This is a genomic window from Paraburkholderia unamae, assembly GCF_003096875.1.
Classification (GTDB): domain Bacteria; phylum Pseudomonadota; class Gammaproteobacteria; order Burkholderiales; family Burkholderiaceae; genus Paraburkholderia; species Paraburkholderia unamae.
The window spans coordinates 1-458059 of record NZ_QEOB01000002.1 but is presented as its reverse complement, the minus strand read 5'-3'; the positions used below and the strand labels follow the sequence as shown (position 1 = coordinate 458059).

Below are 458059 nucleotides of genomic sequence, written 5' to 3'. Positions count from 1 at the left end.
CATCTTTCTCGTGTCGCTGATCGCGTCGGGCATTTCGAGCTCGGTGGTCGGCACGCTCGCGGGTCAGATGATCATGCAGGGCTTCGTGAATTTTCGCGTGCCGTTGTGGCTGCGCCGCGCCATCACAATGGTGCCGAGCTTCGTCGTGGTGGCGCTGGGCGTGAACGCCACCGAGGCGCTCGTCATGAGCCAGGTCGTGTTGAGCCTGGCGCTGCCGTTCCCGATGGCGGCGCTCGTCTGGTTCACCTGCCGCGCCGACGTGATGGGGCAACATCGCAACCGCGCGATCACGGCGATCGGCGCCGTGGCGGGCGCGGCCGCGGTGCTCGCGCTCAATGTCGTGCTGCTGCTGGAGACCTTCGGCGTGGCGGTGCCGGGGCTCGCTTGAAGCCGATTAAACGTCAGGCGAATGTGGCAGGCGAATAAAGGACAAAGTCTGCATGAACGGCCGGTCGGTTTATCGCGGCGTGAGTCTCGCGCGACGCCCCCTTCTCGCCACGCGTGCAAACTCGCGCGAAACCATGCACCATTAGCGTTTTCGCCGCGCCCCGTTCAACGCCTGGGGCGCGGGTTTTGCAACCGCGCGCGAGAGCACGCGAGGTCCTGCCCCAAAGCTGACCGAGTGTGACCCGAGCGCGCGCCATCTCCGACCTGCCATGACGAATCAGCCTGCCCAAGCCTTGCCCGAACAGCCCGTCGACATGATCATTTTCGGCGGCGGAGGCGACCTGGCCGCGCGCAAACTGCTGCCCGCGCTCTACATGGCGCACCTGCACGGCAACCTGCCGCCCGAAACGCGCATCATCGCCGTGGGCCGCAAGAACTGGACGATCGACGACTATCGCAAGTTCATGGAGGAGCAGTCGCGTCCGTTCATCGACGCGAAAGCTTTCGACGCGCAAGCCTGGGACCGCTATCTGAACCTGTTCCAGTACGTGATCATCGACGTCAACGATTCCGCCAGTTACGCGAATCTGAAGGCGGCGTCGCGCGAGCATGCGCTGCGCGTGTTCTATCTCTCCACGTCGCCGGAACTGTTCACGACGATTTGCGACAACCTCACGGCAGGCGGCCTGATCGACAGCAGCTCGCGCGTGGTGCTCGAAAAGCCGCTCGGCCACGATCTCGCCTCGGCGCAGGAGATCAACGAGTCGGTGGGCCGCCATTTCGCGGAATCGCAGATCTACCGCATCGACCACTATCTGGGCAAGGAAACGGTGCAGAACCTGATGGTGCTGCGCTTCGGCAACCCGATCTTCGGGCCGCTGTGGCAGGCGCCGTACATCCGCAGCGTGCAGATCACGGTCGCGGAAACGGTGGGCGTGGGCAGCCGCGCGGGCTTCTACGACCACACGGGCGCGCTGCGCGACATGGTGCAGAACCACCTGCTGCAACTGCTGTGCATCGTGGCGATGGAGCCGCCCGTCTCGCTCGACCCCGACGCCGTGCGCGACGAAAAGCTCAAGGTCCTGCGCTCGCTGCGCCCCATGTCGCTCGCCGACATCGCACGCGACACCGTGCGCGGCCAGTATGCGGCGGGCGCGGTGGACGGCCAGCCGGTGAAGGGCTATCTGGAAGAAGACAACGTACCGCCCGACAGCAAGGCGGAAACGTTCGTGGCGCTGCGCGCGCACATCAACAACTGGCGCTGGGCCAATGTGCCGTTCTTCCTGCGCACGGGCAAGCGCCTGCAAAAGCGCCAGTCGGAAATCGTGATCGAATTCGCGGACCTGCCGTTCTCGATCTTCCCGAGCGGGCCGCGCCATTACGGCAACCGTCTCGTGATCCAGCTTCAGCCGGAAGAGTCGATCCAGTTGCAGATGCTCGCGAAGGAACCGGGCAGCGGCATGAACATGCTGCCCGTGAGCCTGAACCTCGACTTGCAGCAGGCCATTCCCGAGCGCCGCGCGGAAGCCTACGAGCGCTTGCTGATCGACGTGATTCGCGGCCGCCTCACGCACTTCATGCGCCGCGACGAACTGGAAGCCGCATGGACGTGGGTCGAACCGATCCTGAACGGCTGGAAGGAGCTGAACGACCGCCCGCGCAATTACACGGCGGGCACGTTCGGGCCGGCGGCGTCTTCGGCGCTGCTCGCGCGCGAAAACATGTCGTGGGCCGAGGAGATGTGACGTGAAAAACCGGTGAGAGCCGGTGAGAACCCGGTGAATGACCGCGAGCGCCGCGCATCGTGCGTGGCGCTCGCAGAACTATGCCAGGCGCAGCGTAGCTAATCGCCCGAACCGGGACGAAAGAGATCGAAACCGGCGAATACGATCACACCGCTTAGCGCCATCAACGGCACCGAATGGCGCCCGAGAACCAGAACAGCGGCCGCAAGCCACGTCGAAATACAAAAAGCGCCGATGCGCCGCATGATGAAACTCCCTACTCTTTAATGCCCTTCTGATGCGTTGCCGCGCATACCGCGTGCCGCACCTTTCAGCCCAACGTCGCGCGCGCGGTGCGCAGCCGCGAGACGGTATCGACGAATGCCTCGCCGCCCAGCGTGCGCTTGATGCGGCTCGTCACGGTCGCACTCGCGGCGTCGAGCGCCATGCGAATGGCAACAGCCCGCGCCGTGGGCACGATCGCCACCTCGCGCCCGTCGTCTTCGGTGCGGCGGCGCTCGACATAGCCGCGCGCCTCCAGACCGTCGAGCACGCGCGTAGCCGTGGGCCGTGCGATGGCGAGCAGCTCCGCCAGCTCGCGTTGCAACGAACCGGGCCGCTCCAGCACGGCGCGCAGCATGAAACCCTGTGGCGGCGTGAGCTCGAAGCCCTCGAACGCTTCGGTCCATTCACGCTCCAGGCGCCGCGCGAGCGCCGTGGTGTTGAAGTAAAGGCAATGGTCGAACATGCCTGAAGCATATACGGATATCGTTAGCTATGCACCGATCTCCACAACCGGCACGCGGGGCAAAAATCGAACGATCGGCCGAATTTAGGTCGCATCCGTTATGATGCGAAAGGATCGTCATCGCCTGGCCGTCGTCCATCACATTCACGGAGACATCGATGCAAATGCGCTGTTACTGCGTTATCCATCACGGCAAACCGCTCGAACTCGTCGAGCGCGACGTGCCCGAGCCCAAGGGAACGGAAGTGCTGCTACGCGTGAAAGCCGCGGGCCTGTGCCACTCCGACCTGCACATCTGGGAGGGCTATTACGATCTGGGCGGCGGCAAGAAGCTCTCGCTCTCCGACCGCGGCATCAAGTTGCCGCTCACGCCGAGCCATGAAATCTGCGGCGAAGTCGTGGCACTGGGGCCCGACGCGCAGACCGCCGCCGAAGCGCTCGCGGCCGGCACGTCAGCGGTCGTGCATCCGTGGATTGGTTGCGGCGAATGCGCGGCCTGCAAGCGCGGCGAGGAAAACATCTGCGCGAAGCCGCAGTCGCTCGGCGTGCTGCGCGACGGCGGCTTCGCCGACTACGTGATCGTGCCGCACCCGCGCTATCTCGTGGATCTCGCGGGCCTCGACCCCGTGAAGGCCGCGCCGCTCGCGTGCGCGGGCGTGACGACGTATTCGGCGGTCAAGAAGTTCGGCGAGCGCATTCACGAAGGTCCGGTGGTCGTGATCGGCGCGGGCGGCCTTGGCATGATGGCGCTCGAAGTGCTCAAGGCGCACGGCGCGCAAGGCGCGATCGTGGTGGACGTGGACCCCGCCAAGCGCGCAGCGGCGCTCGCGGCCGGCGCGCTCGCGGCCATCGACGCGCGCGCGGACGACGCCGTCCAGCAGATCATCGCGGCAACGGGCGGCGGCGCGCGCGCCGTGCTCGACCTCGTGGGCGCGACGCCCACCGTCAAGCTAGCACTCGACTCGTGCGCGCGCGGCGGCCATGTGGTGATCGTCGGCCTGATGGGCGGCGACCTCACGGTCTCGCTGCCGATCATCCCCATGCGTCCCCTCAAGATCGAGGGGAGCTACGTGGGCACGCTGCCCGAGTTGCGCGAGCTCGTGACCTTGATGCGCGAAGGCAGGATGCAGCCCTCGCCCGTCTCGACGCGGCCGCTCACGGAAATCAACGAGGCGTTCGAAGCGCTCGTGCAGGGCAAGGTGGTCGGACGCCAGGTGCTCGTGCCCTGAGAGCGGTCGGGCTACGTTGCGTGCGGTTCGGGCCGCACGCGCGAACTTGATCAGGAACACGAACTGTTTTATTGCCTGAGCTTGCGCACCCTGCTCGGGCCTCACGCCTTATCGCCCTTCCCCGCCACGCACGCCTGCAATGCGCGCGTCACGCGCGCGATCACCTCATTCCAGTCGCCGGGACGGACTTGCCGAAACAGGCGCGCGTCCGGATACCAGGGCGTATCGTCCCGGTCGTCCAGCCAACGCCAGCAACCGTCGAAGCGCGACAGAATCCAGACCGGCTTGCCGAGCGCGCCCGCCAGATGCGCAACCGACGTATCGACCGTAATAACGAGGTCGAGACGATCGACGATAGCGGCCGTATCCGCAAAGTCCTGGACGTCGTCCATCACATCGTGCGGCCGCCACTGCGGCGCGAGCTTCTCGATCTGGCCGCGTGTCGTTTCGCCTTTTTGCAGGCTCACGAACGTGACGCCTTCGGTCTGGAGCAAGGGCAGCAAGGCCGTCGCATCGAGCGAGCGGCGCCGATCCACGGTGGTCGCGCGCGTGCCGGTTTGCCAGAGCCGCGGATCCCCGGCCCACACGAGGCCAACCTTGAACGCGCCCGCGGGCACACGCGCATGCCAGGCATCGGCGCACGGCGCGGGCACCCGCACATACGGCACCGCTGCGGGAATGGTGCGCAATGTCGTGCCGAAGCGCCCAGGCAGGCTCATCATGAAGCACCAGTAATCGTGCTTGCGCATCGCGTGGTCCCCGGCGAGGGGAACGCAGGCGTCCACACCCTCCACCGTTTCCAGCAGCCGCTTCAGCGCGGGCGGGCACGCCACGCTCAGGTGAGCCACGCCGCGCTCCCTGAGCATGGGCAGGTAACGCGCAAACTGGAGGCTGTCGCCGTGCCCTTGCTCATGCAGGACGAGGAGCGACTTGCCGTCGAGCGGCTCGCCCTGCCATTGCGGAAATGGCAGATCCGGCACGACGGTATTGCGGCTTTTGAGGCCCGGGTCATAGCGCGCCTCCCACAGCGGCCAGCCCTCCTCAAAGCGGCCCATGGCCAGCAGGCAGAGCGCGAGATTCATGCTGATCTGCGCCGATCCGGGCGCCCACTCCAGCGCGCGGCGATAGCACGATTGCGCCTCATGCATGCGCCTGAGTTCATAGAGCACGAAGCCAAGATCATTGAGCGTCGCGTGATTCTCGTGAAGCACGACCGCGCGCCGGTAGAACGCCTCGGCCTCTTCATGCCGTCCGGTTTCGACGAGGATAAAACCGAGCGAGGAGCAGAGATCGGCGTCGTCCGGATGGATCGCCAGGGCGCGCCGGTACGCATCCTCGGATTGCGCCAGATCGCCCGATTCGAAGCAGGCCGCGCCAAGACCGCGATGCGCGTTCGCATCGCCGGGGCGCAACACCAGCGTCTGCTGGAAGGCGGCTTGCGCCTCGACCCATCGTCCGAGGCCAAAGAGCGCGCAACCCAGCGTGTGCTGGATGTCGGCGCTCGCGGGATCGATGTGGCTGGCCCGCCGGGCGCACGTTTCGGCCTGCGCGTGCCGATCGAGCTTGTTGAGAAGGCAGGCAAGATCGTTGAGGATCACGGCATCGTCGTCACGCAGGGCCAGCGCGCGGCGATAGCAGGCTTCGGCCTCGTCATATCGCTCGCGCATGTGCAGGAGCCACCCCAGGTTGCGGTGTCCGTCTGCACTTTGCGGATCGATGGCAATCGCCCGGTTGAACGAGGCTTGCGCCTCGCACAAGTCGCCCAGTTCGTACTGCACGTTGCCGAGGTTGTTGTGCGCCTGCGCGTCTTGCGGGTCCGCTTCGACCGCTCGCCGCCAATACGCCGCCGCCTCGGGCTTGCGGTTCAGGGTGACGAGACAAATCGCGGCGAGATTCAACGCCTGCACGTTGGACGGCTGCGCGAGGATCAGGCTATCCAGCTGCGCCAGTGCCTGCGCGCTGCGTCCGCCGGAGAAGAGTGCAAACGCGGCTTCGTAGGGGTCCGCCGCATCCGGCGCGGGGTCGTGTGCGGATCGTGTCGTGTCTTCGGTCGATGCATTCAAGGTGGCGCTCCTCGCGCCGCAGTCGGCAAGATACCTGCCCCTGCGGCCAAACCGGGAGTTTCGGCGCACCGGCCGGATCACGCCGGATTGGCGACACCTTCAATGATTTGCATCAAGCTTCACATCGTGGAGATTCGCATTCGACGTCGCCCCGTGCAACGTCACGCGCCCGACTCGACCGCTTCCTCGCGCACGTGCCGCGACTCCGGCCGCTTCAAGCCGAGATGCTCGCGCAGGGTGCTCCCCTCGTACTCGCTGCGAAAGAGCCCGCGACGCCGCAGCTCGGGCAACACCAGTTCGACGAAGTCGGTCAGCGAATCGGGCAGCAGCGCGGGCATGACGTTGTAGCCGTCCGCGCCGTAATTCACGAAGCGCTCCTCCAGCGCGTCGGCAATCTGCTCCGGAGTCCCAACCAGTTGCCAGTGCCCGCGCGCGCCCGCCACGCGCAGAAACAGCTCGCGGATCGTGAGGTTTTCGCGGCGCGCGAGCGTCAGCGTGAGCGCCTGGCGGCTCTTGCTCGCATTGGTTTCCGGCAGTTCGGGAATCGGCCCGTCGAGCGGGTAGCCGGAAAGATCGAAGCCGCCCGTCAAGCCGGAGACCATCGCGAGCCCCACCGCCGGATCGATCAACGCCTGCAACGCCTCGAACTTCTCGCGCGCTTCGGCCTCGGTGCGCCCAACGATCGGCATCACGCCCGGCATGATCTTCAGGTCGCCCGGATCGCGCCCGTACTGCGCCATGCGGCCTTTCACGTCGGCGTAGAACGCCACGGCGTCCGCCAGCGTCTGCTGCGCCGTGAAGATCACCTCGGCCGTGCGCGCGGCGAGCGCCTTGCCCGCCTCGGACGAGCCCGCCTGCACGACCACGGGCCGCCCCTGCGGCGCGCGCGCCACATTCAGCGGCCCGCGCACCTTGAAGAACTCGCCGCGATGCCCGAGCACGTGACGCTTCGCCGGATCGAAAAAGCGGCCGGCGGCCTTGTCGTGCAGGAAAGCGTCGTCATCCCAGCTATCCCACAGTCCTTCCACGACTTCGGCGAACTCGGCCGCACGCTCGTAGCGCGTCGCATGCGCGAGATGCTCGTCGAAACCGAAATTGCGCGCCTCGTGCTCGTTCGACGACGTGACGAGATTCCAGCCCGCGCGCCCGCCGCTGATGTGATCGAGCGAAGCGAACTTGCGCGCGATGTGATACGGCTCGTTGAAGGTCGTGGACGCCGTGCCAACGAGCCCGATGTGTTGCGTCACGGCCGCGAGCGCCGAGAGCAGCGTGATCGGCTCGAACTGCGCGACATAGCTGTGCGCGGTGCGGCTCAGGAAGTCGGCGTTGTCGCCGCGCGTGCCAGAGCCGTCCGCGAGAAAAACCAGATCGAATTTCGCGGCCTCTGCGGTGCGCGCCAGTTCGGCGTAGTGACGGAAATCGCTGCCCGCGTTGGCGTTCGCATGCGGGTGCCGCCATGCGGCGATATGGTGGCCGGTGGGATAGAGAAAAGCGCCGAGGCGCAGTTGACCGCGCCGTGCTCCAGCAGGTTGGCTCATGGTGAAAAACGCTGCGCGTAAGGGAAAGGATCGCCCCATTCTCGTGCGTGCGCCTGCACCCCGCCACGAAGAAATCGGCACATCGATATGCCCGCGCGCGCAAAACGGCTTGCGGGCTTCGCTGCAAGGCAATCGCAAGCCTCGGCCGGCCGGGCGCTTCAGTGAAGGCGCTTCATCCGTCGAATAAGCGCGACGTATGCGCTCAGTTCCGCCCGCTGCCCGAGCGGGAGCTGTCGTAAGCTCACCGTGCCCCATTGTTCCTGCCTGCGACGCACGCGCGGCGCCCACTACGACTTTGACCGTGACCACTACGACGCCCCTCGCGCCCGCCCTCGACGACCTCCTGCGCGAAGCCAATGCGCTGTGCGACGCACACCGCTTCGCCGACGCGCTCGCGCTGCTCGCCCCTGTGACCGGCGAGCACGCGGGCGACGACGACGCGGCGCTCGCCCCGGCGCTCAGTCTCGCCGCGCTCGGCGCGATGGGCACGGGCGACGCGGCGCGCGCCCAGGCGCTCTGGGAGCGCTGCCTTGCGGCGCAGCCGGACTTCGCGCCGGCGTATAGCGGCTTTGCCGCGCTGCTCGCGACGCTCGGCAGCCTCACGAAAGCCCAGGCGCTCTACGAGCGCCTCCTGAGCCTGACGCCCGACGACATCGACGCACGCAGCAACCTCGGCGTCGTGCTCCAGCGCCAGGGCCAGTACGCGCAGGCGGAAGCCACGTTTCGCGCCGTGCTCGCGCAACGCCCCGATCACGCCGATGCCCACTACAACCTCGGTCTCCTGCTCCAGACGCAAGCCCGCCACGAGGAAGCCGAAAGCGCGTTGCGCGCCGCCATCGCCGCGCACGCGCGCCACGCCCACGCGTACAACGCACTGGGCACGCTGCTGCGCGATCAGGGCCGCGCCGAAGAGGCCGCCGAGGCGTATCGCCAGGCACTCCTGATCCAGCCGCAGTATCCGGAGGCGCTCAACAATCTCGCCATGCTGCTCAAGTCGGCCGGACGGCTGGCCGAAGCGGAACTCGCGGCGCGCCTCGCGCTGGAGATGCGGCCCAATTTCGTCGATGCCCTCAACAACCTCGGTTGCGTGCTCACCGGTCTCAAGCGCCTGCCCGAAGCGGAGGCCGCGTTCCGCCAGACGCTCGCGCTCGCGCCGAACCACACCGAGGCGCTGTACAACCTCGGCGTCGTGCTCCACGCGCTCGAGCGGCTGCCCGAAGCGGAAGCCGCCTACCGCGAGACGCTGCGCCGCTTGCCGGGCCGCACCGAAGCGCACAACAACCTCGCTTGCGTGCTGCTGGCGCTCGGGCGCCGCGGCGAAGCGCTCGACGTGCTTCACGAAGCCGTGGCCGCGCGGCCCGATTTCGCCGAGGCGCACTTCAATATCGCGAGCCTCCACAAGGAATATGGCAGGCTGGACGAAGCGGAAGCCGGCTACCGCCGCGCGCTTGCCGCGAACCCCGAATACGGCGACGCGAAATTCCGCCTCGCCACCCTGCTCATCAGCATGGGGCGTTTCGAGGAAGGCTTTGCGCGCTACGAGTGCCGCTACACGATGCCGGGCTTCGTGCACAACGCTTCACAACGTCTGCTGAAGTGCCCCGCCTGGCAGGGTGAGCCGCTCGCCGGCAAATCGCTGCTGCTGTGGCAGGAAGACGGCCTCGGCGACATGCTCCAGTTCGGCCGCTACGCGCGCGTGCTCAAGGCGCAGGGCGCGGCGCACGTGGCGTTTGCCTGCCAGCCGCCGCTGCATCGGCTCTTTGGCGGCGTCGAAGGCGTCGACGCCGTGCTCGACCACAATGCGGCCGCAGCCGCCTCCGGCGAGTTCGACTGCTGGGTGAGCCCCATCAGCGTGCCGCATCGCCTCGGCACGACGCTCGACACGATCCCCGCGCCGCTCGCCATCGAACCCGAACCCGCGCTCGTCGAGCACTGGGGCGCGCGCCTCGCCACGCTCGCGCCGGGCCCGCGCATCGGGCTCGTCTGGAAGGGCAACCCGAAGCACTCCAACGACGCGCACCGCTCGCTACCTTCGCTCGCCGCGCTCGCCCCGCTCTGGAACGTGCCGGGGCTGCGGTTCGTGAGCCTGCAAAAAGGTCAGGGCGAAGACGAGGCGATCAACGCGCCGGCGTGGCTGCCGATGATGCACCTGGGTTCGGACGTGCGCGATTTCGTCGATACGGCGGCCATCGTCGCGCAGCTCGATCTGGTGATTTGCGTGGACACGTCCACCGCGCATCTGGCGGCCTCGCTCGGCAAGCCGTGCTGGGTGTTGCTGCCGCAGTACGACCCGGACTGGCGCTGGATGCACGAGCGCGAGGATTCGCCGTGGTATCCGGGCACGATGCGCCTGTTCCGCCAGCGCATGGACGAGCCATGGCCGGCGGTCGTGGAACGCGCGCGCGTGGCCTGCCAGGCGTGGTTCGGGATGTGATGGCGGGCGCGTGCCAACGCGCCGCCGCGCCTCAGTCCCACATGTTGCGAAACGCCACGGCGACGATCACCGGCACGCACATTACGAGCGGAATGGCGAAGTACGGCACTTCGAGGTCGACGACCGCTTTGTAGATCACCCAGCCAACGCCAAGCGCGAGCGTGAGCACGCCCACGAGCGCCGTGAGAGTGTTCAGCAGCCATTTGGGCGGCTGTTTGCGCGCGGGTTCCTTCGTGGGCGATGGTTTCATGGTGGTGGCGATAGCAAAAACGTCTCGATGCGGACTTCGGATGTTTCGTATTTTACTCCGCGCCTCGCGCCCGGCGCGGCGGCAACATGACCTCCGAGGTAATCGATTCGCGGCCCGGCACGGCCTACTCTCATGAGCATCAACCACCGCTGCACGCTCACGAGGACTGCCATGACCGCCTATGCCATCGCCCATCTGCGCGACGTCGAACCCTGCCCCGCCATCGTCGAGTATCTGGAGAAGATCGACGGCACGCTCGCCCCTTACGGCGGCCGCTTCATCATTCACGGCGGCCGTGTCGAACGGCTCGAAGGCCGGTTTTCGGGCGACCTCATCATGATCGAATTCGCGAGCCGCGAACGGGCGCGCGAGTGGTATCGATCGAGCGCGTACCAGGCCATCCTGCCGCTGCGCGCGGCGCACTCGCGCGGCGAAGTGTTCCTGATCGATCAGGTCGACATGCCCCACCGCGCCACCGACGTGCTGCGCCGAGCGCACGACAACGACGAGCCCTCCGCCGCCTGAGCGAAAAGTGAAAGCATTTCGTTAGAAAGCAATCGGCAGTGCAAGACTTCCACCAAGCACGTTTGCAAAGCAATTTTCCTCGCTCGCAAACGTTTTCGCGCATTTCACAATTCTTTCTTCATCAACGACGAAACTGTGCGCGACCCATCCCCACAGAACGGATGCGCACATGAGATTACGCCTGCTTGCCCGCGTGTCGACGCCCCTGTCGACCGCGACAGTCGTTGCGCACGCAACAATCATGCTCACAGCATGTGGTCCCGGCGCCGGTGCGCCGGCGGCTTCGGACTCGTCTGCCGCGCCGCAAAGCCAGAGCGCCGCCGCGCCCTCGCCGTTCGCGCGTAGCGCGGCGACGACGCCTTTGCCGGACGCGAGTTCTGCCGCCAGCACCGTGGCAATACCCGCCTGGGGCGCGAATGCGTCGAATGCGGCGAACGCCGCGAGCGACCCCGTGCAAAGCGCGCAAGCGAGCCTCGCCGCCGACAGCGATCAGGTCACGCCGGTCATGAGCTACGCGCCCGGAGACGGCGCGCAGACCGAGGCCAGCAACGGCAACGACTCCAGCCGCCCCGTCACGTCCAGCCATTGAAACACCGCACCTGTGTGCACTTGCGCCGGTACCTCGCCCGGCATGACACTCCAACCTCAAGCAGAAGGGTGAACAACAATGACGTCAACCAGCCGTCGCCGTTTCCTGCAAACCGTTGCGCAGTCGGGCGCCGCAGCCGCCGCGATGACCGTGCTGCCCGAGTCGATCCGCAATGCGCTTGCCATTCCGGCCAACTCGCGCACGGGCACGATCCGCGATGTCGAGCACATCGTCGTGTTCATGCAGGAGAACCGCTCGTTCGACCACTACCTCGGCCATATGCGCGGCGTGCGCGGTTATAACGACCGCGTGCCGGTTCCGCTGCCCGGCGGCCTGCCCGTGTGGTATCAGCCCTCGAAGGAGGACGCCACGAAGCCCGTGCTGCCGTTCCACCTCGACACGTTCAAGACGAGCGCGCAGTGCGTGGGCGACCTCGACCACTCGTGGTACCCCACCCACTACGCAATCAACAACGGTCTTTACAACCAGTGGCCGCAGTACAAGACCGACATGACGATGGGCTATTACCTGCGCGCGGACATTCCGTTCCACTACGCGCTGGCCGACGCCTTCACCGTGTGCGACAACTACTTCTGCTCGCTGCCCGGCCCGACGCATCCGAACCGCGCCTACCTCATGACCGGCATGGTCGACCCGAGCGGGACGATGGGCGGCCCGCTGCTCGACAACAACGACTACGTGGACAACGACGTGCCGCCCACGTACCAGTTGCTCTCGTGGACGACCTACCCCGAGCGCCTGCAAGCCGCCGGCGTTTCCTGGCAGATCTACCAGCAGGGCACGAACGGCAGCGACCCGCTGAACGGCAACTACGGCACCAACATCCTGCAAAACTTCGCGAACTTCATCAACGCGCAGCCGGGCTCCGCGCTTTACCAGCGCGCGCAAACCGTGCGCACGATCGCCGACCTGAAAAACGACGTACTCCAGAATAATCTGCCGCAGGTCTCGTGGCTGCTGCCGCCCGCGGCGTTCTCGGAGCACCCGAAGTACACGCCGGCCTACGGCGCGGAATACACCTCGCAGATTCTCGATGCCCTGACTTCGAACCCCGAGGTCTGGAGCAAGACCGTACTCTTCATCATGTACGACGAGAACGACGGCTTCTTCGACCATATCGTGCCGCCGCAGCCGCCCACGACGTCCACGCAGGGCAAGTCGACGGTAAGCGTGGAAGGCGAGATTCACAACGTGGTCAACCCGCTGCGCGGCGGCAAGTACACCGCCGACGGTCTGCCCTATGGTCTCGGCCCGCGCGTGCCGATGACGGTCGTCTCGCCGTGGACCAAGGGCGGCTTCGTCTGCTCGCAGGTGTTCGACCACACCTCGGTGATCCGCTTCATCGAGGAGCGCTTCGGCGTGCAGGAGCCCAACATCACGGCATGGCGCCGCGCGGTGTGCGGCGACCTCACGACGTGCTTCGACTTCCGCACGCCCGACGCCTCGATGCCCTCGCTGCCCGACACGAGCAGCTACATGACGCTCGCGGACAACCAGTGCTCGGCCAACTCGGCGCCCACGGTGCCGGCCACGCCGCTGCCGGTCGACGCCCAGGAACCCGGCGTGCGTTATGCGCGCGCGCTGCCGTACGAACTGCACGTGAACGCCAGGCCCGATGCGAAGGCCAACACGCTACAGATCACGTTCGCGAACACGGGACGCCAGGGCGCGCACTTTTACGTGTACGGCACGAACCGCACCGACGGCCCGTGGCGCTATACCGTGGAAGCGGGCAAGTCGCTCGACGACACGTGGGACCTGAGCGCGACCAACGGCGTCTACGCATTCGAGATCCACGGCCCGAACGGTTTCGTGCGGCGCTTCGCGGGCACGGCCGCGCAAGCGGGTCCGGGCAACTCCGGCCGCGCACCGGCGCCTGCCGTGACGGCGCACTACGACGTGGCCAATGGCAACCTTTTCCTCAAGTTCTCGAACCCGGGCAGCAGCGTCGCGCACCTCAACGTGAGCGACAACGCCTACGGCGCGCACGAGCGCAACGTGGTCGTGCAGCCCGGCGCGCGCATCGAGCAAGCCTGGATCCTCGCGTCGAGCCATCACTGGTACGACCTCACGGTCACGAGCCGCGACGACGCCGCGTTCGCCTGGCGCTTTGCCGGTCACATCGAGAACGGCAGGCCGAGCATCAGCGACCCGGCGGCGGTCGCGCCCGTCACGCACCTGGGCTGACAGCGCGCGGTCAGACACGTCCTTCAGTTCCTGTTCGCTTTCCCTTCTCGCGGCGCCTTCGGGCGCCGTTTTTTTTGCGCGGCTGAATGCGCAAATGCGGGGCAAATGCGGGGCAAATTCGCATCGGATGCCCGGCCGCCCGGCGGCTGGCCGGCACCGCGGCAGTCAAGACGCATAAAAGTGCCTCTTGCGCAAGCTCCGGCCCACCCCGCTGCGGCGAATTTGCAACCTTACCGGTGGCTTGACGCTTTCGATTGTGGATGCGAATCATTTGCATTAACATTTTCCGCGCTTTCAAGGCACTTTCGATGCGGCTTCGATCCGCTTCGATCCCGTTACGCATCGGAAGCGCCTTTCGCCGGATATCTCGCGCTTAATTCATCACAAGAACATGCACAATCCTGCTGCCGCCCGCCGCTCCCGCCTCGACACCGTTCCTTCCCGCTCACGCTCGGCGCTTGCGCGCCCTCCGGCGCGCCGCGCGCAGCTCAGCGCCGCGCTGCTCGTGAGCGTGGGCGTCACGCTCGCCACGCTTTCCGCATCGGGCTGGGCGCAGGACAATGCGCAACTGGCGCAAGCCGACGCACAGACCAACGCACAAACCGGCACCGCAACCGAAAACACCCAGGCGCTGCCGACCGTCAAGGTCAACGCCGCGCGCGACAGCCAGGCCGCCTCGCCCGATCGCGTGAGCGCGGGCGCGCTCGGCAACCGCAGGCAGGTGGACACGCCGTTCTCGACCAACGTGGTGACGACGGAAGAAGGCAAGGACCGCCTCGCCTCCACCGCCAACGACCTGTTCAAGTACGACCCTGCCGTGACCGATGTCGGCAACAACATGACCGGCGAGAACTCGGCGTTCAGCATTCGCGGCCTGCCGGTCGACATGCTCAACGGCGTGAAGGTGGACGGCCAGAACTTCCCCTCGTGGGACACCGAGCTTTCGCTCGAGCAGTTCGAGCAGGTGGAAATGCTCAAGGGTCTCTCGGGCTTCATGTACGGCTTCAGCAACCCGGGCGGCATCGTCAACTATGTGCTCAAGCGCCCGACCGACGACCCGTACCGCAGCTTCTCGATCGGCTATCAGTCGGCGGGGGTGTTCAGCCAGAAGATCGACCTGGGCGGGCGCTTCGGTCCCGACAAGCAGTTCGGCTATCGCCTCAATCTCGTCAACGAAGACGGCAACACCGCCGAGGCGAATGGCCACGTGCGGCGCCAGGTGGCGTCGATCGCACTCGACTACCGCATCACGCCGGACCTCACGTGGACCGTCGACGCGTTCTACCAGAAGCGCAAGACCAACGGCACGCTGTTCGGCCTCTACTTCGGCTCGGACGAGAACGGCAATCCGCTCGGCATTCCCGATGCGAGCAAGGTCACGCATCAGCTCACGCAGCCGCAGAACTGGTACGAAACCGAGATCGCCTCGTTCGGCACCGGGCTCGACTACCGCATCTCGGAGAACTGGCACGCGAACGTGAAGTATCGTTTCGCCAAGGAAAACCGCTACAACTCCGACAGCCTGCTCTACGTCTTCAACACGCAAGGCGACTACTCCAACACGCTCTATGCGGCGCTCACGCGCTACTTCTATCAGAACGTGGACGCCAACGTGCAGGGCAAATTCAACACGGGCCCGTTCAAGCATGATGTCGTATTCGGCGCGAGCTACCAGTCGCAGCAAAACGAATACGACAACAGTGAAGGCTGGAACGAGGGCTATCCGCTCGGCATCGGCAACATCTACGGCAGCACGCTGCTCACGAACGACGCCGTGCATATCAGCGAGAACCTGTACCGCCACGAGGTCACCACGCAAACCGCGCTCTACGCGAGCGACACCGTGCAGTTCACCTCGCGGCTCTCGGCGCTGCTCGGCCTGCGCTACACGCAGTTCCGCGACACGACCTACAACCCGGATCAGTCGCAGGCATCGAGCTATAGCGCGAACCCAGTCACGCCCACCGCCGCGCTCATGTTCAAGCTCGACCCGGACTCCACGCTCTACGCGAGCTATGTGGAAGGCCTCCAGCAAGGCGGCGCGGCGAGCAACCTGAACGTCAACTATCCGCAGACCTTCGGTCCGCTCAAGAGCAAGCAGTATGAAGTGGGCTTCAAGGCCGACCATCGCGGCTGGGGCGCCAACCTCGCGCTGTTCCGTGTCGACCAGGGCTACGAGTACACCAACTCGGCCAATGTCTTCGTGCAGAGCGGCACGAAGCGCTACGAAGGCGTGGACGCAAGCGGCTGGCTGCAACTCGCCCAGGACTGGCGCGTGATGGGCGGCGTGATGTGGCTGGACGCGAAGGCGGTGGACGTGGACGACCCGAGCGTGGAAGGCAAGCGCGTGTACGCCACGCCGCGCTTCACGCTCACGGGCCGCGTGGAGTACAACCCGTCGTACCTGCGCGCGCTGACCGTGGCCTTCGGCGGCAAATATGTGGGCAATATGGCCGTGGACGCCGCGAACACCCAGTTCGTCTCCGCCTATACGACCTGGGACCTGAGCGCGAAATACGAAACCCAGGTGGCCGGCAAGGACGTCACACTGCGCGCGGGCGTGAACAACCTGTTCAACCGGCGCTACTGGACCGCGGCATGGGGCTATTACGTGATGCCCTCGGCCACGCGCACCTTCGTTGCCAACGCAACGCTCGAATTCTGAGCGCTTTGTAGCCGACCGATGCGCCGGTTCTCATAGTGTGGGTTAAAAAGGGCCAATGTCTGCGGACATCGGCCCTTTTCATTTGCCCCTCCTGCATCATCTGCGATCCGGTGGCACAATGGGCGCTCCGCATTTTCCGGCTCTGGCCTGTGCGCGTTGCCGTGCGCGCGGCGAGAGCCTGTCGTTGAACCGTTGAAAAGGATCGTCCCATCATGAGTTCCAGCGTGAAGCCCTACCCCGACACCCAGATCTACATCGACGGCGCATGGCGCGCCGGCGCGAAGACGATTGCCGTGATCGACCCCGCGACCGAAGCGGAAATCGGCCGCCTGAGCCTCGCGAGCGAGCAGGACCTTTCCGATGCGGCCACCGCCGCCGAGCGCGCCTTCCGCGAATGGCGCAAGGTCTCGCCGCTCGAGCGCAGCAAGCTCATGCGCCGCGCGGCGCAACTGCTGCGCGATCGCGCGGACGACATCGCCGCGATCATGACGCGCGAACAGGGCAAGCCGTTTGGCGAAGCGAAGCTCGAAACGCTCGCGGGCGGCGACACGATCGACTGGTTCGCCGAAGAAGGCCGCCGCACCTATGGCCGCGTGATTCCGTCGCGTTCGGACGCCGTTCGCCAGATCGTCACGCGCGAGCCGGTGGGCCCGGTCGCCGCATTCACGCCGTGGAACTTCCCGCTCAACCAGGCTGTGCGCAAGGTGTCGGCCGCGCTTGCCTCGGGCTGTACCGTCGTGCTCAAGGGACCGGAAGAAACGCCGGCAAGCTGCGCCGAACTCGTGAAGGTGTTCGTCGACGCGGGCCTGCCTGCGGGCGTGCTGAACCTCGTGTTCGGCGTACCGGCCGAAGTCTCGTCGTACCTGATCGCACACCCCGCTATCCGCAAGATCTCGTTCACGGGCTCGACGCCGGTGGGCAAGCTGCTCGCCTCGAAGGCCGGCGAGCACATGAAGCGCGCCACGATGGAACTGGGCGGCCACGCCCCGGCCATCGTGTTCGCCGACGCCGATGTGCCGCGCGCCGCCAAGCTGCTCGCAAGCGCCAAGTTCCGCAACGCGGGCCAGGTGTGCATCTCGCCCACGCGCTTCATGGTGGAAGACGCCGCATACGACGAGTTCGTCGAGCATTTCGTCGCGACCACGCGCGCGATCAAGGTGGGCAACGGTCTGGAAGACGGCGTGCAAATGGGCCCGCTCGCCAACGACCGCCGCCTCGCCGCCATGGAACGCCTCGTGGCCGACGCGCGCGAACAAGGCGCGAAGGTGCTCACGGGTGGCGAGCGCGTGGGCCGCGAGGGCTACTTCTTCGCGCCGACCGTGCTGACCGATGTGCCGCTTTCCGCGCGCATCATGAACGAAGAGCCGTTCGGCCCGCTCGCGCCGATCTCGCGTTTCTCCAGCTACAAGGACGCGATCGTCGAAGCGAACCGCCTGCCCTACGGCCTCGCCGCGTATGCGTACACGAGTTCGAGCGCGACCTCGGCCGCGCTCTCCGACGACGTGGAAACCGGCATGCTGTCGATCAACCATCACGGCCTGGCCCTGCCGGAAACGCCGTTTGGCGGCGTGAAGGATTCGGGCTATGGCTCGGAAGGCGGCAGCGAAGCGATGGAAGCGTATCTCGTCACGAAGTTCGTTTCCGAGCATCGTTGATCGCTTCACGTTGAAAACGCGCGCGTTTCCCCGGCTCACGGCTCGGGAAGCGCGCGCGGATAGTGCGGCAAGCCGTCCGCGAGTTGCACCCAGGCCAGCTTTTGCGAAGTCCATGTGTGATGCTCGGGCGGTGCGTCGTCGGGACGATCGAGCGTGCCCGTGGCCACGTCGACTTCGCCCGCGAACGCCGCATGCCGGTACGTGAGCGGCGTGCCGCACGCGGGGCAGAAGGCCCGCTCCACACCGGGACTCGACGCATGCGTCTTCGTTGCACCCGCAACGATCTGGAACGCGTGCCACGGCACGCTGATCCAGCCGACGAACGGCGCCCCGGACGCGCGCCGGCAATCCACGCAATGACACACCGTGCTGCCGATCGGCGCAGCCGAAATCCGGTAGCGGACTTTTCCGCATAAACAGCCGCCAGTGAGCATCGCTCCCTCCATTGCGCAAGCGGACGTGCATTCATCGTATTCAAGGCTTTCAGCACTGTAAACCCAGACGATTTCACGCACTCGCGCAACGCGCATGGAATAGAACGCACTGAAGCGCTGTTGACGCCAGTAACGGCCCTCGGGCCATCGACTGGATCGATCATGCGTACCCTTGCACATCTTGCGCCGAGACTGACTCCTGCGTCGCACCGCGCGCCGCCCCCGGCGGGAGCACGACCATGAGCCGCGCCGCCCTCTGCGTGCCATGCCGGCTCGCGGCCATTGCGGCCGTGGTGGGCTGCGCGGGCGCCGCGTTCGCCTGGACCGCCGGCTGGCTCACGCCGAAGCGCCTGAGCGCGCCCCATATCATCAATACGTTCGAGTCGAACTACGGCGTGCACGCGGGCTACCGCCGCAATCACGCCAAAGGCCTGTGCGTGGAGGGCTGGTTCGAGAGCAACGGCAACGGCGCGAGCGTTTCGCGCGCTGCCGTGTTCGCGCCGGGCCGCACGCCCGTGATCGGACGCTTCGCGATTCCCGGCAGCAACCCCGCCGCGCCCGACGCGAGCACGCCCGTCCGCAGCATGGCGCTGCTATTCCAGTTGCAGGACGGCGAGCAATGGCGCACGGGTATGAATTCCACGCCGATCTTTGTCGTTCGCACCCCGAAGCAGTTCTATAACCAGCTCGTCGCCTCGAAGCCCGACCCGGCCACGGGCAAGCCCGACCCCGCGAAGCTCGACGCCTTCTTCCAGGCGAACCCGGAAACACTGCCGTTTCGCAACTGGGTCAAGGCGCATCCGCCCGCCTCCAGCCTCGCGAACACGGGGTTCTACAGCATCAACGCATTCCTTGCGACCAATGCCGCCGGGCAGACCCGCGCCGTGCGCTGGCAGACCGTGCCGGAGGTCGCCTATGCGCCGCAAACGGCAGGGCAAAAAGCCGACCCGAACTTTCTCGCCGACGACCTCAATGCACGCCTCGCGGCGGGCCCGTTGCGCTGGCGTCTCGTGCTCACGGTCGCCGCACCCGGCGACCCCACGAACGACGCCACGCAGCAATGGCCGGCCGAGCGCCAGCAGATCGACGCGGGCACGCTCGTGCTGCACCACGCCGAACCGCAAAGCAACGGCATGTGCCGCGACGTGAACTACGACCCGACGATCCTGCCCGAAGGCCTCAAGCCTTCCGACGATCCGTTGCTCGCCGCACGTTCCGCAGCCTATTCCGTATCGTTCAACCGGCGCACGCGCGAGGAAGCCGCTCAGCCGGGACTCGCGCAAACGCATGGAGACGCCCAGCCATGAAGCAACAAGGTCAACACTTCGGCGCGCTCCAGCGCCTCTTGCACTGGTCGATGGCAGTCCTGATCGTCACGATGCTGTTCGTGGGCGTGGGAATGGTATCGACGGTTTCGCGGCTGCACGAGAGCCTGATCGCGCTGCACCGGCCGCTGGGCATCGCGTTGCTCGCGCTCGTGATCATGCGTCTCGTCGTGCGGCTCACGCGCGGCGCGCCGCCCTTGCCCGCCGATCTGCCGGTGTGGCAACGCCTCGGTGCGCATGCCTCGCACCTCGCGCTCTATGCATTGATGATCGCGATGCCGTTGATCGGCTGGTCGATGCTGTCCGCCGGCGGCTATCCTGTCGTGATGTTCGGCGGCGTGCATCTGCCGCCCATCGTGCCGCACGACGTCACGCTCTATGCGTGGCTGCGCGCCGCACACACGTGGCTCGCCATGGCGCTTTATGCGACCGTGCTGCTGCACCTTGCGGCCGCGCTCTTTCACGCGCTCATCCGGCGTGACGGTGTGCTCGCCAGCATGGCGCGCGGCGAGGCGCGCGGTTGAAACGAAGTTAAAGCGGGCCGACTGCGCACAGCGTGCGCGGTCGGCCCCTTCACGAAACAAGCGTGACTCAGACGTGAAGATCGCGCCCCGCAACGGGCGGCACGGGCGGCTCCATGAGTTCCTGGAGCAGCGCATCGCGCGCGCTTCTCCTGCGCACCCACAGCGCCGTGAGAATCGGCACGAGAATCGCGGTCACGAGGCAGGCGGTGGCGACCATGGCCGTCGCTGCCGGCACGAGCGGCTTGAAGCTCGGAATCATCTCGCCGATGATGGCCGGATTCGCAACCGCGGCGCCCGCCGTGGACGACGCCGCGAGCCCCGCCGCGCCATTGCCGCCCGCGATCCAGCGGTCCGCGAGAATCAGCGGAATGCCGGTGACGACGATCACGCCGAGCCCGAGCACCACGCCCGAGAAGCCGCTCGCCACGATCACGTTCAGGTCGATGCCGTTGCCAAGCGCGAAGCCGAAAAACGGAATCAGCGGGTGCACGCAGCGCCCGAACAACTCGCGCAGATCGTGGTCGAGATTGCCCAGCACAAACCCCACGAGAAACGGCAGCACCGCGCCGACGAACAGTCGCGGCTCGAAGAAGGCCACGCCCGTCGCGCCGAGAATGATCATGCTGACAAGCGGCCCCGATTCGACCGACATCAGCACGAACGCGCCCGCCTCTTCTTTCGTGCCGTACTGCTGCATCACGGCTGCGTAGAGACCGCCGTTGGTCATGTCCATCGAGGTCGTGATGGCGAGCACCGAGAGTCCGGCGAAGAGGCCGGTCTTGATGCCGTCCACGGGAATGAAACGCGCGGCGATCAGGGTGGCGATCCACGCCACGATCATCTTCGTGACGAGCAGCGTGCCGGACTTGCGCAGCACCGTGCCGGTCGCGCGCAGGTCGATGGTCGCGCCCATGCAGAAGAACCACACCGCGAGAATCGGCACGGTGCCGGCGATCAATCCATTGGTGAACGAACCAAAGTACTTGCCGGCGCCCGGCGCGAACGTATGAACGCACGCGCCCAGCAGCAGCGGCACCAGCATCAGGCCGCCTGGTATGCGGTCTATGGCCTTCTTCAGCTTCATGCCTCCTCCTTGGACTACGCATCCGGTGGCCGGATCGGCACGCTGGTGCGTCCGGCTTTTTCTCGGGTCTCCCTTTTCGGAACAGAATAGCAGCGTGAAAGGAACGTCGTTCCGATTTTTAAGTGTGAAATCGTCAACGTTTACCCGCGACCGATCCACTATGTGGGCAGATCCCTTGCCAAGCTGACTTGGGCGGCGCAACATTTCCGGACCGATGTTCCGAAAACGATAATCTGCACTATAGTCCACGAGAAACGGTGCGCCGCCCATCCGACGGAGACATGCATGGAAGTCAGACAAAGCGTCAACAGCGAATACGCGAAAACACTCGACACTGCGGGCCTGCGCCGCGAATTCCTGATCGAGCAGGTGTTCGAACCCGACGCGCTCACGCTCACTTACAGTCACGTGGACCGCATCATCGTGGGCGGCGCGTTCCCGGCCACGCGCGCGGTCGAAGTGCCCGCCACGCTCGGCAAGTCGATCGGCGTGGGCTATCTGCTGGAGCGGCGCGAACTGGGCGCGATCAATATCGGCGGCGACGGCTGGGTGGACGTGGACGGCGTGCGCCATACGGTGCGCAACGAGGAGGCGATCTATATCGGCAAAGGTGCGCAGGCCGTGGCGTTCGGCAGCGACGACGCGGCGCGCCCCGCCAGGTTCTATCTCAACTGCGCGCCCGCGCACACCACGTATCCCACGCGCACCATTTCGCTCTCCGAAGCATCGCCGCAAACGCTCGGCGACGCCGCCACCAGCAATCGCCGCACGATCCACAAGTTCATCGTGCCCGAGGTCCTGCCCACCTGCCAGCTTTCGATGGGCATGACGAAGCTGGAACCCGGCAGCCTCTGGAACACCATGCCGTGCCACACGCACGAACGGCGCATGGAGGTGTACTTCTACTTCAACGTGGCCGAAGACGCCGCTGTCTTCCACATGATGGGCGAGCCGCATGAAACGCGGCACATTCTCGTGCACAACGAGCAGGCCGTGATCTCGCCGAGCTGGTCGATCCATTCGGGCGTCGGCACGCGCGCCTATACGTTCATCTGGGGCATGGTCGGCGAAAACCAGGTGTTCGGCGACATGGACCATCTCGCCGTGCGCGAACTGCGCTGAGCGCGCATTCCGGTCGCGAAGGTTCGTATCGGAAACCAGGAAACATTTCATATCGGCACAAGCTGGCACAAGCCGGCACACACCGGCACGCATCGACAGGGGGCCGCCCGCTCATGGCATTCAGCACGTTCAATCCGTTCGATCTCAGCGGCAAGGTCGCGATCGTCACCGGCAGCAATACGGGCCTGGGTGCGGGCATGGCGCTCGCGCTCGCGCAGGCCGGTTGCGACATCGTCGGCGTCTGCCGGGCTGATCCCGGCGAGACGCCCGCGCGCGTCGAGGCCGCCGGGCGCCGCTTCGTTGAGGTGCGCGCCGACCTCTCCTCGGTTGCAGCGGTGGACGATATCGTGGGCGCGGCCGTCGAGGCATGCGGGCGGCTCGACATCCTCGTGAACAACGCGGGCATCATCCGCCGCGACGACGCCCTGACGTTCGGCGAGGACGACTGGGACGCCGTCATGGACGTGAACCTCAAAAGCGTGTTCTTTCTCGCCCAGGCCGCCGCGCGCCGCTTCGTGGCGCAGGGCGGCGGCGGCAAGATCATCAACATCGCGTCGATGCTGTCGTTTCAGGGCGGGATTCGCGTGGCCTCGTACACGGCCTCGAAAAGCGGCGTGCTCGGCCTCACGCGCTTGCTTGCGAACGAATGGGCCGCACACGGCGTGAACGTCAACGCGATCGCGCCCGGTTACATGGCGACGGCGAACACGGCCGCATTGCGCGACGACGCACAGCGCAACGGCGAGATCCTCAGCCGCATTCCCGCGGGCCGCTGGGGCGCACCGGACGATCTCGCCGGTCCCGTGGTGTTTCTCGCGTCGGCGGCCTCGGACTATGTGCACGGCCACACGCTCGCCGTGGACGGCGGCTGGCTTGCGCGCTAGCGCACGCGGCGCGCGCCGGACGCGGTATGCTCCCGTTAGATATCGATACGGACCGGAAACAATGGCGGCAACGTTGGAAAAAGCGGCAGTGAAGGCAGGTAAAGCAGCAGGTAACGCAGCAAATAAGGCGGCAGATAAAGCGACAGGCAAGGCGCGGCGTGCCGCGCAGGAGCACGCAATGAACGAAACGGACTGCGGCACGGAAAAAGGCGAATCGGCCTCGTCAATCGGCCGTGTGTTCGCGATCCTCGGCGCGCTCGGCGAAAAGGGGCCGGTCGGCATCAGCGAGCTGTCGCAGCGCCTCGCGCTCTCCAAGACCACCGTGCACCGCGTGCTGCAAACGCTCAAGGCGCTGGGCTATGTCGCGCAGGAAGTCGAGACCGACCGCTATCGTCTGACGATCCGGCTGTTCGAGCTTGGCGCGAAGGCGCTGGAGAACGTCGACCTCGTGCGCGAGGCCGACCTCGAAATGCGCCATATCGCGCAGGCCACGCGCGAAGCGGTCCACCTCGGCGCGTTCGACGAGGACGCGATCATCTACATCCACAAGATCGACTGCGACTACGGCTTGCGCATGCAGTCGCGTATCGGCCGGCGCAATCCGCTGCACAGCACCGCGATCGGCAAGGTGCTGCTCGCCTTCATGCCGCCCGCCGACGCGCAGGAAACGCTGTCCCATGTGGAATTCCGCAAATCGACGCAAAAAACGCTGTCCTCCGCCGATGCGGTGCTGAGCATTCTCCCGCACGTGCGCGAGCAGGGTTTCGGCGAGGATAACGAGGAGCAGGAAGAAGGTTTGCAGTGCCTGGCAGTGCCGGTGTTCGATCGCTTCGGACATGTGATCGCCGGGCTGTCGATTTCGTTTCCGACCATGCGCTGCGGCGCCGACACGAAGGCGCACTACGTCGCGCTGCTCAAGCGCGCGGGCGCGGCCATCTCGGCGCGGCTGGGTTATCGCGAGCCGGCCGCGCACGAACATGCGCCCGCAGAGCCAGGTTAGCCTGCCTGGCCTGGCGTGGCGGGCGTGGCAGTCTGCCAGCCCAGGCCCAGGCTTTTCTGCAACGACACGAAGTCCTTGAGCAAATCGGCCTGGCCCGACACCACGTTCTGCCGCGCGAGAAACTCCGTACGCTGCGTGTCGAGCAGATCGACGAGGCTCGACGCCCCCGCGCGATAGCGCTGGCGCATGAGCGTGGCCGAACGCTCGGCGGACGTCTGCACTTTCTGCAACGTGACCAGATGCTCGCGCTGATAGCCATAGCGCGAGAGCGATGCGTTCGCGTCCTGTAGCGCGGCGAGCACGGCTTTTTCGTAGCGTGCCTCGGCTTCGTCGCGCGAGGCTTGCGCCCCGTGCACCGCGCCCAGCGTGCGGCCAAAGTCGAACAGATTCCACTGAAGGTACGGGACGCCCACCCAGCTGAAATTGCTCTTGCGGAACAGGTGCCCCGGCTGCGCGGCGGAAAAGCCGAGATCGCCGAACAGCGTGAGCTTGGGCAGGAAATCCGCGACATGCTCGCCGATCTGCGCGTTGCTCGAAGCAAGACGCCGTTCCGCCGCGCGGATGTCGGGGCGTTGCGCGAGCATCGTGGTGGGGTCGGTCACGCTCACGCTCGCGGGCAGCGCGGGCAGCGGCTGCGCCGTGGCAAGCTGCGCGTCGAGCGCGCCCGGCGCCTGGCCGGTGAGCACCGCGAGCTGGTCCAGCGAAATCTCCACCTGCGCCGCGAGCGGCGTGATCGTAGAGCGCGTGTTTTCCACCTGCGTGGTGAGACGCTCTACGTCCACCTCGGCCGCGGTGCCGCCCGCGCGGCGCTGCTCGGTGAGCGTGAGCATCTCCTGTTGCAGGTCGGCCGTGCGCTGCGCGATCGCGAGGCGCTGTTGTTCGTCGCGCAGGTCGATGTAGGCCTGCGCCACCTCGGCGGCGAGCGATACCTGGGTGTCCGCAAGATCGGCGTCGACGGCGTCGGCTTCGTCGCTGGCCGCCTCCACCGCGCGGCGCGTGCCGCCGAACAAATCGATCTCCCACGATGCGTCGAAGCCCGCCGTATAGAACGTGATCGGCCCGCGCCCCGACGACGTGCTCTGGCTCCCGCCACTGCTCTGGTCCTGCCCCGAACTGCCGCTCGACGACGAGAAGCTGCTCAGGTTGGGCTGGCGCATGCGGATCGCGGCGGCGCTCGCGCCGATCTTCGGCAGTTCGGCGGCGCGCTGCTGTTGCAGTTGTGCGCGCGATGCGCGCAGCCGCGCCTGTGCGGCACGCAAATCGGGATTGTGCGCGAGCGCCGCGTCGATCAGCGCATTGAGTTGCGGGTCGTTCAAGGCGAGCCACCACTGGCTCGGCGCATGCATGGGCGTCACGCCCTGCGCGGGCGTGCGCACGAACGAGGCGGCGCTCGCCGCTTCGGGCGCAACAGCCGGGGCGCCGCGATAGTCGGGGCCCACGGTGCAGGCGGCCAGCGCACAGGCGGCCGCCAGCACGCTCAGCGTGGCGGAAGGAAATCGGAGGTAACGGGTTGCCGTCATGTGTCAGGAGTAATCTTTAGTGGCCGGCCGACGGCGCCTGCGCGCCGGGCTCCGGCTTCTTGAGCAGAAGCGCGAGCGGCACGCACGCCGCGAGCGCGATGCCGAGCACCCAGAATGTTTCGGAGAACGTGATAACCATCGCCTGCTGCTGGATCTGCGCGGCGATCTGGCCGAGCGAGCGCATCTGCGAGTACGCCATGTCGCCCGTTTGCGCAAACCAGTTGGCCGCCCCCGCCGCCACGCGCTCCTGGCCAATGAGCGAATTGCCGCTGATCGATTCGCGCAGCACCGCCGTATGGAAAGTCTCGCGCCGGTCGATGAGCGTGCCGATGATCGCCAGCCCGACCGACCCGCCCAGGTTGCGCGCCATGTTGTAGAGCCCGGCCGCGTCGCCGGAATCCTCGCGCGAGACGGCGGCCATGGAAGCCTGGTTGAGCGGCATCATCGCCAGCATTTGCGCCACGCCGCGCACGAGCTGCGACCAGACGAAATCGTGGCCTACGCTTTGCGCCGTGAGCGAGATGTCGAGCATGCAACTGAGCGTGAAGAGCAACAAGCCGGACACCACCAGCACGCGAAAATCCACCTTGCCGAGCAGGCGCGGCAAGATCGGCATCACGAGAAACGCGGGCAACCCGGAGAGCAGCATGATCGCGCCCGCCTGCTCGGCGTTGTAGCCGGCAATGAGGCTCAGGAACTGCGGCAGCAGGTAAGAGATGCCGTAAAGCCCCGCCCCCACCGCGAACACGATGACGATCACGCTCGCATAGCGCGGGTTGCGCATGAGCGAAAGACGCAGGATGGGCTTCTTCGCGGTGAACTGCGAAAGCGCAATGAGCGCCATGCCCGCGAGCGACACCCATGTGAGCATGACGATGTAGTGCGACTCGAACCAGCGTTCGCGCTGCCCTTCCTCCAGCACGACGGTCAGCGAGCTCAGGCCCACCGCCAGACCGGTAATGCCGAGCCAGTCGGCTTTGAAGAAGGCCTCCCAGTGCGGACGGTCGGGTTCGAGCCCGACGATCAGCAGCGTGATGAGCGCGAGACACACGGGCAGGTTGATGAAGAAGCACCAGCTCCAGCTGATGTTTTCCGCGAGCCAGCCGCCGACCACGGGCCCGAGCAGCGGGCCGAGCAGCACGATCAGGCCGAACACGGTCATGCCCACGGGCAACTGCGAGAGCGGCAGGCGCGTGCGGATGATGGTCTGCCCCGTGGGGATCATCGCGCCGCCCGTGAAGCCCTGGCCGATACGTCCGGCGATCATCATGCCAAGCGAGCTGGACCAGCCGCACATCATCGAAAAGCCGATGAAAAGCGCCGAGTTCGCGAGCAGGAAATTTCGCAGTCCGAACACCCGCGTGAGCCAGGCGGCGAGCGGAATCATCACGATCTCGGACATCAGGTAGCCCGTGGAGATCCACGTGCCCTCGGTGCCCGTCGCGCCAATCTCGCCCTGGATCTGCGGCAGCGCCGAGTTCGTGATCGAGATGTCGAGCGTCGCCATCAGCGCGCCGAGCGCGCCCGCCGCGACGGCCACCCAGTCGGCCACGCTCGCGCGCTCACCATGAGGATGCGGCACGGCCGCCTCAGCCATGGTGGTTCTCTTGTTCGATGCGGCGGTCGTCCTCGCGCGCCGAACGCGTGTCGACATCGACCGTCACCGACATGCCCGGCAACAGCACGCTGCGCGTCTCGGGCCCGGTGTCGAGGCGAATGCGCACCGGCACGCGCTGCACGATCTTCGTGAAGTTGCCGGTGGCGTTCTCGGGCGGCAGCAGCGCGAACTGCGCGCCGGTGCCTGGCGAGAAACTGTCCACCACGCCGTGCAGCGTATGGCCGGGCAGCGCGTCGACGTGAAGCTCCACGGGCTGACCCGCGCGCATGCGGCCGATCTGCGTTTCCTTGAAGTTCGCCGTGAGATAGGTGCTCTGCACCGGCACGACAGTCAGCATGCGCGTGCCCGGCTGCACGTACTGGCCCACGCGCACGGTGCGGTCGCCCACGCGGCCCGCGAGCGCGCTTTTTACCACGGTGTTGTCGAGGTCGAGCTGGGACTGCGCGGCGTTCGCCCGCGCGGCTTCGAGCTGCGCGCGCGCCTGGGAAAGCTGCGCATCGAGCGCGGCGATCTGCGAGCGCGAGGAAATCACGGCGGCCGCGTCGGCGGCGAGCGTGGCCTGGGCCTTGTCGCGATTGCTCTTGAGTTCGGCGAGACGCTCGGTCGTTTCCGCGCCGCTGGCCGCGAGCGGCGTGTAGCGCGCCACCTCGTCGTTCGCGTGGCGCAGGCTCACTTGCGCCACTTGCTGCTGCGCCTCGGCCTGCGCGACGTTCGCGTGCTGCTGCTCGATTTGCGCCTGCGCGTGCTCGATGTCCGCCGTGCGCGCGTCCACCGTTGCGCGCGCCTGGTCGAGCGCCACCTGGTACTGGCGCGCGTCGAGCTTCACAAGCGGGTCGCCCGCCTTCACGGCCTGGTTGTCGGCCACGTAGACGTCCGTCACATAGCCGCTCACCTTGGGCGCGATCGTCACGCTGTCGGCTTGCAGATAGGCGTCGTCGGTCGATTCGATGAAGCGGCCGACGAGCCACCAGCGCCCGAGCCAGAGCGAAGCGGCGACAAGCGCCACAAGGCCCAGCAGGATCAGGAGGGTTCGTTTCGCCCCGCGCCGCTCGGGCGCGGCGGCGGCGTCCGGCACTTCGCGCCCAGGCGCGCCAGCAGTCGTAGACATGTCGTCGTTATCTCAATTTATTCCAGTCGGCAAAATTATTCCATTTGGAAAAATTGTGTCAAGTGTTATATTTCGCGACAGCGAAGAAAGGAAACACATGAGCGAAGGAAAGAGACTGCGGCGGCCGTCCGAAGGCGGCTATGCACGCGGGGACGAGACACGCCGCAAGATCATCGAGGCGGCCATTGCCCTGTTCGGACAGCACGGCTTCGACGGCGCGTCCACGCGCGACATCGCCGCGCGCGCGGGCGTCAACGCGCCGGCGTTGCAGTACTACTTCGAGAACAAGGAAGGCCTCTATCGCGCGTGCGCCGAGTGGATCGCCGACGAGTCGTGGCAGGCATTCGAGCCGGCGGTGCAACGCGCGCGCGCGGCACTCTCGGACAACAGGGACACCGAAGCGCTGATCGACGCGTTCATCGACATCCAGTCGGCCGTGGCCGATCGCAGCTTCGTCAAGCGCCACGAGCCGGACCAGCGGCTCTTTTTCGCGCGCGAACAAGGCGGCGGCGAGCCCGAAATCGGCTCGGAGGTTCTGCGCGAGCGCGTACGCACGCCGCTCAACGAGATCAACGTCCAGTTGCTCGAACGCATCACCGGCATGCCCGCGCACGACCAGCTCACCGTCGTGCGCATGTTCAGCCTGTACGGGCAGTTTCTGCTGTTCTTCATTGCGCGCGGCTCGACGCTTGCGATGCTCCAATGGGACGACATCGATGCGGAAAAGGCCGAGTTTCTGAAAGCCAGTGTCGCGGACCAGACGCGCGTGCTGCTGCGCCACTGGAACCGCGAGCGCGACGCGCACAATCAATCAAGATAACTAAGCATTGTTCGGGCGGCCGGCATGATCCGCGCGCCCGTCTTGCAGGTGCTGCGCTACCCGCCGCAGCGTGCTAATGTTCGGGGTTCCCGTCACTGCCGGAGCCCCCGTCATGTCGCCCCTCGCCGCTGTCGCCAGCATTCTCCTCGCCGTTCTGCTCGGGGCCATGAGCCCCGGCCCGAGTTTCGTGCTGGTCGCGCGCAACTCGATTGGCCTCTCGCGCCAGGACGGCGTGGCCACCGCGCTCGGCATGGGCACCGGCGCGATCTGCTTTGCCGGCATCGCGCTCGCCGGGCTCTATACCGTGCTCGCCACCGTGGCATGGCTGTATGCGGCGCTGAAGATCGCCGGCGGCGCCTATTTGCTCTATATCGCTTCGCGCATCTGGCGCGGCGCGGGCGCGCCCGTCACCGTGAGCCACACGGCAACGGCGGGCGAGCGCCCCGGCCGGTCGTACTGGAGCGGCCTCACCACCCAGTTGAGCAACCCGAAAACGGCCATCGCCTACGGCGGCATTTTCGTGGCGCTCCTGCCGCAGCACCCGCCCCTCTGGTGCTACTTCGCCCTGCCGCCGCTCGTGTTCGTGATCGAAACGGGCTGGTACACGGTGGTGGCGCTGTGTTTTTCGAGCCAGCGCCCGCGCGATCTCTACCTGCGCGCCAAGAGTTGGATCGACCGCATCGCGGCGGGCGCCATCGCGGCGCTCGGCTTGCGGCTCATCATCGGCGCGGGTCACCGCGGGATCTGAACCCAACCCGGTCAGACTGAGCTGACCGGCTCGCGGCGCGGCCCTGCCGCCGCGCCGCCCCGAAGTTTTTTCGCATTTTCGTGGGCAGGCGCTTGACAATCTATCTTCCAGTAGATAAATTGGAGCCCATGGAAACGAAGTCGACAGTGCGGGAGCAGATTCTCGACCACGCCATCACACTCATGATGCTGCGCGGGTACAACGGTTTCAGCTATCGCGATCTGTCCGAGCTGGTGGGCGTGAAAACGTCGAGCATTCACTACTACTTCCCGTCGAAAGACGACCTCGTGCTGGAAGCGGTGAACCAGTACAGCAGCGAGGTCATGGCGGGATTGCAGTCGATCGACGCAGCGCTGCCCGCGGGCGAAAAGCTGGCGACGTACACGCGGCTGTTCGGCAAGACGCTGGGCGACGGCGATCAGATCTGTCTGTGCGGCATGCTGGCCGCCGACATCGAGTCGCTGCCCGAAAGCGTGCGAGAAGCGGTGCAGGCGTTCTTCCGCGCCAACGAAAGCTGGCTGGCCGCCGTGCTGGCCCAGGGCGCGAAGGAAGGCACGCTGGTGGTGAAGGGCAAGCCCGAGAGCGCGGGCCGCACGTTGTTCGCGGCGTTGCAGGGCAGCGTGCTCGCCAGCCGGTTGTTCCATACGAAGTCGCGCCTTGAAGATGTCGAAGCCATGTGGCGCGTGGCTCACTGAAAGATCGAAGCGATTCGAAGCCCGCAAGCCGGGGCGGCCCGCCGCCCCATTTATTGCGCAGTTTTATCTATCTTCTGATAGATAGTTGAAGAAAGGAGCATCATGAACATGCTTCTCCGACCGGAAATCTATCTGACGCCAGGTAGGCTGAAAAAGTTGACGATCGTGAATTCGCAAGCCCTGATTTTTTGCTGGACCCTGGTGCACAGGGTTGTCGCCATGCACCGCTAAATTGAAAGCCGTACTGAGCCGTACCTTCAACCCAACGTCTTTGCTCACTAAGGAACCCATCATGTCGATCGAAAAAGTCCTCTACCGTGCAGAAGCCAACGTCACCGGCGGCCGCGACGGCCGCGCCGTGATCCCCGCCAGCAACCTGGACCTCAAGCTGACCACGCCGCGCGAACTGGGCGGCGCAGGTGGCGACGGCACGAACCCCGAGCAGTTGTTCGCCGCGGGCTACAGCGCATGTTTTATCGGCGCGATGAAGTTCGTCTCGGCGCGCGACAAGATCGCCCTGCCCGCCGATCTCTCGATCACCGGCAACGTGGGCATCGGCCAGATTCCGAATGGCTTCGGCATTGAAGTCGAGCTGAAGATCTCGCTGCCCGGCATGGACCGCGCGGCCGCCCAGGCGCTCGTCGACAAGGCCCACATCGTGTGCCCGTACTCGAACGCCACGCGCGGCAACATCGACGTGACGCTCACGATCGTTTAAGGCGCAGGCTCCACGAGAGCGCGCTGCCGTAAAAACGAGGGGCCGCCATGAGCGGCCCTTCGCGCATTGCCGATGCGCGTTGCACATCGCGCGTCGCGCTCGCTCACGCGGCCCGTGCGTCGCGCGCGAGTCCCGCCATGAGCCCGCTTGCGCGCTGCACCTTCGAGAGCACCGCACGATCGAGCACGGAGCGCCCCTCGGGCAACGCCAGCGTGAGAAACGACCGCGCGCGCGTGATGCCCGTGTAGACGAGCTCGCGCGTGAGGATCGGGCTGTACGTGTCGGGCAGCACGAGCGCGGCGTGCGTGAATTCGGAGCCCTGAGATTTGTGCACGGTGAGCGCGAACACGGTCTCGACGCCCTGCAAGCGGCCAGGCGACACCCACTTCACGCCGCCCGAGCCGTCGCCGGCCGGGAACGCCACACGCAACACGGGCGGTGCGCCCGCAGCCACGGGCAACTCGAGCGCGATGCCGATATCGCCGTTCATGAGCCCGAGTTCGTAGTCGTTGTGGGTGACGAGCACGGGCCGCCCCGCATACCAGTCGCCGCGCGGCTCGATGAGCCCTTCCTCGTGCAGCAGGCGCGCGACGCGCCGGTTCAGCCCTTCGACGCCCCACGGCCCGCGCCGCAGCGCGCACAGCAGTTGAAACGCACCATGCGCCTTCAACACGCCTGCCGCCCAGACCTCCAGCGCTTCGGGCGTCGCGTCGCTCCCGGGGCGCGTGGCTCGCATCGTCTCCAGGTAGTGGCGGTAGCCTTGGCGCTGCGCATGCGTTGCGTCCAGATCGGCCATCTCGCCCACGCGGCCATCGACGATGAGTGCCCGCAACGGGCCGTCGTCGTCCGCGGGACAAACCAGGCGCGCAAGGTCGTCGTAGCCGCGCGCCCAGATCTTCGCGACGCCCACCGCGTCGCCCGCGTTGACGAGTTCCGCCAGCGCGCCGACGCCGCTTTCCGATGCGAAACGATGGCTCTCGCGCAACATCGCGACAGCCTGGTCGAGCGGCAGGCCGTGTGCGTCGAGCATCGCCGGGTCGATGTGCTCGCCGGTGGCCGCTTCGAGCCAGGCGCGCGAGGCCTCCGTGTAATGCCCCTCGCGCGCGCGGTCGCACAGCTCGCCCAGCACCGCGCCCGCCTCGACCGAGGCAAGCTGGTCCTTGTCGCCGAGCAGGATCAGGCGCGCGGTGGGCGGCAGCGCATCGAGCACGGCGGCCATCATTTCGAGGTCGACCATCGAGGCCTCGTCGATCACGAGCACGTCCACGGGCAGCGGATTCGCGGCGTCGTGGCGAAAGCGCCGGCTGCCTGGCCGCGTGCCCAGCACGCGATGCAACGTGGTCACGACGGTGGGAATCGCCGCGCGCAGCGCCGCGCCGTCCACCTGGCTTTGTAGCGCGTCGAACGGCAGCCGCTCAACGGCGCCCGCAATCGATTCGTTCAGGCGTGCCGCCGCCTTGCCGGTGGGCGCGGCCAGCCGGATGCGCAAGGGCCGCGCGGCAGGCGCTGCGCGCCCCGCGCGGCCTAGCGCCAAAGTTTGCAGGAGTGCCAACAATCTCACGACGGTGGTCGTCTTGCCCGTGCCCGGCCCGCCCGTGACGATGCTGAACGCGCTGCGCGCGGCGAGCGCGCAGGCAAGCTTTTGCCAGTCGGCGGAGCGTGCCCCTGGCTTCGCACGCGCGGCTTCGCTGCGCGGCGCGAACAATGCGTCGAGTGCGGCGCGCGCCACGTCCAGCGGCAGCCCGGCTTCGAGCTGCCCGGCGCGCGTGAGGCGACGCTCGATGCCCTCGCGCACGTCCTGCTCGTACTGCCAGTAGCGCCGCAAATAAAGCCGCGTGCCCGCGAGCACGAGCGGCGTGTTGTCCTGCGCCCCCGTCGCCTCCTCGCTCACCAGATCCGGCTCGGCGAGCGCCGCGCGCCATTGCGCGAGCGTGACGCCCGCCAGCACCTCGGCGGGCGGCTGGGCCGGCGCGGCGGCCGGCAGTTGCGGGCCGTCCGGCGGCAAGGAAAGCGCAAACGCCGGATCGTCGAGCGTCGCCTTGAGGTCGAGACACACGTGGCCGCGCCCGAGTTGATGGCTCGCCAGCGCAGCCGCCAGCAGCAGGAGCGGCGGGCAATGCGGCGCTTCGGTCCACAGGAAGCGTGCGAACGCGGCGTCGAGCGTGCGCAGCCAGCCGCGCTCCACCCAGTTGTCGAGCACGTCCAGCATTGGCGCGGCCGAATCGCGCGCACCGTTCTGCTTGACAGGCAAAGGCGAAGGCGAAGGCGAAAGTAAAGGCAAAGTCGAAGGCGACGACGAAGCCGCCGCCTCGCCTTGCGACGGCATCTCCAGGTTTTCGAACAGATCGCCGGTGACGCCCATCGGATCTTTCGTGCGGCGTCTCGTCATGCCACATCCTCCAGCACATCGCGACGCGCGAAGAGCGCGTCGAGTCGTTCGATCAGCTCACGCGGCGGTCGTTCGCAATGCAACCCCTGCCCCGGCGCACGGCCGCCGCGCAGGAACAGGTACACGGCGCCGCCCACGTGGCGGTCGTAGTCGTAATCGGGCAGACGCGCCTTGAGCAGCCGGTGCAGCGCGAACAGATACAGCACGTATTGCAGTTCATAGCGCGAATGCAGGATCTGCGCCCGCATCTTTGCCGCCGTGTACGAGGCGTCGTCGGGGCCCAGCCAGTTCGATTTATAGTCGGCCACGTAATAGCGGCCCTCGTGTTCGAACACGAGGTCGATAAAGCCCTTGAGCATACCGTTGAGCGTGGTGGCGTCGAGCGCGGGGCGCGCCTCGCCGTCCAGTGTGAATGCCGTGACGAGCGCGTCGAGCGCGAGCGTATCGACGGTGTGCGCCGTGACCCAGAACTCCAGCTCCGCCATATACGACCCGAGCGCCGCGAACGCGACCGGCGCGACGGGCTCGCCGTCGATGTCCGGCAAGCGCAGCGGCGTGCGCACGAGTTCGAGCATCCACGCCGTGAGCAGGTCGATCCAGTGCGACCAGCCGCGCACGCTGCAACGGCGCGCGACCATGTCGCGCACGCGCGCCTCATCTTCGGCAATCGCGGCAAAGCCTTCGTCGGCGGCCCATTCCATCAGCTCGTGCAGGAAGCTGCCCGCGTCCGCGCCGCGTTCGAAGCCGTGCATCGGCGCGAGCGCCGGGGCGAGCGGTTCGGCGCCGCGGTCGAAGGCTTCGTCTTCCTCGGGCGGCATGGTCGATTCGAGCAGTTCGAGGAAGACGTCCTCGCCGCGCGTGTCGGGCGCGCTGCGCGCCTCGTCGGCCTCGACGGGCACGCCGGAGCCAATCGAAGCCTCGACCGTCTTCAGGCTCGAATAGCTCGCGACCCACCAGCGCTCGCGTTCGCGCCTCGCGAGGGTGCGCGCCTGGCCGCGCACGGCACCGGTATCGCGCAGCGCCAGCACTTCGCGAGCCGCTTGCGGCGCGGGCGCGACGGCAATGTCCGCGCACGGTCCGCGCAATGCGCCGAGGAATGCTTCGGTTTCCTCAGCAGGCACGGCGCCGCCGCCATTGAGCAGATAACCAAAGGCGCTCGCTTCCACGCCTTGCACCGGCCCATAGCCGATCCACGTGGCGTAGCGCGCACGCGTCAGCGCGACGTAAAGCTTGCGCAGGTCTTCGCCCAGGCGTTCGCGATCGGCCTGGCGCAGCACGCTCGCATCGGCTTCCAGCGTCACGCGCAGCACGCCTTCTTCGTCGTGCCATTTGAACGGCACGTCGTCCGGCTTGACGGCGCGATGCGCGCAGGCAAACGGCAAGAACACCAGCGGATATTCAAGGCCCTTGGACTTGTGGATCGTCACGACCTGCACGAGTCCCGCATCGCTTTCCAGGCGCAACTGGCGCGCGTCGCCCCCGCCGCCCGCGCTTTCGTCCTCGCGCTGTTCATCCAGGTAGCGGATCAGCGCGTGCTCGCCGTCGAGTTGCGTGCTCGCCTGTTGCAGCAGTTCGGCGAGATGCAGCAGGTTCGTGAGCGCGCGCTCGCCGTTCAGCCCCGCGCTCGCCGCTTCGCCAAGCAGGCGCTGCGGCACGTGGAAGTCGTTGAAGAGGCGCCGCAACATGGGCAGCACGCCCTTCTTGCGCCAGCAGTCGCGATACTCGCGGAACTGAAGCACGCGCTTTTCCCACGCGAACTCGTCGCGGCCGAGCAGATCGAGTTCGGCCCAGTCGAGACCGAGCGTCGACGTGGCGAGCGCGGTGCGCACGAGGCGGCCGTCGTCGGGCTCGGCGCAGGCCGCGAGCCAGTAGCGCAGTTCCTCGGCCTGCGGCGTTTGATACACCGAGTCGCGATCCGAGAGATAGACGCTGCGCACGCCGCGCGCGGCGAGCGCTTCGCGTATCGCCTGCGCCTCGCTGCGGTTGTTGACGAGCACCGCCATATGAGCGGGCTGCAACGGCCGCATGCCGCCCTCGCCCTCCAGGGGCATGAAGCCCGCCGCGCCCTCCTGGCCGAGATTGAGCAGGCGCACCATCTCGCTCGCGCAGCTCGCGGCCATGCCCGCGAGGTACGCGCCTTTGCTCAACGGCTTGCCGTCGGCGACGGGCGGCATCCACCAGACGTTCAGCGCCGGCAGCGCCGCACCGGCCGCCACCAGCTTTTCCGGCCGGCCATGCGCGTCGGCGGCGACGAACGGCAGCGCGTTCTCGCGACCGTCAGGGCTGCGAAACAAAAATGCACCGCTGCCCTCCGGGCGCAACTCGGCCGCCTCGAAGCAGCGGTTCACCGCATCGACCATCGCGCGCGTGGAGCGGAAATTCTTCTTGAGCGTGTAGAGCCGCCCCTCGCATGCGCGCCGCGCTTCCAGGTACGTGTAGATATCCGCGCCGCGAAACGCATAGATGGCCTGCTTCGGATCGCCGATCAAGACGATGGCCGTCTCGGTGTCGTGCGCGGCGATACGGTAGACCGCATCGAAGATCGCGTACTGGACCGGGTCGGTGTCCTGGAACTCGTCGATCAGCGCAACCGGGTACTGCTTGCGGATGATCTCCGCGAGGCGCGCGCCGTTCTCGCGCTGCAACGCCGCCCGTAGGCGGGTGAGCAGATCGTCGAAGCCCATTTGCGAGCGGCGCGCCTCTTCTTCCTCGAAACGCCGCGCGATCCAGCGCGCCGCGTGGCACAGCAGGTCCTGCTTCGCCTCGGGCGGCGCAGCCAGCGATTCGCGCAAGGTTTCCATCGCCACGAACGCGGCGTGCGCGGGCAGCTCGCCCTTCGTCCAGATCTCCGCGAGACCTGCTGGCGTGAGGCGCGTCCAGACCGCGGCCTTGTCGTCGAAGCCGGGATGCGCCGATTCGGGGTCGTTGGCCCAGTCGCGCAGCTTGCCGATCCATGTTTCGCAGTGCTTTGAATTGAGCTTCCTCGCGTCGAACTGCTTCGCCGCGCGCGCGTCGCTCAGCAGCGCCTCGACCTGGTCGATCCACACGCGCCACGGCGCTTTCAGCGTTTCGAGCTCGTCCTGCGCGCGCTTGCGCGCGTCGAGCAGCGCCGTCTCGGGCTCGGGCGTTTCCGGCAGCAGGTCGGCATGGGCAAGCAGCCCGCGAATCGCCTGGTGCAAGGCGTCGGGACTCGCGAACCACGCCCGCACCTCGGCCGCGCAACGCGCGTCGAGCGGCGCCATGAAGGTGCGCCAGTAGTCGCGCACCACCTCGGCGCGCAGCTCTGTCTGATCGGTTTCCAGCGTCTGCGAAAAGAGGCTGTCGCTGTCGAACGCGTGTTCGCTCAGCATGCGGTTGCACCAGCCGTGGATCGTCGAGACCGCGGCCTCGTCCATCCACTCGGCCGCGAGTTGCAGGCGGCGCGCGCAGCCGGGCCACTGCTCCGGCGCGTAATCCTCGCGCAAATCGTGCAGCAGGTCTTCGCCAGGCGCGCGGTCGGGCACGTCTTCGAACTCGACGCGAAAGCATTCGGCGGCTTCGATCAGGCGCGCGCGTATGCGCTCGCGCAACTCCTTCGTCGCGGCGTCCGTGAAGGTCACGACCAGGATTTCGGGCGGCGTGAGCGCGCGCCCGGCCGTGCGCGCCTCATCGCCAACATCGGCTTCGTCGCTCGCCGGGTTCAGCGCGCCGTGGCCGAGCACGAGGCGCACGTACAGCATCGCGATCGTAAAGGTCTTGCCGGTGCCCGCGCTCGCTTCGATCAGGCGGCTGCCATACAGCGGAAAGCGCAGCGGGTCCAGCACTTCGGCGTCGAGGTCCTCGCGCAGGTTCATGCAGTGTCTCCAGCCTCGCCCGAGGCGCGTTTGGCACGCGACGAGGCAAGCGGCGCGCGCGCGACCGGCAGCAGCAGTGTCGTGGCGAACGTGATGAAGTCGTCGTGCGCGGCGAGCGCTTCGAAGTCGGGGAACGCGCGGCGCAAATAGGCGTTCGTGTCGCGCTCGCCGGGCGTGCGGCCGTTGCCCTCGTAGGCCGCAAGACCCGCTTCCCACGCTTCGGCGGGCACCGTGGCGCGCGCGCCGTCAAAGGCGTCAGGCAGCTTGCGCAGCCACGCGAACGCGGTCTTGACCGCGAGCGGCAGCGGCCGGCGCGCGCCGTCGTCCCACGCGGCGAGCAATGCGAGCAGGTAAGCGCGCGCGACCTGTGCGTCGAGCGGCGCGAACTCCGCCACGCCCACCTTGCTCACGATCACCGTGGTGACGGGGCCGGCGGCAAGTTGCGCGGCCACATGCGCGACCCAATACGGCACGAGACGGTCGCCCCGATAGCGGCTGTCCTTCACGAGCGTGCCCGGCTCCAGAATCACGCGGCCGAGCGCGCCGTCCGGGCCCGAGCGCAGGTCGTCGAGCCAGTCGTCGAGCGAAACCAGGCGGCCGTCGCGCGTCGCATCGAGACGAATTTCGTATTGATGTTCGAGCGGCTCGGGCCAGCGCGCGAGCGCCTTGCGATATTCGGCGAACAGCTCGGGCATGGGCGCAAGCAGTTCCTCGCCAATCACTTCGCCGAAGCCGCCCGTCGCGAGGTCGCCGCTGCGATGCATGCGTTCGAGGCGCGCGAGCGCCACCGGTTCGAGGTCGTCCTCGCCGCGCTCCATCGCCAGCACCTGCGCGCGAATCAGTTCGCCCTGCAACTGCCAGGCCTGCAACGCATCCACTTCGAACGGCTCGTGATTTTCGCTGGCCGCGTCCGCGCTTTCGAACGCCACACGCAGGCGCTGCCGGAAAAAGCCGCGCACGGGCTCGCGCAGGAACTCGCCCAGCTCGCGGATCGTCAACGGCTCGTCGCGCTCGGCGGGCGCCAATGCCGCGGCGCGCGCGCCGTCCGTTGGCGGCGGCGCGGGCCGCCCCCACTCGTGCGCATAGGTGTACAGCAGCGCCTCATCGGGGCGCGCCGGGAAATAGTCCGGACTGAACGGCTGCAAGCGATGCTCGATGGTCAATGCATGAAGCAGCGCTTCGCCACCGCCTTCTTCCTCGCCTTCGAGCCGCCAGCCGGCCTTGAGGTGGTCGCGCAACTGCCCCACCAGCACCGAGGGCGGGCGCGGCGTGTTGTCGGTCACGCTGCGCCCGACCCACGAAACGTGCAGATGGTCGCGCGCCGAGAGCAGCGCTTCGAGAAACAGATAGCGGTCGTCTTCGCGGCGCGAGCGGTCGCCGGGGCGATAGTCGCGGCGCATGAGGTCGAAGTCGAGCGGCGTGCGGCTGCGCGGATAATCGCCGTCGTTCATGCCGAGCAGGCACACGCGCCGGAAGGGAATCGCGCGCATCGGCATGAGCGTGGCGAAGGTCACGGCGCCCGCGAAAAAGCGCTGCGAAAGACCGCCGCCTTCGAGCACCGCGAGCCAGTTCTCCGCGACGATGGCGAGCGGCAAGGACTGCGTGAGCGCGGCCTCGTCGCAGGCCTCGCGCCAGGTTTCGAGCGCGCCGTCGAGGCGGTCGAGCGTGTAGGCGTCCTCGCCGTCGTCGGCCGCAAAGAAAGTGGCCTTCAGCGCGCGCAGGCGCTCGCACCACACCTCGACCGTGGCCGGTTCGCGCAGCGTGCGCCACGCGTGGTCGAGCGCATCCACGAGCCGCGTGAGCGGACCGAGCAGCGCCGCGTCGAGCCCGCCAATCTCGCTGTACGGTTCGATGCCGCGCCATGCGCCCGCGCGCTCGCCCGCCGCGTAGCCGAGCAACATGCGCCGCAAACCGAACGCCCAGCTATTGGGCGCGCTCAGTTCGTCGGCCTGGGGCAGGCCCAGGCTCGCGCGCTGGCCCGCGTGCAGGCCCCAGCGAATGTTCGCACCGTCGATCCAGTTGCGCAGCGTGGGCACGTCCTCCTCGTCGATGCCAAAGCGCGTGCGCACGGCAGGGACTTCGAGCAGGTCGAGCACGTCGCTCACGGTCACGCGCGAATACGGCAGCGCGAGCAGCATCTCCAGCGCGCCGATGAGTGGATCGAACGCGCGCTGCGCGCGGTCCGCGACGCTGAACGGAATGCTGCGCGGGTCGTCGCCGTCGAGCAGGCCGAACACGGCCTGGATATGCGGCGCGTAGACCTCGATGTCGGGCACCATCACGATCACGTCACGCGGGCGCAAGGTGGGGTCCGCGGCGAACGCGGCAAGCAGACGATCGTGCAGGATCTCCACTTCGCGCTGCGCGCTATGCGCGATATGAAAGCGGATCGACTCGTCCTCGCGCGGGTCCACGGGCTCCCAGTGCTCGCGCGTCTCGCCAAGCGGGCGCAGGTCGCGAATATCGTCCTGCAACTGCTGGAGCAGCGTGAACGCCTCGTCGCCCTCGAACAGGTCGATGCGCTGGCCAATGCGCGTGAAATGCGGCGTATAGCTCTCGCGCGCCTCGTCGCTATCGTATTCGTCGAGCAGGCCGATGAAGTCGCGCCCCTGCTTGCCCCACGCCGCGAGCAGCGGCTGCGCATGCAGATGCAACTGCGCCTCGTCGAGTTGCGCGGGCGATCCCGCGCGGCGGCGCTGGCGCGCATGGCGCGCGCGCAGCAGGTCCTGGTCGGCGACGATGTCGGCCCAGTAGTGCATGCAGGGGTTGTGCACGCACATGAGCACCTGGCTCCAGCGTGCGAGCGCGGCGAGCACCTCGACCGACTGGCGCGGCAGGCTCGAAATGCCGAATACCACGAGGCGGCGCGGCAACCCTTTGGGGCGCGCATCGCCCTCCTGCCACGCCTGGGCGCGCTGCATGAACGCCTCGTGCACGGCGGCGCGGCCCGTGTCGCGCAGGTCGATGCCGTCGCTCGCCTGCGCGCCCACGTCCGCGAGCAGCGCGCGCCAGAGCGCCGCCTGCCAGCGCGCCTCGTCGGGCAGCGGCACGCGGGCGTTGCGCGCATCGATCAGCACATCCTCATGCTCGGCCCAGGCGGCGAGCCAGTCGGCGCGATAGACCTGGTACTGGTCGAGCAGGTCGGCCACGCGCTGCGCGAGCTGGAAGCACTTGCGCTGGTCCTCGTCGTTGGCCATGAAGCGCCTGAGCGGCTCGTATTCGCTGCCCGGCTCGTCGAGCAGCGCGGGCAGCATGCGCATGAGACGCCAGACGAGGCGCGACTTGTCGAACGGCGACACCGCGGGCACCGCCTCGTTGCCGAGCACCGCGCGATACGCCTGCCACAGGAAGCGCGACGGCAGCGACATTTCGAACGCCGCTGCGATGCCGCAGCCGCCCTCCTCGGGATCGGCCGCGAACGCCAGCTTGAGCCATTGCGCGATGCCGTTGCTCTGCACGAGGAACATTTCCTTTTCGAGCGGCGCGATCGGATTCTGGCCGATCCACTGCACGATCAGGTCGCGCATGCGTTCGGGCTGATTGCCGTGAACGAGCATCAGCCCCGGGGGCAGTTCGCGCGCGCTCAAGCGAGGCTCCGGCGCGCGGCGCGCGGGCGGTGGGCGGATTGGGCGAGAAAGCGGAAGAGAAGGATTGCGGCCATGTCGCCAGTTCGAGTGTCGTGCCGATACGAAAGGTGCGGGCGGCATTGCGCCCGCACGAGGCGACAGTTTACGACAATCGGGGCGGCGGCGAGCGACGGATTCACGCGCGCGCCGAGGCTCCGTCGCGCGCTCAAGGACGAGCGGTTTGCCTCAACCCAGGCGCGCCCCCGTTGCCGGGTCGAAGACATGCAGTCGCGCGGGCGGCAACTGCACGGCAAGCCGTTCGCCGGGCGCGGGGCGCGTTTCGTGCGGCAGGCGCACCACCACGTCGGCGCTGCCCCAGCGGCCGTGCGCAAGGTTGTCGGCGCCCAGCAGTTCGCAGGTTTCGACTTCCAGCGTCGCCGCCGCGACGTCGCCCGCCGGCGCCGCGCCGCGCGCGTACATGTGCTCGGGCCGCACGCCCAGCACACACTCCGCGCCCTTCGGCAGCCACGCCGGCGGCTCGGCCAGCGGCAGATGCGGGCCGTTGCCCGCTGTTTCGAAGCGGCGGCCGTCGTCGCTCACGCGCCCGCGCAGCAGGTTCATGGCGGGCGAGCCGATAAAACTCGCCACGAACATCGTGGCCGGCCGATCGTAGACTTCGCCGGGCGTGCCGATCTGCTCGGCGCGCCCGCCGTTGAGCACCATCACGCGCTGCGCAAGCGTCATCGCCTCGATCTGGTCGTGCGTGACATACAGGCTCGTGGTGCGCAGGCGTGCATGCAGACGCTGGATTTCCAGGCGCATCTGCACGCGCAGCTTCGCGTCGAGATTCGAAAGCGGTTCGTCGAACAGGAACACGGAGGGCTCGCGCACGATCGCGCGCCCCATCGCCACGCGCTGCCGCTGGCCGCCCGACAGTTCGCGCGGCTTGCGCTCCAGCAGCTTGCCCAGTTCCAGAATATCGGCGGCGGCGCTCACGCGCGCGTCGATCGTCTTGCTGTCGAGCCCTTGCAGCTTGAGGCTGTAGCCCATGTTGCGCGCCACCGTCATGTGCGGATACAGCGCGTAGTTCTGGAACACCATCGCGATATCGCGATCCTTGGGCTCCACGCGGTTGACCACTTTCCCGCCGATGGCGATCTCGCCCGACGTGATGGTTTCGAGCCCCGCCACCATGCGCAGCAGCGTGGACTTCCCGCAGCCCGACGGGCCCACGAGCACCATGAACTCGCCGTCCTGCACCTGCACGTCGATGCCGTGCAACACCGGATGCGCGCCGTCGTACGACTTCGTCACACCGCTTATGCTCAATGCCGCCATGCCGTCTCCCGAAGCGCGCATGCGGCCCGGTTCGCCGCACGCGCCGCCTGTTTATCCGTATCGATCATCGTTGCGCGCGCATCCATCTTCACTTTTCCACATCCACGAGCCCGCGCACGAACCAGCGCTGCATGGCCAGCACCACCACGAGCGGCGGCAGCATGGCGATCATCGTCGCGCACATCACGAGATGCCATTGCGTGGCGGCGTCGCCGCTCGAAATCATGCTCTTGATGCCGACCACGGCCGTGGTCATCGAGGCCGTGCTCGACATGAGAATCGGCCACAAATACTGGTTCCAGCCGTAGATGAACGTGATGACGAACAGCGAAGCGATGTTGGTCTTCGAAAGCGGCAACACGACGTCCCAGAAGAACCGCAGCGGCCCCGCGCCGTCGATGCGCGCCGCCTCGATCAGCTCGTTGGGCAATGTGAGGAAGAACTGGCGGAACAGGAACGTGGCCGTGGCCGAGGCGATGAGCGGCAGCGTGAGGCCCGCATACGTGTTGGTGAGGTGCAGCGTGGCCGCGACCTGCACGGTCGGGAAGATGCGCACTTCCACGGGCAGCATGAGCGTCACGAAGATCAGCCAGAACGCGAAGCGCCGGAACGGAAAGCGGAAGAACACGATCGCATAGGCCGAGATGATGGAGATGGCGATCTTGCCCACCGAAATCACCAGCGCCGTGATCACGCTGTTCATCAGCATCGTGCTGAACGGGCTCGCGGCGCTGCCCGTGCCCGCGTGCCACACGGTGGCCATGTTGGCGAAGAGGTGCGTGCCCGGCACGAGCGAGAGCGGCACCGTGAAGACTTCCTTCTCGTTCATCGTGGCCGCGCAAAACGCCACGTACACGGGAAAGGCCACCACCGCCACGCCGAGCAGCAGCATGACGTGGCAGAACAGGTTGAAGTATTTGCGGTTCTCGACCATCAGTACTGCACCCGTCGCTCGATGAAGCGGAACTGGAAGATCGTGAGCGCGGTGACGATCAGCATCAGCACGACCGACTGCGCGCCCGAGCTGCCGATGTCGAGGCCGCGAAAGCCTTCGTCGAAGATCTTGTAGACGAGCGTGCGCGTGGCCTGGCCAGGGCCGCCGCCGGTCGCGGCGTCGATCACGGGGAAGGTGTCGAACAGCGCATAGACCACGTTCACCACGAGCAGAAAGAAGCTCGTGGGCGACAGCAGCGGAAACGCGATGCCGAAAAAGCGCCGCACGGGCCCCGCGCCGTCGATGGCGGCGGCTTCGAACAGCGACTGCGGAATCGACTGAAGCCCGGCGTAAAAGAACAGAAAGTTGTAGCTGATCTGCTGCCATACCGAGGCGATCACGACGAGCGTCATGGCCTGGCCGGGATTGAGCGCGTGATTCCAGACCACGCCGAAGCGCGCGAGCGCGTAAGTCACGAGGCCTATGCTCGGGTTGAACAGAAAGCCCCACAGCACGGCCGCAATGACGGGCGCGACCGCATACGGCCAGATGAGAAACGTTTGATAGAAGCGCTTGCCGCGCGTCACGTGGTGCGCCATGGCCGCGAGCAGCAGCGAGATGGCGAGGCCGCCGAACGTCACGAGCGCGGTGAAAACGAGCGTGGTCTTGACCGAGTCCAGATAGAGCGGGTCGCGGGCGAGCCGCGTGAAGTTGGCGAGGCCGACGAACACGGACGACGTGCCGAAGGCATCTTCGGCCTGGGTGGACTGCAACAGCGCCACCCCGGCGGGCCATAGGAAGAAGATCACGGTCACCGCGAGTTGCGGGCCGACGAGCAGATAAGGCAGCAGGCTCGCCCCAAAGCGGGAGCGTTGTTCCATTGCGTCACTCTCCTCGAGTCACGGCGCTCGTCTTGATGCGAACGCCGGGTGGCGCGGCTGGCTCTATCGAATTGAGCCGTCTCGTGGACGGCGCCGCGTTCGCATTCTAGCCGAGACTGATGACGCTGCGGTTCGAGACCGGGTTCGAGACCGGGTTCGAGAGGTTACTCGTCCCGATTCCCTGCGGCGTGCGCTTCGCCGCGGGCTTCAATGACGCTGGCCGTGCGCGGCGATGAGCCGGTCCACCACGCGGGTCACATGCTCGGCCGTGATCGCCTTCGTGCACTGGTAGCGGAAGGCGTCGCCCGCGTGGCGCGGGCACCAGCCGAAGTCGCTGTCGTCGAACTCGTGGCGCGTGTCGTTGTAGCAGCTATTGCAGGCGTGAAAATTGATCACGCGCCACGGCGTCTGGAACTCCGCTTTCGGATGCGAAAAGCCGCTGATCAGCACGACCGGCGCGCCCACGGCCCATGCGAGCCACGACAGGCCGCTGCCCAGCCCCACGAAAAAGTCGGCGTGGGCGAGCAGGCTCGCGCGCTCCTGCAACGGGCGCGCGCCGGTGAAGTCCTCGGCACCCTCGGGCATGACGTTCGTAGCGCCGGGTGCGCCGAATTCGCGGTCGCGGTCGATGCACAGCACGCGGTAGCCGCGCGCCTTCAGATGCGCCACCAGCGCCGGCCAGCCTTGCGGGTTGTTCCAGTATTTGCACTGCGCCGAGGCTTGCGTTGCGATGCACACGTAGGGCTGCGCAATCGTGCGCGTCCGATCGGCCACCACGATGCGCGGGCGGCGCTCCAGCGCCGGCACGCCCAGCATGTACGAGGCAAAGTCCTGAAGGCTGCTCACGCGCAGGTCGGTGGGCTGATGGTCGCGATCGGAGAGCGGGCGGTACGCGCCCACGCGGTAGGTCGCGTAAAGCGGCAGCGGCACGTCAGCGTCAACGTCAGCGGCGGCTTCGGCGGGCGCCGCGAATGCGATGCGGGGATAGCCCGCCTCGAACAGCGCGTGCAGCGAGGCCGCCATCTGCACGGTCAAATCACAGCCGTGCTGCTCGCGAAAGGCTTCGAAGGCCGGCATCCAGGCCATCGCGTCGCCAATCGCGCCCGATCCCACCACCACGCGCACGCGACGCCCGGCTGCATCGAAAGAATGCGAAAAAACGCGGCGCGGTCCGTCGAATACTTCCAGCCGGAAGCGGACGTAGTATTTGCGGCGGCTCGTGGCGATCTCGCCCGCGCCCAGCACCTCGTCGAACAGCACGTTGGCCGTGTCGAGGTCGTGCATGCGCACGCGCCAGCCGTCTTGCGGCACCTGCACGCGGCAGCCGTAGTTGAAGTCGTAGCGGATGCCCTCCGGCCCCGCCAGCGCGGGCGCGCCGGGTTGCGCGAAAGCGCTGGCCTGGAGGCCGCGCTGCCTGCCCGGCGAGGCGGACGAAGCCGGCGAGCCGGTCAAGGAGGGCGTGACAGAGGGTTTCATCGGGCGATCGGGATGCGGGGATGGTTCATCCGGCGCAAACGTCGTGCGCCAGTCCGGCGCGCAGATTATCCCGATCGCAAAAATAGCGGGGGCGTATAGCGGGGGCGTCAGCGCCCCGCCTTCCCCGCTCAAGCGAGCGCCGCGGCCGCGAATTTGCCCATGTCGGTGGCCGGATCGCGCAGCGCGTCGAGGTCGAGCGGCACGCCCTTGCCCACGAGCTTCTTGCCGCACAGGAAATCGGGCATCGAATTGACCGCGTCCACCGCGAGCAGCACGCGGTCCTTGAGGTAATACACGGCGAAGCGGCGCGCGGCCGGGTCGCCGCGCACGATCGCCCCGTCGTAGCCTTCGAGCAGGCCCACGGTCTGAAGCTTGAGATCGTACTGATCGGACCAGAACCAGGGCGCATCGCACACGGGGCGCGGCTTGCCGACGATCGCGGCGGCCGCCAGCTTCGCCTGCTCCACTGCGTTGTGCACGCTCTCCAGCCGCCCCGAGCGGCCATAGTGCGACAGCGGCCGGTGCGCGCAGTCGCCAATGGCGAAGACATCCGGGTCGCTCGTGCGCGCGTCGTCGTCCACCTGAATGCCGTTGACGCACGTGATGCCCGCCGCCTTCGCGAGCGCCTCGTTCGGCAGGATGCCGATGCCGACCAGCGCGAGCGTGGCGGGCACGATCTCGCCGCCCGCGAGCTGCACGCCGGTGAGCTTGCCGCCCTCGCCCACAAGCGCCTCGATCTTCGCGTTCAGGCGCAGATCGACGCCCTGCGCGCGATGCTCGTTCGTATAGAACGTGGAAACCGTCTCGCCCGTCACGCGGCCGAGCACGCGCGGCGCGGCTTCGAGCACCGTGACGTCGTGGCCGAGCTGGCGCGCCGCCGCGGCCGCTTCGAGGCCGATATAACCGGCGCCGATCACCACGAGCTCCTCGCCCGGCTGCACGCGCTCGCGCAAGACGTCCGCGTCGGCGAGCGAGCGCAGCGCGATCACGCCCGCGAGATCGTGGCCCGGCACCGTCAACGCGCGCGGCGTGGAGCCCGTGGCGAGAATCAGCTTGTCGTATTGCACCTGGCTGCCGTCGGCAAGCGTGAGCGTGCGGCTTGCGCGGTCGAGCGACTGCGCGCTCGCGCCGAGCTTCAGTTCGATGCGTTGCTCGTCGTAGAACGCGCGCGGCTTCAACCACAGGCGCTCGACATCGGCCTCGCCCTTCAAATAGGCCTTGCTGAGCGGCGGCCGGTGATACGGGGGCACCGGCTCCTCGCCGACCAGCACGACGCGGCCACCGAACCCATACTGCCGCAACAGCGCCGCGGCGTTGCCGCCCGCGTGCCCTGCCCCGACGATCACCACCGTGCTGCCATCTTCTTGCATGTCCGCTCCCGCTTGTCTTGCGCTTTTACACGTCAATGGATTCATGGCGCGCACAGGCGGTCGCCGCCCATACGCGCGATTTCGACCGCCGCGCCCATGAGCCCGCCGCGCCGCCCGGCGCCTCAGGAACGAGATGATCTCACGGTTCGGGCACGCGGGCCACGCTCAGTCGAAGGCGCGGTCGTTCGGCGCGGCATAGAGCGCGCGCAGTGCTTCGCTCATCGGAAACTGGAAATTCGCGCCCTTGGGCGGCACCGGCTTTTCGAACCACTTCGTGTAGAGCGCGTCGATTTCGCCGCTTTTCATGATGCCCGCCATCGCGTTGTTCACGAGTTGGCGGAATTCCGGGTCGTTATTGCGCATCATGAATCCATACGCTTCGGACGACTGCGGCGTGCCCACGATGGTCCATTCGGAAGGATTCGCCGTGAGCGAACGCGTGCCCGCGAGCAGCACGTCGTCCATCATGTAGGCCACCGCGCGGCCCGATTCGAGTGTCGCGCGCCCTTCTCCATAGTCCCTTGCGCTGATGATGCGCATGTTCATCTGCTTGTCGATATTCATGCGCCGCAGGATGCGCTCGGAGGTCGTGCCCTGGTTGGTGAGCACGGTCTTGCCGGCCAGATCGGGGAAATCGTGAATGCCCGAGTCCTTGCGCGTGAGCAGGCGCGTGGTCGCGATGAAGAACGTATTGGAGAACGTCACCTGGGCCTGGCGCGCCTTCAGGTTGGTCGTCACGCCGCACTCCAGGTCCACCGTGCCGTTTTGCACGAGCGGAATGCGGTTTTGCGAAGTGACCGGAATGAAGCGCACTTGCAGGTTGGGACGATTCGTTTTCGCCTTCACGGCCTCGATCACCTTGTCGCAGATGTCCTGCGAAAAGCCGATCACCTTGTTGTCGCCCACCACGTACGAAAACGGCACCGAGGTCTCGCGATAGCCGATGGCGATAATATTCGCAGAGCGAATCTTTTCGAGCGTGGGCTGCGCGACCTGGGCCGCCGCGGGCTGCATCAGCGCAAGGCAGGGCGTGACGGCCAGGCAGGCCAGCGCCAGCAACTTCAGTCGGTTCATGGCTCGGTTCTCTTCGTCATCTCGTGGGTTTGGCGCGCCTGAAACGTCCGCTTGATGCGTTCGCATGAAACATCCATTTGCGGCCAGAATCGAACATCGCGCAACATGCGGGAAATACCAGGCGTTTGGCCGATATGTTAAGCCGACAACGAAAAAAGCAGCGGACATAGCCGCTGCTTTTTGTTAGTGCTGAAGCGCCATCACATCACGCGCGATCAGCCATTGACAAGCTTTTTCGGCTGCATCAGCGCAAGCACCGCGCCCAGCACCATCGCGGCCGACACGCAGTACATGCCCGCGTTCGTGCTTTGCGTCATGTCCTTCATCCAGCCGATGATCGAAGGGCTCACGAAGCCCGCGAGGTTGCCGACCGAGTTGATCATGCCGATAGCCGCGGCGGCCGAGCCGCCCGCAAGAATCGCGCTCGGCCAGGTCCAGAACACGGGCATCGTGGCGAGCATGCCCGCCGCGCCCACCGAAAGCGCGAGCATGGCGAGCGGCACGTTGTGAGCGAACACGGTGCTGAAATACAGGCCCACGGCCGAAGCGAGCGAGGCGATCGCGAAGTGCCAGCGGCGCTCGCCCGTGCGGTCGGCGCTCTTCGCCACGAACAACATGCTGAACACGGCGCACGCGTACGGAATGGCCGTGAGCAGGCCCACGTCGAGCGCGTTCTTCACGCCGCTCGCCTTGATGAGCGTGGGCAGATAGAAGCTGATGCCGTACAGGCCCATCATGCAGCAGAAGTAGATCACGGCCATGAGCCACACGCGGCCGTTGGTGAACACCGAGCCAATCGACGCATGGCCCTTGCCCGCCTGGTCCTGCGCGATGTTGTGTTCGAGCACAGCCTTCTCTTCGGCCGAGAGCCACTTCGCCGTGCGAATGCCGTTGGGCAGATAGAACAGCGTGACCACGCCCAGCACGAACGAAGGCACGGCTTCGATCAGAAAGAGCCACTGCCAGCCCGCCAAACCGTGCGTGCCGTTGAAGGCCGCGAGAATCCAGCCCGAAAGCGGCCCGCCCAGCACGCCCGCGATCGGAATGCCGATCATGAAGAGCGCGTTCATGCGGCTGCGGCGCGCGGCCGGAAACCAGTACGTGAGGTAAAGCACGATGCCGGGGAAGAAGCCCGCCTCGGCCACGCCCAGCAGGAAACGCACGATGTAGAACTGCGTGGGCGTTTTCACGAACAGCGTGGCGGCGGAGAGCACGGCCCACGTGAGCATGATGCGCGCGATCCACCGGCGCGCGCCGACCCGGTGCATGAGAATATTGCTTGGGACTTCGAAGAAAAAGTACCCGATGAAGAAAATACCTGCGCCGAGACCATAAATGGTTTCGCTGAATTGCAGGTCGCTCAGCATTTGCAGCTTGGCGAAGCCGACGTTCACGCGGTCGAGGTACGCGGCGACGTAGCAGATAAAAAGAAACGGCAACAGACGCAACGTGGCCTTCGAATAGGCGCGCGTCTCAAGAGTATGCAATGCGGCCTTCGACTGGCCACCGGCGATCGTATTCATGGTCTCCAACATGGTGCAAAGCCGATGCCGCGCAGGCAAAGGCGGGAGAAAACAGACGCACGTAGCCGGGCTGCGCATAGGGTCCCGCCCCATTAGCTCCCATCACCCATTACGTTGCGCCCGCAACAAATCGCCCGCCCTGAGCTGCGCACAGCGCCGCACGAGACAGGCAAAGTGCGTGATCGTAGCCAGATACAACAATTGTTGTCAACTATTTGTAAGCCGGTTCGATCAACCTCTCTGGAAACCGGTCCGCGTGCACCCGGACGATGCACGAAAGCGCGCCGGCCTGAGGCGGGGCGCTAGAATCGTCGAACCGACCGGAAAACGACCCCGCATGGAGATCCGCGCGCCATGAATTCCACCCTGCTGCCCCGCCGTCCACGCGTGTATCTCGCCGGCTTCGACGTGTTCCGGCGCGACGCGCACGAATACGGTGCACGCCTTGTCGCCACGTGCGCGGAATACGGCTTCGAGGGCGTGTACCCGCTCGACGCCGAAGTGCCCGCCAACCTCGACGGCCCGCGCGCGGCTGCATGGATCTATCGCGCCAATGTCGATGCGATCCGCGCCGCCGACATCGTGATGGCGAATGTGAACGACTTTCGCGGCCCCGGCGAACCCGACTCGGGCACCGCCTTCGAAATCGGCTACGCGGCCGCGCTCGGCAAGGAGATCTGGGCCTATACGTCCGACGCGGGCACGCTCATCGAGCGCGTGCCGTCCGTACCCGATCCGCAGGGGCCGCCGGGGCGCGTTTGCGAACGTGGCTATCTGGTGGAGGATTTCGGTCTCGGCAAGAACCTGATGATCGCGTGCGCGGCGCGGCTCGTGCAGGGCGACGCGCGTGCCTGCCTCGAAGCCATGGCGCAGGGGCGCACGCAGTAGCGCGTGCGCCGCCGCCAGGAGAACTCAGCGGGAGATCAATGATGCATGGTGCTCATCGTGCTCATGCGCTGTAGCGCGCGAATGCGCGCCACCGCGGGCCGGTCGGCCACCACGCCCTGGTAGAGCTTCGTGAGATCGGCCTTGAGCGCCGTGCGCGAACCCGCGTCGAGATACACCATGTGCCCCGAGGGATAGAAGCGTGCGCTCAGATTGTTGCGCACCTTCTGATTGTCGAGTGGCATTTTCTGCAAGTCGATCACGGTCTGATAGAACGGCGTGACGAAGTCGTAAAAGCCGTTCGCGGAAAGCACGCGCAAATCGGGATTGAGCGCCATCACCGCCGCGAGGTCGCCCGCCGTGTAGAGCACGATATTGCCGTGCGCGTCGACGCCCTTCTGCGCGCCGGTCGGATCGATATGGCTGAAGTTCCAGTTCTTGAACGCCTGGTCGTTGAGGTCCGTGAACGACGAATTCGTGCGGAACTTGAGCTGCTCGTTCAGATAGCTGTTCCACATGGCCGTATATACGCCGCTCACCGCCGTCATGGTGGGATCGTTGCCGCCCGAGTTCGGGTCGATGTTGCCGGCGATGCCCGTGTCGATGGCGGTCACGCGGCCGTCGTACGAACCGAGCGCCATGCCCTTGTCCTTCAGGAGCGTCGTGAGAAAAAGCGAATTGCCGCGGCTGTCGTACGCGGCGATGTCGAGGTTCCACGACTCCAGCGTTTGCGTGTCGATGCCCGTGTATTGCGAAAGCGTCTTGAGCGCGGCCGCAATCGCCTTGTCCTTCGGATTGGGGAATTTCGAGAGCGCCTGCAAATAGCCGGTGCGCGCGAACTGCGCGACCTGCGCGGCGAACGTCTGCAAGTCCTTCGGCGCGGGCTTCACGCCCAGGCGCTTGTGATACCACGCGTCGGCGGCGGCCGTGGGCAGCGCGCCCACCGGGTTGCCGCTTTGCGTGTAATCGAGTATCGACGACTGTAACGTGACGCCGTTCAGGTCCACGCCGTCTTCGTGCAGACGGTACGCGAGCACGCAACTGCGCGCGGTGCCATACGACTCGCCGTAAAGAAACTTCGGCGAATTCCAGCGATCGTTCGCGGTGAGGTAGCGCTTGATGAACTGCTTGAGCGAATCGGCGTCCTGATCCACACCCCAGAAGTCGCGGTTGTGATGCGGCGCAATCGCGGCCGAATAGCCGGTTCCCACCGGATTGATGAACACGAGGTCGCTCTTGTCGAGCAAGCTGTCCGGGTTGTCTTCGAGCGCATACGGCGCGGGCGGCGTGAAGCCCGGCATCGACGTCTTGATGCGCTTGGGCGCGAACGAGCCGAGCAGCACGAACACCGAAGAAGAACCGGGGCCGCCGTTGTAGAAGAACGTGACGGGACGGTCCTGCGCCTGCACGCCGTCCTTGGTGAACGCGACGTAGAAAATCTTCGCGTCGGGCTGCGAACTGCTCGGATCGACGGTCACGAGATGGCCCGCCGTCGCCGTATAGGCAATCGCTTCCTTGCCGATCTGGATGGCGTGATGCGTGATGGCGGCGTTCTCCGTCATGTCGGTGACGAAGTCGTCGGGACCGTTGCCGTAAGCGGTGGGATCGAAGCACGGCTGGTCGGCCGGTGTGCGGTGTTTGCCGTTGCCGCTCGCGGGACCGGCCCCGTGAGCCTTGCCGTTGCCTTTGCCTTTGCCTTTGGACTGCGCCTCGTCGTTCATTTCGTCTCCTCCGTGGAGAGGCGGTTCGCGATGTAGACCGTGAGTGCGACTTCGCATGCAACCCGCATGGCGCCCGGCAATGCCAGGGCGCCGGCTCATCCTACGCCGAGCCGAGCACCGCCGCCACCTTGCTGCCTACCGGCGTGCCGAGGCCCGTGCACGCGTCCCAGCCGGGCCCGGCCGAGAAGTCGCCGTTGCTGCCGCTCGTCACGTCGTTGAAGGCACCGGGCTGCGCGTAGAGCTTCGCGTTCGCGAATCCCACGGGCTTGCCGCGCGCGGCGTTGATGCGCGCGATCAGCGCGGCCCACAACGGCGCGACGGCGCTGGTGCCGCCCACCACCGTGTCCGCGCCGCCCACGCGCACCACGTAGCCCGTGGCCGGATCGGCGTCGGCGGACACATCGGGCACGCCGCGCCGCACCAGCGCGCCTGCGCCGCCGCTGCCGCGCACGACGCGCAGCCCCTTTTGCCAGGCCGGCAACGCGAACGTCGCGCTCACGCCGCCGCCCGTCGCGCCGTCTTCGCCGTTGCCCCAAACCGTCTCGTGCGTGATGTGCCCATTCGACGCTGTGATATGCGTGCCGCCGCAGCCAAGCGCGTACGGACTCGACGCCGGAAAGTCGACATGATCGGCGCCGTCGCCCACGCCGTCCGACGAGCCGCTGTCGCCCGAAGCCGCGCACACCGTCACGCCGAGCGCAACGGCCGTTTGCATCGCGTCGTTAAGCGCGCCGAGCGTTTGCTGTGACCACGCGGATTCGGGCGCGCCCCAACTGATCGAAATGACCGACGGCTTGCGCTGGCTGTCGTGCAGCGCGGCGCTCACGGCGTCCACGAAGCCCGCTTCGCTGTTCGGCGCGAAATACACCGCAATCAGCGCGGCCGGCGCGAGCGCGCCCGCGATCTCCACGTCGAGTGTGACTTCGCCGTCCGGGCCGTTCGGGTCGCCGCTCGGCGCGTTCGTCGCCTGATCGACGGACACCGCCTCCACGCGCGGCGCGCCCACTCCCAGTTCGTTGAAATAGGCCGTGAGGTCCGCCGTGTCGTAGCCGCCGCCCATCTCCACGAGCGCGATGCACTGGCCGCTGCCGTCGCCCGCCGGAAAGTCGTAAAGCTGCGCAAGCTGCAAAGGCGTGAACGAATGACTCACGGCGCGCGCCGCGCGAATGGGCGGGTGGATCGGCGCGCCGCCCGCCGCCGGCGATGTTTCCGGCGTCAGGGCCGTGGTAGTGGGGTTGATGCGAAAGTGCGGCCGCGCCTTCGCGCGATTGTCGAGCCCCACCACGGCGGTGACGACCTCGTGCATGTCATCCGGCAGATGCACGGGCCCGCTGGGCTGGCGAAAGTGAAACGTGGATTTGCCGACCTGATGCTCGAAGCGTTGCAGGGCGACGCCGAATGCGGCGTTGTATTGCTGCACCGTGCCCGATAGCACCACGCGGCGTGCGGCGGCATCGGCGTGAACCACCGTGAGCCCGTGCGCGCTCGCGAACTGCGCGACGCGCTTGATGTCCTCGGCGGAGGCGCCGAAGCGGCGCTCGTATTCCTCGCGCGAAAGTGGCTGCGCCGCAGGATCGTTCGCGGCGAGTTTGTCCACCAGGTCGTGAAATTCGGCCAATGCCTGGCGGCGCAGGATCAGCACGATGTCGAAATGCTCCGCCGGGTCGCACGCGCCGACGCATTGCGCGCCCGCGGGCGTCGGATGGTCACTGCCTGCCACGGGTTGTTGCCTGGTCATGGCCGGTTCTCCTCGATGTACCGCGTGCCAGCGTCTGGATTCTGGCATTCGGACACACGGCGAATTACCGGAGTTCCGCGTGCCAACCGGCACGGCATGCCATTCAGATCACTTCTGATTCACGACGCATCGTTATCCGGCAGGCTTGCCGTGCGGCGTGTACGCAAACGAGGCAGTGTGAGCATGCCGCGTGCCCGCCGCTTCCAGATCTCCAGATCGATGGCAATCGCGAAACCATAGCTTCGCATGGTTCCCTGCCTTTCGCCTTACATCGAAGATTGGCTATCCACCTCGCAATGTCTGCAAATATTTCCGCGCCTATTTGCTCGACGCAAACCATTTTCTATAGATCTGCTCGTAAGTGCCGTCGTCATACATGGCCAGCAGCGCCTCGTTAATCGACTTTCGCACCTGACTGCCGCCCGGCAGGGCAATGCCGTACTTCTCCGGCCGGAAAATCGGCCCGACTACGCTCACGTTATCTTGACCGAGCCGTGGCGCCCAGTACTGAAGCGTTGGCGCGTCGTAGACGATCGCTTGCACGTTGCCCTGCATGAGCAGCCGGAATCCCTCGTTGGCATTGTTCAGGCTCACGAACGGCAGGCCGCGCCCGGCGAGGTAGTCGGCGGCCGTCGTTCCCGGCACGGTGCCGATCGTTTTACCCGGCAGGTCGTCCGGCCCGCGTATGTTCGACTGGAGCCGCGCCACGGTTTGCGAGGACGTCACCGTGGCCGTCAACTGGGCGATCAGCACGACGCCGATCAGCCACATCGTCGGCACGAGCACACGTTTCCATACACCCGGCGCGTCGCGTTCGCCGTGCTCGCCGGTTGCGATGATGAGCATGGTCACCCATAGGCCCTCCCCGATGGCTCGCCAATAGGGCTTCTGGAAACTGCGATCGCTCTTGCGTTCCATTAACCAGACCAGATTGGCGAGCAGAAAAACAATGGCGGCCGCCACGCCCACGAACTCCGCGATGGCGAGCCACGGAACGGCCCCGATGCTGCCCACGAACGAATTGTCGTTCTGCGTGTGCACCATGATCTGCAAGCCGGAATCGAAATAGGGAATCGAGAAGTCCACCACGCGCTCCCGCTCGGGCGTCATGGTGATCGCCGCTATCGCGACATCGGCATTGCCGTGTTGCACGGCGGGCAGCAATTCAGCCTGCGTCGCCACGGGATACCACGCGAAGTCGCGATGCATACGGCGCGCGATCTCGTTCCAGATATCGATGCTGAAACCCTCGGGCACGGTGGTTTGCGGCAGCACGAAAGGCGCGACGGAGGCAATCGCGACATGCAAGGGGGGAAACTGAGGGGCGGACTGCGGGGCAAGCTGCGTCGAGCCGCTTGTTGCAGACGACGAAACGGCCGGCTCGTCGGCGCGGGCGCTCACGCCTGTGATGACCAATGCAAAGACAACGACGGCGGACAACAGCCGCCACGGAACTGACTTGCTCATCGCATCACTCCCAGGAGCCGGGCTCGTCGGTTTTCAGCTATCTGATTCGTGCCGGAAATGGATATCCGCGAAGGCCACCCTTCAGCCGCCTCGCTGCATCGCCTCGTTGACCGCGCCGAGCAATGTCGCGCCCAGAAACGGCTTCGTCAGCAGCGCGTGTTGCCCGGTCATCGCGACGGCCTGCCGCGTGGCGGGCTCGTCATGAGCGGTGATGAACACGGCGGGGGGCCGTGGTTGCCGCAGCGCCTCATAAAACACCGGGCCCGATGCACCTGGAAGCTGAACGTCGACGATCAGGCAACGCGCCGACGAGGCGCAACCGGAAACCGCCAGTTCCTCAGCACTTCGAAATGATCGCGTAGCGAATCCCGACAGGCGGCACAGGCGCTCGATGGCGCTGCGCAAGCCACTGTCGTCCTCGATAATCACGATCAGGTGTGGTTCTCCATCCATGCCCCACCCAGGTAGTCATTGATTCAGCGTCGAGTGGCGTCACCGCCTCGGCAGGCGCGCGACACGCCGTTTGTCCATCGTTGTCCAGAACGCGCGGCGCAACTATAGGGACTTGGGGCAACGCCCTTTCCCTTTCGGGCAATTCGCGGAAATTGCGGGCGGAAGACTCTTCCGATAGCCAATCGCGCCCGCGCGCGGCAAGCTCAGGTAGCGGCGCTTTGAGTTGCACCGGCGTTCGCGGACGCATTTTCCTCACTCCCCGCACTCGCGCAGGGCAGCCACACGGTGAACTCCGTTCCGCCACCGTCGCGCGCCGCTACGTCGATGCGCCCGTGATGCGCTTCGACGATCGAGCGGACAATGGACAGACCCAGTCCCATGCCATGCGGCTTGGTTGTATAGAACGGCTCGAACAGGCGCCGCACGCCCACGCCACCCAAGCCGCAGCCACGGTCGGCCACGACGAACGCCACGCCGTGCGAGACGCGTTTCGTGGCGATCGTGAGCACGCGGCTCGCGGGGTCGGTTTCGTGCATGGCGTCCATCGCATTGATCGCGAGATTGAGCACGACCTGCTGAAGCTGGACCGCGTCGCCCATGATCTGCGCGTCACCGGCCTCGAATTGCGTCTCCACGCCGATGTTGCGCCGTTTCGCTTCCGGGGCGATCAGCTTGAGCGCGCATTGCAGCGCGCCGTCCAGCGGCTGCGGCTGAAATGCGATGCCCTGTTTTTGCAGCAGGCTGCGCAGGCGTTGCACCACGTCGTTGGCCCGCAATGCATCGCGCTTCACGTCCGAGAGAATTTCCTCCAGTTCCGTGCCATCCACATGCGAGGCCTTGATGAGCAATTCCGCGGCGTCCGCATTGCTCAGGATCGCGCCAAGCGGCTGGCCCACTTCATGCGCGATCGACGCGCTCAATTCACCCACCGTCGCAAAACGCGCGGCGCGCGCGAGCTCGCCGCGCCGCTCGGTGGCGTCGGCTTCGGCGAGCCGCCGGTTGCGGCGCTGCGCCAGCAAGGCGACGATCGTGACGGTCTGGGCGAGCAGCACCGCCAGCGCGGCCAGCACCACGCCGCGGTACTCGCGGAAAATCGACCGTGGAAAATCGATCAACCGGCAATCGGCCGGCAACGCCGACGTTGAAAGGCCATAGCGCTCCAGTTGCGTCACGTTTGCCGTGCAGCGCGCGGGTAGCGCGGCGAACGTCAGCCCGTCCATGCGGCCGCGATTGCGCAGGATCGACAGCGCCGCCTCCCCGGTCAGGCGCCCATTCTCCTCGAAGTCATACATGGCGCCCGCGGTCACGCCGCCATCCAGATACGTCGAATACCACGCGTAAATCGGTGCGCGCGAAGCAGCCACCATGCCCGGCACGAGTTGATAGGGAAAAAACCGATGGCCCTCGCGGTCGCGATACATCGTCGTGTAGACCACGGCCGAGCGGTTATCGAGCTGCGAGAGCCGCTGCTCGATCTCGTGGATGGACAGGCCGCGCCAGATATCGACCGACGACCACCGGCGGCCGCGCGTAGCCGCGGCCTCGACCACGCGGTCGATGAACGAATAGTCCGTGTCGCTCGTGCCCCCTACCACCACGAGCCGATTGGCGTCCGGTTGCAGCGCCTCGGCAATGGCCAGCGTCTTTGCAACGTCGATGGGAAATGGCACGCGCGCAAAGCCGGCGGGCAGCGGGTTCTGTTCGAACCATTTTTCCGGCACGCTGGTGAGCAGTACGGGCGCGCCGGGCCAGAGTTGCGCATGGTATTTCAACGCGAAATCGGCGGCGTGGTTGCCTATGCCCACCACCAGATCGACACGCTGATCCGCATACTTCTTCTTCATCAACGCGAGGAATTCGGGCGTGAGATCCTCTGCGCCGAAACGAAAGCCGTCGAGCGCGTCGAGAAAGACCTCCGCGCCGTGCGGCATGGACGTTTCCAGCAGGCTTCTGATCGCTCTGATCTGCACCAGCGCAGCGGGCTGAATGGGGTCGGTGCCGGTGAGGATCACCACGCGCACCGGCTCCGCCGCTAGCGCGGCCGTCGAGGCAACGAGCAGGAGCGCCGCCATGACGACGGCCATCCCGTAGCGGAGCACGGCGAGCACGCCATGCATCGGATCGCCGCAGACAGCAGTCGATCGGTCTCCAGGCTCGGCGCGCAGCAAAGCATGTATCTCCTCTTCAGACCAAACGCGGAATGCACGACCGAATCGCTCCAACGCTTTGTCTCTAATATTGGTTATTTGCGAAACACCGGCTGCGTGGATTTCACGCTTCGCCAATTCAATCCGGCTGCGGGAATCAGGTTAGCAGAAAGGTACGTGCGCCGGGTTGCCTTGCGCGCTTTAAACACCAGACAAGAATGAGCGGAATATCGTGATTCTTTCGATGAATGCTGCGAACGCAAATCGGCGTATCGGATTCAAACGAATGCAAATCACCTGACATCGCCGTCGCCAGGCAAAACCGGGCGGCGCATGGATTCGATTGCGAACAAGTCGTGGCGGCCGCGCACGCGCGCTACGCCGCCGGTGACAGCCCTTGAGCGCAGCACAACAGTTCCGCGAGCGAATCCGCGCCGAACTTGCGCATGAGATCCGCGCGGCAGCTTTTGATCGTGCGCTCGGACAGCCCCAGTTCCGCAGCGATCTGCTTGTTGCGCAAGCCCGCCACGATGCCCCTCAACACGGTGCGCTCGCGATCGCCGAGCTTGACCCCGCGCGTGGGCGCGGGTTGCGCTTGCGGTTCTTCCACACCCTGATGGAGCGCGGCTTCCAGCGCATCCAGCAAGGTTTGCCGCTCGAACGGCTTGACGAGGAAATCCACGGCGCCGGCCTTCATGGCCTGCACGGTCCTGGGGACGTCGCTATACGCGCTCATGAACACGACCGGCAGCGTGCGCGGCTGGCGCCGCAGCGCCTGCTGAAGGTCCAGACCGCTCGGGCCGCCGAGCTCCATATCGACCAGCAGGCAGCCGTCCCATTCTTCGGGTTCGCTCACGAGAAACTCCCCGGCCGAAGCGTAGTCCCGGACCGAATAACCCGCGCATTTAAGGAGCCGTTTTAGCGCCAACCGCATCGATTCATCGTCTTCGACAACATGAATCATTTTCGTCGAATCGTTATTCACAATTTCGCTCCAATTCCGGTAGTCAACCCGCATGCAAAGGGTTATAGCAATTTCCCGGGTAGCCTGTTTTCTGACTGCGCCGAAACAAAGGAAAAAGCGGCTTTTCCTACGCAGCGCGCATAGCGCATAGCGAATAGCGCGGCAAATGAAATGGAGAATACGCGAACGCGATTGCAAACATTGCGCGGCAGCGGCGCGGATTGCCCTTGAGGGCAACATCGTTGCCCCGTCTACCGATGGCGAATCCGGATCGCCGCTCCGATACTGAATGCCGGTAAGCGGCTGACGGGCGCGCCATGCCTGTGTGCCGCTCTCGCTCGACGTTTGCGCCCACACAGACCCACGCCCCGACTGATCATGGTCCATCCCGCACCGGCAGCGAGCGACGACGCGTGCACCGCCTTGCCCGCCTTGCCCGCCATGCCCTGCATTCCCGGCGACCTTCCTCATGGGCTCGAATCATCACGATCCGGCGGAAGCCCCTGCGCACAACATGTGCGTTCGGAAATCGCCGCTCGCTGCGGCCTGGAGGGCGCGAAGTTCGTCCGGGGCGACGAACTCGCGCCGCACGGCACGCAGATGGCCAATACGCGGCCAGGCGAGTTTCCGTGGCAAAACCTGCGGGAATGGACGAGCGACCGGCACCAGGACCACGGACCGTATCCTCGGCCACGCATGTCGTTAGCAGTCCGAATAGCGAGGGGATCCTGCCAAAATGGCATCTCGCTGACTGGGTTGGGATTGCCGTGGCCGCGCTCGGCGCATTTGCGCTCGGGTCGCTCGTGCTAGACTGAGCGATTCCTTCGGGCTCCACATTGCATTGCGCCTCGAATCATCCGGACACGCCGCGTGACTGACATTTCGCTTGCAATCGTCTCGGCCACCCTGGCGGCCTTTGCGGCGACGAACATGGATTCCGCCGCGCTCATGCTGGCGTTCTCCGCAAACGCGCGGCCATTCAAGCTGTTTGTGGCTTTCGTCGCAACGGGCGCCGCCGTGGTTGCGGCAAGCCTGCTTATCGGCCTCGCGGCCAGTTCGGTGGCGATCCCTTCGAGATATTTCGGGGTCGTGCCGCTGTCGATCGGACTCGTTCAACTCGCACAGGGCACGAAGCGGCGCACCGCGCAAACGCAGCCGCAAGCACAGCCACAAGCGCAACCCGTCATTCTCCCCACGCTCTCGATGGGTGTGATGATTTCGGCATTTCTTTCGGTCAGCACCGACAACCTGTTGATCTTCTCCGCGATGCTCGCGAGACATGGCGCGGGCGTCGCGCCCTGGACAAGCGCGCTGCTGGTCGTGCTCTATGTGCTGATGGGACTGCTGGGCGCCTGGGCCGGAAGCAAGCTTGTCAGCCTGAACGCGAGATTTCGCTCATTGGCGCCCGCCGTCACCGCCTGCGTTGGATTGACCACGCTTCTCGCGTAGCGTCACGCTCACACCGCAACCGTCGCCTCCGCCCTGTCCGTTCTGATAGGTGCGCATCGCAACGGTGCGCGTTACAGTGGGAGTTGAGGGTGGTCTCCGGGCCCTCTGTGCATGTCTCCTCAGCTCTGAAACCCGCCTTGTGCGGGTTCTTTTTTTGTCCGCCCACACCACCGGCCGGCGATGCATGGCGGCAATCATCCCCGGGATGGACTTTCGCAAGCCGCCTCGTTTGCCGAGTGATAACGCGGGGCGAGTTCCAGATGCTCCAGCAGTCGCCCAAATTCGCCGAGCCGACGCTTCACGTAGGCGGGCACCTCGACGTCCGCGTAATCGTAGAAGCCCTGGCCGTCGCGAATGCCGTCGCGCCCTTCCTCCATATGGCGGGCGACGATGGCGGCCGGTTCGAAGCGCGCATCGATTTCCTTCGCAAGGTAGCGCGACGCGTAATAGAGAATGTCGCAACCGCCCCAGTCGATAAACTCAAGCAAGCCGAGAACCGAAAAGCGCAGGCCAAAGCCCGTGCGCACGGCTGTGTCGATGTCCTGCGCGCTCGCCACGCCCTCCTCCACCATGCGCGCCGCCTCGTTCATGACGAGCGCCTGTAGGCGCGGCACGATGTAGCCCGCCGACGGCGCGCACTCCACGGGCACCTTGCCGACGCGCCGCAGCAAGTCCTTGAGCCGCGCGACAACCGCTTCGTCGGTGGCGTCGCTGCGGCTGATCTCCACGAGCGGCATCAAATGCGCGGGGTTGAGCCAGTGCGCGTTGACGAGGCGCGGCGCATGCGTGACCATCCTTTGCAGATCGGTGACAAGGAACGTCGATGTCGTGGACGCGATCGTCGCCCCGCTGCCCACGTGCGCGCATAGCCACGCAAACGCCGCCTCCTTGGCCGCCATCACTTCGGGCACGGCCTCGAACACGACCTCGCAGGCGGTCAGTGCCGCCGCCCCGCCCGCGCGATCGAGCACGTCGACGCGCGCAAGCGCTTCACCGGCCTGGCGCGCATCGATGCGCCCGAAGTCGACCTGGATCTGCAAGTGCCGCCCGATTTCGCCCAGCGCCGCCGCCGCGAATTCCGCGCGCGCAAGTGCGTCGCGCTCCTTGAAGTCGATGAGCGTCACGCGCAGTCCCGCGAACGCGAACGCCAGGGCGATGCCTTGCCCCATGCGCCCCGCGCCGAGCACGTGGATATGCTTGATTGCGCCGGCGTCTTGCGTCATGCGAGCCCCCGCGTGAGCAGTTCGCGCATGGCCTCGCGCGAAAGCGTAGCCAGCCCGAGGTTTTCCAGCGTGCGCCCCTCGCCGTACAAGTCGCGCTCCGACACCGCGCTCGCAATGCTCAGGAGTCCTTGCGCCACCGGCGTCGGCACACCGGCCCAGCGCCCGGCCGATACGATGAAGGAAAGACCGAGGCGCGTGTCTTCGAGCATATAGCGATGCGTCTTCAAGTCGATCTTCTCGCGCCAGTCGCCGCTGTCCGTGAGCTTGCCGTGCGCGCCGCGTCCATACATCCACTCGTCGCCTTCGCTCGCGTAGTGATCGGCCAGCGGAAAATGCGGCGCGCCGTAGCCAAGCGCCTCGCGCACCGCCACGCGCTCCGCGTCCAGCGCATTGGTCACGCGCCGAATCGACGGCTGGGTGCCTTCGTTGTGAATGTCCCAGGACTCGAAATGCTCCAGCGGCCCCGCGTTCATCATGATGAGCGGCGGATGGATCACCGGACCGGCATTCATGAGCGCGCCGCTCAACGCGTCCTCCAGAGGCTCGACGCTCGGGTAGCCCTCCTTGAGCACGGAAAACGCCCACTCGGCCGATTCTGCCGGGAATACGCCCGTGGGCAGGCGCGTGGCATACGCGCTGATCACCACGTCGTTCTCGCCGTGGCGACGCACGAGATACGGCAGCGTGCCCGTTTCCGCGAACGCCACGCGCGCGTGGTTGCCGGCGTCGGCCATCGCCTTCGCGAACACGTAGCTGCCGAACGTGCCCGGCGGCAGATAGACCACCTGCCCGTTCGCGAGATGCGGCGCGAGTTGGGCCGCAAGCGATTCGTGCGTGGTAGAGGGCAGCGGAATCACGATCAGTTGCGCCTCGCGCACCGCGCCGGCGAGATCGTCGACCAGCCGGATCGCGCCGCGCGCGTCGCCCACCGGCACGCGGCGCTTGCCGCGCCAGTCCCTCACGTTCAGCTCGCCCAGTGCGCGCAAGCGCGCGCTTTGCGCCGCGTCGCGCCGCCACCATGTCACGTCGTGGCCCTTTTCGAGCATGTCGATCGCCGCCGCAAAGCATCCGTGCCCGCCACCCAGTACGCTGACCTTCATTGTTCGCCTCCATGTGCAATACCGTCGAGCGTAAAGGCGCGGGCCTTCCCTCGCGCGTCAACACGCGCAAGCGCTGTTCAACTCCGGCAACACAATTGCGGCAAGCATGCGGGCGGCGCGGCGCGTACGAGGTTGGTATGAGGGTGAATCCGTTCTTGCGCAGACTTATTGACCATCGGATCATAGGCGCCGAGGCGCTCTGCCGTCACTTCGAGGCCATTGAACGATGGACATTGCGATTCCCCGCAAACACAGCAACCGGCTCGGCGCAACGCGTGCGCGCGAGGACGTCGAACGCGAAGTGGCCAAGCTGCTTTGCGAGCACCGCATGGAAGTGTCAGGCCGCGAGCCGCTGAACGCCGAGCTGTATGGCGTCGCGATGCATCGTGCGAGCCTGCTGGAACTCTGCTATGGGCGAGAAACACATATCGACGCGGGTGAACTCGACGGCCATTACCTCTTTCGCGCGACGCTCGCGGGGCGCTCCGAACTGCAATCGGGCAACGAGCGCGTGTCGCTCTCGGCAGGCAGCCTGAGCGTGTCGTCGCCATCGCGCAAGAGCCGCATCAGCACCGATACCGCGTGCCGCAGCCTGCTGCTGCGCGTGGATCGCGCCGCGCTCGAAATCAAGCTCGCCGACATGCTGCAAAGCTCGCTGCGCCGCCCGCTCGTGTTCGACCTCGAAGTCGGCCGGACCCACAGCGGAGCCGCCGCGTTCCATTCCACGCTGCGCTATTTGTGCAGCCTGTGCGAGCAGATCGAGGCGAGCGCGCGCGACAGCCTGCTCGGCCCCGAACTCACGCAGTGGCTCGCCACACTGCTGCTCACGCAGTTGCCGCATTCGTACAGCGAAACGCTCGCGCGCGGCACGAAGCCGCCGCTGCCCGCGCATGTGAAGCGCGCACGCGAGTATATCGACGCGCATCTGGGCGAACCGCTCGCCGTCGCCACGCTCGCGCAAGCGGCGGGCGTCTCGCCGCGCACGCTGCAAAACGGCTTCAGCCAGTTTCTCGACCAGTCCCCCGCCGACTATATTCGCGAGCGGCGCATCGAAGCCGTGCATCGCGCGCTGAAAGCGGACCCCGAGCGCAGCGTGACCGACGTGCTGCTGGAACATGGCGTGCACAGCTTCGGCCACTTCGCGAAAGCGTATGCGCGCCGCTACGGCTATCCGCCTTCGGCCACCGCACGATGCGGCGCGCGACGAGCGCTTTCATGAGCCATTCCGGCGATTACGCAGCGCCGCCAGGCGACGAACCCGCCGACGCGCTGCGCGTGCAGGATCTCGACCTGAACCTGCTCAAGACGTTCAACGCGGTGTATGCCGAAAAGCACGTTGGCCGCGCGGCGCTGCGCCTTGGCATCACGCAGCCTTCGGTGAGCCATGCGCTGGGCCGCCTGCGCCTCCTGTTTCACGACGCCCTCTTCGTGCGCACGGGCGGCGGTGTCGAACCCACGCCGCGCGCGCAACGCCTCGCGGCCTCGATCGATCGCGCGCTCGCCATTCTGCAAGCCGTGCTCGACGAAGGCGCGCAGTTCTCGCCCGCCACGTCGCGCCGCACCTTCCGGCTGCACATGAGCGATTTCGCGGAAAGCGCGTTCCTGCCCACCTTGATGCGCGAACTCGACGAACGCGCGCCAGGCGTCGTGATCGAAACGCTGCATATCGAAGAGAACCAGTTCAACGTGGCCGTGGAATCGGGCCGCGTGGACTTCGCCATGGGCCATTTTCCCCACGCGTTCACGCATTTCCATCGCAGCGAGTTGCTCCAGGAGCGCTACGTCCTGATGATGGCGCGCCGCGTGGCCGAGCAGCACGGACTGGACGATCACTTCGTGCTGGACGGCGCGGCGCCGGCGGCGTTGCAGTTCATCGCCGTGAGTTCGCACCCGCAAGCGGCGGCCCTGCTGGAGCAGCACGGCCTCGCTGCGCGCGTGCGCGTTGCCGTGCCGAACTTCATGGTCGTGCCCGCCATTCTGTATCGCTGCGACTATGCGCTGATCCTGCCGAGAACCGTTGCGCGCGCATTCGCTCCGCTCGGGGAGATGGCGGCCTTTGAAATCGCCGACGCGGCCACCTGGCCCGTCAACGCGTACTGGCATCGGCGCTTCGACGCCGACCCCGGCCACCGCTGGCTGCGCGCGCTCCTGATGGAGCTTTTCCGCATCGGCACACGCGAGCCTTATGAGAGCTGGCTCGCGATCCCGCCCAATCTGAAGCCGCCCGCGCTGATCGCTTGAACCCGCGCTTGAATCCGCGCGTGAAATAGCGCTTGAATCAGCGGGCAAAAGCGATCTCACCGTTTTAGAACGACGTAAGCACGCCCGCCACGATCGAGCTTGCGGTGGCGCCCGGCTTGCCGACCGGCACGGCGCCGCCGCCCGCGCCATTGATCGAAAACGCGGCGTGCTCGCCGTTGTGAACCATGGCCGCGCCCGTGTAGAGCACCGTGCGCTTCGAGAGCGGATAGTCGAGGCGCAGCCCGTACGAGTCGGCGTTGCCCGCGCTGTCCGCGATCTTGTGATAGTGGCCGTAGCTCACGAGCAGCGACGCCTTGCCGATGGGCACGGTCGCGTTGAATTCGAAGAAGTCGTTGTGCGGGTTCGAATAGGCGCTCGCGACCGCGGTACTCACGTCGGGCCCGCCGCGATGCCGCAAATAAATGAACGCGGGCTTGACGAAGCCAAAATCATAGGAGATCGCACCGAGCGCGTAATTGCCGGTACCGGTTGGGCTCGTCGCCGAAAGCGCGGCGGCCGTTGCCGTGCTGAACTTCTGCTGCATGTAATCGACGTCGATCGAGAGCGGCCCGTTCGCGTAGTTGATACCCGCGCCGTAGGTGTCGCCGAGCGTGGAAGGCACATTGCTCGCGCCATTGGCCCCGCGCGAAGCGGCGGCGCGCAGCAAGAAGCCCGCGACACGCGGCGACGTGTAGCGCAGCGTGTTGCTCGTGCGCAGGAACCACGGCTGCACGAAATTGTTCGACGCATTGCCCCACGCGAGACCCGCGCCGTAGCCCGGCAAGCTGTAGGTCACGAACGAGGTGTGCAGGATCGTATAGGTTTCACCGGCCTGCAACCCGCCGAACGGCCCCGTCAATCCGACCCAGGCCTCGCGGCCAAAAAGCGAACCGTTGCCGCTGATCGCACCCGTGGCGGAGTTGAAACCGTTCTCGAGCTTGAAGATCGCGGCATAGCCGCCGCCGAGATCCTCGACGCCTTTCAAGCCCCATTGCGTTGCGAACAGATTGCCCGTGCCCATGCGCACCACGTGGTTAGGCCCGAAATTCGCGTATTCGATCGACGTGTCGATGCGGCCGTAGAGCGTGAGGCTCGATTGCGCGAAAGCGGGCGCCGCCGCCATGCCCATGAGTGAAATACACCACTTCCAGTTGGTCATTCTTTTCGTCCCCGCGATAAAGATGAAGAATCGGGGCGAGTCTAGAAAGGCCAATATGGAACGTCGATCAAAGCGGCCATATATCACTTATAGATGCAATTCATGAGCACCGCGCCATGCGGCGCATGCGGGCCCAAGCCCCTGTAAATACACGATTTTCCAGGCGCCTCCTGGTAATTTCTTTAGCCCGGTCGGTAATTGCGAGCAGACGCATGGGAAATGTGCGCCTATGTCTGCGAAATTTGTTTGCGTACGCTGGTCCACCTGTGTCCATTCGCGAGAGACGGAATGGCGCACGCGGCCACGCGCTCACAACACGATCGACATATCGGAGAACCGGAATGAACCCCACCCCAGGCAGGACGGCTCGCGCCACGCCAGCGAGCGAGAAAAGCACCAGGCGTTACACGTATGAGTGGTACGTTGTGCTGATCTGCATGCTTGCCTATGTCTTTTCATTCGTCGATCGCCAGGTGCTGGCGCTCATGATCGAACCGATCAAGCGCGACCTGCACCTCACCGACACGCAGTTCAGCCTCGTGCACGGCTTTGCGTTCTCGCTGTTCTACGCGGTGATGGGCATCCCGCTCGCGTATCTCGCCGACCGCTACGCGCGCCCGCGCATCATCGCCACGGGCATCGCGCTCTGGAGCGTCGCCACGGCCGCCTGTGGCGTGAGCCAGAATTTCCTGCACATGTTCCTCGCCCGCATGAGCGTGGGCGTGGGCGAAGCCTCGCTCTCGCCGGGCACCTATTCGATGCTCGCCGACTTCTTTCCCAAAGAAAAACTCGGCCGCGCCGCGGGCGTGTATTCGCTCGGCTCGTTCATTGGCGGCGGCATTGCGTTCCTGATCGGCGGCTATGTGATCGCGCTGCTCAAGCAGGCTTCGATGGTCACGCTGCCCATTGTCGGCTCGGTGCATGCCTGGCAGGTGACGTTCTTTATCGTCGGCCTGCCAGGCTTGCTCGTGGGTCTCCTCTTTATCCTCACGGTGCGCGATCCGCAGCGCAAAGGCCTCGTGCAGGACGCAAACGGCCAGGCGCGGCGCGTCTCGCTCGCCGACTCGGCGCGCTTCATTCGTTCGCATGGCAAAACGTTTTTCTGCCACTACGTGGGCTTCTCGTTCTACGCGATGACGCTGTTCTGCCTCATGAGCTGGACCCCGGCGTTCTATATCCGGCGCTTCGGCATGTCGCCGGTGGAAGCGGGCTACACGCTCGGCACGATCCTGCTCGTCGCGAACACAACCGGCGTTTTCTGCGGCGGCTGGCTCAACGACTGGCTGCTGCGCCGCGGCCGCACCGACGGCCCCATGCTCGCGGGCTGCATCGGCGCGGCGGCCATGCTGCTGCCCGCCGCGGCGTTCACCCAGGTGGACAGCCTCGCCGGCTCGCTCACGCTGCTGGTGATCGCGATGTTCTTCGCCTCGTTCCCGATGCCGACCTCCACCGCCGCGATGCAAACCCTCGCACCCAACCAGATGCGCGCGCAAATCTCCGCCGTGTTCCTGCTCATCTCGAACCTGATCGGTCTTGGCATTGGCACCACGCTCGTCGCGTTGCTGACCGACAAGGTGTTCGGCTCGCCGCTCGCCGTCGGCCACTCCATGTCGATCGTGAGCCTCGTCGCGGCGCTGCTCGCGGCCGTGCTGCTGGGGTTCGGCTGCCGCCCGTTCCGCCTGAGCATCGAGCGCGAGCAGTCGCAGGGCGAAAGCGCCGCCGTGGACGCCCAAAGCGCCGTGGCAGCGCCGCTGAGCGCCACGCGCGCCTGATCGAGTCCAGGCCTCCCGTCGCCAAATTATCAATGGCATTTATCCGGGAGGCCATTTTTTATCGATTTGCCGGATCGACCGGGCCGCCGTATGCTCGGTCCAACCGCTCGCGCCTCGCGCGCGATCGTTCCAGTTCCATCCAGTTCCTTATAGTGCGGCATCCCGCCGTTTCAGCGATCGGGCCTCATCATGCAAGCCAACACATTCAAGGTCCGCGTAGACGCCATGCGCGACGAAGCCAGCGGCATTCGCTCATTCAGCATTTCGCGGCTCGACGGCAAGCCGTTCGACGCCTATGAGCCGGGCGCGCATATCGACGTCACGGCGCCTTCCGGTGTCACGCGCCAGTATTCGCTGTGCGGAGACCCCGACGAGCGCGCCGCACAGATCTTCGCCGTGAAGCGTGAAAACGCGTCGCGCGGCGGCTCCCGTTCGCTGCACGACGACGTGTCGATCGGCACCGAGCTTTCGGTGGGTGCGCCGCGCAACCTGTTCCAGCTGGCGCCGATGGCGCAGCGCCATGTGCTCATTGGCGCGGGCATCGGCATTACCCCGCTGCTTTCGATGGCGTACCGCCTCATCAAGCTCGACGCTCCGTTCGAACTGCACTACTTCGCGCGCGGCGAGGAACACGCGGCATTCCTGCCGCTGCTCGCGCGCGCGCCGTTTGCGGATTACGTGAAACTGCATTTCGGCGTGGAGCCCGATGCGCTGGACGGCGCACTCGTGTCGTGCCTCGCCAGCGCCGAGCCGGGCACGCACGTTTATACCTGCGGGCCTTCGGCGTTCATGGAGCGCGTGGTCGTCACGGCCGCCACGCGTCTGCCTGAAGACGCGATCCACCTCGAACGTTTCGCGGCCGAACCCGCCGCGCCCGAAAGCGGCGCGACGCTCGAAGCATTCGACGTGCAGGTGACAAGCACGGGCCAGACGGTGCGCGTAGAAAAGAACACGTCGATAGTCGATGCGCTCGCAACGATCGGCATCGAGGTCGATACGTCGTGCGGCGAAGGCGTATGCGGCACCTGCATGGTCGACGTGGTGACGGGCGAGCCCGAGCATCGCGACCATTGTTTGAGCAAGGCCGAGCGCGCGAGCAACAAGGTGATCTGCTGCTGCATCTCGCGCTCGCGCTCGCCGGTGCTCGTGCTGGATATCTAGCGGGCCACGCGCGCCGCTACGATCAGGGGCGCGCGGCGTCGAAGCGCGCCATGATGCCTTGAATGAGTTCGCGCATCCACGCAATGCCTTCGTCCTCGTGGAAATGCTCGTGCCAGTGCATCGTCACGGCCGCCACCGGCACCTTCACCGGCAATGCGTAAATCTGGAAGCGTCCGTCCGGATTGAAGAGGTGCGCGAGTCTGCGCGGTAACGTCGCGTACAGATCCGTTACCGCCAGCACGCCCGGCAGCGCCACGAAGTGCGGCAATTCGAGCGCGATATTGCGGCCCACGCCCTGCGAGCGCAGCGCGTCGTCCAGCGCGTGGTGACTGTGCTCGACCGACCTCACCTGCACATGCGAAGCCTCGACGAACTGCGCGAGGCTGAGCGCATCGCCGCGCGGCAAACCACGCCGGCGCCGCGTCATGCACACATACGTTTCCTCGAAGAGCAACTGATGACGCGTACGCGAAGTCAGCTCAGGCAAGTTGCCGATCGCGAAGTCGAGCCGACTCGCGCGCAGCGCGTCCTCGATCTCCTCCACGGGCAGCGGCTCCACACATACCTTGATTTGCGGCGCTTCACGATGCAGCGCCTCGCAAATCGGCGGCAGATACGCCATTTCCCCCGCGTCCGAAAGCGAAAGTCTGAACGTGCGCGTGCTCACCGCCGGATCGAAGCGCTCGGCATAGCGCAGCGCTTCGCGCACGGTGTCGAGCGCGCGCCCGACGATCGTGGCCAGTTCCAGCGCAACCGGCGTGGGCTGCATGCCCGCGCGCGTGCGGATGAATAGCGGGTCGTCGAACAGCGCGCGCAGGCGCGACAGCGAATAGCTGATGGCGGGCTGCGAAAGCGCGAGACGCTCGCCCGCCTTCGTGAGGCTGCGCTCCTCCACGATCGCGTGAAAAGCCCGCAGCAGATTGAGATCGACCTGATCGAGTGAAGGCATGGTTTTATCAGCCGTATTTATGTGAGGTTCAATTTTAGATCGATTTGACGTATGGAGCACCGCAGACGAGACTTCAATCAACGCGCGGGCGGCAAACGACCCGCGCTTCAATAACCTCGCGAGACATCGCGACCACCCCGATACTCCGACACCATGAGCGATACCTGGCAGACCATCGACACGAGTACGCTGCGCGGCCGCGTAGAGACGGACCGCATCGCGCCTTCGCTGTACTACGATCCGGCGCTGTTCGAAGCGGAACTCGAACGCATTTTCTACAAGACGTGGATCTGGGTCGCGCACGAAAGCGAACTGCCCAACGCGGGCGACTTCCGCACCACCACCATCGGCCGCCAGCCCGTGATCGTCGTGCGCGACAAGACGGGCACGGTGAACGTGCTGCAAAACCGCTGCCGCCATCGCGGCGCGACCGTGTGCGAGGAGCACAAGGGCAACGCCAAGGGCTTCACGTGCCCCTACCATAGCTGGTCGTACGCGCTCGACGGCACGCTGCGCGCGCTGCCCTATGGCGACGGCTACGAAGGCGTGTGCGAAAAGGGCGACCTGCCGCTCGAAAAGCTGCGCGTGGGCATTTATCAAGGCCTGATTTTCGCGAGCTTCAACCAGGAGATCGAACCGCTCGAAGACTTCCTCGGCGGCGCGAAGCCGTGGATCGACCTCTTCATGAAGCAGGGCGCGGGCTACCCCGTGAAGGCCAACGGCGAGCACAAGTTCAAGTTCAAGGGCAACTGGAAAATCCAGCTCGAAAACACCACCGACCTCTATCACTTCCCCGTCGTGCACAAGTCGTGGATGAAGTCGATCGACGATGAAACGGCCGCCGCCATCACGAGCTTCATGACGAGCGATCAGGCCTTCTGCCGCTCGCTTGGCAACGGCCACAGCCTCGCCGTGCTCGTGCCCGAACTCGTGGACCTCGACGAGGACGACGGCGCGCCGCTGCCCGAGCGCTTCCAGGAACTGGCCTCACAACTCGCCGAACGCCACACGCACGAAGAAGTGCGCCGCATCGTGCGCTCCCTCATGGGCGTGGGCTTCAACCTGAACCTGTTCCCGAACCTCGCGCTTTCGATGGCGTTCTTCCGCGTGCTGCGCCCGATTTCCGCCGAGGAAACCGAAATCCGCCACGTGGCGCTCGCCATGGACGGCGGCCCCGAGGAAGCCAACCGCGTGCGCCTGCGTATTCACGAGCATTTCCAGGGCCCGTTCGGCTTTGGCAGCCCTGACGACGCCGAAGCGTGGGAGCGCGTGCAACGCGGCTCGCACGCCGGACCCAACATTCCGATTCTCGTGAATCGCGGTCTGAACCGCGAAACGACGGCCGCGAACGGAGAAAAGACCGCGCACGCCACCGACGAAACCGGCATGCGCGAAGCGTATGCGCAGTGGCGCACCATGATGGAGGCATGATGGACGATCGAAACGTACTCAACTCGCAAGAGACCTTTACGCGCGCCGTGCAGTTCATCTGGCGTGAAGCCGAGATGCTGGACCGCCGTGAATACAGCGCATGGCTCGACCTGTGGGACCCGCAGGGTTACTACGTCGTGCCAATCGATCCGCACACGACCGACTTCGCCGCTACGCTGAACTACGCGTACGACGACCAGCACATGCGCGAAATGCGCGTGCAGCGCATGACCTCGGGCTATTCGGCATCGGCAAGCGACGCGGCGCGCACGGTGCGCACGGTCTCGCGCTTCACGCTGTCGAGCGACGCGGCCGACACCGTGGAAGTGAAGTCGGCGCAGGTCATCGTCGCGTACAAGCGCGGCGCGAACACGATTTTCGCGGCCGACCTCACGCACCGCATCAGCTTCGCGAGCGGCGAGCCCAGGCTGCTGCAAAAGGTGATCCGCCTGATCGATTCGACCGAAGCGCTGAGCGCCATCGGCTTCCTGCTCTAACAAGACAGGGGCGCGCGGCCGGTCTTGCGCGCCCCGCTTCCATTCGAATTCATGCCTACACTCGAAGTCTATTTGCCCGCGGGCCACGAAGAAGCCCGCAAGGCCGCGCTGATCGGGCGGCTCACGGAGGCCACCGTCGAAGCGATCGGCGCGCCCGCCGAAGCCGTGCGCATTCTGCTGAGCGAGCTGGCCGACACGCATTACGGCATTGGCGGCAAGCGCGCCGCGGACGGCGCGCCGCCCGCGTTGCCGGTCATCGTCGCGATCCTGATCGCGGGACGCACGCTCGAACAGAAAGCCGCACTGATCGATGCGCTTGCAACCACCAGCGCCGACGTGCTCGACTCGCCGCTCGACGCCACGCGCGTCATCATCAAGGACATACCGAATACCGACTTCGGCCTTGGCGGCAAGACGGCGCGCTCGCTCGGGCGCTAACGTTACGAATCGAGACGTTAAACCCGGGCCGTCAGTTGAGCGGCAACGCAAACCGGCATTCGAGCCCGCCGCCGGGGCCCGGTTGCGCCCAGATCGTGCCGCCGTGCCGCGTGACGATGTTCTTGCACAGCGACAGGCCAATGCCGTTGCCGCCCGCCTTCGACGACGAAAAGCCGTCGAACAGCCGCCCGTGCGCGTCGGCGGGCACGCCGGGACCGTTGTCGATCACGCTCACGATTGCCTTGCCGTCTTGTTGCTCGCACGCAAGCGTCAGATCGCGCCGGTCAGCGTCCACGTCCGCCAATGCGTCGATCGCGTTGAACGCGAGATTCAGCACCACCTGGCCAATCAAAACACGTTCGCACAACACGGGCAGCACCGCCTTGGGTTGCACGATATGCACTCGTACCCCCGCATCGCGCGCGCGCAGTTCGATGAAGTACGCCACGTCCGCGAGAATGTCGCGCAGGTCCGAGCGGACCTCGGTCGGCTCGCGCTTCACGATATATTCGCGCACGCTCTTGATGATGAGCGCCGCATGCTCCGCCTGGCGGTCGGCGCTGCGCAGGCCCCAGATCGCGTCCTCAACCGGCCCCGCCTGTTCGAGCCGCCGGATCGCACCTTCGATGAAGTTGCGCACGGCAGCGAGCGGCTGGCTCAACTCGTGCGCAATGGCCGTCGCCATCTCGCCCATGGCGTTGTAACGCCCCGCGTATTCGAGCATGCGCGCTTCGGTGCGGCGCGCTTCCTCGATGCTGACTTCGTCGGAGATGTCGCGAAAGTGAATCAGCAGACCATCGAAATCGTCCTCGATCACGAGCCGCCGGCACGTGAGGCGCAGCCAGCAGCCGCTGCCGTCGCGCCGGATCATGCGGTAGCGTTGCGGCTCGGAGGGGTGCTGGAGCGGCGCGTCGTCGAGTTGTTCGGCAAGGCGTTCGCGGTCGTGCTCGCCACAGTAGTCGAACACCGCGCCCGGCGCCTGGCCCTCGGCAAGCCCGAGCAAACGCCGCCCCGAATCGCTGATGAATTCCACCTCGCCGTGATGCGTGAGCACCGCAACGCCTTCGCTCAGGTCCTGCATGAATTCGCGCAATCGCGTTTCATAGCGACGCAATTCCTGGCGCACGGCCTCTTCCGCACTGATGTCGCGAAACTGCACCATCACGACGGCGCGTTCCTTGAGCGGCACATAGGTCGCGATGGCCTCGGAGAGCATGTCCTGCCCCGTGCGCGATCGATAACACCATTCGTAGCCCTGCGGCCCTTCGGTGATCGAACGGTCCATCGCCGCCACGGCGATTTCGCGCGCGTACTTCGGCTCGGGGCGCGTCATGTGGCGCGCCTTCAGCGGCAGCAATTCCTCCACGGAAAAGCCGAGCGCGATGCATGCGGCGCGATTGGCCCAGACAATCGCTTTCGTGCTCGCGTCGTGCAGCAGCACGCACATCGTCAAGGCGTCGAGCAGGCGCCGGAAGTCGTCGTCGGTGGGGTACGTCATGATCGTGAGGTGGACGGCATGCCGCCTGGTGGTCCCCAGACGATACCATCCGGGCCGCGCGCGGGGAATCTGAAGATTTCTTTAGGCGCGCGGGGAACGCTACTTAAAAATGCGTGCGGCGTCCCAATTGATGACCCCTTTTTGCCTTTCTAGACTGAGTTCCAGGCTACACGCGCACCGAAACACGTACCGAACACCGGCCCCACAACCTGGCGGCCCAGGAACTCAGGAGGAACATCATGGCATCCGTTGCGACCGCCCTCGCATCCCACAGCGACAACCGTGCGCATGACCGCTTCGCGCAACCGGCCGACACCCTCTCGCTCGACGAAGTCATCGACGTGGTCGCCGCCCGCCGCGACGAATTCGACCGGCTTTCGCACGTGCCGCGCGACGTCATCGACCTCTTCAAGCGCGCGGGCATCTATCGCGCGGGCACGCCGAAGCGCTTTGGCGGCGACGCGCGCGCGCCCGGCGAATTCCTCGAAATGATCGAGCGCATTGCCGTGGCCGACGGTTCCGCCGCGTGGGTCGCGAGCTTCGGCTCGGCCAACGTGTACCTGGCCGCGCTGCCGCTCGAAACGCAGGCGCACATCTACGCAAGCGGCCCCGATCAAGTGTTCGCGGGCGGACTGTTCCCGGTGCAGACAGTGCAGGCCGTCGACGGCGGCTGGCGTGTGAACGGCACGTGGAAGTTCGCGAGCGGCTGCAAGGGCGCCGACTGGCTCGGCGTGGGCATCAGCACCGGTAACGGCGGCGGCGGCGCAAACAAGCCGCGCACGGCCGTGTTCCGCCCCGAGCAGGTGGAGATCGTCGAGAACTGGAACGTGGTCGGCATGCAGGGCACGGGCAGTCACGACCTGCGCGTGACCGACCAGATCGTCACCGACGACTGGACCTTCGTGCGCGGCGGCGAACCCTGCGTGGACGAACCGCTCTATCGCTACCCGACCGTCGCCTACGCGGCCCAGGTGCTCGCCGTCGTGAACCTCGGCCTCGCACGCGCCGCGCTCGACGTCGCCAACCACATGTCGGGCGGCCGCCGCACGACGACCGGCGCGCCCCAACTCGCCGACCGCGCGTACTATCGCATCGAGCTAGCGAAGGCGGAAGCGCAGCTTCGTTCGGCGCGCGCCTTCTTCTACGAAACGACGGACAGCGTCTGGCAGTCGATCCTCGCGGGCCATCCCGTCACGCCCGACCAGGTCAGTCTGCTTCGGCTTGCCGCGACGCAGATCGCGCGCGAAGGCGCCGACGTCGTGAATCGCGCTTATCGCCTTGGCGGCACCATGGCGATCTACAAGACGCACCCCTTGCAGCGTTTGCTGCGCGACTCGATGGTGGTCACGCAGCACGCATTCCTCGGCGAAGGCAACTTCGACGGCGCGGGCGCCGTATTCGTCGGCGTACCGCCGATTCCGGGCTATCTGTAACCGCAAACCTCACATATCGAAAGGAATCATTCAAATGTCCGAAACAACCGCTCCCCTGCCCCTGCGCGTGCTCTTTTGCTGCGGCGTGACGCAAAACTTCTTCGACCTGCCACGCGAGAAGATCGGCGAAGTCTGGCAGGCGTACGGCAAGATGCTCGCCGCCGTCGAAGCGATGGACGGCGTGAAGGTGCTCGGCGTCATGGACGACGACCGCCTCGTGGTGGGCCAGTCGGACGGCGCGCCGTGGACCTTCTACATCATGGCCGACGTGGCGAATTTCGACACCGCCGTGGCCGTGTGCAATCTCTATCGCACGACGCCAGTGGGCGAATACAACCTGTGGCGCTACGGCAAGATCGAGGCGCGCGTGGGTCGCGCGCTGACTGTGCCGCCCGCGGTGCCGCCCGCCGCCAACGCTTGAGCCCATGGCGATGACCTCAGACGCTGAACGCAGGATCGCCGCGCTCGAAGCGCGCCTCACCGCACTCGAAGGCGCCAGCGCCGCGCGCAAAGCCATGGCGCGCTATATGGCGCTGTGCGACGTGCCGAGCGGCGCGCTCGACGGTGAATCGCTCGCGCGCCTCTTCACGGCCGACGCGGTGTGGGAAGGCATCGGCCCGCAATATACAAGCAAATTCGGCCGTATCGAGGGGCGCGAAGCGATCGTCGCGATGCTGGCGCGTTACTTGCCGCCCGAACCGCATTTCGCGACCAACGTGCACTTTCTCACGTCCGAGAGCATCGACATGGTGTCGCCCGGCCGTGCAAAGGGACGCTGGATCATGTTGCAAGCCTCGGGCTATGAGGGGGATCGCGCGGAGTTGATCGGCGCGCGCCTCGAAGTGGACTTCGTGAGCGCGCCCGACGCCTCGGCCTGGCTCATCGCGCACTTTCGCACCGAGCGTCTTTTCGATGCGCCGTGGCGTGTCTCGCCGCGCCCTGCATCCTGACCCATCGGTCCGATAATCAAATGGAATCCTAATCGATGAGCGCATTGATCAGTGCCTTCTCCCTTGGCGATGACGGACCGACCGTCGCCATCAAGGACACCATCGACATCGCGGGCATGCCCACGACCGGCGCAAGCCGCGCGCTCGCCAACGCCGCGCCCGCGCGCCAGCACGCGAGCGTCGTGCAGTCGCTGCTCGACGCTCGCTGGCGAATCATCGGCAAGGCCAACATGCACGAGCTTGCGTTCGGCATGACTGGCATCAACGACCATACGGGCACGCCCGTCAATCCGCAGGATGCCGCACGCATTCCCGGCGGCTCATCGAGCGGTTCAGCCAGCGCGGTCGGCCTGGGCCTGGCCGACGCGGCGCTCGGCACCGACACAGGCGGCTCGATTCGCGGCCCCGCCGCATGTTGCGGCGTGGTCGGCCTCAAGCCCACGTTCGGGCGCGTTTCGCGGCACGGCGTCGCGCCCGCCGAATCGACGCTCGATTGCGTCGGCCCGTTCGCGCGCGACGTGCGCATGATCGTCGAGACGATGGGCGCCATCACGCCCGCGTTCGACAAGCAGGCCGCGCTGCAACGCGTGACGGCGTGCCGGATCGGCGTCGCGCGCGTCGATGCCCAAGCGGACCTGCTCGCGGCCGTCGAGCGCGCGCCGCAACGCGCGGGCTTCGCTTCGCACGTCATCGAACTTGCGGGCCTCACGGAAGCCTTCCAGGCGGGCCTTGCGATCATCAACGTGGAAACGTGGACCGCGTTCGGTCATCTCGTCGGCAGCGGCCTGCTCGGCGCGGATCTCGAAGCGCGCCTGCGCGCCGCGTCGCAAACGACGCCGGACCAGGTGAGCGCGGCCGAGCGCGTGCGGCGCAGCTTTACCGATGCCGTGGACCATGCACTCGAGAACGTCGATGTCATCGTGATGCCGACGCTGCCCGCCCTGCCGATCACGATCGACGACGCGCGGCGCGGCGTGTCGGTCATCGCGATGTCGTCGCTCATTCGTCCGTTCAATCTCAGCGGCCACCCGGCGCTGAGCCTGCCCTTGCCGATCGACGGATCGCCGCTCAAGGCCGGACTGCAAATCATCGGCCGGCACGGCGCCGATGAACAGGTCTGCGCCGTGGCCGCCGCATTCGAAGCGGCGCTCGTCGACTAAGTCTTTAAAGGAATACCCAACCCATGTCCAGCAGAGTCGTTCTCGTTACCGGCGCGGCGCGCGGCCTCGGCGCCGTCATTGCCGCGCGTTTTCATGCGGCGGGTTACCGCGTCGCGCTTGGCGACGTCGCGGTCGAAGCCGCGGGTGAAACCGCACGCGCGCTGAGCGCCGATGGTTCGAGCGCGTTCGCCATCGCGCTCGACGTCACGCGCAAAGCGGATTTCGTGAGCGCGCGCGACGCGATCGTCGCGCGCTGGGGACGCATCGATGCGCTGGTGAACAACGCGGGTGCATCGAAAGTGGTACCCGTCATGGAGATCACGGCCGAGCAGTTCGATCAGGTCATCGACGTCAATTTGCGCAGCGTGCTGTTCGGCTGCCAGGTGTTCGGGCAGCATTTCGCGAATCAGGGCGAGGGACGCATCGTCAACATCGCCTCGCTCGCGGGCCAGAACGGCGGCTCGGCCACGGGCGCGCACTACGCGGCGGCCAAGGGCGGCGCGATCACGCTCACGAAGGTGTTCGCGCGCGACCTCGCCGCTTCGGGCGTGACCGTCAACGCGATTTCGCCGGGACCGCTCGATTTGCCGATCGTGCACGAGAGCGTGCCCGCGGACAAACTCGACAAGGTGATCGCCAGCATTCCCGTTGGCCGTCTGGGTGCCGCCGACTATATCGCCGACGCCGCCGTGCTGCTCGCTTCGGGCAACGCCTATTTCGCCAACGGCGCTTGCTGGGATATCAACGGCGGGCTCTACATGCGCTAACGCCCGCCGTGCCCGCGCCGCTTCACGGCTCGGGTGCTTGCGCGTCCTGATCCCACACCGCCATCACATCGCGTACGAGCGTCGCGATCGAGGCCACGCCGAGCTTCTCCTTGATGCTCGCGCGGTGCACGTCCACCGTCTTCACGCTGATATCGAGTTCCGCGGCAATGCGCTTGCTGCCCTTGCCGTCGATCACGCCGCGCAGCACCTCGCGCTCGCGCCCCGTGAGCGATTCGAGGCGCTTGCGCAAATCGCGACGTTTCTGGTCGGCGGCGTGACGCTGCGTGGCGAGCTTCATCGCGCGTTGCACGCGATCGAGCATCTGCTGCGAGTTATACGGCTTTTCGACGAAATCGATCGCGCCGTTCTGCAACGCGCGCACGGACATGGGAATGTCGCCGTGGCCGCTCACGAAAATCACCGGCAAGGTCGCGCCGCGCCGATTCAATTCCGTTTGCACGTCGAAACCGCTGGTTTCCGGCATGCGCACGTCGAGCACCAGACACGCCGGAACGTCGGGATCGAACGCACGCAGGAAATCGGTCGCGTTCGCGAATCCTTCCGACTTGACGCCAACCGACTCCAGCAGCCACGCCAACGAAGTGCGCATGCCGTTGTCGTCGTCGACGATATAGATGACCGGGGCAGGTAATGTCATCTCCTCTCTCCGCTATGGTGGGTTGCGAAGCGCGGCGAGACGTGCCCGTTGCTACCGGCCGCCTCCATTCATCTTCGCGCTCCCGCATTTGTGACGCCATCATAACCAGCCGAAAAAGCCCTGAACAGGCGCATTACCCCTTAATTTCCCCTGGCAGCACCAAGGTGCGCGTAACGCTTGCGGCCCAACCTGGTGAAATCTTTAGGCGGCTCGGGAACGACGCCAGCACACGGGCGATTCGCGACAGTATTTTTCGCGCGAGGCTTGCCGTACGCTTGAATCCGAGGCCCAAAGCAACAGACGCCGATACGAATGAACGCAACACCCTTGCACGGAAGACCCGACATGTCCGACACATCCCGCATGACCCCGCTGCCCGCGAGCGACGCCCGCAAGGACTTTCGCCAGGCCATGGCGCACTTGTCCGCCGCCGTCAACGTGATCACGACCGACGGTGCGTTCGGCCGGTGCGGCATCACGGCGAGCGCAGTATGTTCCGTCACCGACTCGCCGCCCACGCTACTGGTTTGCCTGAACCGTTCGAGCGCGATGCACGCCACTTTCGCGGGCAACGGCCGTGTGTGCGTGAATGTGCTGCCGGGCGAGCACGAATTGCTCGCGAAGCATTTCGCGGGCCTCACGCAATTGCCCATGGACGAGCGTTTCGACCTGCCGCTCTGGGATGATGGCGAGCACGGCGTGCCGGTGCTGCGCGACGCGCTCGCGAGCCTGCAAGGCGAGATCGTCGAGTTGAAGGACGTTGGCTCGCACTCGGTCATGTTCGTGAAGGCGACCCATATTCGCGTGCGTAGCGACGGCGACGGGCTCGTTTATTTCGACCGCAATTTTCATCGCCTTTCGAGGCTGTGCGCGGCGGCGTGAGTCGGGCCTCGAGCATTACTCTGGATACCTGACTGACTGAATGACAGTGTGCGCCGGGCGCCGCAAGTTGCGCGGCGCCCGGCGCACTCACCTACAGGGCTTTAGAAGCTGTCGGCGCGCCCCATGCCCGGATCGCTCACCGAGTGGCGGCCCGTTTCGACACGCCCCGCGAAGCGGCGTGCAAAGCTGCTGTCCGAATCGGACGTCACGAGGAAGTCGTACCAGTTGCCGGTCTGCTTCAGGTCCCAGCCCAGTTCCCGGTGCTCGCCCGGATGCAGCGTCACGACCCACGTCGTGCCGTTCTGGCGGCCAAACGGGTCGCCGCCCGCGTCGCGCAGCGCCCCGTAGATGGCGTTCGACTTGACCGTGAGCTGGACCTTGCCGCCGCCGTCGTTGCGCAGACTCAGAAACAGCGCGTGTTGCCCGTCGCCATACTGCGCGACAACTTCAGGCGTCGCCGCGTTGCGCGCGCCAAGCGTCGACAGGTTGCCCGCGATATGGCGATGGAAGCCGTTCGGACCGAGCACCCACAGGTCATATTTGCCCGCGTTGTTCGCGACAGCGGCCCAGTTGTCCTCCAGCGACTTGCCGGGCTCGACCACATAGCGGCGCGGCACGTTGGCCAGATTCAGCTTGTCGTACACGTGAAAAACCGCACCTGCGCGGCCCGTGTTGACGAACTTCAGCGTGATCGCGCCCGCGGAGAGGTTCGCCTTCGCCTGCACATTCAACTCGTACGGCAGCGCCCGCGACGGACGCACGCCCGCGTCCTGCACCGGCAGCGTACCGTTGGGCGTGACCGGAATCGCCGGCAGCGCCGACTGGGCCGTGACCAGCGCGCTCGCGGCGCTCTGTGTCGTGCTGCCCTTGAGCGTGGGCAGCGCCTCGTTGTTCGGGGCCGCAAAGTTGAATGCGCTCGTCAGGTCGCCGCAAATCGCGCGGCGATAGGCCGTGATCTGCGGCTCCTTCACGCCAAAGCGCTTTTCGAGGAACATCAGCGTGGAGGTGTGATCGAACACCTGCGAATTCACCCAGCCGCCACGGCTCCACGGCGAAATCACCCACATAGGCACGCGCGGGCCGGGCCCGTAGGGGCGGCCGTCCTGGGCCGGTTGCGACGCCGTGGCGGGCGTGAAGTTGTGGTACTCGTACGCCATCTGCGCGTCGCTCAGCGTGGAGGCGCCGGCGAGCGTGCCGTCCGTATTGCGCGCGGGCGCCGAAGGCGGCGGCAGGTGGTCGAAGAAGCCGTCGTTCTCGTCGTAATTCACGAGCAGCACCGTCTTGCTGAACACTTCCGGGTTCGCCGTGAGCGCATCGAGCACAGCCTGAATGTACCAGCCGCCGGTGGCGGGCGTCGAAACGCCGGGATGCTCACTGTACGTCGAAGGCGGAATGATCCACGAGACTTCGGGCAGCGTGCCGTTCTGAATGTCGGCAATGAACGAGGCCAGCAAACCGTCCGGCATCGTGTTCGAGAAGCCCGGCGCGAGCGCATTGAGCGCCTTGTCCGACGGCTCGTACACCGGCAATTGCGGCACGTTCGCGTTGTTGTACTGCGAGAGGCTTTCGCTCGCGAGATACCACGGCCGGCGTGCCTGCGGCATGCTGGCGATCGCCTGACGCCAGTGCTGGAAGCTCATCATCTCGTTGCAGCCGTAGTTGTCGTACAGGCTCTGATAGACCTTCCAGTTCACCCCTGCCGCCGCGAGACGGTCCGCATAGGTCGTCCACGTCCAGCCCGTGGTGCCTTGCGCCGGCAAGCCGACGTCGTTGCCGTCGTTGTACTGGTTATTCAGGACTGCCACCTTGACGCCCGCGCCCGTGGCTGGGCTAACGCCGCTCGACCCGTTCGTGCCCGTCCAGTAGTACAGGCGGTTCGCGATCGTGCCCGTGTGCATCGAGCAGTGATAGTGGTCGCACAGCGTGAATGCGTCGGTGAGCGCGCGCTGGAACGGCACTTCGGCGCTTTCGTAGTAGCCCATCGAAAGCAGCGTCTTGGCGACCGGCCACTGGTTCATGCGGCCGAGCGACCAGGCCGCCTGCGCGTCCGACCACGTGTGCGGCGTGCCGCCCGCGTTGATCGCGTTGCCCTTCGTCGCGTCGAGGTGATACGGCGTGTAGACCTGGCCGTCCTTATAGGTCTGATAAAAGACGTTATTGACGTTTTGCGCGGGGATGGCGAAACGGTCGCCGTAGCCGCGCACGCCCTTCTGCGTGCCGAAATACGAGTCGAACGAGCGGTTTTCCATCATCAGCAGCACGACGTGCTTGACGTCCTTGATCGTGCCGGTTTCGTAGTGCGCGGGAATGGCGAGCGCACGACGGATGCTGGGCGGGAACGCGCTCAGCGCGGCGGCCGACAAACCGGCAGTGGCCGTATTTTGCAGAAACTTGCGACGGGAATTCACGGTGCAGGTGCTCCTTATTATCTGGCTTGATAATCGAGACCTTCGAGTACATTCACCGCAGCGATTCCGCAAGGCGAGCGGGTACGGTTTGTCACGATCGATGCGAAAGCAACGATCGCGCTCCGTGCTCAATGCCGCCTGGACGGAAGGCTGCCTGCCGAGACCCCGCTCGTGGAAGCCCAAAGGACGTTTTGTTCTGCGCCTGTGACCTGGCGATAGCCACCCTGCGGGCCATGCCGCCACGCTCAGATTCAGGCGAGTGCCGAATATAAGGGTCGCAAATGACGGGCCGATGTCGGCGTCATTGCGAAGCCGCGTCGGTCATGTTTCTGTCATGTTGAACGTTGCGCGCTCAACGGCTCTGGCGCACCGCCACTCCATCCATTTCGGCATCACCCGCAAGTCGAGCGGAATGGGACTCGCCCCCAGGCCCAATAACGGTGCATGGCGGCGAAGGCATGACCATGTCCGGTTCGACGCCCGCCGCGCGCAGCGCATCCTCCAGGCGGGTCCGGGCGGCTATTCCACGCCCGCTGTAATACCTTCGTTGCGGGTGTGGCATTGCCTCTGTATGGTGGATGTGACGGCAATCGTGACGCAGCCGGATTTGCGTCCCTGATTAAAAGCCCCCGACTCACCTCCATGAGGAATACGTATGGTATCCACACCAACCCTATCGAGCGCCCCCGACATCCGCACCGACGTGCTGATCGTCGGCGCGGGACCGGTGGGCCTGTTCGCCGCATTCGAGGCGGGCGTGATCGGTCTCTCGTGCCAGATCGTCGACGGCATCGAGCGCCCAGGCGGTCAATGCATCGAGCTGTACCCGGACAAACCGATCTACGATATTCCGGCCATTCCGTCCTGCACCGCGCGCGATCTCGTCGACCGGCTCATGGAACAGTGCCGCCCCTTCGACCCGCCGATGCATCTCGGCCAGCGGATCGAATCGCTCGAAGCCCTGGAAGACGGCCGCTGGCGCGCGTGCACCGACCAGGGCCTCGCGTTCAACGCCGCGGCGGTGCTCGTGGCCGCGGGCAATGGCGCATTCGTGCCGCAACGGCTCATGCTGGACGAAGCGCCCGCGCTCGAAGGCCGCAGCATCCATTACAGCGTCGCCGATGTGAACACGTTTGCGGGCAAGAACGTCGTGATCGCGGGGGGCGGCGACTCCGCGCTCGACTGGGCGCTGTCGCTGCTTCCCGTCGCGCAACGCGTTACGCTCGTGCATCGGCGCCCCGGCTTTAGCGCGGCCGATTCCAGCGTGGCCCGCATGCATGAGGCCGTCGCAGCAGGCAAGATGGATTTCGTGGTCGGCACGATTGGCCAGTTGCATGCGCCGCAAGGAAGGCTCGAATCGATCGACGTGCGCCAGATCGAAGGTTCGGCGCGTATCGACACGGATCACCTGCTCGTGCTGTTTGGCCTGGTTGCAGCGCTCGGCCCGATCGCGGATTGGGGAATCGCGAATCCCGCGGGCAAGATTCCCGTCGATACGTCGTACTACGAAAGTTCTCGCCCCGGCATTTTCGCGGCGGGCGATATCGCCGCCTATCCCAACAAGCAGAAGCTGATCCTTTCGGGCTTCCATGAAGCGTCGCTGGCGTTGCGCAAGGCCTACACCTATGCGTTCCCGGACAAGAAGCGCGTGCACGTGCACTCCAGCTACGACGCCAAACTCGCCGAGCGAATCGCCGCCGTTCATACCTGACGTGTTACCTTGCGTCGAAACACGGTTTCGAGGCTACGGCGTCGCGAATATGAATGAAACGATTGCTTACCGGCGCAGCAGCAAACGCAGCAAACGCAGCGAAAGCCGAAGCGAAACCCGAAGCGGACGAGCGCGTCGCAGCGCGTTTATTTGACGCCCTCTGTCCAACAGCATGCGGCCCGCGCGTCATTGTGCAGGCGGACCGAATTCGTTCCCCGCCTCAACCCCATGACGGAGGCTCACATGCAATATCTGTTGATGATCTATTCGGAAGAAGGCCGTTGGAACCAGATGACGGACAGCGAGCGGCAGCAAGGCGTCGCCGCCTATCACGCGTACACGGAGTCGTTGCAGAAGGCGGAAGCGCTGCTGGGCGCCAACCGGCTACAGCACACGAATTCGGCGACCACGGTGCGCCTAGTCGATGCCAAGCCGCAGGTGCTCGACGGTCCGTACTCCGACTCCAAGGAGCAGCTCGCGGGCTATTACCTGATCGACGTGCCCAATCTCGACGCGGCGATCGCGTGGGCGGCGCGCTGTCCGGGCGCGGCCCACGGCATCATGGAAGTGCGCCCCGTCTGGACCGCGCCCTATGACGCGCCCTCCGCTGCATGAGTCAGCCCGCAGGCGCCCCCGCTGACGCTGCCGCGCGCGCGACAGCCGAAGCGGTGGCGCGGCGCAGCTACGGCAAGCTCGTCGCATTGCTGGCGATGCGCACCCGCGACGTGGCTGCCGCCGAGGATGCGCTGGCCGACGCGTTCGCGGCCGCGCTCGCCGGCTGGCCGGAGCACGGCTGCCCCGCGAACCCCGAAGCGTGGCTCATGACGGTGGCGCGCCGCCGCGCGATCGACGGCGTGCGCCATCGCCAGGTGGGCGACGACGTGGCGAACCAGCTCACGATCCTCGCGGACGAGATCGACGAGCGCGAAGCCGGCGCGTTGCCCGACCGGCGGCTGGCGTTGCTGTTCGCCTGCACGCACCCGGCGCTCGAAGCCGCGATCCGCACGCCGCTCATGCTGCAAGTGGTCCTTGGACTCGAAGCGAAGACGATTGCGTCCGCGTTCCTCATGTCGCCCGCCGCGATGAGCAAGCGCCTCGTACGGGCGAAGACCAAGATCCGCGAAGCGGGCATTCCGTTCAGCGTGCCCGAGCGCGACGAATTGCCCGGCCGGCTCGCGGCGGTGCTCGAAGCGGTGTATGCGGCGTATGCGGAGGGGTGGACCGACCCGGTGGGCGGCGACACCGTACGGCGCGACCTCGCGGATGAAGCGCTGTATCTCGCCCATTTGCTCGTCGAACTGCTGCCCGACGAACCGGAGACGCTGGGTCTGCTCGCACTGATGTTGTTCACGCATGCGCGGCGCGATGCGCGACGCGACGCGGCCGGTGAATACGTGCCGCTTTCCGCACAAGATGCGGCCACCTGGAACGCGCCGATGATCGACGCGGCCAACGCCCTGCTGCGGCGCGCCAACGCGCTCAACGCAATCGGGCGCTTTCAGCTGGAGGCCGCGCTACAGTCGGCGCATGTGGATCGCTGCCGCACGGGGCGCGCCAACTGGGGCGCCATTGTTCAGCTCTACGATGGATTGCTCGCGATTGCGCCCTCGCCCGTGGTTGCCGTGAATCGCGCGCTCGCGTTGGCGGAGCGGGACGGCCCGCAGGCCGCGCTCGACGCGCTCGCGCCTTATGCCGACGATCCCCGGCTGGCCGACTATCAACCCTACTGGGCCGCGCGCGCCAATCTGCTGGCGCGCACCGGTGCGACGGCCGAAGCGCTCGGCGCATACGATCTCGCGATCGGCCTCGAACGCGACCCGGCCGTGCGCCGGTTTCTCCAGGCGCGGCGCATGGAAGCGGCTTCGGCACGCGGTTAGCCGTCGCTCGATCGTCTGGACTCTGCGCTCGGTGCGTACGGGGCGCCACAATGCAAACGCGCGGGCGTGAAGCCCGCGCGCATCGAATCACCCCGTAGCGTGGTCGTTACGTCGCTTCCGGGTATCAGGCCGCCGCAGCCAGCGCCGCCGGCAAATGCGTTTGCAGATAAGCCTCGAACTCGTCCTTCACCTCGGGGTGGCGCAGCGCGAATTCGACCGTCGCCTTGAGGTAGCCCAGCTTGCTGCCGCAGTCGAAACGCGTGCCCATGTAGCGATAGGCGAGCACCTGCTCCTCGGTCAGGAGCGACTGCAACGCATCCGTGAGTTGCAATTCGCCGCCCGCGCCCGGCTTCAGCGAGCGCAGATGATCGAAGATCGTGGGCATCAGCACGTAGCGGCCCACCACGCCGAGATTCGACGGGGCGACTTCCGGCGCCGGCTTTTCGACGATGCCCGACAGCTTGAACACATCCTCTTCCCACTCGCGGCCGTCGACGATGCCGTACGACGCGCTGTGCTCACGCGCGATCGATTCCACACCGATCACCGAGCTGTGATAGTGATTGAACGTGTTCACGAGTTGCTTCATGACCGGCGTGGGGCTGTAAAGCAGGTCGTCCGCGAGAATCACGGCGAACGGCGCGCCGCCCACGAGCTTTTCCGCGCACAGCACGGCATGGCCAAGACCGAGCGCCTCGGCCTGGCGCACATAGAAACAGTCCACGTTGGCCGGCTTGATGCTGCGAACGAGGTCGAGCAGCTTTTGCTTGTTACGGGCTTCGAGTTCGCATTCGATCTCGTACGACTTGTCGAAATGGTCTTCGATCGCGCGCTTGCTGCGGCCGGTCACGAAGATCATTTCGGTAATCCCCGCAGCAATCGCCTCTTCCACCGCGTACTGGATGAGCGGCTTGTCGACGATCGGCAGCATTTCCTTGGGGCTCGCCTTGGTGGCGGGCAAGAAGCGCGTCCCGAGGCCTGCGACAGGAAAGACTGCTTTGGTTACTTTCAACATGATATTCATTCCCAGATCGTTCGTTTGAGTCTCGGTCTCGCAGCGAGGCAAGCCGACTTCCCCGAGGGTTCTGCGTTAGCAGTTCTTGTATTGAAAGGGATCGTATACCGCCTTTTCCGGAATAAAAAAGACCCGTAAATCCTGGTTACGAGCGCCGGTCGGCGCACCGGAAATTATTGCCATTCATTTCGAATAACCGGCATGAATTTCCTGATGCACCCCGTTCCTTTTTTCGAATTTATTCCGTATTGATTGGGTATTGCGTTATGTCTCGCGAGTCAGTCGCGCCGATCATCCGGGCGCGGCTTACTCGACCTCATCGGCAGGCGGCAACGCGCCAGAACGCCTGCGCGAGCGCCGGATAGGCTCATTGCGCAAGGCTTCTCGGTACGCGGACACCCCCACGAGGATCAACAGCACGGCCACACCGGCCAGCAAGTGCAGGTTCATCGTATTCTCCAGCGACCATAGTCGATCACACACAAACTAGCATCACAAATTCCACAAATAAACCGCTTTGCTTTTTAAGCCATTTATTTCTCCTTTTCTCTTTCCACTCCGAATACATTTTGAAAATCTTTTGTGCATTTTCCTCGCGCGCGCGGCCCTAAGATCGCGGTGTACCCTCCCCGAAGGACCGTCCGATACCTATGAGCGATCCCGTATTCCAGTCCGCCATGCCGCCCGCATCGGCGCTACCGGCGCCAGGCGCCGCGCCCGCGCGGCCGAAGGCTGCGACTCGCGAGCTTGCCGGCGACCATCTGATCGAAGGCCTGCGCGGCATTGCCGCCCTGCTGGTGGCCTATTTCCATTGCCGCCAGGTCACCTGGATCGGCATGGGCGCGTTCCACCAGTTGCATGCGAGTCTTGCGAGCCCCGGCACCATCGCCGCGTGGCTCACGCTGCCCATTGCATGGGGCTCGGCGGGCGTGCCGATTTTCTTCGTCATCAGCGGCTATTGCATTCACCGTAGCAGCGCCGCGCGCCTCATGTCGAACCCCAATTTCCGGCTCGATGCGCGGCAGTTCTGGCTGCGCCGCTTCGTGCGCATCTATCCGGTGCTGCTCGCCGCGCTGCTGCTCACGCTGGCCGCCGATACGATCAGCCTCACACTGCTGCCGGTGAGCCACAAGATCAACGAGATCGGCGCGCACGCGTTTTTCGTCAATCTGCTCTCGCTGCAAGGCGTGGCCGGTAAAACCTACGGCTCCAACGGCGCGCTCTGGACCCTTTCGCTCGAAGTGCAGTTCTATCTGCTCTATCCCCTGCTGTTCGCCGCGCGCCGCCGTTTCGGCCTGAACGCCGTGCTCGCCGCCGTGGCCCTCATCAACGTCGTTTCCGCGCTCACGCTCGAACGGCACGACATCATCGTCTTCACGTCGTACTGGTTCTCGTGGATGCTCGGCGCGTGGATTGCCGAAGTACGCCTGCGCGGCGCGTCCGGCTTTCGTTTCGCCTATCCGGCGGCGGCGCTGTTCGCCGTGGCCGGTTGCGCGGCCTTCCACTTCGGCCAGTTCGGGGCATTCCAGTTGTGGGCCTGCGCGTTCGCCTGCTATCTCGTCAAGGCGCTCGATCGTCCCGCAAGCGAGTCACGCGGCGTGTTGCTGCCGCTGTTCTCGAAGCTCGGCGACTTCAGCTATTCGCTCTATCTGATCCATCTGCCGCTCTTCGTGCTGCTCGGCTCGCTGCTGTTCCGCTCCGCGCTGCAAACGTCCATCTGGCCGTCGTTCGGCTTCACGCTGGCCGTGCTGCCGGTGGCCTGGGTGTTCTATCGTCTTTTCGAGCGTCCCGCGCTCAACGCCGCCGCGCGCCTCAGAAAGCGGGTCGCGGCCTGATCAAAAAAAACGGCGGCGCATGGCGCCGCCGTTTTTCTTTGCGCGGTTACCTGGCGCGCGCCACGACGTCGTCGAGCACGCGCTCCACCGCCTCCACATACTGCTGCTTGCCAAAGCGCTCGCGCGCGGTTTCCAGGCCCTGCACCGCGAGCCGATCGCGCAATGCCGCGTCGTCGTGCAGCTTCGTGATCGTCGCGGCCAGTTCTTTCGCGTCGCCAGGCGTGCAGAGCAAGCCGCTCTTGCCGTGCTCCACGATCTCGGTCACGCCGCCGTCGCGCGATGCCACCACGGGGCGCTGCGCAAGCATGCCCTCCACCACCACGCGGCCAAACGGCTCGGGCGTAATCGACGTATGCGCGATCACGTCCATCGCCCGCATACACGCGGCGATATCGTGGCGAAAGCCCAGGAAATGCACGCGCGCCTGAAGCCCGTTGGCTTCCACGAAAGCACGCAGTTCCGCCGCGTAAGCGTCTTCGCCAAACAGCGGCGCGCCAACGAACACCGCATGCGCGCGCGGCTCGTCGAGCAACGCTTCGAGCAGCACATGCTGCCCCTTCCAGCGTGCAAGACGGCTGAACGCGCCAACGAGAAACGCGTGCTCGGGCAGGCCGATCTGCGCACGCAGTTGCGCCTGCGGCACACGCGCGAGCGCACGGAATGGGGAATCGTCCACGCCGTTGTGCACGACGTCGATACGCCGCGCATCGAACTTCGTGAGCTGGGCGAACACCTTCGCCGACGCATGCGAATTCGCGATCACATGCGCGAGGCCGAGCTTCGCGCAGCCCTTGATGACGGCGCGCTGCACGCGGCCGAAATGCTCGTCGCTCACGATGTCGCGCAAGTGCCAGACCACGGGCTTGCGCGCGAGCTTGCCGGCCAGCACGCCGATCACCATCGCGCGTTGCGTGTTGGCGTAAAGCACGTCGGCCCCGCGCGCACGGCGGCGCGTCTCGCGCACGAGCGCGGCAACGCCCGCGAGCACGCCAAGGCGCGGCGCAGTGCCGCCGTCGCGGCGCACGTTGCGCAGCGCGCCCGAATCGAGCACCTCCACGCTTGCGCCGGCCGCATCGAGCGCCTCCCTGAAGGGCCCGTCGTTGAACAGCAGGACGTCGATGCGCGAACGCAAGCCCTTCACCACTTCGAGCAGCGACAGCTCCGCGCCGCCCAGCACGCCGCTCTGGTCGATGGCAAGCACGCGCGGCGCCTCCGTTGCGTCCGCCTCGATCTCCACGGGCGGCGCGCCGCGCGCGGAGCCCGCACGCGAGATCGCGGGCACGGCTTGCGCCACGCGCGCGAAGAACTGCTCGCGGAAATGCGCCGCCGAAAAGCGCTCGGCGTTGGCCCGGCAATCCTCGGCCCGGAAGCGGCCCGGATCGCTTTCGAACGATTCGACGGCCGCGATAATCGCCTCCGCGCTTTGCTCCTCGAAGAACAGGCCCGTGGGGCGCGAGCCCGTGTCGCGCACCGTTTCGAGCGCGCCCCCCTTGCCGAACGCAATCACGGGTGTGCCGCATGCCTGCGCCTCGACCACGGAAATGCCGAAGTCCTCTTCGGCCGCGAACACGAAGCCCTTTGCGCGCCGCATCCGGTCGTGCAGCACCGCGAACGGCTGATAGCCCAGCACTTCCACATTGGGCGTTGCCTTCGCGCGCACCTTGTGCATGTCGGGGCCGTCGCCGATCACGACGAGGCGTCGCTCGGGCATGCGCGCGAACGCCTCCACGATCAGATCGATTTTCTTGTACGGCACGAGTCGCGAGGCCGTCACGTAAAAGTCCTCTTTCTGCGTTTCCAGCTCGAACGCCGCGACATCCACAGGCGGATAGACCACTTCGGCCTGACGCTGATAGACCTTCTGGATGCGCCGCGCGATGAACTCGGAGTTGGCCACGAACTGGTCCACCGAATTCGCCGTGCGCACGTCCCAGTTGCGGATGTAGTGCAGGATGACGCGCGCGAGCATCGACTTAGGACCGCGCGTGAGGCTCGATTCCTGAAGGTATTGATGCTGGAGGTCCCACGCATAGCGAATGGGCGAATGCACGTAGCTGATGTGAAACTGATCCGGTCCGGTCAGCACGCCCTTCGCCACCGCGTGGCTGCTCGAAATCACCACGTCGTAGGCCGACACGTCGAGCTGCTCGATGGCGAGCGGCATGAACGGCAAATATGCGCGATAGCGTTTGCGCGCGCCGGGCAGCTTCTGAACGAACGAAGTCGTGGCGCGCTTGTTGCGCAGGAACGCGCGGTCCTTCGACTCGACGAAGTCGACCACGGAGAAGAGATCCGCCTCCGGAAAGCAGGCGAGGATCTGTTCGAGCACGCGCTCCGCGCCTGCATACGTGACGAGCCAGTCGTGCACGATGGCCACGCGTGGCGCACGCCCTGCGGCGAGTGCCGGCCGTAGCGGCATGACGGCGCCCGCTTCGGGGCGGCGCGGTTTGTTGGCTTCGCGCCGTTGTACGGGCGCGGTGGCGCTTTCGGACGGCGCCGCTTCGTCAATCAGTTCGTGACTCATGCGCTTTTCCGTGAATTCAGTCGAAAGAGAAGGGAACGTGCGTAGCCGCGCAGCATGGGCGTGGTCGCAACCGACCACACCACGTTGGCGAGCGCGAGCACGACACCGGCGCCGATCGCGTACAGCGCGTCCGGCAGCCACCACGCGAGAGCCAGCGCGGCGGCGAGGAAACTCAGGTGTGCGAACATGTCGACGAGAATCGTGCGGCTGTGAATGCGCGAGAGCCAAAGCAGCACGACGTAGTCGAACAGCGCGCGAAACAGCACGGCGGCTGCCGCGCCCGGCAAACCGAAGCGCGAGATGCCGAGCCACAGGAGGCCCGCGAACAGCGGCAGTTCCACGAGCCCCACGCGCGCGGCCGCGGCCGGGTTGTTCTGCGACTGGATGAGAATGCGCGTGACGCCCGCCTGGCCGATGAGCCACACGGCGATGATCAGCACGCGCCCGACCGGCGCGCCATGCTCGGCGATCACGGGCCCGACCCACGCATGTAGGAAGGGCTGGAGCACGACGATCGCGCCGATGGCCATGGGCGTGAATACGGCATTGAGAAATTGCAGCGACTGCGCGGCGATTTCATCGGCATGCTCGCGGCCCAGCGCCGAGAGGCGCGGAAACAGCGTGCGCACCAGCGCATTCGGCACCATGTTCAGGCGCGTGACCAGGTTTTGCGGCACCGTGTAGTAGGTCACGAAGCGCGCGCCGAGGCCCGCGCCGAGCATCATGCGGTCGAGCGAATCGGCGACCATCGTCGTGATGCTCGCAACCAGCATCCAGCCGCCGAAATTGAACAGCGCCTTCGAGGTGTCGAGGCGCGGGCCGCGCACATGGCGTATGCCGAGCACGCGCAAAGCGGAACGGCCCAGCAGAATGGCGGCCACCAGGCGCGCGAACACGGCGGCGGCCAGCACGGTTTGCAGGTTCGGCGCGTACCACCAGGCCGCGCCGAGCGGCAGCAACTGGAACAGGAAGGTGCCGAGCGTCTGGTTCGTGTTGTAGATGCCGAATCGTTCCGCGCCGTTGATTGCGCCCGCAAACACCCATGACACGTTCGCCACCGGAATCGCCACGGCAAGCCAGGGCAGCGCGAGATAGACCTCGTGACGCAGTTCGGGCGTCACGTGCGTGAAATAGGCGGTATAGAGCGCGCCGCCCGAGTAGATCAGCAGGCCGCCTATCACGCCGGTCGTGAAGTTGAGCCAGAACGCGCTCCAGAACACGCGCTCGCAGGCGTCGGCGTCTTTCGAGGCATAGGCCTTCGATATCTGGTTTTGCGCCGCCATGCTCATGCCGAGATCGAGCACGCTGAAGTAGCCGATCAAGGTCCACACGAGGGCGATCACGCCATAGCGCTCGACGCCGAGCAGACGGATATACGACGGCACCGTGACGAGCGACACGAAGGTCGGCAGCACGAGACCGAACAGATTGATCGCGACGTTGCGCAGTATTCCTTTATCCATTAGGTATCCAGTTGCGTGGCCCGTGAGGGTCAGGCCGGTTTCCAGCGATACATGAGCACCTTGCCGCGCGCGTCTTCCTCGACGAACACGAGATATTCGCCATTGGGCTGCCGGTGCGCGGAGATGCCGAACGGCACGTCGACCCAGCCCGAGGCGTGGCCCACTTCCGGCCCGGGGCCGAAGGTGCCGAGTTCCCGGGCGCTCTCCTTGTCGTAGACATGCACGTTGCCCGCGGGCTCGACGACGAACACGTACTGCCCTTCCACGGTGAGCCCCGCGGGCGTGACAGGCGGCTTCGCTTTCGGGTCCCACGGCAGTTGCAGCACGTAGCGCTGCTCGGGATGGCCGCTCGACCACTTGTCGTAACGCACCAGCACGCGCCCCGCCTCTTTCCAGAAGCCGGGATCGTGCGGCGAATCGGCCGTGTAGCCGGTCACGTAGAGCGTGTCGGTCTGCGGTTCGTAAATCGCGCGATGCACCTCGGTGAACGGCGCGGGCACCGGGTACTTGTCGAGCTTGTCGTACGAGTAGATCGGGTTGCCCTTCGCGTCGAGGCCGCCGAAGCGAAAGCGCCAGATGCCCTTGTTGTCGCGCGCGCGCCAGATGTCGCCGCGCGTGTCGACCCACCAGCCCCAGCCGCCTGCCAGATGGTCGCGGCCCGGATTGCGCGTGAATTCGTCGGCGTCGAGCGCGCCGTTGCCGTTCGCGTCGCGCCAGATCCAGTCGCCGCCGGGCGGCGCCTTCGGCACGTTCTGCACGCCGCGGCCGCGGCCCGCGATGAAGCCCGAGGGAATCGCGGTCTCGCCGTCGCGCTGCGCGTCGAAGCGATAGATCTTCAGGTGGTCCGCGTACATGTCGGTAAGGAACAGGAACGTGTGACCGTTCAACGCGCGCGCGGTGGGCAAACCCGGCCACTGGTCGGTATGAAAGACCGGGTCGTCGGGATAGCGGAATCGATTCGACAGGAATCCGACGTATTTCGAGTCCTGCCCCGGCGGCTTCGACAAATCGAGTTCGAAGCGCTTGTTACCGGTGTAGACGCTGTTGGGCCGTTGCGGGTCCACCCATGCGCCATCGACGAAGAGCAGGCCCTCCAGGTTCCACAGGCGCTTGCCCGCGGGCGTATAGGCTTCCAGCGTCGCGCCGAGTCCCGCGCCGATGCTGTCGTCGTGCTGCGGCCCGATGCCGTTGGTCGAAACGTAGATGTTGCCGCGCGCATCGGTGGCGACGCCCGTCAAGCCATTGAATCGGCCAGGCCCGGGCCGTCCCGCGACGCCCGCGAAGATGCCCCCGCGCTCGCCGAGCGTGGCGCTCTGCGTCCACGTCTTGCCATTGCGCGTGTAGATGAGGATCTGCTGACGCGGGCCGTTATCGGCAATCAGCAGGCGCTGCTGCGGATCGAACGCGAGATCCACTGCCACCGTGTCGTCGGGCAGCGCCAGCGTGTCGCCAAGGCGCTTGCCGTCCGGCGAATAATGGTCGATGCGAGGGGCGTGCGCGCCGCCCGTGAGCACCCACAGCGAACCATCGGCGGCGAGCGCGATGCGTCCCGGCGCCTGCACGTCCCATTGCGTCTTGCGTTGCATCGAGTTCGCGTCGTACGCCTCGATGCGGTTCATCGGCGTGTTGCTCACGTAGAGCGTCGAATCCGTCGCCGCGAGGCCGCCAATGTCGGCATGCGTGCCCGCAGGCACGTCGTTGATCTTGAGGAACGCGCCCGCGAGCTGCGCATGCGGATTGAGCGGGTCAGGCGAGGCCTGAAATGCGGCGGCGCGCTTCGGCTCGTCCAGCGGCCTGCGCGTGATGCCGTACCACTGGCTGCCCTTCGCGGGCCAGATGCCGCCGCCGACCAGGTGCCCCTTCTCGTTGCCCACGCCAACAGCCGCATACAGATAGCGCCCGTTCACGGCGACGGCATTGCCGCCCGCGCCGCCCCAGCCATGCGTGCCGCCGGCAAAGCCGAGCGGCTTGCCGTCCTGGTACGCGCTGATCTCAGCGCCGCTTTCGTCCCACGGCGCGTTGGTGAACACCTTGCCTTCGGGCGTGACGGCAATGGCGGTGACGTTGATCTGCATCCACGTGCCCTCGCCGTAACCGTAGCTGTTGCCGATCCACGAGGTCGTCACGTTGAGTTGCGGCGCGGCGATGGTCTGAACCGACGACGTGCAGATGAACGTGCACATCGCGGCCAGCGCCAGCGTCCTGCGCAAGCGGCGATCGGGATTCGATAACGGCAAGGCAATTCCTCCGGGTCTGATTACGGCAATCTGCCTGGATCATGCCGTACAAACCGCGTGAAAAATCGCCTCTAAAAAACGGAAAATAATTCAAAAAAATTCAGTATTTATGACTCATTTCCACACATTGAGAAATAAATGCGCGAGCATCGAAGGCATGCCGGAAAGGCCCGTTCGGCGGGCTTCCGCCCTGTTTTTCAGAAAACAATCCGGATTTCATATCGCGCAAATTCATTCATTTCGATTTAAAAATTCGCGCCAATATATTTCGGCTTTTTGAACATTTAATTCTTTCTAGAATGAATCGCGACCCAACTGCGCATGCACGCACCCACCGGAGAACCGATGACCGTTAGCCGTCCCGTCGATCACCCAGGCAGCCCCGCTGCCCACTCGCACCGCATCGTCCAGCTGGACGGACTGCGCGCGTTCGCCGTGCTCGCCGTGTTCGCGCAGCACGCCTTGCACGCGCCGCTGTGGATGGGCGTCGATTTGTTCTTCGTGCTGAGCGGCTTTCTGATCACCGGCATCCTGCTCGAGCGCAAGGCGCGCGGGCAATCGTATTTCAGCTACTTCTACGCGCGCCGGCTGCGCCGCATCCTGCCGCCTTACGTGCTGCTGCTCGTGGTGTCGTCGTTGCTGTTCGGCTTCGGCTGGGCCCGCTACTGGCCCTGGTATGCGTTCTTCGCCACCAATATCGGCGACGCCCTGGGCCAGAGCGGCCACGACAGTCTCAACATTCTCTGGTCGCTCGCGGTGGAGGAACAGTTCTACATCGTGTGGCCCTTCGTCGTGCTGCTGCTGCCGCGCCGCGCGATGGCCGTGGTGGCGGCCGCGCTCATCGTGTTCGTGCCCGTGCTGCGCGCCGTAGCCACGCCGTGGTTCGACTCCTACTGGCCGATTTACTACCTCACGCCGTTCCGCATGGACCTGCTCGCCTCGGGCGCGCTGCTCGCCGTGCTGGTGCGCCGCGACCGCAATGCGCTGGAACCGTTCAAATGGCCCGCCGCCGTGCTGTTTTTCGCGGCGCTCGCCGTGCTGGCGTGGCTGCATCTGCACTACCCGCGCTTTCGCGCCATGAATACGCCGCTTTCGAATGCACTGCTCTATAGCGTTTCGCTCGTGCTGTGCACCTCCATCGTCGTGTTCGCGCTGCAATCGAAGGGCATCGTGCGGCGCGTGCTTTGCAACCCGGTGCTCGTGTATATCGGCACCATCAGCTACACGATCTACCTCATTCACCTCACGATTCTGTATGCGGTGTGGCCCCTCCACTACAGCCGCATCACGAGCGCCGCGATTGCGCTCGCCCTCACGCTCGCTTATGCAAGCGCGAGCTGGTTTCTCTTCGAGCGTCGCCTCACGCGCGGCCCGCGCCGCAGCGCAAGCACGGCGCCGGCGCGCCTCGACGCACGCGTGAGCCAGTAAAGCGCTCGCAATCGCAATTCCTGAATCCCGTTCGCTACTTCAAAGGCACATCACATGAACGAACGTCGCAATGCGATCATCACCGGTGTTTCCGGCCAGGACGGCGCTTACCTCACGCGCCTTCTGCTCGACAAGGGCTACAAGGTCACCGGAACCTATCGCCGCACCAGCTCCGTCAACTTCTGGCGCATGAACGAGCTGGGGATCCTCGACCATCCGTCGCTCGATCTCGTGGAGCACGACCTCACGGATGCCGGTTCCACCCTGCGTCTCGTCGAGCGCGCGCAAGCGCAGGAGGTCTATAACCTCGCGGCCCAAAGCTTCGTGGGCGTCTCGTTCGACCAGCCCGTCACCACGGCCGAAGTTACCGGCATCGGCGCGCTGAACCTGCTCGAAGCGATTCGCGTGATCAATCCGAAAACGCGCTTTTATCAGGCTTCGACCTCCGAAATGTTCGGCAAGGTCCAGGCGATCCCGCAGTGCGAGGACACCGCGTTTTATCCGCGCAGCCCCTATGGCATCGCCAAGCTGTTCGCGCACTGGTCCACCGTCAACTATCGCGAGTCTTACGACATCTTCGCGACGAGCGGCATTCTCTTCAATCACGAGTCGCCGCTGCGCGGACGCGAGTTCGTCACGCGCAAGATCACCGACACGGTCGCGAAAATCAAGCTCGGCAAGCAGAACATGCTCGAACTCGGCAACCTCGACGCCAAGCGTGACTGGGGCTACGCCTCCGAGTACGTCGAAGGCATGTGGCGCATGCTGCAAGTCGACAGCCCCGACACCTACGTGCTCGCCACGGGCCGCACCGAAACCGTGCGCGACTTCGTGAAGATGGCCTTCACGGCGGCCGGCTTCCAGCTCGAATGGTCGGGCAAGGGCGAGCGCGAAACCGGCATCTGCGTCGCCACGGGCCGCACGCTCGTGCGTGTGAGCCCCCGTTACTACCGCCCCGCCGAAGTCGATCTGCTGATTGGCGACGCGACCAAGGCGCAGGAAAAACTCGGCTGGCAGCCGCAAACGTCGCTCGAACAGCTCTGCCAGATGATGGTGACGGCTGACCTCGCACGCAACGAACGCCATGACACATTCTGATCCCGCAAGCCGTCCGCGCGCGCTCATCACGGGCATTGGCGGCTTTACGGGCCGCTACATGGCCGCCCGCCTCGCGGCGGACGGCTACCGCGTGTGGGGCACCGTGCGCGAAGGCGAATCGCTGAGCGAGGAAGCCTTCCCGTTCGGCGCCACCGCGATCGAAGCCGACCTGCTCGATCGCGGCGCCATCGGGCATGCGGTGGAGAGCGTGCAGCCCGACGTGGTCGTGCATCTCGCCGCAGTGGCCCACGTGGCCGATAGCGACGTTGCGCGCACCTACGTCGTGAACGTGGTCGGCTCGCGCAACCTGCTCGAAGCGCTCGCGCATCAAAAGCACGTGCCGCGCGCGGTGCTGCTCGCGAGCAGCGCGAACGTCTACGGCAACGCCACCAACGGCGTGATCGACGAAAAGGTCGCGCCGCAACCCGCCAACGACTACGCGGTGAGCAAGCTCGCGATGGAATACGTCGCGAAACGCTGGGAAGCGCAATTGCCGCTCATCATCGCACGTCCGTTCAACTACACGGGCGTGGGCCAGTCGCCGGACTTCCTGATCCCGAAGATCGTTGAGCACTACGCGCGCGGCGACCGCTCCATTTCGCTCGGCAATATCCACGTGGCGCGCGACTTTTCCGATGTGCGCGACGTGGTGCATGCCTATGCGCGGCTCATCGAAGCCGCGCCGCGCGGCGCCACCGTCAACGTTTGCTCGGGCAGCGGCCAGACGCTGGGGGCGCTGCTCGGCATGCTCTCGAACATCGCCGGCTACGAGATCGAAGTCAACATCGATCCACGCTTCGTGCGCACCAACGAGGTGCGCCAGCTCATCGGGTCGAACGCGAAGCTGCGCTCGATCGTTGGCGACAGCTCGCGCAAGCATCTGGAAGACACGCTGCGCTGGATGTACGAAGAAGCCCGCGAACGCCTGTGTGAAACGCAATAAGGCGCTAACAGCTCTTGCTTGACGAATAAACCGCCGCTCTCACGAGCGGCGGTTTTCTTTTGGTGCTTTGAAACCTCAGTGGGCGGCAATCGCTTCGGCGTAGACACCGGCCACACGCCTGGCGATCACGGCATTGTCGAAGTGCTCACGCGCGTAAGCCTTGCACGCCTCTTCGTCCGGCAGCTTGATGCGCCCTGAAAGCGCGCCGTCGATACCGTCGGCAATCGCGTTCGCGCCGGTCGTCGGCAGCACGAGATCCTGCGAAAGACCGGCCACCGCCTCGGGCAGCCCTCCAACCGGCGTGACAAGCACGGGCGTCCCGGCCGAAAGCGACTCCACCGTGATCAGGCCGAAGCCCTCCAGCGCGACAGTCGGCACCACGCTCAGCGTAGCCGCGCGATAGAGCGACGGCAAATGCGCGTCGGGCACGAAGCCGAGCAGCTTCACGTTGTCCGCAAGACCGGCTTCGTCGATGCGCTGCTGAAGTTCGGACTCCAGACGGCCGCGACCGGCGATCAGCAGGAGCACGTCCGGGTGACGCTGCTTCACCATCTTGATCGCATCGATCAGATCCTCCAGACCCATGCGGCGCACGAGACGGCGCACGGCCAGCACGATCGGGCGACCTTGCGGCAACTGAAGCTTCAGGCGGGCTTCCGCCACCGTGCAGCCCGGGTCGAAATGCGCCGTGTCCACGCAGCCCGGCACGATGCGCACGCGCTCGGGCGAGATGCCGTAGCGGCGCGTGAGAATGTCGCCAAAGGCTTTCGAGAGCACGATGAGCCGCGAGGAACGCTCGTACACCGACTGCTCCAGCGAATGCTTGATGCGCTGGCTCAGCGTGGCCGCGCCTTCCACGAAGCTCTCGTCGGCCCACGGTCCCTGGAAATGCGAAACCTGCGGAATGCCGCGCGTCACGTCGAGACCCGGGAAGGTGTAGAGCGCGAAGTGCGAGGAAATCACGTCGGGCCGATGGCGGCGAATTTCGCTGCGCAGCGCGCGGCGCGCGTCCATCAGCCGAAACGGCAGCGAGCGCGAAGCGGAGCCGAAGCCCTGGATGGCGCCACCGCTGTCCTGGGCCACTTTGGGCGAGCCGGCCACGACGCCGCGCACGCGCACGCCCGCACCGGGCAGCGCGCCAACCAGCGAGTAATACATGCGATCGAGCCCGCCTGCGCGCTCGGGAAACCAGTGCATGCCGATCTGTAGCGATTGAATGGATTGTGTGGTCATCGCGTGTCCTTGTTCTGCACGAATGCGGTTATCGGGGGGGGTCTGCGCGCTGGAGCGTTTGACCGCCCGGCAGCGTCGCAGCGGCGAACGCAGGTTCTTCGCGGCGCACGGCCGCGCTCGCGTCGCCGGCCAGTTGGCGGTATAGCGCGATGTACTGCGCCGCCATGCGCGCCCAGCCGAACTGCGTGGCGAGTTCGGCTGCGGCCTCGCCCATGGCGAGACGGCGCGGCGTGTCGTTGGCGAGCGTTTTCACGGCGTTGGCGAGCGCCGGCACGTCGTCGGGATCTTCGAGCACGATGCCGCATTCGGGCGTGATGATTTCCGCCCCGCCCGCCGTGCGCGCCGTGACCACGGGCAGGCCCGCGGCCATTGCTTCGAGCAGCGAAAGACTCATCGCTTCGTAGCGCGAAGGAAAGACGTAAGTGTCGACCGAGCGCATGAGCGTGGGCATCTCGCGCACGAGGCCGAGAAAATGCACGCGCGACTCGATGCCAAGCTCGCGCGCCAGATCGGGGTACGGGCTGCCCGGCAGGTAGCCGGCCACGGCCAGATGCACGTTATCGGGCATCTGCTTCATGGCATGCAGCACCGTGCCGAGGTTCTTGCGCGGCGTGCGCAGGTCGCCCACGAACAACAGCAGGAAAGCATCGGCGGGCAGCGAGAACTTCGCGCGGTCGGCGCTTGCGGCCGAGAAGCCCCGCGTGTCCACGCCGTTGTAGATCACGTCGAGCCGCTCGACAGGGTTGCCGCCCGAGGCGCGGATTTCGTCGGCCACCTTGCGCGAAACGGCGGCGATCACGCGCGAACGGCGGTACGCCCAGCGCTCCAGCACCGCATTCGCGCGCGTGTAGACGAACTGGTAGGCCGACCACACGCCGCGCGTGAGGCCGAACGGGTAGTACTTGCTGCGCGCCCAGCCGCCATGCACGAAGTGCGCGGTGTTGACGTCGGCGTGCGCCCAGGTGATGAAGCCGTTCACATGGAGCACGTCGTACTCGCGCCGGTGGCGGCGCAGCCACAGTGCGCTTTTCAGCGCGAACACCTGCTGACGCAGCAGGTTGGTGGGCCACGCGCGCGAAGGTTGCACGCTCACCCATTTTACCTTGGGATGCGCCAGCAACTCGGGCGCGACATGCGAGGCGACCAGCGTCACCTCGAACCCTTCGTCGAGTGCGGCGCGCGCGATTTCATGATTGACGCGGCCCTGGCCGTCGTTATGGCGCACGACATGCGTGACGATTGCGACTCTCAATCGGAGACCTCCGTGGTAAGGGCCTGGCGCCGTTCCAGCTTGCGCCAGTGCCCCGCGCTGAGAATGGAAAACACGCTCGAAAAGAGCAGCAGGCCGCCCGTGCCCACGAGCGAGTTGGTAAAGACAAGCATGGCGAAGATCGAGATCGCGAGGCTCAGGCACGCGCAGACATAGCGATCGTCAGGCATGCGCAGCGACACGCGCACCGCCCGCAACAGCAGCCACAGCACGCCCGACATGTAGAGCAGCGTGCCGGGCCAGCCCAGCACGAACGGAATGTTCATCACGCCGCTGTCGAAGCTGCCGTACTGGCCGAGCTGGCCGTTGTTGCTGGACAGCTTGGTCGATGCGCCGGTCGCGCCCAGGCCCTCGCCCGTCACGTCGGTGAAGGCCTTTTTGGCGAAGTCGGCATAGAACTGATTGCGCGCCTCGTAGCTTTGGTCGTCTTTGAGGTTCACGAGCGTGTTCAGACGCTGCTGCATGCGGTCCGCCACGGGACCGAACGTGAGCAGCGGCACGCACACGCCCGCGAGCACCACGGCGCTCACGATGATGCGAATGCGCACCTTGTTGCTCGACTTCATCAGCTGGATCAGCATCGCGATCGCCCAGCCGCCCCAGGTGGAGCGCACGAGCGAGAGCGCGAACGAGAAGAAGCCGAACGCCGCCGCGATCCAGCGCACGCGGTGCGTCGCGGCCATCACGAACACCATCGCGCCCATCATCGCGAACGCGAACGGGCCCGACGAATTCATCGTGCTGAACACGCGCACGCCGAGCGGCACGGGGTCGCCCTGCGAGTTCATGTCCGAGCCGATCATCCACATCGCGTCCCACGGCGGCATGATGAAGAACTGCACGAGACCGTACGCGCCCATCACGAGCATGCCGTAGATGAAGGTGTTGACGATGGTCTTGCTGCACTCGGGATACTGGCGCGTGAGCACCATGATGTGAAAGCCGATCAGGAACGGATAGATCCAGTTCGCGAGGTCATACACGGCGGCGGCCGGGCCGCTGCCCACCACGCCCACCGCGAACCCATAGCCGATGCCGAGCAGCGCGAGCAGCAGCGGCAGGCCGCGCCGCTGGCCGAGGATCGGGTAGTAGCGCAGCAGCGAGATGCCGCTGATCATCGTGACGGCGAGCGGCGCGACCTGAATCAGGCTCGTGGGCGTGAAGCCGCCTTTGCCGTAGTCGGCCAGACGCCGGACCTCGGGGCTCAGGAACCACAGCCACCACATGTAGCCGATATAGCGCACCGGGTTCACGAAGTAGAGCCAGAAGCCCACCGCGATGGCCAGTACGGGGAACGCGAGCGTAAGCACGGTGCCCTGATGCGCGCCGATCAGGAGCGCCGTGAACAGCCACAAGGCGAGCGGCGGCAGCGTGTCGCGGCCGAACAGGCCGCGCATGCCCCCGCGGCGGGCCGCCTTCGGGCTCGCGGGCTGCGCTGCGGGAATTGCGGTCGAGACTTCCATGATTACATCCCGCGCGCGGCCACGCCCCGGCCTCGGGGTTCGCTCGCCAGCGCTTCGCCATTGAGCGCGTCGCGCTCGTGCAGCATCTCGCGCGTGAGTTGCGCATGCTGGCGCGCGAAGTGCTGCGTGGTGAGATCGCGCGTGCGCAACTGCTCGCAGGCTTCGCGGGCCTGGGCGAGCGCGCGCGCCGGGTCGGCGACGAGCGAGTTCGCGGCGTCGCGCAACTGCTGCGCGTTGAACGGTTCAACGTAGGAGGCGGCGCTTTCGTCGAAGTAGTCTTCGAGCGCGCCCACCTTCGTCGCGATCATCGGCTTGCCGAGGGCCGCGGCTTCCAGCATCACGGTGATGCCCGAAGCGTGCGTGTTGGGGCGCAGCGGCACCACGATGATGTCCGCCCAGTCATACAGCGCATGCTGTTGCTGGATGCCGGAAACACGCACGATTTCCACGTTGTCCGCACGCGCCGAAGCCGGCATGCGCCGCCGCGTGGCGATGCGCACCTGGTAGCGCGAATCGTTGCCAAGCGCGCTTACGAGCGTGGTCCAGTCGCGGTCGCGGTCGTTGCCGATCGCGGCCACGCGCACCGGCGTATGCGGCTTCCACTCCGTGGGCGCACGCAATGGAAAATCGCTGGTGTTCAGCCCATAGAGCACGTGGCGCGCCGTACGGCCGAAATACTCGCCGCACAGCGCGGCATTCTCGCTTGCGAGCGTGGTGAGCAGATCGGCGCGTTTGAGCAGCCGCTTGTAGATCGCGCGGCGCAGCGCGCCATAGCCGGGCCAGCGGTCGAGCAGCCACACGCTCTGCGCGAGCAGCAGCGGGCGCGCGCCACCCTTCCTGGCGTTCATCAGCAGCACGAGCGCGACGGCCAGGTGCTCCTGCTCGGTATGCGTCCAGATGACATCGGACTGCAAAATGGCGCGGCGATTGCGCCATGCGTGGATGAAATCGAAACCGAGCGCGGCTTTCAGCGCGCGGCGCGCGAAGCGCACCGGCGTGCTCTCGCTCGCATCGTGCGCATAGTTGAGCGCGAATTCCGCGGATTCCGCGTGATGGTAGCCGTACAGGCTGCCGATATTCTCGCCTTTGCGATAGCGGCGCGGATCGGCGCCATAAAAAAGGTGGACGTGGACTTGCGTACCGCTCATTCAGGGTCCTCCGTGTAGTCGTTGGCCGCGCGGCTCAGGCGAGCGCGCGGCGCGCCTCTCGTGCACCGCCGCGCACCGCGCGCCAGCGGGCGAAAGCCGCGGCCGCGGAGCCGCCGCGCAGGGCGCTCAGGCCCGTATGGACGATGCCCGGATACACTCGCGTACCGACGAGCGCGTACCACCACCAGGCGGTTTCGCGGCGCAGCGGCGTGAGATGGCCGAGCAGGATCAGATGCAGGTTGTAGGCGGCGTTGCGGATCGAGGCAAGCGTCTGCGCGTTGCGCGGATCTTCGCCGGGGCGCGGCGCGGGAAAGTGATCCACGGCCACCAGCGGGTCGTACATGAGCTTCCAGCCCGAGCGCTTCACGCTCATGCTGAACGCCATGTCGTTATGCGTTTGCGCGCCGCTGCCGCGCAGGCGGCGGTCAAAGCGCAGGTCACCGATCGCGGCGCGGCGGTAGCTCATGTTCGCGCCCTTGAGCAGATCGACTTCGCGTGCGCCGCCCGCGCCCAGATGATGATTGCCGATGATGCGGCCCGAGCGTTGCAGCTTGCCGACGAGCGTGCGCTCGCCGTCGATCATCCGGCCGCCTTCGTGCACCCAGTCGCGGCCGCCGAGCGCGCCGAGCTTCGGGTCGGCCTCGAAGGCCGCGCCGATGCGCGCGACCCAGTCGGCGCGCGGCGCGGCGTCGTCGTCGGTGATGGCGATCACGTCGCCCGTCGCGGCCTCGATGCCGCGATTGAGCGCGGCCACCTGCCCCGGCTCCTCCACGATCGCGAGGTCCACGCTGAGCACGCGGGGCGTGACATGGTCGGCAAGGCACGCGTGCGTGGCTTCGTCGTCGGCGCGCGCCACCACCACGATCTGGTCGGGCGCGCGCTGCTGACGCAGCAGCGCCGAAAGGCAGCGCGAGAGATCTTCAGGACGCCGATAGGTCGGCACGAGCACGGTCACTTTCATCGCGTGTTCTCCTTGGCTGTGCGGGATGGATGCATGTGCGTCATATGCGTCAGGGGCCTCAGGTGCTCAGGTACTCGCGCACGTTCGCGTAGCCATAGCCGTAGCTGCCGCGCGTGCTCGGCGGCACGCCGTTGAACACGCCGCCCTGCACGCGCACGCCCGCGTTGCGCAACCGCTTGAGCGCGTCGGCGATCTCGCCCTCCGTGTGCAGACCCGAGCGCAGCACGAGGAAGGTCGAGCCCGCGTGGCCGCCGATGATGGCGGCGTCGGTCACGGCCAGCACCGGCGGCGAGTCGATGAGCAGGACGTCGTAGCGGTTCGAAAGCCCTTCGAGGTACTGGCCGAGGCGCGGCGACATCAGCAGCTCGGACGGGTTGGGCGGACGGCGGCCGCATGAGATGAAGTGCAGGTTGTCCACTTCGGTCGCGCGAATGGCCTCGTCCAGCGAGATCTGCCCCGAGAGCAGCTCGGAGAAGCCGTTTTCCTGCGGGCCGCCCAGATGGCGTTCGAGCGCGCCGCGGCGCATGTCGCCGTCGATCATCAGCACGCGCTTGCCCGAATGCGCAAGCAGCACGGCGAGATTGGCGGTGAGAAAGCTCTTGCCGACACCGGGCACCGAACCCGTCAGCATGACTACGCGATTGCGTGCGTCCATCACGCTGAACTGAAGCGACGTGCGCAGGCTGCGCAGGCTTTCGACCGTGAGGTCCTTCGGACGCGCGTTGGCGAGCACTTCACGCAAACGCGTACCGCCGCGCACCGGGCCGCGCTTTTCGAGCGCGGTCTGTTCCGCCGAAAGCGGCACGAGACCGTACACGGGAAGCTGGAACGAGCGCTCGATCTGGTCCGGATCGACGATGCCCTTGAACATGTTGCGGCGCATGAGCACGAAGCCCGTGCCGAGAATGATGCCGAGCAGCGAGGCGGCCGAGACGATCAGCAGCTTCTTCGGCTTCGAGGGCTTGCCGGGACGCAAGGCCGGGTCGACGATGTGCACATTGCCGCCCGTGCCCACGCGCTGCACCGAAAGCTCCTGAATGCGGTTGAGCAGCAGCACGTAGATGTCTTCCGCCACCTTCGCGTCGCGCTGCAACTGCACGGCCTTCACTTCGGTGGCCGGCAGGTCGCGGAACTTCGTGTCGTACTTCGCGCGCTCGCCTTGCAACTGGGCCAACTGCTGACGCGCCGCGATCAGCACCGGATGCTGGTCGCCAAACCGCTGTTGCAGCGAGGCAATCTGCAATTGCAACGCCGAAATCTGCTGTTCGTACTGCACGCTGCCGTCGAGATAGATCTTCGCTTCGTCGCTTGCGTTGATCGAGCCCGACTTGCTCTGGTAAGCCGTGAGCGCCGCTTCGGCGTTCTCGAGGTCGGATTTCAGGCGCGGCTGTTCGCTGCGCAGGAAGTCGAGCATCTTGCTCGCATCGGCCTGCTTGGTCGCCACGTGTTCACGCAGGTACGACTGCGCCACCGCATTCGCGACCATGGCCGCGTGCTCGGCGTCGTTGTCTTCGAGCGAGATGTCGATCACGCCCGTTTGCTTGCCCTGCTCCTGCACCTGAATGGCGTTCTGGAATGCGCTGATCGCGTCGAGGTCGTTCATGCGCACGACGGTAAAGCGCGTGCCGGGGCGCGCCGTGAGCTGGTTCACGAGCAGCTTCACGCCGCCGCCCTGTTCGACCTGGCCGACCGAGCCTTCAAGCACGCGCGCGCCGTCCGGCGTCGAGATCACGTAGCGGTTGTTATCGAGCGCGGTGAGCGTGAGCTTCTTGCCTTCCAGTTCGGGCGAGACTTCGATCGAGTCGAGCTTGATGACTTCGCCGCCCCACGCATAGTTGCTCAGCCAGTTGCTCAGGCCGAACCACGGGCGCGAGGGCGTGCCCGGCGTCGCAAGACGCGCGGAGAGGCTGCCGATCACGGGCAGCGTGACCGGCGAGACGACGGTGTTCAGCTTGAACTGCCGCACCACCGGCTCGACCACGCTGCGGCTCTTGATCATCTGGATCTCGGCGTCGGTGGGCAGGCTGCCCGTCGACGATCCGGAGCTGATGTTCGCGCCCGTTTGCGTTTGCGTGAGGGCCTGCGACGTGTAGTCGGAAGGCTCAACGCGCACCTGGGTGTCGGCCGTGTAAACCGGCTTGGCGATGAAGCAGTAAAACACGGCCATGGCGATCACCGCCGCCGCGATCGCGATGAGCCAGCCGATGTCGTCGATGATGACGCGCAGCAACTGGCCGAGGACAACGTCCTCTTCCTCGGTGCGGGCCGCCGGGGCCGCCTGGCTATTGGCTTGTATGGTCACGATTCAATCCCGTTGTTTAGGTGTTGCTCCTGCGTCTTCTCTTGAGGCTGGTTGATCACGCAATTACTTCGCGATCTGCTTCAGATAGAAGACGGTCTGGATGGTCGGCAGCACCTGCTGCAACACACGGTTGAAGGTCGTCGAAGCGGCCGTGCCCACGTACACCACATCCAGCGGCTTGAGCTGGAATTGCGACGAAAGCATGATCGCGTCGGGCTTGGTCATGTCGAGCCGGTAAATCTCGGGCTGCGTCGGGTTGTCCTTCATGCCGCGCATCACGAAGATCTGGCGCGGGTTCGCGTCGGTGTCGAGAATGCCGCCCGCCTGGGTGAGCGCGTCGGCGATCGTGAGGTTGCCGCGAATGAGGTTGGTCTGCAACGGCGTCTTCACTTCACCCATCACGAATATTCTGCTATCCGAACGATCCGGAATATTGATGACGTCACCGTCCTGAAGCAGCACGTTCTGGGTCGAGTCGCCGCCGTCGAGCATGCGGTTCGCGTCGAGCACATAGAGCTTGCCGCCGCGCGTGAGGCGCACGCGGTTGATGTCGGCGCTGTCGGTGGTGCCGCCCGAGCGCGTGATCGCGTCCACCAGCGTGAGCGGCACGTCGCTCATGGAAAGCGGACCCGGCGTCTTGACGTCACCCGTGATCTGCACCTTCTGGCTGCGATAGGCGAGCACGCGCACGTCCACCTGCGGGTTCTTCACGTAGGGGCCGAGGCCGGCCGCGAGCTGGTCGCGGATCTGGCCTGGCGTCTTGCCTGCGGCCATGATGCGGCCCACGAACGGGAAGAAGATCGTGCCGTCCTTGGCCACGGTCTGCCCGTACGGGTCGGCTTGTCCTGGCAGCGCGTTGGTATAGGGCTGCGTGAGCGCCTGGCCCACCGTCTGCGTGGTGTTGCCGCCCGTGGAGAACGTCGAGCCCTGCGGCGTCGAAAGTTCCGGGTGGTCGAACACGGTCACGCCGAGAATGTCCTGCGGCGCGATGTGATAGACGTAGTCGGCGCTGTTCGTGAACTTCGAGGGCGGCAGCGCCGCCTTCGGTGCGGCGGCTGCCGCCTGCGCCTGCTGCAACACGACTTGCTGGGTGATGAGCTCGACGTTGAATTGTTGCTGCGGCTGGTTGTTCGGCTGTTCTTTCAGGCTCGACGTGTCGAGATAGTTGCCGGGCGCCGTTGCGCACGCGGAAACGAAGGCGCTCAACGCGACCACCGCGGTCAGTTTCAGTTTATTCATTGGCATATTCGGCTCAGCCATCCCTTAACCATACGATCCATCAATTCGAGACTCTCGCGATACGCGGACTCATGGAGCCCATGCGGATCGGCGACATCAGAGTTCTCCCAGTTACCTAGCGCGTACACCTTGCCGCGCGCCGTCGGTTCAATGCGCTCGACGTCGGCGACCTGGCGGCGCTCGGTCACGAGCACGAGGTCGGCCGAGCGCACGAGGTGCTTCGTGAGGCGGCGCGACTGGTGCTTGCTCACCTCCAGGCCGCGCTCGGCCAACAGCCACTGCATCACGGGGTCCATGTCGTCGCCGTCACGCGCACGCAGGCCCGCCGATTGAAACGCGCCCGCCCGCAAGCCTTTCTGTTCGCGCAGGCGGGCGCGAAAAAGCTGCTCCGCCGCTGGCGAGCGGCAGACGTTGGCGTGGCAGACGATGAGCACGTCCTTGATCATGGTCGCGTGACTCCCTTCCTTTCCCTGAGCTGTACCTGGCGCGATGCGGGTGATCCCGGTGCGCTCAGGCCAGCGCCTGAGTCGTCGCGGCGCTTTCGGCGCGCGCGCGGCTTGCCTGCGTCGCGCTCGCCCGGCCCACGGCGTGGTATTCGATGCCGAGCTCCTGCAACGCGGGCGGGTCATAGAGGTTGCGGCCGTCGAACACGATAGGCATCTTCAGTTGCGCCTTGAGCGTTTCGAAGTCGGGTGCCTTGAACACCTTCCATTCGGTTGCGATCACAACGGCATCGGCGCCGCTCGCTGCTTCCATCGCGTCGTTCACGTACGACAGCCGCGCTTGCTGTTGCGGCGCGTGCGCGAGGTCGAGCGCGAGAACACGTTGCGCCTCGGCGGTCGCAACCGGGTCGTAAGCCTTGACCGTGGCGCCGCGCGCGAGCAGTTCGGCGATGAGCGTGCGGCTCGGCGCCTCGCGCATGTCGTCGGTGTTCGGCTTGAACGCGAGACCCCAGACGCCGAACGTGCGGCCCGTGAGGTCGGAGCCGAAGCGCGTGACGATCTTCTGCGCGAGCACCTGCTTCTGCGCTTCATTGACGGACTCCACGGCGCGCAGGATTTGCAGCGGTTCGCCGAAGTCCTCGGCGGTGCGCATGAGCGCCTTCACGTCTTTCGGGAAGCACGAGCCGCCATAGCCGCAGCCCGCGTAGAGGAAGTCGTAGCCGATGCGCGGGTCGGAGCCCACGCCGCGGCGCACCGCCTCGATGTCGGCGCCCACGCGGTCGGCGAGATTCGCGAGTTCGTTCATGAACGAAATGCGCGTGGCGAGCATGGCGTTGGCCGCGTACTTGGTGAACTCGGCCGAATGCACGTCCATGTAGAGCGTGCGTTCGTGATTGCGGTTGAACGGCGCATAGAGCCGCTTCATCACCTCTTTCGCGCGCTCGCCGGGCACGTCGTCGTTGCAGCCGAGCACGATGCGGTCGGGCCGCGCGAAGTCGTCCACCGCCGCGCCTTCCTTCAGGAACTCGGGGTTCGACACCACCGAAAACATGTGGGTCTCGCCGCGCTTGCGCAGTTCGGAAGCCATCGCGTCGTGCACGAGCGCGGCCGTGCCCACGGGCACCGTGGACTTGTCCACCACCACCTTGAAGCCCTTCATGTGGCGGCCGATGTTGCGCGCCGCCGCCAGCACGTATTGCAGATCGGCGGAGCCGTCTTCGTCGGGCGGCGTGCCCACGGCGATGAACTGCACGTCGCCGTGCGCGACCGCCGCTTCCACGTCGGTCGAGAACGTGAGCCGGCGCGCACGCACGTTGCGCTCGATGATTTCCTTCAGGCCCGGCTCGTGAATCGGCACGATGCCCTGATTGAGCAGGTCGATCTTGCGCGCATCGACGTCGAGGCAAAACACGTCGTTGCCAATGTCGGCAAGACACGCGCCCGTTACGAGACCCACATAACCGCTGCCAATGATCGTCAGATTCATGCCCACCTCAAAAGTGATTGGTTCTTCGTTCCATGCGAAGCGTGGCGCACGCAAGCCCCATCGAAAGCGCGTGCGCTCGCTTCACCTCAATATGCGTTTTGTCCGGCGAAACCCTTCCACATGGTCATCGCCACGATGCGCAGGTCCAGCGCGAAGCTCCAGTGCTGCATGTAGTGCAGATCGAAACGCACGCGGTCGCGCATCTTCTCCACGCGATCGGTTTCACCGCGAAAGCCGTTGACCTGGGCCCAGCCCGTGATGCCGGGCTTGATGCGATAGCGCGCCATGTAGCCGCGCACGAGGTCCTTGTAGATGTCGTCGTGCGCGAGTGCGTGCGGACGCGGCCCCACCACCGACATCTCGCCCTTGAGCACGTTGATGAACTGCGGCAACTCGTCGAGGCTCGTGCGGCGCAGGAACGCGCCCACGCGCGTCACGCGCGGATCGTTGCGGCGCGCCTGCGTGATCTGCCCGGCCACTTCCGCGTGAACCTTCATCGAACGGAACTTGTAGATCTCGAACTCGTTGCCATCCAGTCCCTTGCGGCGCTGCTTGAAGAACACCGGACCCTTCGACGTGAGCTTCACGGCGAGCGAAATGGCCGCCAGCAACGGCGCGAGTGCGACCAGCACGCCGCCCGCGAACACGATGTCGAACACGCGCTTGGGCAGCACGCTCAGGTCCGTGACCGGCGAGGCCGCGAGGTTGATCGCCGGCACGCCGAGCAGGTCGACCACGGGCTGGCTGAAGAACGACAGGCTGCGCACGTCCGGGATGAAGCGGATATTCACGAAGTCGTTGCGCAAGGCCGTGACGATGCGATGGATCGTGCGTTCCTTGGTGATCGGCAGGGCGAGCCACAGTTCGCGCACCTCGTTCTCGCGCACGAATTCGAGCATGGCTTGCAGGTTGCGCTCCACGGGCACGCCGTCGATCGCGGCCGCGCCGTCGGCGTCGCTGTCCTCGTCGAACACGAGCGCCGGGTGAAAGCCCGCCTCCGGATGGAAGCGCATGTGCTCGATGAGGAAGCGCCCGTAACGCGGGCCGCCCACCACGGCCACGGCCTTCTGGTTGTAGCCCTCGCGACGGATGCCACGCAGCACCATGTGCACGAGCGCCTTCGAAACGATCAGCAGCGCGACCGAAGCGACGACCCAGTACGCGAGCCACAGGCGCGAGAGCGAATCGGCGCGGTGCACGCTGAAGCTGAGCAGGATGCCCGTGCCCTCCACCGCCAGCCAGGCGGCGCACACGCGCGCAAAGAGGCTGTAGAGCGACTTGCCGCGCCACGACTTGTAGATGCCGAACGCCGGGAACATCCAGATGGCGAGCACGCAGTTGAACGCGAGCGCCACGCTTTCCGCGTCGGTGAGCGGCGAGAGCTGGCCGCGGTGCAAGGCGGCTGCGAGCAGCGCGCCGGCTGCGATGGCGGCAACGTCGAAGATTCTGGCTAGAACGCTGAGCATGTCCGGCACCTCGGGTTAAAAAAAGAAACACGGCCACGCACTGCAAGTCATGGCCGACTGCTTCGAAGTTTCTGGGAGAACGTCGCCGGGAATCGACTGCAATCGACTGGCGCCGCTAATTCTGATCCGAATAAACCCTAATAAAGCGCGATAAAAATTCCGGCCGCAAGACTCAAAAGTATCTCCAAATGTATCGCCCGTTCGAGGTCATTTTTGAGTGATTTTTTTCGGCAAAGATTGCCGGAATCGGCTCCTGCATTGGCTCATCGGTCCGCCAAATCCAGCAGATTTTTCCTGAACCGGCATCTCGATTCGGGTTCTGACTGGAATTTCAGCACCCTTCAGCCGGTATTTTTATTCGATTTTTTATCGAAATTCCTGCATGACGGATCGATGATTTAAATTTAATCCGAATATTTTCCGTTTTCTTCTTTACGACTCTATTTATGACGATTTTAAGCATGCTACAAATCTCAGCACCGATACCTTTTACAGGAGAGCGAAATGACGGATACGGGTTCCGCAACGGCATCGGCGAAAGCGTCGAGCACGCGTGCCGAGACGCGTAACGCATTGCAGGTATGTCCTGTGGTGCTCGCCGGCGGCGCGGGCTCGCGGCTGTGGCCACTGTCGCGCGAGCAATATCCCAAGCAGATGATCAACCTCGTGGGCGAGCAGTCGCTGCTCGCCAACACGGCGGGGCGCCTCGATGCGCTCGCCGAACGCGTAACGCTCGCCGAGCAGTTGCTGATCGTCTGCAATGAAGAACATCGTTTCACCACCGCCGAACAGGTTCGCGCGGCGGGCAAACGCGCACGGCTGATTCTCGAGCCCGCGGGCCGCGATACGGCGCCCGCGCTGACGATCGCCGCCATGCAGGTGGTCGCGCAGCACGAGGACGGCATTCTCGTGGTGATGCCGGCCGACCATGCGCTCGCCGACCTCGATGCGTTCCAGAACGCCGTGGCCGAAGGCGTGCGCCACGCGGCCAACGGTCAGATCGTGACGATGGGCATCGTGCCCACCCGCGCCGAAGTGGGCTATGGCTACATTCACGTGGGCGAGCCGCTCGCGAGCGCCGAGCCCAATGGCGCGCGACGTCTCAACGGCTTCGTTGAAAAGCCCTATTTCGAACTGGCCCAGCAGTACGTCGCTTCGCAGCGCTACTGGTGGAACAGCGGCATCTTCATCGTGCGCGCCTCGACGTGGCTCAAGGCGATTCGCCACTTCCAGCCCGCCATTTACGCGGCGTGCGCGGAGTCGATCGAGCACGGCAAGGCCGATGGCGACTTCTTCCGTGTCGATCGCGAAGCGTTCGAACGCTCGCCTTCGAACTCGATCGACTATGCCGTGATGGAGCCGCTCGCCGGCGACCCGTCGGTCGCGAGCGGCGTGGTCGTGCCGCTCACGGCCGGCTGGACCGACCTCGGTTCGTGGGACACCGTGTGGCAAGTGTCGCCGAAGGATGACGAAGGCAACGTCGCGCACGGCCGCGTGATGTTCGAAGGCGCGAGCGACACCTTCGCGCACTCGGACGGCCGCCTCGTGGCCTGCCTCGGCACGAAGGACCTCGTGATCGTGGAAACCGCCGACGCCCTGCTCGTGGCCGACCGCTCGCGCGCGCAGGACGTGAAGAAGGTCGTGCAGCGCCTGAAGCAGGAACGCGGCACGGAAGCCGTGGCGCACCGCCTCGTGCATCGTCCGTGGGGGCACTACGACAGCGTCGACAGCGGCGAGCGCTTCCAGGTGAAGCGCATCGTGGTCGAGCCGGGCGCGCGCCTCTCGCTACAGATGCATCACCACCGCGCCGAGCACTGGGTCGTCGTGCGCGGCACGGCGCTCGTCACGCGCGGAGAGGAACGCTTCATCGTTTCGGAAAACGAATCCGCGTACATCCCGCTTGGCGTGTCGCATCGGCTGGAAAACCCGGGCAAGATGCCGCTCGAAATCATCGAGGTGCAGTCGGGCTCGTATCTCGGCGAAGACGATATCGTGCGTCTCGACGATCAGTACGGCAGGCAGTGAGTGAAGCGATGAGGAAAGGCTGCGCGCTCCGTGCGCGCGGCCGCGCCGCGTCAACGCACGAGCGTGCGATAGCGCGTTCCGAAGGGGCGGCGTTCGGCGGAGCCCGAAGCCGAGGTGGTGGCGTCACGACCTTCGCTGCTGGTAAGCAGCGTGCTCGTGGCGCTGTAACGCTGCACGGGCGCATGGCGCACGCTGCCGGGCACGGCGGCGGGCAACGCGCGCTTCACGACGGCATTCGACGGGTCGCCCCGCGTGACGTTCAGGCCTGACTGGCCCGTGTGCGGCAACGCGGTTTGTGAGCCGTCGAGATGAGAAGCGCCGTGCAGATCGCTGGGCGTCGCAGTGCCCGTGCCTGTCGGCGGGCACTCGCGCTCGACCCATTCGCGCCCCCAGTCGTAGGCGAAATTGCGCGCGGCTTCGCGGTCCTGGAACGGCGGCCCGATCAGGCCCGAGCGTTCGAGACGCTTGCCGTCCTTGAGGATTTCCACGGCCGCACGAAACATGCGGTTGCGCACGGGCTGTACGGTCAGGCTCATCGTGAAGCCACGCCATTCGGCGACCTGCACGGCTCCACCCGGCGCATGGGCGCGGCGCTCTTCACGCGAGATCGCACGGCCGGACGCGGGCTTGCCAATGCGCGCAGGCGCATGCGTCGCGTCGCTCTGGGGACGCGTTGCGGTCGTTGCGGGCGAAGCGAACGAAGCCGGCAATGCCGGTTCACCGCCCGAGAGCTGCCGCATCATGCTTTCCATGGGATCGGCCAGCGGCGCGTCGGCGAGCGCGGCGGGCGCCTGCCAGGCTTCCGGGCTTTTCCAGTACACGGCCGGCTGGCCGTCGTCCTCGGCAACTTCCTCGGCGGCGACCACAACGGGTTGCGCGTCGGCCTGCGCCGGTTGGGGCACATAAATAAACTTGCGCCCGCGCTGCGACAGCAGTTCGACCAGTTCGATCAGCGTGCCGCTCACGTGCCACTCCTCGAAACGACGGCGGCAGGTGGGCCCGGACGGATAACGCGCGGGCAGGCGCGACCACGACTCACCGGTCGTCAGGATCCACAGGACGGCATTGGCCACGACTCGCGGCTCGGCGCGGGGGCGGCCGCGGCGATTGAGTCTGATAGGGGGTTCATCGGATACGAGCGAAGACACCTGCATCCACTCGTCGTCGCTCAGTTCATCGAAATTCATGCTGTTCTCCACGCAGCCGGACCGGGGCTGCTGTGACGGAGCACTCGCTCGCGGATCTTGCTGTCCGCGTTGGCTAGCTCGGTTGCACCATATGCTTATATGACGTGTTCATTTGCGTCGCCGGACGCACTCTGGCAGTGCGTTTTTTCACGCTATTGACGCAAAAAACGTGGTCTCACTCGTGCAGGGGAGAATTTGTGCAGGAAGCATACCACCTGAAACCAGCCGATGAGGAGGGCCGTAATAAGTGTTACGGTTAGAAACAACTGTGAATTTTCTAGTTTTCCTTTATTTTCAGTGCCTTAACTCGCATTTTTGCAGTTTCCGCAATGGGTAAACTTGAGCATGCGTGGGTAAATGAAATCAATCACTTAGCATGGCCATTCTAGATCGACGCGCATGGCTCATGCGATACCACTCTATAACCAGACGCCAACCATGAACCCCGTCTCAAGAGCCGCCTCACTCCCTCGTGGCGGCCTCTTTTCATGTGTGACGCCCTGGGCCTCCCGCAGCCATCAGGTGCGTCACGCATAGCGCATGAATACGCTGAACAACTGGCGAGCGATAATCAAGAAACCATCCGGTCTTCAAATTGAAAAGCGCGTGGAGGTCAGAGTCGTCCTTCGGGAAGTGATTCACACTCTCCTGCCCGGCGATCACGCGTGATGCCTCGACGAGCCGGGCGCGTTCCAGCCAGTCGCACTCCGCGCCGTTCGAGCTGAGCCATATCTGTGCCGATTCGATCAGGTGATCCGTGCGCAGCCACGCTCCCTCACGAGCAAACGCAAAAAGCTGACCCACTACAAGGAAGCACAACAGCTCAGCGCGCGCCTCATCGTCGAACGGCTTCATTGTTTCCCGGTGCTCGCCGCGCTCTTGGGCGTTGCCTTCGCAGCGCGCGGCGGCGCGGGCCGCGCCTCGGCGTGCATCTCGCTGGCCGGGAAGAGATTGAGGAACGAGCGCGCCTCATCGGTCGAGCGCGAGGCGAGCCAATTCGAATACTCGTCGGGCGGCACGATCACTACGGACCGCTTTTCATCGCCCGGCTTATGGAAACGGTTCATGAGTGGATGGTCGGCCGCGTTGACCGTCAGCATCGTGAACGACCACGCCTTGCCCTCTGGCTCGGTCCATTCGCGCCACAAGCCCGCGATTCCAAACGGCGCGCCGTCCGCCATGCCGATGCGCCAGCGCACGGCCTTCCCTGTTTCGTAGTTCGGCTCGTAGAAGGCCTCGCACGGGATCAGCGCGAGCTGCTGCTTTTTCCATGCGCCGCTGAAGCTGCGCCGCTCGCCGACCGTCTCCGCGCGCGCATTCATCGTGTCGAACACCTTCACGCCCTCTGGAATGTGCTTGCGCGGGACGATGCCAAAGGTCGCGAGGTCCGCGCGCGTCTCGCCATCGACGCGGCGTATGATCGGCGCGGCGTAGTCCTTGTAGATCTCGTCTCGCCAAGGGCTATCGGGCGGCTCCACGCCGAAGTGCTTGAAAATGTGGTCGCGTCGCGCGGCCGCGTAGTTCGTGCACATGGTGCGCTCCGACAGTGGAGAGGAGCCTCATTCTGGCAGAATCCGCGCGCAGCGCTTAAAACTAGCTCATCGGCCTGACTGGCAACGCCGCCCATGCCTCCAGTCGCCGCACGACTAGATCCGTACTGTGGTCGTCAAGGTCGAGGCCGCCCGGACACGCCGCCGTGTCGATGAGGCGAGAGTCCTGCTCCAGCAAATGCTGCATCTCGCTGGGCCGATAAATCCAGCGCGGGTCGAGGCGCGGATACCGCAATCGCGACTTGCGTGCGCGGCTCGGTGATGGTGCCCACCACGTGCGCGAAACCGATAAATACCCCGCTGGACATGCTCGGATGAGCCTGCTATTTTTTGCGCTGGGTCGCATATCTGCCGCAACCCAGCCCTCCAAGGGCGTTCGCAACCGCCCTTGGTTGTATATGCCCGCCGCTCTCCATGAGCGGCGGGCTCTTTTTTGGATACAACGCTTCGACAGGTTTCGAAACATGGACGATGCGCGTATCGCCTGCTATTTTGTAGATCGGTTGCACTGACACTCCGCAACCATGGGGCTTCCCCTTTTCAGGGGAATAGCGTTTGACGGGTCGCCGCGGCTCCCGCGATGCGGCGACCTCGTTTTACGCGACCAGTGGCTTGCTCGACGCCGCGACCCAAGCCGTCAACCTTTTCTCCACGAGCTCCATGCTGTGGTCGTCCAGGTCGAGGCCGCCCGGCCACGCCGCCGTGTCGATGACGCGAGCATCCTGATCGAGCAAATGGAGCATCTCGCCTGGCCGGTGAATCCAGCGTGGATCGAGGCGCGGATACCCGAACCACGCATCCTTCCCGTTCGCAACGATCACAAGGCGCGCCAGCTCCGCAGCGAAGCGCTGGTAGTACGCCAGGTTCGCCCCCTTCGGCGGCTCGAAGGCGTGCAGCGCGCCGACCTGCGCCGCCGGCAGGAACAGCGGCGTGTACGTCGTGCGCCAGCCTCCGAGCGAGTGCCCCTCGACGTTGAACACGGTGCCGCGCGGCACGAGCGCTTTCGCCCACGCCCAGATCTCGTCGCATGCCTCGTACGCGCCGCGCGTCACCTGCGCGCCGCCGCCCACGTCCACCGGCCACAAGTCGATGTCGTCGAGCAGATCGCCGATCTGGAGCGCGCTGAAGCGCGTCCCGCTGATCGAGAGATAGACGCCACCCGCGTCGCGCGACAGCACCGCCTGGCTGTCGCCGTCCCTGAACTGCCCTAGCCACGTGCACCCGAGCGCCTCGAATGCCGTTTTCGACTGCGCCGGGTTCATGACGTAGGCAGCATTCGCCCGGCGCGCCGCGGCGAGGATCGCCGCGCGATTCACGACGCGCTCGACGCGGCAAGCGGCGCGGAGCCCTCCGACGCACCGGACGCGGCGGCCGGCGCTGCCGTCTGGACCGGCGCGCCGTACACGTCGAGCCAGTTCGAGAGCGCAATGGACGCCGCACCGAGCGCAAGCTTGATCGCGGTTGCGGTGGCCGCGTCGAGCGGCAGCAACGAGACGAGGCCGATCGCCTGCGGAATGACCGTATCGACCAGGCTCTTGGCGTTGGTGGCGTCGAGCTGTGCGACGGCCGTGCACAACTTGCCGTTGTCGTCGGCCAGCTTCTTCAGGTTCGGATCGGCCGGCACGAGCGCGCTGAGATCGAGCAGCGCGGGCTGAATGAGACCGCAGGCCTTCAGCACTTTGCCTTGCGCATTGCTCGCGAGCGATTCGATGGTCTGCTGGACCTGCGAGGTGCAGCCTGCGAAAGCGATGGACGCGACAAGACCTACCGCGATGAGCAGCATACGTTTCATGGTGATTACCCTCTTGAGATGTGCCGCGAGTGCGGCGGGAGAAAAATCAGAAGCGCCAGCGGGCGCCGAGCTTGACGGAGGTTCCGGTGCTGCCTTTCTTGACCGTGACGCTCATGCGCGTCGACGGCGGGATTTCGGCATAGGCCACGCAGCAGGAAATGTCGTGCGTGTCGGGATTGATGAGCGGCAGGACCTGCACGTGAGTGCAGCCGCCCAACGCCGCGGCGAATGCAACCGCGAGCGCGCGCATTACTGAAGCGTCGATGCACCGGCCGCCGGTTGCGGCACAGGTGACGGCGCGGGCGCTGCGGCAACCGCCGGATCAGCAGATGGATCAACGAGCGTGCGCGGTAGCGGCGCCGTGAGGGGCTGCGAAGCCTCGATCGTGGCGAACTGCGCGGGAAGCACGGTGGAGCCTCCGGCCGCCGACTGGTGCCCGAAGAACGCCGCGATGAGGCCGACTGCAATCGTAATCAGCGCGCCAATCTGGTTGATGAACGGGTCGATCGCAGTGCGACCGTTGTAGACGAATACCGCCCACAAGACCATGAGCAGCAGCACGAAGACCGCCGCGAGCGCGGCAACGATGATTTTCAGGCGAATGGACATGCAATCCTCCAGGTGAGTGCCGCGCGCGGCGGCAAAGAAAAAGCCGCACGAGGCGGCTCTTTGATGGTCGTTCGATCGGCTAGGCGGTCGGCATGACGTCGGTGAGCATCGCGCTGCATAGGCGCACGGCCCGACTCTTCACCTGCCCGTACCACGCCGAGTCCTTCATCTCCGCGGCGCTTGTGCCCCAGTCGTGCGCCTGCATCGCGGCGAGCGCCCTCTTGAAGCCGAGCAGCTTGGTGATGCCCATGTTGAAGCACATGTTCGCGAGCACGCGCTGGCGCACCTCGCTCAGCGCCCGCCACCACGACAGATAGGCGTCGAGCTGGTGAAACGTGTCGCCGACATCGGCCGTCAGCAACTGCGTGATCTGCGCGTCGGATAGCGGATAGGTCCAACCGGACGGCAGCGGCGAGGCGTCGAGGTTGTGCCCCACGCCCACGGTGTTCTTCGGCGGCGTGGACGTGTCCTTGTATGGCCAGCGCCGCACGGCCTCGTCGCGGCGCAGCTCGGCGTATAGCAATGTCAGATTCATTCGCCCGCCCCCTTACGGCCACCGTTCTTGATGAGGTAAAACGCCTGAAGCAGGATGTATCCGGCCGTCAGGAGCGCCACCCACCAGTTGATGTCGTGACTCAGAAGCCAGAGCCAGAAGTTGCCGCCCACGGCCGGCGCTGCCTTCACAACGCTCGCGGCAAGGTCGCTTCGATTCATCAGGTCCCCGGAAATAAAAAAGGCCGCCCGAAGGCAGCCATATTGCGAAACGTATTGGTGAGGTTTTTCGGGACTAGATCTAGTCCGGCCACACGAGCGCGGGCAACTCCGCAAGCAGATCGGGAATCGTCGGCGCGGCGCGCTTGCCCGCCTGAACATCAGCGAGTGCCTGATAGCAGTACGACCAGCAGGCGTCTCGCCACACGATGCACGCTTGTCCTTCGGCGGCGAACTTCGCGTTTGCGCTGGTCGCATACGTGCATGCCGACAGGATGCCGTCGTAATTGCGCTCGCTTGCCTTGCTGTCGAGCAGCGCCTGCACGGCAATCGTGTAGTCGGAGACAGTCGGCGCAGTCACCGGCGCGGCGGGAGTCGCCACGACATTCGAGTCAGGAACTGCCAGCTGATACTGGCCCGCCGCGTTGATGACCCATCCGTACAGCAGCTCGGTCGTGCCAGCAGGGTTTTGTGCCAGATACAGGGCATTGGAGGCCGCCTCTGCCTCGGCCTGCGTCGCGTAGATATAGGGCGGTTGCGGATTCGCCATCACATCACCTCATTCGCCTGGAGTTCGACTTGCCAGTGGATATTTGTCGCGGCCACTCCGGTCACGTTGACCTGCAACGCGCCATTTGTGGTGTCCGCCACCAGTGCGAGCGTCCACGCTGATGCAGCAGAGGACGCATATGGACTGCTGATAGCTGAACCGACAATCGCGACTGTGCTCGCACTCGCGCCGCGCGTAACGAGCGCATCGCCCTTCCACGCCTTCGCGACCGTGCCGCTAGCGTTGCGAGCAACGGCCGTGAGCGAGACATACACCGCAGAATTGTTGCGCAGGACAAGCTGATTGGTCGCGGCGGCACTGCCGTTTTCCGCCGTGGCAGTGAGCGTCAATGCGGATGTGGTCGAAGACTGCAACCCCGTAAAGGTGAACTGCGTATTTCCGACGCCGATGCTCTGATGTCCGAATGCAACCTGCCCGGCGATCATATTCGTGGTAGCAGATTGCCCCGCCGCGACGGATGCGTAGCCGGAGGAAACACAGCCTGCTCCGATAGCAATAGCCTCGCCGCCCGAGGCAGTATTGCTACTTCCGACTGCAACAGCCAAGGATCCCGAGACCGTATTGCTACTCCCGATCGCCGCACCCGCGCTCCCACTTACGACATTAAATGACCCAGCCGCAATTGAACGAACGCCCGATGCAACCTGAGCCGGGTCGGTGCGATACGCCTGTAGATCAATCGCGCGCTGCCCTCGCTTGTTTCCGCCCGTCGTAGTGCCGTCTGCAATTGCGAGGGCAAAGGAGCCCGTTCCTTTCGGGACATATGCCACGTCCACGTTGACCGCGGCGTTACTTGCCGAGAGCGCCGCAACAGGGACGGTATCGTTCGGCGCGGCCGTCGATAGCGTGTCGGTGAAATCCGCGAGCCCGCCCGACGACGCGGGAAGTTGACTTGTCGGGACCAGTCCATCGGCGCCGAGCGTTGCAAGGCCATTCGCGGTGCCCTTCTGTGCAATGAAATCGCTGATCTGACTCTGGAGCTTGCCGAGCGCGCTGAGCACCGTATCCGCAGCAGTGATGACCGCGTTCGTCGCCGTCGACAGGCCCGTGAGCACGGTCGCGAGCACGCGCGACGGCGTGAAGTACTGATTCGTCGCGCCCTCGGGAACGGCGTCCGTGCTACCGGGTGACGCGCTGATCTCGATGTACGCCGAACCGCTCCAGCGATAGATTTTGCCGCTGTCGTCCGCGACGTAGATCTTGCCGGTTTCGCCCGTGGCCGGAAACGCCGCGAGATTCGCATACTCGAGTACGTCGTCCACGTAGCTCGGCAGATAGGCAGCCGCCACCTTTCCGGTCGAGTCGAGCGGCGCGACACCGTTTGCCGCGCCGACTGCGCTCGCCGCGACTGCGCCGACGTTTGCCGCAGTCGGCAACGGGTGCACGTGATCCGATCGCGCTGCGGTCGCCGCCGTGCCGGCCGATGCACCGCCCAGCGCCGCGCCGACCACATTGCCTACCGCCGCCGCACTGGCCGCGACGCCGTCGAGCTTCGTCTTGTCCGCAGCCGACATCGAGCCAGATGCGCTCTCGGTGGCCGCGTTGATACCCAGCGTGGGATTCGAGCCGCCCGTCGACGTCAGGGGCGCCGTCACGCTCACGGTGCCCGTGCCGCCGCCGCCGCTACCATCCGCGCCCGCGTGAACGAAGATCTCCCGGTTGGCCGTGTCGGCATCCGGCGTCGTGGGCGTCGTGCCAGCGTCGATGCGGCGCCACGCCGAGCCTGCGTAGGTTGCGAGATCGTTCACCGCATAGGCGGCGTCGCCCGACCAAGCGCCGCGCGGCGTCACGCCCGCCGGGCCCTGCGCACCCGCATCGCCCTTGTCGCCCTTCGGCCCCGCATCTCCGGTGTCACCCTTCGGGCCCGCGTCGCCTGTATCGCCCTTGGCGCCCACGTCACCTTTGTCGCCCTTCGGCAACGTGAGGTTGAGCTTCTGGTTCGGCACATCGCCCGTAATCGATGCCGCCGCCGTATCGCCCTCTTCGACGGTGCCGATGGACAGCGCAGCGCCCGCGCCGCCGCCGTTCTTCGCCAGCAAATTGAGCTTGTCGATGTAGTCCGGCTGCCCCGGATAAAACATGTCGCCCATCAGGCCTCCTGAATCGAAATCGAGCCGGTGTAATTCGCCACGAAGTCATGCCCCAGCGAGCCCAGATCGGAGAGCTTTCCCCAGATCTGGTACTGCTGCTCCTGCAACGGGTCGGCAGACTCGGGAAAAAGGCTCACGAAGATCGGGCGCGCGAAGCCGCTGCCGCGCAGGATCGACATGAACTGGTCGCGATCCACCGGCGGCATCCACGAGAGACTCACCGCGAGCGTTCGATACTTCGTGCCGCGATCCGTGATCAGGTCGCCCGCGTCGTTGCGCGTGTTGGTCGTCGAGTCCTCGACCGCGAGCTTCGGGTTCCAGGCCGCGTTGGTCGTCGGCGACCAATACGCGCCTGCCACGAGGCGCGAGGCCTCGATGTAGCCCGCAGCATTGCCGGGGTCCGCGAGGTCGATCACGATCTGCTCGACGGCCGCATGCGCGAACCACGCGACGGCGTACGTCCCGCCGCCGAACGCGAAGGCATTGCAGCCGAGCGACTGCGTGCCCCAACCGAACAGCCCCAGGGGCGCATACGGGCACGCAGGCTGCACGCCGGTATCGAATGCGGGCACGGCATCACCGGCGATCGTGTAGCCGCGCACGCGCATCGTCGCCCCGCTCGTGAGGTTGCAGAACGGCAGCACGACGCACGCGACCAGCTCGGGCGTCGGCCACGTCGCCGTGAGCGTGGCGCTCGTGCCCGTCGCGCGCCACACCTGCGACTTCAACTGCGTGCACAGGTTGGTAACGGGCAGCGCGCCCGCCGTGCTGCTCGCGCCGAGCGTCGCGCGGTCCGCTGCGTTGTCGTAGACGACGCGCAGATTAGGCATTCGCCGCCTCCAGGCGCGCAACGCTGAGACCCACCAGCGCGAGCTGCGCATTCAGCGCGGCGAGCATCTCGTCGGTCACGTCAGCTTGCAGAATCGGGCGCTGCATGTGCTGGGGCTGCTCTGCCTGCTGGCCATCGACCAGCACCTGCTCATACGTGGTGAGCACCGGACGGCGAAACGGCTGCGGCATGACGTCGTTCGGGAAGTTGATCGACAGGCTGAGTGCGGTGGACTTGCGAACTTCGGTTGCCATGAGGGCTCCTGAAATAAAAATGCCCGCGCACGGCGGGCTCGAAACGGTGTGACGCGGCTGCTCTAGCCGCAGAGATAAACGCACGCGACCTGCCCGACCTCGGCAGCACTCGCAAATGAAATGGCTTCGCGCGCCCGCGCGACCGTGTAGCCGCGCACGACGTCGTCGGACTGGCGCATGCCCTTGCCGGGCGTCGACGAGGTGACGATCAGGTCGCCTGCCTCGATGTCGCCGCCCTCGCCGCAGACATTCAGTTGCCCTTCGCCAAGCGCGTTCATCGTGAGCACGGAATACGAATCCTTGATCGCCTCGTATTCGGCGCTCATGACGTTTGTCCCATCCTCTTCGGTGTGGTCGATGAGCGCGGCCGGCTGCGCGCGCGACAGCGCGCCACCGACCGAGGCAATCACGCCGATGGCGCCCTTCTGCGTCGGCTTCGACGACGTCGCCACCTCAAAGATGGTGTTCGACAGTCCGCCGCGCCCGCGGCACTCGACGTCGATCACGATGTCGCCTGTCGTCATCTCGACTCCATTCGGATACAGCGCATCGTGCGAGCCAGTGAACGGGCCGTGCGTGCCCGACTCCGCATAGAAGGCGTACCCGCTCGCCGTGCCCACGAGGCCCGATGCCGTCACGGCGATGTTCTGCCCTCGAATCGCGTGGCAGTTGTAGCTCGACTGCCGTGCCGTCGCGGTGAGCGCCGTGAGGTCGCCATAGCTCGTGGTCACTACCGGCGTATTCGACGTGTAGTACTGGTTGCTGAAGTTGGCGATGCCAACGAGCATGTTGTCGACCTGAATGACACCGGCGCTGTTGATCTCCAGCGCGTAGCCGCTCGACGAGTGGCCAGTGCCGACATTCATCGTCACGCCGTTCAGCGTGCCCGCGTTGACCTGGTTCGCGTTGATCGCGCCGGAATAGATGACGCCCGCCGCGAGCGTGCCGGCGCCGATCTGGTTCGCCGCGAGAGAGCTGGCATAGGCCAGGGTCCCGAGGTTCGTCACCTGCGTCTGGCCGTTCAGTGCGCCGCTCACCTGCGTGTTCAGGTTCACGGTGTTGAGCAGCGCCAGCGCACCGAGGCCGCTCACACTGCTATTCGCCAGTTGCCCCGTCACCTGAGTTGCAAGGTTCACCGCGCTCAGCGTCGCGAGCGCACCGAGACCCGTCACCTGCGACGTCGTCACGCTGCTCTGCGTGGCCAGAGAGCCGAGCCCCGACATATTCGCCGTCGTCAGCTTCGTGCCCGCGCCGAGGATGATGTTGCCGCTCGCATCCTTGACGGTGAGGTTGCGTGTGTCGAGCCGGTCGGCCGTCAGCGATCCCGCGACCACCTGCGACGCCGAGATCGCGCCTGCCGCGACCGTGCCGAACGTGACCGCGTTCGCTGCGATGGACCCAGCGACGATCGCATTCGCCGCGACGGCCGCCGCCGTCACAGAGTTCGCCGCGAGCGCGGGCGTCGTCACCGCGCCCGTACCGATCTGCGTGCTCGTGATCGTGCCGACGAGATCGCCCGTATTGACCACTGCGGTCCACGCCGTGCCGTTGTATCGGTAGAGCTTTCCGTCCGAGATCTGGAACACCACCTTCGGGCCGGTGTATCCCGTTGGCGAGGGCAGCGTCTGCGCGAGACCGACAGGCTCGATGGTCTTCGCGAAGTCCGAGACATCGACCGTATCCTGCGTGGCGAGGTCACCCAAGCCGGTCACGCTGTCCGCCGGCACCGTCACATTCGGCGGCAGGCTCACCGGCAGGAGGCGCGGATTCGTCGCCTCCAGCAGGATGTCGCAATAGTTGACGACCGTTGCCATTAGATCAGCACTCCAATCGTGATGCGGCCCGATAGCCAGTCGCGGCCGATCGAAACGACGAGGCCGGTTTTCCCCGCCGCGAGTCCGAAGCGCTCGTGCGTGATCGTCATCGCGTCGCCGAGCTCGACCAGCATCAGCCACGCGTAGGCCGTGAACTGGTAGACGTGCCGCGGCACCTTCCAGAGGCCCAGACGGCGCTGCGCCTCGGCCTGCGCTTCGGCTTTCACCAGCAGGTTCGTGTCGACCTCATCCGGCTCAGTCGTGAGGCTGTAATTCGACGCCACCGCGTCGTCGCTCGCCGTGACCGTCACCCACTCCTGCGCAAACAGGTCCTTGCTGGACTGCGGTATGCCCGTCTGAAGCTGGTTCTGGACGGTGTAGTTGTGGCAGAAGCCGAGTTTCACAGCCGCCTGCACCGTCGAGCGCTCCGTGATTGCGAGGCTGCGCAGTTCCATGTCCGAGGCGGTCACCGACCACGGCGTACCAGTCGCCGGCAGATCGAGTTCGACGAGCCGCAGCAAGCCCGCCGTCGTCACGATCAGCGACGCACCCACGGACGCCGCGAGGCCCTGGCAGCAGTCCAGCACGTTCGTTTTGTCGGACAGGTACACACCGACTGCCTGCGTGTGCGCCGCGTTGAACGCCGCGAAGTTCGCGGTGTCGATGTCGGCTGCGGTGTAGCGCTGTGAGGGCGTGCCGTAGCTCGTCGCCAAGCGCTGGATGATCGGCGCCACGGTGTTCGCGTAGCCGCCGGTGTTGTCGCCCTGCGCGCTCACCGTGATCTGGCCAACGGGCGACTGAGTGAGCGTGAACTTTCCCGCAGCGAGGCTCGGCTTGATGGATACCGGCGCGCCGTTGTCGCGCACCTCGATCACGCCTTCAATCGCCCCTTGATGGACCTGGTATTCCAGCGTCGCGGTGTTCGTCGAGAGCGGCTCCACGTTGAAGGCCTCGCCGAACAACACGGGAAGCAGGCGATCGGCATTCTGCGTGCCGTCGTTGAGCGTGGTGTCGGTCACCGACGTGTTGAGGCGCTGAAGCTTGTCGGTGAGTTGGAGCACGAGGCTCTCGCGCTTCGTGGTATTGATGTCCCGAATCACGCCGTCGAGGATCGGCCGAAACTGCGCGCGGGGCCATCGCACGTCGCCGAAGAAAACGCGAATGCGCCGGTTGACCCAGACGTCGTCGAGCCACGCGTCGCGCGAGCCGTCGTCGTTGGCGACCTCGAAGTCGCCGAACGAGATCGACGCCGAGCCGCTCAGGTCGATCGATTCCGAAAACTTGACGCCACTGTTGATGACCGGCAGGTACGCCGTGTTCGCGGGCGTGTCTGCCGGGCCGGTCGTGTAGCCAAGGTTCGACAGGTAGCGCGTCGTCTCTACGCCGCCCGTCTGAACCTGCGCTTCGACCAGCATGCAGCGCGCGGCCTCGGGGTCTTGCAGCCACGCAATGAAGTCCTGATCGGTCATAGGCTCTGAAATGAAAAGGGGCACCCGAAGGTGCCCCATATGGGATTGCCTAATTACCGCTTGGGCGGCCTGGCGCTCTGCGTTCGAACCGCAAGATCAGTTGCATCTTGCGAGCCCGCCACGATCGTCTGTGCGCTTTGCGTCGTCGCTGCCGCAACCACTGCGGCGTTTTGCTGTGTCGCCTGCACCAGCGCACTCTCAAGTTGGCCAATGCGCGAGTTCAACGCCTTCACCTCAGTAATCAGCGCAGCGTTGTCGCTCGTACCGTACTTGCTGTAGTCGATCGGCTTCAGTGCCGTGCTTAGCTGGTCGTTCGTGTACACGCGACCCGGCGACTTGAAGTCGACAATCTCCGGCCCGTTCTCCCCCACGAGCGCGAGGCCTGCTGGCGCAAGCCCACCAACAGCATAGGCACCCGTCAGCTTGGCGTTCTTGAGGTCGCCCTTGATCTGGTCCAGCGTCTCCTTGCCGTTGTAGAGCTGGTCGGTATAGAACTGCAAACCGCCCGCGTCAGCCGCACGCCCGAGAATCTGCTGATACGCATCTCCAATCAACTCCTGGTCGGCGCTGTACTTGAAGTCCGAGAGCGTCTTGCTGCCATTCGCAAACGAGTCCGTCCAGTAGCTCACCTCATTCGCGGTCGGCGTGCGACCGAGCATGCTTTGATACAGGCTCGTGATCTGGTCGCCGCCCGTCGCCGTACCCGTGCCGATGATCGAAGCCAACTGCGCCGCGATCTCGCTCGGCAGGCCTTGCAGGATCGAGGGTACTTCCGATTGGATACCTGCCGCCTGCTCGATCGCATCGAGCGTACTGAGCTGCTGCGCAAGCTGCCCCATCACGCCCTGATACTGCGAGCTCGCACTCGACACCTGACCCGACACGATGTCACGCAGTTGCGTGAGCTGGTCAAGCGACTGCTGGGAAAGCTGGTCGCTTGACTGGCTCTGCGAATTGAGTGAGTCGCCGAATGCGCTCAACTGCGAGGTCACCGACGCGAAGATCTGCGTGTAGGTGTCGGAGCTAGCGTAGTACGTCTGCGCCAGCTTCAGGTAGCTGTCGGCCGTCGTCGACAAGTTGCCGATCGCCGTCTGATCCCCGCCTTGCGCCTTAGCCAGCGTATCGGCATACAACTGTGCCGCGTCCGCGAGCTTCTCGCTCGGCGTTTCCGTCGACAGGTCTCCCGCCTTCAGGCTTTGCACATAATCGCGGATCTGCTTGACCTGATCCGTCAGCGCCGAGACAGACTGAGTTTCGGTCTGGTAGCGCTTCGTGATGAGGTCATTGAGCTGCGTGGCCAGGTCGATCTGCTGCGTGAGCGACACACCACCGCCCGTCATCTCCGACCAGAGCGAGCTGATTTGAGCCGACGTATCCGCGTCGTTGCCCGTGAGCGACGAGTTGATGGAATCGAGCAGCGACGATGCATTCGACTTGTCGGTGTACAGCGACTGCGCGCTCGACGAGAGCGCCGAGATCGCAGTCTTCTGCGCCTGACCGATCGCCGCCTGCATGGCTGCCATCGATTGCTCGGCGGCCGATGCTACCTGGCCGAAAGTCGGTGCGAGCGCGAGCAGCGCATTCTGAAGGTCTTTCATCGGCTGCGATGAGGTGTCCATGTTCTCGACGAGCGCCTGAAATTCAGCGTTCGTCTTCGGCATGGCCACGCCGAGCGCATCGAACTGCGCCTTCAACTGCCCCTGCGCCACAGCGGCCTGCTGGTCGGAGGTGTAGATCGCGCTGTAGTAGTTGTTCCACAGCGACTGCTGTTGGTCCGCTGCCTCCTGTGCGGCCTGTTGCGCGGCTGCTGCCGCCTGCGTCATCGTGTTGAATGCTGGCGCCAGCGCAAGCATCTGCGCGTAGAGCTGTTGCCCGGCAGCCGTCGAAAGATCGATGCCTTCGACGGCTTGCCGGAACTGCTCGTTCGTCGTGACGCTGGATTCGCCCAGCGCGGCAAGCTGATCCTTGACGGCTTTCGCCTGGTTCGCCGTCTGCTCGGCCGCCGGTACAAAGTTTTGTTCGAAGTACGACGCGTTCGTGTTGAACTGGTCGATTCCCCCGGAGAGATTGACAACCGCAAGCTGCGCATCGGTCGACGCGCTCTTCAGGTTGTCAAAGTCCGAGCCCATCGTCTGGATCGCAGTGAACAGCGATTTCAGCTCGTTGAGGACGCTTTCGATCTGCGTCACCTGGTCCGAACTCAGCGTCGATGCGTCGAACTGTTTCAGGTAATCCGCATAGGGCTTGTCGAGATTCGCATCCTGCAAGCTCTTGATGACCGAACGCTGGAGTTGCAGGCTCAAGTCGTTCAGGACCGTGGTCGAGTCCTTCACGCCACCCAGGTCAACGCGACCCGGATCCCACTCGTTCGGATCGGTCGTAAAGCCTGCCGTCACGAACGAATTGCCCTTCTTCGGACTCACTTCGTAGCCTGCATGATACGTACCAAGGTCGGCAATGCTGCCGCCCAGGGACGTAGCCATCGACTGAATGGTCTGGAACGTCGAGTTGATCTGAGACGTTACCTGCTCACTCGCTGGATCACCACCAGACGGGCCAGTACCAACCTTGGTAGCGGCCGTGCCATCGGTCGTGTACGTGGCGCCATTGCGCGTCTCGCCGCCACCGAAAAGCGATCCGACCAGGCCACCAAGCGCTGAGCCGATGACTGCGCCAACTGGCCCCCCAACGTACGAGCCCGCGAGACCGCCGAGCGTGCCACCGATCTTCGATCCCGTGCCACCGAACATGCTCCCAACCATGTAGCCCGTGCCGGCCGCTCCGAGCATGCCCCCCAGATCGTTCATATTGCCGAGGCCACCGAGATTGAATCCTCCGCCGCCCGAAGCCGAAAAGCCATAGCTATTCGAGCCAATCAGCGAACCATCACCATACGCCGAATACAAGTTCGACGCCGAGGCAACGTTGCCGGCCACATCGGTCGACAATCCCGAAACGCCACCGAGAGAACCGAGTATGGACGAACTCGCCCCGGAGACCATTGAGCTGGTTCCGCCCAGATTGAGCAGGCTCGCCAACGAACTCCCACTGGAAATCAGCCCGGACAAGTCAGTGAGACTGCCGCCTGTCGTACCCAGCAAGGCACTCTGCACGCCCTGCCCGCTGACGAGCCCAGCAATCTGCGCGACCACCTTGACGACGAAGGGCTTCGCGAACTCGGTGTAGAGCGCATCAACGACCGTGGATTCGAACGTATTCTTCAATGACGATGTGAAGCTACTCCACGAGTTCTTGCCGTTCGTGAGCATCAGCAGGAAGCCGTCATGGAAGTCATTACCGAACTGATCGATCGCGTGCTTCCACTGGTCAATCAGCGGCTTGTTATATTGATTCACAAGCCACTGGTTGTACTGCTCGATGAGGCGCTTTTGCGCCTCTGTGCCGTCCCCAGCGTTGTCGATCAGGTCCTGCCACTTCTTTGCATCAAGCGCCACAAGTGCGTCATTGCGCTGCCGCTCATCGGCGATGCTGTTCGCCGCGAATTGCTCATTTTGCTTCTGCAACTGCGTCGCTGCTGCGAGTGCATCGCGCTGCGCCTGATAGCCGCCAACGACCTTCGCGAGCGCGTCAGCTCTTACGAGAAGATCCCGCTGCTCCTGTTCGGATAGCGGGTGACCGTCTCGCTGCGCTTTGTTGATCGTCTCACGCGCCTGCGCCTCATATTGTAGTTGCGTGCCCATCAGCTTGCGCGCTTCACCCTCCGTGCCATACAACGCAAGGTCCTGCGCCAGCGCGTCCTGCTCGCTTTGAGCCGACGCACTCCATTTGTCGATCTGCTCGTTGTAGGCCTTCTGGGCCGCCGCCTGATCCTTCTTTGCCTGTATCTGCTTTTCAACCGCCGCGAGTGTCTGCGCGTAGCCGAGCAATTCCTTCAACTGCGCATCCGACACCTTGCCGATGCGATCCGTTTGCGCGAGGCCGAGCTGCTGCTCGATCTGCAAAACCTTCTTGTCGCCGTCGCTGATCTTGCCTTGCGCGCCGCTGTATTGGTCCATCAACGCGAGTTGCTGCTCCTGCGCTGCGATCTCTGCTCGCAGGTTGGCCGCGTCACGGTTCCCGGTTGCCTGAGCATTCGACGACCCGCCTTTAGCGCTCTTCGCCACCGCAGCGGCAACCGTCGCATTCTCAGCGGCTTCCGAGTAGTTTGCCGGGTCAAGTTGATCGGGGTTTGCCTGCGCCGCAGCGCGCGCCGAGGCGTAATACTTGCGAATGCTCGTAATTTCATCGTCGCGAATCTGCTCACGCGAGCGCAGATTCTTCTTCAGGTCATCGATATGCTTCGACGCTGAAATGCCATCAGCCTGCTGCTGGGCGAGCATGCTCTGAATGCCTGCGGAATCCGCATGCTGTGCTGCCTCCTGTCCAGCGGATGCAAGATCCTGCTGAAGGCTCGCCAGATGGCTCATGACGTCGGCATTGGGTGTCACACCTGCCGACTTGAGACCATTGACCTGCTGCTGGAAGTCCTCGACGGCAGCACGGGCCGCGTTGACCGCATCAGCAGGCGTTTCCGGCTTGCCCGCGTTCATGGCCGCGCGCCAGAAGTCCGACCAGGACTTCTCGGCTTCCTTCAAAAGCTGCGGCAATGCCCCGAGCGGCAGCTTCTGGTTCTCAAGCGAGGTCGTGAGTGCATCGGCGGCCAGCTTCATCGCCGCGGCTTTGTCGCCATGCTCCTCAAGTGCCTTGATTTCGTCATACTGAGCGAGCGTCAAGAAGTGATACTGCTCATTCATCTTCTCGGCGCCCTTGGCGACGTCGTCACTCATCGAGACGAACTGCGCAACCACCTTGTCGACGCTTTCGCCGGTCGCTTCCGACATGGCCACCGCCGCGGCGCCAACCGACTCCAGAGCACTGCCACTGACCTTGCCAGACGCTACCAGGGCGGTAAGCGCCTTCTCCGCTTCCGTGACTGCCCCGTTGGATGACCCGATGCGCTGAGCCATATCGTCGACCTGGCCCGCCGTGACACCCGCATAATTCGCCGTGGACGCGAGCGCCTTGCTCAGACGATCCGACTCTTCATAGCCCTTGACTGCTGCCACTGCGAACGCTGTAGCGGCCACGGCGGCAGCGGTGAAGCCGAGGACGAGAGGACTCGTCAGGGTCTCGACGACATCCATCCGCTCAGCCATCACCATCAGCGAGCCGCCGAGGTTGCTCCAGCTACCCGTCACAACCTCGTGCGCAAGCACCACGAGTTCCTTGCGCGCGCCCGCCGTGTGCAGGCCGAGGCTATCCATCGCCTTGGCGCCGCTGGTTGCGCCGTCGGCGACTTCGTTGAGCATCGCGCGGCTGCCGGCGATGTCCGCCATTGCGGACTTGTACTGCGCATACGACGTCGCTCCGGACTTGAACGAGCGCTCCGCCAGGGCTTCCTGCTGCGCGAGCTCCTTCAGACCAACAACAGCATGATCAACATCGATCCCGGCAATGGCCTTGTCGTATTGCTCCGCGCTGAGGCGGCCGTGGTCGAATGCATCCTTGAGCAGACCCTCGTCGGACGCGAGCTTTCGCGTCGCGGCCCCCAACGGGTCATACCGTGACGTCACCGAATTCAGCTGCGACTGAAGGCGATCTTCGTCCTTCCAAAGCGCCGCGAGCAGGGCGTCGTATTCCTCCATCGATAGCTTGCCCGACGCCATCACGAGTTGCAGGCGGTTCTCCTGCTCGATCAGCGCGGCGAAGGACGTAGCGCTCTGTGCAGCGCCGGCGCGCAACGCCTCCATGGCTTGATTGACTTCAGCCATTTCGCGGCTCGTCGCGGACATCGCGGCATTTTGGGCCGCGACTGTCGCGCGGACATCCTCCGACGATCTCCCGTATGCCGCGGTGCTCGACGCGGCGGCGTCCGATGCGCTCGCCGTCGCGTTCATGGCCGCCTGCGCTTCGCGTGAGTGCGCGACCATATCCTTGATCCGCGCCGAGGCCTCGTCTCCGGTCTCACCAAAGGCGTTGACCGATGCTGCCGCAGTCGCAGTGGAGTCGCGAAGAGATTTGAGCGCGGACTCCTGACGGCCAATCTGATCGATCAACGAAGTTGCGGATGCGCCGACGCCAAGCTGTGCCGCCTGGTAGGCGAGCAACTCCGTCTTGCTCATGCCGAACGTGGCCACCTGGTCCTTCAGCGCCGACGCCTGGCTCTGGAGCGACTGCATGAACTTCTGCGCCGCCGGATCAACGCCGCTCAGCGAACCGCTCATTCCCGCGAGCGCCGCTTGCGCTTCGCGCAGGGCGTCCGTGTACGGACTGATCTTCGCCGGATCGAGGCCGCGTTGCGCCGCCAGGAGGTCGTAGTAAGCTGCCGTCCCCTTCACCGCCGCCTGCTCACCCGCTTGCAGACCTGCAAGCGTTGCAGCGGTCTGGCGCTGGATCGACTGGATCATGCTGCGCGTTCCGGCGTCGACCTTTTGCGCCGATTGAGTGGCGCCACTGCCGATCGAATCAATGGCCCTGCCGGCTGCGGCACCCTGCTCAGCGACCGATTGCACCATGTCGCGGGCGCTATCCTTGACGTCACCGAAGCCCTTGCGCGCTTCGGTGGCATCGACGGTCACGCCAAGCTGTACTTTCCGATCATCAGTCGCCATCGCACACACCAAATGAAGTGGCCCGCACTTGGCGGGCCAGTTGAATCAATACCGCGAACGGACTACTGACTTTCGCGCATCACTTCGAGCGCCACTGACTCAAGATGGCGCACGTCCTCGAACAACTCGTCGGACTCGACCGCACCCAGCCCGAGCCGATCGATCAACGAAAGCACAACGTTGTAGTCGAGGCCCGTCGCACCGCCCATGCCGGCGCGCCATTGCGTTCCAACCCGGATGAAGAGCATCACCGCCTGATGGTTCTCCGGCCAGACCTCGACCTGCTGCGGGCCCATCAGGAAGCCGATGTCAAATGCATTGACCGGCCCTCCTGTCGGCCGGTAGAGCGCTCGGGCTGCGGCACTCAGTTTCCCAAGCGGCCCTGGGTGATGGCGTTGCGGTAGTCATCCATGATGGCGGCGACCGCCGCCGGCAACTCGTCGGCGAGCTGCTGGACGTTTTCCAGCGTGAACGGTTCGTCGAGATCCCAGCCCTCCACTGCCCGCATCACGTAGTCCGCATTCGCGCTGCCGGTCTGCTCCATGACCTTTGCCCACGACAGATCTGCATCTGCGCCGCGCTCCTGCTTCGATGCCGCGGCGATTTCGTCGATAAATGCGCCGAACTCCGATCGCGTGCGGTACTTGTAGACGACTTTGACGGCAGCCTGAGTGCCGTCGAGCAGCTTGAACTTGACGGTGTGCGAGAAGCTGGACGGACGATTGCCGAGCGTGATCTTTGCCATGATGGATTCCTTGATATTTTGTATGAGAAGAAAAGCCCCGCCGGGAGCACCCCGGCGAGGAAGGGCTGTTTCCAGCCCCAAGGAGACAGTTACGCGGTGGGCACGCCGTAGCTGATCGAGCGACCGAGCAGCGAGAACGTGGCGGTGACCTGATTCACCTGCTGGGAGCTGAGCTTCGGCATTTCGTTGACGCTCAGATAGCCATAGCCGTAGCTCGCCGCGCCATTGGCGAGCGTGAGCTTGAAGGCGACCGTGCGGCGCGCACGGCTGATGCTGACCATCTTCTGGTAATCCGCATCGCCAGCGTCGTGCGCCAGCGTCAATGCGACACTCGTGGCGCCGAAGCCGGTCGGAACACTCTGTTCGTTGCGCTTCGCGAGCGGTGCGACCGTGGTGAACTTGGGATCGCCACCCGACGAACCGATGGTGAGGACCTGCGGCACCTCCACCCAGTCGGTGGGCAGGATCACTTGCGCCGATCCGGCGCCGTGGCCTGCGGGGAACAGGTTCAAGTCGGTCGTATCGAGACCGAGAAGCGAGAACGTGTCTGCATCCGGCGCATCGACGCGGAAAACGGCGTCGCTCGCGTCTTCCCAGCCCGAGGCGAACAGAATCTCCTGACCCGCGGTGAAACCGTGCGCGGTAGCCGTTGCGACCGCCGGGTTGGCGTTCGTGATCGCGCTCACTGCCTTCGCGACTGCTGACACCTCGGTGAAATAAAAGTGACTCCCTTCGGGAAATCCGTACATACCGGGCTCCTTCAAATGAAAAAACCCGCTCGCGGCGGGTATCGGTGAGTGCCCTATTGGGCGAAATAATGCCCGCGCGCGGCGGGCTGTCCTGCTTGCTGCTACCGGTCCGACCAGACGGTGAATTCCATCCGTTTGCCGTAGAGGCCGAGGTCGGGCTCGTTCTGCGATACCGGAGCGACCATCGGTTTCGCCGAGAAGTCCGCTGCCGTGATGAATGCCGCTTCGATTTGCAGCGCGAGCGAATCCACCTCGTCGCTCAGTCCACTCCAGACGTTGACCTGGAAGAAGCCGTTCTGCTTTTCGGGAACCTCTTTTGCGACCAGCGTTATCACGTGGCCGCCGAACTGTTGCCAGGTGATATACGGCCGCTCAGTGCCATCCGGCGCAAAGCCGGGGAACACCCGGCCATCCACCAACGGCGAAAGCAATGTGAAGATCTTCGCCTCGACGCTCATATGATTTCTCCGACCCGCTTCATCAGCTCCATTTCGACGGCATCAGAGGCAGCGGGCAGCAGTGCTACAGCCGGACGAATGAACGGGTGCGCTTCCCTCGTCGATGTTCCGAACTCGACCATAAAGCCGTAGGGGACCTTCTTGTGGTTCCAGCTGACGTGATAGGTCGCCTTCGACTGGCCCGAGTTGTCTTTCGAGTACACCTGGTAGATGGAGTCGCGCAGACTCCCCGGCTGATATGGGCCGTACACCGCATGCGTGCCGTGAAACATGTGAGCCCGCTCCGACACTGGCGCATTCCGACGAACGTAGTCGTACAGCACCTGCGCGCCCTTCTGCGCCGCCGGCCGAACCGCTTCATCGACACCATCGCCGAGGTGGTCGAGATATTCGTCAAGGGCGCTCAAATCCGACGAGATCGTCATGCTCATTAGGCAATCACCTCGCAAACAAGATCTACATATTCACGCCCGCGCTCATCGGGCAGCACCGCGTGAATCTGATATGTGATCAAGCCATGCTGCACCCTCATGCCAGCCAGAACGTCAGCGCGGTAACGGAGGCGAATACTTGCCCGCGCAAGCGACACTTCGCCATCACCCTTGATCGTCTGGAGGCCCGATGCGAAGGCGATGCTGGCCCACGCCTTTCCGAGCTCAGTCCAACTATCCGGGAGAGGCTGTCCGGAAGGACTGCGAGCGCCCGACTTACGCAGAATCGTGACGCGTCGGTTGAGCTTTCCAGCCTGCATCGTCAGAACCTCGGCGGGACGGTTATCGGATCAAGGAGCGCATCTGCGTAGCCGCCCGGCATCTCCATGACGGCCTGCCGTGTCTGCGCAAGCAGGAAGAGTTCACGCTGATCCCATGCCCAGGCCGCCGCAAGAAGTAACCACGACCGCACCGATGGAAATTTGCTCAGGTCGGCGCCGGCCGTGTACGTGATCACCACAGCGGTGGCCCTCGGCCAGTGACTCCCGAGTGGCGCGATGCGCGTCTCGCGCGTCGACGGGATGACCTCGTACGCCGTTGGATCGAGCGTCGCGTTCACGCCGGTCACCGAACGCCAGGTGATGCTCTCGACCTCGGTCACCTGGCCCACTGAAAGCGGGAAATCCCCCGCGGGGAACGCCGCGAGGCGCTCGGTGTAGCGCGCCTTGCGAATCGCGGCTCCCGTCTTCGTTTCCGCAGTCTGGCGCACACCAGGAATCACGATCGTGGTGATGAAATCCTCTTCGTCGTCGCCGTCGATGCGTGCCTGGTTGACGACATCCTCGTACGTGAGCGGCTCGACGTCGTCGAGGTAATCAACGAGAACGGCGCCCATGCTGCTTACCCCTTCGCGGCCGCGGCCTTCGTCGCGTCGCTCTTCGATGCCTTCGCATCCTTCGCCTCGGGCACATGCTCTTCAGCAATGCCCGCATCGATCAGCTTCTGCGCGTGCCCGTCCGCAAATCCTGTGACGTCGCCGGGCGTGTACTGCCGATGGTGGCGCACGATCTTGACCAGTTTCATGTCGTAGCTCCTGAAACGGCCCGCCTGAACCAGCGCGGGCCTTGAAGTTGAAACTGGCGCTTACGCGCCCCAGGTGACGCCAGTCAGCACAGCGATCGATTCGACGTGGCGCGGCCCGAAGTCGTTCTTCGCGATCACGCGGATGAGCGTCTGGTCGCGCTGGAATGCGCTCACGACATTGCCTTCAGAGTCCTTGTAGGTGGCCTCCTTGCTGTAGTCGATTTCGAGCGTTTCCTCTTCGCCGATGAACACGTCGCCGAAGTCGGTGAAGTAGATCTCCGACTCGTTCGTACCGGCGCCGAGGTTGATCGGGACCTGCGTGGTCTTGCCGACCGGATAGCCCTTCAGCATGCCGTTGTCGAGTTCCGGATAGACCTTGTTGCCGTTGCCGTCGCGCATGCTCGACAGGAAGCGGAAAACGCGCGGCGCCATGATCCAGCCGGGCTCCGTCATGTTCGCATCGGCACCTTCAAGCGCGAGAATCGCCTTGTTCAGGTCCGTGTCCACCTTCTGGATCGTCAAGCCATCGCTCGCCGCGATCAGATTGCCTGCCAGCGCCCAGAAGCGCAGGCCCTTCGGCGTGTTCGCAGTGCCGTCGTCGCGGATGAAAGCCTTGTCCTCGCGCGCGCCGATTGCCGCGGTGAGGTCGGAAATCACGATCTGGTCGACGTTCGGATTCACACCGGCGTACTTGAGCAGGTCGTTCGCGATCGGCACCAGCGCGGCGAGCTTCTTAGCCGTGAGTTGCAGGTCGTCGAACTGCTGTTCCGTCGCGGGCATGTCGCTGTCGGCGCCGACATAGCCGACGACTGCGCCGCCCTTCAGGCGCGGAATCGTGACGTTACCGTTCGTGATCGGCATCGAGCGCGCGCCGAGCTTGCGCACGACCGATTTCGGGCGCAGCAGCTCGATCACCTCGCTCGACAGGTTCGCCGGAACCAGAATGCCGCCCGCGCTCGATGTGAGGGTGTTAAGCGACATCGCCACTTCCTCACCGAAGCCGCGCTCGATGGCGAGCTGGGACGCCAGTTGAGCGTCGCCGCCGGCGGCGGCCAGTGCGCGGACCATGCGCGACACCCGCGCACCCTTCACCTCGGGCAACTTCGGTTGCGCGGGCACGCTCGCGACGGCGGGAGCGGCAACCGTGGCCGGCTTCGGATCGACGGGAACCGCGGCAGCCGCAGCCATACGCTCAGCGGCCTCCGCGCGCTCGATCTGCCCGGTGACCTCGTTGAACTTCGTGGTCAGGTTCGTGAATTCGGTGTGCTGCTCCGCCGACAACGCGGTTCCGGCTGCCTCGATTGCAGCGAGGGCCTGCACCTGCTGGTTGATGGTTGCGCGTTCGCGGCGAAGTTCGTTGATGTTCAAGGTTCATCTCCAAAAAAAATGCCGCCCGAAGGCGGCGATGCTCCACTGAGGCGCGAACGCGCTCACGTGAGAATTGCGTCAATCAATACGATGCTCAGTAGCGGGCGCGCATGTTCATCGCTGCGGCCTGTGCCGCCACACTGCGGCGCGCCGGCGCCCTCGCCTGACGATCCGCGCGCGCCGCGCGCACCTCGGCAGCGATCCGGTTGATTGCGGCCTGAGGCGTCTCGACGCTGTCGGCCAGCCCCGCATCGACGCCCTGCTTCCCGAAAAAGATGCCCGCCTGCGTGTCCTTCACCGCCTGCGTGGTAAGGCCACGGAAGTTCGCAATCGCGTCGACGAACTGCTGGTAGCTGTTCTGGACCATGCCCTGAAGGAACTGCAAGGATTGATCGCTGAGGGGCTCGTGCGGCGTCAGGTCGTTTTTGTGGTTGCCCGCGAACACGGACGTGACCTTGACGCCCTGCTGCTCGTCGCGCTTCGACACGTCGGCGTGCTTCGCGATCACGCCAACGGAGCCCACGCCCGAGGTCTGGCTGACGATCACGTTCGATGCCGCCGCTGCGATGAGGTAACCGCCCGAGAACGCCGAGAAGTTCACGATCGCCGTGATCGGCTTCACCTGCGCCGCGGCGCGGATGTCGTCGGCGAGTTCGAAGGCGCCCGTGGCGCTGCCACCATTGCTGTCGATGTCGAGAACGATGTGCTCGACCGCAGGGTCTGCGGCGGCCTGGTTCACCGAAGAACGCAGGCCCTCGTAGCTCGTCATCGGCTCGCAAGCGTTCATGTGCGCCGAGCGTGACACGAGGATGCCCGACACCGGGATGATGTCGAGGCCGGTATCAGCGACCACGGCGCGCCGGCGGTCGGCCGCCGCGGCCATCTGCGCGCCGCCGCCGTGGTCGTCATCCCCCATGATCTTCGGCTGTGCGCCGTTCACGCTCAGGTTGACGATGTTCAGGTGCAGCGACTGCGCCGCCCATTGCATTGCGAGGTCCATCATTTGGTCCGTCACAAGCTGCGGCTGGTTGAAAATCAGGCTCGCGAGTCGGAGATGTGGTCTCAAGTCAGGATCCTTTGAATGTCGTCGATTTCTGCCTTGGTAGGCTCGGAGGGCTTGCCAACCGGCAACGGCATCGGCTTCGATGCGTCGACCATGTTGAGCGGGCTCAGATACACGTCACCGCCCTTGACGGGCGACATGTTTTCAAGTCGTCGAATGTCGTTGATCGAGAGCCAGCCCCACTGCCTGCCGACTGCGTACGCTGCATAGCGTGACGCCTGGTCGCCGCGCAGCAGGCCGGCCACGTTGTATTCGATGAAGTACTGCGTGCGCTCGGAGGGCAGAAGCAGATCGCGCGTCTTCGCCTGCTCGTGCCGCTTGATCCACGGCAGCAGCGTGTAGATGACGAACTGGATCTCCTGATGCTCGATGTTGCTGAACGTCGCGCGCTCCAGCTCGTTCACCATGTGCGCCGGGATCTTGTAGATCCGCGCGATGTCGATGGTCGACAACCTCAGCGCCTCGATCAGCGCCGCATCGACGTTCGTCATCGACAGCGGCTTGAACGTCATGCCCTCCTGCAAGAGCGCAACCTTCTTGGCGTTGCCCGCGCCGCCGAATTTTGCACCCCATGAGTCGAGGATCTTGTCGATGCTAGCCTGATCCTTGATCGGCGTCCCCGGCCGCTCGATCACACCGGAGAGTGCCGTGCCGTTCATGAACGACTTTCCGGCGTACTGCTGCATCGCTTGCGCGTGCCCGATCGCGTTGGCATGCAGCATGATCGGTGACAGCCCCGTATAGCCATTGAGCGACATCCAGCGCACGTGATGCACCAGACGCTGAGGCATAGGATCCGAGCCATAGACGCGATACACAGGCTTCAGGTCGCTACCCTTCATGACCGTCACCGCCTCGTGATCGAGCGGATAGAGCCCCTGCACGACGCCTGCCTCATCGCGATCGATGAAGCTGTAGCTGTTGCCGCGCAAGCCCGTCGCGATTTGCGTCTGCTCCTGATACTCAAATGGCGTCTGCCACGGGTTGGGCTCGTACTTCAGGATCGAATACAGCGGGTGATCAGTGGCCAGAACCCGGTCATCGCCCTTCCGTTCGTAGATCTCGATCGGCAACTGCGCGATGCTCTCCGCGAGCAGCGAGACGCAGTTTTGCAGCACGGTCAGCGCGAGCGCCGAATGCGCGGTCACCACCTGACCGGCATCGGAACGCGCGCTCCCGAGCAGCGATGAAACCCAGCCAGACGACCCCATCTGCGTCACGGCAAGGCTTGAGAGCAGTTGCTTGCTAAAGAACATGGCTCACTTTTCTCCCACCTCGGCAGACGCGCCGGGCGCAATACGCGCAGCTGCGCGGTCAGCCAGGTATGCCCAGAACAGCAGCAGGACGCCCGCGACGATCAGGGCCGCCGGCACGCTCACGAGAGCGACTCCGGCAATCAGTAGCGCAAAGCCGAACAGCCCCGCGACCCAGGATGCAACACCGATGATATTCAAATTCCCACTCCCTGGTCGTAGATCGAGCCTGCGGCAGCCAAGTCCGCCAACATCGCTCGGCCAATGGCCATGATCAGCGCGACCGCGCCGTCAATCTTGTTGTCGTTGCCCTGCTTGATCGGGCGCACGACGTCGTCGTTACCCGGCAGATTCTTCCCGATGACGTTGCTGATACACCACGTCAGGATCGGATTGCCGTCGTGATGGAACCGCCCCGAAGTGATCGCCGCTTCGAGTTCCTTCATCGGGTCCGACATGTTCGTGTAGTTCTGCACGATCGTGACCGGCGTCAGCCCTTCGTCGTCGAGCTGGTGCGAGAGGTTTGTCGCGCCGTGCGGGTCGAGCGGTGTCGACTGAACCGGGCACAGCCTGTTCGCCTCCTTCGCCTCTTCTAGGATGTCCCGATAGTCGATCTCAGCGCCGTCCGTCTCGCTCAGGAACCCCTGATTCACCCACTTTTGATAGCGCTCGGCCATCCGCCGGTTTTCGGTGTTCTTTACCGTGTCTTCGGGCACCCAGAAACGCGGCGCGACGCTGAAATAGTGGCGCTTGCCGTCGATGTCGCGCCAGAAAAGGCGGCCCATGCTGTTCAGGTCAAGCTTGCGCGCGAGATCGAGCGACAGCACGCACGACTGGCCTTCGAACTGATCGAGCGACAGCGTCGAGTCTTCGCACGCCCTCCAGTCTTCAAGATTGAAGTAGCCCGTTTTCGCCGACGTCCACACGTTCAAATGCTTCGTTTTGAACGTGTTGGTGAAGCGCGCGGACTTGATCGCGCGCTGCTGCTGGCTCTCCAGATACTCCTGGTAGACCGAGATCCCCATGTTCGGGTTGGCCTTGGCCAGCACACGCGGATCGGTCCACTCATCGCCCTCGTCGATGGTCCAGATCCAGCCGAAAAGCTCGTCGTCAGGCACGGTGCCTTCGAGCATCTCGATGACCTGGCGCCGCTTGTCGTAGCACGGCCCTTCGATGTTCGCGCCGGCTGTCGTGATGATGAACATTAGCGGCTGGCGCCGCGCGCCCATGCCGGTCAGCATGGTTTCGTACTGCGCATTCGAGTCGTGCTCGTGATACTCGTCCTCGATCGCGCACGAAGGCGACGCACCATCGCCAGGGTTGCCGATGATCGGCTCGAAGCGGCTGCCATCTTCCGGGCGGCTCAGGTTCTGGGCGTTGACCTCAATGCCGAGGTGCTCGACCAGCATCGGAGAGCGCTTGACCATCAGGCGCGCGGGCCGAAAGACCTCCCACGCCTGCCGCTCGGTCGTCGCGCCGCAATACACCTCGGCGCCGAACTCATCGTCAGCAGTGAACATCGCGATACCGACGCCCGCAGCGATCACGCTCTTGCCGTTCTTGCGCGGCACCTCCCAATACGACTCACGGAAGCGCCTGAAACCCGTCTTTTTGTGCACCCAGCCGAAGGTGCACGCCAGCCCGAAGACCTGCCACGGCTCCAGTGTGACGAGTTGGCGCTTGTACGCCCATTCGCCCTTCGTGTGCGGCATCAACTGGATGAGGCGCAGCTTCTTTTCGGCCTTTGCGGCGTCGAACTTGTACTTGAAGCCCGCACCCTTGCTCGCGGCGAGGTCGTCAAGGTGCCGCTGGCACGCCAGCTTCACCCATCGACATGCCGGAAACTTTCCGCGCACGACGTCGCGCGCAAACTGGTTCGCCTTCGCGACCAGCGGAAAGGATTCTTTCGGCATGTTCTAGCCCAGCAGTGCGGCGAACGGGTTGCCCTCGCCCTTCTTTTTCGGCCCGATCAATCGCTGACGGCTCGACGGATCGAGTCCGAGCATGGCGCCGAACGTCGCCATCTGGCCGGCGGCCTCTTTGACGACGGTGGCGGCCGGGTTTTTCACCGGACCACCCTGCGAGCCAGACACTACCGGTCCATTCCGCACGAGCTCGTCTTGCGCCCGCCTCCAGTTGCCGTAGGCGGCGCAAAAGATTTCGAGATTGTGGAGATCCGTGAACTGAAGGATCTTTTGCTTGCACAGGAGCGGCGCAACGCGCTCCCACATATCGACTGCCTCGCCATCGAGCCACTCCGGCGGCTCAACGTTGGTGACCAGGCCGAAATCTGGCTCCTGCGTATTTAGTTGCCGCTTACCCGGATTGCCGGCGGCCTCCTTCTTTGCAACGGGCTTCGCGCGACGTCCGGAGCGGCCCGCGACTCCGGGCATAGTTCGCTCCACCTTTAAATTTCATTTTTCGCGGGCGTGAAAACTTGACGAACCGGTCGGTCCCTCGGTCAATCGCCCGCAGGGATTGGACACCCCCTACCCCCTAGCCGCAGCCCGACGCGCGCCGTTGCGCGCCCCACCGGACGACCGCGCGCGACGACTAACCCACTCACGACCCCGTCTCGCGCCGACGCGGCGCAGCGCCTTGGCGGCGCTCTCTCGCGGTCTTGGCCTTGTGGCAGTCATGGTTGATCGCACTGAGGTTTTCGGGGTCGTCTGTGCCGTCCTGCGCCTTCGGGATCACGTGGTCAACCTCGGTCGCCAACCGGACGCGCCCGAGCTGCCGACACTCCGCACAGCGGCAGATGCCACCGTCGCGAAGCAGCACCATCTCGCGCAGCTTTTCCCACCGGCTGCCGTACCCGCGCGCGTGCCGATTGCCGCGAACGGAGTCGGGCTTCCAGCCGACATCCTCGCCAGCGTGCTCCTCACAGTACGACATCCCACCAGGCACTAGCGCGCGGCAACCACGATGCTTGCAGGGCCGAAGCGGACGCGGCGGCATCACTGAGGCCCGGTGACGTTTTGCGTATGCTCGACCGCACGCGATTCGGTAACGCTCGCGTCAATGTCAAGCTCAACCAGACCGACCGTCAGGTGCGCGACCACAATTCCATTGGGCTCGATCGGCAGGATCTCCACGCGCATCACGCCCGGGACCGGTGCGCCATCAGCGTTGAGCACGCGCGTTCCCATCGAGGTTCCATCGCTGATGATCTTGATTCGGTCCGTCATTCACCAACCTCGTAACTCGTTGCGCAAACGAAAAAGCCCGCCAAGGTCTTCACCTTGCGGGCTTCAATTTGCGGAAGCGGCCGAGCCGCTCAGTACCTATTGACTGAAGAGATCGTCGACTATCTTGCGCGCCGCGCTGTAACCACCCATCAACGCGTCCGTGTCGGTCGCAAATGGGCGACCGCCGAGTTCGCCGAACCTCAAGGGAGAAAACACCGCGAGGGCTTGCCCTTCCTTGAAAATTCTCACCACTGCAACGTAGCCGCGCGGCACCTGCGGACGCTTGCCAGGCTCAAGAGATACATCAATCTCAACGGCTACCTCAAGCGTATAGCCGTGATATTCATAGTTTCGCTGCATGTCGCACCTCGCCATCCGAAGCGATCACCAGACTACGCTGGCTCGTGATCCTTGAGCCACTCTCGCAGCGCATCGTTCATGCGCGTCTGCCAACCGTCGCCGGTGGACTTGAAGCGCTCCACGATGTCTGCATCGTACCGGACCGACAACAGCACCTTCGGCGTTTCGAGGCGCGGCCGACCGCGCGCGCCGAGGCGCTTCATCTTCTTGAACTGCTCATCGGACACTTCGAACGTGTCCGGATCTTCCGCAATGCCACGGTTGATCGCTGCATCCTCTTCATCCGTGGGCATGATGATGTTACGTTTGCTCGACATAGCTCTTGACCTCGCGCTTGTTCGCCTTGCGCATGCTGATGATGTGCATCGAGTCGCCGCGCTGCGTGAACACCACGCAGTAAAGGCGATCCGCGATGACGCCAAAGCCGACTTCACGAACCTCGCGATAGTCGTTGCGGTCATCGACATAGGCCATCACTTCCGACCAATCCAGCTTCTCAGCCAGTGAGAGCGACACGCCATGCTTGGCGATGTTGATTTCGTTCTTGGCCGGGTCGAATGTGATGTCCATGTCTTTTATTGTAGCTACACTTAATCGCTCTCGCAAGTCTTTTTTGTAGCTACGCGCTGCGCCTCGTGGCGCCGCCCATGCGATAGTGGCGACACACGAATCACTCGCACTTGCTATGTCCAATCGAAACTTGATCCCGCACGACGTTCTGAGTCGCACGGTTGACGGCGCGACACCCGCGCGCGCGTGGCGCGAACATCTCGGCATGACGCAAGCGCACGTTGCTGAGCGCCTCGGCATCAGCCAATTTGCGTACGCACAACAGGAAGTCAGCGACCGTCTAAGCAAGACGTCGCGCGAGAAGATCGCCACAGCGCTCGGCATTGATGCCGGGCAACTGGACTTCTGACGCACCAATGCGAGGCACCCAAAAGGAAAAACCCGCAGGGCTTTCGCCTTGCGGGTCGACTGAGGATGGCGGCGCTCACGCCCGTACCAAACAAAAAGCCCGCTTGCTTTCGCTTGCGGGCTTCGTGTTCGCACCATTGGTACGGTATATGAAAATGCATGTTATGCGCGTTTTTCGCGCATGTCAAGCAGTCCTCACCAGCATCCCGATCGCGTCGAGGCGTTCGCTCAACGCCGTGAGTCCAGCCTTTTCGATTTCGCGAATCCAGTTACGTATTGCCGTGGCATGTCGCTTTGCCGCGTCCTCGGGGATTCTCAGGCTTTCTGCTCTATCGAGCACGTGCACCTTGACGCCGAAATACTTCATGAGGACAGCAACCCGGAACTCCCGCTTCGGCGGAACCGACTTCATCGCGCGCGCGGCCTCATCCGCTAGCTCGTGCATCGCCTCGCTGAACAAAGTCGGCATCTTCCAGCCTCGGCAGCATGGATTGGAGCACTTGCATTCTTCGTTCTGTGGCGACCGGCGCGCGACCAGCGCAACGGCTTGCCAGTAATCCAGCCTATCCAGTTCAGCGAAGACCATACCGGCCTGGCCTGCGCCGTCGATCCCGAACAACCCACGACCGCTACCGCATGGGCCGCCCTTCAAGATCTTCGCCATTGCCGACATGGCGTACTGCTGGCCCGAGTAATTGCAGGCGAATGTGACCGCCTCTTCCGCGCTCTTGAAAATGCCCTCGTGGATTGCTTCCATATTCACCTTTTTTTGTTCGATTTGTTGATCAGCGGCGGCCACTCACTGCTCGGTCGTTTGCGGCTCGGCGTCGTGGTGGATCGTGACTTCCACGATGGCCTCAACCAAGGTTCCGTAGCTCATTGAGCGATTGTTCAGGCGCACGTGGGCGACTACGTGCTCGGCGTCCGTATCCACACCGATCTGCCGACAGATTTCTTCGCTCAGCAACCGGTAGATCTTGTCTTGGTCCACCACTGCGCGGTGCGTCGTCGTATTGGTGCGGCTCGTGCTGATCTTGATTTCGCTCACGTTGCTTCCTCCAGTGCCAGTTCGATGACGCCGCTAGCGATGAACTCGCGCAGCGCCGCCTTGTTTCCTTCGTGCCGGTGGATGTCCGCTGGCAGCCATGCATAGCCATCGTCAGCCCAGCGCTTGTCCTTCTTTCCCATGAAGCGCCGCAGGTTCTCCGGTACCAGCACCAGCGCCGAGACTGACCACGGGTTGAGCCAGTTCGGCTGATAGCGCGACGTGATGCGCCTCACCGCGCGCGCCGGTGCGCTGAACTCGTACGACGGCGGCGGGCCGCCACCCATGCGGCCGACGTGCTTTGAATGGTCCGCTGGCAGGCTCAACTCCACTTCGAGGATCACTCATTCACCTCCGCGCATACCCAACGCTTCTCGCCGCTTTCGATGAACGGGGCCAGCGACCTCTTGTTCATCGACACGCGCGCCGAGCAGCGCAGCACGCCGCCAGAGCGCCACGTGTGGTCGCGGCCCGAGATCCCTTTGCGGTAGTTCGGCGGGATGAATGCATCCACCAGCACCACCTCGTCGCTCATAACGCCCTTCGTGACCGAGCGCCGCACGACGTACACAGTCGTCTCGAATGACTGGGTGTTCGTGCCGCGCCTCGTCTCGACCTCAACATCTATCAGCAGCCTCAAGCGATTACCTCCTGCAATCCCATCTTTCGCGCGCGCACCGGCTCCCATTCGTCGAACGCGGGTAGAAACACCGACTGTTTCACCGCCCGCTCTGCCGGGCCCTGATCGAGCCACACGTGACACCAGAAGCAGCCGGGCACCGTGCGCGCGTGATTCGACTTCAATCCCATTCCCTTGCCGGCCGCCAGGCTGTTCTCGTGGCACGGCACCACCGTTTCGTCATTCGGGTCCAGGCGGCACACGCCGGGCACGCGCAGGTAGCACGGCTCGCCGCGGCACGCCGCCAGATACTTCGAGCCCTCTGCGACGGTCGGCTTCTTTGCGCGGCGCTTCATCGTCGTGCGGCGCGCCGCCGTGGCCCGGTTCGCGAAGCTGCTGAACGGCGAGCCCGGCTTGCGCACGAAGCCGGATCGCTTGAGCCCCGTCTTGCGCTGCAACGTCATCGGCTCTCTTTCCCCACGCAAACGTAAGTCGTCTTGCCAACGTAGAAAGCGCCAAGCCGGTCACATTCGCGCGCGATCGTCGAATGAGCGCATCCCCAGCCAAAACAAAAAGCGGTCACTGCGGCAACAATTCCCCAAGCGGTCATTGCGCCTCCTTCAATGCGCGGATCTCGACCGGCGCGCCGCTTGCCGCGATCAGCGAAGCACGGCCGCCCCGCCAGAAGACGAAGCCCAGGTCGCGCAGCAGCTCGGGAATGTCGCGACCCGCAAACTCGCGCGCGAACCATGCGTCGTATTCTTCGCGCTCGGTCATGCGGCGCCTCCGAACAGAGCCGCCACCAGCGGATCACGACGAACCAGCGTGCCCGCCTTCGTGGCGGCCCGAACGCGCTGTTGCGCGCGGAGCTGGTCGAACTTGTCGAGACGCTCGCGTTTCAGCTTGCGGTAGTAGCGCGCGCTCAATTCCTCGCGTGACTTCGGCGCCGGGCGCTTCGCGTCTCGGCCTGCGCCCCAGGCCCACACTGCCGTGGGCGAGCCGTCGCCAGCATTCGGCAGGTAGCGCGCAATGCGCATTTCGGCGCGGTTCGCAGTGATGAAGCGCCGCACGGTCGGCTGCGAGCACACGGCGAGCGCCGCGAGTTCCGCAGCCGTCGCCGGGCGAGATTCGAGGATTGCCTTGATGCGCGCGCCACTGCCCTGGGCCGCGCGCTGCGCCGGCATCGAGCGGCGGCGATCCGGAAGCTTCAGATCGCGCCCTCGCGCGACGAGCGCCGCCTCAGTGCGCAGCGGGAACAGATGCTCGACGTTCTTCAGCGCCGCCGGCTCGCCCCAGAGCTTGGTGAGCAGCGCATCTTCTTCCGGGCTCCACTTCGGAGCGCGAGGCATACCCTTGTAGACGCCTGGCATCAGATTTCCTTGATGGTGATGTCGTGCACGGCCAGCATTTGCTTGCGCTTCTGCACGTACGTAGTGTTTTTGCGGGTCGCTTTGGACTTCACGTCCTCCACCACGCGCTTACCGGTCGCCACGTCGAGATAGACGAAGTCGGCTATGTACTTCGAGGCGCGCTCCCACGTGCCGTCGTCGCGCTGCTTGCGCGGGGTGAGCACGAAGGCCACCTGCAACTCCAGATCGCGGATCTGGCCGCCGGCCTGCAACTGGATCAGGTGGAACCAGCGCGAGCGCTCTTTCTCGCTGTCGAACTTGATGCCCTCGTGCGTGCACTTCCGGTTGCCGTACTTCGGCCGCTTCTTCGGCTTCGCCATGCCCAGCGACGGCGTAGCCTCGCGGCGATACGCGGGCGTGTTCGCGCCGGCGCTCTCCGTGCCGTCCGCGATGTCATCGAAGCTGTGCGCGGGCTTCGTGCCGAACTTCTCGGCCAGCTTTCGCTGGGCGTAGCCCATGCTCGGCGCGTCGTCGCGCACGCGCGCGGTGCCGACTGTCGTCGTGCCCGGCGGCACAACCATCGGCCATGAGTTGGTGCGCTTCGTCATGAGGCCTCCCAGACGACCTGCTTGATCGCGTCCACGCTGACGATGTCTACGCCGCGAGTCGAATCGCACCATCTGTCCACTTTTTCGCGAGCGACACGTTCGGCAGATTCATAGACTTCGCGGGTCGGCGTATCTCCCGTGAACCCGCCAACGCGCACGCGAATCGTGATCGCTACATCGGCATACGAACGAACAGTTCTTTTGCTCACGCGCCCTCCGGTCGTTGCACGAGCAGCTTCCGCCAGTCCCCGTTGCCGCGACGCGCCGAGGCAAAGTTATCGGCGTACGTGCTCCAACCAAACTCGGCAGTGCCCCACGATCCGCCTTCATGCGGCGACGGCATCTTTTCGAAGAGCATCAAGGCGCCAGTCGCGTCTTGGGCGAGCCACTTCAAGCGCGGAGATACATGCGTCCAGTCGATCGACGGCAGCGCGAGATCTTCGGGCTTCGGGCAGACGCGGTAGATCACATGCGAATGCCAGATCGGCACATCACGCCGCCAATCGTCAGACGTCGAGAGCACCGAGCGCCACTCAATCGGGTGCCCCTGCTGCCAAAGCGCGAATACAAGGCATCGGTTCCAAAGCGCCACTTGGCCGAACGGCTTGTCCAGGGCGTGATTTAGCTGATCAAGCGGGCAGCCACCTTTAGCCCAAGTTTCGGAGTAGTTGGCGGCGTCCATCGCCCGGCGCCACTCTTCCGTCATTGCGTTGTCGATGCTCATGCCTGCTGCTCTCCATCGTTGTAGAAGCGGTAAAGGCGCTCGTATGCCTCGCCGCCGTATTTCGATTCGCTGGCGAGATCCTGATCCCGCCAGTTGCCTGGCCCTGCCGCCTTGAACACGCGTCGGCGCCACGACACGGCGTTTTCGTCCTCACCCTTCGTGAGGCCCAGCTCAGCGCCCTTCGCATCAATGCCCGACGTGGTCGCATGCCAGTCGCCGCGTACGGCCGGCGCTGCGCCGGCGGCCGGCTTGGTGATCCGCATGCGGCCCGTGGTATCGCCGAAGCCTTTCGGGCTGATCAGGTAGTCAAAACCTGCGTGCGGCGGAAGGTCGACTTTGTCGCGCACCGCCGGGAAGTAGCGAGCCGCCGCACCCATGTCGTCCTTCAGATGCGTCAGGAAGGCGCGTATGGCCCCCGCACGGGCTTCGACGAACGCAGAGGTATCCACGGTGCCAACTCGCTCCCCAAGCGCCTCATTGAAGGCCTGGATCACGGCGAGTTCGGCATCGCTGTACGCGGTCTGGAATTCGTCCATCCATCCGCCATCGTTCAACCACGTGGCGGCGTGCGGCTGGTACTGCGGGTTTTGCCACTGCTCCGAAGTCTTGGCCCGCTTCAGACCTGCCATCAGGTCGTTGAAAAGCTGCTCGTTCGGATTGAGCTTGGCAAACGCCTTCTCGGCTGCCTTCTTCGATCGCTTGCGCGGATAGCACTCCCAGAAAATCTCAAAGCGTTCGCGAAGCGAGCGCGAAAGGGTTTCTTTTGGAGTTGTCTTTTGGTCTTTTCTTTTGGAGTTGTCTTTTGTGGTTATCGAATCAATAACCCCTTTGTTATCGTTTTGATAACCCTCGCTTATTGTTTCGATAACAGCACTGTTATCGTTTTGATAACCCCACACCTTCGACGGGTCGATCTTCGCGTTGCCGGTCCACTGCCCGAACGACTTGTTCACAGCCAGGCAGAACGCGTACTTGCCGGGCGTGCGAAGCAGAACGCGCATTTCCACCAGCTCGTCGATCGCCGTCGAGACGTTCGGCGGCAGCACGCCGGTCTTGTCCTTGAACTGGCTCAAACTGATCTCGTCCGACTTTTTGTTGTAGCCGTACGTCTGGCGCAGCAGCACCAGCAGAATCTTGTAGTGGCGCTTGCCGAGATTGGCGAGCGCGAGCGCTTCCAGAATGCCGTGTGCCACGCGTGTGAACCCGTCCTCGACCTGCGCGGTGCGCGGTTGCTCGGGGAAATAGACGACGTCAGCGAGCGCCATGTCAGTTCGCCGCGGGCAAGCCCAACGTCTCGTTTTCGTGACCCGTGGCGGCGCACTTGCGCGTGCCGAATACCGCGAGCTTCCCGGCGTCGATCAGGGTGCGCACGCGGCCGCAGACGCTGCCGAGACGCATGTTCGTGCGGTCTGCGATGTCCTGGCGCGTCAGGCGCATGTCCGGGGCCGTGAACAGGTCCACGATCATTTGCTTCTGGGTGCGGCGCGCCGCCGCGTCGAGCGCGTCATAGGCCGCAAGCGAGGTTTGTGAGGTTCGCATCAGGATTCCTTCGTGGGGTTAGCCGGTGCGGCCTCGCCGCGCTTGCACATCGCAGCGACCACGCGGCCAGCCATTTCGGTCTTCACGCTGATCTCGTCGATCAGGCTGTTGTGCAGGCGCGGCAGCTCGCCCGGATCGATGCCGTCCAGAAGGTCGGCCGCCGCGGATTCGGTACGGTGGTTGACGCGCACGATCGAGCGAATGAGCTCCTGTGCGTTCACGTCGTCGCCCTCGCCGCTCTCGATCACTCGCGTGGTGAGGCCGGCAGGAGCCAGGATCTCGTTTGCCAGAGCTACGCGTGCCGCGACAGGCAGCGCCGCCAGAAGCGACGGCAGCATGTTCGTCGACAGCAGGTTGCGCTCCGACACGCTGTCGTCGAGCCAGCGATAGACGCGGTCCGCGTTGGTCTTCTGGCGCGTGTGCTCGCCGTGGTGGTTCTCGCTGAATTCGACGCGCACCCGGCGCACAGCGCCGATGCGTTCGTGAGCTTCGACGATCTCTTCGACCACTGCCTCACGCGACCAGCGACGAGATTTCCGCCATTCGTCGACCACCGCCTTGATCGCGGCAATCGGACTTCTGTGCGACACGTTGCGCATGACTTTTGTGCCTCCGTGGCATACAGTCCCCATATGCCGTGAGGACTGCTAAGGCCTCATGAAGCACACAGGGATAAGAGAAAAATGAAAACGTTACTGACGGTTAAAGTCGGTACTGCTTCGGGCCGTGCAAGTGCGGCCTTTTACGATCGAGGCGCGGGGATTCGCCTCGTATCTCCTTCGCGCGCTCCGCTCTGTGGAGCTGCGCGAACTCAAACAATGTCAGCAGCCAGTTCGCAAGCTTCATTCGTGTTCTCGCTGCTGTTGCTCGCCGCGCTCGTGCCGCTAGCGCGCTGAGCGAGGCGCGTGGCCGCCTCGACCTTTGCCCAGTCCACGTGCTTGACGAAACCCTTCATCGGGATGTCGCGCGCGGGCTGATGGAGGAAAACGCGCTGAGAAAGCGTCTCGCGTTCGCCGGTCTCGACATGCAGCGCAGCGCTGTTCTCTTGCTCGATGATCTTCATCACTGCTGCGATGCCGCCGTGTTTGCCTGCTTCGCGAAGCATTTGCTGGTGTTGCGGAAGGTGCATTTGAACCCCTCGTACTTACGAATGTTGGATACCGCACAGAGGCGGCTAGTGGGTCAACAGAGACTGCGGTTGCGTCGGGTTTGTGATTCGCACGCTCTCCGCAAAGTTGGGAATGTGGTCAGCGCGGTCCTGGTCCGCCGCGCCACCTCAAGCCATGCTTCGGTCCGATAGCTCGGGCCAATAGTCGGTCCAGTCATCCGGCCGCAGGTCTTTTCGGCTCACCTCGCCACCCATCAAGCGCTCGATTGCGCTGCAACGCTTAGGTGGCACTGGGCGGTCTCGCACGAGCCACTGATGGACAGTAGACGGCGCGACGCCGAGTGCGCGCGCCAGTGCCGACAGGCCGCCGGCCTTGGTGCAAGCTTTTTCGATGGGGGCGAAATGGTTCATGGATTGCAGTATAGGCAAAGCCTAATTATCGGTCAAGGCATTGCCGAATCTGCGTCTCACGCAGATCATCAGGCAATGCCTAAAGAACCCCAACACATCGGAGATCGCCTCCGCGCCGAGATGGATCGGCGAAAATTGGTCGTGGCTGACGTCGCGAGGCTGTTTGGCGTCAAGGCGCCATCCGTTTACGATTGGCTGAATTTCGGACGCATCGCAAAGAAGCACCTGCCGAAGCTCGTCGCCGAATTCGGCCATTCAATGCAGTGGTGGATCGAGGGCAAAGAAGACGATGAGGGTGCGCCCGCAGAAGAACGGCGTCTTACCGATGGGAGAGAATCGGTCAGCGTTCGACCAGTGCTTGTCTGGGAGAACGAGTCGGAACTCGGGGATGAGTACGTTTTGATACCGCGACTTGACATCAAATTCTCCGCCGGTAACGGCAAGATTGTTTGGCACGTAGACGAAAAGGGCCAGAAGCAGGCGTTCCGCAAGACGTGGTGCAACAGGCTTGGCATTAATCCAGGGCACGCGGCAACGATCGTCGCTGATGGATCAAGCATGGAGCCGCGTGTTCTTGATGGCGACTCGCTCGTTGTCGATTACAAAGCAACCAATGTTCTCGACGGCAAGGTCTATGCGCTCGCCTACCAGAGTGAGGTCTACGTCAAGCGGCTCTTCAAAAAGCCGGACGGTGGCCTGCGAATCACGTCGGACAACACCGACAAAGTGCGCTACCCGGACATGGACCTGAACTCTGAGCAGGTCCAGTACGTTCAGATCATCGGGCGCGTAGTGGCGGTCAGCGGCGCCATGTAGTGCACAAAAGAAGAATCACCAACGAGAAACCGGGGAAAGTGTGCGAAGAGCTGTTATCGCGCTGGCGACGTTGCTCGTTGCCAGCCCTACGATTGCGGCCGGGTCGGCCGCTGATGTTCTAGTTCAGGCTTGCCAGGGGCTGAAGCGGCAGGCGGATCGCAATACATGCCTCGCCGCGGCTGTGAAGTCCGTCGCTGCGCAGTCTCAGGCCGCGCAGGCGGCACCACACCCCCCCTCGCCCCTTGATGCCGCTCGTGCACGCTCCGCGAAAGCTCTGGAGGCATCTCGGTCGATCCAGAGCGTCATCGGCGCAGGCGTCTCGCTTGTGCAGTACCAGCCATACGTCCTGCAACTTTCAATCGCGCTCGATCAGTTCCGCAGCGCTGCGCAGACACAAGAAGAGAGGGATGCCGCGGGCCTGCTGGCCGAGGCCTTACAGGCCTATACGGACGCAGCCACCTACTGGCAGGCGGACATTGAGTTCTACGCGCGCAACGGCAACCGTTTGGCGTACATGGGCGGCCAGCCTGTCGGACTGACCGGCACGGGCTACATCCTCGATAGATACAACGTCCCGATCCAGAACTCTGACGTCTGGGGCCTTCAAAAAGGCGCGCCACTAAACGTCGCTCTCGTGACGATCTGGCAGTACGCGAAAGGGAAGACGGACGAGGCAGCAGACGCGATCGAAAACGTCGGCCTGCCAGTTCATGGCGGCCAGGCAAGCGGCGGCGCCGCACCATCGAACAGTGCAGCATCGAATGTTACATCGGCCGTGACGAAGGAGTTGGATCCGCCCTGGTCCATGAGGGTAAGTGCAAGCTTTACTGGGGGCTCGTACACACAGCCCAACTATTCGGCCAAGCGGCTTGATGGCTCGGTTGCCGGCGTCAACGTAACGGCGTATGCAAGCAATGGCGACTGGGCTCGCGTCACTCCTGTGGGCGGCCCGGAGCAGTGGATACCAATGAGTCAACTGTCGAACCCCGACTGAGCACCTTCGAAACAACAAGCTGGGACACATAGGACCAAGACATGAACGCCCCACAAGGCCGAGGCGGAAGTTCAGACGGAACCGCGCCCTTTGATGTTGATGACGATCCCCTCTATGGCAAGGCAGTGTCGCTGGTCGCCACCAATAACCGCGCTTCCGTCTCGTTCATCCAAAGGCACCTCCAGATTGGCTATACGCGTGCGATCGCTCTCGTGGGGCGAATGGAGCAAGAGGGGCTCGTATCACCGATGAATTCTGTCGGCCACCGGTCGATCTTGCCGAAGATCCATGGGTACTCAATTGCAGGCAACGTGACGCGGGCATCATCTAGCAATTCCATGGGTTCCAACGAAGCAAAGAGTGACGACGGACAGTTCGACTTCATGGCGGGGCTTGAGATCTATCGAGAGACTATCGCGAACATCTCAAACATTGCATGCACCGCCGCGGCTTTGCCTAATGGCGCAAAATTGACACCGGAACAAGCTATTGCGTTTCGAGATAGGCATTGGCATGTGCTTTGGCGCGCAATCCTTGACATCATCGCGGTATGCGATGAGAACCCGCAGGCTGTCCTCGACGCCATAAAAGGCGGGGGATCGCATGCCGAGTAACTGATTTAAAACGCATATCGCTCGAATCCATCACGGCGAGCGGCAGTTGTTCCACCCAAGAGTGTGGAATTTCACATCCGCACCATCCGGAATAATTCTGCATCGCTCGCCCGCACTCGGCGCACACCCCTCCTCCACCAGCACGCCCATCTTGCGACCACTGAGCATCGACCTGCATTGAGCCGCACGCAGTATGCTGCCGCCCGCTTAGCGCCAACCATCCGGCGCCACTGCTCCTCCAATTCCGCGCCGCCCGTCCACGCGATTCATGCATGTCGCATAGTCCGGTCACCCTGATATGAAATAGCGGGCGCGCGCCGTTAGCGAACCTGCGACTGGCTGCCGCTGGTGAAACGTTTGGCGTGTTGCGATTCGCCAACGCGCATCTTACAAACAGAGCACAAAACTTACCTCTGTTCGACAGATTGAAATGGTTGCTGAAAAGCTGACCGGCCACCTCACAGGCAGGTTGCCGCACATCCGATTCTTTTTTAGGCTTTGCCTTGACACACATCGTAGGCTTTGCCTAAACTACGCCCTGAGCACTTTGAAACGCGAAGCAGAAGATCTAGTCGCTCCGGCAGAGCCGGGTTTGCGAATCGCCCTTTAACAATCGAAGACAGATAAACAGGCTCGATCCATCGAGCCCAGCCCATGGCCCCGCGCGGCTGAAGTAAAAGCGCGGGAAATGGCGGCCAGATGAGCTGCTACTGCGAAAGCAGCGCCGAGCGAGCATGGCGTGGTAATGGTCGCAACCGTGCGGGACCGGGAGCTAGCCCAGCTAGGTGTAGCCCGGCCCGCACGTAAAACAATGCTTCTCATGGTGCATCCAACGAAGTGCATCACGAAAAGCAGGTCTCCGCAGAGCATGGGTTATTTGCTCCCGCGCATCATAAATTTCGGAATGCAAATTAGTTAATGGAGCTTGACAGATGAACAGCGCACAACGCCGCAGGGCATACCGTGCCATGCCGAAGGAAGGACAGCGCGTGGCATGGACGACCCGCGTTGGCAACGCACGCGAAGGCATCGTGGAAGGCAAAAAGGAATGGTTTCACGGCCAATTCAATGAAGAACGCCTTAACGTGCCCTGCGTCCATCGCGTACGAGTCAAGATGCCGTTTGGCTCGCATGTGCACCCGTTGGTGAAGAACATCCGAATCGTGCGAGGTGCAGCATGAACCGCGCCGCTTGCGATAACGCCCTGCTGATCGCCTGCGATGAGTTTTCCTGCCGCTTGCTGATGGGTTGCAAGGTCGTAGCAGCCGGAGCGGTGATTGGCTGCGCCTGGTGGCTTCTCGTCGCGCTGCGCGCTGGTGCGCTGTCGTGACGTTCGCCAAGTATCTCGCGGTCTCGACGCTCGGAATTGCAGTCGTCGTCGCTCTGATGGTGCTTCAAAGCTATCTGCGCGAGATCGAGGAAGCGAGCCAGCCCCTCACCTGTCACGCGCAGCGCTGCACCTGAATTTATCAACGCCGAGGCGGTGGCACTCATCGCCAAACGATTAGTAATCCTTCTCAACTGGAGGCAACAGAAATGGGTGGTTTTTGTGTGTACGGCCAGTCGATGGAAGTGGCCCGCGCGCGTGCCGCGAAGAAGATCAGCACATTCGACAGCGAAGCCAAGCGCCCGCTGACTGAAGTCGAGTGGCGCGAGCGCGTCGACGAAGAGGCATCCGGCATCTTCACCCGCATGAAGCCCGTCCGCGTCAGCCCTGAATTCGACGCGCCGCAGTTCGCACGCGACTTCATCGACCTCGCAGCGCGCACCGCCCCCCCTCTCACGCTCTCGCGAACATGGCCGTCATGCGCATCGACAAGAAGCTCGACGCTAAAGGAAACGAGGTCAAGAGCAAAACCAGCGGCCTCCCGCTGATGACCTGGGTTCGCCACAAATAACAGTTTCGCGACGGCACCCCCGAGGGTGACGTTGTGTGTCTTGGCCGGCGCCCGTATGGGCCGGTCCTTTTTCGAGATCAACCATGACGACCGAAGCAACCCTCACCCTCTCGGCAGATCAGCAAGCCGTCGCACGAAAGAAGATCACGGACCTTCACCACGCAGTCGGCACGATCTATTCCATCGTCAAAGAGGGCCGCCCGCTTGACGCCGGACTCGCGACGAATTGCGTCAAAGTCGCCGAGTTCAACCTGTCCGACCTCTGCAAGACGCTCGGCGTCGAGACGTTCAGTTCGAAGGAGCGCGAGCAGCGCTACGCCGATCTTCGCGCGGCCAATATGAAGGTCCACGAGCTTGAAGCACAACTAGGCGGCACCGTCACGCCGGAGGCGACTCAGCACACCCTCAAGAACATGGCTGACCATCTGAATCGTTGGTGGGACATCGAAGGCTTTGGCCACATTTCGGAAATCTCGTTCGGCCAGTACGTGTGCAAGGTGGATTTCTCGTGCAGCCTGTTCGGCGACTTCCGCATTCTCGACTCGGAGACGCCGGTTTCCGATAAGGGGCGAAAGGTGGACTGGCACGACAGCCTCCGTGATCGCGGATTCGCCCTGGCGAACGAGGACCGTGATTGGAGCCTCGTCGATAACGACGCGAACAGGCAGGTTCTGATTGACCTGTTCGGTGCGCGCCTGCCTTCGTCGAAGGTCCACAAGTTCGAGAACTACAGCCGCCGCAAGTCGCAAGACTTCTCGCTGCGCAGCGTCGAGGTCTACATCTACAAGATCGCTGAAATCCTCGCGCTGCCGGTTCCGAGCAAGGCGGAAGCATGAGCACCGTCAACATCCATCAGGTGAAACTGAAAACCCGCAAGGAGATGGAGCGGACGATTCCGCGCGAGCGCCTCGGTTGGTGGCACGACGTCTGCCCTGGTGGGCGCCTGACACTGCGCGACGCCACCGAGGCAGATCTGAATCGTTGCCACCTGCGCGAAGGCTCATCGCGCAACCCAGCCGATTACCTGTGCGAGCTGCCGAAAGACGGCTCTCTCGTTTTCAAAGCGGCAATCGCCCACATGGCGACCTACCAAGTTCCGGTGACAGCATGACCGAGAAAGTCATCCCAATCGATCAGCCCGACCTCGTGCGCCGCGTGACCGTGACTGGCTTTGTCAGCACCGATGGGCACTTCTATGGCGACGACGAACGCCTCGCGCGGTACGCGAGCTGCACCCATGTTCGTTGCGACTGCGGCACCCTTGTGCACAAGGGGTGGATGGCGTGCGACGCATGCCGTGAGAAGAAGGACATCGAGCGTTACGCAGCGCTTCCGAAGGTCGAGTGGAATGGCGACGGCTTCATCTACTCGGACGCCTGTGACCGCTACTTCCAGAGCTACGAAGAGGTCGTGGACTATCTGCGCGACGCCATCGCCGATGACCCTGAGTTCACGGTCGAGAGTCTGCGCCTGATGATCTGCGAGCCGAACATGGCGCGCGAGATCGACGGCAACGAGCACTTCTCCGACGACCTGCCCGAGGACGGCGAGATCCCGCCCGAGCTGGAGGCCGCTTTCGAGGCACTGAACGCAGTTATCCGCAAGCAGCCGCCACTGTCGTGGAGTCCGGGCAAGAACGCCGCAATCGTGACCATCGATCCCGCTGACCTCGCTGAGGTTGCGTGACCATGCTCATGCGAGCTTACCCGGCATTACTCGCAGTCGCGGCGACCGTGACTGCTGTAACGCACGACAGCTCACCGACCGTACTGCTCCGCCAAAGTGCGGGCGATCGCGCGGCCTTGCGTGAGCGCTTCCGCCTCGGTCGCGTAGACGACGTTGCTGTCGTGCCGCTCCTCCGTGACGTCGTTGCCCTCGTAGTGCCGGTGAACGATCGTAATCGTCCAGCCGCCGGATGTGACAGGAAGAGTCGTAACCACGAAGGTGTGGTCACCAGCCGAAAGAGCGGCAGCAGCCATCATCGCCTCCAAACAGTCCGATGAATCGAAGCGTTCCAATGCAAGCTTACCCGAAATTACTCGCCATCCCGGCGACCATGACTGCGGCGTGCCTCTCGGTCATGGCTGGCTGGCAGCGTGGCGGGCTCCTCGCCGAGCGCGTGCTGTGGATTGCCGTGGGCGTGGTGCTGGTCGTCGCTGCCCACCTGCTCCCTGCCCTCTGCCGTCCGCATGGTCGGATCGTGCGCGCCCTCGGCGCGGCCCTGTGGGTCGGCTGCATGGCGGCGACCTGCTACGGCCATGCCGTCTTTTTCCTGATGGCGCAGAAGCATGCGGGTGAGCTGCGCGCCGCCGCGGTGCCGGAAGTCATGGCAAAGGGACGCGGTCTGGCCGAGATCGCACGTGACCGTGCAGACGCAGTAACGCGACTGGCCCGCACCAATGCGCGTCGCTGCGTCGAACCATGCCCAAGCCTGACGGCCGAGCGCGCCGCTGCTGCTGCTCGCGTCGACGCATTGAACGTCGAGCAAGCCGAAGCGCGACGCGACGAGGCCGCGCAGGACCGCGCCGCCGCTGCCCGATCCGCCGCCATGACTGATCCGGTGACCGGCGCCCTGACCGCCTTTGGCGTGGCTGCGCCGCGCGCCGAACTCGTGACCGGTCTGGCCTTTGCCGCCGTGCTTGAGGCTGTCGCCTGCTTCGCCTGGCTGCTCGCGCTGCGCCCCTCGACCGTGACTGAAATCGCGGTAACGCCCGACCAGCAAGGCAGTCACGCCGAAGTAGTAACGGCAGTCACGCCGGAGAGTCACGCCGATGCGCCGGTAACGCCGCCAGTAAGCGCGATAGATGTGGCCGTCGCCGCGATCGATACCGCCCCGGTGCTGCGGCTGCCAGTAATCGAGCAGCACGACGACGTGACACGAGTCATGACCGCAGTAGCCGCCGGTGAGGTGCGTCCGACCGTGACCGAGATCCGCAAGTTTCTGGGCTGCTCGCAGTCACGCGCGGCGGCAGTCCGCAAGCAGCTTGAACCCCAACCGATTGAGTGAAACGAGCATGAGCACGACACGCAATAAAGAAGCCGCTGCCGAGAGGCGCGCAGTCGATCTGATCCTGACGAGTTTCGCTCGCGACGGAATCGCAATGATGACCGATGCCGAGAAGATCGACTATCTGTCGGCCGGGCTGCTCACCAGTTACCAACTGCTGCGCGGCCTGGTCGGTGACGAGTGGATGGAAGGATGGTTGGACTCGGCCCTAAACGACGTGAGAACCACGCGCGCATGGGCCGCAATTCGCAAACCGTCCTGATCCCCACCACGTAACGGAAGAGAGATATGAGCGAAGCCAAAACGATCCTCGACCCGTGCTGCGGCACCCGCATGTTCTGGTTCGATCCGCAAAACCCGGCCGTGATGTTCGGCGACGTGCGCGACGAGACGGTTTCCGTCACAGATCGATCGCATGGCAAGCAGGACGGCGAGCGCGTGCTGAGCGTAACGCCAGACCTGACGATGGATTTCCGTGCGATGGAGTTTGGCGACGGCTCGTTCAAGCTCGTCGTGTTTGATCCGCCGCACCTCGTGCGCGCCGGTCCGAAAAGCTGGCTTGCCGCCAAGTACGGAAAGCTATCGACCGATTGGCGCGACGATCTGCGCCGCGGCTTCGCAGAGTGCTTTCGCGTGCTCGAAGACGACGGCGTGCTGATCTTCAAATGGAACGAGACGCAGATCAAGGTTGGCGAAATCCTCGCGCTCACCGACCAGCAACCGCTGTTCGGCCACAAGTCAGGCAAGCGCGCCGACACGCACTGGATCTGCTTCATGAAACGCAGCCTGATCCCCAACACGTAACCAATAAATTTCGAGAGACACGATGAAGCGCGATTTGATTTCGCTGCAATTGGACCTCGGCTCCGAGCTGATCGTCGACAACTTCGCCGGCGGCGGTGGCGCGAGCACCGGGCTGGAGCGCGCGTTCGGGCGCCCGGTAGACGTCGCAATCAACCACGACGCGGAAGCACTCGCAATGCACGCGGCGAACCACCCGCACACCGCGCACTACTGCGAGAGCGTGTTCGACGTCGATCCGATCGCGATCACCGGAAACCAGCCCGTCGCACTGGTTTGGCTGTCGCCGGACTGCAAGCACTTCAGCAAGGCGAAGGGCGGCAAGCCCGTGTCGAAGAAGATCCGAGGCCTCGCCTGGATCGCGTTGCGCTGGGCCGCCAAGGTCAAGCCGCGCGTGATCATGCTGGAAAACGTCGAAGAGTTTCAGACGTGGGGCCCCCTGGCCGCTGATGGTAAGCCGTGCCCGAAGAATCGCGGGCGCACGTTCCGCTCGTTCGTGAACGCACTCAAGCGCCAAGGTTATACCGTCGAGCACCGCGAGCTGCGCGCGTGCGACTACGGCGCGCCGACGATCCGAAAACGCCTGTTCCTCGTCGCACGCCGCGACCATCTGCCTATCGTCTGGCCGACACCGACTCACGGCGATCCGAAAAGCACGGCCGTGCGCGCGGGCAAGTTGCTGCCGTGGCGCACCGCGGCAGATTGCATCGACTGGTCGCTGCCATGTCCGTCGATCTTCGAGCGCTCCAAGCCGCTGAAGGACGCGACCCTGCGCCGCGTGGCGAAGGGCATCATGAAGTTCGTGGTGGGCAGCGCGGATCCGTTCATCGTGTCGTATTACAGCGACAGCGAGCGCTTCCGAGGCGCGTCGCTAGATGCCCCGCTGGGCACGACAACGACCGCAAACAGATTCGCTGTCGTCGCGCCGACGCTGATGCATGTTACGCACCATGGCGCCGATCGCACGGCGTCGGTATCCGCGCCGCTCGCCACCGTTACCGGCGCACACCGCGGAGAGCAGGCGCTCGTGGCCGCGACGCTCGTGAAGAACAACTTCGGCGACACCCCTTGTCAAGACGCCGGCGCGCCGCTCCACACGATCACCACCCAGGGCAACAAGTTTGGTGTGGTGTCCGCGACGTTGATTCAGACGGGCTATGGCGAGCGCGATGGCCAAGAGCCCCGCGTGCCGGGCCTCGGCAAGCCGCTCGGCACGGCCGTCGCAGGCGGCGTGAAGCACGCGGTCGTCTCGGCGTTCCTCGCCAAGCACTATGGCGACGTCGTCGGCACGGGCGTCGATGTTCCGACCGGGACTATCACCACGACGGACCATCATTCCGTCGTCACCGCGCAGCTCGTCGGCTGCGGAGGTCGGGCCGGACAATCGCGGCCGCGCGACGCGAGCGAGCCGCTCGCCACGGTCACGAGCAAAGCTGATACGTCTGTCGTGACCTCACACCTCGTGAAGCTGCGAAACAACCAATTCGGCCAGGACGTGCGCGAGCCCATGCCGACGCTCACCGCCGGCGGCGGCCACGTTGGCGAAGTGCGCGCGCTCTTGCAGAAGTACCACGGGCCCGACGCGCTCGGTGTGGTGACGATCGGCGGCGAGCAATACGCAATCGTCGACATCGGCATGCGCATGCTCCAGCCGCACGAGCTGAAGCTCGCCCAGGGCTTCCCGACCAGCTATGTCATCAATCCGGTCGTCAACGGGAAGCCGCTCTCGAAATCGTCGCAGGTGCGGATGATCGGAAACAGCGTGTGTCCCGATGTGGCCACTGCGCTGATCCGCGCGAACTTCGCGCACGAGAAGCAAATGGCGCACGTGGCCGCGTAATTCCAGGCAAAAGCAGAGACGCGAATGTCATTAGTGCCGCATCTCTGGTGTGACCTTTTCGGCGAGGGTGGAGAAACGATGCTGAGCGGCGTTGAGCTCACCTAGCAAAAGCACGAGCAGTTCGAAATCGGACGAGTCTCCACGGGCCACCGCGTTCGAATGGTCTTCGAATTTCCCTCTTGCCGTCACGAAAGCATCGTATGCGGCTTGCAACGCGTCCGCGTCCATTGGGATTGCCTCCGAGTATTTGAGCGACAGCGTAGCACGAAGCCTATTCACATCCAAACCGCTGGCGATCTGCACTCGGCTCGCCACATATCGAATCAAGAAAACGATGGATACGAAACAACAGACAGCGCCAGCCGCCCAGCCCGAAGTAGTGTGGAGCGCCGACCTCGAGCTTTTCAATTTTGACTCGCTCGGCGAGCTGCTGGACAGCGACGACTTCGAGGTCGGGCAGACCGTCTTCTTTGGCGAGAAAGCGGCGGTCAATCCGACGCATTGGGTCGACGTCGACATCGTTCTCGATGCCTTGTGCGATCGGGCATTCGACCAAGTCGGGGAAGCGGCGAGCGACTACCCGGACGTCAGCCAGGAAGCACGCGACGAACTCGAAACGGTGCTCGGCGCTTGGGTCGCCAAGCACGCACAACCGACCTTCTATGCCGTCAAGAAAATAACCGAATACACCATCACCCAAGAGGACATCGGAGCATGAGCATCGAGACGAAGCAACTCACCGACGACGCGATGATGGCCGCGATCACGCGCGTATGCGAATTCGAACCGGCTGCCGCCGAGAAGTGGCGCCGCGAAGCACTCTTGATCGGCCGCGCCGTCGAAAGCGCTGTGCACGCCGTTATCGCCCCTTCCGATGCAGCGCAAGCGCCGATCGCCTGGGTGCGCTTCCGTAGCGATGGCGGCTTCGAAGGCCCGATCATGGATAGCGACTCGCGTATGTGCGACACGCGCCGCAGTTTCTGGACGCCACTCTATGCCGCTCCGGTAGCCGCTACTGCGGCAGAGCCGAAAGGGTTCGCGCTGGTCCCGCTGCGCCTCACCCGAGCAATGGACGAGGTTTTGAGCGATGAGGGTTGGCAGTGGGAGGATCTGCTGGCCGCCGCAGGCGCGATCACCGAAGAGCAATACAACGAGATCGCCGACGAACCCGCGCCGGTAGCGTGGCGTCACAGCCATACGCATTGCCTCTACGAGACACGCGACGCAGTGCCGCTCGCCGGTGGCGACGAATGGGCCGAACCGCTCTACGCTGCCCCCGTCGCGGCGCAAGCGCCCGCGCAGCAGGCGGTACCGCTGACGGACGATCCGCGCGACGCGGCACGCCTGAGTTTCATTATCGACAAGCAGGCCCTCATCGTTTGGAGAGCGGGCGCTGACGGCGCGAGGCGCTGCCAGCTCTATCAAATCTGCGAGTACGGGACCGGCTTCGTCCTCTCTGGCGAAGATCGCTGGTTCGAAACGCCGCGCGGCGCCATCGATGCCGCCCTGCAATCCCACTCCGAAGGAGAGACACGATGAGACTGCGGTGGAGGCAACACAAGCGAGAAACCGGTCTTCGGTCCGTTCTGGCAATTCCACGTGGTTCCGATTTGCACGATGGGGAAAAGGTGTACGCGAAAGTCTATTCGAGTGGACGCCAGGGAGATCTTTGGTATTGGGTCGCGGGATGGGGCTCCGGCGTACCGCACAACAATACCTGCGAAACGCCCACGTCGCTTGATGAGGCAAAGCGTCAAGCGCTCGAATACGTCAAAAATCATCTTTCCGAAGGAGAGACGCGATGAGCCTTACTAGCGAACAACGCAAAGCCATAATGCCTACCGCTGCGGAAGTCATCGAGCTGTTCGATCGGGCGGTCAATGAGCTTCCCGCATCGCTCGCGACCGAGGTATGGCAACTCACCCCGCTTCAAGCTGCGTGGGTTGTCGGAATGCTTCTCCAGAAACACGCCGACGCCGCCGCCGCCCCTGCTGCGGCAGCGCCGGAACTGGTAGTGAGCGCCGGCGACCTGGATTTCACGCCCGACGAGCAGCACTCGATCTGCGACATGGCAAACATCGGTAAGGCGCTGCTGGAGCGCATCTCTTCGATGTACCCAGACTACGTGTGGAACGAATCGCCTACCGAAATCGTGAGCGACCTGATCAACGAACGCGACGATGAGCGAGCCAACTATGACCGGATTCGCCACGGGCTTGCAAGGTGGGCCGCGCAGCGTTGGAGCGACGAGGTGCGCAACCGTCCTCTCATCAACGTGCACCGTCGTGCGCTCGATGACACGTGGCGCCAAGTCATCCGCTATTGCGGCGCTGACGACGTGGCGATGCTCGGGCCAACGCATGGCGATCTCGTAGCCGTCGCCTCTACGCCTATCGTCGCCCCCGCTGCGGCGCAAGAAAGGCCCGACAGCATGCCGCCCTTTTCTGAGGTGGTCGAGCACGCCCAGGATGACGCAAGACCACCCGCTTTAGGGGCAGCAGCCGTCGAGCGGCTACAGTCTACTCCTCTGGCAAACGTCGCCCGCGCTGCGTCAACGCCGAGCAATACCGGGGAGTTGATCCGCCAGATCAACGGCGGCGGCGCTGAGCCGATCGCCTCTCCACTATGGGCTGCATACGATGCTCTGCGCGCAATCATCCACGCGCTCGACGCTGGCCAGGACGCGGCGCTCATTCTTGATGAAAACAGCCCGCTCGTCGACGCGGCCCGTTCGGCACTAGCCGCCCGTGCTGCGGCAGCGAGTCCCCTGCATTTCGAGCTGCGCTTTCCCGCCACGCTGCGCAAGATGTGGTCAGGCCGCGAGGTGCAGTCGTGGCTCGACGAGTTGCCACCTCTCTATGAGGTGCCGACGCACGCCCAGGATGGCAACAATGGCAATACGTCCCCCATTGAAGGGGCGGCCCCCGCCGAGCTACTTCAGTCTACACCTACGGCAGCGCAGCCCGACGAGTGCGCGGACCAGGTCCGGCTCGACAGCTTGCCGCATTTCTCCGAGGCTACGGTACAAACCACGGATGACGCAATCCCCTCGGCGGACGCGGCGGCAACTGTCGAGCGCTTACAGTCTACGCCTCTGACGGCGCAGCTCGACGAGCGCACAGCGATTCCCGTTGAAGTTATCGAGGCGCTGTCCCATGCGGTCGGTGCATGGCGCGGGGCAGCTTGCGGAACACGCGACGACGAGGAAGGCGAAGGCCGTTCTGTGGATTACTGCCGCCGCGCAAAGGTAATCGAGGATTGGCTATACGCGCGCGCATCAGCATCGCAAGCCTCGATCGCGCAGTTATCCACACAAACGGTGGATAAGCCTATGCAAAGTGACGCGGAGCGCGACGTGCTCGCCGAGCGCGCGCGGCAGGTCAGCGAGGAAGGCTGGACGCCTACGCACGACGATCAGAACGACCTCGGGCAATTGGCATCTGCCGCCGCCTGTTATGCGCTCACGCATCGTTGGACGCGAATCGACGCGCCGCCGCCTCATTGGCCCGGCGACTGGGCGCGTGCATGGTGGAAGCCGACCACGGCGCGCCGCGACCTCGTCAAGGCCGGCGCGCTGATCATCGCAGAAGTCGAGCGCATCGATCGCGCCGAGACGGACGAATCGCGCGCCACCGTGCAGGATGGTCCGCGATGATCCAAGACATGAATGTTGTGCGCGCAATCGTGTGCAGCAACCGCCAAGGGACAAAGCGCGGGGAATCCGAGCAGCTAGTGCAGTGCGAAGCGATGCGCCATGTGCTTGCAAAGCTGGATACCGGAATCAAGGGTCTCTTCAACCGTTCCGTATTCGCCCTGTATGTCTGCAACCTCCATGGTGTTCGGGGAAGCCGCGTGGTCAGTATGGACAATGCGCGCAATCCAGCGCCCCAGGCCACTCGACACAGCGGTCACCTTGTATTCCTGAGTGCCTATGTAAATGGTTCGCTCATTCATGACGTGGCTCCTTTTGCCCTGCATGGAGAACTTACGGATAGATGCAGTTCAGCGCGCAAATTCCGATCCGTGGCCGCAAGCAAACGATGTGCCCGAACAAGTAACCGCACTCCAATAGACGGGAACCAGCAAGGAGAAACACATTGACAGCAAAACTCATCCCCGTGTCGGCGTGGGCAAGCAGCATTTTTGGCGAACACTGCCCTTGCCGTAAGACGCTCTACACGTGGATCACCGAAGGCAACATTGCCCCTCTCCCGCAAAAAATCGGGAGGTCGTATTTCTGCCAACCCGACGCTCGCTATGTCTCTACAAAGCGCCCGCAGCGGCGACGTGAAAGTGCCATCAAGAGGATGATCGATGGCCGCTAGAAGAAGGCAGGCCAAGCGCAGAGACTGGCCTCTTCATCTCCATGTGAACGGGGCCGGTTACTACTATTTCCGGCACCCGGACACGGGCAAGAGCTTCGGCATTGGCTATGACCTCGCTGAGGCCAAGCGTCAGGTGAAAACGGTCAATGCCGAACTCGAGCGGCGCAAGGGGCACGCCGATCTTTTGCAGCGCATTGACGGTGGTGCAGTAACCCTTGCTGCATGGTGTGACACCTATCTCGAAAAGCGACTCGATGGCAACAAGCACACGGTCGCCGGCATGAAGTCACACATCAAGGCAATCAAAGAAGATGTGTGCGCCGCGCAGGAGATCGGCGCAATCACGCCACGAGAGATCGCGCGCCTGATCAAGTCCGCGACAGAGAAGAGAGGTGCGTCCATGGCTGGCCTGATACGCGGCCGGCTGCACGACATTTTCCGCGAAGCCATTGAGGATGGCCTGGTCGAGGTCGGAAGGAATCCGGTCGACGCCGTACCGAAGCCAAAGCGCGAGGTGACGCGCCAGCGGCTGACGCTCGACGACTTCATGGCGATTCGGGCGAAGGTCGCAGAGTCGAGCTCCCATTGTTGGCTCGTGAACGCGATGGATCTCGCGCTGCTCACCGGACAGCGCCGCGAAGATATTGCCAGCATGAAATTCGACCAGGGTCGCGACGGGTTCCTGTGGGTGGAGCAATCGAAGACGGGCGCGAAGATCATGATCCCGCTCGCGCTGCGGCTTGATGCGCTTGGCAGCAACATCGAAGAAGTCCTGAGGCGCTGTCGTGATGCGGCAATTAGCCGCAACGTCATCCACTACTTGCGCGGAAGTGGTCGCGCGCAACCCGGCGCCGCCGTGACAGGCAATCGCATGTCAACGGTGTTTTCTGAATTTAGGGACGAAGCAAAGATCGTCGTGGCAGATGGCAACACACCGCCGTCGTTTCACGAAATTCGCTCGCTGTCGGCGCGCCTTCACGCAGACGAGCACGGCGCCGAATTTGCCCAGGCGCTGCTGGGCCATAAGTCAGAAGCGATGACTGCCCTCTACCGCGACTCGCGCGGGCGGGAATGGGCGGAAGTCAGACTGAAGGCTGGGTAAAGAATTCTAGATTTATTCTAGACGGATATTCGACTGACTCAATAAAATCAATCACTTATGCGTTTTATGGTGTTTCGGTTAGAAACAATCTACACCTTGAATCTGCGTGAATCTCGCCAGAAAAGCCCTGTAAACACGAAGCTTTACGCGATCAATACACTTGTAACAGCTTGCTCGTTGCGCAAATCCGGATTGCCCGCGCCGCCACGCGCTCGCGCGCGCATGCATACCACTTGCATCCGGAGCCCCATCGGCGACCCCTCGCTCGCCGACCCGCGCCTATCGTTGTGCCCGCAACAAATGACATGGCGATGAAACGTTTATGCAGCCGGCATTGAAGCTGGCAAATCACTTCTTTTTATCGTTATCTCCCCCTCGTCCCTCCACTCGCATGCCGCTTTTCCGCCCGATTGGCGCGCGCGTATTGCGCCATGCAGCGAAAGCGCAAAAACGAATCCGTCTATAGTAAGAAGGCACTGACCACCACGGAGACTCGTGTATGCAAACGTCTGCACCGCGCATCGCCACTGCGTTGCTCGCCACCCTGACCCTCGCGCTGCTGACCCCGTGGGGCACCGCACAGGCCCAACTCGGCAACCTGCTCAACCAGGGCGGCGGCAACAGCGGTTCGGCACAGGGCGCGCTCGGCAATCTGGGCGGGCTTGGCAGTTCGCTTTCGGCGCCGTCGCTCACGTCGAACAGTCTCGGCAATGTCACGGGCCTGCTTCAGTACTGCATCAAGAACAATTACCTGAATGCCGACGCTGCAAGCAACGTGAAAGACTCGCTGCTCGGCAAGCTGCCCGGCGGCGCCAGTTCGACCGATAGCGGCTACACCCAGGGCACGAGCGGCATTCTCACCGCGGGCAACGGCCAGCAGCTCGACCTCTCGGGCGGCGGCCTCAAGGAGGCGGCCACCAAGCAGGTGTGTGACAAGATCCTGAGCCAGGCGAAGTCGATGCTGTAACCCCGCCGTTTTCGAAACGCGGATGTGCGTACGCGCACATCCGCCGCAATTTTTGTGCCGCGACGCTTGAACGTGAACGCACACTGGGTGTCGAATAGAGTCAAGCGGTCTTCAGCGGCATTGCTGCTCCTAGCCATGACCAAGCGCCAAATATCCGTGGTTTTCACGTTTCCGGCCACCTCGCTGTGGGCCGCCATCGCCGCACTCGCCGCCCTGCTGGTCCCGCTGCTCGCGCACGCGCAAAGCAGCACCCGCGACGAACAGTTCGACTGCAAATCCAACCCTCACACCTTCATTTCGTCACTCATCGACGAAAAGTCAATCGACCCCCAGCCCAGCCGCGTCGAGGCCAATTCGGTCAACGCGTTTCGTCCCGTGCACGGCAACCGCTTGAGCGCGTTCGGATTTCCCATTTACGTGGTACTGGGTTACGAGCGCGACGACACGCTCTTCAGGCGCGGTGCAGGCAAGGAGATCGCCTCGCCGCTTTATGGCGTGGTGGTGTCCGCTCCGGCGGAAACGGTGCGCTCGCGCGTGCGCGAGGCCAATAGCGACGCGACGGTGCAGTCCGTCGTGCCTTTGCTGCTCACGGCGATCGTGTGCGGCGGATGACGGGGCGGACTCGCCGCCCTTCTTCATGGCCACCGCGTGACGCCGCCGCGGCATCGACGTGAATTCAACCGCCGAAAAACGCCCACGCGCCCATCGCGACGCCCACGACGCCCACGCCCACCGAAATATTCAGGAGCCAGCGGCGCCGCGTCAGCAGCGTAATCGCCGTGAGCGCGATGGAGATCTGAATGAGCGTGGTGGACTGCGCCCAGCGATGATGGCCGTGCAACAGTTGCTCGCTTAGCGTGTCGTCCTGCTCGACGGTTTTTTCGAGCGCCTCCGCCTTCGCGCGGATCGGCTCCTTCTGCTGGCGATAGCGATCCGCGTCGCTTGCGAAACGGCGCTGCGCGTCGGCGGAGTTCGGCGCGAGCGCGGACAGTTGCGCGCCCAGTTCCGCGAGATTCTGCTTCTCGCCCTTGGCCTGATAGTAGGCCCATTGATTCGCGGCTTCGGTTTTATGAATCGCCGCTTCGTTCTTGTAATAGAGCGCCAGGTTCTCGCTATTGCCGCTCTGATACGCAAAAATCGCCCCGATCGACGCGAGAATCGCCGTCATCACGGCCATGCGGCCGGGGAACGGATCGCTCTCACCGTGCCCGCCATGGCCCACCGCGGCGTGTTCGACCGCGTGGTCGTGCGGCCCATGCACTTCGTACTCTTCAGACATCCAAAGACTCTCCGGTTTCACTGATTCGCCGCCATGCCACGCTTCGCTCTTGCGACGAAGTCCGCGACGCGCGCCGCCTGGCCCCGTGCGGCGCGTCTCAAATGGGACGCTCAATTATCGTGAGCGCGGCGCGCTTGTCCAGTATCCGAAATGCATCCGATGTAACGGAAAGTCGAAATGGCTTTCGTGAAAGCGATTCGTAGGTTTAATCGACTATCCATTGAAGTCAGACGGATCGGGATGTTGCAGCGCATCCCCTCTCGTCCGCCGTTTGCAAACGTGGTTTCGCGCATCGAGAGCGACCCGCTGCGTTGCAACGCCACATGGCCCTTTAGGCCAACGCCGTTACAGATTCCGCCTGGAGACCATCATGGGGCCGGATACGGGCGCACACGCCGCGACCGCCAAACAACCGTCGACGCATGGAAAGCGCAACGACCCGAACGAGACCGGCCGCCTGATCGACGCGATTTACGACGCCGGTTTCGACGCACGGCGCTGGCCCGGCGTATGCGAGCGCATCGCCGGGCACATTGGCGCGCAACACGTGAATCTCACCGTGCTGCCTCACGAGAGCGCATTCACGCTGGAGCGCTGGCAGGGCATCGACGCCTCGTTCGCCCGCTCGTATGCGCAGCACTACGGCGCCGACGATCCGCTCGTGCCGCAGGCGCGCCGCTGGCCCGCGGGCACGCTCGTGACCGACACGATGATCCGCCCGCAGGACAGCCACGCGCGCAGCGCCTTCGTGCAGGAATGGGTGCGCCCGCAGCGCATCTATACGGTGGCCTTCGCCAACGTGCTGCGCGAAGGCGGCATGGCGGGCGTGCTCGGCGCGCTGCGCCACGAGGCGCGTCTTTATGGCGAAGACGAACTCGAAGCGCTGCGCGTCCTGCTGCCGCATGTGCGCAACGCGTTGCGCGTGCAACAGCACACCGCCCCGCACGACGACGGCGCACACGCGAGCGCCGACGCGCTCGATGCCCTCGCCCACGGCATGCTGATCGTGGACGCCAATGCGCGCATCGTCGTCGCGAACCGCGCCGCCACGGCGCAGCTCGCGCGCGCGACCGGGCTGCGCAGCGAACACGGCATGCTCGCTGCGACGACGGCCGCGGCCACGCACCAGTTGCTCGGCCTGATCGCACGCGCGGCCGGCAACGACGTGCGCGAGCGCGCCGGCGGCGCGCTGCTCATCAGCCGGCCGCCACCCGACGAGCCGCTCCAGGTGCTGATCTCGCCGCTCGGCGCGCATCGGCACGCCGACCTCGCACCCGGTGCGCGCGCGGGCACGGCCATGCTCATCGTGATCGATCCGCAGGCGGCGCGGCGCGGCGTGGAGACGCGGCTCGTCGCGCTGTTCGGGCTCACGCCCGCGCAAGCGCGCGTGGCCTGCGAAGTCGGCAAGGGACTCAGCCCGAAGGACGTGGCCGAGACGCTACAGGTGCTGCCTTCGACCGTGCGCACGCATCTGCACCATGTGTTCGCGAAAACAGCCACGCGCCGCCAGGCCGAGTTGATGCGTTTGATCGCGCAGCTCGCGATTGCGCGCGGCGATTGAGGCGCTGATTCCGCTGAAAAGAAAACGGCCCGCGCGACCCGCGTTCCATGAACGCCGATTGCGCGGGCCGCTGTGCGGCTCACGTCAAACGATCAACCGCCCAGATACGCGCGCTTGATGTTGTCGTTGGCCAGCAGGTTGTCGGCGCTGTCCGCCAGCACCACGCGCCCCGTTTCGAGCACATAGCCGCGATCGGCCACGTGCAGCGCCTTGTTCGCGTTCTGCTCGACGAGGAACACCGTCACGCCTTCCTCGCGAATCGTGCGGATGATGTCGAAAATCTGCGCGATCACGAGGGGCGCGAGGCCGAGCGTGGGCTCGTCGAGCAGCAGCAGGCGCGGCTTGCTCATGAGCGCGCGGCCGATGGCGAGCATCTGCTGCTCGCCGCCCGACATCGTGCCCGCACGCTGCTTCGCACGCTGGTTCAAACGCGGAAACAGCTTGAACACGTGCTCGATGCCCGCATCGATTTCGTGCTGCGAGGCGAAGAAGCCGCCCATTTGCAGGTTTTCGAGCACCGTGAGGCTCGGAAACACGCGGCGCCCTTCCGGCGAGATCGCCATGCCCAGACGCATGATTTCGTGCGTGGGCATGCGCGTGATGTCCAGACCTTCGAACGTCACGCGCCCCGACGACGCGCGCGGCGTGCCGCACACGGTCATCATGAGCGTGGTCTTGCCGGCGCCGTTGCTGCCGATGAGCGTAACGATCTCGCCCTTGTTCACTTCGATCGACACGCCCGACAGCGCTTCCACCGCGCCGTAATGGGTATGGACCTTTTCCAGCTTCAGCATCAGTCCTCTCCGAGATACGCCTTGATCACGCGCGGGTCGTTGCGCACTTCATCGGGCTTGCCGATCATGATCGGCTTGCCGTGCTCCATCACCAGAATGCGGTCCGACACGCCCATCACGAGGCTCATGTCGTGTTCGATCAGGAGTACGGAGATTCCGAACTCGTTGCGCAAACCATCCACCATCTGCTGCAACTCGACCTTCTCCTGCGGATTCAAACCGGCGGCCGGTTCGTCGAGCATCAGAAGGCGCGGATCGGTAATCATGCAGCGCGCGATTTCGAGCCGACGCTGATGGCCGTACGAAAGCGTGCCCGCCTCGCGGTTCGCCACCGGCTTCAGGCCCACGCGTTCGAGCCAGTACGCGGCGCGTTCGAGCGCGGCGCGCTCGGCGCGGCGGTACGCGGGCGTCGCGAAGAGACCGCTCAGCATGTTGCGGTTCACCTTCAGGTGCTGCGCGACCATCAGGTTTTCCAGCACCGTCAACTGCTTGAACAAGCGAATGTTCTGGAACGTGCGCACGAGGCCGCGGCGCGCGACCTGATGGCTCGGCTGGCCGGTAATGGCGTGGCCTTCCAGCACGATGTCGCCCGCGGTCGGCTTGTAGAACCCGCCCACGCAGTTGAACACCGTGGTCTTGCCCGCGCCGTTCGGCCCGATGATCGCGAACACCTCGTTCGGACGCACGTCGAAGTCGATGCCGTCCACGGCCAGCAAACCGCCGAAGCGCATTTGCAGGCCCGCTACTTTCAACAACGCTTGTGCGCTCATTGCGGCAACTCCACGTGCGGACGGCTTGCGGGCAAGAGGCCCTGAGGACGCCACATCATCATCAGCACCATCACCAGACCGAAGATCAGCATGCGGTATTCGGCAAAGCCGCGCGCCACTTCGGGCAGCACGGTGAGCAGGATTGCGGCGAGCACGACACCCAGTTGCGAGCCCATGCCGCCCAGCACCACCACGGCGAGAATCAGCGCCGATTCGATGAAGGTGAACGACTCGGGCGTGACGAGCCCCTGGCGCGCCGCGAAGAACGCACCGGCCAGACCCGCGAACGACGCGCCCAGCGTGAACGCCGAGAGCTTGACGCGCGTGGGGTTCAGGCCCAGCGAGCGGCATGCGATCTCGTCTTCGCGCAGCGCTTCCCATGCGCGGCCCATCGGCATGCGCAGCAGGCGGCTCGTCACGAACAGCGTGAACGCCACCAGCACGAGCGCGAGCAGGTACAGGAAGATCACCATGTGCTCGCCGCTGTACTCGATGCCGATCAGTTCGTTGAACGTCTTCGCGCCTTCCACGCTCGCGTGGCGGGCCATTTCGAAGCCGAACACGGTGGGCTTGGGAATGCTGGAAATGCCGTCCGGGCCGCCCGTGATGCTCGTGAGGTTATTGAGCAGCAGGCGAATGATTTCACCGAAGCCGAGCGTGACGATGGCGAGATAATCGCCGCGCAGGCGCAGCACCGGGAAGCCCAGCAGGAAGCCGAACGTGGCCGCGGCAATCGCCGCGAGCGGCAGGCATTCCCAGAACGTGAAGCCGAAGTACTGGTTGAGCAGCGCATACGTATAGCCGCCCACCGCGTAAAAGCCCACGTAGCCGAGATCGAGCAGGCCCGCGAAGCCCACCACGATATTCAGGCCAAGACCCAGAATCACGTAGATGAGCGCGAGCGTGGCCACGTCCACCGCGCCGCGCGAACCGAGGAACGGGAACACCGCGCCGAACGCGAGCAGCACCCAGATCGCCACGCGCTGCTGGCGCGCGCCGAGCGCGGGCGCTTTGGGCAGGCGAACGCCGCTCGTTGCGCGCACAAACATCGGCTTGACGAGCTGGAACACGAACACCACGGCGGCCGCGATCCACACGGGGCGCCAGTGTTGCTGTAGCACGACCTGGTAGCCGTCGAGCGTAAGTTGCAGGCCGAGAATGGGCGCCGTGAGAATGATGGTCGCGACGGCGGCGGCGAACGCGCCCTTCACCGTTTGCGACGACGTCGGACCCTGTGCGCTATTGCTGGCCGCGCGAACCGAAACAGTTTGGCTCATATCGACCTCACACCTTTTCGACGTCCGGCTTGCCGAGCAGGCCGGTGGGACGGAACAGCAGCACGAGCACGAGCAAGCCGAAGGCGACAACGTCCTTGTACTCCGCCGGCATGTAGCCCGAGGCGAGCGTTTCAGCGAGGCCCAGCAGCACGCCGCCGAGCATCGCGCCCGGAATGCTGCCAATGCCGCCCAGCACGGCGGCCGTGAACGCCTTGATGCCCGCGATGAAGCCGATATACGGATTGAGCTTGCCGATGGTCAGGCCGATCAGCACGCCGCCCACGGCCGCGAGCATCGCGCCGAGCACGAACGTGAAGGAGATCACGCGGTTCGTGTCGATGCCGAGCAGGTTGGCCATCTTCATGTCTTCCGCGCAGGCGCGGCACGCGCGACCCATGCGCGAGCGCGAGATGAACAGCGTGAGCGCGATCATGAGCACGAGCGTCACGCCGACGATCAGCATGCGCGCGTACGGAATCGTCACTTCGAAGTTGCCGCCCATGTTGAAGTCGAGCGCGCCGGAAATGAGCTGCGGCACCGAAACGTCGCGCGCGCCCTGCCCGATCTGCACGTAGTTTTGCAGAAAGATGGACATGCCGATCGCGGAGATGAGCGGCACGAGGCGCGGCCCGCCGCGCAGCGGCCGATACGCCACGCGCTCGACCGCGAAACCGTAGAGCCCGGTGACGAGCACCGAGACGATGAGCGCCGCGCCCAGCACGAGCGGCAGCGGATAACCCGCCGAGGTGCCGATGGCCGTAAGCGTGACGAGGCCCACATAGGCGCCGATCATGTAGATCTCGCCGTGAGCGAAGTTGATCATGCCGATGATGCCGTAGACCATCGTGTAGCCGATGGCGATCAGCGCATAGATCGCACCCAGCGTGAGCCCGTTGACGAGCTGCTGGGTGAACTGAGGAAGAAAATCATTCATGCGTAAGCCCCGCGGCCGTGAAGCCGATGAGAGACCTTTGGAACCGGACTAACCCTTTTTATCGTTGCGCGCACAACCGCCATGAAAAACGCCCCGCCGCGTCAGGCGGGGCGTTTGCGGCTTGCAGCGCGGGGATCAGTTCGCGGCGGTCTTGGTGGCGTCCTTGTGCCACGTGTAGACGACGAAGCGGAACGACTTCAGGTCGCCCTGTGCGTCGTATTCCACCTTGCCGATCGGCGTGTTGAACGCGTTCTTGTGCAGGTAGGCGGCAACCTTGGTCGGGTCGGTGCTCTTCGCGCCCGCAATGCCGTCGGCGATCACTTCGACCGCGGCGTACGACGGCATCTGGAACGGGCCGTTCGCGTCGCGCTTCGCGTCGGCGAATGCCTTCACGAGCTTGGCGTTGGCGGGGTCCGCTGCGAAGTCGGCGGGCAGCGTGACGAGCATGCCTTCCGAGGCCGGGCCGGCGATCGCCGTCACGTCCTTGTTGCCCACGCCTTCCGGTCCCATGAACGTGGCCTTCACGCCCTGTTCACGCGACTGGCGCATGAGCAGGCCCATTTCCGGGTGATAGCCGCCGAAGTAGACGAAGTCCACGCCTTGCGCCTTGAGCTTCGTGACGACTGCCGAGTAGTCCGAATCGCCGGCGTTGATGCCTTCGAACACGACAACGGGAATGTGCGCCTTGTCGAGCGCGGCCTTGACCGACGTGGCGATGCCCTGGCCATACGACTGCTTGTCGTGCAGGATCGCAACCTTCTTCGGCTTGACCTTGTTGATGATGTAGGCGGCGGCAGCCGGACCTTGCTGGTCGTCGCGGCCGATGGTGCGGAAGATGAACTGACGCTTCTTGCCTTCGGTGAGCTGCGGAGCGGTAGCCGACGGCGTGACCATCACGACGCCTTCGTTTTCGTAGATGTCCGAAGCGGGGATCGTCGAGCCCGAGCAAACGTGGCCGACCACGTACTGGATGTGCTGCGAAACGATCTTGTTGGCAACGGCGACGGCTTGCTTCGGCTCGCACGCGTCGTCCATGAGGACGGCTTCGAGCTTGTTGCCGTTCACGCCGCCGGCGGCGTTGATCTGCTCGATCGCGGTCAGGGCGCCCGCCTTGACCATGTCGCCGTACTGGGCGACCGGGCCGCTGAACGGGCCGGCGATGGCGATCTTCACGGTGTCGGCGTGAGCGCTTGCACCAAAGGCGAGCAGCGCGGCGGCCACGGAAACGGAGGTAAGGCGGTTAAGGCGGGACAACGTCATCAGGAGCTCCTCGATTGTTTTCGGGTCAACCGGACAAACGGCATGACCTGCGCAAACGAACAGCGCCCCAATGACACTCAATGGGGAACAACCACGACGAGCACCATAGAAAAGACGTGACGGGGCCCGGCGTGTATCAGCGCCTTGGTAGGCGGCTGAGTTCGGAGAGACTGCTGAGTTACAGACTCTGTTGCGCAAGCTATCCGCCTGCCCCGTTCGCTGCAATTCGTACCGGAAAGGTGGTCCGGGCTGAATCAGCGACCCGCGGATGCTATCAATAATCCAATTGCGCCGCAACCAAGGGTTTTTTCCGATATCGCTGGGAGTATTGACATTGATCAATTGAGGGTAATGCGTCAAAGCGCTTGAAAATATTCAGGAAAATGGGGTTTCAGATGGGTGCAAGGCCAGCCGCGACGGGCTGAGGCCCGGCTGACGCGGGTGTACGGAATAGTGTTATTTTTGATTTTAAGATGTACTGGAACGCGATTATTATATCGAAGACCATCCAATTAATAAATTGACACCGTACAATAAATATCCAACACATCCAACCTCCCGAAAAATTCGATACATACCACAAAACGAAATCGGGGAAACCCTAAATGCAAAATGCGCCAAGTCATTGATCCACAAGAACAAATATTACAATAATATTAAAATAAAATTCCTGGATTAATCGCGATCAATCCATAACCACAGATCTCGCTCACACCGCCATTTTCCAATCCGAAATCGAGAAAACTTCCGTCTCAGCGCCGATTTTTCTCATAATCGGATCGGGTAATCTCGAATTAATCCTCCCGCGACCGTCGCGCGCCCGCCTCACCAGCCCGGCACGGCGTTCCAGACGCGCAAAGGTCGGTGGTATCCTCGCTCCCTCGCTGTCACGCGCATGCACCACTACGGCGCACGCCGCAGCGCGGCCACACCGTCAAGAACCGAACATTCGGGGGAGATCAAACAGAATGAAGACCTTCAAGCAGGCAGCCATTGCCGCCACCGTTTCCCTGATCGCCGGCACCGCCGCGCTCGCGCTGACCTCGGGCGCCGCGCGCGCCGCCGAAACCGCCACCGTCGAAGTGCTCTCGATCGTCGAGCACCCGGCGCTCGACGCGATCCGCGACGGCGTGCGCGACGAACTCAAGGCCGCCGGTTACGACGCGGGCAAGAACCTCAAGTGGGAATACCAGAGCGCGCAAGGCAACACCGGCACCGCCGCGCAGATCGCGCGCAAGTTCGTGGGCGATAACCCGAGCGCGATCGTCGCGATCGCCACGCCCTCGGCGCAAGCCGTTGTGGCCGCAACGAAAAGCGTGCCCGTGGTGTACTCGGGCGTGACCGACCCGGTAGCCGCGCAGCTCGTGAAAACGTGGTCGCCTAGCGGCACGAACGTCACCGGCGTGTCCGACAAGCTGCCGCTCGACAAGCAGGTCGCGCTCATCAAGCGCGTCGTGCCCAACGCGAAGACGGTCGGCATGGTCTACAACCCCGGCGAGGCAAATTCGGTCGTGGTCGTGAAGGCGCTCAAGGAACTGCTCGCACAACAAGGCATGACGCTCAAGGAAGCCGCCGCGCCGCGCACCGTGGACATCGGCCCGGCCGCCAAGAGCCTGATCGGCAAGGTCGACGTGATCTACACGAACACCGACAACAACGTGGTTTCGGCCTACGAAGCGCTCGTGAAGGTCGCCAACGACGCGAAGATCCCGCTCGTCGCCTCCGACACGGACAGCGTGAAGCGCGGCGCCATCGCGGCGCTCGGCATCGACTACGGCGATCTCGGCCATCAAACGGGCAAGGTCGTCGTGCGCATTCTCAAGGGCGAGAAGCCCGGCGCGATCGCCTCCGAAACCAGCAGCAAGCTGCAACTGTTCGTGAACCCCGCCGCCGCGCAGAAGCAAGGCGTGACGCTCTCGGCCGACCTGCTCAAGGAAGCGACCACGGTCGTGAAGTAAGCCGCGCTCGCGCCGGCAATCCACGCAGTAACAAGCAAGGCCCGATAAAGGCCACCCCGAGCGCAACGGCGCGCCGCCTTCATCGAGGCGCGCGCCGTGCGCCGACTCCGGCATACGTCGGCCGGAGACCGCAACAGGATTCTTCCCCATGTCCCTCTACTCGCTTCTGGGCGCGCTCGAGATCGGCTTGATCTTCAGCCTCGTGGCCCTCGGGGTGCTGATTTCGTTTCGCATCCTCAACTTTCCCGATCTCACCGTCGACGGCAGCTTTCCGCTGGGCGGCGCCGTGGCGGCCACGCTGATCGCGGCCGGTCATGATCCGTTCGTCGCCACGGCCTGCGCGATCGTTGCGGGCGCAATCGCCGGCTTCATCACGGGCTGGCTCAACGTGCGCCTGAAAATCATGGATCTGCTCGCGAGCATCCTGATGATGATCGCGCTCTATTCGATCAACCTGCGCGTGATGGGCGCGCCGAACATCCCGCTCATTTCCGAAGCCACGGTCTTCACGATGATCCAGCCCGCGTGGCTGCCCGACTACGTGCTGCGCCCGCTCGCGCTTTTGGTCGTCGTGCTGGCCGCGAAGTTCGGCTTGGACTGGTTCTTCTCCTCGCAGTACGGGCTCGCGCTGCGCGCGACCGGTGCGAATCCGCGCATGGCGCGCGCCCAGGGCATCGCCACGGGCCGCGCGACGCTCGCGGGCATGGCGCTTTCGAACGCGCTCGTCGCGCTGGCCGGCGCCCTCTTCGCGCAAACCCAGGGCGGCTCGGATATTTCCATGGGCATCGGCACCATCGTGATCGGGCTTGCCGCTGTGATCATTGGCGAAAGCATTCTGCCTGCGCGCCGGCTCGTGCTCACCACGCTCGCCGCCGTGCTCGGCGCGATTCTCTATCGCTTCTTCATTGCGCTCGCGCTCAATAGCGACTTCATCGGCCTGAAGGCACAGGACCTGAACCTCGTCACCGCCGTGCTCGTGACCGTGGCGCTCGTGCTGCCCGCCACGCGCAAGAAGCTGTTCGGCCGCAAGAACGGGAGGGCATGAGATGCTCAGCGCCAAAGACCTCAAACTGACTTTCAACCCCGGCACGCCGATCGAAACGCGTGCGCTGCGCGGCCTGAACCTCGAGATCCCCACCGGCCAGTTCGTGGCCGTGATCGGCTCGAACGGCGCAGGCAAGTCCACCTTCCTCAACGCGATCAGCGGCGATCAGATGGTGGATAGCGGCACGATCACGATCGACGGTCAGGACGTCACGAAAAAACAGGCCTGGGACCGCGCGCCGCTCGTTGCACGCGTGTTCCAGGACCCGATGGCCGGCACCTGCGAGGCGCTCACCATCGAAGAAAACATGGCGCTCGCCATGGCGCGCGGCAAGCGGCGCGGCTTCGGCCCCGCGCTGAAAAAGCAGGACCGCGAACTGTTTCGCGCGAAGCTGAGCCTGCTGAATCTGGGTCTGGAGAATCGTCTGGCCGACCGCATCGGCCTGCTGTCGGGCGGGCAGCGCCAGGCAGTGAGTCTCCTGATGGCGTCGCTTCAGCCTTCGCGCATCCTGTTGCTCGACGAGCACACGGCGGCGCTCGACCCGAAAACGGCCGCGTTCGTGCTGGAACTCACCGCGCGCATTGTGGAGGAGTCGAAGCTCACGACCATGATGGTCACGCACAGCATGCGCCAGGCGCTCGACTACGGCCAGCGCACGGTCATGCTGCACCAGGGGCAGGTGGTGCTCGACGTATCGGGCGAAGCGCGCCGCGGCCTCGACGTGCCGGACCTGCTGCGCATGTTCGAGCAGAACCGCCACGAGAAGCTCGACGACGACGCGCTGCTGCTCGGCTAAGCGCCTGCCAGCGACACACAAAGCGCCCGCTGCCTCGAACGAGGCGGCGGGCGTTTGCCGAATTGCGCCATTATTTCGGACTCCGCTTCAATGCATCGAATGCGGCGTCAAAAGTCATCGGGAGACGTCAGGAGGTTTTCGCGTACTTGAACGTCCCCTGCGCGCTTGCGATCAGCAGGAGGTCGTCCACCCATGCCTCCGAGCGCGCAAAGAAGATCGAACGGCCGCCGCGCTCCAGAAAGCCTTTCGCGCGCACGAACTGCCCTAGCCCCTTGTCGAGGTAGTTGGTGGTGAGCGAGAGCGTGAAGCCGTGGCGCTTGGGCTGCCCTGCCTCCGCAAATAGCCCGGCGTAGCCGGCCGCCGCGTCGAGCAGCGTGGCGATCGCGCCGCCTTGCAGCACGCCCTGGCGGTTGAGCTTCGAGGCGTCGATGGGCATCACGAGTTCGGCATAGCCCTCGCGCCATTCGGCGACGCTCACACCGAGCGTTTCGAGAAACGGATTGTCCACGGCGAATTGCGACATGCGCTGTCTTCCTTGCATTATCTGGCGATGCGTTCGATTATAGGGCGGTGGCCCGAACGCCGCAGCGCCGCCCTAACCACTGTTCAGCGGATTTCCGCCCAACTGTACATGGCCAGCGCCGCCGCGCCGCACAACACTGGTCGATAGCGCCGCAATCGCGCGCCAACGCAGACCGCTTTCACACCCTTCCACGCCGAACCAGGTACCCAAGATGAACGACAACGCGCTCCACCCCGATCCGCTGGCCACTACGCGCACAGCGGCGGCAGCGGCCGAGGCCGCGCCCGTCCCTTGCCCCGTCGTCGACACGCTCGACCGCATCCTGCCCGAGGAGCCGCTGCTCATGATGGGCGCGGGCCCCGTGCCGATTCCCGATGCCGTGGCCAAGGCCAACACCGTCGTCATCAATCACCTCGGCGACACCATGGCGCGCGTCATTACTCAGGTGAAGACGATGGCGCGCTATGTGTTCCAGACCCGCTCGAACTGGGTGCTCGGCGTGGCGGGCCCAGGCTCGGCCGCCATGGAAATGGCCGTGTCGAACCTCGCGTGGTCCGGCACGCCCGTGCTCTCGATCGTCAACGGCTTCTTCAGCCAGCGCATGGCCGAAATGGCGCGCCGCGTGGGCGCCGAGGTCACGACGCTCGACGTGGCCGACCGCGAGATCGCCTCGCTCGAAGCCGTGGCGCAAGCCATCGAGCGCACACGCCCCGCTGTCGTCACGATCGTGCACGGCGAAACGTCGAACACGGTATGGAACCGCGACCTCAAGGAAATCGTCAAGCTCGCCAAGGCGGCCGGCGCGCTCGTGGTGGTGGACGCCGTGTGCACGCTGAGCACCATGCCGCTCGAAATGGACGCCTGGGGCATCGACGTCGTCATCACGGGCGGCCAAAAGGGTCTCTCGTCGATTCCGGGCGTTTCGCTGATCGCCTTTTCGGACGCCGCCTGGGAGCGCGTGCGCACGCGCACCGCGCCGAACACGCACTGGTGCCTCGACGCAATGCTCGCCGAGAACTTCTGGCACAACGCCGGTTACCACTACACCGCGCCGGTTTCGGGCGTGCTTGCCTTGCATGAAGCGCTGCGCCTCGTTTGCACGGAAACGCTGGAAAAGCGCTTTGCGCGCCATCTGCGTTGTTCGCTTGCGCTGCAAAGCGGCGTGAGCGCGCTGGGGCTTGCGCTGTATACGCCGCAAGCCTGCCGCCTGAATTCCGTGGTCGGCATCGCACTGCCCGAGGGCGCCACGGCGCGCGAGGTCTGCAATCACATCTCCCAGCAATATCAGGTCGAGATTGCGGGGTCATTCGGACTCCCGATCGTACGCATCGGCCAGATGGGCGAGCAGTGCCGCGAGCACAACCTCTTTCGCACCGTGCACGCCCTGGGCCGCACGATGTGCGACCTGGGCATCAAGGTCGATCTGCCGGCCGGCGTCGCCGCGCTCGAGGAATCGCTCTCGTCGAGCTCGCGCGAAGCGCGACGCTAAACAACGTCAAGCGACGCGAGGCGAAGCGCGGCCGTCCACCCCGGCCGTCTATCCTGTCAAACGCGCCGCGCCCGCACGCAGATGAACGCCGGCGCCTGCGCGAGTTCCGCGTGCAGCGCCGGCGACACCGCCTTCATTTCCGGCTGCGGCACGGGTTCGAGCACGCGGTCGATGGCCCAGCCCGCCTCCGTAAGCGCATTGAAGATGTCGGCGAGCGGACGCCGGAACGCTTCCACCCACGGCTTCGGTTCGCCGAAGCCGCCCCAATGCAGGCCGAAACGCGTGGTCTCGAAGTAGGTTCGCGAGCCGCGCGTGCGCGTGTCGATCCAGTCGCGCATGGGGTGAGCCATCGAAAACACCAGCAGCGCGCCGGGGCGCGCCACGCGGTGAAACTCGCGGAAGGTTGGCGTGAGCTGCTCCACATAGTCGAGCGCGAGCGAGCACACGATACGGTCGAACGCGCCGTCCGCAAGCCAGTCGAGCGGGCGCCCGAGGTCGCCCAGCGCGAGATCGACGGCGAGACTCGCGCAACGCGTTTTCGCGAGTTCCACCATCGCGGGCGTGACGTCAAACGCTTGCACGCGCGCGCCCTCGCCCGCCAGCTCCGCACTGACGATGCCGGGCCCGCAGCCCGCGTCGAGCACGTCGAGCCCCGTGACCTCCCCCAGCAGCGAGCGCGTGGCAGGCCGCTCGTAGTGCGCGTTGTGCGGCTTGACGGGCGCTTGCTCGGCATAGCGGTCGGCGAACTGCGTGTAGTTCGCGCGACCGGGAAGTTCGCTGGCCGAAGCGGCGGGATTGTTTTCGTCGGTGGACATGAGAGCGGCTGGATGGAGAATCGCGCAAACGCGCGGGAACGCTATTGTCCACCGTTTTGCCCGCGGCGTTCCAGCCCCGCCGTAGCCCGGCGCGGTTAGAACAGGAACGAAATGCCCGCCATGCCGACGAACTGCGACCCTGTGGACGAAGGCGACGCATTGTCATCGAACCCGCCTGAAGCACCGGCAGGCCGGTAAATAACCAGAATGGACACTTCCGTGTAAGCGCCCGGCCACCGCTACGCCCTACGATGCCGATACGCCCGCAGCGCTGGACCGGGCGTCAACGAGATCCATGGAGACGAGCATGAGACGAGTGGCCCAAGGCATGGCAAAACGAGCGGCGCGCGTGGCCGCCGCCGTAGCAATCGCGGCAATGAGCGCGACAGGAGCGAGTGCGCTCGCGGCGGACGTGCGCTTCGCGGTGATATCGCACGCGCCGGACGCGGACCCGTTCTGGAACGTCGTGAAGAACGGCATTGCCGACGCGCAAAAGGACTTCGGCGTCACGGTCGATTACCGCAATCCGCCCAATGGCGATCTCTCCGACATGGTCCGTCTGCTCGAACAGGCTGCCGCGCGCAACTACGACGGCGTGGCGACGACGATCGCCGACTTCGATGTCATCCAGAGCCGCGTCAAGACCATCGTGAGCAAAGGCATTCCGGTGATCACGTTCAACTCGGGGACCGCGCAACAAAACGCCGCGCTCGGCGGCCTGCTCCATGTGGGCCAGCCGGAATACGAAGCGGGCAAGGAGGCCGGCATGCGCGCCCGCGCCGCCGGTATCAAGACCTTTCTGTGCGTGAACAACAATATGACCAACCCCGAGTCCTTCGAGCGATGCCGCGGGTTCGCCGAAGCGATCGGCGCGAACGCGAAGCAGTCGATGCTCGACTCGGGCAACGACCCCACCGAAGTCGAGAACAAGGTCTTTGCCGCGCTGCGCCAGCGGCCGGGAACCCAGGCCGTGCTCGCGCTCGGGCCCACGTCGGCGGTGCCCGCCATGCGCGCCATCGGCAAGCTCGGGCTCAGCAACAAGGTCTATTTCGCCACGTTCGACCTCACGCCCGAGGTCGACAAGGGCATCGAGGCGGGCACGGTCGCCTTCGCGATCGATCAGCAGCCCTACCTCCAGGGCTACATTCCGGTCGCGCTGCTCGCGATCCTGAAGCAGGACAAGACACGGGACATCCGCAAGGCCGTCGCGGCCTTGCGGGCCAACGTGCAGTTCCAGCGGCGCATCGAAGTCTATGGCCTCACGCCGCGCTTCACACCCGACGGCGTCGACACGGGACCGGGCTTCGTCACGCGCGGCAACGTCGCGCTCGTCGAGAAGTTCGCCGGGCAGTACCGCTGATTCCGCACGCTTCAGGCCGGGCCCCTCCACCGCGCCGATTTGCGCACGAATTCCCCGCCCGATCGTAAGCCCGGTTATCATCGCGCTCTTGCGTGCGCAACGAGCGCGGCGGCGGGCCGCTTCCCGTCTCCCGTTTCCTCCATACGAATGCGGCCCGATGCACGCCGCATAGCGCCTGCGCGCGATCCCCGGCAACCCAGGCGACCCCAGACACCCGATGTCCCGTATTCCTTTCGACGCCGTCCTCTTCGACTGTGACGGCGTGCTGGTCGATTCCGAACGCATCACCCACGTGGTGCTCACCCAGATGCTGGGCGAGCTCGGCTGGCAGCTCTCCGTCGATGAAGCCATGGGCATCTTCGTCGGCAAGGCCGTGAAAGACGAAGCCGCGCGCATCCAGTCGCATACGGGCTTCGCGCTCACCGAAAGTTGGCTCGAAGGCTTTCGCGCGCGCCGCAACGAGGCGCTGGAGCGCGATCTCGTCGAGATTCCAGGCGCGCCCGCGGCCGTGCGCGCCGTGCATGCGGCGCTCGACGGGCGGATTGCCGTGGCTTCGGGCGCGGACCGGCGCAAGGTCGAGTTGCAGTTGCGCAAGGTGGGCCTGCTCGAATGCTTCGACGGGCGCATCTTCAGCGGCCACGAAACGCCACGCAGCAAGCCTCACCCCGACGTCTATCTGGCGGCCGCCGCCGGTCTCGGCGTCGAGCCCGGCCGTTGCGCCGTGATCGAGGACACGGTCACGGGCGCGCGCGCGGGCCTCGCCGCGGGCGCCACCGTGTTCGGCTACAGCCCGGCCGAGCCCGGCCACAGCAGCGCCGCGGCGCTGCGCGAAGCGGGCGTCGCGCATGTGTTCACCGACATGGTGCAACTGCCCGCGCTGCTGGCCGGCTGGTCAAATACCTAAACAGGTAAGCGCGTATAAAAAACGCGCTGTGCTCACGCCGCTGCCGCGCGCTTGACCACGCTGCTGACGGCACTGTTGGCCGCACGCATCACCGCGCACCACACACGAAGCACAGCGCCCGCGACTCGCATACCATCCGAACGTGGCGCCGCCAACCCTAAAAGATAGTTTGCTATCGAATCGCTTTGGGCTATTATCCGCCGATGTCGAATCTTCACACTTTACGGCTGGCCGTCAGCAGCTCGCTCGTCCTCGCGGCGCGCAAATGGCGGCGCACCACGAACGGCGCCCTCACCGCGTACAACGTGTCCGAAGCCTGCGCCGCGCCGCTGCTCACGGCCGGGCGGCTTGGCGAGGCGGTGCGCCAGGTGACGCTCGCGGAACACGTGGGCATTGAAGGCCCCTCGCTCGTGCGCCTGCTCGACCAGCTCTGCGCCGCGGGCCTCGCGCGCCGCGACGAGGACCCCGACGACCGCCGCGCGAAAACGATTTCACTGACCGACGAAGGCCGCGCCGTGACCGCCCGCATGGAGGACGAACTGCGCGGGTTGCGCGCGCGCGTGCTCAAGGGCGTGAGCCGGGCCGACCTCGAAGCGACGCTGCGCGTGCTCAACGCCTTCAATGCGGCGGACCTGGCCGATCAGGGCGACCGGCCCTTACACGACTGAAAGCACCAAGCGGACTCATGACCTACCCCTCCATCCGCGACTGGCTCTTTTCGGTCAAGACCTTCGCCGCGTCGATACTCGCGCTCTATATCGCGCTCGTATTCCAGTTGCCGCGCCCTTACTGGGCGATGGCGAGCGTGTATATCGTCTCGAACCCGTTCGTGGGCGCGACGCGCTCGAAGGCGCTCTATCGCGCGCTCGGCACCGCGCTCGGCGCGGCGGCCGCCATCACGCTCGTGCCACCCTTCGTCGAAACGCCGCTGCTCTTTTCGGTGATCGTCGCCACATGGACCGGCACGCTGCTCTATCTGGCGATCTCCGACCGTACCGCGCGCAGTTATGTGTTCATGCTCGCGGGCTACACCATGCCGCTCATTGCGCTGCCCACCGTGACCGACCCGACCACGGTATTCGACGTGGCCATCGCGCGCACGGAGGAAATCACGCTCGGCATCATTTGCGCGAGCGTGGTGGGCAGCAACATCCTGCCAAGCCGCCTGGCGCCCACGCTGATCGAGCGCGCCGACGCGTGGTTCCGCGACGCCGCCTGGTACGGCAGCGAAACGCTCTCCGGCCATCTTGCGGGCAAGGCGCTTTCGGCCTGCCGCCAGCGGCTCGCCGCCACGGTGAACCAGCTCGAATTCCTGCTCAGCCAGTTGAGCTACGACCACACGCACCCGGAAATTCTCGAACGCGCGGAGTCGCTGCGCGGGCGCATGCAGCTCTTTCTGCCGATGATTTCCGCGCTCGCCGACCCGCTCATCGCGCTGCGCCGCGACTTGCACGTGTGGCCCGAAGGGCTCGACGGCCTGCTCGCGGACGCGGCCCGCTGGTTCGACGAGCCGCTGCCCACGCGCGCGGCCGACATGCACGACGACGCGGGCGACCCGAGCGCGGACAATCTGCGCGCGCGCATCGCGACGTTACAGCCCGCGCGCGACGCGCTTTCGAGCTGGCAAGGCGCGCTGCTCTCCAATGCGCTGTGGCGTCTGGGCCAGGTGATCGACGTGTGGCAGGACTGCCGCGCGCTGCGCGCGCTCATCGCGCATGAATCGGGCTCATCATGGCGGCCGCGCTATCGCCACTGGCGGCTCGGCGGCACCGAGCGCTTCTACGACCGGGGCCTCATGCTGATCTCGTGCCTCGTGCCCGTGAGCGCGATTCTCGTGGCCTGCTGGCTGTGGGTCAGCTCGGGCTGGCACGACGGCGCGGGCGCCGTGACGCTCGCCGCCGTGGCCTGCTGCTTCTTCGCCGCGCTCGACGAGCCCGCGCCGCTCGTGTTCCGCTTCTTCCTCGCCACCGCCGCGAGCGTGGTGTTCGCGGGCCTCTACCTGTTCGTCGCGCTGCCCAAGGTGCACGACTTCGCCATGCTCGTGCTGCTGTTCTCGGGGCCGTTCATCCTGATCGGCACGCTCATTCCGCGCCCGGCGTTCAATATGGTGACGATGCTGGTGGCCGTGAACACGGCGACCTTCATCAGCGTGCAAAGCGCGTACGAGGCTGACTTCCTCGTGTTCCTCAACAGCAATATCGCGGGCGTCGCGGGCCTGCTGTTCGCCTACCTGTGGACGCGCGTCACGCGCCCGTTCGGCGCGGAACTCGCGGCGCGGCGCCTGTTGCGCTCAAGCTGGAGCGACGTGGCGCTCTCGGCTTCCGCCACGCCGATCGCGGACCAGCGCAACCTCGCCTCGCGCATGGTCGACCGGCTCATGCAGCTCATTCCGCGCCTGGCCGCATCCGACGATCATCGCCATCCGTCGATCGAGAGCTTTCGCGACCTGCGCATCGCGCTCAATGCACTCGACTTGCGCCGCTCGCTGCGCAAGCTCGACGGCGACGTGCCCGACGCGATCGACCGCGTGCTCGAAGGCGTGAGCGACCATTACGCACGCTGCGCGCGGGCGAGCGAGCGCCAGAGCGCGCCGCCCGCGCTGCTCGCCACCATCGACGACGCGCTGCGCCGCGTCGCGGCCCGCGCACGCGCGCAAACGCCGCCCGCCACCGCCTCCGACGCCGATGTCCAGCCCGCCTCGCGCGCGCTCGTCTCGCAGCGCTGGCTGCGCGACACGCTGCACGCGCTCGTGGGCCTGCGCATCGCGCTCTACCCGGCTTCGTCGGCGCAGTCGCCGTCCAACCCGGAGGCCACGGCATGAACATTCGCCTCTTTCACCCCTTTTTGAAACCCGCACCATGATCGGCGAAATCGATATCTTCGGCGTGTTCGTGCCCGCCGTGCTCGTGCTGATGCTGATCGCGTACCTCATCAATGTCGTGATCGGCAAGGTGCTTACCCGTGTCGGCTTTTACCGGCTCGTGTGGCATCGTTCCATTTTCGATCTCGGCATTTATGTCTTCGTGCTGGCCGCAGTCATCATCGTGTCGCATCGCTTCGTGAAATAACGTGAACGTGAAAAAAACCTGGTTCTCCGCAGGACAGATCCTGCTGACGCTCATCGTCGTCGTGGTCGCCGCGCTCGTGCTGTGGCGCATCGTCAACTACTACATGTTCTCGCCCTGGACGCGCGACGGCCACGTGCGCGCCGACGTGATCCAGGTCGCGCCCGACGTGGGCGGCCTCATCACCTCCGTGCAGGTCGTGGACAACCAGCAGGTCAGGCAGGGGCAGGTGCTGTTCGTGATCGACCGGGCGCGCTACGCGCTCGCGCTGCGTCTCGCGCAGGCCACGCTCGAACAACGCAAGGCGACGCTCGCGCAGGCCAAACGTGAACTGGCTCGCAATATCGGGCTCGGCAATCTCGTGGCGGCCGAAACGCTCGAAGAAAGCCGCACGCGCGTCGATCAGGGGGAAGCGGCTGCCGCCGACGCCCAGGTCCAGGTCGACACCGCGAAGCTGAACCTGGAGCGCACGACCATCGTGAGCCCCGTGGACGGCTATCTGAACGACCGCGCGCCGCGCGTGGGCGAATATGTTTCGGCGGGCCGCGCCGTGCTCTCGGTAGTGGACATGCATTCGTTCCGCGTGGACGGCTACTTCGAGGAAACGCGCCTGCACGGCATTCATATCGGCCAGCCCGTGGAAATCACGGTGATGGGCGAATCGCGTCCGCTGCGCGGCCACGTGCAGAGCATCGTCGCCGCCATCGAGGACCGCGACCGCCAGGCCAGCCCGAACCTGCTGCCCAACGTGAATCCGGCGTTTAGCTGGGTGCGGCTCGCGCAGCGTATTCCGGTGCGCGTGGCGCTCGACGAAGTGCCCGACGACTTCCGCATGATCGCGGGCCGCACGGCCACCGTGGCCGTGCGCGCCGACGCGCGCGACGACCGGCAGGCCGGACGCGCGCAGGGCGCGAGCGGCGCCAGCGCGGCGAACGTGGCGAACGCGGCAAGCGGCGCACAAGCCGCACCGGGCGCGAGCGTGCCCGCCACATCGAACGCCCTCGCCGCCTCGGCCGCCGCCGGAGCTTCGCAATGACACGTCGCAGTCTCTGGCGCAGCTTCGCCCTCACGCCGCTCGCCCTGGCGCTGGGCGCGTGCATGACGCTCGGGCCGAACTACCGGCTGCCGCAGGAAGCCGTAGTGAATGCGCCGCTTGCGCAAGGGCCGATCGATGGCGCGGACCATGCGCCCGTCTCGCAGCAAGGCGTGCCCGCCAACTGGTGGCAGCTTTACGACGACCCCGCGCTCAATGAGCTCGTGCAGGACGCGCTGGCGTCGAACACGAATCTGCGCGTGGCCGCCGCGAATCTCGAACGCTCGCGCGCCGTCGTGGCCGTCGCCAGCGCGCAGGGCGGCTTCTCGGGCGGCGCGACCGCCACCGTGGAGCGCGCGCAGGTGTCGGGCGAGCAGTACCTGCTGTTCGAAAAGGTGCCGGTGGCGAACCTGGGCGACCTCGGCATCAATGTGTCGTACGAATTCGATCTGTTCGGCAAGCTCAAGCGCGGCGTGGAAGCCGCGCGCGCCGACGACGAGGCCGTCGAAGCCGCCGCCGACCTCGCGCGCATCAGCGTGGTCGCCGACGTGGTGCAGGCCTATGTCGAGTCGTGCTCGGCCGCCGAGGAACTCGCCATCGCGCAGGAATCGCTGAAGCTGCAACAGCAGCGCGTGGCGCTCACGAAGCGTCTGCGCGACGCGGGCCGAGGCAATCAGCCCGACGTGACGCGCGGACAGACCCAGGCCAACACGATCGCCGCCGATATCCCGCGCTTCGAAGGCCGCCGCCGCGTGGCCCAGTATCAGCTCGCCATGCTGCTCGCGCGCTCGCCCAAGGACCTGCCGCCCGCCGCGCTCGCCTGCAATCGTCTGCCCAAGCTCAAGCAGCCGATTCCCGTGGGCGACGGCGCCGCGCTCCTCAAGCGCCGCCCCGATGTGCGCGAGGCCGAGCGCCAGCTCGCGGCGTCGACGGCGCGCATCGGCGTGGCGATTGCCGAGATGTACCCCGACGTCAGCTTCGGCGCGGGCGTGGGCACGGTCGGCCTGACCGGGGACCTGTTCTCGCCCAAGACCAATGCATGGTCATTCGGACCCCTGATTAGCTGGACCTTCCCGGCCAACGGCCAGCGCGCTCGCGTGCGCGCGGCCGAAGCGGCGACGGGCGGCGCGCTCGCGCATTTCGACGGCGTGGTGCTCAATGCGCTGCGCGAAACGCAGTCGAGCCTTGCGACCTACGCCGCCGACGACCAGCGCGCCGATTCGCTTCGCACCGCTTACGATTCCGCGAAGCAGTCGGCGGACGAAACGCATCGTCTCTATGCCGCGGGCCGCGAACCGTTCCTCTCCGATCTCGACGCCACGCGCACGCTCACCAGCGTGCATGCGCAGGTGGCGGCGGCCGAAGGCCAGGTTGCGCTCGACCAGGTGCGCTTGTTCCTCTCGCTTGGCGGGGGCTGGGAAGGCAACCGGGAAGCGGAAGCACAGAAGGCATCGCCGCAGGGATCGCATCCTGGCTCGCAGAACGCGAATGCGCCGTCGGCAGCCTCGGCTGCGTCCGCGGACTAGGGCGCTTATCGCCTATCGCTCAGTGCGCCGCGCCGGCTTGCGCGGCGTCGGCGCGCGTCGACCTGGGCGGCTTCGCATTCGCGCCGCGCACCTCGAAGCGCACCGTGTCGGTCACCTGCCCGGTCGCATCGACGAGTTCCAGCCGATGCTTGCCCGGCCACGGCAGCCACGCCACGCGCGCGGCGCCGCCCAGCGCCTTGCCGTCCAGCCGCCAGTTCACGCGCGCCGTCGACCCGCTGGCGCGCTCGAACCATACGCGCTGACGCTGCGCGGGAATGTCGGGATCGAGCGCGAAGATCGTGCCGTCCACGGGGCTGCCGATCTGCGCGGGGCCACGCGCGAGGTCGGCCGCGTTCGAGGCGAGTCCCACCTGCGGCGTTGCCGTGCCCGCAATGAACCACTCGTTGCGCGAGGGCTCCACCGCATCGGCGAACTGCACACGCACGCGCTCCACGCCGGGCGGCGCGGCGGGCGCGACGCTCGGCACGCGCCGGTGCAGATAACCGACGAGCGCGGCCCACACCGGCGCCGCGCCGCTCACGCCCGAGACGTCCCACATGGGCGAGCCGTCCGCGTTGCCCACCCACACGCCCACCGTGTAGCGCGAGGTGTAGCCCACCGTCCAGTTGTCGCGCATGTCCTTGCTCGTGCCCGTCTTGACGGCGGAAAACATGCGCGTGTCGAGCGGGCTGTCGAAACCGAAGGTGCGCGTGCGGGCATTGTTGTCGGCCAGCACGTCGGTCACGATGAACGCGGCCTCGCGGCTGAACACACGCGCCGCAACGCCATGCGGCGCCAGCGCGTCCGGCATCTCGACCACCGGCGCCACCACGCCGCCGTTGGCGAGCGCGCGATACGCGTTCGTGAGCGTGACGAGGCTCACGTCGGCGCTGCCCAGCGCGAGGCTGAAGCCGTAGTAGTCGCCGGACTGCGTGAGCGGCAGGCCGAGCGCCGTGAGCGTTTTCGCGAAACGGTGCGGCGTGACCATCACGAGCGTGCGCACGGCCGGCACGTTCAGCGACGAACCGAGCGCGGTGCGCACGCTCACCCAGCCCTTGAAGCCCTTGTCGTAGTTCTGCGGCATGTAGAGGCCACCGCCCGCCGCGAGATCGAGCGGCGCGTCGTCGAGCAGCGAGGCGGTCGTCACGCGGCGCTCGTCGATGGCCTGGGCATAGAGAAAAGGCTTGAGCGTGGAACCCGCCTGGCGCAGCGCGAGCGCCGTATCGACTTCGCGCGCCTTCGATAGTCCACCTGATGAGCCGACCCACGCGAGCACCTGGCCCGTCGCGTTGTCGAGCACGACGACAGCGCCGTCCTGCACGTTGCGCGGGTGCGCACGCGCGTTGAGTTCGATGAGCGTGCGCGTGAGCGTGTCGCGCGCGTAGCGTTGCAGGTTCGCGTCGAGCGTCGAGCGCACGCGCATGCCGGGCGCGGGATGCACCGCATTCGCGATCTGGCGCGCGAAATGCGGCGCGAGTTGCGGCGAGTTTGCGCTGCGGCCGTCGAACGACGCGTCGTCGCTCGCGCCGGCCGGACGGGCGAAGGCCATTTGCACGAAGGCGTCGAGGTTCGGACAGCCCTTCCCGGTGTTCGCAAGATTCGCGGCGTTCGCCGCGTTCATGTCGCGCAAAATGCGGCATGCGCGCGTGGCGACCTTCGGATAGGGCGCGTTCGGCGCGCGGATCAGCGCGGCGGCCACGGCCGATTCGCGCTCGTCCAGGCCTGATGGCGCCTTGCCAAACAGCGTTTGCGACAGCGCGGCGAGGCCCACCGTCTCGCCGCGAAACGGCACGAGATTCAGATACGCTTCGAGTATCTGATCCTTGCGCCAGTCGCGTTCGAGCCGCAGCGCGTCCACCGCCTGCACGGCCTTTTGCGTGAGCGAGCGCTGGCCCGAGTGCTTCGGATCGTCGTCGAGCAGGCCCGTGAGTTGCATCGTGACCGTCGACGCCCCGCGTGTGCGCGTATTCCACAGGTTCGCCCAGGCCGCCGCCGCCGCGCCGCGCCAGTCCACGCCGCTGTGTTCGTAGAATCGTTTGTCCTCCGAAACAACGATTGCCTCGCGCAGCGCGGGAGAAACGTCCGCGAGCGCCACCCAGTCGCCGCGCCGCGCGGTGTGCTCGACCCGCGTGCGTTGCAGCGGCGTGCCGTCGCGCGCGAGCAGCACCCAGTCCGAGCTTTGCCACTCGCCGCGCACGTCGTCGAAGGTGGGCAGCGCGAACGCGGGCAGCGGCAGCAGCGCCACGCAAAGCGCGACGGCGGGCAACACAGCCCTGTGCGCGCTGCGCCTCATTGCGTGGCCGCCTTCACGACCATGGGCGCGTTCGGCGCGACGCCGAACGTGGCCGGCGCGTACAGCGCCTCGACGCGCGTGGGCGGCAGCCCGAACGTGCCGACGTTGTTGAGCCGCACGGTGTACTCCACCGACACCTTGCCCTTGGGCAGATACTCGTAGTACGCGCGATAGCCGTCGAAGCCGCGCTCGACGAATGCGGGCCACGGGCCGTTCTCGTCCTGCTTCTCCCCTTGCGTGGCCACCGCCGAATCGCGCCCGAGCCCCGAGCCGAGGATGGTCGCGCCCGCAGGCACGGGGTCGCTCACGACCACCCAGGTCATGTCGGTTTGCGCGTCGATATCGAGGCGCACGCGCACGACGTCGCCACGCGTGTACGCGCCCTTCACCGCGGCGTCCACCGGCGTGACGGTCTTCGTGATGCGATAGCCCGCCGCGAACGACGCGCGCAGCGCGACGGCCGCGAGGCTTTCCACCGTGGCCCACGGTTTGCCGGTTCCCTCCTGGGTCAGCGTGAGCGGCATGGCCGTGTGCTGCGCGGGCCACGCCAGCAGCGCGCCGCGCGCGGGCGCAGTCGCGGTGCTCGCGGCACTCGCCGCTTGCGCGGGGGCGTTCCACGCAATCGTGCGCGACGTGTCGCCAAGCTGGATCTTCGTCGTGCCCGTTACCGGCTCATGCTCGAACGCGCGCGAGAAACGCTCCACCGCGAGCGAGCCGTACACGTTCGCCGTCGTCGTGCTCCACGCACCGTTGCGTTGCAGCGCGAGCAGCCCCGCCACGAGGCGCGGCATGTCGTCCTTCCACGCGGGGTCGTCGGCGAAGGCGAGCGCGAGGCGCGCTGCGTTGACTTCCGGGCCTGTCATGAGCCACCACAGGTCGTCCCCGGCGGCGGTGGAGAACGTGAGCTGCGTGCCCTGCCACGTGAGGCGCGCGCGCAGGATCTGCCCGAGCTGCGCCAGTTTCGCCGCGCGATCGGGCACGTCGCGCATGCGCGCGAGCGCTTCGGCGTAATCGATCACCGCGGACGTGGGCCACTGGTTCGGCGCGATCTCGATCGAGCCGAATTGGCGCGCGTTCGCCGCGCCATAGCGCGAGAGTGCGTCGATGGCGGCCAGCTTGCGCAGATCGAGGTCGCGGCGCGGCGACCACGGATTGCGCTCGATGCGGCCTTCCACGAAGCGCGTGAGGCCGTCCACCATCTTGCCGCGCAGGGCGTCGGGCAGCGCGAATCGCGGGTCGAGCTTCGAGGCTTCGTCGCTCACCGTCAGCAGATACGCCGTGAGTGCGGTGCTGCCACGGCTCGCGCTGTCGTCGGCAGGCGGGAAGTAGTTGGCGAGACCGTCGCGGTCGAGATACACGGGCATGCGCGCGAGCACCGTTTGCCAGCGAGCGGGGTCACGCAGGCCGATCGCAATCGAACTCTGCTGCTCGAGGCATGAAAACGGATAGCGCTCGAACCAGCGCCGCACACCCGGCAAACCGTCGGCGAGCTTCGGTTGCAGCGACACCGCAATGCCGCCGCGCAGCACGCCGGCCTTCGTCGCGCTCGCGTTCGCGGGCGCAGCGACGGGAATCGCGAGCGTGCCGTCCACCTGCGCGAGCGTGGCCTGCTGCACGGTCACGGGAATCGCCGCGCTCACCTGTTGCGAGAGCTTCACCGCATCCGCCGCGTGCGCGCCGCCCTGCTCCGCCGCGCTCACGTTCCACACGAGCGCGGGCCGTTCCGCTTCGGCGAGTCCCTCGGGCACCACCACCGTCCACGCCACTTCACGCGACGCATTGGGCGCGAGGTCCACGGTCTGCGCGGCAAGCGCAACCGGCGGCGCGTTCGGCGTGACGAGCACCTTCATCGCGCGCGGGGTCGTATTGCGCAACGTGAATTGCGCACGGAACGTGTCGCCCTCGCGCACGAGCGGCGGCAGGCCCGAGATCAGTTGCAGGTCCTGCGTGCTCTCGATCGTCGCGCTGCCCGTGCCGAAGCGCTCCGCGCCGCTCGCCGCAATCGCGACAATGCGAAAGCGCGTGATGGCGTCGTTCAGCGGCACCGTCACCTGCGCCGCGCCATTCGCGTCGAGCGTCACGCGCGGGTTCCAGTAAAGCAGCGTGTCGAAGAGTTCGCGCGTCGCGCCATGCCCGCCGCCGCCGCCCGCGGGCACCGCCTTGCGCCCGAAGTGCCGCCGCCCGACGATCTCCATTTGCGCGGTGGCCGTCTCCACGCCATAGGCGCGCTGCTGGAGCATGGCGTCGAGCAGATCCCAACTGCGGTTCGGCATGAGTTCGAGCAACGCTTCGTCAACGGCGGCCACGGCGATCTGCGTGCCTGCGGGCACCGGCTGGCCGCCAGGCAGTTGCACGCGCAACTGTACGTGCGACGTGCCGCGCACCGGGTAGCGCTTCGCATCGGGCGTGACGCTCACCGCGAGCCGGTGCGCCGCGTCGCCCACGCGAATCTGCGCGAGACCGTAGCGGTAAGCGGGCTTGGAGAGATCGACGAGCGGCGTGGGCGCTTCATACTGGCGGCCTTCGTACCAGAACGCACGCGCCCATTCGAGCGGCGCTTTCCAGCCCCATGTGAAGAACGAATACCACGGCACTTCGTGAATGCGCCCGCGCAACGCGAGCACGGAAACGTAGACGTTCGGCCCCCACCTGTCGCTCACCTTCAATTCGACCGTGGGATCGCGCCCATCGAGCTGCACGACGTGCGTTTCGATGATGCCCTCGCGTTCCACGGCCACGAGCGCGGTGGCGAAGCGAAACGGCATGCGCACCTGAAAGCGCGCGGTCTCGCCCGGCTCGTAGCTCGTTTTCTCGGGCAGCACGTCGATGCGGTCGGTGTTCTCGCTGCCGAACCACAGTTCGTCCTCGCGCGTGACCCATACCGAGGTCGTCGCCGTCGCGGCATGACCGTCGCCGTCGCGCGCCGTCGCCACGAGATCGATATTGCCCGCCTCCTTGAGCTTCGCGTCACAGGTGAGCAGGCCGTGGTCGTCACTCGTGCCGCTGCACAGCGTGCCGAGATCGCGCGTTTCGGTGTGGTTGTCGTAGGCATAGAAGCCGCCGACCATGCGCTTGCGCGAGGTGGTCGTGATCTTCGCGACGCCGCGCACCTCGAGCTTCACGCCCGCGTGCGGCTTGCCCTGCAAGTCGAGCGCGAGCGCCGTGACCGGCACGCTCTTGCCCACCGACACCCAGCGCCCCGACTTGATGCCCGCCACCACGGCCGCGGGCCAGAGCGTGGCCGCGCCGCTGATGGTCTGCACTTCGCCGTTCGGGTCCGCGAAGGTCGCTTCGAGCGCGAGCCGCCTGGGCGCGTCCACGACCGGCAGGTTCTTCAGCACGATCTGGCCCGCGCCGTTGCGGTCGAGGGTGAGCGGCTCCTTGTCGGCCACGAGCTTCGCCACCTCGCTGTCTTCCTGCGCGCCGTTGTCCTCGTCTTCGGATGCGTTGTCGCCCTTGCTCGCGTTCACATACGGCGCGAAGCTGAAATCGCCGTACGTGGCGGCGAATGCGGGCGTGGTGTCCTTCACGAGCGCCGAGACCTGCACGGGCAAGTTCGAAGCCGCGCCGCCCGAAACATAGTCGATCTGCACCGCGACGGCCGCCTGTGTGACCGCGACCAGCGGCGACGCCGTTTCGTTGCGCACGCCTATCGTGCCCTTGAGCACCGGCAGGCGGAACGCTTCCACGCGGAAGCTGCCGCTGTCGTAGCTCATGTGGAGGGTGTCGGCGCTGGTGTCGCTGGTATTGTCGTCCGCCGTGTCGCCGCCGTCGCTTGCTGCGCTCGCGTTTGCATTACCGTCGTCCAGTGAAACGTCGTATTCGCCCAGCTTCGCCTCCGGCGGCAATACGAAGGTCGAATCGGCCGTATGGTCAGCGGACCATTTGAGCGGCAAATGCCAGGTTTGCCCGCTACCTGCATGGCGTATCGTCACGCGCGTGGGATATTGCTGCGGGAACGCGAAGCCATGCATGGTCTGCGCGCGGATGAAATGCTTCATCGACACCGTTTCGCCCGCGCGCAGCAATGTGCGGTCGAATACGGTATGCGCGCGCACCGTAGGCTCCACGCTCGTGTCGGTCGGCACGTTGAAGCGCCACGACTCGATGCCGCGATTCCAGTCCGACTGCACGAAGGCCATGTCGGGACCGGTTTTCGGGTCGTCGATGCGCGCCGAGACGAACAGTCCGCTGTAACTGTTTTCGCCGCAGTCCCGGCGGTTTGAAAGCGGTCTGTCGATCGTCAGCAGTCCGTGCGAATCGGTCTTGCCTGTCGCGAGCGTGTCGCCGTTGCAGTCCGAAACGTGCACGTCGGCGCCTGCCACCGGCTCGCCCTTGTCGAGCGTCGTCACCCACACCACGCTGTTCTCGCGGCCCTGCTTGACATGCACGCCGAGATTCGTGATTAGCACCGTCGTGCGCACGTACATCGGCGCGGGCTTGCCGAGCAGCGACGCTCCGAGCGAAGGCGACGCCAGCTCGATCACATAGAAGCCCGGCTTCGGCACCGGAATGCCCACCACCTCGAACGGCCGCAGCGTCTTCGGATCGGCTTTCGGCAGAGCGAGCGTCTGCACGCCGGGCTGGCCGTCGAGCAGGGAAAGCGAGCGCACGTCGATGATGCGCGCCTTCGCGCCGCTTTCGCCCGTGCCCTCGCCCTCATCGGCCGTGCGCGGGATCACTACCGGCGACTTCGCGCGCGCGAGCATGCCCGGCATCAGCTTGTCGATCTCCGTTTCGCTCATGCCGTAGCTGTCGAAGCGGTCGACGAGACGCATCCAGCGGCGCATGTCGAGATCGGATTGCACCGCGAGCCTGGCAAACTTCGCCTCGCCCGAGTTGAGGCCCTGCACGTGCAGGTCAGCCTCGACATTGCGCAGCGTGACCGGCACGAGCGGCGGCGTACCCGGCTCCGCATAGCGCTCGATAATGCCGAACGTCGAGGACGGGAATTTGGCGAGCGGCGGCATCGGCGCGGTGGCCGTGCGCAGCGGGAACAGGTCGGCGTTGGCGAGCGGCCTCCCACTCACGTCCTTGAGGCCGGCGGGCGCGGTGATCGTGAGCGTCGTGTGGTCGGGCAACGGCGCGGGGAACGAGATCGACGATACTTCGGCATCCTTGTCATTCCTGTCGAAGGCCGGCGCGATTTCGCCCTTCGGCCCTTGCAGGCGGAACTGCTGCGCGTCGGCGCGCGCAATCGGCGCGCTCAGGTCGATGCGCACGGGCCGCAGCGGCGTGCACGGCGCCTTCGCGTTCTCGCGCTCGCAGCTCATGCTCGCGGTAAACGGCGCGCGCACGGTGAAGTCGAAGCGGCGCTCCACGTCGTTGGGCGTGCCGTTCGGGCCCAGCACGCCCTTGCCATAGACAAGCTGCATCTTCGCGCTGGCAGGCAGCGTTTGCTGGCAAGCGAGCGTGAGCACGTTCGCACTGTCCTTCTCCAGCCGGAAATGTTTGAGCAGCGCCGCGCGCGTGGGCGCATCCACGCTCTGCACGGGAATGCGGTTGCCGAGTCCGCCCGACTCGCACCAGACGTGCTCGCGCACGGAGGCCGGCGTGGCGGGACCGTTGAGCTTGAGCACGAACACCTGGTGCTCCTCGATCTCGCTGCCCTCACCGCTATAGGGCCGCACGCTCACCGGGAACGGTCCGCCCGTGGAGAACGCGAAGCGGCGCCCGCCCAGCACGGCGTTGCCCGCCTGCGACTTAAGCCCGTCGACGAGGTTGACGCTGCATTGCGTGTCGGGCGGCAGGTCGGCGGCGAAGTCGTAGGCCCATGTCTTCGCGTCGATCCAGCGGCCTTGCCCCGCGCCTGCCGCCGCATTGCCGCACTGCACGCGCGCGGGGTCCTTCGCGTCGGGTGCGCCGAACGCCACCATCGCCTCGTCGAACTTCACCACCACCTGGCGCACCTGCGCCACGGTCCCCTGCGGCGAGACGCTCACCGTGCGCGCGGCGTGGGCGCGCCATGCCCACGCCATGCATGCGCCCAGCACCAGGGCAAGCGCGAACGTCCACCATCCGCCTGTTTTTCGTGTTATGCGTTGCATCGTCCGGTCCTCGTTTGCGCGTACGCCGCGCGACGATTGCCGCGCGGCGTGCGGTGAATGGTACAGGGCGGCGCGAGGCCGCGCGCCAGGAATGGCCGGCGCAGCGCTCGCGCAAGCGGCGCACGCCGAACGCATGCGCCGGCGCACAGCATGCCGTGATCCGCGCGCCGTCCATATCGGAAAGCGCTGAATCTGCGAGCAGGCAAACGCGAAGGGAGCGGCTGAGGGAGGGACCAACGAGGCGCGTGAGCGCGAACGGACGAGGGATGACGTGAGCGAGTGAAGGACCGGCGCGACGCACCCCGGATCCGGCGAACCGTCATATAGGCAAGCGACCCGGCGGGCCGCTTGCGAAACATCGGGCTACACGGTTTCGCGATAGCGCGCCGCGGGCTGCGATTGCCCGAAGTTCGCGAACATGGCCACTCGCGCGGCCTCGTAGTCGACCCACTGCTGCGCGTCGGGCAGCGGCGGGATCGTCACCGTTTCGCGGCGGTCGTAGCCCACCAGCGCCGCATCGACGAGATCGCCCGCTTCCATCACGGCCGGCAGCGCGTTCACATCCTTGCCCGAGCGCTGCCAGATCTCGGTGCGCGTGGCGCCGGGCACGACAGCCTGCACATACACGCCCTTCGGCCCGAGCTCCAGATGCAACGACTGCGAGAAGTACAGCACGAACGCCTTGGTCGCGCCGTACACGCTCGAACGGAACTCGGGCGCGAGGCCGATCACCGAGCCGATGTTCACGATCGCCCCGCGACCCTCGCGCGTGAAGCGTGGCGCGACGGCCGCGGCGAGGCGCGCGAGCGCCGTCACGTTCAGATCGACAAGGCCGCCCACGGCTTCGGGGCCCTGCTCGACGAACGTGCCGGGAAGACTCGCACCGGCATTGTTGATGAGCACGCCGATGCGCGAGTCGGAGGCGAGGCGCGCTTCGAGCTGCACCAGGTCCGCGTGCGACGCGAGATCGGCGCGCAGGATTTCCACGTTCACACCATCGCGCTCGCGCAGCCGCGCGGCCAGGTCCTCCATACGGGCGCGGTCGCGCGCCACCAGCACCAGATCGTGGCCGCGCGCGGCGAACCGATCGGCATACACCGCGCCAATTCCCGTGGACGCGCCAGTGATCAGCACAGCAGGTTGAGCAGACATCGAAGCTTCTCCTTTGAGATCCGTTTACATGATGAACGTCATGTAAATTGAATCATGATGACGATCATGTATAATGTCAAGCGTCGATCGAAGCCAGAGCGGAGAAAACAATGAGGGTCAGTCGCGAGCAAGTGGCGATCAACCGCCAGCAGATCCTGGAGGCCGCCAGCCGGCTCTTTCGCGAACGCGGTTACGAAGCGGTCACGGTCGCGGATGTGATGAGCGCCGCCGGACTCACGCACGGCGGCTTCTATGGGTATTTCAAGTCGAAGGACGACCTGGTCGCACAAACGCTCGCCCACGTGTTCGAGCAAGGCGAAGGCGGCGACGCCGATCTCGCGCGTTACGCCGCGCGCTATCTCTCGCCCGCGCATCGCGACAACGTGGCGGGCGGTTGTCCCATGGCGGCGCTGGGCGCGGAAACGGCGCGGCAAACCCCCGAGGCGCGCGCGGCGATGGCCGCAGGCGTGGAGCGGCAGATCGAGCGCTTCAGCGCGGGCATGAAAACGGGGAACGCCGCGGCGGCGCGGCAGGCGGCGATCGGCGGCTGGGCCGCGATGGTGGGTGCGGTCGTGCTCGCGCGGCTGTGCGACGATCCGGCGTTGTCGAACGAGATTCTCGAAGCCACGCGCGCGTGGATTGGCGAGCGCGAGGCGGCGGCGCGCGACTGAGGCCGCGCTGGCCGCCGGCGCTCATGAGCCACGCTCACGCGCCGGATAAAAACGCCCGTGGTCGCGCCATTGCGCGCCCACGGGCGTTTATTACTACGTCATGCGAATCAAATGCCGCTCAACGCGGCTACTGAACGCAGTTCAATCAGTGCGCGTTATAGATCGGCGGCGAGTAGCTGCTGACCGCGCCATCGGTGCGCGAACCGCTTTGCGAAGAACCATTCGTGGCGGGACCATAGCCGCTGGTTTGCGCATTCACACGCGACTGTGCCTGCTGCAAATCCGCCGGATAGTACAGGTCGTTCACCGAGGGGTGATAACCGGCGGCTTCGAGCTGCACGAGTTCGCCGCGCACCTGTGCACGGGTCACGGGACCATTATTGCCTTGCGACTGAGCAAACGAAACGGCCGGAACGACCAGCACGGCGGCGAGCGCAACGGCCTTGATAAGCGATTTCATGACCAACCTCCATTAACTTGATTGAATCGGCGCAGTTTCCTGCCTGCATCCGTTGGGTACCAGTGTAGGAAGATGAGCCATTCGAATAAACGCTACGAACGCGAATTCACTGTTTTCGCAGAACGTATAATCGCCGCGCGTCGCGCTCATTGCCAAAATGCATAAGCTTCTATCGCCACGGAATATGGAACACGTGCGCAACGCACTGTCGCTCTCTGGTGCATGATGAGGACTCTTTCGAGTAATCGATGAGGGGGTGACAATGGCGAAGTGGCAACCCGACCCGACCTTCTACCCGTCCGCGCGCCTCGCGGCCGACGCGCCGGCGGAAACACTGGCCTATGTGGCGAGCTTCGACCCCACGCGCAGCGTGCCCGATTCGCTCGACGTGGTCGATCTGGACCCGCGCTCGCCGGAGTTCGGCCGCATCGTGCATCGGCTGCCCATGCCCAATGTCGGCGACGAACTCCATCATTTCGGCTGGAACGCATGCAGTTCGTGCCTCTGCCCCAACGCGCCCCATGCCCATACGGAGCGCCGCTATCTCGTGGTGCCGGGGCTGCGCTCCTCACGCATCCATATCGTCGATACGAAGCCCGACCCGCGCCGCCCCCATATCGCGCGCGTGCACGAGCCCGAGAGCGTGGCGCAGCGCGCGGGCTACACGCGCCCTCATACGGTGCATTGCGGGCCGGATGGCATTTACGTGACATCGCTTGCCAATGCGCAGGGCGAGGCGCCCGGCGGCATCTTTCTCATGGACCACGAAAGCTTCGACATACTCGGCCAGTGGGAGATCGACCGCGGCCCGCAGGAGCTGGCCTATGACGGCTGGTGGCACCTGGGCTACGACACGCTCGTCACGAGCGAATGGGGCCTGCCCGCGGCCTTCGAAAACGGCCTCGTGCCCGAGGTGCTGCTGGGCGGACAGTACGGCCACCGCCTGCACTTCTGGGATCTGCACACGCGCAAGCACAAACAGGTGCTCGATTTCGGCGCGGAAAACCAGCTCGTGTTCGAACTGCGCCCCGCGCACAACCCCACACGGCCCTATGGCTTCGTGAATTCGGTGATCAGCCTGAAGGATCTCTCCGCCTCCATCTGGCAGTGGTATCGCGACGGCGACGCATGGGCGGCGCGCAAGATCATCGAGATTCCCGCCGAGCCCGCCGACCCCGAACATCTGCCGCCGATGCTCAAGGGCTTCGCGGCCGTGCCGCCGCTCGTCACCGACATCGCGCTCTCGCTCGACGACCGCTTCCTCTACGTGGCGTGCTGGGGCACGGGAGACCTGCGCCAATACGATGTATCGGACCCCGAACATGCTAGCCTCACCGGTTGCGTGCGCATCGGTGGCATCGCCGCGCGCGCCGCGCATCCCCTGGCTCCCGGGCGGGCGCTGAACGGCGGCCCGCAAATGGTGGAGGTGAGCCGTGACGGCCGCCGCGTGTATTTCAGCAACTCGCTCTATGGCGCCATCGACGCGCAGTTCTACCCCGAAGGCATCGACGGCTGGATGGTGAAGCTCGACGCCGCGCCCGACGGCGGCATAGCCTTCGACGAGCGTTTTTTCATCGACTGGCCCAAGTCGCACCGTCCGCACCAGATCCGGCTCGAAGGCGGCGATTGCTCTTCTGATTCGTACTGCTATCCATAAGCGCCGGAACAGGCATGAACGACCTCTTCGGCGCACACTGGGCCGCCTGGGCGGCGGTGGTGGGCAGCGGCGTGTTTCACGGCGCGAATCCGGCGATGGGCTGGCTCTTCGCGACCGCGCTCGGCTTGCAACGCGGCAGCCGCGCCGCGCTGTTGCTCGCCCTGCCGCCTATCGCGCTTGGGCATGCCGCGTCGATCCTGCTGGTCACGTCCTCGACGGCGGCGCTGGGCGCGCACTTGCCGGGCGCCGCGCTGCATTGGGGCCTCGGCGCGCTCCTGATCGGCTGGGCCGCGTGGCAGCACGCGTTTGGGCACCGGCACCGTGTGCGCGTGGGAATGACCGTTGGCTTCGTCGGGCTTGCGGCGTGGTCGGCGTTGATGGCGACGCTGCACGGCGCGGGACTGATGCTGATGCCGGCCATGCTGCCGCTGTGCGGCGGCGGCGCGGGCGGCATTGCGTCGGGCGCAGGCAACCCGTTCGCCGTCCCGCTCGCGTTCACCGCGCTGCATACGCTCACGACGCTCGCCACCACGGGCGCCATCGCCCTGCTCGCCTACGAGTACCTCGGGCTCGGCGTGCTGCGGCGCGGCTGGATCAACTTCGACTGGCTATGGCGCGGCGCGCTCGTGGCCACGGGAACCTTGATGATCGCCACCGCTTGAGCCGCGAACGCCTGCCATCGACCTCAATTGCCCGCCAGATGATTCGCGCTGAGAGTCACATCGCGCCAGGCCTCGATATCGGCCAACGCCGCGCGCAAGCGGTTCGTCACCGCATCCACGCCAAACGCACCGAGCACGAGATGGCGCGGCGGCTTTTCCGCTCCGGCAATGCGGATCATCGCCCGCGCGGCCCGCGCCAGATCGCCCGGCTGATGACCGCTGCCTTCGGCGGTGCGCTTCATGCACGCGCCCACCGTTTGCGCGTAATCGTCGATGCGGTTCGGCGTCTGCACGAGCGAGCGGCCCGCCCGGTCCGTGCGAAACGGCCCCGGCTCCACACAGGTCACGTTGATGCCGAGCGGACCGGCTTCCGCGCGCAGTGAATCGGAGAATCCCTCGACGACGTGTCTGGATGGTGTTTACTCAACCAACCCGTCGCGTAGACCGTGAAAGCCTTGCTGTGCAAGGCCTTCCGGTCAGCGGTTCAGACAATCAACCACCCAGCGACCGCTACACGAGTTGGCTCAACCCGGCCATGAGCGGTCGCTCGCTATCCCAGATGGCTGGACGCTCGAATGGCAATTCTCTACACAAAGCGGCCGTTTGGTCACCTAGCGCGCCGCCCACGCTTCCCGGGTGCGGTCGCTCCGCGATAGCCGCTCGCTCGCGTTATTGCAGCGGGGCCGCCGATATTGATGCTCTGGCCGCCAAGGCGTTGGTCCGGTCGCCGCGAACAGGGCAACACATACCCTGCGAGTTTGCCGCCAAGGCACATCGCTTGGGATTTCTTCAATATTCGACTATTGTCGATCAATATCTACGAGCTAGTCGCGTATTTTGCAATTGATATTAAAGTATGACAAAATGATTTTTCTGCGGCCAATGGATTTTTGGGATCTTGTTATTTTATAAAATCGCAATTGTCCCGAAAATTATCGAAATAATTTGGCATTTGCAGGTGTGTTAAAATTTTGTCGGATACGGAAGCATAAAAATATCATAAAAGTTATGAAATAATTTTCAGAGGTGAGTTATGACGGTGTTACCAATTACGCTGCATACTTTGCATCAAATTATGCGTCACGCGCCCAAAAAATATCTGGATCCGCTTAACGATGCAATGGATGAGTACGACATCGATTCAGCCAAACGCGTTGCTGCCTTTCTTTCTCAACTCGCAGTAGAAAGCTCAGAACTTCGACATACGCACGAGAAGTGGACAAATAAATACAATTTCTCGCTTCCTGGAGTCAAGCGAGCTGCGTTCACAGCGCAGACAGACAAAGAGTACTTCGAGCACTGGTACGGAAACAGGCCTGAACTGGGTAACGACAAGCCCGGCGATGGATTCAAATATCGTGGACGAGGAAGCATTCAGATAACCGGAAAAAACACCTATCGATTAGTTGGCACTGGGATTGGTGAGCCTCTCATAGAACAACCGCAGCTACTCGAAAGTGATATTACGGTCGACATGTATGCTTCTGCATATTTTTTTTCAAAATATGCGCGTCTGTGCGCGATAGCCGATCGGGTGAATCCACATGACGCGACGAGTGTTCAACACGTGAATCACATGCTGACACATGGCGTTAATAAGGGAATAAACGGCCTGATTGAAAGGCTGCACTATTATCGTCGCGCCCTCAGGGCTCTGAGCGCGTGATACGCATGCCATCCGCAATCTAAAGCCAAATATCGGCCAAAAGAGTTTGCGGATCTTGTCGCTATCCACGACGTGTATCAAACCTGCGCTCGCATCGAAAAATTGGCCGGCTTTCCGACGACCTCAGTCGTGACTGTAACGGCCGATGTACTCTCGTAAGCTACCGTAGCACTCGCCTCGTGTCGAACGGCGGCTGAGGGTCGGGTCCGGCCAACGGCCTCGCCGACCGGCGTGAGCCCCTTCCGCAAGCCCTCTACGCCTCTGTTGGATGACGTTTACTGATATATATATCGCACGACCTGCGAAAGCCTTACAGGGCAAGGCTTCCCGGTCAGCAGTTCAGACGATCAACCACCTGGCGACCGCCACAGAGGCTGGCTCAACCCGGCCAATGCCGGTTATACGACGAGTGAACCAAAGTCGTCAACGATCGGAGCGGCAGTGTACAGTCGTAGGCTTCGATTCATGCCAACCGTGTGCCGACGACATGGACATTCAGCTGTTGATCATATGCGGGCTCACATTCGTAATCCACGTGATTGCGACGCTAGCGTATGCGGTTCGGATTGCTGGCGTTCGCACGCGCCGTATCGCCGTGTCATTCTCCCTATTCGGAATCATCGCCCTTGTTTCCCGGACGGCAAATTCCTTTCAGGGACCATTCATTGCGAAGCGGGTTGAACTGGATATCGCGCATCACCTGGAGCATGGTTTGCTCGGGGACTTTCGGCTTTTTCTGCTAACCGCCACGGTGGCAAGCACTGTCGGTGCGTTTCTGATTCCCACGTTTCAACGTTATTTCAGCCGCGCTGTCGAGCACTTCCAGGCAAATCGCTCGATCCCTCGTCTGATACTCCATATCTTCAGTCGAGGAGGCGTCGGCTACATTCGGCTTGGAGCGCGGCTTCCGTCCCGACACAACGTCACCCAACTAGCGACTGGGGCAGGCGTTTCCTGGAGAGTCATCGGACTCAACGTAATCGCGATGGCGATCTGGACAGTCGGCGTTTTCGCGTCGCTCTATGCTGGATACCTGAAACCAGATCTGCGCGTTACATGTGCGAATCTGTCGTCCGTTATCAATGGCTTTGCGACGGTGGTGTTGGCCGTCGTCATTGATCCGCAAGTCTCAGTCATGACTGACGACGTAATTGAAGGTCGGATTTCGGAAAACAGCTTCCGGCGAGCAATCACAACCCTCGCGGGTGCGCGGGTGCTCGGGACGCTATGCGCTCAGGCGGTGCTCGTCCCAGCGGCATTGATCATTGTTCGCATCGCCGAACTCATTTAGCGCTGCGACCCATACCGGAAACGTGCCTGGCATCGGGCGGCGAGCAAGTCCCATCTGACGATGGATTCCGTTTCGTGGACAATCCCAAAACACTTTGAGTTCGCCGGAGACTTCGCTGTGCGCATGTACCTTTCTTCCTTCGATGTGGGCGCCAGACCAGAACAACTCGTCGGCTTGGTCGGCGGTCAATTGCGAGCAGCAATTGTCGTCAACGCACTTGACCATCGCGAAGCGGCGCGCGCCCAATGGCTGGAGAGTCAGACAATCAAACTTCGAGCACTTGGCTTTACGGTGCAGGAACTTGATCTTCGGCAGTTCTTCGGAACAACCGATCGCCTGGATGAGACACTTGAGCAGTTCGACGCGGTATGGGTCAACGGTGGGAACGCATTCATACTTCGCAGGGCGATGAAGCAGAGCGGATTCGATGTCGTGATAGCGGATTTGCTCGAACGTGACAGAATCGTCTACTCGGGATTCAGTGCAGCAGCGGTCGTTGCGTCGAGCACGCTGCGCGCACTCGATCACGTCAGCGACCCCACCGAAGTTCCTCCGGGATACGATCCGGCAGTGGTCTGGGACGGGCTTGGAATCTTGCCGTTTTCCCTCGTCGTGCACTTTCAATCCGATCATCCCGAGTCGGAGGCCGTCGGTGAGGAGGTCGCATTCTATGAGCGCCACCAAATGCCATACAGGACTTTGAAAGATGGCGAGGCTTTTGTCATGGACAGCATACGGTGCGAGATCGTTGGCCCGTGCCGTTGCGAATGACCGGTATCCGGGACGGCAAGTGTCCCTTGTGGCACGGGTCCGGCCAACGGCCTCGCCCACGGGCGTGCCCCCCTTCCACGCGCCCTCTACGCCTCTGTTAAATGCCATTTACCTGTATAAACCGCCGCGCGAATCGCGAAAGCCTTACTGGGTAAGGCCTTCCGGTCAGCAGTTCAGGCAATCAACCACCTGGCGACCGCTACAGGGGCTGGCTCGAACCGGCCACAATCAGACGATGCATTTCGGAGCGCGCACGTCCGTCATCGTCTGCATGGCAGACCGTCGTCGAGCCGGGCGGTCGGGCATCGCACCGTCACGTCGTCAAACTCATGCGTCGGGTCGCACAGTTGCGCACGAATCGGGCGGGTCGATAGTCTCCGAATGGAAAGGTACCGGGCTGACATTCGGACGATGGCGTCAGCAGATGCGTCCGATGGGGTCCATCACACTGGTTCTCCAAGGTGCGCCGATCACGCAGGTTGAGCGGAGCAGCGGATATGAAAGCCAAAGCGCCCACGCCGTGGCCTTCAAAAAGCACTTCGGAATTTCGGCGTCCGGGTTTTGGCGTTCGGTCAAGCGCCTGGAGTCGTGATGACGTCCTCCTGTGTTCACCTACCCGGACTACCGGAGCGAACATGGATGATTGCAGCAAACGCCGTGAATGCCATCCCCGCCACACACACTCCGACCCAATGAAATCGAGGCCATGCATACGCGCCGACCGCTGAACCGAGCGCTCCGCCGCTGAAGTAGCAGACCATGTACACGGTATTGAGGCGACTGCGCGCTTCTGGTTTTAGCGCGAAAACACGCGATTGATTTGGCGTTTGCATCACCTGAAGGCCGGCGTCGAGAACGATCACGCCAATCGTCAATCCAGTCAGACTTGACGCACACGCCAGCAGAATCAAGAACGAAGTCGCAATGAGAAGAATGGCGAGCCATATGGCCGTACGCGGCCCGCGCCGATCAGCGAGCTTTCCAGCCCACGGGGCAGCAAGTGCACCGACCAGACCGACAATGCCAAACAATCCCGCACTCTGGGAACCGAGATGAAAGGGCGCGTCGGCCAGGAGCAGCGCGAGCGTCGACCAGAACAGGCTGAATGCCGCGAACAGGCTCGCTCCGATCAGGGCCGCTTCCCTCAAGCCACGCAATTCCACGGCAAGATCCCAAAGCGAAGCCAACAGCTTGCCATACGGCAACGCGGAGGTGGGCTGGCTTGCGGGCAGCGCATGGCGGACCACGATCGCCAATGCGGCCATCGCTACGATCGCAGCCCCAAACACAGCTCTCCAGCCCAGATACTGGCCGATAGAGCCTGACACTGTGCGCGCGAGCAAAATGCCTATCAGCAGTCCACTCATCACCGTCCCAACGGCCTGTCCACGGCGGGCTGGATGTGCAACTTCGGCAGCAAAGGGCCCCGCCTGCTGTGCCAACGTGGCGAAAACACCCAGCAGGAAACTCGCACCGATCAGAGTCAACAACGTCGGGGCTAAGGCGGCGATGAGCAGTGAAATGCAAACCCCCGCTGTCTGCCACTCGATTAAGCGGCGTCGATCGAGTTTGTCGCCCAACGGAGCGAATAGCAGCATCCCGGTTGCGAAACCGATCTGGGTCGCAGCAGGCACGGCACCTGTCCACGAAGCGTAACCGGGAAAGGACCGCTGAATGCTCTCAAGCAAAGGTTGGTTGTAGTAGATATTTGCAATGGCCGTCCCGGCAATAATCGCCAGGATTGAAAACACACGACGCAAAGATTGATCCGGGCGGTTCGAGAGTGATGATGTTGGCATGGCGCGCAATCAAGATCCTTCATCGTCGATACCCTACCAGTGCATCAGACGTCGTCAGCCGCGATAAAGCGCCATGCGAATCGGTGCACGGATGCTTTTCGTGGGGCGTAAAGGGAGGCGCGGTAACGCTCGAGAAGCAGCGGGGGAAGTGGCGGTAGGCCGCTGCGAAGGCCGCTTAAAGGAGCCGCGATGGGAGCTCCAAGCGAGCTTGAATCTTAGCATGGCACCGGGTTGAATGGCCGCGCACTGCGCGGGAGCCCCCCGCTCTCACGACATTCGTCCATAGCCGAGGTCACAAGAGACCGGATTTTCGCCAGTAACGGACACTCGCCCGTTTATCTAGATCGTCCGCAACGGGTCGAGTCCGGCCAACGGGTCCGCCGGCGGGCGTATGCCCCCTTCCTCACGCCCTCTACGCCTCTGTTCGAGGCCGCGTAATAGCCCGACCCCGCAGAGCCCGCGAACCCCGCCACCGACGTAATATTGATCACGTAGCCCTTGCGGCGCGCGCATACCGGGCAATACGGCGCGTGTGAGCGCGCAAAGGCCGAACGGCGCGGCGGAAGGCACCCGCGCGCGAAACCGGCTGGCGCGCGGGCGCAAGTCCAGCTGATAGCGGCCATGCCCAAAGTTTGCCGAAGCGCCAATCGCGCGAGCCATGTACCATACGGCGCTTGCGCATCCATGCAGCCCCATGCAGGGAACAACTCAAAAGCGCTTGCAAGCGCGCCCCGATTCACAGTCATTCGCCGGAGAAGAACCCCGATGTCCACCGCCACCGCGCCCGAACACGCCGATATCGTCGAAGCCGCACGCGCCCTCGAAGCACGCTACGGCACGCCCTGGTCCACCCCGCTGCCGGCCTGGAACGAAACGCTCGATACGCTGCTCGCGCATCGTTCGGTGCGCAATTACGCGGACCGCCCGCTGCCCGCGGGCACGCTGGAAACGCTGATCGCCGCCGCGCAATCGGCTTCCACCTCGTCGAATCTGCAAACGTGGAGCGTGGTTGCCGTCGAAAACCCCGCACGCAAGGCACGCCTTGCCGAACTCGCGGGCGGTCAGTCGCACGTTCGCGAAGCGCCGCTCTTTCTCGTGTGGCTCGCCGACCTCGCGCGCCTCGAAGCCGCCGGCGCGCGCAGCAGTGCGAGCGTCGAAGGACTGCACTACATCGAAACGCTGTTCGTCGGCGTGATCGATGCCGCGCTCGCCGCGCAAAATGCCGTGGTCGCGCTCGAATCGCTCGGCATGAGCGGCGTTTATATCGGCGGCATCCGCAATCAGCCCGAGCAGGTGGCCGCCGAACTCGGCCTGCCGCCGCGCGTGCTGCCCGTGTTCGGCCTGTGCGTGGGCTACCCCGACGAAACGCAGCCCGCGCAGGTGAAGCCGCGTCTGCCGCAGGCGGTCGTGCTCCATCGCGAGCAGTACGATGCGCCCTCGCAAGTGGCCGAAATTGCCCAGTATGACGAAGTAATGGGCGGCTTCCAGACCACCCAGGGCTTGAGCGCGGCGGGCTGGACCTCGCGCTCGCTCGCGCGCTGGCGCAGCCGCGAGTCGCTGCACGGCCGCGACCGCCTGCGTGACGCGCTCAACGCGCTCGGCTTCGAGCTACGCTGAACGCACCATACGATGGCCAGGCGCGCGCGGGTTGCATGATCCGCCGCGCCGCTCGACGAATGCGAAGTACGCACGCTCCAGAGGAGAAACGCAAATGAAAGTTGCTGTCATGGGCGCGGGCGCGGTGGGCTGCTTTTACGGCGGCATGCTCGCGCGCGCGGGACACGATGTGGTCTTGATCGGCCGACCGCAGCACGTCGAGGCCATCGCGCGCGACGGGCTGCGTCTCGAAGCGCAGCAGTTCGACGAGCGCATTGGCGCGCCGCGCGTCACGGCCAGCACCGAGGCGGCCGCTGTCGCGGGCGCGGACCTCGTGCTGTTCTGCGTGAAATCGACCGACACCGAAAGCGCGGGCGCTTCGATCAAGCCGCATCTCGGCGAGCACACGCTCGTGCTCACGCTCCAGAACGGTGTGGACAACGCTGAGCGCCTGCGCGGCGTGATTACGCAGGACGTGGCCGCCGCCGTGGTCTATGTCGCCACCGAAATGGCCGGTCCGGGCCACGTACGTCACCACGGGCGCGGCGAACTCGTGATCGAGCCGGCGCGCGCGAGCGAAACCGCCGCGCGCGCGCTCATCGCAGCGGGCGTGCCCACGGAAATCTCGCCCAATGTGCGCGGCGCGCTCTGGGCCAAGCTGATCGTGAACTGCGCGTACAACGCGCTGTCGGCCATCACGCAACTCCCTTACGGGCGACTCGTGCAAGGCGCGGGCGTGAGCGACGCGATGAGCGACATCGTGGCCGAATGCGTGGCGGTCGCGCAAGCGGACGGCGTGACCCTGCCGCCCGGCGTGGACGGCGCCGTGAGCCACATCGCGCAGACCATGCCCGGCCAGTATTCGTCGACGGCACAGGATCTCGCGCGCGGCAAGCGCAGCGAAATCGATCACCTCAACGGCTATGTCGTGCAACGGGGCGCTGCGCTGGGCGTGCCCACGCCCGCGAACAGGCTGCTGCAAACGCTCGTGCGTCTCATCGAGGACAAGGCGCACGCGGTGATTTAGGGCCGCCCTGGCCCGCGTATGCGTCCGGTAGCGTCCGGCAGCGGCTGGGGCAGCTTCTCGCGGAAGATCGCGAAGCGCCCCATGCGCGAGCAAGCATGCACGCCGAAAACCTCAGCGTTCGAACACGAGCAAAGTGGACGTAGCCGAGGCGTAAAGCTTGCCCTGCGCGTCGGTGATGCTGGCTTCCGTGAAGGCTGCGCGCCGCCCGATGCTGAGCACGCGTCCTTCGGCGCGCACGAGGCCCGTATGGGCCGTCATGGGCCGGTGATAGGACACCTTCAGCTCCAGCGTGGTGTAGCCCTGATTGGGGCCGAGGCGCGAATGCGCGGCGCAGCCGCAGGCGGAGTCGAGCAACGTGGCGGCATATCCGCCGTGCACGGTGCCAATGGGGTTGTACACGTGAAAGCCGGGCGTGGCCTCGAACACGACGCGGCCCTCTTCCACCTCGGCAAGCTCGAAGCCGAGCGTGTCGCCGATGGACGGGCCGCGCCCGCCCTGCAACATGCGCTGCAACTGTTCCAGGCCGGTCAGGCCGGCGGGCAATTCTTCTACGAGGTTCATGGCGGCGGTCTCTGTCGAAAGGGCGCGCGTCTGCGCGCGCGGGTCAAATGGTGCAATCGCGGCGCAGCAACGCGCCGGTTCGCCATCGTACCGTTTTTAGAACGATCGTGCTTAAACCTGCTGAAGCACAACAGCCCGCCGAGGTTTCAATACGTCTCCAGGTGCAGCCGCCCTTCGCGCTTGAGCCGCTCCCACAGCGCCTCCCAGTCCATGCCGTGCTTGCCGGCTATCTCCTGGAGCGCTTGCAGCACGCCGTCTTCCATGCCCTTGAGCCCGCAAACGTAGATATGCGTGTTGCCGTCCTTGAGCAGTTGCGCGACGTCCACGGCGCGCTCGCGCATGGCGTCCTGCACATAGCGCCTCGGCTGGCCCGGCGTGCGCGAAAAGGCCAGGTTCGTGTCGATGAAATCCTTCGGCAGATTCATCAGCGGTCCGAAGTATGGCAACTCCTGCTGGGTGCGCGCGCCGAAAAACAGCATGAGCTTGCCGGTGGCGCCCTTGAGCCGGCGGCGGCGGCGATATTCGGTCATCGCGCGCATGGGTGCCGAGCCGGTGCCCGTGCAGATCATCAGCAGGTGCGAGTTCGGATGGTTCGGCATGAGGAAGGTATTGCCGAACGGGCCGATCACCGTCACCACGTCGCCCTTTTTCAGGTCGCACAGGTAATTCGAGCACACGCCGTCGGTGGCGTTGCCGCTGTGGTCGCGCGTCACGCGCTTCACCGTGAGCGAGACGTTGTTGTAGCCGGGGCGCTCGCCGTCGCGCGGGCTGGCGATCGAATACTGGCGCGCATGGTGAACGCGTCCCTCGGCGTTCGCGCCCGGCGGCAGGATGCCGATCGACTGGCCTTCCAGCACCGGGAACGGCATCACGCCAAAGTCGAGCACGATGTGATGAATATCGCTTTCGGTGGCGTCGTCGGTGAGGCGATAGTTGCCCACCACGGTCGCCGTGGTGGGCGCCTTGTGCGTGTACAGGTGAACGTAGGGCCGCGCCGCCGACCACGGCGGCAGCGTCGAGCCGCGCACCATATCGGAGCCCGCGATGGGCGCGTCGGCGGCTTCAGGCGCGGCGTCTGATGCGAGATCGTGCGAGGAACCGGCGGCGGCCTGGGCCACGCCACCGCTCTGAGGTGGCGCTTGCACCGGCGCACCCACCGAAGGATTCTGCGCGGGCAACTCGTCCCACGTGAACTGCTCGTCCGTGCCGTACACCTCGGCCTTCAGCACGTTGCGCCAGTTGTCGATCGCGCCGGTCGGGCACGGCGGCACGCAGGCCATGCAGGCGTTGCAGGTATCGGCCTTCACCACATAGTTGTTGCCGTCGTGCGTGATCGCGTCGACCGGACACGTCTCCTCGCACGTATTGCAGCGTATGCAGATTTCAGGATCGATCAGGTGCTGCCTGAGAATTTCCACGGGTACCGGACCGTTCATGTTTGTCTCCCGCCGCGGCGCGCGAACCAGGTGCCGCGCGGCACGGCTCCCTCCTCAATTGAAGCGCACGTACTCGAAGTCGACCGGCTGCCGGTTGATCCCCATGGCCGGCGGCGCGATCCAGTTGGCGAACTTGCCCGGCTCGACCACGCGCCCCATGAGCGAGGCCACATACGCGCGGTCCTCGGGCGTGGGCAGCCATTTCGCCTCGTTCGCCGCCCATTCGGCCTCGCCGATCACGCGGCCATCGGGCGACACGCGCACGCCCGCGAAGGTGCCGATCTGGCGATTGAACGCCTTGTGCGGCACGGTGAGCCGAACGTCGATGCCCGCCTTCTCCAGCACCTTGTTCCAGCGGTTCACGCCCGCGATCGAGTCCTTGATGTAGTCGTCGCGCAGCACCTCGTTCATGGCGTTGAGCATCGGCACCTCGCGCTCCACCAGCTTGCCTTCCTGCACGTCCAGCAGCCGGTATTGCTGGCCTTCGAGCCGATGGTCGTCGTCGCGTTTGGTCTCCTCGTAGCGGCCCTTCAGGCCCGAGCTATAGAAGATCGCGGCGTTCGACGAGTGATCGGCGCCGAACAGATCGATCGTCACCGAGTAGTGAAAGTTCAGGTAGCGCTGGATCGTTTCGAGGTCGATCACGCCCGCGCCGCGCAGGCGGCTCACGTCGTCGGTCTTGAGCTCGTTCATGACCTGCGCGGTGCGTTGCACGACGCGCGAGATGCCTGACTCGCCCACGAACATGTGATGCGCTTCCTCGGTCAGCATAAACTTCGTGGTGCGGGCGAGCGGGTCGAAGCCCGACTCGGACAGCGCCGAAAGCTGGAACTTGCCGTCGCGGTCGGTGAAATACGTGAACATGTAGAACGCCAGCCAGTCGGGCGTTTTCTCGTTGAACGCGCCGAGAATGCGCGGGTTGTCGTCGTCGCCCGAGCGGCGCTCCAGTAATGCTTCGGCTTCCTCACGACCGTCGCGGCCGAAGTAGCGATGCAACAGGTAGACCATCGCCCACAGGTGCCGGCCTTCCTCCACGTTCACCTGGAACAGGTTGCGCAGGTCGTACTGGGAAGGCGCGGTCAAGCCGAGATGGCGCTGCTGCTCGACCGAAGCGGGCTCCGTGTCGCCCTGCGTGACGATGATGCGACGCAGGTTCGCGCGGTGCTCGCCCGGCACGTCCTGCCATGCGGCTTCACCCTTGTGCGCGCCGAAATGAATCGTGCGATCGGCCTCGCCCGGCGTGAGAAAGATACCCCAGCGGTAGTCGGGCATCTTCACGTGGTCGAAGTGCGCCCAGCCGCCCGCGTCCACGCTCACCGCCGTGCGCAGGTACACATCGTAGCCGTGCGAGCCGTCCGGCCCCATGTCGCCCCACCACGAAAGAAAATTGGGCTGCCACTGCTCCAGCGCGCGTTGCAGCGCGCGATCGTCGGCGAGATTGACGTTGTTGGGAATCTTTTCGCTGTAGTTGATCGTGGACATTTGAGTTCCTTGCGGCGGGCATCAACGGATGCGGCGGATACGGTGGCTGCGGCTATCAGATGGCGCGATCAGACGCGGGCAACGTCGAACTGCGCCTTGCTGCCCTTGCCGTACACCTTGAGCGCGCCCTTCTCGCCCACGGCGTTGGGCCGGTTGAAGATCCAGTTCTGCCACGCGGAAAGACGCCCGAAAATGCGCGTTTCCATGGTTTCCGGCCCGTTGAAGCGCAGGTTCGCTTCGAGACCCGTGAGCGCGTCGGGCGACATGGCCGCGCGTTCCTCCAGCGCAAGACGAATTTCGTCGGGCCAGTCGATATCGTCGGGCGAAGCCGTCACGAGCCCAAGGTGCTCGGCCTCGACGGGCTTCACGGCCACGCCGATCTTCGCGCGCACGGCGTCCATGGGTTCGGCTTCCTCATAGAACCGGCGCGCGAGTCTGGACTGCTGCGTGACCATCGGATAGAGGCCGAAATTCGCTTCGGAAAGCGTGATCGCCGGTTCCTCGTCTTCGTTCGCGGGCAATGCCGCCATATAAGCGCGGTCGGCGGCGAACGCCAGCTCGGCGAAGGTGCCGGCGAAACACGAACCCGGCTCGATCAGCGCGAACAGCGAGCGCGAGGAAACGTCGATGCGCGCCAGTGTACGGCGCAGCATGCCGATGGTTTCGCGCACGAACCAGTGCTCGCGGTGGGCGAGCAACGCGGCGTCGGCGGCGAGCACGGTGCGCGCGTCGCCTTCGGTCTTCAGGATCCACGTGCCGATGTCCAGCTCGTTGGTGCGCATGGTGAGAATCGCGTCGTCAAGCTCGCGGGCGAACTGTAGCGGCCACCACGACGCACCGGCGGCGACGATCGATTCGATGTCCGAAGCAGGCGCCGTGGCGGGCGCTTTCGCCGTGAACGTGGCGGTGCGCTTCGCGCGGTCAATCGCCACTTCCACGGTGGCGTAGCTCAGGCCGCCGGCGTGCTCCACGCGCTCGACGCGCGTGAGCGCCACGCCCTGCGCACCGGCCGGGCGGTCGCTCGCGGCGGCCAGTTCGAGCGCGCGCGCCTGCACGGCCGGGCCGAACTGGTTGGGCTTCACGACCTCATCGACGAGGCGCCAGGCCTTGGCCCGCTCGCCGCGAATGCCTTCCACCAAGGTACAGAAAATGTCGGCCCGGTCGTGGCGCACCTTGCGCTTGTCGGTCAGGCGCGTGAGGCCGCCCGTGCCCGGCAACACGCCGAGCAGCGGCACCTCGGGCAGCGCGACCGACGACGACCGGTCGTCCACGAGCATGATCTCGTCGCACGCGAGCGCCAGTTCATAGCCGCCGCCCGCGCAGGCGCCGTTCACGGCGGCAATGAACTTCAGGCCCGAGTGGCGCGACGAATCTTCCATGCCGTTGCGCGTTTCGTTGGTGAACTTGCAGAAGTTGACCTTCCACGCATGAGCGGAAAGGCCGAGCATGAAGATATTCGCGCCCGAGCAGAACACGCGGTCTTTCAGGCTGGTCAGCACGACGGTGCGCACTTCCGGGTGCTCGAAACGGATGCGCTGAAGTGCATCGTGCAGTTCGATATCGACGCCCAGGTCGTACGAATTGAGCTTGAGCTTGTAGCCCTCGCGAATGCCGCCGTCCTCGGCGATATCGATGCCGAGCGTGGCGACGGGGCCGTCGAACGCGAGTTTCCAGTGGCGGTACTGCGAGGGATCGGTGCGGTAGTCGACTCGTTGCGGGGCGACGGCGGTTTCGGCCATGAGCGTCTCCAGATGCACATTCGTTTTAATGAACGATAGTGCAACACTCATTCGAAGTAAAGCACTTTAATGCACTTTACTTCAGGTGATGGGTAAACCCCATCCCACCTCGCCCCCGCTGCTCAGTCGATGCGCGGCGCCTCCGCGCCCAGGCGCGCCGCGAGGCGGTCGCGCAGTTGCAGGTAGGCGTCCGCGAGCGTCTTCTCGCTGGTGTCGAACGTCATGTCGGCGCGGCCGTAAAGCTCGCTGCGACCGGCCAGAATGCGCTTGAGGTCGTCCATCGCCTCCCGGTTGCCCGACATGGGCCGCAGGTCGCCTTGCGCCACCACGCGGCGCATGTGCTCCTCGGGCGTGGCCTGCAACCAGACCGTGAAGCAGTGCGCGAGCAGCACGTTGAAGGTGGCGGGCTCCGACACGAGCCCCCCCGGCGAGGCAATCACGGCGCGCGGGTGTTCGGCAACCACGGCCTCCAGCGCGCGGTGCTCGTAGCGGCGGTAGGCGCTCGCGCCATACAGCGAATGGATTTCGGAAGGCGGGCAGCCCGCAAGCTGCTCGATCACGCGCGTGAGCTCGACGAACGGCACTTTCAGCTCCTGCGCGAGCATGCGTCCGAGCGTGGACTTGCCCGCGCCGCGCAGGCCGATGAGCGCGATGCGGTCGTTGCGGTGCGGGTCGGCCGGCGCCTGCGAGAACATCTCGGCAAGCGCGATGCGCGCGCGCTGCAAGGCGGCGGGATCGCGCCCCTGCAACAGTTCGCGGATCAGGAGCCATTCGGCCGACGAGGTCGTGACATCGCCAATCACCTCGGCCAGCGGGCAACTAAGCGTATTCGCGATCTGCCGCAGCACCAGCACCGAAGCGTTGCCCACGCCCGACTCCAGATTCGCCAGATGCCGCTCCGACAGCCCGGTCTCCGCCGCCAGCGTCTTGCGCGTCATGCCGCGTCGCGCGCGCAGCATGCGCACGCGCTCGCCCATGGCGGTCAGGAACGGATCGCGCTCCGCGCGCTCGGCCCGCCCCGCGTCGTCGGCGGCTTCCGCCGGGAGCTCGGCAATGTAAGTTTGCTTCATCTTCGGAGACCCTTAACCCCATCTAAATGTACTATAGTGCTTGACATGCATTTTGCGAACCGCTAATTTTCCGTCAAAAGAATGCCCGATCACAAATAGACGTATAGCGGCTTGCAGCAGCGCCCCGCCACCATGCGGGCACGATGGGAGACACGCATGTCACCGCAAGACTTCGAGCGCCTCGTCGCAGGCGTCACCGGGCAGATCGCCGCCCGTCCGCTCGATGATGCACTCGATGCATGGCTCAACGCCACCTGGCCGAACGGCAGCCCGACCTTCGAGGCGCTGGCGCAAGCCTGCCGGGCGGGCGTGGCGCAAGGCTGGCTGTGCAACCGTGAGGCGGGCGGCTTGCGCTACGGGCGCATCTTCAAGGCGCTGCCGGCCACGCACGGCTTCTCCGTCGACGTGGTGAGCATGAAAGATATTGCCGGTCCCCACCACACGCACCCGAACGGCGAGATCGACCTCATCATGCCGCTTGCTGAAGGCGCGACCTTCGACGGCCGCCCGGCCGGCTGGTGCGTATACGGTCCCGGCAGCGCGCATCGGCCGACCGTCGCCAACGGCGCGGCGCTGGTGCTCTATCTGCTGCCCCAAGGCGCGATCGAATTCACCCCGCAAGTCTGAAGCGCTGGTTGTACTGCCTCGCCCGCCGACAAAGACGCACAGAACGGAGACAATATCGTGGATACCCAGACAGCGTCGCCCGCGCAGCCCACGCCCGCGGCCGCGTCCCCCGCGCGAGGCGCCGAACCGCCACCCGCGCTATTCAACTTCGCCACGCATCTGTTCGCGCTCAATCGCGCGCGCGCCGCCAAGACCGCCTATATCGACGACACGCTCACGCTGAGCTACGGCGAACTCGAAACGCAGGCACACCGCTTCGCCAGTGCGATGCGCGCGCTGGGCGTTCACGCGGAAGAGCGCATCCTGCTCGTGATGCTCGACACGATCGAATTGCCGATAGCGTTCCTTGGCGCGCTCCATGCGGGCATCGTGCCCGTGATCGTCAATACGCTGCTCACGCCGGCCGACTACGTCTATATGCTCACGCACAGCCGCGCACGCGCGGTGATCGCCTCGGGCGCGGTGCTGGCCAACGTGCGCGCGGCGCTTGCCGAAGCGCAATGCGAGGACTGCGAATTAATCGTCTCACAGCCGTTGGCCGAAAGCGCAAACAGCACGCCTGAATCGCCGCGTGTGCTCGCCGACCTGCTCGCGCGCGCCGAGCCCGCGCCGCGCGCCGCGCAAACGAGCGGCGACGACATCGCGTTCTGGCTCTACTCGTCCGGTTCGACGGGCAAGCCCAAAGGCACCGTGCACACGCACGCGAATCTCTACTGGACCGTGGAGACCTACGCGAAACCGATTCTCGGCATACGCGAGAGCGACGTGGTGTTTTCAGCGGCGAAGCTGTTCTTCGCGTACGGGCTTGGTAACGGCCTCTCGTTTCCGCTCTCGGTGGGCGCGACCACGGTGCTGATGGCCGAGCGGCCCACGGCCGGTGCCGTGTTCGCGCGGCTCGTCAAGCATCGCCCGACCGTGTTCTACGGCGTGCCCACGCTCTACGCGAGCATGATGGCCTCGCCCAACCTGCCCGCGCGCGCCGACGTCGCGCTGCGCATTTGCGCCTCGGCGGGCGAGGCGCTGCCGCGCGAGATCGGCGAGCGCTTCAGGCAGCATTTCGGCGCCGACATTCTCGACGGCCTCGGCTCGACCGAGATGCTGCACATCTTCCTCTCCAACCGCCCCGACCTCGTCGAATACGGCACCACGGGCCGCCCCGTGCCCGGCTACGACATCGAGTTGCGCGACGAAAGCGGCCGCCTCGTGCCCGATGGCGAGATCGGCGACCTGTATATTCGCGGGCCGAGCGCGGCCGTGATGTACTGGTGCAATCGCGAGAAGTCGCGCGCGACCTTTCTGGGCGACTGGGTGCGAAGCGGCGACAAGTACCGGCGGCTGCCGGGCGGCGCCTATGTGTACGCGGGCCGCAGCGACGACATGCTCAAGGTGAGCGGTCAATACGTCTCGCCCATCGAGGTGGAGATGGTGCTCATGCAGCACGACGCGGTGCTCGAAGCGGCCGTGATCGGCGTCGATCAGGGCGGCCTCGTGAAGACCTGCGCGTTCGTCGTGCTCAAGCAGGAGGCGCAGGACGCCGCGCACGACATGCTGGCCGAAACGCTGAAGGCGTTCGTCAAGACGCGGCTCGCGCCGCACAAGTATCCGCGCGACATCCTGTTCGTGGACGACCTGCCCAAGACCGCGACCGGTAAAATCCAGCGCTTCCGCCTGCGCCAGCAGTTTCAGTCGTGACCTCAGCTCCATGAACGAAAGCGAATTCGCCACCCTGCCCGCCACCGCCGCGCGCGAAGCGCTGCGCATCGAATACCGCTGGATCGGTGCCGATGGTGCTATTAGCGCCGACGCGCCGCTCGCCGTGTTCCTGCACGAGGGCCTCGGCTCGATCGCCATGTGGAAGGACTGGCCGGCTGTGCTCTGCGCACGCCTGGGCATGCGCGGTCTCGTGTACTCGCGCCCGGGCTACGGCCGCTCCACGCCGCGCGAACACGGCGTGAAATGGCCCGCCGATTTCATGGCGCAGCAAGCGCGCGACGTCCTGCCCGCGCTGCTCGACGCGCTCGGTGTCGATGCCGCCGAACGCAAGCGCATGTGGCTCATCGGCCATAGCGACGGCGCCTCGATCGCCCTGCTCCACGCCGCCGCGTTTCCGGAGGCGCTCGCGGGCGCGGTGGCGATCGCGCCGCACGTGTTCGTCGAAGACATCTCCGTCGAAAGCATCAAGGCCGCGAAGGTTGCGTACGAAACCACCGGGCTGCGCGAGAAGCTCGCGCGCTATCACGACGACGTCGATTCCGCGTTCTACGGCTGGAACGACATCTGGCTCGATCCGGCGTTCCGCGCCTGGAACATCGTGGGCGAACTGGGCGCGATCCGTGCGCCGCTGCTCGCCATGCAGGCCTTCGACGACCACTACGGCACCATGGCGCAGGTGGAGGCAATCGGCGCGGCGGTGCCTCATGCGCGCGTTCACGCGCTCGCGCAGGGCGGCCACTCGCCCCATCGCGACGCGCCCGGGCCGCTCGACACAGCCATCGAGCAATTCGTTTCCGCCCAACGCAAGCCTGGCGCCTGAGCGGCGCGCGCGCAAACCGCAAGGGGCCCGTCGCACGCGGGCGCCCCGCCATCGCCCCCTCGAACGCCCCCTCAAGCATCCCGTCAAACACGCGGCGAACACGCGGCGAACACGCGAATCGATGCGTTTCGCATAGCACGCCCCTGCAATTCCGGTAACGAAGCGTTTCCGGGGCCAAACCCGCCGCAACGTTGCAATCCTTTGGTGATATTGTCTTTCTTTGCCGCGGCGGCGAAAGGGTCCGACCACGCCAACCGGCCAGAGAACGGGGAAACGCGGCCAGGCGTTGGGCGACGCCGAAAAACAAAACGGGGCAGCAAGGCGAGACGAAAGAAGACCGGGCGGATCACGCGCCGGCCAGAACGATGAGCGATTCCATCCTGATGAACGTTTCGAGAACCTCGGCGCGACTGCGGCGGGTCTGGGCGTCGATGCGCCCGCGCTTCGTGCGCGCCTTCGCGCCCGCGTTGCGCAACCTGCAATACGTCAAGCGCCGCATGCGCCCGCTCGCCGTCGTGGCGAGCGTGGGCTTTCCGCTTTACTACTATGTCTGGAAAGACCTCTTTCCGCAGCCGTACGAAAATCTCACGCTGCGCCTGATCGGCTCGCTCGTTTTCGTCCCGATTCTCGCCTTCGAGCGCTGGCCCGCGCCGCTCAAGAAATTGCTGCCGTGGTACTGGTACTGCGCCACGCTCTATGCGCTGCCGTTCTTCTTCACCTTCATGCTGCTCAAGAACAACGGCAACGAGGTGTGGGTGGAAAGCGCGCTGATCGCGGCGTTCGTCATGGTGCTGCTGCTCGACTGGCTCATGCTCGTGCTCCAGTTCCTCGTGGGCATCAGCCTCGCGGTGCTCGCGTACTGCCTCACCACCGACCCTGTCGTGCTCGGCCCGAACTACCTCACGCATCTGGCAATCTTCTCGTTCGCGGTGGCGATCGGCGCGGTGGCCAATTACGATCAGGACCGCATACAAATCGAACAGGAGCGCGCGATGCTCGCCACGGCGGGCAGCGTCGCGCACGAATTGCGCACCCCGCTCGTGGCGATTCGCGTGGGCGCGGCGGGTCTCATGCGCTATCTGCCCGCGCTACTCGATACTTATCAACTCGCCCAGCGCAATCGTTTGCCGGTGCCCAAGATACGCGTGGCGCATCTGCACTCCATGCAAGGCGTGGTAAGCCGTATCGAACAGGAAGCGTTACATTCGAACGCCATCATCGACATGCTGCTCGCCACGGCGCGCTTCACGGGCGGCAACATGCAAAACGCAACGCAGTGCTCGATCGCGCATTGCGTGGAAACGGCGCTTGCGCGCTTTCCGTTTCGCGAAGGCGATCGCCGCCGCGTAATCTGCAATCTGCGCCCCGATTTTCAGTTTCACGGTTCCGAAATGCTAACTGTTCACGTTCTGTTCAATCTGCTGAAAAATGCCTTCCGGCATATGGGCAGCATCGAGGGTGCGCAAATTTCGATTCGCCTTGAATCAGGCCAACGGTCCAATCGGCTGATTTTCAGCGATACGGGCACAGGTATTTCCCCTGAAGTCTTGCCGCACATCTTCACGCGCTTTTATACTTCGACAACCGCCACCGATGACGTGACGCTCGGAGCAGGAATCGGGCTGGCATTCTGCCGCGATGTCATGCAAGCGATGGGGGGAGCGATAACCTGCTCCTCCGTAAAAGGCGAATACACCGAGTTCGTTTTGACATTCCCAGCGCCATGACGAAAGCCATTCAGCCGTTCTCCTATCCGACCACCGTCGCGTTCGTCGACGACAGCGCCGCGTTCCTTTCGAACCTGAGCCTGCAACTCGACCCCGACCTGGCGTTCCGCCTGTTCAGCTCGCCCACCGAGGCGCTGAAGTTTCTCAACGGCCGCGCGCAGGACCGGGCTGCCGAGCCGATCTTCAGCCCGTATCTGGACCGCACCGAGGAAAACGATGCGCATCAGGTCATCGCCATGCGCGTCGACGCGATCCGCAGCCTCGTGCACAACCCGGCGCGCTTCGAGTCCGTTGCGGTCGTGGTGGTCGACTACGACATGCCGGAACTGAACGGCATGGAGTTCTGCCGCCGCATTGCCGACCCGTCGATCAAGAAGATCGTGCTGACCGGCAAGGCCGACGAGCACCTGGCCGTGAAATGCTTCAACGAAGGCCTGATCGATCGTTTCATCCGCAAGCATGAAGTCGACGCCGTGGAAACGCTCAATCACGCGATTCGCGATATGCAGCGCGCGTATTTCGACCGCTGCTGCGGCACCGTGCTCGATGCGCTCGCGGTTTCCGAATATGCGTTCCTCAAGGACCATGCGCTCGCCGCGCACGTGAAGGGCATTGCCGACTCGCTCGGCGTCGTCGAGCACTATCTCTCGTACCAGCCACACGGACTGCTGATGTTCGACGGCGTGGGCACCGCCTACCTGCTCATCATCCACACCGACGAATCGCTGCGCGGCGTGCGTGAAATCGCCGTCGAACAGGGCGCGCCGGCCAGCTTCCTCGCGGAACTCGACAGCCGTCGCAGCCTGCCCTATTTCTGGCGCACCGAAGGGTATTACCCGGCGCAGTGCGTGGAGTGGCAACCGTATATGCACCCCGCATCGGAGTTTCACGGCGACCGGCGTTACCTCTACGCACTCGTCAAAAAGCCGGCGGGACTCGCGCTCGACAACGTGATGCCCTACGACCAGCATCTCGACCAGCTCGACCGTGAAATTCAGGCAGCGTGGGATTCGCCCTGATTCCTGGCCAGGAATCGGGCTGGACCCACGCTATCCCCGTCTCGCTCCACGCCGCCTTTATTGCTTCGACATCAAGCCGCCACGGCCACCAGCGGCATGTTCACCACCGCCTGCGGCACACGCACGCGCGCACGGCCCGCGTGGCGCTCGTTGCGGCGCGTGGACGGCCAGTTCCACATCTGCACTTCGTCGCGAATGTCCTCGCATACATCGACGAGGCGCTCAAGCTCCTGCTCGCTCATGGCCGCGTTGATGGAGAGCCGCACGAGCGAGCGGTTCTGTGCCGTTGCGGGCGCACAGAACACCGAGCCGAAGATGCCGCGCGCTTCGAGGGCGTCGCGCAGCACGATGGTCTGCGGTTCCGGCCCGGCTTCCAGCGCGATGATCTGCGTTTCGCTGCCGTTGAGGTTGTAGCCGAGTTCGGCAAGCCGCGAGCGCACGTAACGCGCATTGGCCGCGACGCGCGCACGCCGCCAGTCTTCGCGCTCGATCACGTCGAGCGTCGCCGCGAGGCCCGCTGTTTCGTGAGGCAGCAGCGTCGAGCTGAAAATGGCGGGCAATGCCTCGCACTTGAAATACTCCTGGAAACGGCGCGAGCAACTGATGATGCCGGCGCGCCCCGCAAACGCCTTCGCAAGACTGGCGGTACGGAAGTGCACGCGGTCGATCAGCCCCAGTTCGGCGACGAGCCCCGCGCCGTGCGGACCGTGCGTGCCGAGCGAATGCGACTCGTCGACAACCAGCACGCAGTCGTGCTCCGCGCACACGTCCGCAATTGCCGCGAGCGGCGCGACGCTGCCATTCGTGCTGTACACCGAATCGACGATCACGATCCCCGCCCCGTAGCGCTGGATGCGCTGCTCCAGGTGATCGACATCGTTGTGGAAGAAACTGATTGCGCGCGCCCCCGCGCTGCGAATGCCTTCCCAGAGCGACATGTGCGCCATCATGTCGACATACACCGGCGTCTGCGCATTCGCGATCGACTGAATCAGCCCCGTGTTCGCCGCGAACCCCGACTGGCATATCACGCTGGCTTCGGCACCCATATAGGAAGCGAAGCGATCTTCGAGTACGAGTTGCGGGCAATCGTCGCCGTGCAGGAATACGCCCGACATTAAAAGCCCGTTACCTTCCGAGCGGATGCTCATGCACATTGCATCGAGAATCTCGGGATGCCGCGCGATCGAAAGGTAATCATTACTCGAAAGATGCAAGGCATCGATATCCGCCACGCGTCCCTTCATGATGTGCCCCCCGGCCCAGCTCTCCTGCACGCGTTCGGTGTAATACCGATCGACACGCGCTGCGAGGAATGCGGGCAATGCCGCGTCGTTGTTTTGTGCGTTACGCCAGTTGCTGCCAACTTTCATCTCAGGCTCCTTGTGGTTAAAGGCCGCCTCCGGACGCGACGTGTGTTGTCAGATTGGTTTCCGGAGGTCAGTCCCGTAATGCGCCCGCAGCGAAACCCCACGCGCAATGAGGCATGGCGTGAAGGTCCCGGCCACGGGCATTTGAATGTGGGTATTGCAATGACTGGCGAGCGCGTGAGTCGCGGCGCGCAGCCGGGGGGCAGTCCCGGCCGGCGGCGCCAGAGCGCGCTTGAGTGCGGTGCGGATCCGTGCGCAAGCGCGAAGCGAATCCGAAAACCAATGCGGGCACCGGGCGCCGCTGGCAGGCACCTTCCTATCCGCACGGATCTCGCTTCGCGTGATCGTCACAGGTTACAAGGGAAAAAATGCCTGCTCGAAAATTTGAGGCGCGCCACGAAGGTCATCGAGACCCAGCACGTCATGCAGCGAAAACCGATTCACGCTGCATGCGACGTCAGTCGCGCCATTGATAATTATCGTTTAAAAACAGCGGTGTTATGCGTTCGAGGTACGCAACTATGCGAAGCGCATGGAGAATTGACAAGGTTGAAGTGAAGCATCGCCAAAGGGCGCAATGCATTCATTCACAACGCATAAATGCGGGATGGGAATCGGTAAAAGCGGGAATCGGTAAAAGACGGATAGCCGTGTAAAAGCGTCACGCGGCAACCACGCAATCGCGCCCGCGCGTTTTCGCGACATAGAGCGCGGCATCGGCTCGCGCCATCAATGCAGCAAGCGAGTCTTGCGCCTGGAGTTCATCCACGCCCGCGCTGAATGTCAGGCCTTCGTGGCCGCCATGTTCCGGTTCGCGCGCGTGGGTGTCGGCGCTGCGGCGCACGGCCAGCGTCAGCACGCGCAATTCGTCGAGACGCCGCACGGCTTCCTCGCGCGTCATGCCCGTAAAGAACAACGCGAATTCCTCGCCGCCCAGCCGGCCGAATGCATCGGAGGCCCGCACGCCGCCCTTCACGATGCGGCCGAATTGCGCGAGCACGCGATCCCCGGCCGCGTGCCCGTAGTGATCGTTGATCGACTTGAAGTGATCGATATCGACAATGGCGAGCGTCACCCGCTCTCCTGTTCCGCGCGCCGTGTCGAGCATCGCGTTCGCCTGCGCGAGAAAGGCGCGTCGCGTGAGCGCGCCGGTCAGTTCGTCCTGGTTCGCGAGACGCTCCAGCCGCTCGGCCATGCGATCGTGAGCGAGCAGCACCATGCCGATGGACAGCGAGGGCAACACGAGAATGCCGAGCGCGAGCCACGCCACGTTGAGCGGCGTGAAGTCGAGCAGCCCGTGTTGCATCACGAAGCCGCTGCCGTACATGACGCCGCGCAGCGCGTGCGCGAACGCGCCGAGCCATGCCGAGAGCGTCACGAACCGGTAGCTGTAGACGGGTCGCGCGGGCGGCCGGCAGCGCAACGCGAGCCAGCCTATCGACGTGTAGATGGCGGCATGAAAGGCGGAGACGACGGCAACGCGCGCGCCGAGACTGGGTTCGGCCCAGTACCACCAGACGATGCCCGCCGCGAGCGCCGCGACGCCCGCGTACGCGAGCGGCACGCGCGGCTTGAGCCCGAAGAACTGGCGGCAGCCTTCGAGCACACGCACAACGGCCAGCGCGAGCAGCACGTTCGATACCAACACCGTGAGGACGGGCACGCCGAGCCGCTGAAGGCCCGCGAGCAGGAGCGCGACGCTCGCCATCACATAAGCGCCGATCCAGCGCCCCACACCGGGAATACCCGCAGGCCGCAGCGAGCCGAGAATGGCCAGGCTCATGATGCTCGAAAGCACCGTGACGAGAAGGATATTGACCGGATCGAGCATGGGCAGCAGTGCCTGGGTCGCGGCGTGGCCAACCCACAGCGTGGTCTGAGGATATGCCCGAGTTTACGGCATCCTTCGAGAAAACATTCGGCATCTCCGCATCTAGAGGGTTTATTCGATACCGAGCTTGCGGTCGAGCGAGAAGCGCCCGCCTCCGCGCGCGATGAGATAGAGCATGAGCCCGGCCCACGAGAGATGCGTGGGCCACGCGTCCGGGTAGACGAACACCTCGATCACCGTCGTCATGCCGAGCAACGCGAGGGCCGCGCCGCGCGTAGCGAGTCCGAGCACGAGCAATAACGGAAAAAAATGCTCGGAGTAGGCGGCGATGTGCGCGGCGATTTCAGGCGGAATCAGCGGAATGCGGTATTCGTCGCGAAAGAGCGCATAGGCGCTGGGCGTGATCGTGAGCAGGCCGCTTACCTTCGTGCGCCCCGAGAGAAAAAAGATGGCCGCAATGGCGAAACGGCAAACGAGCGCGAGAAACGAGTGGCCGATCAAGCCCGACGCCATGCCCGCCGCCAGGTTCCAGAGCGAGCGCAGACGCAGCAACGGCGTTGTGGGGGCGAGCGACGCCCGCTTGAGATGAGATTCCATGACATCCTCCGCTTCATTGGGACTACGAATTCATTTGGACTGCGATCTGTTGGCTTCACCCGGCGTGGCGGGCGCCAGCGCTCCGTGCGAAACCAGGTCCGCGAACCACGCGCCGAGGTCCGCACGGGGTTCGGCGGACAATGCGCGTTCCGACGCCTCGCCGAGCGTGGCGCCCGCGGCGCACGCATCGAGCATCGCGCAAGCGCCTGGGCCAAGCGAAGCCCACGTGACGCCGCCGAAGCGGCGCAGGATCAGCACGCCCTCGCCGCGCCAGTCGAGCGGATCGGGCATGGTGTCGCCGGCGCGGTTCGCGCTCCATATCGTGCGAACCGGCTGGGCATCGAACCACGCCCAGCGCGCGCTCGCGTGCGTGCGCACGCGCAGGCGTTCAAACGCTTCGGGCGCGAGCGAGACGAATGCCGATGCGTCGAGAGAGACGTCGTCGGCCGCCGTATGGGCTTCGCACCAAAGCCGGTCGAGCCGCGCCACGCCGCCAAGCCAGGTGAGCTCGCGCGCCGCTTCGCAGTCCGCCAGGAACGCCGGAAACGTCGCGCCGTACATCACGAGCCGGGCGTCTTCTGGCGGCGTATGCCGCGCGTACTCCATGGCCGCCGCGTCGAACCAGGCCTTGCCAACGAGGCGCGCGACGGCGGGGAAATTGGCCGCCAGCGCATCCACGCAACCCTTGAACACCGTGTTGCGATACACGGCGAAACCCGGCTGCGCGGCGAGCGCGGCCACGCGGGCATCGAGCGGCGCGCAGCCATCCAGCGCCGCGACGAAGGCGTCCTGGAAACGCGCAAGCGAGGAAGTCATGCCGGCACCTCCTGAGCATCGAGCAACGCCTGCGCGTGTTCGCGCTCCGCGAGCAGCACGTCGAACGCCGGGATGTGATCGTCGCGCTCGATCAGCGTGGCGCAGGGTCCGGTACGCGCGAGCGCGTGGCGATACAGCGCCCATACAGGCTCCGCCACGGGCGCGTCGTGCGAGTCGATGAGCAGCGGCGTTTGGGCGTCGGCGCTGTGGCCGGCCAGATGGATCTCCAGCACGGCCTCGGCGGGAAACGCATCGAGCCAGGCATAGGCGTCGAAGCCCATGTTGCACGCGCTCACGTAGACGTTGTTCACGTCGAGCAGGAGCCCGCAGCCGGTGCGGCGCACGAGTTCGGCGAGAAAGTCCGTCTCGCTCCATTCGTGCCCCTCCACACGCACGTAGTGCGAGGGGTTTTCGATGGCGATACGCCGCCCCAGCACGTCCTGCGTGCGCGCAATGTTCGCGGCGATGCGCGCGAGCGCGGCGCCGTCGCGCGGAAACGGCAACAAGTCGGGGCTATAGCGGCCGCGCCACGCGGACCACGCCAGATGCTCCGAGACCAGTACCGGCTGCACGCGTGCAGCCAACGCCTTCAGGCGGGCGAGATGAGCGGCATCCGGCGCGCAGTCGGCGGCCAGCGAAAGCGCCACGCCGTGCAGCGCGACGGCATGACGCTCGCGCACCGCCTCCAGCCATGCCAGCCGCGGGCCGCCCTCGATCATGTAGTTCTCCGGATGAACTTCGAACCAGAGTGCGCGCGCGTTGCAGGCGCGCGCTTCGTCGTAATGCTGCGGCTTGAGGCCTAGACCGGCGCCGCAGGCGTCGAGCGTGTTCATGATCGTGGGGCGGCAACGTGGCAGGGGCTCAGGATTCCATCGGCGAGAGCGAGCCGTGGCCATGCGGCGTCTTGATCCCCGTGCAGGTGCCGGCCGGGACGTTCTTGAACTCGTTGCCCTGGTAATCCATTTTCGAAGTGCCCGCGCAAGTCGTGCCCGCTCCGGCCTTGCAGTCGTTGTGGCCGGCGAGCGCGACGCCGTAGCACTTCTCCATGGCGCCCTGGGCGTGCGCGACGGTCACACCCGTTGCGAGCGTAGCGAGAATTGCGGCGGCGGCGGAAAGCTTAAGAGTACTCATGATATTGACTCCATCGATTGAACAGACAAAGAGGACGGCGGTTTCGATCGCCTTCGCCATTGCCACGCTGCGTTGGCGATCTGCCAGCTAGTTCGGCCTGCCGCTCGCGGCGGTTACAGCGCAGCGCGCGTTCGAAGCGGAAAATATTTTTGCGTGGTGCTGTAACCGCGCGGCCTGGTCGAACGAATGGCATGCGGACCAACACGAAGCCCGATACCCTAGCCGCGCCACTGACAGCCAATGGAAAGGAAACACCCGAAGGCACACCGCCGCGCGCACCCCGCACTTGACGAACGCCCCGAAGGGCCGCGACCATGCCTGAGATGCCGTACCGCGCACCGCACCCCGCGCCTCGCCCTGCCTCCGCGCGCGTCCGGCGGAAACCTTTGCGCACCAACCTGTAACCAACGGCCAAGATGAATCGAACTACGGGTAACGAGCTCGTGCGCGGCGCCGAGGAGCGGCTCAGGGCCTTGTTCGTGCGCGGCCTCGCCGGCGACACGGCGGCGTATCACGCGTTTCTCGCCGATCTCACCGCCCACTTGCGCGGCTTTTTGCGCAAGCGGCTGTTCTTTCTGCAAGACGACGTGGAGGATCTGGTGCAGGAAATCCTGCTGGCCGTGCACAACGGACGCCACACGTACCGCCCCGGCGAGCCGCTCACGGCCTGGGTGCACGCGATCGCGCGCTACAAGCTGACCGACTACTTTCGCGCGCGCTCGCGCCGCGAGGCGCTCAATACGCCGCTCGACGACGAGCTGGAAATCTTCGCGACGAGCGACGCCGAGGCCGCCGACGCCCGCCGCGACCTGAGCACAATGCTCGAGCAGTTGCCCGACCGCCAACGCCTGCCCATCCTGCACGTGAAGCTGGAGGGGCTCTCGGTCACGGAAACGGCGAAGCTCACCGGGCTTTCCGAGTCGGCCGTGAAGGTTGGCGTGCACCGCGGGCTCAAGGCGCTCGCGCTGAAATTTCAGAACGGATCATGAAGACAGAGGACCTCATCACGCTGCTCGCCACGGGCGCCGCGCCCGTGGATCGCCACGCGCTCGCGCGCCGCTTCGGCGTGGCGCTGCTCGCGGGCGGCGCCGGCTCGACGCTGCTGATGGCGCTCGTGTTCGGCGTGCGCCCCGACCTCGCACGCGTGGCCGCCACGCCGGTGTTCTGGCTCAAGGTCGCGCTGCCGTTCTTGATCGGCCTGGGCGCGCTCGCCGCGAGTACGCGTCTCGCGCGGCCGGGCGCCCGGCCCGGTTATGCGTGGGCGGCGATCGCGTGGCCCGTGGCCGCCGTGTGGATCGCTGCCGCCGTGCTCGTGTGGCTCGCGCCGGCGCACGCGCGCCTGCCGCTCGTGCTCGGCCAGACCTGGCGCGTGTGCCCGCTCAACATCGTGTTCCTTTCGGTGCCGGGTTTCATCGCCGTGTTCTGGGCGCTGCGCGGTCTCGCGCCCACGCGGCTGCGCGCGGCGGGCTTCGCGGGCGGCCTGCTAGCAAGCGCCACCGCGACGCTCGCTTACTGCCTGCACTGCCCCGAGATGGCGGTGCCCTTCTGGGCCGTCTGGTATCTGCTCGGCATGGCCATTCCCGCAGCGGTGGGCGCATGGCTCGGCCCACGCCTGCTGCGCTGGTAAAAACGCGCGGCGGGAATGCCCCCTGCGGGACGCATGGCGACCTTCGAAGGAGACGCCGATGAAGCCCGCCCCCGCTTGCGATACGACCGAGGCTGCCAACCGCGCCGACCTGCGCGCCCTCACCCTACGCGTGCTGCACGCCCTGGAGCGCGTGAACTGGCCCGCGCACCCCGCGACGCTAATCGAAAGCGCCGAACACAGCGGCGCGCCGAGCGACGTGGTTCAAGCGCTGCGCCACTTGCCCGATGAGGCGTTCGGCAGCTTCGCCGAGGTGTCGGCCTCGATCGTCGCGGCGCAACTGCGCGCCCATGACGCCGTGACGCCGGACCATGCCGGCCGCCGCTGAGTCCGGCCGAGCGCCCGCGCACCCCGGGAACGGTTTTTGCGCGCTTCGGAACGATCGCCGGGCGCCCACGGCCCGCCGCGACGCAACCGCGTAGAACAAGGCACGGCCGCCACGATCGGCCGCGCCGCTCAGGTAAAGACGTATGGCTACCGTATTACTCGTCGACGATGACAGCAACGCGCTCGATGCGCTGAAGGAACTGGTCGGTCAGGAAGGTTATCGGGTCAGAACCGCGGCAGACGGTTCGGACGCGTTGCAAAGCGCGCTCGACGATCCGCCCGATGTCGTAATCTCCGACTGCATGATGCCGCACATGGACGGCCTCGCCCTCATGCGGGAAATGCGGCGCAGCAGCAAGCTCGCGGGCGTGCCGCTCGTGCTCGTTTCCGCGCTCGTCACCCCGCCCGCCGACGCCGACGTCGTGGGTTTTCTGCGCAAGCCCTTCGCGGTCTCCCAACTGCTCGATATCCTGCGTCGCGTCGCGGCGCCCTGACGCTTTCACGTCCAACCCGCGCTCGCGCGTTCCCGCAACGCGTGAACGATTTACATCGTCGTTGTAGCCGATCGGGTGATTCGTCATCCTTATCGACTCGCTCCCGCATTCGTCAGGCATGGCACGACCGATGCTGCATGACGGATGCGACCGGCTTTCGCGCCGGCATGGGTTCGCACCCCCAAGCGCATCGCGTAGTGACGCGGTGCGCTCACCTTCCGGAGGATCGACATGAGCGAATACGCAGGCCGCTCGCACGACGAACGCGTGGCGCAGCGCAATCACGGCAAGCAGCACGACAAGCAGCGCGCCCTGGAGCCGCCCGGCGGCGACATGGCCGTGCACGGCACCGAGCCCGACGCCACCCACAGCAGCGGCGAACTTTCTCAGCAAGGCAAGGATGTGTGGCGCAAAGGCGCGGGCATCGACGGTGGCGGCAAGAGCGATTGAAGGGGCGATTGTGGCGCAGCCTGCCGAAGGGCGGGCCGCATTCCCCCCAACTGATTAGCATATCGAATCACCACCCGCGACAGCGCATCGCACCGCACAAGAAGGGCGCGACCCTTTTCAGTGCACTTGCGCGGTCAACGTGTCATGCTAATGCTCGCGACCACAACGACAACAACGCCTGCTCACCATGACACCGATGGACCGCCGCGATTTCCTGCGCGCCGCCGCCGCGGGCGCGACGCTCAGCCTGTTTCCGCCCGCTATTCAGCGGGCGCTGGCCATCCCCGCCAACAACGCGACCGGGACGATTGCCGATGTCGAGCACATCGTCGTGATGATGCAGGAGAACCGCTCGTTCGATCACTATTTCGGCACCTTGCCGGGCGTGCGCGGCTTCTCGGACCGCTTCACGATACCGCTGCCCGGCGGAGCAGCCGATGGCAAAGCCGGTGGAAAAACCATCTGGCAGCAAAGCGACGGCACGCGCACGATCCTGCCGTTCCACCTCGACAGCCGCAAAGGCAACGCGCTCCTCGCGGGCGGCGCACACACCTGGCGCGACGCGCACGAGGCCTGGGACAACGGCCGCATGACGCATTGGCCGAAGTTCAAGGGCAACGCCTCGATGGGCTACCTGCTGGCCGACGACCTGCCGTTTCATTTCGCGCTCGCCAATGCCTTCACGATCTGCGACGCCTATTACTGCTCGCTGCACGGCGGGACCAATGCGAACCGCCTCTTCCTCTTCACCGGCACCAACGGCCCCACGGCCTCGCCCTACGCGGTGGTCGACAACAACGGCTGGGACAATCTCGGGCCGCCCGGCGTGGGCCTCACGTGGACCACTTACCCGGAACGTCTGCAAGAGGCCGGCGTAACGTGGAAAGTCTACGAAAACCAGCCGGACAACTACACGGACAATCCGCTCGTCGGCTTCGCGCGCTATCGCAAGGCTCATGCGGCGCTGGAAGGCTCGCCCGAATTGCCCTGGACGAGCGAGCTCGACGCGCGCGAGCCGCTTTACAAAGGCATCGGCAACACGATGGCCGATGGCGGTTTTCTGCAAGCGCTCAAGGACGACATTGCCGCGAACCGGCTGCCTCAGGTGAGCTGGATCATCGCGCCCAAGGGCTATTGCGAGCATCCCGCCGTTTCGACGCCGGGCCAGGGCGCGTACTACCTGCAAACGCTGCTCGACACGCTCACCGAAAACCCGGAGATCTGGAGCAAGACCGTGCTCTTCGTGAACTACGACGAGAACGATTGCTTCTTCGACCACATGCCGCCGCCCTGCCCGCCTTCGCGCACCCGCGACGGCGGCTACGCCGGCAAGTCGACCGCGAGCACGCGCCACGAATACTTCAGCGTGCCAAACCCAAACGGCGACAGCGCGCCCGTCGAGCCCGACGGCTTGCCGTTCGGCCCCGGGCCGCGCGTGCCGATGATCGTCGCCTCGCCTTGGAGCACGGGCGGCTTCGTGAACTCCGAAGTCTTCGATCACACCTCGGTGCTGCGTTTCATCGAACGGCGCTTTGGCGTGCGCGAACCGAACATCAGCCCATGGCGCCGCGCGGTGTTCGGCGACCTGAGCTCGGCCTTCAACTTCAGTATGCCGAACGAAAAGCCGTCGCACGGCTTTCCCGCGCCAACCCGGGCGCAGGCCGACGCGCAAAACGTGCAGCAAGGCGCGCTCAAGCGCGTGCCGCTGCCGCCGCCCGGCTCGCAAAGCATGCCCACGCAGGTGCGCATCGCGCGGCCGTCGCGCGCGCTGCCCTACCGGCTCCATGTGGACGCCGGCGTCGATGCGCGCCGCCACAAGGTTCAACTCGAATTCGGCAACGAAGGCACGGCAGGCGTGGTGTTTCATGTGTACGACCGCCTGCGGCTCGACGCCATACCGCGCCGCTACACCGTCGAGGCCGGCAAGACCTTGAGCGACACGTGGACGCCCGCCGCCGGAAGCGACGGCGCGTACAGCCTGTGGGTCCTGGGACCGAACGGCTTTCATCGCGCGTTCGAGGGCAACGTGCGTGCCGCCGCACACGGACCGAACCCCGAAGTGCGCGTGCGCGACGACGCGGCGAACAACGCGCTCGGCCTGAGCATGGCGAATCACGGTCACGCCGAAACGAGCGTTACCGTCACCGTCACCGCCAACGCCTATCGCGACGACGGCCCCTGGACCTATACATTGCGCGGGCGCGAGCCGGTCGAGGCGACCTGGCCGCTCGCGGCTTCGGGAGGCTGGTACGACTTCACGCTCAGCGCGGAAAACGGCGTGACGCGACGTTTCGCCGGGCGCGTCGAAACCGGCAAGGACAGCGTGAGCGATCCGGCAATGGGCCCATCAAGCCCGTGACCCTGTGACGCCTCGCATATTCAATATCGAATGATATAAAATGTGCGTTATCCCCGCTCACAGGAGCCCGCCATGGGCCGCCCCCGCGAATTCGACGAATCCCAGGTGCTCGACGCCGCGTGCGCCGCGTTCTGGACGCACGGCTATGAAGCAACCTCGACTCGCGAGCTGGTGAAGGTCACGGGCCTCACGCAGCCGAGCCTCTACAACGCGTTCGGCGACAAGCGCGCGCTTTTTCTGCGCGTGATCGAGCACTATCTCGACCGCACGCTGCGCGAGCGCATCGCGCGCCTGGAGGCATCGGCGTCGCCGGGCACGGCGATCACCGCGTTCTTCGGCGAAATCGTGCAGCGCTCGCTGGACGACGGCGACCAGCGCGGCTGCCTGATGGTGAACTCCGCGTTGGAAGCCACACCCGAAGACGAAACGCTGCGCGCTGCGATTACGGCCGAATTCACACAAATTCGCGACTTCTTCCTGCGCTGCCTCGAAGCGGGCCAACGCAGCGGCGAAATCTTGCGCACGGTCGCGGCGGACGTCGCCGCACAGCATCTGCTCGCGGTGCTGCTCGGCCTGCGCGTGATCGCGCGCGTGCATCCCGAACCCGACTGGCTGGTCGGCGCGGTTTCGCCCGCCCTCACGCTGCTCGGCTTGCTGCCGGCCGCAGGCCGCGAACGCCCGGCCGCGAAACAGGCCGCGAAACAAGGCGCGGCGCGCGCTTGACGCCTCATGCGATTTCACACGCGATGTCTAGCGCAATGCCACGCGTGACGCCGCCGTGATACGCTCATAACTCCGATTCATTCTGTCGCGGTAAAGCGCTCATGGCCACTTCGTCTTTCATCAGCACCGGCGTCGAGTACGGTTTGCACTGCCTGCTTTATCTCGCGGGCACGCCCGCGGGCGTGCGCGAGGCGAGCGTGCGCGATCTCGCGCAAATGCAGGGCGTGCCCGCCGACTACGCCGCCAAGCTGTTCACGCGGCTTGCCAAAGCCGGGCTGGTGGTCTCGACCGAAGGCATTCGCGGCGGCTTCACGCTCGCGCGGCCCGCGAGCGATATCACGGTGCACGATGTCGTCGAAGCCATCGATGGCGACAAGCGCCTGTTCGACTGCCGCGAAGTGCGCACGCAATGCGCCCTGTTCGACGACCACGCGCCCGCATGGGCCACGCGCGGCACCTGTTCGATCCACGCGGTCATGCAGGCCGCCGAACGCAGCATGCGCGAGGAACTCAAACAGCACACGCTCGCCGACCTCGCCGCGCGCGCCAACGCCAAAGCGCCTGCCTCGCATGGCCGCCACGTGGTCGAATGGTTCGCCGACCGAGCGGCGAACCGGCGCGGCTAACGCTGATCGTCAGGCAACGACGATCCGGAGCGGGTCCGCGCTCGCGAACACTTCGTCGCGCTGCGCACGAGGCGGGTAGATCCATTCCGTGTTGATGCGGTGCTTGAGCGCCTTCGCTTCCTTGCCCTTGAGCTTCACCTCGCGCTCCCAGCCTTCGGTGTACACGGCGCCCCAGGGCCCGAGATCGAGGCACGTCACGTACTTCGGCTGACTGTACGCAATGCTCTCCAGGCCGAGCAGATCGGCCGCCACGTTGTGGCCCGCCGAGCGGCCCAGATTCATCGCGTGCTGGCACGACATCATGGTGTGATTGCCGGCGTCGTCGGTGGCCGCGCAAGCCACGTCGCCCGTTGCGTAGACGCCCGGCACGCCCTCCACCGCGAGATTGCGATCGACGTACAAGCGCCCCGCGGCGTCGCGGCGCGCCGGAATCTGCTCCGTGAGCGTGCTCGCGCGCACGCCCGCCGTCCAGATCACCGTGCTCGCTTCGATACGCTCGCCGTCCGCCGTCGTCACGCCGCCCGCATCCACCGCGGCCACGCCCGCGCCGAGCCGCCAGCTCACGCCCAGCTCGCGCAGCGCTTCCTCGATGACCGGACGCGGCCCCGCGCCCAGATCGGGCCCGATCGCCTCGTTGCGCTCCACGATGACCACGTTCACCTCGGCGTGCTCGCCAAGCGCGGCGCGCAGGCGCGCGGGCATTTCGGCGGCCGTCTCGATGCCCGTGAAGCCGCCGCCCGCCACCACGACCGTGTTGCGCGCCGGCGTTTCGGGTTGTCGCGCGAGCGCGAGCAGGTGGGCTTCGAGCTCGGCGGCTTCGTCGATCTGGTCCACGCTGAACGTGTGCTCGGGGAGGCCCGGAATCGCCGGCCGGAACAGGCGGCTGCCGGTCGCGAGCACGAGCCGGTCATAGCCCAGGGTCGTGGGGCCGCCGTCCACGGTCACGGCATCCACCTCGCGGCGCCCGGCATGAATGCGCTCGACCGTGCCCTGCACGAACTTCACGCCAACCGCGTCGAAGATCGCCTTGAGCGGCGCCTTCATGTTCGCCGGGCCTTCTTCGTACAAGCGCGGGCGCACGTGCAAATGCGGGTCCGGCGCGATCAGCGCAACCTCGACATCGTCGCGGCCGTTCGCGTCGATCAGACGCGCCGCGCTCAATGCGCTCCACATGCCGGCGAAACCGGCCCCGACAATCAAAATGCGCTTCGACATGGTCCATCTCCAGAAAATGGGGCGGGCGTGCGGCGCGGCTCGCGTGGCGCGAGCGGGAGTGCCGTGGCCTCGTAACTGAATAAAACTGAACGACTGAGGAAAACGCGCCGTCTCGTTGCAGCGCGTAACTCGGATTCTATGAGTCGCAGTTAAAAGACGCAAGTCCCGGTGATGGGACGCACTGTTGACCGATTCGTCAACGATCGCGTCAACGACGGCTTCAGGGGCACGTGGCAGCCCTGTGCAAAGGGCCGCGCGTCAATGTCAGAAAACGTTCATGAAACGCTCAAGCCGGGCGTCGATTAAGCAATACGTCCGCGAGAAAAGCCAATGCGAGCGCCGCCGCCCCGCACGCGAAGATCAACGCGTAGTTCTCTTGCGAATGCGAGAACAGCCATGAGTAGCCATAGCCGCCCAACGCCTGGAACAGCGCGAACGCCGTGGTCGCGCGGCTCCATGCCGCACGTTGCTCCAGATGATCGTGCGGCACGAGCTCATGAATGCGGCCCAGCGCGAGCGTGACGATGCCCGGCGTGAATGCGCCGAGCGTCAACGTCGCCGCGAAAATGGCCCACGTCTGGCTCGACACCGCGAGCAAGGCCACGGCGAGCGCCTGCAACAGCAACGCGACGCGCCAGGCCGCCCGAAAGCCGATGCGATCGGCGCCCTGCCCGCATACGATCGGCCCCGCAATGGCGGCCACGCCATAAAACACCCAGTCGCGTGCGCCCGAGGCCGCGCCATGACCCAGACCGCGCGCGACATAGTCGACGAGCAGCATCATCGCCGGCACGAGCCCGAGTGCGTTCGCCGCGTACTGCGCATAGTGCAGGCGCAATGCGAAGACAGTGCGCGGCGCTCCCGCCGGACGATGCACAGGAGGCGGGGCAGACATTGAAGGCACGGGCGGCGCTGAAGGCACGTCGGCGCGCGGCCAGCCGTACCAGCTGATCGCCGTGAGCAGCAGCGCGAGCACGCCAAGGCCGATCCACGTATCGCGCAAGCCGTGATGCAGCAGCCAGGGAATCACGGTGCCCGAAGCGGCGATGCCAAGCCCGAGCCCCAGGAAGATCATGCCGCTCACGAAGCCGCGCCGCGCGGGCGGCACGTGCGGCAGGATCGACGTGGCGACGAGCACCATGATCGCGCCGCCCGCCACGCCCGACACGAGCCGCCAGACGAAAAACCAGCTCACGGAAAGCGGAAACGCACAGGCGAAAAACGCCGCCGTCGCGGCAAGCATGAGCAGACGCAATGCATGGCGGTTCGTGAGCGCATGCGCGATCGGCCGCCCGAGCAATGCACCGATCAGGTAGCCCGCGAAGTTCGCCGCGCCCAGCGTCACCGCCTGCGAGGCGGTGAACCAATGCGCCTGAATAAGCGGAGGAATGAGCGGCGTATAGGCGAAACGCGCGAGCCCGATCGCGACGAAGCTGCCGCAAAGGCCCGCGAGCGTGGCGAATAGCGCGCGAGCGTCGAGTGCGTCCGGCACGCCCGCGCCGAGTGTGGAAGGTTGAGTGGACATGCAGTGAACCTCATGAAAACGGATAGCCGCCGGCAACGCCAACGGGCACGCAAATGCTCCTGGCGCGACTTGCCGCCGTTCTATATCACCTGATACAGTAAATGCGAATTCTATATCGATCGAAATAAAAAGCAAGATGGACGCACGTTCCGGCCGCGCGCAGTACACTGCCGGTTCCGTTCATCAGGGCCGCGCGAACCGCTGCGGCCGCCCGTCCGGCGCGCGTTCGCGCGGCGCCGCCAGCCCTCACACAAGGAACCCGGATGAAAATCGATCTGACTGGAAAACTCGCGCTCGTGACCGGCTCGGCAGCCGGCATCGGTCTCGCGGCGGCCAAGGGCCTCGCCATCGCCGGAGCCGATGTGATCGTGAGCAGCCGCAACGAAGGCAGCGTGCGCGAAGCCGAAGCCGCGCTGCGCACCGCCGCGCCCGGTGCGCGCGTGCAGGGCTTCGTTGGCGACCTCTCGAATGCTCAGGGGTGTGATGCGCTCGTGAAGGCGCACCCGCAAGTGGACATCCTCGTGAACAATCTCGGCGTTTTCCAGCAGCAGGACTTCTTCGAGATTCCCGACGAGGAATGGCTGCGCTTCTTCGAGACCAACGTGATGTCGGGCGTGCGCCTCTCGCGCGCCTACGCGAATGCGATGGTCAAGCGCGGCTGGGGACGCATCGTGTTCATTTCGTCGGAGTCGGGGTTGAACATTCCCGCCGACATGGTCCACTACGGTATGACGAAAACCGCACAACTGGCGGTGGCGCGCGGCCTCGCGAAGCGCCTGGCGGGTACGGGCGTGACGGTGAATTCGGTGCTGCCGGGGCCCACGCTTTCAGAGGGCGTGGCGCAGATGCTCAAGGAGGAAGTGGCGGCAACGGGCAAGACCGTCGAGGAAGTCGCCGCGCAATTCGTGCAGACGCATCGCGCCTCGTCCATCATCCGGCGCGCGGCGAGCGTGGACGAAGTGGCGAACATGATCGTCTACGCGTGTTCGAAAGAAGCCTCCGCGACGACCGGCGCGGCGCTGCGCGTGGACGGCGGCGTGGTGGACACTATCGCGTGATGATCGTGTGATGCACGCGTGATGCCATAAGCGACACAAGCCGGCATGCACGTGCCGCCGCCCGCGTATACGATACGCGGGCGGCGGCACGGGTTGCGCCGGTCAGGCCGGTGGACGGTTATCCGCGTCGCACAACGCCGAGCAGCAGCGTGACGAGGAAGACCACGAGGAAGATGAAGAACAGGATCTTGGCGATGGATGCCGCGCCCGCGGCAATACCGCCAAAGCCGAACACGGCCGCAATGATCGCGATGATGAAAAAAATGACAGCGTATTGAAGCATGACGTCCTCCTGTCTCCGGTTCGCTCCGGCTCAAGGTTGGTCGCCGCGCCCCGGCGCCGCGTGCGGCCGCTCGATGCCCGGCATCTGAATGTGCAGGACGGGTCTGACGATTGCCCCGCCCCTGCCGGTCCCATACAGCAATCGCGGTGCCCGGCTTTGGGCCGTGCGCTCGCCGGCGCAATCGCCCATGCCGCAAGCGCAAGGCACGTGCCAAATGAAACGATAACGAACGGGAAGTGTGCGGCGGGCGTGCAAATCGAACGGACGCGCGTCGTAAGCCGAACGGACGCGAGTCCTGAGTCGAACGGACGTGTGTCCTAAGCGATCACGCCGTTTGCGAATGCCAGCCGGCGCGGTGGAACGCCGTGGCGAAGAACAGCACCTGGTAGCGTATCGAATTCGACCAGTACGACCATGTATGGCCGCCCGGACGTTCCGCATAATCGTGCGGCACGCCGAGTTCGACCAGCTTTTCATGGAGCGCGCGGTTGGACTGCACGAAAAAGTCGCTCACGCCACAGTCGATGGTGAGCGCGATATGCGCATGCTCGAAGTCCTGCGCGCTATCCACGATGGCGTTGTTGTTCCACACCGACGCGTGGCGCGTGGGATCGCCGAAAACGTGGGCGATGCCGGGCTCGTCCTCGCAGTTGCGCGGATCGACCGCGCCGCTGATGCTGCCCGCCGCGCCGAACGTATCGCGCCGGTCGAGCGCGATGCGCAGCGCGCCGAAACCACCCATGCTCAAGCCCGTGATCGCGCGCGCCTCGCGCGTGGCGATAGTGCGGAAATGCGTGTCCACATACGACACGACCTCGCTGCCCACATAGGTTTCGTAACGGCTGCGCGGGTCGAACGGGCTGTCGATGTACCAGCTCTCGTGGCCGCCGTCCGGCATCACGAGCATCACGTGATAGCGGTCGGCAAGCTTGCCGATCTGGGTGTTGGAGGTCCAGTCGGCATAACTGCCGCCCGAGCCGTGCAGCACGTAGATCACCGGAAAGCGCGCGGCGTGGTTGCCGTGCGCGTAGTCGTCGGGCAACACGACGGTCGCGTCGAACGAGCGCTGCATCGCGGCGCTCGGGATCGAGACGATACGCGTCTGGTACGCCCAGACGGGAGCACTGAGAAGCAGCGCCAGAACGAGCCAGCACGCGCGGACGATTGCCATGAGAAGTCGCTCTTGTGTTGACTGCCACGAAAGAAAACGGCTTTCGGCGACTCTAGCAAGGACCACTTACAGCCATATTTCAGCGCGTCCGACGAAATGTCAGCAAACGCGGGGCAACCCACACACCGGCGCCAGGCGCCGCGTCTCAATCGCCGTTGCGCCGCCTGCGCCGCAGCCGCCCCTCCGGCTCGCCCTGATGGAGCAAACCTTTCTGCCGCGGCGTGAGCGGATCGCTCAGGCACGGCTCCGCGTCGAGTTCCCGCTCGAAGCGCTCCCACATGCCAGCAGGCGTATTCGCCGAGCCCACCCGCGTGCCGATCGTGAGCCGGATCTGGTTGGCGCGGCTGATGGTCGAGCGTAGCCGGTGAATCTCCCATAGCAGCCGCAGCACGACGGGCGAGGGATGCCGGTCGTAGATTTCAGCCAGTTCCGCCGCCGTGAGCGGAGGGAGGTGACGATGATCGCGTCCCATTTTCCGCCCCAAAACACTGTATATCCATACAGCCTATCACATGTCAGAATGATTCTGAAGGACGGGACGGAGAGACGACCATGTGCACGAACTACGCCGCAGCGCGCCGCGACTACCTTTTCAGGCATTACGGCGTGACGCCGCCGGACGACCCCTGGCGCGACGAGATCTACAAGGACTACGCCGCGCCGGTGATCCGCCGCGCGAGCGCCGCGCCCGACGAACGCGAAGCGTTGCTGGCGACCTTCGGCATGGTGCCGCGCAAGCACATTCCGCCCGGCGTGAAGGTGTTCGACACGATGAACGCGCGCGCCGAATCCGTGGGCGGGAAGCGCAGTTTCAGCGGCGCGTGGAAGAAATTGCAGTTGTGCCTGATTCCGTGCGCGGCCTTCTTCGAACCGGACTACGAAACCGGCAAGGCCGTGCGCTGGCGTATCGCGCTCGCCGGCGGCGCACCGTTCGCCATCGCGGGCTTATGGCGCGAATGGGACGAAGGCGAGGCCGGCCGGTCGTACTCGTTCACGATGCTCACGGTCAACGCGAGCGATCACCCGCTCATGCAGCGCTTTCACAAGCCCGGCGACGAAAAACGCTCGGTGGTGATCGTGCCGCCGGCGGAATACGAGAGCTGGCTCGCGAGCCGGTCGACGGACGAGGCGCGGACGTTTCTGAATCTTTATCCGGCGCAGGCCATGGTGGCCGAGCCCGCGCCGTTGCCGTCGCGCGCAACGCCCAGGCAGAATACGGATGCTTCACAACAAAACGACCCGGCATAGCCGGGTCGCTTCGCACTCCATGGCAAATGAACGCTAACCGACTTCAGAAGTTGAAGTTGTCGATATTCGAGGCGTCGAACGTCGTGGGCGGCCCGAGAATCACTTCGCCGCTCTTGCCGATCGTGCGCTTGCCCAGCTTGCCCGCCTCGAAGGACTCGCCCTCCTTGCCCGTGATCGTGCCCGAGGCGAGATTGGCCGCCGCATACGCGGCCAGATAACCGAGCGCACCCGGATCCCAAAGCTGGAACGCCTTCACCGTGCCGTTCTTCACGAAGGCGCGCATCTGGTTAGGCGTGCCGAGCCCCGTCACGACCACCTTGCCCTTGCTCGGCGACGACGAGATATAGCGCGCCGCCGCCGCAATGCCGACCGATGTGGGCGCAACGATCGCCTTCAGGTTCGGATACGCCTGAAGCAAGCCCTGCGTCTCGACGAACGACTTCTGGTCGTCGTCGTTGCCGTAAGCGATCTTCACGAGCTTCATCTTCGAATACTCGGGCTTCTTCAGCTCGTCCTGCATCCACTTGATCCAGGTGTTCTGGTTCGTCGCGTTGGGCGTAGCCGAAAGAATCGCGAACTCGCCCTCGCCGCCCATGAGCTTCGAAACGAGCTGGATCTGGCCGCGCCCGATGCTCTCCGCGTTCGCCTGGTTCACGAAAATCTGCCGCCCCTCGGGCGCGGTGTCCGAGTCGAACGTGACGACCTTGATGCCCTGGTCCATCGCGCGCTTCAAATACGGCACGAGCGCGTTCGCGTCGTTGGCCGCGATCACGATCGCGTCCTGGTGCTGCGTGGTGAGCGTATTGATGTACGAGACCTGCGAGGACGCGCCCGCGTCCGAGGGGCCCACCGCCTTGCCTTCGCCCTTGAACTCCTTGATCGCTTCCAGGCCGCCGTTATCGGCGATCACCTCATAAGGGTTGTTGATCTGCTTGGGCACGAAGGCGATCTTCAGCCCCTCCTTGATACCGGCCGCATGCGCCGCGACACCGCCGCCCACCAGCATCGCGCACAGCAACGCCGTGCACACGTGACGTACTGGCTTTCTCATGAATCGTCTCCTCGATGGATACCGGACGTGTCCGGTTGATTGACTGCCTGCTTGCTTGCGTCTTCTTGCGTCTTCCCTCGTCCTCTGGCGTCTGCTTTCGCCTGACTGCCCACCACCTGCATGCCTGCCTTCACGCCGCCCGCGCGAGCGCGCGACGGTCGCGCAGCGTGCGCCAGCGCGCCGCGAGATTCGGAATCAGCACCGAAGCGAGCAGCAGCGCGCCGGTCACGATCGTGAGCGTCTCGCTCGAAACGTCGACGAGCGTGAGCGCATTCTTCAGCACGCCGACAATCAGGAGCGAGAGCAGCACGCCATACATCGAGCCGCGTCCGCCGAAAATGCTCACGCCGCCGAACAGCACCGCCGCGATCACCGAAAGCTCGAAGCCTTCGCCGTTGTCGCCGCGTGCGCTCGTGAATCGCAGCGTGTAGACGATGCCCGCGAGCGCGCTCATCACACCCGACAACACGAACAGGCGCAGCTTGATCTTCGGCACGTCGATGCCCGAGAACGCGGCGGCGGTGCTGTTCGCACCGATCGCGTAGAGGCCGCGCCCGAACGCCGTGGCTTGCAGGAGCACCGTGAACACGACGGCGCACGCGGCGACGATCAGGAACGGCAAGGGAATGAACGTGCTGCCCAGGTTGCTCATGCCAAAGAGCGTGTAGCCCGCCGGAAAGTCGGCAATCGCCTGATCGCCGAGCAGCACATAGGCCAGCCCTCGAAAGAGCGCGAGCGTGCCGATCGTCACGGCGAGCGAAGGCAAATTGAGCTTCACGATCACGAGACCGTTGAAGAGGCCCGCAAGACCGCCCGCCACGAGCACGAGCGCCATGGCGAGCGGCATCGGCAGGCCCATGTGCCAGAGCACGCCCAGCAACGCGCTCGAAGCGCCGAGCACGGAAGCCACCGAAAGGTCGATTTCGGCGGCGACGATGATGAGCGTCATCGGCAGCGCCATGAGCGCGACTTCAGTCAGGTCGGCGAGCACGTTGCTCAGGTTCGCGCCGGTGAGGAACACGGGCGAGAGCACACGCCCCACCACGAGCGAAGCAATGAGAATGACGACGAGCAGCGTTTCCCAACTGAGCGGCAAGCCGGGTTTGCGCGTGAGCAGCGCGGCGTCGGGTTTCGGTGCGGGCTTAGCCATGGTCGCGTTTCCTCATCATGCGCTTCGCCACGGAGCGGGCGAGCAATGTATCGGCGGCAATGGCGGCCACGATCAGCGCGCCCTGAATGGCCTGCTCCCAGAACGGCGAAACGTGCAGCACCACGAGCGCGATGCTGATCACGCCCAGCACGAGCGCGCCGAGCGTCGCGCCGAGTATCGTGCCCACGCCGCCCGTGATCGCGACGCTGCCCACCACGGCAGCGGCCACGACCTGGAGTTCGATGCCCTTCGCGGTGCTCGCATCCACGGTGCCGAAGCGCGAGAGCCACAACGCACCCGCGAAGCCCGCAATCGCGCCGCTGATCATGAAGCCCGTGGCGACACGACGTTCCACGTTGATGCCGGCAAGGCGGGCCGCCTCCGGGTTCGAGCCGATCGCGTAGTATTCGCGCCCCGGCCGGAACTGCTTGAGGTAGACCGATAGCGCGGCGAGCAGCACGAGCGCGATGAGCGCGAGCACCGGAATGCCGAGCATCGAGCCCGTGGCGAGGCGAGAAAACGCATCGGGCAGGCTCGTTGCGTTGATCTGGCCGCCATGCACCCACGCGTAATCCGCGCCGCGAAAAATATAGAGCGTGGAGAGCGTCGCGACGAGCGAAGGCACGCGCCCCACCGCCACGAGCAGCGCATTGATTGCGCCCGCAACGAGTCCGATGGCAAGTCCCGCGCCGAGCGCCACGATCACGGGCATATGCGGAAACGCGACATAGAGGCTGCCCACCGCGTAGGCGCTGATGCCGACCGTCGAGCCAACCGACAGGTCGATGTGCCGCATCAGGATCACGATCGTCATGCCCGCCGTGAGCAGGCTCACGATGGAGACGTTGAGCAGCACGTCGCGCAGGTTTTGCAGGTTGAGGAACTGCGGTCGCGCGAGCGCCGTGCCACCCACGATCAGCAGCAGGACCACGAAAAGCGTGGTCTCGCGGCTGCGGGCGATCGCTTCGGCGAGCGCGCCCGCGTTGCGCCGCTGCGTGCGCGGCTCGCCGCCGTGCAGCGGATGAGGAGAAGTCGAATGGCGCATCATGCCGCGTGCCCCAGGTGAATGTTGGTTTCGCCGAGCGCGGCGCTCATGATGCGTTCTTCGTTGGCGTCGGCGCGCGAGATGTCGGCGGTGATGCGGCCTTCGTGCATGACCAGCACGCGGTCGGCCATGCCGAGCACTTCGGGCAACTCGCTGGAGATCATCAGCACGGCCATGCCCTCTTTCACGAGTTCGGCGAGCGCGCCATAGACCTCCGCCTTCGCGCCCACGTCGATGCCGCGCGTCGGCTCGTCGATGATGAGCACCTTCGGCCCCGTGGCGAGCCATTTGCCCAGCACCACCTTCTGCTGGTTGCCGCCCGAGAGCGTGCCCACGGGCGCGTTCAGGTCGCTCGCTTTCAGGCGCAGGCGCGTGCCCCATTGCCCGGCAAGCCGCACCTCGCGCCCCGTCGAAATGAGGCCGAAGCGCACGAGCCGCCCGAGCACCGTGAGCGACGCATTGCGCGCAATGCTCAGTTCGAGCGCGAGACCTTGCTGACGGCGGTCTTCGGGCACGAGCGCGAGTCCCGCTTTCACGGCGGCGGCGGGCTTGCCGGTCGCGAGCGGCTTGCCCGCGATCTGCACTTGCCCCGCATCGCACGGGTCGATGCCGAAGATCGCGCGCGCCACTTCGCTGCGCCCCGCGCCCACGAGCCCCGCCAGCGCGACGATCTCGCCTGCCCGCACGTCGAATGAAATGTCCTTGAATACGCCGCGCCGCGTGAGTCCGCGCACGCGCAGCATCACCTCGCCTGGCTGCACGTCGGCCTTCGGATAGAAGGTGGCGAGGTCGCGTCCCACCATTTTCGCCACGATGTCCTGAGTCTTGAGCGTGGCCGTGGGCGCGTCGAACACCTTGGCGCCGTCGCGCATGATCGTCACGTGCTGCGTGAGCGCGAATACCTCTTCGAGCCGGTGCGTGATGAAGAGTATCGCCACGCCGCGATCGCGCAGCGTGCGCGCAATCGTGAAGAGGCGTTCGACCTCGGGCAGCGAAAGCGCGGCCGTGGGTTCGTCCATGATGAGCACGTTCGCGTTGAGCGAGAGCGCCTTCGCAATCTCGATCACCTGCTGGTCCGCAATCGAAAGACCGCGCACGAGCCGGCCCGCCTTCAGTTCGACGCCGAGCGATTCGAGCAGCGCGGCGACCTCGCGGTGCATCGTGTCGTAGTCGATGCGTCCGAAGCGGTCCACGGGCTGCCGCCCCATGTAGATGTTCTCCGCGATCGAGAGATCGAAGAACAGGGTGGGCTCCTGATAGATCACCGCAATGCCCGCGTCGCGCGCCTGCGCGGGCGTCGTGAACTGGCGCTCCACGCCGTCGATGCGCATGTCGCCGCCATCGGGCCGATGCACGCCCGCGAGTATCTTCACGAGCGTCGATTTGCCCGCGCCGTTTTCGCCGAGCAACGCGTGCACCTCGCCGGGCATGAGCCTCAGGCTGCCGTCGATGAGCGCGCGCACGCGCCCGAACGACTTGCTTGCGTTACGCAGTTCGAGCCTCGGCGTTTGCCCGGCTCCGACTTTCGCTTCTGCTTCCACGCCTGTCTCCATCGTTATCGTTGCGCGCACACTCAAATGCGGTAAATGCGCCCGGCGTTGCCGCGAAACAGCGCCGCCTGTTCGCTCTCGCTCGCGCCGCTCACGATCCGCGCATACGCATGCCAGAGCTGCGAATAGCCGCCGAACAACCGGTCCACCGGAAAGTTCGAGGCGAACATCGCGCGGTCCGCGCCGAATGCGTCGATCGTTTCGAGCACATAGGGGCGCAGGCTTTCCACGCTCCACGCGTGGTCGAACATCGCGAGCCCGCTGATCTTCACGGCCACGTTCGGACATGCCGCAAGCGCGCGCAGCCCTTCTCGCCAGGCGCGGTAGCCGGCGACGCTGTCGCGATCGACGAACATGCCCGCGTGGTTGACCACGAGCTGAATGCCGGGATGCGCGCGTGCGAGCGCGGCAGCCTCTTGCATCTGCGAGGGATAAATCTGCAAGTCGAACGAGAGACCGTGCTGTTCCAGCCGCGCGAAGTGCTCACGCCACGTCGCCTCGCGCATGTAGTGCCGTCCCACATAGTCGTAGAGCGGGTTTTCGTGAACATTGAGAATCTGGCGAATGCCGCGCGTGCGGGCGAACGCGGCGTGCGCTTCGAGCACCGCGGCGGCATTGGGCGCGCTCAGGTCGCAGGCCGCGACGATCGCGTCGGGAAACGCGCGCGCCTCTCCCGCATTCGCGGCGTTGTCGGCAATCGACTCCAGCCAGCGCGTTTCCTCCACCGGATCCGCCGGATCGTGGTTCGCCTCGACGTGCACGACCTTGAGCACGTCGATGTCGCCGGCCTCGCGCAGCAGGTCGGCAGGCAGATAGTTGTGCGGGAACTCGCGTGCATCGCCCACGAATGACGTGCCGGGATTCGCGAGCCACGGGTAATGATGCGTATCGAGGTTCCAGAAATGAACGTGCGGATCGACGACCTGCATGACATGTTCCTCGCGTGTGCTCAAGGCAAGTGAAAGACCTGCACGAGTGGCTGCTGCAACGGCACGTTATGCGCGTCCGTCTGCATGATGTCGGCCATGAAATCCCACCATTTGCGCATGATGGGCAGATCGGGCAGCGCGTCCATCGTGTGGTCGTTGCGCCGTTCGAGCACGGCAAAGAGGTGATGGGTCGCTTCGTCGAGAAAAATGCGGTAGTCCTTCACACCCGCTTCGCGCAGCGCGCTCGCGAGTTCGGGCCAGATTTCGCGGTGACGCCGCTCGTATTCGTCCCGCTTGCCGGGATCGAGCTGCATGCGAAACGCCATTGTCTCCATGATCGTGTCTCCGTCCAGCCTTGTCTCATCGTGCGCTTGTGTGTTCCTGGCGCGCTTTGCCTGGGTGTTTGCCCTGGCCGCGCGGCACGCAACGACATGCGTTTTTTACGTGGTTAGCAGCGTTGTGATCCGACTATAATTCCCGCATCGATAGCCAACCAATCCGATGTTGGGATCGGGCGATACACAAACCGGATCGCTCCATGAATCATCAAACCGCCGTCGTCGCACTCGTCAACCGGCTTCGATTCAAGCACCTCGCCCTGCTCGTCGCGCTCGACGACGCGCGCAACGTCCATCAGGCCGCCGACGCCATCAACGTGGCCCAGCCCAGCGCGAGCCGCATGCTGAGCGACATCGAGGAAGCCTTCGGCTTCCGCCTTTTCGAGCGCAACGCGCGCGGCATGCAGCCCACCGCGCTCGGCGTCGTCACGCTCGCCTACGCCCGCCGCGCGCTGGCCGAACTCACGCGCTTTGCCGACGACCTCGACGTCAAGCGGCGCGGCGGTCACGGCCAGCTCACCGTGGGCGCGATCATGGGCGCCGCACCCGACCTGCTCGCGCAGGCCGTCGCCACGCTCAAGACCGAACGGCCGCTGCTGCACGTGCGCATCCTCGGTGAAACGAGCGACCAGGTCGTGCAATTGCTGCATCGCCGCGAGGTCGATCTCGCGCTCGGCCGCCTGACCACGCCGCTCCAGCACAACGACTTCAGTTTCGAGCCGCTCGCGCGCGAAACGCTCGTGCTCGTGGTCCGTGCGCGCCATCCGCTTGCGCGCCGCGAACAGGTCACGCTTGCCGAACTGATGGACTGGCCTTGGGTCGCGCAGCCCATTACGAGTCCCGCGCGCGAGCTGTTCGAAGGCGAACTGGCGCGCGCCGGTCTCGGCACGCCCGCCAATCTCACCGAATCGGCCTCGATTTTCGCCACGCTGCAACTGCTCGAAAGCTTCGACGCCGTGGCCATGCTGCCCGAGTCCGTTGTGCGCGACCACGTGCGCGGCAAGCTGCTCGTCGTGCTGCCGCTCGAAATCGGCAAGAGCCTGCCCGGCTTCGGCGTGCTCACGCGCAAGAACGAGCCGCTTGCCGAGCCCGCCGAGCATTTCGTCGGCTTGCTGCGACGTTTTTCGCAGCCGTTCAAGCAGGACGACGCCGCTCACGATGGCTCGCACACGGCCGCGCTCACGTCACACTGACACTTCGCATGGGCACCTCGCCGCGCGTTCATTGCAGGTTGACGAACAAGCCGCCGTCCACCAGCAACGCCGCGCCCGTGACATAGCGCGCGCGCTCGGAGGCGAGAAACACCACGCATTCGGCCACGTCTTCGGGCGCGCCCAGCCTGCCTAACGGAATGCGCTTTTCGAAGTACGCGCGCTTGCTTTCATCGCTCAGGTCCTCGGCGTTCAGGTCCGTGGCGATCGTGCCAGGCAGCACCGAATTGCAGCGTATGCCATAGGGCCCGAGCGCAATCGCGCACGACTGCATGAGCGAATGCACGCCGGCCTTCGTGGGCGTGTAGTGCGTCTGCATGCCGCCGCCCACCAGCGCGCTGATCGAACTCGTCGCCACGATCGCGCCGCCCGTGCCCTGCTCCTTCATTTGCCGCGCGACCGCCTGGGTCACGTAGAACGCGCCATTCAGGTTCACGCCGATCGTGCGTTCGAGCACGGCGGGCGGCATGTCCAGAAACGAATGGAACGGGCAGATGCCCGCATTGCTGGCGAGCACATCGACCTTGCCGAAGCGCTCCACCGTCTGTCGCACGAGGTCCACGCCCGTTTGCGGCGCGGCGACGTTGCCTTCCAGCGCGATGGCGCGGCGCCCGAGCCGCTCGATTTCGCCCAGCACCTCGTCGATCGCCGAGCGGCGGCCGTACGACGCGTCGTTGTCGCCCCAGTAGTTGATCGCGACGTCGGCGCCCTCGCGGGCGCTCGCAATCGCAATGGCGCGGCCAATGCCGCGCGAACCGCCGGTGACGATCACCACCTTGTCCTTGAGCAGCACGTGTCTCTCCTCTTTACCGTCGATTCGTGTCCAACGCGCGATCAGTGCGTGTAAGGCCGGGAAAGTTTGCAGTCCGGATTGAGCCGCACGCCGAAGCCCGGCGCGTCCGGCACCCTGAGCCGCCCTTTCACCGGCACCGGCTCGTCGAGCAGCAACGGCGTGAACATCGGCACCACTTTGTCGGCCTTGGGCGCCATCATGAGGAACTCGGCGAACGGCGAGTTATGGCGCGTGACGACGAAGTGGTAGCTGTACACCGAGGAGCCGTGCGGCACCACGAGCACGTTATGGGCGTCGGCGAGCGCCGAGATCTTGATGAGTTCCGTCATGCCGCCGCACCAGTTCACGTCGGGCTGGATCAGGTCGCAACACCCCATTTCCAGCAGCATGCGAAAGCCCCAGCGCGTGGCCTCGTGCTCGCCCGTGGAGACCATCATGCCGCGCGGCACGTTGCGGCGCAGTTCGGCGTAGCCCCAGTAGTCGTCGGGCGGCAGGCATTCCTCGATCCACTTGAGGCCGTATTCGTTGGCGGCCTGCGCGAGGCGCGTGGCGTAGCGCACGTCGAGACTCATCCAGCAGTCGTACATGAGCCAGAAGTCGTCGCCCACGCGCTCGCGCATCGTGGCGAGCAGCTCGATGTTCTTTCTGAGCCCCTCCTCGCCTTCGGCGGGACCATGCCGCAAGGGCAGCTTGCCGCCGATAAAGCCCATCTCCTTCGCGAGGTCGGGGCGCGCGCCGGTCGCGTAGAACATCAACTCGTCGCGCACTGGGCCGCCCAGCAACTGATACACGGGCTCCTTGCGGATCTGCCCGAGCAAGTCCCACAACGCGAGATCGACGCCCGAGATGGTGTTGAGCACGACGCCCTTGCGGCCATAGTAGAGCGTGGCGTAGTACATCTGATCCCACATCTTCTCGATGTCGGTCACGCGCTGCCCTTCTAGAAAACGCGCGAGATGCTTCTCGACGATGAACGCGCCGATCTCGCCTCCCGTGGTCACGGCAAAACCCACGGTGCCGTCGCTCGCCTCCACTTCCACCACGAGCGTGCCGAGCACGTCGATGCCGAACGAGCGGCGGCTCTGACGATACTCGGGATAACGCGCCATCGGCGTGGAAATATGATCGTCGATCCAGTGGCCGTCGGGCTGATCGTGATAGTCGGCGCCGCCGCCGCGCACGGTGAAGGCTCGCACGTGTTTGATGGTTGGCATGGCCATGTGACGTAGCTCCTTGGAGTGGATTAGCGCGCGCGCCGCACGGGCGGCTCGAACGAGCGGGCCGCGGGCGTAACGGCGCGCGGCGCGACGATAAGAATGAGCAGCGCGGCGGCAAGGCTCGCGAGCCCGAGCAACTGAAGGCCCGCCGCGTGCGAAGCGAAACTGCGATCGGCGGCGGCGCGCAGCATGGGCGCGATGAAACCGCCCAGGCCGCCCAGCGAATTGATGAGCGCAATGCCGCTGGCCGAGGCCGCGCCCGCGAGGTCGCGCGCCGGGAAGGTCCAGAACAGCGGCTGCGCCGCGATGAAGCCGCTTGCGGCGCAGCACAGGCCGAGCATCGCGACAAACGCGCCAGTCGTGCCGCCCAGGCTCCCCGCCATGCCCGAAACCGCAATGCCCACGCCCGACATCACGAGCAACCGCACGGCCCAGGCGCGATGGCCGCCCAGGCGGTCCACACGGCGCGGCACGATCCAGGTGAGCACCACGGCGCACAGCCAGGGCACGGCCGCGATCAAGCCCACCTTCAGGCCCACCGAAGCGCCCACGAGCGAGGCCACCTGCTGCGGCAAGAAGAAGATCACGCCGTACACGCTCATCTGGATCAGCGCATAGATTCCGGCATACGCGAGCACGCGGCGGTCGAACAACGCGGCGAGCGCGTCGCGCGGACCGTGCGCGGCGGCCTCACGCGCATCGAGCTTGATGGCCGCGGCAAGCGCGCGGCGCTCGTCGGCTTGCAGCCAGCGCGCGTCCTCGGGTTTGTCGACGAGATACCAGTAAGCCCATACACCCACGGCCGAGGCGAGGCCGCCTTCCACCAGAAAGAGCCACTTCCAGCCCGCCAGCCCCAAGGTGCCGTGCATATCGATCAGAAGTCCTGACAACGGGCCGCCGAAGATGAACGCAAGCGGCGCGCCGAAATAGAACACACCGATGGCCCGAGCGCGCGAGGACTGCGGAAACCACTGCGTGAGGTAATAGATGATGCCGGGAAAGAAACCCGCCTCGGCCACGCCCAGCAGGAAACGCAGCACATAGAACGAAGTGGGCGACTGCACCCACGCCATCGCCGCGGAAATCAAGCCCCACGTGACCATGATCCGGCACATCCAGATGCGCGCGCCCACGCGATGCAGCGCGAGATTGCTGGGCACTTCGAAAAGCGCGTAGCCGACGAAGAACACGCCCGCGCCGAACGCGAACGACGCATCGGATAGGCCGGTATCGTGTTGCAGCGCCTTTTGCGCGAAGCCGATGTTCGCGCGGTCGAGGAACGCGAGCACGTACATCAGCAGCAGGAAAGGCAGGAGGCGGCGCATGGCCTTGCGGCCTGCGGATTCCGCCAGCGTTTGTGGTTCTGTCAACATCGGTGTCTCCTTGCCGACGCTTTTCTCTTACCGCCGCGCCGTTATTGTGATTCGTGCGCGGCGTGCGGCCGCCGCGCGCGTGGGTACCACCCGCCTCAGTAGGTCGCGCGGCCGCCCGAGAGGTCGAACACCGCGCCCGTGCTGAACGCACAGTCTTCGGTCGACAGCCACACGATCATCGACGCCGCTTCATCGGGCATCAGGAAGCGGTTCATCGGGATCTTCGAGAGCATGTAGTCGATATGCTGCTGCAACATGGAGTCGAAAATCTCGGTCTTCGCGGCAGCCGGCGTCACGGCGTTGACGAGCACGCCCTTGGTCGCCAGCTCCTTGCCAAGCGACTTGGTCAATCCGATGAGCCCGGCCTTGGATGCACTGTAGTGCGAAGCATTCGGATTGCCTTCCTTGCCCGCAACCGAGGCAATATTGACGATGCGCCCATAGCCCTGCTCGATCATGTACGGCACCACGGCGCGGCAGGTGAGATAGCAGCCGATCAGGTTCACTTCGATCACGCGGCGCCATATGTCCACGGGCAACTCCCAGGTGAGGCCGTTGCCGCCCGTGATGCCCGCGCTGTTCACCAGTGCGTGGATCGCGCCGTGCGCATTCACGGTTTGCTGCGCGGCCGCCTCGACCGAAGCCGCGTCGGTCAGCTCGACCTTCACGGCCGACACGCTGCCAAGCTCCGACAACTCGGCGCGCGAGCGCTCCAGCCGCTCGGCGTCGATATCCCACAGCGAGACCGCCGCGCCCGAGCGCAGCGCGCGCTGCGCCACGGCATAGCCCAGGCCGCGTGCGCCGCCCGTGACGACCATCACGCGATTCTTCATGTCGAGCTGATTCATTGTGCCTGCCCTCCTTGTTCGGCCACCAGGCGTTGACGTTGTTCGCCGAGCCCGCTCACGGCAAGACGCATGGTCTGCCCGGCGCGCAGATACACCGGCTCGGGCTTCTGCCCCATGCCGACGCCGGGCGGCGTGCCCGTCGAAATCACGTCGCCGGGTTGCAGGCTCATGAACTGGCTGATATAGGAAACGAGCGTGGCCACGTCGAAGATCATCGTGCGCGTGTTGCCGTTCTGATAGCGCTTGCCGTCGACTTCGAGCCACATGTCGAGCGCCTGCGGGTCGGCGATCTCGTCGCGCGTGACGAGCCAGGGCCCGAGCGGTGCGAACGTGTCATAGCCTTTGCCCTTGTCCCACTGGCCGCCGCGCTCGATCTGCCACTCGCGCTCGGAAACGTCGTTGACCACGCAATAACCGGCCACGTGATCGAGTGCGCGCTCGCGCGAAACGTTGCGCGCAGGCTCGCCGATCACCACGCCAAGCTCCACTTCCCAGTCCACCTTTTTCGCACCGGGCGCAATGAGTACGTCGTCATCGGGACCGGTGATCGCGCTCGTGGCCTTGAGGAACAACACCGGCTCCTTCGGCACGGGCATGTTCGATTCGGCGGCGTGATCGGAATAGTTCAGACCCACGCAGACGATCTTGCCCACGCCGCCCACGCAGGGGCCCAGGCGCGTGCCGGCGGGCACGAGCGGCAAGGCGGCGAGATCGAGCGCGGCAAGCTCGCGCAGCGCGGCGGCGCCGAGACCCTTGCCCGCCACGTCCGGCACGACGCTCGACAGGTCACGCACGCGCCCCTCGCCGTCGATCACACCCGGCTTTTCGGCTCCCTTACTGCCCCAACGGACCAGCTTCATGCGGCGTCTCCAGTGATTGGTGTAAGCGTTGCAGCCAATATAGGTGCGCCGCGATAGCCGAACAATCCGAAAGCCGCATGGGGCGATAGCGAAACCGGATCGCGCCCTTTACCCGTAAGCACGACGGCGCGCGCCAGAAAAGCAAAAACCCGCGAACGCCTGGGCGTTCGCGGGTTTTGTGCATCGCAACGCGCCTGTCAGCCAGGCGCGAAGGCTAAAGCCATCAGCTCATCGTGTGCAAATAGTGGTACAGCCCGGCCGCCGCCGCGCCGCCTGCCAGCGGCCCGAGCACCGGAATCCAGGCGTAGCGCCAGTCGCTGTCGCGCTTGCCCGGAATCGGCAGCAGCGCGTGCATGATGCGCGGCGAGAGATCGCGCGCCGGGCTCATGGCGTAGCCCGTCGGGCCGCCCAGCGAAATGCCGATACCCAGCACGAGCAGGCCCACGGGCAGCGCGTCGAGCGCGCCGAGCCCCACCTGCGGCGCGGCCAGATACAGCACGCCGAGAATCAGCACGAAGGTGCAGATCGCTTCGGTCAGCACGTTGTGCTTGACGCTGCGAATGGCGGGCGCCGTGCAGAACACCGCGAGCTTGAGGTCGGGGTCGGCCTCCTTCGCGAAGTGCTGGCGATACGCAAGCCACACGAGCAGCGCGCCGGCCATGCCGCCGAGCATCTGCGCGGCGACATAGCCGCCCACCTTCGACCACGCGAACTTGCCCGCCAGCGCGAGGCTGATCGTCACGATCGGGTTGAGGTGCGCGCCGCTGAACGAGGCGGTCACGTAGACCGCCACGAACACGGCCATGGCCCAGCCCATCACGATGACGATGAGGTCGGCGCCCTTGCCTTTCGTTTTCGCCAGCAGCACGTTGGCCACGGCGCCGTTGCCGAGCAGCACGAGAATGGCCGTGCCGATAAATTCCGCAATATAGGGTGACATGATTGTCTGGTTGTCTCTCTATGCCCGCGCGGCGCACGCTGTGCGTGTGCGCCGTTCACGGGTTATGTTAGTTCGTTATGCTTATTTTTTTGAAACGGGCGCGCGCCGCTCAGTGCGAGTCGTCGGCCCAGGCCTTGGCCGCGCGCACCGCGCGCTGCCAGCCCGCACGGCAGGCGTCGACCTGCGCGGACGGCATCGACGGAGCAAAGCGCCGGTCGAGCTTCCACTGGCTTTGCAGCTCGCCCACGTTTTGCCAGTAGCCGGTCGCGAGGCCCGCAAGATAAGCCGCGCCGAGCGCCGTGGTTTCGGTGATGCGCGGGCGCACCGCGTCCACGCCGAGCAGGTCGGCCTGGAACTGCATGAGCAGGTTGTTCGCGCTCGCGCCGCCGTCCACGCGCAACTCGCCCACGCTGATGCCCGAATCCGCCTCCATTGCCGCGAGCACGTCGAGCGACTGGTAGGCGATCGAATCGAGCGCCGCGCGCGCGAGGTGCGCCGATGTCGTGCCGCGCGTCACGCCGAACAGCGTGCCGCGCGCATGCGCGTTCCAGTGCGGCGCGCCGAGACCCGCGAAGGCCGGCACGAGATAGACGCCGTCGGTATGCGGCACGCTCGCGGCGAGCGCTTCGATTTCCGGCGCGCTCTTGATGATGCCCATGCCGTCGCGCAGCCACTGCACGACTGCGCCCGCGATAAAGATGCTGCCTTCGAGCGCGTAATTGACCTCGTCGCCGATCTGCCAGGCGATCGTGGTCACGAGGTTGTTCTTCGACTCGATGGGCTTCGTGCCCGTGTTCATCATCAGGAAGCAGCCCGTGCCATAGGTGTTCTTCACCATGCCCGTGCTCGTGCACATCTGGCCGAACATCGCCGCCTGCTGATCGCCCGCGATGCCTGCCAGCGGAATTTTCGAGGCGAACACCGTGGTCTTGGTCGGACCGTAAATTTCGGACGACGAACGGACTTCGGGCAGCATGCTGCGCGGAATTTCGAGCGCGTCGAGCAACTCGTCGTCCCATTGGCGCGTGTGGATATTGAACAGCATGGTGCGCGACGCGTTCGTCACGTCGGTCACGTGCAGCTCGTGCTTCGTGAAGTTCCACACGAGCCAGCTGTCGACGGTGCCGAACGCGAGCTTGCCCTGACGCGCCTTTTCGCGCGCGCCCGGCACGTTGTCGAGAATCCAGCGGATCTTGGTGCCCGAGAAGTACGAATCGATCGGCAAGCCGGTCCTCGCACGCACCTTCTCTTCGAGGCCGCGCTCCTTGAGCGAGTCGCAGAAGTCGGCCGTGCGGCGGTCCTGCCACACGATTGCGTTATAGATGGGGTGTCCCGTCTCGCGGTCCCAGACGATGGTCGTTTCGCGCTGGTTCGTGATGCCGATCGCGGCGATATTGGTGCCGTTCAGGCCCGCGCGCGTGACGGCCTCGGCGGCCACGCCGGCCTGCGTCGACCAGATTTCCTGCGGATCGTGCTCGACCCAGCCCGGCTGCGGATAAATCTGCTCGAACTCCTTCTGGGCCGTCGAAACGATGTTGCCCTGGCGGTCGAATAGCATGGCGCGCGAGCTCGTGGTGCCCTGGTCGAGCGCGAGGATGTACTGTTCCTGCATGTCTCTCATCTCCATCCGTACGTAGTTGTGATATCGCGCCGCATGAAGCGGCACGTGGTGGGTACGTCAAAGCGGCGAACTTCAGTGCTGCGCGGTCGCCTTCGCGCTTGCCGCGGCAAACCAGCCGTCGATGGCGGCAGCCACGCCGTTCAGCGTGCCCGGCACCACATGCAGGCCGAGCTTCGAGCGGCGCCACAGCACGTCTTCGGCGCGCGTGGCCCATTCGGCGTCACGCAGATAGCGCAACTCGGCTTCGTAAATGCCCGGCGCCACTGGCGCGCCGAGATCGGAAAGCGATTGCGCCGCGCCAACCAGGCGCTCGGCGCGCGTGCCGTATGCGCGCGCGTAGCGGCGCGCAAGCGCGGCAGGCAGCCAGGCGTGGCGCTTCGCGAAGCTTTGCGCGAAGGGCTCGAAACGCGCCTGAGCGATGTCGCCGCCCGGCAGCGGTGCACCCGCCGTCCACGAGGGCGCCGCATGGCCGAGCGCGCCGCACAGCATGTCCGACGCTTCTTCCGCGAGCTTGCGAAAGGTCGTGATCTTGCCACCAAACACCGAAAGCAGCGGTGCGCCCGCCGTTTCGTCGAGTTCGAGCTTGTAGTCGCGCGTGACGGCGGACGCGTTGGCCGCGCCCTCCTCTTCGAGCAGCGGGCGCACGCCCGAGTAGGTCCATTGCACGTCGGCGGGCGAAATCTTGCGCTTGAAATAGCGGTTGATCGAGTCACACAGGTAGCGCGTTTCGTCGCCGTCGATCGACACCTTCGCGGGGTCGTTGCGGTACTCCACATCGGTCGTGCCGATCAGCGTGAAGTCGTGCTCGTACGGAATCGCGAAGATGATGCGTTTGTCCGGGTTCTGGAAGATGTACGCGTGATCGTGATCGAACAGGCGTTTCGTCACGATATGGCTGCCCTTCACGAGGCGCACGCTGTGCTGCGCTGCGCGCCCGAGCGCGCCGTGCAGCACCTCGCCCACCCACGGACCGGCCGCGTTGGCGACGGCGCGCGCGCGCACGTCGAAGGTGCTGCCGTCGGGGCGGCGCAGGATAGCTTGCCATTCGCCACGTTCGCCGCGCTCGCCGGCCGTGCGTCGCGCCGAAACGAGCTTCGTGCGCGTGAGGATCTGCGCGCCGCGCTCTTTCGCGTCGAGCGCGTTGAGCACAACGAGTCGCGCATCGTCCACCCAGCCGTCCGAATAGACGAAGCCGCGCCGGATCGAATCGATGAGCGGTGCGCCGGCCGCGTGGCGGCGCATGTCGATGCCGTGCGAGCCGGGCAGCAATTCGCGCCGGGCCAGATGATCGTAGAGGAACAGCCCGACGCGGATCAGCCACGCGGGACGCAGGTTCGGCATGTGCGGCATGACGAAGCGCAGCGGCCACATGATGTGGGGCGCCGCGCGCAGCAGCGTTTCGCGCTCCTGCAACGCTTTGCGCACGAGTCCGAACTCCCGGTACTCGAGATAGCGCAGGCCGCCGTGAATCAGCTTGGTGCTGGCCGACGAGGTATGCGAGGCGAGATCGTCCTGCTCGCAAAGGAGCACGGAAAGCCCGCGCCCGGCCGCGTCACGCGCGATGCCCGCGCCGTTGATCCCGCCGCCCACCACGAGCAGATCGTACCGGTTCTGTTGAGTCACCTGCTGTCCCTGGAAAAAGAAACGAACCTTGAAATGTTCGAATTCGAAATTTATCGAACATGAACGAAAAAGTAAAGGTTCGATTGGGCAAGCGGAGGGTGAAGGAAGGTGGGGCAGGTCCGGATTGATTTGTCGCTAAATTGAGGCCCGCTGAATTGGTGTATTACAGAATTAATATTTACTTTTTTATTTCTTATATCGTCTAATGTTGCCTTGATTTTAATTTTATTAGATTTTTTCACCCATCAAAGGCCAGCCACCTTCCTCTCAAGGTGCCACATCCTCGATGCGTGGGAGCGATCATTCGAACGGAGTTGTGCTTCGAAATCGAACATTCGCGAAACAGGAATGATGCTTTCGCTGGAGCGTCCGGGTCGGCGGACGGCAAATCCAGGCCGTGTCCCCCAAACTTCGGGTTGCCGCAGGGCACATCCAGGCCCGGGCTATGCGCGTCATCGGGGTCGACGCAGACAGATGGTGATTGGCGGCGCGCCCGCGCAGGGCCGCCGCCGGACCGCTATTCGGTCTGACCTGCCAGGAGCCGCACGATGCTTACCTTGCCGATCTTCCTCATCGCCTTTTTCGCGATTATTGTGGCCATGCACCGCGGCGTGACCCGCAAGGCCGACGCAAAGCTACGCGCGCAGTTCGACACGCAAGGCTCGGGCGGCGAGGCCCCGCGCCAGTTGATGCGCGGTTCCGGATATAACGTCTGACTTCCTGCGGGCGTCCGGAAGTCTGGACGATTGTTCGACGAAGAAGTGGCCGACCGCCAAAGCTTCTTCGCCCTTCCCCTTCAATCTGCCCGGCGCCACTCGTCGTCGATCGCCGCGAAAACCGGCGGGATGAAGTCGTGTGCCTCGAACGATACGGCGTGGTCGTCGTGCGGATATTCGGGAGCGTGCGGCGCTCGCAGCATGTCCACAATCCAGTCCGGATACCCTTCGTCCTCGAGCGATTCGAGGACTTCTTCCTCCATGGCATGAAGCAGATTCCAAGTCAGCACACCGGCTGAACGATAGTGCGCGACCACCGCGGGCGTCGTCATCTGAACCCACGCTTGCGCTGCCAAAAGATCTTCCATTGCTGTTCCTGTAACACGTGCCAACCACGATTCGTTTTCGCTGAATTTTCGCTGAAGTTCGTTGGCTGCACCGCCGGGACCATGCGGTAGAATACTGTGCAAATATACAGTATTCACCGACGCCAGCGCATTTTCGCCCGTGAGCCTCGCCCGTACCGCCAAAGTCATTTCAGCGTGACCATCCACCTACCGCGCCGAATTGCACATCTCGACATGGACGCGTTTTACGCGTCCGTGGAACTGCTGCGCTACCCAGAATTACGAGGGCAACCCGTCGTGATCGGCGGCGGACGCAATGCGGTGCCGGAGACTTTACCCGACGGCACGCGCCGCTTCGCCCGGCTGCGCGACTATGTGGGCCGGGGCGTGGTCACGACTTCCACTTACGAGGCGCGCGCCTTTGGCGTGTTCTCCGCAATGGGCATGATGAAGGCCGCGCAACTCGCACCCGACGCCATTCTCCTGCCCACGGATTTCGATTCGTACCGGCGCTATTCGCGACTCTTCAAGGATGCGGTTCACACGTTCACGGACCAGATCGAAGACCGGGGCATCGACGAGATATACATCGACCTCACGAACGTCGATGGTGAATCCGGCGAACTCGGAGCCCGGATCAAGGCGGCCGTGCACGAGGCGACCAATCTCACCTGCTCCATCGCCATCGCGCCAAACAAGCTGCTCGCGAAAATCGGCTCGGAGCTGGACAAGCCCAACGGTCTCACGCTGCTCACGATGGCCGACCTCGAGTCGCGCATCTGGCCGCTGCCGGCGAAGAAAGTGAACGGCATCGGGCCGCGTGCAAACGACCGCCTGGCAAGCATAGGCATCACAACGATCGGCGAGCTGGCCGCGGCGGACCTCGGGCTCTTGCAGGAGCACTTTGGGCGCACCTACGCTGCGTGGCTGGCCAGAATCGCGCAAGGGCTCGACGATCGCGCCGTGGTGGTGTCCTCGGAGCCGAAGTCCATGAGTCGCGAAACCACGTTCGAGCGCGACATGCATGTGGTCCGCGACCGCGCCACGCTCACGCCCGCGCTCACACGCCTTTGCGAAAGAGTCACCGAGGACCTTCACCGCAAAGGATATCGCGGCCGCACGGTAGGCCTGAAAATCAAGTTCGCCGACTTCAAGATCGTCACTCGCGACCTCTCGCTGCCCGAACCGGTGGCGGATGCAGCCGCAATTCGGCGAGCGGTTGGCGAATGCCTGAAGCGGGTCTCACTGGATCGGCGCATCCGTCTCATCGGTGTGCGCATTGGCTCGCTAGAGCGCGCCGCGGATGGCGTATCCGCGGCGGCGCCGACGCAAGGCGAACTGCCTTTCGATTACTAACGTCTGTCGATGCTTGCGCGTTGCGGCTAGCTAATGCGGTCCAGTGCCTTGGCGAACCTGGCGACCGTCCCTTCGATGTCGTGCAGTTTGTCCAGGCCGAATAACCCGAGGCGGAAGGTTTTGAAATCTTCAGGCTCGTCGCATTGGAGGGGAACACCGGCCGCGATCTGCAATCCCTCGTCGGCGAACTTCTTGCCCGATCGTATGCCGTCGTCGTCGGTGTAGCTGACCACGACGCCCGGTGCCTGAAAACCTTCGGCCGCCACGCTTCGGAAACCCTTGGCAACCAGCAGTGCGCGAATGCGCTTGCCGAGTTCGAATTGCTCCGCTTGCACCTTGTCGAAGCCGTATGCCTCGGTTTCCTTCATCACGTTGCGCAGCGTCGCGAGGCTGTCGGTGGGCATCGTGGCGTGGTACGCGAAGCCGCCGTTCTCATAGGCTTCCATGATCTGAAGCCACTTGCGCAGGTCGCACGCAAAGCTGGTGCTCGTCGTGGCGTCGATCCGTTCGCGGGCGAGCGCGCCGAGCATGACCAGGCCGCAGCACGGCGACGCGCTCCACCCCTTTTGCGGCGCGCTGATCAGGACATCCACGCCGCTGGCCTCCATGTTGACCCAGATCGTGCCGGACGCAATGCAGTCCAGCACGAACATGCCGCCAACGGCATGCACGGCGTCGCCCACCGCGCGCAAATACGCGTCGGGCAGCATCATGCCCGAGGCGGTTTCGACATGCGGCGCAAAGACCAGGTCCGGCTTGTGTTCCTTGATCGCGGCAACCACTTCTTCGATCGGCGGCGGCGCATACGCGGCCTGCCTGCCTTGTTCGACCGGACGCGCCTTCAACACGATCGATTCGGACGGAATACCGCCCATGTCGAAAATCTGCGACCAGCGGAAACTGAACCAGCCATTGCGGATAACCAGACACTTCTTGTTCGTCGCGAACTGCCGGGCGACGGCTTCCATGCCGAATGTCCCGCTGCCCGGCACGACGGCGACCGCCTTCGCGTTGTAGACTTTTTTCAGGGAGCTGGAGATGTCGCGCATCACGCCCTGAAAGCGCTGCGACATGTGATTGATCGAGCGGTCGGTATAAACCACTGAATATTCGAGGAGTCCCTCGGGGTCGACATTGGGAAGTAAACCTGGCACGCTCGCCTCCGGTAAAGGATGATTAATGTGAGCCGTTAATGTGAGCCGTATTTGCGATTCAATACCGCTGTGATCCAAACAGGCTTTTTCCTCGACGAAAGCCGATTCTAACGAAAGCCGCCGGTGGCCTGGCGCATATTTTCGTGAGGCATCCGGCGCACGCACACAGTTGCGTGGTCGCCAAACGGAACACCGGCGGATTCAACCGGCGCATGGCGGTTGTGCGACGCAACAGCCTGAGTGCGGATCAGGGCGGGAGCAAAACGGAGCCCGCCCACCTCATTGCCGCGCGGGCGGTTGCGGAGGTTGCGGATTATTGGCCGGGTTCGTATCGAACCGGTTCACGCTTTCGATCCCTGCCTGATCGGCGAGCGCCGTGAGCCGAGCGTACAGCCAGTCGGCGATGTCCTTGTCGTAGACCGGTTCGCCGCCCACGTACACCGCATACGACTTCAGATACTTCGCCTTTTTCTCGGGGTTAGCGATCGTATCCTTCGTCCATTGATACAGCGGATACCGGTCCCGGCCCATGCGCTCCGCCTCTTCGACATAGCCGGCGAAGGCATCGAACTGACACGTCAACGTGGCGTTGCGCTCGCGCAGGACCGCTTCGATCACGTCGCGCCGCTCGTCCTGAGCGTGCGCGCGCAACGCCTCGGCCAGGTCGGGCGCGACGGTGATGCGGATCTGGAATTGCCATGCTTCTGCCATGTATGCCTCCTGCGCAAACGTACAGCATAGCGCCCCTCAACGCGGCTTCGATTCCGGCACGGAACGCAGCAATTGATCGCGCAACCAGGTGTGAGCAGCGGTGCCAACATGCCGCGTGTGCTGATAGATCTTCAGCGTGTATTGCGGCACCGCGAATGGCGCCGGAAAAATCGTGACGGGCGCGGCTTTCTGCAAGATCAGCGCCGCATGCTGCGGAACGGTCATCAGCAGATCCGTGTGAGCAATGATGAACGGTGCAGCGAGCACGCTCGGCAACTGCACGGCCACCTCCCGCGTCACACCGAGACGCTCGAGCACGAGATCGATCGAACCGCGCGTCTCATTCCACGGCGTCACCACCACGTGCCGCGCAGCGAGATACTGCGCCAGGGTCGGCGCGCGCCGGATCGACGGATGCCGTTTGCTCGCGATCACCACGTAATCGTCGGAGAACCAGTCGGTGCTCTCAACGCCCGCCGGCAACGGCAGTTCGTCCTCCTCATAGCCGAGCGCAAAGTCGATGCGGCCTGACGCAAGCTCGTCCGCCGATTCGCGGCCGCGCGAATACACCACCTTGAAACGCAGCTTCGGCGCAACCTTCTGCATTCTCGCGATAAATGCGGGAAGCACGGCAAACGCGGTGTAGTCGGTGGCGGCGAACACAAACGTGCGATCGCTTGCGGCGGCGTCGAACCGGCGCGTGGGCGTAAGTCCGGCGTTGAGCAATGCGAGCGCTTCGCCTATCGGGCGCATCATCCTTTCGGCCGCCGCGGTGGGCCGCATTTCATTGCCGACCCGCACAAACAGTTCGTCGGCGAGCGCGTTGCGCAGTCGCGCCAGCGCATGGCTCAACGCCGACGCGCTCATCGCCAGCTCGTCGGACGCCAGCCTCACCGAGCGGTGACGCACCAGCGCGTCGAACACGAGCAACAAATTCAGGTCAAGCTGGCGCAGCCCTTGATGCATGATGTTCATTCGACATTGAAGATAATGCAGTATATGCAGATTCGCTTTCGACTACCATGCTGGTCTTTCCCCTGGCATTTCCGGAACCGGCTCACGCTCATGGCACTCGATATCCGACCCGCAGTCTCCAACGACGCCCCGCTCATCCTGCACTTCATCAGGGAGCTCGCCCGCTACGAAAAGGCCGAAGATCAGGTCCTCGCGACCACGGAAACGATTACCGCCTCGCTGTTCGGCCCCCAATCGCCCGCCAAGGCGCTGATATGCGAACTCGACGGCGAACCGGTGGGGTTTGCCGTGTACTTCTTTTCGTATTCGACGTGGCAAGCCAAACCCGGCCTGTATCTCGAGGACCTTTACGTCTCGACCGACGCGCGCGGCCAGGGCGCGGGCAAGCGCCTGTTGCAGCATCTCGCCGCGATCGCCGTGGAAACGGGCTGCGGGCGCTTCGAATGGAGCGTGCTGGACTGGAACGAGCCGGCAATCGGCTTCTACCGGTCTATCGGCGCGCAACCGCAAAGCGAATGGGTTCGCTACCGCATGGAGGGCGACGCCATTCGCGTGTTCGCAGACTCCGCCGAGCATCCGGCCCTTCGCACCGCATAAATCGCCGATCACGGCGTCACGGGGGCAGCGCGAGCGCGTTGCCCATAAGCGTGACCTGCCCATAAGGTTGTTAGCACAACCAATGTGCGCACCGCGCCATCTCCCGGCGTGCTACGCCATTCGAACTACCCCCCAACGCAGGCCGCCGGCGCGCGTTCACAGTGTGAACGGATCGCTGAATAGCGGTTGAAGCGCGCTTCCCCATTCGCTCAAATCATTGGCACGCACGCCGGCTTTCGGCTTGCTGCCGGCCGCCTGGTGAAATCCCTGGCGTACCGGCATGCGCGGTCGCTTCGGGCGCGAGCGTGCGCAGGCTGGGCAATCACGCAGTCCTGGAATGTTCGAAGGCGAAGACACAACCGAAAGCCGTGTCCGACGAACCGGCGCGGCAACAAGAACCAGGAGACAACGGATATGGCACAGGAAAGTCTGGACGCCCTCGCCGGGCGCGCCTCACCCGCGCCCGCCTCGCGCGGCGTGACGAGGGTGCTGGTCAGCGCGTCGGTCGGCACGGTGTTCGAATGGTATGACTTCTATCTCTACGCATCGCTCGCGCCAGTCATTGCGAAGAAGTTCTTCGCGGGCGTCGACCCGCGCACGGGATTCATCTTCACGCTGCTCGCGTTCGCCACGGGCTTCCTGTTGCGGCCGTTCGGCGCGCTGGTATTCGGCCGGCTCGGCGACCGCCAGGGACGCAAGTACACCTTTCTCGCAACGATTGTCGTCATGGGCCTGTCCACCGTGTGCGTGGGCGTGCTGCCGGGCTACGCCGAGCTTGGCGTGGTCGCGCCCGTGATCCTCATCGCGCTGCGCATGACGCAAGGTCTGGCGCTCGGCGGCGAATTCGGCGGCGCGGCCACCTATGTCGCGGAAAGTTCGCCGCAAAACCGGCGCGCGCGCAATCTCTCGTGGATCGTCTCGACCGGCGCGATCGGCCTGCTCATGTCGCTGCTGGTCGTCGCGCTGTGCCGCGCCGTGACGGGAAGCGCGTTCGAGGACTGGGGCTGGCGCCTGCCGTTCCTGTTTTCCTCCGTACTCCTTGCGATCTCCGTGTATATCCGGCTTTCCATGCAGGAGTCGGCCGTGTTCGCGCGACTGCGGCAGGAACAACGCCAGTCGCACGCGCCGATACGCGAGCTGTTCGGCGACCCGGCCCACCGCAAGACCATGCTGATCGCCTTCTTCGCGGTGTGCGCGCCGATTGCCGTGATCGCCTACACGGCGACCGTTTATCCGCTGTTCTTCATGACCGAGACGCTGAAGATCGACGCGCAAACCACCAACCTCATCATGATGGGTGCGCTGTGCACGTCGCCGCTCATGTACTGGATCTTCTCGGCGCTCTCCGACCGCGTAGGCAGAAAGCCGGTCATGCTGGCCGGCTACGTGCTGATACTCGCGACCCTGCTGCCCGCCTATCGCGCCATGACGCATCTGGGCAACCCGGCGCTCGAACGCGCGCAGGCGCAAGCGCCGGTGGTGCTGCATGCCGACCCGGCAAGCTGCGCGATCCAGTTCAACCCCACGGGCACGCGCCATTTCACCTCTTCGTGCGACGTCGCGAAGCGCCTGCTGTATCGCTTCTCGGCGAGCTTCGCGACCGAGCCGCTCGCGGCCGGTGCGCAAGCGTGGATCGGAATCGGCGGGCAACGCTACGACGTGCCGACCATGAGCGGCGCGGACAGCGCCGGGCGCGAAAAAGCGCTGGCGTCCACAGTCTCGTCCGCATTGCGCACGGCGGGCTATCCGGAAGGCGCGGAGCCTTCCAGCGTCAACGCATGGGGCCTGTTCGGGCTGATGATCTGGATGATGCTGCTGCAAAGCATGATCTACGGTCCGGGCACGGCCGTGCTCGTCGAGATGTTTCCCGCCCGCATTCGCTACACCGCGATGTCGTTTCCGTATCACCTCGCCACGGGCTGGATAGGCGGCCTGCTTCCGGCAGGCGCGTTTGCGCTGAGCGCGCAAACAGGCAGCATCTATGGCGGCCTGCTTTATCCCGCCGTGTGGCTGGTGCTCGGCTTCATCGCAACGGTGTTGTTCTTCCGCGAGACGCGCAACAACAGCATCCACCACTAACGCTTGTGCTCATGCAAGCAGGCGGGCAGGCGGCCTGCCGCCTGCCCTCGCATTCGTGCTCATTCGTCCTGGCTCCCGTGCACGGGGAAGCGTGACTGCGATCTGCGAATTTCTTCGCGCACGAGCGCCGCGATCCATTCGCGCCGGCTCTTGCCCATGCGCGAGAGCACCGACGCCACGCTGAGCGCCGCATAGTTGCCCCTGCTGATCTCGAACGCGGCGCCCACGCCCCCGGCGCCCGCCGTGATCATGTTCTCCGTTTCCGAATAGCCCGTGCGGCACGTGCGCTGCACCAGATCCTTCATGCGCTGGCGCGTGATGCCCATGCGCTCGTACTCGACCCGATGGCGCGTGAAGATGGCGTCGATTTCCGGGTCGGGGAGCTTCGCGAGCAGCGCGAGACACGCCGTGCCCACACCCAGCAAACGCAGGTTGCCGGGCAGCAGCGTGTGCGCCTTGATGGGATGGTTGCCCTCCTCCATGTGCAGGCAATGCCCGTAGTCGCCATTGCGAATGAGGAGGAAAACCGTGTCCTCGGTCTGACGCGCGATGGAGAGCAGCATGGGGCGGCAACTGACGAGCACGGGGGCGCGGCTCATGGCGGTCAGTCCCAGTTGCATGGACTCGATGCCGAGCCGGTATTTGCGCGTGACCGCTTCGCGCTCGACGAACCCTTCGTGCGCGAGCCCCGCGAGCAGCCGGAACGCCGTGCTTCGATCGAGCCCTGTGGTGGCGAGCAGTTCCGCCAGGTCGACGCCGCGTTCATGAGCGGCCGCCACGCACTTGAGCAGGCCTAACGCACGAGAAAGACTTTGCGTGCCTGCAACGCCTGACGCGTGGGCTCGCCCATCCTGTGCGGCGACGGCCTCGCCGTTCAAATCTTGATCGCTATTCATGTTCACAATGTGATCGAATTCGCCAAGCGTGCTTGTAGTGTAATCGATGTTCGTCTGCAATGGAGCACAAGAACAGGAACACGACCTTCCATCGTTGCGTTGCCAACAAGGTGACGCCGTCATCAAAAAAGGAGACAGGATGAGTCAGTACAAAGCGTTCCATGCGCCCCACGCCAGACCCGTGGAGAGCGCCACCAGTTCGCGCTGGAAGCAGCGTCCCGCCCAATCGAACTGGGGCGACTTCGGCCCCGACGATCAATTAGGAAGGCTGAATTTGATCACGGCGGAGAAGGTTCGCCAGGGTGCGGCCGAAGTCCGCGAGGGACGCTCGTTCTGCCTGAGCCTGCCGCTCGACTACCCAGGCGGCAACGCGCTCAATCCGCGGCGTCACCCGCCGGTCATCAAGCCGACGCCCAGAAAGCTCGGGCTCGGCATGAACTTCGAACTGTCGCGCGAAAACCCCGATTTCACCGACGTCGTTTGCGACGACTACGCCCAGTTGTTCCTGCAATATTCGACGCAATGGGATGCGCTCGCGCACGTAGGCGGCCATTTCGACGTGGACGGCGACGGCGTGGACGAGCTCGTCTACTACAACGGCTTTCGCGCGGGTGCGGACGTGCTTGCACCGGCCGACGACCCGCGCCTCGACGGGCAGTCGCGAGCGCTCGCGCTGGGCATCGAGAAGATCGCGGAGCATGGCGTGCAAGGGCGCGCCGTGATGGTCGATCTGCACGCCCATCTCGGCGACGCGCACCGGATCGTGAGCTACCGCGACCTCGCTCGCATCATGCGCGAGGACGGCGTGGTGGTCGAGCCGGGCGATATCCTCTGCCTGCACACGCGTTTCGCGCAGCTCGTGCTCGAGCGCAACAAGCAGCCCGAGCCCGACATGCCCGAGCGCTTTGGCGCCGCGCTCGACGGGCGCGACCCGGAGTTGCATCAGTGGATCATCGACAGCGGCATCGCCGCGATCGTGGCCGACAACTATGGCGTGGAGTCCGTGCCCGCGCGCGCGCAGTCCGGGCCCTGTGCCTTCCTCCCGCTTCATGAGCTTTGCCTCTTCAAGCTCGGCATGCCGTTCGGCGAGCTTTGGTACCTCACGCCGCTCGCCACGTGGCTGCGCGAGCACGGCCGCCATCGCTTCCTCTTGACGGCGCCGCCGCTGCGTTTGCCGGGCGCGGTCGGCTCGCCGGTCACGCCCATCGGCACGGTCTGAGCGAGGCGCTATGTCCGAAACCACACTGTTCGAATGGATCGAGCGCGCGCCGCCCGCGGCCACGGCGCTCGTGTTCGGCGATGCGCGCATCAGCTATGGCGAATTGCGCGAGCGCGCGCAGCGCATTGCGGGCGGCCTGAACGAGGCGGGCATCCGCCGCCATGACACGGTCGCACTGTGGCTGCCGAACCTGCCTGACTGGCTCGCCATCGCGCTCGCCTGCGCGCGCCTCGGGGCGGCCGTGCTGTGCCTGAACATGCGCTATGGTCCGAAGGAAGTGGGCCAGTTCATGGAGCGAACCGGCTGCAAGGCGCTTTGCTACATGCCTTCGTATAAAGGGAAGGATTACGAATCTCTGTTGCGCGCCGTGGATCCCGCTTGCCTCGCCGCGCTGCAATGCGTGGTGGCGGTGAGCGAGGCGTACGCGCGCGCCCCGGCCGCGCGTGCGCCGTACGCACCAGAGGGCGCTCGGGCGATCGATCTCGAAGCGCTGGCTTGCGCCGCCCCGTTAGCGCATGTGCCCGCACAGCCCGGGGACGCCTGCATCATCCTCTCGTCGTCGGGCACCACGAGCCAGCCCAAGCTGATCGTCCACGCCCAGGGCCGCGTGCTGCATCATGGCCGCGACGTGGCGGCCGCCTTCGGCATCGGCCCCGACGACGCCCGCCTGCTGCTGGCCATTCCGCTCTGCGGCGCGTTCGGCTACACCATTGCGATGACCGCGCTCGCCGCCCACGCGCCGCTCGTTCTCATGGAAAGCTTCGACCCGGCCGAAACGGCGCTCGCGATGGTCGAGCATCGCGTCACGCACATGTTCGGCACGAACGACATGCTCGACAAGATCCTGGCGGCCACCGGCGCGGACTGGACGCCGCGCGACCTGCGCATGTATGGCCACGCCAATTTCACGCCGGGTCTCGTCGATCTGCCCAAACGCGCCGAAGCAAGAGGCATCCTGATGCGCGGCTGCTTCGGCATGAGCGAGACGCTTGCGCTGTTCGCCGCGCAACCTGGCGACGCGCCGCTCGATCGGCGCGCGCAATCGGGCGGCGTGCCGCTCGCGCCCGACGCGCGCATACGCGTGCGCTGCCTGCGCACCGGCGCGCTGCTCGGCGCGGGCGAGCCCGGCGAACTGGAGATCGCCACGCCCGACATCATGACGGGCTATCTCGGCAACGCCGAAGCCACCGCGAAGGCCTTCACGCCGGACGGCTTCCTGCGTACCGGCGACATCGCCTGCCTGACCGGCGACGGCGGCTTCAACCATCTGTCGCGCATCGGCGACGTTCTGCGCATTGGCGGCTACCTCGTCAACCCGCTGGAGATCGAGGAAGTCGTGCTGGCCTCGTCCGGCGCGCACGCATGCCAGGTCGTGGCCGTCGAAGCCCAGGGAAGCGCGCGCCCCGTGGCGTTCGTCGTCGGCAGCGAGGCCTATGTTCACGAGGAGCACACGTTGCTCGCCGCATGCAAGGCGCAACTGGCCATTTTCAAGGTGCCGGTGCGCATCTTCCGGATCGGTGCATTCCCCGTTACGCCCAGCCCCAATGGAGAGAAAGTGAAAAAGAACGAGTTGCAGGCCATGGCGAGAGAACTGCTCGCTTCCGGGGAGGCACGGTCATGAGTGGATGGTCGCATTGGGACTGGCCGTTCTTCGACGCGCAACACGAGACCACCGTCGAGCGCCTTCATGCCTGGCGCGCTCGCTACGCGCAAATCGAACCATCGCTCGCGCAACAGCCGCTCACCGAACAATGCAGGCTGCTCGCCGCCGAACTGGGCAAGGCGGGACTGCTGGGCTACGCGGTTCCGCGGCTGGCTGGCGACACGCCGCCATCGGTCGATCTGCGCTCCGTTTGCTTGATCCGTGAAGCGCTGTCCTATGACAGCGCGCTCGCCGATTTCGTGTTCTCGATGCAGGGCATCGGCTCCGCGCCGCTCTGGTTGTTCGGCAGCGAAGCGCAGCGCTCGCGCTACCTCGACGGATGCCGCGAAGGCCGCACGCTCGCCGCCTTCGCGCTGACCGAACCCGGCGGCGGCTCGGACGTCGCCGCGATCACCACGCGCGGCGAACGGCGCGGCGAGCGCTATGTGCTCAACGGCGCGAAAGCCTATATCTCGAACGGCGGCATTGCTGACTACTATGTGATCGTCGCGCGCACCGAAGATGCACCCGGTGCGAAGGCGCTTTCCGCTTTTCTTGTCGATGCGCGCACAACGGGTTTGAAGGCCAGCGCAAATGTGGAGATCGTCGCGCCCCACCCGCTTGCCGAACTCGAACTGCACGACTGCGAGGTGAGCGCCGACTCGATGCTCGGGCAACCCGGCGAAGGATTCAAGGTGGCGATGGCGGTGCTCGACATCTTCCGCTCGTCGGTCGGCGCGGCGGCCGTGGGTCTCGCGCGCCGCGCGCTGGACGAAACCGTCGCGCGCATGAACGCGCGGACGCTGTTCGGCAAGCCGATGGCGGAAATGGACACCGTACGCATGCGCGTAGCGGATATGGCGCTCGACACCGAAGCCGCGGCCTTGCTGGTCTACCGCGCGGCCTGGCAGCGCGACGCACGCCGGGCGGCGATCACACGCGAGGCGTCGATGGCCAAGCTCGGCGCGACCGAAGCCGCGTTTCGCGTGGTGGACAGCGCCGTGCAGCTATTCGGCGCACTGGGCGTCACGCAGGGCTGCGTGATCGAGCGGCTCTTTCGTGACGTGCGGCCCATGCGCATTTACGAGGGCGCTTCTGAAATCCAGAAACTCATCATCGGCCGCAAGGTGCTGGCCGCCTGCCCTTGACGCGGGCTTCGCCCGCGACTTTTCCACTTTGGACAGACAGGAGCATTCATGACAACCAGAAAACGCGTGCTGGTCACAGGCGCGAGCCGGGGTATCGGGCGCGCTGCGCTCACACGTCTGCGCGAGGACGGCTATCAGGCGATTGGCGTCGCACGCACGCGCCCCGCCGATCTGGAGGACGACGCCGACTTTCACTGCTGCGACCTGGACGATCTCGCGATGACACAGGAACTCGTCACGCGGCTCGCCAACACGGCACCGTTCTACGGCCTCGTGAACAACGCCGCGATCGCGCACACGACCTCGCTCGACGACACGCGGCCCTCGGACATGGAGGAAGCGCTGCGCGTGAACGTCAGTGCCTCACTGGTGTGCGCGCAGGCGCTGGTGCCGGGCATGCGCGAGCTAGGCGCGGGGCGCATCGTGAACCTCTCCTCGCGCGCGGCGCTCGGCAAGATCAATCGCACCGCATACAGCGCGACCAAGGCGGCCGTGATCGGCATGAGCCGCACGTGGGCGCTGGAACTGGCGCCCTCGGCCATCACGGTCAACGTGATCGCGCCAGGCCCCATCGCCACCGAAATGTTCCACACCGCGAGCCCGCCGGAGGACCCGCGCACGCAGGCGCTGATGGCCGCCGTTCCGTTGCAGCGGGTGGGCACGCCGGAAGAAGTGGCGCACCTCATCGCATTCCTGCTCGACGAGCGCTCGGGGTTCGTGACCGGACAAACGCTCCATATCGACGGCGGCTTGACCACCAGTAACGTTCGCATTTGAGGAATATTCGCACGCGTTGAAAAACATATGCCGCCCGACCGGGCGGTAAGGAGACCATAATGAAATCCGTCCATGCACTCCATCGTGGCGCGCTCGCAGGCATGCTGGCCGCGCTGGCGCTGTTCGCCGGCACGCCCCAGGCGCATGCCGAGGAAGGCGTGAAGATCGGCCTGATCCTCGACATGACCGGCGTTTACTCCGATATTTCCGGCAAGGGCAGCGTGACAGCGGCCCAGTTGGCCATCGACGATTTCGGCGGCAAGGCGCTCGGCCACAACGTGGAGCTGGTCGTGGGCAACAGCCAGGGCCATGCCGATACGGCAGCCACCACGGCACGGGAATGGTTCGACGTGAAGCACGTGGACGCGATCATGGACGTGACGGGGTCGTCGGCCGCGCTCGCCGTGCTCAATATCGCGCGCGCCAAGGGCAAGATCCTGTTCCTGAGCGGGCCCGCATCGGACCGCCTGACCGGCGATCTCTGCACGCCCACCTCGGTGCACTATGCGTACGATTCGTACGCGCTCGCCAACTCGGTCGCGCGCACGGTGGCGAACCAGGGCGGCAAGCGCTGGTACTTCATCACCGCCGACTACGCCGGCGGCCACGACATCGTGGGCGCCGCGCGCACGGCGCTCGGCCAGTCCGGCGCGAGCGTGCTGGGCGAAGTGCCGGTTCCGCTCGGCGCAGCCGACTTTTCGTCGGCCGTGGTGCAGGCCCAGAACAGCGGGGCGGGCGTGATCGGTCTCGCCAGCTTTGGCGGCGACCTCGTGAATGTCGTCAAGGCGGCGCGCGAATTCGGCGTGCGCCCGGGCGGCCCGCAACGCATGGCGAGCCTGCTCATGTACATCAACGACGTGCACGCCATTGGCCTGCAAACCGCCCAGGGCATGGTGCTTTCCGAAGCGTTCTACTGGGACATGAATCCGCAAACGCGGGCGTTCTCGCGCCGCTACTACGAAAAGGTCAAGGCAATGCCGAACATGAGCCAGGCGGCCGTGTATTCCTCCGTGCTGCATTACCTCAAGGCCGTGCAGGCGGCGAATTCGACCGACGCCACCGTCGTGATGCGCAAGATGCGCGAGATGCCGGTTTCCGACTTCTTCGCGACGAACGGCCGGATTCGCGAAGACGGGCTCATGGTCCACGATATGTACCTCTTCCAGGTCAAGAGCCCGGCGGAATCGAAATATCCCTGGGATTACTACAAATTGCTCGCGACGATTCCCGCCGACAAGGCGTTCAGGTCGCTCGCGCAAAGCGGCTGCCCGCTGGTCAAGCCGTAATACGCTCTCGCGAGCGGACCAGAACGTCAATCCGGTCGATCCGGCACGCCAAAACAGGAGCCACCATGCCGAACGCCATGCTGTTTTCCGGGTTCCGCTTGCGCGATCTGCAACTGAAGAACCGGATCGTCGCCTCGCCGATGTGGCAGTACGCCGCCAACAAGGGCTACCCCACTGACTGGCATCTGATGCATCTCGGCCGCTTCGCGGACGGCGGCTGCGGCCTCGTGTTCCAGGAGGGCACGAGCGTCGAACGGCGCGGCTGCGGCACGACCGGCGATCTGGGCCTCTGGGACGACTGCTTCGTCGAGCCGCTCGCGCGCATCGTCGCTCTCATCAAGGCGAACGGCGCGGCCGCGGGCATCCAGCTTCTGCATTGCGGGCGCAAGGCCCGCACGCGAGCGCCCACGCAAGGGCGCGGCTACCTGGCGCGTACGCCCGATATCGAGGACTGGGACGAGTGGGAGCCGATATCCGCGAGCGCGGTCGCGCTCAAGGAAGGCATGCCCGCGCCGCGCGCCATGACGCCAGGCGATATCCGCGCGGTCGTCGACGCCTACGCCGCGGCGGCCTCGCGCGCGCGGCGCGCGGGCTATGACGTGATCGAGTTGCACGCCGCGCACGGCTACCTGCTCCACCAGTTCCTCTCTCCCGCAACGAACCGGCGCGGCGATGCGTACGGCGGCAGCCTCGCCAACCGCATGCGCCTCGTGATCGAGATCGTGGACGCGGTGCGCGCGAACTGGGACGACGCCAAGCCGCTATTCGTGCGCGTGTCGTGCGTGGACGGCGCGGGCTGGAGCGTGGACGACACCGTCGTGCTGAGCCGCCAGCTCTCGCTGCACGGCGTGGACGTGATCGATTGCTCCTCGGGCGGCCTCGTCGGTTCGCCATTGCCCTCGCATGCCGCGCCCGATTATGGCTATCAGGTGCAGTATGCGGAGCACGTCAAGGCGCATACCGGCATGCCGACCGCCGCCGTGGGGCTGATCGTGCATGCGCGCCAGGCCGAGGCGATCCTCGCGGCGGGCCAAGCCGATCTCATCCTGCTCGGCAGGGAACTGATCCACAACCCGAACTGGGCGATCGACACCGCGCTCAAGCTCGGCGTTGACGGCGCGGCGGCGAACTGGCCGCCTCATATCCGCTATTGGCTGGAGCGCCGTGCGAGCGCCACGCCGGGCTTCATGCCCTCCACATTCGCACCTTGAAACACGGCGTTTCGGCGCACGCCCTCATCGGCTTGCCAGCGAGAATTGGCGAATACCACAATAGCCCGCGCCACGCCGCGCTGCTACATTGAGCATTTATGCGGGCGCGAACGACTCGCTCCGCCGCTGCCGGTTCTCGCCTATGCATTTCGATCTCGCCGACTTCCGACTCGTCAGCAATATTGCCGAGGAGTCGAATCTCACGCGCGGCGCCGCGCGCTCGTTCCTGTCCGTGCCGGCCGCAAGCCAACGCATCAAGAACCTCGAATTCACGCTCGGCATCAAAGTGTTCCAGCGCTCCAGCCAGGGCGTGGCACTGACCGAGGCCGGTCGCGCCTATCTGGATCATGGGCGGCGCATCCTCGCGCAAATCGAGCTGCTGACCAGTGAATTGCAGGCGTTCGGCAGCGGTCTGAAAGGACAACTGAAGATCCAGGCCAACACGACGGCAATCACCGAATTCATGCCGCCCGTGCTCGGCGCCTTCCTGCGCGACCATCCCGAAGTGCAGATCGACATGCGCGAGAAGCTCAGCGACGAAGCCGTGCGCGCGGTGCGGGACGGTGCGGCCGATATCGCCATCATCTCCGGCACGGTGCCGACCGACGGCACCGAAGTGCGCCGCTTCGCGCGGTCGCGACTCGTTGCCGTGGCCCCGCTCGATCATCCCGTGGCGAACAGAAACAAGGCACGCTTTCAGGACTTACTGCAACACGAATTCGTCGCGCTGCTGGACGGCAGCGCGACCCAGGAATTCCTGCGCCAGCATGCGCTCGCGCTGCACGAGAACCTCAGCGTGCGCGTGCAGGCGGCGGGCTTCGACGCCGTGTTCCGGCTCGTGGAAGCGGGCATCGGCATTGGCGTGATGCCCGAGATCGTCGTGCAACGCATGAACAGCCGCGCCACCGTGCACGTGTGCGAGCTCGACGAGCCGTGGGCCACGCGCGAATATCAGCTATGCGCGAAGGCCTTCGAGTCGCTGCCCTCGTTCGCGCAGGACCTGGTTCGCCGCATCATCGCGGCCTACGACAGCGAGTCGCCGTAAGCCGCGACGCATGCGCGCTGTTCAGCGCAGCGGCTCGAATGCGAAGCCGTTACCCTCGCGGCGCACATAGCCGCAATATGGGTCGCCGAAATGCACCGGCAGAATGAGCGCCTCGCGCTCGGCGGCCGCTTCGAGAAACGCGTGGCGCGTGCTGCGCGCCTGATCGGGCCACAGGCAGTAGCCCGAATTCACCTCGGGACAGGCAATCTGGATCGGGTTGTGGCAAATGTCGCCGCTGAACACCGCCTCCTCGCCGCGCGAGCGGATGCGAAACGCCACCTGCCCAGGGCTGTGCCCCGGCGCGGCTTCGACCTTCAGGCAATCGGCGATCTCCATGCCCGGGCGCATCATGACGGCAAGCCCCGCATCCACGACCGGCATCACGCTGTCGTCGAACGCGTCGCCGAACACGTCCACGCCCTCCACCTTGTTGCGCCCCGCCTTGCAATAGAGAAAGTCGTCTTCGGGGAGGTAGTAGCGCGCGTTGGGGAAGGTGGGCGTCCAGCGGTTGTCGAGCCAGCGCGTATTCCAGCCCACGTGGTCCATATGCAGGTGCGTGATGGCGACGTGCGTGACCTTGTCGAGCGGCGCGCCGGCGGCTTCGAGCCATTCGGGCACGAGCGTATTGAGCCGGTGCATGCGCGCCATGCCTTCGCGCGGCTTGCCGTTGCCCACACCCGTATCGACGACGATGATGTTGCCGCCCGCGTGCACGACCCACAATTGCACGGTCAACACGAAGCGGTTCATGTGCGGCACCCAGTGCTGCGGCGCCATCCAGTCGCGATTGCGTTCGAGCGCCGCCGGATCGAGATCCGGCAGCAGGAATTCCGGCGGATGCGTGGGGCCGGAGTATTCGTGAATGCGGGTGATGCGCACATCCCCGATCATCATGGTGTCGATCATGGTCGTCGTTTCGATGGGTTCGTGTCCGGGGCGCGGAGCGCGAAGCGCGCCCCGCGCGTGGTTCGATTATGCCGCCGCCGCGTCGCGCGCGAGCGCGAATCGCAAGGGCGCGGCCGTGGCGGCCTGCACGTCCTGTGCGCTCGCGTGGCCGGTGAGTTCGATCACCGTGAGGCCTTCGGCGCGCACGTCGATGACGGCGAGGTCGGTGTAGATGCGCGTCACGCAGCGCATGCCCGTGAGCGGGAAGGTGCACTCGGGCAGGATTTTCGGCGCGCCGTTGCGGTCCACGTGCTCCATCACGACGAACACGTTGCGCGCGCCCACGGCCAGATCCATGGCGCCGCCCACGCCGGGAATCGCGTCGGCGTCGCCCGTGTGCCAGTTCGCGAGGTCGCCATGCGCCGACACCTGGAACGCGCCGAGCACGCAATAGTCGAGGTGGCCGCCGCGCATCATCGCAAACGAGTCGGCGTGATGAAAGAGCGCCGCGCCGGGCAGCAGGCGGATCGGCTCCTTGCCCGCGTTGATGAGATCGGGGTCCTCTTCGTGCGGCGCGGGCTTGACCCAGCGGCCGAGCACGCCGTTCTCGCTGTGCAGGATCACTTCGCGTTCGGTGGGAATGTGATTGGCGACCAGCGTAGGCAGCCCGATGCCGAGATTCACATACGCGCCTTCGGGAATATCGCGCGCCACGCGCGCGGCCAGCGCATTGCGTTGTTGCGGGGTCATGCGAGCGCTCCTGCAAGAGATTCCGCGGCGGACGGCGCGGCAGCGCCGCGCACGACGAGGCGATCGACGTAAATGCCGGGCGAGACGATGGCTTCTGGGTCGAGCGTGCCGAGCGGCACGAGTTCGGACACCGAAGCGACGGTGCGGCGCGCGGCCGTGGCCATCACGGGACCGAAATTGCGCGCGAGCCGCCGGTAGACGAGATTGCCCCAGCGGTCGCCGCGTTCGGCCTTCACGAGCGCGTAATCGAGCGGCAGCGCATATTCGAGCACCTGGCCGCGCCCGCCGATCTCGCGCGTTTCCTTGTGCTGCGCGAGCGGCGTGCCATAGCCCGTAGGCGTATAGAACGCGCCGATGCCCGCGCCCGCCGCGCGCAGCCGCTCGGCGAGCGTGCCCTGCGGGCACAGCTCCAGCTCGATGCGGCCCTGGCGGTACAGGTCGTTGAACACCCACGAGTCGGGCTGGCGCGGAAACGAGCAGACGATACGCGCCACGCGCCCCGTTTTCAGCAATGCGGCGAGGCCGATTTCCGCGTTGCCCGCGTTGTTGCTGACGAGCGTGAGCTCGCGCGCGCCGCTCGCGATCAGCGCGTCGATCAGGTCTTCGGGCACCCCGGCGTTGCCGAAGCCGCCAATGCCGACGACCGCGCCGTCGCTCACGTCGGCGAGCGCGCTTGCGGTGTCGGGCCAGTATTTGTCGATCATGTCTGAGGAATTCCGTGGTTGGACGGTTCCGCCACGATAGCGCCGCACGGCGCGCGCACCCATTCGATTTTTTGAAAGACCGCGTTTCGTCATCGCGCTTCATAGCCGCGTTTCGCCAAACCAAACGGCGCGCTCCGAAAAACGAAATTCCCAGCCGCGCGGCGCGCACCGAAGATACGTTCAGCCCTTTCACCCTCGCTGCCGGAGTCCGCGTTCATGCCTTCGTCCCCGCTTTCCCCGCTCAGTGCCGCCGCCGTCGATCTCTCGCGCCATGTGCGCGCCGGCGACCGCATTCACTGGGGACAAGGCGAAGCGCAGCCGCGCACGCTCATCAAGGCGCTGCTCGAACAGCGGCATCGCCTTGGGCGCGTCGCGGTCCTGCTCGGCGAATCGCAGGCGGGCCTGTTGCAGCCCGAGCACACGGACGCCATCGACTTCGCGACCTGGTGCGGCTACGGCGGCAATCAGGCGCTCGTGCAGGCGGGCGTGCTCGACGTGTGGCCCTGCCATGACGCCGCGCTGCCCGCGCTGATCCGCGCGGGCGAGTTGCGTGTGGACGTGCTGCTCCTCCAGGTGTCGCCTCCCGACGCGCTCGGGCGCTACAGCCTCGGCTGCGCGATGGACACGCTGCCGGCCGCGCTCGACACCGCGCGCGTGGTGATCGCCGAGGTGCATGCGGGCGTGCCGTGGACGCATGGCGAGCGCTACCTGAACCGCGAGGACTTCGACGTGCTCGTCGAAGCCGATTACCCGCTGGACGCGCCCTCCGCTGCCGATGCCATCGATTCCACCGACGCCCGCGTACGCGCCATCGCGCGCCACGCCGCCACGCTCATCGACGACGGCGCGACGCTCCAGAGCGGCCCCGGCGCGATTCCCGACGCGATCCTCGCGCAACTCGCCGACCGCCGCGGCCTGGGCCTGCATACGGACACCGCGGGCGCAGCGGTCGTGGAACTGGCCGCGCGCGGCGCACTCACGAACGAGCACAAGCGCGTGGATCGCGGCATTGGCGTAGCGGCCCGGCTCGCGGGCGGCGCGCGCCTGCGCCGCCACGCCGCGCACGACGAGGGCCTCTCACTACGCGGCATCGACTACCTCCACGACCCGGCCGTGCTGGCGCGGCTCGACCGCTTCACGGCGATCAACACGGCCATCGAAGTCGATCTCGGCGGCCAGGTCAACACCGAAGTCCGCGGTGGCTATTACGTCGGCGCGGTGGGCGGCGCGAGCGCGTTCTCACGCGCGGCGCGCGCGAGCCGCGGCGGCCTCGCGATCGTTGCGCTCACATCGACCCACGGACATCGCAGCCGCATCGTCGCGTCGTGCGGCGGCCCGATCGGCATCGCGCGCAGCGACGTGGACGTGATCGTGACCGAATACGGCGTGGCCGACCTGCGCGGGCGCGGGTTGTGGGCGCGCCTGCGCGCGATGCTCGACATCGCCGCGCCTGAGCACCGCGACGCACTTGAAAGACAAAGCCACGAAACGCTGCGCGGCGCGGGCGTGGACTGGAGCCAGCTCGTCGGCGCCTGAGCGCGGGCACGTATCAAGGCAATTCGACCACAACCCGACAACAACCCATGCGCGGGCACGACCCGCGCGCTCAAGGAGACAGCGATGTTCGACTGGTACCGTTCCGGCTCGACCGAGGAAAGGAAAACGTTCTGGGCCTGCTATGCGGGCTGGGCGCTCGAATCGTACGATCTACAGATGTTCAGCTTCCTCATGCCGTCACTAATGGTGCTGTGGACCCTGACCAAGCAGCAGGCCGGCATGCTCGGCACGGTGGCGCTGCTCGCCACGGCGCTCGGCGGCTGGATCGCGGGCATTCTCGCCGACCGCTACGGACGCGTGCGCATCCTCATGTTCACGATCCTGTGGTTCACGTTCTTCGGCGTGCTCGCAGGCTTCGCGACCTCGTTCAACCAGATGCTCGTGGCGCGCACGATGCAGGGCTTCGGCTTTGGCGGCGAGTGGGCCGTGGGCGCGGCGCTCATGGCCGAAGTCGTGCATCCCGAGCGGCGCGGGCGCGCGCTCGGTTTCGTCCAGTCGGGCTTTTCGCTCGGCTGGTCGGCGGCGGTGCTCGTTTCGACGGCGATCATCGCGTGGCTGCCGCCCGACTGGGCGTGGCGCGTCGTGTTCTGGGTCGGCGTGATCCCGTCGTGCGCGGTGATCTTCATCCGCCGCAACGTGAAGGAATCGGCGTCGTTCACGAAGGCCGCGCGCAACACCGCGCCGCAAGCCTCGCTGCTCTCGGTATTCAAGCCGCAGTACGCACGCTCCATCATGCTGGCGAGCCTGCTCGTCATCGGGCTTCAGGCGGCCTGCTATGCGATCCTGATCTGGATTCCCTCGCTCATGGTGGAGCGCGGCCTTGCCGCCGGTTCGATGATCGTCTCCATTCTCGTGATGGCCGTGGGCGCCTTCTTCGGCTTCGTCAGCACTGCTCACTTTGCCGACACCGCCGGCCGCCGCCCGGCGCTCATCTCGCTCTCGGTGCTCGCGTGGGTCGTGACCGTGTGCTACATGCTCGTGCCCGTGAATCCGCTGCTCATGCAGGTGCTCGGCTTCTGGGTGGGCTTCGCCGCCATCGGCATGTTCGCGGCGCTCGGCCCCTTCCTGAGCGAGCTGTTCCCCACCCGCGTGCGCACCACCTGCATGGGTTTCGTGTACAACGTAGGCAAGTCGATCGGCGCGACGGCGATCGTCGGCGTGGGCTGGCTTTCGGCGCATACCGGGCTTGCGCATGCGATCGGCCTCTTCTGTCTCGCCGCATATGCGATTTCCACGTTCGCCATGCTGATGCTGCCCGAAACGCGCGGCGTGAGCCTCGACGACATCGACGCGCAACTCGACGACGCTACCGACAACGCACAAGCGGCGCAAACATCGGCCGCAGGCTAAACACCGCACCATCATCATCACCACGATTCCACCTGGAGACAACCCATGATCCGCATGCTGTACCTGCTGGCGAAGCCCGCCACGATGTCCGACGCGCAGTTCGCCGCCGAATGCCGGCGTCACTACGACATGTCGCACGACATTCCGGGACTCGCGAAATACGAAGTCCGGCTCATCGCACAGCAGCCCACCGATACGCACGTGCCCTATATGGACGTGGGCCGCGTGGACGCCATCGGCGAGTGCTGGTTCGAAGACGAGGCCGCGTATCGCCTCTATATGGAATCGGACGTGCGCAAGGCCTGGTTCGAGCACGGCAAGACCTTTATCGGCGCGCTCAAGCCGTTCGTCACGCAGCCCGTGTGACGCGGCACGCCAACGCCCCTTACCACTTCATCAAGGAGACAACGCTCATGCTGTTTTGCGTGGAAATGAAAGTCGAAATCCCCGAAACGCTCGACGCGCAACGCGTGGAAGCGATCAAGGCCGCCGAAAAGGCGCGCGCCACCGAAATCCAGCGTGCGGGCAAGTGGCCGCATTTGTGGCGCGTGGCGGGACAGTATTCGAACATCAGCATCTTCGACGTGGCGAGCAACGACGAACTGCACGACCTGCTGTCGAGCTTGCCGCTCTTTCCGTATATGCAGATGCGCGTGGTGCCGCTCGCGCGGCATCCCTCGTCTATTGCCTGAGCGCCACTGAAACGCGCCCGCCTACGCCGCGACGTGCACCTGCGTGCCCGCGGCGGCCACGGCCTCGTTCATTTCGGCGGGCAGCGGCTGGTCGGTGAAGAGTGCATGGATCTGGCTCAAATGGCCCTGGCGCACGAGCGCCGGGCGGCCCACTTTCGAATGGTCCGCCACGAGGTAGACCGTGCGCGCATGCTCGATGATGGCCTGCGCCACGCGCACCTCGCGCGTGTCGAAGTCGCGCAGCGTGCCGTCGTGCTCGATGGCCGACGTGCCGACGATGGCGTAATCTACCTTGAACTGGCGGATGAAATCGATGGTGTGCTCGCCGACGATTCCTTTGTCCCACGGCCGCACCACGCCGCCCGTGATCATCACTTCGCAGTCGGGATAACCGCTCATCACGCTCGCCACGTTGAGGTTGTTCGTGACGACACGCAAGCCCCGATGACTGTGCAGCGCACGCGCGACTTCCTCGGTCGTCGTACCGAGGTTGATGAAGAGCGAAGCCTGGTCGGGAATATGCTGGGCGGCAAGCGCCGCGATGCGACGCTTCTCGTCATGGAACATGTGTTGCCGCGCGCTGTACGAGAGATTCTCCGCACTCGTGGGCAGACTCGCGCCGCCGTGATAGCGGCGCAGGAGATTCATATCGGCGAGCCAGTTCACGTCGCGGCGGATGGTTTGCGGCGTGACGTCGAAATGCGAGGCGAGATCGTCGACCGTGACGAAGCCGTCACGTTGCACCCATTCGAGCATTTCCTGCTGGCGAGCATTCAGGGTGAGGCGCGGGTCTCGTGTCATTGGCTCGGTGTACTGGCGTTTGAGGACTGGCCCTATTGTAAGGGCTAACCGTGCGCTGCCCGATGGTGCGTCCGAGGGCCGCCCTGGCGCTTCGGCTAAAATGCCGGGTTTTCCTTCTTCACCAGCCCTTTAGCGATGCAATCCGCCTCACCCGCGCGGCCCGCCGCCCCCGGCGCCGACGACACCGAACACGCCCACGACCTCGTCTACGGTCCCGAAGACCGCCCCGCTCCGACCATCGCGTTCGTCGCGGCGCTCCAGCATCTGCTCGCGATCCTCGTGCCCATCGTCACGCCGGGCCTCCTGATCTGCCAGGCGCTGAACGTCTCCAGCCGCGACACCACGCTGATCGTCTCGATGTCGCTCGTCATCTCCGGCATCGCCACGTTCCTCCAGTGCAAGCGCGTGGGGCCGCTCGGCGCGGGCCTGCTCATCGTGCAGGGCACGAGCTTCAACTTCGTCGGCCCGTTGATCGCGGGCGGCAGCCTCATGGTCAAAGAGGGCGCGGCTGTCGAAACGGTGATGGCCGCCATTTTCGGCGTCGTCATCGCGGGCTCGTTCGTCGAGATGGCCGTGTCGCGCATCCTGCCCTTCATCAAGCGGCTCATCACGCCGCTCGTCACAGGCATCGTGGTGCTGCTGATCGGCCTCACGCTCATCAAGGTCGGCCTCATCAGCATGGGCGGCGGCTACGGCGCCATCGCCAAGGGCAACTTCGCGAGCGTGCAGAACCTCACGCTCTCGGGCCTCGTGCTCGGCACCATCATCGTGCTCAACCGCGTGCCCATTGTGTGGGTGCGCAGCACCGCGCTCGTCATCGCGCTCGCGATCGGCTATATCGTTGCGGGCGCAATGGGTCGGCTCGACTTCACCGGCGCGCGCGAAGCCGCGCTGTTCCAGATTCCGACCCCGTTGCACTTCGGCCTGGGCTTTTCGTGGTCGCTGTTCGTGCCCATGCTGATCATTTACCTCGTCACCTCGCTCGAAGCGATCGGCGACGTGACGGCCACCAGCAAAATCTCGAAGGAGCCCGTGGAAGGCCCGGTGTGGATGCGGCGCATCAAGGGCGGCGTGCTCGTCAACGGCTTCAACTCGCTGCTGGCCGGCGTGTTCAACACCTTCCCCAGCTCCGTGTTCGCGCAGAACAACGGCGTGATCCAGCTCACCGGCATCGCGAGCCGCCACGTGGGCCTCTGGATCGCGGGCATGCTTGTGGTGCTGGGCCTGTTCCCGCCGGTCGCCGGCGTGCTCCAGGCCGTGCCCGAGCCCGTGCTGGGCGGCGCCGCCATGGTCATGTTCGGCGCGGTTGCCGCTTCCGGCATCAACATCCTCGCGGGCACCCGGCTCGACCGCCGCGCGCTGCTCATCATCGCCGTTTCGCTGGCGCTGGGTCTGGGCGTTTCGCAGGTGCCGGAAATTCTCACGAGCCTGCCGCACGCCCTGCGCAACGTGCTGGAGTCGGGCGTCGCCACCGGCGGCATCTGCGCACTCGTGATGAACTGGTTCCTGCCCGAAAAGCCATGATGGACGGAACGCTCGACTGAGCGATGCAGTGAGCGCGCGGCCCGCTTGTCAGCGCATGGGCCGCGCGCTTTTTTATTGACCTCGAATTCCAATTTATTGGATAATGACTCCATCATCCTGGAAACAGATCAAACGGACAGGCAGATGGACACGCAAACCGACAGCCCGGCGGACACCGGCATCAACGAGCGCATCGCGCGCTGCGTGCGCGACCTGCGGGCCACCCGCGGCCTGACGCTTGACGCGCTAGCCACGCGCAGCGGCGTGAGCCGCTCGATGATTTCGATGATCGAGCGCGGCGCCGCCAGCCCGACCGCCGTGGTGCTCGAAAAACTCGCGGCCGGGTTATCGGTGACGATGGCAAGCCTGTTCGGCGCGAGCGGCGAAAGCGCGCCCGTGGAGCCGCTGGTGCGCCGCGATCAGCAGGCGCAGTGGCGCGACCCGCAGTCGGGCTATACGCGCCGGAGCGTGTCGCCGCCGAACTGGCCCTCGCCCATCCAGCTCGTCGAGGTGGATTTTCCGGCGGGCGCGCGCGTGGCCTACGAAACCGGCAGCCGCGAGAATGTGATTCACCAGCAGGTCTGGGTGCTGCAAGGGCGCATCGACGTCGAACTGGGGAGCCAGCGCCACACGCTGCACCCCGGCGACTGCCTCGCCATGCGGCGCGACCAGCCACTCATTTTCAGCAATCCGACGTCGCATGCCGCGCGCTATGTCGTCGCCATCTGCGACATGAGCGGCGCCTGAAGCCGCGCGACGCCCTGAACCCGCCACCCTTCTCATTTAAACAGGATTCCCTATGAATTCGAAGTCACAGAGCGATCATGTGAGCTTCATCGACTGCAACGAAGCAGACCATGCAGCGGCGATTCTCGAAATCCTCAACGACGCGATCGTCAACTCCACGGCGCTTTACGACTACAAGCCGCGCGCGCCCGAAGCGATGGTCACGTGGTTCGGCACGAAGCGCGCCAACGGATTTCCGGTGGTGGGCGCGGTGGACGAAGCCGGCACGCTGCTCGGCTTCGCGAGCTGGGGCACGTTTCGCGCGTTTCCCGCCAACAAGTACACGGTCGAGCACAGCGTTTATGTGCATCGCGACCATCGCGGCCGGGGGCTTGGCGAGCGCTTGCTCAAGGAGTTGATCCGGCGCGCGGGCGAGACGCAGATCCACGTGATCGTGGGCTGCATCGACGCCGCCAATGCCGGCAGCATCGCCCTGCATGCGAAGCTGGGATTCACGCACGCGGGCACGATCAAGGAAGCGGGCTTCAAGTTCGGCCGCTGGCTAGACGCCGCGTTCTACCAGCTCAATCTGGACATGCCCGCGCCGCCCGTGGACGGCTGAAGCTCGCGTCAACGAGTACGACGCGCGCGCCGCAGTGCGCGAGCCGCGCGCATTGGCGCACGCGCGGCGCACGGCGCCTGCGGCAACTCGCGCTCGCGCGCCGCGAGCGCCTGAGCGTCGCGCCGCCCTTGCCGGCGCACCACGAGCATCGCAACGCCTACCGCCACGAGCACGGCCGCGCGAAACGGCTGTGACTCGAAGTCGCGCTCCGGCACATGCAGCAGCATGATGGAAACGAACACGGCGGCCTGAATGAGGATCGCCGATAGCGCGGCGACGAACAGATACGCGTGCAGGCGAGCGGTCGACAGCTTCATGGGGCGGCGCTCCGGCAAGTTGCGTGGACAACGATATCGCGTTGACTGTTTTTACCCGCGTGGATTCTGCGAGCACCCGGCGCGCGGCAAGACGTGAGTCCTGGGCAGGGTCATGCGATCGTGCCAGCGCCAAGCTGAAGAGAACCTTAAGCGTCACGCCTTGTAACGACGTTTTTTCGTCGGACAAAATCCTTTGCGCTCCTCTCTAACCAGCGCCTTTCATTGTCTTTCGTTTAGCCTCGATTCCCACGCATCGCGCTAAAGGTCCTTTGCTGCGTATTCAGCGCTTACGTAAGGTTGGCTTAAGCTGACCTCCCTAGTCTTGCAGGCAGCTACCTGTCAGGCAATGCAGTCATGAATCGTACTTATGAATATCGCGGCTACGCGATCCATGTGGGCGTCGAAGCAAATGGCGCCGTCCCGCTCGAACGCACCGAAGTCAAACGCCCTCGCTATGCGGCCGTCGTAACCGTCTCAACCCTTGCGGCTAACGACGCAACGGCGTCCCCCACACGCGCCCTGAAAATAGGCGACGCGGCCGGCATTCCCTTCCAGTCCGATATCGACGCGTTGATGGGCGGCTACAGCGCGGCCTGCCGGCTGATCGACGAGCAGCTCGCCGAAACGGCAACCTGAGTCTACATAAGGCACCCCGCGGCTACCTGATCCTCGCGCCAATAAAAAAACGCGCGACGGCAAGAAGCCATCGCGCGTTTTTCATCAGGACGCCACAAAGGCGTCCTTCGGATTCGCTTAGTCGCGGTTCGCCTGCAACACGGTCAGGGCGGCCATGTTGATGATGCGTCGCACCGTGGAGCTCGACGTGAGCACGTTCACCGGCGCATTCACGCCCAGCAGGAACGGTCCCACCGCCACGTTGCTGCCCGCGCCCGTCTTGAGCAGGTTGTAGGCGATGTTGCCCGAGTCCACGTTCGGGCACACGAGCAGGTTCGCCGCGCCCTTGAGCTTCGAATGCGGCAGGATGCGCAGGCGCAGCGCTTCGTCGAGCGCGCAGTCGCCGTGCATTTCCCCGTCGATTTCGAGGTCGGGATTCTTTTGCGTCACGAGCTTGAGCACTTCGCGCATCTTCGTGCCCGAGGCCGAGCTGCCCGAGCCGAAGTTCGAGCGCGAGAGCAGCGCCACCTTCGGCTGAAGATTGAGCCATTCCATCTGACGCGCGGCCGCCAGCGTGAATTCGGCGATCTGCTCGGCGTTCGGGTTGTCGTTCACGTGCGTGTCGACGATCGCAACCGTGCGCTTGTCGAGCAGCAGAATGTTCATCGCCGCATACGTGTTCGCGCTCGGGTGCATGCCGATCACTTCATCGACGAAGCGCAGGTGGTCGTGATACGCACCCACCGTGCCGCACACCATGCCGTCCGCGTCGCCCAGGCGCACCATCATCGCGCCGATCAGCGTGAGGCGGCGGCGCATTTCCACGCGCGCCATTTCCTTCGAAATGCCGTCGCGGCAACGCAGTTCCCAATAGGTCGTCCAGTACTGGTGGAAGCGCTCGTCGTACTCGGGGTTCGTGACTTCGACGTCTTCGCCGAGCTTCAAACGCAGGCCGAACTTCTCGATACGGGCGAGCAGCACTTCGGGGCGGCCGATCAGGATCGGGCGCGCCAGCTTCTCGTCGACGATCACCTGCACCGCGCGCAGCACGCGCTCTTCCTCGCCTTCGGCGAACACGATGCGCGACTTGCCGCCGTCACGCACGAACTGCTTCGCGGCCGCGAAAATCGGCTTCATGAACGCGCCCGAGTGATACACGAACTGCTGAAGCTCGTTCGTATAGGCGCCGAAGTCGTCGATGGGGCGCGTGGCCACGCCGTCTTCCATCGCGGCCTTCGCAACGGCCGGTGCGATACGCACGATCAGGCGCGAGTCGAACGGCTTCGGAATCAGGTACTTCGGGCCGAAGCGCAGGTCGTAGGCGCCGTAAGCCGCCGCCACCGAATCATTCAGCTCTTCTTCCGCGAGCTTGGCGATCGCATGCACGGCCGCGATTTCCATGTTGCGCGTGATGGTCGTTGCGCCCACATCGAGTGCGCCGCGGAAAATGTACGGGAAGCACAGCACGTTGTTGACCTGGTTCGGGAAGTCCGAACGGCCCGTGGCGAGCACCGCGTCCGGGCGCGCTTCGAGCGCGACCTCGGGGAAGATTTCCGGCGTCGGGTTGGCGAGCGCCAGAATCAGCGGCTTGTCCGCCATCTTCTTGACCATCTCCGCCTTGAGCACGCCGCCGGCCGACAGGCCGAGGAACACGTCCGCGCCTTCGATCACTTCGGAAAGCGAGCGCGCGGAGGTGTCCTGCGCGAAGCGCTCCTTGTCCGGGTCCATCAGCGTCGTGCGGCCCTGGTAGACCACGCCGTCGATGTCCGTCACCCAGATGTTCTTGAGCGGCAGGCCCAGATCCACCATCAGGTCCAGACACGCGAGCGCCGCCGCGCCCGCGCCCGAGGTCACGACCTTGACCTTCGAAATATCCTTGCCCACCACCTTGAGGCCGTTCATGAACGCGGCCGAAACAGTGATGGCGGTGCCGTGCTGGTCGTCGTGGAAGACCGGAATCTTCATGCGCTCGCGCAGCTTGCGCTCGACCGTGAAGCAATCCGGCGCCTTGATGTCTTCCAGATTGATGCCGCCGAAGGTGGCTTCGAGGCTCGCGATGATGTCCACGAGCTTGTCCGGATCGCTTTCGGTGACTTCGATGTCGAACACGTCGATGCCCGCGAACTTCTTGAAGAGCACCGCCTTGCCTTCCATGACCGGCTTGGAAGCCAGCGCGCCGATATTGCCGAGACCGAGCACGGCCGTGCCGTTCGTGATCACGCCCACCAGATTGCCGCGAGCGGTGTAGCGGAACGAGTTCTGCGGATTCTCGACGATCTCCTCGCAGGCCACGGCCACGCCCGGCGTATAGGCGAGCGCGAGGTCGCGCTGGGTGACGAGCGGCTTGCTGGCCGTCACCGAAATCTTGCCCGGGGTGGGAAACTCGTGGTATTCCAGAGCGGCCTGACGATCGGTCTTGTTCATGTTCCTCACTCGATAGGATGGGGCCCGGCTTGCGCGGCTGGAGGCTGGCGCGGCCCGGCGTGTTCGAATGAGGCGATTCTAGAGAGCCCTCATAAGGCGGCCATTTTGATTTAGTATGGGGCCATCATTTTTTGGTAATACCCCCGGTTATCGTGTCTTTCAGTATCGACGAAGTGACGAGGCGGTTGAATACGCGCCTGAAAATGCGCCATCTGGTCCTGCTCTTGCAGATCCGCCAGCACGGCTCGCTCACGCGCGTGGCGGAGCACATGGCGACCAGCCAGCCCGCCGTGACCAATGCGCTGGCCGAAATGGAGAGCATGTTCGGCGCGCCGCTCTTCGAGCGCTCCTCGCGCGGCATGACGCCCACGGCGCTCGGCAACGTGGTGCTCACGCGCGCCCAAGCCATGCTGCACGACCTCGACCACCTCGCGCGCGACATCGAAGCGGTGGTGGCCGGCCACGCCACGCGCGTGCACGTGGGCGTGATTCCATTCATCTCCGGGCGCACGCTGGCCGCCGCGATCCGCCTCACGCAATCGCGCCTGCCGCAACGCGTCACCATGACGATCCACGAAGGCACGAGCGACGCGCTCCTGCCGCAGTTGCGCGACCACACACTCGATATCGTGATCGGGCGGGCGTCTTCGGCCGTGGATGTCTCGCAGTTGCGCTTCGAGGTGCTGCATCAGCAAAAGCCGCGGCTCATCGCCAGCCGGCGGCTTGCCGCGCGGCTCGCGCGCAGCAAGCTCAACTGGGAAAAGCTCGTGGAGCTGGACTGGATACTGGGCGCGCCGCACACGCCCATCCGCGAGCAGATATCCGACCTCTTCCTGCACGCGGGCGTGGCGCCGCCCGTGCCGATCGTGGAGAGCTACACGTCGCGGTTGATCGGCGAAATGATCGGCACGAACGAGAACACCGTGTCGATCGTGCCCGCCGACATTGCCGAGGAACTCGTGCATTTCGCGGGCGTGGCGGTCGTGCCGTACACGCTCGACTGGACGCTGCCGCCCGTCGCCATGTTCACGCGTGCGGGCGCGCTGCGCGACGTGGACGCCACTTTCGGGCAGTCGCTGCGCGAGTTGTATCAGGAAGCGGAGAAGGCGCGGGGTTAGGCCTTGTTCCCGCTAATCACCGGCCCTAAGCCACTTCCCGCAATTCGCTTTCGAGTTCATCGAGTTCCAGCGCATGCGTGCGGTCGTGGTCGAGCAACTCGCGCACGAGTTCTTCCAGCGTCATGCGCCGCACGCCGTCGCGCAGCCCGCAGCGCAACCGCTGCTCGGGCGTGAGGCGCTTGAGCGACGCGCAAAGACGGCGACGTCCTTCGCCGAACTCGCCCATCGCGGCGACGAGATCCTGGCGCATATATTCGCGTTCCTCGGCCAGCGCCGTGCCGTTCACGGAGACGATTTCCGGCAGATGCGACTTGCGCACCGCGCTGAAACGCTCGGCGAAAACGGCATCGAGATCGCGCAAATGGCACGCGTGCTCCAGCAGCGAAAAGCCCGTGCCCTGCGGCCGGCGCGCCCATCGATTCATGGGCGTGCGCTTGACGAGCGCCGTGAAGCGCTCCGGCATCGTTGCGAGCGCGTCGATCACGGCCTCGAACGGCAGCGCGAGCGGCTGCGCGCTGAACACCGCGCCGTAACTGAATAGCGCCCCGCTCACACGCCCGCGCGCCTGCGCGACTTCATGCCCGTGGCGGCGCATCACCTCCGCCACGAGCGCGCCGCAATACTGGCGCGCTGTGGGGTCTTCGCCGATTTCCGGGAATTTTTGCGCGATTTCGCCGGCAACGGCCGCAATCGCGGCCACGCCGACGCGCGAGAGCACCGCGTATTCCGCGTAGCGATACGGCGCGTCGATCAAGGCTTCCAGTTGGCCCGCGAGCGGGGTTGCCTTGAAACGGTCGAAGCGTGAATGCACCTTGCCTCCTAATAGCTCGAAACGTAACGTATCAAAACGATACGTTACGAAACGCGCAAAAGCAAGTGATTCAACGCAAACGGGGCGCAGGTTCCATCGCCCGCGCCCCGCTTGCCATACAACGTCGAAATTCAGCGGATCAGGTCCGCGCCGTCACCACGCGCTGCGTCTCCAGCGTGCCCTCGGCTTGCATGCGCGTCACGAGCATCAGCGCGCAAACCAGCGTGATCAGCACATGCACCACGCCTAGCGCAACCACGGAAAGGATGCTGCCCGTCGCGCTCAGCAGGTACTGGCCGAGAATCGGCGTCGTGCCCGCGAACACCATGCCGCAAATCTGGTAGGCGAGCGAAATGCCCGTGTAGCGCACCTGCGCCGGGAAGGCCTTCGCCAGCATGCCGGCCATGGCCGCGTAGTAGAGCGAGTGGGGAATCGAGGCGAGCGCCATGCCGATCATCGCGAGCTTCGTCGACCCGGTGGCGATCATCGAAAACATCAGCGGCAACGCAACGATCTCGGGCACGAGCATGTAGATGATCGCTTTCTTCAGGTCCATTTTCGTGGCGAGCACCGCACCGAACGGCTGCACGATCAACTGCACGACAATGGCGAACGTGATGACGCTCAGGAATTGCGTGCGGTCGAAGCCGATCGAGGTCACGGCCCACGAAAGCGCAAAGGTGGTCTTGAAGTAGGTGGCGGAAAGCGCGATCACGCAGGCGCCCACGCCCATCGCCACAAGGCCTTTGTGGTGACGCAGCACTTCGCCAATCGGCAGCTTCGCCACCTTGTTCTTCGCCTGCAATTCCTTCATCGCGGGAGATTCGTCCACGCTCATGCGAATGAAAAGCCCCACGCCCACCAGCACCGCCGACATCAGGAACGGCACGCGCCAGCCCCAGGTCATGAACTGGTGATCGGGCAGCATCGAGATCACGAGGAACGCGACCGTGGCGAGCAGATTGCCCGCGGGAGAGCCCTGCTGCGCAAACGCCGAATAGAGAATTTCCTTGCCCTTCGGCGCATGTTCCGAAGAAAGCACGACCGCGCCGCCCCACTCGCCGCCCATTGCAATGCCCTGGGTAAGGCGCAGCAGGATGAGCAGGACCGGCGCGAGCACGCCCACCTGGTTATACGTCGGCAAGAGGCCCATGAGCGTGGTGCAGCCGCCCATCAGCATGAGCGTGACGATCAGCGTTTTCTTGCGGCCCACCTTGTCGCCCAGGTGGCCGAACACGATGCCGCCGATCGGACGCGCGAGAAAACCCACCCAGAACGAGGCGAACGCGGCCAGCGTACCGACCAGCGCATTCGTGGAGGGGAAGAAGAGCTTGCCGAGCACGAGCGCGGCCGCCGTGCTGTACGCGTAAAAGTCGTACCACTCGATCGTCGTGCCGACGAACGATGCGATACCCGCCTTGCGGGCCTGGCGATGCTGGGTGTCGAGGGGAGTTGCTGCCAAGGTACGTCTCCAGATTTCGATTTCGAGCGGCGGTTTCCTGAACGAAACGCGCCGGCTCCGACAGCTTTTTCCAATCGGAAAGCGACTTGGGTCATCACCCAAAAAGGGCTCGATACGACGTTCGAATATCGAACAGTCTTTCAATTAACGAACAACTGCCGGAGGGTGCGGACTATCGGACGGTCGTGCTTTCCCGTCAACCAAGGGATAACCCGTAGCTCGCCCGGGCGCAGAACCAGCCGGGATTGCCGCCATTTAGGTGTTTACCCGTAATCGTATTGTCAGCTGGTTATCGATATGCCGATAATGCTCTCATGGATGTGAAAACAGCAGTGCGCGTCTTCGACGTGATCAACCTCTTTGCCGAAGTGCGGCAGCCGATGATCTACAGCGAGATCGCGCGTCGAACCGAGATCCCCCTGTCGAGCTGCCACGCGTTGTTGCAGACGATGGTGGCCAAAGGCTATCTGTACGCGCCGGGCGTGAAGGCGGGCTACTACCCCACGCAGCGGCTGCTGCATGTCGCGCGCGACATTTGCAGCGAGGACCCGCTCACGCTGATGTTCCAGCCGCTGCTTTCGGCGCTGCGCGACGCTACCGGCGAAACCGCCGCGCTCGCCACGCTCGCGGGCAACCGCGTGGTCTATCTCGACGTGATGGAGTCGCGCCAGAAGATCCGCTACAGCGACGAGCCGGGCGGCTTCATGACGATCGCCAGCGCCGCCGGCAAGGCGCTGCTCGGCGCGCTGGCCCCTGCGGCGCGGCGCAAGTTGCTCGACAGTTGCGCGCCGCAGTTGACGTCGAGCGACGGCTCGGTCATCGAGCGCGCCGCGTTCGAAAGCGAAGTCGACCAGGGCGTGGCGGACGGCTGGCATCGCTCGACGGGCCAGAGCGTGGAAGACGTGGCCGGGCTCGCGCGCGGCTTCCTGATTCATGGCGAGGCATTTGCGCTCGTCATCGGCGCGCCCAAGGCGCGTCTGCTGAAGAACGAGCAGAACGCCGTCAAGGCGCTGCTCGATGTGTACGCGCAAATCCCGCCGTCGCTGCTCGCCGCCTGAGAGCCCTTGGGCGCCCCGGACACCTCGGACACCCGAATGCAGCGATGCGAGCGCGCAACCGGTCCATCCGGCCCGCGCGGCAAAGCTGAAGTGGAGGAAGACAACATGCGTTGGAAGAACCGGCCGGAAGGCTCGAACTGGGGCGACTTCGGTCCCGACGATCAACTGGGGCGCCCCAATCTCATCGGCGCCGAGCAGGTGCTCAAGGGCGCGCAGGAAATTCGCGCGGGCCTCACGTTCACGCTCTCCCTGCCGCTCGACTATCCCGGCGAGAGCAAGCTCAACGTGCGACGCCATCCACCCGTGCTGCGCCCGACATTTCGTGACGGCCTGCCCTATGTGAACTTTCCGTTCGCACGCAACGAAGCGGGCGCAACCGATGTCGTGAGCGACGACCAGGTGCTGCTCTCGCTGCAATACTCCACGCAGTGGGACTCGCTCGCGCACGTGGGCGCACGCTTCGACGCCAACGGCGACGGCGTGGCCGAAAGCGTCTATTACAACGGCTATCGCGCGAACGTGGACGTGGTCGGCCCGGTGGAATACCGCGCCGAGGCGAACTTCGCGCCCCACGCGTGCGGCGGCGAGCATAGCCACGCCGACGTGCTCGGCATCGAGCACCTCGCCGTGAAGGGCATGCAGGGGCGCGGCGTGCTGGTCGATTTCACCGCGCATTTCGGCCGCGAGTTGCGCACCGTGGGCTACGACGACCTGATGCGCGTGATCGAAGCCGACGGCGTGCAGGTCGAGCGCGGCGACATGCTCGTGCTGCGCACCGGCTTCGCGGAGATGGTGCTGGAAATGAACCGCCAGCCCGACGAAGCCGTGCTGGCGAACCACTGTAGCGCGCTCGACGGGCGCGACGAGCGCCTGCTGCAATGGATCAGCGACTCGGGCATCGCCGCGCTCGCCGCCGACAACTACGCCGTCGAACGCTATCCCGCGCGCGCACCGGCCACGCCCGGCGAGCATCCGCTCATGCCGCTGCATCACCACTGCCTCTTCAAGCTCGGGCTGCCGCTGGGCGAGCTTTGGTATCTGCGCGATCTTGCTGTGTGGCTGCGCGAGCACAAGCGCTCGCACTTCATGCTCACCGCGCCGCCGCTGCGGTTGCCGGGCGCGATGGGCTCGCCCGTCACGCCGGTCGCCACCGTGTAATCAATCGATTCGTATTCCTCTGTTTTATTTGCATCCCAGAAGACCATGGCTAAAGAACGAGTCCTGATCACCGGCGGCGCCGCCGGCATTGGCGCCGCGTGCGCCGCGCGCTGCGAGGCCGACGGTTACGAGGCGGTCGTGATCGACCGCGTGGGCGACGGCATCATCGCTGACCTCTCCAGCGTCGAAGCGACCGCCGCCGCGCTCGCCCGCGCGCTGGAAGGCGGCCCGATCACGCGCCTCATCAACAACGTGGGCGTGGTCGTGCCCAACGACGCCGAGCATCAGTCGCTCGACGAACTCGAACGCGCGTGGGCGCTCAACGTGCGTTGCGCGCAGCAGTGCATGCAGGCGCTCCTGCCCGGCATGAAGGCCGCGGGCTTCGGGCGCATCGTCAACATGTCGTCGCGCGCCGCGCTCGGCAAGGAACTGCGCACGGCCTACTCAGCCACCAAAGCCGCGCTGATCGGCATGACGCGCGTGTGGGCGCTCGAACTGGGCGCGTTCGGCGTGACCGCGAACGCCATCGGGCCGGGCCCGATCCGCACCGAACTCTTCGACCGCGCCAATCCGCCCGGCGCGCCGCGCACCGAGGCCATCATCAACGCCGTGCCCGTGAAGCGCGTGGGCACGCCCGACGACGTCGCGCACGCCGCTTCGTATCTGCTCGATGCGCGCAGCGGCTTCGTGACGGGCCAGGTGCTCTATGTGTGCGGCGGCATGACCGTCGGCGTCGCGGGGGTGTGAGAATGACGAACCACGATCCGCGCCCGCCGCGTCAGGCCGGCATTGTCGGCGCGGGCAGCATAGGCGTGGCGTTTGCGATCTGCTTCGCGCGCGCCGGCTGGCGCGTGCGTCTCTACGATCCCGACGCCGCGCGCCGCGCCGCCGCGCCGGAAGAAGTCGCATTGCGCCTGAATGACCTCACGCAATTCGCCCTGCTCGACGAAAGCGCGAACGACATCGCCGCGCGCGTGGAGATCGTCGACACGCTCGAAGCCGCAGCCGCCAACGCCGATCTCGTGCAGGAATGCGCGCCCGAGCGCGCCGAACTCAAGCGCGAGATCTTCGCGCAACTCGACCGCGCAGCACCTCCTGAAGCGATTCTCGCGAGCGCTTCGTCGTTCCTCGCGGCTTCGAAGTTCGTGGATGAAACGTTGGCCGGCCGCGCGCGCTGCCTCGTCGCGCATCCCGGCAACCCGCCTTACCTCGTGCCCGTGATCGAAGTGGTGCCCGCGCCCTTTACGTCCGGCGCGGCTGCCGATCGCGCCATCGCGCTTTACAGCGAAGCGGGCATGAAACCCGTGCGCGTGAAGCAGGAAGTGGAAGGGTTCATCTTCAACCGGCTGCAAGGCGCCGTGTTGCGCGAGGCGTATTGCCTCGTGCGCGACGGCGTGGCGTCGGTGGAGGACATCGACACCGTGATGCGCGAAGGCCTCGGTCCGCGCTGGTCGGTGATCGGCCCGTTCGAGACCGTCGATCTGAACACGCGCGGCGGCATTGCCTCGCATGCGCAGAAGATGGGCCCGTCGTACGAGCGCATGGGCGCCGAGCGCGGTCAGCACGATCCGTGGACGCCCGAACTCGTCGCGCAGGTCGCCGCGGCCAGGCGCGAAGCGCTGCCGCTCGATCAGTGGGACGAACGCGTGGGCTGGCGCGACCGCGAGCTCATGCAACTCGCCCGCCATCGCAAGACCATGAACCGGGACGATTCGTAGACGCCGCAGCCGCGCGAGCAGAGACCCGACAACTATTACGATTCAGATAGAGACACAGCCATGCAGAAAGTCACCGCGTTCTTTACCGAGCTGATGCGCCGGTACTTACCCGATCCCTTTGTTTTCGCCATCGGCCTCACCCTGCTGACGATGGCCCTCGCCGTCATCGTGCAGGGGCAAGCCATCACGGCGCTCACCACGAGCTGGGGCAAGGGCTTCTGGGCGCTGCTCGCGTTCACCACGCAAATGGCGGTGATTCTCGCAATGGGCTATGTGCTCGCCACCGCGCCGCTCACCGACCGCTTCCTCAACCGCCTCGTCGCGCGCGTGAACGACCCGCGCATGGCGATCATCGTCGCGACCCTCGTGGGCGGCATCGGCAGCTATCTGAACTGGGGCTTCGGCCTCGTGGTGGGCGGCATCGTCGCGCGCAAGCTCGCCATGCGCGTGAAGGGCGTGCACTACCCGCTCATCATCGCCTCGGCCTATAGCGGCTTCACGCTCTACGGCCTCGGGCTTTCGGCGAGCATTCCCGTGCTGATCTCCACGAAGGGACATCCGCTCGAAGCGCAGATGGGCATCATTCCGCTCTCCGAAACGATTTTCTCGCCCACCATGCTCATCACGAGCCTCGTGACGATCATCACGCTGCCGCTGCTCAACGCGTGGCTGCATCCGAAGGCGGGCCAGCCGATCAAGGAAATCGACCGCGCGCTCGAAGAAACGCATCAGAAGGCCGCCGCGCTCGGCGTCGATCTCGACGAAGGCAACACGCTCGCCAACCGCCTGAACAACAGCCGCATTCTGAGCTACGTGATCGGCCTGATCGGCATGGGCTATGTCGCGCTGCACTTCGTGCAAGGCGGCTCGATCGACCTGAATCTCATCAACTTCTTCATTCTGTTCCTTGGCATCCTGCTGCTCGGCACGCCGATCCGCTATGTCGAGAAGCTCAACGAAGGCATTCGCACGATCAGCGGCATCATCCTCCAGTACCCGTTCTACGCGGGCATCATGGCGATCATGGCGTCGTCGGGTCTCGTCAATACGTTATCCGAAGCATTCGTGAAGGTCGCGACGCCCGGCACGCTGCCGTTCTGGGGCTTGATCAGCTCGTTCGTCATCAACTTCTTCGCGCCCTCGGGCGGCGGCCACTGGGTCATTCAAGGCCCGTTCATGATCGAGGCGGCAAAGACGATCGGCGCCTCCGTGGGTCATACCTCGACGGCGGTGATGCTCGGCAACGCATGGAACGATCTGGTGCAGCCGTTCTGGATCCTGCCCGCGCTTGCGCTTTCGAAGCTCAAACTCAAGGACATCATGGGCTACACGGTCATCATGATGTTCTGGATCGGCATCGTCTATTCGGTCGCCATTCTCGCCTGGGGCTGATCCGCTCCGGTCCGCCCTTCCCCGAACCCTGTTCCCAACGGAGACCCCCATGCTCTATCTCGTGCACATGCAGGTGCAGATTCCGCACGGCACCGACGCCGCGTTCGCCGACGCCCTGAAAGCGGAAGAAAAAGCGTTTTCGCAGAAGCTGCAACGAGAAGGCAAATGGCGCCACCTGTGGCGCGTGGCGGGCGAATACGCGAACTACAGCGTGTTCGACGTCGAGTCGAACGATGAGCTTCACACGCTGCTTTCCGCGCTGCCGCTCTTCCCGTTCATGAAGATCAGCGTGACGCCGCTCGCCCAGCATCCCTCGGCCATCGCGCCGAACTGAGCGGAGCACGTCATGGCCTTTCTCATCGAAACGTTCGACAAGCCCGGTCACGCCGACGTGCGCGCCCGCGAGCGCGACCTGCATCTGGAATTCCTCGCGCGCCACAAGCCGCTGCTGCTCGCCTGCGGCGCGAAGCTCAACGACGATGGCAGCGGCGCGGGCGGCGGCATTTATATCGTCGATGTCGAAACGCGCGAGGAAGCCGAGCGCTTCATCGCGCAGGACCCGTTCACGCTCGTCGACCTGTTCGAGAGCGTGAGGATCGTCCGCTGGCGCAAGGCTTACGTCGACGGGACCTGTTACCTGTAAGCCCCCCCGCGCGCGCGTCGCGCAGCCCCTCTCGCGCACTCCCCTCGGAAGGCGCCGTGCTCCCCCGTGCGGCGCCGGTTTGGCCCGGTGTGTGCCTTGCGCACGCCGGGCCGTTTTTCTTTTCGCTCCGGGCGCTATTTGCGCGACATCAACTAGAGAGCATCTGCCTGGCCGTCGCCATGCGTGGGATTACGGGAAGGCGCTTGTCCTAATACGCCTGGGTCCGAGGACAGCAACCGTCTTCGCCCGTGAATTCGGCGGATTGATCCAGATTCCTTTCAAGGCCACTTGCACCGACGCAATTGCGATTTACGGTGACAGGAATCAACAGGTTTTCAGCAACCATCCAATGGGATCGCCCTGCACGACACACCCACGCCGCCATCCTGCCCATTTATCCCGCATCAATCTCCAGGGCTTCCACCAGGTGTGATCCAGAAACATCGGAGCACTAAACTACGCGCCGTTGTTTGACAACACTCATCAACCAACCACGTTGTCAAATAACTTGCTTGCGTCATCCAACCTGCTCACCGCTTTCCGATGGGATCACATATGGAACCCTGCCGCGAACTGGAACCCCTTCGTCCGGAGCGCCCAAGCGCGCTCAATCTTCTTCGTGCGGGGCTGCCAGGTCCAGCATGGCTCAGCGCGTTCGCCGTCACGCTCATGCTCGCCGCCTGTGGGGGCTCGGACTCGCCCACGGAAAAAAGCGGCGGCGACAGTGTGAGCAACGACGGCGCAGCGGCAGTCGTCACGCCCGCCTCCGCCGCCAGCGATGCGGCTGCCGCCGCCAATACCCCGGCAAGCGATGCGTCACCTGAACCGGTTGCGCCCGCAACCGGTTCGTCGAGCACCGCTGGCGCAGACACCGGATCAAACAGCAGCGGCGCAAACAGCGGTACATCCGGTAGCGGCGCGAACGGCGACGGCTCCACCGGCGCCGCAACCGATGGCGGCACGTCGACCGGCAACGGCTCGGGCAACGGGGGCAACGCGGACAACGGCAGCTCCGGCTCGACAACGCCCGCTTTCCAGGTCGGCACGACGACGACGGACAGCGACCTCCCGCCCGAGCCCTCGCTGCCAACGGCCGCGCAGATTTGCGCAACGCTCACCGCCAACCTCGCGACGCTGCCAAGCGGCCTGCTGCCCGACAGCGCAGACGCCGCCAACACCGCACCCGACACCACGCGCATCCAGACCGCGCTCACGAGCTGCGCCAACGCGAGCAGCACCGGACTAGCCACCAACAAGGCCGTGCGCCTCGCCTCGGGCCCGAACGGCGCGAATGCGTTTCTCTCCGGCCCGCTCACGCTGCCAAGCGGCGTGACGCTCTGGATCGACCGCCGCGTGACGCTGTTCGCCTCGCGCGATCCACGCCAGTTCGACAAGACCAAAGGCACGCCCACCTGCGGCACCATCACGGCGAGCGACAACGGCTGCACCGCGCTCATTACGGCGTCGAAAACGAGCTACAGCGCCGTGATGGGCGACGGCACGATCGACGGCCGCGGCGGCAGCCCGCTCGTGAGCAGCGTGCCCGGCGACACCGCCTTGCTCCCGCGGCCGGACGGCACGGCCATGAGCTGGTGGGACATCGGCTGGAAAGCGAATGTCGTGCTCAACGCATCGCAGAACAATCCGCGGCTCATCCAGATCAACAACGGCCGCAATTTCACGCTCTACCGCATCACGTTGCAGAACGCGCCCAAGTTCCACGTCGTTCCGAGCGGCGTTGACGGGTTCGTGGCGTGGGGCGTGAAGATCTATACGCCGACCGCGCCCTACGAGGCGATGACCAATTACCTGGGCGTCCCCTATAGCACGCTCAATGCGAAAAACACGGACGGCATCGACCCCGCAAGTTCCGGGCCGATCACCAGCAATCCCGGCAACCCCGGCAGGCTTGCAGGCGACGCGAGCAACATCCTGATCGCCTACACGTCGATCCGCACCGGCGACGACAACGTCGCGATCAAAGGCGGCACGGCGCCCGTCAACGGACGCACCTATAACGTGACGATCGCGCACAGCCACTTCTACGAGGGCCACGGCATGTCGATAGGCAGCGAGTCGGCGGGCGCGGACAACGGCGCCGTGAACAGCGACATCGCGGCGATTAACGGCGTGTACCCGAGCATCAGCAACGTGAATGTCTACGACCTCTCGATCAACGGCGCGGACAACGGCCTGCGCATCAAGTCGGACTGGAGCCGCAGCGGTCTCGTCTCGAACGTCCGCTATTCGAACGTTTGCATACGCAGCCCGCAGGCGCTGGTTTTCTCGCCCTACTACAGCCCGACGACAAACGCGGGACTCTATCCGAACTTCCGCGACATCACGCTCGACGGCGTTCGCATCGTCAACGCTTCGGGCTACACGTTGCAGGGCTTCAACTCGACAAGTGCCCTGCTTTCGGGCTCGGGATGGAAAGCCGGCGCGAGCGGGCTGCCGAATCCGCCCGTCGTGAACCCCTTGCTGATCACGCTGAACAACGTCGTGGCGGACGCCGCTCCGAACGCGTTCACGGCCGCCGACGCACAGATATCAGTGGGTGCGGGCGGTACGACACTGCCGTTGCAGAACCTCGGCAACGGCGTGAGCGTGACGCAAACCACGGCCGGCCCGGCGAATCCGCCCGTAGATTGCAGCCTCGCGTTCGCGCCGTTCCCCGGACGTTGAGACGATGGACGCATCGGCCGGGCACATCGATTGCTGGGCTGGTGCGGCGACAATCCATCGAGTCGCGCGGCCCGCAACGCCGCGCGCTCACGCGAGGAGGAAATCGATCATGCTCAAGCTGGCTCTGTTCTTCGCCGTGGTGGCCGTCATCGCGGCCTTGTTCGGCTTCACGGGCGTGGCGGCCGGGGCGGCCGCCATTGCCAAGATCCTGTTCTTTATCTTCCTGGTGCTGTGCGTGGTCTTCCTCGTGATCGGCTTCGTGGTCGCGAAGAAGGTCGTCGACTAGCCGGCGCCGTTCAGGCTGCGCGCTGGTAGTACAGGTTTTGCGGATGGCGCGCCTGTGCGAAGAAGAACCAGCGCTCCGCGAGGAGCCCCAGGTACTGCACGACGCACGCCGCGAGGAGCAGTGTCGCGGAAAGCGGATGGAGCCCCTGCGCAACGAGCGCGAGCGGCACGAGGAACGCGCCCAGCAGAAAGCCCCACTTCACGCGGCGCAGGGTCGCGTCCGACTGGCCGTGAAAGAACTCGCGCAGGTTGAACGCGCTTGCCGTGAAGCCGCGCGAAATCTGCCGCACCTTGCTCGCTTGAATACCGGTGGCGCTTTGCAGCGTCGAGCGCGGGCGCAAGCGTTCATTGCGCGCGAGCGTGGCCACGCGACTCACGCAGCCGGCCACCGTGAGCACGCATGCGGCGAGCCCCAGGCCCGGTGCGATATCGGGCGCGAGCCACGCGGCGCACGCCGTTGCGATCGTGAAGCCCGAAGCGCAACCGAGCAGCAGGAAGTTCACGAGCGTGAGCGGCGTGGCCCACTCCTGAAGGAAGCGCAGGCACGCGTAGATCATCGCAGTGCAGAAGAAAAGCCCGAGACTCGCGAGCACGGCAAGCGCGCCGATGGCGAGCGACCACGGCGCATTCATCCAGTGAGCGAGCCCGTACAGAAACGTCGTGCCGAGAAACACGGGCAGCGCGAGGCATTCGCGCGAGAGCCACGAAGTGCGCCACATGGCAACCGCGCGCCACGCGCGCTCCGGGTGACCCAGATGGAAGAACGACGCGAGGAGCCCCAGCCCGCCGAGCACGAGCGCGAGCGCCGCGCCGAATTCATAAAAGGACGGCGGCACGTGAAGTAACGCATTCCAGGCGGGATGCAAACGCATGAGCAGTTCCGCGCCAAAAAGCGCGATTACGAGCCCCTGGCCCGCACCCGAAAGCGTGGTCAGGAAGACAACGGAAAATGCGGGTCTCATTTAAATCTCCTGGGTCGCCGCGGGGCGCGTGCGAGCGAACAGCGACTTCACGCGGGTTGCGAGGGCAGCCAGATTGAGCTTGCCCGCATCCGGTTGCTGATTGCGCTGATCGCGCTGATCGGGCCGCTTCGTGCGCGGCGCGGCCGGCGCGCCGCGCCGGATCGCCAGGCTCACGAGGTCGATCGGTGCGCCCGAATCCGGCGCATTCACGGGTGCGGCCGCCGATGCCTCGCCGCCGCATCCGCATGAACCTGAGCCGCAACCGCTCGCGGTCTTCTGGCGAGGCAGATAGTGGTTGGACGGCTTCGTCCCCCACTCCGGCATGAGCTGATAGCCGCCGCGCGCCTGGATCGCCTTCGAGGCATCCGACTCGGGATCGTGGATGTCACCGAAAATGCGCGCCGATGTCGGGCACGCGAGCACGCAGGCCGGCTTGCGGTCGCGTTCGGGCAGCGCTTCGTTGTAGATGCGGTCCGCGCACAGCGTGCACTTGGTCATCTCCTGGCGGGCTTCGTCGAGTTCGCGCGCGCCATAGGGGCAAGCCCATGAGCAATACTTGCAGCCAATGCACTTGTCGTAGTCGACGAGCACGAGCCCGTCTTCCTTGCGCTTGAAGCTTGCCCCGGTCGGACACACCGGCACGCACGGCGGATCTTCGCAATGCAGGCACGATTTCGGAAAGTGGATGGTGTCCGAGTCCGGAAACTCACCGGCTTCATAGGTCTGCACGCGGTTGAAGAACGTGCCCGATGGATCGGCGTCATAGGGCCGCACATCGGAGAGGCTGCCCGCCTGACCCGAGGTATTCCACTCCTTGCAACTCGTCACGCAGGCATGGCACCCCACACAAACGTTCAGGTCGATCACCAGCGCCATTTGAGTCATTTCGGGGTCCTCCTTACTTGCGCTTCGCGGCATTGCGCAGACGCGCGGCGAATGCGCCGCGCCCCGCGAAATACGCCTGGATCCGCCCGACCGGCCCGGTCGAGCCCGGCAGGGGCTGCATCGGCGCGAACTGCGGCAATGTGTGGTCGGCATCGGCCTCGGCCGGATAGACGCGCACACGCACGTCGTACCACGCGGCCTGCCCCGTGACCGGATCGGAGTTCGAGACGCGCCGCGCGCCGTCGCCGGTGGGCAGTTCCTCGGTGATCAGGTGATTGAGCAGGAAGCCGCGTTGCGATTCGTTGGCGTCGGGGCCCAGATTCCACGCGCCGGCCGCCTTGCCGATGGCGTTCCAGGTCCACACCGTGCCGGGCTCGACGGCTTCGCTGTAACGCGCCATGCAGCGCACCTTGCCCCATTGCGATTCGACGTAGATCCAGCCGCCGTCCGCGATGCCGCTTGCCTGCGCCGTGCGCGGATTGACGTACAGATAGTTTTCGCCGTGAATCTGCCGCAGCCACGCGTTTTGCGAGTCCCACGAGTGATACATGGCCATGGGGCGCTGCGTGATCGCCGCCAGCGGGAAGCGTTCGAGATCGGTCGTGGCGAGTTCCAGCGGCGCATACCAGAACGGCAGCGGATCGAAATAACGCTCTACGCGCTCGCGCAAATGCTCCGGCGGCCTGCGCCCCTGCGTCTTGCCCTGCGCCGCGAGCCGGAACTTCTGCATAACGTCCGAGTAGAGCTGGATAAGGATAGGCTCGCCAAACTTGCGAAAGCCCTTCTCGACCGCGAACTGCAAGTATGGCCCGTTCACGTTGCGCATGTACTGAATCTCCTCGGGCAACGTGTAGTGGAATACGCAGTTATGCTTCGCATACTGCTCCCACTGGTCCGGGTTCGGCTCGCCCACGAGCGCCTTGTCGCCATCCTTGCCGCGCCAGCCGATCAGGAAGCCGACGCCCGAGTCCGGCGCGGTCTGGAAGTTGACGACAAAGTCCGGATAGTCCTTGAACTTGCGTTCGCCGTCGGCCTTCATGAAGGCGGGCAACTTCAGGCGGCCCGCGAGTTCGACGAGCACTTCCTGGAACGGCCGGCATTCGCCGGTTCGCGGCAGCACGGGCACGCGCACGGAATCGATGGGCCCGTCGAATTCGGAAATCGGCCGGTCGAGCATCGACATCGCGTCGTGGCGTTCGAGGTAAGTCGTATCCGGCAGGATCAGATCGGCGAACGCCGTCATCTCCGACTGGAAGGCGTCGCACACCACGAGGAACGGAATCTTGTACTGACCGTCGGGCCCGCGGTCGGTCAGCATCTTGCGGACCTCGCCCGTGTTCATCGACGAGTTCCAGGCCATGTTGGCCATGAAGATCAGCAAGGTGTCGATGGGGTACGGGTCGCCCCGCCACGCGTTCGTGATGACGTTGTGCATCAGCCCATGCACCGCGAGCGGATACTCCCACGAGAAGGCCTTGTCGATACGCACCGGCTCGCCCGTTTCGTCGATGAAAAGATCGCCGGGCGCGGCGGGCCAGCCGAGCGGGCCGGAAGGCAGCGGCGTATTGGGCTTGACATCGTTCGGACTGCTGGGCGGTTTCGCCGAGGGCGGCACGGCGCGCGGATACGGCGACTTGTGCCGGAAGCCGCCCGGCCGGTCGATGGTGCCGAGCAGCGACATCAGCACAGCGAGCGCACGGATCGACTGAAAGCCGTTTGAATGCGCGGCCAGCCCGCGCATGGCGTGAAACGCGATGGGGTTGCCCGTCACGCTCTCGTGCCTCACGCCCCAGGCGTCGGTCCATTCGATCGGCAGCGTGATCTTGTGCTCGCGCGCCGTTTGCGCCATTTCGGCCGCGAGGCGGCGAATGGTGTGCGCCGGGATGCCGGTGATCGCCTGCGCCCATTCCGGCGTCGTTTCGGCCACGCGCTCGCGCAGGAGCGCGAACGAGGGCGCGACGGGCGTGCCGTCGTCGAGCACATAGCGGCCGTCGAGCGCGGGCTGAGCACCCGGTGCGTGGTGCGGCACCGCCCGGTTCGAGTTCACGTCCCACCACAGGTGGTTTTGCGGGAACAGCGGATTGCTCACCGCCTGGGAGGGGTCCTCCACGAACAGGCCAAACGTGTCGCTTTGCTCGCGCATGTCGAGCAGTTCGCCCGCGTTGGTGTAGCGCGCGACGAATTCATGATCGTACGCGTCGGCCTTGATCAGTTCATGAATCAGCGCCATGAAAAGCGCGCCGTCCGTGCCGGGGCGAATGGGCACCCACTCGTCGGCAATGGCCGCGTAACCGGTGCGCACGGGATTGATCGCGATGAAACGACCGCCCGCGCGCTTGAACTTCGAAAGGGCAATCTTCAGCGGATTCGAATGGTGGTCCTCCGCCGTGCCGATCATGAAAAACAGCTTCGCGCGGTCGAGGTCCGGGCCGCCGAACTCCCAGAACGAACCGCCGATCGTGTAGATCATGCCCGCCGCCATGTTCGCCGAACAGAAGCCGCCGTGCGCCGCGTAGTTCGGGGTGCCGAACTGCTTCGCGAAGAGGCCCGTGAGCGCCTGCATCTGGTCACGGCCCGTGAACAGCGCGAATTTTTTGGGGTCGGTTGCGCGCAGGTGCGCGAGACGTTTTTCCAGCGTGTCGAGCGCCACCTCCCACGAAACCGGCTCGAACTGCGCCTCGCCGCGCAGCGCGCCCTCTTTGCGCATGAGCGGCTGCGTGAGCCGCGCCGGCGAATACTGCTTCATGATCCCCGACGAGCCCTTTGCGCAGATCACCCCCTGATTGAGCGGGTGCTCCGGGTTGCCGTCGATATAGCGAACCTCGCCGTCGCGCAGGTGCACGCGAATACCGCAGCGGCACGCGCACATGTAGCAGGTCGTGGTCTTGATATCCAGCTTTTCGTCTTGCGTTCGGGTGCCGTGGTCCACGAGGGGCCTCCATTTCCGTCAGGTGCAGGTGCGGGCGCGTCCGGCGCACGCAGTCCATGCGGAAGAAATGGTATGCCCGCGTGCTTGTCTGCTCAACCTTGCATTTCGGATATCAGTCATCACGGTTTCCGATACTTTCCATCAGCTTGCGGCGCATCATGGCAAACCGTAGATGGATGATTTGTCAACCACATGAGCGAGCATGGCACGCTACGTTCATGAAGCGATTGCATCAGAAAGCTAAACGAAGTTTCATTTTTCGGGCCATTTTCGACACGTCCGCGTCATCGCCCTTGCCTAAATTCTCGGTTCCGCCACACAGCCTGAATCATCTTGAATCGGATTCCTGATCATGACCTTCGTCCGTGCCTGCGGTGATTCATCCTTTTCTACGGGACCGAAATGAAAAAAGCGTTGTTGAACATCCTTGCTCTCGCCGCCGCGGCAGTCTCCGCGGGCGCTCACGCGCAAAGCAGCGTCACGCTCTACGGCACGATCGACGCCGGCCTCGACTACGTGAGCAACCAGAAGTCGTCCACCGGCCACGGCCCAACGTGGGGCATGCAGTCCGGCAACGTGAGCACGAGCCGCTGGGGCCTGCGCGGCGCAGAAGATCTGGGCGGCGGCCTGAAGGCGGTGTTCGACCTCGAGAACGGCTTCTCGGTGGTCAACGGCAAGGGCTCGAACGGCGGCTATATTTTCGGCCGGCAAGCGTGGGTGGGTCTCTCCAGCGACCAGTACGGCACGCTCACGCTCGGCCGCCAGTACGACGCGCTGGTGGACATGATCGCACCGATGTCGGCCACGGGCTCGGGCTTCGGCGGCAACATCGCGATGCACCCGTTCGACAACGACAACCTGAATAACGACGTGCGCATGAACAACGCCGTCAAGTTCCGCAGCGCGATTTACGCGGGCTTCCAGGTGGAAGGCGCCTATGCGTTCAGCAACCAGGGCGGCGGCTTCTCGAACAACAACGCCTACACGATGGGCGCTTCGTGGAACGGCGGCCCGATCAATCTGGCCGTGGCGTACTTCCAGGGCAACGAGCCCGGCTCGACCACGAACGGCGCACTGAGCGCGGGCAGCGGCACCGACAACGACCCGATGTTCGTGGCCGAGCGTACGCGCACGCTCGGCGCGGGCGGCAGCTACACGATCGGACCGGCGAAGGTCGGCCTCGTGTTCACGCGCACGATGGTCGCCTCGCCCACGCAGATCGCCCAGGGCGGCTCGCTCAACGCCTTCAACGCCGACTACCTGACGTTCAATAACTTCGAAGTGAACGGCCGCTACTCGCTCACGCCGCAACTGAGCCTGGGCGGCGCGTACACCTACACGGACGGCTCGGTCAGCCGCACGGAAGGCAACGCCTCGCCGCACTGGAACCAGTTCATGCTTCAGGCCGACTATGCGCTCAGCCGCCGCACCGATCTCTATCTGGAAGGCGTGTATCAGCGTGTTTCCGGCGCGCAGGGCATTCCGGTGCTCGGCAACGCGTCGATCTACAACCTCGCGGCATCGTCGAGCAATACGCAGGCGGTCGTCGCGGCGGGCATGCGCCTGAAGTTCTGAAACCGTGTTTGTGCTTTGCCGGCGTTAGCGCTGGTTTAGCGCGCCAGGAGCCGCGAGTCGATCGAGTCGCGGCTCCTGCTATTTTGGCGTTCTTTTTTCGGGTCCGACTGCATCAGCAATCCGCCGATATTCATTCGCCTGGCACCCGAGTCCCGCATTCTTGACCATTCCTGTACATTGCGGCACGCGAACTGCGTCATACTTGTCGCCCTGTTGCCGCGCGGTTCATCGTGGCGCCAGGTTTGCCAACAGGCCAACTTCTGTGACAAAGGATAGAGAAATGAGTATCTTTGGTGACATCGTCAACAAGCTGTTCCACAAAGCCAAGCCGGATGCCGCGCCGCCCGCCGTCGAACCGACGCCGGACCCCGCGGTCGCCCAGGCCGCCTCGCCCGACTCCGCTGCCGCACCGGCACCGGCGCCGCTGGCCGATGTGGACGTAGCCGCCGTGATGGACCAGTTGGTCTCGGAAAGCGGTCAGACGTTGAACTGGCGCACGTCCATTGTCGACACGATGAAGGCGCTGGGCGTCGACAGCAGCCTCGAGCACCGCAAGCAACTCGCGCAGGAACTCAAGTTCTCCGGCGACATGAACGACTCGGCTTCGATGAACGTCTGGCTGCACGGCCAGGTGATGACGGCGCTGGCCGCTAACGGCGGCAAGCTGCCCGCCGATCTGGCCGGCTAATCAGGCCGTCCCGACAGGGGTCCGCTTCACCCCGCCACATTCAACACGCATGAATGGGTGGCGCGGTCCCCGCCGCGCTGGCGCACGGGCCCGCAAACGCCCGGCGCAGCCAGGCGTTTATTCGTAACGCTGCTGCGCTGCGGACCATTTGAACGTGCGCCGCCATTTCCCGCCCCCTTTCGCCCGAAGCTGAAGATCGTGATAGCCGCCGGTCACGGTGGGAAGAACGGTGAGCGCGTTCGCCGCGTCCGATACGTCGTGGCTACGTGTGCCGTCTTTGTGCCAATCGCCCGCGAGCATCTTGTCGAACGCCATCGGCTGCGCGAAGACGACGCGCAGCGTCTTGCCGTCGATCGCGAAGAGATACAGCGCTTCGAAATCGGCGCCGCCGCCCGCGTAACCCTCGCTCCATCCTGCACGCACGCCAAACGCGTAGTCGCCCGTACGAAGCTGGTACGCCGCGAGATCGAAGCGGGACCAGGTGGACGGCATGGCTTCCTGCGGGCTCGCCGCGTCACCTGAGTCCAGCGCGACCGGCAGATCGATGTTCGTGTTGCTCCAGTCGGTTGGTGTGGCGACAGGCGATTCGGTTCGCGCCACGAGCCGCGGTGCGCCCGCGCCGGTGCTTTCAAACACGCCGAACCATACCCGCCGCGTGTCGTTGTCGTTGCCGCCGAGATCCTCGCACGAGCCCGGTGAAGACTTCAGCGCGGTTGCGGCAAGTTCCGGACTGTTCGCGAGACAGATCACGGCGACATAGCTGTTCGGCCGCGCGGGCCAGGGCTTCGCGCCCGCGAGCACGACGCTGCGCACGTCCTGATCCGGCGCCAGTTGCTCGACGAGCAATGCGGGGGTGAAGCCTGCGGGCAGCTTTGTGCCGAAGCCGTCGGGTTGCGGGGCGCCGCCCATCGACTGGTCGAACATTTTGCGGGCGTCCGTGGTGTGCATGGCGCCGCGCACGCCGGAAAGGGAATGCACCGTTGTGTCCGCGTACGCGGTGGCGCCATATGCCGCGAAAGTGAAAGCTGCGAGAGCGAAAGAGTGACGAAGCGGCGCGCGATGTGTCATGGCAAGAGCATGAATTGAATTGCGCACCATTATCGCGGAGCGGATTGCGGTTTCATCCTGTTTTTACCCGGCCGCGCGCCTCGGCCATCACTGTTGCGACCCGTTCGGCATAACGCGTCGGCAGACGGTCCGCCTCGGCGCAAAAAAGGACGCAATGAAGGGGGCGATAAAGGATGTCATCGCGAGGTCATGCAGGCGCGCCATCGTTGCGCCTACACTCACCCTGCGATGCTTGCGCCCGCGCGCATCAGTCATGCTCGGCCGCCGGAGCAGGCTTCGCCCTTCCGCTCGCGAGGCGAGACAACATGACGAAAAAAGACATCCCCGAGAATACCGCCACCGAGGCCGCCGGCGTATCGCGCCGTGGCTTCCTCAAGCTCGCGGGCGCTTCCGGCTTCGCGAGCGCGGCCGGCGCTTTCGCGGGCGGCGCGAAAGCCGACGCCGCCACGCCCGACGGCACACCCGAGCAAGTCCACCTCACGTGGGGCGACGACCCCACGCACGAAGTCGTCGTTTCGTGGGCCTCGCTCGCCGCCTCCACGAATCCGCGCGTGATCTACAGCGCCGATCGCGGCCGCCGCGAGACGGTGCACGCCGTTCAGCGCACCTATACGGACGGTCTCACGGGCGTCGTCGTGTTTGCTTATCACGCGCGTTTGCGCGGCCTGGCGCCGGCCACGACCTACCGCTACGAAGTCACGGCCGACAACGACAGCCGTGCAGGCAGCCCCTTCAGTTCGAGTTTCGCCACTGCACCGCGCGGACGTGCACCGTTTCGCTTCACGAGCTACGGCGACCTCGCCACGCCGAACACCGGCTGGGTGCTCTCCTCGCCGCAAAGCCGCTTCGCCGTGGAAGCGGTGGAGCGCTTCCAGCCGCTCTTTCATCTGCTCAATGGCGACCTCTGCTACGCGAACCTGAATCCCGCGCACCAGACCGAAGTGTGGCGCGACTTCGCGAACAACAATCAGACCTCGTCGGCGAACCGGCCGTGGATGCCCTGCCCCGGCAATCACGAGATCGAGTTCTACAACGGCGCACAAGGCCTCGATTCTTATCTCACGCGCTATACGCTGCCCGATAACGGCACGCGTTTCGCGGGCCGCTGGTACAGCTTTCGCGTGAGCAATGTGCTGTTCGTCTCGCTCGACGCCGACGACGTGGTCTATCAGGACGCCGCCGCCTTCGTGGCCGGCCCCGCGCCGCTCACGCCCGCCGCGAGCACGGGCAACGCGCCCATCGCGCCGGGCACGTCGTTCTATGTGCGCGGCTACAGCAACGGCGAGCAGACGCACTGGCTCGAACGCACGCTCAAGCAGGCGAAGCACGACGACGACATCGACTGGATCGTGGTGCAGATGCACCAGGACGCGCTCAGTTCGTCGAAAACGGGGAATGGATCGGACAAGGGCATACGCGAAGCATGGCTGCCGCTTTTCGACCGCTATGGCGTGGACCTTGTGGTGTGCGGCCACGATCACGACTACGAGCGCAGCTACCCGGTGCGCGGCTGCAACCATCACGCGGGCGTCGATGCGAAAACGGGCGTGAGCGTCGACACGCTCCAGCCGCGTCCCGTCACGCACGCCCAGGGCGCGGGCAACACGTTTGACACGAGCCACGGCACGATCCACCTGATCCTCGGTGGCGGCGGCACGAGCGCACCGCTCGACGTGTATGGCGTGGATGTGGGCAACGGCAATCCGCAGGCACAGGTGTTCACGAAGCCCAACCACCCGGTGCCGGGCACGACGGCAGGCGCCTTCGTGCGTCCGACGGCCGACGCGCTCGAAGACGCCATCTGGTCGGCGCAGCGCGATACGGGCACGGGCTACGGCATCGCGGTGTTCGACGTCGACCCCGGCACGCATGGCGGCAAGACGACGATCACGATGAACTACTATCACGCACCGGGCGCGGATCAAACGCCCACCGGCAACTACGAGTTGTTCGAAACGATCACGCTCGCGAAGTCGCGTTGAAGTTGCGTTGCAGTTGCGTCCAATTTCGGCGCGGCGTAGAAGCAAAAACGCGGGGCGCTTGCGCCCCGCGTTGCTATCCAACTGATCAAACTGCCGCGAACGCTTCTTCCGGCTCACGCACCGGCAGCGCATTCCCCGCCAGCCGCCGATAACGCGAGAGCGCCCACAACGGGAAATACGCCGTATACCCGTGATACTTGAGGTAGTAGATGCGCGGGAACCCCGGCGCGTTGTGCGAGCGATGCCACCAGAACCCGTCGCCCCCCTGCACGCCGAGCAGATAGCTCACGCCGCGTCGAACCGATTCGGATTCCCAATCACCGAAGGCCATTTGCGCGAGCAGCGCCCACGCCGTGAAGTTCGACGCACTTTCGCCACCGTTCGTACCCGCGAGCCGCGCATCGATATAGCTGTCGTTGGTCTCGCCCCAGCCGCCGTCCGCGTTTTGTTGCGCACGCAACCAGGCGAGCGCACGCGCGATATACGGTTGCCGCGGGTCTTCGCCCGCGAGCGCGAGGCCCGCCAGCACGCTCCACGTGCCGTAGATGTAGTTGGTGCCCCAACGGCCCCACCAGCTGCCGTCGGGTTGCTGCGTGGCCTTCACGTACTCGATGGCGCGCGCGAGCGCCGGCTTGTCCTCGGCGCGGCCCGTCACGCCGAAGCACAGCAGTACGCGCCCCGAAACATCTTCGGTAGGCGGATCGAGCAGCGCGCCGTGGTCGGCAAACGGGATAGCGTTCAGATAGAGGCGATCGCAGTCGGCGTCGAAGGCCGCGAAGCCGCCGTTGCGCGATTGCAGGCCCCGCATCCAGTCGAGCGCGAGCGTCACGCGCCGCGCATACGGGTCCACGCCGGTTTCGCGCGCCTGTGCGAGGCCGCGTCGATGCAGCATGGCCACGACCACGGCCGTATCGTCGATGTCGGGGTAGTACGGGTTCTCGTACTGGAAAGCCCAGCCGCCAGCCGGCGTGTCGGGTCGCGCGTTCTCGATCCAGTCGCCGCGCACGTCATCCACCTGGCGCTCGGCCAGCCACTCGTAAGCCCGCGTGATGCGTTGCTGCAACTCCCGATCGGAAATCGTCGCCGCGGCGGGTTCGGCAGGCGTGACGGTGCGGGCCTGCTCCAGCGCCATCGTGCTCCACGCGGTGTCCCATACGGGCGAAAGACAAGGCTGGCAGTAGACGCTGCCGTCGGGCCGCTCGATGAGCAGCTTTTCCAGCGCATCTTCGCAGTCGCGGCGCAGCGGGTGATCTTCAGGATACCCGAGCACCTGCATCATCTGGTAGCTGTAGACGATGGGCGGAAAGATGCCGCCCATGCCGTCCTCGCCGTTCATGCGCTCGGCGCACCAGGCCTCGGCGTGCTTGATGGCGCGCCGGCGCAGCGCGTTCGGCAGCAGCGGCTCGATACGGCGCAGCACGCGGTCGGCCGCAAGAAAGAACCGGCGGATGCCCTTGCCGCGTGGGAAATATTCGCTCTCCTCGTCGGGCGGCGTCACGAACAGTTCGGCGATCGAGACGTTGTGCGGGTTCGCCGCGCGCGCCTTCAGCGAGCACAGCGCGAGCAGCGGCACCATGGTCGTGCGCGCCCAGTAGGCGACCTTGTACATCGAGATCGGCACCCATTTGGGGAACAGCACGAACTCGATCGGCATGAACGGCGTGGCGCGCCACGGCACCTGGCCGAAGGTGGCGAGCAGGATGCGCGTGAACACGTTCGACTTCGCCGCGCCGCCGAGCTTCAGGATGGTTTCGCGCGCGCGCACCATGTGCGGCGCGTTGGCGGCGTCGCCCGCCGCCTTCAGCGCGAAGTACGCCTTCACGCTGCACGAGACATCGGGCGCGCCATCCACGTAAAGATCCCACGCGCCATGCGTCTGCAAACGCTGAATGTCGCGCAGGTAGCGCGCCATCTTTTCCTGGCGGACCCCGTCGACCTTGCCCATGAAATGCATCATGAGGATGTATTCGGCGGTGATCGTGGCGTCCGATTCGAGTTCGAAGCACCAGCTTCCGTCGTCGTCCTGCATCCGGACGAGCGCTTCGCGGCCGCGAACGATCGAGGCGTCGAGCGCAGCCATGGACGCCGCCGAGGCGGAGAATGGCGAGTTGGAATTTTTCATCGGCGAATCATACCATCCGTACGGAATGTTTAGCCGCCACGCCCGCAATGGTATGATCGGCTCCATGAAAGACTCCTCCGTCAAGGCGCCGGCGCGCGCGACACGGCGCGGCGCGAAGGCGGCTGACGCGGCGCCCGCGGCGGCCACCCTCACCGCCGCGACTCCCGATTCCCCAAAGGTCTCCAAGGTCCCGAAGCCCTCGAAGGTAGTCAAATCCCCTTCCCCGCGCGACGACGCCACGCCGCCCACGGACGCACCCGCCGCCGGCACGCGCCGCAAGAAAGCCCCCATCCAGGTGCGCGCCCAGCTCTTGCAAGCCGCCTCCGATATCGCCACCGACCAGGGCGTGCCGTCCGTCACGCTCGACGCCGTGGCCGAACGCGCGGGCGTCACCAAGGGCGCGCTGCAATATCACTTCGCCAACAAGCAGGGCTTGCTCGACGCCCTCTTCGAGCAGACGCTGGAGCGCTTCGAGCAGCAGATGCACGCGCGCATCGAGGCGGGCGTGGCCGCGGGCGCGCCGCAGCACGGCGCCGCCGCGCGCGCGTACCTGCACACCACCATCGACGAAACGAGCCCGGCGGCCAGCACCAACGTGCTGCGCGTGCTGGTGGCCGCGATGATGACCGACCCCGCGATTCGCGAGCGTTACGCAGCGCCCATGCGCAAGTGGACGCGCCCCGACCCGCTGCCGCTCGAAGCCGCCGCCCGCCTGATGATCTGCCGTCTCGCGGCGGACGGCCTGTGGATCTCCGATCTGCTCGGCTACCAGAGCATGCCGCCGCGCCTGCGCGACGAAGTCGTGCGCCAGCTGGAGCAGTTCGTGCTCGCCGGGAGCTAGGCGCCCCCCGCCGCGCGCCGGTCCCCACGGCCGCCGCGCACTATGCCGAAATCGTCGTCGCCTGCGGGCCGTTCGAGCAAGACGCCCAAAATGGGGCGACCTACGATTGTCGGCATGAAAACCCTGACCGTTATCGACTCCCACACGGGCGGCGAGCCGACCCGCCTCGTGATCGCAGGCGGCCCCGAGCTTGGCCACGGCCCGCTCGCCGAACGCCTCGACCTGTTTCGCCGCGACTTCGACCACGTGCGCGCGGGCGTCGTCAACGAGCCGCGCGGCTCGGACGTGATGGTCGGCGCGCTGCTTTGCGAGCCGCACGATCCGTCCTGCTCGGCGGGCGTGATCTTCTTCAACAACGTCGGCTTTCTCGGCATGTGCGGCCACGGCACCATCGGCCTCGTCGCGTCGCTCGCTTATCTCGGCCGCATCGCGGCCGGGGTGCATCGCATCGAAACGCCGGTGGGCGTGGTCGAAGCCGAGTTGCACGACAATGGCGCCGTGACCGTGCGCAACGTGCCCGCCTATCGTTACCGTCAAGCCGTGCCGCTCGACGTGCCCGGCTACGGCCGCGTGCATGGCGACATCGCCTGGGGCGGCAACTGGTTCTTCCTCGTCGCCGACCACAATCTCCCGCTCGAAGCGGGCAACGTCGAAGCGCTCACCGAGGCCACGTGGGCCATGCGCCAGGCGCTCGAAGCGAACGGCATTACCGGCGCGGACGGCGCGTTGATCGACCACGTCGAGCTTTTCGCGCATCCCGATGTCGAAGGCGTGGACAGCCGCAATTTTGTGCTGTGCCCAGGCAAGGCCTACGACCGCTCGCCTTGCGGCACCGGCACGAGCGCCAAGATCGCCTGCCTCGCCGCGAACGGCGAACTCGCGCCTGGCGCGCTGTGGCGGCAGGAAAGCATCATCGGCAGCGTGTTCGAAGCGAGCTACGAAGCCACGCCCGACCTCCCGGCAGGGTATGTGCGCCCGAGCATTCGCGGCAACGCGCATATTAGCGCGGAGTCCAAACTGATTTTCGCCGACGACGATCCGTTCGCCTGGGGCATTCGCACGTGATCGAGCGCTCGAGCGGACACCCCGATGTCGTCGTGATCGGCGCGGGCATCGTGGGCGCGGCGTGCGCCCACGAACTCGCCGCGCAAGGCCTCGACGTGCTCGTGATCGAGCGCGCGGGCGTGGGTGCGGGCGTAACGGCCGCGGGCATGGGCCATCTCGTCGTGATGGACGACACGCCCGAGGAATTCGCACTGAGCGCGTGGTCGCGCATGCTGTGGCACGAGCTTGCGCCGCGCCTCGATGCGCGCCATGCGTTCGTGCGTTGCGGCACGCTCTGGGTCGCCGCCGACGAGGAGGAGCAAACGCTCGCGCAAACACGCCAGCAAGCGCTGCAACGCCAGGGCATCACCTGCTCGATGCTGGACGCGCAACAACTGCGAGAAGCGGAGCCCGGCCTGCGCGAGGGACTCGTGGGCGGCATGATCGTCGACGACGACGCCGTGGTCTACGCGCCCGCCGTTTCCGCATGGCTGCTCGAACAACCGGTGAGCGGCCGCATCGTTTGCCGCACGCAAACACAGGTCACGCAGATCGACCGCGCGGGCGTGCATCTCGCCAACGGCGAAACGATCGCCACGGGCGCGGTGCTGGTGGCGAACGGTCTTCAGGCGCTCGACCTCATGCCGCGCTTGCCGCTACAGGCAAAAAAAGGCCATTTGCTCATTACCGACCGCTACCCCGGCACGATCCGCCATCAGATTCTCGAACTCGGCTATATCAAGAGCGCGCACAACGCGAGCGGCACCTCGGTCGCGTTCAACGTGCAGCCGCGCCCGACCGGGCAATTGCTGATCGGCTCGTCGCGCCAGTTCGACAGCACCGATCCCGCAATCGAACCGGCCATTCTCGCGCGCATGCTGCAACGCGCCGCCGAATATCTGCCGCAACTGCCCGCGCTCAACGCCATTCGCGCGTGGACGGGCTTTCGCCCGGCATCGAGCGACGGCATGCCGCTGATCGGCCCCGCCGCTGCGTTCGCCGCGCCCCAGAGCCATCCGTCCACGTGGCTCGCCACCGGGCACGAAGGCCTGGGCGTGACCACGGCGCTCGGCACGGCGAAACTGATCGCCGCGCAAATGCTCGGCCACGCCGCCGCGATCGATGCGACGCCGTATCTCCCCGCCCGCTTTGCCGCTCAGGGAACCGCACATGTCTGAACTCGTAACGTTGAGCGTCGATGGACGCAACGTGAGCGTTGCGGCGGGCACGTCGGTGGCGGCCGCCATCACGGTCGCGGCGCTTGCGCAGCACGCGCCGCTCGTCACGCGCCGCTCCGTGAGCGGCGCGCTGCGCGGGCCGTTGTGCGGCATGGGCATTTGCCAGGAATGCCGCGTCACCATCGACGGCACGCCGCATCGGCTCGCGTGCCAGTCGGTCTGCGCCGAAGGCATGCACATCGTCACCGGAAATACGGCGCCATGAATTTCGATATCCTGATCATTGGCGCAGGACCCGCCGGATTGAGCGCGGCGCACACCGCCGCACAAGCCGATGCGAGCGTTGGCGTCATCGACGACAATCCGCTGCCCGGCGGCCAGATCTGGCGTCAGGGGCCCGAGCATCGCGCGAGCGGCGCCGCGCGCGCCTTGCTCGACGCGCTAAAGGCGCGCCCCAACGTCACGCTGCTCAGCGGCACCCGTTTCGTGCAGGCGCTGCCGGGCCGCCAACTGCTCGCCGAAAGCGCCGACCGTGCGCTCGTGCTCGCGTATGGCAAGCTCATCGTCGCCTCGGGCGCGCGTGAGCGCTTCCTGCCCTACCCCGGCTGGACCTTGCCCGGCGTCACCGGCGCGGGCGGCTTGCAGGCGCTCATCAAAGGCGGCATGCCCGTGCGCGGCGAGCGCATCGTGATCGCGGGCAGCGGGCCGCTGCTATGGGCCGCCGCGCTCACGGCGCACCAGCACGGCGCGTCCATCGCCGCAATCGTCGAGCAGGCGCCGCCGCACGCCGTGCGCCGCTTCGCGACGGGCCTCGTGCACACGCCCGCGAAACTCGCGCAGGCGCTGCGCATGCGCTTCGACCTGCGCGCCACGCCTTACTGGTGCGGCGCGCACGTTGCCGAAGCGCTCGGCACATCGCGCATCACGCAGGTCCGCGTTCGGCGCGGCGAAGCGGAAATGCGCGTCGATTGCGACCGGCTCGCGTGCGCCTATGGTCTCGTACCGAATACAGGCATCGGCGCGGCGCTCGGTTGCGAACTGCAACCGCATGCGGGCTCGCCCGCCATCGCCGTGAACGAATGGCAGCGGACCTCCGTTGACGATATCCACGCGGCCGGCGAATGCACGGGCGTGGGCGGCATGGAACTCGCGGCTGTGGAAGGGCGCATTGCGGCGCACGCCGCGCTCGGCGACGCCGACGGCGCACGCCGGTTGTTCGCCGTGCGCGAACGTTACCGCCGCTTTGCGGCGCGCCTGCACGAAGCGTTCGAACTCGCGCCCGCGCTGCGCACGCTCGCGCGGGCCGACACCGTATTCTGCCGTTGCGAGGACGTCGCTTTCGGCGACGTCGCGCACCATGCCTCCTGGCGCGACGCCAAGCTGCAAACGCGCTGCGGCATGGGGCCCTGCCAGGGCAAGATTTGCGGCGAGGCGGCGGCTTTCTGCTTCGGCTGGCCGCAAAACGGCCAGCGCCCGCCGTTTTCGCCCGCGCGCATCGACACCTTGCTGCACGCCCAGACCGGGGCATAGCGCGGCACGGGTTATTGATCGCGGATGCGCCAGCGCGCGCGAGACGGCACAATAGCGGTTTCCCGTCTATCGCTCCGCGCGCTTCGCGATGCCCGAACTGGTCCTGCCCGCCACCCTCGAAAACGCCACGTTTGCGCAGATGGTCGCGCATTTCGCCATGCTCGAACCGCTGTTCGACGCCATGCCGGACGTGGTGTTCTTCGTGAAGGATCACGAAGCGCGCTACGTGATCGCGAACACCACGCTCGCCGCGCGCTGCGGTTTCAAGGACAAGCGCGCCCTCGTCGGCAAGACGGCCGAACAGGTGTTTCCCTCGCGCTTCGGGCACAGCTACACCGCACAGGACCAGGCCGTCGTGCGGCTCGACAGCCGCCTCATCGATCAACTCGAACTGCATCTATATCCCGGGCGGCATCCGGGCTGGTGCCTCACATCCAAGGTGCCGCTGCACGACACGCAGGGCCGCGTGCTGGGCGTGGCCGGCATTTCGCGCGACTTGCAGGCCGCCGAAGGCACGCATCCCGCCTATCAGCGGCTCGCGGTCGCGGCGAAGTACATCCAGGACAACTATGCGCAACCGCTCAAGCTCGCGCACCTGGCCAAACTCATCAACATGTCGGTCGCGCAGATCGAGCGTTACTTCCACAAGATCTTTCACCTCACGCCGCGCCAGATGCTGCTGAAAACACGGCTCGACGCGGCCTCCGTGCTGCTCGCGAGCGACCTGAGCATCACCGACATCGCCACGCAATGCGGCTATAACGATCACAGCGCGTTCACGCGGCAATTCAAGGCCACGGTGGGCATCACCCCGAGCCAGTACCGCGCGCTGCTGCAAGCGCCCGAGGGCGGCGCAACGCCGCGCGGCTGAGCTTTCCGGCGATTTTCCCAGGGTTCACCCTGGGCCGCGCGAGACTATGCAGATTTCGTCTCTTTGAGGTGCGAAAGCCCTCAAGCGCCGGACGATTTGGACAGCGATACTCCACTCATATTCAACAGGTACCGGCGCGAGCCGCTACGTATTCAAGGAGTGAGTCACAGTGAGCGCTATCCAGTGGAGCGGGGTGTTTCCCGCCGTCAGCACCCAGTTCAAGGCGGACTTCTCGGTTGATATCGACGCCACGCACCGGGTGGTGAGCAATCTCGTCAAGGACGGCGTGTCGGGCCTCGTGGTGTGCGGCACCGTCGGCGAGAACACTTCGCTCGCGACGAACGAAAAGCTTGCCGTGATCGAGGCCGCGCGCGACGCCGCCGGTGGCAAGGTGCCCGTGATCGCCGGTATTGCCGAATTCACCACCGAGTTCGCGCGTCAGACCGTGAAGGAAGCGGCGCGCGTGGGCGTGGACGGCGTGATGGTCATGCCCGCCCTCGTGTATTCGTCGAAGCCGCACGAAACGGCCGCGCATTTCCGCGCCGTGGCTTCGAGCACCGACGTGCCGGTGATGGTCTACAACAACCCGCCGATCTACAAGAACGACGTGACGCCGGACATCCTGATCGCTCTTCAGGATTGCGAAAATATCGTCTGCTTCAAGGACTCCTCGGGCGACACGCGCCGCTTCATCGACTTGCGCAACGCCGTGGGCGACCGCTTCGTGCTGTTCGCCGGCCTTGACGACGTGGTGGTCGAAAGCGTGGCCGTGGGCGCGCAGGGTTGGGTCTCGGGCATGTCGAACGTGTTCCCGAAGGAAGGCGAAACGCTCTTCCGCCTCGCGAAGCAAAAGCGTTTCGACGAAGCGCTCGCGCTGTATCGCTGGTTCATGCCGCTCCTGCACCTCGACGCGCGCCCCGACCTCGTGCAGTGCATCAAGCTGTGCGAGGAGCTCGTCGGCCGCGGCAGCGCGATCACGCGCCCGCCGCGCCTCGCGCTCGAAGGCGAAGCGCTCGCGCACGTGAAGGCCGTGGTCGAAAAGGCGCTCGCCACGCGCCCCGCCCTGCCGGACGTGGGCCTCTAAGCCCAACGCATTGCACCACGCGAAACCGGGCCGCCAGGGCCCGGTTTGTTTTTTTGCAGGCCACGCGATATCGACACCCACCACCATGACTGACACGTCCACGCACGTCGTTCTCACGCTCGACGAAGTCTTCGCGCTCGCGCGCAACGTGCTGCTGCGGCACGGCATGTCCGAAGCGCATGCCGCGGCCATCGCGCGCGTCATCACCCAGGGCCAGCGCGATGAATGCCACTCGCACGGCATCTACCGCCTGCTCGTTTGCGCGCGCTCGCTCAAGAGCGGCAAGGTCGACGCGCGCGCCGAACCCACGCTGCGCGACATCGCGCCCGGCGTGCTGGCCGTCGACGCGCACTACGGCTTCTCCCTGCTCGCCTTCGAAACCGGCCTGCCCGTGCTCGCACAGAAGGCGCGCAGCCAGGGCATAGCGGCGATGGCGATCAACCGCTGCTTCCACTTCTCCGCGCTCTGGCCGGAAGTCGAAGCCATCGCCGCGCACGGTCTCGTGGGCCTCGCGATGAACCCGAGCCATAGCTGGGTCGCACCTGCGGGCGGCACGCGCGGCGTGTTCGGCACGAATCCGCTGGCGTTCGCGTGGCCGCGCGAAGGCGGCCTGCCGTTCGTGTTCGACTTCGCGACCAGCGCGATCGCGCGCGGCGACATCGAGCTGCACGCGCGCGAGGGCAAGTCCATTCCGCCGCACTGGGCGCTCGACAGCGAAGGCCAGCCGACCACCGACGCGCACGCCGCGCTGGAAGGCGCGATGCAGACATTCGGCGGCCACAAGGGGTCGGCGCTCGCGGCCATGATCGAGTTGCTCGCGGGCGCGCTGATCGGCGACCTCACGAGCATGGAGTCGCAAGCGTTCGACGGCGGCGCGGGCGCGAGCCCCTGTCACGGCGAACTCGTCATCGCCATCGACCCGCACCGCTTTGGCGGCGACGGTCATGCGGCCGGTCAGGCGCGCGCCGAGCAACTGTTCGACGCCATCACGGTGCAAGGCGCGCGCCTGCCGTCGCAGCGCCGCTTCGAAGCGCGCGAGCGCAGCGAACGCGAAGGCGTGAAGGTGCCGCGCGCGCTCTACGACGACGTGCTGAAATTGCTCGACTGAAGCCGGTGCGACGTCGCCACATTACGCTCGCGCAGCGCACTGACCCCGCGCAAATGCGAAGTCAATGCCCAACACGCGCGAGCGTGACTTAAGCGTTACCTAAGGGTTACCCCTGCACAATCCGCGGCATTCAACCTGGCGTATGCATACCCTGCGCCGTGTGTTTCCGCCACGCTTTTTGCCTTGTGCCAGGAGTCCCCTTGCCCCGCCTGCTGCCCTGCCCGCCGGCGCGCGCGCGCGGCGTTGCGCTGGCCGCCGCCTGCGCCGTCTGTTTCGCCGCGACGCTCACCGGCTGCACCACGTATCGCGCGCAACCGTTGGCCTCGCACGCGTCGTTGATCGACGCGAATGCGCTCGCGCGCGTGCAGATCGATCCCGCGACCATGCCGCTGCCCGAGCTGGCCGCGCACCGCTTCGACCCGGCAAACGGCTTCGACATCGAAGACGTCGCCATGCTCGCGGTCGCGAACAATCCCGACCTCAGGCTCGCACGCGACGATCTCGGCATCGCGCAGGCCCAGGCCTATTCGGCGGGCTTGCTGCCGGACCCGCAGGTCGCGATTTCCAGCGACTATCCGGGTCAGCTCGGCCTGTCTCGCGCATTCAGCTACGGCTTGAGCATGGACGTGATGGCGCTCGTCACGCGCAGCGCCAACCTGCATTCGGCCGAAGCCACCGTGCACAAAACCGATCTCGGCCTGCTCTGGCAAGAGTGGCAGGTCGTGGCGCAAGCGCGCCAGTTGTTCGTCAAGGCGCGCTATCAGGACGCCGTGCTGCCGCTGCTTGCGCAGCAGGAAGAACTGGCGCGCATGCGCCATGAGCGTACCGAGCGTGCCGCGCAAGCCCACAACGTGACCGCGGATGTCGTTGCCGGCACACTCGTCTCGCTGCAAGACGCGCGCAAGCAATACGCGGACATGCAACTCGCGCGCGAGCAAACCCGCCACGACCTGAACGCGCTGCTCGGCCTCGCGCCCGATGTCGAACTGCCGCTCGTGGGACCGGATGCGCTCGATGCGCTCGATACGATCGCGCCGACGCCCGATGCGACCGTCGATGCGGCCATGGCCGCGCTGCCCGCGCGCCGCCCCGACCTGCTCGCGCTGAAGGCGGGTTACGAAGCGCAGGAAGCGAAGTATCGCGCGGCGATCCTCAACCAGTTTCCCAGTCTTTCCGTGGGCTTCGTGCGTGCGCGCGATACTTCGGAGATCTACACGAGCGGCTTCCAGATCAGCCTGAGCCTGCCCATCTTCAATCGCAATCGCGGCAACATCGCGATCGAGCAGGCCACGCGCACGCGCCTCGCGGACGAATACCAGACGCGCTTGAACGCCGCCGTGGCCGACACGGCGCACCTGCGCGCGAACGGCGCGATCATCGCCCGCCAGCTTGCCGACGCCGAGGCCTCGCTGCCGCCCTTGCAGCGCAGCGCGGAGCGTGCCCACGACGCCTACACGGCGCGCAGCATCACGCTCGGCCAGTACACGGACGCGCAGTCTGCCGCGCTCGCGCGCGCAATCGACGTCGCCACGCTGCGCGAGTCGCTTGCGGAACAGCGTGTCGGGCTGCAAGCCCTGCTCGGCAGCGCGATTCCGGACCCTGCCTCCGCCACGACGCCCCCCATCGCCAACCGTTGACCCCCATGCCAAGACGACCGCTCCTTCTTCGCGCCGCCGCGCTCCTCGCCGCCGTGGCCACGACGCTTTCGCCCGCGCTCGCTGACGAGCCCGTCTCCGTCGCCGTCGTCGTCGCGCCCGTGGCGCGCAAGCCCATCGCACAGCAAATCGAGGCCTATGGCGTGGTGAGCGCCGCTGCCGCGAATATCACCACGTTGAGCCTGCCCTACACGGCGCGCGTGATGCGCGTGCTCGCGCAACCGGGGCAAAGCGTTGCGCGCGGCGCGCCGCTTTTCGTGGTCGAGGCCGACGCCGGCGCCGTCATTGCATTGAGCCAGGCGCAAAGCGAGGCGACCTTCGCGCGCGGCGAACTGGATCGCACCGAGGCGCTCTACCGCGACGGTCTCGCCACGCAATCGCAGTTGGCGACGGCGCGCAAGGCGCTCGACGATGCGCGCGCGGCGCTTGCCGCGCAAACCCGCTCGGGCGTGACGCAGGGAAGCAAAACACTTGTTGCGCCCTCGGCCGGCGTGGTGTCGCAGATCTCCGCCGCCCAAGGCGACCAGGTGCAGGCCGGCGCCGCGCTCGCGCAATTCGTGCCCGCGAACGCCGGTGCGGGACGCGCCGCGAACGTCTCGCTCGGCGTGGAACCCGCGGACGCGCTGACGATACACGCAGGCGACCGCGTCGTGCTGCACGCGCTTTCCGCATCGATCGGCAACGCGGGCGCGGCCGGCCAGATCGTGCTGGTCGGCGCCGCGATCGATGCGCAAAGCCAGCTCGTCAATGTCGGCGCGAGCGTGCCGTTCACGGGCGCGCCCTTCATGCCCGGCATGCACGTGCGCGCCGATATCGAAACGCGCCCCGGCAACTGGTGGAACGTGCCGCGCGCCGCCGTTCTACAGGACTCCAAAGGACACTATGTTTTCCAGGTGACGCCCGCGGGCAAGGCACACCGCGTGGCCGTGCAGATGGAAGTCGAACGCGACGGCTGGTACGGCGTGGACGGCGCGCTCGACGCCTCGCGCCCGCTCGTGGTGAGCGGCAACTATGAGCTCGAAGAAGGCATGGCGGTGCGCATGACCAAAGGCGGCGCACAATGAATTTCGGCCTCTGGATGCAGCGCCACCGGCGCTCGCTGCTGTTCGTGATCGCGCTCGCCGCGATCGCCGGCGCGCTTACCGCGCTGCGCCTGCCCATCTCGCTCTTTCCCAACGTGTCGTTTCCGCGCGCCGTGGTCTCGCTCGACGCGGGCGACCGCCCCGCCGAACAGATGGCGACGCTCGTCACAATGCCCGTCGAAGAAGCCCTGCGGCGCGTGCCGAACGTGCGCGACGTGGAGTCGCGCACGAGCCGGGGCAGCGCCGAGATTTCGCTGAACTTCGACTGGGGCACCGACATGGCGCAGGCCACGCTGCAAGCGCAGTCGGCCATTGCCGAGATCCTCGCGAGCCTGCCGCCGGGCACGACCATGCAGGTGCGCCGCATGGACCCGACGGTGTTCCCGGTGCTCGCGTACAGCCTCACCTCGCAGCGGCAAAGCCTCGCACAACTTTACGATCTCGCGCAGTTCCAGTTGCGCCCGCTGCTTTCCTCGGTCGAGGGCGTGGCGCGCGTGGAGGTGGCGGGCGGTGCGCGCGACGAACTCGAAGTCGCGGTCGATCCCGCGCGGCTCGCCGCGCACAAGCTCTCGGTCGCGGACGTTTCGCGCGCCATCGGCGCGGGCAACGTGCTGATGGCGACGGGCCGGCTCGAAGACCACGACAAGCTCTATCTCGTCGTCGCCAACACCGCCATCGACGGCCTCGACGCGCTAGGGAACGTGGTGGTGGCCGCGCCAGCGGGCGGCGGCCAGGTGCGTCTGCGCGACGTCGCCACGGTGGCGCGCGGCGTCGTGCCGCAATGGATACGCGTGACGGCTGACGGCCAGGATGCGGTGCTCGTCAACATCTATCAGCAGCCGGGCGCGAACAGCGTGGCAATGGCGAAGGCCATTCGCGCGCGCCTCGCCGACTTCGGCCAGCACATGCCCGCAGGCGTGCATCTCGCCAACTGGTACGACCAGAGCGAGCTCGTCATTGCCTCCGCCACGAGCGTGCGCGACGCGATCATGATCGGCGTGGTGCTCGCGGCGCTCACACTATTCGTATTCCTGCGCAATCTGAAAGTCACGCTGATTGCCGTCGCGCTGGTGCCCGTGGTGATGGCGGCGACCATCCTGCTGCTCGACGTGTTCGGCATGGGCTTCAACATCATGACGCTGGGCGGCATGGCGGCGGCGGTGGGCCTCGTGATCGACGACGCCATTGTGATGATCGAGCATATCTCGCGGCGCATGCGCGAAGCGGGCGAGCACGCCTTCCACGGCCGCGTGATGAGCGCCGCGCTCGAATTCACGCGGCCGCTCGCGGGTTCCTCAGCGGCCACGCTTGTGATCTTCGTGCCGCTCGCGTTTCTTTCGGGCGTGACGGGTGCGTTTTTCAAGGCGCTTTCCGTGACGATGGCGAGCGCGCTGTTTATTTCGTTCATCGTCACGTGGCTTGCCATTCCGATTCTCTGCGATCGCTGGCTCACATCCACGGACGCGCAGGAGCACACGGAAACGCGCTTCGCGGCGTGGCTCAATCGCGGCTATGCGAAGCTCGTCGCACGCGTGAGTGCGCGGCCCGCATGGGTGCTCGCAGGCCTCGTGCCGCTCGCGCTGCTCGCCGCGCTCGCCTTCACGCGCGTGGGCAGCGGCTTCATGCCTTCGATGGACGAAGGCGGCTTCGTGCTCGACTATCACACGCGCCCCGGCACTTCGATCACCGAAACCGACCGGCTCATGCGCCAGATCGAAGCCATCCTGCGCGCGAACCCGAACGTGCAGACGTGGTCGCGGCGCACGGGCGCGGGGCTCGGCGGCGACCTCAACGAGCCGAACAAGGGCGACTTTTTCGTGCGCCTCAAATCCGGCTCGCGCGAACCCATCGACACCGTGATGGAGGAAGTCCGCTCGCGCATCGAAAGCCAGGTGCCCGGCGTGAGCGTGGAACTCGCGCAGTTGATGGAGGACCTGATCGGCGACCTGACCGCTGTGCCGCAGCCCGTGCAGATCAAGATCTATTCCGACGACCAGAACGTGCTGGACGGCACCGCCCGGCACGTGGCCGCGCGCATCGCGAAGATCAACGGCATCGTGGATGTGAACGACGGCATCAATCCCGCGGGCGACGCGATCGACCTGCATATCCGCCCCGATGCGGCCGCCGCCGAGGGCATGGACCCGCAAGCCATCGCGCAGCAGGTCAACGACCTGCTCGACGGCAACGTGGCCACGCAATTCCAGAGCGGCCCGAAAACCATCGGCGTGCGCGTGCGCGCGCAGGACGCGGCGCACCTCACCGACACGGCACTGAGCCGCTTGCCGATCCGCGCGCCCGATGGCCACATCTTCGCGCTTGCGCGCGTGGCGGATCGCGTCGCCGTGTCGGGGCAGCCCGAAATCAGCCGCGATAATCTCAAGCGCATGGCGGCCGTGACCGCGCGCATCGAAGGTCGCGACCTCGGCTCGACCATCGCGGACGTACAGCGCGTGCTCGGCGAACCGGGCCTACTGCCCGCAGGCGTCTACTACGAGCTGGGCGGTCTTTACCAGCAGCAGCAAATCGCGTTCAAGGGGCTGCTCGCGGTGTTCGGCGCAGCTGTCGCGCTCGTGTTCGGCTTGCTGCTCTTTCTCTACGAACGCTTTCGCGTGGCGCTCGCGGTCATGGCCATGCCGCTGCTCGCCACGGGTGCGGTGTTCATCGGACTGTGGATCACGGGGATCGAGCTCAACATCTCCGCGATGATGGGCATGACGATGATCGTGGGGATCGTGACCGAAGTGGCGATCTTCTATGTTTCGGAGTTCCAGGGACTCGTGCGCGACGAAGGCCATACGGTCGATGACGCCCTGCTCGCCGCGGGCCGCAACCGCCTGCGGCCGATCGCGATGACCACCATCGCCGCGATTCTCGCGCTGCTGCCGCTCGCCTTCGCGCTCGGCCAGGGTTCCGCCATGCAGCAGCCGCTCGCCGTGGCAATCATCTCGGGGCTGATCGTGCAGATGCCGCTCGTGCTGCTCGTGCTTCCCGCCCTGCTGCGCGTGCTGCTCGTACGCGGGGCCGGAACGCCCAGGCCGGCGACTGGCGAGTGACTTAAGCACCGGTTAAGCCGGGATGAGCGACAATGAGAGGTTGAAAAATCGGGGAGCGAGCGATGCGCCTGTTGCTGGTGGAAGACGACGAGATGATTGCCGAAACGGTGCTCGATTCGATGCGCCGCGAAGGCCATGCCGTTGACTGGGCGCGCGACGGGCGGGAGGCGGAGCTTTCGCTCGACAACGACGTGTACGACCTCGTGCTGCTCGATCTCGGACTGCCGAAAAAGGACGGCATCGAGGTGCTCAACGGCTACCGCCGCAAGGGCGGCGAGGCGACCGTGCTGATCCTGACCGCGCGCGACTCGGTGACGGACCGCATCGCCGGGCTCGACGCCGGCGCCGACGACTACCTCATCAAGCCTTTCGACCTCGACGAACTGGCCGCCCGCGCCCGCGCGCTGCTGCGCCGGCGCACGGGCCAGAAGCAGCCCGTCTATGCGCACGGCGACCTCGCGCTCGACCCCGCCGCGCATGAAGTGACGAAGGAAGGTCAGCCGGTTGCGCTCGTGCCACGCGAATTCGCTCTGTTGCATGTGCTGATCGAGCAGCCCGCGCGCGTGTTCACGAAGGCCGAGCTCGAAGAGCGCATGTATGGCTGGGGCGAGGAAGTGGGCAGCAACGCGATCGAAGTGCACGTGCACAGCCTGCGCCGCAAGATCGGCGCCGACCAGATCGTGACCGTGCGCGGCGTGGGCTACCGGCTCAAGAGGTCCGAATGAACTCGATCCGCCGGCGCCTGCTCGGCTGGCTCATCTGCGGCTTCGCTGCCGCCTCGGTGGTGGCGGGCATCGGCATTTTCCACACGGCGCGCGAAGAAGCCGGTGAGCTGTTCGATTACGAACTGCACGCCGTGGCGCTTTCCATGCCCGCGAACGTCGCGACGGCACGCGAGGTGGAACAGTCCGGCCCCGGCTTCGACGAAATTGCCGACGACCGCATTCTCATTGCGATCTGGGACCGCGACGGCAAGCTCATCTACCACTCGCAGGAAACGCCCACGCTGCCGCGCCAGGCCACGGGCTTTCGCACGATCGAGCACGACGAGGTGCATTGGCGCGTGTTCGGCCTCGCGCAGCCCGAGCGCTTCGTGCAGGTCGCGCAACCCATTTCCGTGCGCGATACGCTGGCGCTGCATCTCGCGCTGCACACCTTGTGGCCGCTCGCGCTGCTCGTGCCCGTGGCGATCGTGCTCGTGCTGTTCGTCGTGACGCGCGGACTCGCGCCGGTGCGCGGGCTTTCGACGCTGCTCGCCGCGCGCTCGGTCCATGCGCTCGAACCGCTGCGCCTGGACGGCTCGGTGCCCGTGGAGTTGCGTCCGCTCGTCGAGGCGCTCAACGATCTGCTGGATCGCCTGAACGCGGCCTCGCAGGCGCAGCGCACCTTTATCGCCGACGCGGCGCACGAGCTGCGCTCGCCGCTCGCCGCGCTCAAGTTGCAATGGCAGGCGGCGCTGCACGACGGCACGCTCAGCGGCGAGCCGCGCACGCTCGAACGCATGCAAACGCGCCTGAACCGCACGATCCGCCTCGTGCAGCAGTTGCTCACGCTCGCCCGCGAAGACGCGCAGGCAAGCGCCCCCTCGGCGATCGTGAGCCTGCGGCGGCTGGGCGAACAGGCGATCGGCGACTTCTCGCTGCTCGCCGAGGAAAAAGGCATCGACCTCGGCCTGGAGTCGCGCCCGCCCGTCACGCCCGAGGACATCTGCAACGTGAGCGCCGACCCGCACGGGCTCAACACCTTGCTGAACAATCTGCTCGACAACGCGATCCGCCACACGCCCTCGGGCGGCAAGATCGACCTCGTGCTCACGCGCGCGCAGGACACGTTCGGCTTCGAGGTGGTGGACAACGGCCCCGGCATTCCCGAGGCCGATCTCGAACGCGTGCTCGACCGCTTCTTTCGCGGCGATCATGCGCAGGGCACCGGCAGCGGGCTGGGGCTTTCGATCGTCGCGCGCATTGCGCAACGCCAGGGTCTGACGTTCAAGTTGCGCAACAACCCCGGCGGGCGCGGGCTCACGGCTGCGGTGAGCGGGCTACAGCGGCGCACGGGCGAAGGCGGCAATGCGGAGATCACGCCCGCCGCGAAACGCAACACGCGTGCGACGAGCGATTCGGCGTAACCGCGCTTCAATGGGCCTCAATTTCGGTGGGCCTCAATGCGCCGCCGCGCCCTGCACCAGTTCCAGCAGACGATAAGCGAACCTTACGCGCGGCTCGGTCGGATGATTGCGGTTCGCGAGAATGACGATGGCGGTCTTGCGCGCCGGCGCGAACACGAGATAGCCGCCAAAGCCATTGGTCGCGCCCGTCTTGTTGAGTAGCGCCTCGCTCTGCGGCGGCAAAGGCGGTTTCAACGCCGTGGCCGGGTTGTCCTCCAGCACCATGACATTGGCGTTGCCCTTCACGAGATCGTTCAGGGCGACCGGCTCCGCATACTGCTCCCACACCAGATCCTGAATGAACGGGCCCGCGCGGAAATAGCCCGTGTGCGTCGCTTCGAGCGCGCGCTGCATCTCCGGTTCGAGCGCCACCTGCCCCAGGTTCGCTTCGAGAAAGCGCAACATGTCGCGCGTATCCGATTTCACGCCATAGGCTTCGTCGGCGAGCACACCAGGGCTCAGACGCACCGGCATGTCCTTGCTGTCGTAGCCCTGCGCATAGGCCGCGCGCTCGCCGGGCGGCACCCGGATATACGTGTGCGCGAGCCCGAGCTTGGGAAAAAGCGTCTTCTCCACCGCATCGGCATAGCTCATGCCCAGTTGCTTCGCCGTGATGCGCCCGAGCATGCCGATGCTCGGGTTCGCGTAGGTGCGCTGCGTGCCTGCGGGATAGCGCGGACGCCATGCCTTGAGCCACGCTGTGAGTTGTTCGTCGTTCGTCACTTCGTCGGGCACCTGCAACGGGAAGCCGCCGCCCGTGTGCGTGCCGAGATTCACGAGCGTGAGCGCGCCGAACGGCGTGCCGCGCATCTCGGGCAGATAGTCGCTTACCGGGGCGTCGAGCGAGAGCTTGCCGTTCACCTGCGCCCACGCGGCGAGCGTGGCGAGCAAGGTCTTGCTCATCGAGCCGAGTTCGAAGAGCGTGGTGTTCGTGACAGGCTCGCCCGTTTCCTTCGAAGCCACGCCGAAGTTGTAGAAGCGCTCCTTGCCGTTCACGGCCACCGCAATCGCGAGACCGGGAATGCCGTTCTCGTTCATGAAGGCGAGCGCCGCGTCGCGTATCTGCTCATCGGCGGCGCCCGGCTGTTCGGCCGCGACAGCGGGCATGCTTGCGGCCGCAACGATCAGCAGCGCACCGGCACACAGTCTCACGAGTGAACGAAGCAAGATCGACTCCTTACGCGGTGCGGAAAAGCCGTGATCTTACACGCGTCGCTTTACCGGCCACACGCGCGGCCTGCGCACTTACCGGCTGCTCACAATGGCGGGGTGCTGCGGCGGCGTCACCGTATAGCCCGCTCGGCGAAGTCGATCGATCAGCGACTCCTCGCCGAAGTAGTGGCTCGCGCCGACCGCAACGAGAATTGCGCCCTTGCCGTGGAAATAGTCGTCGCGCGCGAGCGTGGCCGCGAAAATGCGCGTGCCCTCCAGCATGACGTAGCGCGTCGCCTCGAAATGCGCGTCGCTCTCGCCCGGCGCCTGCTGCGTGGAGATGCGCTCGAATACGCTGCCGTCGGCATCGATCCACGCACGTTCCAGCACTTAGGACGACACGCTGCCCGGCGGCGTGCCGTGAAAGGCCGCGCACGACGATACCAGCAAGGCCTCCTGGGCGCGCGCGGGAATACCGTCGAGCAGATGCAGTTCCGCGTCGAAGCCGGCCAGATAGATGAGCGGAATATGCTGCTTCAACGCGAGCGCCTCGAGGCGCATGTCGATGCCGGGACGTTGGGCGATTGGCGCCCCGGCGTCACGCCGCCCGCCAGGCACCGTATTCGTGCGCCAGGCATCGATCGCGGCGGCCGCCACCCACGGCTTGAGCTGAAGAAACTTCACGATGTCGAAGTGGCTGTCGCGCGCGCACTGCGCGAGCGCGGCGGGACTCATCGTCTTCATGTGATTCGTGAGGTTGTCGTCGGGCGGCAACGCGGCATCTTGCCGGATCATCGCGACGCGTTGCGCATTCAGTGCCATCGGCGCTTCGAGCGCGATGGCGCGCACGCTGCCGGCGAGCGAGGCAAGCGTCGCGTCGATGCGCGGGTCTTCGTGCGCGAGGTTATGGATGGTCGGCAGCAGCAGCAAGGTGGGATGGCCGGGCAACGTCGCCGTCCAGATCATGCCGACGTTTGCAGACGTTTGCGCGAGTGCCGGGGTGCTCGCGCTAACGGCCAACGCAGCCGCCGCGAGCAGCAACCCCTTGAGCCAGCCGAAGTTTCGGTGCCGCACGTCGTCAACGGGTCTCATCGCGCGCCGCTCGGGAGAGTCGAAGGATCGCGACATCGTGCGCCAATGCGATCGCACGCAGTGTGCGGTGCCGCACATGCGCGCTCGCCTCGTGCGAGGCGAGCGCCCTTGCCGCTTATTCGGCGTATTCCGGCTCGCGTTGCAGGTCCTGCACTGCGCCCACATGGTGCGCCGTGTGCATGCGTGGCGCATGAGCCGCGGCCACGACTTGCCCGCGCGAGGCGCGCACGAAGCGACGTCCTTCTCGACCGTACACCGCATCCGGTTCCGGGAACATCGTGAGCAGTACGATATAGATCGCACCGCCCACCAGCAAGGAAACGGGAACGCTCAAGTCGAGGCCACCCGCCAGCGAACCCAGCGGACCGACGAACTGCCCCGGCAGATTCACGAACGCGAGGCCGAGAAACGCCGCCGGCAGCCACGCGCCCATCGCCCGCAGGTTCCAGCCGTGCGTGAACCAGTAGTGACCGCCCCGGCCGCCGCGATTGAAAACCTGGAGGTCGTCGGCGAGATAGTGGCCGCGCCGCGTGACGAAGCCAATCACCATGATCGCCATCCACGGGCAACTGAACGTACAGATCAGCGTTGAGAACGTGGACACGCTCTCGACGAGATTGAACGCGAAGCGGCCGATAAAGATGAAGCCGATGGCGAGTGTGCCGATCAGCATGGTCGCGCGCACGCGGTTGAGCAGTTTCGGGAACATGCTCGACATGTCGAGGCCGGTGCCGTACAGCGCGGTCGTGCCCGTGGACATGCCGCCGATGATCGCGATGAGGCACGTGGGCAGCAGGAACCAGCGGGGCGACACGGCCAGCAAGCCGCCCACATAGTCGTTAGAGGCGATATAGTTCGGCGCTTTCGTCGCGATGATCGTGGCCGTGACGAGGCCGAAGAAGAACGGCACGAAGGTCGCGATCTGCGCGGCGAACACGGCGCCCATCACGCGGTGGCGCGGCGTGTTGCGCGGGATGTAGCGCGCCCAGTCGCCAAGCGTCGAAGCGAACGATACGGGGTTGCTCAACGCCACGAGCACGGCGCTCACGAAGGCCACCCAGAAACCCGCGCCGCCGGGATGCAGCGTGCCCGCGTAGCCGGAATCGAACGCACCGGCGAACGCGAATGCGCCCACCACGAACATGACGCTCGCGGCCCATACGGCGATCTTGTTCACCCACAGCATGAAGCGAAAGCCGTAGATGCACACCACCACCACGAGCACGGCAAACACCATGTAGGCGCTGCCGAGCGTCCAGGTGTTGACGGGCACGCCGACCATATCGTGCGCGCCGCCCACGAGCGCGTCGCCGGAACTCCACACGGCGAGCGCGAAAAACGCGATCGACGTGAGCAGCGCGAGAAACGATCCCACGATCCGCCCGTGTATGCCGAAGTGCGCGCCCGACGATACGGGGTCGCTCGTGCCGTTGCGCGGGCCGAACAGGCTCATGGGCGCGAGAATGCAGGTGCCCGCGAGCACACCGAGCAAGATGGACCATACGCCCGCCTTGAACGAGAGGCCGACGAGCACGGGAAAGCTGCCCAGCACCGAAGTCGAAAAGGTATTGCAGCCGCCGAACAGCAGCCGGAAGAGATCGATGGGACGCGCATAGCGCGACGCATCGGGAATGCGTTCGAAACCGAAGGTCTCGATCTGGGTAATGCCGTTGTCGCTCATTGTCTCACTCCATTGCGCGCCGTTGCAGTCAGCGCGTTTTCAACATCTCATGTCCACTTTAATCGATCATGGTCGATTAATTATTCTGGATTCCCTACGTTTACATCACGCTCAGCCAATGCATGGCGCGCGCCGCTCCGCTATTGCGCCAGCGCTTCGGACGCAGCCGCATGCTGCCCGTAGACGTTGAGCAGATCGTCGCAAAACGCACGTACGATGGGCTTTTCAGTGGCGCTGCGCTTGACGGCCAGATGCATCGGCACATCGAAGCCGAAGGTCGTGCGCCCGAGCGCGCGGATCAGGCCGCGCTGCTCGAACGGTTCGGCGTGATGCGCCGGCAGATAGCCGATATGACTGCCCGAGAGGATCAGGACCGTGGCCGCGTCGATGCTGTCGGCGATCGCGGTGACCTGACGCTCGCCAATGCCCGCAAGCTCCTCGGGAATCGGATAGCTGCGCCAAACCCAGTCGTGCTCGCGCAGGTTGCCGGTGTTGACGTGCGGCGCGTCATGGAAAAGCGCATGCCCGCGCCCGCAGCACAGCACCTGACGCTCGCTGAACAACTCCGTGTAGTCGAGGCCGGCCACGCGGTGCCAGAAATAGCCGATCGCAATGTCGAGCTGGTTGTTGACGAGGCTTTCTTCGAGTTCCTGGGGCGCGGCCACCTTCATCGTGAAACGCACCGCCTGATCGCGCTTGCGAAACGCGCCGATGGCCTCCGCAAGCCGCACATTCTCCACATGAGAAGCCTGCCCGATCAGGCCGATGCCGAGCGTGCCGACCAGCTTGCGGTCGATATCGCGCACCCGCGCGACAAATTCAGTTGTGGCCGCAACGAGTGCGCGCGCCGAAGGCACGAAGCGCTCGCCCTTCGAAGTCAGGCGAAAGCCGCCGCGCCCGCGCTCGCACAGCTTGAAGCCCACGCGGGCCTCCAGCGCGGAAAGCTGCGTGCTGATGGTGGACTGCCGCACGCCCAGTGTCGCTTCGGCGGCCGTGATGCCGCGCGCGTCCACCACGGCGAGAAAAACGCGGATGAGCCGCAGATCGAGATCGGAAGTATTGGAGAACATGCTGCTCACATTGGAAAGCCCATCGCCTTGATGCCCTTGATCCACGCGCGTTTCCAGCCGCCTTCGGCGTCCGCGCCGTCAAAGGCGTGGAACGTGACCTTCGCGGCCAGCCAGCGCACCGGCTCCGGCGGGATATAGGTCGGGCTGAGGCTGGCGATATCGAGCGCGCGCTCGGGGCTCTTGCGGTCGAAGAGAATGTTCAGGCCCATGTAGGCGCCAAAGCGGCTCGCGGCCACGCCGAAGCCCGTATAACCCGCCACGAAAACGGCTTTGTCGTTCAGGTAGCGTTTCGCGAACACGGAGCCGCGCGAGCAGTAGTCGATCGGGCCGCCCCAGGCGTGCGAGAAGCGCACGTCGCCAAGCTGCGGGAAGGTGCGGTAGAAAGCCTGCGCCAGCCGATAATAGGTTTCGGCCTTCTCGTCCTGCGGCGGGTTGGGGTCGCCGTCGAAGTGGTAGCTCACCAGACCGCCGAAGATGATGTTGTTGTTCTTCGTCAGGCGGAAATAGTTGAGCTGTGTGCGCGTGTCGTAAATGCCCTGGCGGTTCTTCCAGCCGATGCGCGCCAACTGTTCGTCGGTGAGCGGTTCGGTGGCGAGCACGTGGTCGCGCACCTGCAACACCCGCCGGTTGATATCAGGAATGCCAACCTTCGCCGTGCCGCTGCCAAACAGCACACGCGGCGCGCGCACGCTGCCGTGGGGCGTTTTCACGTGGACGCTCGCGCCCTCGTCGGCAACCTCGATAAGCGGCGTGTGCTCGTAAATCTTCACGCCGAGTGAAAGCGCCGCGCGCTTGAGGCCCCAGGCGAGCTTGGCCGGATGCACGATGCCGCTGCGGTTGCGCGACCACAGCGCGCCCGCGAACAAGGGCGAATCGAGTTGCTCGCGCGTCGCCTCGCGCCCGAGCAGCACGACGTCGTGCCCGTAACGCTTGTGCAGTTCGTAGTCGCCGCGCAGGTGCTCGATATGGTCCGGGTCGACGGCCACGGTCATTTCACCGTTCCATTCGATGTCGGCGTCGATACCGTAGCGCGCGAGCGTTTCCTCGAAGCCGTCGAGATTGCGCTGGCCGAACTCCTCCAGTTGCTCGATGTCGTTCGGAAACACGCGCACCGCGTTGGGCAGGCCGTGCATCACCGAAGTCGAAATAATGCCGCCCGCGCGGCCCGACGCGCCGTGCGCGACCTTGCCCGCCTCGATCACCACCACGTTCAGATGCGGCATCTGCTCCTTCGCCTGCACGGCCGCCCACAGCCCCGTGAAGCCGCCGCCCACGATCAGCAGGTCGGCTTCTACGTCGGTGGCGAGCTTCGGCTCGGTGGGCGGCTCGGCGGGATTGTCGAGCCAGTACGGAAAGAAGCGCGTGCGCGCCAGCGCCTCTTGCACACCAAGCGCAACAGGCGGGCGCTGCGCAGCGGGTTTCAGTCGGGGCGGTTCGACTTCGATATCTACAGGGGTACTCATCATTTTCTTCACGGCATGAAACGGGGGGGACCGGTCCGCCCCCGTCCGTGGAGGGGGCGGCTCGCGTTAGGCCTGTTCGAGCACGACGTAGAACTTCTTCGCGTCCTCGATGGTTTCCCAGCGGCCGGCGAAGCCCGCGGGCAGCAGATAGCCTTCGCCCGCCGTGAATTCCTTGCGTCCGCCTTGCGCGTCGGTCAAGGCGACCTTGCCTTCGACAAGCCACACCGCTTCGTCGGCCGTGGTGGCCGGAAAGTCCACCGCTCCGATCTTGCCTTCCCACCAGCCGATCACGTAGTTGCCGTTCTTGCCCTCGGCGGCGCGCCAGTCGCTTTCGTCCATGCCGAACTCCAGCTTCGTGAATTCGCCGAAACCTGCGCCCAGCGGCACGATGTCCTGAATCAGTTTGCTCATTTGCGTCGCTTCCAGTTGATTGGGTGACGCCAAAGTTACCGACTGGCGTGCCTGCGGTATGCCCCCCCGCGGGGGGGACAAGCAGCGTTTCGCCATGTTTCGTCCACCGGCGCGCCGCCCTCCGGGCCGCCTTTTCCGGCTTTTTGGCGGCCGGAATCCGTGGGCTATAATGGGCCGGCTCATACGAAGGGGCGCGCCATGCTGCTCAACGTACCCCCGCCCAATCGCGATCAACCCAACTTTCCGCTCTCGTTCAAGACCCTCGGCAATGTGATCGAGGCCGTTGGCACGCCCGATTTCGTGCCGCGCCTCACGCTGCTGCTCAACGAGGTCGTGCCCGTGAACGTCGTGCATATCGAGCGCTCGCGCGCGGACAACACGATGCCCACGGGCTTTCGCTGCGAATGGATCGGCAGCGGCGGGGTCGGAATGGATTCGGACGCGATCTCGGACGTAATGACGCTCTACTACGACCGCTTCTACGAAAGCGATCCGCTCTTTGCCGGCATACGCGGCAAGATCGGCACGATGCTCGTGGTGCGCGACATCGGCGCGATTCCGCCCGGCGAGTTCCGCCAGCGCCTGTTCGACGAGGCGCGCATTGCCCACGAGTGCGTGCTCGCACGCGGCACGCGGCATGCCCAGCACTCCATCGCCCTGGAACGCGCACTGCGCGAACCAGCATTTTCGCTCGTGGAAATGCACCGTTTTCGCAGCGTGAGCGAGTTTCTGTTTCCCCTGCTCGAATTGCACGCCTCCACGAGCGCGGCGCGGCGCATTGCCCATGCGGCGCCGTTCATGCATCCACTCGCGCAGTTCGACGCACGCATCGCGGCAGACGGCATACGCCTGTCCAAACGCGAATACGAAACCTGTGCGCACCTCATCACCGGCAAGACCGTGCCCGAGGCCGCGCAGATCCTGGGCGTGCAGGCGGCCACGGCGGAGTCGTACGTGAAGCGTGCCTTCGCGAAGCTCGGCGTGCGCACCAAGCGCGAGCTCGTCGCCTGGGGCTACGCCGCGGTTTGAACGCGCGTTTAAGGACGCGCTTACATCGATCGCCTTCGATGTAAACATCTCAACTTCCATATTTGGCCGCGCGGGATCTCCCCTACCATCGCCCGATCGATTTGACTCTAACGATCGGAGACTCGCCAGATGGAGCGCCAGTTCAACAAGCCGCTGGGCGGCAACGAGATGCCACGCTTTGGCGGCATCGCCACGATGATGCGCCTGCCGCAGGCCGAGACCACCGAAGGTCTCGACGTCTGCTTCGTGGGCGTGCCGCTCGACATCGGCACCTCGAACCGATCCGGCACGCGTTTCGGGCCGCGCCAGATCCGCTCGGAATCGGTGCTGCTGCGACCCTACAACATGGCCACGCGCGCCGCGCCGTTCGACTCGTTGCAGGTGGCCGATATCGGTGACGTCGCAACGAATCCGTATGACCTCAAGGACTCGATCCGCCTCATCGAGGCCGCGTACGATCGCATTGTCGCGAACGGCTGCCGCCCCATCACGCTCGGCGGCGACCACACGATCGCATGGCCGATCCTGCGCGCGCTGCACAAGCAGTACGGCAAGGTCGCGGTCGTGCATATCGACGCGCACGCCGATGTGAACGACACCATGTTCGGCGAAAAGATCGCGCACGGCACGCCGTTTCGCCGCGCGGTGGAAGACGGCCTGCTGCAATGCGACAAGGTCACGCAAATCGGCCTGCGCGGCACCGGCTATCACGCCGAGGACTTCGACTGGTGCCGTAAGCAGGGCTTCACGGTCGTGCAGGCCGAGGCCTGCTGGCACCGCTCGCTCGCACCGCTCATGGCAGAGGTGCGCGAGCGCGTGGGCGACACGCCGGTGTACCTGAGCTTCGACATCGACGGGCTCGATCCCGCCTTCGCGCCCGGCACCGGCACGCCCGAAGTGGGCGGTCTGACCGTGCAGCAGGGCCTGGAGATCGTGCGCGGCATGAAAGGACTCAACGTGGTGGGCGCCGATCTCGTGGAAGTGTCGCCGCCCTACGATCAAAGCGGCACGACCGCGCTCGTGGGCGCGAATCTCGCCTTTGAAATGCTCTGCGTCATGCCGGGCGTGGCTTACCGCTAGAGCGCAAGGAGATACACCATGGCTACGAATCCCGAGCGCCAGATCGACGGCGATGCCTTCGTGCTGCCCGCCGCAACGATTGCGGGCGCAACCTTTTCCGTTGCCGATAGCGAAGTGTGCTCGCGCATCTGCAATGCCTCTACCGGCGACACCATCGGCTGGCAGGAGCACGCGAACGCCGAACTGGTCGATCGCGCCGTGCATGCCGCGCATGACGCGCTCATTACGTGGCGGCACACCACACCGGCCGCGCGCGGCAGACTGCTGCGCAAGATCGCCGAATTGCTCGAAGCCGACCGCGCGCGCCTTGCGGCCATGCAGATGCAGGTGAGCGGCAAGCCCCCGTTCGAAGCCGACCTCGACGTGAGCGACGCGGCCGCGACCTTCAACTATTACGCGAGCCTGTGCGAGGACGCCGCGGTATTCGCCACCGAGCCCGTCGCGGTGCCCGACGACACATTGCTCGCCGAACGCGTGCACGAGCCGGTGGGCGTCGCCGCGCTGATCGTGCCGTGGAATTTCCCGATGGTCACGACCGCGTGGAAGCTCGCCCCTGCCCTCGCGGCGGGCTGCGCCGTGGTCATCAAGCCCTCGGAACTCACCTCGCCCGTCGAGCACATGCTTGCGGAGATCGTCAGCGAAGCCGGCGTGCCGGACGGCGTAGTGAATGTGGTCAACGGCGGCGGTGAAGTGGGGACGTGGCTCACGGCGCATCCGCTCGTCGACAAGATCTCGTTTACCGGCAGCACGGCGTCGGGCCGCAAGGTCATGCAGGCCGCCGCGCAGGACATGAAGCGCATCACGCTCGAACTGGGCGGCAAGTCCGCGCTGATCGTGCGCGAAGACGCCGACGTGGCGCAGGCCGTCTCGCTCGCCGTAAGCGGCGCGTTTGCGAATGCGGGGCAAATGTGTTCGGCGACGGCGCGCATTCTCGTGCACGACGACGTGTACCGCCGTTTCATGGCCGCGTTCGAAACAGCGGTGCGCGCGCTCGTCGTCGCTCCGCCCGCCGATCAAGCGGCGATGGGTCCGCTCATCAGCGCCGCGCAACACGCGCGCGTGGCGGCGCTCGTTGGCCAGGGCGTGGAAGCGGGCGCGCAGATTGCATTTGCGGGCAAGCTCGATGCCGCCTGTCATGCAGGCTACTTCATGGCGCCCGTCGTCATTGCGGAGCCTGCCGCAGACAACGTGCTCTGGACCGATGAAATCTTCGGACCGGTGGCATGCGTGAAATCATTCCGTTCGGATGACGAAGCAATTGCTCTTGCCAACGACACGCGCTATGGCCTGGTGGCCACCGTGGTGACGAACGACGCGAAGGCCGCGCGCCGCTACAAGGCGCAACTGCGCGCCGGGCTCGTGTGGGTCAACACGCCGCAGTTGATCTTTCCGCAAGTCTGCTGGGGCGGCTTCGGGCTGAGCGGCATTGGCCGCGAGCTTGGCGTGGCGGGCCTGCGCAGCTATCAGGAGTTGCGCCACACGGTTGGCTTGCGCGCATGATCGACCGGTTTGTGCGGTAACACGGGGCACAGCAGCATCCGGGGAACATGGCGCGCGTGGCATAATCCCCGGATCCTTTCCGCCTTATCACGCTTCGCGTCGTGCGCCGATTCCATCTCACGCTGGGCAGTCTATTGGGGACGCTTGCGCTCCTCATGGCGACGCTCGCGCCCGTGGTATCGCATGTGCTGGCCGCTCAAGCAGCACAAACGACGCAGGGCGAGACGGAACGCGCGCCCTGCGGCATGCCTTCGATGCAGCAGCACGCGCACGGCGCACACAGCGACACAGGCATGCACGCCGCACCCGGCGACATGCAGGACTGCGGCTATTGCAGCCTCTTTGCGCACCTGCCGGTCATGCCCGGCGTGCCCGCCGCCATGGTGCTCGTCGGGCGGCTCGTGCAGGCTCGCATCGCCGCGCGCTTCGACAGCGTGCGCCTCGTCGAGCCCGCAAGCCACGTTCACGCGCGCGCCCCACCCCTGTCCTGACTGGATTCCCCTGACCCACCCCGGACGATACGCCGCGCGTGTCGCCGGGCCCGCACGCGCTCGCCGCCATCGCGCCCGCGCGTGCCTCGCTCCAGGACAGGACAACGCATGTCTGACCCAACACCGTCCGGCCGCCAGGCGCCGGGCGCGCTTGCACACATTCGCACACAAATTCGCACCTTGAGCCGCGTGCTGGGCTGCGCACTGCTGTTCGGCCCGTGCGCGGCACACGCGCACGCCATCGCGGGCGACCGCGTATTTCCCTCGACGCTCTCCGTGGACGACCCCGGCGTGGGCGACGAAGCCAACCTCGAATTCGGGCACCAACGCGTGCCCGGCGACGCGGGCGACCAGAGCGTCAACACCTTCGACTTCGAGTACGACAAGCTCATCACGCCAAGGCTCGCGTTCTCCGTGGACGGCAGCTACGTCATGCAGAACAACCCCACGGCGCACGGCTTCGACAACTTTGGCGTGGGCCTGAAGTATCTGCTTTACGTGAACGACGCGCACGAGTTCATGACCTCGGTGGGCGTGGACGCGGAACTCGGCGGCACGGGCAGCCGCGCCATTGCGGACAACTTTTCGACGATCTCGCCCACGATCTTCGCAGGCAAGGGCATGGGCGACCTGCCCGACTCGCTCGCGTGGCTGCGCCCGATCGCCATCACCGGCGAGGCGGGGCCGTCGTTCACCACCGGCGGCGGCCAGCCAAACTCGTTCGACTACGGTTTCACGTTCCAGTACAGCCTGCCTTACCTCCAGCAGCACGTACACGATCTGGGCTTGCCGCAGCCGTTCTCCAATCTGATCCCGCTAGTCGAAGTGCCCCTGTCGCGTAGCCAGGGACAAACGACCGGCACCGTCAACCCCGGCTTCATCTGGATGAACCGCTACGGCCAGCTTGGCATCGAGGCGCAGATCCCGATCAATCGCGCGAGCGGCTCGCACGTCGGCATCCTCGCGCAGGTGCACATCTTCTTCGACGATGTCGCGCCGCGCACGCTCGGCAAGCCGCTTTTCCAGTAAGCCCGCCCATTTACACAGGAATTTCGCCATGAAACTCGCTACTTTGCGCACGGCCGTCGCCTCGTTCGCGCTCCTCACCGCGCAACTCGCCTGGGCGCACGCCTACCCGACCCACCAGGAACCGCCGGCCGGCGCCACGGCCCCGGCCACGCTCAATGCTGTCGTGATCGATTTCGACGACGGGCTCGAAGCCGCGTTCAGCTCCATCGACGTCATGGACGCGCAGGGCAAGTCGGTGATTCGCGAGAAAGCCAGGGTGGATGCCGGCAACGACAAGCGCATGTCGGTTGCGCTCAACGCGTTGACGCCGGGGAAGTATTCGGTGGTGTGGGTGGCGGTGGCCGCCGACGGGCATCGAACGACCGGTCACTATACGTTCAACGTGAAGTGACCGGCTAGAGCGTTCTGCCTTCCACGAGCTTGCCCTCGGCAAGCAGCGTATCGATGGCCGCCTGGACGCGCCGATCGGCTTCGTCCAGGGCTTCGTCGTCTGTCGTCCGGGGAACCGCCCCGAGATCGAGCTTGTATGAAGGCTCGTCGCCGGCTCCGCACACGACGGCATGCAGCTTCACCCCGGATTCATCGGGGTTTTCGACGATCCAGCGAAAGTACGACACGCAGCGATAGGTCCGCACCGGGTTTGTCTCCTGAAAATCCCGAAGAAGAAGGGACGTTCGTGGAATCCTTGAAGCGCACCCTGCGGACAAACTATCGCGCCAATTCGCGGGCCATCGTGACGGCCGTCACACCGGAATGGCGATTATGCGGGCCAGCGGACGCTTACTGCGCCTGGTATGCTTAGTGCGTCGTGACCGTGGCGAACGCCTCGGGCGAACCGTTCAAGGCGTCGTACAGCTCGGCGACCGGCAAGTCGCCGATCTCGCCGTGGAGGTAGGCCGTGAACGCGCGATCGTACAAGGCGCGTCCGGCATCGGTTTCCATCGTCAGATCGAAACCGTCGAGAACCAGTCCGGCGATTTCGTCGGCATCGATCAAGATGTGCTCAGCTTTTTTTCGTTCCATGTTCGTACTCCGGTACAGCGGATCCTTGGAATTCTAGAGGGAACGCGATGAAAATGGTGCAGAAAATAAACAGGGGCGAGTCGGGCTCAGGTCAACGTCGAACCGCGGTTGGCCGCGTCGCGCTGCTCGGCCATGGTACGGTGGCGGCTCCTCTCGAGTCTTTCTGCTGGCTTTCCGGAGTCCGTTCACATGCGCCGATATTGTCCTGCTTCTTTTGTGAGCGCCGCCGTAGCGGCGAGTCTGCTTTGTGCTTGCGCCAGTGTGTCGACCGGGGCGGCTGCCACCGCCACCGCCGTTGGCAGCGATCGCGACGCGCACGGTTGTATCGGCTCCGCGGGCTACGTGTGGTGTGAGGCGACGCAGCGTTGTGAGCGACCCTGGGAGCTTGCGAAGCTGAAGGGGTTTGCTGCGTCGCAGGAGGGGTTTGCGCGCTACTGCTCGGGGGCGGCGCAGTAGCGCCGGCGATTATTGATATGTCGGAGTACCAGGTTTCTTCGATGACTGATCGTGGTACTGCATGACGACCGACTCGAATTCGGCGCACGCGCACTCGCCAAACACAAGCGCCTCGACTTTGCGACGGCCTCCTCATAACTTCATCCACGCCATCTTCAACCCCGACCATCGCGAAGCTGCATACCACACGAGCTTTCGCTTTGCGGCAAAGCACCAGACCGGTTTGTACATCGCCGCCACGCAACCGGTGGAAATCTGGTGGCCCGCTGGCGAAGGACTCATCAAACCGCTCTGATTCATAGGCCGTCGTGGACGACTTGCCTGTCGTCGTTCGGGTCGCACCGGGTCGCAGGCGCCGCCCGGTGCACGCGATCGTTCCGTCAACGTACGTCACCAAGGGGAACACAGCCCGTCGGGTACGTGCGACAGAAATTCGCTGACGGAAATCGGAAGTCGCAGCAGCAGTTATTAGAAGTTGAGCCTTTCGATAGTCATTCGGGCTATCGCGCCTTACATTTCCGACCTGCATTGCGGACGCCAGTCCTGACACCCGCACGTCTACGGTTGCGCCACATCACGAAGGTCGATACAGCCGATCCGTCTCAGCAAACGGTTTGATATTTAATTTCGGATGCCGAAATACATAGGCGCCCCCCCTTCTGATTTATCTTCACCGTCCCCCTTCGATGCCGGCATCGAGGCCAACGTTGATCTTGTGGCGCGATGCGGACTACCGCCCATGCTATGATGAACGCGTTCGCCATGCATGATGGCGAAACGCCCATCTCGCGGCATCATTCATCCAACTTCATCGCATTACCCGGGCTCATCCCGCAATGTACGCAGCCACCTGGCCTCCGTTGAAATCGCACTGAACAGCCTTCGTCACAGCATCTCAATGCACTGACGAAGCTATTCGCTCCGGACTCGCGTCAAGCGATCCGGTGATGTCGTTCGAACCGACCTGACTTGTCAGGAATCGAACGACGGCTTTTTCGTGAGACCAACATGCGTATTCTCAATACGATGGCAGCACACGCCATCCCATTTGTACCTCGTTCGCTAATCCGTAAAATCTCGCGCCGCTATATCGCAGGCGCGACGCTCACCGACGCGCTCGACTGCGTGCGCGCTTTGCATTCGGACGGCTACCACACCACACTCGATGTACTCGGTGAAACGGCTTCATCGCCAACAGAGGTCGAAACCGTGGCCCGCGAGTATCGAGCCCTGATCGATGCTTTGTCCGCCGACGGCTTACGTACCGAACTGTCGATCAAGCCTTCCGCACTGGGTTTGCTGTTCGACGCGGGCGGCTGCAAGCAGCAGGTTCTGCAAATCATCGACGCAGCGTCGCGGCGAGGTGTGAGCGCTTGTATCGACATGGAGAATGTGACCTGCACCCAAAGGACACTCGATCTCTTCGCTGAGGCCGAGGCAGCTGGCGCGGATATAGGTATTGCACTTCAGGCATATCTGAGACGCACATACGACGACATCGTGCCGCTTCAGCGTCGAACGAGCCGGCTACGAATCTGCAAAGGCATTTACGCTGAAGCAGATGAGCATCTCGTACCGGGCGCATCGCTAAACCGTTACGCAATCAACGAGCATTTCACGCGGCACGTATCAAGCGCGTTACGGGCTGGATCGTTCGTCGGCATTGCGACGCACGACGAAGCTTTGATCGATTCGTTGATTTCCTGGGTCCGGCGCGAACAGATTGAGCCGACTCGGTTCGAATTTCAAATGTTGCTCGGAGTGTGTGAACCACTGCGTGAGCGCCTGCGCGCAATGGGGTTCCAGGTGCGCGTGTATGTTCCTTACGGTCGCGATTGGTATGGATATAGCACGCGACGCATCAAGGAAAATCCACGCATTGCGGGCTATGTTCTACGCGCATTGCTGAACGGCAGTTGAGCCACCCTCGTGAATCGTTGCGCTGATCAGGACCATGCGGCTATCGTCAACGTATCTCGACGATAGCCGCACGGATCATCAGGCTGAACGTCCATGTCTGCCGGCACCAGGACTGCACACGCTACGCCTGGTCGAAAACATTCGGCATGGTCTGCTCCAGATTTAGACTCCGCTAATGGCACACACAGCGAACATGACGTTCCTCGTCAATGGTTGCCGGAAACCGATGTCTGCGAAAGTGGCGCCGACTCGTTGCAACCCCATGCAAGCGACAATCATCGCGCGGTCAACGGTTCCGCTCCGCACTTGCCGGGTCATCTCCGGATCGAGGTCCAGGCTTCGGGGCGAAGTGTTGCCTGGTGTTGCCCCGGTGCGTCCCTTCGAACAACAAGCCGCGTTATTTAGGTGATTCGAGTGCGGAGAGTGCTTTTTTGGCGAACGTGTTGTACAGGTAGGCCATTCTTCCTTCGCCCGCCACGCCGACTATGCCATCGGCAGCATAGGCAGCCGACACGTCCAGTTTTTCAACCGGTTGGCCGCTTGCGTCGAGGACGGTCACATTGCCGGTAATGTGGTCGTCCCCCGACAGGAATCCCCAAAACAGCGCGGTGCCTGTACCCCGTACCCGTATATCGCTGACTTCCACGTCGAGTCGCATTGCTGCGCTGCTCGTCGGCGTCGCGAGCAACTGCCGCGTATTGAGTTCACTCTCAAATGCCGACTGCAACTTCTGCGCGCTAAAACCTGCGTTGTCCGCTTCCACCTTCGGGCTTAAAGTGACCCGAACAGCGACAGGCTGGGTGCCGAACTGCGCCTGTGCATTGGCCGAAGTGCGATCGCTCTGGACAACAGGCTCTCTGGTTACACTGCTTGAACAGCTTGACAGGATACTGACTACAAGAGCGGTTAATGCAGCGTGACGACAAAGCGAATTCATGCATAAATTCCTGAAGCAAGAAATTGATATTCGATAAATGCGCTAGAGAGAGCCGCTCAGGAACGTTTTCTCGTTAGCATCGCGAATCATGCGCGTTCGATGTGAGTGCGAACAATAGGCAAGCCTGCATAAACCATCAACGACAGTTGCCAGCCGTCCGCCAAACAATGAGGTACGACAAACGGGCCCAGCATATCGCCGAGCACTGTCACTCCGGCCCACTCGCCTGACAGCGTGTGAATGGCAACGACTTCGTCGCGCAAAAATCGCAGACCCGAGCGCCAACGCGCCCCGCCTCAATGCGCACGAATCACATCGCCAAGTTCCAGACACCCGGGTACGGACCGACACTGTCATGCAACGACAGCCGTAATTTGATCGACGGCAAACCAGGCTACCAGAAACATTCAAATAACTTTAAATGCGGCGAAATTCGTCAACGCAGTGGAATGACCACCCGTTAGCCCGGACGGACGCGTAGAGCGTTCCATCCCCAATCTGACAGAGATCTTGACCATGAAACTTAAAGCAGTCTTCCTTGCAGCGCTTGCCATGACACTTGCCGGTACGGCAATGGCCAACGAGTACGATCACCACCACCACCATCATCAGGAGCACGAACGTCATGATTCGCGTGACATGAATCATCACGACGGCGCGCCACGCATGAACGATGGTCACTACACCAATACGGATCATCGCTAAGCAGCGCAGCAAGCCGGCGACAACAGCCCGTCACCGTCTCGTAACGGCGGGCTTGTTGTCCTGCCTCGTGAACTGTGCCTCTTGACTGTCGTCACGAGCTACGGCGGCAATGTGGTCGCTGGGCACGAACCCGGCACCCATCGTGCACCGGGGGCTCAGGACCTGAAAGGAAGAGTGGTGATCGGCACTGGCGGGACCATCAGCAACTCGGCCGCCGTGGACGAAGACAATGACATCTACGTCGCGGCCTGCCAGATGCTGCACAAGCTGGTCTGGACCGGAAGCACGTTGTCCCAGGTCGCGGCCGGCGACGCGTGGTGCAACGCCTATCCCACGATAAATACGTAGTACACACTGTTTTTTGTCTAGCTCGGTCAGCGCACCCGCGCTCATGGGTTTCGGCCGCAACAATGACGCGCAATGACCTGAACAACGTCATGCTCGGGGACACCACGATGCACAGCCTCGTGATCGCAGGCAAGGCAAAGATCGACGGGGACAGCCAGAAGCTCAGCGAATTCGTGACCTGGCTCGACAACTTCGACTTCTTCTTCAACATCGTAACGCCCTGATAAACCATGTGCGCGATCTGCAATTTCCGGATTGAGTTCGGGGTCGGGCACCCACAGGCGTTGAGCGTTGCGACCGCCACCCGTAGCGCGATCGAAAGCGGGCTTCTCGCCGAGGACAAGGCGGGGGACGTGCTGGCCACGGCGCGGCAGCGACTTGCCGCGATCGAGACGCTCAAGTTGTTCCAGAACACACTCGAGTCGACCATTCCGAACGACGCACTGCTCGCACTGCCCGACTTCTATGTCCTGCTGATCGAAAGTGAAACGTGGGAATTCTTTCATGCCACGCCCGACGGCTTCGATCCCGATGCGGTGCCGGACATACCCGATATCGGTACGCAAGACATGAACAACCGCAGCAACGTGCTGGTGACGGCTGATCTGACGCTGCGTGCAATGCTCGCGGGCCGTATCGATATGGACCAGGCGCTCGACAGGCGGATAGCCCTGATCGATGCGCCGGCGGCGCAAAGCGAAAAGCTGCGCATGGCGATCAGGGAGGCACTGGCGATTGGCTTGCCTTACCCGGGATAAACATCACAGGTAACGCGCATCAGCGTGACAACCCACGCAGAGCACTGTAAATACGCACCTTGATTGATAAGGCATGCGAAACATATTTACTGAAAAGAGTTTTTATCCCGTTGGCACAGAGCTATTGTCCGCACGCAAGCGTGACGAAGGACAACACTAGAGATTCGTCTGAATGCTACGCTTGCCGCCCGTTCCCTCCGGGTTGGGACTCAATGAATTTGCCCCTCGCCATTCGGAAACCACGGGCTTGCTGTTTGGCACCAACCGGTCGCATCGCCCCCGCTCATGAAATTCATGCAGCAGGGATCCACACGCAGGGCGGAATGGCAGCGTCGTGAAACCGGCTGATGAAGCCAATGATAGGAGAGGAAGATGACAGAACGTCTGACGCGACTGACACTTTGCGCCGCGGTTGCCGGTGCAATATGTGCGACGGGCAGCGTTGCGATGGCGGCGGATAAGGCGACGGCACACGCCGCCGCTCACAAACCGGATCCAGCAGCCATCGATGCGCTGGCGAAAATGAGCAGCTACCTGCAAACGGTCAAGCAGTTTGATCTTGACGTTGATTCAACGACGGACCAGATCATGGTGGATGGTGCAACCACGCAGCTGATCCAGTTGTCTCACAACACGAAGCTGACCGTAAGCCGACCTGGTGCCCTGAAGGCGGATATCGTCGGCGGAGAACCCGGCAGCAGCCGCCACGTGTATTTCGACGGAAAGACCTTCACGTTATATACGGAGCCGGGCAAATACTATGCGACTGTCCCGGCACCGGCAACCATCAAGGAACTCGACAGCGACCTTGAAACGAAATACGGCATCGCCTTGCCACTGAATGATATTTTCACGCTCGGCTCGAATCCCGAAGACATGAAACGTTTGACGTCGGCGGTTTATATCGGCGACGAGGTTGTGAGCGGGAATACCTGCTCCCACTATGCCTACCAGGAAAAGAACATCGACTGGCAGATCTGGATCCAGAAAGGCAGCCAGCCGCTGCCCTGCAAGATCAACATCGTGACGACGACGGACAAGACACGCCCGCAGTACACCGCCGTGTACCACTGGAATCTCACCCCCGGGATCACCGCGAAAACATTCGAATTCACGCCTCCTGAAAATGCACATCAGGTCCGGCTTGTGCAAACCAACGAGTCCCGATAGTGCCTGACATGGAGAACACAATGAATCCGACAAGAATCCTGACGATAGCGGGCGCGCTCCTGATGGCAAGCGTGATCGCCGCACCCGCGAGCGCGTTCCAGGTTCGCGGTGGCGCCCGGACATCCGTGAACAACGGTAATTGGCAAAACGCGCATGAAACCAATGTCGCGACGCGGCAGGAAAATCGTACGACGCGCGAGTCGAATCGCCAGAACACGGTTCAGCAGGTGAGCAACAACCGAACCAATGCTGCGGAAAACGTCAGCAACAACCGGACGAACGCGGTCAACAATTACAACGACAACCACGGCGGCTGGTACAACGATCATCCGGTCGCAACCGCCGCTGCCGTAACGGGCGCCGTGGTCGCAACGGCGGCTGTGGTGGGCTCCATTGTCCATAGCCTGCCGCCCAGCTGCTCCGCCATGAGCGTCAATGGCGTGACGTACCAGCAATGCGGCTCGACGTGGTATCAGCCGCAATATGCAGGCACGTCCGTGCAATACGTGGTGGTCAACCCTCCCCGCTAGAAGTTTTCATGACGCGTTGCTGAGTCATGACTCGTCTCTGAGGCGTGTGCGCAGTGGCGCCGGATGAGGCTGTGCGGGCCGGCAACCGGCTGGCACCACTCACCGGCTCACGCGCAGACTACGCGCCGCCACGGCACATTCCCGCCCTTTAGCGGTTGCGGACCTCGCGCCTGGCTGGGGGAAAAGAAAAAGCCCCGACTGTTGCCAGTGCGGGGCTCTATGGGAGCTGAAGATGGGCTATACGATGGACACGCTTTTAGCCACGGTCTTCCACTTGTGAATCTCCCGAATCTTCTTGATTGTTGTCGCCAAGTGCCTGATCTGATTGGCTCGAATGGTGGGCCGGGTCGGGTTCGAACCGACGACGTCCTTTCGGAGGCGGATTATGAGTCCGCTGCCTGCAACCAACACGGCGTCCGGCCCACGAAGCTACCAAGCGTAGCGAAAACAACAGCACAACAACAAAAAAGCCCGGTCTACCCAAAGGCCGGGCTTTTCGACGACAGGCCGACATACTACACGAAACACCACCGGCCTGGCCATCTTGCACGTGACTTCCGTGCATTAAAACTAACCGGGCTCAATTCCCTTCAAGGAAAGACTTGAGCTTGTCCGAGCGGCTCGGGTGGCGCAGCTTGCGCAGCGCCTTCGCTTCGATCTGGCGAATCCGCTCGCGCGTCACGTCGAACTGCTTGCCCACTTCTTCGAGCGTGTGGTCGGTGCTCATCTCGATGCCGAAACGCATGCGCAGCACCTTCGCCTCACGCGGCGTGAGCGAGTCGAGCACGTCCTTCACCACATCGCGCATCGAAGCGTGCAACGCGGCGTCGGCAGGCGCCACCGTGTTGTTGTCCTCGATGAAGTCGCCCAGATGCGAATCGTCGTCGTCACCGATCGGCGTTTCCATGGAGATCGGCTCCTTCGCGATCTTCATGATCTTGCGGATCTTGTCCTCCGGCATTTCCATCTTCTCGGCAAGCGTTGCCGGATCCGGCTCGAGACCGGTTTCCTGCAAGATCTGCCGCGAAATGCGGTTCATCTTGTTGATCGTCTCGATCATGTGAACCGGAATGCGGATCGTGCGCGCCTGGTCCGCGATCGAGCGCGTGATGGCCTGACGGATCCACCACGTCGCGTAGGTCGAGAACTTATAGCCGCGGCGATATTCGAACTTGTCCACCGCCTTCATCAGGCCGATGTTGCCTTCCTGGATCAGGTCGAGGAACTGCAAGCCGCGATTCGTGTACTTCTTCGCAATCGAGATCACGAGACGCAGGTTCGCCTCGGTCATTTCGCGCTTGGCCTGACGCGCCTTCAGTTCGCCGGCCGCCATCTGGCGGTTGGTTTCCTTCAGGTCCTTCAGCGGCAGCACCACGCGCGCCTGCAAGTCGAGCAGGCGTTGCTGCTGTTCGCGAATCGCCGGAATGTTGCGCGAGAGGATGCCGCTATACGCATGGCTCTCGCCGACGATCTTCTCCGACCATTCGAGGTCGGTTTCATTGCCCGGGAAACGCGTGATGAACTCCGAGCGCGGCATGCCGCACTTGTCCACGACCGTATGAAGAATCTGACGTTCGACCTGGCGCACTTCGTCCACCTGCGCGCGCAGCGTGTCGCACAGGCGCTCGACGGTACGCGCCGTGAAGCGGATCGACATCAGCTCGTTCTGGATGGTTTCCTGCGCCTTGAGGTAGGACTTCGACTTGTAGCCCTCCTTCTCGAAGGCGCGTCGCATCTTGTCGAACCATTCGCTGATGAGGGCGAACTTCTCGAGCGAGGCACGCTTGAGGGCTTCGAGCTGCGCCGCGTTGGCCGTCGCCTGGGCCGCGCCGTCGTCCTCTTCCTCCTCCTCTTCCTCTTCCTCTTCCTCGGCCTCTTCTTCCTCTTCGTCCTCGTTCTCGATCTCTTCCGCTTCCTTGGCGTTGAAGCCATCGGTGTCTTCGGCGTTCGGATCGATCAGGCCGTCGACGAGTTCGTCCACGCGAATCTCGTCGTTCGCCACGCGCTCGGCCATGGCGAGGATGTCGGCAATCGTGGTCGGGCAAGCGGAGATTGCCATGACCATGTGCTTCAAGCCGTCTTCAATGCGCTTGGCGATTTCGATTTCGCCTTCGCGCGTGAGGAGTTCGACCGTGCCCATTTCGCGCATGTACATACGCACCGGGTCGGTCGTGCGGCCAAATTCGGAGTCGACGGTCGAGAGCGCGACTTCCGCTTCTTCTTCCACTTCGTCGTCCGAAGAAGCGTTGGGTGCGTTGTCGTTGAGCAGCAGCGTTTCGGCGTCGGGCGCCTGCTCGTAGACGGCCACGCCCATGTCGTTGAACGTGCTGATGATGCCTTCGATCGCCTCGGTTTCCGTGAAATTGTCCGGGAGGTGATCGTTGATTTCCGCATACGTGAGGAAGCCGCGCTCCTTGCCGAGCTTGATGAGCGCACGCAGCTTCGTGCGGCGCTCCTCAAGCTCCTCGACGGTGCCGGGCTGCGACGACGCGAACGCGTCCTTCAGCAGCGCCTTTTCCTTCGCTCGCCGGTCGCGCGCGCGGGTGGTCTTTTCGACCTTGCCCGCGGCGGGGGTGCTGTCTTCGCTCTGGTTTGCGTCGTCATCGACGGGTACTTCATTCAGCTTTTTCGTCATGGAGTTCGCCGTACCGGCTATAGTCTCGACTCGCGGCTGCTGGACAACAGCCTCTTGAACCGTGGATGCTTGAGCCTCGCGCTCTGCCGCATCGTCCGCGACGGCAGGCACTTCCCTTGCACTTCTCGAACCGGACCGCTTCGTTGCCGGCTGGGTGGCGGCTTTCGCCGCACGCGCAGGCGCTGCTCGCGCAGCCGAAGCAGCCATTGACCTCTTCCGGGCTGCCGGTTCAGAACGGTTGGTGGACTCACTGCCCGACGACCGGGCGGAAGAACTGGCAACTGTGGCCTTGGTGACCTTGCTGGCCGGCTCCGTCGAGCCCTTGCCTGTTGCCTTTTTTCCGCCTGTAGTCTTTGCCATTGCCATTCCGCCCTTGCTGGAAACTGAACATGCGCGGGTTACCCCAACCCGTCATGTTCACCCGGAAAAAACAAAAACAAACCGCTGAAAACCTGTTATTTTACCACGCAGAGTAATAATCCCTCCGTGCGGTCCTTCCCCTACAAACCGAGCTGACGCTTCATGTCGGCCCGTGTCTGATTCAGTGACATCAATTCGGCAAGCTCCTCCGGCGTGTGTCGCGACTGCCGCGAAAGCGCGTCCAGCCGCTCGCAACAGGCGTCGTACCGCATCTTCTGGATCGCCGCCTTCAACTCCTCGGTCACGAGTCGCTCCTGCTCGCGACGCTCCTCCACCGCGGAGCCATCCTCCGGGTTTTTCATCAGCAAATCCCGAACGTTTTCATCATAGTCCAGAATTTCGCGAAAAATCTCCTCGAAGGTTGGAGCATTGGCCCCATTTCTCAGCAGGTCGGAAAGCAGCTGAAACTCCGCGGCTTCGCCGAGCGCGCGTGCGTGCGTGGTCACTTCCTCGAACAGCTCGCCGTGCCGGGTCAGCCCGATCAGCGCCTTTTCGGCCTCCTCGTCGAGCTGCGACGCGATGCGCGGGTGCATGACGAGGTTGCGCAGCGCCTTGCGTTCGATACCGGTCACAAGGTGCCGGTCCTTGCGCGCCGGGGCCTGGCGCGCCGCCTGCGCAATGCGCGCGTCCACTTCGCACAGCGCGGCCACTTCCTCGAACGGCACGTCCAGGCGGTCCGCGAACATATGCATGATCTGCGCGCGCAGCGCGTTCGCGGGCAGCGCCTGCAACAGCGGCTTGGCGTCGAACAGCGCCCGGGCGCGCCCTTCGGGCTGATCCAGCTCCTTGTCGGCCAGCACCTCGTTGAGCATGAACTGGGACAGCGGCATGGCCCGCTCCACCTGCTCCGAGAACGCCTCGGTGCCGAATTCGCGCACGTAGCTGTCCGGGTCGTGCTCCGCGGGCAGGAACAGGAAGCGGATCGTGCGGTTGTCGGCCGCGTGCGGCAGGCACGCGTCGAGCGCACGCCGCGCCGCACGGCGGCCCGCCGAGTCGCCGTCGAAGCTGAAGATCACGGTGTCGGTCTGACGCATGAGCTTTTGCACGTGGATCGGCGTGCACGCGGTGCCGAGCGTCGCCACGGCGTTCTGGAACCCCAGCTGCGCGAGCGCCACGACGTCCATATACCCCTCGACCACCAGAACATAGCGCTGCTCCCGGATCGCGAGGCGCGCCTCGAACAACCCGTACAGTTCGCTGCCCTTGTTAAATAGCGGCGTTTCCGGGGAATTCAAATACTTGGGCTCGCCGCCGTCCAGCACGCGCCCGCCAAAGCCGATCACCTGACCCTTCACATTGCGGATCGGGAACATCACGCGGTCGCGAAAGCGGTCGTAGCGGCGCGACTGGCCCTGTGCGTCCTGCTTTTCGCTGACGATGACGAGGCCCGACTCGACCAATGCGTCGTCGCGATAATTGGTAAACGCGGATTCGAGGTTCTGCCATCCATCCGGCGCGTAGCCCAGGCCAAAGCGGGCGGCGATTTCGCCCGTGAGGCCGCGCTTCTTGAGGTACTGGATGGCGTTGGTTGCGCTGCGCAACTGCTTGCGGTAGTAGTCGCAGGCAATCTGCATCACGTCGGACAGCGCCGTGGTGACAGCCTTCGACGCGGCCGGGGCGTAACCGCCGCCAGCGCCCGCGCCGCCGCGCATGGGCGAAGGCTCCTGCGGCACGGTCAGGCCGACCGACTGCGCAAGCTCGTTCACCGCCTCGGGGAACGTGAGCCCGGCGTGCTCCATGAGAAAGCCGATGGCGGTGCCGTGCGCGCCACAGCCGAAGCAGTGATAGAACTGTTTCGTTGGACTAACGGTAAAGGAAGGGCTCTTCTCGTTGTGAAACGGGCAGAGCCCCATGAAGTTCGCGCCGCCCTTTTTGAGCTGCACGAAACGACCCACCACGTCGACGATATCGACGCGGTTCAGCAGGTCTTGCAGAAACGAATGCGGAATCATCGAAACGAATGCGCTCGGGCAGCCGTGGCTCGCGCGGCCCGAGGTCGGGCCTCGCGACGCTGCCCGGTCCGGGCGGGCGCCGCGTGCGAGCCTGCGGCGCTTACTTCGTGAGCGCTGCCTTGACGAGCCCGGAGACGGCCGTCATATCGGCACGCCCGGCGAGCTTCGGCTTGAGCACGCCCATGACCTTGCCCATGTCCTGCGGGCCGGCGGCGCCCACCTGGGCCACGGCTGCCTGGACTTCGGCGGCGATCTCGGCATCCGAGAGCTGCGCGGGCATGTAAGCGGCAAGCACGGTCAGCTCGGCGGCTTCCTTCTCGACGAGGTCGGTGCGACCCGCAGCCTCGAACTGGCTGATCGAGTCCTTGCGCTGCTTGATCATCTTGTCGATGACGGCCGTAATGGCGGCGTCGTCGAGCGTCACGCGGTCATCGACTTCGCGTTGCTTGATGGCGGCGAGCAGCAGACGAATCGTGGCGAGCCGTTCGCTTTCGCGCGCGCGCATCGCGGCCTTCATGTCGTCGTTGATCTGGTCTTTGAGACTCATCACTCACCTGAAATGCGTTGGGGTTGCAGGAATTGCGGTGGACGGCGCGGGCCGTCCTGGACGGCATGGCCAACCGCGCGACGCGCCGGGCATTGCAGGAATGCAAAAACCCGCCTGGAAACGCTTCCAGGCGGGTCGGCGCAAATTCGACATGGTTGCGACCACACCAGAGAGCAGCGGCCGCCGCGCTGCGACGAAGAGCCGGCTGCCCACGTCGCCGCTCGATACACGCGAAACCTTGTGGGTCACGCGCCGCGGCGACGCCAGACTCAGTACAGCTTCTTTGGAAGCATCTGGCTGCGCAGGCGCTTGAAGTGGCGCTTCACCGCCGCCGCCTTTTTGCGCTTACGTTCAGCCGTGGGCTTCTCGTAAAACTCACGCGCGCGAAGCTCGGTCAGCAGACCGTTCTTCTCGATCGTGCGCTTGAAGCGCCGCATGGCGACTTCAAAGGGTTCATTTTCTTTTACACGGATGGTCGTCATTTTCCAATAACGGATCGAGGGTAAAGAAAGTTGAGTATAGCAAATCCGCGCTCGCGCATCGGGTGGCTGTTCGGGGGGAAACCCGTATCCGGACAGGCCTTCCGGACGCGCTCGCAGCAAGGGTTTGCGTGGTTGCCGGCGCCCCTTCAGGCGGCGCCCGGACCGACCAGCAACAACGGCAAATGCGTGATCTCGATGGCCCGCTGAGCCACGCTGCCGAGTAGCCAGCGCGCGACGCCGCGCCGTCCCTGCGTACCCAGCACGACGAGGTCGGCGTTCCAGCTTTGGGCGTCGCGCAGCACGGCATGGGCGATGTCATCGTGCATGAGCCCGGTGGCCACGAGCGCCGTTTCAGCGGCGCAGCCTGACGGCTCGAGTTCCTCGCGCGCCGCGGCCAGCGCCTTGCGCCCGAGATCGGCAAGCGCATCTTCCAGTACCGAGCCCGGCACCGGGTCGGCGGACACGCTGCTGCGGTCCACGACATACACGGCACGCAACGCCGTTTGCGGCCCGGCGAGCCGCGCGGCGGCCCGCATGGCCTGCGCCGAGGCCGGGCTGCCGTCCGCCGCCATCAGGATGCGGGCGAGGTGCACTTCGCCGTTCGCCGCTTGCGCACCCTGCGCCGCTTCACCGTGCTGCTCGTACTCGACGGGCACGACCAGCAGCGGACAAGGCGCGCAAACCGCGAGCGCGCCCGAAACCGAACCGTCGACCCAACGCTTCATGCGCCCCTGATGCCGGGCACCGACCACCAGCATGTCGGCGCGCCAGTCGCGCGCCGTCTCGGTCAGCACCTGCACGACGGCGCCGGCCTCGCCGGAAATGCCGACCACCTGCCCCTCCACCGAAGCGGCTCGCCCGGTGAACGCCTTCATCGCCAGTTCGAGCGTGCGCTCGGCGTCGCGGCGAAACTCGTTGCGGGCGTCGGCGATCGCGTCCGTCATCCAGGCGGAGCCAGCGGAATAGGCGCCGCCGGTCATCCAGGCGCGCGGCTCACCGGCGGCGCACACGATCCGCACTTCCGCGTCGCTCGGCGTGACCCGCCCCGCGAAGCGCACGGCCTGCATCGAAGCCGTGGAATCGTCCACGGCGATCATGATCCGCCGCAGCGGCGTGGTGTACTGTGCCTGATCTTCCTCTCGGCTCACGTTTCGTACCTCTCCTTGTTGGCCAGGTCTTCCAGCGTGAACCTCGGGCGCCGGGTCAACAATGACGAGCGTCAAGCCCAGGGGTTTCGGCAGTCCCCACAGATCAGGAAGTCAGCCTGCAAGTCCCGTGTACTCCGCCGCAGCCTCGCCGGCCGCCACGCCCGAGGCCCACGCCCACTGGAAGTTGTAGCCGCCGAGCCACCCGGTCACGTCCACGGCTTCGCCCACGAAGTACAGGCCCGGCACGCGCTGGCTCATCAGCGTCGCCGAGGAAAGCTCGCGCGTGTCCACCCCGCCGCGCGTGACTTCGGCCTTCTTGTAGCCTTCGGTGCCCGTAGGCGTGAGCGTCCACTGCGCGAGTCCGTCGCCGATCTTGCGCAGCGTTTTGTCCGGCAGATCGGCGAGGCGCGCATCGGCCTTCACCTGGTGTGCCTCCAGCCACACGTGCGCAAGGCGCGCGGGCACCCATTCGGCGAGCAGGTTGCCGATCTGGCGTTTCGTCGCGCTCTTGGCCTCGATCAGCGCCGCCGTGGGGTCACGCTCGGGCAGCAGGTTCACGCGAATCGGCTGGCCCGGCTGCCAGAAGCTCGAAATCTGCAAGACGCCCGGGCCGGAGAGGCCGCGGTGCGTGAAGAGCAGATCCTCGTCGAAGGCGCCGCCCGTCTTGCGCTCGCCGGTCGCCACATGAACTTCGAGCGAGACGCCCGCGAGCGGCACGTAGGGCGACCATTCGTCTTGCGCGAACGTGAGCGGCACGAGCGCCGGGCGCGTGTCGACGAGTTTGTGGCCGAACTGCTTCGCAACGCGATACGCGAAATCGGTTGCGCCGATCTTCGGGATCGACAGGCCGCCCGTCGCGATCACGAGGGCCTTCGCGTGTATCTGGCCCTGTGGCGTGCCGAGCGTGAAGCCCGCGCCGTCGGCGTGGCTCACGGCCTCGACGGGCAACGGCCGGTGCCAGGCCACGCGGCCGGCGTCGCACTCCGCGCGCAGGACCTCGATGATCGCCTCGCTCGACTGGTCGCAAAACAGCTGGCCCTTGTGCTTTTCGTGCCAGGTCACGCGATGCTGACGCAGCAGCGCGAGAAAATCGCGCGGCGTGTAGCGCGCGAGCGCCGAACGGCAAAAATGCGGATTGTTCGAGAGATAGTTGGCGGGGCTCGCGTGCAGGTTCGTGAAGTTGCAGCGGCCGCCGCCCGAGATGCGGATTTTTTCCGCGAGGCGCGGCGCGTGGTCGATCAGCGCCACGCGGCGGCCCTGCTGGCCCGCCACCGCCGCGCACATCATGCCGGCCGCCCCTGCGCCGATCACGGCGATGTCGAAAGATTCCATGGCGCGCATTCTACCTGCGCGACGGCAGGGCTTGCCCGCGCCTGACGCGGCTCGCCGCCCTCAGCCGTCTTTTACGCGCGCTGCTATACTTTCAGGCTCCCTTGATTCTTGATTTAGCGGCGGTTTTTGCCCGCGCCTGTGCGCGGCAATGCCGTTGCCCCGCCCCACACCATGCTCGTTCTCGGCATCGAAAGCTCCTGCGACGAAACCGGCCTCGCGCTCTACGACAGCGAGCGCGGCCTGCTCGCGCACGCACTGCACTCGCAGATTGCCATGCACCGCGAGTACGGCGGCGTCGTGCCCGAACTCGCCTCGCGCGACCATATCCGCCGCGCGCTGCCGCTGCTCGAGGAAGTGCTCGACAAGAGCGGCGCGGCCAAAAGCGACATCGACGCCATCGCGTTCACGCAGGGCCCCGGCCTCGCGGGCGCGCTGCTCGTTGGCGCGAGCATCGCCAATGCGCTCGCCATGGCGTGGAACCGGCCGACGGTGGGCATTCACCACCTCGAAGGGCATCTGCTTTCGCCGCTGCTGGTCGATGCGCCGCCGCCGTTTCCGTTCGTCGCGCTGCTCGTGTCGGGCGGCCATACGCAGTTGATGCGCGTGACCGACGTGGGCGTCTACGAAACCCTGGGCGAAACGCTCGACGACGCCGCCGGCGAAGCCTTCGACAAAACCGCCAAGCTGCTCGGCCTGGGCTATCCCGGCGGCCCGGAAGTCTCGCGGCTCGCGGAATTCGGCACGCCTGGCGCGATTGAGCTGCCGCGCCCCATGCTGCACTCGGGCGACCTCGACTTCAGCTTCAGCGGCCTGAAAACAGCCGTGCTCACGCAGGTGAAGAAGCTCGGCACGAACATCTGCGAACAGGGCAAGGCCGATATCGCGCGCGGTTTCGTCGATGCGGCCGTCGAAGTGCTGGCCGCGAAATCGCTCGCCGCGCTCAAGCGCACGAAGATGAAGCGCCTCGTGGTAGCGGGCGGCGTGGGCGCGAACAAGCAGTTGCGCGAAACGCTTTCGGCCGCGGCGCAAAAGCGCGGCTTCGAGGTGCACTACCCCGACCTCTCGCTATGCACCGACAACGGCGCGATGATCGCACTCGCGGGCGCGCTGCGTCTGCAACGCTGGCCCGAGCAGGCCACACGCGACTACGCGTTCACGGTGAAGCCGCGCTGGGATTTGACGTCGCTCGCAGGCGGCGCGCAATAGCCGCCAGCCGGCATCAGAAACGCTGCGTCATGCCGACCACCGCGAGCGTTTGCTTCGTACCGGGGGCCGTCACGCTCACCCCGGTCCAGCTCATCGTGGACGAGCCGTTGTTCTTCATGTAGCCCGCGCGCGCATACACGGACGTCCGCTTCGAGAGACTGTGGTCGACGCCCAGTTGCAGCCCCCACATATTGTCATGCACGCCGCGCACGACGCGTTGCAGCGCCGCGATTTCGACTGCGTCCGCCGGCGTGGCTTGAATCGTGGCACCCGCTTGCATCAGGTTGTACGAATGCACAGCCCCGAGCCGCATTGCGAGCGGACTCGAATCGTCGTTCTTCGGACGGTGATATCCGTAGATAAACTGAAGATTGACAATTCCCAGTTGATAGGCGAGCGAACTATTGAAATGCTCGGTGCCGACGGTATTGAGGATGGATGGCAAGCTGGCCAGCGTCTTCGTGCCCGGATGCTGATACTGATACGCAAGTCCGGCAGAAAGGCCGTAACCCGACCAGATTGCGGCGATGTCGATGATGTTGCCGTTCGTCTGCGGCGCCGGCTGCGTCACACTGGACTGGAACGCGTACATGGCCAGCAACTGGAACCCCTTGAGGTTCGGAGAACGGTACACGATCGAATTGCTGGAGCGCCCGCCGCTCGCCTGCATGCCGATCGTATTGCGGTCGACCACATTGCCCGCCGCTGCCAGCATTGAGAGCACTTCATTGGCGAAGAACGGGTCGCCCGGATAAAGCACCCAGAAGGTCGGCTGATACTGGCGGCCGAGCGAGAGCGTGCCGTATTTCTCGTGTGTGAGGCCCACCCACGCCTGGCGGTAGAACATCACGCTCGAATCGCTGAAGGCGGTGCCATTGTTGACGTTGAAACCGTTTTCGAGCGTGAATGCGGCCTTCAGCCCGCCGCCGAGATCCTCCGAACCCTTGATGCCGAAGCGCGACGGCACGCTCCCGCCGCTGCGCTCCGACCAGGATTGCTTGCCGCCGTTGTTGAGAAACTGCACGAACACGTCGGCGATGCCATAGAGCGTGACGCTCGATTGAGCTTGCGCGACACCCGCCGCCAGAAGCAACGCCGCACCGCAAATGCTCTTTCTGCCAAAGCGCATGATGTCTCCTCCACTGTCTTTTTCTCATTGATGAGTCGGCCATCGCGCGAGGCACGCATGCCGGTGCGCGATGACGTCGAGTGGAGTTATAACGACGGAGACAGGCGGTGGCATTGCCACACCTCAAGGAAGCGCGCGTCTATGCGAAACGGCGTTTGCTGCGGTGGCGAAAGCGCGACAGTCGTCGCGCTTTCGCCAGAAATAGGCCTGACAGGATGTACAGCAGATGCACAAGAAAATAATGTCAGGATAACCAGGCAATGCTGGTCTACCGCGATCCGCGTGAATATCGGATCGGGGCAGGTTGGTTCGGGTGTCAGCCCGCCACGCGCTTGTCGTGGTCGATCACGGCATAGGCGCTGTGATTGTGAATCGACTCGAAGTTCTCGGCTTCGAGCGTATAGGCGATCACGCGAGCGTCCGCGTTCAGGCGCACGGCCACGTCGCGCACGAGGTCTTCCACGAACTTCGGATTCTCATACGCGCGCTCGGTCACGAACTTCTCGTCCGGACGCTTGAGCAGGCCCCACAGTTCGCACGACGCCTCTTCCTCGGCAATGCGAATGAGGTGCTCCACCGGCAGATCGCCTTCGAACTCGACGTCCATCGTCACATGCGAACGCTGGTTGTGCGCGCCGTACTGCGAGATCTTCTTCGAGCACGGGCACAGGCTCGTCACCGGCACGAGCACCTTGAGGAACAGGCGCGTCTGGCCGTTGAGCACGTCGCCCTTGAGCGTCACTTCGTAGTCCAGCAGACTTTCCACGCCCGACACCGGCGCGACCTTCTTCACGAAGTACGGGAACGTCACCTCGATACGGCCCGCCTGCGACTCGAGCTTCGCGAGCATCGCGGCCAGCATGGCGCGGAACGTGGCGGGCTCGAGCGGCGCCTTGTTCTCTTCGAGCAGCGCGACGAAGCGCGACATGTGCGTGCCCTTCTGGTCGGCCGGCAGATGAACGTCGAGGTTCCACGTGCCGACGCTCGGCTGGACGTCGCCCGCGCCCGTCTTCACGGTGAGCGGATGGCGCACGGCCTTCACGCCCACGCGCTGGATCACGATCTGACGGGTATCGACGGAACTCTGGACGTCCGGCATCACGAAGGCCGGGTTCATCTGATTCATGTTCTTATCCTCAAGCCGCGCCGAATGCGGCGCGCAAATGGCAAACGCCGGCATGAGCCGGCGCTTGCAAACGGCAAGCCGGGTACGAAACCCGCCCGCCGGTTCAAATGTGAAGTGGGCAGTCGCGGCTCGCCTGCGGGCACTTGGCCCCGGCCAGCCGTACCGCGATGCGCTGGTCCGCGTTAAGCGACGCGCATCACCGACTTGCCGGATGCGTTCGCCGTGCGTTCGAGGAAGCGCTCGCGAATGGACTTCGCAATCCCTGCCGCATCGAGACCCACGCCCGCCAGCAGCTTTGCCGGGTCGCCGTGGTCGATGAAACGGTCGGGAAGGCCCAATTGTAGTACGGGCTTGATAACCCCACTTTCAAGCAGGGTTTCCACGCAGGCCGAACCCGCGCCGCCCATGATGCAGCCTTCCTCGACGGTCACGAGATAGTCGTGGGTTTCGGCAAGCTGCTTCACGAGTTCGGCGTCGATCGGCTTCACGAAGCGCATGTTCGCCACGGTGGCGTCCAGTTCCTCGGCGGCCTTGAGCGACGGCGCAACCATCGTGCCGAACGCGAGAATCGCGATGCGGCTGCCTGCCGGCGCATTGCTTTCGCGACGCACTTCGCCCTTGCCCACCGGCAGCGCGGCCATCTGCTTGACGGTCGCCACGCCCGTGCCCGCGCCGCGCGGGTAGCGCACGGCCGTCGGGCAGTCCTGCTGGAGCGCCGTGTAGAGCATCTGGCGGCATTCGTTTTCGTCGGACGCCGCCATCACCATCATGTTCGGGATGCAGCGCATGAACGCGAGGTCGTAGGCGCCCGCGTGCGTCGCGCCGTCCGCGCCGACGAGGCCCGCGCGGTCGATCGCGAACACGACCGGCAGGTTCTGCAACGCCACGTCGTGGATCAACTGGTCATACGCACGTTGCAGGAAGGTCGAGTAGATCGCGACCACGGGCTTCAAGCCCTCGGCCGCAATACCGCCCGCGAACGTCACCGCGTGCTGCTCGGCAATGCCGACGTCGTAGTAGCGGTCCGGGAAGCGCTTTTCGAACTCCACCATGCCCGAGCCTTCACGCATGGCCGGCGTGATGCCGATCACACGCGAGTCGAGTTCGGCGGCGTCGCACAGCCATTCGCCGAACACTTGCGTGTAGGTCTTCTTGGCGGGCGTGGCGGACGGCTTGATGCCTTCGGCCGGGTTGAACTTGCCGGGACCGTGGTACAGGACCGGGTCGGCTTCGGCGAGCTTGTAGCCCTGGCCTTTCTTCGTCACGACGTGCAGGAATTGCGGACCGCGCAGTTCCTTGATGTTTTGCAGCGTCGGGATGAGCGAATCCAGATCGTGGCCGTCGATCGGCCCGATGTAGTTGAAGCCGAATTCCTCGAACAACGTGGCCGGCACGATCATGCCCTTCGCGTGTTCTTCGAGCTTGCGCGCGAGGTCGAGCACCGGCGGTGCATGGCGCAGCACGCGCTCCACGCCCGCACGGGCGGCGGCGTAGAAGCGGCCCGACATGAGGCGCGCGAGATGGCGATTGAGCGCGCCAACCGGCGGCGAAATCGACATGTCGTTGTCGTTGAGGATCACGAGCAGCGGCACGTCGTCTTCGACGCCGCCGTTGTTCAGCGCTTCGAAGGCCATGCCGGCCGTCATCGCACCGTCGCCGATCACGGCGATGCCCATGGCGTTGTCGCCCTTGAGCTTGCTCGCGACGGCCATGCCGAGCGCCGCCGAGATCGACGTGCTCGAGTGGGCGGTGCCGAACGTGTCGTACGGCGACTCGTCGCGTTTCGGGAAGCCCGAGATGCCGCCGAGCTGACGCAGCGTCGGCATCTGGTCGCGGCGGCCCGTCAGGATCTTGTGCGGATAGGTCTGATGACCCACGTCCCAGACGATGCGGTCGCGCGGCGTGTCGAACACGTAGTGCAGCGCGATCGTCAGTTCGACCGTACCGAGGTTGGACGACAGGTGGCCGCCCGTTTGCGAGACGCTTTCGAGAACGAAGGCACGCAGTTCGTCGGCAAGCGGTTGCAACTGGCGGCGATCGAGGCGGCGCAAATCCGCCGGGTCGTCAATGGTTTTCAGCAAGTCGTACATCGTCGTTCCATTGTAGGAAAACTGGCGCACCCGCACTTGTTCTGCACATTACTCACGTTTCATGCGCGTGGGCGGGTTGCGCGGTCAGCTCACCCGGTTCACCACCAGGTCAGCGAGTTCGGCAAGGCGCTGCGCGCGTGCGCCGAACGGTTCGAGCGCCGCGTGGGCGTCGGCGCGCAGCTGCTGCGCCAAAGCACGCGAGGCGTCAAGACCGATGATCGACACGTAGGTCGGCTTGCCGTCCTTCGCGTCCTTGCCCGCGGTCTTGCCGAGCGTCGCCGAGTCGGCGGTGACGTCGAGAATGTCGTCCACCACCTGGAAGGCGAGGCCCACGGCCGCCGCGTACTTGTCCAGCGCGGCGAGCGTGTCTGCGGAGGGCGTTTCGCCCGCCAGCGCACCCATGCGGACCGAGGCGCGCAGGAGCGCGCCGGTCTTCAGGCGGTGCATCGTTTCGAGTTGCTCGCGCGTGAGCGAATGGCCCACGCTTGCCAGGTCGATGGCCTGGCCGCCGGCCATGCCGACCGAGCCGCTCGCCAGCGCGAGTTCGCGCACGAGCGGCGCCTGGCGCACGGCTTCGAGGGCATCGGACGTCAGCGTGACGAAAGCCTGCGATTGCAGCGCGTCGCCGACCAGCAGCGCCGTCGGTTCGTCATATTTGACGTGTACGGTGGGCTTGCCGCGACGCATGTCGTCGTCGTCCATGCAAGGCATGTCGTCGTGCACGAGCGAGTACACGTGGATCATCTCCAGTGCACAGGCCGCCGCGTCGAGCGCTTCGGGGGTGGCGTTCGTGAGTTCGCCCGCCGCGTGGCACAGGAGCGGCCGCACGCGCTTGCCGCCGCCGAGCACGGCATAACGCATGGCGTCATGCAGCGGCGCCGGCAGCACGTTGGCAGCCGGCAAATAGTGATCGAGCGCGCTTTCGACCCGGTCGAGCACCTGCCGGGTCCATTGGTCAAATGTCATAGATCGTCGTCTCCGCCCGCTGCGGAGTCTGTCGTATTGAGGGGCACGGGCCGCAGCGTCTCGCCGTCGAGCACGCGCACCTGTTGTTCAACCTTTTCGAGCTGCTGCTGGCAAAAACGCACCAGCGCCGCGCCGCGGCGATAAGCCGCGAGCGACTCTTCGAGACTCAGGCTGCCGCCTTCCATGCGCGCGACCAGCCCGTCGAGTTCCGCGAGCGCCGCCTCGTAGCTCTCAGGCAGGGCTTCGCCCCCTGCCGGGTTGCCCGCGTTTTCGTCCGCGCCAGCGCGGTCTTTCGTTGCGGATTTCGCCATGAGTCGTCGCCAGAATGAAACAAGGCGGACATTCTACGGCAAAAGCACCCTTTTCGACCCGCTCGCCGGCTCGTGTGCCCTCTCGACCACACAGCAGAGGCCAACGCAAATCGGTTCCAGAACGCTTGCGCGGGGCTCGCACAGGGCCCGCACCTGTCCCGCGCTTATCCCGTGCTTATCTCGATTACCCGGCCATTTGTCTCATATTTCTGCGCTTCCCGCCGTCTAGCCGGTGTAATTTTGGCAAAAATCAGTCACTTAGCTACCCCATGACGGGGTAACCGGGTATAATCGCCGGCTCCCTAAATCGAATCTTCGATGGTTGGGTTGTTCACTGCTTTCACGTCTTCATCGGGAGTGGGAATGTCCAATCTGAGCAATGCATTGCAGCTGAAGTCCGTCCATAGCCAGCTGCCAGTCACCGCTTATTTTGACGAAGCGCTACTCAAGCGCGAAATCGACACGCTTTTCCAGAAAGGTCCTCGCTACGTCGGCCACGAGCTCATGGTGCCCGAGGCGGGGAATTATTTTGCGCTGCCTGGCGAGAAAGAGGGCCGCGTGCTCGTTCGCAACAAGAGCGACGAGATCGAACTGCTCTCGAACGTCTGCCGCCACCGCCAGGCCATCATGCTAAACGGTCGCGGCACGGCAGACAACATTGTATGTCCGCTGCATCGCTGGACCTACGACCTCAAGGGCGAACTGCTCGGCGCGCCGCATTTCGCGGACAAGCCCTGCCTGAACCTCAACAACTCGCCGCTGCAAAAGTGGAACGGCCTGCTGTTCGAGTCGGCGGGCCGCGACGTCGCGCGCGATCTCGCACGCCTTGGGCCGGCCAAACACCTCGACTTTACGGACTATATGTTCGATCACGTCGAGGTTCACGAGTGCAACTACAACTGGAAGACCTTCATCGAGGTCTATCTGGAAGACTATCACGTCGTGCCGTTCCACCCTGGCCTCGGCAACTTCGTGTCGTGCGACGACCTCCAGTGGGAGTTCGGCGAGTGGTACAGCGTGCAGACGGTCGGCGTGCACAATCACCTCGGCAAGCCGGGTAGCCCGACCTACCGCAAGTGGCACGACGAGGTCCTGCGCTTCCGTAACGGCGTGCCGCCCGAGTTCGGCGCGATCTGGATGGTGTACTACCCGAATCTCATGATCGAGTGGTATCCGCACGTGCTCGTGGTGTCCTGGCTCATTCCGCAGGGCACGCAGAAGACGACGAACATCGTCGAGTTCTATTACCCCGAGGAAATCACGCTGTTCGAGCGCGAGTTCGTCGAGGCCGAACGCGCCGCCTATATGGAAACGGCCGTCGAAGACGACGAGATCGCCGAGCGCATGGACGCCGGCCGTCGTGCCCTCTTCGAGCGCGGCGTTTCGGAAGTCGGCCCGTACCAGAGCCCGATGGAAGACGGCATGCAGCACTTCCACGAGTTCCTGCGCCGCGAGTTGGGACCGATCTGACGCCCGGCTGACGCGAGCCGGGGGCCATGCGAACGCATCACGGAAAGACGGGCTTAGGCCCGTCTTTTTGTTTAGACTGACGGCATCGGGCCGCAGCGCATGCACATGCCGGCCTCGCACGATCCAAGGAGCCGTCATGCCTCACACGCACTACACCACGCTGATCTCCGCCGCCAATCTGCACGAACGCCTGAGCGCCGCTCCCGGCAGCGTACTCGTGTTCGACTGCCGCTTCGATCTCGGCAACCCCGCCGCGGGCGAAAACGCCTACGCGGCCGGACATTTGCCCGGCGCCCAATACCTGCATCTGGATCGCGACCTCTCCGGGCCGAAGACGGGCAAGAACGGCCGCCATCCTCTGCCCGACCGCGCCGCGCTCGTCGCCACGCTCTCGTTGCGCGGGCTCAACGAAGGCCAGCAGGTCGTGACCTACGACGCGCAGGGCGGCGCGTACGCCGCGCGCCTGTGGTGGCTGCTGCGCTGGCTCGGCCACGACTCGGTGGCGGTGCTCGACGGCGGCCTGCAAGCCTGGGAGGCGGCCGGCTTCCCGCTCGTGCGCGACGTGCCCGCGCCCGCGCGCGGCACCTTCAAGGCCGGTGCGCCGTTGCAGGTGACCGTGGATGCGCAGGCGCTCGTGCGCAATCTCACCACGCACGATCTCACGGTCGTCGACGCACGCGCCGCCGACCGCTATCGCGGCGAAAACGAAACGATCGATCCGGTGGGCGGCCACATTCCGGGCGCGCGCAACCGCTTCTATCAGGACAACCTCACGCCGGACGGCCGCTTCAAGTCGGCGCACACGCTGCGCGAAGACTTCACGGCCGTGCTGCCGGGCACGACGCCCGAGCACGTGGTCCTGCAATGCGGCTCGGGCGTGACCGCCTGCCACAACGCACTCGCGATGGAGATTGCCGGCCTGCACGGCGCGGCGCTGTATCCCGGCTCGTGGAGCGAATGGTGCGCCGACCCGTCGCGGCCGGTCGCCACGGGCCCGAATCCTTAAGGCGCAGGCCGGAGCACGGCGTCACGCGACGCCGTGCTCCTTGAACCACGCAATCGCGCGCTTCCAGCCGTCTTGCGCGTCGGCCTTGCGGTAGCTCGGCCGGTAGTCCGCAAAGAATGCGTGCCCCGCATCGTCGTACACGACGATCTGCGAGCCGCGCCCGCCCTGCGGAGCTTGCGCGATGGCGGCTTTCATCTGCGCCAGCGTGTCCTGCGGGATGCTCTGGTCCTGCAAGCCGTACATCGCGAGCACGGGCACCTGCAAGGTGTTCGCTAGATCGAGCGGATTGCTCGGCGCGTTCGCCGTGTGCTCGCCCGCCACGCGCCCATACCACACCACGGCCGCCTTGATATGCGGGTTGTGCTCCGCGTAGAGCCACGCATAGCGCCCGCCCCAGCAAAACCCGTTGACGCCCACGCGCTTCGTGTCGCCGCCGTGCTCGCCCGCCCACGCGATGGCCGCGTCGAGGTCGCCCATCACCTGGGCGTCGGGCACCTTGCTCGCGATGTTCTCGTTGATCTGCTGGATCGTCGGGTACACCGAGGCGTCGCCCTGGCGCACGAAGAAGTCCGGCGCGATGGCCAGATAGCCGAGCTTCGCAAAGCGGCGGCATACGTCGGCGATATGCTCGTGCACGCCGAAAATCTCGTGAATCACGATGATGACCGGCAAGTGCGTCTTGCCGCGCGGCTGCGCGCGATACGCCGGGATGAGCGTGCCGCCCGACTGGAAGCCGATCTCGCCGGCTTCGAGACCTTCGCTATCGGTGTGGATGGTTTGCGCGGAGACCGGCAGCACGGCAGCGGCGAATCCGCTGCCGAGCGCGGCCTTGATGAACGTGCGCCGGTTGAACGGCACGTGCGGGACGAGGCTATCGACTTCGGGTTTCAGCATGCAGCGCTCCTCAAACGTCAAACAGCGGAAACAGGCAGCATAGCGCCGCGCCCCTGGGCGCAAGCGCCGCTCAATGCGGCTGCTAGTGCAGCTTCACACGCGGCAGCGTCGTGCGGCGCAGCCAGTGCGCGAAGGTATCGAGCACCATGCGCGCGTAGCCATGCAGCGCCGCGATGTGCAGCCGGTACAGCGACATGTACATGAAACGTGCAAACAGTCCTTCGATCAGCATATTCCCGCCGATCAGCCCGCCCATCAGATTGCCGACCGCGCTGAAGTGGCCGAGCGACACCAGCGAGCCGAAGTCGCGATAGGTGAACTCCTCCAGCGGCTTGCCCACAAGCAGATTGCCGAGCGACTTGAACAGGAAAGTGGCCTGCTGATGCGCGGCCTGCGCGCGCGGCGGCACACCGCGCTCGTGGCCCGGCCATTCGCAGGCCGCGCAATCGCCGAGCGCGAAGATGTTGTCGTCGACTTCCGTTTGCAGCGTGCGGCGCACGATCAACTGGCCGAGCTTGTTGACGGTGAGGCCGTCGAGCCGCGCCAGCACGGCGGGCGCGGTGATGCCCGCGGCCCACACGGTGAGGTCCGCGCGCAGGTTCTTGCCGCTCGCGGTACGCACGACGCCAGGCGCCACTTCGGTCACGCGTTCGCTCGTCAGCAGCTTCACGCCGAGCTTCTGAAGCAGCTCGCCCGTTGCCGAAGAAACACGCTCGGGCAACGCAGGCAGAATGCGCGGGCCCGCCTCGATCAGCACGATGCCCACGTCATGCCGCGGGTCGAGCTTGTGCAGTCCATAGGCCGACAGCACCTGCGCGGTGTTGCGCAGTTCAGCGGAAAGCTCGACGCCCGTCGCGCCTGCGCCGATGATCGCCACCTGCACGCGCGGCTCAGCGCCGGCGTTCATGGCGGGCGCGAGGTCGTCTGCCGTCACCTCCGCCGCGACTCTTTCGGGCGCCTGATGTTCGGCACGTATGCACGCGGCAATCAGACGCTTGCGAAAGCGCTCGGCCTGCTCGACGGTATCGAGCGCGATGGAATTCTCAGCCGCGCCCGGCACGCCGAAAAAGTGCGTCGTGCTGCCGATCGCGAGCACGAGCGTGTCGTATTCGAGCACGCGCTCGGGCAACATTTCCGCACCGTCGTCGTCGAGCACGCGCCCGAGCGTGATGCGCTTCGCCGTGCGATCGAGACCGGTCAGTTCGCCCTGCTGAAACTCGAAGCCGTGCCAGCGCGCCTGCGCCGGATATTCGAGCTGATGCGTGAACGGGTCCATGCTGCCCGCCGCGACTTCGTGCAGGAGCGGTTTCCAGATATGCGTCGGGTAGCGGTCGACCAGCGTGACCGATGCCGCTTGCGGCTTACCCCGCTTCGCGCGCGCTTCGCCGTAACGGTCGCCGAGCCGTGTCGCCAGCTCCAGCCCGCCTGCGCCTCCTCCCACAACGATAAAGCGATGCATAGACTCTCCGTGCATGTCGAAAGGCGATGGAAAGGCCGATGCATCGACAACATCCCGTGCGATGCACCGGCCCTCGATTCATTGTCGGCTGACGGAGCGCGCGGCGGCAACCCTCGCGGCGCGCATTCGCGACATCTCGCACGCGAGGCTTGCCTAATGTCGCGCGCGCAGTTACGGCTTTGCTACGGCAAGGCGCATTCAGTATGTGCTTAGTAGAGCTTCGTTGCGCAGAAGCGGAACATCAGTGGGCTTCTTCCCAGTTCTCGCCCACGCCCACTTCGGCCACGAGCGGCACCTTGAGCTGCGCCACCGAACACATCAGTTCGGGCAGGCGCTTGCGCACTTCGGCAAGCTCGGCGTCGGGCACTTCGAGCACCAGTTCATCGTGCACCTGCATGATCATCTTCGTGCCGATCTTGCGTTCGTCGAGCCACGTCTGCACCGCGATCATCGAAAGCTTGATGAGATCCGCGGCCGTGCCCTGCATCGGCGCGTTGATGGCGGCACGCTCGGCCGCCTGGCGGCGCGGGCCGTTGCCCCCGTTGATCTCGGGCAGCCACAGGCGGCGGCCGAACACGGTCTCGACATAGCCGCGCGACTTCGCGTCCATGCGCGTTTCGTCCATGTAGCGCGCCACGCCCGGATAACGCGCGAAATAACGGTCGATATAAAGCTTCGCCGCGTCGCGCGTGATGCCGAGATTCGACGCGAGCCCAAACGCGCTCATGCCGTAAATCAGGCCGAAGTTGATGACCTTCGCGATGCGGCGCTGGTCGTTGCTCACTTCGAGCGCCGTCACGCCGAACACCTCGGCGGCCGTGGCGCGGTGAATGTCGTCGCCGCGCGCGAACGCCGCGAGCAGCGATTCGTCGCCCGAGATATGCGCCATGATGCGCAGTTCGATCTGCGAATAATCGGCCGAGACGATCTTGTGGCCCGCCGGCGCGATAAAGGCCTCGCGAATGCGCCGGCCTTCGCCCGTGCGCACGGGAATGTTCTGGAGATTCGGATCGTTCGACGCAAGACGCCCCGTGACCGCCACGGCCTGCGCGTAGTTCGTGTGCACGCGGCCCGTTTGCGCGTTGACCATGCGCGGCAGCTTGTCCGTGTACGTGGACTTGAGCTTGGCAAGGCCGCGATGTTCGAGCAGGAGCTTCGGCAACGGATAGTCTTCGGCGAGCTTTTGCAGCACCTCTTCGTCGGTGGAAGGCGCGCCGCTCGGCGTTTTCTTCACCACCGGCAGTTGCAGCTTCTCGAAGAAGATCTGGCCGATCTGCTTGGGCGAGCCGAGATTGAATTCGCCGCCCGCGAGCGCATACGCGCCCTGTTCGAGTTCGACCAGGCGCACCGCGATCTCGGCGCTTTGCTTCTCGAGCCGCTCCGTGTCGATCAGCACGCCGTTGCGCTCCATCTTGCGCAGCACACGCGAGGTCGGCAGCTCGATGCTGCGATACACGTAGTCGAGGCCCTTCTCCGGCGCGATCTGCGGATAGAGCGCGCGATGCAGTTGCAGCGTGACGTCGGCGTCTTCGGCTGCGTATTCGGCGGCCTTGTCGAGCGCGACCTGGTCGAAGCCGATCTGCTGCGCGCCCTTGCCCGCCACCTCTTCGTACTTGATCGTCTTGATGCCGAGATGGCGCAGCGCGAGGCTGTCCATGTCGTGGCTGCGATGCGATTCGAGCACATACGATTCGAGCATCGTGTCGTGCTCCACGCCGTTCAGCTCGATGCCGTAGTTCGCGAGCACCTGCTCGTCGTACTTCATGTGCTGGCCGACCTTCTTGTGCTGCTCGCTTTCGAGCCACGGCTTCAGGCGCGCGAGCACGTCGTCGAGCGGCAACTGGTCGGGCGCGTCAGGCCCGCGATGCGCGAGCGGCAAATAAGCGGCCACGCCCGGCTCCGTCGAAAACGACATGCCGACGAGCCTTGCGACCATCGGGTCGAGCGCCGTGGTCTCGGTGTCGAACGCGGTGAGCTCGGCGGCTTCGATCTTCTTGAGCCACGCGTCGAACTGCTCCCACGTCTGGATGGTTTCGTAGTGGCGCGGCGCGTCGACGAACAGCGCGGGCTGCACGTTCGCGTCTTGCTCGGGCGCATTGCCGGCAGTCGTTGCGGGCACGGTCTCGCTCTGCTGCGCCGCCTCGTTGACTTCACGCAGCCAGGTCTTGAAGCCGTGGCGCGCGAAGATATCGCGCAGTTCTTCGGGCGCTTCCGGGCGCGTCGCGAGCGACGCCCCGATCGATTCGATATGCGGCGCGAGATCGCACGCGGTTTCGACCGTCACGAGCTTTCTGGCCATCGGCAGGAAGTCGAGCGCGTCGCGCAGGTAACCGCCCACGGCGCCCTTGATCTCGTCCGCATGCGCGATCACGCCGTCGAGCGAATCGTATTGCGTGAGCCACTTCACCGCCGTTTTCGGGCCGCACTTGTTCACGCCCGGCACGTTGTCGACGGTGTCGCCGATGAGCGAGAGATAATCGATGATGCGCTCCGGCGGCACGCCGAACTTCGCGATCACGCCTTCGCGATCGAGCGTTTCATTCGTCATCGTGTTGATGAGCGTGACGTGGTCGGTCACGAGCTGCGCGAGGTCCTTGTCGCCCGTGGAAACGATGACCTTCATGCCGCGCTTCTCGGCCTCGCGCGCGAGCGTGCCGATCACGTCGTCGGCCTCCACGCCTTCGATCATCAGGAGCGGCCAGCCGAGCGCGCGCACGGCCACGTGGATGGGCTCGATTTGCGCCGCCAGCGGCTCGGGCATGGAAGGCCGGTTCGCCTTGTACTCGGGATACCAGTCGTCACGAAACGTCTTGCCCTTTGCATCGAACACGCACGCGCTATACTCTGCCGTAACGTCCTTGCGCATGCGACGCAGCATGTTGATGATGCCGTATAGCGCGCCAGTCGGTTCGCCGTCGGGACCGCGCAAATCCGGCATCGCATGGAAGGCACGATAGAGATAGCTAGAACCGTCGACCAGCAACAGGGTCTTACCTTCCAGCTCATTTTGTTGCTGTAGCTTTGTATCCACGCGTAGGTCTTCAGGCATTATGGACAAGAGAAAAGTGATTCCGAGTCTGCGTTCACTCGCAGATCAAGAGCGCGCAACGGCCAAGAAGGCGCGCGCATCGTGGCAGATGTTCACGATTATGGCAGAGTTTATCGAGGCGACCGAGTACCTGTCCGAGATCCGGCCGGCGGTCAGCATCTATGGCTCCGCACGCCTGAAACCGGAGTCGGAGTATTACCAGCTCGCCACCACGATCGCTCGAAAAGTGTCGGACGCGGGCTTCGCCGTGATCTCCGGCGGCGGTCCCGGCATCATGGAGGCCGCGAACCAGGGCGCGCATGCGGGCAAGTCGCCTTCGGTGGGCCTGAACATCGAGTTGCCGCACGAGCAGTCGGGCAACCAGTGGCAGGACATCTCGCTGCGCTTCCGCCATTTCTTCACGCGCAAGGTCACGTTCGTGAAGAACTCGGACGCCGTGATCGTCATGCCCGGCGGCTTCGGCACGCTCGACGAACTGGCCGAAGTGCTCACGCTCATCCAGACCAAGAAGTCGCGTCACGTGCCCATTATTCTCGTGGGCTCCGTATTCTGGAAGGGCCTGCTCGACTGGTTCCGCTCGGCGCTCGTGCCCATGGGTCTCATCAATCCCGAAGACATGGACTTGATGCAGGTGATCGACGACCCGGACCAGGTGCTCGAAGCCGTCCTCAAGTTCTACGAAGATGCGGACGCAGGCGAGGAATCCACCAAGGAGCATCCGGCGCGACGCGACCGCGACGCGGACTCCGACGACGACCGGATGTTCTACCTCTGACGTTCGGCTCGGGGCACGATAGCCCCCAGGGCGCGGCGTCTGCACAGGCCTTTTGCACCGGCCTGCGTAGCACCTGCGCCCGCCCCCGTCTTCCTCACGCTTTCTCCAGGCTTGCAGGCACGCCAGGTGCGCCGGGCGCACCGTGCGGCGGCCGCCCTATCGCCTGCTCCTCCAGCCAGCGGCAAAACTGCGCGACGAGCGGCGCCTGCGCCACTTCGCGGCGCGCCACCCACCAGTAACCACGCGCATCGAGATGCGGCCCCGCGAGCGGCGCGACGAGGCGCCCCGACGCAAGCTCGTCGTCGAGCAGCGGCAGCGGGCCGAGCGCTACGCCAAGACCATCCACGGCGGCCTGCAAGGCCAGATAGAAGTGGTCGAACGACTGCTTCTTCCTGCATTTGGCCTTCACGCCCGCGGCCGCGAGCCAGGTGCGCCACGCATCGGGCCGCGTATCGGAATGCAGCAGCACGTGGCGCGCAAGATCGCTTGCCTGCTGGATCGGCGCGCGCTTGAGAAGCGCCGGGCTGCACACCGGCAATTCCGTCTCGTCGAGAAAGTGCCCCGCCTCGCAATCGGGCCAGTGCGCCGGACCGCGCCGCACGGCCACGTCGAAGCCTTCCAGCCGCTCGACGGGCGCATTCGAGGTGGCCAGCCGCAGCTCCACGTTCGGCGCGAGCCGCTGAAACTGCGAGAGCCGCGGCAGCAGCCACTTCATCGCAAACGTGGGAAGTGCGTTCACGCGCAGCACATGAACCACACCCGTGTCGCGCAGTTGTTCCGTTGCGCGCGCGATGTCGTCGAACGCCGACTGCACGGCGGCGAGGTAGCGCCGCCCGTCCTCGGTCAGCGCAACCCGCTTGCCATGCCGGTGAAACACCTGCACGCCGACCCACGCTTCGAGTGCCGCCACCTGGCGGCTGATGGCACCGTGAGTCACATTGAGCTCGCCCGCCGCAGCGGAGAAGCTGTTGTACCGCGCGGCGGCTTCGAACGCGCGCAGCGCGGGAAAGGGAGGAAGAGTACGTGCCATGCTTGTGAGTGTAGATCACAAGAGGCCGCCTTAAAAATCGTTTTGCCGCGCGCGCGTTTGCGCTTACCCTCGGAGCTTGCCTCAGAGGTCCCCATTCCAATGAAACACGTCACTTCCCCGCCCGTTGCCGCCGAATCCGGCGCGCACGCCGACCTCATCACGCCCAGCGTACGCGATCTCTTCTTCGGTTTTCTCGGTCTCGGCTTCACCTCGTTCGGCGGCGCGCTCCCATTGGCGCGGCGCACCATTGTCGAACAGCGGCGCTGGCTTTCCGCCGGCGAATTCACCGATCTGCTCGGCTTGTGCCAGTTTTTGCCCGGCGGCAACGTCATCAATCTTTCGGTTGCGCTCGGCATGCGCTTTCAGGGCTGGCGCGGTGCGCTCGCCGGCATCCTCGGCCTGATCGCGGGTCCGTCGCTCGTCGTGATCGGGCTTGGCGTGCTGTACGAGCGCACGCAGAACGATCCACACGTCCAGCATCTGTTCGTCGGGCTTGCCGCGGCGGCCGCCGGCCTGCTCGTTTCGATGGCCGTGAAGATCGTGCTGCCGCTGCGGCGCGACCCGGCGGCGCTGGTTGTCGCCGCACTGGGCTTCGTGGCGATCGCCGTGTTGCGCACGCCGCTTCTGACGACCATGCTCGTGCTCACGCCCATTGGCATCGCGCTTGCGGCTCGCGCCGCGCGCAAGGAAGGAGCCGCCCGATGAACGACACGCTCATTGCGCTCGCTTCGATCTTCAGCCAGCTCTCGCTGCTCGCGTTCGGCGGCGGCAATACGATCCTGCCCGAGATGCAGCGCCAGGTGGTCGAAGTGCACCACTGGATGCCCGCGAGCGAGTTCAGCGCCCTCTTCGCGCTCGCCCAGGCCGCGCCTGGCCCGAACATGATGATCGTGACGCTGGTGGGCTGGCACGTGGCCGGCTGGGCGGGCATGCTCGTCACGTCGATCGCGAAGTTCGGGCCTTCGTCGCTCGTGACGATCGCGGCGCTGCATGCGTGGGATCGCTTCAAGGACCGCCCGTGGCGGCGCATCGCGCAGAAGGGGCTCGTCCCGGTGACAGCGGGCCTCGTGGCCGCGAGCGCCGTGCTGATCGCGAAGGCTTCCGATCCTTCGTGGATCGCGTGGGCGATTACCGGCGTGTGCGCCGTGCTCGCGTTTCGCACGAAGATTCACCCGCTATGGCTGCTTGGCGCGGGAAGTCTGATTGGATTGACGGGGTTCGGGCAATAAGTCGACGAGAGGCGTGGCTACGCCTCTTCGATGCTCGCCATCCACGCCGCGCGCCGGCCGCGAAACGCAATCAGCGCGACACCGATCACGGCCATGCCCAGAGTGAGTATGAGAATGACGTGGCCCGCCCCAAGGCGAGTCGCGAACAGCCCGACAACGAGACCGGCAAGCGGCTGAGTCAGATTGTTCAGTAGTGCGATCAGACCGACCGTCTTGCCGAAGTCCTCGGCGGGAATGAGCCGCTGCCGCGCGCCGCGCATGAATACGCTGAACATCTTGTCGAAGCCGATGACCGCGACAAAGCCCGCGACATAAACAAAAGGCCACGAGACCCACCCGGTCAGCAGCCCGCCGAGCACGATCAGCAAATAGGAAGCCGCGCCCGACACTCTCGCGGGCAGCTTCACATGGGCAACGAACATCAGCACAACGACCGTCGCGATCGAGCCCGCGACTTGCAGCAGCGCGTAAGACGAAGCCGTCTGGGCATACACGCCCGTGAACATGGCCGCCGATGTCGCAAGCGTAACGCCGACGACCAGATTCACGCCCGCCGCAAGACAGACCAACTCCAGAAGGCCCGGTATCGCGACGATATGCGCGAAGGCAATGCGATAAGGTTCGAGCCCGAGCTTGCCGCCCGGCGCCTGTGTGGAAACGGAGTCGGGCAGCGTTTGCGCGCGCGTCCAGCGCGAAAACGCCACCTCGGACACGATGAAGATCGCGGCGGCGGCCAGCACCACGTACTCCCAGCGCGAGATATCGAGCAGGCCGGCGGCGGCGAGCGGTCCGAGCACGGTGCCCAGTTGATCGGCGATCTGCGTGTACGAGAGGCTCTTGCGGTAGCTATCGCCGTGGAAGATGTGCGGCAGCATGGCCTCGCGGGCCATGCTGCCTTGCGTCGTGAGCACGCCCGCCGCCGCCGAAATGACGATGAGCCAGGCGAGGCTGCCGTGCAGGGCATAACCGGCCACGCCGCCCACGCAAACAAATGAACGCCAATGCTGGCTCCAGCGAATCAGCTTGAGCGTGGATACGCGATCGCAAAGCGCCCCGCAAACCGGAAACGCGGCGAAGCGCGGCAGCGCTTCACAAAAGAACGCGATGCCCGACCAGGCCGCGCTCCCGGAAAGCTTGAATACCACGAGCGGCACGGTGAACAGCAGGACCTGATCCGCGAAGCGCGTGAGCAGCAGCGAAAGGTAAAGGAGTCGATGGTGCCCGCGCACGCCGGCATTCCTTGAAGGTGGACGATGACGGCAAGGAAAACGGGCGAGCCGCCCGCACCTGGCCGCCCGTTTTTCGAGCCGCGACTACTGGAACGCCACCTCAGCGAAGCTACGCAGTTTCCGGCTATGCAGCTTGTGCAGGCCGTTGGTGCGCAGAATCTCCATGGCCTTCACGCCGATCTGCAAATGCTGGTCGACCTGCGCGCGATAGAACGAATCGGCCATGCCCGGCAACTTGAGTTCGCCGTGCAGCGGCTTGTCGGACACGCACAGCAAGGTGCCGTACGGCACGCGAAAGCGGAATCCGTTCGCGGCGATGGTCGCGCTTTCCATGTCGAGCGCGATTGCGCGGCTTTGCGAAAGGCGCAGCACCGGCTCGCGGTGATCGCGCAGCTCCCAGTTGCGGTTATCGACGCTCGCCACCGTCCCCGTGCGCATCACGCGCTTGAGCTCCACGCCGTCGAGCTTCGTGACGTCCGCCACCGCGCGCTCGAGCGCGAGCTGCACCTCGGCGAGCGCCGGAATCGGCACCCACAGCGGCAAGTCGGCGTCGAGCACGTGATCCTCGCGCACATAGCCGTGCGCGAGCACGTAGTCGCCCAGGCGCTGCGTGTTGCGCAGGCCCGCGCAGTGTCCCAGCATGATCCACGCATGCGGGCGCAACACGGCGATGTGGTCGGTGATCGTCTTGGCGTTCGAGGGCCCCACGCCGATGTTGATCATCGTGATGCCGCTGCCGTCGGCGCGCTTGAGGTGATAGGCCGGCATCTGCGGCAGGCGCGCGGGCGCCGTGCCTTCGTCGCCCTGCTCGCCGAGGTTCGCGTTATACGTGACCACGTCGCCGGGCTCGACGAACGAGGTGTATTCGCTGCGGTAATTGCGCAGGTCGGCGTCGTCGGTGTGCGCCATCATCGCGCGGCCGAGCTTCACGAACTCGTCGATATAGAACTGGTAGTTCGTGTAGAGCACGTAGTTCTGCACGTGCGTGGGCGAGGTGGCCGTGTAGTGCTTGAGCCGGTGCAGCGAGAAGTCCACGCGCGGGGCGGTAAAGAGCGCGAGCGGATGCGGCTCGCCGGGCTGCGGCTCGTAGGTGCCGTTGACGATGCGGTCGTCGAGCTGCGCGAGATCGGGCGTATCGAACACGTCGCGCATGGCGACGAGGCGCTCGCGGTCGAGATCGCCTTCGAGGTGAATGCCTTCGGCGAACGCGAAGTGCACCGGAATCGGCTGATCCGACACGCCCACTTCGATGCCCACGTGATGGTTCTTCGCCAGCAGGCGCAACTGTTCGCGGTAGTAATCGCCGAACAGGTCGGGCCGCGTGACGGTGGTCTCGAACACGCCGGGGCCCGCCACGAAACCGTACGAGCGGCGCGAGTCGATATGCGTGTTGACGTTGGTGCGGATGCGGACGTACGGGTAGCAGGCGCGCACGCGCCGGTCGAAAGACTCGCCGCGGCGATAGCGCGCAAAGGCGTCGCGCAGGAAAGACGTGTTCGCTTCGTAAATGCTCGAGAGGCGCGCCACGGCGTCGGCGGCGTCGGCGAAAGATTCGTCCGGGAAATCGTGCGCCGGCATCATGAGGGGCCGCAGGTAGCTATCGTTGTTCATCTTCGTTCGCCTCTCCGTTTGATGGAACCACATTACCACGGAAGATGCGTCTTTCAGATGGCGGCCCCCGCCGCGCCCAGGGCTTTTGCGGGCCCCGGCGCGCAAGCGCCGCGAGCACCGCGCACCGCCCGCCCGGCGCGGGCCTCAGCGCTTGCGCGACATGGGGCGCAGCGGCCGGATTTGTTAGAATCGAAGCATCCCAGCTTCGTATGTGACCCGAGTCAGGGCTGAACCCCCACTCCGGTCGACAGGAGAATCATCATGAAGTCGCACCTTCTTGCCGCCGTCGCGGCGACGCTCGCTTTCAGCGGGCTCGCCATGGCCGCCCCAGCCGACGACGCCAGGACCGCCGTCGAGGCGCAGTCCGCGCAGTCCGAGAACGAACGCGCCGGCCTGCCCGATCTGGCCGCGATCAACAACAAGCCGACGGCGCACGTCACCTCGAAGGTCGATATCAACGACGTGCCGCGCAAGCCGAGCTTTCACGAAGTGAGCCCGAACGGCACCGAAATCACCGAATACCGTGACAAGGGCAAGCCGGTCGAGATCAACGTGCATTCGAACTTCGGCACCCGTTATTCGATGAGCGCGAACCCCGACACCTCGCCGCAAGTGCGTCAGAACGGCCAGGCCAGCACACGCCTGCCGTCGATCAACCTGCATTACTGATCCATCCGGGCGCGCGCCTGCCTTGACCGGGCAGGCGTGCGCTCACGCCATGCGCGCCGCCTCCGCAACGAGGGCCGACGCCATGGCGCCCGAACCGGCCGCGCTCGCGAGACCTGAGAGCAGCACAAGCAGCACGAAGCCGCGCTTGCCGCCCGACTATTACAAATCAACCGACCTTCTTGCATGGCCGTCTTCACCGCTGTCACCGACAACCAGCTTGCCCAATGGCTGCGCGACTACGATCTCGGCGATGTCGTCGAATTTCGCGGCATCCAGTCCGGCATTGAAAACAGCAATTTCTTCCTGACGACGACGCGCGGCGAATACGTCCTCACGATCTTCGAAAAGCTCACGGCCGAACAACTGCCGTTCTATCTGGACCTGATGCGCCACCTCGCCGCGCACCGCGTGCCGGTGCCCGACCCCATGCCGCGCAAGGACGGCGCGCTGTTCGGCCTGCTCCAGGGCAAGCCCGCGGCGGTCGTCACGAAGCTCGAAGGCGCGCCCGAACTCGCGCCCGGCGTGGAGCACTGCGCGGAAGTGGGCCAGATGCTCGCGCGCATGCATCTCGCGGGGCGCGACTACCGCGGCGACCAGCCGAACCTGCGCAGCCTCTCCTGGTGGGAAGAAACGGTGCCGACGGTGCTGCCCTTTCTCGACGAGGCCCAACGCACGCTGCTCGCGGGCGAGCTTGATCACCAGCGCGCGTTTTTCGGCTCGGCCGACTACGCGGCGCTGCCGGGCGGCCCGTGCCATTGCGACCTGTTCCGCGACAACGCGATGTTCGCGCACTCGCATCCGGCCCCGGGCCACGAAGTGCGGCTGGGCGGCTTCTTCGACTTCTATTTCGCCGGCTGCGACAAGTGGCTGTTCGACGTGGCCGTGACGGTGAACGACTGGTGCGTCGACCTGCCCACGGGCAAGCTCGACACGGCGCGCGCCGACGCGCTCCTGCGCGCCTACCAGACCGTGCGCCCCTTCACGCCCGAGGAAACGCGCCACTGGATCGACATGCTACGTGCAGGCGCCTACCGCTTCTGGGTCTCGCGCCTGTATGATTTCCACCTGCCGCGCTCGGCCGAACTGCTCAAGCCCCACGATCCCGGCCATTTCGAGCGCATCCTGCGCGAGCGCATTGCCGACAGCGCCTCGGGCTCCCATCACGCCTTGCCCCATCGCCCATGCAACTAATTGAAGTCCCCGCGAAGGCGGGCTACGTCTGGTTCCGCCAGGGCATCTGGCTGTTCCGCCGCAATCCGCTCGCGTTTCTCACGCTGTTTTTCGCCTATTTGCTGGCGATGACACTGATTTCCGCCATTCCCGTGATCGGCGGCGTGCTGCCGCTCCTGTTCGTGCCCGGCGTGGCCGTCGGCTTCATGGCGGCATGCCGCGACACGATCGCGGGCAAGCCGGTGTTCCCGACCATCCTGATCGACGGTTTCCGCTCGTACGGCAGCGGCGTGGCCAAACACCTCCTCACGCTTGGCGCAATTTACGTGGTGGCCATGCTGCTGGTGCTCGCGGCGTCGGCGTTCGTGGACGGCGGCGCGCTGCTGCGCCTGATGACACTCGGCGGCACGCTCGACACCGATTCGCTCGAAAACACCAACGTGCCGCTCGCGGTGCTCGCCTCGCTGCTCTGCTACGTGCCCGTTTCGATGCTGTTCTGGTTCGCGCCCGTGCTCACGGCGTGGCACGACGTGCCGCCGGTGAAGGCCATGTTCTTCAGCGTCGTGAGCTGCTGGCGCAACAAGGGCGCGTTCGTGGTGTACGGCGCGCTGTGGTTCGCGGTGTCGACCGTCGTGTCGATCGGCTTTACGACGCTCCTGCACGCGCTCGGCGCCGGCGACTATACGGTGGCGATCCTGATGCCCGCGCTCATCATCGTGACGACGATGCTCTACTGCTCGTTCTACGCGACTTATCGCGGCTGCTACGGCGTGCAGGAGAAGCAGGCCGCCGAAATGCCGGGATCGGGCTCGGGTTCGGGCCGCTGAGCGGCGCGTTCAACGGCACGCAACGCGTGCGTAAACGCAAAAACGGCGCCTTTTGGGGCGCCGTTTTCTTTTCGCACCCCGATCAGGGCACGGGCTTCCTGCTTAGCCGTAGTGATTCATCCACGACGGATGACGCGTGGCCTTCTCGCGATCGAGCTTGCGCATACGGAATTCGAGATCGTAGATATCGACCGATTCCGACAGATACGCTTCTTCGCGCTGTTGGCGGCGGGTCTCGGCGGTTTCGGAGAGGAACAGGAAAAGACGGCTGAGCAGGTACATGATTTGGCCCTTCTAGACGGGCACGCGCCCGCGAAACGAATGAGCTCATTATAGGGTAAACCCTATTACGGGTAAACCCCATAATTTGCCTGCGGACGCGCTTAGCCTGCGTCCTGCGTCAATTCGTCGTCGTGAAGCTCGTCCACGGCTTCGCGATGATGCGGCTCAAAAAAGTCCCAGATCATCGCGCTGGCATCCGGCCCCGTCGAGGAGTGGAACGGCACGGTGTCGTCGCCGCCGCTCCAGGCGTGGTCGAGGTCCGCCACGCGGCACAACCGCACGACGCTCGCGCCGTCGAGCTCGTAATCCTGCTCGCGATAGCCCTCCTTGAAGATCTCGCGCGAGACGACGCCCTGGCGCACGCCACGCTCGTCCGCGAGCCCATTGAGGCGCAGCAGTTGCAGCGCGAGCTGCTCGGCATTCACGGGCGCGACCACGGCGTCGGCATCGCCCTGCACGACAATCGCCGGCATGCCGGGGTGCGGGCGCGCACCCAACTGGCTATCCACCAGCGCCACGGGATCGTGGTGCACGCCGCGCCGCATCACGTCGAGCGCCGAGATGCCCGAGCGCGCCTCGCCGAAAGCGGGGCCGGAGTGCAGCGCCACGGCAGCGAAGCGGCTGGGCGAACCCACGGCCAGCATCATCGCGAGCCCCGCCCCGGCGGACAAGCCCGCCAGATAGACACGCGAGTGGTCGAAGCCATGCTCCTCAACGAGCGCGTCGACGAGCGAGACGACCGCGGCCGCCTCGCCGCCGCCGGCCGTGTCGCGCGCGTCGTACCAATGCCAGCACTGATGCGGGTGCGCGCGCTCCGACTGCTCGGGATAGACGACCGCGAAACCGTGGCGGTCGGCGAGCAGATTCATGCGCGTGCCCTCGGCGAACGAATCCATGGTTTGCTGGCAGCCGTGCAACATCACGACGAGCGGCATGCCCGCCGTGGGCCGCCCCTGCGGCAGGTAAAGGCCGTAGGCCAGCGTGCGCCCGGCATGCTGGGCACCGGCCGGCGCGACATGCTCCGCGCGGCGCCACTCGCCCTCGGCCCAGGCGGCCGCGCGCGGCCCCACGCGGGACTCGCGCACCGGTGCGCCGTTGTTCGGGCGCGCGGCCGGCGCGGCTTGCTGCGCCGCCTGCTCGGCCGCGGCCTGGGCGGCGCGCCAGATAGCCTGGGGCTGCGGCGCGTCGATTCCCGCGCTCTTGAGGGCGTCGCGGGCTGCCCGATGCTGGATGGCGAGCAGACGTCGCATGCCACCTGCCCATAGCTTCGTCAGATTTTTCGTCATCTATGGCCTCGTAAAAGGGTCTGACACATCGTGGCGATTTGCCGCGATCTGTCGTTGTGCAACGCACAATAACACCAATTGGTCGAGGTTGCAGATCGGACGGGTCCGAGATTGGTCCGGCTGCGCCTTGCGTTCGAACGACGCATGGCGCTTGCTTCGATGCGGCACGGCTATACTGGAAACATGCTCGATGCGCTTGTCGGCCAGCCGGCCCGGTCGCGCGTTACTTATATGGGGTGGCTGGTTAGCGGCAACCCTTGCATCCTTATCAAACACGCCCGGCGGCGCGGACTCATGCCAGATTTACCCATTCATCTGTGGTACTCGATTACCAACCTCGGCGGCGCGGGCCTCACCTTGCCGCTCGCGCTGGCGATCGCGCTATGGCTCGTCGCGGGCTATTCGTGGCGCATGGCGGCAAGCTGGGTCTTTCTGCTCGGCGTGGCGATCGGCCTCGTGACGCTGACCAAGATTGCCTTTCTCGGCTGGGGCGTGGGCGTGCGCGAAGTCGACTTCACGGGCATCAGCGGGCACGCCATGCTCTCCACGGCCGTGTATCCCGTTGCGTTCTTTCTGATGCTGCAAGGCGTGCCGTCCGTGGTGCGGGCGGCGGGCGTCGTCATGGGCGTGGGCGTGGGGCTCGCCGTGGCGCTCTCGCGCGTGGTGCTCGACGCGCATTCGCCCTCCGAAGCGGTCACCGGCTGCATTGTCGGCGCGCTCACGGCGCTCGTGTTCGCGCGCTACTGGTGGCATGCAAAGGCACAACGCATTTCGGCGGCCGTCGTCGCGTTGAGCCTCGCGGCGCTGACTGTCGCACTGCACAACGTGCACGTGCCCACGCATCGCTGGGTCACGAACATCGCGCTGACCGTTTCGGGCCACGACCGGCCCTACGTGCGCGCCAAATGGAAGGCTGGCCGCACCAACCGCGCGCCCGACGCCCCGATCTCGCAGACCCGCAACGGCCTCACGCCGCCCCCGCAGCGCCACGCAGCCTGACGGCGCCCAGCGGGCCGCGCCCCGGCCCGCTACGCTCGAGCCGGCCGCACCTCAGCCAGCCACTCCCAGCAACACGCTTGAGGCCTTGAACACAGCGGTCGCCGCTTCTCCCGGAGCGAGGCCGAGCGCATCCACGCTCGCGTCGGTCACGATCGCCGCGATCACGACGCCGCCCGGCAAGGCCAGCGTCACCTCCGCGTTCACGGCGCCACGCCGCACGACCTCGACGACGCCGCTCAGCCGGTTGCGCGCCGACAATCGCGCCGCGTCGGCCGAACCCGCGACCAGCACGATCGACGTCGCCTTCACCAGTGCCACCACCTGCGCGCCAGTCTGAAGCCCGAGCGCCTGGGCGCTCTCGTGCGTGATCGTGGCGACGAGCATGTCTCCACCCGGCAGCGTGATCGAGACTTCGTCGTTCACGTCGCCTTGAGCGACGCGCGCCACCGTGCCGAAAAGCTGATTGCGCGCGCTCGTGCGCATCGCGAGGCGGCCAAGCACGGCCAGATCGCGTTCGAAACCGCCGCCCTCCTGAGCGCCTGCGCCCAGCGCCTGGGCCGCGCGTTCGAGAAAACGCCGATGCTCGCGCTCGATGGCGCGAAACGTTTCGACAAGACGCAACGCGCGCGGCGTGAGCGTCGTGCCGCCGCCGCCCTTGCCGCCCGCCGCGCGCTGCACGAGCGGCTCGCCCGCGAGATTGTTCATGGCGTCGACGGCGTCCCACGCGCCCTTGTAGCTCATGCCCACCGCCTTCGCCGCGCCCGTGATCGAGCCGGTCGTGCGGATCGCTTCGAGCAGCGCGATGCGCGCCGCGCCGCCGAGCATCTGCTGCCCGGACTGAAACCAGACCGAACCGCCAAGGCGCAGTTCGGCGTTGGCATCGGCTTGAGGGTCGGCGTGGCCGGGCCCGGCGGGCGGGGGATTCGAGGCGGCGGAATTCATCATGCGCAAAACGAAAAATGGACAAGACGGCAGGAGCCGGAACACCGGCCCGGCCTCACAAACCCGCCAGTGATTATAGAGATGCGCCTCACGCCCCGCGCGCCACCTTCGGCTCGCCCAGCTCGCGCAGCAGGCGCTCGCCCTCCTTCGCGGTATAGCGCTTGACGGCCTCGCACCAGCCCCGCGCAAAACCAAGCTGATAAGGCTCGGCGTCCATGCGTTCGAGGTAGCGCAGGGCCACGGCGGCATCGTTGCCGTCGCCCAGCACACTCTGGAGCCGCGCAAGCGTGCGCGCCACCTCCATGCGCGTGCGGCGCGACGTGAGCGCGGCGAAAAATTCGATCGTGTAGCGCAGATACTTCGCGTTGATGCGCGCGCGGTGACGGCTCGCCTCGTCGATGGCGGTGAGCTTTTGCGTGCCCGCCAGCTCCTCGTAATAGCGCCGCACGCGCCGCTTGGCGTGGCGGTGCAGCGAACGCCCGGCCGCGCCCGCGTCGCGTGCGCGGCGCGCCAGTTCGTCGAGCCATTGCAGCCACGCGAGCGCCACCCGCGCATAACGCGGCGAGGCCAGCGCCTCGCGCAGCCGTGCGCGGGCGGCAAGACGCTGGGCGTTCGCCTCGTCGCGAATCGCATCCCAGCGGCCGGGTTCGATATCGGCGGCCGCGAGCGCCGGAAGCGTGGACTCCACGAATACGTCACGGTCGCGCGCATCGCCCAGCAAGCCGCCGAGCCATTTGAGATCCGGCTCGATGCGCGTGGTCCAGGTGTCGTCGCGCCAGCGCGAGAAAATGCGCATTGCCGTGCGCAATCGCCGCTGCGCCACCCGCATCTGATGGATGAATTCGCCGTCGGCGCTGTCGCGCACGCCGCCGTCATTGCCGAACCACTGCGCGCTGATGTTGCGGCCGATCGCGACGAGCGCGGCCTCGGCCGTGACGGCGCCCGCGAGATCCACGGCTTGCGCCTTGACGGCCTCGGCGTCGCCGGTCACGCAGCCGGATGCGGCGCGCTCGAGCGCGTCGGTCAGGCGCACGAACGCGGGCACCGCTCCGACCAGTTCACCGGCGCAGGCGAAAAGCGCAGCGACGATCGGCGCATCGTCCTCGCCTTCGGGCCAGGGTGCGCTCAAGCGCAGTTCGTGCAGGTCGGGGGGCGACGCAACGGCGGCAGCGGTGTCGCCTTCGCCTTCGGTCTTCTGCGGCGGGCCCGACGCCTCGCGCACATATTCGTCGAAGGTGAGCTGCACCTCCACGCCCTCGCGCGGCCACTGCCAGCGGGTGCGCGTGAACACGAGCGTGGCCGACGGCTTGAGCTCGTCCGCGGCGCCCAGCGCCTCGCGAAACGGCTCGGGAGCGGCGTCGAACAGCGCATTGGCGATGCCGCTTGCGTCGAGCGGCGCCTCGAAGATCGGCGCGATGGCGCTCACCCCCGGCGTGTGCGCGCACCGGCTCGACACGACGACGCATTGCGCATCGTCGTGCGACTCCACCGCCACCCGCCAACCGGACCGCGCCAGGGTACCGGCGCGGTCGAAGGCCACCGTGGTCACGCGCTCGCGCACCTGCGCCAGCGCCACGAGCGAGGGCAAGGCGGCGCACAGGCCGGCGGCCAGCGCCGAAGGCGTCGAGTCGCCAGGCGCATCGGTCGCCGCGGCGGCTTCGGCGTACCTTTTATCCGGTGCTGCCGGGATCACGACATCCAGCACGACTTCGAGAACGCGATCCATGAACGCTCCAGGTTCTGTGATTGGGCGCGAAGGTTGAGAACGGTGCAAGCGGATGGGGAGCCAGCAACGGTGTCGCTGCGGGACCGATGGTACACGCGACCCGGCGCCGGCGCCCCAGGGAACGTCCCTGACCGGCCGCCGTCATTGCCCGGATCTCATTGGCGGAACCCCTGGCGTCGCCCCCGACTCAGCCGGCATCTGATGATGGTCAAGACTGCCATGACGAGACAGTGGAAAAATGATTACGTTTCAATTTCCCTCATTTTGCACATCTGTCAGGAGTATTGAGTGTTCCCAGAGTACAGAGATTTGATTTCGCGCCTCAAGATTCACGACGACCACTTCGCCCGCATCTTCCATCGCCATAACGAACTGGACCAGCAGATCAAGAACATGGAAGCCGGTGTCGTGGCTTCGCACGGCATGGAAATCGAGCAGCTCAAAAAAGAAAAGCTCCAGCTCAAGGACTCGCTGTACGTGATCCTGAGGAAAGCGGCAAACGCCTGAGCAAGGCAGCGTCCCGCGCCCAACCGACCGTGCGGCGGCACGCGTCGGCTGTGGCCGGGTTTGCCTTCGTGCCGCCCCGGCAGGTACACACGGCAACATTCCCTGCGTCGCATTGCCGCACACACGCCGTGACTTCCGCGCGATCGCCTCCCGCCGTCGCCTCCGTTTGCCGGACCCCGCCCTGCCGGCCCCGGCTTCACCCGCCGTTCCCTTCCTGCAAATACATCGAAACCATGCCTAAATACGCTCCCCAGCCCATCGAAAGCGACACCGGCCCTGCCACGCGGCCGCCGCTCGTCACGCCTCACAGCGCCGAGCTGCGCACCGTCGACAGCGCCGTCGAATCGGCGAGCCAGGCGATCGCCGGCGCCGTTCACGATCTGCTCACGCCTACGCACGCGCAGCAGAACCCGCCCGGCACACTGCTGGAGTCGATCGCAGCGTTGATGCAGGGTATGTCACCCGACGAAGCCGCCCAGTTGCGCAGCATGCTCCTCGAAGGCAACCCGGCCGACTGGCGCAATTCGCGCGCGCGCCACCCCGACGAGGAACTCGCGTCCGGATGGCGCGAAGGCGCGTACCCGTATCGCAACCTGATGTCGCGCCGCAACTACGAGCGCGAGAAGTACCGCTTGCAGGTGGAACTGCTCAAGCTCCAGGCCTGGGTACGGGAAAGCGGGCAGCGCGTGGTGATTCTCTTCGAGGGGCGCGACGCGGCCGGCAAGGGCGGCGCGATCAAGCGCTTCATGGAGCACCTGAACCCGCGCGGCGCGCGCGTGGTGGCGCTCGAAAAGCCCACCGAGCTGGAGCGCAGCCAGTGGTATTTCCAGCGCTATGTGCAACATCTGCCGTCGGCGGGCGAGATCGTGCTGTTCGATCGCTCCTGGTATAACCGCGCGGGTGTCGAGCATGTCATGGGGTTCTGCTCGACGGAGCAATATACGGATTTCATGCAGCAGGCGCCTGAATTCGAGCGTCAGTTGATTCGCAGCGGCATTCACCTCATCAAGTTCTGGTTTTCGGTGAGCCGGGCGGAACAACGCCGACGCTTCAAGGAGCGAAAGGTGCATCCGCTCAAGCAATGGAAGCTGAGCCCGGTCGATCTCGCGTCGCTCGACAAGTGGGACGAGTACACGCACGCGAAGGAAGCGATGTTTTCGCAAACCGATACGGCCGATGCACCCTGGACCGTTGTTCGCTCCGATTGCAAGAAGCGCGCACGGCTGAACGCCATGCGGTTCGTGCTGCACAAGTTGCCTTACGCGAGCCGGGAGACGGACGCTATTGGGGTGGTGGACCCGTTGCTGGTTAGCCGGGCCTTGTAAGCGGCGGCCGGCGAATGGCCGCCCTACCCGCTCGCCACGGCGGCGATAGCTAACGCAGCGTGAATCTCAAAGAACAGCGCGAGCATGAACGACATGACGTGGCGAAAAGGGCGTGGGTACATCCACGCCCGGGACGCGATAACCGCATACTTCCGGATTCTGTGGTACCTGCGCAGTATTCTGGCGGGCCTTCTCGTCGCCTTCTTCGCGCTGTCGATGGCAATGTATTACTTGGGCGGCGCCGTTCAAACCGGTACGCGCGCCCCTTCTTCGCCGGGCGAGGTGCTTTACTTTTGCGCCGTGACCGCGCTGACCATCGGGTACGGCGACATCGTCGCGACGACCGCAACCGGCCGGATTATCGCTGTATCTCTTGGGCTGCTCGGCGTGTTGATCACAGGCGTAACGACTGCCGTCGGCGTCTACGCCATACAGGAAGCCGCCCAACGGATCGGTCTGCCTTCGCACGAGAACCGCGCAACGGCCAGCAACGAATAAGCGAGCCAGGATAAACATCGCCTCGCCGTCGCGCCTCGTTGAAACGCAACACCCCAAACAGGGTTTCCCTCATCGGGCGCTAGTCTCCGGTTGTGGCGGCGTGCCCAGGCGCCAATGACTCAAGCAGAAATTGCTGCAACGTCGCCGTCGCGGCAGTCTGGTCTTCCCTGCGCGTATACAACCCAAAACTCGCGTCCGGCGGCACCGGCAGGCCAAATTCACCCGCGTTGAGCGCACGCATCGTGTCGCGCCGAATGGTCCAGTCGAGCAGGACTCCAATGCCCAGTCCCGCCTGCACTGCCGACTGGATGGCCGACAGGCTCGCGCTCGTACAGACCACCTTCCACTCAATCCCCGCATCGCGCAGGGACGCAAACAGCGCGTCCTGCCAGGGGCATTGGCCCGCGAACGCGACGATGGGAACTGGCCCATCGTCGAACGACACGACACCGGTGTTCGTCGCGGCCCAACGCAACGGATGCCGCCACGTCACATCCGGGCTCAAGTGAATGAGTGAGGGATCGCCGATCACAATATCGAGCTGCCCTTTGACAAGCGCCGTCCCCAAGGTTGCGCTGCCGTCGATCACGATCTCTAGCGCAACGTTCTCAAAGGATGTCGCGAACTGCTTTAGCGCATGCGGCAAATGTCCCACCGCGATGTCTTCGAGCATCCCCAATCTGACCGTGCCGGCAATCTCGCCGGTATTGAGCGCGGCCCGCGCGGCCAGGCCCGCGTTGAGCAGCGTGCAGGCATACGGCAGCAGCACATTGCCCGCCGCCGTGGGTTTTACGCCACGCGGCGAGCGTTGCAGCAGGCGCTGGCCGACATCCTCTTCCAGCCGACGCAACGCCATGCTGATGGCGGCCTGGGTTCGATGCAGCACGACAGCGGCATCGCTGATATTGCCAGTCTCAACCACGGTGACGAACGTGCGCAGGAGCGTACTGTCGAGATCGCGGGGCATAAATTTTCCTGATGCGGAGATAAAAAGTTCGAGCTTATGGGCTAGCAATCGGTCCCGTTACCATCGGGTGCAGATAAACCGACGAGTCTCTGCAATGCCCGACAAAGCGAGTATGACCCGGCCCACGGCAATGACGGGATTTTCTCCTCGGTGGCCAAGGGTCATTGCGCCGCTGTTCTGCGTGGTTTCGATGTCCAGCATCCAGTTGGGCGGCGCGCTATCCCGGCCGATCTCCGCCGAATACGGTACCGCCAGCACAACATGGTTACGCCTTTGCATCGCGGCCCTGCTGCTCGCCGTCGTCACCCGGCCGAAGTGGCGCACCTTCACGCGCGAGCACTGGCTCGCCGCTTTCGTGCTGGGAAGCGCGATGGCCGGCATGACGTTGTGCTATTTCGAATCGGTCAATCGCGTGCCGTTGGGCCTCGCCGTGGCGATTGGCTTCCTTGGCCCGCTTGCCGTCGCGACGGCGGGCGTGCGCCGGATCGGCATGCTCGCGTGGCCCTTGCTTGCCGCGCTGGGCGTGTGGCTACTCGCGCGCCATGACGGCGCGTGGGTCGTGGAAAGCCCGTGGATGCTGCTTTTTCCGGTGGGTACGGCGACATGCTGGGCCGCCTACATCGTGCTGATGAAGCATATCGGGCAACGATTCGAGGGGCTTGAAGGGCTCGCCACCTCGTTGATCGTCGCCGCTGCCGTAATGACGCCACTCGGGCTCGCCCAGACGCATGGGCGCATCTCCAGCGCACAAGTGCTGGATGCGGCATGGCTCGCCCTGCTTGTGCCCTTGTTGCCCTATGTGCTCGAACTCAGTGCGCTGCGTCGCATGACTTCGTCATCGTTTGGAATCCTGATGAGTGCGGAGCCCGCCATTGCAGCGGCGATAGGTTTCGTTGCACTCGCTCAGCCGCTCACTCTGCTCCAGTTCGTGGGCATTCTGTGCGTCGTGGGCGCGAGTGTCGGCTCTATCGTGCAAAACAAGCCGCGATGAGCGCTGGCGATATTTCAGAACACCCTGCTCGCGCGGCATCTGCCGCTATGCGCCGCTGAGCGAGTGACGGGGAGACATGACGCATGAAGCCGCAACTGATTTTGATTGCGGGCCATCCTGGGCATGGCCCTTTGGCGCCATCACGCGGCAGACGGGCCCGTTGACCGGATGGCAATACGCCGGTGGTGGACAGCCAGCGCCGCCTCGCCGCCGCTCGTGGCGTGAAAGAGTCCAAGCTGCTCGAACTCCTCTTCCTTCAACGGCGTGATGGCGATATCCGTGTAGGCGTAACGGTCCGGTGCCTTCATGACTGCCCTGAGGGTAGCCTCTGTCTTGAGGTAGAAGCGCAGATATTTTGTCATCTTGACAACGGTCTCACCCCAGTAGCGCGGATAGAAGCGAAGCCGCGATTCGACCGGCAGCCCCCAGCGACGGTCACGGCGTTGTTTCATTCGCAGGGCGCCCCCTTCGAGCGGATGCACACCCTCGTGTTCGATCATCAGTCTGAACCAGGCAATGGTGCGCATGATCGTCTTCGGCCGGCCGTTCGGGATCTGCGCTGCCCGCTTGACGATCGTGCGGATGTGGTCGTACGAGTAAAACGTGCTCCAGGCACACCGATACGCTTCTTCCCATTCGGCGTCCGACATTTTCGGGTGGTGCGTGACCCGGTGGTTGGTGTCGTATTTGTTGATGTCCGGGTCCATCCATTCCCCGTTCCTTACCATCGTCTGATGATCCTCGGAACCCGGGAGCGGGGTAAGCATGAAGAATTCGAGAATGTCGATCGGCAATTCACGCTTGATGATCTCGATGTCGCGCAGGATCGATTCTTTCGTGTCCGCCGGGAATCCGATGATGTAGCCAGCATAGGTAATCGCGCCGTGCGCGCGCCACTGTTGCAGCATGGCGCGGTATTCGGTGATCTTGTTCTGCCGCTTCTTGGCCGCGATCAGATTCTCGGGATTGATATTCTCAAGCCCGATGAACACGCGACGCACACCCGCGCGCGTTGCCTTCTCGATGAAGTTCGGAATCTTGTGACAGAGCGTGTCGACCTGGATCGTGAAGCCGCAGTGAATGCCTTCCTTCTCCCGAAGTTCGATGACGCGGTCGAGCAGGATTTCCCAGTCGTGGTTGCGGGCGAAATTATCGTCCGTGACGAAGAAACGGTCGATGCCCTGCTTTGCGTTCTCGCGGATGATCTTTTCCAGATCGTCGGGAGTGCGAAAGCGACTCTTATGCCCCTGCACGTTGATGATGGTACAAAACGAGCACTGATACGGGCAGCCACGACCGAGGTCAACCGAGGTATAGGTCCCCGCCGTTCTTTCAATATGCTTGCGCGGCAAGAAGGGCTGGGGCGCCCCTTCGAGCGTGGGTAAATCGTCCATGAAGTTATACAGGGGCTTCATTGCACCATTCCACGCGTCGAGAAGGATCTCGTCGAAACGCCGTTCCTCGGCCTCGCCAGCGAAGAGCGCCACCCCCATTGCCTGCGCTTGCGTAAGCTCAGCGGGCATCTCGGGCAGCATGGAGATGCAGCCAGAAACGTGGAAGCCACCAATCGCAACGGGCAAGCCTGCGGCACGGAACTGGCGGGCGAGGTCGAGGGCGCGCGGGTACTGGTTCGACTGGACACCGACCAGACCAATCATCGCTCTCCCGCCCTTTGCCTTCAGGTCGCGAATGATGCACTCCGGCCACACCCGCTGGTTGGTTTCATCGCATGTTTCGATCTCGATCTGGACGTCCGGGCCCAGCAGATTTCGCTTGCGCGCGTCATCAGCAAGCGCATACATACACGCCAGTGTATTGGAAGGCATGACCGAGCGGAGCCACTGGATCGGGTAGCCGTCGTCGTCGTAATGGGTCGGCTTGATGAGGACGAGAGAGAATCGGATACCGTCGGAAATCGAGTGGATCGTGTCCATGGCCTGCTCTGTAGTCCTGTCTGGAAGTCACAAAACCGTGAAGGTCGTCCGTCTTCCGAAGAGTGAAGAGGGATCGTGAACTGGCATGCAGTACAACAACGCGCATCCTACCTGTCTGGCCCTCTGCTGTGTTTACATTGGGATCTGGTTGGGGTTAACAGGGACGATGACACAGCGGGGTTGGTGGCGAGTTGCCGCGCCAATCGTGTGACGCCGTATGGGGCGCAGCACGACGGCCGTGGAGGGGGCTGGGCGATTGACGGTGGCAAGACATGCTGGTGCGGATTCGTCAAGCGATGTGTCGCGGCCGCGAACGGGTCGAGCAGTGGGTCCTTCCGACGCAAGCGGCATGCAACCTCGCGCGCATGCATACGCCTGCGGGCAGAGCGTCCTAAATGCACAGATCGGCGAGATGCCAGAGTTCGTCCGACAGCCAGAGGCGTTGAATGCCGCTATTGCCGGCTTGTCGCGCGGCGTTTGCGCACTAGCCAGATACGCCACGCTGAGTTCGATGCCCTCGTCGGCGAAGCGTGCCGCGGGCGCTGAAAAATGAACCGGCGGCGCAACCGATAGTAGACGAACGCGCGACACCGCACTTGCGGCACGCCGGCCGCGATCGCCCGTCCGGCGTCGCGCAGGAAGCTCAATTGCCCGTCGAACGCGTCTGCCGATGAGGACGCCGCAGAGCCGGCTTCGTACCCGACGACATTCGGCGCCGAACTCGCCTCTGTCCGACGGGCGATTTGCGCTTCGAGCGCGCTTGCAAAGTCGAGCATGGCAGGCGTCGCGCACTTGCTCACGACGGCTGCCAAGCCGGAGGGAAAAGCGTCCACGTCGAGTCTCACGGCGAGTTGGAGTCGCCTGATTCTGAGGCGTGCAAGACGTGTCGAGGTGCGCGTTTGACAAAAGGCGATGCGTGTTTGGAATGGATGCGAGTCCAACCGCCAAGTGCCAATCATGGCGAACGCGAACGTTCCATGTGGATCGATTGCAGTCCTTAGCGACAGCGCTTTATCCCTCTCGTCCTGGCGACGCCTGCCGAGGGTTGCTCACGTCGCGTACTGCGCCACCCCATTGCCGAACGACCAGTTCTCCCGCGCGACATCCACGAGATTGACGAACACGTCCTCGCGCCTCACCCCCGGATCGCGCGCGAGGTTGTCGGCAATCTGCGCAAACAGCGCCTTCTTCTGATCCTGTCCGCGCGTATTGCTCACGGCAATCTGGATCATTACCAGATCGTCGCTGCGCTCGATGCCCAGGTAATGCCGCCCGAACACAAAGTTATCGGCGTCGTGCTCGGTCACGATCATGAACTGATCGTCCTCGGGCGCCTTGAACACTTCCATCAACGCAAGGTGAACGCCTTGCATGAGCGCTTTGCGATAGGCAGCGGGCTTGCCTGTGCGAACCGCGATTCGGGTGAATGGCATGTCGTGCTCCTTCGGTGGGTTTGACATGACAGAAGACTAGGCGCGATCTATCATAATGAAAAGACATCGATAGATATTTCATCTATTTTCAATTGAAATGAAACCACTCGATCTCGATGCCGTGCGCGCCTTCGTGCTCGTCGCGGAACTGCGCAGCTTCACGCGCGCCGCCGACGCCCTCGACACCACGCAATCGGCCGTGAGCCTCAAGCTCAAGCGCCTCGAAGCGCATCTGGGCAAGCAGTTGCTCGAACGCACGCCGCGCGTGGTGCGGCTCTCGCCCGACGGCCTCACGTTCCTCGCCGCCGCGCGCGACCTGCTCGGCGCCCACGAACGGGCGCTCGAATCCCTCTCGGGCAACGAGCGCCGCCTCGCGCTGGGCCTGAGCGAGCACGTCGCCGATGCGAACCTCGCCCGTCAGCTCGCCCAGTTGCGTATTCACGATCCGGGGCTCGTGGTCGAGCTCCATCTGGGACTCTCGGCGCAATTGCTCGCGCAGTTCGACGAGCGGCGGCTCGACGCGGTCATCGTGCGTCAGGAGGAAGAGGAAGCGCCGCGTGGCGACGCGAAGCGGCTCTTTGCGGAGCCGCTCGTCTGGCTCGCCGCGCCGCAATGGCAGTGGCAGCCCGGCACGGCGCTGCCGCTCGCGCTGCTCGCCGCGCCCTGCGCCGTGCGCTCGGCGGCGATCCGCGCGCTGGACGCCGCAGGCGTCGCGTGGACCGAGGTGTTCGTGGGCGGCGGCGTAGCCGCCGTGGGCGCGGCGCTGGCAGCGGGTCTTGCGGTTTCGCCGCTGGCGCGCCGGGTCGCGCCGCGCGAGCTGATCGACGTCGGCGCGCGGCTCGGCTTGCCGGCGCTACCGGCCTCGCACGTCATGCTCCATACGCGGGTGCGCGAGCCGAGAACCGCGGCAACGCTGCAATTGCTGGCCTCGGGACTCGGGGCGGGCTGAGCGAGCGCAAGCGCCACCGGGAGGCGCCCAGGCCAGGCGGCCGATCAGCTCAGGATCGGCGGCAAATCGTGCGGCTGGGGTATCGCGCGCGGCACGCGCGGCGGCGGCGCATCCACCACGAGCTTGTGGCGAGGCGCAGGACGCACGGCGGCGGGTTTTGGCGCGGGGCGCTTCTGCGTGGCGCCCCGGGTCGCGGCCGGCTCATGCGGTCGCGCCGCCGTGTGAGCCTCGTCGTGCGTATGCCGTTGCGCCCCCGCATGCCCCGCTGCGTGCCGGGACTTCGTCTTTGGCGCGGCATGCGCACCCTTCGCGTGACCGGCGTGCTCCTGCACATGCGACTGCGCAAGCCCGCGCGAGCCATGCGCGCCACGCGATTTGCCCGCATGGCCGGCCTGAGAACCCTGAGAACCGTGAGTGCCACGCGAACCATGAGAGCCCTGAGCGGGCTGTCCCTCCGACCACGCCGGCATTGAAAACATCATCGCCGCGACCATCCATACGCCTGCCCGCACTCCGTCTCCTCCTCGAATGCCGTCTTTGTCCGGAAATGTTCCGGCGAGGATTATACCGAGTCAAAACTTGCAATAATCCACATATGGACTAATATCTACTAAAAGTTCAAATCAGGACTCGACCACCATGCCACATGCCGCAGCTTCCACCTCGCCGGCGCGACGACCCGGCGCCGAGCCTTCGTTGACCGAGATGTCGGCGGCGGGCCTGAGGGCCTTCTTCCGGATTGCGGGCGACTGGGACCTGAGCGTCGAGGAGCAAATCGTGCTGCTCGGTTCTCCCGGCCGATCCACCTTCTTCAAGTGGAAGCAAGCACCGCAAAGCGCCCGCCTCGGCCGCGACACCCTGGAGCGGCTTTCGCTCCTCCTCGGCATTTACAAGGCGCTGCAAATCCTCCTGCCGCAACCCGCCGCCGCCGACACCTGGATCAAGCGTCCCAACAGCGCCCCGCCGTTCGGCGGCCGGCGCGCGCTGGACCGCATGCTGGCCGGCAACGTCAGCGACCTCGTGGCCGTGCGCCAGTATCTCGACGCAATGCGAGGCGGCTGGGCGTGACGCAAACACACTGGCAAGACCGCTGGCGCAGCGCGCAACTCACCTGGTCACCCGCATTTCGCGTGATCCCCACCCGTTTTCCGGCCGTGAACCTGTTCGACCGCGTGGCGTCGGCGGACGACTTCGATGCGCTTTACGCGCTTGAGGCGCTGACCAACGACCGTCTGCGCACGGAAACCGGCGACCTCGACCTCGTGCCGCGCGAAGAGCGCCGCTTCGGTCCGGGCTATGGGCCGATCATGGCCGCGTTCACGCATTTGAATCCGCAGGGCAGCCGCTTCTCCGATGGCACCTACGGCGTGTTTTATTGCGCGCGCTCGCGCACCACGGCCGTGGCGGAAACGCGCTATCACTCGGCGCTCTTTCTCGCGGCCACCAGCGAGCCGCCTATCCGCCAGCAAATGCGGCTCTATACGGTGATCGCGCACGGCGAGGTGATCGACCTGCGCGACGACCCCGCGCTCGATCCCGGCGTGCTCTCGCCCGACGACTACACCGCAGGCCAGGTGCTGGGACGCGCGGCGCGCGTTGCGCGCGCGCCAGGCATTGCCTATCCGTCCGTGCGCGACGATGGCGGCGAATGTCTCGCCGCGCTCAGCACGACGCTGCTGCGCGCGTGCCATCACGCGGCGTATCTGGAATACAACTGGAACGGGCACACCATCGACATGGTGTTCGAGTTGAATCGCATCGTGTAGATGCGAGCGGCTTCAGGGCAGAACGATCGCCGCCGCGCCATGCGCCAGCGCTTCGACCGTCGAAGCCGACCACACGCGCGACGTGAGCGCCTCGACAATAGTCAGGCGTCCTTCAGTAATGAACGCGCCCGTGTCGATGAACACCTGCGAGCCGATCTGGCGCACTTCGCGCACGGGCGTGTGCCCGCAGAACGTGAGCGAGAGTGCGAAATGCGGCGGCTCGCCCGCGCCGAGCACGAGATCGCGCCCCCATAACAGACGCTCGCGCACGTCCGGTTCGAACTGGCCGCTGTCGAGTGCGGCGTCGTCGCCGAAAAATTCCGCGTGGATGATATTGAAGCGCTTGGGGCCCTCGCCCACCACGCGCACGAGCGGCAGTTGGCGCAGCCGTTGCGCATAACGCACGAGCACGTCGTCGGGCACGCTCTGCGCCCAGCCGCCGCCAATGCCATACCAGCGGTGGCGCGGCATGCGCCCTTCGGCGACGGCGCAAAGCGCGTCTTCGTGATTGCCGAGCACGGCATGGAACCACGGCTTGTCGAGGAGCGCGAGCGCCTGCTCGCACTGTTCGCGGTCGCCGCGATCGACGAGATCGCCCACCGAAAACAGCCGGTCGTGCGCGGTGTCGAAGTCGACCTCGCGCAGCAAGTAGCGCAAGGCCTCCACACAACCATGCAAATCGCCTACAACAAAATCGCGACCTGCAAGGTTGGCGGCGTGGTGCTGCACGAGGGCGTCGGATGTGTGCGTCATTACGTCATCATAGCGCTGTGTGAATGGGCCGTATGCGCGCCAAACATCGTATCGAATGCGATTTCGATGCGCGCTGCACGGAGGCGATCAATGCGAGCAAGCAGCGTGCCTGATCCGCGCAGGCACGCACGCTCCGATTCGCCGGCGCGGCGTGTAAGCGCAATGCATAACCCGCGCATTACTGCGGTTGCGCGCGCAACGCCGCCACCTGATCGGGCGTGAGCGTCGCCTGCGGATTGCCGAACTGTTTCGTCACGTAGTTCGAAATCGCCGCGACCTGGTCGTTGCTCAACTCGTCGCCGAACGCCGGCATCAGCACGTCGGCGTCTTTCGTTTTGCGCGCCACGCCGTGCAGGATCACCATCGCCAGATTGTTCGCACTGGCCGCGCCCGCCACGCTGTTATGAATGAGTGACGGATACGCCCCCGGCGCGCTCGCCCCCACGCCCTCGCCGGTCCAGTTGTGGCAGCTCGCGCAGTTCGCCACGAACAGTTGCAGGCCATTCACGCTCGTGATCGCGGTGCCGCGCAGCGCGGTGATGTCGTTCGCGGCCGGCTTGCCCCACGTATCGCGCGAGCGCGCCACGCCGCCCGAAACCGGCTGCTGCGCACGCAGGTAGGCCACCACCGAGCGCAAGTCCTCACGCGTCAGATATTGCGTCGAGTTCAACACCACATCGGCCATCGGCCCTGCCGCATTCGCATGGCCCGGCGCAACGCCCGTCGACAGATACGAAATCAACACCTCGTCGCTCCAGTTGCCGATGCCGCTCGTGCGGTCCGGCGTGATGTTGTACGCATCCCAGCCCGCTTGCGTCGCGCCCGAGAATCGCCCGGTCGTCTTCAGGCCCTGCATGAAGTTGCGCGGCGTGTGGCACTCCTCGCAATGCGCAAGGCCTTTCACGAGATACGCGCCGCGGTTGTATTCGGCGCTTTGCTTCGGGTCGGGCACGAAGCGGCCTTCATTGAAGTTGAAGAGATTCCAGAACAGCATCAGCCAGCGCTGATTGAACGGGAAGCGCAGTGCGTTCGCGGGCGGCCTGTAGTGCACGGGCGCGACGGTGTTCAGATACGCACGGATCGCGAGCACGTCCTGCTCCGTCACGCGCGTGAATTCGACATACGGAAACGCGGGATAAAGCCGCTCGCCACTTTTGCCAATGCCTTCATGCATCGCGCGTACGAAGTCGGTGTCGCTCCACTGGCCGATGCCGGTATCGGGGTCGGGCGTGATGTTCGGCGTGTAGATCTTGCCAAACGGTGTATTGATGGCGAGGCCTCCCGCAAACGGCCTGCCCGGATCGGCGGTATGGCAGGCGGCGCAGTCGCCCACGCGCGTGAGGTATTCGCCGCGTTTGACGAGGTCGGGTTTGTTCGCGCCCACGGCGGGAGACGAGGTGTCGTCGCCGCGCGCGGAGGACAACGGCAGTTCGTCGACGGGACGCGTTTGCGATTCATGCGCAGCGTGCCACGCGATATACAGCGCGAAGGCGCTAAAGAGCGCGGCCGCAAGCGCGGCGCGCGCACGCTTCTGTCGCTCGGTGCTCACGGCTGAAGACTTCGTTGCTTTCATCGTCTGTCTCGCGTTTGCATCAAAGCTCGTGGCGCAGCTTGTCGGCCAGCTTCAGCGACAACGCGGCGATCGTGAGCGTGCAGTTCACCGAGGCGGCGGTCGGCATCACCGCACTGCTGGCAATGAACAGGTTCGAATGATCGTGCGTGCGGCAGTCCGCATCGACGACCGAATCGGCGGCGTTCGCCCCCATGATCGTCGTGCCCATGATGTGGTTGTTGGGCGCGAACGTGTCGTCGAAGGTGATCTCCGTGCCGCCGAAAAGCTGTGCGATCTGCGCATAGTGTTCATGCGTGTTGGCCGCGCTTTTCTTCACGTAGTCGTTGATCGAGTAGTAGATCTCGGGCTGCGCGATGCCGAGCCCGTCCTTGTGCTCGCCCGAAGGCAGCACGCGGTTCTGCGGCTCGGGCAGGTGCTCGTGAAAGCTGTTGATGTTGAGCGTGCGCGAGGCGCGCTCGCGGATCTGCCGGTCGAGTTCCGCGCCCGTCAAGCCGTTCTTGATGAGCGCGGCGGCAATGGCCATGGTGGGGACGCCGTTCGAGAGATGCAGCTTCTTCGCCGCATAGTCGGAGCGGAACGCGCCGTCGCGGAAATTCACGACCGACGTCATTTCCATGGGCCCGCGCCCCGGCCACAGCGGCTCGTTGGCGAGGAACGTGACGCCCGTGCCCGGATGATCCATGAGATTGCGCCCCACCTGGTCGGAGCTGTTGCCGATACCGTGCGGGAACGCGTCGCTCGTCGACATCAGCATGAGCTTGGGCGTTTCGATGCCGTTCGCCGCGAGCACGAAGAGCTTGCCCGTCACGCGCGTGCTGCTGCCGTTCGGGTCCTTGTAGTGCAGCGCGGTGATGAGCCCTTTGTTATCGGCTTCGATGCGATACACCACCGCTTGCGGCACGAGCTTCGCGCCCGCGCGCTCGGCCTTGTCCGCATGCATCACGCCGTTGTACATCGCGCCGATCGGACAGATGGGCATGCAATTGTTGTTGCCGCAGCAAGTGGGCCGCGCATCGTAGGGGCGGCTGTTGCGCGCAACCGGTTCGGGCACCACGTGAAAGCCATTCGCATTCAACACATCGGAGAAGCGCTGATCCATGTATGAGAGCGGCAGCATGCTCATTGGGTAAGGCTTCGAGCGCGGCGAGCCGAGATCGTGCGTCGTGCCCGGGCCCGACACGCCGAGCTCCACCTCGGCGAGCTGATACCACGGTTCGAGCGTTTCATACGGATACGGCCAGTCGCGGCCCACGCCGTACTGTGTTTTCAAACGAAAGTCCGAGGGCAGCAGGCGCCATGCCGCAGCGGCCCAGTGCCAGGTGGTGCCGCCCACGAGCCGCAGATACTGCGAGTTGTACGGATAGTCGCCCTTCTGCACGAGGTAGTCGTTGGGCGGCGAGTATTCGGGATGCGGTGCGAAGCTGGTAGAAGGATAAGGCGTGGCGAAGTCGGCTTTCGCGGGCGAATTGCGGAAGTTCTCCACGATCTGCCAGCGCGCGAGGCGCGGTCCCGCTTCGAGCAGGATCACGGAGGCGCCGGACTGGGCCATCTGGTGCGCCACCAGACTGCCGGCCACGCCAGAGCCGACGACGACTACGTCGGCGGAATGTTCTATCGCCATTATCGACCTCTTTCTTTTGGCTTTCGTTGTGGGGACCCGGCGCGGCCTGTTATGTCCGCCGATGCATCGCGAAGGCGACGCGCCGGCAGCTGTGCGAGAGGCAGCCGCTGCGAGGTCTTCCGGCCGCGCATGGCGCCGCCGGCAACTGCGTGTTGCGTTATTCCGTCATTGGCGTCACCCGCCTGCGGGTTTCAGCGTCCAGTAGAACGGCACGTCACGGCAATACGAGGGAATCGTCAGCACGTCGCTGACCGGATCGAACATCAGCGCCTTTTCATAGGCCACCACCTGCACATGCGGCATCTCGCCCACGAGCCCGAGATACCACGCGCGCATGATGTCGCCCACGGTCGAGGCGAGTTCGGGCTGATCGGTCTTGAGCGCGGCGGTCACCGTGTCGGAGGGCACGCCGCCGTGGCCTTGCAGCCAGGTGCCGAGGGAGGCGACGTTCGCCTCGAACTGGCTGCTCGCGCGGGCGAGCGCGGCATAGACGCGCTGGCCGAGCACCGTGTCGAAGCCGGTGCGGCCAGTGAGGTGTTGCGAGAGCTTGATGAAGGCGTCGTAGCCGCTGTCCGCGCCTGAACCGGTAGCAGGCGTGGCCGCGAGCGCGCGGCCCATGCCAAAGGGTGCGCCGGAGCGCCCGGCGGCCGCGAAAGCAAGCAGCGCCGCCGCGCACGCACCGGTTACGAAGCGGCGGCGGCCAGGGCGGCCGGGCGCGGCGGGAAGGTCGTACGGCGCCTGGGACGTCCCGTGTTGTGTCGCATCTGTCATGAGCACTCCAGATGAGGTCGATCCCCGCGAGCGATCCCGCATGGGGGCGAAACACGCTTGCCGCCGGCGCGGGCGGCGCAATTCACGTATAACGTTCGCAATCGTCGTGCTGCGTGCATGGTCCAGGCGCGTGTGCCAGATGCGCTTCGGGCCTGCGCCGCGCCTGCGATGAAAGGAACGTTGCCGCGTTGCGCAAGCAATATAGCCTCTTCCGCCCCTCCAAGACAAACCGAAAGGTTCGATGCCCGGTATAACGGCGCGTCGCAACGGCACTTTCATGCAAGGTAGAATCGCCGCAACATTACGCCACCAGCGCCACCGCGCGTCACTACCCGCCACCACGCGCCACCGCGCGCCACGCCATACGCCATGAACCTCTATCCGCAGGTGCTACGCAACCGGCCGCATCTGATGATCGGCATCGCCGTGGGCATCGTGCTCGGCGCGCTCGTGCCGGCCGCGATCCGCCCTTCCGCGCGCATCCTCATGGGCTGGGACGCGGCGATCTGGACCTACCTCGCGCTGATCTGGATTCACATGGCGTTCGCAAACGAAGAGAGCGTGCGCCAGAACGCCCAGCGCGAAGACGAAAACGCGGGCACGGTGCTGTTCCTCATCTGCACGGCGACGGTGGCGAGCATCGTCGCGATCGTGCTCGAACTGGGCACCACGAAAGACCTCGGCACGGCCTCGAAAGTGCTGCATTCGCTGCTCACGGGCCTCACGCTGATCGGCGCGTGGTTTCTCATTCCCACCATCTTCACGCTGCATTACGCACGTCTTTATTACGGCTCCGATCCCGCAGCGCCCGCGCTCGCGTTTCCCGACGAAAAGCTCACGCCGAATTACTGGGACTTCCTGTACTTTTCGTTCACCATCGCCTGCGCCTCGCAAACGGCCGACGTCGGCCTGCGCGGGCGCAACGCGCGGCGCGGTGTGCTTGCGCAATCCATTCTGTCGTTCTATTTCAATGTTTCTGTGCTAGGACTGTGCGTGAACATCGCAGCCAGCATGGTGGGCGGCTGACCCGCACGGCCGGGCACTGCAACGGATACCGGCAAGTGTTGCCGGTGATGTCCCTTCGTGGTGCACACACGCTTTGCACCGGCGGCTGGCGGGCCATTCAAGAGCCATTCGTGAGACATTCGTGAGACATTCGTGAGCCACGCGCGCGCCCCGCGTTTGGGCATGTGCCTTGCTGCCCTCGTTCGCAAGTCGCCGCGCGGCGCACGCGGTTTGGTTCCGGCCTGCTCTTGCACTACATTGAACAGCATGTGCCTGTCCACCACGCGCAGCGCGGCACGCTCCGGCAGCCCACGGGCGGCGTGATCGCATTCCGGCTAACGCCGTTTTGCATCCCCGTCGCCTGACGTACCTGGAATACGACCGATGGAACCTCCCCACGCCTATGCGCCGCGGATCTACTTCGTCCATTCCGTCCTTGTCGGGCCGCTCGACGCCTGGCCGGCGCAGTTCGAACGCGCCGCGTCACTGGGCTTCGACCACGTCCTGATCGGCGCGCTGTTCGCGCCGGGGGCTTCGGGCGACGACCGCATCGTCGCCGATCACGCGCGTCTGCACCCTGCCTTCGGCACGTCGCAATCCGCCGACGACGCCCTGCGCGAACTCGCCCTCGCGGCGCAGGCGTGCGGCGTCACGCTGCTCGCGGACCTCGTGCTCGACCGCAGCGCCGCCGACGGCGCGCTCTACGCGGCTCACCCCGAATGGTTCCATCCGTTCGAGCCCGAGGACGCGCGACTCGATCCGCGCCACGGCCACCATGAAGCCAACGTCGCCTACTCAGACTTCGAGCGTGCGGGCGCGCCGCTCGCCGCCTGGTGGACCGCGCGCGCCATCGCGCTCGTCGAGGCGGGCATAGGCGGCTTTCGCATCGACTCGCCGCATCGCACGCCGCCGCAGGTGCTGCGCGCGATCTTCGACGCCGTGCGCGCGCGCTTTCCCCAAACGCGCTGGCTCGCCGCCACGCCGGGCCTGCCGCGCGAGGCGCTCATGCACCTCGAAAGCGCGGGCTTCGACGCGGCTTTCTCCTCGCTACGCTGGTGGGACTTCTCCTCCAGCTGGATGGTCGAGGAACACGCCGCGTTGCGCCGCGTGGGCTCGCCGATAACGTTTCCAGAGCCGCCCTATGGCGCGCGCTATGCACACGACCAGGAAGGCGCCGCCGACGCCCGCGCCGTGGAGCGCGCGTACCGCCGCATGCTGCGCGCGGCGGCCGCGCTCGGCACCGGCTGGCTCATGCCGATGGGATTCGAATACGGCGTGGACGAAGCGACCGCGCACAGCGGCAACCACGCGCAAGCATGGGAGGCGGCCAGGGCGCGCGCGCCCTTCGATCTGAGCGCCGACGTCGCGCACGCCAACGCGCTGCAACGCGAAACGTGGACGTTGCAAACCAATGGCGAGCTGCGTGCCCTCAACGGTCCCGGCGCGAGCGTCGCCGCCCTGTTGCGCGGCGACCGCGCGGACCTGCGCGAGGCGGGCGACGCGCTCCTCACGCTCATCAATCCCGCGCTCGCCGCACCGGTGCGTGTGGACATGACGCGCCTGCTCGACGGCGTGCCGGGCGGCTTCACGCGCTTCGCGCCGCTCGACGCGCAAACCCTGCGCGGCGCGCGCACGCCCGAACGGCGCGATGCGAGCGCGATACCCGACACCTTCACGCTGCCCGCCGGCGCATGCTGGATCTTCCGCGCGCTCGCGAGCCCGCCCGTCGCGCTCGCGCCGCCCGAGGATCGCGGCAAGTCGGAAACGAGCGGGCACAAGAGCGTGATGGAGGCGATCGCCGCGTCGCGCATCGCGATCGAGAGCGCGACGCCCTCGGTCGATCACGGCCGCTTCGTCGCGAAGCGCACCGTGGGCGAGCGTTGCGAAGTACGCGCGGCGATCTTCGCCGAAGGCCACGATCGCATCGACGCCGCCGTGCTCTGGCGCGCCGCCGACGAAACCGCGTGGCACGAGTCGCCCATGACGCCCGTGCCGCCTGCGGGCACCGACCTGTGGGCCGGCCATTTCCCGCTGGAGCGCGTGGGACGCTACGAGCATGTGGTGATCGCATGGCGCGACGACTACGCCTCGCTCGCCGACCATCTCCAGAAAAAGCGCGCCGCGAATCAGCCCGTGAATCTGGAGCTGGAGGAAGCGAGCCGCCTGCTCGCGCTCGTGCTCGCCACCGCCGAGACCTCGGACGCGGACGGCGAAGCCCGCAAGCACACCGCCGAGGAACTCGACGCAATTGTCAAGCGCTTCATGGGTGCGGACACCGAAACACGTTGCGCGATCATCGCCGCGCCCGCCACGGCCGCCGCCGTGCGCGCCGCGCGCCACCGCCCGTTCCTCTCGCGCGACACGATCGTGAATCGCGTGGACGCCGAGCGCAGCGCCGCGCGCTTTGCGAGCTGGTACGAGATCTTCCCGCGCTCGATGAGCGACGACGAGTCGCGCCACGGCACGTTCGACGACGTGATCGCGAAGATGCCGCGCATCCGCGCCATGGGCTTCGACGTGCTGTACTTCCCGCCGATCCACCCCATCGGCCTCGCGAACCGCAAGGGGCGCAACAACTCGCTCACGGCGCAGCCCGGCGACGTGGGCAGCCCCTATGCGATCGGCGCGGCCGAAGGCGGGCACACCGCCGTGCATCCTCAACTGGGCACGCTGGAGGACTTCTGCCGCATGCAGGCGGCGGCGCACGAACAAGGCCTCGAAATCGCGCTCGACTTCGCGATTCAATGCTCGCCGGATCACCCGTGGCTGAAAGCGCATCCGACCTGGTTCGCATGGCGGCCCGACGGCACGCTGCGCTACGCCGAGAATCCGCCGAAGAAGTATCAGGACATCGTGAACCCAGAGTTCTACGCGCCCGATTCGAAGCCCGATTTGTGGCTCGCGCTGCGCGACGCGATTCTGCTCTGGGTCGACACGGGGGTGCGCATTTTCCGCGTGGACAACCCGCACACGAAGCCCCTGCCGTTCTGGGAATGGATGATCGGCGACGTGCGCGCGCGCCACCCCGACGTGATCTTTCTCTCCGAAGCGTTCACGCGGCCGCGCCTCATGTACCGGCTCGCCAAGATCGGCTTCTCGCAGTCGTACACGTATTTCACGTGGCGCGAATCGAAACGCGATTTCACCGAGTACCTCACGGAACTCACGCAAACCGAGGTGCGCGACTTCTACCGTCCCAACTTCTTCGTCAACACGCCCGACATCAATCCGCGCCATCTGCAAACCGGCGCGCGTTCGAGCTTCCTGATTCGCGCGGCGCTGGCCGCCACGCTTGCGGGGCTCTGGGGCGTGTATTGCGGGTTCGAGCTGTGCGAAGGACGCGCACTGCCCAATTCGGAGGAATATCTGGACTCCGAAAAGTATCAGTTGCGCGCATGGGACTGGCATCGCCCCGGCAACATCGTGGACGAGATCGCCGCGCTCAACCGCATACGCCGCGCCAACCCGGCGCTGCACACGCATCTCGGCATCACCTTCCTCGACGCGCGCAACGACTCGCTGCTCTGCTTCGAGAAGGCCACGCCCGCTCGCGACAACGTGATCGTGGTGGCGATCAATCTCGACGCCTTCAACGAACAGGGCGCCGACTTCGACCTGTCGTGGACGACGTTCCAGCGCTGGCACCTCGACGACCACGCCACGCTCAACGTCGTCGATGAAATGACGGGCGAGCGTTTCGAATGGCATGGCCGCTGGCAGCACGTGCGGCTCGACCCGCATACGCGCCCCTTCGCGATCTGGCGCATCGAGCCGGTGAACGGCTTGCCGCGCGAGGCGCCGACCGACCACGCAGATGAACACATCGAGGGTCATCCCGAACTCGATGCCGACTTCCCGCCCGGAGGAGCGACATGAAACGCGACCCCGCAACGCACGAGCCCGTGGCAACCAACGTGCAGACCGTCACGCGCGACCCGACCGTTCCCGACACGCATCAGCGCGATGAGCGCGCCACGCAACGGCGCGGCAAGGCTTCGCTGCTCACCGACGACCCGCTCTGGTACAAGGACGCGGTGATCTACCAGGTGCACGTGAAATCGTTCTACGACTCGAACAACGACGGCGTGGGCGACTTCCCCGGCCTGCTCGCCAAGCTCGACTACATCGCAGGCCTGGGTGTGACGGCCATCTGGCTGCTGCCCTTCTACCCCTCGCCGCGGCGCGACGACGGCTACGACATCGCCGACTATCGCAACGTGCATCCCGACTACGGCCAGTTGGCCGACGTGCGCCGCTTCATTCAGGAGGCGCACGCGCGCGGCATTCGCGTGATCACCGAACTCGTCATCAACCACACCTCCGACCAGCACCCGTGGTTCCAGCGCGCACGCCGCGCGAAGCCGGGCTCGAATCATCGCAACTACTATGTGTGGTCCGATACCGACCATAAGTACCAGGGCACGCGCATCATCTTCATCGACACGGAGCCGTCGAACTGGACGCACGACCCCATTGCGGGCGCGTACTACTGGCACCGGTTCTACTCGCACCAGCCCGACCTGAACTTCGACAACCCGGCCGTGCTGCGCGAAGTGTTGCATGTCATGCGCTTCTGGCTCGACATGGGCATAGACGGGCTGCGCCTCGACGCCGTGCCCTATCTCGTGGAACGCGAAGGCACGAACAACGAAAACCTGCCCGAGACGCACGCCATTCTCAAGCAGATTCGCGCGACCATCGACAAGCATTACCCGAACCGCATGCTGCTGGCCGAAGCGAACCAGTGGCCCGAAGACGTGCAGGAGTATTTCGGCAACGAAGACGAATGCCACATGGCGTTCCACTTCCCGCTGATGCCGCGCCTGTACATGGCGATCGCGAGCGAGGACCGTTTTCCGATCATCGACATCATGAAGCAGACGCCGGACTTGCTGGAAAGCTGCCAATGGGCGATTTTCCTGCGCAATCACGACGAGCTGACGCTGGAGATGGTTACGGACTCCGAACGAGACTATCTCTGGACCACCTATGCGAGCGACCGCCGCGCGCGCCTGAATCTCGGCATTCGCCGCCGCCTCGCGCCGCTCATGGAACGCGACCGCCGCCGCATCGAGCTGATCAATTCGCTGCTGCTCTCGATGCCGGGCACGCCCGTGATCTATTACGGCGACGAACTCGGCATGGGCGACAACATCCACCTGGGCGACCGCGACGGCGTGCGCACCCCCATGCAGTGGTCGTCGGACCGCAACGGCGGCTTCTCCCGCGCCGACCCCGAACAGCTCGTGCTGCCGCCGCTCATGGGCTCGCTCTACGGCTACGACGCGATCAACGTGGAAGCGCAAAGCCGCGACCCGCATTCGCTGCTCAACTGGACGCGCCGCATGCTCGCCACGCGCCGCGCGAAGCAGGCGTTCGGGCGCGGCTCGATTCGCTTCCTGCGGCCCGCCAATCGCAAGATCCTCGCGTACCTGCGCGAAATGCCCGGCGAAGCGTCCATTCTGTGCGTGGCGAATCTGTCGCGCGCGCCGCAGGCCGTCGAGCTCGACCTGTCCGAATTCGCGGGCACCGCCCCCGTCGAAATGACGGCGGATTCCGTGTTCCCGCCCATCGGTCAACTGCCTTATCTGCTGACCTTCCCGCCGTACGGCTTTCTGTGGTTCCTCCTGTGCCCCGGCAACCAGCGACCTTCGTGGAGCCAGCCGACCTCGGAGCAACTGCCCGAATTCGTGACCGTGGTGATACGCGAAGGGCAAACCGGCGCGACACCCGAAAACGTGCGGCTGCTCGAATCGGAAGTGCTGCCTTCGTGGCTCTCGCGGCGGCGCTGGTTCGCCTCGAAAGACAAACCGCTGCGCGCGGTGCGCCTTGCCGCGCTCACGACGATCCACGGCGCGGGCTTCGCGTTCACGGAGATCGAGGCCGAGCTTGCGGACGGCACGAGCGAGCGCTACGTGCTGCCCATCGCGATCACGTGGGGCACCGACACCACCACGCCGCTGCATATCCAGCTCGCGCTCTCGCGCGTGCGGCGCGGCCGCACGGTGGGCTACCTCACCGATGCCTTCTCGCTGCCCTGGTTCGCCTACGGCGTGCTGCGCAAGCTGCGCGAGCGCGCGGCCGTGCCCACGGTGCAGCAGAGCACGATCCGTTTCGAGCCCACCGCGCGGCTCGACGAACTCGACCTGGGCGACGCGCCCGAGGTGCGCTGGCTCGCCGCCGAGCAGAGCAACAGTTCGCTCGTGATCGCGGAAACGCTCGTGCTCAAGATCGTGCGCCGCCTCATGGCGGGCGTGCACCCCGAAGCGGAAATGAGCCGCTATCTCACGAAGCTCGGCTACGCGAACACTGCGCCGCTCTATGGCGAGGTGGTGCGCGTCGACCCCGCGGGCGTGCCGCATACGCTCATCATCATGCAGGGCTACATCGACAACCAGGGCAACGCGTGGGACTGGGCGCTCGATTACCTGCGCCGCACGATCGACGAACTCGCGCTCGCCGTGGACGACGACACGAGCGTCGATCAGGCGCACGAAGACGAAGCCGTGCAGGGCTACTGCGCGGTGATCGGCGCGATCGGCAAGCGCCTTGGCGAACTGCACGCCGCGCTCGCCTCGCCCACCGACGACGAGGCGTTCGCGCCCGTCCCCGCCACGCCCGACGACGTGCGTGCATGGGTCGCCGACACGCAGTCGATGCTCGCCGAAGCGCTCGACATCGTCGCGCGCCACACCGGCGAAGACGATCACACGCTCGACGACGATGCCCGCGAACTCGCACGCGGCCTGATCGAGCGCCGCAAGGCGCTGGTCGCGAAGGTCGACGCACTCGTACCGCTCGATGCCAAGGCGTCGCGCATCCGTATTCACGGCGACTTCCACCTGGGCCAGGTGCTGCTCGCGCAAGGCGACGCGTATCTGATCGACTTCGAAGGCGAGCCCGCGCGCGCGCTCGACTACCGGCGCGCCAAAGCTTCGCCGCTGCGCGACGTGGCGGGCCTGCTGCGCTCGCTCTCGTATGCGGGTGCGGCCGCGCAATCGACCATCGAAAACGCGCCGATGCCCGTGGTCGATCGCAAACGCGCGCTGTTCGAGCGCTTCCGCGGCTTTGCCGCCGAGGCCTTCCTCAGCCAGTACCGCGCGGCCGTGGCCGAAGCGCCGCTCATGCTCGTGGGCGCATCGCACGAGCAGCCGCTGCTCGACCTGTTCCTGATCGAGAAGGCCGCCTACGAGATCCGCTACGAGGCCGCCAACCGTCCCACGTGGCTCGCCTTGCCGATCCGCGGACTCGCGGCGCTCGCCGCACGTCTGCTCGAACCCCCGCCCGTGCACACCGCGCACGCGCATTCCGGCGGAGGCGGCCATGGCTGAACGCACGCCGCACGCCGGCCTGAATCCGCACGATGCCGAAGCGCTGGCGAGCGCTCGCCACGTCGATCCCTTCGCCGTGCTCGGGCTGCACTGGGTGGACGGCACGCCCTATGTGCGCGCGTGGCTGCCCAACGCGGCAGGCGCGAGTGTCGTGGCGCGCGACCGCGCCCACACGCTGGGCGAGCTTACGCTCGTGCATCCCGCGGGCCTCTTTGCCGGACCGCTCGCCGAGGCGGTACCGTATCGCCTCGTGATCGACTGGCAAGGCGTCAGCCAGGAAATAGAGGATACCTACTCATTCGGCGCGCAGCTTTCGCATGAAGCACTCGTGCGTCTCGCCGACGGCGACCCGTATGCCGTGCTCGAATGCCTCGGCGCGCGCGCCACGCTCTGCGACGGCGTGCCCGGCACGCGCTTCGCCGTGTGGGCGCCGAACGCGAAACGCGTCTCCGTGGTGGGCGACTTCAATGCGTGGGACGGGCGGCGTCACCCCATGCGGCTGCGCCACGAGGCGGGCGTGTGGGAGCTGTTCATTCCGCGCGTGGCACCGGGCGCGCGCTACAAGTACGAGATCCTCGGCGCGCGCGACGTGGTGCTGCCGCTCAAGGCCGACCCTTGCGCGCTGCAAACAGAATGCCCGCCGGGCACGGCGTCGATCGTCGCGCCCGTCGACGCGCTCGACCACTACGCGTGGCGCGACCAGGAGTGGCTGCAAACGCGTGGCGAACGCCAGAACGCACGCTCAGCGATGTCGGTGTACGAAGTGCACGCGCCTTCGTGGCTGCCCACCCAGGGCGCCGATGCGCCCGCGCCCGACTGGGGCGCGCTCGCCGAGCGCCTGATTCCCTACGCGCAAGGCATGGGCTTCACGCACCTCGAATTAATGCCCGTGGCGGAACATCCGTTCGGCGGGTCGTGGGGCTATCAGCCGCTTGCGCAGTTCGCGCCCACCGCGCGCCTCGGCTCGCCCGTCGACTTCGCGGCGTTCGTCGATCGCGCGCATGAGGCGGGTCTCGGCGTGATTCTCGACTGGGTGCCCGCGCACTTTCCGAACGACGCGCACGGCCTGATCGATTTCGACGGCACCGCGCTCTACGAGCACGCCGATCCGCGCGAAGGCTATCACCCCGACTGGAACACGATGATCTACAACCTCGGCCGTCGCGAGGTGAGCGCGTTCCTGATCGCGTCGGGCCTCGCGTGGCTCATGCGCTATCACGTGGACGGCCTGCGCGTGGACGCCGTCGCCTCCATGCTCTATCGCGACTACTCTCGCGCGCAAGGCGAATGGGTGCCCAATATCTACGGCGGCCGCGAGAATCTCGAATCGATCGCGTTTCTCAAGCGCCTCAACCACGAAACGCAGTATGTGCCGCAGCGCCCCGGCGTCATCACCATTGCCGAGGAATCCACGGCGTGGCCCGGCGTCACGGCGCGCCCCGAGGACGGCGGCCTCGGCTTCCAGTTCAAGTGGAACATGGGCTGGATGCACGACACGCTGCACTACATGCACGAAGACCCGGTGTACCGGCGTTATCACCATCACATGATGACGTTCGCGATGGTCTACGCATGGTCGGAGCGCTTCGTGCTGCCGCTGTCGCACGACGAAGTGGTGCACGGCAAGGGCTCGCTGCTCGGCAAGATGCCGGGCGACCGCTGGCAGAAGTTCGCGAACCTGCGCGCGTATTTCGGCTTCATGTGGGCGCACCCCGGCAAAAAGCTGCTCTTCATGGGCGGCGAGTTCGGCCAGATGGCCGAGTTCGATCACGACGGCACGCCGCACTGGAACCTGCTCGACGACCCGCTGCACCGCGGCGTGCAAACGCTCGTGCGCGACCTGAACCACCTCTATGCCGGCGAGCCCGCGCTCTACACGCTCGACGCGGAGCCGGGCGGCTTCGAATGGATCGTCGGCGACGACAGCGAAAACAGCGTGCTCGCGTGGCGCCGTGTGGACGGCACGGGCCGCGAAGTCGTGGCCATCTGCAACTTCACGCCGGTGCCGCGCCACGGCTACCGAATCGGCATGCCGCAGCCCGGCCAGTGGGAAGAGGTGCTCAACACCGACGCCGAAGTCTACGGCGGCTCGAACATCGGCAACGGGGGCCTCGTCAGCACCGAGGGCGTGGCAAGCCATGGCAAGCCGCAGTCGGCCGCGCTCGTGCTGCCGCCGCTCGGCACGCTGGTGTTGCGCCTGCGCCGCTAGACACGGGCGGCCGCGCCGCGACGTATGTTAATCAGGAACCCGATGCATCACGAAGAACAACACACGGAGCATCGTCATGGCAAATGGTCCACCTGAGCGCCTGCTGCCGGGCTCGCCGTGGCCGCTCGGCGCAACGTGGGACGGGCTCGGCACCAACTTCGCCGTGTTCTCGGCGCACGCGTGGCGCATCGAGCTATGCCTGTTCGACCCCACCGGCCGCAAGGAACGCACGCGCTACACCTTGCCCGAATGCACCGACGAAGTGTGGCATGGCTATTTGCCCGGCGCGCATCCGGGCACGGTCTACGGCCTGCGCGCGCACGGCCCGTATCAGCCTCATCTCGGGCATCGCTTCAATCCCCACAAGCTGCTCATCGACCCCTACGCAAGGCAACTCATCGGCCAGTTCCGCTGGTCCGACACGCTTTACGGCTATCGCGCGCATTCGAACCGCGTGGACCTTTCGATCGACCGGCGCGACTCGGCGCCGGCCATGCCCAAGTGCGTGGTCGTCAACGACAACTTCGACTGGTCGCGCGACCGGCGCCCCGACACGCCCTGGGGCGAGACGGTGATTTACGAAGCGCATCTGCGCGGGCTCTCCATGCAGCGCCACGAAATGCGCACGCACATGCGCGGCACCTTCGCCGGGCTCGCCGCGCCGCGCTTCATCGACCATCTGCACAAGCTTGGCGTGACGGCCGTCGAACTCTTGCCGGTCCATACCTTTCTCACGGAGCGCTTTCTCATCGATCGTGGACTGCGCAACTACTGGGGCTACAACCCGGCCGCGTTCTTCGCGCCCGAGCCGAGCTACCTCGTGGGCTACGACACCGACGAAATGCGTATTGCCGTGCGGCAACTCCATGCGGCGGGCATCGAGGTGTTTCTCGACGTGGTCTATAACCACACCTGCGAAGGCGGCGAAATGGGCCCCACGGTTTCGTGGCGAGGTCTCGACAACGCGAGCTACTACCGCTGCGTGCCCGGCGACGAGCGCCACTTCATCAACGACACGGGCTGCGGCAACACGCTCAATCTCTCGCATCCCCGCGTGCTGCAAATGGTCGCCGATTCGCTGCGTCACTGGGCCACCTCGTACGGTATCGACGGCTTTCGCTTCGACCTTGGCGTGACGCTCGGGCGTGAGCCCTCGGGCTTCGACCCGAACGGCGGCTTCTTCGACGTGCTGCGCCAGGACCCCGTGCTGTCGCGCTGCAAACTGATTTCCGAGCCGTGGGACGTGGGCCCCGGCGGCTACCAGCTCGGCAACCATCCACCGGGCTTCTCCGAATGGAACGACCGCTTTCGTGACAGCGTGCGCCGCTACTGGCGCGGCGCGCCGGGCCAGCGCGCCGACCTCGCCGCGCGCTTGACCGGCAGCGCCGATCTGTTCGACAAACGCAAGCGCCGCCCCTGGGCATCGGTCAATTTCATCACTTCGCACGACGGCTTCACGCTCGCCGACCTCGTTTCGTATGACCGAAAGCACAACGAAGCCAACGGCGAAGAAAACCGCGACGGCCACAACGAGAACTGGAGTGCGAACTGGGGCGAAGAAGGCCCGACCGACGACCCGGCCATTCTCGCTACGCGCGCGCGCGTGGCGCGCTCGATGCTCGCCACGCTTTTCGTGGCGATCGGCACGCCCATGCTGCTGGCCGGCGACGAAGCCGGGCGCACGCAGCGCGGCAACAACAACGCCTACTGCCAGGACAACGACATCTCGTGGTTCGACTGGGCGCTCGCCGAAACACCCCAGGGCAAGGCGATGATGCGTTTCGCCGCGCGCGTGATCGCGTTGCGCCGCGACCATCCCTTGCTGCGCGAAACGCGTTTCCTGTTTGGCGAGCGCGAGTTGCTGCCCGGCGTGCACGACATCGACTGGTTCGACGAACGCGGCGAGCCGCTCTCGCCCGAGGCATGGCAAGACCCCGAGGCGCTCGCCTTCACGATGCGGCGCGCCGGAGCGGGACGCGAGGGCGAAATGGAAGTATTGTTGATGATGCTGAACGCTTCGCAGGGGGCGGTGACGTTCGTCGCGCCGGCGCCGCGCATGGCATGGGAGGTGCTGATCGACACCGCGCGCCCCGATGCCGTGCCCTACGCGCTGCCCGACACGACGTACGAACTGGCCGCGCGCGCGCTCGTGGTGCTGTGCGCGCGGCCGGCGCGGCAAGACACACGCCGGCCGCACGACACGCGCAAGGACACGCCCGCGCCGGACCCGCGCCGCGCACCGGATGCATCCAGCCCGGGCCCCGACGCAACGCCCGCCGGATAAGTACAGGAAGCCATCAGGAAGCCAACATGTCCCCGCTTTCGCAAGATCCGCACGACCGTCACTACATGCATTGCCTGCCGTTCGGCGCGCAGTTGATCGGCGCCGCGCACGCACAGCCGCACACGCGCTTTCGCTTCTGGGCGCCTTCGTGTCAAACGGTGCAGATCGTGTTCGAAAACGTTGGTGACGCGCCGCCGCTCGACATGACGGCGAGCGGCAACGGCTGGTTCGAAGCGCAGGCGCCCTGCGGGCCCGGCACGCTCTATCGCTATTGCATAGACGGCCGGCAACGCGTACCCGACCCCGCTTCGCGCTTCCAGCCACAAGGCGTGCATGGCCCGAGCGAAGTGCTCGACCCGCGCGCCTATGCGTGGCAGCACGTGCACTGGCAAGGCCGGCCGTGGGAAGAAACCGTGCTCTACGAACTGCACGTGGGCGCCCTGGGCGGCTACCAGGGCGTGATGAAACGCCTGCCAGCGCTCGCGGCGCTGGGCGTCACAGCCGTCGAACTCATGCCGCTCAACGACTATCCGGGCGAGCGAGGCTGGGGCTATGACGTCGTGCTCCCCTACGCGCCGCACGCGGCCTACGGCAGTCCTGACGAACTCAAAGCGCTGGTGGATACCGCGCACGGCCTCGGCCTGCAAATGTTCATCGACGTCGTGTACAACCACTTCGGCCCCGACGGCAACTGGCTCGGCCTCTATGCCAAGCCGTTTTTCCGCCAGGACGTGAAAACGCCGTGGGGCGAAGCACTCGACTTCGAGCGCTTCGAAGTGCGCGACTTCTATTGCGACAATGCGCTTTACTGGCTCACCGAATATCGCTTCGACGGCCTGCGCATCGACGCCGCGCATGCGATCGGCAACACCAACTGGTTGCGCGAGCTGGCCGACCATGTGAAGGCGCGCGTGGAGCCCGGCCGCCAGGTGCACCTGGTGCTGGAAAACGAGCACAATGAAGCCAATCTGCTCGAATCGCACTTCAGCGCGCAATGGAACGACGACGCGCACCACTGCTTTCACGTGCTGCTGACCGGCGAATCGGAGGGCTACTATCGCGCCTTCAGCGACTCGCCCATCACACAGCTTGCGCGCGTGCTCGGCGAAGGTTTCGCGTATCAGGGCGACCCGTCGCCCGTGCATGCGGGCCAGCCGCGCGGCGAGCCAAGCGCGCATTTGCCGCCCACGGCCTTCGTCGCGTTTCTGCAAAATCACGACCAGATCGGCAATCGCGCGCTAGGCGATCGCCTGCGCGCGCTCGCCGACGACGACGCCTTGCGCGCCGCCACCGCCATGCTCCTGCTTTCGCCGCAAATTCCGCTGATCTTCATGGAAGAGGAATATGGCTCGACGCAGCCATTCCAGTTCTTCACCGCCTTCACCGGCACGCTCGCCGATGCGGTGCGCGAAGGCCGCCGCCGCGAATTCAAGGCGTTCAGCGCATTCAACGACGCGGCGAGCCGCGCGCGCATTCCCGATCCGAACGACCTGCAAACCTTCGTGAATTCGTCGCCGCCCGCCGATGCGCCGCTCGACGGCGAGCGGCTCGAATGGATGCACTTCTACAAGTCGGCGCTCTGCGTGCGCGCGCATCTGCTCATGCCGCGCCTGCGCCACGCGCGCGCGCTCGGCGCAACGGTGCTCGCCGACGACGCCGCCAACGGGCTCGCCGCGCTCGTGGCGCGCTGGCGACTCGACGACGGCGAAACGCTCACGATCGCGCTGAACCTGGGCCGCGACGGCGTGCGGCTCGACCCGCATCCTGAAGGCATGGTGATCTTCGAAACGCCGGGGCGCGCACGCGATTACGCCGACAACGGCGTGCTGCCGGAAAGCGCATGCATTGCGTGGCTCACCGGCAACGTGCCCGCGTATTCGAGCGAGCACGATGCGCGTGTGGTGCATCGCGAGGAGCCGCACGCATGAGCACGGCGCGCCGCAGCGACACGCTCGCGACCCTCGCCGCGCGCGCGGGCTTCGAGGTCGAATGGACCGACGCCCACGGTGCGGTGCAGCGCGTGCCCGACAGCACGCTGGCAACGCTGCTCGAATGCGCGGGCCTGCCCTGCGCGAACGCCGCGCAAATCCGGCAAAGCACGTCCGCGCTCAATGCGGAACAATCGGCGCGACGCCTGCCCCCACTCATTACCGCTGAATACGAAAGCGCGATCGAATTGCCGCCCTCGGCCGTGCGCGCGGGCAGCCACTATCGCATCGACCTGGAGGGCGGCGAGCATATCGAGGGGCGCTTCACCTCGCCGCGCGGCGAGCCCGCCTTGCTCGCGCCTTTGAGTGAGCCCGGCTATCACACGCTCACGGTCAACGACCATCGCCTCACCATCGCGGTCGCGCCGCCCCGCTGCCATACGGTCGCCGACGCCTGGCGAGCGCGCCATGGCGACAGCGGCAGCGTGCCGCCGCTTTGGGGACTCGCCGCACAATTGTATGGACTCCGACGCAAAGGCGACGGCGGCATCGGCGACTACACCGCGCTGGCCACGCTCGCCGCCGAAAGCGCGCAGCGCGGCGCCCAGGCGCTCGCCGTGAGCCCGACGCACGCGATGTTCAGCGCCGAGCCTGGGCACTTCAGCCCTTACTCGCCCTCGTCGCGCCTCTGGGTCAATGTCGCGCACATCGATCCGGCCGCGCTGTTCGGCGCCAGGGCCGCGCACGACGCGAGCGTGGCCGCGAACGCGGGCGACGCCTGGCGCGAACTCGAAGACGCGCCGCTCGTCGACTGGCAGCGTGCACTGCCGCTCAAGCTCAAGGTGCTGCGCGCGCTGTTCGACCGCTTCGAGCGCGACGAGCTCGCGAACGGCTCGCCGCGCGCGGCCGCCTTCCAGGCGTTCCGCGCACAGGGCGGCGAGGCGCTCGAAGACCACGCGCGCTTCGAAGCGCTCCAGGAAGCGATGCTCTCGGGGCCGGGCGCCGTGCGCCACTGGCGCGACTGGCCCGAGCCGCTGCGCGACCCGCGCAGCGCCGACGTGGCGACATTCGCGCAGGAGCACCGGCGCGAAGTGGACTTTCACTGCTTCCTGCAATGGCTCGCGGCAGAGGGGCTTTCGGGCGCGCAGCGCAGCGCGCGCGAGGCCGGCATGGCAATCGGCCTCGTCGCCGATCTCGCGGTGGGTTGCGACGGCGCCGGCTCGCATGCGTGGTCGCTCCCGCAGGACATGTTGCAACGCGTTTCGGTGGGCGCGCCGCCCGACATCTTCAATCAGGCCGGGCAAAGCTGGGGCCTCACCACGTTCTCGCCGCGCGCGATGCACAACAACGGCTTTCGCGCGTTCATCGACATGCTGCGCGCCGCGTTTGCTCACGCGGGCGGCGTGCGTATCGACCATATCCTGGGCTTGAGGCGCCTCTGGCTCGTGCCCGAAGGCGAAAGCGCGCGCCACGGCGCGTACCTGCGCTATCCGTTCGACGACCTCGTGCGGCTCATCGCGCTCGAATCGTGGCGGCATCGCGCGATCGTGATCGGCGAGGACCTCGGCACCGTGCCGCCCGGCCTGCGCGAGCGGCTCGCCGCGCACGGCCTGTACGGCATTCGCGTGCTGTGGTTCGAGCACGACGGCAAGGGCTTTCTCGCGCCTTCGCGCTGGGACCCGCACGGCGTCGCGACGACGACCACACACGACCTGCCGACGGTCGCGGGCTGGTGGCGCGGCGCCGATATCGACTGGCGCAACCGTATTGGCCAGACGCTGCCGCGCGCGGACGGGCAAGATCCCGTCGCGCTCGACCACGCGCGCCGCGCCACCGATCGCGCCGCGCTTTGGCTTGCTTTGCAGCAAACCGGCTTCGCGCCGCGCGGCGCCGGTGCGCCGCCGCTGGACGACCCGCCCGTCGAAGCCGCGCTGGGCTATGTCGCGGCGACCACGAGCCCGCTCGTCACCTGCCCGCTCGAAGACCTGCTGGCGCTGCCCGACCAGCCGAATCTGCCCGGCTCGATCGACGAACATCCGAACTGGCGCCGGCGATTGCCGCTCGCCGTGGAGTCGATCTTCACCGATCCGGCCGTCGCCGCGCGCATCGAGACCGTCGTTCGCGCCCGCGAGGCCATCGCACGCGCGCAGGCCGACTCCGGTGCGAGCGGCGCTGAGGTCAACCCATCCGCCAGCGGCGCGCCCCGCGCGCCCGAAACGAAGCCGACGCCATGACACACCCACGCGCGACGCTGCGCTTGCAGCTCCATCACGGCTTCACATTCGACGACGCGCTCGCGCAGCTCGACTATTTCGCCGCGCTCGGCGTGAGCCATCTCTACCTCTCGCCCGTTACCACGGCGCAACCGGGCTCGATGCACGGCTACGACACGGTCGACTACGGCGCGGTGAGCGCCGAGCTGGGCGGCGAAGGCGCGCTGCGCCGTCTCGCCGCAAAGGTGCACGAGCGCGGCATGGGCCTGATCGCCGACTTCGTGCCGAATCACATGGGCGTGGGCGGCGCGCACAATGCGTGGTGGCTCGACATTCTCGAATGGGGCCGCCACAGCGCCTACGCGCGCCACTTCGACGTGGACTGGCATTCGGCCGACCCCGCGCTGCGCGGCAAGGTGCTGATGCCCTTTCTCGGCGCGCAATATGGCGAAGAACTCGCGGCGGGACGCATCGAGCTGAAGTTCGATCCCATTGCCGCGCGCTTTTACGTGCAGTACGGGCCGCACGTGTGCCCGATCTGTCCGACCGAGTATGCAACGCTGTTGCAGTCCGCGAACCGCGCCGATCTCAACACGCTCGCCGGGCCGTTCCAGGGCGTCACCACGCAGCCCGAGGACCAGGCCCGCGCCACTGCCGGGCGCGACGCGTTGCGCGCGTTCGTCGAGCGCGCCGGCGTCGAGCCGATCGAATTCGTTCTGCAATCCTATGCAAGCACCGACCCCGTGACACGCGACCGACTGCACCGCCTGCTGGAGCGCCAGCACTTTCGCCTTGCCTGGTGGCGCACCGCCACCGACGAGGTGAACTGGCGGCGCTTCTTCGACGTCACCGCGCTCGCGGGCGTGCGCGTTGAGCGCCACGACGTGTTCGAGGCCGTCCACAAGCTCGTGTTCCGCCTTTATGCCGACGGCGTGATCGACGGCCTGCGCATCGACCATATCGACGGCCTCGCCGATCCGCGCGAATATTGCGAGCGCTTGCGGCAACGCCTCACTTCGCTGCGCGCCACGCCGCCCTTCATCGTCGTCGAAAAGATTCTCGCGCACGGCGAATGGCTGCGCGAGGACTGGCCCGTGCAAGGCACGACGGGCTACGACTTCATGAACGACGTGGGCGCCTTGCTGCACGATCCTGCGGGCGCCGCGCCGCTGGCCGAAACGTGGGCCGCCATTGCCGGCGACGACCGCCCGTTCGCGAGCTACGCACTCCAGGCGCGACGCGAGATGCTGGCCGCCTACCTCTGCGCCGAACTCGACCACGTGACGCGCGCGTTGCATCGCATCGCGCGCGAGCAACCGGGCACGCGCGACACGACGTATGCGTCCGTGCATCGCGTGGTGGCTCACCTCGCGATGCATTTCCCGGTGTATCGGATCTATCCGTCGAACGGCCTGCGCGGTTCGCTCGACAACCGCTTCTTCGACGTGGCGCTCGAAGCCTCACGACGCGCGTTGCCGCGCGCAAGCCTTGCGGCGCTCGCGCTCGTGGATGGCTGGCTCGGAGGACGCGCGCCCGAACCGGCCGCGAGCAGCGGCAACGGCGGTGGCGGCGCGAACAACAGCGTCAAGCCGGCGCGCGCCGCACCGGCGGGCGCGAGCGCAAGCAACAGTGCCCCGCCCAACACGCCGCTCAGCCACGCGCTCATCGCGCAACGCACGGCCCTCGCGTTGTTCTCGCAGCTCACCGCACCGCTCGCGGCCAAGGCCACCGAGGACACCGCGCTCTATCGCTACGGCCGCCTGCTCTCGCGCAACGAAGTGGGCGCGGACCCCGACGATTTCACGCGCACGCAACCGGACTTCCACGCGGCGAACCGGCTGCGCCAAAAGCGTCCGCTCGGCCTGCTGGCCACGGCCACCCACGACCACAAGCGCGGCGAAGACGTCCGCGCGCGGCTCGCCGTGCTGAGCGAACTGGCGGGAGAATGGAGCGCCACGTTGCGTGCGTGGTCCACGCTGAACCAGACGCACCGCCGCAACGACAACACGGCGGCCGCGGCGTGGTCGCCCGGCCCCACCGCCGAGGCCATGCTCTACCAGACGCTCGTTGGCTGCTGGCCGCCCGAACTCGACCCCGGCGACGAAGCGGGCGTGCGCGCCCTGGCCGAGCGCGTCTCGCAATGGCAATTGAAGGCGCTGCGCGAAGCGAAGCTGCGCACGAACTGGCTGGCTCCCGACGAAGCCTATGAATCGGAGTGCCAGGCATTCCTCTTCGACATTCTTGCGCCGCAGCGGCGCGACGGCTTCCTGCAAGCACTGGCCGGGTTCGTTGCGCGTGTGGCGAGCGCGGGCGCGCTCAATACGCTGCTGCAAACGGTCTTGCGGATGACGTCCCCCGGCATCCCCGATCTTTATCAGGGCACCGAACTATGGGATTTCAGCCTCGTCGATCCGGATAACCGGCGGCCGGTCGACTATGCGCTCCGCAAGGCCGCGCTCGACGATGAAGCGCCCGCTGCGAAACTCAAGGACTGGCGCAATGCACACGTGAAGCTCGCCACCGTGCGCCGCCTGCTTGCACTGCGCGCACGCGCGCCGGAATTGCTGCGCGAAGGCGAATATGCGCCGCTCGCCGTGAGCGGCGCGCAGGCCGGCCATGTGATTGCGTTCGCGCGCCAGCACGGCAACGAGTGGGCCATCGTTATCGGCACGCACCTGGCCGCCGGGCTGCTCGACGGCGACCTGCCGCTCGTCGCGCCCGAACGCTGGGAAGACACGAAGGTCGAGCTACCGAAAGCCTGCGCGCAGGCCACGCTGCACGACTGGCTGAGCGATGCCGCGCACACGGTGCGCGACGGCAACACGCTCTTGCTGCGCGACGTGCTGCAAGGACTGCCCGTTGCCGTGCTTTCCACGCTCGCGCGCGCTTGAGCAAAGGGTGAGCGAAGGGTAAGCCGCGCGCTCAGCCGCCTTCGTCTTCGAGATCCTTGGGATAAATACGCACGAGCACGATACGCGGCCCCTTCATCTTCTTCACCACGATATCGAAGCGGTCGAACGACACGCGCTGGCCCTCGGTGGGCAAGTCGTTGAGCGCGTGAATCACGAGGCCGCCCACCGACTCCGCGCGCCCTTCGTCGATATCGATGCCGAGCGCCTGCTCCAGCGACACCACGGGCAGGCTGCCGCGCCCCATGAGCGTGCCGTCGTCCATGCGGGTCCAGTCGGTGTCGGCCTGGTGAAACTCGTCGTGAATCTGGCCCACGAGCGCGCCGAGCAGATTGTCGAGCGTGAGAAAGCCGATCGGCCGCGCGCCCTTGTGACCCACCAGCGCGAAATGCGGGGCGCCCTTGCGAAAGCGCCGGAACAGCGCGAGCGCGGGCGTATCGGGGCGCACGTACTGCACGGGACGCACGAACTTGCCGAGATCGTCGAGCGCATGGCCCGACTCGCGCGCGAGCAGCAGATCCTTCAGATGGATGAGGCCCGCCACGCGCTCGCCCGAACCGTCTTCGAACAGCGGGTAGCGGCTGAAGCGGTGGCGCTTCACGATCTGCATGTTCTCGCGCAGCGAAACGTCGCGGCGCAGGCCCACCATTTCATGCGTGGGCCGCATCAGGTCGGAAATGGTGAGGCGCGAGAAGTCGAGCGAATGGGCCAGCGTGTTCCACTCGTCGGCGTTGTAGGCGCTCGCGGCCAGCGCGGGGGGCGGCAGGGCCGCGCGGGCGCCGTGCTGCGGGTCGTGCGCCTCGGCCTCCGCCTTGGCGGCGGCGCGGCGGGTGCGCAGGATCAGCTTGAGCTCGTCGGTCGAATAGTGCGTGTCGTGGCCGTGCTCCGACGAAAGGCCCGCAATGCGCAGCACCGCGCTCGCGCTCGAATTGAGCACCCAGATCGCCGGATACATCGCCCAGTAGAAGGCATAGAGCGGCGTGGCCGCCCACAGCGAAATCTTCTCGGCCTCGCGGATGGCGAGCGACTTCGGCGCAAGCTCGCCCACCACGATGTGCAGGAACGAGATCACGGTGAACGCGAACACGAGCGAAATGCCGTGCACGAGCGCCGCCGACTGCACGCCCACGATTTCGAATACCGGCGCGAGCAACTGCGCGAAGGCGGGTTCGCCGATCCAGCCAAGGCCGAGCGAGGCGAGCGTAATACCGAGCTGGCAGGCGGAAAGGTAGGCGTCGAGCTGGCCGTGGACCTTCGCGAGCAGGCGGCCACGCACGCCGTGCTGCTCCGCGAGGCTCTGCACGCGCGTGGTGCGCAGCTTGACGAGACCGAACTCGGCCGCGACGAAGAAACCGTTGAGGGCAACGAGCAGAAACGCCCCGAGCAGGGCGAGAAGCTGGATCAAGACTGAAGGCTCCGAGGAACGAAGCGCTCAGTATAAGGGGTGCAAGACGCGTGAAAGACTTGGGCGGCCGCAAGCGCCGCTGCGGCCGCCCGGGGTCCGTGCAACCGATATGCGCGTGCGCGGGCCCCGCGGCGCCGGCGGCAGACTCATACGCCGCTCAGCGGCACGTTCAGGACCAGTACCGCATCCTCGCCTTCGCCGGGCAGCGCGGGCGCTTCGAAACGGCCACCATGCGCCTCGGCCACGCGCTGGCACAGCGCCAGCACCCATGCGTGGCGCCCCGCCTCCTGCGGCTCGCTCGCCTGCGTGCGCGCGAACGGTTCGAGCACGTGCGCGAGCGTTTCATCGGTGAGCGCCCGGGGCGTCGCGCGCCATTTCACCTCGAACTGCGCCGCCGTGACCGTCACGTTCGCCGCAAACGCGATGCTCGCGCCCGGCGCGCTCGTTTCCACCGCGAACGCCAGCATCAGCCACAGCGCCTGGCCGATGCGCTCGCGGTCGCCGTCGAGCATCGCCGCGCCCGTGGGGTCCTGCACCTCGAAGCTCACGCCCCGTGCGTCGCCGAGCGAGACGCGCACGTCGTCGACGGCATCGGCAAGCAGCGCCGCCGGTGCGAACGGCTCGCGCTCGATGTGCAGCTTGCGCGTTTGCGCGCGCGTGGTGTCAACGAGTGTTTCGAGCAGCTTGACCTGCTGCTCGACGCCCGTGCGAATGCCGCCCAGCGCGCGCTGCGCGGCGGCGTCGGCGTTGTCGATCTTGCGTTCGAGCACATACGCCCAGCTATGGATGGCATTGAGCGGGCTGCGCAGATCGTGCGACACGCGCGAGAGCACGTGGTCGCGCATGAAGAGCGCAACTTCGGCGCACAGGCGCGCCGTGCGTTCGGTACGGTTTTGCGGAGTCGACGCCATCAGATTCCTCGTTTTTCGCCTCTAGGGCCTGTTCACGCTAATAACAGGCTTGCGAACGTGCCTTGCCGGTCGCAGTGCAAGGAGCACGGCGCGCCGTTTGGCCGAGCCAAACAAGCGACGCGCGACGCCGCAATGCGACCGGCAAGGCACGTTCCCCAAACTAATAATTTCATCCAACGGGCTGGCCGCCAGAAGGGCCGATCGCTGCGTCATGCTCCTCACGAATACGTCGAGTATTCGCTTCGTCGCAATCCTTGCGCTCGGCCCTTCTGGCGGCCAGCGCAAGCCTGTTATTAGCGTGAACAGGCCCTCGCCGAGCGAAGTGGTCCCCATCGAAGTGGTGCCCATTATAGGCAGCGGATAGCGAGCATCCCGCGTGCCTGGCCGGCTCGCGTGCGGACCGCAACGGCGCGCTGCGCGCCTGGCCCTGCAAACGGCCTACAATAGCGTGTTCATTCCATCTGAATCAGGAGTTTTTCCATGTCTATCGTGACCACCGAATCCGGCCTCAAGTACGAAGACCTGACCGAAGGCACCGGCGCCGAAGCCAAAGCCGGCCAGACCGTCAGCGTGCACTACACCGGCTGGCTAACGGACGGCCAGAAGTTCGATTCGAGCAAGGACCGCAACGACCCGTTCGCCTTCGTGCTGGGCGGCGGCATGGTCATCAAGGGCTGGGACGAAGGCGTGCAGGGCATGAAGGTGGGCGGCGTGCGCAAGCTCACGATCCCGCCGCAACTCGGCTACGGTGTGCGCGGCGCGGGCGGCGTGATTCCGCCGAACGCCACGCTCGTGTTCGAAGTCGAACTGCTCGAAGTGTAAGACTTAGGCGCGCTCGCCTTTTTTGCCATCGCGAACCGCACCAGGCCGTCATGAATCCGCATCACCACACGCCCGTCACCTCGCCCGGCGTCGAATTGCGCCGCTACGGCGCGATCGAGGAAACCGATCTGCACGATTTTCACCAGATCGTGCTCGGTCTCGACGGTGCCATGGAGATGACGGTGAACGGCCTGGGCAAGCGCATCGACTGCTGTTCCGCGTGGCTCATTCCGGCCGGGGCGCGGCACGACTACATGGGCATCGGCGATAACCGCCAGCTCGTGCTCGACTTGCCCGCCGCGGCGCTCGCGGTGCCTGAGCGGCTGTTCGACAGCGCGCGCGCCGTGCGCGTCGATCCCGCGCTCACGCAACTCGTGCGCCAGATCGCCCAGCGCGCGGCCGTGGCCGCGCCGCCCCACGACCGCGCCGACCCGCGCGCGCGACGCTTCCACTGGGACGCCTCCGCGCGGCTCTGCGCGGCGGTGATCGCGCAAACCGGCATTGCCGCCGGCAGCGGATTCACGGAGGCCGCCGGCCTCGACTTCGCGCGCATCGACCGCTGGCTGCGCGCGCATCTCGCGGAACCACTGCGCATCGCCGATCTGGCCGCGCATTGCGGCTTCGGCATGCGGCGCTTTCATCAGTTGTTTATCGAAGCGTTCGGCGAAACACCGCATCGCTATCTCCAGCGGCTGCGGCTCGACACTGCGCTCACGCTGCTCGCCGACCCGCGCGCCTCGCTCACCGACATCGCGCTCGAAGTGGGTTTCGGCGACCAGAGCGCCTTCACGCATGCGTTCACGCGCCGCTTCGGGCTCGCGCCCGGCCAGTGGCGGGCGCTGCCGTCGCACTGAGCGCTCGCGCCTCACTCGCTGAGCGCCCAGGCACGCTTTACTCGAAGCGATATTCCCACTGCGCGTGCGCGCCCACCGCGAGGCGCTCGCCCGCGCCCGTCACGACCATCGCGTTCTGGCCGAACGTGAGTCCGCCGTCCACACGCGGATCGGCGCGAAAGACCTGAAGCGTGTCGAGCGGTTCGGTGGGCCATTGCGGGTCGCGCTCGCCCGACGTCTGGTCGATCGTCGTGATCGGGCAGCGCGCGCAAGGCTTCACGAAACGCAGCACGATCGCCTCGCCGCCCGTTGCGGATTCGATGGCGAGCGTGTCGATGAAATCTTCCTCGAACGCCTCGCCCACGTCGCCCACGACGATGTTCGGACGAAAGCGCGTCATCGGCACGGGCGGCGCGCCTTTTGCCGCGAGGCGCTCGTTGAGTTCCGCGAGCGACGCCTCGCTCGTCACGAGAACTGGAAAGCCGTCGGCGAATTGCGTGGGCGCGTCTTCGTCGTTCGTCCACTTCTTGCTCGCAAGGCGCGTGACGTCCTGCGCGAACCGCAGAAGGCGCACCGGCACGCCCAGCGCGTTGGTGAACCACTGCGCGGCGTGATCGCCCTCGTCCAGCGCCTCGAAGCTATCGCTCCAGACGGTGGCCCGCACACGCGCCTCGCCGCCGCGCGGCGCGAACGGCAGATGCAGCGCCTCGCTCATGCCCTCCATCGTGAGGCGCACGCCGTCTTCGACGAACGCGGGCACGATGCGCGCCATCGCCGCGTATTCGCGCTGCGACACGAAGCGGCCGGTCTCGTCCGCCACCATCCAGTGGCGATCCCACGCGAGGCCCTTCACGTCGAGTTGAGCACGATCGAGCGCAATCGCGCCGCACGACTTCACGGGATAGACATACAAGGCACGAACGATAGCCATGACACACTCACGCTGAAGAGAAAAAGAATCGGGCCGCGCGCCCGGCCCTCGATCATACAACCGTTGCTTCGCGCCGCTCACTGCCCCGCATCGAGCCCGCGAGCGAGATCGCTGCGCACGTCCTGCGCGTTTTCGAGGCCGACGGCGAGGCGAATCAGCCCTTCGGTAATGCCGGCGGCCGCGCGCGCCTCGGGCGTGACGCGGCCATGCGTGGTCGTGGCCGGATGCGTGATGGTCGTGCGCGTGTCGCCCAGATTGCCCGTGATCGAGCAAATCTTCGTGCCGTCGATCACGCGCCAGGCGTTGGCGCGCTGCTGCTCGGGCGCCTCGCCCTTCACTTCGAACGAAACGATCGCACCGCCCTTCTTCTGCTGACGCATCGCCAGCGCATGCTGCGGATGCGATTCGAGGCCCGGATAAAAGACGCGCTTCACGGCCGGATGCGTTTCGAGCCAGCGCGCGATGTCGAGCGCATTGTCCGACTGCTTTTCGACGCGCAGCGACAGCGTTTCCATGCCCTTGAGCAGCACCCACGCGTTGAACGCGGAGAGCGTCGGGCCCGCGCTGCGCACGAACGGGAACACCTTCTCCATGATGAACGACTTCGAGCCGACCAGCGCGCCGCCCAGCACGCGGCCCTGGCCGTCCAGGAACTTGGTGGCCGAATGCATCACCACGTCCGCGCCGAATTTGAGCGGCTGTTGCAGCGCCGGGCTGCAAAAACAGTTGTCGACGACGAACAGCGCGCCCGCTGCTTTGGCGATCTTGCTGACCGCTTCGATATCGGCGATTTCAGTGAGCGGGTTCGACGGCGTTTCGAGGAAAAACAGCTTCGTTTCAGGGCGCACGGCCTGCTGCCACGCATCGAGATCGTGCGGATCGACGAAAGTCGTCGTGATGCCGAAGCGCGGGAAAATCTGCGAGAACATGCCGAGCGTGGAGCCGAACAGACTGCGCGAACTGACGATGTGGTCGCCCTGCTGCAACGCCGCCATCACCACCGACATGATCGCGGCCATGCCCGACGCCGTGGCCATGCAGGCTTCACCGCCTTCGAGCGCGGCGAGGCGATCCTGGAACATGGTGACGGTGGGATTGGTGAAACGCGCGTACGTATAGCCGGTTTCGGAGTTCGCGAAGCGTTCTGCGGCTTCGGCGGCGCTGTTGAAGCAGAAGCTCGACGTGAGATAGAGGGCTTCCGAATGCTCGTTGAACTGGCTGCGCAGCGTGCCCGAGCGCACCGCCAGCGTGTCGAAGTTGAAGGTGTCGTCCATGTTGGTGTTCTCCGTGTCCTGAACCATCATGCTTCAATCCTGCCCCAGCAGGCGCAAAAAAGCCCGCTTTTGCGCTGGCAGAAAGCGGGCTTTCGGGATCGGCCAGAACGCGAGCGTCGCGCTCGCGTTGGCCGGAGGGGATCACTCCACCGACAGTTGCAGGTGCAGCTGCGAGCGGGCGCCGCCGTCCTGCGCGTCGCTCGCCGCATCGCGATCCGACTGCGATTGCGGTGCGAGGCGGGCTGCCTCGATGTTGTCGAGGTAGGTGCTCGTGATGTCGCCGGTGATGTAGTCGCCGTCGAAGCACGAAGCTTCGAAGTCGCCCAGTTCCGGGTTGATGTCACGCACGGCCTTCTTGAGCGACTCCACGTCCTGATACACGAGGTAATCCGCGCCGATGATGCGCGCCACTTCCTCATCCGTGCGGCCGTGTGCCACGAGCTCGCCGCGCGTGGGCATGTCGATGCCGTAGACGTTCGGGTACTTCACGGGCGGCGCCGCCGAAGCGAAGATCACCTTGGTCGCGCCCGCGTCGCGCGCCATCTGCACGATTTCCTGCGAGGTGGTGCCGCGCACGATCGAGTCGTCGATGATCAGCACGTTCTTGCCCTTGAACTCGATGCCCATGGCATTGAGCTTCTGGCGCACCGACTTCTTGCGCATGGCCTGGCCGGGCATGATGAAGGTGCGGCCAACGTAGCGGTTCTTGAAAAAGCCTTCGCGGTATTCCACGCCGAGCTTGTTCGCGACCTGCATGGCCGCAGGGCGCGACGAATCGGGAATCGGCATGACCACGTCGATCTTCACGTCGGGCAGCTCGCGCTTGATCTTCTCGGCGAGATAGTCGCCCATGCGCAGACGCGCGTTGTACACGGGCACGCCGTCGAGCACCGAGTCCGGACGCGCGAGATACACGAGTTCGAAGATGCAGGGGTTGAGCGTCGGCGCCGTGGCGCACTGCTGCGAGTGGAAGTTGCCGTCGAAGTCGATGAACACCGCTTCGCCCGGACGCACGTCGCGCACGAACTCGAAGCCGATGCCTTCGAGCGCCACCGATTCCGATGCGAGCATCCACTCGGTGCCTTCCGGCGTTTCCATCTTGCCGATGCACAGCGGGCGAATGCCGAACGGGTCGCGGAACGCGAGCAGGCCGTGGCCGGCGATCAGCGAGACGATGGCGTACGAGCCGCGCAGACGGCGGTGCACGCCCGAAACCGCCTTGAAGAGCGTCGCCGGATCGAGTTCGAGGCCCGAGGTGGCGAGCTGCACTTCGTGCGCGAGCACGTTGAGCAGCACTTCGGTGTCGGAGTTGGTGTTCACGTGGCGGCGGTCCACACGGAACATCTCTTCCTTCAACTGTTGCCAGTTGGTGAGATTACCGTTGTGAGCGAGCACGATGCCGAACGGCGCGTTCACGTAGAACGGCTGGGCCTCTTCTTCGCTCGACGCCGAGCCGGCCGTCGGATAGCGCACCTGGCCGATGCCGCTGGTGCCGGGCAGGCTTCGCATGTTGCGCGTGCGGAACACGTCGCGCACCATGCCGTTGGCCTTGTGCATGTGGAACGTGCTGCCGTTCGCGGTGGCAATGCCGGCCGCGTCCTGACCGCGGTGCTGGAGCAGCAGCAGCGCGTCATAGAGGAGCTGGTTGACGGGAGAGCGGGAAACTACGCCTACGATGCCGCACATGGCAGGTCCTTCAAAAAAGCGAAATCGGTAGCGGGCCGGTCGGGTGGTCTCGGTCGATCAACACCGGTCGAGCTCCGCAAATGGGCAGTGGTGCCGGGAAACTCAAGCCCTCGTCGCGACAATCAGTTTCTGATCAGACGTGAACGTAGGTCGCGAGCGCCGCGGGCAACAGCGGTTTCAGTTCGAGCACGCCCTGCACGGCATAGGGCCGCAGCAGCGCATGGCGCCAGAAGTCCTGCTGGGGCAGCTCGGTCAGCCCGCCGAGGACGACGAGGATCAGCACCAGCACGACGCCTCGCACGAGGCCGAACATCATCCCGAGCGAACGGTCCACGCCGGACAATCCGCTCACCTGCACCAGACGGCCGATCAGTGCGTTGCCCACGCCGGCCACGAGCACCACGGCAATGACGATCAGCGCAAAGGCGATCAGCCACTGGGTGAGCGCCCCGCCCGGCCAGTTCGCCGGAATCCAGGGCACCACGCGGTCCACGTAGCGGCAGGCCACGAGCAACGCCGCGATCCAGCCAATCAATCCAAAAATCTCGCCGATGAAGCCCCGCCATGCGCCGCGCAGCGCCGACAGGCCGATCACCGCCATTACAGCGTAGTCGAATGCGGTCAACATGCGCGGGTTATTCCGCGCCGCCGTTCGTGCCCGCCATCAGACCCGCGCCGCGCACCTTGGCGATCGCCGCCGTGGCCGAGGCACGGTCCGGGAACGGCCCCGCGCGCAGCAGCGTGCGCGTGGTGCCGTCGGCTTCCTTACGCTGTTCGGTATATGCGGGTACACCCGCAGCTTTCAACTTCGTGACCCAATTGTTTGCCGTCGTGCCGTTCGAAAACGCACCGAGCTGCACCGCGAAACGCGCGCCCGGCGGCGCGGCCGGCGCGGCGGCGGTGTTCGCGCTGTCTGCGCTGTCGCTGTCGGCAGCCGCGCTCTCCTGCGACTTGCCGCGCGAAGCGACGGCCGTGCTGGCCGAAGCCGACGGCTTCGCGGCATGCGCGGGGGTTGGCGTCTGGGCGTTTTGCGTGGGTTGGGCCGCAGCGGCGGCGGCTTGCGCGGGCTTTTTCGCGGACGTGGCCGGCGCTTTATCCGAGCTTTGGGCGTTCTGCGTGGTCGCGGCGCCCGAGGCGGCCGCGAGACCCGATGCGCCAGGCGTGGCCTCGGCGGCCGGATTGTCGGGCGCAACACCGGCTTGCGTGTCTTCGGCGTCGTGCTGGCGCGCGGCGGCCTTGTCGGCCGGGCGGCTGGGGATGTCGATGGCGATGTCGTCGGTGACCGGCTTCGGGTGCGAGTCGAGCACCATCGGCAGGATCACGATGGCCGCGAGCACCAGCGCGATCGCGCCGACAAGACGGCGGCGAGCGCGTTGCTTTTCGGGGAGCGTGGGGTCGAGCAGCATCGCCTCGGCGTCGCCGGACCGGTCCGGCCGGCGGCTGCGCCGCTCCACGCGCGTGCTCTGATTGCTCCGGCGGCTGGAGCCGGCCTCGGCGCCGCGCCGGCGGGGCGCGTCAGCTTCATCTTTCTTGCCGAACGAGAAAATTCCCATGTATGGCTTGCTGTTGGCCTACCTGGCCTGTCTTGCGTGGGCGGCGTGCGGGTGCCGGGCGGTCAGTGCTGCTGTGACTTTCGCCAGGCCATGACCCCGGCAACCGTCAGGAAACTTCCGAAAACAAGAATTCTATCATTTTCAGTAGCCCGTTTTAGCGCATCTTGAAAAGCAGCGGCCGGGCTTTCATGGTGCGTCACACTGCTGTCGGGGCCGTCCGTCACGCCCGCTTCGCGCAGCGCCTCTTCGAGCTGACCGGCCGTGGCCGCGCGCGGCAGCGGCAGGTCGGTCACGCACCAGTGGTCCACTTCGCCCTTCAGATGCTCGATCACGCCCGCGATGTCCTTGTCGCGCATCGCGCCGAACACCGCGTAGGTGTACGGGAAATAGCCCATGCTGCCGAGGTTTTGCGCCAGCACGGCCGACGCGTGCGGGTTGTGGCCGACATCGAGAATGATCGCGGGTTTGCCCGGCAGCACCTGGAAGCGGCCCGGCAGTTCGACGTTGGCGAGACCCAGGCGAATGTCCTGCGCGGAAACCGGCAGGCGGTCGCGCAGCGCCTCCAGGCCCGCGAGCGCGGCCGAGGTGTTGATGAGCTGGTTCGCGCCGCGCAGCGCCGGATAAGCGAGCGCCGAACGCCGCATCGTGGGGCCCACGTAGCTCCATTGCTGGCGCTCGCTGCCCGGCTGGCCTTCATAGCGGAATTCGCGGCCGAACAGCCACAGTTCCGCGCCGATCGCTTCCGCATGGTCGATGAGCGACTGCGGCGCCATCGGGTCGGCGCAAATGGCGGGCTTGCCCGCGCGGAAGATGCCGGCCTTTTCGAAGCCGATCTTCTCGCGCGTGTTGCCGAGATATTCCGTATGGTCGAGGTCGATGCTCGTGATGATCGCGCAGTCGGTGTCGAGCACGTTCACGGCGTCCAGACGCCCGCCAAGGCCCACTTCGAAGATCACCGCGTCGAGCCCGCGCGAAGCGAACAGATGCATGATCGCGAGCGTCGTGAACTCGAAATACGTGAGCGAAACGGGCTTGGCGAGCGAATTGCGCGCGGCTTCCACGGCCTCGAAGTGCTGGAGCAGCTCGGCGTCGCTCGCCTGCTCGCCGTCAATGCGCGCGCGCTCGTTGAACGCGAGCAGGTGCGGCGAGGTGTGGCAGCCCACGTGATAGCCGGCCTTGAGCAGGATCGTTTCGAGGATCGCGCAGGTCGAGCCCTTCCCGTTCGTGCCGCCGACCGTGAAGATCGGGCACGCGAACTGGAGGTCCAGCGCCTCCTTCACCTGGCGGATACGGTCGAGACCCATGTCGATGCCGACCGGATGCGCGGTTTCGAGATGCGTGAGCCACGCGTCGAGGGTGGGAAAGGTACTCATCGGGATAGTTCGCCAGGTGCTGCGCGTGAGACGCCCGCAAGGGGCGACGGGTTCACGCGAATGATCCGCTTCGCTTCAAAAGAACGGCATTATCGCGGAAATGACAACGCGCCGCTTGCTTTCGCTCGCGGCGCGTTGGGTAAAACGATGCGCAGCGCGGTCACACAGGGCCGCGAAGCGCTTCGGACCGGCGGCCTCAGGCCACCGCGTCGGCGGGCTGGCGTTGCAGCAGGGCCAGCATTTGCGCGATTTCGTCGCGCAGCTTGCGGCGGTCGAGAATCATGTCGATCGCGCCCTTTTGCAGCAGGAATTCGGCGCGCTGGAAGCCTTCCGGCAGCTTTTCGCGCACGGTCTGCTCGATCACGCGCGGGCCCGCGAAGCCGATCAACGCCTTCGGCTCGGCGATCACCACGTCGCCAAGGAACGCGAAGCTCGCCGACACGCCGCCCATGGTCGGATCGGTCAGCACGGAGATGAACGGCAGCTTGGCCTCGGCCAGCTTGGTGAGCATGGCCGTGGTCTTGGCCATCTGCATGAGCGAAAGCAGGCTTTCCTGCATACGCGCGCCGCCCGAAGCCGTGAAGCAGATGAACGGCACTTGCTGCTCCAGCGCGTTCTGCGCGCCGCGCGCGAAGCGCTCGCCCACCACCGAGCCCATCGAGCCGCCCATGAACGAGAACTCGAAGCAGGCCACCACCACGGGCAGCGTGCGGATCGCGCCGCCCATCACCACCATGGCGTCGGTTTCGCCGGTTTCTTCCATCGCCTCTTTCAGGCGGTCCGGGTACTTGCGGCTGTCCTTGAACTTGAGCGCGTCGACCGGAATGATTTCCTGGCCGATCTCATAGCGGCCTTCCGGGTCGAGCAGGCCGTCCAGACGTTCGCGCGCACCAATGCGCATGTGGTGATCGCACTTCGGGCAGACGTGCAGATTCGCCTCTACGTCGTTGCGGTACAGCACCGCTTCGCACGACGGGCACTTGATCCACAACCCTTCCGGAATGCTCTTGCGGCTTTTCGGATCGGTTTGCTTGATCTTGGGCGGCAGCAGTTTGTCGAGCCAGCTCATTGATATTCCTTCCTTGACCTTCGTGATGCGCGGGCGCGGCGGATCGATCTATGCACCCGATCGGTCATTCCGACCGGGTTCCGACCCCGACCGCGCATGGCGAAAAGTGGATTTTACAGCAGTCGCAAAACTAGCCAACCAGACCAGCCAACTGCGTCAGCTCGCCGCGACTTCGTCAAGCGCCGTGCGAATGCCCGTGATGAACTGCGTGAGCGTGTCCGCCGCCGTTTCCGGGGGCGCCTGTTCGAGCAACTGCACGATGCGGCTGCCGATCACCACAGCGTCGGAAACCTGGGCGACGGCGGTGGCCGTTTGCGCGTCGCGAATGCCGAAGCCGACGCCCACGGGCAGCGAGACATGCTTCTTGATCGCCGGGATTTTACTCGCGATGCTCGCGACGTCCAGATTCGCCGCACCGGTCACGCCCTTGAGCGATACATAGTAGACGTAGCCGCTCGCGGCGCGCGCCACTTCGGCGATGCGCGCGTCCGTGGAGGTAGGCGCGAGCAGGAAGATCGGATCGATGTCGGCGGCCTTCATCTTCGCGGCGAATTCGACCGACTCCTCGGGCGGGTAGTCCACCACCAGCACGCCGTCCACGCCCGCCGCCTTCGCGGCTTGCGCGAACGCGTCGGCGCCCATGCGCTCGATGGGGTTTGCGTAGCCCATCAGCACGACGGGCGTCTTGCCGTCGGTCTCGCGAAAACGCAGCACGTCGGCGAGCACGCTCTTGAGCGTCACGCCCTTCTCGAGCGCGCGCTCGGACGACTGCTGGATCACGGGGCCGTCGGCCATCGGGTCCGAGAACGGCACGCCGAGCTCGATGACATCGGCGCCGCCGGCGGCGAGCGCGTGCATGAATTCGACGGTGCGCGCGGGATCGGGGTCGCCTGCCGTCATGAACGGGATCAGGCCTTTCTTGCCTTGGGCGGCGAGCGCCTCGAAGGTGGTCTTGATACGGGACATTTCAGGGTCCTCAGCTTTTCAGTCGTGACTGCGCGTGGGTCCGGCGGCGGCGCATCAGGCGCCGGCCGCGACGGACGATGCGGCGCTCGCGTCAACGGCGGCGGCGGGAGTCGCCATGGCCGCCGCGCTCACGCGTTCGCGCGCGATCGCGCAGTAACTTTCGTTAATTTCATAGCCGACGAATTCGCGCTTCTGACGCGCGCAGGCGACTGCCGTGGTGCCGCTGCCCATGAACGGGTCCAGCACGCGGCCGCCCGGCGGGCAGCTCGCGAGCACCATGCGCTCGACGATTTCCAGAGGCTTCTGGGTGGGATGATCCACGCGCTCGGCGTGCTGACGGTGCAGCCGCGAGACGGACCAGACGTCCTTGGGGTTGTAGCCGAGCTCCAGCCACTTGCTGCCTTCGAACAACTTGCGCGAACGCGCCTTCTTCGTGACGGCATCGTACGGGATACGGACGGGATCGAGATCGAAGTAATAGTCCTTCGACACCGCGAAGAAACCGATGTTGTCGTGCACCGAGGTGAAACGGCGCGTCGTGCCGCCCATGCTGGGCACGCGACGATCCCAGACGATCTCGTTGATCATCGTGAGTTTCGACTTGAGATAGACGAAGATCTCGGGCGCGTACTGCCACGTGCAGAACACGTAGAGCGAGCCCGTGGGCTTGAGCTTCGGTATCGCCAGGTCGAGCCATTGATACGTCCAGGCGAGGAAGTCCTCGCCCGAACGCATGTCGGAGTCGTTGCCGTAGTCCTTGCCGAGCCCATAAGGCGGGTCGGCGACGATCAGGTCGATCGAGGCGTCGGGCAAATTGGCGGCATCAGTCAGAAAATCGCGGTTCAGGAGCCGGATGGACTCCGGCACCGTGGGCAGCACGGCTGCGTGGGCGACCGCCTCGGCGGCTTCCAGCGCAGCCGCTTCTGCGTTCACCCCGGCATCCGCCTCGCCCACGGGCGCCGGCATCTGCGGCTCGTCGAACTCGTCACGCATCGCTTACGTTGCTCCGGGCGCTCAGAACTGGATGCCCGATCGCTCGGCGACCGTATGCATGTCCTTGTCGCCGCGGCCCGACAGGTTCACCAGCAGGATCTTCTCCTTCGGCAATGTCGGCGCGAGCTTCGCGGCATACGCGAGCGCGTGGCTCGATTCGAGCGCGGGAATGATGCCTTCGATGCGGCAGCAGTCGTGGAAGCCCTTGAGCGCTTCCTCGTCGTCGATCGTCACGTACTGCGCGCGGCCGCTGTCCTTGAGCCACGCGTGCTCGGGACCGACGCCCGGATAGTCGAGACCGGCCGAAACCGAATGCGTCTCGATGATCTGGCCGTTTTCGTCTTGCAGCAGGTACGTCCGGTTGCCGTGCAGCACGCCAACCGTGCCGGCCGCGAGCGAGGCGGCGTGACGGCCCGTGTCCATGCCGTCGCCGGCCGGTTCGACGCCGATCAACTGCACCGAAGTGTCGTCGATGTACGGATAAAAGATGCCCATCGCGTTCGAACCGCCGCCCACGCACGCGATCACGGAGTCGGGTTGACGGCCCGTCATCTCGGGCATCTGCACGCGGCATTCGTCGCCGATCACGCGCTGGAAGTCGCGCACCATCATCGGGTACGGGTGCGGGCCCGCCACGGTGCCGATGATGTAGAAGGTGTTTTCGACGTTGGTGACCCAGTCGCGCATGGCTTCGTTGAGCGCGTCCTTGAGCGTGCGCGAGCCCGACTCGACCGGCACCACGGTCGCGCCCAGCAGCTTCATGCGGTAGACGTTGGCGGCCTGGCGGCGCACGTCCTCGGCGCCCATGTAGACCACGCACTCCATGCCGAAGCGCGCCGCGATGGTCGCGGTGGCCACGCCGTGCTGGCCTGCGCCGGTTTCGGCGATTACGCGCGGCTTGCCCATGCGCTTGGCGAGCAAGGCCTGGCCGATCACGTTGTTCACCTTGTGCGCGCCGGTGTGATTCAGGTCTTCGCGCTTGAGGTAGATCTGCGCGCCGCCCAGCAGCTCGCTCCAGCGCTGTGCGTGATAAATCGGCGACGGACGGCCGACAAAATGCTTCAACTCGCGCTCATATTCGGCGCGGAAGTCGGGATCGTCCTTGTATTTCGCGTAGGCGTCGCGCAGCTCGTCGATCGCCTGCATGAGGGTTTCAGCAGCGAATACGCCGCCATAGGGGCCGAAATGGCCACGTTCATCTGGCAAATTGTACATAAGTCACTCGCTCGACCGGACTTGGGAAGGTCCACATTGCGTGGGCCGTGCCGGCCAAAGGGGCATGCGCCCCGGAATTATCCCGCGTCCGCTTCGCGCACCGCGCGCACGAACGCCGCCATGCGGGCGTGATCCTTCACGCCCTTTGCGCCCGGCACTTCGATGCCACTGGAGACATCGACAGCGAACGGACGCACCTGGCGAATCGCATCACCGACGTTTTGCGCGTTCAAGCCACCACTCAAAACGGCCCGACGCGCGAGCCCTGCGGGAATAAGTGACCAATCGAAGACCTTTCCGCCGCCGCCGTAGCCTTCGACATGGGTGTCGAACAGCAGGCCGCTGGCTGATGAATAACGATTAGCCGATTCTATCAAATCGGCTTGCCGAGTATCGGCCGCCACTCGCAGCGCGCGCAACCAGGGCAAACCGGCAACGGAGGCAAGCGATTCGCACTGCTCGGGCGTTTCGTCGCCGTGGAACTGGAGCATGGTGAGCGAGACATTGCTCGCCACCTCGCTCATCCACTGCGGCGTGGCGTTCACGAAGAGACCTACCACCGAGACGAACGGCGGAATATCGTGCGTGAGTTCCACGGCCTGCGCCACGCTCACCGAACGCGAACTGGGCGGATAGAACACGAGTCCGACAGCGTCGGCGCCGAGGTCGATGGCGTGCGCGAGCGCGTCGGGCGTCGAAAGTCCGCACAGCTTGATGCGCGTGCGGTGCGCGGCGGCGTTGGCGGGTTGCTCGGCTGGCGTCATGGTTCGAAGTGCGGTGTGTGTCGCGGTGATTCGGTGATTCGGTTCGGTGTGCCCGCGCCGGGCGTCAAGCCTGGTCTTGCGGCGCGTCGCTCCAGATCGCGCTCCACGGCACGCTTGCCGTATGCGCGGCGGGCACCGCGAACTCGTCAGGATAACCTACCTGGGCGAGGTAGAGGCCGTCGGGCATGAAGGTCGGCGCGGCTACGGTGCGGTTGCGCCCGGCCAGCACCTCGGCCATCCAGGCTTCGGGATAACGCCCGCGGCCCACGGCCACGAGGCAGCCCATCAGGTTGCGCACCATGTGATGCAGGAACGCGTTGGCGCGAAAGCGAAAGTGAATGAAATCGCCCTGCGGCCGGATATCGATCTGGTACAGGTGCTTCACCGGCGTCTTCGCCTGGCACTCCGACGAGCGGAACGCCGAAAAATCATGCTCGCCGATCAGATGCGCGGCGGCTTTGCGCATCGCCTCGACATCGAGCGGCGTGTGGATCCAGCCTGCGCGCCCCGCCAGCATGGGCGAGCGCACCGGGTTCACATAGAGCACGTAATAGTAGGTGCGCTCGAACGCCGCGAAGCGTGCATGGAACGCCTCGGGCATGACCTTGGCCCACTGCACGGCCACGGTGGAAGGCAGGAACGCGTTGGTGCCGCGCACCCACGAAAACTCCGTGCGGTCGAGGTCGGTGTCGAAGTGCACGACCTGGCCGAGGCCGTGCACGCCCGTGTCGGTGCGACCCGCGACGATCGTGGACAGCGGCACGGTGGCGAACTCGCGCAGCGCGCGCTCGAGCGCGTCCTGCACCGTCTTGCCGTGCGGCTGCGATTGCCAGCCGCAGAACGCGGCGCCGTCGTACTGGATTCCTAGCGCGATACGCATACGGCTCGTGTTCGGCGTCAGGAAAGCGGTGCGAGCGTCGACAGCAGCGCCTGCGCGTCGCCGCGCGTGGCGTGGTCGTTCGACTCGATCACTTCGTTGATGAGCGAGCGCGCGCCGGCCACGTCGCCAAGCGCGATGTACTCGTGCGCGAGATCGAGCTTGTTGCGCGCAATGCGCGCGAGTTGCTCGGGCGTGAAGACCGGCAGCGGCTCGGCCGAATCGGGCGGCAGATTCAGGTCGAAGTCGAGCGTGAGCGCGCCGAAGCGCGGTGCAGCGAGACCCGCGAGCGCGCCCACGCCCGCCGTGCCCGCCTGGATGGCCTCGCCCGCCAGCGGCTCAGGCGGCTCGTAGAAAGGCGAGGAGAATCGCGCCGACGCTTCGGGCGTGGCCACGGGCTCGGTCGAGAGCGGGGCCGCCGGCACGACCGGCTCCCCAGGCTCGACGACGCGCGGCGGCAGCGCCATGTCAATGTCGCCCAGCGCATGAACGGCATCTTTCGGAAATTCGGTCGGTACTTCGGCGTAATTCATGTCTTCTGCGGGGACTGCCGGTATTTCAGGTTCGTTCGGCAACGCCGACGGGCGCTGCAATGCTTCGGTTTCTTGCTGCGCATGGAGGGTGGGCGCCTCGTGGACCTCGTGCGCCTCGTGCGCCTCGTGCACCTCGTGCACCTCGTGCGCCTCGTGCGCCTCGTGCGCCTCGTGCGCCTCGTGCGCCTCGTGCGTCTCGTGTTCCTCTCGCGCCGCATCGCCGCCGAAATCCAGCGCCAGATCGGGCGTGGCGGGTGCCGCGACGTGGGCAGGTTCTTCCAGCGTGCGCGCAAGCACCTCCGCGTCTTCGGCCGAGCGCGGCGTGGTGAGGCTCTCGGGAGGCAGCGCCGATGCGCCCAGTTCCGCAGCGGCGGCGAGGCTTGCCGCATCGGTTGCGTCGGCAAGCGTCTGCGGCTCGCCCGGTTCTACGCCGCGCGGGAGTTCGTCGTGCGATGCGTGATGTTCCTGCGCGAACGGCGGCTCTTGCAGCTCTTGCGGCTCTTGCGCTTCCTGCGGGGCCGCCGGTTGCAGCGGCTCGGACAGCGTGGGCGGCAACGCGTCAGCAGCGGCGAGGCTCGCCGAATCGGTGGCGTGATCGGGTGTCTCGTCGCGCTCCAGCGGCTCGGAAGTGACGACCGGCGTGGGGACCCGCGTGATCGTCACTGCGTCTTTTTCGGACGCGGCTTCGCTCACGCCCGGTTGCGCTTCGGCGCGGGCAATCGGTTCGCGTAATGCCGGCGAGACCTCCGGCAACGCAGCGGCGGCAGCAACCGCCGCGGCAGCCACAGGGGCGGCCGGCGTTGCGGGCGTTACGGACACAGCGGGCGTTACAGGTACGGCGGGAATAACCGGTGCAACGGGTGTCGGCTCCGGCGTTGCTTCGGCGGGAGCCTGCTCTGCGGGCTTGCGGCGCTTGCGCGTGAGCAAACGCACGAGCAACGCGAGCAGCACCACGACAACTGCCGCCACCACGCCGATCGAAACCGGCGTGAGTTCAACTTGCCCGCCGGTTGCGCCCGCGTGACCCGCGCCTGATTGCACAGGTGCGCCGCCTTGCGCGGCGGGCGCGCCTGCGGAGGCACCATTTGCGCCGGCCGCCGATTGGGCCTGCTGTGCCGGTTGCGCCGATTTGCCGATGCCGTGCTGCTGCAACGCCATGAGCACGCGGTTCTTGAGCGCGAGGAGCTGCTGGAGGCTGGAAACCGACACGGGCGCGGGCGCAGTCGTCGCGCCCTGCGCGGGAGCGGTCGCCGTCGCGCCACTCGCAGCGGGCGCCGTCTGGATCGCGCCGCTCCACACGTGGGAGTCGCTGGCCGAAGCGGCCGCCGTCGGGGCGCTCGCGCCAGCCGTTGCCGCCGATGCGCCGGAAGCCGATTGCACGGCCGCTTCGGGGCCGCTTGCCGCGACCGTCGATGCACCCGCGACAGCAGCCTGTGCCGCGCTCGCGGCGCTGGGCGCGCTCGCGCCAGCCGCTGCGACAGATGCCACAGCGGCCGCCGTCGAAGCCGCCGATACGGCCTGGGCAGCCGCGCTCGAAGCGGCGGCGGGCGCGCTGACGGGAGCCGCAGCGGAAACCGGCGTCGATGCCGATGCGGCGGCTGCGGGTGCGGCAGGCGCAGTGGCCGTGGAAGCGGCGGCAACCGCCCCCGAAGCCGCAGTCATGCCGGCCGCCGCGCTCGAAACGTCCGGCGTAGCGGGCACGCCCAGCGCCGCGCCCACGCGCATGCGGCTGGGGTCGTGCTTCATGAACGCATCGGGATTCGCGTCGAACAGCGCCTGGCTCATTCGTGCGAGCGTCGCCTTGTCGTGCGATTGCGTCACGTCAACAGCGACGTCATGCAGCGACTGGCCGGGACGCACGGTGTAGTGCCCGATGATGCTCACCGGCGCGCTCGCCGCAGCGGCCTGCGCACCGCTCGCGCCAGCGGCAGCAGCGGCACCGCTCGTACCACCAGCGCCACCTTGTGCCGCGGCAAGGCTACAGAACACCAAACTCGTGGCCGCCACAACGGCGCGCATTACTCGCCGCCCTTCGGCGCGCCTCGCGCGAGGCGCGGCGGAAACGGAATCAAATCGAACGATCATCAGTTGCCCTGGCATACCGCTCTTGCGGCTGTCGATCAAATGGGAATGTGCTGCGGGGCGGTTGCAATCTCGATTGCAATAAAAAAAGCGCCGCGACTGGCGCGGCGCTTTTCACCCTGTCTACGCGTCATCAGGCGCGTAGTTTAATTCATTCACTTGTCGAGCAGAATGCGCAACATGCGGCGCAGCGGCTCAGCCGCGCCCCACAGCAGCTGATCGCCCACCGTGAAGGCCGACAGATACTCGCCGCCCATCGCCAGCTTGCGCAGACGACCGACCGGCACCGACAGCGTGCCCGTGACCACGGCCGGCGACAGATCGCGCATCGACGCTTCGCGCTCGTTCGGCACGACCTTGACCCAGTCGTTGGCCGAAGCGAGGATGCCGTCGATCTCGTCGAGCGGCACGTCCTTGTTCAGCTTGATCGTGAGCGCCTGCGAGTGGCAGCGCATCGCACCGATACGCACGCACAGACCGTCGACCGGAATCGAGCCCGGCTGGCCCATGGCCGGCTTGCCGAGAATCTTGTTGGTTTCCGCGCCGCCCTTCCACTCTTCCTTCGACATGCCGTTGCCGAGGTCCTTGTCGATCCACGGAATCAGCGAGCCCGCGAGCGGCACGCCGAACTGGCTGGTCGGCATGGCGTCGCTGTTCATGGTGGCGAGCACCTTGCGGTCGATGTCGAGAATCGCCGACGACGGGTTCGCCAGGTCGGTCGCCACCGATGCGTTGAGCGCGCCCATTTGCGAGAGCAGCTCGCGCATGTTCTGCGCGCCCGCGCCCGAAGCCGCCTGATACGTCATGGCCGTCATCCAGTCGACGAGGCCTTCGCGGAACAGGCCGCCGAGCGCCATCAGCATCAGGCTGACCGTGCAGTTGCCGCCGACGAAGTCCTTCTGGCCCTTGACGAGCGCATCTTTGATGACGTCGAGGTTGACCGGGTCGAGAATGATGACGGCGTCGTCCTTCATGCGCAGCGCCGAGGCCGCGTCGATCCAGTAGCCGTTCCAGCCTGCCGCGCGCAGCTTCGGATACACCTCGTTGGTGTAGTCGCCGCCCTGGCAGGTGATGATGATGTCGCACTTCTTGAGCTCGTCGACGCTGTTCGCGTCCTTGAGCTTCGTCTCGTTTTTGGCGAACGACGGAGCCGCGCCGCCTGCGTTGCTGGTGCTGAAAAACACCGGTTCGATCAGGTCGAAATCGCGTTCTTCCTGCATGCGCTGCATCAGCACGCTGCCGACCATGCCGCGCCAACCTACGAGACCTACGTTCATGACTAACCCTTGAGATGGACACTTCCCCGCTTCGCTCGCCCGGCGTGGCCGCGCGGGGAAGATGAGCGGGCACGACGAGCGATCAACGAATGGTGATCGTTTTGATAATCGTTTTCGTGGTGATGGCGAGCGAAATCACGCGAGCCGTGCCGCGGATGTTCGTAACAGTCGTGATCGGGGAGATCTTCGCCATCGAAGCAATATACACGAAACAGTCAAATTACGCGGAAAAAACCACACTTTCCGCTATTTGCAACGCCCGTTCTTCCGGCGCGCGAAACAAAAAAGGGCACGCCTGCAACAGCGTGCCCTTCGTGCGACTTTACAGCGCGGCGATCACGGCGTCGCCCATCGCCACGGTGCCGACCTGCTTGCAGTCCGGCGTGACGATATCGGCGGTGCGATAGCCTTGTTCCAGCACCTTCTTCACCGCGCTCTCGATACGGTCCGCCTGTTCCGGGCGCCCCAGCGAGTAGCGCAGCATCATGGCCGCCGACAGGATCGTGGCGAGCGGATTGGCAATGCCCTTGCCCGCGATATCCGGCGCCGAGCCGTGCGACGGCTCGTACAGCCCCTTGTTGTTCTTGTCGAGCGAGGCCGAAGGCAGCATGCCGATCGAGCCCGTGAGCATCGCGGCTTCGTCCGAAAGAATGTCGCCGAACATGTTGCCGGTCACCACCACGTCGAACGCCTTCGGCGCCTTCACGAGCTGCATGGCCGCGTTGTCGACGTACATGTGCGAGAGCTCGACGTCCGGATATTCCTTCGAGACATCGATCATGATGTCCTTCCAGAACTGCGACGTTTCGAGCACGTTGGCCTTGTCCACCGACGTGAGCTTCTTCTGGCGCTTTTGCGCGGCCTGGAACGCCACGTGAGCGATGCGGCGCACTTCGGGCTCCGCGTAGCGCATCGTGTCGAAGCCTTCGCGCGCGCCCTTGAAGTTGCCGTCCGGCGCTTCGCGCGTGCCGCGCGGCTGGCCGAAGTAGATGTCGCCGTTCAGTTCGCGCACGATCAGGATGTCGAGGCCCGAAACGATTTCCGGCTTCAGCGACGACGCACCCGTCAGCTGCGGATAGCAGATCGCCGGGCGGAAGTTCGCGAACAGTTCCAGATGCTTGCGCAGGCCGAGAATGGCCTGCTCCGGACGCAGCGCGCGCTCGAGCTTGTCGTACTTCCAGTCGCCCACGGCGCCAAACAGGATCGCGTCGGCCGACTTCGCCAGCGCGAGCGTGGCTTCGGGCAGCGGGTGGCCGCTCGCCTCGTAGCCCGCGCCGCCAACGGGCGCTTCTTCCATCTCGAACTTTTCGCCCAGTGCGTTGAGCACCTTGACGGCTTCCTTGACGATCTCGGGACCGATGCCGTCGCCCGGCAACACTGCAATCTTCATCCTGTGTTTCCTCGCTGTATTTCGTTCTGCGTTGATCAGATGACGCGGTTGTTCAGCCACGGCTGGCGCGCGAGGCGCTCGGCTTCGTACTGGCGGATCTTGTCGGCGTGACGCAGCGTGAGGGCGATGTCGTCGAAGCCGTTCAAGAGGCAGTAGCGGCGGAACGCGGCGACTTCGAACGGATATTCCTTCGAGCCGTCGGTCGTGCGCACGACCTGCTTGTCCAGATCGATCGTGAGCTGGAAGCCGTTGAACGCGTACGTTTCGTTGAACAGGTGGTCGACGTCGGACTCGGAGAGCACGATCGGCAGCAGGCCGTTCTTGAAGCAGTTGTTATAGAAAATGTCGGCGAAGCTCGGCGCGATGATCGCGCGGAAACCGTACTGGTCGAGCGCCCACGGCGCGTGCTCGCGCGAGCTGCCGCAACCGAAGTTCTTGCGCGTGAGCAGCACCGATGCGCCTTGATAGCGCGGCTGGTTCAGCACGAAGTCCGGGTTCAGCGGGCGCTTCGAGTTGTCCTGACCCGGCTCGCCGTGGTCGAGGTAACGCCATTCGTCGAAGGCGTTCGGGCCGAAGCCGGTGCGCTTGATCGACTTGAGGAACTGCTTCGGAATGATCGCGTCGGTATCGACATTCTCGCGATCGAGCGGCGCCACGACGCCGGTGTGTACGATGAATTTTTCCATGATCCGTGATCCTGATGGATGCTGACCGGGCCGGGGCGTTCGATGGTTTCGTCGCGCCCCGGCTACAAGCCGTGCTGGCTGTGAAAGGCTGTGAGGCGTGCGTCAGAGCTTGCGCTGGACGGCGCGCGCGGAGCCGCTGATGTCCTCGCCCACGCCGGCCACCGTGTTGCAGCCTGCGAGCGCGAGGAGCCAGCCCGCCATCACGAACAGCGCCACGCGGCGCGTGATCGCATTGACCTTCATGGCCTTACCCCAGCTTGCGAATGTCGACGAAATGACCTTCGATCGCCGCTGCGGCAGCCATGGCCGGGCTCACCAGGTGCGTGCGACCGCCCGCGCCCTGACGGCCTTCGAAGTTGCGGTTCGACGTGGACGCGCAGCGCTCGCCCGGCTCCAGCCGGTCGGCGTTCATGGCGAGGCACATCGAGCAGCCCGGTTCGCGCCATTCGAAGCCCGCGTCGACGAACACCTTGTCGAGGCCTTCGCGCTCGGCCTGCGCCTTCACGAGGCCCGAGCCCGGCACCACCATCGCGAGACGGATGTTCGACGCCACGCGGCGGCCGAGCTTCTTCACGACGTAGGCTGCGGAGCGCAGGTCTTCGATACGCGCGTTCGTGCACGAGCCGATGAAGATCTTGTCCGGCTTGATCGACTCGATCGGCGTGTTCGGTTCGAGCGCCATGTATTGCAGCGCGCGCTCCATCGCATCGCGCTTGACCGGGTCCTTTTCGCGCTCGGGGTCGGGCACGCGGCCGTCGACGGAGGTCACCATTTCCGGCGAGGTGCCCCACGTGACCTGCGGCACGATGTCGGCCGCGCTCAGTTCGACCACGCGGTCGAAGTGCGCGCCGTCGTCGGTGCGGAAGGTCTTCCAGTAGGCGACGGCCTGATCCCATTCCGCACCCTGCGGCGAGAACGGGCGGCCCTTCAGGTATTCCACCGTGGTGTCGTCCACGGCGACCATGCCCGCGCGCGCGCCGGCTTCGATCGCCATGTTGCACACGGTCATGCGGCCTTCCATCGTCAGGCCGCGGATCATCGAGCCGCCGAACTCCATGGCGTAGCCCGTGCCGCCCGCCGTGCCGATCTTGCCGATGATGGCGAGCACGATGTCCTTCGCGGTGCAGCCGCGCGGGAGCGTGCCCTCGACCTTCACGAGCATGTTCTTGCTCTTCTTTTGCAAGAGCGTTTGCGTGGCCAGCACGTGCTCGACTTCCGAGGTGCCGATGCCGTGCGCGAGCGCGCCGAACGCGCCGTGCGTGGACGTGTGCGAGTCGCCGCAGACGATGGTCATGCCCGGCAGCGTCGCGCCCTGCTCGGGACCGACGATGTGGACGATGCCCTGGCGCAGGTCGTTCATCTTGAACTGCGTGATGCCGAAGGCGTCGCAGTTCGAATCGAGCGTGTCCACTTGCAGCTTCGACACCGGGTCGGCGATGCCGTGGCTGCGGTCGGTGGTGGGCACGTTGTGGTCGGAGACGGCCAGGTTCGCGCTGATGCGCCAGACCGGGCGCTCATGCAGCTTCAGGCCTTCGAAAGCCTGCGGACTGGTGACTTCGTGCAGCAACTGACGGTCGATGTAAAGGAGCGTCGTGCCGTCGTCTTCCGTGTGGACCACATGCGAGTCCCACAATTTGTCGTAGAGCGTCTTTGCCATGGTATGCGGGGAATGTTTGTCTGCGGGCAATACTGTGTGAATCGATTATGCCACGCGAAACCCGCCGGCTACAGGGCTCATTGTGAAAAAAGCGATAAAAAACAGGGGGTTATGCTGGTAGTCGCGATACCTGTATCAGCGTTACCCGGCGCGCGCGGGCGGCCAGGCGAAACCGGGCCGCAGAAATAGGGATGCGCCGGCCCGACTGCGACCGGCGCAAGATGGCTACCGCTGTGAGGGCGGTGGAACATGGAACCGGATCGCGCGACACAGGGGGGAGCCGCTCGACCGAAGTCCATGACTGTCTAACGGCACGCCGGGCTAAGGGTTTAATCGGGGCACATGCCGATTGCGCAATGCGTTGGCAACGCGTCGACAACCGGGCGTCATGCACCAGCATGGCGCAAGCCTCTGCACGATTGAAATAAAATAGGCATCCTGATTAATTGCCTGCTCAATCGCGCCTTGAGATGCTGGTTCAGCCTGCGGGGCGTGCGCGAGGCGGCCATGAGAACCCGGGCGGCCCGCCGGCCCGGCGTTCGGGCACGACGCTTGCGAGACGAGCGCGCCCGCCCGTTGTTCAGCCTGGGTTTGCTACGCGCTGAAAAGAACAACGCCGCGGCCGGTCAGGCAAACACGGAGGCTTCATGCCATTCGCAATGCGCTCGGCGCAACAAAGAACAAACAGAACAGGCACCACGGCATCGCGTCACACCTCGCGACGCGCGGCGCTCGCGGCCGCAGCGTGCGCCTGCGCCGCGCTCGCGCCGCGCGCCCAGGCGCAGACGCCCTCGCCGCTCGGCGAATGGCAATATTCCGCCGGCATTCCGCTCGAGAAGCTCTTTCAGCCGAACCGCCCCGACCTCGAGGCGCGCCTTGGCGTGGGCACGACCTTCGAGCCGCGCTACGACGGCTCGGACCGTTATCACATGCTGGTGGGACCGAGCATCGACGTCCGCTACAAGGACATTCTGTTCGGCTCGACGGGCGAAGGCTTCGGCGTGAACGTGCTCCAGGGGCAGAACTGGCGCATGAGCGTGGCTGCCGCCTACGACCTCGGGCGGCGCGCCCACGACGACCCGACGCGCCTGAACGGGCTCGGCAACATCAACCCGGCGCCGGAAATGAAGATCGCGGGCGAATACGTCGTCTCCAAGGACTTTCCGCTCGTGTTCCGCGCGGCCTTCACGCGCAGCTTCGGCGGCTCGAACGGCTGGACCGCCGACCTCGGCGCCTACATGCCGCTGCCTGGCAGCAACGAGACGTTCTATTGGTTCGCGGGCCCCTCGGTTACTTTCGCCGACTCGAACTACATGCAGAGCTGGTTCGGCGTGACGCCGCAGCAATCGGTCGCTTCGGGCTACCGGCAGTACAACGCGAGCGCGGGTCTCAAGTCGGCCGGCTTCGGCATCACGATGGTCTACTTCGTGAACAAGCACTGGTTCGTGAGCGCGGACGGCGCGATCAAGCGCCTGTTGGGCAGCGCCGCGCACAGCCCGATCATTCAGACGAAAACGGGCGGCGTTTGCGACGTTTCGATTAACTATCAGTTTTAGCGGCAGCCAAGCGCGCGGTACTCCTTCTCCGCATCCCTGCGCTGGTTGTAGCGCTGCTGCGTATTTTCCTGCTCCCCGGAGCGGCCGTAGTTCGGCACGACCGCATTGGCCTGATCGGTCCCTGCCGGTCTGAATGCGTGGTCATACTCCGCCGCCACTTCCTTGCAGCGCTTCGTCAGCTCGCTCGCCCGATCGCTTGCAGCAGGCGCGGTCGCAATGCCCATGTTCTGCTGGAGCGGGCTGCGATATTGGCGTGGGCTCGCGTCCGGCGGCGCGAGGTTATCCGTCGTTTGTGCGTGCGCTCTGCTTGCCATCGTCAGCAGGCAAAGCACGGCGAGAAGGCAGCGGGCAATCATGGCGTCGAGGGGTATCGATGTGGACAAAAGGCGAAATCGTATCCGCGTCGCGCTGTTGCATGCCTGATCCACGTCAACGCGTACACGCCGGGCGGCATCGCACCGGCCCGATCTCATTCAGCGATCATTCTTCGTAGCTATCCTGACCCGATGGGCCGCGGCCCATGCGGCTGACGGCGGCAGGCAACCCCTGCGCAAACAGCGGCCTCTTCCCCACTTCTCGCAAAGGATCGACCATGCTTGCGCCGCTCGTCACGGCTCCCTTTCTCGGGCAGCCGGTATGGCTCTGGGTAGCATTCCTCACGGTCGTGATCGTGCTGCTCGCGCTCGATCTCGGCGTACTGCATCGCGACGATCACGAAATCGGCATTCGCGAAAGCCTGTGGCTCTCGCTCGGCTATATCGCCGTGGGCGTGCTGTTCGGCGCCTTCGTCTGGTGGCAGCTCGGCGTGGAGCGCGCCACTGAATACATCACCGGCTATCTGATCGAGAAGTCACTCTCGCTGGATAACGTCTTCGTGATCGCCTCGATTTTCGGCGCGCTCGCCGTGCCGCGCGCGCTTCAGCACCGCGTGCTGTTCTGGGGCATCGTCGGCGTGCTGGTGCTGCGCGCGCTCATGGTCGGCCTGGGCGCGGCGCTCGTTACGCAGTTCGAGTGGATGCTGTTCGTGTTCGGCGTGTTCCTCGCCGTGACCGGCGTGAAGATGCTGTTCGGCTCGAAGGAAGAGACCGGCGTGGAGGACAGCGCCATGCTGCGCTGGCTGCGCCGCACATTGCCGCTCACGCCGCAGCTCGAAGGGCGCGCGTTCCTCGTGCGGCGCCCGCACCCGCGCACCGGCAAGCCCGCGCTGCTCGCCACGCCGCTGCTGCTCGCGCTGCTGATGATCGAGTTCGCCGACCTGATCTTCGCCGTCGATTCGATCCCCGCGATTTTCTCGATCACGACCGATCCGTTCATCGTCTATACGAGCAACATCTTCGCCGTGCTTGGCCTGCGCGCGCTCTATTTCGCGCTCGCGGCCATGGCGCACCGCTTCTACTACCTCAAGCACGCGCTTGCGCTGGTGCTCATCTTCATCGGCGCGAAGATCTTTCTGGTCGGCATCATCGGCAAGATTCCCGCCTTGCTCAGCCTGGGCGTGACGGCGGCGCTGCTCGCGGGCGGCGTGGTGGTGTCCCTATTCAGGACGCGCGAGACGAACGACACACTCGGCGCATCCTGAGCCCGCCTCGCGCTCCTCATTCTTCGCTCATTTTTCTCTGCGAGGATGGGTTCCATCGAAGCCGCATTGCCCGCCACACAAGGCGATGCGGCTTCCGATGACCTGTCATTCAATACGGAGCGCATCATGAAATGCCCGAACTGTCCCGACGTTACCCTCGCGCTCTCCGAGCGTCAGGGCGTGGAACTCGACTACTGCCCGCAGTGTCGCGGCGTCTGGCTCGATCGCGGCGAACTCGACACGCTGATCGAACGCGCGGGCAACTCGCGCCGCAGCGACGAAAGGGATGCGCAGGCAGGCCGCCATCAGGGTTCGGGTCATGGGCAAGGCGACTACGCCCCACGCCGCGCCCATGACCGCCACGGCGGCTACGAGCGCCGCCGCAAGTCGTGGCTCGGCGACCTGTTCGACTGAGGCACGCCGCGCTTCAACGATTCCATCGACGTCACGCTTTGAGAGGATTCCTTACCATGCGTACCTATACCTGCAACAGCCCGCAGGCCGCGGGCCGGATCGTCGCCATCGCCCTCCTCGCTGACGGCCACCTGAGCAGCGAAGAACTGGCCGCCGTGCATCGCGCGCGCATTGCCGACCGGCTCGGCCTCGCGCCCGGCGAGTTCGGCACGATCGTGCAAAGCCTGTGCGAAGACCTGCTGACGAGCTCGCACCTGAACTGGAGCGACGCGTGCAAGCTCGACTCCGACGTGATGCAGCAGGTGATGCGCGAGCTCGACGACCCCGCGCTGCGCGCCGAGGTGCTCACGCTCTGTCATGTGGCGGTGTATGCGGACCGGCATGTGGCCGAAAGCGAAGTCGCGTTGCTCGCCTCGCTCGGCCGCGCGTGGCAGAAGGAGCCGTGGCAGCGCCTGCTGGCCTGAGTTGGGATGCGATGCGCGCCTTCCCCCGCGCATCGCTTCACGCGGCGCCCCTCGCACGCCGCGACTTTTCTTGCGCGCTCCTGTTGCGCGCTTTTTTTTGCACGTTTTTTTGCGTGCTTTTATCAGGTCCTCACGCGCATACGGCCCAGCCAAGCCCGCGTACGTTGCGGATCACCGCGTGGCCGAACTTGCGGCGCACGCTATAAATCACGGCATCCACCGCATTGCTTTCCACCTCTTCGCCCCAGCCGTAGAGCCGCTCCTCGAGTTGCTGACGCGAGAGAATCGCGCCGGGCCGCTCCAGCAGCGCGAGCATGAGCGCGTATTCGCGCGCGGAGAGATCGTCGGCCTGGCCGTCGAACGTGAGACGGCGGGCGTTCATGTCGAGCGTCACGCGCCCGCTGCCCATCGTCGGCGACGCAAAACCCGCCTTGCGGCGCACCACGGCGCGAATGCGCGCGAGCAGTTCCTTGCTCTCGAAGGGCTTCACGAGGTAGTCGTCCGCGCCGAGGTCGAGGCCTTCCACGCGCGTGTCCACGTCGTCGCGCGCGGTGATGATGAGCACGGGCGTGGCGTCCTGGGCTTCGCGCAAGCCGCGCAGCACGTCGAGCCCGCTCATGTCGGCCAGGCCCAGATCGAGCAGGACGGCCGTGTACGAGCCGTCGCGAATCGCCGCGCGTCCGCTTTCGCCCGTGCGCACCCAGTCGACGCTGTACGAAGCGTCCTTCAACGCGCGCAGCAGCGCGGGCCCGATCAGCAGATCGTCTTCGATCAGCAGAATGCGCATCGTGTCCGTCCTTCCATTTCCTTGCTTTCCCGGATTTTGCCTGACTTCGTGCGCTGCGCCGCTCACGCGCGCGGCAATTCGATGCGCGCGACGATGCCGCTTTGCCCGTCGCCGCGGTTGGCGAGCGTCACGCGCCCGCGATAGCTCTGCGCCAGCGCCTGCGCGATGGCAAGACCCAGGCCGCTGCCCTGTGTATCGTGGCCGCCCACGCGGAAAAAGCGGTCGAACACGCGCGTCAGATCGGCCTCGGCAATGCCCGGCCCGTTGTCGGTCACTTCGATCACCACGGTCTTGTCTTCGCGCCGCACCGCGACGTCCACGCGCGCGCCTTGCTGGCCGTAGCGGATCGCGTTATCCGCGAGATTGCGCACGAGCGCGCGCAGGTCCGACTCGGTGGCGCGCACGCTCACGTCGTCGAGGCGCTCCACGCCCAGATCCACACTGCGCGCGTCGGCGAGCGGCAGCAGGTCGGCCAGCACGTCGGTCACGAGTTGCGGCAGCGGCACGTCGGTGAGCACGCGCTGCGCGCTGCCGATTTCGGCGCGCGCGAGACCCAGCAGTTGCGAGACGAGCGAGCCGGTGCGCACGATGCCGCGACGCAGTTCCTCGAAGCGCTCCGGATACTGCTCCGGCGGCGCGTTGCGCAGATTGTCGATCTGCAACTGCATCGCGGAAATCGGCGAGCGCAACTCGTGCGCCGCGTCGGCGATGAACTTGCGCTCCGCATCCACGAGCACCGCAAGGCGCTCGATCATGCGGTTGATCGACTCGACGAAAGGCCGCAGTTCGAGCGGCGCCTGCGCGACTTCGAGCGGCTTGAGGTCGTGCAGGTCGACGTTTGCCGCGCGCCGCCCGCTGCGCTCGAGCGGTCGCAGCGACACACGCACCGTCACGGCGATCGTGAGCGCGAGCAGCGGCAGCAGCGCGAGCACGGGCAGGAGGCTCCAGAACGCCACGCGCAGGGCGTTGCGGTTGCGCATGCTGCGCGATTCGGCCACCTGAATGTATTCGTCGCCGGCCGCGAGGGCGAACACGTCCCACGCTTCGCCGTCGTACTCGATCGACGAGAACCCGCTTGGCGCGCGCGGCAGCGCGAGCCGCGCGTTGCTCGTGCGGCTCGGCGCGTCGCCGTCGTCCGCGGACCAGATCTGCACAACGAAATCGTCGGATGGCTGCCGCTTGCCCTGCCGCTCCGTGGCGAGATGCCGCGTGCCCGCCTGCACGTGCGCGGCCGCGTCGCGCAGGCTGGCGTTGAACTCGGTGGCGAGACTGCGTACGACGAGGAAGGTGCCGAGCGCGCCCAGCACGCCAACGAGAATCGCGAGCGTGCCGATCGCAATGCTCAGGCGGCGATGCAGGGAATGCGCGGCGAAGAACATGGAGCGTCTCGGGTGGGGAGGCGCGCTCCATCATAAAGGATTCGCGGCGCGCTTCAGGCTGCGCCGCGTGTTTCAGCGATGCCCGCCGCCGCCCATGCCGCCTGCGTGTCCCATCCCGCCCCAGACGCCGCCGTGACCACCGTGAAAGCCGCCATGGAAGCCGCCGTGCATGCCCGAAACCGGGTGCATGTGCGGGCCGCCGGGGGCGACGTGATCCATGTGATGAAAATGATGGAAGTGGTCGACGAATACGAACGAGCCCCCGATGAACACCGGCGGCCACGTGCCGTACCATGGACCCGCGTACCAGGTCGTCGCGTCGGTCCATGCCACGGGGTAGACCTCGGTGCCGTCGTTGCTCTGGACGATCTGCCAGGTGCCGTCGGGCTGCAAGCACGCGAGACCGCTGATTAACTGCGGCGCGCCGTCGATCTCGGCCGTGCCCGTGACGGTACGGCATGCGGGTGGCGGGTAATACGACCCGTCCGCGGCCTGCTGCGAAGCAACCGGCGTCGAGCAGGCGCCCAGCAGACAGACCAGCAGATTGAAGGCGAGAAGTTTGCGCATGATGTCGCCCCTCGCGATGGACCGGCCACGCGGCGCGCGAAATGCGCGCCGACGCCGTGAAGACCCCCATCTGTACGCCTTGCATGCCCACGCGAGCGTTTTGCGCGCGCGTGGGCGTGTCATCTGCAAAACGAGGGGCGTGGCGGCGCTATTCCCTGGACACGGCGCGTGCGTGCCCGCACCCCGATTACCTATTGTTTCCAATGCGGTTTCCACTGCGGTTCCCACTGCCCCGCCGGGGCGCCGCTCACGCCTGCCACTGCGTCACGAATGCGCGGATATCCTCGTTCACGCGCGCGGCCTGATTGAAGTACATGCCGTGCGTGCCGCCTTCGTAGACCTTCAGCGTCGCGCGAGCGAGCGCCGCCGCCGTGGGACGGCCGGTGATCTCCAGCGGCGCCGAAGCGTCGCAATCGCCGTGCAGCACGAGCGCGGGCACGTCGATCGCGGCCAGTTCGCGGCGGAAGTCGGTTTGCATCTGCACGCGGGACAGTTGCGCCGCCGCGAAGAGCGACGCGCCCAGCATCATGTCGGCTGTCCATTGAATCGTCGTGCGCGAGGTGCCGGGGCTGAAGTAGGCTTGCGCGCGGCGTTCGATCCAGTCGGGAAACGACGTCAGCATTTCGTCGATCGAGTCCTCGAAGAGGCTCGCGTCGAGGCCGCCAGGATTGTCGGCACGCTTGAGCAAACACGGCGTGGATGCCGGTGAGACCAGCACGATGCCGGCCACGCGCCGCGCGCCGTGGCGGCTCAAATAGCGCACGATCTCGCCGCTTGCGAACGAATGACCCACCAGGGTCACGTGCTCAAGTCCGCGTGCGTCGAGCACGGCTTCGAGGTCGTCGGCCAGCGTGTCGTAGTCGTAGCCTCGGCCCGGATCGCTCGAACGACCGTGGCCGCGACGGTCGAACGCCACGCAGCGCAAGCCGCTTGCCGCGAGCGGCGCGCATTGGTAGTGCCACATGTCGGCGTTGAGCGTCCAGCCCGAGAGAAAGACGAGCGGCGCGCCTTCGCCCCAGTCGCGGTAATGCAGCGCCGTGTCGCTGTCGACGCGGATATAGCCGGGTTGGCGGGCATTGAGGGTGTCGCGTGCCATGGTCGTTGCTCCTTGCGGTTGGGTGATCCATGAGCCACATGGTCGACGACGACGTGCGCGCCGGCGATTACGTCGGAGGTAATGGCCACGCATCCGGCGCAAGAACGTGCTGCGCGCACCCGCACCCCGCCGGTGCTAGATTCTTCACACGTACTGCCCCAAGGAGACAAGCATGAGCAACACCTCACCGCGACCGACCTTTGGTTCCGCCATCTATTACCGCGATCCGCTCGCCGCGCTCGACTGGCTCGAAAAGGCCTTCGGCTTCAAGCGCCAGTTCGTCGTGACCACGCCGGACGGCAAGCTGTGTCACTCGGAAATGCGCTTCGGCGACGGCTACCTGATGATCTGCGGAGAATGGCCCGGCATGCCCGCCACGCCGCCCGGTTCGCTCGAAGGCAAGAACACACAGTCGGTTCATGTGCAGTTGAAAAGCGGGCTCGACGCGCACTGCGAGCGCGCGCGCAGCGCGGGTGCGAAGATCGTGCGCGAGCCGGACGACCAGTTCTACGGCGACCGCGTGTACGCGGCCTGCGACCCCGAAGGCCACATGTGGAGCTTTGGCGAAACGGTGCGCGAGGTCACGCGCGAAGAGGCGGAAAAAGCGAGCGGGCTGAAGATCGACGGCTGGGTGTGAGCGCGGCCGTTGGCGGTTGGCTAGTAGCCGCTCGCCCCAAAGAAAAACGCCCCGACGGGTCATAACCCGTCGGGGCATTTGCGTGACTGCTTGCACGCGGCGCGCCATCTGGCGCGCGGCATGGCAAAGCGAAGCTTAGCGCTGAGCGATCGGCTTGGCTTCGCGCGGCGTTTCGCCGATGAACAGCTGACGCGGACGGCCGATCTTTTGCTCGGGGTCGGCGATCATTTCGTTCCACTGTGCAATCCAGCCCACCGTACGTGCCATCGCGAAGATACACGTGAACATCGAGGTCGGGATGCCCAGCGCGCGCTGCACGATACCCGAGTAGAAGTCGACGTTCGGGTAGAGCTTGCGCGACACGAAGTATTCGTCTTCCAGCGCGATCTTTTCGAGCTGCATGGCGAGCTTGAACAGCGGGTCGTCGTGCAGGCCGAGTTCGTTCAGCACTTCGTAGCACGTTTCGCGCATGAGCTTCGCGCGCGGGTCGTAGTTCTTGTACACGCGGTGACCGAAGCCCATCAGCTTCACGCCCGAGTTCTTGTCCTTCACTTGCTTGATGAACTCAGGAATCTTGTCCGGCGAGCCGATTTCTTCCAGCATGTTCAGTGCGGCTTCGTTCGCACCACCGTGCGCCGGGCCCCACAGACATGCGATACCGGCAGCGATACACGCGAACGGGTTCGCGCCCGAGGAGCCAGCCAGACGAACCGTCGAGGTCGAAGCGTTCTGCTCGTGGTCGGCGTGCAGGATGAGGATACGGTCGAGCGCGCGCACCAGCACGTCGTTGACCTTGTACTCTTCGCACGGGTTCGAGAACATCATGCGCATGAAGTTCGCGCTGTACGACAGATCGTTCTGCGGGTACACGAACGGCTGGCCGATCGAATACTTGTACGCCATGGCGACCAGCGTCGGCAGCTTCGCGATCATGCGGATTGCCGACACTTCGCGGTGCTTCGCGTTGTTGATGTCGAGCGAGTCGTGATAGAACGCGGACAGCGCGCCGACTGCTGCGACCAGGATCGCCATCGGGTGCGCGTCGCGGCGGAAGCCGCGGAAGAAGAACTGCATTTGCTCGTGAACCATCGTGTGCTGCGTGACGGTCTTCACGAACTCTTCCTTCTGTGCCGCGTTCGGCAGTTCGCCGCGGTACAGCAGGTAGCAGGTTTCGAGGAAGTCAGCGTTTTCCGCGAGGTTGTCGATCGGGTAGCCGCGGTAGAGCAGCTCGCCCTTGTCCCCGTCAATGTACGTGATGGCCGAGTTACACGCCGCCGTCGACATGAAGCCCGGGTCATACGTGAACTTGCCGGTCTGACCGTACAGTTTGCGGATGTCGATCACATCCGGGCCCATCGTGCCCTTGTAGATCGGCAGTTCGACGCTCGGCGAATTGTCGCTGAACGATAGCGTGGCTTTTACATCAGACGGGGTCATAGCACATCCTCAATCGAAGATAAACACAGGATTCGATAGTTTTGCACGTCCGGCGCGGCGCCCGCTCACTGCGGGCACTGCCGCGCTCAGACGTTCCGGAGCAGATCCAGCACCCGCTTCACGTCCGGGTCGGCAAGGTCGCCTTCTGGTTCCTTGCGTGCGAGCAGCAAGTCCATCAGGTCGTTATCGCTCAGCTCGAGCAGGCGCGTAAGCGCACCCACGTCGGCGTCGCTGAGTTCATGCTCATAGCGCTCGAAAAACCGCTCGAAAATCAGATCGTTTTCGAGCAGGCCGCGCCGCGCACGCCAGCGAAGGCGTGCGCGGCGATGAGGGTCAGACTGGTGCGATTCCATTTCAGAACAGCAACATCAAACCGCGCGGCGGAACATCAGTTCCTTGATCTTGCCGATCGCCTTGGTCGGGTTCAGGCCCTTCGGGCAAACGTCGACGCAGTTCATGATCGTGTGGCAACGGAACAGACGGTACGGGTCTTCCAGGTTGTCCAGACGGTCGCCCGTGGCTTCGTCGCGGCTGTCCGCGATAAAGCGGTAAGCCTGCAACAGGCCTGCCGGGCCGACGAACTTGTCCGGGTTCCACCAGAAGCTCGGGCACGAGGTCGAGCAGCTCGCACACAGAATACACTCGTACAGGCCGTCGAGTTCGTCACGCTGCTCAGGCGACTGGAGACGCTCCTTTTCAGGCGGCGGCGTGTCGTTGATCAGGTACGGCTTGATCGAGTGATACTGGTTGAAGAACTGCGTGAAGTCGCAGATCAGGTCGCGCACGACGGGCAGGCCCGGCAGCGGACGCAGCACGATCTTCGCCGGCAGGTCGTTCAGGTTGGTCAAGCAGGCGAGACCGTTCTTGCCGTTGATGTTCATGGCGTCCGAACCGCACACGCCTTCACGGCACGAACGGCGGAACGACAGCGTTTCGTCCACTTCCTTGAGCTTGACCAGCGCGTCGAGCAGCATGCGCTCGTGCGTGAGTTCCAGCTCGTACGTCTGCATGCGCGGCGCTGCGTCCTTGTCCGGATCGTAGCGGTAGACTTCAAAAATACGTTTGGCCATTTCCGATTCCTTGTGACTGGCTTGTGCCTTAGAACGTACGCGCCTTCGGCGGCACGGACTCGACGGTCAGCGGCTTCATGTGAACCGGCTTGTAGTCAAGACGGTCTTTTTCGCTGAACCAGAGCGTGTGGCGCAGCCAGTTTTCGTCGTCGCGGTGTTCGTAGTCGCTCTGTGCGTGCGCACCACGGCTTTCCTTGCGGGCTTCAGCCGAAACCATCGTTGCGCGCGCAACTTCGATCAGGTTCGCCACTTCGAGCGCTTCCACGCGCGCCGTGTTGAACACCTTCGACTTGTCCTTCAGGTGGATGTGCTTCGCGCGCTCGGCGATCTCGGCGATGTCCTTCACGCCGTCTGCCAGCAGCTTCGAGGTGCGGAACACGCCAGCGTGCTTCTGCATCGAGCCGCGGATGTCGTTCGCGACGCTTTGCGCGTACTCGCCCGAGGTCGACTTGTCGAGTTCGGCGAGGCGTGAGAGCGCGAAGTCGGCGGCGTCGGCCGGCAGCGGCTTGTGATCGCGCAGCTCCTTCACGTGCTTGACGATGTGGTTGCCGGCCGCACGGCCGAACACCACGAGGTCGAGCAGCGAGTTCGTGCCGAGGCGGTTCGCGCCGTGCACCGACACGCACGAGCATTCGCCCACGGCGTAGAAGCCGTTGACGACTTCTTCGTGACCCTTCGGCGTGCCAACGACCTGACCGTTGATGTTCGTCGGGATACCGCCCATCTGGTAGTGGATGGTCGGCACAACCGGGATCGGCTCCTTGATACAGTCGACATTCGCGAACTTCAGCGCGATTTCGCGGATCGACGGCAGACGCTTCATGATCGTCTCGGCGCCGATGTGCGAGAGGTCGAGCAGCACGTGATCCTTGTGCGGACCCACGCCACGGCCTTCCTTGATTTCCTGGTCCATCGAACGCGAAACGAAGTCGCGCGGCGCCAGGTCCTTCAGCGTCGGCGCGTAGCGCTCCATGAAGCGCTCGCCGTTCGAGTTGCGCAGAATG

Annotated in this window: 417 protein-coding genes, 1 tRNA gene and 4 pseudogenes (1 of these 422 cut by a window edge); 191 read left to right on the top strand and 231 right to left on the bottom strand. The window is 65.4% G+C overall.

Annotation, left to right across the window (positions count from 1 at the left end; all coding sequences use genetic code 11):
• Both C7402_RS06030 and zwf read left to right on the top strand, forming a co-directional pair.
• Positions 1 to 388: the 3' portion of an Nramp family divalent metal transporter gene (locus tag C7402_RS06030; protein ID WP_116609964.1), read on the top strand. It extends 938 nt beyond the left edge of the window; the window shows 388 of its 1326 coding nt (coding positions 939-1326); the start codon falls outside the window, past its left edge; its stop codon occupies positions 386 to 388.
• 268 nt (positions 389 to 656) lie between these two features.
• Complete coding sequence (gene zwf, locus C7402_RS06025) at positions 657 to 2132, top strand: glucose-6-phosphate dehydrogenase (protein WP_112169334.1); 1476 nt, start codon at positions 657 to 659, stop codon at positions 2130 to 2132.
• Between the two features lie 98 nt (positions 2133 to 2230).
• Here zwf and C7402_RS46790 read toward each other — a convergent pair whose 3' ends face one another.
• Together C7402_RS46790 and C7402_RS06020 are read right to left on the bottom strand one after the other, a co-directional pair.
• Positions 2231 to 2377, bottom strand: a complete 147-nt coding sequence (locus C7402_RS46790) for a hypothetical protein (RefSeq protein WP_165841793.1) — start codon at positions 2375 to 2377, stop codon at positions 2231 to 2233.
• A gap of 65 nt (positions 2378 to 2442) precedes the next feature.
• Complete coding sequence (locus C7402_RS06020; RefSeq protein ID WP_116609963.1) at positions 2443 to 2859, bottom strand: MarR family winged helix-turn-helix transcriptional regulator; 417 nt, start codon at positions 2857 to 2859, stop codon at positions 2443 to 2445.
• A gap of 164 nt (positions 2860 to 3023) precedes the next feature.
• Between C7402_RS06020 and C7402_RS06015 the strand changes: the two genes are divergently transcribed.
• On the top strand, positions 3024 to 4088 hold the full coding sequence (locus C7402_RS06015) for an alcohol dehydrogenase (RefSeq protein ID WP_116610084.1): 1065 nt from the start codon (positions 3024 to 3026) through the stop codon (positions 4086 to 4088).
• A 101-nt stretch (positions 4089 to 4189) separates the two neighbouring features.
• Here C7402_RS06015 and C7402_RS06010 read toward each other — a convergent pair whose 3' ends face one another.
• Positions 4190 to 6151, bottom strand: coding sequence for a tetratricopeptide repeat protein (locus C7402_RS06010; protein WP_165841792.1), 1962 nt, complete (start codon positions 6149 to 6151; stop codon positions 4190 to 4192).
• Between the two features lie 161 nt (positions 6152 to 6312).
• A complete protein-coding gene (locus tag C7402_RS06005) occupies positions 6313 to 7689 on the bottom strand; it encodes an LLM class flavin-dependent oxidoreductase (RefSeq protein ID WP_116609961.1) in 1377 nt (458 codons plus the stop codon).
• A gap of 301 nt (positions 7690 to 7990) precedes the next feature.
• Here C7402_RS06005 and C7402_RS06000 point away from each other — a divergent pair, with 301 nt between their 5' ends.
• Positions 7991 to 10123, top strand: a complete 2133-nt coding sequence (locus tag C7402_RS06000; RefSeq protein WP_244314751.1) for a tetratricopeptide repeat protein — start codon at positions 7991 to 7993, stop codon at positions 10121 to 10123.
• 31 nt (positions 10124 to 10154) lie between these two features.
• On the opposite strand, the gene C7402_RS05995 is transcribed toward C7402_RS06000, so the two are convergent.
• Complete coding sequence (locus C7402_RS05995; RefSeq protein WP_112169344.1) at positions 10155 to 10373, bottom strand: hypothetical protein; 219 nt, start codon at positions 10371 to 10373, stop codon at positions 10155 to 10157.
• A gap of 171 nt (positions 10374 to 10544) precedes the next feature.
• Here C7402_RS05995 and C7402_RS05990 point away from each other — a divergent pair, with 171 nt between their 5' ends.
• From C7402_RS05990 to C7402_RS05970, 5 genes are all read left to right on the top strand, one after another.
• Positions 10545 to 10898 carry a DUF1330 domain-containing protein gene (locus C7402_RS05990; RefSeq protein WP_116609959.1) on the top strand — a complete coding sequence of 118 codons (354 nt, stop codon included), beginning with the start codon at positions 10545 to 10547 and terminating at the stop codon, positions 10896 to 10898.
• A gap of 241 nt (positions 10899 to 11139) precedes the next feature.
• Positions 11140 to 11487, top strand: a complete 348-nt coding sequence (locus tag C7402_RS05985) for a hypothetical protein (RefSeq protein WP_116609958.1) — start codon at positions 11140 to 11142, stop codon at positions 11485 to 11487.
• 78 nt (positions 11488 to 11565) lie between these two features.
• Positions 11566 to 13695 (top strand): phosphocholine-specific phospholipase C, encoded by a 2130-nt coding sequence (locus C7402_RS05980; protein WP_116609957.1) that lies wholly within the window; start codon positions 11566 to 11568, stop codon positions 13693 to 13695.
• A gap of 391 nt (positions 13696 to 14086) precedes the next feature.
• Positions 14087 to 16360 (top strand): TonB-dependent siderophore receptor, encoded by a 2274-nt coding sequence (locus C7402_RS05975; RefSeq protein ID WP_116609956.1) that lies wholly within the window; start codon positions 14087 to 14089, stop codon positions 16358 to 16360.
• A gap of 212 nt (positions 16361 to 16572) precedes the next feature.
• Entirely contained in the window at positions 16573 to 18015 is a 1443-nt protein-coding gene (locus tag C7402_RS05970; protein WP_116609955.1) for an NAD-dependent succinate-semialdehyde dehydrogenase, read from the top strand.
• Positions 18016 to 18050: 35 nt separating this feature from the next.
• Here the strand turns inward: C7402_RS05970 and C7402_RS05965 are convergent, their stop codons facing one another.
• The gene (locus C7402_RS05965; RefSeq protein WP_116609954.1) at positions 18051 to 18449 is read right to left on the bottom strand and encodes a GFA family protein; all 399 of its coding nucleotides are present in this window, start codon (positions 18447 to 18449) and stop codon (positions 18051 to 18053) included.
• 239 nt (positions 18450 to 18688) lie between these two features.
• Between C7402_RS05965 and C7402_RS05960 the strand changes: the two genes are divergently transcribed.
• Entirely contained in the window at positions 18689 to 19756 is a 1068-nt protein-coding gene (locus C7402_RS05960; RefSeq protein ID WP_116609953.1) for a catalase family peroxidase, read from the top strand.
• The gene (locus C7402_RS05955) at positions 19753 to 20298 is read left to right on the top strand and encodes a cytochrome b (protein ID WP_116609952.1); all 546 of its coding nucleotides are present in this window, start codon (positions 19753 to 19755) and stop codon (positions 20296 to 20298) included. Before C7402_RS05960 ends, C7402_RS05955 begins: the two co-directional genes overlap by 4 nt.
• A gap of 67 nt (positions 20299 to 20365) precedes the next feature.
• On the opposite strand, the gene kdgT is transcribed toward C7402_RS05955, so the two are convergent.
• Complete coding sequence (gene kdgT, locus C7402_RS05950; protein ID WP_116609951.1) at positions 20366 to 21382, bottom strand: 2-keto-3-deoxygluconate transporter; 1017 nt, start codon at positions 21380 to 21382, stop codon at positions 20366 to 20368.
• Positions 21383 to 21667: 285 nt separating this feature from the next.
• On the opposite strand from kdgT, the gene kduI reads away from it, so the two are divergent.
• The 3 genes from kduI (at position 21668) to kdgR (ending at position 24388) form a co-directional block, all read left to right on the top strand.
• Positions 21668 to 22504 carry a 5-dehydro-4-deoxy-D-glucuronate isomerase gene (gene kduI, locus C7402_RS05945; RefSeq protein ID WP_116609950.1) on the top strand — a complete coding sequence of 279 codons (837 nt, stop codon included), beginning with the start codon at positions 21668 to 21670 and terminating at the stop codon, positions 22502 to 22504.
• Between the two features lie 113 nt (positions 22505 to 22617).
• Positions 22618 to 23388: a 2-dehydro-3-deoxy-D-gluconate 5-dehydrogenase KduD gene (kduD, locus tag C7402_RS05940; RefSeq protein ID WP_116609949.1), complete on the top strand. Its 771-nt coding sequence runs from the start codon at positions 22618 to 22620 to the stop codon at positions 23386 to 23388.
• 178 nt (positions 23389 to 23566) lie between these two features.
• On the top strand, positions 23567 to 24388 hold the full coding sequence (kdgR, locus tag C7402_RS05935) for a DNA-binding transcriptional regulator KdgR (RefSeq protein WP_112169367.1): 822 nt from the start codon (positions 23567 to 23569) through the stop codon (positions 24386 to 24388).
• Here the strand turns inward: kdgR and C7402_RS05930 are convergent.
• Genes C7402_RS05930 through C7402_RS05920 form a run of 3 tightly spaced genes read right to left on the bottom strand, consistent with a single transcriptional unit; the run spans position 24385 to position 28634 of the window.
• A complete protein-coding gene (locus C7402_RS05930; protein ID WP_116609948.1) occupies positions 24385 to 25908 on the bottom strand; it encodes an efflux transporter outer membrane subunit in 1524 nt (507 codons plus the stop codon). The genes kdgR and C7402_RS05930 overlap by 4 nt on opposite strands.
• Positions 25909 to 25924: 16 nt before the next feature.
• On the bottom strand, positions 25925 to 27505 hold the full coding sequence (locus C7402_RS05925) for an MDR family MFS transporter (protein WP_116609947.1): 1581 nt from the start codon (positions 27503 to 27505) through the stop codon (positions 25925 to 25927).
• Positions 27498 to 28634, bottom strand: coding sequence for an HlyD family secretion protein (locus C7402_RS05920; RefSeq protein WP_112169373.1), 1137 nt, complete (start codon positions 28632 to 28634; stop codon positions 27498 to 27500). The genes C7402_RS05925 and C7402_RS05920 overlap by 8 nt, the downstream gene beginning before the upstream one ends.
• Positions 28635 to 28731: 97 nt before the next feature.
• On the opposite strand from C7402_RS05920, the gene C7402_RS05915 reads away from it, so the two are divergent.
• The 4 genes from C7402_RS05915 to C7402_RS05900 all read left to right on the top strand — a co-directional run bounded on the left by C7402_RS05915 (position 28732) and on the right by C7402_RS05900 (position 31615).
• Positions 28732 to 29454 carry a CerR family C-terminal domain-containing protein gene (locus tag C7402_RS05915; RefSeq protein WP_112169375.1) on the top strand — a complete coding sequence of 241 codons (723 nt, stop codon included), beginning with the start codon at positions 28732 to 28734 and terminating at the stop codon, positions 29452 to 29454.
• A 112-nt stretch (positions 29455 to 29566) separates the two neighbouring features.
• A complete protein-coding gene (locus tag C7402_RS05910; RefSeq protein WP_116609946.1) occupies positions 29567 to 30202 on the top strand; it encodes a LysE family translocator in 636 nt (211 codons plus the stop codon).
• A gap of 128 nt (positions 30203 to 30330) precedes the next feature.
• Entirely contained in the window at positions 30331 to 30897 is a 567-nt protein-coding gene (locus C7402_RS05905) for a TetR/AcrR family transcriptional regulator (RefSeq protein ID WP_112169379.1), read from the top strand.
• 292 nt (positions 30898 to 31189) lie between these two features.
• Positions 31190 to 31615: an organic hydroperoxide resistance protein gene (locus C7402_RS05900; protein WP_112169381.1), complete on the top strand. Its 426-nt coding sequence runs from the start codon at positions 31190 to 31192 to the stop codon at positions 31613 to 31615.
• A gap of 103 nt (positions 31616 to 31718) precedes the next feature.
• Here the strand turns inward: C7402_RS05900 and recD are convergent, their stop codons facing one another.
• The 10 genes from recD to C7402_RS05850 all read right to left on the bottom strand — a co-directional run bounded on the left by recD (position 31719) and on the right by C7402_RS05850 (position 49999).
• Positions 31719 to 34004, bottom strand: a complete 2286-nt coding sequence (gene recD, locus C7402_RS05895) for an exodeoxyribonuclease V subunit alpha (RefSeq protein WP_244314750.1) — start codon at positions 34002 to 34004, stop codon at positions 31719 to 31721.
• Complete coding sequence (recB, locus tag C7402_RS05890) at positions 34001 to 37837, bottom strand: exodeoxyribonuclease V subunit beta (protein WP_116609945.1); 3837 nt, start codon at positions 37835 to 37837, stop codon at positions 34001 to 34003. Before recB ends, recD begins: the two co-directional genes overlap by 4 nt.
• A complete protein-coding gene (gene recC, locus C7402_RS05885) occupies positions 37834 to 41424 on the bottom strand; it encodes an exodeoxyribonuclease V subunit gamma (protein WP_244314749.1) in 3591 nt (1196 codons plus the stop codon). Before recC ends, recB begins: the two co-directional genes overlap by 4 nt.
• A 225-nt stretch (positions 41425 to 41649) precedes the next feature.
• A complete protein-coding gene (locus tag C7402_RS05880; RefSeq protein WP_116609944.1) occupies positions 41650 to 42741 on the bottom strand; it encodes a sn-glycerol-3-phosphate import ATP-binding protein UgpC in 1092 nt (363 codons plus the stop codon).
• Between the two features lie 88 nt (positions 42742 to 42829).
• Complete coding sequence (ugpE, locus tag C7402_RS05875; protein WP_112169387.1) at positions 42830 to 43675, bottom strand: sn-glycerol-3-phosphate ABC transporter permease UgpE; 846 nt, start codon at positions 43673 to 43675, stop codon at positions 42830 to 42832.
• Positions 43675 to 44556 (bottom strand): sn-glycerol-3-phosphate ABC transporter permease UgpA, encoded by an 882-nt coding sequence (ugpA, locus tag C7402_RS05870; protein WP_116609943.1) that lies wholly within the window; start codon positions 44554 to 44556, stop codon positions 43675 to 43677. The genes ugpE and ugpA overlap by 1 nt, the downstream gene beginning before the upstream one ends.
• Positions 44557 to 44763: 207 nt before the next feature.
• Positions 44764 to 46032, bottom strand: a complete 1269-nt coding sequence (locus C7402_RS05865) for an autotransporter strand-loop-strand O-heptosyltransferase (RefSeq protein WP_116609942.1) — start codon at positions 46030 to 46032, stop codon at positions 44764 to 44766.
• Positions 46033 to 46160: 128 nt separating this feature from the next.
• A complete protein-coding gene (locus tag C7402_RS05860; protein WP_208948892.1) occupies positions 46161 to 47402 on the bottom strand; it encodes an NAD(P)/FAD-dependent oxidoreductase in 1242 nt (413 codons plus the stop codon).
• 165 nt (positions 47403 to 47567) lie between these two features.
• Positions 47568 to 48476, bottom strand: a complete 909-nt coding sequence (locus C7402_RS05855) for a glutamate/aspartate ABC transporter substrate-binding protein (RefSeq protein ID WP_116609940.1) — start codon at positions 48474 to 48476, stop codon at positions 47568 to 47570.
• A gap of 215 nt (positions 48477 to 48691) precedes the next feature.
• Positions 48692 to 49999: an MFS transporter gene (locus C7402_RS05850; RefSeq protein WP_112169397.1), complete on the bottom strand. Its 1308-nt coding sequence runs from the start codon at positions 49997 to 49999 to the stop codon at positions 48692 to 48694.
• A 354-nt stretch (positions 50000 to 50353) separates the two neighbouring features.
• Between C7402_RS05850 and C7402_RS05845 the strand changes: the two genes are divergently transcribed.
• Positions 50354 to 50887 (top strand): nucleoside 2-deoxyribosyltransferase, encoded by a 534-nt coding sequence (locus C7402_RS05845; protein ID WP_116609939.1) that lies wholly within the window; start codon positions 50354 to 50356, stop codon positions 50885 to 50887.
• 35 nt (positions 50888 to 50922) lie between these two features.
• Here C7402_RS05845 and C7402_RS05840 read toward each other — a convergent pair whose 3' ends face one another.
• From C7402_RS05840 to C7402_RS05815, 6 genes are all read right to left on the bottom strand, one after another.
• On the bottom strand, positions 50923 to 52605 hold the full coding sequence (locus C7402_RS05840) for a S10 family peptidase (RefSeq protein ID WP_116609938.1): 1683 nt from the start codon (positions 52603 to 52605) through the stop codon (positions 50923 to 50925).
• A 100-nt stretch (positions 52606 to 52705) separates the two neighbouring features.
• Positions 52706 to 54343 (bottom strand): S53 family peptidase, encoded by a 1638-nt coding sequence (locus C7402_RS05835; protein WP_116609937.1) that lies wholly within the window; start codon positions 54341 to 54343, stop codon positions 52706 to 52708.
• 318 nt (positions 54344 to 54661) lie between these two features.
• On the bottom strand, positions 54662 to 55810 hold the full coding sequence (locus C7402_RS05830) for a transporter substrate-binding domain-containing protein (RefSeq protein WP_116609936.1): 1149 nt from the start codon (positions 55808 to 55810) through the stop codon (positions 54662 to 54664).
• Between the two features lie 81 nt (positions 55811 to 55891).
• On the bottom strand, positions 55892 to 56263 hold the full coding sequence (locus C7402_RS05825; protein ID WP_116609935.1) for a response regulator: 372 nt from the start codon (positions 56261 to 56263) through the stop codon (positions 55892 to 55894).
• A 203-nt stretch (positions 56264 to 56466) separates the two neighbouring features.
• Positions 56467 to 58380 carry a sensor histidine kinase gene (locus tag C7402_RS05820; protein WP_116609934.1) on the bottom strand — a complete coding sequence of 638 codons (1914 nt, stop codon included), beginning with the start codon at positions 58378 to 58380 and terminating at the stop codon, positions 56467 to 56469.
• A gap of 406 nt (positions 58381 to 58786) precedes the next feature.
• Positions 58787 to 59344: a response regulator transcription factor gene (locus C7402_RS05815; RefSeq protein ID WP_244314761.1), complete on the bottom strand. Its 558-nt coding sequence runs from the start codon at positions 59342 to 59344 to the stop codon at positions 58787 to 58789.
• A 900-nt stretch (positions 59345 to 60244) separates the two neighbouring features.
• Here C7402_RS05815 and C7402_RS05810 point away from each other — a divergent pair.
• Positions 60245 to 60823 carry a hypothetical protein gene (locus C7402_RS05810; protein WP_116609932.1) on the top strand — a complete coding sequence of 193 codons (579 nt, stop codon included), beginning with the start codon at positions 60245 to 60247 and terminating at the stop codon, positions 60821 to 60823.
• A gap of 194 nt (positions 60824 to 61017) precedes the next feature.
• Here C7402_RS05810 and C7402_RS05805 read toward each other — a convergent pair whose 3' ends face one another.
• Together C7402_RS05805 and C7402_RS05800 are read right to left on the bottom strand one after the other, a co-directional pair.
• Positions 61018 to 62046 carry a 3-hydroxybutyryl-CoA dehydrogenase gene (locus C7402_RS05805; RefSeq protein ID WP_116609931.1) on the bottom strand — a complete coding sequence of 343 codons (1029 nt, stop codon included), beginning with the start codon at positions 62044 to 62046 and terminating at the stop codon, positions 61018 to 61020.
• Positions 62043 to 63146 carry an NAD/NADP-dependent octopine/nopaline dehydrogenase family protein gene (locus tag C7402_RS05800; protein ID WP_116609930.1) on the bottom strand — a complete coding sequence of 368 codons (1104 nt, stop codon included), beginning with the start codon at positions 63144 to 63146 and terminating at the stop codon, positions 62043 to 62045. Before C7402_RS05800 ends, C7402_RS05805 begins: the two co-directional genes overlap by 4 nt.
• A gap of 226 nt (positions 63147 to 63372) precedes the next feature.
• Here C7402_RS05800 and C7402_RS05795 point away from each other — a divergent pair, with 226 nt between their 5' ends.
• Together C7402_RS05795 and C7402_RS05790 are read left to right on the top strand one after the other, a co-directional pair.
• On the top strand, positions 63373 to 64365 hold the full coding sequence (locus C7402_RS05795; protein WP_116609929.1) for an AraC-like ligand-binding domain-containing protein: 993 nt from the start codon (positions 63373 to 63375) through the stop codon (positions 64363 to 64365).
• Complete coding sequence (locus C7402_RS05790; protein WP_112169779.1) at positions 64362 to 65387, top strand: LysR family transcriptional regulator; 1026 nt, start codon at positions 64362 to 64364, stop codon at positions 65385 to 65387. Before C7402_RS05795 ends, C7402_RS05790 begins: the two co-directional genes overlap by 4 nt.
• 64 nt (positions 65388 to 65451) lie before the next feature.
• On the opposite strand, the gene C7402_RS05785 is transcribed toward C7402_RS05790, so the two are convergent.
• The gene (locus C7402_RS05785; protein WP_116609928.1) at positions 65452 to 66546 is read right to left on the bottom strand and encodes a porin; all 1095 of its coding nucleotides are present in this window, start codon (positions 66544 to 66546) and stop codon (positions 65452 to 65454) included.
• A gap of 341 nt (positions 66547 to 66887) precedes the next feature.
• Between C7402_RS05785 and C7402_RS05780 the strand changes: the two genes are divergently transcribed.
• Positions 66888 to 68318 (top strand): spinster family MFS transporter, encoded by a 1431-nt coding sequence (locus tag C7402_RS05780; protein ID WP_112169427.1) that lies wholly within the window; start codon positions 66888 to 66890, stop codon positions 68316 to 68318.
• 189 nt (positions 68319 to 68507) lie between these two features.
• Positions 68508 to 69479 (top strand): PDR/VanB family oxidoreductase, encoded by a 972-nt coding sequence (locus C7402_RS05775; protein WP_116609927.1) that lies wholly within the window; start codon positions 68508 to 68510, stop codon positions 69477 to 69479.
• A 22-nt stretch (positions 69480 to 69501) separates the two neighbouring features.
• Here C7402_RS05775 and C7402_RS05770 read toward each other — a convergent pair whose 3' ends face one another.
• Positions 69502 to 70428 (bottom strand): LysR family transcriptional regulator, encoded by a 927-nt coding sequence (locus C7402_RS05770; RefSeq protein WP_116609926.1) that lies wholly within the window; start codon positions 70426 to 70428, stop codon positions 69502 to 69504.
• A gap of 153 nt (positions 70429 to 70581) precedes the next feature.
• Between C7402_RS05770 and C7402_RS05765 the strand changes: the two genes are divergently transcribed.
• From C7402_RS05765 to C7402_RS05755, 3 genes are read left to right on the top strand one after another with little or no spacing between them, the layout of a single operon-like run.
• A complete protein-coding gene (locus tag C7402_RS05765; RefSeq protein ID WP_116609925.1) occupies positions 70582 to 71859 on the top strand; it encodes an aromatic ring-hydroxylating oxygenase subunit alpha in 1278 nt (425 codons plus the stop codon).
• Positions 71856 to 72356: an aromatic-ring-hydroxylating dioxygenase subunit beta gene (locus tag C7402_RS05760; RefSeq protein ID WP_112169435.1), complete on the top strand. Its 501-nt coding sequence runs from the start codon at positions 71856 to 71858 to the stop codon at positions 72354 to 72356. The genes C7402_RS05765 and C7402_RS05760 overlap by 4 nt, the downstream gene beginning before the upstream one ends.
• Positions 72357 to 72407: 51 nt before the next feature.
• On the top strand, positions 72408 to 72794 hold the full coding sequence (locus C7402_RS05755) for a tautomerase family protein (protein ID WP_112169437.1): 387 nt from the start codon (positions 72408 to 72410) through the stop codon (positions 72792 to 72794).
• Between the two features lie 31 nt (positions 72795 to 72825).
• Here the strand turns inward: C7402_RS05755 and C7402_RS05750 are convergent, their stop codons facing one another.
• Entirely contained in the window at positions 72826 to 74292 is a 1467-nt protein-coding gene (locus C7402_RS05750; RefSeq protein WP_112169440.1) for an ATP-binding protein, read from the bottom strand.
• 239 nt (positions 74293 to 74531) lie between these two features.
• On the opposite strand from C7402_RS05750, the gene C7402_RS05745 reads away from it, so the two are divergent.
• The 5 genes from C7402_RS05745 to C7402_RS05725 are packed head-to-tail and all read left to right on the top strand — an operon-like array spanning position 74532 to position 78602.
• Positions 74532 to 75725 carry an acyl-CoA dehydrogenase family protein gene (locus C7402_RS05745; protein ID WP_116609924.1) on the top strand — a complete coding sequence of 398 codons (1194 nt, stop codon included), beginning with the start codon at positions 74532 to 74534 and terminating at the stop codon, positions 75723 to 75725.
• A 34-nt stretch (positions 75726 to 75759) separates the two neighbouring features.
• On the top strand, positions 75760 to 76146 hold the full coding sequence (locus C7402_RS05740; RefSeq protein WP_116609923.1) for a hypothetical protein: 387 nt from the start codon (positions 75760 to 75762) through the stop codon (positions 76144 to 76146).
• 10 nt (positions 76147 to 76156) lie between these two features.
• Positions 76157 to 76675: a nuclear transport factor 2 family protein gene (locus C7402_RS05735; RefSeq protein ID WP_116610081.1), complete on the top strand. Its 519-nt coding sequence runs from the start codon at positions 76157 to 76159 to the stop codon at positions 76673 to 76675.
• A gap of 35 nt (positions 76676 to 76710) precedes the next feature.
• Positions 76711 to 77835 carry an amidase gene (locus tag C7402_RS05730; RefSeq protein WP_116609922.1) on the top strand — a complete coding sequence of 375 codons (1125 nt, stop codon included), beginning with the start codon at positions 76711 to 76713 and terminating at the stop codon, positions 77833 to 77835.
• 23 nt (positions 77836 to 77858) lie between these two features.
• Complete coding sequence (locus C7402_RS05725; RefSeq protein WP_112169448.1) at positions 77859 to 78602, top strand: SDR family NAD(P)-dependent oxidoreductase; 744 nt, start codon at positions 77859 to 77861, stop codon at positions 78600 to 78602.
• Between the two features lie 22 nt (positions 78603 to 78624).
• On the opposite strand, the gene C7402_RS05720 is transcribed toward C7402_RS05725, so the two are convergent.
• Positions 78625 to 79260: a response regulator transcription factor gene (locus C7402_RS05720; protein ID WP_116609921.1), complete on the bottom strand. Its 636-nt coding sequence runs from the start codon at positions 79258 to 79260 to the stop codon at positions 78625 to 78627.
• A gap of 345 nt (positions 79261 to 79605) precedes the next feature.
• On the opposite strand from C7402_RS05720, the gene hpaC reads away from it, so the two are divergent.
• Complete coding sequence (gene hpaC / locus C7402_RS05715) at positions 79606 to 80142, top strand: 4-hydroxyphenylacetate 3-monooxygenase, reductase component (RefSeq protein ID WP_116609920.1); 537 nt, start codon at positions 79606 to 79608, stop codon at positions 80140 to 80142.
• 101 nt (positions 80143 to 80243) lie between these two features.
• Here hpaC and C7402_RS05710 read toward each other — a convergent pair whose 3' ends face one another.
• Positions 80244 to 82550, bottom strand: coding sequence for a phosphocholine-specific phospholipase C (locus C7402_RS05710; protein WP_112169455.1), 2307 nt, complete (start codon positions 82548 to 82550; stop codon positions 80244 to 80246).
• A gap of 655 nt (positions 82551 to 83205) precedes the next feature.
• On the opposite strand from C7402_RS05710, the gene C7402_RS05705 reads away from it, so the two are divergent.
• The 3 genes from C7402_RS05705 (at position 83206) to C7402_RS05695 (ending at position 86138) form a co-directional block, all read left to right on the top strand.
• Positions 83206 to 84261 carry an NAD(P)/FAD-dependent oxidoreductase gene (locus tag C7402_RS05705; RefSeq protein WP_116609919.1) on the top strand — a complete coding sequence of 352 codons (1056 nt, stop codon included), beginning with the start codon at positions 83206 to 83208 and terminating at the stop codon, positions 84259 to 84261.
• A gap of 243 nt (positions 84262 to 84504) precedes the next feature.
• Positions 84505 to 84876: a YciI family protein gene (locus C7402_RS05700; protein ID WP_116609918.1), complete on the top strand. Its 372-nt coding sequence runs from the start codon at positions 84505 to 84507 to the stop codon at positions 84874 to 84876.
• Positions 84873 to 86138: an RNA polymerase sigma factor gene (locus tag C7402_RS05695; RefSeq protein ID WP_116609917.1), complete on the top strand. Its 1266-nt coding sequence runs from the start codon at positions 84873 to 84875 to the stop codon at positions 86136 to 86138. Before C7402_RS05700 ends, C7402_RS05695 begins: the two co-directional genes overlap by 4 nt.
• A gap of 124 nt (positions 86139 to 86262) precedes the next feature.
• Here C7402_RS05695 and galU read toward each other — a convergent pair whose 3' ends face one another.
• Positions 86263 to 87153, bottom strand: a complete 891-nt coding sequence (galU, locus tag C7402_RS05690) for a UTP--glucose-1-phosphate uridylyltransferase GalU (RefSeq protein ID WP_112169781.1) — start codon at positions 87151 to 87153, stop codon at positions 86263 to 86265.
• Between the two features lie 306 nt (positions 87154 to 87459).
• Positions 87460 to 87603: a hypothetical protein gene (locus tag C7402_RS46780; RefSeq protein ID WP_165841788.1), complete on the bottom strand. Its 144-nt coding sequence runs from the start codon at positions 87601 to 87603 to the stop codon at positions 87460 to 87462.
• Positions 87604 to 87803: 200 nt separating this feature from the next.
• Between C7402_RS46780 and C7402_RS05685 the strand changes: the two genes are divergently transcribed.
• A complete protein-coding gene (locus C7402_RS05685; protein WP_116609916.1) occupies positions 87804 to 88988 on the top strand; it encodes an acyltransferase family protein in 1185 nt (394 codons plus the stop codon).
• A gap of 46 nt (positions 88989 to 89034) precedes the next feature.
• On the opposite strand, the gene C7402_RS05680 is transcribed toward C7402_RS05685, so the two are convergent.
• From C7402_RS05680 to C7402_RS05670, 3 genes are read right to left on the bottom strand one after another with little or no spacing between them, the layout of a single operon-like run.
• Complete coding sequence (locus tag C7402_RS05680) at positions 89035 to 91512, bottom strand: glycosyltransferase family 4 protein (RefSeq protein WP_116609915.1); 2478 nt, start codon at positions 91510 to 91512, stop codon at positions 89035 to 89037.
• Complete coding sequence (locus tag C7402_RS05675) at positions 91509 to 92975, bottom strand: flippase (protein ID WP_116609914.1); 1467 nt, start codon at positions 92973 to 92975, stop codon at positions 91509 to 91511. The genes C7402_RS05680 and C7402_RS05675 overlap by 4 nt, the downstream gene beginning before the upstream one ends.
• 29 nt (positions 92976 to 93004) lie before the next feature.
• Complete coding sequence (locus tag C7402_RS05670; RefSeq protein ID WP_244314760.1) at positions 93005 to 95158, bottom strand: NHL repeat-containing protein; 2154 nt, start codon at positions 95156 to 95158, stop codon at positions 93005 to 93007.
• Positions 95159 to 95557: 399 nt separating this feature from the next.
• On the opposite strand from C7402_RS05670, the gene C7402_RS05665 reads away from it, so the two are divergent.
• The 3 genes from C7402_RS05665 to C7402_RS05655 are packed head-to-tail and all read left to right on the top strand — an operon-like array spanning position 95558 to position 98681.
• Positions 95558 to 96640, top strand: coding sequence for an acyltransferase family protein (locus tag C7402_RS05665; RefSeq protein ID WP_116609913.1), 1083 nt, complete (start codon positions 95558 to 95560; stop codon positions 96638 to 96640).
• Between the two features lie 54 nt (positions 96641 to 96694).
• Complete coding sequence (gene gmd, locus C7402_RS05660; RefSeq protein ID WP_112169463.1) at positions 96695 to 97738, top strand: GDP-mannose 4,6-dehydratase; 1044 nt, start codon at positions 96695 to 96697, stop codon at positions 97736 to 97738.
• The gene (locus C7402_RS05655) at positions 97725 to 98681 is read left to right on the top strand and encodes a GDP-mannose 4,6-dehydratase (RefSeq protein WP_116609912.1); all 957 of its coding nucleotides are present in this window, start codon (positions 97725 to 97727) and stop codon (positions 98679 to 98681) included. Before gmd ends, C7402_RS05655 begins: the two co-directional genes overlap by 14 nt.
• A gap of 75 nt (positions 98682 to 98756) precedes the next feature.
• On the opposite strand, the gene C7402_RS05650 is transcribed toward C7402_RS05655, so the two are convergent.
• The 10 genes from C7402_RS05650 to C7402_RS05605 all read right to left on the bottom strand — a co-directional run bounded on the left by C7402_RS05650 (position 98757) and on the right by C7402_RS05605 (position 111692).
• The gene (locus C7402_RS05650) at positions 98757 to 99914 is read right to left on the bottom strand and encodes a glycosyltransferase family 4 protein (RefSeq protein WP_112169465.1); all 1158 of its coding nucleotides are present in this window, start codon (positions 99912 to 99914) and stop codon (positions 98757 to 98759) included.
• 28 nt (positions 99915 to 99942) lie between these two features.
• Positions 99943 to 101166, bottom strand: a complete 1224-nt coding sequence (locus C7402_RS05645) for a glycosyltransferase family 4 protein (RefSeq protein ID WP_112169466.1) — start codon at positions 101164 to 101166, stop codon at positions 99943 to 99945.
• Positions 101163 to 102581, bottom strand: a complete 1419-nt coding sequence (locus C7402_RS05640; RefSeq protein WP_244314759.1) for a glucose-6-phosphate isomerase — start codon at positions 102579 to 102581, stop codon at positions 101163 to 101165. The genes C7402_RS05645 and C7402_RS05640 overlap by 4 nt, the downstream gene beginning before the upstream one ends.
• A gap of 68 nt (positions 102582 to 102649) precedes the next feature.
• A complete protein-coding gene (locus C7402_RS05635) occupies positions 102650 to 103795 on the bottom strand; it encodes a glycosyltransferase (protein ID WP_116609910.1) in 1146 nt (381 codons plus the stop codon).
• 34 nt (positions 103796 to 103829) lie between these two features.
• Complete coding sequence (locus C7402_RS05630; protein WP_116609909.1) at positions 103830 to 104756, bottom strand: glycosyltransferase family 2 protein; 927 nt, start codon at positions 104754 to 104756, stop codon at positions 103830 to 103832.
• Between the two features lie 58 nt (positions 104757 to 104814).
• Positions 104815 to 107061 carry a polysaccharide biosynthesis tyrosine autokinase gene (locus C7402_RS05625; RefSeq protein WP_372460344.1) on the bottom strand — a complete coding sequence of 749 codons (2247 nt, stop codon included), beginning with the start codon at positions 107059 to 107061 and terminating at the stop codon, positions 104815 to 104817.
• A 60-nt stretch (positions 107062 to 107121) separates the two neighbouring features.
• Positions 107122 to 108297: a polysaccharide biosynthesis/export family protein gene (locus C7402_RS05620; protein WP_112169475.1), complete on the bottom strand. Its 1176-nt coding sequence runs from the start codon at positions 108295 to 108297 to the stop codon at positions 107122 to 107124.
• A complete protein-coding gene (locus C7402_RS05615; protein ID WP_116609908.1) occupies positions 108294 to 108743 on the bottom strand; it encodes an arsenate reductase/protein-tyrosine-phosphatase family protein in 450 nt (149 codons plus the stop codon). The genes C7402_RS05620 and C7402_RS05615 overlap by 4 nt, the downstream gene beginning before the upstream one ends.
• Positions 108744 to 108807: 64 nt before the next feature.
• Entirely contained in the window at positions 108808 to 110226 is a 1419-nt protein-coding gene (locus C7402_RS05610; RefSeq protein WP_116609907.1) for a UDP-glucose dehydrogenase family protein, read from the bottom strand.
• 86 nt (positions 110227 to 110312) lie between these two features.
• Entirely contained in the window at positions 110313 to 111692 is a 1380-nt protein-coding gene (locus C7402_RS05605) for an undecaprenyl-phosphate glucose phosphotransferase (RefSeq protein ID WP_116609906.1), read from the bottom strand.
• A 504-nt stretch (positions 111693 to 112196) separates the two neighbouring features.
• On the opposite strand from C7402_RS05605, the gene C7402_RS05600 reads away from it, so the two are divergent.
• A complete protein-coding gene (locus C7402_RS05600) occupies positions 112197 to 113717 on the top strand; it encodes a mannose-1-phosphate guanylyltransferase/mannose-6-phosphate isomerase (protein WP_116609905.1) in 1521 nt (506 codons plus the stop codon).
• A gap of 50 nt (positions 113718 to 113767) precedes the next feature.
• On the opposite strand, the gene C7402_RS05595 is transcribed toward C7402_RS05600, so the two are convergent.
• The 35 genes from C7402_RS05595 to C7402_RS05415 all read right to left on the bottom strand — a co-directional run bounded on the left by C7402_RS05595 (position 113768) and on the right by C7402_RS05415 (position 144472).
• Positions 113768 to 114904, bottom strand: a complete 1137-nt coding sequence (locus C7402_RS05595; RefSeq protein ID WP_116609904.1) for a transposase — start codon at positions 114902 to 114904, stop codon at positions 113768 to 113770.
• A 486-nt stretch (positions 114905 to 115390) separates the two neighbouring features.
• Complete coding sequence (locus C7402_RS05590; protein ID WP_116609903.1) at positions 115391 to 115759, bottom strand: hypothetical protein; 369 nt, start codon at positions 115757 to 115759, stop codon at positions 115391 to 115393.
• Positions 115756 to 116436 carry an SOS response-associated peptidase gene (locus C7402_RS05585; RefSeq protein ID WP_116609902.1) on the bottom strand — a complete coding sequence of 227 codons (681 nt, stop codon included), beginning with the start codon at positions 116434 to 116436 and terminating at the stop codon, positions 115756 to 115758. The genes C7402_RS05590 and C7402_RS05585 overlap by 4 nt, the downstream gene beginning before the upstream one ends.
• A gap of 614 nt (positions 116437 to 117050) precedes the next feature.
• Positions 117051 to 117770: a hypothetical protein gene (locus tag C7402_RS05575; protein WP_116609900.1), complete on the bottom strand. Its 720-nt coding sequence runs from the start codon at positions 117768 to 117770 to the stop codon at positions 117051 to 117053.
• Positions 117767 to 118246: a hypothetical protein gene (locus C7402_RS05570; RefSeq protein WP_133254417.1), complete on the bottom strand. Its 480-nt coding sequence runs from the start codon at positions 118244 to 118246 to the stop codon at positions 117767 to 117769. Before C7402_RS05570 ends, C7402_RS05575 begins: the two co-directional genes overlap by 4 nt.
• 46 nt (positions 118247 to 118292) lie before the next feature.
• Positions 118293 to 118496, bottom strand: coding sequence for a hypothetical protein (locus tag C7402_RS05565; RefSeq protein ID WP_116609898.1), 204 nt, complete (start codon positions 118494 to 118496; stop codon positions 118293 to 118295).
• Complete coding sequence (locus C7402_RS05560; RefSeq protein ID WP_116609897.1) at positions 118496 to 118855, bottom strand: hypothetical protein; 360 nt, start codon at positions 118853 to 118855, stop codon at positions 118496 to 118498. The genes C7402_RS05565 and C7402_RS05560 overlap by 1 nt, the downstream gene beginning before the upstream one ends.
• Before the next feature lie 79 nt (positions 118856 to 118934).
• Positions 118935 to 119390, bottom strand: a complete 456-nt coding sequence (locus tag C7402_RS05555; protein ID WP_116609896.1) for a lysozyme family protein — start codon at positions 119388 to 119390, stop codon at positions 118935 to 118937.
• Positions 119387 to 119569, bottom strand: coding sequence for a hypothetical protein (locus C7402_RS05550; protein ID WP_116609895.1), 183 nt, complete (start codon positions 119567 to 119569; stop codon positions 119387 to 119389). The genes C7402_RS05555 and C7402_RS05550 overlap by 4 nt, the downstream gene beginning before the upstream one ends.
• 79 nt (positions 119570 to 119648) lie before the next feature.
• On the bottom strand, positions 119649 to 120116 hold the full coding sequence (locus tag C7402_RS05545) for a hypothetical protein (RefSeq protein ID WP_116609894.1): 468 nt from the start codon (positions 120114 to 120116) through the stop codon (positions 119649 to 119651).
• The gene (locus C7402_RS47370; protein WP_208948891.1) at positions 120116 to 122227 is read right to left on the bottom strand and encodes a hypothetical protein; all 2112 of its coding nucleotides are present in this window, start codon (positions 122225 to 122227) and stop codon (positions 120116 to 120118) included. Before C7402_RS47370 ends, C7402_RS05545 begins: the two co-directional genes overlap by 1 nt.
• Positions 122227 to 123057, bottom strand: a complete 831-nt coding sequence (locus C7402_RS05530) for a hypothetical protein (RefSeq protein ID WP_116609893.1) — start codon at positions 123055 to 123057, stop codon at positions 122227 to 122229. Before C7402_RS05530 ends, C7402_RS47370 begins: the two co-directional genes overlap by 1 nt.
• A complete protein-coding gene (locus C7402_RS05525; protein ID WP_116609892.1) occupies positions 123050 to 123310 on the bottom strand; it encodes a hypothetical protein in 261 nt (86 codons plus the stop codon). The genes C7402_RS05530 and C7402_RS05525 overlap by 8 nt, the downstream gene beginning before the upstream one ends.
• Positions 123311 to 123372: 62 nt before the next feature.
• Complete coding sequence (locus tag C7402_RS47365) at positions 123373 to 125124, bottom strand: hypothetical protein (RefSeq protein WP_208948890.1); 1752 nt, start codon at positions 125122 to 125124, stop codon at positions 123373 to 123375.
• The gene (locus C7402_RS05515) at positions 125124 to 126593 is read right to left on the bottom strand and encodes a hypothetical protein (protein ID WP_116609891.1); all 1470 of its coding nucleotides are present in this window, start codon (positions 126591 to 126593) and stop codon (positions 125124 to 125126) included. Before C7402_RS05515 ends, C7402_RS47365 begins: the two co-directional genes overlap by 1 nt.
• 53 nt (positions 126594 to 126646) lie before the next feature.
• The gene (locus C7402_RS05510; protein WP_116609890.1) at positions 126647 to 133204 is read right to left on the bottom strand and encodes a phage tail length tape measure family protein; all 6558 of its coding nucleotides are present in this window, start codon (positions 133202 to 133204) and stop codon (positions 126647 to 126649) included.
• Between the two features lie 62 nt (positions 133205 to 133266).
• Entirely contained in the window at positions 133267 to 133500 is a 234-nt protein-coding gene (locus C7402_RS05505) for a DUF1799 domain-containing protein (protein ID WP_116609889.1), read from the bottom strand.
• 68 nt (positions 133501 to 133568) lie between these two features.
• Positions 133569 to 133949, bottom strand: coding sequence for a phage tail assembly chaperone (locus C7402_RS05500; RefSeq protein WP_116609888.1), 381 nt, complete (start codon positions 133947 to 133949; stop codon positions 133569 to 133571).
• Between the two features lie 89 nt (positions 133950 to 134038).
• Positions 134039 to 134698, bottom strand: a complete 660-nt coding sequence (locus tag C7402_RS05495; RefSeq protein ID WP_116609887.1) for a phage tail tube protein — start codon at positions 134696 to 134698, stop codon at positions 134039 to 134041.
• A gap of 101 nt (positions 134699 to 134799) precedes the next feature.
• Complete coding sequence (locus C7402_RS05490; protein WP_116609886.1) at positions 134800 to 135156, bottom strand: DUF3168 domain-containing protein; 357 nt, start codon at positions 135154 to 135156, stop codon at positions 134800 to 134802.
• Positions 135153 to 135587, bottom strand: coding sequence for an HK97-gp10 family putative phage morphogenesis protein (locus tag C7402_RS05485; RefSeq protein WP_116609885.1), 435 nt, complete (start codon positions 135585 to 135587; stop codon positions 135153 to 135155). The genes C7402_RS05490 and C7402_RS05485 overlap by 4 nt, the downstream gene beginning before the upstream one ends.
• On the bottom strand, positions 135587 to 135907 hold the full coding sequence (locus C7402_RS05480; RefSeq protein WP_116609884.1) for a phage head closure protein: 321 nt from the start codon (positions 135905 to 135907) through the stop codon (positions 135587 to 135589). Before C7402_RS05480 ends, C7402_RS05485 begins: the two co-directional genes overlap by 1 nt.
• 2 nt (positions 135908 to 135909) lie before the next feature.
• Complete coding sequence (locus tag C7402_RS05475; RefSeq protein ID WP_116609883.1) at positions 135910 to 136482, bottom strand: head-tail connector protein; 573 nt, start codon at positions 136480 to 136482, stop codon at positions 135910 to 135912.
• Positions 136483 to 136487: 5 nt separating this feature from the next.
• On the bottom strand, positions 136488 to 136670 hold the full coding sequence (locus tag C7402_RS05470) for a hypothetical protein (protein WP_116609882.1): 183 nt from the start codon (positions 136668 to 136670) through the stop codon (positions 136488 to 136490).
• Positions 136671 to 136730: 60 nt separating this feature from the next.
• Positions 136731 to 138038 (bottom strand): phage major capsid protein, encoded by a 1308-nt coding sequence (locus tag C7402_RS05465; RefSeq protein ID WP_116609881.1) that lies wholly within the window; start codon positions 138036 to 138038, stop codon positions 136731 to 136733.
• Positions 138039 to 138132: 94 nt separating this feature from the next.
• On the bottom strand, positions 138133 to 139104 hold the full coding sequence (locus C7402_RS05460; protein WP_116609880.1) for a S49 family peptidase: 972 nt from the start codon (positions 139102 to 139104) through the stop codon (positions 138133 to 138135).
• Positions 139101 to 140357, bottom strand: coding sequence for a phage portal protein (locus C7402_RS05455; RefSeq protein ID WP_116609879.1), 1257 nt, complete (start codon positions 140355 to 140357; stop codon positions 139101 to 139103). The genes C7402_RS05460 and C7402_RS05455 overlap by 4 nt, the downstream gene beginning before the upstream one ends.
• A 3-nt stretch (positions 140358 to 140360) precedes the next feature.
• Positions 140361 to 140555, bottom strand: coding sequence for a hypothetical protein (locus tag C7402_RS05450; RefSeq protein WP_116609878.1), 195 nt, complete (start codon positions 140553 to 140555; stop codon positions 140361 to 140363).
• Positions 140552 to 142267: a terminase large subunit gene (locus C7402_RS05445; protein ID WP_116609877.1), complete on the bottom strand. Its 1716-nt coding sequence runs from the start codon at positions 142265 to 142267 to the stop codon at positions 140552 to 140554. The genes C7402_RS05450 and C7402_RS05445 overlap by 4 nt, the downstream gene beginning before the upstream one ends.
• 3 nt (positions 142268 to 142270) lie before the next feature.
• A complete protein-coding gene (locus C7402_RS05440; RefSeq protein WP_116609876.1) occupies positions 142271 to 142747 on the bottom strand; it encodes a phage terminase small subunit P27 family in 477 nt (158 codons plus the stop codon).
• Between the two features lie 169 nt (positions 142748 to 142916).
• On the bottom strand, positions 142917 to 143312 hold the full coding sequence (locus C7402_RS05435; RefSeq protein WP_116609875.1) for an HNH endonuclease: 396 nt from the start codon (positions 143310 to 143312) through the stop codon (positions 142917 to 142919).
• Positions 143312 to 143542, bottom strand: coding sequence for a hypothetical protein (locus tag C7402_RS05430; RefSeq protein ID WP_116609874.1), 231 nt, complete (start codon positions 143540 to 143542; stop codon positions 143312 to 143314). Before C7402_RS05430 ends, C7402_RS05435 begins: the two co-directional genes overlap by 1 nt.
• Positions 143543 to 143638: 96 nt before the next feature.
• Entirely contained in the window at positions 143639 to 143902 is a 264-nt protein-coding gene (locus tag C7402_RS05425) for a hypothetical protein (RefSeq protein WP_116610079.1), read from the bottom strand.
• A gap of 32 nt (positions 143903 to 143934) precedes the next feature.
• Positions 143935 to 144219, bottom strand: coding sequence for a BrnA antitoxin family protein (locus C7402_RS05420; protein ID WP_116609873.1), 285 nt, complete (start codon positions 144217 to 144219; stop codon positions 143935 to 143937).
• Positions 144203 to 144472, bottom strand: a complete 270-nt coding sequence (locus C7402_RS05415; protein WP_116609872.1) for a BrnT family toxin — start codon at positions 144470 to 144472, stop codon at positions 144203 to 144205. The genes C7402_RS05420 and C7402_RS05415 overlap by 17 nt, the downstream gene beginning before the upstream one ends.
• 124 nt (positions 144473 to 144596) lie before the next feature.
• On the opposite strand from C7402_RS05415, the pseudogene C7402_RS05410 reads away from it, so the two are divergent.
• Positions 144597 to 144821 (top strand): annotated as a pseudogene (locus C7402_RS05410) (helix-turn-helix domain-containing protein); the annotation flags it as partial.
• Positions 144822 to 145004: 183 nt separating this feature from the next.
• On the opposite strand, the gene C7402_RS05405 reads toward C7402_RS05410, so the two are convergent.
• From C7402_RS05405 to C7402_RS05345, 15 genes are all read right to left on the bottom strand, one after another.
• Positions 145005 to 145619, bottom strand: coding sequence for a hypothetical protein (locus tag C7402_RS05405; RefSeq protein WP_116609870.1), 615 nt, complete (start codon positions 145617 to 145619; stop codon positions 145005 to 145007).
• Entirely contained in the window at positions 145620 to 145868 is a 249-nt protein-coding gene (locus C7402_RS05400) for a hypothetical protein (RefSeq protein ID WP_116609869.1), read from the bottom strand.
• Positions 145865 to 146209, bottom strand: coding sequence for a hypothetical protein (locus C7402_RS05395; RefSeq protein ID WP_116609868.1), 345 nt, complete (start codon positions 146207 to 146209; stop codon positions 145865 to 145867). Before C7402_RS05395 ends, C7402_RS05400 begins: the two co-directional genes overlap by 4 nt.
• On the bottom strand, positions 146206 to 146505 hold the full coding sequence (locus C7402_RS05390) for a hypothetical protein (protein WP_116609867.1): 300 nt from the start codon (positions 146503 to 146505) through the stop codon (positions 146206 to 146208). Before C7402_RS05390 ends, C7402_RS05395 begins: the two co-directional genes overlap by 4 nt.
• The gene (locus C7402_RS05385; RefSeq protein ID WP_116609866.1) at positions 146502 to 146948 is read right to left on the bottom strand and encodes a nuclease domain-containing protein; all 447 of its coding nucleotides are present in this window, start codon (positions 146946 to 146948) and stop codon (positions 146502 to 146504) included. The genes C7402_RS05390 and C7402_RS05385 overlap by 4 nt, the downstream gene beginning before the upstream one ends.
• A gap of 142 nt (positions 146949 to 147090) precedes the next feature.
• A complete protein-coding gene (locus C7402_RS46775) occupies positions 147091 to 147261 on the bottom strand; it encodes a hypothetical protein (RefSeq protein WP_165841787.1) in 171 nt (56 codons plus the stop codon).
• A complete protein-coding gene (locus C7402_RS05380) occupies positions 147258 to 147854 on the bottom strand; it encodes a hypothetical protein (RefSeq protein WP_116609865.1) in 597 nt (198 codons plus the stop codon). The genes C7402_RS46775 and C7402_RS05380 overlap by 4 nt, the downstream gene beginning before the upstream one ends.
• On the bottom strand, positions 147854 to 148441 hold the full coding sequence (locus C7402_RS05375; RefSeq protein WP_116609864.1) for a DUF1064 domain-containing protein: 588 nt from the start codon (positions 148439 to 148441) through the stop codon (positions 147854 to 147856). The genes C7402_RS05380 and C7402_RS05375 overlap by 1 nt, the downstream gene beginning before the upstream one ends.
• Positions 148438 to 148650 carry a hypothetical protein gene (locus tag C7402_RS46175; RefSeq protein ID WP_133254416.1) on the bottom strand — a complete coding sequence of 71 codons (213 nt, stop codon included), beginning with the start codon at positions 148648 to 148650 and terminating at the stop codon, positions 148438 to 148440. The genes C7402_RS05375 and C7402_RS46175 overlap by 4 nt, the downstream gene beginning before the upstream one ends.
• Positions 148647 to 149165 (bottom strand): hypothetical protein, encoded by a 519-nt coding sequence (locus C7402_RS05370; RefSeq protein ID WP_116609863.1) that lies wholly within the window; start codon positions 149163 to 149165, stop codon positions 148647 to 148649. Before C7402_RS05370 ends, C7402_RS46175 begins: the two co-directional genes overlap by 4 nt.
• The gene (locus tag C7402_RS05365) at positions 149162 to 150430 is read right to left on the bottom strand and encodes a replication protein (protein ID WP_116609862.1); all 1269 of its coding nucleotides are present in this window, start codon (positions 150428 to 150430) and stop codon (positions 149162 to 149164) included. The genes C7402_RS05370 and C7402_RS05365 overlap by 4 nt, the downstream gene beginning before the upstream one ends.
• Before the next feature lies 1 nt (position 150431).
• Positions 150432 to 150704, bottom strand: coding sequence for a hypothetical protein (locus C7402_RS05360; protein ID WP_116609861.1), 273 nt, complete (start codon positions 150702 to 150704; stop codon positions 150432 to 150434).
• The gene (locus C7402_RS05355) at positions 150704 to 151303 is read right to left on the bottom strand and encodes a hypothetical protein (RefSeq protein WP_116609860.1); all 600 of its coding nucleotides are present in this window, start codon (positions 151301 to 151303) and stop codon (positions 150704 to 150706) included. Before C7402_RS05355 ends, C7402_RS05360 begins: the two co-directional genes overlap by 1 nt.
• A gap of 212 nt (positions 151304 to 151515) precedes the next feature.
• On the bottom strand, positions 151516 to 151833 hold the full coding sequence (locus C7402_RS05350) for a hypothetical protein (RefSeq protein WP_116609859.1): 318 nt from the start codon (positions 151831 to 151833) through the stop codon (positions 151516 to 151518).
• Between the two features lie 147 nt (positions 151834 to 151980).
• Positions 151981 to 152223 carry a transcriptional regulator gene (locus tag C7402_RS05345; protein WP_116609858.1) on the bottom strand — a complete coding sequence of 81 codons (243 nt, stop codon included), beginning with the start codon at positions 152221 to 152223 and terminating at the stop codon, positions 151981 to 151983.
• On the opposite strand from C7402_RS05345, the gene C7402_RS05340 reads away from it, so the two are divergent.
• The 10 genes from C7402_RS05340 (at position 152128) to C7402_RS05305 (ending at position 158231) form a co-directional block, all read left to right on the top strand.
• Positions 152128 to 153039 (top strand): XRE family transcriptional regulator, encoded by a 912-nt coding sequence (locus C7402_RS05340; protein WP_244314748.1) that lies wholly within the window; start codon positions 152128 to 152130, stop codon positions 153037 to 153039. The genes C7402_RS05345 and C7402_RS05340 overlap by 96 nt on opposite strands.
• 325 nt (positions 153040 to 153364) lie before the next feature.
• Positions 153365 to 154033 (top strand): hypothetical protein, encoded by a 669-nt coding sequence (locus C7402_RS05335; protein WP_133254415.1) that lies wholly within the window; start codon positions 153365 to 153367, stop codon positions 154031 to 154033.
• A gap of 41 nt (positions 154034 to 154074) precedes the next feature.
• Positions 154075 to 154647: a DNA translocase FtsK gene (locus C7402_RS05330; RefSeq protein ID WP_116609856.1), complete on the top strand. Its 573-nt coding sequence runs from the start codon at positions 154075 to 154077 to the stop codon at positions 154645 to 154647.
• Between the two features lie 932 nt (positions 154648 to 155579).
• Positions 155580 to 155828: a hypothetical protein gene (locus C7402_RS05325; protein WP_116609855.1), complete on the top strand. Its 249-nt coding sequence runs from the start codon at positions 155580 to 155582 to the stop codon at positions 155826 to 155828.
• Positions 155825 to 155977: a hypothetical protein gene (locus C7402_RS46770; RefSeq protein ID WP_165841786.1), complete on the top strand. Its 153-nt coding sequence runs from the start codon at positions 155825 to 155827 to the stop codon at positions 155975 to 155977. Before C7402_RS05325 ends, C7402_RS46770 begins: the two co-directional genes overlap by 4 nt.
• The gene (locus tag C7402_RS46765; RefSeq protein ID WP_165841785.1) at positions 155974 to 156111 is read left to right on the top strand and encodes a hypothetical protein; all 138 of its coding nucleotides are present in this window, start codon (positions 155974 to 155976) and stop codon (positions 156109 to 156111) included. The genes C7402_RS46770 and C7402_RS46765 overlap by 4 nt, the downstream gene beginning before the upstream one ends.
• A gap of 72 nt (positions 156112 to 156183) precedes the next feature.
• Positions 156184 to 156522, top strand: coding sequence for a hypothetical protein (locus tag C7402_RS05320; RefSeq protein WP_116609854.1), 339 nt, complete (start codon positions 156184 to 156186; stop codon positions 156520 to 156522).
• 106 nt (positions 156523 to 156628) lie between these two features.
• Positions 156629 to 157381 carry a hypothetical protein gene (locus C7402_RS05315; protein WP_116609853.1) on the top strand — a complete coding sequence of 251 codons (753 nt, stop codon included), beginning with the start codon at positions 156629 to 156631 and terminating at the stop codon, positions 157379 to 157381.
• A complete protein-coding gene (locus C7402_RS05310) occupies positions 157378 to 157656 on the top strand; it encodes a hypothetical protein (RefSeq protein WP_116609852.1) in 279 nt (92 codons plus the stop codon). Before C7402_RS05315 ends, C7402_RS05310 begins: the two co-directional genes overlap by 4 nt.
• Positions 157653 to 158231 (top strand): hypothetical protein, encoded by a 579-nt coding sequence (locus tag C7402_RS05305; protein ID WP_116609851.1) that lies wholly within the window; start codon positions 157653 to 157655, stop codon positions 158229 to 158231. The genes C7402_RS05310 and C7402_RS05305 overlap by 4 nt, the downstream gene beginning before the upstream one ends.
• A 71-nt stretch (positions 158232 to 158302) precedes the next feature.
• Here C7402_RS05305 and C7402_RS05300 read toward each other — a convergent pair whose 3' ends face one another.
• Positions 158303 to 158563: a hypothetical protein gene (locus C7402_RS05300; protein ID WP_116609850.1), complete on the bottom strand. Its 261-nt coding sequence runs from the start codon at positions 158561 to 158563 to the stop codon at positions 158303 to 158305.
• On the opposite strand from C7402_RS05300, the gene C7402_RS05295 reads away from it, so the two are divergent.
• From C7402_RS05295 to C7402_RS05280, 4 genes are read left to right on the top strand one after another with little or no spacing between them, the layout of a single operon-like run.
• Positions 158563 to 159552 carry a hypothetical protein gene (locus C7402_RS05295; RefSeq protein ID WP_244314747.1) on the top strand — a complete coding sequence of 330 codons (990 nt, stop codon included), beginning with the start codon at positions 158563 to 158565 and terminating at the stop codon, positions 159550 to 159552. The genes C7402_RS05300 and C7402_RS05295 overlap by 1 nt on opposite strands.
• Before the next feature lie 7 nt (positions 159553 to 159559).
• Positions 159560 to 159814 (top strand): hypothetical protein, encoded by a 255-nt coding sequence (locus C7402_RS05290; protein ID WP_116609849.1) that lies wholly within the window; start codon positions 159560 to 159562, stop codon positions 159812 to 159814.
• A 26-nt stretch (positions 159815 to 159840) separates the two neighbouring features.
• Positions 159841 to 160356 carry a class I SAM-dependent methyltransferase gene (locus C7402_RS05285; RefSeq protein WP_116609848.1) on the top strand — a complete coding sequence of 172 codons (516 nt, stop codon included), beginning with the start codon at positions 159841 to 159843 and terminating at the stop codon, positions 160354 to 160356.
• 22 nt (positions 160357 to 160378) lie between these two features.
• Positions 160379 to 162193, top strand: a complete 1815-nt coding sequence (locus tag C7402_RS05280) for a DNA cytosine methyltransferase (RefSeq protein WP_116609847.1) — start codon at positions 160379 to 160381, stop codon at positions 162191 to 162193.
• A gap of 30 nt (positions 162194 to 162223) precedes the next feature.
• On the opposite strand, the gene C7402_RS05275 is transcribed toward C7402_RS05280, so the two are convergent.
• Entirely contained in the window at positions 162224 to 162496 is a 273-nt protein-coding gene (locus C7402_RS05275) for a hypothetical protein (protein ID WP_116609846.1), read from the bottom strand.
• Positions 162497 to 162527: 31 nt separating this feature from the next.
• Here C7402_RS05275 and C7402_RS05270 point away from each other — a divergent pair, with 31 nt between their 5' ends.
• From C7402_RS05270 to C7402_RS05260, 3 genes are all read left to right on the top strand, one after another.
• On the top strand, positions 162528 to 162911 hold the full coding sequence (locus tag C7402_RS05270; protein WP_116609845.1) for a hypothetical protein: 384 nt from the start codon (positions 162528 to 162530) through the stop codon (positions 162909 to 162911).
• Positions 162908 to 163732 (top strand): hypothetical protein, encoded by an 825-nt coding sequence (locus C7402_RS05265; RefSeq protein WP_116609844.1) that lies wholly within the window; start codon positions 162908 to 162910, stop codon positions 163730 to 163732. The genes C7402_RS05270 and C7402_RS05265 overlap by 4 nt, the downstream gene beginning before the upstream one ends.
• 262 nt (positions 163733 to 163994) lie before the next feature.
• Positions 163995 to 165848, top strand: a complete 1854-nt coding sequence (locus C7402_RS05260) for a hypothetical protein (RefSeq protein WP_116609843.1) — start codon at positions 163995 to 163997, stop codon at positions 165846 to 165848.
• A gap of 74 nt (positions 165849 to 165922) precedes the next feature.
• On the opposite strand, the gene C7402_RS05255 is transcribed toward C7402_RS05260, so the two are convergent.
• Complete coding sequence (locus tag C7402_RS05255; protein WP_116609842.1) at positions 165923 to 166147, bottom strand: hypothetical protein; 225 nt, start codon at positions 166145 to 166147, stop codon at positions 165923 to 165925.
• Between the two features lie 164 nt (positions 166148 to 166311).
• Here C7402_RS05255 and C7402_RS48260 point away from each other — a divergent pair, with 164 nt between their 5' ends.
• The 4 genes from C7402_RS48260 to C7402_RS05235 all read left to right on the top strand — a co-directional run bounded on the left by C7402_RS48260 (position 166312) and on the right by C7402_RS05235 (position 169199).
• Positions 166312 to 166518 carry an excisionase gene (locus C7402_RS48260; protein ID WP_425273766.1) on the top strand — a complete coding sequence of 69 codons (207 nt, stop codon included), beginning with the start codon at positions 166312 to 166314 and terminating at the stop codon, positions 166516 to 166518.
• Positions 166508 to 167620, top strand: coding sequence for a tyrosine-type recombinase/integrase (locus C7402_RS05245; RefSeq protein ID WP_116609841.1), 1113 nt, complete (start codon positions 166508 to 166510; stop codon positions 167618 to 167620). Before C7402_RS48260 ends, C7402_RS05245 begins: the two co-directional genes overlap by 11 nt.
• A 499-nt stretch (positions 167621 to 168119) precedes the next feature.
• Complete coding sequence (locus tag C7402_RS05240; protein ID WP_112169488.1) at positions 168120 to 168587, top strand: DUF2501 domain-containing protein; 468 nt, start codon at positions 168120 to 168122, stop codon at positions 168585 to 168587.
• A gap of 135 nt (positions 168588 to 168722) precedes the next feature.
• The gene (locus C7402_RS05235) at positions 168723 to 169199 is read left to right on the top strand and encodes a hypothetical protein (protein WP_112169490.1); all 477 of its coding nucleotides are present in this window, start codon (positions 168723 to 168725) and stop codon (positions 169197 to 169199) included.
• 64 nt (positions 169200 to 169263) lie between these two features.
• Here C7402_RS05235 and C7402_RS05230 read toward each other — a convergent pair whose 3' ends face one another.
• Positions 169264 to 169866, bottom strand: coding sequence for a DUF4337 domain-containing protein (locus tag C7402_RS05230; RefSeq protein WP_116609840.1), 603 nt, complete (start codon positions 169864 to 169866; stop codon positions 169264 to 169266).
• A 370-nt stretch (positions 169867 to 170236) separates the two neighbouring features.
• On the opposite strand from C7402_RS05230, the gene C7402_RS05225 reads away from it, so the two are divergent.
• Positions 170237 to 171427: a helix-turn-helix transcriptional regulator gene (locus tag C7402_RS05225; RefSeq protein WP_116609839.1), complete on the top strand. Its 1191-nt coding sequence runs from the start codon at positions 170237 to 170239 to the stop codon at positions 171425 to 171427.
• A 92-nt stretch (positions 171428 to 171519) separates the two neighbouring features.
• Here the strand turns inward: C7402_RS05225 and C7402_RS05220 are convergent, their stop codons facing one another.
• The 5 genes from C7402_RS05220 to C7402_RS05200 form a co-directional block, all read right to left on the bottom strand.
• The gene (locus C7402_RS05220) at positions 171520 to 172221 is read right to left on the bottom strand and encodes an ABC transporter ATP-binding protein (protein WP_116609838.1); all 702 of its coding nucleotides are present in this window, start codon (positions 172219 to 172221) and stop codon (positions 171520 to 171522) included.
• A complete protein-coding gene (gene livG / locus C7402_RS05215) occupies positions 172221 to 172991 on the bottom strand; it encodes a high-affinity branched-chain amino acid ABC transporter ATP-binding protein LivG (protein WP_028203113.1) in 771 nt (256 codons plus the stop codon). Before livG ends, C7402_RS05220 begins: the two co-directional genes overlap by 1 nt.
• Positions 172988 to 174268: a high-affinity branched-chain amino acid ABC transporter permease LivM gene (locus tag C7402_RS05210; RefSeq protein ID WP_116609837.1), complete on the bottom strand. Its 1281-nt coding sequence runs from the start codon at positions 174266 to 174268 to the stop codon at positions 172988 to 172990. The genes livG and C7402_RS05210 overlap by 4 nt, the downstream gene beginning before the upstream one ends.
• Before the next feature lie 7 nt (positions 174269 to 174275).
• Positions 174276 to 175202 (bottom strand): high-affinity branched-chain amino acid ABC transporter permease LivH, encoded by a 927-nt coding sequence (gene livH, locus C7402_RS05205; RefSeq protein ID WP_112169500.1) that lies wholly within the window; start codon positions 175200 to 175202, stop codon positions 174276 to 174278.
• A 135-nt stretch (positions 175203 to 175337) separates the two neighbouring features.
• Positions 175338 to 176462 (bottom strand): branched-chain amino acid ABC transporter substrate-binding protein, encoded by a 1125-nt coding sequence (locus C7402_RS05200; RefSeq protein ID WP_112169502.1) that lies wholly within the window; start codon positions 176460 to 176462, stop codon positions 175338 to 175340.
• Between the two features lie 968 nt (positions 176463 to 177430).
• On the opposite strand from C7402_RS05200, the gene C7402_RS05195 reads away from it, so the two are divergent.
• The 3 genes from C7402_RS05195 to C7402_RS05185 all read left to right on the top strand — a co-directional run bounded on the left by C7402_RS05195 (position 177431) and on the right by C7402_RS05185 (position 180261).
• On the top strand, positions 177431 to 178420 hold the full coding sequence (locus C7402_RS05195; protein ID WP_116609836.1) for an ABC transporter substrate-binding protein: 990 nt from the start codon (positions 177431 to 177433) through the stop codon (positions 178418 to 178420).
• A 148-nt stretch (positions 178421 to 178568) separates the two neighbouring features.
• Positions 178569 to 179465: an ABC transporter permease gene (locus tag C7402_RS05190; protein ID WP_112169506.1), complete on the top strand. Its 897-nt coding sequence runs from the start codon at positions 178569 to 178571 to the stop codon at positions 179463 to 179465.
• 1 nt (position 179466) lies between these two features.
• Entirely contained in the window at positions 179467 to 180261 is a 795-nt protein-coding gene (locus C7402_RS05185) for an ABC transporter ATP-binding protein (RefSeq protein WP_112169508.1), read from the top strand.
• Positions 180262 to 180388: 127 nt separating this feature from the next.
• Here C7402_RS05185 and C7402_RS05180 read toward each other — a convergent pair whose 3' ends face one another.
• Complete coding sequence (locus C7402_RS05180; RefSeq protein ID WP_112169510.1) at positions 180389 to 180784, bottom strand: PaaI family thioesterase; 396 nt, start codon at positions 180782 to 180784, stop codon at positions 180389 to 180391.
• Between the two features lie 211 nt (positions 180785 to 180995).
• On the opposite strand from C7402_RS05180, the gene C7402_RS05175 reads away from it, so the two are divergent.
• Positions 180996 to 182273 (top strand): pyridoxal-phosphate-dependent aminotransferase family protein, encoded by a 1278-nt coding sequence (locus C7402_RS05175; RefSeq protein ID WP_116609835.1) that lies wholly within the window; start codon positions 180996 to 180998, stop codon positions 182271 to 182273.
• A gap of 56 nt (positions 182274 to 182329) precedes the next feature.
• Here C7402_RS05175 and C7402_RS05170 read toward each other — a convergent pair whose 3' ends face one another.
• Positions 182330 to 183088 (bottom strand): class I SAM-dependent methyltransferase, encoded by a 759-nt coding sequence (locus C7402_RS05170; protein ID WP_116609834.1) that lies wholly within the window; start codon positions 183086 to 183088, stop codon positions 182330 to 182332.
• Positions 183089 to 183395: 307 nt separating this feature from the next.
• Here C7402_RS05170 and C7402_RS05165 point away from each other — a divergent pair, with 307 nt between their 5' ends.
• The 7 genes from C7402_RS05165 (at position 183396) to C7402_RS05135 (ending at position 190976) form a co-directional block, all read left to right on the top strand.
• Positions 183396 to 184448: a sugar ABC transporter substrate-binding protein gene (locus C7402_RS05165; RefSeq protein ID WP_244314746.1), complete on the top strand. Its 1053-nt coding sequence runs from the start codon at positions 183396 to 183398 to the stop codon at positions 184446 to 184448.
• 217 nt (positions 184449 to 184665) lie between these two features.
• Positions 184666 to 185352, top strand: a complete 687-nt coding sequence (locus tag C7402_RS05160; RefSeq protein ID WP_116609833.1) for an HAD family hydrolase — start codon at positions 184666 to 184668, stop codon at positions 185350 to 185352.
• A 203-nt stretch (positions 185353 to 185555) separates the two neighbouring features.
• On the top strand, positions 185556 to 186020 hold the full coding sequence (locus C7402_RS05155) for a MarR family winged helix-turn-helix transcriptional regulator (protein WP_112169783.1): 465 nt from the start codon (positions 185556 to 185558) through the stop codon (positions 186018 to 186020).
• 17 nt (positions 186021 to 186037) lie between these two features.
• Positions 186038 to 188173 (top strand): FUSC family protein, encoded by a 2136-nt coding sequence (locus C7402_RS05150; protein ID WP_116609832.1) that lies wholly within the window; start codon positions 186038 to 186040, stop codon positions 188171 to 188173.
• A gap of 37 nt (positions 188174 to 188210) precedes the next feature.
• Positions 188211 to 188420 carry a DUF1656 domain-containing protein gene (locus tag C7402_RS05145; RefSeq protein ID WP_112169522.1) on the top strand — a complete coding sequence of 70 codons (210 nt, stop codon included), beginning with the start codon at positions 188211 to 188213 and terminating at the stop codon, positions 188418 to 188420.
• Between the two features lie 7 nt (positions 188421 to 188427).
• The gene (locus tag C7402_RS05140; RefSeq protein WP_116610075.1) at positions 188428 to 189453 is read left to right on the top strand and encodes an efflux RND transporter periplasmic adaptor subunit; all 1026 of its coding nucleotides are present in this window, start codon (positions 188428 to 188430) and stop codon (positions 189451 to 189453) included.
• Complete coding sequence (locus tag C7402_RS05135; RefSeq protein ID WP_112169524.1) at positions 189450 to 190976, top strand: efflux transporter outer membrane subunit; 1527 nt, start codon at positions 189450 to 189452, stop codon at positions 190974 to 190976. The genes C7402_RS05140 and C7402_RS05135 overlap by 4 nt, the downstream gene beginning before the upstream one ends.
• Before the next feature lie 19 nt (positions 190977 to 190995).
• Here C7402_RS05135 and pbpC read toward each other — a convergent pair whose 3' ends face one another.
• From pbpC to C7402_RS05120, 3 genes are all read right to left on the bottom strand, one after another.
• Complete coding sequence (gene pbpC / locus C7402_RS05130; RefSeq protein WP_116609831.1) at positions 190996 to 193269, bottom strand: penicillin-binding protein 1C; 2274 nt, start codon at positions 193267 to 193269, stop codon at positions 190996 to 190998.
• Entirely contained in the window at positions 193266 to 199316 is a 6051-nt protein-coding gene (locus tag C7402_RS05125) for an alpha-2-macroglobulin family protein (protein WP_116609830.1), read from the bottom strand. The genes pbpC and C7402_RS05125 overlap by 4 nt, the downstream gene beginning before the upstream one ends.
• Positions 199317 to 199679: 363 nt before the next feature.
• Complete coding sequence (locus tag C7402_RS05120; RefSeq protein WP_116609829.1) at positions 199680 to 200468, bottom strand: SDR family NAD(P)-dependent oxidoreductase; 789 nt, start codon at positions 200466 to 200468, stop codon at positions 199680 to 199682.
• A gap of 110 nt (positions 200469 to 200578) precedes the next feature.
• Here C7402_RS05120 and C7402_RS05115 point away from each other — a divergent pair, with 110 nt between their 5' ends.
• Positions 200579 to 201139 (top strand): TetR/AcrR family transcriptional regulator, encoded by a 561-nt coding sequence (locus C7402_RS05115; protein ID WP_116609828.1) that lies wholly within the window; start codon positions 200579 to 200581, stop codon positions 201137 to 201139.
• A gap of 145 nt (positions 201140 to 201284) precedes the next feature.
• Here C7402_RS05115 and C7402_RS05110 read toward each other — a convergent pair whose 3' ends face one another.
• Entirely contained in the window at positions 201285 to 201599 is a 315-nt protein-coding gene (locus tag C7402_RS05110) for a DUF4148 domain-containing protein (protein ID WP_116609827.1), read from the bottom strand.
• Positions 201600 to 201861: 262 nt separating this feature from the next.
• Here C7402_RS05110 and C7402_RS05105 point away from each other — a divergent pair, with 262 nt between their 5' ends.
• Complete coding sequence (locus C7402_RS05105; protein ID WP_116609826.1) at positions 201862 to 203256, top strand: selenium-binding family protein; 1395 nt, start codon at positions 201862 to 201864, stop codon at positions 203254 to 203256.
• 14 nt (positions 203257 to 203270) lie between these two features.
• A complete protein-coding gene (locus tag C7402_RS05100; RefSeq protein WP_116609825.1) occupies positions 203271 to 203918 on the top strand; it encodes a hypothetical protein in 648 nt (215 codons plus the stop codon).
• A gap of 23 nt (positions 203919 to 203941) precedes the next feature.
• On the opposite strand, the gene C7402_RS05095 is transcribed toward C7402_RS05100, so the two are convergent.
• Positions 203942 to 204265 (bottom strand): Rossmann-fold NAD(P)-binding domain-containing protein, encoded by a 324-nt coding sequence (locus C7402_RS05095; RefSeq protein WP_244314745.1) that lies wholly within the window; start codon positions 204263 to 204265, stop codon positions 203942 to 203944.
• Between the two features lie 686 nt (positions 204266 to 204951).
• On the opposite strand from C7402_RS05095, the gene C7402_RS05090 reads away from it, so the two are divergent.
• The 3 genes from C7402_RS05090 (at position 204952) to C7402_RS05080 (ending at position 207646) form a co-directional block, all read left to right on the top strand.
• Positions 204952 to 205584, top strand: a complete 633-nt coding sequence (locus tag C7402_RS05090) for a glycoside hydrolase family 19 protein (protein WP_116609824.1) — start codon at positions 204952 to 204954, stop codon at positions 205582 to 205584.
• A gap of 487 nt (positions 205585 to 206071) precedes the next feature.
• On the top strand, positions 206072 to 206875 hold the full coding sequence (locus C7402_RS05085) for a lipid II flippase Amj family protein (protein WP_116609823.1): 804 nt from the start codon (positions 206072 to 206074) through the stop codon (positions 206873 to 206875).
• 60 nt (positions 206876 to 206935) lie between these two features.
• Positions 206936 to 207646, top strand: coding sequence for a Type 1 glutamine amidotransferase-like domain-containing protein (locus tag C7402_RS05080; RefSeq protein WP_224039280.1), 711 nt, complete (start codon positions 206936 to 206938; stop codon positions 207644 to 207646).
• A gap of 608 nt (positions 207647 to 208254) precedes the next feature.
• Here the strand turns inward: C7402_RS05080 and C7402_RS05070 are convergent.
• The gene (locus C7402_RS05070; protein ID WP_116609822.1) at positions 208255 to 209445 is read right to left on the bottom strand and encodes an MFS transporter; all 1191 of its coding nucleotides are present in this window, start codon (positions 209443 to 209445) and stop codon (positions 208255 to 208257) included.
• Between the two features lie 765 nt (positions 209446 to 210210).
• Between C7402_RS05070 and C7402_RS05060 the strand changes: the two genes are divergently transcribed.
• Positions 210211 to 211062, top strand: coding sequence for an NADPH-dependent oxidoreductase (locus C7402_RS05060; RefSeq protein WP_116609821.1), 852 nt, complete (start codon positions 210211 to 210213; stop codon positions 211060 to 211062).
• Between the two features lie 94 nt (positions 211063 to 211156).
• A complete protein-coding gene (locus C7402_RS05055) occupies positions 211157 to 212068 on the top strand; it encodes a ketopantoate reductase family protein (RefSeq protein WP_116609820.1) in 912 nt (303 codons plus the stop codon).
• A 111-nt stretch (positions 212069 to 212179) separates the two neighbouring features.
• Here the strand turns inward: C7402_RS05055 and C7402_RS05050 are convergent, their stop codons facing one another.
• The 5 genes from C7402_RS05050 to C7402_RS05030 all read right to left on the bottom strand — a co-directional run bounded on the left by C7402_RS05050 (position 212180) and on the right by C7402_RS05030 (position 218356).
• Entirely contained in the window at positions 212180 to 212629 is a 450-nt protein-coding gene (locus tag C7402_RS05050; RefSeq protein ID WP_112169552.1) for a PaaI family thioesterase, read from the bottom strand.
• Between the two features lie 146 nt (positions 212630 to 212775).
• A complete protein-coding gene (boxA, locus tag C7402_RS05045; protein ID WP_116609819.1) occupies positions 212776 to 214065 on the bottom strand; it encodes a benzoyl-CoA 2,3-epoxidase subunit BoxA in 1290 nt (429 codons plus the stop codon).
• 54 nt (positions 214066 to 214119) lie between these two features.
• On the bottom strand, positions 214120 to 215547 hold the full coding sequence (gene boxB, locus C7402_RS05040; RefSeq protein ID WP_116609818.1) for a benzoyl-CoA 2,3-epoxidase subunit BoxB: 1428 nt from the start codon (positions 215545 to 215547) through the stop codon (positions 214120 to 214122).
• 68 nt (positions 215548 to 215615) lie between these two features.
• Positions 215616 to 217286, bottom strand: coding sequence for a 2,3-epoxybenzoyl-CoA dihydrolase (gene boxC / locus C7402_RS05035; protein WP_116609817.1), 1671 nt, complete (start codon positions 217284 to 217286; stop codon positions 215616 to 215618).
• A gap of 122 nt (positions 217287 to 217408) precedes the next feature.
• Positions 217409 to 218356, bottom strand: a complete 948-nt coding sequence (locus C7402_RS05030; protein ID WP_116609816.1) for a helix-turn-helix transcriptional regulator — start codon at positions 218354 to 218356, stop codon at positions 217409 to 217411.
• Between the two features lie 156 nt (positions 218357 to 218512).
• Between C7402_RS05030 and C7402_RS05025 the strand changes: the two genes are divergently transcribed.
• The 5 genes from C7402_RS05025 to C7402_RS05005 all read left to right on the top strand — a co-directional run bounded on the left by C7402_RS05025 (position 218513) and on the right by C7402_RS05005 (position 224262).
• Complete coding sequence (locus tag C7402_RS05025) at positions 218513 to 218983, top strand: DUF4863 family protein (protein WP_116609815.1); 471 nt, start codon at positions 218513 to 218515, stop codon at positions 218981 to 218983.
• A 57-nt stretch (positions 218984 to 219040) separates the two neighbouring features.
• A complete protein-coding gene (locus C7402_RS05020; protein ID WP_116609814.1) occupies positions 219041 to 220675 on the top strand; it encodes a benzoate-CoA ligase family protein in 1635 nt (544 codons plus the stop codon).
• 10 nt (positions 220676 to 220685) lie between these two features.
• A complete protein-coding gene (locus C7402_RS05015; protein ID WP_116609813.1) occupies positions 220686 to 221516 on the top strand; it encodes an alpha/beta fold hydrolase in 831 nt (276 codons plus the stop codon).
• A 365-nt stretch (positions 221517 to 221881) separates the two neighbouring features.
• Positions 221882 to 223243 (top strand): sensor histidine kinase, encoded by a 1362-nt coding sequence (locus C7402_RS05010; protein ID WP_224039285.1) that lies wholly within the window; start codon positions 221882 to 221884, stop codon positions 223241 to 223243.
• The gene (locus C7402_RS05005) at positions 223240 to 224262 is read left to right on the top strand and encodes a response regulator (RefSeq protein WP_112169568.1); all 1023 of its coding nucleotides are present in this window, start codon (positions 223240 to 223242) and stop codon (positions 224260 to 224262) included. Before C7402_RS05010 ends, C7402_RS05005 begins: the two co-directional genes overlap by 4 nt.
• 71 nt (positions 224263 to 224333) lie before the next feature.
• Here C7402_RS05005 and cqsA read toward each other — a convergent pair whose 3' ends face one another.
• From cqsA to C7402_RS04975, 6 genes are all read right to left on the bottom strand, one after another.
• Entirely contained in the window at positions 224334 to 225635 is a 1302-nt protein-coding gene (gene cqsA / locus C7402_RS05000) for an alpha-hydroxyketone-type quorum-sensing autoinducer synthase (protein WP_112169570.1), read from the bottom strand.
• Positions 225636 to 226293: 658 nt separating this feature from the next.
• On the bottom strand, positions 226294 to 227463 hold the full coding sequence (locus C7402_RS04995; RefSeq protein ID WP_116609812.1) for a GGDEF domain-containing protein: 1170 nt from the start codon (positions 227461 to 227463) through the stop codon (positions 226294 to 226296).
• A gap of 111 nt (positions 227464 to 227574) precedes the next feature.
• Positions 227575 to 228060: a DoxX family protein gene (locus C7402_RS04990; RefSeq protein WP_116609811.1), complete on the bottom strand. Its 486-nt coding sequence runs from the start codon at positions 228058 to 228060 to the stop codon at positions 227575 to 227577.
• Positions 228061 to 228090: 30 nt separating this feature from the next.
• Entirely contained in the window at positions 228091 to 228876 is a 786-nt protein-coding gene (locus C7402_RS04985) for an HvfC/BufC N-terminal domain-containing protein (protein WP_116609810.1), read from the bottom strand.
• Entirely contained in the window at positions 228873 to 229709 is an 837-nt protein-coding gene (gene bufB / locus C7402_RS04980) for an MNIO family bufferin maturase (protein ID WP_116609809.1), read from the bottom strand. The genes C7402_RS04985 and bufB overlap by 4 nt, the downstream gene beginning before the upstream one ends.
• Positions 229710 to 229737: 28 nt before the next feature.
• Positions 229738 to 230007 (bottom strand): BufA1 family periplasmic bufferin-type metallophore, encoded by a 270-nt coding sequence (locus C7402_RS04975; RefSeq protein WP_116610073.1) that lies wholly within the window; start codon positions 230005 to 230007, stop codon positions 229738 to 229740.
• Positions 230008 to 230423: 416 nt separating this feature from the next.
• Between C7402_RS04975 and C7402_RS04970 the strand changes: the two genes are divergently transcribed.
• The 8 genes from C7402_RS04970 (at position 230424) to C7402_RS04935 (ending at position 236631) form a co-directional block, all read left to right on the top strand.
• Complete coding sequence (locus tag C7402_RS04970) at positions 230424 to 230996, top strand: sigma-70 family RNA polymerase sigma factor (protein WP_112169580.1); 573 nt, start codon at positions 230424 to 230426, stop codon at positions 230994 to 230996.
• Positions 230993 to 231634: a DUF1109 domain-containing protein gene (locus tag C7402_RS04965; protein WP_112169581.1), complete on the top strand. Its 642-nt coding sequence runs from the start codon at positions 230993 to 230995 to the stop codon at positions 231632 to 231634. The genes C7402_RS04970 and C7402_RS04965 overlap by 4 nt, the downstream gene beginning before the upstream one ends.
• A gap of 58 nt (positions 231635 to 231692) precedes the next feature.
• Positions 231693 to 231980: a DUF2795 domain-containing protein gene (locus C7402_RS04960; protein ID WP_116609808.1), complete on the top strand. Its 288-nt coding sequence runs from the start codon at positions 231693 to 231695 to the stop codon at positions 231978 to 231980.
• A 142-nt stretch (positions 231981 to 232122) separates the two neighbouring features.
• Positions 232123 to 232473 (top strand): response regulator, encoded by a 351-nt coding sequence (locus C7402_RS04955; RefSeq protein ID WP_112169583.1) that lies wholly within the window; start codon positions 232123 to 232125, stop codon positions 232471 to 232473.
• Positions 232474 to 232704: 231 nt separating this feature from the next.
• Positions 232705 to 232923: a hypothetical protein gene (locus C7402_RS04950; RefSeq protein ID WP_112169584.1), complete on the top strand. Its 219-nt coding sequence runs from the start codon at positions 232705 to 232707 to the stop codon at positions 232921 to 232923.
• A 187-nt stretch (positions 232924 to 233110) separates the two neighbouring features.
• A complete protein-coding gene (locus C7402_RS04945) occupies positions 233111 to 235282 on the top strand; it encodes a phosphocholine-specific phospholipase C (RefSeq protein ID WP_116609807.1) in 2172 nt (723 codons plus the stop codon).
• A 72-nt stretch (positions 235283 to 235354) separates the two neighbouring features.
• Positions 235355 to 236005 carry a TetR/AcrR family transcriptional regulator gene (locus C7402_RS04940; RefSeq protein ID WP_116609806.1) on the top strand — a complete coding sequence of 217 codons (651 nt, stop codon included), beginning with the start codon at positions 235355 to 235357 and terminating at the stop codon, positions 236003 to 236005.
• Positions 236006 to 236106: 101 nt separating this feature from the next.
• The gene (locus C7402_RS04935) at positions 236107 to 236631 is read left to right on the top strand and encodes an RrF2 family transcriptional regulator (protein ID WP_112169587.1); all 525 of its coding nucleotides are present in this window, start codon (positions 236107 to 236109) and stop codon (positions 236629 to 236631) included.
• Between the two features lie 9 nt (positions 236632 to 236640).
• Here the strand turns inward: C7402_RS04935 and C7402_RS04930 are convergent, their stop codons facing one another.
• Positions 236641 to 237846 carry an NAD(P)/FAD-dependent oxidoreductase gene (locus C7402_RS04930; RefSeq protein ID WP_116609805.1) on the bottom strand — a complete coding sequence of 402 codons (1206 nt, stop codon included), beginning with the start codon at positions 237844 to 237846 and terminating at the stop codon, positions 236641 to 236643.
• A gap of 286 nt (positions 237847 to 238132) precedes the next feature.
• Positions 238133 to 239371, bottom strand: coding sequence for a YbfB/YjiJ family MFS transporter (locus C7402_RS04925; RefSeq protein WP_116609804.1), 1239 nt, complete (start codon positions 239369 to 239371; stop codon positions 238133 to 238135).
• A gap of 263 nt (positions 239372 to 239634) precedes the next feature.
• Between C7402_RS04925 and C7402_RS04920 the strand changes: the two genes are divergently transcribed.
• The gene (locus C7402_RS04920) at positions 239635 to 240429 is read left to right on the top strand and encodes an SDR family NAD(P)-dependent oxidoreductase (protein WP_112169590.1); all 795 of its coding nucleotides are present in this window, start codon (positions 239635 to 239637) and stop codon (positions 240427 to 240429) included.
• 118 nt (positions 240430 to 240547) lie between these two features.
• Here C7402_RS04920 and C7402_RS04915 read toward each other — a convergent pair whose 3' ends face one another.
• The 3 genes from C7402_RS04915 to C7402_RS04905 all read right to left on the bottom strand — a co-directional run bounded on the left by C7402_RS04915 (position 240548) and on the right by C7402_RS04905 (position 242355).
• Entirely contained in the window at positions 240548 to 240712 is a 165-nt protein-coding gene (locus C7402_RS04915; protein WP_027820439.1) for a DUF1328 family protein, read from the bottom strand.
• 325 nt (positions 240713 to 241037) lie between these two features.
• Positions 241038 to 241883, bottom strand: coding sequence for an alpha/beta hydrolase (locus tag C7402_RS04910; protein ID WP_112169591.1), 846 nt, complete (start codon positions 241881 to 241883; stop codon positions 241038 to 241040).
• Between the two features lie 145 nt (positions 241884 to 242028).
• Positions 242029 to 242355: a hypothetical protein gene (locus C7402_RS04905; RefSeq protein WP_112169592.1), complete on the bottom strand. Its 327-nt coding sequence runs from the start codon at positions 242353 to 242355 to the stop codon at positions 242029 to 242031.
• 80 nt (positions 242356 to 242435) lie between these two features.
• On the opposite strand from C7402_RS04905, the gene C7402_RS04900 reads away from it, so the two are divergent.
• Positions 242436 to 243131, top strand: a complete 696-nt coding sequence (locus tag C7402_RS04900; RefSeq protein ID WP_116609803.1) for an SOS response-associated peptidase — start codon at positions 242436 to 242438, stop codon at positions 243129 to 243131.
• Positions 243132 to 243174: 43 nt separating this feature from the next.
• On the opposite strand, the gene rhaS is transcribed toward C7402_RS04900, so the two are convergent.
• The 6 genes from rhaS to rhaM form a co-directional block, all read right to left on the bottom strand.
• Complete coding sequence (gene rhaS, locus C7402_RS04895) at positions 243175 to 244182, bottom strand: rhamnose ABC transporter substrate-binding protein (RefSeq protein ID WP_112169594.1); 1008 nt, start codon at positions 244180 to 244182, stop codon at positions 243175 to 243177.
• Between the two features lie 130 nt (positions 244183 to 244312).
• A complete protein-coding gene (locus tag C7402_RS04890; protein WP_116609802.1) occupies positions 244313 to 245332 on the bottom strand; it encodes an ABC transporter permease in 1020 nt (339 codons plus the stop codon).
• Positions 245325 to 246380 carry an ABC transporter permease gene (locus tag C7402_RS04885; RefSeq protein WP_112169596.1) on the bottom strand — a complete coding sequence of 352 codons (1056 nt, stop codon included), beginning with the start codon at positions 246378 to 246380 and terminating at the stop codon, positions 245325 to 245327. Before C7402_RS04885 ends, C7402_RS04890 begins: the two co-directional genes overlap by 8 nt.
• A complete protein-coding gene (locus C7402_RS04880) occupies positions 246377 to 247918 on the bottom strand; it encodes a sugar ABC transporter ATP-binding protein (RefSeq protein WP_244314744.1) in 1542 nt (513 codons plus the stop codon). Before C7402_RS04880 ends, C7402_RS04885 begins: the two co-directional genes overlap by 4 nt.
• 32 nt (positions 247919 to 247950) lie before the next feature.
• Positions 247951 to 248856: an amidohydrolase family protein gene (locus C7402_RS04875; protein ID WP_116609800.1), complete on the bottom strand. Its 906-nt coding sequence runs from the start codon at positions 248854 to 248856 to the stop codon at positions 247951 to 247953.
• 20 nt (positions 248857 to 248876) lie between these two features.
• A complete protein-coding gene (rhaM, locus tag C7402_RS04870; protein ID WP_116609799.1) occupies positions 248877 to 249191 on the bottom strand; it encodes an L-rhamnose mutarotase in 315 nt (104 codons plus the stop codon).
• Between the two features lie 203 nt (positions 249192 to 249394).
• Between rhaM and C7402_RS04865 the strand changes: the two genes are divergently transcribed.
• Positions 249395 to 250387 (top strand): LysR family transcriptional regulator, encoded by a 993-nt coding sequence (locus tag C7402_RS04865; RefSeq protein WP_116609798.1) that lies wholly within the window; start codon positions 249395 to 249397, stop codon positions 250385 to 250387.
• A 28-nt stretch (positions 250388 to 250415) separates the two neighbouring features.
• Here the strand turns inward: C7402_RS04865 and lra1 are convergent, their stop codons facing one another.
• From lra1 to glpD, 8 genes are all read right to left on the bottom strand, one after another.
• The gene (gene lra1 / locus C7402_RS04860) at positions 250416 to 251198 is read right to left on the bottom strand and encodes an L-rhamnose 1-dehydrogenase Lra1 (protein ID WP_112169601.1); all 783 of its coding nucleotides are present in this window, start codon (positions 251196 to 251198) and stop codon (positions 250416 to 250418) included.
• A gap of 41 nt (positions 251199 to 251239) precedes the next feature.
• A complete protein-coding gene (gene rhmD, locus C7402_RS04855) occupies positions 251240 to 252418 on the bottom strand; it encodes an L-rhamnonate dehydratase (RefSeq protein WP_116609797.1) in 1179 nt (392 codons plus the stop codon).
• A 23-nt stretch (positions 252419 to 252441) separates the two neighbouring features.
• Positions 252442 to 253788, bottom strand: coding sequence for an MFS transporter (locus tag C7402_RS04850; protein ID WP_116609796.1), 1347 nt, complete (start codon positions 253786 to 253788; stop codon positions 252442 to 252444).
• A gap of 95 nt (positions 253789 to 253883) precedes the next feature.
• Positions 253884 to 254636 (bottom strand): SDR family NAD(P)-dependent oxidoreductase, encoded by a 753-nt coding sequence (locus C7402_RS04845; protein ID WP_116609795.1) that lies wholly within the window; start codon positions 254634 to 254636, stop codon positions 253884 to 253886.
• Entirely contained in the window at positions 254633 to 255496 is an 864-nt protein-coding gene (locus tag C7402_RS04840) for a fumarylacetoacetate hydrolase family protein (RefSeq protein ID WP_116609794.1), read from the bottom strand. The genes C7402_RS04845 and C7402_RS04840 overlap by 4 nt, the downstream gene beginning before the upstream one ends.
• Positions 255497 to 255719: 223 nt before the next feature.
• Positions 255720 to 256436 carry an MIP/aquaporin family protein gene (locus tag C7402_RS04835; protein ID WP_112169606.1) on the bottom strand — a complete coding sequence of 239 codons (717 nt, stop codon included), beginning with the start codon at positions 256434 to 256436 and terminating at the stop codon, positions 255720 to 255722.
• A gap of 109 nt (positions 256437 to 256545) precedes the next feature.
• The gene (gene glpK, locus C7402_RS04830) at positions 256546 to 258048 is read right to left on the bottom strand and encodes a glycerol kinase GlpK (protein ID WP_165841784.1); all 1503 of its coding nucleotides are present in this window, start codon (positions 258046 to 258048) and stop codon (positions 256546 to 256548) included.
• Between the two features lie 81 nt (positions 258049 to 258129).
• Positions 258130 to 259680 carry a glycerol-3-phosphate dehydrogenase gene (glpD, locus tag C7402_RS04825; protein WP_116609793.1) on the bottom strand — a complete coding sequence of 517 codons (1551 nt, stop codon included), beginning with the start codon at positions 259678 to 259680 and terminating at the stop codon, positions 258130 to 258132.
• A gap of 548 nt (positions 259681 to 260228) precedes the next feature.
• On the opposite strand from glpD, the gene C7402_RS46760 reads away from it, so the two are divergent.
• Positions 260229 to 260396 carry a hypothetical protein gene (locus C7402_RS46760; protein ID WP_165841783.1) on the top strand — a complete coding sequence of 56 codons (168 nt, stop codon included), beginning with the start codon at positions 260229 to 260231 and terminating at the stop codon, positions 260394 to 260396.
• 80 nt (positions 260397 to 260476) lie between these two features.
• Here C7402_RS46760 and C7402_RS04820 read toward each other — a convergent pair whose 3' ends face one another.
• Entirely contained in the window at positions 260477 to 260764 is a 288-nt protein-coding gene (locus C7402_RS04820) for a DUF2471 family protein (protein WP_112169609.1), read from the bottom strand.
• A 180-nt stretch (positions 260765 to 260944) separates the two neighbouring features.
• Here C7402_RS04820 and dinB point away from each other — a divergent pair, with 180 nt between their 5' ends.
• Positions 260945 to 262099, top strand: a complete 1155-nt coding sequence (gene dinB, locus C7402_RS04815; protein ID WP_112169788.1) for a DNA polymerase IV — start codon at positions 260945 to 260947, stop codon at positions 262097 to 262099.
• Between the two features lie 26 nt (positions 262100 to 262125).
• Here the strand turns inward: dinB and C7402_RS04810 are convergent, their stop codons facing one another.
• The 3 genes from C7402_RS04810 to C7402_RS04800 all read right to left on the bottom strand — a co-directional run bounded on the left by C7402_RS04810 (position 262126) and on the right by C7402_RS04800 (position 264930).
• Positions 262126 to 263253, bottom strand: a complete 1128-nt coding sequence (locus C7402_RS04810) for a pyridoxal-phosphate-dependent aminotransferase family protein (RefSeq protein WP_116609792.1) — start codon at positions 263251 to 263253, stop codon at positions 262126 to 262128.
• Between the two features lie 279 nt (positions 263254 to 263532).
• Positions 263533 to 263964 carry a hypothetical protein gene (locus C7402_RS04805; protein ID WP_116609791.1) on the bottom strand — a complete coding sequence of 144 codons (432 nt, stop codon included), beginning with the start codon at positions 263962 to 263964 and terminating at the stop codon, positions 263533 to 263535.
• Between the two features lie 36 nt (positions 263965 to 264000).
• Entirely contained in the window at positions 264001 to 264930 is a 930-nt protein-coding gene (locus C7402_RS04800) for a LysR family transcriptional regulator (RefSeq protein ID WP_116610072.1), read from the bottom strand.
• A gap of 99 nt (positions 264931 to 265029) precedes the next feature.
• On the opposite strand from C7402_RS04800, the gene C7402_RS04795 reads away from it, so the two are divergent.
• Together C7402_RS04795 and C7402_RS04790 are read left to right on the top strand one after the other, a co-directional pair.
• Positions 265030 to 265536, top strand: coding sequence for a GNAT family N-acetyltransferase (locus C7402_RS04795; protein WP_116609790.1), 507 nt, complete (start codon positions 265030 to 265032; stop codon positions 265534 to 265536).
• A gap of 414 nt (positions 265537 to 265950) precedes the next feature.
• Positions 265951 to 267615, top strand: a complete 1665-nt coding sequence (locus tag C7402_RS04790) for an MFS transporter (protein WP_116609789.1) — start codon at positions 265951 to 265953, stop codon at positions 267613 to 267615.
• Positions 267616 to 267674: 59 nt separating this feature from the next.
• On the opposite strand, the gene C7402_RS04785 is transcribed toward C7402_RS04790, so the two are convergent.
• The gene (locus C7402_RS04785) at positions 267675 to 268511 is read right to left on the bottom strand and encodes an IclR family transcriptional regulator (protein ID WP_165841782.1); all 837 of its coding nucleotides are present in this window, start codon (positions 268509 to 268511) and stop codon (positions 267675 to 267677) included.
• Positions 268512 to 268650: 139 nt separating this feature from the next.
• Here C7402_RS04785 and C7402_RS04780 point away from each other — a divergent pair, with 139 nt between their 5' ends.
• The 7 genes from C7402_RS04780 (at position 268651) to C7402_RS04750 (ending at position 276839) form a co-directional block, all read left to right on the top strand.
• Positions 268651 to 269730: a cyclase family protein gene (locus tag C7402_RS04780; RefSeq protein ID WP_116609787.1), complete on the top strand. Its 1080-nt coding sequence runs from the start codon at positions 268651 to 268653 to the stop codon at positions 269728 to 269730.
• A gap of 10 nt (positions 269731 to 269740) precedes the next feature.
• Positions 269741 to 271351, top strand: a complete 1611-nt coding sequence (locus C7402_RS04775) for an AMP-binding protein (RefSeq protein WP_116609786.1) — start codon at positions 269741 to 269743, stop codon at positions 271349 to 271351.
• Entirely contained in the window at positions 271348 to 272520 is a 1173-nt protein-coding gene (locus C7402_RS04770) for an acyl-CoA dehydrogenase family protein (protein WP_116609785.1), read from the top strand. The genes C7402_RS04775 and C7402_RS04770 overlap by 4 nt, the downstream gene beginning before the upstream one ends.
• Before the next feature lie 48 nt (positions 272521 to 272568).
• Positions 272569 to 273297: an SDR family oxidoreductase gene (locus C7402_RS04765; RefSeq protein WP_112169618.1), complete on the top strand. Its 729-nt coding sequence runs from the start codon at positions 272569 to 272571 to the stop codon at positions 273295 to 273297.
• 59 nt (positions 273298 to 273356) lie between these two features.
• Positions 273357 to 274583 (top strand): ABC transporter substrate-binding protein, encoded by a 1227-nt coding sequence (locus C7402_RS04760; RefSeq protein ID WP_116609784.1) that lies wholly within the window; start codon positions 273357 to 273359, stop codon positions 274581 to 274583.
• 65 nt (positions 274584 to 274648) lie between these two features.
• Positions 274649 to 275794: an NADH:flavin oxidoreductase/NADH oxidase gene (locus C7402_RS04755; RefSeq protein ID WP_116609783.1), complete on the top strand. Its 1146-nt coding sequence runs from the start codon at positions 274649 to 274651 to the stop codon at positions 275792 to 275794.
• Between the two features lie 142 nt (positions 275795 to 275936).
• Positions 275937 to 276839 carry a LysR family transcriptional regulator gene (locus C7402_RS04750; RefSeq protein ID WP_112169621.1) on the top strand — a complete coding sequence of 301 codons (903 nt, stop codon included), beginning with the start codon at positions 275937 to 275939 and terminating at the stop codon, positions 276837 to 276839.
• 21 nt (positions 276840 to 276860) lie between these two features.
• Here C7402_RS04750 and C7402_RS04745 read toward each other — a convergent pair whose 3' ends face one another.
• From C7402_RS04745 to C7402_RS04735, 3 genes are all read right to left on the bottom strand, one after another.
• On the bottom strand, positions 276861 to 277745 hold the full coding sequence (locus C7402_RS04745) for an MBL fold metallo-hydrolase (protein WP_112169622.1): 885 nt from the start codon (positions 277743 to 277745) through the stop codon (positions 276861 to 276863).
• A gap of 66 nt (positions 277746 to 277811) precedes the next feature.
• Positions 277812 to 278474, bottom strand: coding sequence for a 3-oxoacid CoA-transferase subunit B (locus C7402_RS04740; RefSeq protein WP_116609782.1), 663 nt, complete (start codon positions 278472 to 278474; stop codon positions 277812 to 277814).
• Positions 278471 to 279178, bottom strand: a complete 708-nt coding sequence (locus C7402_RS04735) for a 3-oxoacid CoA-transferase subunit A (RefSeq protein ID WP_112169624.1) — start codon at positions 279176 to 279178, stop codon at positions 278471 to 278473. Before C7402_RS04735 ends, C7402_RS04740 begins: the two co-directional genes overlap by 4 nt.
• A 216-nt stretch (positions 279179 to 279394) precedes the next feature.
• Here C7402_RS04735 and C7402_RS04730 point away from each other — a divergent pair, with 216 nt between their 5' ends.
• The 4 genes from C7402_RS04730 to catC (C7402_RS04715) are packed head-to-tail and all read left to right on the top strand — an operon-like array spanning position 279395 to position 282777.
• A complete protein-coding gene (locus tag C7402_RS04730) occupies positions 279395 to 280714 on the top strand; it encodes an acetyl-CoA hydrolase/transferase family protein (RefSeq protein ID WP_116609781.1) in 1320 nt (439 codons plus the stop codon).
• A 12-nt stretch (positions 280715 to 280726) separates the two neighbouring features.
• Positions 280727 to 282085, top strand: a complete 1359-nt coding sequence (locus tag C7402_RS04725) for an MFS transporter (RefSeq protein WP_341869229.1) — start codon at positions 280727 to 280729, stop codon at positions 282083 to 282085.
• 45 nt (positions 282086 to 282130) lie between these two features.
• The gene (gene mmlI, locus C7402_RS04720; RefSeq protein WP_112169627.1) at positions 282131 to 282451 is read left to right on the top strand and encodes a 4-carboxymethyl-4-methylbutenolide mutase MmlI; all 321 of its coding nucleotides are present in this window, start codon (positions 282131 to 282133) and stop codon (positions 282449 to 282451) included.
• A 47-nt stretch (positions 282452 to 282498) separates the two neighbouring features.
• Positions 282499 to 282777: a muconolactone Delta-isomerase gene (gene catC, locus C7402_RS04715; protein WP_112169628.1), complete on the top strand. Its 279-nt coding sequence runs from the start codon at positions 282499 to 282501 to the stop codon at positions 282775 to 282777.
• Positions 282778 to 282798: 21 nt separating this feature from the next.
• On the opposite strand, the gene C7402_RS04710 is transcribed toward catC (C7402_RS04715), so the two are convergent.
• The gene (locus tag C7402_RS04710) at positions 282799 to 283578 is read right to left on the bottom strand and encodes a DeoR/GlpR family DNA-binding transcription regulator (protein WP_112169629.1); all 780 of its coding nucleotides are present in this window, start codon (positions 283576 to 283578) and stop codon (positions 282799 to 282801) included.
• Between the two features lie 135 nt (positions 283579 to 283713).
• On the opposite strand from C7402_RS04710, the gene C7402_RS04705 reads away from it, so the two are divergent.
• From C7402_RS04705 to C7402_RS04695, 3 genes are all read left to right on the top strand, one after another.
• Complete coding sequence (locus tag C7402_RS04705) at positions 283714 to 285102, top strand: nucleobase:cation symporter-2 family protein (protein WP_112169630.1); 1389 nt, start codon at positions 283714 to 283716, stop codon at positions 285100 to 285102.
• Positions 285103 to 285246: 144 nt separating this feature from the next.
• Complete coding sequence (locus tag C7402_RS04700; protein ID WP_112169631.1) at positions 285247 to 285849, top strand: helix-turn-helix domain-containing protein; 603 nt, start codon at positions 285247 to 285249, stop codon at positions 285847 to 285849.
• A gap of 52 nt (positions 285850 to 285901) precedes the next feature.
• Positions 285902 to 286450 (top strand): GNAT family N-acetyltransferase, encoded by a 549-nt coding sequence (locus C7402_RS04695; protein WP_116609779.1) that lies wholly within the window; start codon positions 285902 to 285904, stop codon positions 286448 to 286450.
• 8 nt (positions 286451 to 286458) lie between these two features.
• Here the strand turns inward: C7402_RS04695 and C7402_RS04690 are convergent, their stop codons facing one another.
• A complete protein-coding gene (locus C7402_RS04690) occupies positions 286459 to 286767 on the bottom strand; it encodes a hypothetical protein (RefSeq protein ID WP_116609778.1) in 309 nt (102 codons plus the stop codon).
• 354 nt (positions 286768 to 287121) lie between these two features.
• On the opposite strand from C7402_RS04690, the gene C7402_RS04685 reads away from it, so the two are divergent.
• Positions 287122 to 287403: a hypothetical protein gene (locus C7402_RS04685; protein WP_116609777.1), complete on the top strand. Its 282-nt coding sequence runs from the start codon at positions 287122 to 287124 to the stop codon at positions 287401 to 287403.
• Positions 287404 to 287520: 117 nt separating this feature from the next.
• Here the strand turns inward: C7402_RS04685 and C7402_RS04680 are convergent, their stop codons facing one another.
• A complete protein-coding gene (locus tag C7402_RS04680; protein WP_112169635.1) occupies positions 287521 to 289806 on the bottom strand; it encodes an NADP-dependent malic enzyme in 2286 nt (761 codons plus the stop codon).
• A gap of 152 nt (positions 289807 to 289958) precedes the next feature.
• Here C7402_RS04680 and C7402_RS04675 point away from each other — a divergent pair, with 152 nt between their 5' ends.
• Positions 289959 to 290924 (top strand): LysR family transcriptional regulator, encoded by a 966-nt coding sequence (locus tag C7402_RS04675; RefSeq protein ID WP_112169636.1) that lies wholly within the window; start codon positions 289959 to 289961, stop codon positions 290922 to 290924.
• 25 nt (positions 290925 to 290949) lie between these two features.
• On the opposite strand, the gene C7402_RS04670 is transcribed toward C7402_RS04675, so the two are convergent.
• On the bottom strand, positions 290950 to 291735 hold the full coding sequence (locus tag C7402_RS04670; protein ID WP_116609776.1) for a DinB family protein: 786 nt from the start codon (positions 291733 to 291735) through the stop codon (positions 290950 to 290952).
• A 139-nt stretch (positions 291736 to 291874) separates the two neighbouring features.
• Entirely contained in the window at positions 291875 to 293197 is a 1323-nt protein-coding gene (locus tag C7402_RS04665; RefSeq protein ID WP_112169638.1) for an MFS transporter, read from the bottom strand.
• A 314-nt stretch (positions 293198 to 293511) separates the two neighbouring features.
• Between C7402_RS04665 and C7402_RS04660 the strand changes: the two genes are divergently transcribed.
• The 9 genes from C7402_RS04660 to C7402_RS04620 all read left to right on the top strand — a co-directional run bounded on the left by C7402_RS04660 (position 293512) and on the right by C7402_RS04620 (position 302137).
• Positions 293512 to 294255, top strand: coding sequence for an IclR family transcriptional regulator (locus tag C7402_RS04660; RefSeq protein WP_116609775.1), 744 nt, complete (start codon positions 293512 to 293514; stop codon positions 294253 to 294255).
• Between the two features lie 105 nt (positions 294256 to 294360).
• Positions 294361 to 295413: a cyclase family protein gene (locus C7402_RS04655; protein ID WP_116609774.1), complete on the top strand. Its 1053-nt coding sequence runs from the start codon at positions 294361 to 294363 to the stop codon at positions 295411 to 295413.
• Positions 295414 to 295458: 45 nt separating this feature from the next.
• Complete coding sequence (locus C7402_RS04650) at positions 295459 to 296160, top strand: SDR family oxidoreductase (RefSeq protein ID WP_112169641.1); 702 nt, start codon at positions 295459 to 295461, stop codon at positions 296158 to 296160.
• A gap of 2 nt (positions 296161 to 296162) precedes the next feature.
• A complete protein-coding gene (locus C7402_RS04645) occupies positions 296163 to 297131 on the top strand; it encodes a 3-hydroxyacyl-CoA dehydrogenase (protein WP_116609773.1) in 969 nt (322 codons plus the stop codon).
• Positions 297132 to 297191: 60 nt separating this feature from the next.
• Complete coding sequence (locus tag C7402_RS04640; protein ID WP_116609772.1) at positions 297192 to 298523, top strand: short-chain fatty acid transporter; 1332 nt, start codon at positions 297192 to 297194, stop codon at positions 298521 to 298523.
• A gap of 49 nt (positions 298524 to 298572) precedes the next feature.
• Positions 298573 to 298857, top strand: coding sequence for a muconolactone Delta-isomerase (gene catC / locus C7402_RS04635; protein WP_116609771.1), 285 nt, complete (start codon positions 298573 to 298575; stop codon positions 298855 to 298857).
• Between the two features lie 12 nt (positions 298858 to 298869).
• A complete protein-coding gene (locus C7402_RS04630; RefSeq protein WP_112169645.1) occupies positions 298870 to 299166 on the top strand; it encodes a YciI family protein in 297 nt (98 codons plus the stop codon).
• A 555-nt stretch (positions 299167 to 299721) separates the two neighbouring features.
• Positions 299722 to 301851 carry a glycosyl hydrolase family 28 protein gene (locus C7402_RS04625; protein ID WP_116609770.1) on the top strand — a complete coding sequence of 710 codons (2130 nt, stop codon included), beginning with the start codon at positions 299722 to 299724 and terminating at the stop codon, positions 301849 to 301851.
• Between the two features lie 109 nt (positions 301852 to 301960).
• Entirely contained in the window at positions 301961 to 302137 is a 177-nt protein-coding gene (locus C7402_RS04620) for a DUF1328 domain-containing protein (protein ID WP_112169646.1), read from the top strand.
• Positions 302138 to 302147: 10 nt separating this feature from the next.
• On the opposite strand, the gene C7402_RS04615 is transcribed toward C7402_RS04620, so the two are convergent.
• The 3 genes and pseudogenes from C7402_RS04615 to C7402_RS04605 form a co-directional block, all read right to left on the bottom strand.
• Positions 302148 to 303098, bottom strand: coding sequence for a dimethyl sulfoxide reductase anchor subunit family protein (locus C7402_RS04615; protein ID WP_116609769.1), 951 nt, complete (start codon positions 303096 to 303098; stop codon positions 302148 to 302150).
• 153 nt (positions 303099 to 303251) lie between these two features.
• Positions 303252 to 303983 (bottom strand): annotated as a pseudogene (locus C7402_RS04610) (4Fe-4S dicluster domain-containing protein); the annotation flags it as partial.
• Positions 303984 to 303996: 13 nt separating this feature from the next.
• Entirely contained in the window at positions 303997 to 306912 is a 2916-nt protein-coding gene (locus tag C7402_RS04605; protein WP_165841781.1) for a molybdopterin oxidoreductase family protein, read from the bottom strand.
• A gap of 402 nt (positions 306913 to 307314) precedes the next feature.
• Here C7402_RS04605 and C7402_RS04600 point away from each other — a divergent pair, with 402 nt between their 5' ends.
• A complete protein-coding gene (locus C7402_RS04600) occupies positions 307315 to 308487 on the top strand; it encodes a porin (protein ID WP_116609768.1) in 1173 nt (390 codons plus the stop codon).
• Positions 308488 to 308767: 280 nt separating this feature from the next.
• Entirely contained in the window at positions 308768 to 309175 is a 408-nt protein-coding gene (locus C7402_RS04595; RefSeq protein WP_112169650.1) for a DUF3597 domain-containing protein, read from the top strand.
• 117 nt (positions 309176 to 309292) lie between these two features.
• On the opposite strand, the gene C7402_RS04590 is transcribed toward C7402_RS04595, so the two are convergent.
• Entirely contained in the window at positions 309293 to 310153 is an 861-nt protein-coding gene (locus C7402_RS04590; protein WP_224042779.1) for a hypothetical protein, read from the bottom strand.
• A 395-nt stretch (positions 310154 to 310548) separates the two neighbouring features.
• Between C7402_RS04590 and C7402_RS04585 the strand changes: the two genes are divergently transcribed.
• Positions 310549 to 312225 carry a purple acid phosphatase family protein gene (locus tag C7402_RS04585; RefSeq protein WP_112169651.1) on the top strand — a complete coding sequence of 559 codons (1677 nt, stop codon included), beginning with the start codon at positions 310549 to 310551 and terminating at the stop codon, positions 312223 to 312225.
• Positions 312226 to 312310: 85 nt separating this feature from the next.
• Here C7402_RS04585 and shc read toward each other — a convergent pair whose 3' ends face one another.
• Complete coding sequence (gene shc, locus C7402_RS04580) at positions 312311 to 314347, bottom strand: squalene--hopene cyclase (protein ID WP_244314740.1); 2037 nt, start codon at positions 314345 to 314347, stop codon at positions 312311 to 312313.
• A gap of 64 nt (positions 314348 to 314411) precedes the next feature.
• Between shc and C7402_RS04575 the strand changes: the two genes are divergently transcribed.
• The 13 genes from C7402_RS04575 (at position 314412) to C7402_RS04515 (ending at position 329924) form a co-directional block, all read left to right on the top strand.
• Positions 314412 to 315188: a TetR/AcrR family transcriptional regulator gene (locus C7402_RS04575; protein ID WP_116610069.1), complete on the top strand. Its 777-nt coding sequence runs from the start codon at positions 314412 to 314414 to the stop codon at positions 315186 to 315188.
• Between the two features lie 105 nt (positions 315189 to 315293).
• Positions 315294 to 316253, top strand: a complete 960-nt coding sequence (locus C7402_RS04570) for a 4-hydroxyproline epimerase (protein ID WP_116610068.1) — start codon at positions 315294 to 315296, stop codon at positions 316251 to 316253.
• A complete protein-coding gene (locus tag C7402_RS04565) occupies positions 316250 to 317410 on the top strand; it encodes an NAD(P)/FAD-dependent oxidoreductase (RefSeq protein ID WP_279635536.1) in 1161 nt (386 codons plus the stop codon). Before C7402_RS04570 ends, C7402_RS04565 begins: the two co-directional genes overlap by 4 nt.
• Complete coding sequence (locus C7402_RS04560) at positions 317403 to 317675, top strand: 2Fe-2S iron-sulfur cluster-binding protein (RefSeq protein WP_116609766.1); 273 nt, start codon at positions 317403 to 317405, stop codon at positions 317673 to 317675. Before C7402_RS04565 ends, C7402_RS04560 begins: the two co-directional genes overlap by 8 nt.
• Positions 317672 to 318940: an FAD-dependent oxidoreductase gene (locus C7402_RS04555; RefSeq protein ID WP_116609765.1), complete on the top strand. Its 1269-nt coding sequence runs from the start codon at positions 317672 to 317674 to the stop codon at positions 318938 to 318940. The genes C7402_RS04560 and C7402_RS04555 overlap by 4 nt, the downstream gene beginning before the upstream one ends.
• A gap of 88 nt (positions 318941 to 319028) precedes the next feature.
• Positions 319029 to 319811 carry an AraC family transcriptional regulator gene (locus tag C7402_RS04550; protein WP_224042789.1) on the top strand — a complete coding sequence of 261 codons (783 nt, stop codon included), beginning with the start codon at positions 319029 to 319031 and terminating at the stop codon, positions 319809 to 319811.
• A gap of 169 nt (positions 319812 to 319980) precedes the next feature.
• On the top strand, positions 319981 to 320895 hold the full coding sequence (locus tag C7402_RS04545) for a dihydrodipicolinate synthase family protein (RefSeq protein ID WP_112169655.1): 915 nt from the start codon (positions 319981 to 319983) through the stop codon (positions 320893 to 320895).
• A gap of 85 nt (positions 320896 to 320980) precedes the next feature.
• Positions 320981 to 322003: an Ldh family oxidoreductase gene (locus tag C7402_RS04540; RefSeq protein ID WP_116609764.1), complete on the top strand. Its 1023-nt coding sequence runs from the start codon at positions 320981 to 320983 to the stop codon at positions 322001 to 322003.
• 200 nt (positions 322004 to 322203) lie between these two features.
• A complete protein-coding gene (locus C7402_RS04535) occupies positions 322204 to 323640 on the top strand; it encodes a TolC family protein (protein ID WP_224042792.1) in 1437 nt (478 codons plus the stop codon).
• A 5-nt stretch (positions 323641 to 323645) separates the two neighbouring features.
• Positions 323646 to 324722, top strand: a complete 1077-nt coding sequence (locus tag C7402_RS04530) for an efflux RND transporter periplasmic adaptor subunit (RefSeq protein WP_116609763.1) — start codon at positions 323646 to 323648, stop codon at positions 324720 to 324722.
• Positions 324719 to 327796, top strand: a complete 3078-nt coding sequence (locus C7402_RS04525) for an efflux RND transporter permease subunit (protein ID WP_116609762.1) — start codon at positions 324719 to 324721, stop codon at positions 327794 to 327796. The genes C7402_RS04530 and C7402_RS04525 overlap by 4 nt, the downstream gene beginning before the upstream one ends.
• Positions 327797 to 327858: 62 nt before the next feature.
• A complete protein-coding gene (locus C7402_RS04520; RefSeq protein WP_116609761.1) occupies positions 327859 to 328521 on the top strand; it encodes a response regulator in 663 nt (220 codons plus the stop codon).
• Positions 328518 to 329924: an ATP-binding protein gene (locus C7402_RS04515; RefSeq protein WP_112169660.1), complete on the top strand. Its 1407-nt coding sequence runs from the start codon at positions 328518 to 328520 to the stop codon at positions 329922 to 329924. Before C7402_RS04520 ends, C7402_RS04515 begins: the two co-directional genes overlap by 4 nt.
• A gap of 33 nt (positions 329925 to 329957) precedes the next feature.
• Here the strand turns inward: C7402_RS04515 and ampC are convergent, their stop codons facing one another.
• The 6 genes and pseudogenes from ampC to C7402_RS04480 form a co-directional block, all read right to left on the bottom strand.
• Positions 329958 to 331130, bottom strand: a complete 1173-nt coding sequence (ampC, locus tag C7402_RS04510) for a class C beta-lactamase (protein WP_208948887.1) — start codon at positions 331128 to 331130, stop codon at positions 329958 to 329960.
• Between the two features lie 78 nt (positions 331131 to 331208).
• Positions 331209 to 332081, bottom strand: a pseudogene (locus tag C7402_RS47590) (TraB/GumN family protein).
• Positions 332082 to 332322: 241 nt separating this feature from the next.
• Positions 332323 to 333888: a purine-cytosine permease family protein gene (locus tag C7402_RS04495; protein ID WP_116609758.1), complete on the bottom strand. Its 1566-nt coding sequence runs from the start codon at positions 333886 to 333888 to the stop codon at positions 332323 to 332325.
• 140 nt (positions 333889 to 334028) lie between these two features.
• Positions 334029 to 334958 (bottom strand): LysR family transcriptional regulator, encoded by a 930-nt coding sequence (locus C7402_RS04490; protein ID WP_112169663.1) that lies wholly within the window; start codon positions 334956 to 334958, stop codon positions 334029 to 334031.
• 5 nt (positions 334959 to 334963) lie between these two features.
• Positions 334964 to 336421 carry an NAD(P)/FAD-dependent oxidoreductase gene (locus tag C7402_RS04485; protein ID WP_244314739.1) on the bottom strand — a complete coding sequence of 486 codons (1458 nt, stop codon included), beginning with the start codon at positions 336419 to 336421 and terminating at the stop codon, positions 334964 to 334966.
• Positions 336422 to 336487: 66 nt separating this feature from the next.
• Positions 336488 to 336832: a cupin domain-containing protein gene (locus tag C7402_RS04480; protein WP_116609756.1), complete on the bottom strand. Its 345-nt coding sequence runs from the start codon at positions 336830 to 336832 to the stop codon at positions 336488 to 336490.
• Positions 336833 to 337030: 198 nt separating this feature from the next.
• Between C7402_RS04480 and C7402_RS04475 the strand changes: the two genes are divergently transcribed.
• From C7402_RS04475 to C7402_RS04450, 6 genes are all read left to right on the top strand, one after another.
• On the top strand, positions 337031 to 337861 hold the full coding sequence (locus C7402_RS04475) for a helix-turn-helix transcriptional regulator (RefSeq protein ID WP_112169666.1): 831 nt from the start codon (positions 337031 to 337033) through the stop codon (positions 337859 to 337861).
• Between the two features lie 129 nt (positions 337862 to 337990).
• Complete coding sequence (speB, locus tag C7402_RS04470; protein WP_116609755.1) at positions 337991 to 338941, top strand: agmatinase; 951 nt, start codon at positions 337991 to 337993, stop codon at positions 338939 to 338941.
• Between the two features lie 18 nt (positions 338942 to 338959).
• Positions 338960 to 340441 carry an aldehyde dehydrogenase family protein gene (locus C7402_RS04465; protein WP_116609754.1) on the top strand — a complete coding sequence of 494 codons (1482 nt, stop codon included), beginning with the start codon at positions 338960 to 338962 and terminating at the stop codon, positions 340439 to 340441.
• 101 nt (positions 340442 to 340542) lie between these two features.
• On the top strand, positions 340543 to 340932 hold the full coding sequence (locus C7402_RS04460) for a DUF2946 domain-containing protein (RefSeq protein ID WP_116609753.1): 390 nt from the start codon (positions 340543 to 340545) through the stop codon (positions 340930 to 340932).
• 108 nt (positions 340933 to 341040) lie between these two features.
• The gene (locus C7402_RS04455; RefSeq protein WP_244314738.1) at positions 341041 to 341961 is read left to right on the top strand and encodes a hypothetical protein; all 921 of its coding nucleotides are present in this window, start codon (positions 341041 to 341043) and stop codon (positions 341959 to 341961) included.
• Positions 341962 to 341989: 28 nt separating this feature from the next.
• Positions 341990 to 342352 carry a copper resistance protein CopC gene (locus tag C7402_RS04450; RefSeq protein WP_116609752.1) on the top strand — a complete coding sequence of 121 codons (363 nt, stop codon included), beginning with the start codon at positions 341990 to 341992 and terminating at the stop codon, positions 342350 to 342352.
• A gap of 4 nt (positions 342353 to 342356) precedes the next feature.
• On the opposite strand, the gene C7402_RS04445 is transcribed toward C7402_RS04450, so the two are convergent.
• Both C7402_RS04445 and C7402_RS04440 read right to left on the bottom strand, forming a co-directional pair.
• Positions 342357 to 342596 (bottom strand): hypothetical protein, encoded by a 240-nt coding sequence (locus C7402_RS04445; RefSeq protein ID WP_116609751.1) that lies wholly within the window; start codon positions 342594 to 342596, stop codon positions 342357 to 342359.
• A gap of 163 nt (positions 342597 to 342759) precedes the next feature.
• Positions 342760 to 342984 carry a hypothetical protein gene (locus C7402_RS04440; RefSeq protein ID WP_116609750.1) on the bottom strand — a complete coding sequence of 75 codons (225 nt, stop codon included), beginning with the start codon at positions 342982 to 342984 and terminating at the stop codon, positions 342760 to 342762.
• A 189-nt stretch (positions 342985 to 343173) separates the two neighbouring features.
• On the opposite strand from C7402_RS04440, the gene C7402_RS47585 reads away from it, so the two are divergent.
• The gene (locus C7402_RS47585) at positions 343174 to 343440 is read left to right on the top strand and encodes a hypothetical protein (protein ID WP_112169799.1); all 267 of its coding nucleotides are present in this window, start codon (positions 343174 to 343176) and stop codon (positions 343438 to 343440) included.
• Between the two features lie 1008 nt (positions 343441 to 344448).
• A complete protein-coding gene (locus tag C7402_RS04425; RefSeq protein ID WP_116609748.1) occupies positions 344449 to 345360 on the top strand; it encodes a proline dehydrogenase family protein in 912 nt (303 codons plus the stop codon).
• Positions 345361 to 345757: 397 nt separating this feature from the next.
• On the opposite strand, the gene C7402_RS04420 is transcribed toward C7402_RS04425, so the two are convergent.
• Positions 345758 to 346297 (bottom strand): DUF4410 domain-containing protein, encoded by a 540-nt coding sequence (locus C7402_RS04420; protein ID WP_133254414.1) that lies wholly within the window; start codon positions 346295 to 346297, stop codon positions 345758 to 345760.
• Between the two features lie 516 nt (positions 346298 to 346813).
• On the opposite strand from C7402_RS04420, the gene C7402_RS46170 reads away from it, so the two are divergent.
• From C7402_RS46170 to C7402_RS04395, 6 genes are all read left to right on the top strand, one after another.
• Positions 346814 to 347002 carry a hypothetical protein gene (locus C7402_RS46170; protein ID WP_133254413.1) on the top strand — a complete coding sequence of 63 codons (189 nt, stop codon included), beginning with the start codon at positions 346814 to 346816 and terminating at the stop codon, positions 347000 to 347002.
• A gap of 177 nt (positions 347003 to 347179) precedes the next feature.
• Entirely contained in the window at positions 347180 to 347350 is a 171-nt protein-coding gene (locus C7402_RS46755) for a hypothetical protein (protein WP_165841779.1), read from the top strand.
• Positions 347351 to 347412: 62 nt separating this feature from the next.
• Entirely contained in the window at positions 347413 to 347574 is a 162-nt protein-coding gene (locus C7402_RS04410; protein ID WP_116609745.1) for an alkyl sulfatase C-terminal domain-containing protein, read from the top strand.
• A gap of 6 nt (positions 347575 to 347580) precedes the next feature.
• Complete coding sequence (locus C7402_RS04405; RefSeq protein ID WP_133254412.1) at positions 347581 to 348108, top strand: hypothetical protein; 528 nt, start codon at positions 347581 to 347583, stop codon at positions 348106 to 348108.
• A 372-nt stretch (positions 348109 to 348480) separates the two neighbouring features.
• Positions 348481 to 349278 (top strand): DUF2092 domain-containing protein, encoded by a 798-nt coding sequence (locus tag C7402_RS04400; protein WP_116609743.1) that lies wholly within the window; start codon positions 348481 to 348483, stop codon positions 349276 to 349278.
• A gap of 8 nt (positions 349279 to 349286) precedes the next feature.
• A complete protein-coding gene (locus C7402_RS04395) occupies positions 349287 to 349808 on the top strand; it encodes a hypothetical protein (RefSeq protein ID WP_165841803.1) in 522 nt (173 codons plus the stop codon).
• A gap of 335 nt (positions 349809 to 350143) precedes the next feature.
• On the opposite strand, the gene C7402_RS04390 is transcribed toward C7402_RS04395, so the two are convergent.
• The 7 genes from C7402_RS04390 to C7402_RS04360 form a co-directional block, all read right to left on the bottom strand.
• Positions 350144 to 350231 (bottom strand) — tRNA-Ile (locus tag C7402_RS04390).
• Positions 350232 to 350388: 157 nt separating this feature from the next.
• Positions 350389 to 352803 (bottom strand): RNA polymerase sigma factor RpoD, encoded by a 2415-nt coding sequence (gene rpoD / locus C7402_RS04385; RefSeq protein WP_112169678.1) that lies wholly within the window; start codon positions 352801 to 352803, stop codon positions 350389 to 350391.
• A 140-nt stretch (positions 352804 to 352943) separates the two neighbouring features.
• The gene (gene dnaG / locus C7402_RS04380; protein WP_116609741.1) at positions 352944 to 354815 is read right to left on the bottom strand and encodes a DNA primase; all 1872 of its coding nucleotides are present in this window, start codon (positions 354813 to 354815) and stop codon (positions 352944 to 352946) included.
• Positions 354816 to 354915: 100 nt separating this feature from the next.
• Complete coding sequence (locus C7402_RS04375; RefSeq protein ID WP_112169680.1) at positions 354916 to 355362, bottom strand: GatB/YqeY domain-containing protein; 447 nt, start codon at positions 355360 to 355362, stop codon at positions 354916 to 354918.
• A 269-nt stretch (positions 355363 to 355631) separates the two neighbouring features.
• Positions 355632 to 355844 carry a 30S ribosomal protein S21 gene (gene rpsU, locus C7402_RS04370; protein ID WP_013434742.1) on the bottom strand — a complete coding sequence of 71 codons (213 nt, stop codon included), beginning with the start codon at positions 355842 to 355844 and terminating at the stop codon, positions 355632 to 355634.
• Between the two features lie 146 nt (positions 355845 to 355990).
• A complete protein-coding gene (locus tag C7402_RS04365) occupies positions 355991 to 356992 on the bottom strand; it encodes a universal stress protein (protein ID WP_116609740.1) in 1002 nt (333 codons plus the stop codon).
• A gap of 111 nt (positions 356993 to 357103) precedes the next feature.
• Complete coding sequence (locus C7402_RS04360; protein WP_116609739.1) at positions 357104 to 358324, bottom strand: BaiN/RdsA family NAD(P)/FAD-dependent oxidoreductase; 1221 nt, start codon at positions 358322 to 358324, stop codon at positions 357104 to 357106.
• Positions 358325 to 358495: 171 nt separating this feature from the next.
• Here C7402_RS04360 and tsaD point away from each other — a divergent pair, with 171 nt between their 5' ends.
• The gene (gene tsaD / locus C7402_RS04355) at positions 358496 to 359530 is read left to right on the top strand and encodes a tRNA (adenosine(37)-N6)-threonylcarbamoyltransferase complex transferase subunit TsaD (RefSeq protein ID WP_116609738.1); all 1035 of its coding nucleotides are present in this window, start codon (positions 358496 to 358498) and stop codon (positions 359528 to 359530) included.
• 13 nt (positions 359531 to 359543) lie between these two features.
• On the opposite strand, the gene C7402_RS04350 is transcribed toward tsaD, so the two are convergent.
• From C7402_RS04350 to C7402_RS04330, 5 genes are all read right to left on the bottom strand, one after another.
• Positions 359544 to 360659: a porin gene (locus C7402_RS04350; RefSeq protein WP_116609737.1), complete on the bottom strand. Its 1116-nt coding sequence runs from the start codon at positions 360657 to 360659 to the stop codon at positions 359544 to 359546.
• Positions 360660 to 360975: 316 nt separating this feature from the next.
• Positions 360976 to 361785 (bottom strand): GTP cyclohydrolase FolE2, encoded by an 810-nt coding sequence (folE2, locus tag C7402_RS04345; protein WP_116610064.1) that lies wholly within the window; start codon positions 361783 to 361785, stop codon positions 360976 to 360978.
• Between the two features lie 182 nt (positions 361786 to 361967).
• Positions 361968 to 363875, bottom strand: a complete 1908-nt coding sequence (dxs, locus tag C7402_RS04340) for a 1-deoxy-D-xylulose-5-phosphate synthase (protein ID WP_116609736.1) — start codon at positions 363873 to 363875, stop codon at positions 361968 to 361970.
• Positions 363876 to 363959: 84 nt separating this feature from the next.
• Positions 363960 to 364841 carry a polyprenyl synthetase family protein gene (locus C7402_RS04335; protein ID WP_112169685.1) on the bottom strand — a complete coding sequence of 294 codons (882 nt, stop codon included), beginning with the start codon at positions 364839 to 364841 and terminating at the stop codon, positions 363960 to 363962.
• A complete protein-coding gene (locus C7402_RS04330; RefSeq protein WP_112169686.1) occupies positions 364838 to 365152 on the bottom strand; it encodes an exodeoxyribonuclease VII small subunit in 315 nt (104 codons plus the stop codon). The genes C7402_RS04335 and C7402_RS04330 overlap by 4 nt, the downstream gene beginning before the upstream one ends.
• Positions 365153 to 365515: 363 nt before the next feature.
• Between C7402_RS04330 and C7402_RS04325 the strand changes: the two genes are divergently transcribed.
• Both C7402_RS04325 and C7402_RS04320 read left to right on the top strand, forming a co-directional pair.
• Entirely contained in the window at positions 365516 to 366622 is a 1107-nt protein-coding gene (locus tag C7402_RS04325) for an aromatic ring-hydroxylating oxygenase subunit alpha (protein ID WP_112169687.1), read from the top strand.
• A 136-nt stretch (positions 366623 to 366758) separates the two neighbouring features.
• The gene (locus C7402_RS04320; RefSeq protein ID WP_112169688.1) at positions 366759 to 367628 is read left to right on the top strand and encodes a sulfurtransferase; all 870 of its coding nucleotides are present in this window, start codon (positions 366759 to 366761) and stop codon (positions 367626 to 367628) included.
• Between the two features lie 21 nt (positions 367629 to 367649).
• Here C7402_RS04320 and C7402_RS04315 read toward each other — a convergent pair whose 3' ends face one another.
• The 3 genes from C7402_RS04315 to polA form a co-directional block, all read right to left on the bottom strand.
• Positions 367650 to 368522, bottom strand: a complete 873-nt coding sequence (locus tag C7402_RS04315; protein WP_116609735.1) for a dienelactone hydrolase family protein — start codon at positions 368520 to 368522, stop codon at positions 367650 to 367652.
• Positions 368523 to 368604: 82 nt separating this feature from the next.
• Complete coding sequence (locus tag C7402_RS04310) at positions 368605 to 369981, bottom strand: NAD(P)/FAD-dependent oxidoreductase (protein ID WP_116609734.1); 1377 nt, start codon at positions 369979 to 369981, stop codon at positions 368605 to 368607.
• Positions 369982 to 370222: 241 nt separating this feature from the next.
• On the bottom strand, positions 370223 to 372919 hold the full coding sequence (gene polA, locus C7402_RS04305) for a DNA polymerase I (protein WP_341869228.1): 2697 nt from the start codon (positions 372917 to 372919) through the stop codon (positions 370223 to 370225).
• Between the two features lie 112 nt (positions 372920 to 373031).
• Between polA and C7402_RS04300 the strand changes: the two genes are divergently transcribed.
• The gene (locus C7402_RS04300; protein ID WP_112169692.1) at positions 373032 to 373805 is read left to right on the top strand and encodes an LOG family protein; all 774 of its coding nucleotides are present in this window, start codon (positions 373032 to 373034) and stop codon (positions 373803 to 373805) included.
• A 94-nt stretch (positions 373806 to 373899) separates the two neighbouring features.
• On the opposite strand, the gene C7402_RS04295 is transcribed toward C7402_RS04300, so the two are convergent.
• A complete protein-coding gene (locus C7402_RS04295; RefSeq protein WP_116609732.1) occupies positions 373900 to 374835 on the bottom strand; it encodes a transcriptional regulator GcvA in 936 nt (311 codons plus the stop codon).
• Positions 374836 to 374934: 99 nt separating this feature from the next.
• Here C7402_RS04295 and C7402_RS04290 point away from each other — a divergent pair, with 99 nt between their 5' ends.
• Together C7402_RS04290 and C7402_RS04285 are read left to right on the top strand one after the other, a co-directional pair.
• Entirely contained in the window at positions 374935 to 375540 is a 606-nt protein-coding gene (locus C7402_RS04290; protein WP_116609731.1) for a chromate transporter, read from the top strand.
• A complete protein-coding gene (locus C7402_RS04285) occupies positions 375537 to 376064 on the top strand; it encodes a chromate transporter (RefSeq protein WP_112169695.1) in 528 nt (175 codons plus the stop codon). The genes C7402_RS04290 and C7402_RS04285 overlap by 4 nt, the downstream gene beginning before the upstream one ends.
• A 17-nt stretch (positions 376065 to 376081) precedes the next feature.
• Here C7402_RS04285 and C7402_RS04280 read toward each other — a convergent pair whose 3' ends face one another.
• Together C7402_RS04280 and C7402_RS04275 are read right to left on the bottom strand one after the other, a co-directional pair.
• On the bottom strand, positions 376082 to 377293 hold the full coding sequence (locus C7402_RS04280; RefSeq protein WP_116609730.1) for an MFS transporter: 1212 nt from the start codon (positions 377291 to 377293) through the stop codon (positions 376082 to 376084).
• A gap of 84 nt (positions 377294 to 377377) precedes the next feature.
• Entirely contained in the window at positions 377378 to 378874 is a 1497-nt protein-coding gene (locus C7402_RS04275) for an AMP nucleosidase (protein WP_372460314.1), read from the bottom strand.
• Between the two features lie 291 nt (positions 378875 to 379165).
• On the opposite strand from C7402_RS04275, the gene C7402_RS04270 reads away from it, so the two are divergent.
• The 3 genes from C7402_RS04270 to C7402_RS04260 all read left to right on the top strand — a co-directional run bounded on the left by C7402_RS04270 (position 379166) and on the right by C7402_RS04260 (position 381570).
• Entirely contained in the window at positions 379166 to 379573 is a 408-nt protein-coding gene (locus C7402_RS04270) for a hypothetical protein (protein ID WP_116609729.1), read from the top strand.
• A 183-nt stretch (positions 379574 to 379756) separates the two neighbouring features.
• Positions 379757 to 380764, top strand: a complete 1008-nt coding sequence (locus tag C7402_RS04265) for a homoserine kinase (protein WP_116609728.1) — start codon at positions 379757 to 379759, stop codon at positions 380762 to 380764.
• Entirely contained in the window at positions 380755 to 381570 is an 816-nt protein-coding gene (locus C7402_RS04260) for a BPSS1780 family membrane protein (protein WP_116609727.1), read from the top strand. The genes C7402_RS04265 and C7402_RS04260 overlap by 10 nt, the downstream gene beginning before the upstream one ends.
• A 102-nt stretch (positions 381571 to 381672) precedes the next feature.
• Here C7402_RS04260 and C7402_RS04255 read toward each other — a convergent pair whose 3' ends face one another.
• On the bottom strand, positions 381673 to 381852 hold the full coding sequence (locus C7402_RS04255) for a DUF3563 family protein (RefSeq protein ID WP_112169701.1): 180 nt from the start codon (positions 381850 to 381852) through the stop codon (positions 381673 to 381675).
• A 101-nt stretch (positions 381853 to 381953) separates the two neighbouring features.
• The gene (locus C7402_RS04250; protein ID WP_116609726.1) at positions 381954 to 383138 is read right to left on the bottom strand and encodes an extracellular catalytic domain type 1 short-chain-length polyhydroxyalkanoate depolymerase; all 1185 of its coding nucleotides are present in this window, start codon (positions 383136 to 383138) and stop codon (positions 381954 to 381956) included.
• A gap of 294 nt (positions 383139 to 383432) precedes the next feature.
• On the opposite strand from C7402_RS04250, the gene C7402_RS04245 reads away from it, so the two are divergent.
• Positions 383433 to 384137, top strand: coding sequence for a phosphatase PAP2 family protein (locus C7402_RS04245; protein ID WP_112169703.1), 705 nt, complete (start codon positions 383433 to 383435; stop codon positions 384135 to 384137).
• Between the two features lie 51 nt (positions 384138 to 384188).
• Here C7402_RS04245 and C7402_RS04240 read toward each other — a convergent pair whose 3' ends face one another.
• The gene (locus tag C7402_RS04240) at positions 384189 to 385079 is read right to left on the bottom strand and encodes a TOBE domain-containing protein (protein WP_116610063.1); all 891 of its coding nucleotides are present in this window, start codon (positions 385077 to 385079) and stop codon (positions 384189 to 384191) included.
• Between the two features lie 88 nt (positions 385080 to 385167).
• Entirely contained in the window at positions 385168 to 386805 is a 1638-nt protein-coding gene (locus C7402_RS04235; protein WP_116609725.1) for a CHAD domain-containing protein, read from the bottom strand.
• Between the two features lie 288 nt (positions 386806 to 387093).
• On the opposite strand from C7402_RS04235, the gene C7402_RS04230 reads away from it, so the two are divergent.
• The 3 genes from C7402_RS04230 (at position 387094) to C7402_RS04220 (ending at position 389135) form a co-directional block, all read left to right on the top strand.
• A complete protein-coding gene (locus tag C7402_RS04230; protein WP_112169705.1) occupies positions 387094 to 387312 on the top strand; it encodes an HP1242/YdcH family protein in 219 nt (72 codons plus the stop codon).
• Positions 387313 to 387545: 233 nt separating this feature from the next.
• Entirely contained in the window at positions 387546 to 388637 is a 1092-nt protein-coding gene (ppk2, locus tag C7402_RS04225) for a polyphosphate kinase 2 (RefSeq protein WP_116609724.1), read from the top strand.
• A gap of 84 nt (positions 388638 to 388721) precedes the next feature.
• Positions 388722 to 389135, top strand: coding sequence for a potassium channel family protein (locus C7402_RS04220; protein WP_116609723.1), 414 nt, complete (start codon positions 388722 to 388724; stop codon positions 389133 to 389135).
• Between the two features lie 79 nt (positions 389136 to 389214).
• Here the strand turns inward: C7402_RS04220 and C7402_RS04215 are convergent, their stop codons facing one another.
• A complete protein-coding gene (locus C7402_RS04215; RefSeq protein WP_112169708.1) occupies positions 389215 to 390102 on the bottom strand; it encodes a LysR family transcriptional regulator in 888 nt (295 codons plus the stop codon).
• A 190-nt stretch (positions 390103 to 390292) separates the two neighbouring features.
• Between C7402_RS04215 and C7402_RS04210 the strand changes: the two genes are divergently transcribed.
• Positions 390293 to 391093, top strand: a complete 801-nt coding sequence (locus C7402_RS04210) for an EamA family transporter (RefSeq protein ID WP_244314735.1) — start codon at positions 390293 to 390295, stop codon at positions 391091 to 391093.
• 140 nt (positions 391094 to 391233) lie between these two features.
• On the opposite strand, the gene C7402_RS04205 is transcribed toward C7402_RS04210, so the two are convergent.
• A complete protein-coding gene (locus tag C7402_RS04205) occupies positions 391234 to 393027 on the bottom strand; it encodes a B12-binding domain-containing radical SAM protein (RefSeq protein WP_116609721.1) in 1794 nt (597 codons plus the stop codon).
• A gap of 147 nt (positions 393028 to 393174) precedes the next feature.
• Between C7402_RS04205 and C7402_RS04200 the strand changes: the two are divergent.
• Positions 393175 to 393422 (top strand): annotated as a pseudogene (locus C7402_RS04200) (IS5/IS1182 family transposase); the annotation flags it as partial.
• Between the two features lie 57 nt (positions 393423 to 393479).
• On the opposite strand, the gene C7402_RS04195 reads toward C7402_RS04200, so the two are convergent.
• Both C7402_RS04195 and C7402_RS04190 read right to left on the bottom strand, forming a co-directional pair.
• Entirely contained in the window at positions 393480 to 393872 is a 393-nt protein-coding gene (locus C7402_RS04195) for a hypothetical protein (RefSeq protein ID WP_116609720.1), read from the bottom strand.
• Positions 393873 to 394076: 204 nt separating this feature from the next.
• Positions 394077 to 394460 (bottom strand): tautomerase family protein, encoded by a 384-nt coding sequence (locus C7402_RS04190; RefSeq protein WP_116609719.1) that lies wholly within the window; start codon positions 394458 to 394460, stop codon positions 394077 to 394079.
• Between the two features lie 97 nt (positions 394461 to 394557).
• Here C7402_RS04190 and C7402_RS04185 point away from each other — a divergent pair, with 97 nt between their 5' ends.
• The 3 genes from C7402_RS04185 to C7402_RS04170 all read left to right on the top strand — a co-directional run bounded on the left by C7402_RS04185 (position 394558) and on the right by C7402_RS04170 (position 397175).
• Positions 394558 to 395409, top strand: a complete 852-nt coding sequence (locus C7402_RS04185; protein WP_116609718.1) for a LysR family transcriptional regulator — start codon at positions 394558 to 394560, stop codon at positions 395407 to 395409.
• Between the two features lie 639 nt (positions 395410 to 396048).
• Complete coding sequence (locus C7402_RS04175; protein WP_116609716.1) at positions 396049 to 396477, top strand: MbcA/ParS/Xre antitoxin family protein; 429 nt, start codon at positions 396049 to 396051, stop codon at positions 396475 to 396477.
• On the top strand, positions 396474 to 397175 hold the full coding sequence (locus C7402_RS04170) for an RES family NAD+ phosphorylase (RefSeq protein ID WP_112169715.1): 702 nt from the start codon (positions 396474 to 396476) through the stop codon (positions 397173 to 397175). The genes C7402_RS04175 and C7402_RS04170 overlap by 4 nt, the downstream gene beginning before the upstream one ends.
• Positions 397176 to 397187: 12 nt before the next feature.
• On the opposite strand, the gene C7402_RS04165 is transcribed toward C7402_RS04170, so the two are convergent.
• From C7402_RS04165 to C7402_RS04150, 4 genes are all read right to left on the bottom strand, one after another.
• Positions 397188 to 397928 (bottom strand): metallophosphoesterase, encoded by a 741-nt coding sequence (locus C7402_RS04165; protein WP_112169716.1) that lies wholly within the window; start codon positions 397926 to 397928, stop codon positions 397188 to 397190.
• A 178-nt stretch (positions 397929 to 398106) separates the two neighbouring features.
• A complete protein-coding gene (locus tag C7402_RS04160) occupies positions 398107 to 399501 on the bottom strand; it encodes a c-type cytochrome (RefSeq protein ID WP_116609715.1) in 1395 nt (464 codons plus the stop codon).
• 19 nt (positions 399502 to 399520) lie between these two features.
• Entirely contained in the window at positions 399521 to 401122 is a 1602-nt protein-coding gene (locus C7402_RS04155; protein ID WP_116609714.1) for a GMC family oxidoreductase, read from the bottom strand.
• Between the two features lie 174 nt (positions 401123 to 401296).
• Positions 401297 to 401893 carry a sugar dehydrogenase complex small subunit gene (locus C7402_RS04150; protein ID WP_165841778.1) on the bottom strand — a complete coding sequence of 199 codons (597 nt, stop codon included), beginning with the start codon at positions 401891 to 401893 and terminating at the stop codon, positions 401297 to 401299.
• Positions 401894 to 402262: 369 nt separating this feature from the next.
• Between C7402_RS04150 and C7402_RS04145 the strand changes: the two genes are divergently transcribed.
• The 8 genes from C7402_RS04145 (at position 402263) to treY (ending at position 421754) form a co-directional block, all read left to right on the top strand.
• The gene (locus C7402_RS04145; protein ID WP_116609712.1) at positions 402263 to 402919 is read left to right on the top strand and encodes a DUF1345 domain-containing protein; all 657 of its coding nucleotides are present in this window, start codon (positions 402263 to 402265) and stop codon (positions 402917 to 402919) included.
• Positions 402920 to 403282: 363 nt separating this feature from the next.
• Positions 403283 to 406774, top strand: a complete 3492-nt coding sequence (locus C7402_RS04140) for a maltotransferase domain-containing protein (RefSeq protein ID WP_116609711.1) — start codon at positions 403283 to 403285, stop codon at positions 406772 to 406774.
• Positions 406771 to 410229, top strand: a complete 3459-nt coding sequence (treS, locus tag C7402_RS04135; protein ID WP_116609710.1) for a maltose alpha-D-glucosyltransferase — start codon at positions 406771 to 406773, stop codon at positions 410227 to 410229. Before C7402_RS04140 ends, treS begins: the two co-directional genes overlap by 4 nt.
• Positions 410222 to 412438, top strand: a complete 2217-nt coding sequence (gene glgB, locus C7402_RS04130) for a 1,4-alpha-glucan branching protein GlgB (protein WP_116609709.1) — start codon at positions 410222 to 410224, stop codon at positions 412436 to 412438. Before treS ends, glgB begins: the two co-directional genes overlap by 8 nt.
• A gap of 76 nt (positions 412439 to 412514) precedes the next feature.
• The gene (gene glgX / locus C7402_RS04125; protein WP_116609708.1) at positions 412515 to 414722 is read left to right on the top strand and encodes a glycogen debranching protein GlgX; all 2208 of its coding nucleotides are present in this window, start codon (positions 412515 to 412517) and stop codon (positions 414720 to 414722) included.
• Positions 414723 to 414748: 26 nt separating this feature from the next.
• Positions 414749 to 416650, top strand: coding sequence for a malto-oligosyltrehalose trehalohydrolase (gene treZ, locus C7402_RS04120; RefSeq protein WP_116609707.1), 1902 nt, complete (start codon positions 414749 to 414751; stop codon positions 416648 to 416650).
• Positions 416647 to 418884: a 4-alpha-glucanotransferase gene (gene malQ, locus C7402_RS04115; RefSeq protein WP_116609706.1), complete on the top strand. Its 2238-nt coding sequence runs from the start codon at positions 416647 to 416649 to the stop codon at positions 418882 to 418884. Before treZ ends, malQ begins: the two co-directional genes overlap by 4 nt.
• The gene (gene treY / locus C7402_RS04110; protein WP_116609705.1) at positions 418881 to 421754 is read left to right on the top strand and encodes a malto-oligosyltrehalose synthase; all 2874 of its coding nucleotides are present in this window, start codon (positions 418881 to 418883) and stop codon (positions 421752 to 421754) included. Before malQ ends, treY begins: the two co-directional genes overlap by 4 nt.
• A 31-nt stretch (positions 421755 to 421785) precedes the next feature.
• On the opposite strand, the gene C7402_RS04105 is transcribed toward treY, so the two are convergent.
• Both C7402_RS04105 and C7402_RS04100 read right to left on the bottom strand, forming a co-directional pair.
• Positions 421786 to 423177, bottom strand: a complete 1392-nt coding sequence (locus C7402_RS04105) for a hemolysin family protein (RefSeq protein ID WP_112169728.1) — start codon at positions 423175 to 423177, stop codon at positions 421786 to 421788.
• A 146-nt stretch (positions 423178 to 423323) separates the two neighbouring features.
• Positions 423324 to 424088: a sensor histidine kinase gene (locus tag C7402_RS04100; protein WP_116609704.1), complete on the bottom strand. Its 765-nt coding sequence runs from the start codon at positions 424086 to 424088 to the stop codon at positions 423324 to 423326.
• Positions 424089 to 424568: 480 nt separating this feature from the next.
• Between C7402_RS04100 and C7402_RS04095 the strand changes: the two genes are divergently transcribed.
• Together C7402_RS04095 and C7402_RS04090 are read left to right on the top strand one after the other, a co-directional pair.
• Entirely contained in the window at positions 424569 to 424910 is a 342-nt protein-coding gene (locus tag C7402_RS04095) for an FKBP-type peptidyl-prolyl cis-trans isomerase (RefSeq protein WP_116609703.1), read from the top strand.
• Positions 424911 to 424960: 50 nt separating this feature from the next.
• A complete protein-coding gene (locus tag C7402_RS04090) occupies positions 424961 to 425764 on the top strand; it encodes an AraC family transcriptional regulator (protein ID WP_116609702.1) in 804 nt (267 codons plus the stop codon).
• 37 nt (positions 425765 to 425801) lie between these two features.
• Here C7402_RS04090 and C7402_RS04085 read toward each other — a convergent pair whose 3' ends face one another.
• The 18 genes from C7402_RS04085 to leuC form a co-directional block, all read right to left on the bottom strand.
• Entirely contained in the window at positions 425802 to 426674 is an 873-nt protein-coding gene (locus tag C7402_RS04085; protein WP_116609701.1) for an MOSC domain-containing protein, read from the bottom strand.
• A 77-nt stretch (positions 426675 to 426751) separates the two neighbouring features.
• A complete protein-coding gene (locus C7402_RS04080; protein ID WP_116610062.1) occupies positions 426752 to 427948 on the bottom strand; it encodes an O-succinylhomoserine sulfhydrylase in 1197 nt (398 codons plus the stop codon).
• A 141-nt stretch (positions 427949 to 428089) separates the two neighbouring features.
• Positions 428090 to 429634: an amidophosphoribosyltransferase gene (gene purF, locus C7402_RS04075; RefSeq protein ID WP_112169732.1), complete on the bottom strand. Its 1545-nt coding sequence runs from the start codon at positions 429632 to 429634 to the stop codon at positions 428090 to 428092.
• 133 nt (positions 429635 to 429767) lie between these two features.
• Positions 429768 to 430262, bottom strand: a complete 495-nt coding sequence (locus C7402_RS04070) for a CvpA family protein (RefSeq protein ID WP_116609700.1) — start codon at positions 430260 to 430262, stop codon at positions 429768 to 429770.
• A gap of 7 nt (positions 430263 to 430269) precedes the next feature.
• The gene (locus C7402_RS04065) at positions 430270 to 431187 is read right to left on the bottom strand and encodes an SPOR domain-containing protein (protein WP_116609699.1); all 918 of its coding nucleotides are present in this window, start codon (positions 431185 to 431187) and stop codon (positions 430270 to 430272) included.
• A 62-nt stretch (positions 431188 to 431249) separates the two neighbouring features.
• Positions 431250 to 432560 carry a bifunctional tetrahydrofolate synthase/dihydrofolate synthase gene (gene folC, locus C7402_RS04060; RefSeq protein ID WP_116609698.1) on the bottom strand — a complete coding sequence of 437 codons (1311 nt, stop codon included), beginning with the start codon at positions 432558 to 432560 and terminating at the stop codon, positions 431250 to 431252.
• 196 nt (positions 432561 to 432756) lie between these two features.
• Positions 432757 to 433629: an acetyl-CoA carboxylase, carboxyltransferase subunit beta gene (gene accD, locus C7402_RS04055; RefSeq protein WP_112169736.1), complete on the bottom strand. Its 873-nt coding sequence runs from the start codon at positions 433627 to 433629 to the stop codon at positions 432757 to 432759.
• A gap of 156 nt (positions 433630 to 433785) precedes the next feature.
• Positions 433786 to 434595 (bottom strand): tryptophan synthase subunit alpha, encoded by an 810-nt coding sequence (trpA, locus tag C7402_RS04050; RefSeq protein ID WP_116609697.1) that lies wholly within the window; start codon positions 434593 to 434595, stop codon positions 433786 to 433788.
• A 54-nt stretch (positions 434596 to 434649) separates the two neighbouring features.
• Positions 434650 to 435588, bottom strand: a complete 939-nt coding sequence (locus C7402_RS04045) for a DNA-methyltransferase (RefSeq protein ID WP_116609696.1) — start codon at positions 435586 to 435588, stop codon at positions 434650 to 434652.
• Between the two features lie 21 nt (positions 435589 to 435609).
• Complete coding sequence (gene trpB / locus C7402_RS04040; protein WP_112169739.1) at positions 435610 to 436803, bottom strand: tryptophan synthase subunit beta; 1194 nt, start codon at positions 436801 to 436803, stop codon at positions 435610 to 435612.
• A 77-nt stretch (positions 436804 to 436880) separates the two neighbouring features.
• Positions 436881 to 437567 (bottom strand): phosphoribosylanthranilate isomerase, encoded by a 687-nt coding sequence (locus C7402_RS04035; RefSeq protein WP_112169740.1) that lies wholly within the window; start codon positions 437565 to 437567, stop codon positions 436881 to 436883.
• 64 nt (positions 437568 to 437631) lie between these two features.
• On the bottom strand, positions 437632 to 438447 hold the full coding sequence (gene truA, locus C7402_RS04030; protein WP_116609695.1) for a tRNA pseudouridine(38-40) synthase TruA: 816 nt from the start codon (positions 438445 to 438447) through the stop codon (positions 437632 to 437634).
• Between the two features lie 17 nt (positions 438448 to 438464).
• The gene (locus C7402_RS47360) at positions 438465 to 440996 is read right to left on the bottom strand and encodes a FimV/HubP family polar landmark protein (protein ID WP_208948886.1); all 2532 of its coding nucleotides are present in this window, start codon (positions 440994 to 440996) and stop codon (positions 438465 to 438467) included.
• 218 nt (positions 440997 to 441214) lie between these two features.
• Positions 441215 to 442336 (bottom strand): aspartate-semialdehyde dehydrogenase, encoded by a 1122-nt coding sequence (asd, locus tag C7402_RS04010; protein WP_116609691.1) that lies wholly within the window; start codon positions 442334 to 442336, stop codon positions 441215 to 441217.
• A gap of 322 nt (positions 442337 to 442658) precedes the next feature.
• The gene (gene leuB, locus C7402_RS04005; RefSeq protein WP_116609690.1) at positions 442659 to 443726 is read right to left on the bottom strand and encodes a 3-isopropylmalate dehydrogenase; all 1068 of its coding nucleotides are present in this window, start codon (positions 443724 to 443726) and stop codon (positions 442659 to 442661) included.
• A 35-nt stretch (positions 443727 to 443761) separates the two neighbouring features.
• Positions 443762 to 444412, bottom strand: a complete 651-nt coding sequence (gene leuD / locus C7402_RS04000) for a 3-isopropylmalate dehydratase small subunit (protein ID WP_112169744.1) — start codon at positions 444410 to 444412, stop codon at positions 443762 to 443764.
• A gap of 102 nt (positions 444413 to 444514) precedes the next feature.
• Positions 444515 to 444655 carry a hypothetical protein gene (locus tag C7402_RS03995; RefSeq protein WP_165841777.1) on the bottom strand — a complete coding sequence of 47 codons (141 nt, stop codon included), beginning with the start codon at positions 444653 to 444655 and terminating at the stop codon, positions 444515 to 444517.
• A gap of 4 nt (positions 444656 to 444659) precedes the next feature.
• Positions 444660 to 446069, bottom strand: coding sequence for a 3-isopropylmalate dehydratase large subunit (gene leuC, locus C7402_RS03990; protein WP_112169745.1), 1410 nt, complete (start codon positions 446067 to 446069; stop codon positions 444660 to 444662).
• Between the two features lie 647 nt (positions 446070 to 446716).
• Here leuC and C7402_RS03985 point away from each other — a divergent pair.
• Positions 446717 to 447625 (top strand): MipA/OmpV family protein, encoded by a 909-nt coding sequence (locus C7402_RS03985; RefSeq protein ID WP_224038757.1) that lies wholly within the window; start codon positions 446717 to 446719, stop codon positions 447623 to 447625.
• Here C7402_RS03985 and C7402_RS03980 read toward each other — a convergent pair.
• Positions 447622 to 448053, bottom strand: coding sequence for a hypothetical protein (locus C7402_RS03980; RefSeq protein ID WP_133254410.1), 432 nt, complete (start codon positions 448051 to 448053; stop codon positions 447622 to 447624). The genes C7402_RS03985 and C7402_RS03980 overlap by 4 nt on opposite strands.
• 164 nt (positions 448054 to 448217) lie before the next feature.
• On the opposite strand from C7402_RS03980, the gene C7402_RS03975 reads away from it, so the two are divergent.
• From C7402_RS03975 to C7402_RS03965, 3 genes are all read left to right on the top strand, one after another.
• Positions 448218 to 449204, top strand: a complete 987-nt coding sequence (locus C7402_RS03975) for a TerC family protein (protein WP_112169747.1) — start codon at positions 448218 to 448220, stop codon at positions 449202 to 449204.
• Positions 449205 to 449330: 126 nt separating this feature from the next.
• A complete protein-coding gene (locus C7402_RS03970; RefSeq protein WP_112169805.1) occupies positions 449331 to 449618 on the top strand; it encodes a TFIIB-type zinc ribbon-containing protein in 288 nt (95 codons plus the stop codon).
• Between the two features lie 56 nt (positions 449619 to 449674).
• Positions 449675 to 450082 (top strand): tellurite resistance TerB family protein, encoded by a 408-nt coding sequence (locus C7402_RS03965; RefSeq protein ID WP_112169748.1) that lies wholly within the window; start codon positions 449675 to 449677, stop codon positions 450080 to 450082.
• Positions 450083 to 450212: 130 nt separating this feature from the next.
• Here the strand turns inward: C7402_RS03965 and C7402_RS03960 are convergent, their stop codons facing one another.
• The 4 genes from C7402_RS03960 to C7402_RS03945 all read right to left on the bottom strand — a co-directional run bounded on the left by C7402_RS03960 (position 450213) and on the right by C7402_RS03945 (position 453911).
• Complete coding sequence (locus tag C7402_RS03960) at positions 450213 to 450869, bottom strand: response regulator transcription factor (RefSeq protein WP_112169749.1); 657 nt, start codon at positions 450867 to 450869, stop codon at positions 450213 to 450215.
• Between the two features lie 62 nt (positions 450870 to 450931).
• Positions 450932 to 452248 (bottom strand): sensor histidine kinase, encoded by a 1317-nt coding sequence (locus tag C7402_RS03955; RefSeq protein ID WP_116609689.1) that lies wholly within the window; start codon positions 452246 to 452248, stop codon positions 450932 to 450934.
• A gap of 72 nt (positions 452249 to 452320) precedes the next feature.
• The gene (locus C7402_RS03950; RefSeq protein WP_112169751.1) at positions 452321 to 452815 is read right to left on the bottom strand and encodes a hypothetical protein; all 495 of its coding nucleotides are present in this window, start codon (positions 452813 to 452815) and stop codon (positions 452321 to 452323) included.
• Between the two features lie 247 nt (positions 452816 to 453062).
• Positions 453063 to 453911 (bottom strand): alpha/beta fold hydrolase, encoded by an 849-nt coding sequence (locus C7402_RS03945; RefSeq protein ID WP_116609688.1) that lies wholly within the window; start codon positions 453909 to 453911, stop codon positions 453063 to 453065.
• A gap of 172 nt (positions 453912 to 454083) precedes the next feature.
• Here C7402_RS03945 and C7402_RS03940 point away from each other — a divergent pair, with 172 nt between their 5' ends.
• Positions 454084 to 454548, top strand: a complete 465-nt coding sequence (locus C7402_RS03940; RefSeq protein ID WP_112169753.1) for a VOC family protein — start codon at positions 454084 to 454086, stop codon at positions 454546 to 454548.
• 135 nt (positions 454549 to 454683) lie between these two features.
• Here C7402_RS03940 and gltA read toward each other — a convergent pair whose 3' ends face one another.
• From gltA to C7402_RS03920, 4 genes are all read right to left on the bottom strand, one after another.
• Entirely contained in the window at positions 454684 to 455985 is a 1302-nt protein-coding gene (gene gltA, locus C7402_RS03935; RefSeq protein WP_112169754.1) for a citrate synthase, read from the bottom strand.
• A gap of 86 nt (positions 455986 to 456071) precedes the next feature.
• Positions 456072 to 456338, bottom strand: a complete 267-nt coding sequence (locus C7402_RS03930; RefSeq protein WP_112169755.1) for an FAD assembly factor SdhE — start codon at positions 456336 to 456338, stop codon at positions 456072 to 456074.
• 15 nt (positions 456339 to 456353) lie between these two features.
• Positions 456354 to 457055, bottom strand: coding sequence for a succinate dehydrogenase iron-sulfur subunit (locus C7402_RS03925; protein WP_112169756.1), 702 nt, complete (start codon positions 457053 to 457055; stop codon positions 456354 to 456356).
• A 28-nt stretch (positions 457056 to 457083) separates the two neighbouring features.
• The coding region (locus tag C7402_RS03920) for an FAD-binding protein (RefSeq protein WP_116609687.1) at positions 457084 to 458059 on the bottom strand (976 nt) is incomplete at its 5' end.

What these genes read in the sequence shown, in the direction of transcription:
- zwf (WP_112169334.1), top strand. Translation starts at nt 657, where the DNA reads ATGACGAATCAGCCTGCCCAAGCCTTGCCCGAACAGCCCGTCGACATG.
- C7402_RS46790 (WP_165841793.1), bottom strand. Translation starts at nt 2,377, where the DNA reads ATGCGGCGCATCGGCGCTTTTTGTATTTCGACGTGGCTTGCGGCCGCT.
- C7402_RS06020 (WP_116609963.1), bottom strand. Translation starts at nt 2,859, where the DNA reads ATGTTCGACCATTGCCTTTACTTCAACACCACGGCGCTCGCGCGGCGC.
- C7402_RS06015 (WP_116610084.1), top strand. Translation starts at nt 3,024, where the DNA reads ATGCGCTGTTACTGCGTTATCCATCACGGCAAACCGCTCGAACTCGTC.
- C7402_RS06005 (WP_116609961.1), bottom strand. Translation starts at nt 7,689, where the DNA reads ATGAGCCAACCTGCTGGAGCACGGCGCGGTCAACTGCGCCTCGGCGCT.
- C7402_RS05995 (WP_112169344.1), bottom strand. Translation starts at nt 10,373, where the DNA reads ATGAAACCATCGCCCACGAAGGAACCCGCGCGCAAACAGCCGCCCAAA.
- C7402_RS05990 (WP_116609959.1), top strand. Translation starts at nt 10,545, where the DNA reads ATGACCGCCTATGCCATCGCCCATCTGCGCGACGTCGAACCCTGCCCC.
- C7402_RS05985 (WP_116609958.1), top strand. Translation starts at nt 11,140, where the DNA reads ATGCTCACAGCATGTGGTCCCGGCGCCGGTGCGCCGGCGGCTTCGGAC.
- C7402_RS05980 (WP_116609957.1), top strand. Translation starts at nt 11,566, where the DNA reads ATGACGTCAACCAGCCGTCGCCGTTTCCTGCAAACCGTTGCGCAGTCG.
- C7402_RS05975 (WP_116609956.1), top strand. Translation starts at nt 14,087, where the DNA reads ATGCACAATCCTGCTGCCGCCCGCCGCTCCCGCCTCGACACCGTTCCT.
- C7402_RS05970 (WP_116609955.1), top strand. Translation starts at nt 16,573, where the DNA reads ATGAGTTCCAGCGTGAAGCCCTACCCCGACACCCAGATCTACATCGAC.
- C7402_RS05965 (WP_116609954.1), bottom strand. Translation starts at nt 18,449, where the DNA reads ATGCTCACTGGCGGCTGTTTATGCGGAAAAGTCCGCTACCGGATTTCG.
- C7402_RS05960 (WP_116609953.1), top strand. Translation starts at nt 18,689, where the DNA reads ATGAGCCGCGCCGCCCTCTGCGTGCCATGCCGGCTCGCGGCCATTGCG.
- C7402_RS05955 (WP_116609952.1), top strand. Translation starts at nt 19,753, where the DNA reads ATGAAGCAACAAGGTCAACACTTCGGCGCGCTCCAGCGCCTCTTGCAC.
- kdgT (WP_116609951.1), bottom strand. Translation starts at nt 21,382, where the DNA reads ATGAAGCTGAAGAAGGCCATAGACCGCATACCAGGCGGCCTGATGCTG.
- kduI (WP_116609950.1), top strand. Translation starts at nt 21,668, where the DNA reads ATGGAAGTCAGACAAAGCGTCAACAGCGAATACGCGAAAACACTCGAC.
- kduD (WP_116609949.1), top strand. Translation starts at nt 22,618, where the DNA reads ATGGCATTCAGCACGTTCAATCCGTTCGATCTCAGCGGCAAGGTCGCG.
- kdgR (WP_112169367.1), top strand. Translation starts at nt 23,567, where the DNA reads ATGAACGAAACGGACTGCGGCACGGAAAAAGGCGAATCGGCCTCGTCA.
- C7402_RS05930 (WP_116609948.1), bottom strand. Translation starts at nt 25,908, where the DNA reads ATGACGGCAACCCGTTACCTCCGATTTCCTTCCGCCACGCTGAGCGTG.
- C7402_RS05925 (WP_116609947.1), bottom strand. Translation starts at nt 27,505, where the DNA reads ATGGCTGAGGCGGCCGTGCCGCATCCTCATGGTGAGCGCGCGAGCGTG.
- C7402_RS05920 (WP_112169373.1), bottom strand. Translation starts at nt 28,634, where the DNA reads ATGTCTACGACTGCTGGCGCGCCTGGGCGCGAAGTGCCGGACGCCGCC.
- C7402_RS05915 (WP_112169375.1), top strand. Translation starts at nt 28,732, where the DNA reads ATGAGCGAAGGAAAGAGACTGCGGCGGCCGTCCGAAGGCGGCTATGCA.
- C7402_RS05910 (WP_116609946.1), top strand. Translation starts at nt 29,567, where the DNA reads ATGTCGCCCCTCGCCGCTGTCGCCAGCATTCTCCTCGCCGTTCTGCTC.
- C7402_RS05905 (WP_112169379.1), top strand. Translation starts at nt 30,331, where the DNA reads ATGGAAACGAAGTCGACAGTGCGGGAGCAGATTCTCGACCACGCCATC.
- C7402_RS05900 (WP_112169381.1), top strand. Translation starts at nt 31,190, where the DNA reads ATGTCGATCGAAAAAGTCCTCTACCGTGCAGAAGCCAACGTCACCGGC.
- recD (WP_244314750.1), bottom strand. Translation starts at nt 34,004, where the DNA reads ATGACGAGACGCCGCACGAAAGATCCGATGGGCGTCACCGGCGATCTG.
- recB (WP_116609945.1), bottom strand. Translation starts at nt 37,837, where the DNA reads ATGAACCTGCGCGAGGACCTCGACGCCGAAGTGCTGGACCCGCTGCGC.
- C7402_RS05880 (WP_116609944.1), bottom strand. Translation starts at nt 42,741, where the DNA reads ATGGCGGCATTGAGCATAAGCGGTGTGACGAAGTCGTACGACGGCGCG.
- ugpE (WP_112169387.1), bottom strand. Translation starts at nt 43,675, where the DNA reads ATGGTCGAGAACCGCAAATACTTCAACCTGTTCTGCCACGTCATGCTG.
- ugpA (WP_116609943.1), bottom strand. Translation starts at nt 44,556, where the DNA reads ATGGAACAACGCTCCCGCTTTGGGGCGAGCCTGCTGCCTTATCTGCTC.
- C7402_RS05865 (WP_116609942.1), bottom strand. Translation starts at nt 46,032, where the DNA reads ATGAAACCCTCTGTCACGCCCTCCTTGACCGGCTCGCCGGCTTCGTCC.
- C7402_RS05860 (WP_208948892.1), bottom strand. Translation starts at nt 47,402, where the DNA reads ATGCAAGAAGATGGCAGCACGGTGGTGATCGTCGGGGCAGGGCACGCG.
- C7402_RS05855 (WP_116609940.1), bottom strand. Translation starts at nt 48,476, where the DNA reads ATGAACCGACTGAAGTTGCTGGCGCTGGCCTGCCTGGCCGTCACGCCC.
- C7402_RS05850 (WP_112169397.1), bottom strand. Translation starts at nt 49,999, where the DNA reads ATGAATACGATCGCCGGTGGCCAGTCGAAGGCCGCATTGCATACTCTT.
- C7402_RS05845 (WP_116609939.1), top strand. Translation starts at nt 50,354, where the DNA reads ATGAATTCCACCCTGCTGCCCCGCCGTCCACGCGTGTATCTCGCCGGC.
- C7402_RS05840 (WP_116609938.1), bottom strand. Translation starts at nt 52,605, where the DNA reads ATGAACGACGAGGCGCAGTCCAAAGGCAAAGGCAAAGGCAACGGCAAG.
- C7402_RS05835 (WP_116609937.1), bottom strand. Translation starts at nt 54,343, where the DNA reads ATGACCAGGCAACAACCCGTGGCAGGCAGTGACCATCCGACGCCCGCG.
- C7402_RS05830 (WP_116609936.1), bottom strand. Translation starts at nt 55,810, where the DNA reads ATGAGCAAGTCAGTTCCGTGGCGGCTGTTGTCCGCCGTCGTTGTCTTT.
- C7402_RS05825 (WP_116609935.1), bottom strand. Translation starts at nt 56,263, where the DNA reads ATGGATGGAGAACCACACCTGATCGTGATTATCGAGGACGACAGTGGC.
- C7402_RS05820 (WP_116609934.1), bottom strand. Translation starts at nt 58,380, where the DNA reads ATGCATGGCGTGCTCGCCGTGCTCCGCTACGGGATGGCCGTCGTCATG.
- C7402_RS05815 (WP_244314761.1), bottom strand. Translation starts at nt 59,344, where the DNA reads ATGCGGTTGGCGCTAAAACGGCTCCTTAAATGCGCGGGTTATTCGGTC.
- C7402_RS05805 (WP_116609931.1), bottom strand. Translation starts at nt 62,046, where the DNA reads ATGACGCAAGACGCCGGCGCAATCAAGCATATCCACGTGCTCGGCGCG.
- C7402_RS05800 (WP_116609930.1), bottom strand. Translation starts at nt 63,146, where the DNA reads ATGAAGGTCAGCGTACTGGGTGGCGGGCACGGATGCTTTGCGGCGGCG.
- C7402_RS05795 (WP_116609929.1), top strand. Translation starts at nt 63,373, where the DNA reads ATGGACATTGCGATTCCCCGCAAACACAGCAACCGGCTCGGCGCAACG.
- C7402_RS05790 (WP_112169779.1), top strand. Translation starts at nt 64,362, where the DNA reads ATGAGCCATTCCGGCGATTACGCAGCGCCGCCAGGCGACGAACCCGCC.
- C7402_RS05785 (WP_116609928.1), bottom strand. Translation starts at nt 66,546, where the DNA reads ATGACCAACTGGAAGTGGTGTATTTCACTCATGGGCATGGCGGCGGCG.
- C7402_RS05780 (WP_112169427.1), top strand. Translation starts at nt 66,888, where the DNA reads ATGAACCCCACCCCAGGCAGGACGGCTCGCGCCACGCCAGCGAGCGAG.
- C7402_RS05775 (WP_116609927.1), top strand. Translation starts at nt 68,508, where the DNA reads ATGCAAGCCAACACATTCAAGGTCCGCGTAGACGCCATGCGCGACGAA.
- C7402_RS05770 (WP_116609926.1), bottom strand. Translation starts at nt 70,428, where the DNA reads ATGCCTTCACTCGATCAGGTCGATCTCAATCTGCTGCGGGCTTTTCAC.
- C7402_RS05765 (WP_116609925.1), top strand. Translation starts at nt 70,582, where the DNA reads ATGAGCGATACCTGGCAGACCATCGACACGAGTACGCTGCGCGGCCGC.
- C7402_RS05760 (WP_112169435.1), top strand. Translation starts at nt 71,856, where the DNA reads ATGATGGACGATCGAAACGTACTCAACTCGCAAGAGACCTTTACGCGC.
- C7402_RS05755 (WP_112169437.1), top strand. Translation starts at nt 72,408, where the DNA reads ATGCCTACACTCGAAGTCTATTTGCCCGCGGGCCACGAAGAAGCCCGC.
- C7402_RS05750 (WP_112169440.1), bottom strand. Translation starts at nt 74,292, where the DNA reads ATGACGTACCCCACCGACGACGACTTCCGGCGCCTGCTCGACGCCTTG.
- C7402_RS05745 (WP_116609924.1), top strand. Translation starts at nt 74,532, where the DNA reads ATGGCATCCGTTGCGACCGCCCTCGCATCCCACAGCGACAACCGTGCG.
- C7402_RS05740 (WP_116609923.1), top strand. Translation starts at nt 75,760, where the DNA reads ATGTCCGAAACAACCGCTCCCCTGCCCCTGCGCGTGCTCTTTTGCTGC.
- C7402_RS05735 (WP_116610081.1), top strand. Translation starts at nt 76,157, where the DNA reads ATGACCTCAGACGCTGAACGCAGGATCGCCGCGCTCGAAGCGCGCCTC.
- C7402_RS05730 (WP_116609922.1), top strand. Translation starts at nt 76,711, where the DNA reads ATGAGCGCATTGATCAGTGCCTTCTCCCTTGGCGATGACGGACCGACC.
- C7402_RS05725 (WP_112169448.1), top strand. Translation starts at nt 77,859, where the DNA reads ATGTCCAGCAGAGTCGTTCTCGTTACCGGCGCGGCGCGCGGCCTCGGC.
- C7402_RS05720 (WP_116609921.1), bottom strand. Translation starts at nt 79,260, where the DNA reads ATGACATTACCTGCCCCGGTCATCTATATCGTCGACGACGACAACGGC.
- hpaC (WP_116609920.1), top strand. Translation starts at nt 79,606, where the DNA reads ATGTCCGACACATCCCGCATGACCCCGCTGCCCGCGAGCGACGCCCGC.
- C7402_RS05705 (WP_116609919.1), top strand. Translation starts at nt 83,206, where the DNA reads ATGGTATCCACACCAACCCTATCGAGCGCCCCCGACATCCGCACCGAC.
- C7402_RS05700 (WP_116609918.1), top strand. Translation starts at nt 84,505, where the DNA reads ATGCAATATCTGTTGATGATCTATTCGGAAGAAGGCCGTTGGAACCAG.
- C7402_RS05695 (WP_116609917.1), top strand. Translation starts at nt 84,873, where the DNA reads ATGAGTCAGCCCGCAGGCGCCCCCGCTGACGCTGCCGCGCGCGCGACA.
- galU (WP_112169781.1), bottom strand. Translation starts at nt 87,153, where the DNA reads ATGTTGAAAGTAACCAAAGCAGTCTTTCCTGTCGCAGGCCTCGGGACG.
- C7402_RS46780 (WP_165841788.1), bottom strand. Translation starts at nt 87,603, where the DNA reads ATGAACCTGCACTTGCTGGCCGGTGTGGCCGTGCTGTTGATCCTCGTG.
- C7402_RS05685 (WP_116609916.1), top strand. Translation starts at nt 87,804, where the DNA reads ATGAGCGATCCCGTATTCCAGTCCGCCATGCCGCCCGCATCGGCGCTA.
- C7402_RS05680 (WP_116609915.1), bottom strand. Translation starts at nt 91,512, where the DNA reads ATGAGTCACGAACTGATTGACGAAGCGGCGCCGTCCGAAAGCGCCACC.
- C7402_RS05675 (WP_116609914.1), bottom strand. Translation starts at nt 92,975, where the DNA reads ATGGATAAAGGAATACTGCGCAACGTCGCGATCAATCTGTTCGGTCTC.
- C7402_RS05670 (WP_244314760.1), bottom strand. Translation starts at nt 95,158, where the DNA reads ATGTGCACGTTCATCTGCACGTCGTCGGTTCAGACCATCGCCGCGCCG.
- C7402_RS05665 (WP_116609913.1), top strand. Translation starts at nt 95,558, where the DNA reads ATGACCGTTAGCCGTCCCGTCGATCACCCAGGCAGCCCCGCTGCCCAC.
- gmd (WP_112169463.1), top strand. Translation starts at nt 96,695, where the DNA reads ATGAACGAACGTCGCAATGCGATCATCACCGGTGTTTCCGGCCAGGAC.
- C7402_RS05655 (WP_116609912.1), top strand. Translation starts at nt 97,725, where the DNA reads ATGACACATTCTGATCCCGCAAGCCGTCCGCGCGCGCTCATCACGGGC.
- C7402_RS05650 (WP_112169465.1), bottom strand. Translation starts at nt 99,914, where the DNA reads ATGACCACACAATCCATTCAATCGCTACAGATCGGCATGCACTGGTTT.
- C7402_RS05640 (WP_244314759.1), bottom strand. Translation starts at nt 102,581, where the DNA reads ATGCGCGGCCTGTTCGGCCGCGACACGCTGCCGCCGCTCGCCTTGTGG.
- C7402_RS05635 (WP_116609910.1), bottom strand. Translation starts at nt 103,795, where the DNA reads ATGAGCGGTACGCAAGTCCACGTCCACCTTTTTTATGGCGCCGATCCG.
- C7402_RS05630 (WP_116609909.1), bottom strand. Translation starts at nt 104,756, where the DNA reads ATGAAAGTGACCGTGCTCGTGCCGACCTATCGGCGTCCTGAAGATCTC.
- C7402_RS05620 (WP_112169475.1), bottom strand. Translation starts at nt 108,297, where the DNA reads ATGAATAAACTGAAACTGACCGCGGTGGTCGCGTTGAGCGCCTTCGTT.
- C7402_RS05615 (WP_116609908.1), bottom strand. Translation starts at nt 108,743, where the DNA reads ATGATCAAGGACGTGCTCATCGTCTGCCACGCCAACGTCTGCCGCTCG.
- C7402_RS05610 (WP_116609907.1), bottom strand. Translation starts at nt 110,226, where the DNA reads ATGAATCTGACGATCATTGGCAGCGGTTATGTGGGTCTCGTAACGGGC.
- C7402_RS05605 (WP_116609906.1), bottom strand. Translation starts at nt 111,692, where the DNA reads ATGCTCAGCGTTCTAGCCAGAATCTTCGACGTTGCCGCCATCGCAGCC.
- C7402_RS05600 (WP_116609905.1), top strand. Translation starts at nt 112,197, where the DNA reads ATGACGGATACGGGTTCCGCAACGGCATCGGCGAAAGCGTCGAGCACG.
- C7402_RS05595 (WP_116609904.1), bottom strand. Translation starts at nt 114,904, where the DNA reads ATGAATTTCGATGAACTGAGCGACGACGAGTGGATGCAGGTGTCTTCG.
- C7402_RS05590 (WP_116609903.1), bottom strand. Translation starts at nt 115,759, where the DNA reads ATGAAGCCGTTCGACGATGAGGCGCGCGCTGAGCTGTTGTGCTTCCTT.
- C7402_RS05585 (WP_116609902.1), bottom strand. Translation starts at nt 116,436, where the DNA reads ATGTGCACGAACTACGCGGCCGCGCGACGCGACCACATTTTCAAGCAC.
- C7402_RS05570 (WP_133254417.1), bottom strand. Translation starts at nt 118,246, where the DNA reads ATGAAACGTATGCTGCTCATCGCGGTAGGTCTTGTCGCGTCCATCGCT.
- C7402_RS05565 (WP_116609898.1), bottom strand. Translation starts at nt 118,496, where the DNA reads ATGCGCGCGCTCGCGGTTGCATTCGCCGCGGCGTTGGGCGGCTGCACT.
- C7402_RS05560 (WP_116609897.1), bottom strand. Translation starts at nt 118,855, where the DNA reads ATGTCCATTCGCCTGAAAATCATCGTTGCCGCGCTCGCGGCGGTCTTC.
- C7402_RS05555 (WP_116609896.1), bottom strand. Translation starts at nt 119,390, where the DNA reads ATGAATCTGACATTGCTATACGCCGAGCTGCGCCGCGACGAGGCCGTG.
- C7402_RS05550 (WP_116609895.1), bottom strand. Translation starts at nt 119,569, where the DNA reads ATGAATCGAAGCGACCTTGCCGCGAGCGTTGTGAAGGCAGCGCCGGCC.
- C7402_RS05545 (WP_116609894.1), bottom strand. Translation starts at nt 120,116, where the DNA reads ATGGCGAATCCGCAACCGCCCTATATCTACGCGACGCAGGCCGAGGCA.
- C7402_RS47370 (WP_208948891.1), bottom strand. Translation starts at nt 122,227, where the DNA reads ATGGGCGACATGTTTTATCCGGGGCAGCCGGACTACATCGACAAGCTC.
- C7402_RS05530 (WP_116609893.1), bottom strand. Translation starts at nt 123,057, where the DNA reads ATGCCTAATCTGCGCGTCGTCTACGACAACGCAGCGGACCGCGCGACG.
- C7402_RS05525 (WP_116609892.1), bottom strand. Translation starts at nt 123,310, where the DNA reads ATGGCAACCGAAGTTCGCAAGTCCACCGCACTCAGCCTGTCGATCAAC.
- C7402_RS47365 (WP_208948890.1), bottom strand. Translation starts at nt 125,124, where the DNA reads ATGGCAACGGTCGTCAACTATTGCGACATCCTGCTGGAGGCGACGAAT.
- C7402_RS05515 (WP_116609891.1), bottom strand. Translation starts at nt 126,593, where the DNA reads ATGACCGATCAGGACTTCATTGCGTGGCTGCAAGACCCCGAGGCCGCG.
- C7402_RS05510 (WP_116609890.1), bottom strand. Translation starts at nt 133,204, where the DNA reads ATGGCGACTGATGATCGGAAAGTACAGCTTGGCGTGACCGTCGATGCC.
- C7402_RS05505 (WP_116609889.1), bottom strand. Translation starts at nt 133,500, where the DNA reads ATGGGCCCGCAGCAGGTCGAGGTCTGGCCGGAGAACCATCAGGCGGTG.
- C7402_RS05500 (WP_116609888.1), bottom strand. Translation starts at nt 133,949, where the DNA reads ATGGCAAAGATCACGCTCGGCAATCGTCCGTCCAGCTTCTCGCACACC.
- C7402_RS05495 (WP_116609887.1), bottom strand. Translation starts at nt 134,698, where the DNA reads ATGTACGGATTTCCCGAAGGGAGTCACTTTTATTTCACCGAGGTGTCA.
- C7402_RS05490 (WP_116609886.1), bottom strand. Translation starts at nt 135,156, where the DNA reads ATGAGCGTCGAGGCGAAGATCTTCACATTGCTTTCGCCGTTGGTGGAT.
- C7402_RS05485 (WP_116609885.1), bottom strand. Translation starts at nt 135,587, where the DNA reads ATGAGCATGACGATCTCGTCGGATTTGAGCGCCCTTGACGAATATCTC.
- C7402_RS05480 (WP_116609884.1), bottom strand. Translation starts at nt 135,907, where the DNA reads ATGCAGGCTGGAAAGCTCAACCGACGCGTCACGATTCTGCGTAAGTCG.
- C7402_RS05475 (WP_116609883.1), bottom strand. Translation starts at nt 136,482, where the DNA reads ATGGGCGCCGTTCTCGTTGATTACCTCGACGACGTCGAGCCGCTCACG.
- C7402_RS05470 (WP_116609882.1), bottom strand. Translation starts at nt 136,670, where the DNA reads ATGAAACTGGTCAAGATCGTGCGCCACCATCGGCAGTACACGCCCGGC.
- C7402_RS05455 (WP_116609879.1), bottom strand. Translation starts at nt 140,357, where the DNA reads ATGTTCTTTAGCAAGCAACTGCTCTCAAGCCTTGCCGTGACGCAGATG.
- C7402_RS05445 (WP_116609877.1), bottom strand. Translation starts at nt 142,267, where the DNA reads ATGCCGAAAGAATCCTTTCCGCTGGTCGCGAAGGCGAACCAGTTTGCG.
- C7402_RS05440 (WP_116609876.1), bottom strand. Translation starts at nt 142,747, where the DNA reads ATGCCCGGAGTCGCGGGCCGCTCCGGACGTCGCGCGAAGCCCGTTGCA.
- C7402_RS05435 (WP_116609875.1), bottom strand. Translation starts at nt 143,312, where the DNA reads ATGCCGCCGCGTCCGCTTCGGCCCTGCAAGCATCGTGGTTGCCGCGCG.
- C7402_RS05430 (WP_116609874.1), bottom strand. Translation starts at nt 143,542, where the DNA reads ATGACGGACCGAATCAAGATCATCAGCGATGGAACCTCGATGGGAACG.
- C7402_RS05425 (WP_116610079.1), bottom strand. Translation starts at nt 143,902, where the DNA reads ATGCAGCGAAACTATGAATATCACGGCTATACGCTTGAGGTAGCCGTT.
- C7402_RS05420 (WP_116609873.1), bottom strand. Translation starts at nt 144,219, where the DNA reads ATGTCGAGCAAACGTAACATCATCATGCCCACGGATGAAGAGGATGCA.
- C7402_RS05415 (WP_116609872.1), bottom strand. Translation starts at nt 144,472, where the DNA reads ATGGACATCACATTCGACCCGGCCAAGAACGAAATCAACATCGCCAAG.
- C7402_RS05385 (WP_116609866.1), bottom strand. Translation starts at nt 146,948, where the DNA reads ATGACGTTGCAGCGCAAGACGGGGCTCAAGCGATCCGGCTTCGTGCGC.
- C7402_RS46775 (WP_165841787.1), bottom strand. Translation starts at nt 147,261, where the DNA reads ATGACCGAGCGCGAAGAATACGACGCATGGTTCGCGCGCGAGTTTGCG.
- C7402_RS05380 (WP_116609865.1), bottom strand. Translation starts at nt 147,854, where the DNA reads ATGCCAGGCGTCTACAAGGGTATGCCTCGCGCTCCGAAGTGGAGCCCG.
- C7402_RS05375 (WP_116609864.1), bottom strand. Translation starts at nt 148,441, where the DNA reads ATGACGAAGCGCACCAACTCATGGCCGATGGTTGTGCCGCCGGGCACG.
- C7402_RS05370 (WP_116609863.1), bottom strand. Translation starts at nt 149,165, where the DNA reads ATGAGCATCGACAACGCAATGACGGAAGAGTGGCGCCGGGCGATGGAC.
- C7402_RS05365 (WP_116609862.1), bottom strand. Translation starts at nt 150,430, where the DNA reads ATGGCGCTCGCTGACGTCGTCTATTTCCCCGAGCAACCGCGCACCGCG.
- C7402_RS05360 (WP_116609861.1), bottom strand. Translation starts at nt 150,704, where the DNA reads ATGCGAACCTCACAAACCTCGCTTGCGGCCTATGACGCGCTCGACGCG.
- C7402_RS05355 (WP_116609860.1), bottom strand. Translation starts at nt 151,303, where the DNA reads ATGCGCAACGTGTCGCACAGAAGTCCGATTGCCGCGATCAAGGCGGTG.
- C7402_RS05350 (WP_116609859.1), bottom strand. Translation starts at nt 151,833, where the DNA reads ATGCACCTTCCGCAACACCAGCAAATGCTTCGCGAAGCAGGCAAACAC.
- C7402_RS05340 (WP_244314748.1), top strand. Translation starts at nt 152,128, where the DNA reads ATGGACAGTAGACGGCGCGACGCCGAGTGCGCGCGCCAGTGCCGACAG.
- C7402_RS05345 (WP_116609858.1), bottom strand. Translation starts at nt 152,223, where the DNA reads ATGAACCATTTCGCCCCCATCGAAAAAGCTTGCACCAAGGCCGGCGGC.
- C7402_RS05330 (WP_116609856.1), top strand. Translation starts at nt 154,075, where the DNA reads ATGAACGCCCCACAAGGCCGAGGCGGAAGTTCAGACGGAACCGCGCCC.
- C7402_RS05325 (WP_116609855.1), top strand. Translation starts at nt 155,580, where the DNA reads ATGAACAGCGCACAACGCCGCAGGGCATACCGTGCCATGCCGAAGGAA.
- C7402_RS46770 (WP_165841786.1), top strand. Translation starts at nt 155,825, where the DNA reads ATGAACCGCGCCGCTTGCGATAACGCCCTGCTGATCGCCTGCGATGAG.
- C7402_RS05320 (WP_116609854.1), top strand. Translation starts at nt 156,184, where the DNA reads ATGGGTGGTTTTTGTGTGTACGGCCAGTCGATGGAAGTGGCCCGCGCG.
- C7402_RS05315 (WP_116609853.1), top strand. Translation starts at nt 156,629, where the DNA reads ATGACGACCGAAGCAACCCTCACCCTCTCGGCAGATCAGCAAGCCGTC.
- C7402_RS05310 (WP_116609852.1), top strand. Translation starts at nt 157,378, where the DNA reads ATGAGCACCGTCAACATCCATCAGGTGAAACTGAAAACCCGCAAGGAG.
- C7402_RS05305 (WP_116609851.1), top strand. Translation starts at nt 157,653, where the DNA reads ATGACCGAGAAAGTCATCCCAATCGATCAGCCCGACCTCGTGCGCCGC.
- C7402_RS05295 (WP_244314747.1), top strand. Translation starts at nt 158,563, where the DNA reads ATGCAAGCTTACCCGAAATTACTCGCCATCCCGGCGACCATGACTGCG.
- C7402_RS05290 (WP_116609849.1), top strand. Translation starts at nt 159,560, where the DNA reads ATGAGCACGACACGCAATAAAGAAGCCGCTGCCGAGAGGCGCGCAGTC.
- C7402_RS05285 (WP_116609848.1), top strand. Translation starts at nt 159,841, where the DNA reads ATGAGCGAAGCCAAAACGATCCTCGACCCGTGCTGCGGCACCCGCATG.
- C7402_RS05280 (WP_116609847.1), top strand. Translation starts at nt 160,379, where the DNA reads ATGAAGCGCGATTTGATTTCGCTGCAATTGGACCTCGGCTCCGAGCTG.
- C7402_RS05270 (WP_116609845.1), top strand. Translation starts at nt 162,528, where the DNA reads ATGGATACGAAACAACAGACAGCGCCAGCCGCCCAGCCCGAAGTAGTG.
- C7402_RS05265 (WP_116609844.1), top strand. Translation starts at nt 162,908, where the DNA reads ATGAGCATCGAGACGAAGCAACTCACCGACGACGCGATGATGGCCGCG.
- C7402_RS05260 (WP_116609843.1), top strand. Translation starts at nt 163,995, where the DNA reads ATGAGCCTTACTAGCGAACAACGCAAAGCCATAATGCCTACCGCTGCG.
- C7402_RS05255 (WP_116609842.1), bottom strand. Translation starts at nt 166,147, where the DNA reads ATGAATGAGCGAACCATTTACATAGGCACTCAGGAATACAAGGTGACC.
- C7402_RS05245 (WP_116609841.1), top strand. Translation starts at nt 166,508, where the DNA reads ATGGCCGCTAGAAGAAGGCAGGCCAAGCGCAGAGACTGGCCTCTTCAT.
- C7402_RS05240 (WP_112169488.1), top strand. Translation starts at nt 168,120, where the DNA reads ATGCAAACGTCTGCACCGCGCATCGCCACTGCGTTGCTCGCCACCCTG.
- C7402_RS05235 (WP_112169490.1), top strand. Translation starts at nt 168,723, where the DNA reads ATGACCAAGCGCCAAATATCCGTGGTTTTCACGTTTCCGGCCACCTCG.
- C7402_RS05230 (WP_116609840.1), bottom strand. Translation starts at nt 169,866, where the DNA reads ATGTCTGAAGAGTACGAAGTGCATGGGCCGCACGACCACGCGGTCGAA.
- C7402_RS05225 (WP_116609839.1), top strand. Translation starts at nt 170,237, where the DNA reads ATGGGGCCGGATACGGGCGCACACGCCGCGACCGCCAAACAACCGTCG.
- C7402_RS05220 (WP_116609838.1), bottom strand. Translation starts at nt 172,221, where the DNA reads ATGCTGAAGCTGGAAAAGGTCCATACCCATTACGGCGCGGTGGAAGCG.
- livG (WP_028203113.1), bottom strand. Translation starts at nt 172,991, where the DNA reads ATGAGCGCACAAGCGTTGTTGAAAGTAGCGGGCCTGCAAATGCGCTTC.
- C7402_RS05210 (WP_116609837.1), bottom strand. Translation starts at nt 174,268, where the DNA reads ATGAGCCAAACTGTTTCGGTTCGCGCGGCCAGCAATAGCGCACAGGGT.
- livH (WP_112169500.1), bottom strand. Translation starts at nt 175,202, where the DNA reads ATGAATGATTTTCTTCCTCAGTTCACCCAGCAGCTCGTCAACGGGCTC.
- C7402_RS05200 (WP_112169502.1), bottom strand. Translation starts at nt 176,462, where the DNA reads ATGACGTTGTCCCGCCTTAACCGCCTTACCTCCGTTTCCGTGGCCGCC.
- C7402_RS05195 (WP_116609836.1), top strand. Translation starts at nt 177,431, where the DNA reads ATGAAGACCTTCAAGCAGGCAGCCATTGCCGCCACCGTTTCCCTGATC.
- C7402_RS05190 (WP_112169506.1), top strand. Translation starts at nt 178,569, where the DNA reads ATGTCCCTCTACTCGCTTCTGGGCGCGCTCGAGATCGGCTTGATCTTC.
- C7402_RS05185 (WP_112169508.1), top strand. Translation starts at nt 179,467, where the DNA reads ATGCTCAGCGCCAAAGACCTCAAACTGACTTTCAACCCCGGCACGCCG.
- C7402_RS05180 (WP_112169510.1), bottom strand. Translation starts at nt 180,784, where the DNA reads ATGTCGCAATTCGCCGTGGACAATCCGTTTCTCGAAACGCTCGGTGTG.
- C7402_RS05175 (WP_116609835.1), top strand. Translation starts at nt 180,996, where the DNA reads ATGAACGACAACGCGCTCCACCCCGATCCGCTGGCCACTACGCGCACA.
- C7402_RS05170 (WP_116609834.1), bottom strand. Translation starts at nt 183,088, where the DNA reads ATGTCCACCGACGAAAACAATCCCGCCGCTTCGGCCAGCGAACTTCCC.
- C7402_RS05165 (WP_244314746.1), top strand. Translation starts at nt 183,396, where the DNA reads ATGAGACGAGTGGCCCAAGGCATGGCAAAACGAGCGGCGCGCGTGGCC.
- C7402_RS05160 (WP_116609833.1), top strand. Translation starts at nt 184,666, where the DNA reads ATGTCCCGTATTCCTTTCGACGCCGTCCTCTTCGACTGTGACGGCGTG.
- C7402_RS05155 (WP_112169783.1), top strand. Translation starts at nt 185,556, where the DNA reads ATGTCGAATCTTCACACTTTACGGCTGGCCGTCAGCAGCTCGCTCGTC.
- C7402_RS05150 (WP_116609832.1), top strand. Translation starts at nt 186,038, where the DNA reads ATGACCTACCCCTCCATCCGCGACTGGCTCTTTTCGGTCAAGACCTTC.
- C7402_RS05145 (WP_112169522.1), top strand. Translation starts at nt 188,211, where the DNA reads ATGATCGGCGAAATCGATATCTTCGGCGTGTTCGTGCCCGCCGTGCTC.
- C7402_RS05135 (WP_112169524.1), top strand. Translation starts at nt 189,450, where the DNA reads ATGACACGTCGCAGTCTCTGGCGCAGCTTCGCCCTCACGCCGCTCGCC.
- pbpC (WP_116609831.1), bottom strand. Translation starts at nt 193,269, where the DNA reads ATGAGGCGCAGCGCGCACAGGGCTGTGTTGCCCGCCGTCGCGCTTTGC.
- C7402_RS05125 (WP_116609830.1), bottom strand. Translation starts at nt 199,316, where the DNA reads ATGCAACGCATAACACGAAAAACAGGCGGATGGTGGACGTTCGCGCTT.
- C7402_RS05120 (WP_116609829.1), bottom strand. Translation starts at nt 200,468, where the DNA reads ATGTCTGCTCAACCTGCTGTGCTGATCACTGGCGCGTCCACGGGAATT.
- C7402_RS05115 (WP_116609828.1), top strand. Translation starts at nt 200,579, where the DNA reads ATGAGGGTCAGTCGCGAGCAAGTGGCGATCAACCGCCAGCAGATCCTG.
- C7402_RS05110 (WP_116609827.1), bottom strand. Translation starts at nt 201,599, where the DNA reads ATGAAATCGCTTATCAAGGCCGTTGCGCTCGCCGCCGTGCTGGTCGTT.
- C7402_RS05105 (WP_116609826.1), top strand. Translation starts at nt 201,862, where the DNA reads ATGGCGAAGTGGCAACCCGACCCGACCTTCTACCCGTCCGCGCGCCTC.
- C7402_RS05100 (WP_116609825.1), top strand. Translation starts at nt 203,271, where the DNA reads ATGAACGACCTCTTCGGCGCACACTGGGCCGCCTGGGCGGCGGTGGTG.
- C7402_RS05090 (WP_116609824.1), top strand. Translation starts at nt 204,952, where the DNA reads ATGACGGTGTTACCAATTACGCTGCATACTTTGCATCAAATTATGCGT.
- C7402_RS05085 (WP_116609823.1), top strand. Translation starts at nt 206,072, where the DNA reads ATGGACATTCAGCTGTTGATCATATGCGGGCTCACATTCGTAATCCAC.
- C7402_RS05080 (WP_224039280.1), top strand. Translation starts at nt 206,936, where the DNA reads ATGGATTCCGTTTCGTGGACAATCCCAAAACACTTTGAGTTCGCCGGA.
- C7402_RS05070 (WP_116609822.1), bottom strand. Translation starts at nt 209,445, where the DNA reads ATGCCAACATCATCACTCTCGAACCGCCCGGATCAATCTTTGCGTCGT.
- C7402_RS05060 (WP_116609821.1), top strand. Translation starts at nt 210,211, where the DNA reads ATGTCCACCGCCACCGCGCCCGAACACGCCGATATCGTCGAAGCCGCA.
- C7402_RS05055 (WP_116609820.1), top strand. Translation starts at nt 211,157, where the DNA reads ATGAAAGTTGCTGTCATGGGCGCGGGCGCGGTGGGCTGCTTTTACGGC.
- C7402_RS05050 (WP_112169552.1), bottom strand. Translation starts at nt 212,629, where the DNA reads ATGAACCTCGTAGAAGAATTGCCCGCCGGCCTGACCGGCCTGGAACAG.
- boxA (WP_116609819.1), bottom strand. Translation starts at nt 214,065, where the DNA reads ATGAACGGTCCGGTACCCGTGGAAATTCTCAGGCAGCACCTGATCGAT.
- boxB (WP_116609818.1), bottom strand. Translation starts at nt 215,547, where the DNA reads ATGTCCACGATCAACTACAGCGAAAAGATTCCCAACAACGTCAATCTC.
- boxC (WP_116609817.1), bottom strand. Translation starts at nt 217,286, where the DNA reads ATGGCCGAAACCGCCGTCGCCCCGCAACGAGTCGACTACCGCACCGAT.
- C7402_RS05030 (WP_116609816.1), bottom strand. Translation starts at nt 218,356, where the DNA reads ATGAAGCAAACTTACATTGCCGAGCTCCCGGCGGAAGCCGCCGACGAC.
- C7402_RS05025 (WP_116609815.1), top strand. Translation starts at nt 218,513, where the DNA reads ATGTCACCGCAAGACTTCGAGCGCCTCGTCGCAGGCGTCACCGGGCAG.
- C7402_RS05015 (WP_116609813.1), top strand. Translation starts at nt 220,686, where the DNA reads ATGAACGAAAGCGAATTCGCCACCCTGCCCGCCACCGCCGCGCGCGAA.
- C7402_RS05010 (WP_224039285.1), top strand. Translation starts at nt 221,882, where the DNA reads ATGAGCGATTCCATCCTGATGAACGTTTCGAGAACCTCGGCGCGACTG.
- C7402_RS05005 (WP_112169568.1), top strand. Translation starts at nt 223,240, where the DNA reads ATGACGAAAGCCATTCAGCCGTTCTCCTATCCGACCACCGTCGCGTTC.
- cqsA (WP_112169570.1), bottom strand. Translation starts at nt 225,635, where the DNA reads ATGAAAGTTGGCAGCAACTGGCGTAACGCACAAAACAACGACGCGGCA.
- C7402_RS04995 (WP_116609812.1), bottom strand. Translation starts at nt 227,463, where the DNA reads ATGCTCGATCCGGTCAATATCCTTCTCGTCACGGTGCTTTCGAGCATC.
- C7402_RS04990 (WP_116609811.1), bottom strand. Translation starts at nt 228,060, where the DNA reads ATGGAATCTCATCTCAAGCGGGCGTCGCTCGCCCCCACAACGCCGTTG.
- C7402_RS04985 (WP_116609810.1), bottom strand. Translation starts at nt 228,876, where the DNA reads ATGACTTCCTCGCTTGCGCGTTTCCAGGACGCCTTCGTCGCGGCGCTG.
- bufB (WP_116609809.1), bottom strand. Translation starts at nt 229,709, where the DNA reads ATGAACACGCTCGACGCCTGCGGCGCCGGTCTAGGCCTCAAGCCGCAG.
- C7402_RS04975 (WP_116610073.1), bottom strand. Translation starts at nt 230,007, where the DNA reads ATGAGTACTCTTAAGCTTTCCGCCGCCGCCGCAATTCTCGCTACGCTC.
- C7402_RS04970 (WP_112169580.1), top strand. Translation starts at nt 230,424, where the DNA reads ATGAATCGAACTACGGGTAACGAGCTCGTGCGCGGCGCCGAGGAGCGG.
- C7402_RS04965 (WP_112169581.1), top strand. Translation starts at nt 230,993, where the DNA reads ATGAAGACAGAGGACCTCATCACGCTGCTCGCCACGGGCGCCGCGCCC.
- C7402_RS04960 (WP_116609808.1), top strand. Translation starts at nt 231,693, where the DNA reads ATGAAGCCCGCCCCCGCTTGCGATACGACCGAGGCTGCCAACCGCGCC.
- C7402_RS04955 (WP_112169583.1), top strand. Translation starts at nt 232,123, where the DNA reads ATGGCTACCGTATTACTCGTCGACGATGACAGCAACGCGCTCGATGCG.
- C7402_RS04950 (WP_112169584.1), top strand. Translation starts at nt 232,705, where the DNA reads ATGAGCGAATACGCAGGCCGCTCGCACGACGAACGCGTGGCGCAGCGC.
- C7402_RS04945 (WP_116609807.1), top strand. Translation starts at nt 233,111, where the DNA reads ATGACACCGATGGACCGCCGCGATTTCCTGCGCGCCGCCGCCGCGGGC.
- C7402_RS04940 (WP_116609806.1), top strand. Translation starts at nt 235,355, where the DNA reads ATGGGCCGCCCCCGCGAATTCGACGAATCCCAGGTGCTCGACGCCGCG.
- C7402_RS04935 (WP_112169587.1), top strand. Translation starts at nt 236,107, where the DNA reads ATGGCCACTTCGTCTTTCATCAGCACCGGCGTCGAGTACGGTTTGCAC.
- C7402_RS04930 (WP_116609805.1), bottom strand. Translation starts at nt 237,846, where the DNA reads ATGTCGAAGCGCATTTTGATTGTCGGGGCCGGTTTCGCCGGCATGTGG.
- C7402_RS04925 (WP_116609804.1), bottom strand. Translation starts at nt 239,371, where the DNA reads ATGTCCACTCAACCTTCCACACTCGGCGCGGGCGTGCCGGACGCACTC.
- C7402_RS04920 (WP_112169590.1), top strand. Translation starts at nt 239,635, where the DNA reads ATGAAAATCGATCTGACTGGAAAACTCGCGCTCGTGACCGGCTCGGCA.
- C7402_RS04915 (WP_027820439.1), bottom strand. Translation starts at nt 240,712, where the DNA reads ATGCTTCAATACGCTGTCATTTTTTTCATCATCGCGATCATTGCGGCC.
- C7402_RS04910 (WP_112169591.1), bottom strand. Translation starts at nt 241,883, where the DNA reads ATGGCAATCGTCCGCGCGTGCTGGCTCGTTCTGGCGCTGCTTCTCAGT.
- C7402_RS04905 (WP_112169592.1), bottom strand. Translation starts at nt 242,355, where the DNA reads ATGGGACGCGATCATCGTCACCTCCCTCCGCTCACGGCGGCGGAACTG.
- C7402_RS04900 (WP_116609803.1), top strand. Translation starts at nt 242,436, where the DNA reads ATGTGCACGAACTACGCCGCAGCGCGCCGCGACTACCTTTTCAGGCAT.
- rhaS (WP_112169594.1), bottom strand. Translation starts at nt 244,182, where the DNA reads ATGAGAAAGCCAGTACGTCACGTGTGCACGGCGTTGCTGTGCGCGATG.
- C7402_RS04890 (WP_116609802.1), bottom strand. Translation starts at nt 245,332, where the DNA reads ATGGCTAAGCCCGCACCGAAACCCGACGCCGCGCTGCTCACGCGCAAA.
- C7402_RS04885 (WP_112169596.1), bottom strand. Translation starts at nt 246,380, where the DNA reads ATGATGCGCCATTCGACTTCTCCTCATCCGCTGCACGGCGGCGAGCCG.
- C7402_RS04875 (WP_116609800.1), bottom strand. Translation starts at nt 248,856, where the DNA reads ATGCAGGTCGTCGATCCGCACGTTCATTTCTGGAACCTCGATACGCAT.
- rhaM (WP_116609799.1), bottom strand. Translation starts at nt 249,191, where the DNA reads ATGGAGACAATGGCGTTTCGCATGCAGCTCGATCCCGGCAAGCGGGAC.
- C7402_RS04865 (WP_116609798.1), top strand. Translation starts at nt 249,395, where the DNA reads ATGAATCATCAAACCGCCGTCGTCGCACTCGTCAACCGGCTTCGATTC.
- rhmD (WP_116609797.1), bottom strand. Translation starts at nt 252,418, where the DNA reads ATGGCCATGCCAACCATCAAACACGTGCGAGCCTTCACCGTGCGCGGC.
- C7402_RS04850 (WP_116609796.1), bottom strand. Translation starts at nt 253,788, where the DNA reads ATGTTGACAGAACCACAAACGCTGGCGGAATCCGCAGGCCGCAAGGCC.
- C7402_RS04845 (WP_116609795.1), bottom strand. Translation starts at nt 254,636, where the DNA reads ATGAATCAGCTCGACATGAAGAATCGCGTGATGGTCGTCACGGGCGGC.
- C7402_RS04840 (WP_116609794.1), bottom strand. Translation starts at nt 255,496, where the DNA reads ATGAAGCTGGTCCGTTGGGGCAGTAAGGGAGCCGAAAAGCCGGGTGTG.
- C7402_RS04835 (WP_112169606.1), bottom strand. Translation starts at nt 256,436, where the DNA reads ATGTCACCCTATATTGCGGAATTTATCGGCACGGCCATTCTCGTGCTG.
- glpK (WP_165841784.1), bottom strand. Translation starts at nt 258,048, where the DNA reads ATGCAGGAACAGTACATCCTCGCGCTCGACCAGGGCACCACGAGCTCG.
- C7402_RS46760 (WP_165841783.1), top strand. Translation starts at nt 260,229, where the DNA reads ATGCTTACCTTGCCGATCTTCCTCATCGCCTTTTTCGCGATTATTGTG.
- C7402_RS04820 (WP_112169609.1), bottom strand. Translation starts at nt 260,764, where the DNA reads ATGGAAGATCTTTTGGCAGCGCAAGCGTGGGTTCAGATGACGACGCCC.
- C7402_RS04805 (WP_116609791.1), bottom strand. Translation starts at nt 263,964, where the DNA reads ATGGCAGAAGCATGGCAATTCCAGATCCGCATCACCGTCGCGCCCGAC.
- C7402_RS04800 (WP_116610072.1), bottom strand. Translation starts at nt 264,930, where the DNA reads ATGCATCAAGGGCTGCGCCAGCTTGACCTGAATTTGTTGCTCGTGTTC.
- C7402_RS04795 (WP_116609790.1), top strand. Translation starts at nt 265,030, where the DNA reads ATGGCACTCGATATCCGACCCGCAGTCTCCAACGACGCCCCGCTCATC.
- C7402_RS04790 (WP_116609789.1), top strand. Translation starts at nt 265,951, where the DNA reads ATGGCACAGGAAAGTCTGGACGCCCTCGCCGGGCGCGCCTCACCCGCG.
- C7402_RS04785 (WP_165841782.1), bottom strand. Translation starts at nt 268,511, where the DNA reads ATGAATAGCGATCAAGATTTGAACGGCGAGGCCGTCGCCGCACAGGAT.
- C7402_RS04780 (WP_116609787.1), top strand. Translation starts at nt 268,651, where the DNA reads ATGAGTCAGTACAAAGCGTTCCATGCGCCCCACGCCAGACCCGTGGAG.
- C7402_RS04775 (WP_116609786.1), top strand. Translation starts at nt 269,741, where the DNA reads ATGTCCGAAACCACACTGTTCGAATGGATCGAGCGCGCGCCGCCCGCG.
- C7402_RS04770 (WP_116609785.1), top strand. Translation starts at nt 271,348, where the DNA reads ATGAGTGGATGGTCGCATTGGGACTGGCCGTTCTTCGACGCGCAACAC.
- C7402_RS04765 (WP_112169618.1), top strand. Translation starts at nt 272,569, where the DNA reads ATGACAACCAGAAAACGCGTGCTGGTCACAGGCGCGAGCCGGGGTATC.
- C7402_RS04760 (WP_116609784.1), top strand. Translation starts at nt 273,357, where the DNA reads ATGAAATCCGTCCATGCACTCCATCGTGGCGCGCTCGCAGGCATGCTG.
- C7402_RS04755 (WP_116609783.1), top strand. Translation starts at nt 274,649, where the DNA reads ATGCCGAACGCCATGCTGTTTTCCGGGTTCCGCTTGCGCGATCTGCAA.
- C7402_RS04750 (WP_112169621.1), top strand. Translation starts at nt 275,937, where the DNA reads ATGCATTTCGATCTCGCCGACTTCCGACTCGTCAGCAATATTGCCGAG.
- C7402_RS04745 (WP_112169622.1), bottom strand. Translation starts at nt 277,745, where the DNA reads ATGATCGACACCATGATGATCGGGGATGTGCGCATCACCCGCATTCAC.
- C7402_RS04740 (WP_116609782.1), bottom strand. Translation starts at nt 278,474, where the DNA reads ATGACCCCGCAACAACGCAATGCGCTGGCCGCGCGCGTGGCGCGCGAT.
- C7402_RS04735 (WP_112169624.1), bottom strand. Translation starts at nt 279,178, where the DNA reads ATGATCGACAAATACTGGCCCGACACCGCAAGCGCGCTCGCCGACGTG.
- C7402_RS04730 (WP_116609781.1), top strand. Translation starts at nt 279,395, where the DNA reads ATGCCTTCGTCCCCGCTTTCCCCGCTCAGTGCCGCCGCCGTCGATCTC.
- mmlI (WP_112169627.1), top strand. Translation starts at nt 282,131, where the DNA reads ATGATCCGCATGCTGTACCTGCTGGCGAAGCCCGCCACGATGTCCGAC.
- catC (WP_112169628.1), top strand. Translation starts at nt 282,499, where the DNA reads ATGCTGTTTTGCGTGGAAATGAAAGTCGAAATCCCCGAAACGCTCGAC.
- C7402_RS04710 (WP_112169629.1), bottom strand. Translation starts at nt 283,578, where the DNA reads ATGACACGAGACCCGCGCCTCACCCTGAATGCTCGCCAGCAGGAAATG.
- C7402_RS04705 (WP_112169630.1), top strand. Translation starts at nt 283,714, where the DNA reads ATGCAATCCGCCTCACCCGCGCGGCCCGCCGCCCCCGGCGCCGACGAC.
- C7402_RS04700 (WP_112169631.1), top strand. Translation starts at nt 285,247, where the DNA reads ATGGACACGCAAACCGACAGCCCGGCGGACACCGGCATCAACGAGCGC.
- C7402_RS04695 (WP_116609779.1), top strand. Translation starts at nt 285,902, where the DNA reads ATGAATTCGAAGTCACAGAGCGATCATGTGAGCTTCATCGACTGCAAC.
- C7402_RS04690 (WP_116609778.1), bottom strand. Translation starts at nt 286,767, where the DNA reads ATGAAGCTGTCGACCGCTCGCCTGCACGCGTATCTGTTCGTCGCCGCG.
- C7402_RS04685 (WP_116609777.1), top strand. Translation starts at nt 287,122, where the DNA reads ATGAATCGTACTTATGAATATCGCGGCTACGCGATCCATGTGGGCGTC.
- C7402_RS04680 (WP_112169635.1), bottom strand. Translation starts at nt 289,806, where the DNA reads ATGAACAAGACCGATCGTCAGGCCGCTCTGGAATACCACGAGTTTCCC.
- C7402_RS04660 (WP_116609775.1), top strand. Translation starts at nt 293,512, where the DNA reads ATGGATGTGAAAACAGCAGTGCGCGTCTTCGACGTGATCAACCTCTTT.
- C7402_RS04655 (WP_116609774.1), top strand. Translation starts at nt 294,361, where the DNA reads ATGCGTTGGAAGAACCGGCCGGAAGGCTCGAACTGGGGCGACTTCGGT.
- C7402_RS04650 (WP_112169641.1), top strand. Translation starts at nt 295,459, where the DNA reads ATGGCTAAAGAACGAGTCCTGATCACCGGCGGCGCCGCCGGCATTGGC.
- C7402_RS04645 (WP_116609773.1), top strand. Translation starts at nt 296,163, where the DNA reads ATGACGAACCACGATCCGCGCCCGCCGCGTCAGGCCGGCATTGTCGGC.
- C7402_RS04640 (WP_116609772.1), top strand. Translation starts at nt 297,192, where the DNA reads ATGCAGAAAGTCACCGCGTTCTTTACCGAGCTGATGCGCCGGTACTTA.
- catC (WP_116609771.1), top strand. Translation starts at nt 298,573, where the DNA reads ATGCTCTATCTCGTGCACATGCAGGTGCAGATTCCGCACGGCACCGAC.
- C7402_RS04630 (WP_112169645.1), top strand. Translation starts at nt 298,870, where the DNA reads ATGGCCTTTCTCATCGAAACGTTCGACAAGCCCGGTCACGCCGACGTG.
- C7402_RS04625 (WP_116609770.1), top strand. Translation starts at nt 299,722, where the DNA reads ATGGAACCCTGCCGCGAACTGGAACCCCTTCGTCCGGAGCGCCCAAGC.
- C7402_RS04620 (WP_112169646.1), top strand. Translation starts at nt 301,961, where the DNA reads ATGCTCAAGCTGGCTCTGTTCTTCGCCGTGGTGGCCGTCATCGCGGCC.
- C7402_RS04615 (WP_116609769.1), bottom strand. Translation starts at nt 303,098, where the DNA reads ATGAGACCCGCATTTTCCGTTGTCTTCCTGACCACGCTTTCGGGTGCG.
- C7402_RS04600 (WP_116609768.1), top strand. Translation starts at nt 307,315, where the DNA reads ATGAAAAAAGCGTTGTTGAACATCCTTGCTCTCGCCGCCGCGGCAGTC.
- C7402_RS04595 (WP_112169650.1), top strand. Translation starts at nt 308,768, where the DNA reads ATGAGTATCTTTGGTGACATCGTCAACAAGCTGTTCCACAAAGCCAAG.
- C7402_RS04585 (WP_112169651.1), top strand. Translation starts at nt 310,549, where the DNA reads ATGACGAAAAAAGACATCCCCGAGAATACCGCCACCGAGGCCGCCGGC.
- shc (WP_244314740.1), bottom strand. Translation starts at nt 314,347, where the DNA reads ATGAAAAATTCCAACTCGCCATTCTCCGCCTCGGCGGCGTCCATGGCT.
- C7402_RS04575 (WP_116610069.1), top strand. Translation starts at nt 314,412, where the DNA reads ATGAAAGACTCCTCCGTCAAGGCGCCGGCGCGCGCGACACGGCGCGGC.
- C7402_RS04560 (WP_116609766.1), top strand. Translation starts at nt 317,403, where the DNA reads ATGTCTGAACTCGTAACGTTGAGCGTCGATGGACGCAACGTGAGCGTT.
- C7402_RS04555 (WP_116609765.1), top strand. Translation starts at nt 317,672, where the DNA reads ATGAATTTCGATATCCTGATCATTGGCGCAGGACCCGCCGGATTGAGC.
- C7402_RS04550 (WP_224042789.1), top strand. Translation starts at nt 319,029, where the DNA reads ATGCCCGAACTGGTCCTGCCCGCCACCCTCGAAAACGCCACGTTTGCG.
- C7402_RS04540 (WP_116609764.1), top strand. Translation starts at nt 320,981, where the DNA reads ATGACTGACACGTCCACGCACGTCGTTCTCACGCTCGACGAAGTCTTC.
- C7402_RS04530 (WP_116609763.1), top strand. Translation starts at nt 323,646, where the DNA reads ATGCCAAGACGACCGCTCCTTCTTCGCGCCGCCGCGCTCCTCGCCGCC.
- C7402_RS04525 (WP_116609762.1), top strand. Translation starts at nt 324,719, where the DNA reads ATGAATTTCGGCCTCTGGATGCAGCGCCACCGGCGCTCGCTGCTGTTC.
- C7402_RS04520 (WP_116609761.1), top strand. Translation starts at nt 327,859, where the DNA reads ATGCGCCTGTTGCTGGTGGAAGACGACGAGATGATTGCCGAAACGGTG.
- C7402_RS04515 (WP_112169660.1), top strand. Translation starts at nt 328,518, where the DNA reads ATGAACTCGATCCGCCGGCGCCTGCTCGGCTGGCTCATCTGCGGCTTC.
- C7402_RS04495 (WP_116609758.1), bottom strand. Translation starts at nt 333,888, where the DNA reads ATGAGCGACAACGGCATTACCCAGATCGAGACCTTCGGTTTCGAACGC.
- C7402_RS04490 (WP_112169663.1), bottom strand. Translation starts at nt 334,958, where the DNA reads ATGTTCTCCAATACTTCCGATCTCGATCTGCGGCTCATCCGCGTTTTT.
- C7402_RS04485 (WP_244314739.1), bottom strand. Translation starts at nt 336,421, where the DNA reads ATGAGTACCCCTGTAGATATCGAAGTCGAACCGCCCCGACTGAAACCC.
- C7402_RS04480 (WP_116609756.1), bottom strand. Translation starts at nt 336,832, where the DNA reads ATGAGCAAACTGATTCAGGACATCGTGCCGCTGGGCGCAGGTTTCGGC.
- C7402_RS04475 (WP_112169666.1), top strand. Translation starts at nt 337,031, where the DNA reads ATGCTGCTCAACGTACCCCCGCCCAATCGCGATCAACCCAACTTTCCG.
- speB (WP_116609755.1), top strand. Translation starts at nt 337,991, where the DNA reads ATGGAGCGCCAGTTCAACAAGCCGCTGGGCGGCAACGAGATGCCACGC.
- C7402_RS04465 (WP_116609754.1), top strand. Translation starts at nt 338,960, where the DNA reads ATGGCTACGAATCCCGAGCGCCAGATCGACGGCGATGCCTTCGTGCTG.
- C7402_RS04455 (WP_244314738.1), top strand. Translation starts at nt 341,041, where the DNA reads ATGTCTGACCCAACACCGTCCGGCCGCCAGGCGCCGGGCGCGCTTGCA.
- C7402_RS04450 (WP_116609752.1), top strand. Translation starts at nt 341,990, where the DNA reads ATGAAACTCGCTACTTTGCGCACGGCCGTCGCCTCGTTCGCGCTCCTC.
- C7402_RS04440 (WP_116609750.1), bottom strand. Translation starts at nt 342,984, where the DNA reads ATGGAACGAAAAAAAGCTGAGCACATCTTGATCGATGCCGACGAAATC.
- C7402_RS47585 (WP_112169799.1), top strand. Translation starts at nt 343,174, where the DNA reads ATGCGCCGATATTGTCCTGCTTCTTTTGTGAGCGCCGCCGTAGCGGCG.
- C7402_RS04425 (WP_116609748.1), top strand. Translation starts at nt 344,449, where the DNA reads ATGCGTATTCTCAATACGATGGCAGCACACGCCATCCCATTTGTACCT.
- C7402_RS04420 (WP_133254414.1), bottom strand. Translation starts at nt 346,297, where the DNA reads ATGAATTCGCTTTGTCGTCACGCTGCATTAACCGCTCTTGTAGTCAGT.
- C7402_RS46170 (WP_133254413.1), top strand. Translation starts at nt 346,814, where the DNA reads ATGAAACTTAAAGCAGTCTTCCTTGCAGCGCTTGCCATGACACTTGCC.
- C7402_RS04410 (WP_116609745.1), top strand. Translation starts at nt 347,413, where the DNA reads ATGACGCGCAATGACCTGAACAACGTCATGCTCGGGGACACCACGATG.
- C7402_RS04405 (WP_133254412.1), top strand. Translation starts at nt 347,581, where the DNA reads ATGTGCGCGATCTGCAATTTCCGGATTGAGTTCGGGGTCGGGCACCCA.
- C7402_RS04400 (WP_116609743.1), top strand. Translation starts at nt 348,481, where the DNA reads ATGACAGAACGTCTGACGCGACTGACACTTTGCGCCGCGGTTGCCGGT.
- C7402_RS04395 (WP_165841803.1), top strand. Translation starts at nt 349,287, where the DNA reads ATGGAGAACACAATGAATCCGACAAGAATCCTGACGATAGCGGGCGCG.
- rpoD (WP_112169678.1), bottom strand. Translation starts at nt 352,803, where the DNA reads ATGGCAAAGACTACAGGCGGAAAAAAGGCAACAGGCAAGGGCTCGACG.
- dnaG (WP_116609741.1), bottom strand. Translation starts at nt 354,815, where the DNA reads ATGATTCCGCATTCGTTTCTGCAAGACCTGCTGAACCGCGTCGATATC.
- C7402_RS04375 (WP_112169680.1), bottom strand. Translation starts at nt 355,362, where the DNA reads ATGAGTCTCAAAGACCAGATCAACGACGACATGAAGGCCGCGATGCGC.
- rpsU (WP_013434742.1), bottom strand. Translation starts at nt 355,844, where the DNA reads ATGACGACCATCCGTGTAAAAGAAAATGAACCCTTTGAAGTCGCCATG.
- C7402_RS04360 (WP_116609739.1), bottom strand. Translation starts at nt 358,324, where the DNA reads ATGGAATCTTTCGACATCGCCGTGATCGGCGCAGGGGCGGCCGGCATG.
- tsaD (WP_116609738.1), top strand. Translation starts at nt 358,496, where the DNA reads ATGCTCGTTCTCGGCATCGAAAGCTCCTGCGACGAAACCGGCCTCGCG.
- C7402_RS04350 (WP_116609737.1), bottom strand. Translation starts at nt 360,659, where the DNA reads ATGCGCTTTGGCAGAAAGAGCATTTGCGGTGCGGCGTTGCTTCTGGCG.
- folE2 (WP_116610064.1), bottom strand. Translation starts at nt 361,785, where the DNA reads ATGAATCAGATGAACCCGGCCTTCGTGATGCCGGACGTCCAGAGTTCC.
- dxs (WP_116609736.1), bottom strand. Translation starts at nt 363,875, where the DNA reads ATGTACGACTTGCTGAAAACCATTGACGACCCGGCGGATTTGCGCCGC.
- C7402_RS04335 (WP_112169685.1), bottom strand. Translation starts at nt 364,841, where the DNA reads ATGACATTTGACCAATGGACCCGGCAGGTGCTCGACCGGGTCGAAAGC.
- C7402_RS04330 (WP_112169686.1), bottom strand. Translation starts at nt 365,152, where the DNA reads ATGGCGAAATCCGCAACGAAAGACCGCGCTGGCGCGGACGAAAACGCG.
- C7402_RS04325 (WP_112169687.1), top strand. Translation starts at nt 365,516, where the DNA reads ATGTCCAATCTGAGCAATGCATTGCAGCTGAAGTCCGTCCATAGCCAG.
- C7402_RS04320 (WP_112169688.1), top strand. Translation starts at nt 366,759, where the DNA reads ATGCCTCACACGCACTACACCACGCTGATCTCCGCCGCCAATCTGCAC.
- C7402_RS04315 (WP_116609735.1), bottom strand. Translation starts at nt 368,522, where the DNA reads ATGCTGAAACCCGAAGTCGATAGCCTCGTCCCGCACGTGCCGTTCAAC.
- C7402_RS04310 (WP_116609734.1), bottom strand. Translation starts at nt 369,981, where the DNA reads ATGCATCGCTTTATCGTTGTGGGAGGAGGCGCAGGCGGGCTGGAGCTG.
- polA (WP_341869228.1), bottom strand. Translation starts at nt 372,919, where the DNA reads ATGCCGGATTTGCGCGGTCCCGACGGCGAACCGACTGGCGCGCTATAC.
- C7402_RS04300 (WP_112169692.1), top strand. Translation starts at nt 373,032, where the DNA reads ATGGACAAGAGAAAAGTGATTCCGAGTCTGCGTTCACTCGCAGATCAA.
- C7402_RS04295 (WP_116609732.1), bottom strand. Translation starts at nt 374,835, where the DNA reads ATGGCACGTACTCTTCCTCCCTTTCCCGCGCTGCGCGCGTTCGAAGCC.
- C7402_RS04290 (WP_116609731.1), top strand. Translation starts at nt 374,935, where the DNA reads ATGAAACACGTCACTTCCCCGCCCGTTGCCGCCGAATCCGGCGCGCAC.
- C7402_RS04285 (WP_112169695.1), top strand. Translation starts at nt 375,537, where the DNA reads ATGAACGACACGCTCATTGCGCTCGCTTCGATCTTCAGCCAGCTCTCG.
- C7402_RS04275 (WP_372460314.1), bottom strand. Translation starts at nt 378,874, where the DNA reads ATGATGCCGGCGCACGATTTCCCGGACGAATCTTTCGCCGACGCCGCC.
- C7402_RS04270 (WP_116609729.1), top strand. Translation starts at nt 379,166, where the DNA reads ATGAAGTCGCACCTTCTTGCCGCCGTCGCGGCGACGCTCGCTTTCAGC.
- C7402_RS04265 (WP_116609728.1), top strand. Translation starts at nt 379,757, where the DNA reads ATGGCCGTCTTCACCGCTGTCACCGACAACCAGCTTGCCCAATGGCTG.
- C7402_RS04260 (WP_116609727.1), top strand. Translation starts at nt 380,755, where the DNA reads ATGCAACTAATTGAAGTCCCCGCGAAGGCGGGCTACGTCTGGTTCCGC.
- C7402_RS04255 (WP_112169701.1), bottom strand. Translation starts at nt 381,852, where the DNA reads ATGTACCTGCTCAGCCGTCTTTTCCTGTTCCTCTCCGAAACCGCCGAG.
- C7402_RS04250 (WP_116609726.1), bottom strand. Translation starts at nt 383,138, where the DNA reads ATGACGAAAAATCTGACGAAGCTATGGGCAGGTGGCATGCGACGTCTG.
- C7402_RS04245 (WP_112169703.1), top strand. Translation starts at nt 383,433, where the DNA reads ATGCCAGATTTACCCATTCATCTGTGGTACTCGATTACCAACCTCGGC.
- C7402_RS04240 (WP_116610063.1), bottom strand. Translation starts at nt 385,079, where the DNA reads ATGAATTCCGCCGCCTCGAATCCCCCGCCCGCCGGGCCCGGCCACGCC.
- C7402_RS04235 (WP_116609725.1), bottom strand. Translation starts at nt 386,805, where the DNA reads ATGGATCGCGTTCTCGAAGTCGTGCTGGATGTCGTGATCCCGGCAGCA.
- ppk2 (WP_116609724.1), top strand. Translation starts at nt 387,546, where the DNA reads ATGCCTAAATACGCTCCCCAGCCCATCGAAAGCGACACCGGCCCTGCC.
- C7402_RS04220 (WP_116609723.1), top strand. Translation starts at nt 388,722, where the DNA reads ATGAACGACATGACGTGGCGAAAAGGGCGTGGGTACATCCACGCCCGG.
- C7402_RS04215 (WP_112169708.1), bottom strand. Translation starts at nt 390,102, where the DNA reads ATGCCCCGCGATCTCGACAGTACGCTCCTGCGCACGTTCGTCACCGTG.
- C7402_RS04210 (WP_244314735.1), top strand. Translation starts at nt 390,293, where the DNA reads ATGTCCAGCATCCAGTTGGGCGGCGCGCTATCCCGGCCGATCTCCGCC.
- C7402_RS04205 (WP_116609721.1), bottom strand. Translation starts at nt 393,027, where the DNA reads ATGGACACGATCCACTCGATTTCCGACGGTATCCGATTCTCTCTCGTC.
- C7402_RS04190 (WP_116609719.1), bottom strand. Translation starts at nt 394,460, where the DNA reads ATGCCATTCACCCGAATCGCGGTTCGCACAGGCAAGCCCGCTGCCTAT.
- C7402_RS04185 (WP_116609718.1), top strand. Translation starts at nt 394,558, where the DNA reads ATGAAACCACTCGATCTCGATGCCGTGCGCGCCTTCGTGCTCGTCGCG.
- C7402_RS04175 (WP_116609716.1), top strand. Translation starts at nt 396,049, where the DNA reads ATGCCACATGCCGCAGCTTCCACCTCGCCGGCGCGACGACCCGGCGCC.
- C7402_RS04165 (WP_112169716.1), bottom strand. Translation starts at nt 397,928, where the DNA reads ATGACGCACACATCCGACGCCCTCGTGCAGCACCACGCCGCCAACCTT.
- C7402_RS04160 (WP_116609715.1), bottom strand. Translation starts at nt 399,501, where the DNA reads ATGAAAGCAACGAAGTCTTCAGCCGTGAGCACCGAGCGACAGAAGCGT.
- C7402_RS04155 (WP_116609714.1), bottom strand. Translation starts at nt 401,122, where the DNA reads ATGGCGATAGAACATTCCGCCGACGTAGTCGTCGTCGGCTCTGGCGTG.
- C7402_RS04150 (WP_165841778.1), bottom strand. Translation starts at nt 401,893, where the DNA reads ATGACAGATGCGACACAACACGGGACGTCCCAGGCGCCGTACGACCTT.
- C7402_RS04145 (WP_116609712.1), top strand. Translation starts at nt 402,263, where the DNA reads ATGAACCTCTATCCGCAGGTGCTACGCAACCGGCCGCATCTGATGATC.
- C7402_RS04140 (WP_116609711.1), top strand. Translation starts at nt 403,283, where the DNA reads ATGGAACCTCCCCACGCCTATGCGCCGCGGATCTACTTCGTCCATTCC.
- treS (WP_116609710.1), top strand. Translation starts at nt 406,771, where the DNA reads ATGAAACGCGACCCCGCAACGCACGAGCCCGTGGCAACCAACGTGCAG.
- glgB (WP_116609709.1), top strand. Translation starts at nt 410,222, where the DNA reads ATGGCTGAACGCACGCCGCACGCCGGCCTGAATCCGCACGATGCCGAA.
- glgX (WP_116609708.1), top strand. Translation starts at nt 412,515, where the DNA reads ATGGCAAATGGTCCACCTGAGCGCCTGCTGCCGGGCTCGCCGTGGCCG.
- treZ (WP_116609707.1), top strand. Translation starts at nt 414,749, where the DNA reads ATGTCCCCGCTTTCGCAAGATCCGCACGACCGTCACTACATGCATTGC.
- malQ (WP_116609706.1), top strand. Translation starts at nt 416,647, where the DNA reads ATGAGCACGGCGCGCCGCAGCGACACGCTCGCGACCCTCGCCGCGCGC.
- treY (WP_116609705.1), top strand. Translation starts at nt 418,881, where the DNA reads ATGACACACCCACGCGCGACGCTGCGCTTGCAGCTCCATCACGGCTTC.
- C7402_RS04100 (WP_116609704.1), bottom strand. Translation starts at nt 424,088, where the DNA reads ATGGCGTCGACTCCGCAAAACCGTACCGAACGCACGGCGCGCCTGTGC.
- C7402_RS04095 (WP_116609703.1), top strand. Translation starts at nt 424,569, where the DNA reads ATGTCTATCGTGACCACCGAATCCGGCCTCAAGTACGAAGACCTGACC.
- C7402_RS04090 (WP_116609702.1), top strand. Translation starts at nt 424,961, where the DNA reads ATGAATCCGCATCACCACACGCCCGTCACCTCGCCCGGCGTCGAATTG.
- C7402_RS04085 (WP_116609701.1), bottom strand. Translation starts at nt 426,674, where the DNA reads ATGGCTATCGTTCGTGCCTTGTATGTCTATCCCGTGAAGTCGTGCGGC.
- C7402_RS04080 (WP_116610062.1), bottom strand. Translation starts at nt 427,948, where the DNA reads ATGGACGACACCTTCAACTTCGACACGCTGGCGGTGCGCTCGGGCACG.
- purF (WP_112169732.1), bottom strand. Translation starts at nt 429,634, where the DNA reads ATGTGCGGCATCGTAGGCGTAGTTTCCCGCTCTCCCGTCAACCAGCTC.
- C7402_RS04070 (WP_116609700.1), bottom strand. Translation starts at nt 430,262, where the DNA reads ATGTTGACCGCATTCGACTACGCTGTAATGGCGGTGATCGGCCTGTCG.
- C7402_RS04065 (WP_116609699.1), bottom strand. Translation starts at nt 431,187, where the DNA reads ATGGGAATTTTCTCGTTCGGCAAGAAAGATGAAGCTGACGCGCCCCGC.
- folC (WP_116609698.1), bottom strand. Translation starts at nt 432,560, where the DNA reads ATGAGTACCTTTCCCACCCTCGACGCGTGGCTCACGCATCTCGAAACC.
- accD (WP_112169736.1), bottom strand. Translation starts at nt 433,629, where the DNA reads ATGAGCTGGCTCGACAAACTGCTGCCGCCCAAGATCAAGCAAACCGAT.
- trpA (WP_116609697.1), bottom strand. Translation starts at nt 434,595, where the DNA reads ATGTCCCGTATCAAGACCACCTTCGAGGCGCTCGCCGCCCAAGGCAAG.
- C7402_RS04045 (WP_116609696.1), bottom strand. Translation starts at nt 435,588, where the DNA reads ATGCGTGACGAGTTCGACGAGCCGCAGATGCCGGCGCCCGTGGGCGAG.
- trpB (WP_112169739.1), bottom strand. Translation starts at nt 436,803, where the DNA reads ATGTACAATTTGCCAGATGAACGTGGCCATTTCGGCCCCTATGGCGGC.
- C7402_RS04035 (WP_112169740.1), bottom strand. Translation starts at nt 437,567, where the DNA reads ATGACGCCAGCCGAGCAACCCGCCAACGCCGCCGCGCACCGCACGCGC.
- truA (WP_116609695.1), bottom strand. Translation starts at nt 438,447, where the DNA reads ATGCGTATCGCGCTAGGAATCCAGTACGACGGCGCCGCGTTCTGCGGC.
- C7402_RS47360 (WP_208948886.1), bottom strand. Translation starts at nt 440,996, where the DNA reads ATGCGCGCCGTTGTGGCGGCCACGAGTTTGGTGTTCTGTAGCCTTGCC.
- asd (WP_116609691.1), bottom strand. Translation starts at nt 442,336, where the DNA reads ATGAACGTAGGTCTCGTAGGTTGGCGCGGCATGGTCGGCAGCGTGCTG.
- leuB (WP_116609690.1), bottom strand. Translation starts at nt 443,726, where the DNA reads ATGAAGATTGCAGTGTTGCCGGGCGACGGCATCGGTCCCGAGATCGTC.
- leuD (WP_112169744.1), bottom strand. Translation starts at nt 444,412, where the DNA reads ATGGAAAAATTCATCGTACACACCGGCGTCGTGGCGCCGCTCGATCGC.
- C7402_RS03995 (WP_165841777.1), bottom strand. Translation starts at nt 444,655, where the DNA reads ATGAAGGTCAATGCGATCACGCGCCGCGTGGCGCTGTTCGTGATGGCG.
- leuC (WP_112169745.1), bottom strand. Translation starts at nt 446,069, where the DNA reads ATGGCAAAGACGCTCTACGACAAATTGTGGGACTCGCATGTGGTCCAC.
- C7402_RS03985 (WP_224038757.1), top strand. Translation starts at nt 446,717, where the DNA reads ATGCCATTCGCAATGCGCTCGGCGCAACAAAGAACAAACAGAACAGGC.
- C7402_RS03975 (WP_112169747.1), top strand. Translation starts at nt 448,218, where the DNA reads ATGCTTGCGCCGCTCGTCACGGCTCCCTTTCTCGGGCAGCCGGTATGG.
- C7402_RS03970 (WP_112169805.1), top strand. Translation starts at nt 449,331, where the DNA reads ATGAAATGCCCGAACTGTCCCGACGTTACCCTCGCGCTCTCCGAGCGT.
- C7402_RS03965 (WP_112169748.1), top strand. Translation starts at nt 449,675, where the DNA reads ATGCGTACCTATACCTGCAACAGCCCGCAGGCCGCGGGCCGGATCGTC.
- C7402_RS03960 (WP_112169749.1), bottom strand. Translation starts at nt 450,869, where the DNA reads ATGCGCATTCTGCTGATCGAAGACGATCTGCTGATCGGGCCCGCGCTG.
- C7402_RS03955 (WP_116609689.1), bottom strand. Translation starts at nt 452,248, where the DNA reads ATGTTCTTCGCCGCGCATTCCCTGCATCGCCGCCTGAGCATTGCGATC.
- C7402_RS03950 (WP_112169751.1), bottom strand. Translation starts at nt 452,815, where the DNA reads ATGCGCAAACTTCTCGCCTTCAATCTGCTGGTCTGTCTGCTGGGCGCC.
- C7402_RS03945 (WP_116609688.1), bottom strand. Translation starts at nt 453,911, where the DNA reads ATGGCACGCGACACCCTCAATGCCCGCCAACCCGGCTATATCCGCGTC.
- C7402_RS03940 (WP_112169753.1), top strand. Translation starts at nt 454,084, where the DNA reads ATGAGCAACACCTCACCGCGACCGACCTTTGGTTCCGCCATCTATTAC.
- gltA (WP_112169754.1), bottom strand. Translation starts at nt 455,985, where the DNA reads ATGACCCCGTCTGATGTAAAAGCCACGCTATCGTTCAGCGACAATTCG.
- C7402_RS03930 (WP_112169755.1), bottom strand. Translation starts at nt 456,338, where the DNA reads ATGGAATCGCACCAGTCTGACCCTCATCGCCGCGCACGCCTTCGCTGG.
- C7402_RS03925 (WP_112169756.1), bottom strand. Translation starts at nt 457,055, where the DNA reads ATGGCCAAACGTATTTTTGAAGTCTACCGCTACGATCCGGACAAGGAC.